The 429,954-nt window shown below is 41.3% G+C and carries 319 protein-coding genes, 1 other RNA gene and 6 pseudogenes (1 of these 326 running past the window's edge); 164 read left to right on the top strand and 162 right to left on the bottom strand.

From position 1 onward, the window contains the following. Positions 1 to 148 precede the first annotated feature (148 nt). From CDG76_RS03990 to CDG76_RS03975, 4 genes are all read left to right on the top strand, one after another. Positions 149 to 577 (top strand): YciI family protein, encoded by a 429-nt coding sequence (locus CDG76_RS03990; RefSeq protein WP_223265125.1) that lies wholly within the window; start codon positions 149 to 151, stop codon positions 575 to 577. Between the two features lie 35 nt (positions 578 to 612). Continuing rightward, positions 613 to 1,056 carry a YybH family protein gene (locus CDG76_RS03985; RefSeq protein ID WP_094347737.1) on the top strand — a complete coding sequence of 148 codons (444 nt, stop codon included), beginning with the start codon at positions 613 to 615 and terminating at the stop codon, positions 1,054 to 1,056. 22 nt (positions 1,057 to 1,078) lie between these two features. Then, positions 1,079 to 1,489 carry a VOC family protein gene (locus CDG76_RS03980; RefSeq protein WP_094347736.1) on the top strand — a complete coding sequence of 137 codons (411 nt, stop codon included), beginning with the start codon at positions 1,079 to 1,081 and terminating at the stop codon, positions 1,487 to 1,489. A gap of 96 nt (positions 1,490 to 1,585) precedes the next feature. Beyond that, entirely contained in the window at positions 1,586 to 1,993 is a 408-nt protein-coding gene (locus CDG76_RS03975; protein WP_094347735.1) for a VOC family protein, read from the top strand. Positions 1,994 to 2,396: 403 nt separating this feature from the next. Here the strand turns inward: CDG76_RS03975 and CDG76_RS03970 are convergent, their stop codons facing one another. The 8 genes from CDG76_RS03970 to CDG76_RS03935 all read right to left on the bottom strand — a co-directional run bounded on the left by CDG76_RS03970 (position 2,397) and on the right by CDG76_RS03935 (position 13,976). Next, on the bottom strand, positions 2,397 to 2,837 hold the full coding sequence (locus CDG76_RS03970; RefSeq protein ID WP_094347734.1) for a hypothetical protein: 441 nt from the start codon (positions 2,835 to 2,837) through the stop codon (positions 2,397 to 2,399). Positions 2,838 to 2,920: 83 nt separating this feature from the next. Continuing rightward, positions 2,921 to 3,775, bottom strand: coding sequence for a DUF72 domain-containing protein (locus CDG76_RS03965; RefSeq protein ID WP_094347733.1), 855 nt, complete (start codon positions 3,773 to 3,775; stop codon positions 2,921 to 2,923). Positions 3,776 to 3,976: 201 nt separating this feature from the next. After that, a complete protein-coding gene (locus CDG76_RS03960; protein WP_094347732.1) occupies positions 3,977 to 4,624 on the bottom strand; it encodes a pentapeptide repeat-containing protein in 648 nt (215 codons plus the stop codon). Positions 4,625 to 4,786: 162 nt separating this feature from the next. Beyond that, positions 4,787 to 5,281, bottom strand: a complete 495-nt coding sequence (locus CDG76_RS03955; protein ID WP_094347731.1) for a hypothetical protein — start codon at positions 5,279 to 5,281, stop codon at positions 4,787 to 4,789. A 259-nt stretch (positions 5,282 to 5,540) separates the two neighbouring features. Further along, entirely contained in the window at positions 5,541 to 7,238 is a 1,698-nt protein-coding gene (gene ltrA / locus CDG76_RS03950; protein ID WP_094347948.1) for a group II intron reverse transcriptase/maturase, read from the bottom strand. Positions 7,239 to 7,917: 679 nt separating this feature from the next. Beyond that, on the bottom strand, positions 7,918 to 9,504 hold the full coding sequence (gene ltrA / locus CDG76_RS03945; protein ID WP_094347949.1) for a group II intron reverse transcriptase/maturase: 1,587 nt from the start codon (positions 9,502 to 9,504) through the stop codon (positions 7,918 to 7,920). An 817-nt stretch (positions 9,505 to 10,321) separates the two neighbouring features. Next, the gene (gene ltrA, locus CDG76_RS03940) at positions 10,322 to 12,019 is read right to left on the bottom strand and encodes a group II intron reverse transcriptase/maturase (protein ID WP_094347948.1); all 1,698 of its coding nucleotides are present in this window, start codon (positions 12,017 to 12,019) and stop codon (positions 10,322 to 10,324) included. A gap of 730 nt (positions 12,020 to 12,749) precedes the next feature. Next, positions 12,750 to 13,976 (bottom strand): RNA-guided endonuclease InsQ/TnpB family protein, encoded by a 1,227-nt coding sequence (locus CDG76_RS03935; protein WP_094347730.1) that lies wholly within the window; start codon positions 13,974 to 13,976, stop codon positions 12,750 to 12,752. Between the two features lie 736 nt (positions 13,977 to 14,712). Between CDG76_RS03935 and aroF the strand changes: the two genes are divergently transcribed. Next, entirely contained in the window at positions 14,713 to 15,582 is an 870-nt protein-coding gene (gene aroF, locus CDG76_RS03930) for a 3-deoxy-7-phosphoheptulonate synthase (RefSeq protein WP_094347729.1), read from the top strand. 312 nt (positions 15,583 to 15,894) lie between these two features. Further along, positions 15,895 to 16,251, top strand: coding sequence for a hypothetical protein (locus CDG76_RS03925; RefSeq protein WP_223265124.1), 357 nt, complete (start codon positions 15,895 to 15,897; stop codon positions 16,249 to 16,251). Between the two features lie 86 nt (positions 16,252 to 16,337). Here the strand turns inward: CDG76_RS03925 and CDG76_RS03920 are convergent, their stop codons facing one another. The 3 genes from CDG76_RS03920 to CDG76_RS03910 all read right to left on the bottom strand — a co-directional run bounded on the left by CDG76_RS03920 (position 16,338) and on the right by CDG76_RS03910 (position 20,245). Next, positions 16,338 to 17,096, bottom strand: coding sequence for a sterol desaturase family protein (locus CDG76_RS03920; RefSeq protein WP_094347728.1), 759 nt, complete (start codon positions 17,094 to 17,096; stop codon positions 16,338 to 16,340). 436 nt (positions 17,097 to 17,532) lie between these two features. Next, positions 17,533 to 17,919 (bottom strand): response regulator, encoded by a 387-nt coding sequence (locus CDG76_RS03915; RefSeq protein ID WP_094347727.1) that lies wholly within the window; start codon positions 17,917 to 17,919, stop codon positions 17,533 to 17,535. Then, on the bottom strand, positions 17,891 to 20,245 hold the full coding sequence (locus tag CDG76_RS03910; RefSeq protein WP_094347726.1) for a response regulator: 2,355 nt from the start codon (positions 20,243 to 20,245) through the stop codon (positions 17,891 to 17,893). Before CDG76_RS03910 ends, CDG76_RS03915 begins: the two co-directional genes overlap by 29 nt. 584 nt (positions 20,246 to 20,829) lie before the next feature. On the opposite strand from CDG76_RS03910, the gene CDG76_RS03900 reads away from it, so the two are divergent. Next, a complete protein-coding gene (locus CDG76_RS03900; RefSeq protein ID WP_094347724.1) occupies positions 20,830 to 21,234 on the top strand; it encodes an NIL domain-containing protein in 405 nt (134 codons plus the stop codon). Positions 21,235 to 21,264: 30 nt separating this feature from the next. Here CDG76_RS03900 and CDG76_RS03895 read toward each other — a convergent pair whose 3' ends face one another. Beyond that, positions 21,265 to 22,332, bottom strand: a complete 1,068-nt coding sequence (locus CDG76_RS03895) for a DUF3616 domain-containing protein (RefSeq protein ID WP_094347723.1) — start codon at positions 22,330 to 22,332, stop codon at positions 21,265 to 21,267. Between the two features lie 273 nt (positions 22,333 to 22,605). On the opposite strand from CDG76_RS03895, the gene CDG76_RS03890 reads away from it, so the two are divergent. Continuing rightward, the gene (locus CDG76_RS03890; RefSeq protein WP_094347722.1) at positions 22,606 to 23,589 is read left to right on the top strand and encodes a CHAD domain-containing protein; all 984 of its coding nucleotides are present in this window, start codon (positions 22,606 to 22,608) and stop codon (positions 23,587 to 23,589) included. 29 nt (positions 23,590 to 23,618) lie between these two features. Here the strand turns inward: CDG76_RS03890 and CDG76_RS03885 are convergent, their stop codons facing one another. Continuing rightward, positions 23,619 to 23,945, bottom strand: a complete 327-nt coding sequence (locus CDG76_RS03885; protein WP_094347721.1) for a hypothetical protein — start codon at positions 23,943 to 23,945, stop codon at positions 23,619 to 23,621. Positions 23,946 to 23,949: 4 nt separating this feature from the next. Then, a pseudogene (locus tag CDG76_RS38120) lies at positions 23,950 to 24,063 on the bottom strand (AI-2E family transporter); the annotation flags it as partial. On the opposite strand from CDG76_RS38120, the gene CDG76_RS03880 reads away from it, so the two are divergent. Continuing rightward, the gene (locus CDG76_RS03880; RefSeq protein ID WP_094347720.1) at positions 24,062 to 25,078 is read left to right on the top strand and encodes a FecCD family ABC transporter permease; all 1,017 of its coding nucleotides are present in this window, start codon (positions 24,062 to 24,064) and stop codon (positions 25,076 to 25,078) included. The pseudogene CDG76_RS38120 and the gene CDG76_RS03880 overlap by 2 nt on opposite strands. 188 nt (positions 25,079 to 25,266) lie before the next feature. Beyond that, on the top strand, positions 25,267 to 26,664 hold the full coding sequence (locus CDG76_RS03875; protein ID WP_094347719.1) for an ATP-binding protein: 1,398 nt from the start codon (positions 25,267 to 25,269) through the stop codon (positions 26,662 to 26,664). 128 nt (positions 26,665 to 26,792) lie between these two features. Here the strand turns inward: CDG76_RS03875 and CDG76_RS03870 are convergent, their stop codons facing one another. The 3 genes from CDG76_RS03870 to CDG76_RS03860 form a co-directional block, all read right to left on the bottom strand. Beyond that, the gene (locus CDG76_RS03870; protein WP_143854018.1) at positions 26,793 to 27,008 is read right to left on the bottom strand and encodes a hypothetical protein; all 216 of its coding nucleotides are present in this window, start codon (positions 27,006 to 27,008) and stop codon (positions 26,793 to 26,795) included. A gap of 672 nt (positions 27,009 to 27,680) precedes the next feature. Continuing rightward, positions 27,681 to 29,138 (bottom strand): alpha-amylase, encoded by a 1,458-nt coding sequence (locus tag CDG76_RS03865; protein WP_094347717.1) that lies wholly within the window; start codon positions 29,136 to 29,138, stop codon positions 27,681 to 27,683. A gap of 136 nt (positions 29,139 to 29,274) precedes the next feature. Beyond that, positions 29,275 to 30,123: an alpha/beta hydrolase gene (locus CDG76_RS03860; protein WP_094347716.1), complete on the bottom strand. Its 849-nt coding sequence runs from the start codon at positions 30,121 to 30,123 to the stop codon at positions 29,275 to 29,277. 585 nt (positions 30,124 to 30,708) lie between these two features. Between CDG76_RS03860 and CDG76_RS03855 the strand changes: the two genes are divergently transcribed. Then, positions 30,709 to 32,775: a vWA domain-containing protein gene (locus tag CDG76_RS03855; RefSeq protein WP_094347715.1), complete on the top strand. Its 2,067-nt coding sequence runs from the start codon at positions 30,709 to 30,711 to the stop codon at positions 32,773 to 32,775. Positions 32,776 to 32,943: 168 nt separating this feature from the next. On the opposite strand, the gene CDG76_RS03850 is transcribed toward CDG76_RS03855, so the two are convergent. The 9 genes from CDG76_RS03850 to CDG76_RS03810 all read right to left on the bottom strand — a co-directional run bounded on the left by CDG76_RS03850 (position 32,944) and on the right by CDG76_RS03810 (position 45,464). Then, entirely contained in the window at positions 32,944 to 33,765 is an 822-nt protein-coding gene (locus tag CDG76_RS03850; protein WP_317616111.1) for an ABC transporter ATP-binding protein, read from the bottom strand. 299 nt (positions 33,766 to 34,064) lie between these two features. Then, a complete protein-coding gene (locus tag CDG76_RS03845) occupies positions 34,065 to 35,117 on the bottom strand; it encodes a FecCD family ABC transporter permease (RefSeq protein ID WP_094347713.1) in 1,053 nt (350 codons plus the stop codon). Then, positions 35,114 to 36,145 carry a FecCD family ABC transporter permease gene (locus CDG76_RS03840; protein WP_094347712.1) on the bottom strand — a complete coding sequence of 344 codons (1,032 nt, stop codon included), beginning with the start codon at positions 36,143 to 36,145 and terminating at the stop codon, positions 35,114 to 35,116. The genes CDG76_RS03845 and CDG76_RS03840 overlap by 4 nt, the downstream gene beginning before the upstream one ends. After that, complete coding sequence (locus CDG76_RS03835; RefSeq protein WP_094347711.1) at positions 36,138 to 36,875, bottom strand: hypothetical protein; 738 nt, start codon at positions 36,873 to 36,875, stop codon at positions 36,138 to 36,140. The genes CDG76_RS03840 and CDG76_RS03835 overlap by 8 nt, the downstream gene beginning before the upstream one ends. 5 nt (positions 36,876 to 36,880) lie before the next feature. Beyond that, entirely contained in the window at positions 36,881 to 39,007 is a 2,127-nt protein-coding gene (locus CDG76_RS03830) for an acylase (RefSeq protein WP_094347710.1), read from the bottom strand. A gap of 34 nt (positions 39,008 to 39,041) precedes the next feature. Continuing rightward, positions 39,042 to 40,343: an MFS transporter gene (locus CDG76_RS03825; protein WP_094347709.1), complete on the bottom strand. Its 1,302-nt coding sequence runs from the start codon at positions 40,341 to 40,343 to the stop codon at positions 39,042 to 39,044. A 37-nt stretch (positions 40,344 to 40,380) separates the two neighbouring features. Then, positions 40,381 to 41,364 (bottom strand): iron-siderophore ABC transporter substrate-binding protein, encoded by a 984-nt coding sequence (locus CDG76_RS03820; RefSeq protein ID WP_094347708.1) that lies wholly within the window; start codon positions 41,362 to 41,364, stop codon positions 40,381 to 40,383. 12 nt (positions 41,365 to 41,376) lie between these two features. Then, the gene (locus tag CDG76_RS03815; RefSeq protein ID WP_094347707.1) at positions 41,377 to 42,333 is read right to left on the bottom strand and encodes a sucrase ferredoxin; all 957 of its coding nucleotides are present in this window, start codon (positions 42,331 to 42,333) and stop codon (positions 41,377 to 41,379) included. A gap of 221 nt (positions 42,334 to 42,554) precedes the next feature. After that, positions 42,555 to 45,464, bottom strand: a complete 2,910-nt coding sequence (locus CDG76_RS03810) for a TonB-dependent siderophore receptor (protein WP_223265123.1) — start codon at positions 45,462 to 45,464, stop codon at positions 42,555 to 42,557. 730 nt (positions 45,465 to 46,194) lie between these two features. Between CDG76_RS03810 and CDG76_RS03805 the strand changes: the two genes are divergently transcribed. The 15 genes from CDG76_RS03805 (at position 46,195) to CDG76_RS03735 (ending at position 87,531) form a co-directional block, all read left to right on the top strand. Continuing rightward, positions 46,195 to 49,653: a condensation domain-containing protein gene (locus CDG76_RS03805; RefSeq protein WP_094347946.1), complete on the top strand. Its 3,459-nt coding sequence runs from the start codon at positions 46,195 to 46,197 to the stop codon at positions 49,651 to 49,653. Positions 49,654 to 49,783: 130 nt separating this feature from the next. After that, on the top strand, positions 49,784 to 50,698 hold the full coding sequence (locus CDG76_RS03800) for a hypothetical protein (protein WP_094347705.1): 915 nt from the start codon (positions 49,784 to 49,786) through the stop codon (positions 50,696 to 50,698). Between the two features lie 9 nt (positions 50,699 to 50,707). Continuing rightward, positions 50,708 to 51,757 (top strand): TauD/TfdA family dioxygenase, encoded by a 1,050-nt coding sequence (locus tag CDG76_RS03795; protein WP_094347704.1) that lies wholly within the window; start codon positions 50,708 to 50,710, stop codon positions 51,755 to 51,757. A gap of 22 nt (positions 51,758 to 51,779) precedes the next feature. After that, positions 51,780 to 60,503, top strand: coding sequence for a non-ribosomal peptide synthetase (locus CDG76_RS03790; protein WP_094347703.1), 8,724 nt, complete (start codon positions 51,780 to 51,782; stop codon positions 60,501 to 60,503). 187 nt (positions 60,504 to 60,690) lie between these two features. Beyond that, positions 60,691 to 61,464: a class I SAM-dependent DNA methyltransferase gene (locus CDG76_RS03785; RefSeq protein WP_190240748.1), complete on the top strand. Its 774-nt coding sequence runs from the start codon at positions 60,691 to 60,693 to the stop codon at positions 61,462 to 61,464. 113 nt (positions 61,465 to 61,577) lie between these two features. Continuing rightward, on the top strand, positions 61,578 to 64,781 hold the full coding sequence (locus CDG76_RS03780; RefSeq protein WP_094347701.1) for a non-ribosomal peptide synthetase: 3,204 nt from the start codon (positions 61,578 to 61,580) through the stop codon (positions 64,779 to 64,781). Between the two features lie 47 nt (positions 64,782 to 64,828). Continuing rightward, entirely contained in the window at positions 64,829 to 67,759 is a 2,931-nt protein-coding gene (locus CDG76_RS03775) for a type I polyketide synthase (protein ID WP_094347700.1), read from the top strand. A gap of 60 nt (positions 67,760 to 67,819) precedes the next feature. Beyond that, on the top strand, positions 67,820 to 73,102 hold the full coding sequence (locus tag CDG76_RS03770) for a non-ribosomal peptide synthetase (RefSeq protein ID WP_094347699.1): 5,283 nt from the start codon (positions 67,820 to 67,822) through the stop codon (positions 73,100 to 73,102). Next, entirely contained in the window at positions 73,099 to 77,859 is a 4,761-nt protein-coding gene (locus CDG76_RS03765; protein ID WP_094347698.1) for a type I polyketide synthase, read from the top strand. Before CDG76_RS03770 ends, CDG76_RS03765 begins: the two co-directional genes overlap by 4 nt. An 86-nt stretch (positions 77,860 to 77,945) precedes the next feature. Next, positions 77,946 to 79,523, top strand: a complete 1,578-nt coding sequence (locus CDG76_RS03760) for a condensation domain-containing protein (RefSeq protein WP_094347697.1) — start codon at positions 77,946 to 77,948, stop codon at positions 79,521 to 79,523. 22 nt (positions 79,524 to 79,545) lie between these two features. Then, complete coding sequence (locus tag CDG76_RS03755) at positions 79,546 to 80,574, top strand: TauD/TfdA family dioxygenase (RefSeq protein ID WP_094347696.1); 1,029 nt, start codon at positions 79,546 to 79,548, stop codon at positions 80,572 to 80,574. A 19-nt stretch (positions 80,575 to 80,593) separates the two neighbouring features. Further along, the gene (locus tag CDG76_RS03750; protein WP_094347695.1) at positions 80,594 to 84,949 is read left to right on the top strand and encodes a non-ribosomal peptide synthetase; all 4,356 of its coding nucleotides are present in this window, start codon (positions 80,594 to 80,596) and stop codon (positions 84,947 to 84,949) included. 43 nt (positions 84,950 to 84,992) lie between these two features. Beyond that, entirely contained in the window at positions 84,993 to 85,751 is a 759-nt protein-coding gene (locus CDG76_RS03745) for a class I SAM-dependent DNA methyltransferase (RefSeq protein WP_094347694.1), read from the top strand. A 59-nt stretch (positions 85,752 to 85,810) separates the two neighbouring features. Further along, complete coding sequence (locus tag CDG76_RS03740; RefSeq protein WP_094347693.1) at positions 85,811 to 87,265, top strand: aspartate aminotransferase family protein; 1,455 nt, start codon at positions 85,811 to 85,813, stop codon at positions 87,263 to 87,265. 38 nt (positions 87,266 to 87,303) lie between these two features. Beyond that, on the top strand, positions 87,304 to 87,531 hold the full coding sequence (locus CDG76_RS03735; RefSeq protein ID WP_094347692.1) for an MbtH family protein: 228 nt from the start codon (positions 87,304 to 87,306) through the stop codon (positions 87,529 to 87,531). A gap of 162 nt (positions 87,532 to 87,693) precedes the next feature. Here the strand turns inward: CDG76_RS03735 and CDG76_RS03730 are convergent, their stop codons facing one another. The 3 genes from CDG76_RS03730 to modA (CDG76_RS03720) form a co-directional block, all read right to left on the bottom strand. After that, a complete protein-coding gene (locus CDG76_RS03730) occupies positions 87,694 to 88,356 on the bottom strand; it encodes a DUF642 domain-containing protein (protein ID WP_094347691.1) in 663 nt (220 codons plus the stop codon). 282 nt (positions 88,357 to 88,638) lie between these two features. Further along, a complete protein-coding gene (locus CDG76_RS03725; RefSeq protein ID WP_190240747.1) occupies positions 88,639 to 89,220 on the bottom strand; it encodes a DUF642 domain-containing protein in 582 nt (193 codons plus the stop codon). 66 nt (positions 89,221 to 89,286) lie between these two features. Then, positions 89,287 to 90,141 (bottom strand): molybdate ABC transporter substrate-binding protein, encoded by an 855-nt coding sequence (modA, locus tag CDG76_RS03720; RefSeq protein ID WP_094347689.1) that lies wholly within the window; start codon positions 90,139 to 90,141, stop codon positions 89,287 to 89,289. Between the two features lie 735 nt (positions 90,142 to 90,876). On the opposite strand from modA (CDG76_RS03720), the gene CDG76_RS03715 reads away from it, so the two are divergent. Further along, positions 90,877 to 91,278: a fasciclin domain-containing protein gene (locus tag CDG76_RS03715; RefSeq protein WP_094347688.1), complete on the top strand. Its 402-nt coding sequence runs from the start codon at positions 90,877 to 90,879 to the stop codon at positions 91,276 to 91,278. 185 nt (positions 91,279 to 91,463) lie between these two features. Here CDG76_RS03715 and sfsA read toward each other — a convergent pair whose 3' ends face one another. Further along, positions 91,464 to 92,189, bottom strand: coding sequence for a DNA/RNA nuclease SfsA (sfsA, locus tag CDG76_RS03710; RefSeq protein ID WP_094347945.1), 726 nt, complete (start codon positions 92,187 to 92,189; stop codon positions 91,464 to 91,466). 239 nt (positions 92,190 to 92,428) lie between these two features. Between sfsA and CDG76_RS03705 the strand changes: the two genes are divergently transcribed. Next, on the top strand, positions 92,429 to 93,097 hold the full coding sequence (locus CDG76_RS03705) for a 2OG-Fe dioxygenase family protein (protein ID WP_094347687.1): 669 nt from the start codon (positions 92,429 to 92,431) through the stop codon (positions 93,095 to 93,097). Positions 93,098 to 93,416: 319 nt separating this feature from the next. Further along, positions 93,417 to 94,685, top strand: coding sequence for a tetratricopeptide repeat protein (locus tag CDG76_RS03700; protein WP_094347686.1), 1,269 nt, complete (start codon positions 93,417 to 93,419; stop codon positions 94,683 to 94,685). Positions 94,686 to 94,809: 124 nt separating this feature from the next. Here CDG76_RS03700 and CDG76_RS03695 read toward each other — a convergent pair whose 3' ends face one another. Beyond that, positions 94,810 to 95,643, bottom strand: a complete 834-nt coding sequence (locus CDG76_RS03695) for a DUF4114 domain-containing protein (protein WP_094347944.1) — start codon at positions 95,641 to 95,643, stop codon at positions 94,810 to 94,812. Between the two features lie 728 nt (positions 95,644 to 96,371). Between CDG76_RS03695 and argS the strand changes: the two genes are divergently transcribed. From argS to CDG76_RS03680, 3 genes are all read left to right on the top strand, one after another. Next, on the top strand, positions 96,372 to 98,126 hold the full coding sequence (gene argS / locus CDG76_RS03690; protein ID WP_094347685.1) for an arginine--tRNA ligase: 1,755 nt from the start codon (positions 96,372 to 96,374) through the stop codon (positions 98,124 to 98,126). 126 nt (positions 98,127 to 98,252) lie between these two features. Beyond that, positions 98,253 to 98,816: a Uma2 family endonuclease gene (locus CDG76_RS03685; RefSeq protein ID WP_094347684.1), complete on the top strand. Its 564-nt coding sequence runs from the start codon at positions 98,253 to 98,255 to the stop codon at positions 98,814 to 98,816. A 37-nt stretch (positions 98,817 to 98,853) separates the two neighbouring features. Then, positions 98,854 to 99,324 (top strand): cobalamin biosynthesis protein, encoded by a 471-nt coding sequence (locus tag CDG76_RS03680; protein ID WP_094347943.1) that lies wholly within the window; start codon positions 98,854 to 98,856, stop codon positions 99,322 to 99,324. Between the two features lie 4 nt (positions 99,325 to 99,328). Here CDG76_RS03680 and CDG76_RS03675 read toward each other — a convergent pair whose 3' ends face one another. The 11 genes from CDG76_RS03675 to CDG76_RS37005 all read right to left on the bottom strand — a co-directional run bounded on the left by CDG76_RS03675 (position 99,329) and on the right by CDG76_RS37005 (position 112,877). After that, positions 99,329 to 99,682, bottom strand: coding sequence for a phage holin family protein (locus tag CDG76_RS03675; RefSeq protein ID WP_094347683.1), 354 nt, complete (start codon positions 99,680 to 99,682; stop codon positions 99,329 to 99,331). A 423-nt stretch (positions 99,683 to 100,105) separates the two neighbouring features. Next, positions 100,106 to 101,101 (bottom strand): peptidoglycan-binding domain-containing protein, encoded by a 996-nt coding sequence (locus CDG76_RS03670; RefSeq protein ID WP_223265122.1) that lies wholly within the window; start codon positions 101,099 to 101,101, stop codon positions 100,106 to 100,108. Between the two features lie 99 nt (positions 101,102 to 101,200). Then, the gene (locus CDG76_RS03665; protein WP_223265121.1) at positions 101,201 to 101,560 is read right to left on the bottom strand and encodes a zinc ribbon domain-containing protein; all 360 of its coding nucleotides are present in this window, start codon (positions 101,558 to 101,560) and stop codon (positions 101,201 to 101,203) included. Positions 101,561 to 101,594: 34 nt separating this feature from the next. Next, positions 101,595 to 101,768: a hypothetical protein gene (locus CDG76_RS37010; RefSeq protein ID WP_190240764.1), complete on the bottom strand. Its 174-nt coding sequence runs from the start codon at positions 101,766 to 101,768 to the stop codon at positions 101,595 to 101,597. A gap of 54 nt (positions 101,769 to 101,822) precedes the next feature. After that, the gene (locus CDG76_RS03660) at positions 101,823 to 103,094 is read right to left on the bottom strand and encodes a M16 family metallopeptidase (protein WP_094347682.1); all 1,272 of its coding nucleotides are present in this window, start codon (positions 103,092 to 103,094) and stop codon (positions 101,823 to 101,825) included. 94 nt (positions 103,095 to 103,188) lie between these two features. Beyond that, entirely contained in the window at positions 103,189 to 104,454 is a 1,266-nt protein-coding gene (locus tag CDG76_RS03655) for a M16 family metallopeptidase (RefSeq protein ID WP_094347681.1), read from the bottom strand. A gap of 166 nt (positions 104,455 to 104,620) precedes the next feature. After that, positions 104,621 to 110,497 carry an ATP-binding sensor histidine kinase gene (locus CDG76_RS03650; protein ID WP_094347680.1) on the bottom strand — a complete coding sequence of 1,959 codons (5,877 nt, stop codon included), beginning with the start codon at positions 110,495 to 110,497 and terminating at the stop codon, positions 104,621 to 104,623. 136 nt (positions 110,498 to 110,633) lie between these two features. Then, positions 110,634 to 110,817: non-coding RNA, 6S RNA (ssrS, locus tag CDG76_RS03645), on the bottom strand. 60 nt (positions 110,818 to 110,877) lie between these two features. Beyond that, complete coding sequence (locus CDG76_RS03640; protein WP_094347679.1) at positions 110,878 to 112,044, bottom strand: 5-(carboxyamino)imidazole ribonucleotide synthase; 1,167 nt, start codon at positions 112,042 to 112,044, stop codon at positions 110,878 to 110,880. Further along, complete coding sequence (locus CDG76_RS03635; RefSeq protein ID WP_223265120.1) at positions 112,041 to 112,565, bottom strand: pentapeptide repeat-containing protein; 525 nt, start codon at positions 112,563 to 112,565, stop codon at positions 112,041 to 112,043. Before CDG76_RS03635 ends, CDG76_RS03640 begins: the two co-directional genes overlap by 4 nt. Before the next feature lie 153 nt (positions 112,566 to 112,718). Continuing rightward, on the bottom strand, positions 112,719 to 112,877 hold the full coding sequence (locus tag CDG76_RS37005; RefSeq protein ID WP_190240746.1) for a hypothetical protein: 159 nt from the start codon (positions 112,875 to 112,877) through the stop codon (positions 112,719 to 112,721). 469 nt (positions 112,878 to 113,346) lie between these two features. Here CDG76_RS37005 and CDG76_RS03630 point away from each other — a divergent pair, with 469 nt between their 5' ends. Then, positions 113,347 to 113,670 carry a hypothetical protein gene (locus CDG76_RS03630; protein WP_190240745.1) on the top strand — a complete coding sequence of 108 codons (324 nt, stop codon included), beginning with the start codon at positions 113,347 to 113,349 and terminating at the stop codon, positions 113,668 to 113,670. Between the two features lie 400 nt (positions 113,671 to 114,070). Here the strand turns inward: CDG76_RS03630 and CDG76_RS03625 are convergent, their stop codons facing one another. Next, entirely contained in the window at positions 114,071 to 114,556 is a 486-nt protein-coding gene (locus tag CDG76_RS03625) for a beta-lactamase hydrolase domain-containing protein (RefSeq protein ID WP_094347940.1), read from the bottom strand. A gap of 596 nt (positions 114,557 to 115,152) precedes the next feature. Here CDG76_RS03625 and CDG76_RS03620 point away from each other — a divergent pair. The 3 genes from CDG76_RS03620 (at position 115,153) to CDG76_RS03610 (ending at position 116,888) form a co-directional block, all read left to right on the top strand. Next, the gene (locus CDG76_RS03620; protein ID WP_094347677.1) at positions 115,153 to 115,650 is read left to right on the top strand and encodes a GNAT family N-acetyltransferase; all 498 of its coding nucleotides are present in this window, start codon (positions 115,153 to 115,155) and stop codon (positions 115,648 to 115,650) included. Positions 115,651 to 115,769: 119 nt separating this feature from the next. Beyond that, the gene (locus tag CDG76_RS03615; RefSeq protein WP_094347676.1) at positions 115,770 to 116,378 is read left to right on the top strand and encodes a TetR/AcrR family transcriptional regulator; all 609 of its coding nucleotides are present in this window, start codon (positions 115,770 to 115,772) and stop codon (positions 116,376 to 116,378) included. A gap of 135 nt (positions 116,379 to 116,513) precedes the next feature. Continuing rightward, positions 116,514 to 116,888: a DUF120 domain-containing protein gene (locus tag CDG76_RS03610; protein ID WP_094347675.1), complete on the top strand. Its 375-nt coding sequence runs from the start codon at positions 116,514 to 116,516 to the stop codon at positions 116,886 to 116,888. On the opposite strand, the gene CDG76_RS03605 is transcribed toward CDG76_RS03610, so the two are convergent. From CDG76_RS03605 to CDG76_RS37000, 3 genes are all read right to left on the bottom strand, one after another. Further along, positions 116,866 to 117,588, bottom strand: coding sequence for a gamma-glutamylcyclotransferase (locus CDG76_RS03605; RefSeq protein ID WP_094347674.1), 723 nt, complete (start codon positions 117,586 to 117,588; stop codon positions 116,866 to 116,868). The genes CDG76_RS03610 and CDG76_RS03605 overlap by 23 nt on opposite strands. 64 nt (positions 117,589 to 117,652) lie before the next feature. Further along, a complete protein-coding gene (gene xylB, locus CDG76_RS03600; protein WP_094347673.1) occupies positions 117,653 to 119,146 on the bottom strand; it encodes a xylulokinase in 1,494 nt (497 codons plus the stop codon). 194 nt (positions 119,147 to 119,340) lie between these two features. Continuing rightward, entirely contained in the window at positions 119,341 to 119,496 is a 156-nt protein-coding gene (locus CDG76_RS37000) for a hypothetical protein (protein WP_190240744.1), read from the bottom strand. Positions 119,497 to 119,900: 404 nt separating this feature from the next. Here CDG76_RS37000 and CDG76_RS03595 point away from each other — a divergent pair, with 404 nt between their 5' ends. The 3 genes from CDG76_RS03595 (at position 119,901) to CDG76_RS35795 (ending at position 124,972) form a co-directional block, all read left to right on the top strand. Further along, positions 119,901 to 120,161, top strand: coding sequence for a hypothetical protein (locus CDG76_RS03595; protein WP_094347672.1), 261 nt, complete (start codon positions 119,901 to 119,903; stop codon positions 120,159 to 120,161). A 738-nt stretch (positions 120,162 to 120,899) separates the two neighbouring features. Next, positions 120,900 to 124,763 (top strand): beta strand repeat-containing protein, encoded by a 3,864-nt coding sequence (locus CDG76_RS03590; protein WP_143854017.1) that lies wholly within the window; start codon positions 120,900 to 120,902, stop codon positions 124,761 to 124,763. 50 nt (positions 124,764 to 124,813) lie between these two features. After that, a complete protein-coding gene (locus CDG76_RS35795; protein WP_143854016.1) occupies positions 124,814 to 124,972 on the top strand; it encodes an MFS transporter in 159 nt (52 codons plus the stop codon). Positions 124,973 to 125,168: 196 nt separating this feature from the next. Here the strand turns inward: CDG76_RS35795 and CDG76_RS03585 are convergent, their stop codons facing one another. The 4 genes from CDG76_RS03585 to CDG76_RS03570 all read right to left on the bottom strand — a co-directional run bounded on the left by CDG76_RS03585 (position 125,169) and on the right by CDG76_RS03570 (position 130,153). After that, complete coding sequence (locus CDG76_RS03585; RefSeq protein ID WP_223265119.1) at positions 125,169 to 126,665, bottom strand: mannitol dehydrogenase family protein; 1,497 nt, start codon at positions 126,663 to 126,665, stop codon at positions 125,169 to 125,171. Then, a complete protein-coding gene (locus tag CDG76_RS03580) occupies positions 126,613 to 127,770 on the bottom strand; it encodes an ABC transporter ATP-binding protein (RefSeq protein WP_094347669.1) in 1,158 nt (385 codons plus the stop codon). Before CDG76_RS03580 ends, CDG76_RS03585 begins: the two co-directional genes overlap by 53 nt. A gap of 179 nt (positions 127,771 to 127,949) precedes the next feature. Then, the gene (locus CDG76_RS03575; protein ID WP_223265118.1) at positions 127,950 to 128,666 is read right to left on the bottom strand and encodes a carbohydrate ABC transporter permease; all 717 of its coding nucleotides are present in this window, start codon (positions 128,664 to 128,666) and stop codon (positions 127,950 to 127,952) included. A gap of 140 nt (positions 128,667 to 128,806) precedes the next feature. Next, positions 128,807 to 130,153, bottom strand: a complete 1,347-nt coding sequence (locus tag CDG76_RS03570) for an ABC transporter substrate-binding protein (protein WP_190240743.1) — start codon at positions 130,151 to 130,153, stop codon at positions 128,807 to 128,809. 148 nt (positions 130,154 to 130,301) lie between these two features. Between CDG76_RS03570 and CDG76_RS03565 the strand changes: the two genes are divergently transcribed. Then, positions 130,302 to 131,102 (top strand): SDR family NAD(P)-dependent oxidoreductase, encoded by an 801-nt coding sequence (locus CDG76_RS03565; protein ID WP_094347668.1) that lies wholly within the window; start codon positions 130,302 to 130,304, stop codon positions 131,100 to 131,102. Positions 131,103 to 131,204: 102 nt separating this feature from the next. Then, the gene (locus CDG76_RS03560; RefSeq protein WP_094347667.1) at positions 131,205 to 132,197 is read left to right on the top strand and encodes a sugar-binding transcriptional regulator; all 993 of its coding nucleotides are present in this window, start codon (positions 131,205 to 131,207) and stop codon (positions 132,195 to 132,197) included. 268 nt (positions 132,198 to 132,465) lie between these two features. On the opposite strand, the gene CDG76_RS03555 is transcribed toward CDG76_RS03560, so the two are convergent. Beyond that, entirely contained in the window at positions 132,466 to 133,215 is a 750-nt protein-coding gene (locus tag CDG76_RS03555) for an SDR family NAD(P)-dependent oxidoreductase (RefSeq protein ID WP_094347666.1), read from the bottom strand. A gap of 37 nt (positions 133,216 to 133,252) precedes the next feature. Then, positions 133,253 to 134,758, bottom strand: a complete 1,506-nt coding sequence (locus tag CDG76_RS03550) for a DHA2 family efflux MFS transporter permease subunit (RefSeq protein ID WP_143854015.1) — start codon at positions 134,756 to 134,758, stop codon at positions 133,253 to 133,255. 504 nt (positions 134,759 to 135,262) lie between these two features. On the opposite strand from CDG76_RS03550, the gene CDG76_RS03545 reads away from it, so the two are divergent. The 3 genes from CDG76_RS03545 (at position 135,263) to CDG76_RS03535 (ending at position 138,045) form a co-directional block, all read left to right on the top strand. Beyond that, positions 135,263 to 135,712 carry a hypothetical protein gene (locus CDG76_RS03545; RefSeq protein ID WP_094347665.1) on the top strand — a complete coding sequence of 150 codons (450 nt, stop codon included), beginning with the start codon at positions 135,263 to 135,265 and terminating at the stop codon, positions 135,710 to 135,712. Positions 135,713 to 136,003: 291 nt separating this feature from the next. Beyond that, on the top strand, positions 136,004 to 137,032 hold the full coding sequence (locus CDG76_RS03540) for an Npun_R2821/Npun_R2822 family protein (protein ID WP_094347938.1): 1,029 nt from the start codon (positions 136,004 to 136,006) through the stop codon (positions 137,030 to 137,032). Between the two features lie 65 nt (positions 137,033 to 137,097). Then, positions 137,098 to 138,045, top strand: coding sequence for a glycosyltransferase family 2 protein (locus CDG76_RS03535; RefSeq protein WP_094347664.1), 948 nt, complete (start codon positions 137,098 to 137,100; stop codon positions 138,043 to 138,045). A 211-nt stretch (positions 138,046 to 138,256) separates the two neighbouring features. Here CDG76_RS03535 and CDG76_RS03530 read toward each other — a convergent pair whose 3' ends face one another. Further along, positions 138,257 to 138,973, bottom strand: coding sequence for a ParB N-terminal domain-containing protein (locus CDG76_RS03530; protein ID WP_094347663.1), 717 nt, complete (start codon positions 138,971 to 138,973; stop codon positions 138,257 to 138,259). Beyond that, entirely contained in the window at positions 138,973 to 140,352 is a 1,380-nt protein-coding gene (locus CDG76_RS03525; RefSeq protein ID WP_094347662.1) for an AAA family ATPase, read from the bottom strand. The genes CDG76_RS03530 and CDG76_RS03525 overlap by 1 nt, the downstream gene beginning before the upstream one ends. Before the next feature lie 259 nt (positions 140,353 to 140,611). Here CDG76_RS03525 and CDG76_RS03520 point away from each other — a divergent pair, with 259 nt between their 5' ends. Next, positions 140,612 to 140,983, top strand: coding sequence for a zinc ribbon domain-containing protein (locus tag CDG76_RS03520; RefSeq protein ID WP_094347937.1), 372 nt, complete (start codon positions 140,612 to 140,614; stop codon positions 140,981 to 140,983). A 113-nt stretch (positions 140,984 to 141,096) separates the two neighbouring features. Here CDG76_RS03520 and nblS read toward each other — a convergent pair whose 3' ends face one another. From nblS to purD, 4 genes and pseudogenes are all read right to left on the bottom strand, one after another. Further along, positions 141,097 to 143,043 (bottom strand): two-component system sensor histidine kinase NblS, encoded by a 1,947-nt coding sequence (gene nblS / locus CDG76_RS03515; protein WP_094347661.1) that lies wholly within the window; start codon positions 143,041 to 143,043, stop codon positions 141,097 to 141,099. A gap of 190 nt (positions 143,044 to 143,233) precedes the next feature. Next, complete coding sequence (locus CDG76_RS03510) at positions 143,234 to 143,578, bottom strand: XisI protein (RefSeq protein ID WP_094347660.1); 345 nt, start codon at positions 143,576 to 143,578, stop codon at positions 143,234 to 143,236. Then, positions 143,566 to 144,001, bottom strand: a pseudogene (locus tag CDG76_RS03505) (XisH family protein). The gene CDG76_RS03510 and the pseudogene CDG76_RS03505 overlap by 13 nt, the downstream one beginning before the upstream one ends. A gap of 32 nt (positions 144,002 to 144,033) precedes the next feature. Further along, entirely contained in the window at positions 144,034 to 145,335 is a 1,302-nt protein-coding gene (gene purD / locus CDG76_RS03500; protein ID WP_094347659.1) for a phosphoribosylamine--glycine ligase, read from the bottom strand. 474 nt (positions 145,336 to 145,809) lie between these two features. On the opposite strand from purD, the gene CDG76_RS03495 reads away from it, so the two are divergent. Beyond that, on the top strand, positions 145,810 to 146,769 hold the full coding sequence (locus CDG76_RS03495) for an NAD-dependent epimerase/dehydratase family protein (RefSeq protein WP_094347658.1): 960 nt from the start codon (positions 145,810 to 145,812) through the stop codon (positions 146,767 to 146,769). Between the two features lie 38 nt (positions 146,770 to 146,807). On the opposite strand, the gene CDG76_RS03490 is transcribed toward CDG76_RS03495, so the two are convergent. Continuing rightward, positions 146,808 to 147,170 carry a hypothetical protein gene (locus tag CDG76_RS03490; RefSeq protein WP_094347657.1) on the bottom strand — a complete coding sequence of 121 codons (363 nt, stop codon included), beginning with the start codon at positions 147,168 to 147,170 and terminating at the stop codon, positions 146,808 to 146,810. Positions 147,171 to 147,205: 35 nt separating this feature from the next. Then, positions 147,206 to 147,352 (bottom strand): hypothetical protein, encoded by a 147-nt coding sequence (locus tag CDG76_RS36995; RefSeq protein WP_190240742.1) that lies wholly within the window; start codon positions 147,350 to 147,352, stop codon positions 147,206 to 147,208. 113 nt (positions 147,353 to 147,465) lie between these two features. On the opposite strand from CDG76_RS36995, the gene CDG76_RS03485 reads away from it, so the two are divergent. From CDG76_RS03485 to CDG76_RS38950, 4 genes are all read left to right on the top strand, one after another. Beyond that, positions 147,466 to 147,744, top strand: a complete 279-nt coding sequence (locus tag CDG76_RS03485; protein ID WP_223265116.1) for a transposase — start codon at positions 147,466 to 147,468, stop codon at positions 147,742 to 147,744. A gap of 177 nt (positions 147,745 to 147,921) precedes the next feature. Then, a complete protein-coding gene (locus tag CDG76_RS03480; RefSeq protein WP_094347656.1) occupies positions 147,922 to 148,266 on the top strand; it encodes a hypothetical protein in 345 nt (114 codons plus the stop codon). A gap of 555 nt (positions 148,267 to 148,821) precedes the next feature. Beyond that, entirely contained in the window at positions 148,822 to 149,058 is a 237-nt protein-coding gene (locus CDG76_RS03470; protein WP_094347655.1) for a hypothetical protein, read from the top strand. Positions 149,059 to 149,085: 27 nt separating this feature from the next. After that, a complete protein-coding gene (locus CDG76_RS38950) occupies positions 149,086 to 149,214 on the top strand; it encodes a hypothetical protein (protein WP_262984298.1) in 129 nt (42 codons plus the stop codon). Positions 149,215 to 149,230: 16 nt separating this feature from the next. Here CDG76_RS38950 and CDG76_RS39325 read toward each other — a convergent pair whose 3' ends face one another. From CDG76_RS39325 to CDG76_RS03450, 5 genes are all read right to left on the bottom strand, one after another. Continuing rightward, positions 149,231 to 149,416: a type II toxin-antitoxin system VapC family toxin gene (locus tag CDG76_RS39325; RefSeq protein WP_317616114.1), complete on the bottom strand. Its 186-nt coding sequence runs from the start codon at positions 149,414 to 149,416 to the stop codon at positions 149,231 to 149,233. After that, positions 149,417 to 149,617: a type II toxin-antitoxin system VapC family toxin gene (locus CDG76_RS38115; protein WP_223265115.1), complete on the bottom strand. Its 201-nt coding sequence runs from the start codon at positions 149,615 to 149,617 to the stop codon at positions 149,417 to 149,419. 114 nt (positions 149,618 to 149,731) lie between these two features. Beyond that, positions 149,732 to 149,968 (bottom strand): type II toxin-antitoxin system Phd/YefM family antitoxin, encoded by a 237-nt coding sequence (locus CDG76_RS03460; protein WP_094347654.1) that lies wholly within the window; start codon positions 149,966 to 149,968, stop codon positions 149,732 to 149,734. A gap of 118 nt (positions 149,969 to 150,086) precedes the next feature. Beyond that, positions 150,087 to 154,010, bottom strand: coding sequence for a DUF2157 domain-containing protein (locus tag CDG76_RS03455; RefSeq protein WP_094347653.1), 3,924 nt, complete (start codon positions 154,008 to 154,010; stop codon positions 150,087 to 150,089). 194 nt (positions 154,011 to 154,204) lie between these two features. After that, the gene (locus CDG76_RS03450; protein WP_094347652.1) at positions 154,205 to 155,797 is read right to left on the bottom strand and encodes a glycosyltransferase family 39 protein; all 1,593 of its coding nucleotides are present in this window, start codon (positions 155,795 to 155,797) and stop codon (positions 154,205 to 154,207) included. 754 nt (positions 155,798 to 156,551) lie between these two features. Here CDG76_RS03450 and CDG76_RS03445 point away from each other — a divergent pair. Then, positions 156,552 to 157,520, top strand: coding sequence for a TauD/TfdA dioxygenase family protein (locus CDG76_RS03445; RefSeq protein ID WP_094347651.1), 969 nt, complete (start codon positions 156,552 to 156,554; stop codon positions 157,518 to 157,520). Between the two features lie 188 nt (positions 157,521 to 157,708). On the opposite strand, the gene CDG76_RS03440 is transcribed toward CDG76_RS03445, so the two are convergent. Beyond that, positions 157,709 to 158,152 carry a TOBE domain-containing protein gene (locus CDG76_RS03440; RefSeq protein WP_094347650.1) on the bottom strand — a complete coding sequence of 148 codons (444 nt, stop codon included), beginning with the start codon at positions 158,150 to 158,152 and terminating at the stop codon, positions 157,709 to 157,711. A 95-nt stretch (positions 158,153 to 158,247) separates the two neighbouring features. Here CDG76_RS03440 and modA (CDG76_RS03435) point away from each other — a divergent pair, with 95 nt between their 5' ends. Next, the gene (modA, locus tag CDG76_RS03435) at positions 158,248 to 159,042 is read left to right on the top strand and encodes a molybdate ABC transporter substrate-binding protein (protein WP_094347649.1); all 795 of its coding nucleotides are present in this window, start codon (positions 158,248 to 158,250) and stop codon (positions 159,040 to 159,042) included. Between the two features lie 38 nt (positions 159,043 to 159,080). Here modA (CDG76_RS03435) and CDG76_RS03430 read toward each other — a convergent pair whose 3' ends face one another. The 3 genes from CDG76_RS03430 to CDG76_RS03415 form a co-directional block, all read right to left on the bottom strand. Next, on the bottom strand, positions 159,081 to 159,638 hold the full coding sequence (locus CDG76_RS03430; RefSeq protein ID WP_094347648.1) for a peroxiredoxin: 558 nt from the start codon (positions 159,636 to 159,638) through the stop codon (positions 159,081 to 159,083). A 57-nt stretch (positions 159,639 to 159,695) separates the two neighbouring features. Beyond that, positions 159,696 to 159,938 carry a regulatory protein SipA gene (gene sipA, locus CDG76_RS03425; RefSeq protein ID WP_094347647.1) on the bottom strand — a complete coding sequence of 81 codons (243 nt, stop codon included), beginning with the start codon at positions 159,936 to 159,938 and terminating at the stop codon, positions 159,696 to 159,698. Positions 159,939 to 160,579: 641 nt separating this feature from the next. Continuing rightward, positions 160,580 to 161,098: a Spy/CpxP family protein refolding chaperone gene (locus tag CDG76_RS03415; protein ID WP_094347936.1), complete on the bottom strand. Its 519-nt coding sequence runs from the start codon at positions 161,096 to 161,098 to the stop codon at positions 160,580 to 160,582. Between the two features lie 353 nt (positions 161,099 to 161,451). On the opposite strand from CDG76_RS03415, the gene CDG76_RS03410 reads away from it, so the two are divergent. Together CDG76_RS03410 and CDG76_RS03405 are read left to right on the top strand one after the other, a co-directional pair. After that, on the top strand, positions 161,452 to 162,717 hold the full coding sequence (locus CDG76_RS03410; RefSeq protein WP_094347646.1) for a sensor histidine kinase: 1,266 nt from the start codon (positions 161,452 to 161,454) through the stop codon (positions 162,715 to 162,717). Next, positions 162,717 to 163,379 carry a response regulator gene (locus CDG76_RS03405; protein ID WP_094347645.1) on the top strand — a complete coding sequence of 221 codons (663 nt, stop codon included), beginning with the start codon at positions 162,717 to 162,719 and terminating at the stop codon, positions 163,377 to 163,379. Before CDG76_RS03410 ends, CDG76_RS03405 begins: the two co-directional genes overlap by 1 nt. Positions 163,380 to 163,479: 100 nt before the next feature. Here CDG76_RS03405 and CDG76_RS03400 read toward each other — a convergent pair whose 3' ends face one another. Next, entirely contained in the window at positions 163,480 to 163,905 is a 426-nt protein-coding gene (locus CDG76_RS03400; protein WP_094347935.1) for a nucleoside deaminase, read from the bottom strand. 88 nt (positions 163,906 to 163,993) lie between these two features. Here CDG76_RS03400 and CDG76_RS03395 point away from each other — a divergent pair, with 88 nt between their 5' ends. After that, positions 163,994 to 164,785 carry an ion transporter gene (locus CDG76_RS03395; protein WP_094347644.1) on the top strand — a complete coding sequence of 264 codons (792 nt, stop codon included), beginning with the start codon at positions 163,994 to 163,996 and terminating at the stop codon, positions 164,783 to 164,785. A 414-nt stretch (positions 164,786 to 165,199) separates the two neighbouring features. Here the strand turns inward: CDG76_RS03395 and CDG76_RS03390 are convergent, their stop codons facing one another. After that, the gene (locus CDG76_RS03390; RefSeq protein ID WP_094347643.1) at positions 165,200 to 167,329 is read right to left on the bottom strand and encodes a serine/threonine-protein kinase; all 2,130 of its coding nucleotides are present in this window, start codon (positions 167,327 to 167,329) and stop codon (positions 165,200 to 165,202) included. Between the two features lie 212 nt (positions 167,330 to 167,541). Here CDG76_RS03390 and CDG76_RS03385 point away from each other — a divergent pair, with 212 nt between their 5' ends. The 7 genes from CDG76_RS03385 to CDG76_RS03360 all read left to right on the top strand — a co-directional run bounded on the left by CDG76_RS03385 (position 167,542) and on the right by CDG76_RS03360 (position 173,909). After that, entirely contained in the window at positions 167,542 to 168,240 is a 699-nt protein-coding gene (locus CDG76_RS03385; RefSeq protein WP_094347642.1) for a rhomboid family intramembrane serine protease, read from the top strand. A 319-nt stretch (positions 168,241 to 168,559) separates the two neighbouring features. Further along, positions 168,560 to 171,187 (top strand): PAS domain-containing hybrid sensor histidine kinase/response regulator, encoded by a 2,628-nt coding sequence (locus tag CDG76_RS03380; RefSeq protein WP_094347641.1) that lies wholly within the window; start codon positions 168,560 to 168,562, stop codon positions 171,185 to 171,187. Between the two features lie 98 nt (positions 171,188 to 171,285). Further along, on the top strand, positions 171,286 to 171,513 hold the full coding sequence (locus tag CDG76_RS03375; protein ID WP_094347640.1) for an addiction module protein: 228 nt from the start codon (positions 171,286 to 171,288) through the stop codon (positions 171,511 to 171,513). Beyond that, positions 171,513 to 171,821 carry a hypothetical protein gene (locus tag CDG76_RS38110; RefSeq protein WP_223265114.1) on the top strand — a complete coding sequence of 103 codons (309 nt, stop codon included), beginning with the start codon at positions 171,513 to 171,515 and terminating at the stop codon, positions 171,819 to 171,821. Before CDG76_RS03375 ends, CDG76_RS38110 begins: the two co-directional genes overlap by 1 nt. Continuing rightward, on the top strand, positions 171,790 to 171,975 hold the full coding sequence (locus CDG76_RS03365) for a type II toxin-antitoxin system RelE/ParE family toxin (RefSeq protein ID WP_143854013.1): 186 nt from the start codon (positions 171,790 to 171,792) through the stop codon (positions 171,973 to 171,975). The genes CDG76_RS38110 and CDG76_RS03365 overlap by 32 nt, the downstream gene beginning before the upstream one ends. A 127-nt stretch (positions 171,976 to 172,102) precedes the next feature. Then, positions 172,103 to 172,246 carry a hypothetical protein gene (locus CDG76_RS36990; RefSeq protein ID WP_190240741.1) on the top strand — a complete coding sequence of 48 codons (144 nt, stop codon included), beginning with the start codon at positions 172,103 to 172,105 and terminating at the stop codon, positions 172,244 to 172,246. 328 nt (positions 172,247 to 172,574) lie between these two features. Then, positions 172,575 to 173,909 (top strand): GTPase family protein, encoded by a 1,335-nt coding sequence (locus CDG76_RS03360; protein ID WP_094347934.1) that lies wholly within the window; start codon positions 172,575 to 172,577, stop codon positions 173,907 to 173,909. On the opposite strand, the gene CDG76_RS38105 is transcribed toward CDG76_RS03360, so the two are convergent. Together CDG76_RS38105 and CDG76_RS03350 are read right to left on the bottom strand one after the other, a co-directional pair. After that, complete coding sequence (locus CDG76_RS38105) at positions 173,899 to 174,087, bottom strand: hypothetical protein (RefSeq protein ID WP_223265113.1); 189 nt, start codon at positions 174,085 to 174,087, stop codon at positions 173,899 to 173,901. The two genes, CDG76_RS03360 and CDG76_RS38105, sit on opposite strands and share 11 nt — an antisense overlap. Beyond that, the gene (locus tag CDG76_RS03350; RefSeq protein ID WP_094347639.1) at positions 174,059 to 175,288 is read right to left on the bottom strand and encodes a DUF4336 domain-containing protein; all 1,230 of its coding nucleotides are present in this window, start codon (positions 175,286 to 175,288) and stop codon (positions 174,059 to 174,061) included. Before CDG76_RS03350 ends, CDG76_RS38105 begins: the two co-directional genes overlap by 29 nt. A gap of 307 nt (positions 175,289 to 175,595) precedes the next feature. Here CDG76_RS03350 and CDG76_RS03345 point away from each other — a divergent pair, with 307 nt between their 5' ends. Then, positions 175,596 to 175,985 (top strand): hypothetical protein, encoded by a 390-nt coding sequence (locus CDG76_RS03345; RefSeq protein ID WP_094347638.1) that lies wholly within the window; start codon positions 175,596 to 175,598, stop codon positions 175,983 to 175,985. A gap of 475 nt (positions 175,986 to 176,460) precedes the next feature. Here the strand turns inward: CDG76_RS03345 and CDG76_RS03340 are convergent, their stop codons facing one another. From CDG76_RS03340 to CDG76_RS03315, 6 genes are all read right to left on the bottom strand, one after another. Further along, on the bottom strand, positions 176,461 to 177,042 hold the full coding sequence (locus CDG76_RS03340) for a hypothetical protein (RefSeq protein ID WP_094347637.1): 582 nt from the start codon (positions 177,040 to 177,042) through the stop codon (positions 176,461 to 176,463). A gap of 620 nt (positions 177,043 to 177,662) precedes the next feature. Further along, positions 177,663 to 178,211 carry a DUF3421 domain-containing protein gene (locus tag CDG76_RS03335; protein ID WP_094347636.1) on the bottom strand — a complete coding sequence of 183 codons (549 nt, stop codon included), beginning with the start codon at positions 178,209 to 178,211 and terminating at the stop codon, positions 177,663 to 177,665. 454 nt (positions 178,212 to 178,665) lie between these two features. Continuing rightward, positions 178,666 to 181,182 (bottom strand): phosphoenolpyruvate--protein phosphotransferase, encoded by a 2,517-nt coding sequence (gene ptsP / locus CDG76_RS03330; protein ID WP_094347635.1) that lies wholly within the window; start codon positions 181,180 to 181,182, stop codon positions 178,666 to 178,668. Between the two features lie 61 nt (positions 181,183 to 181,243). Further along, on the bottom strand, positions 181,244 to 182,440 hold the full coding sequence (locus CDG76_RS03325; protein WP_094347634.1) for a hypothetical protein: 1,197 nt from the start codon (positions 182,438 to 182,440) through the stop codon (positions 181,244 to 181,246). A 414-nt stretch (positions 182,441 to 182,854) separates the two neighbouring features. After that, positions 182,855 to 186,961 (bottom strand): beta strand repeat-containing protein, encoded by a 4,107-nt coding sequence (locus CDG76_RS03320; protein WP_094347633.1) that lies wholly within the window; start codon positions 186,959 to 186,961, stop codon positions 182,855 to 182,857. A gap of 753 nt (positions 186,962 to 187,714) precedes the next feature. Further along, positions 187,715 to 187,927: a hypothetical protein gene (locus CDG76_RS03315; protein WP_094347632.1), complete on the bottom strand. Its 213-nt coding sequence runs from the start codon at positions 187,925 to 187,927 to the stop codon at positions 187,715 to 187,717. Here CDG76_RS03315 and CDG76_RS03310 point away from each other — a divergent pair. The 3 genes from CDG76_RS03310 (at position 187,926) to CDG76_RS03300 (ending at position 191,270) form a co-directional block, all read left to right on the top strand. Next, entirely contained in the window at positions 187,926 to 188,384 is a 459-nt protein-coding gene (locus CDG76_RS03310; RefSeq protein WP_094347631.1) for a Mov34/MPN/PAD-1 family protein, read from the top strand. The genes CDG76_RS03315 and CDG76_RS03310 overlap by 2 nt on opposite strands. Before the next feature lie 143 nt (positions 188,385 to 188,527). Beyond that, positions 188,528 to 189,700: a molybdopterin-synthase adenylyltransferase MoeB gene (gene moeB / locus CDG76_RS03305; RefSeq protein ID WP_094347630.1), complete on the top strand. Its 1,173-nt coding sequence runs from the start codon at positions 188,528 to 188,530 to the stop codon at positions 189,698 to 189,700. Between the two features lie 349 nt (positions 189,701 to 190,049). Next, positions 190,050 to 191,270, top strand: a complete 1,221-nt coding sequence (locus CDG76_RS03300; protein WP_094347629.1) for an MFS transporter — start codon at positions 190,050 to 190,052, stop codon at positions 191,268 to 191,270. Between the two features lie 95 nt (positions 191,271 to 191,365). Here the strand turns inward: CDG76_RS03300 and ftsH4 are convergent, their stop codons facing one another. From ftsH4 to CDG76_RS36985, 3 genes are all read right to left on the bottom strand, one after another. Then, the gene (gene ftsH4, locus CDG76_RS03295; protein ID WP_094347628.1) at positions 191,366 to 193,234 is read right to left on the bottom strand and encodes an ATP-dependent zinc metalloprotease FtsH; all 1,869 of its coding nucleotides are present in this window, start codon (positions 193,232 to 193,234) and stop codon (positions 191,366 to 191,368) included. Positions 193,235 to 193,797: 563 nt separating this feature from the next. Then, positions 193,798 to 194,880: a peptidoglycan-binding domain-containing protein gene (locus CDG76_RS03290; protein ID WP_094347627.1), complete on the bottom strand. Its 1,083-nt coding sequence runs from the start codon at positions 194,878 to 194,880 to the stop codon at positions 193,798 to 193,800. 349 nt (positions 194,881 to 195,229) lie between these two features. Beyond that, positions 195,230 to 195,619, bottom strand: coding sequence for a hypothetical protein (locus CDG76_RS36985; protein WP_223265112.1), 390 nt, complete (start codon positions 195,617 to 195,619; stop codon positions 195,230 to 195,232). Positions 195,620 to 195,695: 76 nt separating this feature from the next. Between CDG76_RS36985 and CDG76_RS03280 the strand changes: the two genes are divergently transcribed. After that, positions 195,696 to 196,373, top strand: a complete 678-nt coding sequence (locus tag CDG76_RS03280) for a class I SAM-dependent methyltransferase (RefSeq protein WP_094347625.1) — start codon at positions 195,696 to 195,698, stop codon at positions 196,371 to 196,373. A 183-nt stretch (positions 196,374 to 196,556) separates the two neighbouring features. On the opposite strand, the gene CDG76_RS03275 is transcribed toward CDG76_RS03280, so the two are convergent. Then, the gene (locus tag CDG76_RS03275; protein ID WP_094347624.1) at positions 196,557 to 197,513 is read right to left on the bottom strand and encodes an aldo/keto reductase; all 957 of its coding nucleotides are present in this window, start codon (positions 197,511 to 197,513) and stop codon (positions 196,557 to 196,559) included. A 204-nt stretch (positions 197,514 to 197,717) separates the two neighbouring features. Between CDG76_RS03275 and CDG76_RS03270 the strand changes: the two genes are divergently transcribed. Next, entirely contained in the window at positions 197,718 to 198,458 is a 741-nt protein-coding gene (locus CDG76_RS03270) for an SDR family oxidoreductase (RefSeq protein ID WP_094347623.1), read from the top strand. A 93-nt stretch (positions 198,459 to 198,551) separates the two neighbouring features. Here the strand turns inward: CDG76_RS03270 and CDG76_RS03265 are convergent, their stop codons facing one another. Further along, on the bottom strand, positions 198,552 to 200,303 hold the full coding sequence (locus tag CDG76_RS03265; protein WP_094347622.1) for a serine/threonine-protein kinase: 1,752 nt from the start codon (positions 200,301 to 200,303) through the stop codon (positions 198,552 to 198,554). 277 nt (positions 200,304 to 200,580) lie between these two features. Between CDG76_RS03265 and CDG76_RS03260 the strand changes: the two genes are divergently transcribed. Next, a complete protein-coding gene (locus tag CDG76_RS03260; RefSeq protein ID WP_094347621.1) occupies positions 200,581 to 201,579 on the top strand; it encodes a DUF2806 domain-containing protein in 999 nt (332 codons plus the stop codon). 312 nt (positions 201,580 to 201,891) lie between these two features. Then, positions 201,892 to 202,128, top strand: coding sequence for a type II toxin-antitoxin system ParD family antitoxin (locus CDG76_RS03255; RefSeq protein WP_094347620.1), 237 nt, complete (start codon positions 201,892 to 201,894; stop codon positions 202,126 to 202,128). Between the two features lie 113 nt (positions 202,129 to 202,241). Here the strand turns inward: CDG76_RS03255 and CDG76_RS03250 are convergent, their stop codons facing one another. Beyond that, a complete protein-coding gene (locus CDG76_RS03250; protein WP_094347619.1) occupies positions 202,242 to 203,795 on the bottom strand; it encodes a YcjF family protein in 1,554 nt (517 codons plus the stop codon). A 256-nt stretch (positions 203,796 to 204,051) separates the two neighbouring features. Between CDG76_RS03250 and CDG76_RS03245 the strand changes: the two genes are divergently transcribed. The 4 genes from CDG76_RS03245 to CDG76_RS03230 all read left to right on the top strand — a co-directional run bounded on the left by CDG76_RS03245 (position 204,052) and on the right by CDG76_RS03230 (position 210,418). Next, entirely contained in the window at positions 204,052 to 205,488 is a 1,437-nt protein-coding gene (locus CDG76_RS03245) for a carotenoid oxygenase family protein (RefSeq protein WP_094347618.1), read from the top strand. A gap of 547 nt (positions 205,489 to 206,035) precedes the next feature. Next, on the top strand, positions 206,036 to 208,573 hold the full coding sequence (locus CDG76_RS03240) for a calcium-binding protein (protein ID WP_094347617.1): 2,538 nt from the start codon (positions 206,036 to 206,038) through the stop codon (positions 208,571 to 208,573). A gap of 235 nt (positions 208,574 to 208,808) precedes the next feature. After that, positions 208,809 to 209,291 carry a hypothetical protein gene (locus CDG76_RS03235; protein ID WP_190240739.1) on the top strand — a complete coding sequence of 161 codons (483 nt, stop codon included), beginning with the start codon at positions 208,809 to 208,811 and terminating at the stop codon, positions 209,289 to 209,291. A 269-nt stretch (positions 209,292 to 209,560) separates the two neighbouring features. Then, positions 209,561 to 210,418 carry a lysophospholipid acyltransferase family protein gene (locus tag CDG76_RS03230; RefSeq protein WP_094347616.1) on the top strand — a complete coding sequence of 286 codons (858 nt, stop codon included), beginning with the start codon at positions 209,561 to 209,563 and terminating at the stop codon, positions 210,416 to 210,418. Between the two features lie 68 nt (positions 210,419 to 210,486). Here the strand turns inward: CDG76_RS03230 and CDG76_RS03225 are convergent, their stop codons facing one another. The 5 genes from CDG76_RS03225 to CDG76_RS03210 form a co-directional block, all read right to left on the bottom strand. Beyond that, positions 210,487 to 210,747: a MoaD/ThiS family protein gene (locus CDG76_RS03225; protein ID WP_094347615.1), complete on the bottom strand. Its 261-nt coding sequence runs from the start codon at positions 210,745 to 210,747 to the stop codon at positions 210,487 to 210,489. A 352-nt stretch (positions 210,748 to 211,099) separates the two neighbouring features. Continuing rightward, positions 211,100 to 211,390, bottom strand: coding sequence for an Asp-tRNA(Asn)/Glu-tRNA(Gln) amidotransferase subunit GatC (gene gatC / locus CDG76_RS03220; RefSeq protein WP_094347614.1), 291 nt, complete (start codon positions 211,388 to 211,390; stop codon positions 211,100 to 211,102). Positions 211,391 to 211,565: 175 nt separating this feature from the next. Beyond that, the gene (locus tag CDG76_RS03215) at positions 211,566 to 212,087 is read right to left on the bottom strand and encodes a photosystem I assembly protein Ycf3 (RefSeq protein WP_094347613.1); all 522 of its coding nucleotides are present in this window, start codon (positions 212,085 to 212,087) and stop codon (positions 211,566 to 211,568) included. Further along, positions 212,036 to 212,242, bottom strand: coding sequence for a hypothetical protein (locus CDG76_RS36980; protein ID WP_190240738.1), 207 nt, complete (start codon positions 212,240 to 212,242; stop codon positions 212,036 to 212,038). Before CDG76_RS36980 ends, CDG76_RS03215 begins: the two co-directional genes overlap by 52 nt. 3 nt (positions 212,243 to 212,245) lie before the next feature. Beyond that, entirely contained in the window at positions 212,246 to 212,953 is a 708-nt protein-coding gene (locus CDG76_RS03210; protein ID WP_094347612.1) for an SOS response-associated peptidase, read from the bottom strand. Positions 212,954 to 213,165: 212 nt separating this feature from the next. Between CDG76_RS03210 and CDG76_RS03205 the strand changes: the two genes are divergently transcribed. Continuing rightward, on the top strand, positions 213,166 to 213,777 hold the full coding sequence (locus CDG76_RS03205) for a glutathione S-transferase family protein (protein WP_094347611.1): 612 nt from the start codon (positions 213,166 to 213,168) through the stop codon (positions 213,775 to 213,777). 305 nt (positions 213,778 to 214,082) lie between these two features. On the opposite strand, the gene CDG76_RS03200 is transcribed toward CDG76_RS03205, so the two are convergent. The 3 genes from CDG76_RS03200 to CDG76_RS03190 all read right to left on the bottom strand — a co-directional run bounded on the left by CDG76_RS03200 (position 214,083) and on the right by CDG76_RS03190 (position 215,954). Next, on the bottom strand, positions 214,083 to 214,310 hold the full coding sequence (locus CDG76_RS03200) for a DUF167 domain-containing protein (RefSeq protein ID WP_094347610.1): 228 nt from the start codon (positions 214,308 to 214,310) through the stop codon (positions 214,083 to 214,085). Further along, complete coding sequence (locus tag CDG76_RS03195; RefSeq protein WP_094347609.1) at positions 214,288 to 214,644, bottom strand: ribosomal maturation YjgA family protein; 357 nt, start codon at positions 214,642 to 214,644, stop codon at positions 214,288 to 214,290. Before CDG76_RS03195 ends, CDG76_RS03200 begins: the two co-directional genes overlap by 23 nt. A 62-nt stretch (positions 214,645 to 214,706) precedes the next feature. After that, positions 214,707 to 215,954, bottom strand: a complete 1,248-nt coding sequence (locus CDG76_RS03190; RefSeq protein ID WP_442946355.1) for an ISL3 family transposase — start codon at positions 215,952 to 215,954, stop codon at positions 214,707 to 214,709. Between the two features lie 735 nt (positions 215,955 to 216,689). On the opposite strand from CDG76_RS03190, the gene CDG76_RS03185 reads away from it, so the two are divergent. From CDG76_RS03185 to CDG76_RS03155, 7 genes are all read left to right on the top strand, one after another. Then, the gene (locus CDG76_RS03185; RefSeq protein ID WP_094347608.1) at positions 216,690 to 218,480 is read left to right on the top strand and encodes a calcium-binding protein; all 1,791 of its coding nucleotides are present in this window, start codon (positions 216,690 to 216,692) and stop codon (positions 218,478 to 218,480) included. A gap of 267 nt (positions 218,481 to 218,747) precedes the next feature. Further along, a complete protein-coding gene (locus CDG76_RS03180; RefSeq protein ID WP_223265111.1) occupies positions 218,748 to 223,946 on the top strand; it encodes an eCIS core domain-containing protein in 5,199 nt (1,732 codons plus the stop codon). A 44-nt stretch (positions 223,947 to 223,990) separates the two neighbouring features. Next, positions 223,991 to 224,455 (top strand): SUKH-3 domain-containing protein, encoded by a 465-nt coding sequence (locus CDG76_RS03175; RefSeq protein ID WP_094347607.1) that lies wholly within the window; start codon positions 223,991 to 223,993, stop codon positions 224,453 to 224,455. Positions 224,456 to 224,598: 143 nt separating this feature from the next. Further along, positions 224,599 to 224,865 (top strand): hypothetical protein, encoded by a 267-nt coding sequence (locus tag CDG76_RS03170; RefSeq protein WP_094347606.1) that lies wholly within the window; start codon positions 224,599 to 224,601, stop codon positions 224,863 to 224,865. Between the two features lie 118 nt (positions 224,866 to 224,983). Continuing rightward, the gene (locus CDG76_RS03165) at positions 224,984 to 225,208 is read left to right on the top strand and encodes a hypothetical protein (protein ID WP_094347605.1); all 225 of its coding nucleotides are present in this window, start codon (positions 224,984 to 224,986) and stop codon (positions 225,206 to 225,208) included. Between the two features lie 6 nt (positions 225,209 to 225,214). Further along, a complete protein-coding gene (locus CDG76_RS03160; protein WP_094347604.1) occupies positions 225,215 to 225,640 on the top strand; it encodes a PIN domain-containing protein in 426 nt (141 codons plus the stop codon). A gap of 108 nt (positions 225,641 to 225,748) precedes the next feature. Beyond that, positions 225,749 to 226,882 (top strand): YbjN domain-containing protein, encoded by a 1,134-nt coding sequence (locus CDG76_RS03155; RefSeq protein ID WP_094347603.1) that lies wholly within the window; start codon positions 225,749 to 225,751, stop codon positions 226,880 to 226,882. A 312-nt stretch (positions 226,883 to 227,194) separates the two neighbouring features. Here CDG76_RS03155 and ilvN read toward each other — a convergent pair whose 3' ends face one another. After that, positions 227,195 to 227,713 (bottom strand): acetolactate synthase small subunit, encoded by a 519-nt coding sequence (gene ilvN / locus CDG76_RS03145; RefSeq protein WP_094347601.1) that lies wholly within the window; start codon positions 227,711 to 227,713, stop codon positions 227,195 to 227,197. A gap of 269 nt (positions 227,714 to 227,982) precedes the next feature. On the opposite strand from ilvN, the gene CDG76_RS03140 reads away from it, so the two are divergent. Beyond that, positions 227,983 to 228,348 carry a phospholipid-binding protein gene (locus CDG76_RS03140; RefSeq protein WP_094347600.1) on the top strand — a complete coding sequence of 122 codons (366 nt, stop codon included), beginning with the start codon at positions 227,983 to 227,985 and terminating at the stop codon, positions 228,346 to 228,348. A gap of 79 nt (positions 228,349 to 228,427) precedes the next feature. On the opposite strand, the gene CDG76_RS03135 is transcribed toward CDG76_RS03140, so the two are convergent. Both CDG76_RS03135 and bioU read right to left on the bottom strand, forming a co-directional pair. Beyond that, complete coding sequence (locus CDG76_RS03135) at positions 228,428 to 229,360, bottom strand: alpha/beta fold hydrolase (RefSeq protein WP_094347599.1); 933 nt, start codon at positions 229,358 to 229,360, stop codon at positions 228,428 to 228,430. Positions 229,361 to 229,512: 152 nt separating this feature from the next. Next, the gene (gene bioU, locus CDG76_RS03130) at positions 229,513 to 230,532 is read right to left on the bottom strand and encodes a (S)-8-amino-7-oxononanoate synthase BioU (protein ID WP_094347598.1); all 1,020 of its coding nucleotides are present in this window, start codon (positions 230,530 to 230,532) and stop codon (positions 229,513 to 229,515) included. Positions 230,533 to 230,725: 193 nt separating this feature from the next. Between bioU and CDG76_RS38100 the strand changes: the two are divergent. Next, positions 230,726 to 230,815: pseudogene (locus CDG76_RS38100) on the top strand (toxin-antitoxin system HicB family antitoxin); the annotation flags it as partial. A gap of 76 nt (positions 230,816 to 230,891) precedes the next feature. After that, a complete protein-coding gene (locus CDG76_RS03125; protein ID WP_094347597.1) occupies positions 230,892 to 231,389 on the top strand; it encodes a hypothetical protein in 498 nt (165 codons plus the stop codon). A gap of 106 nt (positions 231,390 to 231,495) precedes the next feature. On the opposite strand, the gene gloA2 is transcribed toward CDG76_RS03125, so the two are convergent. The 3 genes from gloA2 to CDG76_RS03110 all read right to left on the bottom strand — a co-directional run bounded on the left by gloA2 (position 231,496) and on the right by CDG76_RS03110 (position 235,613). After that, the gene (gene gloA2 / locus CDG76_RS03120) at positions 231,496 to 231,882 is read right to left on the bottom strand and encodes an SMU1112c/YaeR family gloxylase I-like metalloprotein (RefSeq protein WP_094347596.1); all 387 of its coding nucleotides are present in this window, start codon (positions 231,880 to 231,882) and stop codon (positions 231,496 to 231,498) included. Positions 231,883 to 231,967: 85 nt separating this feature from the next. Further along, on the bottom strand, positions 231,968 to 232,495 hold the full coding sequence (locus tag CDG76_RS03115; RefSeq protein WP_094347595.1) for a PEP-CTERM sorting domain-containing protein: 528 nt from the start codon (positions 232,493 to 232,495) through the stop codon (positions 231,968 to 231,970). Positions 232,496 to 232,589: 94 nt separating this feature from the next. After that, positions 232,590 to 235,613, bottom strand: a complete 3,024-nt coding sequence (locus CDG76_RS03110) for a beta-propeller fold lactonase family protein (RefSeq protein WP_094347594.1) — start codon at positions 235,611 to 235,613, stop codon at positions 232,590 to 232,592. A 770-nt stretch (positions 235,614 to 236,383) separates the two neighbouring features. Between CDG76_RS03110 and CDG76_RS03105 the strand changes: the two genes are divergently transcribed. Continuing rightward, complete coding sequence (locus tag CDG76_RS03105) at positions 236,384 to 237,709, top strand: esterase-like activity of phytase family protein (RefSeq protein WP_223265110.1); 1,326 nt, start codon at positions 236,384 to 236,386, stop codon at positions 237,707 to 237,709. 319 nt (positions 237,710 to 238,028) lie between these two features. On the opposite strand, the gene CDG76_RS03100 is transcribed toward CDG76_RS03105, so the two are convergent. Then, complete coding sequence (locus CDG76_RS03100; RefSeq protein WP_094347592.1) at positions 238,029 to 239,747, bottom strand: hybrid sensor histidine kinase/response regulator; 1,719 nt, start codon at positions 239,745 to 239,747, stop codon at positions 238,029 to 238,031. 411 nt (positions 239,748 to 240,158) lie between these two features. On the opposite strand from CDG76_RS03100, the gene CDG76_RS03095 reads away from it, so the two are divergent. Continuing rightward, complete coding sequence (locus tag CDG76_RS03095; protein ID WP_094347591.1) at positions 240,159 to 241,220, top strand: pentapeptide repeat-containing protein; 1,062 nt, start codon at positions 240,159 to 240,161, stop codon at positions 241,218 to 241,220. Positions 241,221 to 241,269: 49 nt separating this feature from the next. On the opposite strand, the gene CDG76_RS03090 is transcribed toward CDG76_RS03095, so the two are convergent. The 3 genes from CDG76_RS03090 to CDG76_RS03080 all read right to left on the bottom strand — a co-directional run bounded on the left by CDG76_RS03090 (position 241,270) and on the right by CDG76_RS03080 (position 244,148). After that, positions 241,270 to 241,470 (bottom strand): hypothetical protein, encoded by a 201-nt coding sequence (locus CDG76_RS03090; protein WP_094347590.1) that lies wholly within the window; start codon positions 241,468 to 241,470, stop codon positions 241,270 to 241,272. Between the two features lie 144 nt (positions 241,471 to 241,614). Further along, positions 241,615 to 242,895 (bottom strand): vWA domain-containing protein, encoded by a 1,281-nt coding sequence (locus tag CDG76_RS03085; protein WP_094347589.1) that lies wholly within the window; start codon positions 242,893 to 242,895, stop codon positions 241,615 to 241,617. After that, positions 242,892 to 244,148 (bottom strand): vWA domain-containing protein, encoded by a 1,257-nt coding sequence (locus tag CDG76_RS03080; RefSeq protein ID WP_094347588.1) that lies wholly within the window; start codon positions 244,146 to 244,148, stop codon positions 242,892 to 242,894. The genes CDG76_RS03085 and CDG76_RS03080 overlap by 4 nt, the downstream gene beginning before the upstream one ends. A 238-nt stretch (positions 244,149 to 244,386) precedes the next feature. Between CDG76_RS03080 and CDG76_RS03075 the strand changes: the two genes are divergently transcribed. The 3 genes from CDG76_RS03075 (at position 244,387) to CDG76_RS03065 (ending at position 246,616) form a co-directional block, all read left to right on the top strand. Then, the gene (locus CDG76_RS03075; RefSeq protein WP_094347587.1) at positions 244,387 to 245,049 is read left to right on the top strand and encodes an ATP-dependent Clp protease proteolytic subunit; all 663 of its coding nucleotides are present in this window, start codon (positions 244,387 to 244,389) and stop codon (positions 245,047 to 245,049) included. A 107-nt stretch (positions 245,050 to 245,156) separates the two neighbouring features. After that, positions 245,157 to 245,768 carry an ATP-dependent Clp protease proteolytic subunit gene (locus CDG76_RS03070; RefSeq protein WP_094347586.1) on the top strand — a complete coding sequence of 204 codons (612 nt, stop codon included), beginning with the start codon at positions 245,157 to 245,159 and terminating at the stop codon, positions 245,766 to 245,768. Positions 245,769 to 245,992: 224 nt separating this feature from the next. Beyond that, positions 245,993 to 246,616 carry a J domain-containing protein gene (locus CDG76_RS03065; RefSeq protein ID WP_094347585.1) on the top strand — a complete coding sequence of 208 codons (624 nt, stop codon included), beginning with the start codon at positions 245,993 to 245,995 and terminating at the stop codon, positions 246,614 to 246,616. A gap of 328 nt (positions 246,617 to 246,944) precedes the next feature. Here the strand turns inward: CDG76_RS03065 and CDG76_RS03060 are convergent, their stop codons facing one another. Then, entirely contained in the window at positions 246,945 to 248,192 is a 1,248-nt protein-coding gene (locus tag CDG76_RS03060; RefSeq protein ID WP_442946355.1) for an ISL3 family transposase, read from the bottom strand. Between the two features lie 233 nt (positions 248,193 to 248,425). Here CDG76_RS03060 and CDG76_RS35770 point away from each other — a divergent pair, with 233 nt between their 5' ends. After that, positions 248,426 to 248,881 (top strand): hypothetical protein, encoded by a 456-nt coding sequence (locus tag CDG76_RS35770; protein ID WP_143854012.1) that lies wholly within the window; start codon positions 248,426 to 248,428, stop codon positions 248,879 to 248,881. 125 nt (positions 248,882 to 249,006) lie between these two features. Here CDG76_RS35770 and CDG76_RS03055 read toward each other — a convergent pair whose 3' ends face one another. Continuing rightward, complete coding sequence (locus CDG76_RS03055) at positions 249,007 to 250,209, bottom strand: aminotransferase-like domain-containing protein (protein WP_094347584.1); 1,203 nt, start codon at positions 250,207 to 250,209, stop codon at positions 249,007 to 249,009. Between the two features lie 131 nt (positions 250,210 to 250,340). Here CDG76_RS03055 and CDG76_RS03050 point away from each other — a divergent pair, with 131 nt between their 5' ends. Beyond that, complete coding sequence (locus CDG76_RS03050) at positions 250,341 to 251,156, top strand: basic amino acid ABC transporter substrate-binding protein (RefSeq protein WP_223265109.1); 816 nt, start codon at positions 250,341 to 250,343, stop codon at positions 251,154 to 251,156. Between the two features lie 130 nt (positions 251,157 to 251,286). On the opposite strand, the gene CDG76_RS36975 is transcribed toward CDG76_RS03050, so the two are convergent. After that, a complete protein-coding gene (locus CDG76_RS36975) occupies positions 251,287 to 251,460 on the bottom strand; it encodes a hypothetical protein (RefSeq protein ID WP_190240737.1) in 174 nt (57 codons plus the stop codon). 104 nt (positions 251,461 to 251,564) lie between these two features. Between CDG76_RS36975 and CDG76_RS03045 the strand changes: the two genes are divergently transcribed. Together CDG76_RS03045 and CDG76_RS03040 are read left to right on the top strand one after the other, a co-directional pair. After that, complete coding sequence (locus CDG76_RS03045) at positions 251,565 to 253,550, top strand: serine/threonine phosphatase (protein ID WP_094347583.1); 1,986 nt, start codon at positions 251,565 to 251,567, stop codon at positions 253,548 to 253,550. 125 nt (positions 253,551 to 253,675) lie between these two features. After that, entirely contained in the window at positions 253,676 to 254,956 is a 1,281-nt protein-coding gene (locus CDG76_RS03040; protein WP_094347582.1) for a protein kinase domain-containing protein, read from the top strand. Between the two features lie 76 nt (positions 254,957 to 255,032). On the opposite strand, the gene CDG76_RS03035 is transcribed toward CDG76_RS03040, so the two are convergent. Continuing rightward, positions 255,033 to 255,251: a DUF4327 family protein gene (locus CDG76_RS03035; RefSeq protein ID WP_094347581.1), complete on the bottom strand. Its 219-nt coding sequence runs from the start codon at positions 255,249 to 255,251 to the stop codon at positions 255,033 to 255,035. A 911-nt stretch (positions 255,252 to 256,162) separates the two neighbouring features. On the opposite strand from CDG76_RS03035, the gene CDG76_RS03030 reads away from it, so the two are divergent. The 11 genes from CDG76_RS03030 (at position 256,163) to CDG76_RS02980 (ending at position 271,802) form a co-directional block, all read left to right on the top strand. Next, a complete protein-coding gene (locus tag CDG76_RS03030) occupies positions 256,163 to 256,588 on the top strand; it encodes a tetratricopeptide repeat protein (protein ID WP_094347580.1) in 426 nt (141 codons plus the stop codon). Positions 256,589 to 256,646: 58 nt separating this feature from the next. Beyond that, entirely contained in the window at positions 256,647 to 257,636 is a 990-nt protein-coding gene (gene pseB / locus CDG76_RS03025; protein ID WP_094347579.1) for a UDP-N-acetylglucosamine 4,6-dehydratase (inverting), read from the top strand. After that, positions 257,594 to 258,817: a UDP-4-amino-4,6-dideoxy-N-acetyl-beta-L-altrosamine transaminase gene (gene pseC, locus CDG76_RS03020; protein WP_223265108.1), complete on the top strand. Its 1,224-nt coding sequence runs from the start codon at positions 257,594 to 257,596 to the stop codon at positions 258,815 to 258,817. Before pseB ends, pseC begins: the two co-directional genes overlap by 43 nt. Continuing rightward, positions 258,814 to 259,695: an aldo/keto reductase gene (locus CDG76_RS03015; protein ID WP_094347577.1), complete on the top strand. Its 882-nt coding sequence runs from the start codon at positions 258,814 to 258,816 to the stop codon at positions 259,693 to 259,695. The genes pseC and CDG76_RS03015 overlap by 4 nt, the downstream gene beginning before the upstream one ends. 1 nt (position 259,696) lies before the next feature. Beyond that, entirely contained in the window at positions 259,697 to 260,371 is a 675-nt protein-coding gene (locus CDG76_RS03010) for a class I SAM-dependent methyltransferase (RefSeq protein WP_094347576.1), read from the top strand. Beyond that, positions 260,368 to 261,144 (top strand): cytidylyltransferase domain-containing protein, encoded by a 777-nt coding sequence (locus CDG76_RS03005; RefSeq protein WP_094347575.1) that lies wholly within the window; start codon positions 260,368 to 260,370, stop codon positions 261,142 to 261,144. The genes CDG76_RS03010 and CDG76_RS03005 overlap by 4 nt, the downstream gene beginning before the upstream one ends. Before the next feature lie 2 nt (positions 261,145 to 261,146). Beyond that, a complete protein-coding gene (locus CDG76_RS03000; protein ID WP_094347574.1) occupies positions 261,147 to 262,436 on the top strand; it encodes an aminotransferase class III-fold pyridoxal phosphate-dependent enzyme in 1,290 nt (429 codons plus the stop codon). Then, a complete protein-coding gene (gene pseG / locus CDG76_RS02995) occupies positions 262,433 to 263,476 on the top strand; it encodes a UDP-2,4-diacetamido-2,4,6-trideoxy-beta-L-altropyranose hydrolase (protein ID WP_094347573.1) in 1,044 nt (347 codons plus the stop codon). Before CDG76_RS03000 ends, pseG begins: the two co-directional genes overlap by 4 nt. Then, positions 263,473 to 264,051 carry a formyltransferase family protein gene (locus CDG76_RS02990; RefSeq protein ID WP_094347572.1) on the top strand — a complete coding sequence of 193 codons (579 nt, stop codon included), beginning with the start codon at positions 263,473 to 263,475 and terminating at the stop codon, positions 264,049 to 264,051. The genes pseG and CDG76_RS02990 overlap by 4 nt, the downstream gene beginning before the upstream one ends. A gap of 4 nt (positions 264,052 to 264,055) precedes the next feature. Beyond that, entirely contained in the window at positions 264,056 to 265,117 is a 1,062-nt protein-coding gene (gene pseI, locus CDG76_RS02985) for a pseudaminic acid synthase (RefSeq protein WP_094347571.1), read from the top strand. A gap of 133 nt (positions 265,118 to 265,250) precedes the next feature. Further along, a complete protein-coding gene (locus CDG76_RS02980) occupies positions 265,251 to 271,802 on the top strand; it encodes a glycosyltransferase (RefSeq protein WP_094347570.1) in 6,552 nt (2,183 codons plus the stop codon). Here the strand turns inward: CDG76_RS02980 and CDG76_RS02975 are convergent. From CDG76_RS02975 to CDG76_RS02955, 5 genes and pseudogenes are all read right to left on the bottom strand, one after another. Beyond that, the gene (locus CDG76_RS02975; protein ID WP_094347569.1) at positions 271,799 to 272,134 is read right to left on the bottom strand and encodes a XisI protein; all 336 of its coding nucleotides are present in this window, start codon (positions 272,132 to 272,134) and stop codon (positions 271,799 to 271,801) included. The genes CDG76_RS02980 and CDG76_RS02975 overlap by 4 nt on opposite strands. Next, positions 272,122 to 272,541, bottom strand: a complete 420-nt coding sequence (locus CDG76_RS02970) for a XisH family protein (protein WP_094347568.1) — start codon at positions 272,539 to 272,541, stop codon at positions 272,122 to 272,124. The genes CDG76_RS02975 and CDG76_RS02970 overlap by 13 nt, the downstream gene beginning before the upstream one ends. Positions 272,542 to 272,835: 294 nt before the next feature. Then, positions 272,836 to 275,055 carry an O-linked N-acetylglucosamine transferase, SPINDLY family protein gene (locus tag CDG76_RS02965; RefSeq protein WP_094347567.1) on the bottom strand — a complete coding sequence of 740 codons (2,220 nt, stop codon included), beginning with the start codon at positions 275,053 to 275,055 and terminating at the stop codon, positions 272,836 to 272,838. A gap of 183 nt (positions 275,056 to 275,238) precedes the next feature. After that, complete coding sequence (locus tag CDG76_RS02960; protein WP_094347566.1) at positions 275,239 to 275,790, bottom strand: type IV pilin-like G/H family protein; 552 nt, start codon at positions 275,788 to 275,790, stop codon at positions 275,239 to 275,241. Between the two features lie 101 nt (positions 275,791 to 275,891). Next, positions 275,892 to 276,014, bottom strand: a pseudogene (locus CDG76_RS02955) (Uma2 family endonuclease); the annotation flags it as partial. Between the two features lie 111 nt (positions 276,015 to 276,125). Between CDG76_RS02955 and trxB the strand changes: the two are divergent. Next, the gene (trxB, locus tag CDG76_RS02950) at positions 276,126 to 277,496 is read left to right on the top strand and encodes a thioredoxin-disulfide reductase (RefSeq protein WP_094347565.1); all 1,371 of its coding nucleotides are present in this window, start codon (positions 276,126 to 276,128) and stop codon (positions 277,494 to 277,496) included. A 100-nt stretch (positions 277,497 to 277,596) separates the two neighbouring features. Here the strand turns inward: trxB and CDG76_RS02945 are convergent, their stop codons facing one another. Further along, on the bottom strand, positions 277,597 to 278,001 hold the full coding sequence (locus CDG76_RS02945; RefSeq protein ID WP_094347564.1) for a four helix bundle protein: 405 nt from the start codon (positions 277,999 to 278,001) through the stop codon (positions 277,597 to 277,599). 130 nt (positions 278,002 to 278,131) lie between these two features. Between CDG76_RS02945 and CDG76_RS02940 the strand changes: the two genes are divergently transcribed. From CDG76_RS02940 to CDG76_RS02925, 4 genes are all read left to right on the top strand, one after another. Then, positions 278,132 to 279,028, top strand: coding sequence for an ABC transporter permease (locus tag CDG76_RS02940; protein ID WP_094347929.1), 897 nt, complete (start codon positions 278,132 to 278,134; stop codon positions 279,026 to 279,028). 176 nt (positions 279,029 to 279,204) lie between these two features. Beyond that, positions 279,205 to 279,414, top strand: coding sequence for a hypothetical protein (locus tag CDG76_RS02935; RefSeq protein WP_094347563.1), 210 nt, complete (start codon positions 279,205 to 279,207; stop codon positions 279,412 to 279,414). 159 nt (positions 279,415 to 279,573) lie between these two features. Beyond that, positions 279,574 to 280,470, top strand: coding sequence for an ROK family protein (locus CDG76_RS02930; protein ID WP_094347928.1), 897 nt, complete (start codon positions 279,574 to 279,576; stop codon positions 280,468 to 280,470). Positions 280,471 to 280,731: 261 nt separating this feature from the next. Next, the gene (locus tag CDG76_RS02925) at positions 280,732 to 282,198 is read left to right on the top strand and encodes an ABC transporter substrate-binding protein (RefSeq protein WP_094347927.1); all 1,467 of its coding nucleotides are present in this window, start codon (positions 280,732 to 280,734) and stop codon (positions 282,196 to 282,198) included. A gap of 194 nt (positions 282,199 to 282,392) precedes the next feature. Here the strand turns inward: CDG76_RS02925 and CDG76_RS02920 are convergent, their stop codons facing one another. Next, on the bottom strand, positions 282,393 to 282,815 hold the full coding sequence (locus tag CDG76_RS02920; protein ID WP_094347562.1) for a hypothetical protein: 423 nt from the start codon (positions 282,813 to 282,815) through the stop codon (positions 282,393 to 282,395). Positions 282,816 to 283,014: 199 nt separating this feature from the next. After that, a complete protein-coding gene (locus CDG76_RS02915) occupies positions 283,015 to 284,652 on the bottom strand; it encodes a CTP synthase (protein WP_094347561.1) in 1,638 nt (545 codons plus the stop codon). A gap of 84 nt (positions 284,653 to 284,736) precedes the next feature. On the opposite strand from CDG76_RS02915, the gene CDG76_RS02910 reads away from it, so the two are divergent. After that, on the top strand, positions 284,737 to 286,491 hold the full coding sequence (locus tag CDG76_RS02910; RefSeq protein WP_094347560.1) for an N-acetylmuramoyl-L-alanine amidase: 1,755 nt from the start codon (positions 284,737 to 284,739) through the stop codon (positions 286,489 to 286,491). A gap of 64 nt (positions 286,492 to 286,555) precedes the next feature. On the opposite strand, the gene CDG76_RS02905 is transcribed toward CDG76_RS02910, so the two are convergent. From CDG76_RS02905 to CDG76_RS02890, 4 genes are all read right to left on the bottom strand, one after another. Next, a complete protein-coding gene (locus CDG76_RS02905; protein WP_094347559.1) occupies positions 286,556 to 289,144 on the bottom strand; it encodes a DEAD/DEAH box helicase in 2,589 nt (862 codons plus the stop codon). Positions 289,145 to 289,680: 536 nt separating this feature from the next. Further along, complete coding sequence (locus CDG76_RS02900; RefSeq protein ID WP_094347558.1) at positions 289,681 to 289,878, bottom strand: type II toxin-antitoxin system HicA family toxin; 198 nt, start codon at positions 289,876 to 289,878, stop codon at positions 289,681 to 289,683. Then, positions 289,878 to 290,120, bottom strand: a complete 243-nt coding sequence (locus tag CDG76_RS02895) for a DUF1902 domain-containing protein (RefSeq protein ID WP_094347557.1) — start codon at positions 290,118 to 290,120, stop codon at positions 289,878 to 289,880. The genes CDG76_RS02900 and CDG76_RS02895 overlap by 1 nt, the downstream gene beginning before the upstream one ends. Positions 290,121 to 290,445: 325 nt before the next feature. Next, positions 290,446 to 291,246 (bottom strand): Uma2 family endonuclease, encoded by an 801-nt coding sequence (locus CDG76_RS02890; RefSeq protein WP_094347556.1) that lies wholly within the window; start codon positions 291,244 to 291,246, stop codon positions 290,446 to 290,448. Positions 291,247 to 291,410: 164 nt separating this feature from the next. On the opposite strand from CDG76_RS02890, the gene CDG76_RS02885 reads away from it, so the two are divergent. After that, positions 291,411 to 291,788 carry a hypothetical protein gene (locus CDG76_RS02885; RefSeq protein WP_094347555.1) on the top strand — a complete coding sequence of 126 codons (378 nt, stop codon included), beginning with the start codon at positions 291,411 to 291,413 and terminating at the stop codon, positions 291,786 to 291,788. A gap of 64 nt (positions 291,789 to 291,852) precedes the next feature. Here CDG76_RS02885 and CDG76_RS02880 read toward each other — a convergent pair whose 3' ends face one another. After that, complete coding sequence (locus tag CDG76_RS02880; RefSeq protein ID WP_442946366.1) at positions 291,853 to 292,449, bottom strand: pentapeptide repeat-containing protein; 597 nt, start codon at positions 292,447 to 292,449, stop codon at positions 291,853 to 291,855. Between the two features lie 24 nt (positions 292,450 to 292,473). Between CDG76_RS02880 and CDG76_RS02875 the strand changes: the two genes are divergently transcribed. Next, on the top strand, positions 292,474 to 292,971 hold the full coding sequence (locus CDG76_RS02875; protein WP_094347554.1) for a YraN family protein: 498 nt from the start codon (positions 292,474 to 292,476) through the stop codon (positions 292,969 to 292,971). Positions 292,972 to 293,042: 71 nt separating this feature from the next. On the opposite strand, the gene CDG76_RS02870 is transcribed toward CDG76_RS02875, so the two are convergent. Further along, a complete protein-coding gene (locus CDG76_RS02870) occupies positions 293,043 to 293,432 on the bottom strand; it encodes a hypothetical protein (protein WP_012412259.1) in 390 nt (129 codons plus the stop codon). Between the two features lie 272 nt (positions 293,433 to 293,704). Here CDG76_RS02870 and queA point away from each other — a divergent pair, with 272 nt between their 5' ends. Further along, entirely contained in the window at positions 293,705 to 294,922 is a 1,218-nt protein-coding gene (gene queA, locus CDG76_RS02865) for a tRNA preQ1(34) S-adenosylmethionine ribosyltransferase-isomerase QueA (RefSeq protein ID WP_442946352.1), read from the top strand. A 110-nt stretch (positions 294,923 to 295,032) separates the two neighbouring features. Then, positions 295,033 to 296,133: a tetratricopeptide repeat protein gene (locus tag CDG76_RS02860; protein ID WP_094347552.1), complete on the top strand. Its 1,101-nt coding sequence runs from the start codon at positions 295,033 to 295,035 to the stop codon at positions 296,131 to 296,133. Positions 296,134 to 296,334: 201 nt separating this feature from the next. On the opposite strand, the gene CDG76_RS02855 is transcribed toward CDG76_RS02860, so the two are convergent. Further along, a complete protein-coding gene (locus CDG76_RS02855) occupies positions 296,335 to 297,030 on the bottom strand; it encodes a potassium channel family protein (protein ID WP_094347551.1) in 696 nt (231 codons plus the stop codon). 151 nt (positions 297,031 to 297,181) lie between these two features. Beyond that, the gene (locus tag CDG76_RS02850) at positions 297,182 to 298,516 is read right to left on the bottom strand and encodes a TrkH family potassium uptake protein (protein ID WP_094347550.1); all 1,335 of its coding nucleotides are present in this window, start codon (positions 298,514 to 298,516) and stop codon (positions 297,182 to 297,184) included. Between the two features lie 257 nt (positions 298,517 to 298,773). Here CDG76_RS02850 and CDG76_RS02845 point away from each other — a divergent pair, with 257 nt between their 5' ends. After that, positions 298,774 to 299,616, top strand: a complete 843-nt coding sequence (locus tag CDG76_RS02845) for a methyltransferase domain-containing protein (protein ID WP_094347549.1) — start codon at positions 298,774 to 298,776, stop codon at positions 299,614 to 299,616. Positions 299,617 to 299,919: 303 nt separating this feature from the next. On the opposite strand, the gene CDG76_RS35760 is transcribed toward CDG76_RS02845, so the two are convergent. Both CDG76_RS35760 and CDG76_RS02840 read right to left on the bottom strand, forming a co-directional pair. Further along, entirely contained in the window at positions 299,920 to 300,102 is a 183-nt protein-coding gene (locus CDG76_RS35760; protein ID WP_143854010.1) for a hypothetical protein, read from the bottom strand. A gap of 169 nt (positions 300,103 to 300,271) precedes the next feature. Next, positions 300,272 to 301,018, bottom strand: coding sequence for a response regulator transcription factor (locus CDG76_RS02840; protein ID WP_094347548.1), 747 nt, complete (start codon positions 301,016 to 301,018; stop codon positions 300,272 to 300,274). Positions 301,019 to 301,175: 157 nt separating this feature from the next. On the opposite strand from CDG76_RS02840, the gene CDG76_RS02835 reads away from it, so the two are divergent. Continuing rightward, on the top strand, positions 301,176 to 302,240 hold the full coding sequence (locus tag CDG76_RS02835) for a YheT family hydrolase (protein WP_094347547.1): 1,065 nt from the start codon (positions 301,176 to 301,178) through the stop codon (positions 302,238 to 302,240). A 190-nt stretch (positions 302,241 to 302,430) separates the two neighbouring features. Here CDG76_RS02835 and CDG76_RS36970 read toward each other — a convergent pair whose 3' ends face one another. Both CDG76_RS36970 and CDG76_RS36965 read right to left on the bottom strand, forming a co-directional pair. Continuing rightward, positions 302,431 to 302,598: a hypothetical protein gene (locus CDG76_RS36970; protein WP_180277755.1), complete on the bottom strand. Its 168-nt coding sequence runs from the start codon at positions 302,596 to 302,598 to the stop codon at positions 302,431 to 302,433. Positions 302,599 to 302,641: 43 nt separating this feature from the next. Then, on the bottom strand, positions 302,642 to 302,791 hold the full coding sequence (locus tag CDG76_RS36965; protein ID WP_190240736.1) for a hypothetical protein: 150 nt from the start codon (positions 302,789 to 302,791) through the stop codon (positions 302,642 to 302,644). A gap of 301 nt (positions 302,792 to 303,092) precedes the next feature. On the opposite strand from CDG76_RS36965, the gene hetI reads away from it, so the two are divergent. Beyond that, a complete protein-coding gene (hetI, locus tag CDG76_RS02830; RefSeq protein ID WP_094347546.1) occupies positions 303,093 to 303,812 on the top strand; it encodes a 4'-phosphopantetheinyl transferase HetI in 720 nt (239 codons plus the stop codon). Between the two features lie 69 nt (positions 303,813 to 303,881). Here hetI and CDG76_RS02825 read toward each other — a convergent pair whose 3' ends face one another. From CDG76_RS02825 to CDG76_RS38095, 7 genes and pseudogenes are all read right to left on the bottom strand, one after another. Next, a complete protein-coding gene (locus CDG76_RS02825) occupies positions 303,882 to 304,685 on the bottom strand; it encodes an SDR family NAD(P)-dependent oxidoreductase (RefSeq protein ID WP_094347545.1) in 804 nt (267 codons plus the stop codon). 549 nt (positions 304,686 to 305,234) lie between these two features. Next, positions 305,235 to 306,749, bottom strand: a complete 1,515-nt coding sequence (locus tag CDG76_RS02820) for a thioester reductase domain-containing protein (protein WP_094347544.1) — start codon at positions 306,747 to 306,749, stop codon at positions 305,235 to 305,237. Between the two features lie 2 nt (positions 306,750 to 306,751). Beyond that, positions 306,752 to 308,428, bottom strand: coding sequence for a PfaD family polyunsaturated fatty acid/polyketide biosynthesis protein (locus CDG76_RS02815; protein ID WP_094347543.1), 1,677 nt, complete (start codon positions 308,426 to 308,428; stop codon positions 306,752 to 306,754). Positions 308,429 to 308,619: 191 nt separating this feature from the next. Continuing rightward, on the bottom strand, positions 308,620 to 313,371 hold the full coding sequence (locus tag CDG76_RS02810) for a PfaB family protein (RefSeq protein ID WP_094347542.1): 4,752 nt from the start codon (positions 313,369 to 313,371) through the stop codon (positions 308,620 to 308,622). A gap of 228 nt (positions 313,372 to 313,599) precedes the next feature. Further along, positions 313,600 to 315,327, bottom strand: coding sequence for an SDR family NAD(P)-dependent oxidoreductase (locus CDG76_RS02805; protein WP_094347541.1), 1,728 nt, complete (start codon positions 315,325 to 315,327; stop codon positions 313,600 to 313,602). 207 nt (positions 315,328 to 315,534) lie between these two features. After that, positions 315,535 to 320,958 (bottom strand): type I polyketide synthase, encoded by a 5,424-nt coding sequence (locus CDG76_RS02800; RefSeq protein WP_094347540.1) that lies wholly within the window; start codon positions 320,956 to 320,958, stop codon positions 315,535 to 315,537. A 227-nt stretch (positions 320,959 to 321,185) separates the two neighbouring features. Then, positions 321,186 to 321,463, bottom strand: a pseudogene (locus CDG76_RS38095) (hypothetical protein). A gap of 1,551 nt (positions 321,464 to 323,014) precedes the next feature. Between CDG76_RS38095 and CDG76_RS02790 the strand changes: the two are divergent. The 7 genes from CDG76_RS02790 (at position 323,015) to CDG76_RS02755 (ending at position 331,971) form a co-directional block, all read left to right on the top strand. Continuing rightward, complete coding sequence (locus CDG76_RS02790; RefSeq protein ID WP_094347539.1) at positions 323,015 to 324,223, top strand: ABC exporter membrane fusion protein; 1,209 nt, start codon at positions 323,015 to 323,017, stop codon at positions 324,221 to 324,223. A 119-nt stretch (positions 324,224 to 324,342) separates the two neighbouring features. Continuing rightward, entirely contained in the window at positions 324,343 to 325,521 is a 1,179-nt protein-coding gene (gene devC, locus CDG76_RS02785) for an ABC transporter permease DevC (RefSeq protein ID WP_094347538.1), read from the top strand. Positions 325,522 to 325,678: 157 nt separating this feature from the next. Next, on the top strand, positions 325,679 to 326,683 hold the full coding sequence (locus tag CDG76_RS02780) for an NAD-dependent epimerase/dehydratase family protein (RefSeq protein ID WP_094347537.1): 1,005 nt from the start codon (positions 325,679 to 325,681) through the stop codon (positions 326,681 to 326,683). A gap of 245 nt (positions 326,684 to 326,928) precedes the next feature. Continuing rightward, positions 326,929 to 327,936, top strand: a complete 1,008-nt coding sequence (locus CDG76_RS02775) for a glycosyltransferase family 2 protein (RefSeq protein WP_094347536.1) — start codon at positions 326,929 to 326,931, stop codon at positions 327,934 to 327,936. Between the two features lie 10 nt (positions 327,937 to 327,946). Continuing rightward, positions 327,947 to 328,414, top strand: coding sequence for a DUF2141 domain-containing protein (locus CDG76_RS02770; protein WP_094347535.1), 468 nt, complete (start codon positions 327,947 to 327,949; stop codon positions 328,412 to 328,414). Positions 328,415 to 328,621: 207 nt separating this feature from the next. Next, on the top strand, positions 328,622 to 329,881 hold the full coding sequence (locus tag CDG76_RS02760; RefSeq protein WP_094347925.1) for a glycosyltransferase: 1,260 nt from the start codon (positions 328,622 to 328,624) through the stop codon (positions 329,879 to 329,881). A gap of 812 nt (positions 329,882 to 330,693) precedes the next feature. Then, positions 330,694 to 331,971 (top strand): glycosyltransferase, encoded by a 1,278-nt coding sequence (locus CDG76_RS02755; protein ID WP_094347533.1) that lies wholly within the window; start codon positions 330,694 to 330,696, stop codon positions 331,969 to 331,971. Positions 331,972 to 332,173: 202 nt separating this feature from the next. Here CDG76_RS02755 and CDG76_RS02750 read toward each other — a convergent pair whose 3' ends face one another. The 5 genes from CDG76_RS02750 to CDG76_RS02730 all read right to left on the bottom strand — a co-directional run bounded on the left by CDG76_RS02750 (position 332,174) and on the right by CDG76_RS02730 (position 338,163). Further along, positions 332,174 to 332,818, bottom strand: a complete 645-nt coding sequence (locus tag CDG76_RS02750; RefSeq protein WP_094347532.1) for a Uma2 family endonuclease — start codon at positions 332,816 to 332,818, stop codon at positions 332,174 to 332,176. An 88-nt stretch (positions 332,819 to 332,906) separates the two neighbouring features. After that, positions 332,907 to 333,428, bottom strand: coding sequence for a DUF2085 domain-containing protein (locus CDG76_RS02745; protein WP_094347531.1), 522 nt, complete (start codon positions 333,426 to 333,428; stop codon positions 332,907 to 332,909). Positions 333,429 to 333,496: 68 nt separating this feature from the next. Continuing rightward, entirely contained in the window at positions 333,497 to 335,608 is a 2,112-nt protein-coding gene (argZ, locus tag CDG76_RS02740) for a bifunctional arginine dihydrolase/ornithine cyclodeaminase (RefSeq protein ID WP_094347530.1), read from the bottom strand. 563 nt (positions 335,609 to 336,171) lie between these two features. Continuing rightward, complete coding sequence (locus CDG76_RS02735) at positions 336,172 to 337,803, bottom strand: DUF1565 domain-containing protein (protein WP_094347529.1); 1,632 nt, start codon at positions 337,801 to 337,803, stop codon at positions 336,172 to 336,174. Positions 337,804 to 337,965: 162 nt separating this feature from the next. Then, positions 337,966 to 338,163 (bottom strand): hypothetical protein, encoded by a 198-nt coding sequence (locus CDG76_RS02730; protein WP_094347528.1) that lies wholly within the window; start codon positions 338,161 to 338,163, stop codon positions 337,966 to 337,968. Between the two features lie 251 nt (positions 338,164 to 338,414). On the opposite strand from CDG76_RS02730, the gene CDG76_RS39495 reads away from it, so the two are divergent. From CDG76_RS39495 to CDG76_RS36960, 3 genes are read left to right on the top strand one after another with little or no spacing between them, the layout of a single operon-like run. Continuing rightward, complete coding sequence (locus tag CDG76_RS39495; RefSeq protein ID WP_333783362.1) at positions 338,415 to 338,510, top strand: VOC family protein; 96 nt, start codon at positions 338,415 to 338,417, stop codon at positions 338,508 to 338,510. Positions 338,511 to 338,536: 26 nt separating this feature from the next. Continuing rightward, positions 338,537 to 339,073 carry a GNAT family N-acetyltransferase gene (locus tag CDG76_RS02720; protein WP_094347527.1) on the top strand — a complete coding sequence of 179 codons (537 nt, stop codon included), beginning with the start codon at positions 338,537 to 338,539 and terminating at the stop codon, positions 339,071 to 339,073. After that, a complete protein-coding gene (locus CDG76_RS36960; RefSeq protein WP_190240735.1) occupies positions 339,051 to 339,206 on the top strand; it encodes a hypothetical protein in 156 nt (51 codons plus the stop codon). Before CDG76_RS02720 ends, CDG76_RS36960 begins: the two co-directional genes overlap by 23 nt. Before the next feature lie 196 nt (positions 339,207 to 339,402). Here the strand turns inward: CDG76_RS36960 and CDG76_RS02715 are convergent, their stop codons facing one another. The 4 genes from CDG76_RS02715 to CDG76_RS02700 all read right to left on the bottom strand — a co-directional run bounded on the left by CDG76_RS02715 (position 339,403) and on the right by CDG76_RS02700 (position 344,674). Beyond that, a complete protein-coding gene (locus tag CDG76_RS02715; RefSeq protein WP_094347526.1) occupies positions 339,403 to 341,784 on the bottom strand; it encodes a phosphoketolase family protein in 2,382 nt (793 codons plus the stop codon). A gap of 405 nt (positions 341,785 to 342,189) precedes the next feature. Next, on the bottom strand, positions 342,190 to 342,351 hold the full coding sequence (locus CDG76_RS38090; protein WP_223265106.1) for a hypothetical protein: 162 nt from the start codon (positions 342,349 to 342,351) through the stop codon (positions 342,190 to 342,192). A 211-nt stretch (positions 342,352 to 342,562) separates the two neighbouring features. Then, a complete protein-coding gene (gene rimM / locus CDG76_RS02705; protein WP_094347924.1) occupies positions 342,563 to 343,270 on the bottom strand; it encodes a ribosome maturation factor RimM in 708 nt (235 codons plus the stop codon). 120 nt (positions 343,271 to 343,390) lie between these two features. Then, positions 343,391 to 344,674: a valine--pyruvate transaminase gene (locus CDG76_RS02700; protein ID WP_094347525.1), complete on the bottom strand. Its 1,284-nt coding sequence runs from the start codon at positions 344,672 to 344,674 to the stop codon at positions 343,391 to 343,393. A 357-nt stretch (positions 344,675 to 345,031) separates the two neighbouring features. Here CDG76_RS02700 and CDG76_RS02690 point away from each other — a divergent pair, with 357 nt between their 5' ends. Further along, positions 345,032 to 346,141: an S-(hydroxymethyl)glutathione dehydrogenase/class III alcohol dehydrogenase gene (locus tag CDG76_RS02690; protein WP_094347523.1), complete on the top strand. Its 1,110-nt coding sequence runs from the start codon at positions 345,032 to 345,034 to the stop codon at positions 346,139 to 346,141. Positions 346,142 to 346,292: 151 nt separating this feature from the next. Next, a pseudogene (locus CDG76_RS02685) lies at positions 346,293 to 346,807 on the top strand (DUF29 domain-containing protein). A 33-nt stretch (positions 346,808 to 346,840) separates the two neighbouring features. Here CDG76_RS02685 and CDG76_RS02680 read toward each other — a convergent pair. Next, positions 346,841 to 348,520 (bottom strand): hybrid sensor histidine kinase/response regulator, encoded by a 1,680-nt coding sequence (locus CDG76_RS02680; RefSeq protein ID WP_094347522.1) that lies wholly within the window; start codon positions 348,518 to 348,520, stop codon positions 346,841 to 346,843. Positions 348,521 to 348,766: 246 nt separating this feature from the next. Further along, the gene (locus CDG76_RS02675; protein WP_094347521.1) at positions 348,767 to 350,677 is read right to left on the bottom strand and encodes a GTPase family protein; all 1,911 of its coding nucleotides are present in this window, start codon (positions 350,675 to 350,677) and stop codon (positions 348,767 to 348,769) included. A 226-nt stretch (positions 350,678 to 350,903) separates the two neighbouring features. Here CDG76_RS02675 and CDG76_RS02670 point away from each other — a divergent pair, with 226 nt between their 5' ends. The 3 genes from CDG76_RS02670 (at position 350,904) to CDG76_RS02660 (ending at position 352,817) form a co-directional block, all read left to right on the top strand. Then, on the top strand, positions 350,904 to 351,221 hold the full coding sequence (locus CDG76_RS02670; protein WP_317616110.1) for a DUF433 domain-containing protein: 318 nt from the start codon (positions 350,904 to 350,906) through the stop codon (positions 351,219 to 351,221). A gap of 15 nt (positions 351,222 to 351,236) precedes the next feature. Continuing rightward, positions 351,237 to 351,593, top strand: coding sequence for a DUF5615 family PIN-like protein (locus tag CDG76_RS02665; RefSeq protein WP_094347520.1), 357 nt, complete (start codon positions 351,237 to 351,239; stop codon positions 351,591 to 351,593). Positions 351,594 to 351,842: 249 nt separating this feature from the next. Beyond that, the gene (locus CDG76_RS02660) at positions 351,843 to 352,817 is read left to right on the top strand and encodes an AbiJ-NTD4 domain-containing protein (protein ID WP_094347519.1); all 975 of its coding nucleotides are present in this window, start codon (positions 351,843 to 351,845) and stop codon (positions 352,815 to 352,817) included. 183 nt (positions 352,818 to 353,000) lie between these two features. Here CDG76_RS02660 and CDG76_RS02655 read toward each other — a convergent pair whose 3' ends face one another. The 4 genes from CDG76_RS02655 to CDG76_RS02640 form a co-directional block, all read right to left on the bottom strand. Continuing rightward, positions 353,001 to 353,702: a serine/threonine protein kinase gene (locus CDG76_RS02655; protein ID WP_094347518.1), complete on the bottom strand. Its 702-nt coding sequence runs from the start codon at positions 353,700 to 353,702 to the stop codon at positions 353,001 to 353,003. 118 nt (positions 353,703 to 353,820) lie between these two features. Beyond that, on the bottom strand, positions 353,821 to 354,921 hold the full coding sequence (locus tag CDG76_RS02650) for an AI-2E family transporter (protein WP_094347517.1): 1,101 nt from the start codon (positions 354,919 to 354,921) through the stop codon (positions 353,821 to 353,823). A gap of 158 nt (positions 354,922 to 355,079) precedes the next feature. Further along, on the bottom strand, positions 355,080 to 356,513 hold the full coding sequence (locus tag CDG76_RS02645) for a bifunctional orotidine-5'-phosphate decarboxylase/orotate phosphoribosyltransferase (protein ID WP_094347516.1): 1,434 nt from the start codon (positions 356,511 to 356,513) through the stop codon (positions 355,080 to 355,082). A 244-nt stretch (positions 356,514 to 356,757) separates the two neighbouring features. Continuing rightward, positions 356,758 to 357,354: a cytochrome b/b6 domain-containing protein gene (locus tag CDG76_RS02640; protein ID WP_094347515.1), complete on the bottom strand. Its 597-nt coding sequence runs from the start codon at positions 357,352 to 357,354 to the stop codon at positions 356,758 to 356,760. Between the two features lie 600 nt (positions 357,355 to 357,954). Here CDG76_RS02640 and CDG76_RS02635 point away from each other — a divergent pair. Continuing rightward, positions 357,955 to 359,418 carry an SIMPL domain-containing protein gene (locus tag CDG76_RS02635; RefSeq protein ID WP_094347514.1) on the top strand — a complete coding sequence of 488 codons (1,464 nt, stop codon included), beginning with the start codon at positions 357,955 to 357,957 and terminating at the stop codon, positions 359,416 to 359,418. A 60-nt stretch (positions 359,419 to 359,478) separates the two neighbouring features. On the opposite strand, the gene CDG76_RS38085 is transcribed toward CDG76_RS02635, so the two are convergent. Further along, positions 359,479 to 359,673 carry a hypothetical protein gene (locus CDG76_RS38085; protein WP_143854008.1) on the bottom strand — a complete coding sequence of 65 codons (195 nt, stop codon included), beginning with the start codon at positions 359,671 to 359,673 and terminating at the stop codon, positions 359,479 to 359,481. 292 nt (positions 359,674 to 359,965) lie between these two features. Next, the gene (locus CDG76_RS02630) at positions 359,966 to 361,516 is read right to left on the bottom strand and encodes a PAS domain-containing protein (RefSeq protein WP_094347513.1); all 1,551 of its coding nucleotides are present in this window, start codon (positions 361,514 to 361,516) and stop codon (positions 359,966 to 359,968) included. A gap of 488 nt (positions 361,517 to 362,004) precedes the next feature. Here CDG76_RS02630 and CDG76_RS02625 point away from each other — a divergent pair, with 488 nt between their 5' ends. Continuing rightward, a complete protein-coding gene (locus CDG76_RS02625; RefSeq protein ID WP_094347512.1) occupies positions 362,005 to 364,002 on the top strand; it encodes an AAA-like domain-containing protein in 1,998 nt (665 codons plus the stop codon). A gap of 54 nt (positions 364,003 to 364,056) precedes the next feature. Here CDG76_RS02625 and CDG76_RS36955 read toward each other — a convergent pair whose 3' ends face one another. Beyond that, complete coding sequence (locus tag CDG76_RS36955; protein ID WP_190240734.1) at positions 364,057 to 364,197, bottom strand: hypothetical protein; 141 nt, start codon at positions 364,195 to 364,197, stop codon at positions 364,057 to 364,059. A gap of 75 nt (positions 364,198 to 364,272) precedes the next feature. Between CDG76_RS36955 and CDG76_RS02620 the strand changes: the two genes are divergently transcribed. Beyond that, a complete protein-coding gene (locus CDG76_RS02620; RefSeq protein WP_094347511.1) occupies positions 364,273 to 365,076 on the top strand; it encodes a PEP-CTERM sorting domain-containing protein in 804 nt (267 codons plus the stop codon). 167 nt (positions 365,077 to 365,243) lie between these two features. On the opposite strand, the gene ebsA is transcribed toward CDG76_RS02620, so the two are convergent. After that, entirely contained in the window at positions 365,244 to 365,618 is a 375-nt protein-coding gene (gene ebsA / locus CDG76_RS02615) for a type IV pilus biogenesis protein EbsA (protein WP_094347510.1), read from the bottom strand. 288 nt (positions 365,619 to 365,906) lie between these two features. Between ebsA and CDG76_RS35750 the strand changes: the two genes are divergently transcribed. Both CDG76_RS35750 and CDG76_RS02610 read left to right on the top strand, forming a co-directional pair. Further along, the gene (locus CDG76_RS35750) at positions 365,907 to 366,089 is read left to right on the top strand and encodes a hypothetical protein (protein WP_143854007.1); all 183 of its coding nucleotides are present in this window, start codon (positions 365,907 to 365,909) and stop codon (positions 366,087 to 366,089) included. Between the two features lie 184 nt (positions 366,090 to 366,273). After that, positions 366,274 to 367,680 (top strand): glycosyltransferase, encoded by a 1,407-nt coding sequence (locus tag CDG76_RS02610; RefSeq protein WP_094347509.1) that lies wholly within the window; start codon positions 366,274 to 366,276, stop codon positions 367,678 to 367,680. 111 nt (positions 367,681 to 367,791) lie between these two features. On the opposite strand, the gene CDG76_RS36950 is transcribed toward CDG76_RS02610, so the two are convergent. Then, positions 367,792 to 367,935, bottom strand: coding sequence for a hypothetical protein (locus CDG76_RS36950; RefSeq protein ID WP_190240733.1), 144 nt, complete (start codon positions 367,933 to 367,935; stop codon positions 367,792 to 367,794). Between the two features lie 166 nt (positions 367,936 to 368,101). Between CDG76_RS36950 and CDG76_RS02605 the strand changes: the two genes are divergently transcribed. The 3 genes from CDG76_RS02605 to CDG76_RS02590 all read left to right on the top strand — a co-directional run bounded on the left by CDG76_RS02605 (position 368,102) and on the right by CDG76_RS02590 (position 377,535). After that, positions 368,102 to 372,316, top strand: coding sequence for a non-ribosomal peptide synthetase (locus CDG76_RS02605; RefSeq protein ID WP_094347508.1), 4,215 nt, complete (start codon positions 368,102 to 368,104; stop codon positions 372,314 to 372,316). A gap of 123 nt (positions 372,317 to 372,439) precedes the next feature. Next, positions 372,440 to 375,712: a non-ribosomal peptide synthetase gene (locus CDG76_RS02600; protein WP_094347507.1), complete on the top strand. Its 3,273-nt coding sequence runs from the start codon at positions 372,440 to 372,442 to the stop codon at positions 375,710 to 375,712. Positions 375,713 to 376,002: 290 nt separating this feature from the next. Continuing rightward, positions 376,003 to 377,535, top strand: a complete 1,533-nt coding sequence (locus tag CDG76_RS02590) for a glycosyltransferase (protein ID WP_094347505.1) — start codon at positions 376,003 to 376,005, stop codon at positions 377,533 to 377,535. A gap of 505 nt (positions 377,536 to 378,040) precedes the next feature. Here the strand turns inward: CDG76_RS02590 and CDG76_RS35745 are convergent. Then, entirely contained in the window at positions 378,041 to 378,193 is a 153-nt protein-coding gene (locus CDG76_RS35745) for an alpha/beta fold hydrolase (protein WP_223265105.1), read from the bottom strand. 267 nt (positions 378,194 to 378,460) lie between these two features. Between CDG76_RS35745 and CDG76_RS02585 the strand changes: the two genes are divergently transcribed. From CDG76_RS02585 to CDG76_RS02570, 3 genes are all read left to right on the top strand, one after another. Beyond that, the gene (locus tag CDG76_RS02585) at positions 378,461 to 383,191 is read left to right on the top strand and encodes a non-ribosomal peptide synthetase (protein WP_094347922.1); all 4,731 of its coding nucleotides are present in this window, start codon (positions 378,461 to 378,463) and stop codon (positions 383,189 to 383,191) included. Positions 383,192 to 384,059: 868 nt separating this feature from the next. Then, positions 384,060 to 386,321 carry an aminodeoxychorismate synthase component I gene (gene pabB / locus CDG76_RS02575; RefSeq protein ID WP_094347504.1) on the top strand — a complete coding sequence of 754 codons (2,262 nt, stop codon included), beginning with the start codon at positions 384,060 to 384,062 and terminating at the stop codon, positions 386,319 to 386,321. Positions 386,322 to 386,931: 610 nt separating this feature from the next. Beyond that, positions 386,932 to 388,686, top strand: a complete 1,755-nt coding sequence (locus tag CDG76_RS02570) for an iron uptake porin (RefSeq protein WP_094347503.1) — start codon at positions 386,932 to 386,934, stop codon at positions 388,684 to 388,686. Positions 388,687 to 389,102: 416 nt separating this feature from the next. Here CDG76_RS02570 and CDG76_RS02565 read toward each other — a convergent pair whose 3' ends face one another. Further along, positions 389,103 to 392,003, bottom strand: coding sequence for a CHAT domain-containing protein (locus CDG76_RS02565; RefSeq protein ID WP_094347502.1), 2,901 nt, complete (start codon positions 392,001 to 392,003; stop codon positions 389,103 to 389,105). A 437-nt stretch (positions 392,004 to 392,440) separates the two neighbouring features. Between CDG76_RS02565 and CDG76_RS02560 the strand changes: the two genes are divergently transcribed. The 3 genes from CDG76_RS02560 to CDG76_RS02550 all read left to right on the top strand — a co-directional run bounded on the left by CDG76_RS02560 (position 392,441) and on the right by CDG76_RS02550 (position 400,697). Further along, positions 392,441 to 397,795, top strand: a complete 5,355-nt coding sequence (locus CDG76_RS02560; RefSeq protein WP_094347501.1) for a two-partner secretion domain-containing protein — start codon at positions 392,441 to 392,443, stop codon at positions 397,793 to 397,795. Positions 397,796 to 398,041: 246 nt separating this feature from the next. Further along, a complete protein-coding gene (locus CDG76_RS02555; protein WP_094347921.1) occupies positions 398,042 to 398,614 on the top strand; it encodes a hypothetical protein in 573 nt (190 codons plus the stop codon). Positions 398,615 to 398,969: 355 nt separating this feature from the next. Continuing rightward, the gene (locus CDG76_RS02550; protein ID WP_094347500.1) at positions 398,970 to 400,697 is read left to right on the top strand and encodes a ShlB/FhaC/HecB family hemolysin secretion/activation protein; all 1,728 of its coding nucleotides are present in this window, start codon (positions 398,970 to 398,972) and stop codon (positions 400,695 to 400,697) included. A gap of 49 nt (positions 400,698 to 400,746) precedes the next feature. Here CDG76_RS02550 and CDG76_RS02545 read toward each other — a convergent pair whose 3' ends face one another. Then, a complete protein-coding gene (locus tag CDG76_RS02545) occupies positions 400,747 to 401,724 on the bottom strand; it encodes a 2-hydroxyacid dehydrogenase (RefSeq protein WP_094347499.1) in 978 nt (325 codons plus the stop codon). A 318-nt stretch (positions 401,725 to 402,042) separates the two neighbouring features. Here CDG76_RS02545 and CDG76_RS02540 point away from each other — a divergent pair, with 318 nt between their 5' ends. The 10 genes from CDG76_RS02540 to CDG76_RS02495 all read left to right on the top strand — a co-directional run bounded on the left by CDG76_RS02540 (position 402,043) and on the right by CDG76_RS02495 (position 416,263). Beyond that, a complete protein-coding gene (locus CDG76_RS02540) occupies positions 402,043 to 404,217 on the top strand; it encodes a GNAT family N-acetyltransferase (protein ID WP_223265104.1) in 2,175 nt (724 codons plus the stop codon). 22 nt (positions 404,218 to 404,239) lie between these two features. Beyond that, on the top strand, positions 404,240 to 404,713 hold the full coding sequence (locus CDG76_RS02535) for a hypothetical protein (protein WP_094347498.1): 474 nt from the start codon (positions 404,240 to 404,242) through the stop codon (positions 404,711 to 404,713). Positions 404,714 to 404,764: 51 nt separating this feature from the next. Continuing rightward, positions 404,765 to 406,396: an McrB family protein gene (locus CDG76_RS02530; protein ID WP_094347497.1), complete on the top strand. Its 1,632-nt coding sequence runs from the start codon at positions 404,765 to 404,767 to the stop codon at positions 406,394 to 406,396. Next, positions 406,393 to 407,607 (top strand): McrC family protein, encoded by a 1,215-nt coding sequence (locus tag CDG76_RS02525; protein WP_094347496.1) that lies wholly within the window; start codon positions 406,393 to 406,395, stop codon positions 407,605 to 407,607. The genes CDG76_RS02530 and CDG76_RS02525 overlap by 4 nt, the downstream gene beginning before the upstream one ends. 161 nt (positions 407,608 to 407,768) lie before the next feature. After that, a complete protein-coding gene (locus CDG76_RS02520) occupies positions 407,769 to 408,824 on the top strand; it encodes a glutathione S-transferase family protein (RefSeq protein ID WP_223265103.1) in 1,056 nt (351 codons plus the stop codon). Continuing rightward, positions 408,821 to 409,705 carry an aspartoacylase gene (locus CDG76_RS02515; RefSeq protein WP_094347495.1) on the top strand — a complete coding sequence of 295 codons (885 nt, stop codon included), beginning with the start codon at positions 408,821 to 408,823 and terminating at the stop codon, positions 409,703 to 409,705. Before CDG76_RS02520 ends, CDG76_RS02515 begins: the two co-directional genes overlap by 4 nt. A gap of 736 nt (positions 409,706 to 410,441) precedes the next feature. After that, positions 410,442 to 411,425, top strand: a complete 984-nt coding sequence (locus CDG76_RS02510; RefSeq protein ID WP_094347494.1) for a polysaccharide deacetylase family protein — start codon at positions 410,442 to 410,444, stop codon at positions 411,423 to 411,425. 385 nt (positions 411,426 to 411,810) lie between these two features. Further along, the gene (locus tag CDG76_RS02505; protein WP_094347493.1) at positions 411,811 to 414,252 is read left to right on the top strand and encodes a dynamin-like GTPase family protein; all 2,442 of its coding nucleotides are present in this window, start codon (positions 411,811 to 411,813) and stop codon (positions 414,250 to 414,252) included. A gap of 108 nt (positions 414,253 to 414,360) precedes the next feature. Beyond that, on the top strand, positions 414,361 to 414,741 hold the full coding sequence (locus CDG76_RS02500) for a KGK domain-containing protein (protein WP_094347492.1): 381 nt from the start codon (positions 414,361 to 414,363) through the stop codon (positions 414,739 to 414,741). Positions 414,742 to 415,237: 496 nt separating this feature from the next. Then, complete coding sequence (locus tag CDG76_RS02495) at positions 415,238 to 416,263, top strand: S66 peptidase family protein (RefSeq protein ID WP_094347918.1); 1,026 nt, start codon at positions 415,238 to 415,240, stop codon at positions 416,261 to 416,263. Between the two features lie 193 nt (positions 416,264 to 416,456). Here CDG76_RS02495 and CDG76_RS02490 read toward each other — a convergent pair whose 3' ends face one another. The 3 genes from CDG76_RS02490 to CDG76_RS02480 form a co-directional block, all read right to left on the bottom strand. Continuing rightward, positions 416,457 to 416,978: a hypothetical protein gene (locus CDG76_RS02490; RefSeq protein WP_094347491.1), complete on the bottom strand. Its 522-nt coding sequence runs from the start codon at positions 416,976 to 416,978 to the stop codon at positions 416,457 to 416,459. Positions 416,979 to 417,046: 68 nt separating this feature from the next. Continuing rightward, positions 417,047 to 417,484: a hypothetical protein gene (locus CDG76_RS02485; protein ID WP_094347917.1), complete on the bottom strand. Its 438-nt coding sequence runs from the start codon at positions 417,482 to 417,484 to the stop codon at positions 417,047 to 417,049. A 127-nt stretch (positions 417,485 to 417,611) separates the two neighbouring features. Then, on the bottom strand, positions 417,612 to 418,475 hold the full coding sequence (locus CDG76_RS02480) for a DUF2382 domain-containing protein (RefSeq protein ID WP_094347490.1): 864 nt from the start codon (positions 418,473 to 418,475) through the stop codon (positions 417,612 to 417,614). Positions 418,476 to 419,093: 618 nt separating this feature from the next. On the opposite strand from CDG76_RS02480, the gene CDG76_RS02475 reads away from it, so the two are divergent. The 6 genes from CDG76_RS02475 (at position 419,094) to CDG76_RS02450 (ending at position 426,910) form a co-directional block, all read left to right on the top strand. Further along, positions 419,094 to 419,549, top strand: a complete 456-nt coding sequence (locus CDG76_RS02475; RefSeq protein ID WP_094347489.1) for a CAAD domain-containing protein — start codon at positions 419,094 to 419,096, stop codon at positions 419,547 to 419,549. A gap of 233 nt (positions 419,550 to 419,782) precedes the next feature. After that, positions 419,783 to 420,265 (top strand): hypothetical protein, encoded by a 483-nt coding sequence (locus CDG76_RS02470; protein WP_094347488.1) that lies wholly within the window; start codon positions 419,783 to 419,785, stop codon positions 420,263 to 420,265. A gap of 756 nt (positions 420,266 to 421,021) precedes the next feature. Beyond that, complete coding sequence (locus CDG76_RS02465) at positions 421,022 to 421,666, top strand: hypothetical protein (RefSeq protein ID WP_094347487.1); 645 nt, start codon at positions 421,022 to 421,024, stop codon at positions 421,664 to 421,666. Between the two features lie 275 nt (positions 421,667 to 421,941). Further along, positions 421,942 to 423,423 carry a helix-turn-helix domain-containing protein gene (locus CDG76_RS02460; RefSeq protein ID WP_190240732.1) on the top strand — a complete coding sequence of 494 codons (1,482 nt, stop codon included), beginning with the start codon at positions 421,942 to 421,944 and terminating at the stop codon, positions 423,421 to 423,423. Between the two features lie 212 nt (positions 423,424 to 423,635). Then, the gene (locus tag CDG76_RS02455) at positions 423,636 to 425,249 is read left to right on the top strand and encodes an NAD(P)/FAD-dependent oxidoreductase (RefSeq protein WP_094347486.1); all 1,614 of its coding nucleotides are present in this window, start codon (positions 423,636 to 423,638) and stop codon (positions 425,247 to 425,249) included. A gap of 317 nt (positions 425,250 to 425,566) precedes the next feature. Further along, entirely contained in the window at positions 425,567 to 426,910 is a 1,344-nt protein-coding gene (locus CDG76_RS02450; RefSeq protein ID WP_094347485.1) for a TMEM143 family protein, read from the top strand. A 228-nt stretch (positions 426,911 to 427,138) separates the two neighbouring features. Here the strand turns inward: CDG76_RS02450 and CDG76_RS02445 are convergent, their stop codons facing one another. Both CDG76_RS02445 and CDG76_RS02440 read right to left on the bottom strand, forming a co-directional pair. Continuing rightward, the gene (locus CDG76_RS02445; protein ID WP_094347484.1) at positions 427,139 to 427,405 is read right to left on the bottom strand and encodes a hypothetical protein; all 267 of its coding nucleotides are present in this window, start codon (positions 427,403 to 427,405) and stop codon (positions 427,139 to 427,141) included. Positions 427,406 to 427,598: 193 nt separating this feature from the next. After that, on the bottom strand, positions 427,599 to 428,723 hold the full coding sequence (locus CDG76_RS02440) for a THUMP domain-containing class I SAM-dependent RNA methyltransferase (RefSeq protein WP_094347483.1): 1,125 nt from the start codon (positions 428,721 to 428,723) through the stop codon (positions 427,599 to 427,601). 275 nt (positions 428,724 to 428,998) lie between these two features. Here CDG76_RS02440 and CDG76_RS02435 point away from each other — a divergent pair, with 275 nt between their 5' ends. Next, positions 428,999 to 429,954, top strand: partial view of a hypothetical protein gene (locus tag CDG76_RS02435; RefSeq protein ID WP_094347482.1) — the 5' portion only. It continues 442 nt past the right edge of the window; the window shows 956 of its 1,398 coding nt (coding positions 1–956); the start codon lies at positions 428,999 to 429,001; the stop codon falls past the right edge of the window.

Here is a 429,954-nt window from a genome sequence, read left to right as displayed (position 1 = left end):
GCGCAGGGGGCAGAAGGCAGGAGGCAGTTTTTCTCTTTTCCTCGATAAAAATTTTTGGCGAGGTGTCGATTTGAGTTAGCACCGTTCGACTTACTCACAAAGGGAAACAAGGGAGGTATACCTCGATCGTACTAAACGATCAAAATTTTTGGCGGAGTGTCGATTTGAGGCAGCACCGTTCGACTTACTCACAAAGGGAAATAAAGGAGGCAACCCCATGAAATATTTGCTGCTGATTTACCTGGAGGAAAATGCCCTGAGCCAAACCGAACGGGAACATTGTTATGTAGAATCTGCGCAACTGGCACAACAACTCAACTCGAAGGGGCAGTATCTCGCAACTGCCCCACTCCACCCTGTCGCAACTGCAACCAGTGTTCGGGTGCGCGACGGCAAATCGCTAGTAACTGACGGGCCGTTTGCAGAAACCCGCGAACAATTGGGCGGTTTTTTTCTGATTAATGCTCAGGATCTCGACGAAGCAATCGCGATCGCCGCGCGGATTCCAGGCGCGCACGTCGGCACCGTTGAAATTCGACCTGTGATTGAAGTTGCAGGTTTACCAGAGAATTCGTAACTGCACTCAACCTGAACCCAAAAGGAGAGATGACAATGACAACCAAAAGCACGATCGCAACTAACGAAGTTCAGATTCGCCAACTAATTGCCGAGCAACAACGTGCTATCTGCGCCAAGGATGTTGAGCAAATCATGTCCCACTATGCCACCGAGGTCATCATCTTCGATGTTAAACCTCCTTTCCAAACCCAAGGAAAAGATGCTTGGGGTCAAGTGTGGAAAGAATGTTTGCCTTACTTCCCCGACACCTTTGAGATTGAAACACGAGACCTCAAGATTACCATCAGTGAAAAGTTAGCGGTTGCACATTGGCTATTTCGCTTCACAGGAACCCAAGACCATCCGGCAATGCAGACGTGGATGCGCATCACCGCTGTCTGCCAGAAAAATCAAGGCGAATGGCAGATATTACACGAACATCTCTCGGTTCCATTCGATCCAGAGACCTCTCAAGCTGTATTCACGCTCAACCCATAGCCCAATCTACTGAGCCAACGCCATGAAACTCAATCCTTATCTCATGTTCAACGGCAACTGTGAGGCAGCGTTCAAGTTCTATGAACACTGTCTTGGCGGCAAAATTGTCATGATGCTCACGCACGGAGATGCGCCCTCAGCCGAGCATATACCTGCCGAATGGCATGACAAAATCATGCACGTCTGCCTCGATCTAGGCGATCGCCTCTTGATGGGGTCTGACAGTCCACCTGGATATTTTGAAACACCCCAAGGCTTTTCCGTGCAAATCAGCGTTGACGAGCCAGCGGAGGCAGAACGCATCTTTCATACCCTAGCAGAAAACGGAAAAGTGAAAATGCCGATCGATCAAACCTTTTGGTCTGTCCGCTTTGGTATGTTGGTCGATCAATTCGGCATTCCGTGGATGGTCAATTGCCAGAAAACTCCTTGACTTGTGGGGAAGGCGCTTATGGGCGTCTCCCTAGAGTAAAAACCTCTGCACTTTTTCGCCGATCCTTTACTGTGCAATAATTCAAAAGAAGAATCCATGAGTACTCAAATTTTCGTTAATCTGCCAGTTAAAAACCTCAATCAATCGATCGAGTTCTTTACTCAACTAGGCTTTGAGTTTAATCCTCAATTCACTGACGAAACTGCCACCTGCATGATTGTGTCCGAAAACATTTTCGTCATGCTCTTGACCTATGAAAAGTTTAAGACGTTTACTCCCAAAGAAATTTGTGATGCCACAAAAAGCACAGAAGTGCTTGTGTGTTTATCTTCTGATAGCCGAGAACAAGTTGATGAAATAGTTCGCAAGGCTGTCGCCGCTGGTGGAACAACCTACAATGAACCGCAAGATCACGGTTTTATGTATGGACATGGATTTGCTGACTTAGATGGCCACATTTGGGAAATTATCTACATGGAGCCAAGCGCAATAAATCAAAGTTGATTGCAGACATTTAAATAATGCTGCAAAGCAAAATTCCAAATTATATCATGTCCGCTTGGTTACTTATTAAACCTCAAGAACCCCACCCCGCCAAAGCTACCCTTTGTCTCCCCTCCCCGCAGGCGGGGAGGGGCTGGGGGTGGGGTGCAATGATTGTGGAAATCATAGCTAATTACCCGGACATGATATTACAGCTATTTACTTGTAAATAGCTGTAATACACAAATGCAAATACTCCTACCCTGGATTTCTCACAAGCGAGAAATTGAGGGGTGTGGGGAGTGTGGGGGGTGTGGGGAGAATGAGGAGGAATTGAGAATGGGCGCTTCATATCGAGCGCTTTGTGCTTCCCACACCTCCCACACCTCCCCACCCTATTAGTGAGAAATTCGGGCTACCTGCTTCAAATCACTCTTTGCCGCACATATCGCCCATCAAATCCTTGCTTAATCCAACTCAGACATTCATATTCAGATTTGAATAACTTTGGAGCTGCAATATTATTCAATAACTCTGGTGGATAATGGTCATAAAAATATTTGTCTCCTTCTTGGAAGATGATAATCAAATTGTTCCGATAAACATAGCGAGACTTAAAACTATCCCCCCGATGAACAAACTCGGAATTTTGATCGATATGCTCTTTAGCAGTATCAATAATCTTACTAACGTCACTTCCATAGATTTCTGCTGGATTTTCTGCTTTATTAAATTTGCTTCTGTGCCCAATTTCAGATAGCATTTTATACGAATAAATTTCGTAATTATCCGCCTTGCCAAAAACAAATGGAATTATGAGATATCCTTTATATGAGACTGAATTTTCATAAAGAAGACGACTCATCTCAACCTCCTTTGATGGAACTACTCTGAAAAATTTTTCTTTAACGGAAAAGTATTACAACCCCAATTATCTACTAAATACGATCACCATAAACTGAGTTGATTGGGGGGATGCTCAAGGTTATTCCAAGGTAAGGGTGGAACTGGTGTACCACTCTGTTCTAATATCTGTTGGAAGTGACGGGCTGTATTGGGCGATCGCGCTTCTATTGGACAATGGACAAAGAAATAAATTCGCACTCCCATCTGTAACCATTGCTGAATCTGCCTTACCCACTCTTCCATAAATGGCTGATTCACTGATAAATTCGGATGAGAAATAAACCGAATCAGAGTAAAAGGTGCTGTCACACTCAATTGCAACGGTAATTTCGGTTTGCGTCGTTCCGATTGCAACTGGGGGTCATCATCTCCAGCGTAAATGGGGCGCGAGTCTAACAGTACCCGTCCCACACCTAACTTTTCTAAAAGTGCCGTCAAATTACTAGCATGGGGTTCCTTGAACCAGTCGGGATGGCGAACTTCCACTGCTAGGGGTGCTTCTGTACGCGGCCAAGCTTCTAGAAAGTTGGTCAAATCGTCAAGTAATGCAGGTGCATAGCTGGGTGGTAACTGGGCAAAAATTGGGCCAAGATGCTTACCTAAAGGACGCATCCCCTCCAGAAAATTTAAAGCAGCTGGAATATAAGGTTTTAGCAACCCTTGATGGGTAATATCTCGTGGTAATTTTAGACAAAATTCAAAACCTGCTGGTGTTTCGGCAGCCCAACGGGTTACAGTTTCTTGGTTAGGCACGGCATAAAAGGTAGTGTTACCTTCTACAGTGGTGAAGCGACGACTGTAGAGATTCAGAAAATCGGCAGTGCGAGTACCTTGGGGATAGAGTTCGCCTACCCAACCTTTATATGCCCAAACAGCACAACCGATAAAAAAGTTCACAATGCCTAAAAGCCTTGATGTATATATTCAATTTTACACGTAGGTTGTAGGGATGGATAAAGCTAGGTCAGATTCCCGACTTGTAGTTATTTATGCACCAATACGTTTCAGTTAAGAGTTATTGGTGTGGATAATTTGTCTTTTAAGACGCGATAAATCGCGTCTCTACATGAGGGTTTTGGTGTTATGGCGCAACCTAACTTATTGATAAATTGAACCATCAGGCATAATTGCCCCTGCTAAGTTAGTACCAACTAATTTAACCAGAAGCCGCTCACCAGAGCGAATCCGCGCTCCTGTCAGGTCGGCTCCTCGCAAGTCGGCTCCACTGAGATCCGCTCCAATCAAATTAGCAGCGCGTAAATTCGCTTCCCTGAGATCGGCTAAAAGTAGATTTGCCCGAAATAAATTTGCTTCAGATAAATTTGCACCTCTAAGGTTGACTTTGTGCATAAAAGTATCGCTGAGATTAGCACCGCTCAAATTGGCATAACTTAGATTTCTGCCAGATAAGTCTTTGTTGCTCAAATTTGCCCGACTGTAGTCTTTGCCACTCAAGTCTGAGTTTTGCTTTGGTGGTTTCTGGATTGTTTGAGATGGTTTTTCCTGTTGAGGTGGCGGTGAGTGATGTGTGGTTTGATGTTTGGTTTTTAAAGAGCGCAACTTTTCACGAGCTTCATTTATAGCTTTCAGCTTGTCTTGCGCTTTCTGCTGTAAACGGAGATTGTCTTTGGGAATGCGATCGGGATGCCAAACAAAGACTAAATCTTTGTAAGCCTGGTTCACTTCTTCAAGTGTAGCCCCAGGCTCTAATTCTAAAACTCTATAGTACCGCTCCAGATCGCTCATACGATATTTTGGTGGACAATCAACTTAATTATGAGTGATGGAGTCATTTATCCGCTGCATCATTTGTTATGGATTATGGGGCTTTGGGAAAGAGGAGGCAGGAGGCAGGGGGCAGGGAGCAGAAGTTTTTTAATTTTTAATTTTTAATTTTTAATTGATTTCTCATCTCCCCATTTCTCCATTTCTCCATCGAGCGATCGCTCTAAAATATGCTGCAACTGGAATCTGATAGACTTCAATATAAATCCAAACAATAATTGATAAATGTGATAAGAAGGTTAATATCGTCCAAATATATGGCATCCAGGTAATGGGTTCCTTCAGATTAGCAGGAAAGTAGTAAGCTACTATGCCAATTAGAGTGGTGGGAAGAATTATAAAAACTGCTGCTGCTAATCCATAACCCCAACCTAATTCCACACCTTCCAACTGGCCTTCTGTCCAACTAAACCCATTCCAACGCCAAGTTAAAGGTGGTTGCCTAGAAGGCATCTTGATTTGCTGTTGCTCTAAGTTGACTGTAAAAATCTCTTGACAAAAGTCACAAGCCATAGCTTCCATCAATGGCATGTGAGAAATCTTACCTATTCGACAGACTGGGCAGGGGTAAGCTCCATAATAGTCGAAAGATTGGGTTAAGATTTTGGAACTGGGCATAATGAGACAGATGATCCTAAAAAATTGATCTGGTCAATGAGAACTTGGGTAATAATGTATGGCAGTTGTCAATTCCTTGCAATAAGCTTTCGTAAGATGAAGTCAGGAGAATTATATATTTTAACTTCTCAATCCTGACTTTTTCTTCTGAGGTTATTTGACACTAGTAAACTCAACGAGGTTGTCACCAACCCCGTTGGTCTTCAAAACCGGACGTGAGACTTTCACCTCATCCGGCTCCTCAATGAATCGGCGCTTATCATGCGTACTTCACAACTGAACCATCCTCAGTTGTCTTTTCATCGTGGCAGTGTCTGTGTAATATCTGGAGATTTTTATAATCGTCTTTGCCTCCCAAACTTTTGGGGGTTTTATGGTCAATCTCCAGTACATCCTCCTCTCGAAAGTACATTCCGCAGTGGGTACACTTCCCTTGTTGTGACTTTAAGAGTGTTGCCACTCTCGTAGTCGTTTCGGGATGTTTTCCCATTCTTGAACTCCAGTAAATTAGGTTGCCATCGTAGGGACTGGCATCGCCTTTGACTTTCACATGACGGATAATCTTTGTTTCCGTGTGTGAACGTAACCTCAACGGGTTTTTACCCTCATGTCTGGTTGCGAATACCCAATTATCACCGCCAATGGTTTGCCAATATTTCTTTGACACCCATCCCCCAGATTTCTTGGGGTGGCGGTGTTGCGCCCAGGCTTTTAGCTTTGGATACATGAGATTATCTAAATCAGAGAAGATAACCTTACTTACTGATGTTGAATAGTAGTTAGACCATCCTGTTATTAGCGGATTTAGTCGGCTAATTAACGCCATTTGTGGCGCTGCTTTATGGTCATCAATGATACTTGCTATTCGGTCGTAATGTATCTTTTGCTTTTCCTTGCTTGGGGTGATGATTGTCTTGAATCCTTGTTTTGAGTGGTATTTACCCACTTTCCACTGTCTTATGTTAAAACCAAGGAAGTTAAAACCTGGTTTTTCTGACCCATACTCATTTAGAGTGTGGGTTAGACGTGTTTTAGAAGGCTTCAATTCCAGACCCATGTCTATTAACCATTCAGAGATTATCTCCCTGCATCTTTGGACAACGGTTATGTCTTTGTGAAGAATCACAAAGTCATCGGCATATCGGATAACTTGAGGGCTTCTGAACTTTGTACCTTTTTTGTGATACCAAGTTTCCCTCATGGTTTGAGACATTTCTGGGAATGCCTTATTTATCCGTTCTTCCATCCCGTGAAGGGCGATGTTAGCTAGTAGCGGAGAGATTACCCCACCCTGTGGCGTACCCTCAGATATCGGAAACAACTGCTTACCATCCATTACCCCCGCTTTTAACCATGCTCGAATTTGTCGGCGTATGGTAGGGGATGTATTTAATTTTCTTAGCAGTGCTTCATGGTCGATGCGGTCGAAGCATTTTGCAATGTCGGCATCAAGCACAAATTTACTTTTCTGCACAATTGCTTGGAATATTGCCTCTCTTGCATCATGACATGAGCGCCCAGGTCTGAACCCGTATGAATTAGGCTCAAATCGTGCTTCCCATTCCGGCTCTAATGCCAGTTTGAACAGCGCTTGCAAGGCTCGGTCGTTCATTACGGGAATACCCAAAGGTCTTTTCTCTTCCGTTCCTGGTTTGGGAATCCAAACCCGTCGTGTCGGTTTCACCTTTGAGTTAGGTTTTAATTTGGCAACCAGTTCTAAACGTGCTTCTGGGGATAGTGATTTGATACCATCCACTCCTGCTGTCTTTTTACCCTGGTTGTCTTGTGTGACCCGTCGAACCGATAGACACTTTGCTGACCAGGAATTCATCAGCGTCTTTTGGAGTCTGCGAAATGCTTTGATATCACCACGACGAGATGCTTTGTAAATTCGTTTTTGCAACTTAAAAACACGTCTTTCCAGCTTACGCCAGTTGATGTGTTTCCATTCCACCATCGAGTCATTACTCAAGACCATCTTAATTCGGTTAGTCTTTAGAGGAAGAAAACCGTTTTTTGTTGGTTTGGGAGCAATTTTTTCGTGTATTAGACTTTTGCATTGCTACTCATAACTTTACACTCCAAATCACCGTAAGTCCGTCAGCATATCCCTGTCATTACAACAGAGCGTTCGCTTCTGACTTAATCTTTCCTCTCGTTGCATACGGTTAGCACCTACTCGGTTATCGACCTTCCTGAGAGCAAACGAAAGGTTACTTCGTTCCGAATAACCATTGTTAGAACCTTTAGAATGATGCTATCCACCGGGTTTATTAGGAGTGCAACTGGTCAGGCGAGGAACTGCCAGCCCTTTATCCCTTACCTTTTGGCTCCAACGCATTAAGCCTTATTTCGCTGGTTCTTCATAACGATGGTTCGGCGCATCTTTGCTTTCGCTATTCATAGGTTCATGCTCGAAGGGAACCAGCTTAGGCTGCCAGTTTTACCTTCTTTTCATCCCGCATTACGGATTGATGGCTAGTCGCTACCGTAGGGATGATGCTGTTACCGTTGCACCTACGGAGAGGGACTTTTCCTTAGTTTCCTTTGGAGTCACCCTCATGGTTATTCAGTTATCATCTGAGAGAGATTAAAGTGCGAACTCCACCCATTAAGGGTTATCTCTCAAATGTCACTCATCCCTGAATATTTCTATTCATTTCGAGTGAACGAATCGCACCGCAGTGGGTACACTTCCCTTGTTGTGACTTTAAGAGTGTTGCCACTCTCGTAGTCGTTTCGGGATGTTTTCCCATTCTTGAACTCCAGTAAATTAGGTTGCCATCGTAGGGACTGGCATCGCCTTTGACTTTCACATGACGGATAATCTTTGTTTCCGTGTGTGAACGTAACCTCAACGGGTTTTTACCCTCATGTCTGGTTGCGAATACCCAATTATCACCGCCAATGGTTTGCCAATATTTCTTTGACACCCATCCCCCAGATTTCTTGGGGTGGCGGTGTTGCGCCCAGGCTTTTAGCTTTGGATACATGAGATTATCTAAATCAGAGAAGATAACCTTACTTACTGATGTTGAATAGTAGTTAGACCATCCTGTTATTAGCGGATTTAGTCGGCTAATTAACGCCATTTGTGGCGCTGCTTTATGGTCATCAATGATACTTGCTATTCGGTCGTAATGTATCTTTTGCTTTTCCTTGCTTGGGGTGATGATTGTCTTGAATCCTTGTTTTGAGTGGTATTTACCCACTTTCCACTGTCTTATGTTAAAACCAAGGAAGTTAAAACCTGGTTTTTCTGACCCATACTCATTTAGAGTGTGGGTTAGACGTGTTTTAGAAGGCTTCAATTCCAGACCCATGTCTATTAACCATTCAGAGATTATCTCCCTGCATCTTTGGACAACGGTTATGTCTTTGTGAAGAATCACAAAGTCATCGGCATATCGGATAACTTGAGGGCTTCTGAACTTTGTACCTTTTTTGTGATACCAAGTTTCCCTCATGGTTTGAGACATTTCTGGGAATGCCTTATTTATCCGTTCTTCCATCCCGTGAAGGGCGATGTTAGCTAGTAGCGGAGAGATTACCCCACCCTGTGGCGTACCCTCAGATATCGGAAACAACTGCTTACCATCCATTACCCCCGCTTTTAACCATGCTCGAATTTGTCGGCGTATGGTAGGGGATGTATTTAATTTTCTTAGCAGTGCTTCATGGTCGATGCGGTCGAAGCATTTTGCAATGTCGGCATCAAGCACAAATTTACTTTTCTGCACAATTGCTTGGAATATTGCCTCTCTTGCATCATGACATGAGCGCCCAGGTCTGAACCCGTATGAATTAGGCTCAAATCGTGCTTCCCATTCCGGCTCTAATGCCAGTTTGAACAGCGCTTGCAAGGCTCGGTCGTTCATTACGGGAATACCCAAAGGTCTTTTCTCTTCCGTTCCTGGTTTGGGAATCCAAACCCGTCGTGTCGGTTTCACCTTTGAGTTAGGTTTTAATTTGGCAACCAGTTCTAAACGTGCTTCTGGGGATAGTGATTTGATACCATCCACTCCTGCTGTCTTTTTACCCTGGTTGTCTTGTGTGACCCGTCGAACCGATAGACACTTTGCTGACCAGGAATTCATCAGCGTCTTTTGGAGTCTGCGAAATGCTTTGATATCACCACGACGAGATGCTTTGTAAATTCGTTTTTGCAACTTAAAAACACGTCTTTCCAGCTTACGCCAGTTGATGTGTTTCCATTCCACCATCGAGTCATTACTCAAGACCATCTTAATTCGGTTAGTCTTTAGAGGAAGAAAACCGTTTTTTGTTGGTTTGGGAGCAATTTTTTCGTGTATTAGACTTTTGCATTGCTACTCATAACTTTACACTCCAAATCACCGTAAGTCCGTCAGCATATCCCTGTCATTACAACAGAGCGTTCGCTTCTGACTTAATCTTTCCTCTCGTTGCATACGGTTAGCACCTACTCGGTTATCGACCTTCCTGAGAGCAAACGAAAGGTTACTTCGTTCCGAATAACCATTGTTAGAACCTTTAGAATGATGCTATCCACCGGGTTTATTAGGAGTGCAACTGGTCAGGCGAGGAACTGCCAGCCCTTTATCCCTTACCTTTTGGCTCCAACGCATTAAGCCTTATTTCGCTGGTTCTTCATAACGATGGTTCGGCGCATCTTTGCTTTCGCTATTCATAGGTTCATGCTCGAAGGGAACCAGCTTAGGCTGCCAGTTTTACCTTCTTTTCATCCCGCATTACGGATTGATGGCTAGTCGCTACCGTAGGGATGATGCTGTTACCGTTGCACCTACGGAGAGGGACTTTTCCTTAGTTTCCTTTGGAGTCACCCTCATGGTTATTCAGTTATCATCTGAGAGAGATTAAAGTGCGAACTCCACCCATTAAGGGTTATCTCTCAAATGTCACTCATCCCTGAATATTTCTATTCATTTCGAGTGAACGAATCGCACAGTAAACTCAACGAGGTTGTCACCAACCCCGTTGGTCTTCAAAACCGGGCGTGAGACTTTCACCTCATCCGGCTCCTCAATGAATCGGCGCTTATCATGCGTACTTCACAACTGAACCATCCTCAGTTGTCTTTTCATCGTGGCAGTGTCTGTGTAATATCTGGAGATTTTTATAATCGTCTTTGCCTCCCAAACTTTTGGGGGTTTTATGGTCAATCTCCAGTACATCCTCCTCTCGAAAGTACATTCCGCAGTGGGTACACTTCCCTTGTTGTGACTTTAAGAGTGTTGCCACTCTCGTAGTCGTTTCGGGATGTTTTCCCATTCTTGAACTCCAGTAAATTAGGTTGCCATCGTAGGGACTGGCATCGCCTTTGACTTTCACATGACGGATAATCTTTGTTTCCGTGTGTGAACGTAACCTCAACGGGTTTTTACCCTCATGTCTGGTTGCGAATACCCAATTATCACCGCCAATGGTTTGCCAATATTTCTTTGACACCCATCCCCCAGATTTCTTGGGGTGGCGGTGTTGCGCCCAGGCTTTTAGCTTTGGATACATGAGATTATCTAAATCAGAGAAGATAACCTTACTTACTGATGTTGAATAGTAGTTAGACCATCCTGTTATTAGCGGATTTAGTCGGCTAATTAACGCCATTTGTGGCGCTGCTTTATGGTCATCAATGATACTTGCTATTCGGTCGTAATGTATCTTTTGCTTTTCCTTGCTTGGGGTGATGATTGTCTTGAATCCTTGTTTTGAGTGGTATTTACCCACTTTCCACTGTCTTATGTTAAAACCAAGGAAGTTAAAACCTGGTTTTTCTGACCCATACTCATTTAGAGTGTGGGTTAGACGTGTTTTAGAAGGCTTCAATTCCAGACCCATGTCTATTAACCATTCAGAGATTATCTCCCTGCATCTTTGGACAACGGTTATGTCTTTGTGAAGAATCACAAAGTCATCGGCATATCGGATAACTTGAGGGCTTCTGAACTTTGTACCTTTTTTGTGATACCAAGTTTCCCTCATGGTTTGAGACATTTCTGGGAATGCCTTATTTATCCGTTCTTCCATCCCGTGAAGGGCGATGTTAGCTAGTAGCGGAGAGATTACCCCACCCTGTGGCGTACCCTCAGATATCGGAAACAACTGCTTACCATCCATTACCCCCGCTTTTAACCATGCTCGAATTTGTCGGCGTATGGTAGGGGATGTATTTAATTTTCTTAGCAGTGCTTCATGGTCGATGCGGTCGAAGCATTTTGCAATGTCGGCATCAAGCACAAATTTACTTTTCTGCACAATTGCTTGGAATATTGCCTCTCTTGCATCATGACATGAGCGCCCAGGTCTGAACCCGTATGAATTAGGCTCAAATCGTGCTTCCCATTCCGGCTCTAATGCCAGTTTGAACAGCGCTTGCAAGGCTCGGTCGTTCATTACGGGAATACCCAAAGGTCTTTTCTCTTCCGTTCCTGGTTTGGGAATCCAAACCCGTCGTGTCGGTTTCACCTTTGAGTTAGGTTTTAATTTGGCAACCAGTTCTAAACGTGCTTCTGGGGATAGTGATTTGATACCATCCACTCCTGCTGTCTTTTTACCCTGGTTGTCTTGTGTGACCCGTCGAACCGATAGACACTTTGCTGACCAGGAATTCATCAGCGTCTTTTGGAGTCTGCGAAATGCTTTGATATCACCACGACGAGATGCTTTGTAAATTCGTTTTTGCAACTTAAAAACACGTCTTTCCAGCTTACGCCAGTTGATGTGTTTCCATTCCACCATCGAGTCATTACTCAAGACCATCTTAATTCGGTTAGTCTTTAGAGGAAGAAAACCGTTTTTTGTTGGTTTGGGAGCAATTTTTTCGTGTATTAGACTTTTGCATTGCTACTCATAACTTTACACTCCAAATCACCGTAAGTCCGTCAGCATATCCCTGTCATTACAACAGAGCGTTCGCTTCTGACTTAATCTTTCCTCTCGTTGCATACGGTTAGCACCTACTCGGTTATCGACCTTCCTGAGAGCAAACGAAAGGTTACTTCGTTCCGAATAACCATTGTTAGAACCTTTAGAATGATGCTATCCACCGGGTTTATTAGGAGTGCAACTGGTCAGGCGAGGAACTGCCAGCCCTTTATCCCTTACCTTTTGGCTCCAACGCATTAAGCCTTATTTCGCTGGTTCTTCATAACGATGGTTCGGCGCATCTTTGCTTTCGCTATTCATAGGTTCATGCTCGAAGGGAACCAGCTTAGGCTGCCAGTTTTACCTTCTTTTCATCCCGCATTACGGATTGATGGCTAGTCGCTACCGTAGGGATGATGCTGTTACCGTTGCACCTACGGAGAGGGACTTTTCCTTAGTTTCCTTTGGAGTCACCCTCATGGTTATTCAGTTATCATCTGAGAGAGATTAAAGTGCGAACTCCACCCATTAAGGGTTATCTCTCAAATGTCACTCATCCCTGAATATTTCTATTCATTTCGAGTGAACGAATCGCACCCCCGCTCTAAAGAGACGGGGATTCTTGGTTCCCTGACTCGCCGTAAGAGGGCAGGCTTGCGCCAACCGCCCAAGAGGGCAAATCTCCCCAAGCGTATCTTCCGGTGTGCCCCACCGTAGTTAATCCACGTTTTAGAATATTGATACTGGCATTCACGTCCCTATCTTCTACATAGTAGCAATGAGGACAAACATGAGTCCTTGTGGATAGAGACTTCTTCACCTTTTGACCACAATTAGAACAGTTTTGGCTCGTATTGTGGGGAGGCACAGCAACCGTTACCTTTCCATACTTAAACCCAAAATATTCTAACCATTGACAGAAAGTTGACCAACCAGCGTCAGATATTGATTTAGCTAGATGTCGGTTCTTGACCATGCCCTTCACATTCAAGTCTTCATAGGCTACCAAATCGTTAGATTGGATGACGGAGTACGCTAATCTCAAGCAATACTCTTTTCGCTGCCTACTTACTCTTAAATGCTTACGCGCATACCTTATTCTTGCTTTGTGGTAGTTGGCTGATTGTGGCTTTTTGGCTTTCTTCAATGACTTGTCGTACTTCTTAGACTTCTTACGGTTAGCACGGTTTAACTGTTTTTCGGACTGACGATAAAACTGGGGTGATGGTTCTACATTGCCTTTGTTATCAGCAATGAAATATTTCAGTCCCAAGTCAATGCCTACCACTTGACCAGTGGGTTGAGTTTCAATTTTTTGGTCAACACTTATCGCAAATTGAGCGTAATACCCATCAGCACGACGCACTAAACGGACACGCTTAATCTGCTTGATATCGTAGTAATTAAGATCGTAGGTTCCCTTTAGCTTCAAAGTTCCAATGCCTTTCTTGTCAGAGAAAGTAATCGCTTTGCGATTAGTGGAAAGTTTGTAGCCAGTAGTCTTATATTCAACTGAGCGACAATGTTTTTTAAACTTAGGGAACCCCTTTTTACCTTTGACTTTCTTCTTGCAGTTATCGTAAAACCGCGCTATTGCTGACCACGCACGTTCAGCAGCAGACTGTCTAGCCATTGAATTAAGTTCATCAGCAAAAGGAAATTCCGCAGCCAGTACAGCGCAATATTTATTCAAGTCGTACTTACTTAAACCTTGAAAATCCATCCACTGCCTTAAGCACTTATTTTGAATGAATTGAGATGTACGAATAGCGTCATCTATCGCCTGATACTGTTTGTCTTTTCCCTTAACTTTAAACTCGTAAATTATCATCGGCTCGACCAACCAACTACATTCTTATACTACTATGATTAGCATAATAATGCTGAATTTATTCAGCAATTCGCTTATATCCCCCGAATAGAATTCGAGGGTTTTATGCATCACGCCTCATAATCAGAACAGGGCGTGATTTTGAATTGTGCAAAGCGTTATTAGTCTTAATCCCCAGAGTTGTACTGAGTCTATCGCTTTTTTATAGTTTGTGCAGGTCTTGACAACGCCTACTTTTCCTGCTAATTTTACTTTACATAGGTATATTTCTTAAGTTTTTCAGCAAAAAGTCCGCAAATGCTTAACACAAATTCCTACTTTTATTTTTGGTTTAGGGTGGTTCACCGGGGGTGAATTAAGTTTCCTAATGGAAACCGCCCGGTGAACCGCAGAGCAAACTCTGCGGTTTTTGTTTTTTTAAGGAGAATTTCATTGTCATGACTTATTTCATTAGCTGGTTTTATGGCTTTTACTTTTGGCCCAGAATAAATTCCGGGTAAATAGCGTCATGCCAATGAATCAGAACGCGCCCGGAACTTTTAAAGGTTTCGGGCTTTTTTGTTGTTATCGGGGATGGGGACTGGGGACTGGGGACTGGGGACTGGGGACTGGAAAACAACTCTTATCCTAATACCTAATCCCTAATACCCAATCCCCATTACCCCTTATCCCTAGAGGGGACCCACCTTCCCCAATCCCCAATCCCCAATACTTAATTTTTCAGGAGAATATAACCATGATTAATGCCAAACTTGCTGCACAATCCCATCTAAACCATCAGACAATCGTTAAAATCTCGAAAGAAGTCGCTTTCGGCGGTAAAGAACTGGTAATTATCGGCGGGCCCTGCACTGTTGAAAGCTTAGAACAAATGGAGATAGTTGCCCAAAAGCTATCTACTGCATCAGTACATGGGTTGCGTGGCGGTGTCTACAAACCCCGCACATCTCCCTACGCTTTTCAAGGTATGGGAGAGTCAGGATTAGAGATTTTAGCTAGGGTGCGATCGCATTACAATATGCCAGTTGTCACGGAGGTGATGTCAATTTCTCAAATTGAAGTAGTCGCTGCCCACGCTGATATGCTGCAAGTTGGTAGCCGCAATATGCAAAACTTTGATTTGCTCAAAGCTTTGGGACAAGCTGGTAAACCAATACTGCTCAAACGTGGTTTAGCAGCAACTATTGAAGAATTTGTTATGGCTGCTGAATATATCCTTAGCCACGGAAATCCTGATGTGGTGTTGTGCGAAAGAGGTATTCGCAGTTTCGACGATTACACCCGTAACGTTCTAGATTTAGGGGCAGTGGCAGCACTCAAGCAAATAACTCACTTGCCTGTAATTGTAGATCCTTCTCATGCCGTCGGCAAACGGGAGTTGGTCGCACCTGTGGCTAGGGCTGCGATCGCTTGCGGTGCAGATGGATTAATTATTGAATGTCACCCAGAACCAGAAAAATCTGTTTCTGATGCCCGTCAAGCACTTTCTTTAGAAGATATGGTGCATTTAGTTGCTAGTTTAAAGCCTGTAGCAACAGCCGTTGGGCGCAGTATATCAGATGTTGGGGCGGGTTTGGAACCTGCCCCGATTTTTTGTGCGGCTTAAATTTCATCAAAGGGCGATCGCTTCAATGTCTCAACCAAAAGATTTATTTTGGGTTGATGGCAAACAGCGATCGCTTTCGTAAAATAAACTTGTTACTTCAGCTATTCCATTTGTTCTCAAACGTATTTTGGCAACACAATCTTCTATATATAAATCTAAATTATCGTTTTAACAAACAAGACTATTTGATTTTATTCTATAAGTCGTTTTATCCTGAAATCAGTAGATATTTTAAATTTTCCTAAATAGCCTGAAGAAGTTTTAGTATACCGATCTTTCAACTTTCAAAACCCAAAGAAGGACAATAACTAAATGCTAGATCAGCAGATTGATTGCCCCATGAAACCTAAGACAAGTGCGATGATTATGAAACTTTTTCAAATCACTCTAGTGGTCTTAGTACTTTTGATCAACTTAGCAGTTGCTTTCCCCTCTTGGGCAGAAAGTACACTTTCTTTAACTAGCAATCTTAACAACTTTCAAGTTGGGCAAAAAGTCATTTGGCTTTACAAGCCCCGCACTGATTCTAGCGATGTCCAAAGAATTCCCGCCGAAATAGTCAAGTTAAGTTCCAAGCAAGTGCAAATCAAGGTTTACAAACATAACAACGAATTTGTCAATCGTTGGGTGAATCCAAACAAGCTTGAAAATTCGACAAAAATTAAATAGTCAGTAGTCATTTGTGATTACAAAGGACAAATGACTAATGACAGCCAACAAAAAAATATTTCACAAATTATTTAGGACTGCTATAGTTAAAACTCTCTTGTGTGGGTTTCGTTTTCATAATTAGGATCTTCAGTCCCAAGCAGTTTGTCCCAGAACGTAAAATACAAACCGTAGTGTACTTTATACTTGCGATGATGTATGGAATGATGCATAGAACCAATAAGCCACTTTCCAATCCAGTAACTTTTAGATGAGGAGGGAAATAGCTCAAATCCGAGATGGGTAAACACTGCCCATACTGTCATAGTTATAAGTGCGGCAACTAAGGTGACGAAATGCAGCGGAACTATGAAGCTTACACCTACAAAAAAAAGTGCTTGTACGATCGCTTCTGGTAAGTCGAAGGCAGAGGAACTCCAGGGCGTTGGATCTCCTGAACGATGGTGTCCATAATGCATCCATCTAAAAATTCGAGGGTGGTGAAAGATCCGATGGATAAAATAAAAGTAAGTATCCTGAAGAATTAGCACTGCCATAAAGCTAACTATTAAATACCACAGTCCGTATTTCCAGATGTCAGCGTATAACAGTGTTGCTCCCAAATTATACTCTGAGATCATAAAAGCTCCAGAAATAGCAAAAACTACTGTGGAGATTACTGATAATTCAATATCCTTTTTAATGGAACAACTCATCAACGGTTTCAAACGCAAACTCTTGTTGGCAAGAGACTTCCCTAGAACTAAATAAAACAGCAAGTATGCTCCCCCAGCAATCAGAAAGTATCGGGCAAGAGTGATACCGAAGAAGAAAAAGCAATAATACCAAAATGAGTGGTTCGTCAATTAGACCCATCCGTAATATTAATTTGGTGAAATGAAAATGCTGATTATGTCCAATTTTTTTGGTCTTAATTACCAAAAATAACCAAATTAAGATTTAATTTGTTAATCGACAAAATCCACTGCTTATTTTACAACATCAAGTAGTTCAGCAAATATATATTAAATTTTGTTAATAAAATTTAAACTAATTTTATTGCGTATATATAAATATAAATTATTACTATTTATAAAAAAACGTTATTGGTAAACTTAAATTCTAGTAAATAGCTAATTTTGCAACCAAGTTACAATTTATTTAAGTCGTTCGTTTATATTATGTATTTCAACAACAATTGAATTGATTTTAACCCATTGTGTTCTTTAATACCTAAAAAACCCTTTAAATCATTTTTCTCTACCTCTACTTTTTATAAATTAATTTGCTATAGATTTTGTTCTACTTTTCTAAACTCCAGCCCAATGCTACGGCTACTTCAGCAGCTAATGCTAGAGGATTGAATGGTTTAGCGATCGCACTAATCATTCCCATCTGATTATAGCGACGGCGATCGGAAGCCTGGATTTTGGCAGTTAATAAAATTACTGGAATCGCTTTGGTTAATGGATTGGCTTGTAACTTTTCAAATGTAGTGATACCATCCATCTCTGGCATCATCACATCTAGTAAAATTGCATCTGGTTGGTAAGTCTCAGCTTTAATTATGCCTTCTTGACCAGAACTCGCAGTCACTACTTTCCAGCCTGCGACTGTTTCCAAGCAAATCTTGGCAACTTCTTGAATATATTGCTCGTTATCAACCACTAGAATTTGCTTTGTTGTCATCACTGCTATCCTCTTGTTGGTTCAGGGAAATTCCCTGAAGTAACTTCATCAGCCGTTGTTCAAATTCCTTGGTAGTCACACGCCCGTTGCTCAAAAATTCTGTATCTGGACTTAGTTGGCTATTTGTAGTTGGTTCGTAACTACTATGAATTACAGGAATGTTGGAAGAGTCATCTAAATCAGTATTTTGGAAAGTCCTAAATAAAGGCAGAGTGACGTAAAAAGTCCTACCTTCACCCAATACACTTTCAGCCCAGATGCGTCCGCCGTGTTGTTGCATAATGCTCTTGCAAATTGCCAAACTTAAACCAGTCCCGTCATGGTTGCGTGAATCTGAAGAGTCAACTTGTTGAAAGCACTCAAAGATACCCTCAAGTTTGTCTGTTGGGATACCGCGTCCGGTATCTTTGACTGCCAACAAAACCTCATTCCCTTGTTGTTGTGCCCCCAAGCAAATCGTAGATCCAGCAGACGAGAATTTAATGGCGTTACTCAATAGATCAGCAATATCTAAAATTCGTGCAAATCGGGCTTGAGAGAACCGTAATTCTCCCTGTGTCCGTTGACGTTCATCAAGTTGTGACTGCAACTGTTGATTCACCCGAATTAACTCAGCAGTATGCTCTGCTACTCGCAATTCCAGTTCGTTGATGGCTTGTAAATTGAGAGATGAGTGAGGTAAAGAAGAATTTACTTCTCCTGCTCCCCCTGCTCCCCNCCCTACCCCTCTACCTCCCTGCACGACGCGCTGCCGCAATTTCATCCGTTCTAAGCGATTGACGATCCGGGTTACTAGTTCTGGCCCAACAATGGGCTTACTTACAAAGTCATCAGCACCAACACTAAACACTTGATTTACCATCTCGGCATCGCTATGCACAGTGAGGAATAGAATGGGTAACTCACACCAGCGCGAATCGTTGCGTACTAATTGGCAAAGTTCTATACCATTTGTATAAGGTAATTCCACATCCAGAATCAGCATATCTGGCGTAACTATTTCCAAGATTTCCCAGAAATGACGCGGATCTTCAAGAGCGATCGCTTTTAGTCCCCAAGGACTAAGTAAGGTTTGTAAAAATGCCTGAATTTGCGGATCGTCATCCACAACCAATATTTTAGTTTCTGCATGGAAGTCATTTTGCAGTGGTTGTATGACTGTTTCTAAAACCTGTGGGGTTGGTGATGAAGAGATTGCCACTGCGTCGTTTCCGTCAATTTCCCGACGCAATAACTTTACCCAACTTTCGAGGTTGGTAATTTCAGATTGACTCAGGATTTGACCAGAACTCAGTAACAATTCGATATTGCGTGCCAATTTTGAGCCAATAGGCAAACCAAAAGTACTTAAAGATCCCGCCAAGGTATGCGCCTCTTTGGCTGCAAGCGATCGCAAATCGAGATTTAAACTATTGTGATTTAAAGTTGCGATCGCTTCCTCAAGTACCCTCACCTGCTCATCTACCCGCCCTTGAAATCGTTGCCAAATTTCCGCAACTGCGATTAATGTTTGCTGCTGTGATTTAAGATTGGGAACCAAAGATTTTTCACGCTCTAATTCCCCCCTGCCCCCCTGCTCCTCGGTAACAGAGCGTAGCCGTTCGCGCAGCGTCTCGTAGAGAAGTGCTGCCCCCCTGCCCTCCTGCTCCTCTGCCAGTGGTTTCAGCCGATAGCCAATACCGTAAACTGTTTCAACCAAATCACTAGGCGCTCCTACAGCTTTGAGCTTGTGTCGTAACCCTTTGATATGGGTACGAACAGCTTCTTCTTGTGGAGTGTCTTGATAACACCAAAGATGTTCTAAAATCATGCCGCAGCTAAACACTCGGCTAATATTTCGCAAGAATAGTTCTAACAGAGCATACTCTTTGGGAGTAAGTGGCAGCAAATTTCCAGCATACATCGCTTCACAGCTACTAGGGTCTAGCCGCAACCCACCATACTCCAGCACAGGTTGCGAGGTTACGCCTTTACGACGCAACAGTGCCCGAACACGAGCAATTAACTCTTCTGGATCAAAGGGTTTAACTACGTAGTCATCTGCGCCTGCATCTAATCCGATCGCTTTCTCATGACTACTATCGCACCCTGTCAATAACAATATTGGCATTTGCAAACCACTAGACCGGATTTGACGACAAAGACTAATGCCATCCAGTTTGGGCAATACCACATCTAGGAGGATTAAATCATAATCGTAAGTTTGAATAAAATTCCAAGCAGTATCACCATCAGTGGCAACTTCAACCGCATAGTTTTGGTTAGTTAAAATGGTGGTGAGTGAGTATGCATTTAACTCGTCATCTTCGACTACTAAAATTTTCATGTTAAAAGCTTTCCAAGTTAAAATGGATATAACATATAACAAGTAATTAACTTAAATGGCAAGTTTAATATAATATCAATACTTGTTTTTAAAGTATCTTCCAAAAGGTTTATATTTGCGATTTAAAATTATTAATAAATATCAATATTGATTAATTTTAATTGGATTTTCTAGCTACCTGCCCAGGAGCAGATGGTATGGAGAAAAAAACATTTTTCAGACACTAGCTTTATACTACCTTACTTACAAGTTTTTCTAGTACAGAGAGGCTCAGATGCCGAGCTTTTTCAAGAAGTCGCTCCAGTTCCCCTTTTCCCATGTTGGGAGAAGGGGTTAGGGGATGAGGGAAAGTCTAGAACGCTTTCTCTTACCTAACTTTTACCTTAAGTTGACACCAATGACACAACTAGCTGTACGTCCCTACAGCCGATTTATGTGTTGTAAAGATTTTTAGAAATGATGCTATGTATGTTGTGGTAAGAGCAGTGTCCTTCTCTTACCTTGCTCGTTCGTGCAACTTCCCGTAAAAAAGGACTGATAAAACTCTCAATACGTTACAACAGAAAAAACCCTCTGCTAAATCTGTGAAAAAACGAGTAACACTCACCTTCCCGAAACGCGCCGTGCAAATGCCAGTGACTTACGTACTGGCTAAAGAGTTCAACGTCGCCGCCAATATTATCCGCGCCCAAGTTGCGCCAAATCAAATTGGCAAACTGGTAGTGGAATTATCGGGAGACATCGATCAATTAGATGCGGCGATTGAGTGGATGCGATCGCGTAATGTTAATGTTTCTTCGACATTAGGCGAAATTGCGATCGACGAGGATGTATGTGTCCACTGTGGCTTGTGTACTGGGGTTTGTCCTACCGAAGCCCTCACCCTCCAGCCAGAGACGTACAAGTTGACATTCACGCGATCGCGCTGTATCGTCTGCGAACAGTGTATTCCCACCTGTCCCGTACAAGCAATCTCTACTAACATTTAACAATCTAAAATCCCAAATCCAAAATTGAAGTTAGCCCAACTTAAACACATCCGCAAGTACACCACCATCACCCACCAGCCTACTTTTTGCTGGAGAGTCATAAACTACCAATAGCGAAGGTATGCCAGCTACATCCTGAAACAGCGTCATTCCCTCAGCATGATCTTCGCGATTTCCATAGGGAATATCTTGGACAAAATCGGGATTGCTGAAGACATTTTCTCGCAAATTTATACCATTTACCCAGCGATAAACTTGCACGGGGCCATCTAAATCCATCGTTGGCCCGGCTAAAATCAACAAATCTTTATCATCTACATACAAATCCCGAATTCCCAAACCATTCAACCAGATAAAATGCTTTTTATATAACTCCTGCAATTCTCCAATTTGCTTTAGTTTCATCAGTCCAGGGGTAGAATCTTCTAACTCTATTTCCAGCACCATAGCCCAACCCCGCAATACAGGCCCGCGCAAACCTAGAAAGACGCGGTTTTGATAAATGCCTATTCCTTCAATATCAAAGCCATTATCCTTTCCGGGAATTGCTGCTTGAATAAATAAGCCTAAATGGTTGTCATTGGCCAAAGCTGTCATCAGCAAATTCCCCTGGTTAGTCACCTCTAATTTAGCGGCATTCAATTGCACATCTGGCTTTTGGGGGTGTGGACAAGACGAGAACAGCTTCCCGTCTATTAGAGGAATCCGTCCTAAGACGTAACGGTTAGGTTCTGATTCAATTTTTCCGAGCCTTTTAAAGTTTATGGCATCTGTATTTTCAGGTTTAAATTTTTTGCGTTTGTAGCTGTGAGAACCAACAAACCATAAGTAATGTTCACTATAAGCCAGTCCCTCTATATCGATTTCTTTGTCTTCTGGTGCAGGTAAATCGATAAATTCTGCTACTCGAAATTGTTGATGCTCTGTAAATTTATCAGGATCAACGAAAGATAGACGCTCAATAGTAGAGGTTTCATCTGACCCTAACCATAAATACTTCTGATGTGTTAGCAGCACTGCTGATAAGTCTTCTCTATGTTCCTTAAAAAAATCTATAAAAGTCAATAAAACTTGATTTAGTAAATGTAACTTTGGCATTTTAAATTATATTGAGAATTGCAAAAATGTTAGCCATGCTATTATACTATGTGGTTTCATGGCATAAATATAGCTGATATCAAATTGACGGGGTGAACTGTGATTTCAACCTTTGTATAGATATTGGATATTTATAGAAGAGTATGCAACTATCAATAGTCATAAGCATATCTGCTAATCTTAATTGCATAAAAAATACCAAAAGTAGATGTAAATTTTTAAATAATATTGTTATTATGCAATAACCTCATGAGGTAATCATTCAGACCAATTATGAAATTAGCCACACAACCCACAGTAAAAACTCTCGGTGACTACGCCTACCAAGCGATTGAAAAACACTTTAAGAAAACCTTTAAGTGGGAAAAATCAGTGAAAAAAGATGAAGATCCAGAAGCGCTGCACCAAATGCGAGTGGGAATGCGCCGCTTACGGACAGCGGTAACTCGGTTTGGGATAGCGGTGGATGTATCGAAACCAATCAGCGATAAAAATATTGGTAAAATAGCCCGTCGTCTTGGTAATCTGCGAGATTTAGACGTACTCAAAGAAAGTTTGGAAAACAATTATAAACCAAACTTACCCCGCAAAGAGCAAGAATCTCTGCAAACAGCTTTTACAGCTTTGGCGAAACAACGTGAAGATGTAGAATCGAGTGTGCAGAAAACATTAAATGATGAATCTTACAAGTCTCTTAAAGATGCTTTAGAGAAGTGGTTAGAGAAACCCAGTTATCAACCTTTGGCATCTATCGCCATTCAGCAAGTGCTACCAGACTTACTGTTACCAGAAGTGAGTAACTTCTTTCTGCATCCGGGTTGGCTAATTGGGACTGAAGTTGTAGAATCAGAAGTGAAAATCCAGAAAAACTGGAAAGCAAAAAAGATCGAAAAGCAATTGACAACAGAAGGTGAAAATCTTCATAGTTTGCGAAAAGAAGCTAAACGTATACGCTACCTGATGGAGTTATTTACTGACTTATATGGCGAGTCTTACGCAGCTTATATTACAGAAGTGAAAAATGTCCAAGAAATTTTGGGTATGATGCAAGATAGCGCCATTTTAACTGACTGGCTTACAGATATTTACAAGTCAGAAATTCAGACTGAGTTGCCCACCTTTGCTAATTTGTTAACTGAAAATCGTTACCAGTCGTGGCAGCAATGGCAACCTTTGCAAGAACGGTATCTGAAAACTGAAACTAGACATAGTTTGCATTTAACAATACTGCACCCGCTTTCAGGAGTAATCAGTTAAAAGTTACTCTTGATTGAGAAAGGATTGCACTAACGAACAGATAATTGAATAGAAGCTTCTAGAGATAAAAAATAAATATTGCTCTGGGGAATTTGTACAATACGGGTCTTTTCGGTGGAACCCAAACCGCAAATTAGTCTAATAGTGCTTTCTAGTATTGCTCCCCGCTCAATTTGTCCGGGGAGCATCTTGGCTGAAAAAGACCCAGGTGCTTCTAACAATCCTACTCTAACAGAGCCATTCTCGATGGCTCTGTTACTAGTTCGTATATGGTTAATAGTACTGCCGAGAATCGTTTTACTCGATGCTTTAACCGATTCAAAATGTAATGTAAAGTGTTGTATGCTCTTTTGCATTCCTCCACAAGAAGGTAGGGATAAGGGGTGATGTTATACAGGTAGATAAAATTAACTGAGTGACGAAGAAATTTTGGAAGCTCAGGCGGACTGTTTTGGAGAAAGGATCGCGAAATTTGACTAGACCATTTCAGACAATTTTTACTGAACACCGCGTATTTTGGGCTGTTTTACTGTTTGGTACAGCACTGGTGGTAACGCTAGCACTGTCGCTTTCTCAAGGAGCAGTACCTTTAAATATGTCGGAATTTTGGCAAGCCATACTCCACAAAGGCGATCCGGTTAAACAGACAATTCTCTGGGATTTACGTCTCCCACGCATTACAGCTGCGATCGTTGTCGGCGCAGCTTTGGGAATGTCAGGGGCGTTGCTGCAAGGAATGTTACGTAATAGTCTTGCCGATCCATTTATTTTGGGCATTTCAGCGGGTGCGGGACTACTGGTAATTCTGATGATTGTGTGCCACATATTCCCGATCGCAATTCCTTTAGCAGCATGGATAGGAGCAATTTTAACTGCCGCGATCGTTATTTTACTCGGTCGTTCGGGGTCAGGAATTTCTGTTGAACGGTTGATTTTAGGCGGAGTAGCGGTGAGTTCTTTATTTGGTGCTGTACAAAGTACATTGCTGCTTTTAGCTGAAGATGGGCAAATTCAAATTGCGCTCAGTTTTCTGGTTGGTAGCCTCAATGGACGGGGTTGGCAAGAAATTGCTACCACTGGGCCTTATATCATCGTTGCATTGATCGGGGGATGCTTGCTAGCGCGATCGCTAAACATACTGGCTTTGGGAGATGATTTAGCTGTGAGTTTAGGACTTTCGTTGACGCGATCGCGCCTATTAATTGGTGGTGTCGCCACTCTATTAGCCGCAGGTGCAGTCAGCATCAGTGGCTTGGTTGGATTTGTCGGTCTTGTTGTCCCCCACGGTGTCCGCCTGATTGTTGGTACAGATCATCGCTTTGTTTTACCACTTTCCGCCCTTGCAGGTGCATGGTTACTCACTTTTGCAGATTTACTCTCTAGATTAGGAGCAGTAGAACTACCAGTAGGTTCCGTCACAGCCTTGCTGGGTTCACCCCTGTTTATCTGGTTACTTTATCGTCGTTCTGCTGGGTTTAATAAATTTTGAGCGATCAGACCGCCATCCATCCCCACCGTCTAGACAGATCGGGTTTTTTGCGCATTCTGATAAACTGAGACTAAAGCCTTCTTCAACTATTTAAGCCAAAATTCTCCATAGAGAAACACAGCTCTATAAACACCCTACTTTCTTATCCCTCCTGCCCCCTGCCCCCTGCCCCTCAAGGAGGTTAACTGATGTTATGTGTTGAGGAATTAATCAACTTAGACCCATTTCAACAACTTCCCAAAGAGCGATTGCAGTGGGTTTGCGATCGCGCTCAAACAGTTGAACTTTCTGCCGGAGAAGTGTTGTCCCATGAGGGAGACCCTGTATGTCGCTTATTTATCTTAGTCAAAGGTAAAATCAACATCACCCGCCGCAGTGAAGGAGTGGAAATTCCCATCGGGCAACACGAAGCCCCATCCTTTTTTGGGGAAATTCCAGTACTCACAGATGAACCTGCACCTGTGACAATGCGGGCATTCACGAATTGCCACATCTATGAAATGAAAGGAGAAGACTTCCGCAAACTGCTGCATGAATGTCGTGATTTTGAGCGGATGGTCTTCCGAATTATGCAACGTCGTGTCCGGGGGCTAGAGTCTTTCATTCGTGGGCGGGAAAAGATGGCAGCTTTAGGGACACTTGCCGCCGGTCTAGCTCATGAACTCAACAACCCAGCCGCAGCTCTGGTTCGGACTTTAAAAGAAATGCCAGCCGCCATCCTAGAGTTACAACGGATGAACTTAGTTTATGGGCAACGCAATGTTGACGAAGCTCATACTCAACACTGGTTGAGAGTACGCGATCTAGGCCATGAAGCGATTTTGAATAATCGCCTAGATCCGGTGACACTAAGCGATCGCGAAGACATATTGCTGGAATGGTTAGAAGACTATGGTGTAAACCAAGCATGGAAATTGGCAGAACCTTTAGCGGAAGGTGGTGTTGAGGTTGAAACCCTAAAGCAACTCATGGAACGTTGGCGCAACGACGACACAGAATTGCGAGAAATGGGATTGCACTGGCTAGCGCTTTCCTTTGAAGTCATGTCGATGATTAAACATGGTTTGCGAGGATCTGAGAGGATTTCCGAACTTGTGCAAGCGATGAAATCTTATTCTTACCTCGATCAAGGCACTCAGCAAGAAGTAGATATACATCAAGGCTTGGAAGATACCTTGCGATTGTTTGTTCATAAACTCAAGTGCGGTGTCCAAGTGCAGCGCAATTACGATCGAAGTCTTCCAAAAATCCTTGCCTATGGCAGTGAACTAAATCAAGTGTGGACGAACTTAATTGACAACGCCATTGATGCAATGGATGGTAAAGGACTGCTAGAAATTACAACACATCATTGCGATCGCTATGCCCATATTGACATCATCGATTCTGGTAGTGGAATTCCACCTGAAATTAAAACCCGCATTTTTGAACCTTTCTTCACCACCAAATCAGTAGGGCATGGTTCAGGACTCGGTTTAGAAACCGTTCGCCGGATTGTAGAAAATCGCCATCACGGTACGCTTTCATTTGAATCGCAGTCAGGTAGAACTTGTTTCACTATTTGCCTACCTTTATCAAATAAATGAATCAATAAGCGATGGGATTAGAGATGAAAAAAATGGGAACCAATGGTTCCCAAAATCTAGCAGCAAATGAATATTTTCATCAGACTTCTAGTTTCTTATTGGCTCCTACACTAGAATTCGTTTTGTAGTTATAAATAAAATGTTGGGGTAGAAGAGGTTTTTGGAGGTAAGGGTTGGGGATTAAGTGCTACCCAGTCAAAAGAAAATAACAAAAATCTACTACTAGGTGGTGGCAGTGGTAAAGTTGGTGAACCACCATTAATAGATAAAGCTTCAGCGTCCGTCAGTTCGATCTCTTGAAGATAGATATCTTCAATGACTATTTTTGTTGAGGTTTGCATCATAAGTTTAAGCTAAAATTTATATTCAGCTACCAAATAATGTGAGAAAAGTTGCGTTGAGTTATTTCATGACAACCTCTTAATTGCCTTCGCAGAAATTTCTACATGGATTAATTAGGGATTACTGCTGGTCAATTAATATCTGATAAGTCTGATCTTGTGGGCTGTTGTTCGGAGTTAATAAACTCAGTCTTAGGTGGTTTTCCTATTGTATTAGGAGGTTGTTTTTTTGTTTTGGGTTGTGGGTTATTATTCTCGCTCATCTTAATTTATCTCCTTAATAGCTTTAATTATTTGGCTGTTTTAAGATTTATTGCTTGGAGTTAGTCGAGCAAAAAAATCAGCGAACGCAGTCAGTTTGTGTTTTGATGATTATGACTTCAAGCGATGTCATCTCAATTCCGTAATCCTGTTGAAAATTTTGCTCACTTCTACGTTGAATACTATTGTCAAATAGGTAGATAGGGGAAAAACTCCTTACCCGGATTTCTCACGGATAGTGTAGGCAGAGGGGGANAAGGAGTGTGGGGAGTGTGGGGAGTGTGGGGAGTGTGGGGGGTAAGACTTCTTCCCCATCCTCCCACACCTCCCACACCTCCCACACCCCTTGGATTTCTCACTTGTGAGAAATCCAGGCTTACTATCTACCTCTTTAACCTTAGTTTTCTACTCAAACTATTTTTGCAGCCAGACCGATATTGAACCACCTGGACATGGGAAATTTCCCCATCCGTCGTTATTGGTGTGAATGATATCGTTTATATGTCCCGTGGCATCGTAAAATTCCTGATTGGGTCGGAACACGTTCATCCACTTGTTCCCTGGTGCGCTATTGGTCAGCACCACAGCCATTGCACCTGGATGATTACTATTACCCAAGCGCGTCCAACCGATAGTATTGGGATGGTCAAAGTAATCATGCTGGTCGCCAAAACCGTATTCTCTACGCGCCTTCAAGAACTTGTCAATCAAGAAACGGTGAGAGTAAAGGGTATTATCACGTCCTTTATCTTGATATTGTGCCCCGTAATAATCTGCATAGAAAACGCAAGGATAGCCTTCTCGGCGCAGTAAGATTAGTGCATAGGCTAAGGGCTTAAACCAAGGTTCAACAGGTGACTCTAGAGATTGACAAGGTTGGGTATCATGGTTTTCGACAAAGGTAACAGCTAGGGCAGGTTGTTCTTTAACTAGGGTTCTATCAAAAATCGATCGCAGATCGAAACTACTACCCTGGCGACTAGCTTGGTGAAATTTGAAATGTAGAGGCACATCAAATAACGACAAACGCCCATCACTAGAGGCAATATAACCGTGTAAGGCATCGATATCTTGAGACCAGTACTCCCCAACGCTAAACAGTTCCCGCCCACCAAAATGAACTCGCAGGTGATTTAACCAATCACGGAAAAAAGTAGAGCGGATATGTTTAACAGCATCAATGCGAAAGCCATTTACACCTGTGGTATCAACAAACCAACGCCCCCAATACATCAACTCACCGCGCACGAGGTCATTACCTGTATCCAGGTCATTCGCCATTAAATAATCGTAGTTGCCGTGTTCGTAGCTAACTTCCGTCTCAAAATGTTTATCTTTAAGGCGGTAGAGCTTGTCTGCCCTTTTGGTATCTGCGTTATATGATAATGAATCAAAGCACCACCAATACCATTTCATGCTGGAGTATTTATCTCCACGACCAGAAAAATTGAACTTTGTATAAGCTGCAATTTCGTACCAATCGCTGACTGGACGGTTGCGGTCATTCCAATCCATTTCTTGGGCAAAGATGCGTTCTATTTCATCCCCACCATCTTTGTGGTTGAAAACCACATCGGCATAGATTTGAATACCTGCATCCTGTGCCGTTTTAATAGCCTTTAAGTATTGCTCGCGTGTTCCATATTTTGTCCGAACAGTATTTTTTTGATCGAACTCACCCAGATCAAACAAATCGTAGACTGCGTATCCAACATCCCATGTTCCACCACTGCCCTTATAAGCTGGCGGCAGCCATAAGGCAGTGAAGCCTGCATCAGCTAGCTCATTGGCTGTTTTATCCAGCTTGTCCCATAATGTACCATCATTGGAAATGTACCAATGGTAATACTGCATTATTACACCGTTGTTCATGCGATCGCCTTTGTAGAATCTTTGATTTTACAGATTTCTGTCAGAAATCTCTGATGCTAGGATATGTTACTTTTGTCACACATCATAACTTCATCCGAATTTATTTAGGTTTCAATGACGACTTCACAAAGAGCAATTACGAATTACTAAGACGGGATAATTGCTGATTTGCCTTGACAAGGTTAGTAAAATCCTGCAAAGTTTGACGATACTTTTCTTCAGCTATTGAGAATAAATCGTTATGGTTTGCCTCTTCAACCCACAAAGAAAGTTTTGGGGATTTTGCAGCATTAAACAATTTTTCTCCATGAGTAAAAGGAATTATGTTATCTGCTTTTCCATGAATCACCAATATCGGACATTTGACTTTTTTGATATTCTTCAGATTAGGAAATTTATCAAAAGGTAAAATCCGAAAAGGTACTATTACTTGAAAAGCCGAAATAAACGAACTTTCAATAATTAAACCAGCCACTGGTTTATGCATTGCTAAATTTACGGCAGAACCACCGCCAACCGAACGCCCTAAAACTATAATTCTTTCAGGTGGAATTTTTAAATTTTGGGTCAAATAATTGTAAGCGCTATTGATATCTTCGTATGCATGACTTTCTGTCGGCTTTCCTTGACTCGTACCATAACCGCGATAATCAAAAGCAAAGACACTAAAACCCCATGCGTGTAATTTTTCTAAAATCTGTTTAATATCTCCTAAATCTTCAGAATTACCATGAGAATAAAGAATAGTATATTTAGCTTGAGTGTTCAATAAGTATGTAGCTGAGATATTAGTATCTTTCCCACTTCTTAACTTCAGAATTGTTGGATCATCCTGATAGCTAGAAGGTTGAGACAGAAAAATCATGCTATCTGCCCGAAAATATACAAATGCGGCAAAAAATAGATAGATAAAGATTAAAGATTTAACCAGCCGTTGCCAAGTCAAATCACCAATTAGCAGTTTTATAACTTGCTGTTTATCCATTAGCTTTTATTTATCGGGTAAAACTTTATTTCCAGGTTTCCCGATTTTTGATGTTTCCTAACTCTAATACAACTTCACCAAACTTCACGCCGGGAGCATCCACTTTTGGAAGAAACACCGGGCGATTGGAAATCGCGGCTATACAGACTAAACCCGCACTTTCTCTACGAGACGCTGCGCGAACGACTAGGCTCAGTGACCACCTGCGCGGGTTTTATAGAGTCCGCGCAGGCGGACTTCTCTGCGAGACGCACTCGCGTTCGTTTGTATAGCCCCAGACTTCACTTCTCTTCGCGTAGCGTGTGCCTTGGCGCAGGGTGATCTGCCAAAACGGGATGCTCCCCTTCACGCCAACTTTGTCACAAATGAGTATCTGGAGTTAAGCGACTGAGTAATTTACTTAACCCAGATTTTGAGATGATACCAACAAACACTGTGATATTCCCTAATGCTAGATGGGAATGGTTAGTGTTGTATAAATTACAGTTACCAAAACTGAAACGGTTATCAAATCCCAAGCTGCTCAGGACTATTCTAGGTAAATAGTCAAATGTGACAGAAAAAATTTAGTGTGAGGATTTAGCCATGTCTTACCCGATTCCGTCCAAAATGTGGCAGCGAGTCAGTATTGTAATATTGTTTTTATTGATACCGTCAGTAGGAATTGCGATTTTACGCCAGTCTGCTACGGTTGCAGTTCCAGCCAATCAGACTCCTGCCAGTTCTACCCCAAAAACTTCCATTCTACCCAATCACCCTGACTACCAGGCACTCCAGGCATTGGTAAAACAGTATAGTTGTGTCGTTCCCGTGCAAAATTTTGGCACTCTTCCTGTAACCCGGACTGAGTTTGCTACAGTCTTGAATGCCTGTGTGAATCGCAGCAATGAGTTAATAGCGACTGATGCCAAGATAGTTACCCCAGCAGATATGAAAATTCTGCAACGCTTGCAGTCAGAATTTGCACCGGAGTTAGCAACCCTAAAAAGTCCGATAGAGGAATTGGAAGCTCGTAGTCCCATCACTCCGAATCAGCCTACCAGAGAACGTATTCAAACTGAGTCTACTCGAAAGACTCAAGCCGTACCCACAGCTCCACTCCTTAGTATTCCGTCTGGCTCATCTGTGCAGGATCAAGTTGCTAACCGTGCGAATATGCCTAAACTCCAAAGTGGCAGTATTGGAAGGGTTGCCCCGGAACCTCAAACAGATAGCAGATTCAATACAGAAAACTACAACCGGATTGAAGATAATCCCTTTCATCGCGTCGGTAACGATCCCCTTTCTACCTTTTCCATTGATGTAGATACAGCATCTTACAGCAACGTGCGACGGTTTATTACTCAAGGAGAATTACCACCCAAGGATGCAGTGCGAATTGAGGAATTAATCAATTATTTTACCTACAATTATCCCCAACCAAAAGGCGAACGTCCTTTTTCCGTCACCACTGAAGTTGCTGCTGCTCCCTGGAATCCTCAACACAAGTTGGTACAGGTGGGTTTGCAAGGTAAACGCCTAGAGAGCAAAACCTTACCACCCAGCAACTTAGTATTTCTAATTGATGTCTCCGGTTCTATGGATGACCCAAACAAATTACCTTTGGTGCAACAGTCGCTCAAATTGTTGGTGAATCAACTGCGTCCTGAAGACCGGGTAAGTTTGGTAGTTTATGCGGGGAATGCTGGATTGGTTTTACCAGCTACTCCTGGTAGTCAAAAATCAACAATTCTGGCGGCGATTGACCGCTTAAAGGCTGGAGGCTCGACTGCTGGCGGCCAGGGCATAGAACTAGCTTACAAAATAGCCAAAGAAAGCTTCCTCAAGTCTGGTACTAACAGAGTAATTTTAGCTACTGATGGAGATTTTAACGTCGGGGTTTCCAGTGATGGCGACCTGACGCGATTAATTGAACAGAAGCGAGAGCAGGGAATTTTTCTAACGGTGTTGGGATTTGGCACCGGCAATTATAAGGATGGAAAAATGGAGCAACTGGCTGATAAGGGTAACGGCAACTACGCTTACATTGATACCTTATTGGAAGCCAAAAAGGTTTTAGTTAACGATCTCAGGGGAACTCTGTTTACCATTGCCAAGGATGTGAAAATTCAGGTGGAATTTAATCCGGCGAAAGTTCAGGCATATCGATTGATTGGTTACGAAAACCGCTTGCTGCAAAACCAGGATTTCAATGACGACAAGAAAGATGCAGGGGATATTGGGGCTGGTCATTCTGTGACAGCGCTTTATGAAATAATTCCCACTGGCACAAAAAGCGATGTGAAACTCCCAGAGATAGACCCTTTGCGGTATCAGCATTCTGGTGAAACTGCCTCGGATGCTGCTGGTAATGAGTTGATGCAGGTGAAACTGCGCTATAAGTCGCCCCAAGACAGTACCAGTCAACTAATTACCCAAGCCATCCAAGATGATGATTTGAGAACCGACCAGATACCCTCCACAAACCTGAGATTTGCTGCTGCGGTAGCGACCTTTGGGATGGTGTTGCGTGACTCTGAGTATAAGGGAGATGCTAGTTATGATTTGGTGATGAAATTGGCAACTCAAGGGAAGGGGGAAGACCAGGAGGGCTATCGAGGTGAGTTTATTCGCCTAGTGGAGCAATCTAGAGGGTTGATTACAAGAAAATGATTTTAGACCACAACTGAGACGGGGAGTAGGGAGTGGTGTAGTTCAATTACTTGAAAACCGCTGTAATCTCTTGGAGATATTCACAATCTACACCAAAAGAGCGATCGCTCTCCCCTGTATTAGATATCTGCATTACTGTATTCTGCTGTGTAAGGTTTTGATTTGCTTCTATTTTCTCCCCTTTCTTCCCACTGGTATACACATTGGTGTCCCTGAAACCGGGTCTGGGATAATCCGACATTCTAACCCAAACACCTCCCTTACCATCTTTTCAGTGATCACCAAATCAGGTTCGCCAACTGCAAAAATTTCACCTTCTTTCACCGCTACCAAATAATCAGCATAACGACAGGCATGATTCAAATCATGTAACACCATGACAATCGTTCGTTGCTGGTTTTGGTTCAAATCATACAATAAATCTAAAACTTCTATTTGGTGCGCTAAATCTAAAAAAGTAGTCGGTTCATCTAACAATAAAATATCCGTATCTTGAGCTAATGCCATTGCAATCCAAGCACGTTGTCGCTGTCCACCAGAAAGAGTATCTAACTCGCGTTCTGCCAAATATTTAATTCCAGTAATTTCTAACGCTAGTTCTACCAATCTTTCATCTTCTTTTGTCCACTGTTGCAACCAGTTTTGATAAGGAAACCTTCCACAAGCTACCAAATCTCGAACGGTTAATCCTTCTGGTGCAACGGGACCTTGGGTAAGAATTCCTAATTTTTTAGCAACATCTTTTGTTGATAGCTTAAATACATCTGTTGTATCTAAATAAATTGTGCCAATACGAGGTTTTAATAATCTGGCTAAACCCCGTAATAAAGTGGATTTTCCAGAGCCATTCGCACCAACTAAAGCAGTTATTTTTCCTGGTGGTATATCTAAATCTAAATGCTTAATAATATTTATATTATCATAACCCAAAGTCAAATTATTTGCTGACATTTGGTAATGTGGATTATCGCTCAATAATGACATTGACATAATGAAAATTAAGATAATCTTTGATAGTTTTGTAAGTATGTAATATCATATCCGCTTGATTACTTAATTAAACCCAAAGAACCCCACCACGCTAAATCAGCACTTTGTTTCCCCTCCGCGCAGGTAGATAGGAGATTAAGGGGAGCCAGCGCGGTCATAGAATGACCAACTGGCGCATAGGGTGCAAGTACTATGAGAATCATAACTAATTACCTGGACATGACATATCACACTATTCGCTTTTATTAATGCTACACCTAAAAAAGAATTTTTCTCTACTTAGCACTAAATATACTGAATTATGTCTTACTTTTTCGATTGTTAATCAATAAATAAATAAAATACGGGGCACCAATCACAGCAGTAACAATTCCACAAGGAATTTCGATAGGAGCAAAAATAATTCTGCCGATAAAATCAGATAAAACCACAATCATTGCTCCTGTCATTCCCGCTACTGGAATCAAACCTTGATGATTTCCACCTACTAATTGACGGGCTATATGGGGAGCAATTAATCCCACAAATCCAATTGTTCCCGCAGTTGCTATTGCTGCACCAGAAAGTGCTGCACTAATTAATAATAATAAACTGCGCTGCCATTCAACTTTATTACCTAGACCTTTAGCAATATCATCTCCTAAATTTAAAGCATTTAATTCTGGTGCTTTGATTAAAGCCAAAGGCACAAATATAACTATCCAAGGTAAAAAAGCAAAAACCTGTTCCCAAGTTCTACCGTAAACGCTACCAGCTAACCAAATTAAAGCCTGACTTACATCGGAAATTTGACCAAATGTCACGATTAAACTAGTAAAAGCACTAGCTACAGCCGAAATTCCCACACCAATTAAAATTAAGCGAACGGGATGAAGTCCCCGATCCCATGCTAAAAAATAAATTAATAAAGATGCAACTAACGCACCCACAAAAGCTGATAAAGGTAAAATTCCTGCTGGAAAATTTGGTAATAATACAATTACACTTACAGATGCAAGGCTTGCACCTGAATTAATGCCAATAATTCCGGGGTCAGCTAAAGAATTTCGAGTTAAACTTTGCATGATTGTGCCAGAAATTGCTAAAGCCATCCCGACTAAACAAGCGGTTAAGATTCTGGGCAAACGTAGAGTATTAATTACAAAAGCATAATCGTGATTTCCTGTATCTATTCCCAGTATAGTTTGAATTACAGCTAGCGGCGGTGTTGGGTATTCTCCCAGAGAAGTGTTAATTACCATTGCTGCTAATGTGATAATTATCAAGATAAATAAAATCTTGGGAACTTGGTTTTGAATCCGAAAGGAAAATCCTAGTTTTGTAGAACGAAAAATCAGTGAGTTTTTCTTCATTTTTTTACTTGATATTTGGCTAAGTAAACGAAGAATGGCGCACCAACTAAAGCTGTCATAATTCCCACAGGTATTTCTTGTGGTCGAATTAATAATCGCGCCAATATATCTGAAACTAACAGCAAGATTCCGCCAAAAATTGCACTATAAGGTAATATCCAACGGTAATCTACCCCAACTACAAACCTAACGATATGGGGTATAACTAATCCAATAAATCCAATTGAACCCGCAGCAGCAACGGAACTACCTTCTAAAAGTAAAACACTGACCGCAACGGCAATTTTTATCCATAAAGTTTGTTGACCCAAACCTTTAGCAATATCTTCTCCAAGGCTTAAAATTGTGATTTGTCTTGCTAAACAAAATGCCAAGATCGTGCCAAAACAAATGTAAGGCAAGACTTGAAAAATAATACCTTCATCCATACCTGCCAAGGAACCAGCCAACCAAAAGCGAATTTCTTCCAAAGTTCGCTGACTGACTATTAAAATTCCCGTTGTTAGTGAAGAGAGTAAGCTACTAATAGCGGCACCCGCAATTGTTAGATTTAAGGGAGTTATACCGTTACGTCCCAGAGAAGCAAAAATATAGACACTGACAACCGCGACACCTGCACCAATAAACGCACACCAAATATAAACACTTGGTGCAGATGTCCCAAATAGAAAAATACTAATGACTACAGCAAAAGCTGCACCTGCATTCACCCCCAAAATACCAGGATCGGCTAATGGGTTACGAGTCACACCCTGCATAATTGCACCAGCAGTAGCCATTGCTGCACCCACCAATATTGCTAAAAGCGATCGCGGTAAGCGAACAGTTTGAATAATTAAATGTTCTCTGGAACCGTCAAACTGAATAAAGGCAGTGAGTACCTGATGCAGAGGAATATCTGCTGCGCCAAATGAAACACTGAAAATTAGACAAACCAGCAGAATTAGCAATCCCACAATTAAACCCGCAACGGGAAATGTTAGGGATGATAAAAATCCTCTGGATAATGAAGGAATCGATCTACTCATTGTTCAAATTACTGGCTTCAAGCAGTGTAATTGTTGCTTGTGAAGATAAGCCAACACAAGCTGCTAGTTCTTCTAATGCCAAGCGGTCGCGTGCGTTTGTATTTAGCATTTCCGTTGCAGCTGCAACATAGTCAGGATTCGCCATTTGACTAACTCGATCGGGTAAAGTTACTTGGGAATTCATGCTAGCAATCCGCTCAGTTTTTGCTCCCACAAGGGCAAGCTGTTGCATTCGATAAGCAGCTATTTTCGTCGCTTGACGGGCTTTTAAGTAAGCAAGGTAGTACTGTACTACTGCTACCCGTTTTTGCTGTTTAACTTCATGCCAGCGAGCTTCTCTTATGGGTAATTGCTGTATGATGCTCAAAACTTTAATTGGGTCAATTGTCATGGCGATCGCAAAACTGCGCTCACTTTCAGATACTAGATCGGGTAAGTTGTAATCGATCGTGCTTTGAGATGGTGAAAACTCAACACTCAAAACATCGGTGAAAGCACCCCATCCCATTGCAGCTTTTGCCTCCTGTACTTGTGAAGACTGACGTTGGGCGATCGCAACTAACTGCTCAATAATTTTCAGATCGCGATCGCTAATCTCTGTCTGAAGAATTTGTGGTTGATAATTATTCAGCTGTTTGTTTTCTGACAACGCTGGTAAAGGTAGACTAATAAGTGCGATCGTCAGAATAATTTTCCAACTGTACAGACAGGCAATTGATTCATAACTCATAGCTGTCAAAAGGTTTTGCGTTCCTCCAAGTTTGCTAATACTTCTGTACGAGTTCGCCAAACAGGACGCAATTGCTTGCGAGTAAACAGTGGTAGTTGGTCGGTAATGTGGGGCGAACCGGGTTGAGTCGCGTTACCGTAGCTGATGAGAGCCATTGCTTTTACTGGTTGCGAAAACTCAACGGCTGCAACATAACTATCACCCAATACGGCTTGAAAGCGTTCATCCTTAGCTGGAGCAAAATGGAGGACGCGGAATATTCCTAGATCCCCAGGGCCACCATTAGCAGGTAAATCCAAGTTTCCACTACGCACTCGGAAGACTTCACCCCAAGCAACATCTAGCTTTCCATAAGCTTTTTCGACTTTTGTTGCTGCTATTTGTAGCGCTTTCGCCGCACTTTCTGGGTCTTTTAAACCATCGGGTGTGGTGCGCGGCGAGTTCTCGCTCCAAGGAATACTGAAGATTTGCTTTTCATCCATTTCTTCCCACCAAAAAGAAAACAACACCGCGCCTCGACTATCAGCATCAGCATTCCGATCCCAAGCAGCCAAAATATCAGCAGCACGACGGGCTGATTCATCGCCATATTTTTGAGCCGCAGGAATTAGGTCATCGAGGATGCGTTCTGCAAGTTCCATTTTGGTGGAATGTTTGTACTCAATCATTTTCTCAAAAGAGATTTTTGGATCTTCAGCCAGCATTTTGGCAGAACTTTGGGCCCGGAAAGACATCTCTCCTCGTGGAGCCATATAAGCAGGGTAATCATCTGCTTTGATCGCAGGTGGGAAAGTAGTTGTCCAAGGTGCATCATTGGCATTTTGCAACCAACCGCTAGGCGGGTCAATTACACGCGGTAAATCTTTGTATGGGTGCATTTTTGTCCATAAAGTTTTAGATGTGTCGCCAGGAATTAAACCTTCCCAGTATTGAAAGTCTCCTTGTTGACGAATCGGCACCAGACCGTTGAATAGGTGCATGATGTGCCCTTCTCGGTCTGCATACATGACGGTAAACATCGGTAGTTGCAAGCGTTTCAATACCTTTTGAAATTGGGTTAAGTTTTGGGAACGTGCCATATCCCACCACTGCTCCAACACACCCGGACGGTCTGCACCGACAACCCGCAGCGCCACAGCAAACCCATCTTTTTCTTGAACGACTGCACCGTGGACGGAACTTTTGACTAATAATGGTTGTTCGACTAACGAGTCATTTTTTTGCTTCACCTTTAACAAAAACTTTGATGTTGTAAAAGGACGGACTTTGCTATCAAAAAGATAACCATCATCAGCCAATTTCAACTTGTATACATCCCAACCATCATGAGTATTGACGGTATGAGTCCAACCCAAATGATCGTTAAAGGCGATCGCTAAAACCGGAATTCCCACCAGCGCTGCTCCCGAAGCATTCATCCCTGGAGCAGTAATTTGGGCTTCGTACCAAACAAATAAATCCGACCATAACGTGTGGGGGTTTGCCAACAACATCGCCTTGCCACTGGCAGAATGTTTAGGTGCGATCGCCCAACCATTAGAACCAGCTTCCGATGGAGTATGAGTAATATCTGCTACTTGTCCTTGATTAACGACAAAAGTAAAATACAGTACTCTTTGCAAATGCGCCAACACATCCTCTGGCTTCACAGGTAAGACTATTTTTACTTGCTCATCAATTAAATCAGGATGGGCTTTGGCATAAGTATTTATCCCAGCAACAAAGGCATTTATATAACTACGAAAAGCTGGACTTTGTGCCTGATACCAAGAACTAGCACGATTGGGCACTCCCATCGTCAGTACCCATTTATCAGATTCTACATACTCTTCTCCCCAGTATTCGGCTGCTTTTCCCCTAGCTTGACCGTAGAGGCGCAACAGCAAGTTAGCGTGACTTTGCATCTGTGCCCAACCAAATGCCTGGAAAGCGCTTGGAGCATCTTTACCATATATATGTGGTATGCCGTAAGTATCCCATAATATCTCTGTAGTTTTGGGTGCAGTCGCAAAACTGTTATTTGCCAAAACGACAACTAAAATGGCACTGAGGATAAAAGCTAAAAATCGAGATAATTTTCTTTTCAGTATTGGCTGGTCAAATAGCCACAAATACACCCTAATATTCAACATGATGGTTTGATTAAATTAATTTGACTGGAAAAATTTAGTGCCTTTCGTCTATATTCCGTAGCAAACGAACATTAAATCCAAATACACCCACCAGCAACATACATAAAGAACATAGAACGTATAAAAGTGCCATCCCAGCGCCTTTGTTGATGCCAAATATATTGCCAAAAAGCCATGCTAGCTGACCATTTGGTTTCATTGCTGGTTCAAAAACTCGATCGGCCAGAGGCCCGGCAATTAAATAGGCTATAGCTGAGAATATCTGGAAAAGTAGCGATCGCACGGCAAAAACTCGACCTTGTACTTCAGGAGTAACCTTTGCTAGCCAAATGGCATTTTCTGAACTTCCATTTAAGGGGAAATTAACCGAAGAACAAAATTGAGCGCCAATCCAGACAAAGGCTGTATTTCCCAACCCAAAAATGGTTTTGCTCAACCCAGCACCGACCATTCCCCATAAAACGCACTTAATTCGATGCTTTGATCCACCCCAAGCGCTCATGATTAATGCTCCCATCACACCACCTATACCTGCTGCTGAGGCTAAACTACCCAACAAAAGAGTGTTATTGCCCGAACGTGCCAGAATCATCGGTGTGTAAACAGCATCACCAACATCGTGAAAAAACCAAAACAGCATTCCCGTCATCAACAAAGCTAGTAGGCTCTTGTGCGCTTTAATATAGCGCCAACCAAATCCCAACTCATGCCAAATATTTTCTGGATATTGACTGTGAACTTCTCTAGATGGTGGTTGTGGGATGTGTATTAAAAGCACACTAATAATTGCAAAAGTAAAAGTTAAGATATCAATCAACGAAATTCCCACCAAGCCGATTACATGGTATAAATAGCCAGCAAAAGCTGGTGCCATAATTTTTGCACCATAATCTGATAAAAACTCCATACTACTAGCGCGGGAATAATGCTTTGGAGGTATCATTAATCCTACAGATGCAGAATAGGCTAGAGACTGTAATTGATTAAAAACTCCTGCGATCGCTCCTGTGATGTATAAATGCCAAACTTGCAAATGATTGGTCAGATATAGGAGTGCGATCGCTATTGTTACTCCTACAGCTACGCTATCTCCTACAACCATCAGTAACTTCCGATTCCACCGATCTACAATCACTCCACTAATTGGAGTAATCACAATACTGGGAAGTAACGTATAGAAACCTACAAGCGTTAATGTTGTTACCTGATCTGTAAATTCCCAGACCCAAATACTCAGGGCAAAGTTGGTCATACTAGTGCCCATAGCCGAAACAAACTGACCAATCCAGACAATAATAAAATTACGAAAACTACTAAATTTCATTTCTGTTTTCATGAGCAGCGTTCCTTATGATTTACTAATTAATTCACTGTCACGCTGCCTTGAGCAAATACTTAAATAAATCATCAAGTATTGCATTTGCTGATAAAATACTTCCAAAAATCCAGTAACTAGAATCAACACTATAAACTCGTTGATTTTTAACTACATTAAGGGTTTGCCAAAGACGAGTTTTTTGGTATTTTTGGAATAATTCTCTAGCCCCAGGATCTACCGCTACAAATAAAACATCAGCATCAAGTAAGTCTATACGTTCTAAGTTCAGTATTACCAAATTCTCGTCAGGATTTTTAACTAACTGACGTTGAGCATCTGGCATAGCAATTCCGGCTTCTTGCAAAATACTGACAGGAAATGAAAATTGAGAACGAAACTCAGGTAGTTGTACTCCTCCATGAAACCGGCCGACAGAAACTTCTAGTTTATTTAGGTGATTATTTAAAGCATCTCGCAATTTTGTTAATCGCTGTTCGTATTGATTGAGTAATTTTTCAGCTTGTTCAGCCTTGTTTAATACTTCAGCAATACGCCGAAAAGATTCTTGCCATTGAGCATGGACGTATTTAAATTTAACTGTAGGAGCTATTTGTGAAAACAATCGATAGGTTTCTAAGTCAATATTATATAAGCTAATAATTAAATCTGGATGTAATTTCAATATTTTTTCTAAATTCAACTGCCCCTCTTTGCCTATATAAGTTATACCAGCCATTTGGCTCTTGAGAAAATTAGCTTTGCTACCTACAAAAGCATTATCAGGTACACCTATTGGTTTCAAACCTAATGCTATCAAAGGTTCTAATGTGATTTGCTCTGCAACAACAATACGCTGCGGGTTTAGAGGCACACAACTTTCACCTAATTCATGCTTAACTAAGCGACATTCTGGTATTGATAACTGTGATTTATATTCACCTATATTTTGCCCAAAACCACTGTGGCAAGCGGCAAACAAGAAGAATGAGATAGCTATCAAAATACATAAGTTGCAATAATATACGTATCTTTTTTTCATATCGTATAGGTTTTATTCTTGCATATCTGCCAACAAATTTTCTACGTAAAACTGGGGAATTGTTTCGACAATTTCACCCTGACAATCGCTTAGATATAGAGTCTTAGCTTTATCAACTAACACATCAGCTTTTACACTACCCAAGCTCCCATCTGGCTTAAGAAAATTTAGTTTTATACGATTAAATTCCCCATTCTCAGTTTGTTGGATAATCTGATAATCAACTTTATAACTTAACCATTGCCAACCATATATAAGAATCATTTCTCTTTCTAAAACCTGTGCAGCTTCTGGTAATATTGCCCACCCACGATAAATATGCTTAATAAATTCCAGATTTCCAGTGCGGGTCAAAATGGAAGAGAATGATTCAGAATCTAACCTAGCATAGTATCTAGCCTCTGGAAAATCGATAGCAGTAGCTGCAAAACGATGACCACCAAAGTGACTAGATTGCCAAATTCTGACATTATTCATCCCTAAATCTTTAACAATATTTTTTGCCTGACGATAAAAAGGATTACCAAATTTAGCACAGCATTTATCACGACTACCATGAGTACATATAAAAATATCTCTTGTATTAGATTCGTCAATACAAGTATCTAAATTTTTGTCGAATAAGCATTTTTTAATAATACTTGCCGCCTCACTAATATCAGACAATAAAAATTCAGATTTGCTATATCCTTGAGCCAAACCAGTAGGTCTATGAAATATCAAAACTCTTGTTGTGTCTGGCTGCTTAAATTCTTTGTTATAAATTAATAAAAACTCTACAGCTATCTCATAATCTGCAAATTCTTTGACTAGATTTCGCAGATTATCGGGAACTGATTTAGAATTAAAAGTCTCATCTATCCAAGGAGTTGGACATTCAATCATCACAAAAAAATCAAAATTGTAAGCATTGGCAATTGGATCTTCACCAACATCACGAGACTCTAAGGCACAAAAGGAATTATCCATAATGAAATAATTGGGTAATCTAGTATTAAAATTTCCACTGCGACTCTAAAAGGTTAGGGTAAATATATCCGATCCTCAACCATATTATTTGTGTAATCAAGACAATTCAGTTGTTGATGAAACAATTATGAATAATAAAGCAAAATTAGGGCAGGGAAACCCCACCCATTCGGTGAATTTTTCAGTAAATTAAGGTATCACATTTTACAATTACTCCCAAATTAAAACTCGAAAGAAACAGTTCCCAGAACAGTGAATGGTGCAGCCGGAACAATGTAAAACCCTTGAGACTCGTAATATTTAGTATCAAATAGGTTTTTAATGTTGACACCAACTCGCCAATTATCCCGTTTATAGAAAACACTAGCATCTGTTCTTAAATAAGAAGGAATTTTGACATTATTGGGTATGCCAGATTCTCGTTGGCCTACATAAACTAGACCAAATCCTAGTCCTAAACCTTGTAAATTACCTTTTTGTAATTGATATGTAGTCCACAAACTAGCACTGTTGTAGGGTACGCCAGCTAATCTATTATTAACTAATGTTGGATCATTATCTTCGCTGACAAAGGCATTTGTATAAGTATATGTGCCAATTATTTTCCAGCCAGGAAGAATTTCTCCAACTACATCGAGTTCAACACCGCTACTTTTTTGTTCACCTGTTTGGATTTGGAAGTCAGAATCGGTAGGATCTGTAGTCAAAACGTTATTCTTTGTGATATCGAAATAAGCTAAAGTTGCCGAGAGACGTTTGTCAATAAACTCCTGCTTAATGCCTACTTCAAATTGTTCTGCTGTTTCTGGTTTAAATGCTTCTTCATTAATACTTCTCCCAAATATTTGCGGATTGAAAGAATTTGTCCAACTTCCATACATTGAAGTGGAATCAGTAGGTTGATAAACTATCCCAACTCGTGGCGAAAATTTAGAATCAGAAGTCTCGTTTGTAGTTGTGCGCGTTTGCAAGTCTCTATAAAAGGAATCATTCCAGTCAAAACGTCCACCAGCTAGCAATTTAAGATTTGGTGTTATTTCAACTAAATTTTGGAAATACAGGGCAATATTATTTCCACCATACTCCTCAAAAAATGCCCGTTCCACGGATTCTGCCTGTGCGCCATAAACAGGATTAAAAATATCTAAATCTGCAATATTTCCTTGATAATAGTCGTACTGGAAACTGTAATTGGATAACTCTAGTCCTACAAGAATATTATGACGAATTGAGCCAGTATTAAATTTACCACTTATTTCATTTTGAAATGAAATGTTGTTTGATTCATCATTACTAACTCGATATTCTCGTGATGCAGTTAGACCATCTTCGTTTATAGAATTAGCTTGAACGCCTCCTGCACTACCGCTAACGTTCAGGACATTGAAACCTTGCCGGAATTTCCAGTTATTGTTGTAGCCAAATTTGCTTTCTAGAAGATAAGTGAAATTATTAGATGTAAATTCACCTCTATTGAGATTGGGTTCACCTAAAAATCGGCTGATGGGGAGGTCAAAAACCACCCTGCTGTTATTCGGAAAACCCCGGTCAAAAGTGTAGTCATACTTTTGGTATTCATAACCAAAAGTAATATCTGTATTTTCTCCCGCTTTCACGGTAATTATTGGCCCAACATAAGTACTTTCATTATTCACAAAGTCACGGAAACTATCAGCGTTTTCGTAAGCTAAATTCAGGCGGTAGAGAGCAGAACGATTTTCTAGAAGTGGCCCGGTTAAATCAATTGATGTGCGGTAAAAGTCGTCGCTGCCAATAGTGCCATTGATTTGATAGAACGGGTCTAATAGCGGCTGTTTAGTAATTGTATTGACGACACCACCAGGACTGCTGATGCTACCATACAAAATTGATGCTGGCCCTTTGAGGAATTCTACACGTTCAATACTAGAAACATCACGCGGACTAATAAACCCAAAATCTTTGAAGCCATTACGCAGAGTCTCAAATCCTGTCTCAAAACCACGAATAAAGTAGCCTTGAGATGAAAGTCCACCATAAGTCTCTTGACGACGTACACCACTAACGTTGTCTGCTAGCTCGTTGAGTTTGACTACTTGTCGGTCTTGAATTATTTCTTTAGGTATTACCTGTACAGATGCAGGTATGTCACGTAGTGGAACATCTATTTTTGTTGCAGTTGATGAATCTTGTACGCGATACTCATCTTTCTCACCTGTGACTGTTAATTCAATTGGTTCGTCTGAGGCCGATGGCTGGGTTGGTTCTGTTGGTGTTTGGGGTTGCGTCTGTGCTTGGGTAGAGGATGCAGCTGAGGCGACACCAAAAATCAAACCTTGGTCACTATCAAATAACTCTACTTTCGGAATACTATCTACTCCAATTACAGCCATTCTGATAGTGTTGGCATCAGAATTAGTCACGGTGATTTCACTAACTCCGGCAATGGGTTTTTCTTGGCGGAATGTGCCACCACTAGGTAAGCGCAGTTGAGCCGAGTTAATTTCGATAATATATGTGTTGCCTTCAGTCTTAGGCAATACTGGTAATTTTTCACCATCTGGAGTTGTCAAGATGATTTCCAAACCGTTATTGGTGGGATTAAGCTTGACTCCAGTGACTTGTGCCACGGCTTGTGTTGGCTGCTGTGGTTTAGTAGCTGATCCAATTGGTGTAACTGCAAATATCAAACCTTGGTCACTATCAAATAATTCTGTATTAGGTAAACTTCCTTCACCGATTACCGTTACTCTCAAACTATTAGAGTTAGCTTGAGTGACGCTGATAGATACAATGCCTGGTGCAGGATTATTTTGGGTAAAGTTTCCACCTTCGGGCAGTGCTAGTACTGCATTGGGTATATCTGCTATGTAACTGTTTCCTTGATTGTTATTGACTGGTTTGAGTGCTTCGGCGTTGGCACTTTCTAAAATAATTTCAATGCCTTTATCAGTAAAATTTATTTTAACGCCTGTAACTTTATTAACGTTATCGCTGCTTTGCACAAGCAATTGTGCCGCTCTGGTAGAGTGAGATTTCTGACTAGATAGTTCGGCTGTCTGTGTTCCTGCATGGGCTGGTTGTACTAAGCTGCTAATTACCGCTAATGCTAATGCCACCGAACGTATCTCACTCATTAACCCACCCTTCATTCTTGTTTCTCCTTGAACTGAACCTGTAATTAACAGGCTTTTAAGTAAAGCTCTAGTTGCATATTGATACTCATTCTCACAGCCCACGAAAAATTTCACGTCTGATATTAATGACGCAATATATTATCAATAATGCTTGACAGTAGCCCTAGAAATCCTCAAAAGCTATCTGCGACTAATTTGCAGCTAACTCTAGTGCTATTAGGAGACATTATCATAAAGGTTACGCCTGAGCAAGCATTTATCAAAACTTCTGAATTTTCTAAATCTCACTAGCGTTGTGCGAAAAATCCTTATAAATAAGTCTTCTCAAGGTATTGTTGTAGCAGCAGTCAAGTTACAATTACCTGACTTAAGCTTTGTCACCTATCTTAAGACAGATTTTTGATAAATTATTTTTGAGTAAAAGATAATAATAGTTTTTAATTAAAATTTGCTTGCTATCTTAGCTAAGTTGCTTTAAAGTCTTAAGAGTAATTGCAAATTAGTAGCAATAATATTGCTGAATTAGAAAATGGCGTTGCTGATTGCGGTACGAAAAATAATTTTGCGTAATTTCAAAATCCTTGTAGAGACACGTCTCTACATCCAGATTCATACCTCGATTCAGCAACACCGGAAAATAAGCTGTACGCAAATAGAACGCGGTTAAAATTTGTCATTCTTTTGGCAAAGGCTGCAACGGCTTGATATCCCAGAATTCTTTGTGCATCAGGATTTTGAAAGTGCAATGACTGAATGTGTCAACGATTTAGAAGAAATGGTCTGTAAGTTTTCTACAATTGTGGAGCTACTGCGTTACAGGTCGGTAGAGCAAGGAAACACTGAGGCTTTTACCTTTCTGCACGATGGAGAAGCACAAGGAGCGACTCTAACTTATGGAGAGTTAGATCAATATAGTAGAGCGATCGCATCTCAACTTCAAATTTTAGAATTAGCTGGAGAGCGGGCGTTACTACTTTACCCACCTGGCATAGATTACTTACCGGCCTTCTTTGGGTGTCTATATGCCGGTGTGGTAGCAGTCCCAGCTTATCCACCACGCAATCAGCGCAACACCCCCAGAATCTTGGCGATTTTAAAAGATGCACAAACGGCGGTAATTCTGACAACAACGGCCATCTTGTCTCAATTGAAGTCTTTACTTGCCGATAAATTTGATCTAGATAGTATTCGCTGGCTGACTACCGATAACCTCGCACCTGATATAGAAGAGGCTTGGCAAGAGCCTTTGATTGATAGAGAAACTCTGGCCTTTTTGCAATACACTTCCGGTTCTACTGGTACACCCAAAGGTGTGATGCTCAATCATGGCAACCTACTACACAATGCTGTGGTGACGCGCCAGTATATGGAGCATTCTGCCAGTAGTAAGTTTGTCACTTGGCTGCCTGTTTATCATGATATGGGACTGATTGGCGGCGTACTACAACCTTTATATGCAGGTTTTCCTTGTATCATGATGCCGCCAGCAGCTTTTCTCCAGCGTCCCTACCGTTGGTTACAAGCAATTTCCCGTTACAAAGGAACCACCAGTGGCGCTCCCAACTTTGCCTATGAACTTTGTATTGAAAAAATTACTCCTGAACAACGCTCAACCCTAGATTTAAGCAGTTGGAGTGTAGCTTTTAACGGCGCGGAACCAATTCGCCAGGAAACTTTAGAGCGTTTTGCAGCTACCTTTGCTGAGTGCGGTTTTCGTCCAGAAGCTTTTTATCCTTGTTACGGCATGGCAGAGGCCACTTTGATGGTATCTGGTAGCGTCAAGTCTGCGTTAGTTAGATGCAAAAGCGTAAATAAGAGCGCTTTAGAACGCAACGATGTAATTGATGCGATTGCTGAGGACGATAATTCAATAGCATTAGTCAGTTGTGGTCGTAGTGTGCCACAACAACAGATTGTAATTGCCAATCTAGAAACTTTAACTCGCTGTCAAGATGGAGAAGTAGGAGAAATCTGGGTATCTGGCCCCAGTGTTGGGAAGGGCTATTGGAATCGTCAAACAGAGACAGAACAGACTTTTCATGCCTTTTTGCAAGATACAGGAGTTAGCGAAGCATCAGGGCCTTTTCTCCGCACCGGTGACTTAGGCTTTTTGGATAGTGGAGAAGTCTTTATTACGGGTAGAGCCAAGGATTTAATTATTATTCGCGGCCGCAACCTTTACCCACAAGATATCGAACTCACCATAGAACGCTCTCACCCAGCTTTACGTTTGGGTAGTAGTGCTGCATTTGCAGTTGAGGTAGAGAACGAAGAGAAGTTGGTAGTGGTGCAGGAGTTAGAATTCCGCGCTAAACCGAATCTAGAAGAAGTGACTGCTGCTATTCGTCAGGCGGTTTCTCAAGAATTTGAGATGCAAGTTTATGCAGTGGTGTTAATTAAACCTGGTAGTATTCCTAAAACTTCTAGTGGGAAAATCCAACGTCGGGCTACCAAAACGGAGTTTTTAGCAGGGACTCTCAATGTTGTCCAAAGTAGTATTCTGGATAGTTCTGATGTGAGTTTGCCGAAAAAGCAACCGACAAATCTAGAAACTTACTTACAACAGTTGGTAGCTCAAGTCTTATCAGTACCGTTAGAGCAGGTAAATATTCAACAACCCTTGAGCAATTTGGGTATAGATTCCTTACAGGCATTTGATTTGAAAAATCGGATTCAGCAAGACGTAGGGGTATCTATTTCGGCTATAGATTTGTTTGAAGCGAGTATTGCTCAGGTAATTAAACTGGTATTGGCTACAGAGACAACTACCATGAATCATAAACTCCAACCTGTTCCCCGCGATGGTGAATTACCTCTGTGTTTAGCACAAGAGCGTTTATGGTTTCTTGACCAGTTAGAGCCGGGAAATCCTTTTTATAATGTTGCGATCGCTATTCGATTAACTGGTAAACTCAATCCAGCGATCCTCGAACAAAGTCTGAATGAAATCATCAAGCGTCACGAAAGCTTACGGACAACCTTTACTCCTATAGACGGAAGACCTATTCAGGTTATTCATGAGAATCTAGAACTCAAATTATCAATTCTGCAAAATTTCGACTCTGATATTCAAAGTTTAATTTTGCAAGAAAGCCAAAAACCATTTAACCTTTCCCAACTACCGCTATTAAGAGCAACACTTCTACATCTCAAAGAAGATGAGCATCTGTTGTTAATTAGCACCCATCACATTATCTCTGATGGTTGGTCAATTGGTGTGCTTATTCAAGAAGTAGCAACAATTTATGCTGCGTTCTCTCTTGGTAAACCTTCACCTTTACCTGAACTGAGCATCCAATATGCAGATTATGCTTATTGGCAAAGACAATGGTTACAAACAGATGTTCTCCAACCTCAATTAGATTATTGGAAACAGCAGCTAAATGGTAGCGCACCTTTACTTCAACTTCCCACCGATAGACCTAGACCAGGAATTCAAACATTCAAAGGTAAAAAAGAATTTTTCACGATTACAGGAGAAATAAAGGAAGCAGTAAAAAACTTAAATAAACAAGAAGGTGTAACTTTATTTATGACACTTTTAGCAGTGTTTAAAACATTGCTTTACTGTTATAATAAACAAGAAAATATTTTAGTTGGTTCACCCGTATTAGGCCGGAACTGGCGAGAAACGGAAAACTTAATTGGCTTCTTTATCAATACCTTAGTTTTTCGCACGGATTTTAGTGGAAATCCCAGTTTTCGAGAAGTTCTACAACGTTTACGTGCTTGTGCATTAGATGCTTACGCCCATCAAGACTTACCTTTTGAGAAACTGGTAGAGGAGTTACAACCAGAACGTAACCTGAGTTATAACCCTTTGTTTCAGGTAATGTTTATTTTGCAAAATGCACCGATACCAGCTATCGAAATTAACGATTTGAATATGCATCCTCAAGAAGTAGATGTTGGTACTTCTAAATTTGATTTGAAATTTAGTATTTGGGAAAGTTCGGAAGGTTTTCAAGGTTCAATTGAGTATAAAATAGATTTGTTTAATGCTGTGACGATTGCTAGCATGAACAAACATTTTGAAATCCTTCTTAAGCTTGTTGTTGATAACCCTAACATACAAGTCAGCGAGTTAGGTAAGATACTTAATACAAATGCTAGAAAACAACAGTTAATCCAAGCTAAACAACTAGAATCTACTTCTCTACAAAAGTTAAAGCTAACCAAGCGTAAGTCTATCCATAATCATTAGACCTCTGGCTTAAACTGCTATAGTGCTTTTCATTTAAATAAAATAGGCATTTACATTCATCTGTAGTTCCTTATTTATTTTGCACCTCTGCGTGAGTCTTAAAAATATTATTTTCATAGGAGACACGGCAATGGTTTTGTTAAATGAAGTCTGGCAAAATTTACAGAAACAATTAATGGTGTTTCTAAATCCTAATGATTTAACAAAAGTCTCAACTCTTTATGCCCATGATAGATGGCCTAAACTGCGGTTTGCTCATCGTTATCAAAGCCATTTTGCGCCATTAAAGAATAAAAAAATTAAGATTTTAGCGATTGGTATCGGCGGTTATGAAGACCACACCTTTGGTGGAGAAGCTTTAAAAACTTGGAAAAAGTATTTTCCTAATAGTACGGTTTATGGTCTTGATATTGTAGATAAGAAATATTTAGAAGAAGACAGAATTAAAATATTTCATGGGGATCAAAACGACGAAGCTTTCATTAAGACTGTTTTAGATGAAATTGGTGAATTAGATATCGTTATTGAAGATGGTAGTGCTGCCAATGAACACCATATAAAAGCCTTTCATACTTTCTTTCCGGCACTAAAAGATGGTGGTATTTATGCAGCAGAAAATATTCACCACTCTTATTGGCCTAGCCTGACTGGTGAAAGATGGAAAGAGTTTGCTCAAGATAGTGTTTTTTTGCAAAACTGTATTAATGTTGGGGGTAGCCTAGACTTAAACGATCCAAAAACTGTAATGAATATGTTTAAAAAAATGGTGGATGGACTCAACCATGAAGAATTTTTACATCCAGGTTATACTCCTAGCTACCTTGATAAGAATATCGTCTCTATGCATTTTTACCATAATCTAGTGATTGTGTATAAAGGGCAAAATAATGAAGGTAGCAATTTCATTGACAACAATACTTTATCTCCAGAAATTCTAGAATTATTCGGTGTTACAACCTTGGATGAGCTAGGGCTAGAATTTCCTAAAAACAATATTGTCAAGCCTGAATATCAGGCACTTGAATTTTTGCAAAAATCCAATTAATTTTCATATATGGCAGTTCCCCAGTCACCAAAACTCACCCTCAACCAGTTACAGTCTGTTAAACGAAAAGCTGTCAATCTTTCTCAAGCAGAATTAATTAAAGCAACAGCTTTAGTATCAGACAGTTTTTTACCTCTACTGATTCAACCTGCCGGAGAGGGGATAAATTTAATCTCTTGGACAGCAAGTAATCGAGAGTTGATAGAAAGTTATTTGCTCAAACATGGAGGTATCCTATTCCGCAACTTTCATTTTTTAGACTTGGTTGAGTTTGAGAAATTTATTCAGACAGTTTCTGGGGAACTGTTGGAATATGTTGATCGTTCTTCACCTCGTAGTGCAATTCAAGGTAAAATCTACACATCTACTGACTATCCTGCTGACCAAAGTATCTTTCTCCATAGCGAGAATTCCTACGCCGCTAGCTGGCCTTTAAAAATTTTCTTTCACTGCGTCACACCAGCACAGCAAGGCGGGGAAACTCCTATCGCTGATACGCGGAGATTATTACAACAGATTAACCCAAAAATTCGCGATCGCTTCATCGAAAGAGGCGTGATGTACGTGCGTAACTTCGGTGATGGTTTTGGCTTACCTTGGCAAACAGTATTTCAAACCACAAGCCCAGGCGAAGTAGAAGAATTTTGCCGTAGTAATCATATTGAATTCGAGTGGAAGCCAGGAAATCGCTTACGAACCCGTACTCATAGACAAGCGATCGCTACACATCCTAAAACGGGTGAAACTGTTTGGTTTAATCATGCCGCTTTCTTTCATGTCACAACTTTAGAAGCAAAGATTCGCACTGCATTGTTAGCAGAATTCTCAGAAGAAGATTTGCCACATAATACCTATTACGGTAATGGTTCACCAATTGAACCTGAAGTTTTAGATGCAATTCGTACCATCTATCAACAAGAAACTGTGCTTTTTCCCTGGCAGGCTGGAGATATTTTAATGCTGGACAATATGCTGACAGCACACGGAAGACAGCCATTTATAGGGGAAAGAAAAGTGGTAGTTGGGATGTCAGAAGTATTCAGCAGTCAAGAGATTTAGTGCCAAGTACGGAGAATTACTAATGTTAGAAGAAATGCAAGGTTTTCGCCTCTCACCTCAGCAAAGACATTTGTGGCAATTGCAAGAAACTAATAGTCTTCCCTATCATTCTCAATGTGCTGTTTTAATTGAAGGCGTTATAGATATCAACATCTTGAAGCAAGCCTTAGAACAGGTTGTCAATCGTCATGAAATACTTCGGACTAACTTTCATTGTTTGCCAGGGATGTCTATCCCATTGCAAGTAATTACAAATAAAAATATTACTTGGGGTGAAAACTACGACTTCAGTAGTTGCAGCCATCAACAACAAGAAGAATTATTATCAAGCTTATTTGAGCAATTTAACCAAGAAGTATTTGATCTACAATATGGTTCTCTGTTGCGCTTATCTTTAGTTACTTTATCTTCAGAAAAGTATATTCTAATGATCTGCTTACCTGCCCTTTGTGCAGACGCAACATCACTAAATATTTTGGTGCGAGAAATCAGCCAATCTTATGCAGCTTGTTTTCAGGGAAAAGAGTTAGATAATGAACCGCTACAATATGCAGATTTAGCTGAATGGCAAAATGAATTGTTGGAGGGAGAAGATACAGAAGCGGGGAGAGATTATTGGCGTAAACAAAATATTGCTGCGTTGACAACCTTAAAGTTACCTTGGGAACAACAAACTACTTTAAAATCAACATTTCAGCCGCAAATACAATCTATCACTATTACTCCTGAATTGGTGGCACAGTTAGAAATACTAGTTCAGCAATATAATACTTCTATCTATAACGTTTTATTAACTTGTTGGCAGATTTTAATCTGGCGGATTACCCAGCAATCAAATGTCATTATTGGAATTGGTTGTGATGGACGGAACTACCAAGAATTGGAAGATGCTATAGGTTTATTTGCTAAATATTTACCTATTAATATCGAGCTAGACAAAGAAAGTACATTTATCGAAATTTTATCTAAAAATAATCTGGCTGATAGCTTCAAATATCATCCTTATTTTACCTGGAAGAATATAGCAGATTTAGCGCCAAATAATTCACATTTTTCACCTTTATGCTTTGAGTTTTTAGAACAATCAGCTAAGTATGTAAATGCTAATACTGTCTTTTCGATTTATCAGCAATACTCTTGTGTTGAACAATTTAATATTAAATTGAGATGTATTCGTAAAAACAACAAATTAATCACAGACTTTCACTATGATTCAAACTTATTTAATTCAGACTATATTGAAATTTTAACTAGACAATTTAACAATATATTAGCTAGTGCGATCGCTCGCCCAGAAAAACAAATTTACCAATTAGAAATCCTCGGCGATCCTGAAAGAACACAGCTACTCTACAACAATATCCAAAAGAAATATCCCAAAAATCTGTTAATTAACCAAATATTTGAAGCACAAGTACAAAAAACTCCTAATCAGATTGCTGTAGTTTTTGAAGATGAAAAACTCACATATCAACAACTCAATCAAAAGGGCAATCAATTAGCTCACTACTTGCAAAAACAAGGAGTAGGAGCAGAGATATTAGTGGGAATTTGCCTAGAACGTTCTACTGATATGATTGTAAGTATTTTAGGCATTCTCAAGGCTGGTGGAGCATACATACCCTTAGATCCAGGGATTCCACCCAAGAGTTTAGCATCACGTTTAAAAGATATCCAAGCCTCCTTTTTGATTACTAATACTTGCGTAGCAAATAGATTATCAGAAGTAGCTAATACAGAACAGATGCAAGTCATTAATTTGGATGCACAATGGCGAACGATTTCTAATGAAACTGATATTAATCCTAACTGCCAGGTAAACAATAATCATCTAGCTTATATATTATTTACCTCTGGTTCCACAGGTAAACCCAAAGGAGTTGCCATTGAACATCAGCAAATTCTTAATTATGTCTATGCCATCATTGATAGTTTAAAACTACCTACCAATTCCACCTGCAACTTTGCATTAGTTTCCACTCTAGCCGCAGACTTAGGTAACACTGTTCTCTTCCCTGCACTTTGCACAGGAGGATGTCTACATATCATCTCCTATGATCGTGCTACCGATCCAGTTGCCTTAACAGAATATTGCCACAAACACCCTATAGATTGCCTCAAAATTGTTCCTTCTCACCTTAGTTCCCTTCTGTTATCTCCTACACCCCAATCTATCCTGCCTCGTCAACGACTAATTTTAGGTGGTGAAGCTGCTAACTGGCAGTTAATTGAGCAAGTTCGCCAGTTAGTACCCGATTGCCAGATATTTAACCATTATGGCCCCACAGAAAGCACTGTTGGTGTACTCACTCATTTAATTACAGAGGTAAATTTAACAACTAAAACAGTTCCTCTTGGGAAATCAATTGCTAATACACAAGTTTATATTCTGGACAATAACTTACAGTTGACTCCTATTGGAATCAAAGGTGAAATATATATTGGTGGTGCAGGTTTAGCTAGATGCTATATGCAGCATCCTGAACTAACTGCCGAGAGATTCATTCCTAATTATTTTAGCCATCAATCAGGAGCAAGACTTTATAAAACAGGGGATTTAGGACGTTACTTACCAGATGGCACAATCGAATTTATTGGACGTAGTGATTATCAAGTTAAAATTCGTGGTTTTAGGATTGAATTAGCAGAAATAGACGCAATATTAACTGAATATCCCCAAGTGCGGGAAGCTGTGGTAGTGACGCGGGAAAGTGAAACTGGGGATAAGCGATTAATAGCTTATTTAGTTCCTGCTAACTCAGAAGCTATAGATTTGAATGCGCTTAATAAGTTTTTACAGGATAACTTGCCTAATTATATGTTGCCCTCTAACTTTGCCATTTTAGAGGCTTTACCTCTGACTCCTAATGGTAAGGTGAATCGCCAAGCATTACCTGCACCAGAAGAATTATCACAACAAATAAAAAGTGCTATTACCGCACCACGTACCCCTGTAGAAGAAGTCTTAGCGGGGATATGGGCAAAAATTCTCAATGTTAAACAAGTAGGAATTGAAGAAAACTTTTTTGAATTAGGTGGACATTCCCTGTTAGCGACACAAGTTATGTCCCAGATACGAGAAGCTTTTCAGGTTGAATTACCCTTACGCAGTTTGTTTGAGTCGCCAACAGTAACTGAACTGGCGCAATGTGTTGAAGCCGCACTGAGAGAGGGACAACAACTAGCTGTTTTACCTATAGAGAAAGTCACACGAGAAGATAATTTACCATTATCCTTTGCTCAACAAAGACTGTGGTTTTTAGACCAATTACAACCCGGAAGTTCTGCTTACAATCTATCGAGGGCAGTACAACTAAAAGGACAACTTAACATTACAGGATTAGAACAAAGTTTCAACGAAATTATCCGTCGCCATGAAGCTTTACGTACTACTTTTGTAAGTGAAAATGGAGAACCACGGCAGATAATTAACTCGGAAGTTAGTATTACATTACCTGTAGTAAATTTACAGAATTTAACACCAGAACACCGGGAAATAGAAACCAAACGCAGGGCTATAATTCAAGCGCAACGTTCTTTTAATTTAACTAGCGCACCATTATTAAATGTTGTCCTATTGCAGTTAGCCGAACAGGAATATATTTTACTGTTCACAATACACCACATAGTTGCTGATGGTTGGTCAGCAGGAATAATTATTAAAGAATTAGCTACCTTTTATGAGTCTTTCTGCACAGGTAAATCTTGTGAATTAGCCAGTTTACCTATTCAATATGTAGATTTTGCCGTTTGGCAAAGAACATGGTTACAGAAAGAAGTTTTGGCATCTCAGATGGAATATTGGAAACAACAATTAAGTGGTGATTTACCAGTATTAGAACTTCTTATTGCTAAACCGCGCCCCAAGCAGCAAACCTTTGCTGGTAAAAAGCAGACATTTGTGCTGTCTCCAGCTTTGACAAATGAGCTAAAAGCTTTGAGTCAAAAGCAAGGTATAACGTTATTTATGACTTTATTAGCAGCGTTTAAAACTCTGCTTTATCGTTACTCTGGACAGGCAGATATTTTAGTCGGTTCGCCTATTGCTAACCGTAATCGTAGCGAAATTGAAGGGTTAATTGGCTTCTTTGTAAATACTGTAGTCTTGCGAACTAAACTAGAGGAAAATTCTAGTTTCATCAACTTGCTTAAACAAGTAAGAGAAATCACTCTAGGAGCATACACTCATCAAGATTTGCCATTTGAATTATTAGTAGAAGAATTACAACTCCAGCGTAGTCTCAGTCATACACCAGTATTTCAGGTAATGTTCGCGCTGCAAAATATGCCTGGAGATGGGTTGAAGCTATCAGGTTTGAATTTGGAATATTTGCCGATAGAAAATGATACGGCTAGGTTTGATTTGAGTTTGTCTTTTACTGATAATGTTGAGGGTTTAGTTGGAGAATTAGAGTATAACAGTGATTTATTTGATGCCGATAACATTAAATCTATGCTGAGGCATTTAACAACTTTGTTAACAGATATCGTTAAGCATCCAGATAAGTCTATATCAGAGTTGTCTATACTTACGCCAGCAGAACAGCAGCAAATTTTAAGGGAATGGAATTATACAGAAGCTGATTATCCTCATGTCTGCGTGCATGAGTTGTTTAGCGCCCAGGTAGCTAAGACACCAGATGCGATCGCTGTGATAGCTGGCTCACAGCAGTTAACTTACAAAGAACTAGACGAAAAAGCAAATCAGCTAGCACACTATTTAAGCAGCTTAGGTGTAGGTAGAGAAGTATTAGTGGGGATTTGTTGCGATCGCTCTTTACCCATGATCGTCGCCCTCCTCGCCATTCTCAAAGCAGGTGGTGCATACATACCTCTAGATCCAACATTTCCTCAAGAGCGTTTGGCGTATATGCTCCAAGACTCCCAAACCTCAGTCTTATTAACCCAGCAACATTTATTACCAAATCTTCCACCCCATCACGCCCAAGTTATCTGTTTAGATAGCAACTGGGAAAGCATTGCTATCCAAGAAATAATCACTTCTAACAGCAATATCGAGCCGGATAATTTGATGTATACAATCTATACCTCCGGCTCCACTGGCAAACCCAAAGGTGTACAAATTACTCATGAAAATGTAGTAAATTTCCTTACTGCTATGCAGCAGGAATTACACTTAAGCCATCAAGATAGTTTGCTTTCAGTCACTACCCTATCTTTTGATATTGCAGTTTTAGAAATCTTCCTTCCCCTAACAGTGGGAGCCAAAGTAATTCTTGCTAGTCGAGAAATTGCAACCGACGGCGCACAGTTATTACAACAACTGAATAATTCTGCTGCAACTGTTATGCAAGCTACCCCTGCAACTTGGCGAATGTTATTAGATGCAGGCTGGGAAGGAAATTCTCAACTCAAAATTCTCTGTGGTGGCGAAGCCTTACCCCAAAGTTTAGCTCGCCAATTATGCCAAAGATGTTCTCAGATTTGGAATTTATACGGGCCCACAGAAACAACTATTTGGTCTACAATTTATCAAATAAGTGATAGTGAAAAACCAATTTCTATTGGTCATCCTCTAGCTAATACCCAAATATATATTTTAGACAAATATTTGCAACCTCTACCCGTTGGAATTTCGGGAGAAATATATATTGGTGGTGTAGGATTAGCACGGGGTTACTTTAATCAGCCAGAATTAACTAAAGAAAAGTTTATTACTAATCGATTTAATTCCAAAACATTACTCTACAAAACTGGTGATTTAGCCCGTTATCTACCCAATGGAGAAATTGAATACTTAGGACGTATTGATTCTCAAGTAAAACTCCGAGGTTTCCGCATTGAGTTAGGGGAAATTGAAGCGGTGTTAGAACAACACCCCGCAGTACATCAATGTGTAGTCATGGTTCGAGAAGATGGATCGGGAAACCAGCGTTTAGTTGCTTATTTAGTTGCTGAAAACGCTGATACTGATGAACTACGGCAGTATTTACGGCAAAAACTGCCTGAGTACATGATACCGAATGCTTTTATGTTCTTGGCAGAAATACCATTAACACCCAATGGAAAAGTTAACTGTCGTGCTTTACCTACGCCAGAAAATACTCATTTAGAGACAAGTAATTTTGTTGCTACCCGTCATCCAGTAGAAGAAGTATTAGCCGGAATTTGGACTCAAGTTTTGGGTGTGAATCAAGTAGGAATTCACGAGAATTTCTTTGAACTAGGCGGACATTCTTTATTAGCAACTCAAATTATTTCTCGCATTGCTAAAACTCTGGGAGTGAATATACTGCTTCAGTCTTTATTTGAATTTCCTACCATTGCAGAACTAGCTAAAAATATTCAAGAAGCTAGTCATCAGGGTGTTTCTGCTATTACACCTGTTCCTCGCAATCGCAATTTACCTCTATCCTTTGCCCAAGCTAGATTATGGTTATTAGAACAAATTAACCCTGATAGCGGTATTTACAATATGCCCGCAGCAGTTCATCTCGTCGGTGAGTTGAATGTAGAGGCGTTAGAGGAAAGCATTAACGAAATTATCTGTCGCCACGAAATTTTACGCACTACCTTTACTTTGGTAGATGGGGAACCATTACAGGTAATTGTCCCCAATGTGCAGCTAAAAATACCTGTGGTAAACTTACAGGAATTGTCGGACGCTGAACGAGAAGTGGAAATTCAGCGTTTGAGTGTTGAGGAATTTCAATGTCCCTTTGATTTTACTCAAGCACCGTTGCTCAGATGCACACTTTTACAACTAGACGAACAAGAACACATTTTACTGTTCACTATCCACCATATCGTTTTTGATGGCTGGTCAACGGGTTTATTAATTCGGGAGTTAGCAGCACTTTATACCGCTTTTTCTGCGGGAGAAGCCTCTCCTTTAGCAAAATTACCCGTCCAGTATGCAGACTTTGCAGTTTGGCAACGTCAACATTTGCAAGGTGAAAAACGAGAAGCTTTACTCACCTACTGGAAGCAGCAATTAGCAAACCTACCTATATTGCAACTACCCACAACCCGTCCTCGTGCAGAAGTGAAGACTAACCGGGGTGCTAGTCATAGTTTTGTGATACCTGCGTCAGTCGTGCAAGAAGTGCGACAGCTTGCCCAGCAAGAAGGTGTAACCTTATTTATGACACTGCTGGCGAGTTTTAAAATCTTACTGCAACGCTACACTAAGCAAGATGATATTGTTGTTGGCACTGATGTTGCCAACCGCAACCAAGCAGAAATTGAACCATTAATAGGCTTTTTCATTAACTTATTAATCCTACGCACTGATTTAAGTGCTAATCCCACTTTCTTAGAGTTGTTGCAACGTGTTCGCACTCAGACACTATCAGCTTATGCTCATCAAGATTTACCCTTTGACGAATTAGTTAGAGAATTACAACCTGAGCGCCATTTAAGCAATACAGTTCCATTATTTCAGGTATTGTTTGTCCTGCAAAATACACCGACATCAGCCTTAGAATTACCAGGACTAAACTTAAAATTACTAGAATTAGAAACCAAGAATTCTAGATTCGATTTAGCCTTATTTCTCACAGAAACCGAACAAGGTATAGAAGGTAAATGGCAATATAACGCTGATCTATTTGCCGCAGATACTATCACAATATTTACAAAATATTGGAAAACATTAATCAATAGTATTATCAGCCAACCTGAAAGCTACATCAATACATTAGAAATGCTTACAGAAGCAGAGAAGGCACAACAAACTATGCAACAACAGGAGCGTAAAGCTGCTAAAAGACAAAAATTTATGAGCATTGCTCCGAAAGCTGTTAGTCTCATAGCAGAGCAATTAATTAAAACAGACTATCTACAAGCAGGACAAAATTTTCCTCTTGTAATTCAACCAAATACTACAGAAGTTGACTTACTATCTTGGGTAGAGAATAATCGAGAATATCTAGAGACAGAATTATTAAAACATGGAGCGATTTTATTTAGAGGTTTTAATATAAAATCAGTTTCAGAGTTTGAAAACTTCGCTCAAACAATTTGTCCCAATTTATTTGCTGAGTATGGCGACTTACCCCGCACTGGTGAAGGTGGTAAAGTTTATGGCTCTACTCCTTATCCACCTGACAAAGCAATCCTTTTTCATAATGAAAGTTCTCATTTACATCAGTGGCCTCTGAAGATTTGGTTTTTCTGCGTGCAACCAGCACGACAAGGTGGAGAAACGCCGATTATAGACTGTCGCAAAGCTTACAGACTAATCAATCCCAAACTCCGAGAAAGATTAGAACAAAAACAATTAATGTATGTCCGTCACTATACCAATAGTCTGGATGTTAGCTGGCAAAATTTCTTTCGTACCAATAATAAATTGGTTGTAGAAAATTATTGCCGTCAAGCCAAAATTGATGTTGAATGGTATGATAATAACAGTTTAATTACTCGCCAAGTTCGTCCAGCTTTGGCGGTACATCCAAAAACAAGTGAACCTGTATTTTTCAATCAAATTCAGTTACACCATATAGCCTATTTGGATGCAGAAGTTCGAGAATCTCTATTATCTACATTTGGAGAGCAACAGCTACCGCGTAATGTCTATTACGGGGATGGTACTTCTATAGAAGACTCAGTTATTGCTGAAATAAATGAAGTTTATCAGCAGTGTCAAACTAGTTTTTCTTGGGAACGAGGTGATATTTTAATGCTAGATAATATGCTGACTGCCCACGGGCGAAATCCTTATGTAGGTTCTCGTAAAATTGTGGTGGCAATGGGAGAAATGATTAAGGAAACGCTGAGTTGATGAATAGGGTAAACCTGAAATTTTTAACACAGAGACGTAGCGACAAATTGGAGTTTTGGCACTCTTTTAGCAAAGCGGGATCGTCATTTTTAATGATAGAGCCTCGAAATTAAAAATTTAATTTTTGAATTCAAGAATATAATTTAGCAATGTCTTAAGTTCAACTATGCAACAGGAGGATAAACAGTTGATCTCTTCAAAACAACGCAATAATAATCATGATGCGATCGCTTCTATTTATGACTTGAAAAGTCAACTAGAACGGCACGATATTGTGTTGGAGTTTATAGACAAGTTAATCCTCCAAAATATTCCCGAAGGAGCGCAGATTTTTGATCTTGGTTGCGGCACAGGACAAGTTGCCCAACGGCTTCTAAAAAGAGGTTATCAAGTAACTGGACTTGATAGTTCTGAAAGAATGCTGAATGTTGCTCGTGAAAATGCACCAGATGCTAAATTTATTCTAGATGATGCCCGCTTTTTTAAATTAACACCAACTTTTCACGCAGCTATTTCAACAGATGTTGTTCTCAACTATATCCTCAGCATTGATGAACTAAAAAATGCATTACAAAATGTGTATAATGCCTTATTAGAAAACGGGATTTTTGCCTTTGAATTATATATTGAAGAATTATGTGAGTTAGAGTGGCAAAATAATGAGTCGGGTGGCGGTGTTAAAGATGATAATGTCTGGGTAGATATTTGGAGTTATGACACAGAAAATAAAATTGGTCGAAAGGAAACTACCATATTTGAATTAGTAAATGGGCTATGGCAACGTTCAGACAGGAGTTTTTTCTTAAAACCTTATTCAGTACCAGATGTTAAATCGGTATTAGAACAAGTAGGATTTACAGAAATTAGTATGTTTGAATTAAAACAGGATTTGGGAGTAGATAAAGGGTTTGAAAGTGCCTGTTTCATTTGCCGAAAAGCACTAAATTGTACTAGTTCGTAATTCGTAATTAAGAGATTCAGATTTAATCGATATTTTTGTATTTTAGAGAATTGGCATTAATCAGCGTGGGTTAGTGAAATTGTGTGTTCTTGCTCAAGAGTAATAAGAAATGTATGTCAAATCAAATAACTCAGGGGTTTCAGCTTTCCACTCAACAAAAGCGTCTTTGGTTATTACAGCAGTCTAGTTCAGCTTATTTAGCTCAATGTGCTTTTCTTCTAGAAGGCAATCTTAAACCAGAGATATTAAAAACTGCTTTAGAACAAGTTGCTATTCGACACGGAATTTTGGGTACAACTTTTCATTGCTTACCTGGAATGAAAATTCCTATAATGGTTTTAGGAAATAGCAGTATTTTGTCGTGGCGTGAGATTGATTTAACTCACTGGGAACCGAAAGAACTTTCAAGCAAAATTGCATATTTTTGTCAGGAAGGACGTAGTTTTAGGTTCGAGTTTGAGCAAGGGCCACTTTTACATATATCTCTACTGAAACTTGATGTGCATAAGTACAGTTTAATCATCAGTTTACCTTCAGTTTGTGCCGATACCCGGACACTCAAAAATCTGGCAACTGAAATCAGCAATTCATATTCTGCTTGCTTACAAGGTGAGAGACTATCAGAAGAAGTTGTCCAATATCTGCAATTCTCAGAATGGCAGAATCAATTACTCACAGATGAAGATGCAGAAACAGCTAAAAAATACTGGCATGAGCAAAAGCTTTCTACACTCGCTTCGTTGAAGTTACCTTTTGAGAAGCAGCCATTACAGCCATCAAAATTTGAGATAAACTGCTGTCGATTAGATATTACTTTTGATGTGACAGCTAAGATTGCCAACTTAGCTCAAAAGTATAATACTTCCACAGATGTTGTCTTACTAGCTTGCTGGCAAACGCTGATTTGGCGACTTACAAGACAGCCAGATATCGTTATTGGTATGGCTAGCGATCGCAGAGACTATGAAGAACTATATAATTTATTAGGACTTGTTGCTACTTGGTTGCCAATTCACAGCCATTTGACACCAGATTTACGCTTTAGAGAAGTTTTAGAACTAGCTAATCAAACTATAGAAGCGGGTGCAGAATGGCAAGATTATTTTGTGCCAGAACCCATAGAAAATCATGAACACCTAGCTTTTCCCATCGGTTTCGAGTTTGAGCAACTACCAGAAAAACTCGTTGCTGGCGACGTATCATTTTCTCTTGAGCAATATTACAGTTGTATTGAACAATTTAAAATAAAACTTACTTGTACTCAAAGCGAGCATTCTTTAACGACAGAATTCTACTACGATATCAATTATTTTTCAGCCGATACTATTGAACGTCTAGCCAAAGAATTTCAAACTTTATTAACAAGTGTAGCTGCTAATCCTGAAGAGAAAATCAGCCAATTAGAAATTCTCAGCTTTAGCGATCGCCAACAATTACTAGTAGAATTTAATCAAACACATCTTGACAATCTCCAAGATAAGTGTATTCACCAATTATTTGAAGCACAAGTACAAAAAACACCTGATAAAATTGCCATTGTCTTTGAAGATCAACAACTAACTTATGCACAGTTGAACCGCAAAGCCAATCAACTTGCTAACTATTTGCAGCAGCGAGGAGTCAAGCCGGAAGTTTTAGTAGGACTTTGCACAGAGCGATCGCTCTTGATGATTATTGGACTTTTGGGCATTCTGAAAGCTGGTGGAGCTTATCTACCACTAGATCCAACCTTACCCAAGGAAGGTTTTGCTAGCCGATTGCAGGATATCGAAATACCAGTGATATTGACACAACAACGATTAGTCGATAGCCTGCCAACAGATGTAGCTGAGATAGTTTGCTTAGATACAGATTGGGATATCATTGCCGATCGCAAAGATGATAATCCCGCCAGTGAAGTAACAGCCCAGAATTTAGTTTATGTCTTGTTCACCTCTGGCTCTACTGGTAAACCGAAGGGAGTTGCGATCGAACACCGACAACTACTGAATTACCTCCACGGAATTACACAGAGGTTAGACTTATCAACCACAACTAACTTCGCCACAGTTTCCACCTTAGCTGCCGACTTAGGTAACACTGGAATCTTTGCTGCTCTTTGCACTGGCGGATGTCTGCATATATTATCCATCGAGTGTGCTACAGACTCAGCAGCCTTGGCAAAATACTGCCGCACCCATCCGATCGACTGTCTCAAAATTGTTCCCTCCCACCTTGCGACCCTTCTCGCCTCTGCACCATCCGATTCCATCTTGCCGCGCCAGCAGCTAATTCTGGGTGGCGAGGCTGCAAGCTGGCAACTTATTGAACAGATTCGGCAGCAAGCACCATCCAGCTTAATCTTCAATCACTACGGCCCTACAGAAGCCACCGTGGGGGTTACTACCTTTGCAGTTGAAAATCAGCAAATTAGTACGCAGACAGTACCCCTTGGTCGTCCACTTGCCAATACGCAGATTTATTTACTGGATGAGCTGCTGCAACCAGTACCCATTGGTGTAGCAGGTGAACTGTACATTGGTGGTGCGGGTTTAGCCAGAGGTTATCTCAATCAGTCTGATATAACGGCAGAAAAGTTTATTCCTAATCCTTTTGCAACGGGTTCGCGTTTATACAAAAGTGGTGATATGGCTCGTTACTTACCTGACGGTAATATTGAATTCATTGGGCGAGTCGATCGCCAGGTAAAAATTAGGGGCTTCCGCATTGAACTTGGAGAAATTGAAACCATACTGTGTCAACATCTGCAAGTGCAACAGGCTGTAGTTTCTGTTCGGGAAGATAATGGCAACAAATCTTTAGTAGCTTACATTGTTTCTAAGCAACAACAAATACTTAATGTTAGCGAACTACAAAGATTCTTGAGACAGCAACTACCGGAATACATGATGCCCTCAACTTTCATCATGTTAAAGGCTCTGCCACTAACACCCAATGGTAAAGTTAACCATAGTGCGCTCTCAGAATCAAATGGCGATCGCCTAGAATTGGCAGCAACTTATGAGCCACCACAAAATGAGGTAGAGCAAGCGATCGCTAATATCTGGCAACAGATGCTTCATGTTGAGAAAGTAGGCATTCATGATAATTTCTTTGATATTGGTGGTCATTCATTACTGCTTGTTCAAATTCACGCCAAACTACGAGAAATTTTCCCTACTAATATATCTGTAATTAATTTATTTGAACATCCAACCATCAATTCTTTAGCTAAATATTTAACGCAAAAGCAGACCGAAATACCTTCGTTTGAGGAAAGCACTCAACGTGCCCAGAGTCGTGCCGCTTCCAGGCAATCTAGAGCGCACTCCAGGTAACATTGACTAAATTAGGATTGCTAAAACCTACTAACAACAATTTACACATGGCATATAATAATGAATTCAAAGAAAATCAAATAAGTGATTTAGACATAGCTATTGTCGGTATGTCTGGACGGTTTCCTAAAGCCAGTAATTTGGATAAATTTTGGCAAAATTTAAAAAATGGTTTGGAGGCAATTTCATTTTTTTCAGACCAAGAGCTAGAATCAATTGGGGTAGAGAAAACTACAATAAATGATCCAAATTATGTCAAAGCAAAAGCTATATTGGAAGATATAGAATTATTTGATGCTGGATTCTTTGATTACTCTCCCAAAACAGCAGAAATAATAGATCCACAGCACCGCCTCTTTTTGGAAACAGCTTGGGAAGCTTTGGAAAGTGCTGGCTATGATTCTAAAACTTATCAAGGTCGAATTGGTGTCTACGGTAGTGCCAGTATTAGTAGTTACTTTTTATTCAATCTTTTTTCCAATCCTGAATTAATAAAATTAGTTGGTTTTGACCAAATTAGACATAATAATCGTACAGATAATTTGACTACACGAGTTGCTTATAAATTAGATTTAAAGGGTTCAGCTATCACTATCCAAACTGGATGTTCTAGTTCATTAGTTGCTGTTCATTTAGCCTGCCAAAGCTTAATAGATCGTGAATCCGATCTGGTCTTAGCAGGTGGAGTTTCGATAACTAACTTAAAAAAGACTGGCTATGCTTATCAAGAGGGGGGGATTTTGTCTCCCGATGGACACTGCCGCGCCTTTGATGCCAAGGCCCAAGGAACAGTTGGTGGTGATGGTGTAGGTATAGTCATTTTAAAACGATTAGCAGATGCGATCGCCGATCGAGATTATATTCATGCTGTGATTAAAGGTTCAGCTATTAATAATGATGGTGCTGCCAAAGTTGGCTATACAGCTCCCAGTATCGATGGTCAAGCCAAGGTGATTGCAGAGGCTCTTGCCATCAGCAGAATTGAACCCGATATGGTCAGTTATGTAGAGGCTCATGGCACCGGCACAGTTTTAGGAGATCCGATTGAAATTGCCGCGTTAACTAAATCTTTTGGCGCTAAAACTCAGAAAAAGAATTTCTGCGCCATCGGTTCGGTAAAAACGAATATCGGGCATCTAGATACTGCATCTGGTGTTGCAGGTTTAATCAAAACTGTCCTCGCGCTCAAACACAAGCAAATACCACCCACCTTGCACTTTGAGCAGCCTAATCCTCAGATTGATTTTGCTAACAGCCCTTTTTATGTTAATAATCAGCTCTCAGAATGGAAGTCAAACGGACACCCTAGACGTGCAGGAGTCAGTTCCTTTGGCATTGGCGGCACTAATGCTCATGTGATTCTAGAAGAAGCCCCTTTGCAAGTTAAAAGTCAAAAGTCAAAAGTCAAAAGTGAATACTTTCTGTTGTGTTTGTCAGCCAAAACGGAATCAGCACTCGAAACTGCTACAACCAATATTGTGAGACATCTCCAGCAACATCCTAATTTGAATTTAGCTGATGTTGCTTACACTCTGGGGGTAGGTCGTCGAGCTTTTGACTATCGTCGGATGGTAGTTTGTCAAGACCTTGATGATGCAATCAAAGTTTTAGAGGCAAAAGATACGCAACGAGTTTTCACGCACTATCAAGAACCAGGTGATTCAGAAGTTGTGTTTATGTTTCCCGGTCAGGGATCTCAGTATATAGACATGGGTAGAGAGTTATACCAAACTGAGCCAATTTTCCGGGAACAGGTTGATTATTGTTGTGAACAACTTAAACCTATTTTAGGGTTAGACTTACGCACTATTCTCTATCCCAGCCAAGAACAGACCCAATGGGCGACACAGCAGTTAACGCAAACTCATGTTACTCAGTCGGCGTTGTTCGCGATTGAATATGCTCTAGCACAATTGTGGTTATCTAGGGGAGTATGCCCTAGTGCAATGATTGGTCACAGTATAGGAGAATATGTTGCTGCTTGTTTAGCTGGAGTATTTTCTTTAGCAGATGCATTGATGCTAGTTGCTACTCGTGGACAACTGATGCAGCAACTACCTTCAGGAGCAATGCTGGCTGTAGCGCTACCTGAGAAAAAAGTTACGCAGATGCTAGGTGATAAACTTTCCTTAGCAGCCATCAACGCACCAGAGCGCTGTGTAGTTTCTGGCCCAACCGCAGAGATTGAATATTTACAAAACCGCTTAACCGAGCAAGGGATTGACTCTCGTTTTCTGCATACTTCCCATGCCTTTCATTCTCAAATGATGGACTCTATTATTGAGCCATTTACCAAGTTATTCACAAAAATCAATCTTAATCACCCAAAAATTCCTTTTTTATCTAACGTAACTGGCACTTGGATTACTCCAGAGGAAGCAACAGATAACAATTATTGGGCTAAACATTTGCGGTCATCAGTGCGTTTTGCCGATGGCATTACTGAATTGTGTAAACAGCCAAATCGGATTTTTTTAGAAGTTGGATCTGGTCGCACTTTAAGTACTTTAACTAAACAACAAGCTCAAGGACATTTGGCACTTTGCTCCATACGTCATCCTCATGACCAACAATCTGATGTTGCATTCTTACTAAATACTCTGGGACATTTGTGGCTGTGCGGAATACTAGTGGATTGGTCAGGATTTTATGCCAATCAAAAATGTCATCGACTTCCTTTAGCGACTTACCCTTTTGAACGACAAAAATACTGGGTTGAGTCTTCTATAGGTAATGAGTTAAATCAATTGAATGAAAAAAACACTCATAATAATCAAAAGTTGGAGAATGAAAAAGTTAGTAGTCAGCAAAATCATTTAGGAGATAAATCACAACATTTACTTATTGAATCTCAGCAAAACAATATTCTCCATTTGAGTAACAAAAATGAAAAACGCGATAATCCTGCCAAAAAAATAATAACTCGTCAAATTTCTATTATGTTTCAGCAGTTAGAACTATTAGAAAAAGATATGTAGTTTCATACAAGAGTAACTTAACTTTTTAGTTAGTAGTAATGTCAGACAATGTAAAATATTATGAATGAAGATTCTCAATATAAAAAAATAATATCGACACTCAAACACATTGTTAGTGAGTCATTAGGAGTGAAATCATCTGGAATAGATATTCATACTCCTTTTCTGGCGATGGGTGTTGACTCTCTAATTTTGTTGCAAATTAACCGTGCTATTCAACAAGAGTTAGGTATTTATATTCCTTTTCGCTTATTGCTTGAAGATTTATCAACAATTCATGCATTAGGAACTTATATAGCTCAAGAGCTACCTCTACAAAATCTGATTGTAGAGCCTTCTTTTCAGGAATCTACATTTAGCCCAATACTACAAACACATACTGAAAAGACTTCTGATACCCAAAACTTGGAACAAGAAGATGAAAAATCTGTAACAGGTACAGTACTAGAACAAGTAATAGAACAGCAGCTTGAGTTGATGTCCAAACAGCTAGACATTTTACAAAAAGCAGGTTCATCGAAGAAGATATTACCTGTACAAAAAGCAATCTCATCGGTAGGACAAGTTGCTCAATCTTTAATTAATAACTCTGATTTTTCAGAAAGTTCATCATCGATTCAAACTGAGTCTAATCAACAACTCATCACCCAAACAATTGAGCCTCTTCAGTTAGAATCAAAGACTCTGTTAACTCCCCGTCAACAAAAACATTTAGATGCTTTAATTACACGTTTTGTCAAACTTACTCCCGAATCTAAACGACTTACTCAAGCTTATCGTTCCTACCATGCCAATAGCAGGGCGATAACAGGCTTCCTGCCCTCCATTAAAGAGATGTTATATCCCATTCATGGACAGCGTGGAGACGGAGCCAGACTTTGGGATGTTGATGGACAAGAGTATGTAGACATTTCTATGGGGTTTGGTGCGCTTTTATTTGGTCATTCACCATCTTTTGTCATCGAAGCTATTCAAGAACAAATAAAGCAAGGTATATTGCACGGCCCACAATCGCGTCTTGCCGGTCAGGTTGCAGAGTTAATTTGTGAGTTGACAGGCGCAGAACGGGCAGCTTTTTGTAACGATGGCACAGAAGCGGTGATGGCAGCAATCCGCCTAGCACGGGCTACTACAAAACGCTCTAAGATTGCTTTATTTGCTGGTTCTTATCACGGTACTTATGATGGGGTTTTGGTAAGAGGAGTAACAACCAGCGAAAGAACGCGGCGTTCTATCCCCAAAGCTATAGGTATTCCATCATACATTGCTGATGATGTCATCGTACTTGACTATGGGCAACCTGAATCCTTAGAGATTCTGAAAACTCATGCTTACGAACTGGCGGCAGTTCTGGTGGAACCCATACAAAGCAGTCGCCCAGATTTGCAACCAAAAGAGTTTCTGCTGCAACTCAGACAATTAACTCAAGCAACAGGAACCGTATTAATTTTCGACGAAGTGATTACCGGTTTTCGGATGCATCCAGGTGGGATTCAGGGCTTGTGGAATATTCAAGCAGATTTGACTACATACGGTAAAGCCGTTGCTGCTGGGATGCCAATTGGAGTTATAGCTGGCAAGGCAGCTTTAATGGATACCCTCGACGGTGGGATGTGGAACTATGGAGATGGCTCTTATCCTCAAGCGGAAACCACAGTATTTGCTGGTACTTTCTTCAAACATCCTTTAGTAATGGCGGCGGCTTGGGCTGCACTCAACCATATTAAAAATAGTGGACCGAAATTACAGCAGGAGTTATCTGAAAAAACAACGAAATTAGCCCAAACTCTTAATAGTTACTTTGAACAAAGACAAGTTCCAATTCAAGTAGTCCATTTTGGTTCGCTGTTTCGTTTCATAGCCTCATTTCCCCTCAAGTTTGGTCAGTTGTTTTTCTACCATCTCTTAGAAAAAGGCGTTTATGTCTGGGAAGGACGAACATTTTATCTGTCTACGGCGCATACCGATGCAGATATTGAACACGTAATTAAGGCAGTCAAGGAAAGCGTATTAGAAATGCAACAAGGGGAATTCTTACCACCTGCTGCGATTTCAAAAACGCTCAAAATTCCCCTAACGGCAGCACAAAAAGAACTGTGGTTTTTGGCACAGATGGGAGATGAAGTTTCCCGCGCTTACAACGAATCTAGAACTATCCATCTGCGAGGGACTGGCAATTTATTGGCAGTACGTAAGGCTGTTCAGGAAATTATCAATCGTCACGAAGCGTTGCGAACTACTTTTAGCCCAGAGGGTGATAATCAACTGATTCATCCCACTTTGACTATAGACATTCCTGTGAGCGACTTTTCAACTTTAGAAAAAAGTCAACGAGAAACACAGTTATCAGAATTATTAGCACGAGAAGCTCAACAAATTTTTCATTTAGAAAAAGGGCCATTGCTGAACTGTCGCATAGTCAAGTTGCAGGAAGATCATCATCTTGTGATTCTGACAAATCATCATATTGTTGCTGATGGCTGGTCAATTAGTATTTTGTTGCGAGAACTAGCAGCAATTTATTCAGCAGAATGCCAAGGTATTGCTAGCCAACTTCCCCAACCCATGAAATGGAGTGAGTATGCTCTGTGGCAAGTACAAATGCAACAGAGTCCAGAAATGGCAAAAGCTGAAGCTTATTGGCTGAGTCAATTTGCCAGTTCAGTGCCTGTTTTGGAATTACCAACTGACCGGACTCGACCACCGATATTTTCGTACACTGGCGCGCGAGAAAATCTCATCCTCGATTCCACTTTGTATAATTCGTTGAAAAGCTTAAGTGTACAACGTGGTTATACTTTATTTACGATTCTTTTAACAGCATTTATCACCTTGTTGCAACGATTGACGAATCAACAAGATATCGTTGTTGGTATTGCTTCGGCTGGACAATCTGCGATCGCAGGTGAATATCTTGTTGGCCACTGTGTTAATCTATTGCCCATACGCAGCCAAGTTGTTGGCAACCCAAGATTCACAGAGTATTTGAGTTCAATCCAGCAGGTATTGTTAGATGCTTACGAGTATCAAATTTATCCTTTTATTAAACTAATTGAAAATTTAAAGTTACCACGAGACCCTAGCCGCACCCCTCTTTTTACCACAGGGTTTAATCTGGACAAAGCTCCATTGGTGTCCAAGTCTTTAAAACAAGAGTTTGAGATAGCTAAAAATGCTACCAGCGCTACTAAGCTGGATATTAATTTAAATATTCTTCAGACAGACAGTGAACTAGTAATAGAACTGGAATATAATACAGATTTATTTGATACCCAAACAATTCAGCGTTGGCTCGGACATTACGTAACCTTGCTAGAAGGTGTTGTCGCCAACCCAGAGCAACCCCTTGCAGAATTGCCTATATTGACACAAACTCAACAGCATCAGTTGTTGGTGGAATGGAACAATACTCAAACTGACTATCCTGGAGAGTATTGTATCCATGAGTTATTTGAGGCTCAAGTAGAGCGATGTCTGACGACAAGCCACTGCGTGTCTACGCCTGATGCAATTGCTGTAACCTTTGAAGACCAACACCTCAGCTATCGAGAGCTAAATAACCGTGCAAATCAATTGGCGCATTATTTGCGATCGCTTGGGGTGAAACCAGAGGTATTGGTAGGGATTTGTGTGGAGCGATCGCTTGAAATGGTGGTTGGACTATTAGCCATTCTTAAAGCAGGTGGAGCCTACTTACCATTAGATCCTGGATATCCTCAAGAACGTTTAGCTTTTATGTTGGCAGATGCTCAAGTATTAGTACTGCTAACACAGCAAAGACTAGTCAAGGATCTGCCACAAAACCAAGCTCAAGTTATATGTTTAGACTATGACACTCAAGCTCAGATGCTTGAGCAAAACCAAGAAAATCTTGTTAGTGGAGTTCAACCATCAAACCTCGCTTACGTCATTTATACCTCTGGTTCCACAGGAAAACCCAAGGGAGTAATGAACTCTCACCAAGCCTTAAGCAATCGCTTGCTTTGGATGCAAGATGCTTATGAATTAACAGCAAACGACCGAGTTTTGCAAAAAACTCCTTTCAGTTTTGATGTCTCAGTTTGGGAATTTTTCTGGCCTTTGTTTACGGGCGCACGGTTAGTTTTAGCCAAACCAGGAGGTCATCAAGATAGCACCTATCTTATTGAACTAATTACCTTTGAGAAAATTACTACACTGCACTTTGTCCCCTCAATGCTGCAAGTATTTCTAGAAGAGCCAAGGCTGCCAAAGTGCAGTAGTATCAAACGAGTTATTTGTAGTGGTGAAGCGCTTTCTTTTGAGCTTCAAGAAAAATTCTTTACTCGTCTAGATGCACAACTATATAATCTTTATGGACCAACAGAAGCAGCTATTGATGTTACCTTCTGGAACTGTCAGCGCGATAGCAAGATGCCGATTGTTCCTATTGGTCGCCCGATCGCCAATACCCGTATATATATACTAGATAAGTATCTGCACCCTGTTCCTATTGGAGTTCCAGGTGAATTGCATATTGGTGGTGTAGGGTTGGCGCGAGGTTATTTGCATCGTCCGGATCTTAGCAACGAAAAGTTTATTCCGAGTCCTTTTGCACCTGGAGAACGGCTTTACAAAACAGGGGATTTAGCACGTTATCGTGGCGATGGAAACATCGAATTTTTAGGAAGAATTGACTATCAAGTTAAAATTCGGGGCTTCCGAATCGAACTTGGAGAAATTGAGGCGAGATTGAACCAACACCCTAAAGTACGCGAAGGTGTGGTGGTAACTTGGGATGACGATCTGACTGATAAGCGCCTAATAGCTTATGTAATTCCTCAATCCGATCAAGAACTTACAGTTATTGAACTGCGTAGCTTTTTGAAAGATAAGTTACCAGAATACATGATACCTTCTGCTTTTGTACTACTCGAAACTCTGCCGCTAACACCCAACGGCAAGTTGGATAGGCGATCGCTACCAGCACCAGAAACTCTCCGCCCAGAGCTAGAAGCTGTTTATGTGATGCCACAAACTGAGATAGAACAAACTATCGCTACGATTTGGCAAAAATTTATCAATATCGAGAAAATAGGTATTCACGACAACTTTTTTGAACTCGGTGGTCATTCATTACTTCTGGTTAAAGTTAATAACCAATTACGCGAAATATTCAAAATCGATTTATCAATGCTCGATATGTTCAGATATCCCACTATTAGCTCTCTTGCAGAGTTCTTTAGTGCAACTAAAAATCAAACATCATCTTTAAGTGAAATTAATATTTCAATAGAAAAAATTGCAAGTGGTAAATCTCAACAAAGAAAACGGTTGCAAAAAATGAAGTCGGTAATGAATAACCAAGGAGTTAAGGAAGAATGAATATCCCCATAGCATCTGTTGAGCATAATGGTTCAGAAATAGCAATTATTGGCATGGCAGGGCAGTTTCCTGGAGCCAAAAATGTTGATGAGTTTTGGCAAAATCTCCAAAATGGTGTAGAGTCAATTTCATTTTTCACTGATGAAGAACTGTTAGCTTATGGGCTAGATGCAGCTACACTGAATAATCCGAAGTTTGTCAAATCACGAGCTGTATTAGAAGATGTAGAACTTTTTGATGCTGCATTTTTTGGTTTTAATCCCAGAGAAGCTGAAATTACTGATCCACAACATCGTCTATTTTTAGAATGTGCATATATTGCCCTTGAAGATGCTGGCTATGACTCAGAAAATTATCAAGGTTCTATTGGAGTTTACGCGGGGGCTAGCTTAAGTAGGTACTTACTGAATATTTATTTAAACGAAGATATTATTGGATCTATAGATAATCACCAGTTGGCGATCGCAAATGACAAAGATTACTTAACTACTCGCGTTTCTTACAAGCTGAATCTACAGGGGCCGAGTTTCACTGTTCAAACCGCCTGCTCTACTTCATTAGTCGCTGTGCATTTAGCCACTCAAAGCTTACTAAATGGGGAATGCGATCTGGCTTTGGCTGGTGGGGTTTCTATAAGTTCTTCCAGAAAAACTGGCTATCTTTATAAAGAAGGGGGAATTGGTTCGCCTGACGGACACTGCCGCACTTTTGATGCTCAAGCACAGGGAACTGTTGGTGGCGAAGGTGCAGGTATCGTAGTTTTGAAGAGATTAGAGGATGCTCTAGCAGATGGAGATACCATCCATGCTGTCATTAAAGGTTCTGCAATCAATAACGATGGATCTTTCAAAGTTAGCTACACAGCACCACGAATAGACGGTCAAGCCAAAGTTATTAGAACCGCTCAAGTTGTTGCCGACGTTGAACCTGAAACCATTACCTATATTGAAGCTCATGGGACAGGAACAACACTAGGAGATCCCATTGAAATTGCGGCGTTAACACAAGCTTTTCGAGCCAGTACTGAGAAAAAAGGCTTCTGCGCCATTGGCTCAGTGAAAACTAACATTGGACATTTAGACGCTGCTGCTGGGGTAACAGGTTTAATTAAAACCGTCCTAGCCCTGAAGAATCAACAAATACCGCCTAGTTTGCACTTTCAAGAACCTAATCCGCAAATTGATTTTGCCAATAGTCCTTTTTATGTCAACACCAAACTTACCCAATGGAAAACAAACGGCATTCCTCGCCGTGCCGGAGTCAGTTCTTTTGGGATTGGCGGGACTAATGCCCATGTAATTTTGGAAGAAGCCCCAGTGGAGGAGCAAGGGAGGCAGGGGGAGTCGGGGAGGAAATATCATCTGTTGGTTCTTTCTGCCAAAACGGAATCGGCATTAGAAACAGCTATGGCGAATCTGGCTAATCACCTCAAACAACATCCCAATCTCAACTTCGCTGATGTGGCTCATACCCTTAGTGTCGGTCGTCGAGCTTTTGACCATCGCCGGATGGTGGTATGTCAAGACATGAATGATGCGTTGAAGGTGCTTTCCCCTTTAGATTCACAACGAGTTTTCACCCAATACCAGCAGCCTGTTAATCGTCCTGTGGTATTTATGTTTTCCGGGCAAGGAACACAGTACGTAAATATGGGTAGAGAACTCTACGAGAGTGAGCCAATCTTTACACTTGCTGTTGATCGTTGTTGTGAACTACTGAAACCGCATCTAGGTTTTGACCTACGTCATGTATTGTATCCAGATGAGGCACAGACAGCCAAGGCGACAGAACAGCTTAAACAGACAATTGTTGCCCAGCCAGCATTATTTGCGATCGAGTATGCCCTAGCTCAATTGTGGATGAGATGGGGTGTACACCCAGAGGCGATGATTGGTCATAGTATCGGAGAGTATGTTGCTGCTACTTTAGCTGGAGTTTTTTCGCTGGAAGACGCTTTAGCGCTAGTGGCAATCCGAGGACGACTAATGCAGCAACTTCCCAGTGGGGAAATGCTCTCTGTGCAACTTCCCGAATCAGAAATACAACCATTACTAAATAGGGAACTCTCTTTAGCTGCAAGCAATGGTCCTTCTTACTGCGTGGTTTCTGGTACAACTGAAGCGATCGCACAATTACAACAACAGCTAGAAGCCAAAGGTGTCGGCTGTCGTAGGCTGCATACTTCTCATGCCTTTCATTCTCAGATGATGGAGCCAATTCTCCAGCCATTTACAGAACAGTTACAAAAACTCCAACTTCATCCGGCGACAATTCCGTTTGTGTCTAACGTTAGTGGTACTTGGATTACTGTAGCCGAAGCAACAGACCCAAAATATTGGGTAAAGCATCTACGGCAGACAGTGCGCTTTAGCGAAGGGATAACTGAGTTACTCAAAACACAGGAGCGCATCTTTTTAGAGGTCGGGCCGGGAAGAACTTTAAGTACCTTTACCAAGCAACATCACAAAGATCAACAGGTCATACTAACCTCAATCCGCCATCCACAAGAACAACAGTCGGATGTAGCATTTTTACTCAACTCTTTGGGGCGGCTCTGGCTTTTTGGTGTCAAAGTAGACTGGTCTGGTTTTTATGCTAACGAACAACGCCATCACATTCCCTTACCAACCTATCCATTTGAGCGCCAACGTTACTGGATTGAAGCACAAAAACAGGCTCTACACTCTCAAGGGTTTGTTGAGGTAGCAGCTGTCTCGGAAACTAAAGCTTTCGGTGAACAGATTTTTGTGGCTCAACCTGCTGCATCATCGGTAACTGACTCAGCACCTACAGCATTTACCAACCAAGACTTGTTGGCGAAAAAGTCAGATATTGCTGACTGGTTTTACATCCCTTCTTGGAAACGTACCATGCCACCGCAACCTCAACCTGGACTCGGAGAAAAATCAGGATGTTGGTTAGTGTTTGTGGATGAGTGCGGCTTGGGCGAAAAGCTGGTAAAACAGCTATTACTTGAGAAGCAGGATGTTATTAGCGTTAGAGTTGGAGAGCAATTTCAGCAAATTAGCGAATATTCTAAGCTCACATATACAATTAACCCTCAAAAAGAGGATGAATACAACACCCTACTCAAAGAACTTCGGAACTTGGGTAAGATTCCAAAAAGGATTGTTCATCTGTGGAGTGTGACACCAAACATTTACACCAACTCAGCAATTGAAGCTTTAGGCTGGTCGAGTTTATTGTTTTTGGCGCAGGCCATTACAGAAAATAACCAAACAGATGCTCTAGAAATTAGCATTGTCTCCAACAATTTGCAGGAAGTAACAGGTTCAGAAATATTATGTCCAGAAAAGGCACTGGTTCTCGGAGCTTGCAAAGTTATGCCGCTAGAGTATCCAAATATAACCTGTCGCAGTATTGATGTTGTAGTTCCTGTAGAAAGCAATCGAGAGGAACAACTCATCACAACCCTGATAGGGGAACTCACGACTTATACATCTGACCAAATTATTGCTTACCGTGGGCGGAATCGCTGGGTGCAAGATTTTGAACCTGTGCAACTACATGAAACCGTTACCGAAAATCTCCGCCTCAGAAAACAGGGAGTATATCTCATCACTGGTGGATTAGGAGGTGTTGGTCTGGAGTTGGCAGAATATTTAGCACAGACTGTGCAAGCAAAACTAATATTACTGGGGCGTTCAGCTTTCCTCGATCAAGACAAGTGGTCTGAATGGTTATCGACTCACGATCAGCAAAATCGTATCAGCCAGAAGATCCAAAAATTGCAGGCGATGAAGGCGTTAGGTGCAGAGGTAATGATAGTTAGTGCCGATGTTACCAATCTTGACCAGATGTCAGTGGTGCTTAACAAAAGTAATCAGCGATTTGGTGAGATTCATGGAGTAATTCATGCAGCCGCAGTTTACGGCGGAGGGATGATGCAACTCACAACAAAAGAAACTGTAGCAAGTGCTTTAGCACCGAAAGTACAAGGAACACGAGTACTTGAAACTTTATTCCAAGAAAGCCAACTGGATTTCTTTGTACTTTGTTCATCACTCAATTCGTTTGTTGGCGAATCTGGAATGGCAGATTATACAGCTGGAAATGCTTTTATTGACTCCTTCGCTCACTACAGTACCTCCAAATATGGGACATGGAAATTCGTTAAGTCTATTAACTGGGATAGATGGAACAGTGTAGGAATGGCAATTGCTATTGAAACAAGGCATCAAGAAATCACAGGAGAAGAATTGGCAGCAGGAATGGTTTCTTTTGAAGGCATAGAGGCGTTTAGACGTATTCTGTGTAGTAGCACAGTTTCTCAAGTAATTGTATCAACACAAGATTTTTCTAGCCGGATTAAGGCAAAGGAATCTCCTAAATCCTTCGAGGAAAAACTAGCTCAACTAAGTCAATCCAAACCAACCCACCCGCGCCCTAATTTAACAAATGTTTATGTTGCTCCTAGTAATGAAATTGAGCGAACCCTTGCTGATGTTTGGCAACAACTTTTAGGTATTGAGAAAGTAGGAACTCACGATAATTTTTTTGAGCTAGGAGGAGACTCTTTATTTGTCACTCAATTAGTTTCTCAAATGTGCAAAGTTTTCCAAATAGAACTCTCTTATAAAGGCTTCTTTAACGGGCCAACTATAGCTGAATTAGCTGAAGTTATTGTCCAAAAACTGTCTGAACAGACAAATTTAGAAGAGTTGGCTCAAGCCTTAGCAGATATTGAACAGCTATCAGAACATGAGATGCAGACCTTAATTGCTTCGCAAAACTAAGTAAGTAATTAAATTGATTAAATCTGGTCATCAATCATTTAGTTGTTTAAAAATTATACCAACAAAGGTAAAAGCAGGGAATTAAAATGAGTGACCTTTCGCAACGGATTGCTGGTCTTTCCCCAGAGAAACTTCAGCTTCTTGCACAACGTCTTCACAATAAAAAACAGAACGTCTTTTCACAATCGCAAATAGTTCGTCAAAGTCGAGAATCTAACTTATTTCCTCTATCTTTTGCCCAGCAAAGGTTGTGGTTTATCGACCAGTTACAGCCTGGGAACAGTGCTTACAACATCTCTCAATCCATGCGTCTTGTGGGATGGTTAAATGTAGCGGCGCTGGAGCAAAGCTTTAACGAAGTTGTGAGACGGCACGAAGTTTTAAGAACTACATTCACAGTAGTTGATGGGCAACCTTTGCAAGTTATTGCTCCGAGTTTGAGCTTCAAACTAGTAGTGATAGATTTACAAGAGCTTTTTCAAGAGCAAAGAGAAACTGATGTTTTACGGTTGGCGAGTGAAGAAGCACAACAGCCTTTCGACCTAACCAAAGGGCCTTTGTTGCGAGTTACTATACTGCAACTTGCGGCAGCAGAATATGCATTATTGTTAACCATGCATCATATTGTTGCTGATGGCTGGGCTATAGGTGTGCTGATTCACGAAATCGCAACTTTGTACCAAGCTTTCTCTCATGGCAAAGACTCGCCCCTTTCAGAAGTATCCATCCAATATGCAGACTTTGCTGTTTGGCAACGACAGTTTTTACAGGGAGAGCGATTAGAAACTCAACTTGCTTACTGGCAAAGGCAATTAGGCGGTAAACTTCCTGTTCTGGAACTCTCTAGCGATCGCCCGCGATGCTTACGGCGAGCTTCTCTACGAGACGCTCCGCGAACGCTAACGCCTTTCTCAGGAGCTAGGGAAGCTCTGGTTCTACCCAAAACCTTATCTGAGAAGCTAAAGGCTCTGAATCAGCGCCAAGGTATCACACTGTTTATGATTCTGCTAGCGGCTTTTCAGACTTTGCTGTGCTGGTACACCGATCAAGAAGATATCGTTGTGGGTACTGATATTGCCAACCGCAATCAAGCCGAGACTAAAGAATTGATCGGGTTTTTTGTTAACCAGTTAGTGTTGCGTACAGATTTATCAGGAAATCCTACTTTTGTAGAGTTGTTAGAACGAGTCCGCGAAATGACTTTAGAAGCTTATGCTCACCAGGATTTACCCTTCGACAAACTGGTTGATGTTCTGAATCCAAAACGGGAGTTGAACCGCACACCGCTATTTCAAGCCAAAATTGTTTTGGAAAATACTCAAACTCCTTCTTTACAACTTCCAGGCTTAAGTATCACATCTTTGAAGGTCGAAAACAAAACAGTGCAGTTTGACTTGTTGTTGGAGTTAAACGAAACGGAGCAGGGACTATTTGGTGTGTGGGAATATAATACTGATCTATTTGATCGGGGCAGCATTGTTAGATTATCAAATAATTTTGCAACACTTCTAAATAAGATTGCGACACACCCAGAAACGAAATTAAGTGAATTAAAGATAATTCTCAGTGAACTAGATAAAAAACATAATTTTGCTAGAGAAGAAGCTTATGAAAATACTATCCAACAAAAGTTAACCAACGTTAAACGTAGAACGAGTAGATAATCAGCAAAAGATAATAAAAATCATGACAAAAATTGAATCTATAGGTTTTGTGAGACGGAAAGCTGTTAATATATCCACAGAAGAGTTAATTAAAACTGAATTTCTGAAGTCAGATACTAACTTCCCCTTGGTGATTAAGCCTAGTGTGAAGGGAGTTAATCTACAAGATTGGGCTAAGAATAATCGTGAATATTTGAAAAGTGAATTATTAAAATATGCAGCGATTCTTTTTCGTGATTTCAAAGTTAATTCAATAGAAGAATTTGAGCAAATTATCGCAGCGATTTGTGGAGAAGCATTAGAATATCGCTATCGGGCATCTCCACGAACTCAAGTGGGTGGGAGAATTTATACTTCAACTGACTACCCTGCTGACCAAAGTATTTTTCCTCACAATGAACATGCTTACTCGCCTACCTTTCCGTTGAAAATATTCTTTTTTTGTGTGAGTCCAGCGGCGGAGGGAGGAGAAACTCCAATTGGTAGTTGTCGAAAAGTTTTTGAGCGCATTGATCCCAAGATACGCGATCGCTTCATTGAAAAGCAAGTTATGTATATGCGTAACTTTGGCGATGGATTTGGTCTTCCTTGGCAAACTGTATTTCAAACTACAGATAAAACTAAGGTAGAAGAGTATTGCCAAAGCAATAGAATTGAGGTTGAATGGAAAGCAAATAATCGCTTAAGAACTAGACAAGTTGGACCAGCTGTTCTCAAACATCCTCAAACAGGTGAAATGGTCTGGTTTAATCACGCAACTTTTTTTCACGTTTCTACATTGGAACCAACAATACGCGAATCGTTATTGAAAAGTTTGCCAGAAGAAGATTTACCAACTAACACATATTACGGTGATGGTTCTGCAATTGAGCCATCAGTCTTAGCTGAACTGCGAGCTGCTTATCAAGAAGAAATGGTGACTTTTTCTTGGCAAAAAGGAGATGTATTGATGTTGGATAATATGTTATCAATACATGCTCGTCAGCCATTTGTTCCTCCCAGAAAAATTTTAGTCGGAATGGCTGAACCTTATACACCACAAAGTATTTAACTAACACTGAGGTATAAATATGCAAGTAGAAAGTATCGAGGGGTTTAGACTTTCACCTCAGCAAGAGCATTTATGGTTGCTACAACAAATCGATCAAAGTTTGGCTTATCGTAGCGATTGTGCAATTTTGATTGAAGGAAATATTGATGTCAATAATTTAGAATTGGCTTTGCAAAATGTCGTCAATCGCTATGAAATTCTCCGCACCAGTTTTGTTTGTCTACCTGGAATGACTATTCCAGTACAGGTAATTACAGATAGGAAGGTCATTTTAGAAAAGAAATCCGATATTAGTAATTTGAAACCTCAAGAACTAGAGGCGCAGATTGAGTTAATTTTTCAGAAAATTAAACAACAAAATTTTGAGATTGAAAAAGGTTCAATTGTCAATACATATTTAGTAGCTATTTCGCCAGATAGGTATATATTATTTATCAGTTTGCCTGCTCTCTGTGCAGATAGTGTAACCTTTAATTGTTTAGTACAGGAACTGGCTCTTTCTTACTTAGGAAAGTTGGATAAAGAATTATCTGAAGAACCACTCCAGTATGCAGACTTTTCAGAATGGCAAAATCAAATACTAGAAGCAGAAGAAACGAAAATAGGCAGAGAATATTGGCAACAGCAAGACTTCTCTACTATTGACAGTTTTCAGCTTCCTTATGAAAATCATCTCTCGAACCAACAAAAATTTCAACCAAAATTAGTAGATTCAGTTATTACTCCAGAACTGGTAGCTAATATTGAAAGATTGGCTCATAAGTATAATACTTCTGCGTCTAACTTTTATCTAACTTGTTGGCTGGTTTTGCTTTGGCGATTGAGTGGACAATCTGAGATAATCATCGCCAAGGAATTCAATGGCAGAAAATATGAGGAACTTAAAGGAACATTGGGACTATTTGCTAAATATTTACCACTTCATTGTAATTTAGAAGATAATTTTAAATTTAGTCAAATTTTACAGCAAGTGCATGAGTCTGTAGAATCTATCGACAAATGGCAAGAGTGTTTTACTTGGGAACAAATATCAGAAGGAGATAATAAATCAGATATTCTGCCTTTTTTGGCTGTGGGTTTTGATTTTACAGAAGAAGATACAAAGCATTGTGCAGGTAATATCTCATTTTCCATTTTCAAGCTTGATACCTGTACTGAGCGTTTCAAAATTAAACTCTCTTGTAGACGCCAGAAGGATTTTTTGAATGCAGAATTTCATTATGACTCTAAGCTCTTTTCCGAACAGAATATTGCAGGTTTAGTAGAGCAATTTAACAAGTTATTAGAAAGCGCCACGTATGATCCAGAAGGTTCAATCAGTGAATTAGAAATTTTAAGCGATCGCACCCTACATCAGCTTCTATTTGAGTTCAATCAAACTCAAGCAGACTATCCACAAAATAAATGTATTCATCAGCTATTTACAGAGCAAGTAGAACGTACACCAGATAATATTGCTGTTGTATTTAACAACCAACAATTCACTTATGCTGAACTGAATACACGTGCAAATCAACTAGCTCATTCCTTGCAAAAGTTGGGGGTAGGTGCAGAAGTATTAGTGGGAATTTGTGTGGAACGTTCCTTAGAAATGCTCGTAGGTATCTTGGGTATTCTCAAAGCTGGTGGTGCTTATGTTCCTCTCGATCCGCACTATCCCCAAGAGCGTTTAGCTTTCATGCTAGAGGATACTCAAGTATCCATATTATTGACTCAGCAGCATCTCCTGGAAGGCTTACCCAACCACGATGCACAGACAATTTGCTTAGATACAGATTGGGAAGCTATTGCAGAGGAGAGTCAGGAAGCACCCGTTCCAACAGCAACTCCCGAAAACTTAGCTTATGTAATCTACACTTCTGGTTCTACAGGTAAGCCTAAAGGAGTTGCGATCGCACATCGTAACCTAGTTCACTCCACAACTGCACGCATTACCTATTATCAGCAACCTGTCAGCAGCTTCTTATTACTTTCATCCTTTGCTTTTGATAGTTCTATTGCGGGTATTTTCTGGACACTTTGTTGTGGCGGAACTCTACATTTACCAGAAGAAGGTGTACAACGAGAAGTCACTAAACTCGTAGAGTTAATTTCTCAAAATAGAGTTTCCCATTTATTAAGTCTTCCTTCTCTATATGCTCTCATATTGCAACAAGCAAAACCAGAACAGTTAAATTCCCTGCGTGCTGTCATAGTTGCAGGTGAATTTTGTCCGCCAGAATTGGTAGAACATCACTCTCAATTACAGTCAAAAACATCTCTATTTAACGAGTACGGGCCGACAGAAGCAACTGTTTGGAGTAGTGTATACCATTGTCATTCTCTAGAAACTGGAACGCAAATATCCATTGGTCATCCCATAGCCAATACAAAAATATATATACTAGACTCTCATTTACATCCAGTTCCTATTGGTGTTTCTGGCGAAATTTATATTAGTGGTGAAGGTTTAGCAAGAGGTTATTTAAATCAGCCTGAAATTACATCTGAGAAATTCATTCCCCATCCCTTCAGCCAACAACCAGGAATGCGTCTGTATAAAACTGGTGATTTAGCACGATATCTTAGTAATGGTAATATTGAGTTTTTAGGGCGCATTGATAATCAAGTAAAGATTCGCGGCTTCCGTATAGAGTTAGGCGAGATTGAAGCATTACTAAATCAACATCTTCACGTGCAAGAAACAGTAGTTATTGCACGTGAAGATGTACCAGGAAACAAACGCTTAGTTGCTTATGTAGTTCCCCAGTCAAAATCAGCCACTACAGTTAATGAACTCCGCAACTTTGCGAAAGATAAACTACCAGAATTCATGCTTCCATCATCTGTCGTACTACTAAAAGAATTACCTCGAAGCCCCAATGGTAAAGTCGATAGAAAAGTCCTACCTGCACCAGAGCAAGTCAGGTCAGATTTAATAGGAGAATTTGTTCCTCCTCGCACTCCTGTAGAAGAAACGCTGACTCAAATCTGGGCTGAGGTTTTAAAAGTTGAGAAAGTTGGGATTTACGACAACTTCTTTGAATTGGGTGGGCATTCTTTATTAACTACTCAATTACTTGCCAAAGTTAAAGAAACTTTTAACTTAGATATATCTTTACGCAGTTTGTTAGAGAAACCTACAGTAGAAGGTTTAGCGGAAAATATTGATCGAGTTTGTCAAACAGAAGTTAATTACCCAACATTGGATATCAAAACTGAAACTGTTTTAGATCCGACAATTTATCCTCAAAGTGTTGGTAAGTTTATCTCTGAACCAAACGCTATTTTACTGACTGGAGCCACAGGCTTTTTAGGATTATTTTTACTGGCTGAACTTCTGCAACAAACCAAAGCAGATATTTATTGCTTAGTACGAAATTCAACTTTTGAGGATAGCAATATTAAGCTGCAAACCGCTCTAGAATCTTATGGAATTTGGAACGAAATTTGGAATTCTAGAATTATTCCCATTGTGGGCGATTTATCAAAGCCACTTTTGGGTTTAGAAACTGAAAAATTTCAACAGTTAGCATCTATAATTGATGTCATCTACCATAATGGTGCTTGGGTACATCATATTTATCCCTACTCTATTCTGAAACCTGCAAACGTACTTGGTACACAAGAAATCCTCAGATTAGCTAGTGAAGCTAAAACCAAAACAGTACATTTTATTTCTAGTTCTGGTGTTGTTTCCTCACAAGTTGAATCGGGAGTGAAAATAGTACGAGAACAGGATAGATTTGATGAGAATGAATTTCCCAGCAATGGATATTGTCAAAGTAAATGGATAGCTGAAAAGTTAGTACAAACTGCGGCTGAAAGAGGAATTCCTATCTCTATTTATAGACCATCACGTATATCTGGACATAGTAAAACAGGTGTTTTTAATAGTAATGACTTCTTGTACAAACTGATAATAGGTTGTGTCCAATTGGGGAGTGTGCCAGATATAGACATTAGAGAGAATATAGTTCCTGTGGATTATGTCAGCAAAGCAATAGTTCATTTATCGAAACAGGAAGAATCTCTCGGTAAAACCTTCCACTTAGTTCATCCCCAAACTCTCCACTCAAATACACTTATAGACCATATTCGCTCATGGGGTTATTTAATTGAGCAAAATTCTTATGACCAGTGGCGAGAGAAATTGCTCAATGTTACTCAAGATTCATTAGACCATCCTTTATATTCATTAGTGCCATTTTTTCCCGCAAGACAAGCTCACGAAGAAAGTTACAACTCAGGATTTTTACAGCTTGATAACCAAAACGTTATCAATGGATTAGTCGATACTTCCATTACTTGTCCTTCCCTAGACAATAAATTACTCGGCGTTTATTTTTCTTATTTGATTAAGCAGAGTTATTTAGATCGTCAAGTTTTAAGCTAAAGACTAATTAAACTTTTTCCAATATTTTCAGGAGTAATATTTCATGAACTCGACAATTCGTTACGATGATTATGATGTTTTAGCTCGTATATACAACGAAGATTGGGTATTAGGACTTTTTGAGGAAACAATACCAGTTTTAGAAAAATTGTTACTCCCCCATTTAACTCAGGGAGCGCATATTCTTGACCTTTGTTGTGGTACTGGACATTTAGCACAGCAATTACTCAAACAGGATTATAAAATCACAGGGATTGATGGCTCTGAGCAAATGTTGCTTTATGCTCGTGAGAATGCGCCAGAAGCAAAACTCATCCTTGGCGATGCTCGATTTTTCGATTTAGCAGCTAAGTTTGATGCAGTGGTTTCAACTACTGGTTCTCTAAACTATGTTATGAAAGTTGAAGAATTAGAGTGCGTATTTAACAATGTTTATAATGCACTAAATGAAAATGGAATATTCTTGTGTCACTTCTTCACAGAAGAAGAATTCCAATCAAATTGGAGCGGTAAAATTTCTGGTAATATCAAAGATGATTACGCTTGGTCTACAAAAAATATCTATAATCCCGAAAATAAAATAGGTCAAATTTATTTAACTGTATTTACATTATTAGAAAAAAGTTGGCAACGTTTGGATAAAGTGATTTCTGAAAAATGTTATGCCAAAGAAGAGATTCTTTCTGCTCTAGAAACTGCTGGATTTAGCGAAATTAGCAGTTACGATGCACATCACGATTTAGGAATATCTCAAACACTTGGTAGTAATTATTTTATTTGCTACAAGCGTGTGCCTATTTAAGAAATGTAAAATTGCAGCCAAATAATACATTGCGATTATAAATCAAAAGAAGAAACTTTATGAATGCACAACCAGTTACATTAGCTCAAAATTCAGACAATCTAACTAAGCTGCTAGCTAAAGCAGGGCTTACTAATCAGCAATTAGAGTACTTACAATATTTTATCAATAGCTACAGCGATCGCACAAAAACATCAAAGCAAATTTCTCAAAATTCTCGCCTATTTTTATCTGATGATAAAAATTTAGGAGAGTTTAATCTACTCTTTAAAGAAATGTATTATCCCATTGTTGCTAATCGCTCTTTGGGTTCCAAAATATGGGATGTAGATGGTAATGAATATGTAGATGTAATGATGGGATTGGGAATTAATCTTTTTGGTCATAATCCATCTTTTATTAAAGAGGCTTTAATTACCCAAATGGATAAAGGAATTCAAATTGGCCCCCAATCAGAACTTGTTAGTGAAGTGGCTGAGTTAATTTCTCAACTTACTGGGATGGAACGGGTTTGTTTTAGCAATACAGGTACAGAAGCCGTAATGACTGCTATCCGCATTGCTAGAGCCGTTACAGGACGTAATAAAATCGTTATATTTTCTGGTTCTTATCATGGTCATTTTGATGGTACGTTAGTTAAAGGTAATAATGCAGAAAATAATCAATCTGCAATTCCATTATCACCAGGAGTATTACGAAATTTTGTTAATGATGTTTTGGTGTTAGATTATGCTAACCCGGAATCATTAGAAATTATCACAACTCATCAACAAGAATTAGCAGCAGTTTTGGTAGTTCCTGTACAAACTAGTAGACCAGCTTTACAGCCAAAGGAATTTCTGCACCAGTTACGGGAATTAACACAAGCAACTGAAATTGCTTTAATTTTTGATGAAATGGTTACAGGTTTTCGCATTCATCCTGGTGGCGCACAAGCATATTTTGGCGTACAAGCAGACATTGCTACCTACGGAAAAATTGTTGGTGGAGGAATACCGATTGGGATAATTGCCGGAAAAAGTAAATATATGGATGCAATTGATGGTGGTGTATGGAACTATGGCGATGATTCCTACCCTCAAACCAAAAAAACATTTTTTGCAGGTACTTTTTGTAAACATCCATTAGCAATGGCTGCTGCAAAAGCAGTACTCAAATATCTGCAAAGTGAAGGTTTATCATTGCATCATAAATTGAATGAACGTACAACACAATTCGTTACTGATTTGAATAATTATTTTACATCTGAAAGACTACCACTAAAAATGGCTAACTTTGGTTCACTATTTGGTTCTGCATCTGTAGAACTTTCAGAAAATAATTCTACTGCTTCAGCTGCTATGAGCTTATTAAAATATCATCTGCTTTATAAAGGAGTTCACCTTTTAGGTATTAACGGTTACTTATCCACAGCACATACAGATGAAGATATTAGCTACATTATCCAAGCTGTTAAAGATAGCGTAGAACAACTGAGGTCTGGAGGTTTTTTACCTCCCCGTCCTTCTCTTTAAAATTTTAGTTGAGTCATAAAAATTGATTGGAGGTAAAAATGAGTCAAATGACTTCAGAAGATACAACAATTTATAAAGTTGTAGTCAATCATGAGGAACAATATTCTATTTGGCCTGCTGAACGAGAAAATGCTCTTGGTTGGACAGATGCAGGTAAAAGTGGACTCAAATCAGAGTGTCTGGAATACATTAAAGAAGTATGGACTGATATGAGACCTTTAAGTTTGAGAAAACAAATGGAAGAGGCTGCTAATAAAAATCGTTAGTTGAAGCATTTTTGACTAATTGACTTGAGGTAAGACAAAAATGAATAGTTGCTGGAATTCAGTAAATAACTTTTAGTAGAAGATGACCAAATCCCTCAGAACTACCGCACAGTAGTTTGAGGGATTTACGATCTGTTCTTTTCCAAAAGGTAAAAAAAAAGGCTATTCTTTCTCGCTAATTGCTTTCTTTTTCTTCAGCCATATTCCCAACAATCCAGCCGTAACTGCTATTCCTCCAATAGTTGATGGCTCAGGCACAGGTTTTACACTCACATTATCCAAGTATAAGAATCCATATTTATCCCAATCCCCAAACTTTAACTCTGTGGATGATGCATCTGCCGTAAAATTGAACTTATATTGCGTGTATGGTTGAAAAGAAATGTCTTTTTGATCAAAAAGCTTATTTCCACCTACAAATGTCTGAAATTGATTATCAAGGTCAGGGGCTTCATCTATAGATGCTAAATAGTAACTAAGTTCGTATTGCTGACCAGGTTGTGTAGAAAGTGTCTGTGATATGTAGCTGAGGTCTATAAATCCACTAAGTGATAAGCCCTGATTACCACTATTATGCTGAGGAAAATTGCTTATTCTTATCCCTGATATATCCATCGGATCGCCAGACTTAATCCAGTCTGTAATATTCGTATTCGTAGCGTTGGGATTGTTAAGACCTACGAGGGGATCGAGTTCAAAGCTTCCGTTTTTAACAAGTTCTGCCGCTTGTGCTGCTGCATTATAAATATTAGTAATCACAGCAGTGCTAATTAAGGTAGTAGTAAAACTACAAACAATAATTGAGAGTTTTTTAGTTAAATTCATGAAGCTTGACTCCAAATAATTCTAAATTTCGACAATGAAAACAAGTTGATAGTTACATCCATGCTGGCTTTCAGTAGTGTCAATAAAAATGAACACTTTCTTCTGGTTTATAAGAGTTAGCTATAGATGTGGATAATGATTCATACACCCAAGGCAAATTTTCTCAATAAACGCATTATTAAGTTTTTAAATCAGATGAATTTTAGTGGCATTCTTGACACTATTGAGCCAGACATTGCTTAGGCTTCTACCTGTGGTTTATTCATCCCTATAGTTTTTTACTTAATTTTCAGGTGTAGCTTTGACACTCACATCATCCAAATATAAAAACGCATACTTGGCTTGGTAGCCAAACTTTATTTCGGTGGATCTTCCTTTTGCTCTAAAATTTAACGTGTATTGTGTGTAGGATTGGTAAGGAGTATCTTTTTGAAGATAAACTTTTTTACCACCTACAAAAACCTTAAATTTGTTGTTCAGATCGGGTGCTTCTTCTGTCGATGCAAGATAGTAAGTAAGTTTATAGCGTTGACCAGGAAATGTAGGGATAGTTTGCGATATGTAGCTAATGGCTGAAAATCCACCAAGCGATAATCCCTGCTTACCAGTATTAGGAAAATTGTCAATTTTAGTACCTGATATATCTATTGGATTACCAGATTTAACCCATCCTGTAACATTAGGATTTGTAGTTTCGGGATTAGTTGGATCTATAAGAGAGTCGTATTCAAATCCCCCGTTGATAATCAGTTCTTGTCTTTCAGCTTGTGCTGCTGACTTATAAGTATTAGTAATCACAGCAGTATGAAGGAAGGCAGTAGTCAAACTACAAACAATAATTGAGAGTTTTTTAGTGAACTTCACAAGACATAACTCCAAATAGTTCAAAATTCACGACAACGAGTACTTGATTGATTTACTTTCTGGTGACTAAGGCAGGATAAACCCGTAAGTATTTTTGAAGATATTCTGAGCAGTACTACCACTTAAGTAGTTAGAAAAACTCTGTGCCGTCGTTAAAACTTTAGTTCTGGTGAGTATACCCAGTGGATAAACAATCGAATCGCTCTCTGTTGTGAGGGCAGTTTGTACGACTCTTACCTTGTTAGAAATGGCCGCGTCAGTTTTGTAAACAGCACCTGCACTGATAGTTTTAGTTATACCTCCAACTACAAGAGTTTTATTTTCAACAGCAGTTAAGACGGCACGCACATTGGCAGCACGGTATAATTTAGGACTAAGAGTATTAAAAATACCTCGGCTAGTGAGAACTTGTTTGGCATAATTTCCTGCTGGCACAACTGGAGGAGTACCTGTGTAGTCACCTATAGCAATACCAGTAATATTGGCATTGCTTAAACCATTGAAGCTAGTGAGGGCAGCACTACCAGCACTAACGGGAGATGTCGTAGGCGCAATCAAAACTAAACGGTTTTTGACAACGTTTTTGCGGCTACCTGCAACCAATTTACTTGGGGCTGAATTCTGCAATACATCTATTTGGTTGGTAGCAGCAGAAATGAAAATATCTGCTGGTGCTCCTGCTTGTATTTGACTAAGTAAAGTACCAGAAGCACCAAACGTATAAACAACGTTGACGCCTGGGTTAGCATTTTGGTACTGAGTCTTAATGGCATTCAGCGCGTTTGTTAAGCTGACAGCCGCATACACGTTAAGTGTGGTTACAGAGCTTGCTGGTGATAAATTAACGAACTGCAAGCCTATTACCAGCATCATGCTGCTAACTGCTGTAGCAATCCAAGCAATAAGTCTTCTTCTGTTCATGAAAGTTATAGTTTGGGGAAAATATTACCTAAAAGTCTCATTGCTGACATACCTGACTTACGTACAGTCAACAGAAATACCAACCACACAGGAGGTAGAGGATATAGATAAATGGGAGTTATAGGAGGTTTTGGCGTAAACCTTACGCATCAGAAATTTTGGAAATAAACGGCTAATCACAATTGCTAAAAGCATTGGTGTGATGGGCCGTTTTTTATTTCCAAGTGGAATTACACAAACAGTAAGTGAAATGTATTTAGTGATGAAATAATATCAGTTAAATAGGATTATTACCAACTTTTTTGGTCAATAAATCATGACAAAAAGTTAATGTAAGTATATTTAAATTCTCTAAATAGCGCTTTTTTGTATACAAAGTAAGGATTACACTATAAAATTTTCATATCGATCCTAAATATCTAAAGCTTGATTTATACCAACTAAATATTTTAATCATCTATATAACTAACTTTATTGGTATGTGAGCGCTGCTCTGACAATCTTTGGATGCGATCGCCCCATAGCCCCTACACTGTGTAAAAAAAAAGACTAGGCGCATCCAATAGTCTTATCCACTTAGATAATGTACATATAATTCTTTATTTGTATAAAAATATATATAAACTCTTATCATATCAATAACAAAAACTATTTGGTATACGCCTAATGATAGATAGATTTTATTGGATAAATAGTTTAGATTTGTAACAAGTTACACAGAACTAGGTAAAACACATGGCCAACATAATTGACACTGCTACCAACAATGGTTCTTTCAAGACACTAGTTGCAGCAATCGAAGCGGCTGGTCTGGTAGATACACTTAAAGGCGCAGGCCCATTCACCGTCTTCGCACCCACTGACGAAGCATTTAACAAGCTTCCAGCAGGTACTGTAGACGCATTACTGAAAGATCCTGCAAAGCTCAAGAAAATCTTGACCTATCATGTTGTATCAGGCAAAGTACTGGCTGCTGATGTAGTTAAGCTGAAGACAGCTAAAACAGTTGAAGGTTCAGATGTAAAAATTGACGCTTCTAATGGCGTTAAGATCAATGATGCAACTGTTGCAACAGCAGATGTTGCTGCTGATAACGGTGTCATCCACGTCATTGACACAGTTTTGATTCCTGCATAACCAAACGTCAGAATAGCAAATGCTATTTATGACGTGACGACTACCTATAGTCGTTTCTTCATTACAGTCTGGTTGAATGTTTTTTAGTAAACATCAACTACCAATAAATCCATCTAGACACGATCTAGATGGATTTATTGTTTTATGCGTGTAGAAACGTTGCAATTGCTAGTTTCTCTTAATAATCAAATTTTTAGTTTTGCCAAACCTAAATAACGGATACCTTCGGGGGAAATGTCAAAACGGCAAGGTAAGACTTCTAAACCGAGAGCGATCGCATCCCGCAATAATTTACCATATATAGGATCTGTGCGATCGCCAGGGGAAAACTCGATACAATCACCGCGATTGATAAAGTAAAGCATCACTGCACGAGTCAAAGGTAACAACGCCATCAGTTCTCGCAAGTGCTTTTGCCCTCTTGTAGTCTCCGTGTCAGGAAATAGGGCTAATCTCCCTTCTGACAAAGTTGTATTTTTCACTTCTAAATAAATCGGGCGTTCCTCATCACTCCCCGTCAAGAAAAAATCCACTCGACTTTTTTTATCTAGCCCATAAACTACCTCACCCTTGATTTGGCTATAGTCGCCCAATTCTGGAAAAAGATGTTTCGCCAAAGCTAGCTTTACCACCCGATTGGGCAAAAAAGTATTTATGCCTACCCAAGTCGGCTCATTGTCATGTACCTGAATTAGTTCTAAAGTGTAAGCCAATTTGCGGTTAAGATTATCGCTTTTGGAAAGCTGTACTGCACTTAGAGGTGTCGATACTCCAGTCATTGGCCCTGTATTGGGACAGTGCGCTGTCACTATTTCACCAGAAATCAGTTGAACGTCAGCAAAAAATCGCTTGTAACGCTTGAGTAAAATACCGGAATACAAAGGTGGGTAACGGTAAAGCCAATCTATCATTATGGAACCTTGTCGCTGTTTGTAAATATACGTCGATTTTTTGCCCACCGAACCCATATCTGCAAATCTTTTCAACAGCTACTCTGCCCTCTGACAGAATTCGACCAACTTTACATATCATGGATTGTCAAATTTTGTAGTTAAATTGACAACATAGTAATAAAAAGTAGCATATACTAAGTATTATAAGCCTCCCATAAAAATCTGGGAAAATTTCAATGTGCAAGGAGGTAAATCCTATGCAAAAAGTGTGGACAGCAACGGAATTAGAATATGCTTTTCTATTTACTCTTAGAAAGGTAAATTCCATCAGTCTAGAAGGTTTTAAGGCATTTTTTAATAATATGCCTCTTGATCCTTATATCAAAAACAATTATCGTTCTAGAAGATTATCTCGGTTCACAGTCTCTGGAAATCAGTTAATCAAATTACCTCATGGCGTCTTCTTTCAAAGTAAAGAGTATAATCGATTAGCGGGTGACATCAAAAGAGAGTTTGCAGAATTAGATGATGCACTCATAGAACTTGATATTTTCAAAAATCTTGTTTTGGCATTTAGTGATTCTTGTAAACTTCATCCTGAAGCTGAAATCGGAGTTCATCAAATTAGAATTAGTTGTTCTCCAGAGAATTTTGGTAATCCAGCACCTGAAGGTATCCATCAAGATGGCACTGATTTTATTGGCATATTCTCAGTAGATAGAGAGAATATTCAGGGTGGAGAAACACATCTGTATACTGCCAAAAAAGAAAAGCCTGTATTTAGCAAAATTCTAAATCCGGGAGAACTCCTATTGGTTAATGACCATGAGTTTTTTCACTACGCTAATCCTATAAAACCACAAACTGAGGCTCAAGGAAATTGGGATATTTTTGTTCTGACTTCTCCCAGCTTGCTTTCAGAATAATTTTAGTGAAAAAAATCAGCACCCAGAAAGCATAAGAAATTCAGTATTATTAGTATATTGATTCCACAAATTTTCTGCTGATTCTTAACTTATTCTGACTCCTAATTTGTGGATTTTAGTCAACTGTAAATATTTTACAATCTACAAGATATGGGGAATTGAATCTAGTCATTTCCCCAATTTTTTATTGGGAAGTAGTATGTTAGTTTTATTTCACACAAAGGATGAAATATACTTAAAATATGAAGATGAGTGCATAGGTTAGGCTACGAAAGAAGTCTGCTGGAATTCAATTAACTGAATCAACCAAACAAATGCCATGAATGACGAATTCTACAATAGAGGATTGGAAAAGGCTAGGCGAAAAGACTACGCGGGAGCAATTGAGGAATTTAACCATACTTTACAACTGACACCTTACTTTAGCGAAGCTTATTTGCAACGGGGTTTAGCACATTATGACTCAGGCGCAATTCTGAAAGCTGTTTCAGATTATACTGAAGCCCTGAAGCTGAATCCTGACAGTGTAGAGGCATATTATTGTCGCGGATTAGCTAGGGTAGCGCTGAAAAACTTATCGGGAGCGCTAGACGATGTTGAACGTGCGATTCGTCTCAATCTCAATTATGCTGCTGCTTATAATCTGCGGGGAATGGTGCGGCGCAAACAGGGTTATATTCAAGATGCGATCGCTAACTTTAAAAAGGCTGCACAATTATATCTAGAGCAACAGGACAAAGAAAATTGTCGTTTGTCTTTGGAACGAATGAAACAGCTACAACCTAAAGAATTACCTGCCGTTCAGGAATCGCGTTCTAGCAATGCGCCAATTTTATCTACCAATGATTATTTTACGCAATTATTAGAAAAGGCTGAAAAGGGAGATACTCAAGAAGCACTCGCCGATTTAAACTGGGTGTTAAAAGCCGATCCGCAAGATGCCCAAGCTTACTGCTGTCGTGGGGTTGTGTGTTGTAAAATGGGGAATTATCGAGAAGCGATCGCAGATTTTAATCAAGCATTACGACTAAATTTTCAAGATGCCATTGTCTATCGCAACCGAGGTAAAGCACGTTCTGTCTTGGGAGATCATCAAGGTGCGATCGCGGATCTTAACCAAGCAGTCCAGATGCAACCCGAAGATGTCTTAGTTTATATTGCCAGAGGTAATGTCTATCGGGCAATGGGCAATTATCTCGGTGCAATTCAAGATTACACGCAAGCGTTGCAAATCAATTCTGATGAGGCTCAAGCTTACTACAATCGCGGCATTGCCTATACTTGTTTAGAAGAAATACAAAACGCCGTCGAAGATTATCAACGGGCGGGGAGTATCTTTTGCGAACAAGAAGACTGGGAAAATTATCAACAAGTCTTAAGTAGCTTAGAAAAAATCCAGAAATTTAGTCCAGAGTCAAAAAAGCAAAAATATCACCTGCTACGTCAGCGACTTTTACGAATGGTTGGAGGATATTGGGAAATTGCCGAACGATTGATTCAGCAAAACAAAGATTATCATCCTGGGATGTCAGACGAGTGGTATTTGCAAAAAGTCATTGATGATTTAGAACGCGATCGCAATAGATAAAATATAAATGCCACTACAAACGTAAAATCACCCGTACATTATCTATACGGGTGAAAATGCGATCGATCGCCTGTTATTTTCCAATGGAACTAAATGCACCTTATATTAAGCACCGTCTCAAAGTTTAGTTAGAAGTGCGACTTTGACGGCGGCGGCGCAATCCAAACATACCAACTGCTCCCACCGCAAACATTGATAGAGTAACAGATGGTTCAGGAACGGTAGCGCCAATTAACGCTCTAACATTTGCCTCACCGATATCAAGAACGACGACAACATCATTAAAGTCGCGATCGGAACCTTCGTTCCACTTACCAGTTGCAGAATCTACCCCTGAAGCGTGTAAACCTCCGTATAAATCCTCGAATGCCAGGAGGATGTAGTTGTTGTAAGCATAAGCAACTGCGTGCTGTAGTCCGTCAGCGTTAGAGGCAGTGTCAGTACCAAAGATATTGGCAGAGTTGCCACGGTTCAAACCATCAGCTCTCAACCATAAATCTAGTTGAGTACCTGCGGTAACATTGCCAACTTTGACGCCATCACCTAGTTTTAGTGCGTTACCGCCCCAGCCGCCAACACATCCAGTCCCTTCACAAGAAATATCATTAAAAAGCAGCCCAGACTTGTTAGTAGTTCCTGTAGCTTCAAAGGCTAACTGATTTCTATAACCTGCGCCCTCATTAATAAAGTAAGCAGAAACATCGTGGTCGTATTTGAGGTTTAATTTACTGGCGTCTAATTTAAGTTGTCCGCTGTTTGGAAGGGCAGCACTTTCTGCTTGGACAAATTGTTGAAAAGGAGCGTCGTTAAAACCAGTTTGAGACTTATTATATACAGTTGGTTGAGTCCATGAATTATTCCAATTAAAATCAGCGGCAGATGCAGTTTCTACTTTAGAAACTAATCCGGTTAATGTAGCTGTAGCGGCAATCAAGGCAGTGAATAAATTAGGTTTCATATTATGAGCCATTAAGTAGGAAAGACAATTTAGATAATGCTTTTTGAGCAGCTATCTCTCTTCAGTTGTCTCTTACTTCTAACAGCTAGAGTTCTGCAACGTCAATCTGTCTATTTACTTTTGCTAGTATATTTAAATAGCGCTTTATCTGAAGTATTTTTACTGAAAAAACAGATTTTTATCTAGTATGATCGTGTTATCAATACTTAGTAGATAAACTGATGCATGATTAAAACTTCATAAATAATATATACTTTTTATGAAAATCAGATATGTAATTTCTATAGTGAAAAGCTAAAAGCTTAATCTATAGGAGTTTTCATTTAAATGAGGTAGATAAGTAATGGTGCGCCGTCATCCGTATCAACGAAGCCTTGACTCAGTTAATACGCTGCTATACAAATAGAGATGATCTCCGTACTTACGTTGGGAAACGTAGTAATCTATCAAATCAATGAAACCTGGGTAAATAAGTTTAGTCTTTGTTTTAAGAACTCAAATGCTTACTACGTACTATGCTTTCGTTGGCTTGATTAACTAGTAGTAGTCTGTCAAAATCGACTTCGGTATCGTCAGAATCTAGAAGTTATGCCGAGGATGGGAGACGATTTAAGGGGGTTGTGCCTTAAAATGACAGTCTTTGCTTAGACTTGATGAATATCTTTTAAGGTTAAAATAATCAAGCTTTTCCAGAGCTACATTCCCCCTTTCACAGATAAAATCTATATATGAACGCTACACAAGAAAAACTAAAAGCTCAGGTAGAGCAGGCTTTAATCGCGGCTTTTGGTGCTGACTTCGCTGGAGTAGATCCAATTTTGGTTCCTGCTAGCAATCCTAAATTTGGCGATTATCAGGCGAATGTGGCTTTATCCCTGAGTAAAAAGTTAGGAAAGCAACCAAGAGCGATCGCAGGTGCGATCGTTGAGAAACTAGATGTATCCGAAATCTGTGAACCGCCGGAAATCGCTGGGCCAGGATTTATCAATCTGAAACTGAAAACAGCATACTTAGAAGCACAACTAAACGCGATTCAAGCCGATCCCAGACTGGGAGTTCCAGCCGCAAAAACCCCAAAGCGGGAAATTGTTGATTTTTCTAGTCCCAATATTGCTAAAGAAATGCACGTCGGACATTTGCGTTCGACGATTATTGGTGATTCCATCGCCCGGATTTTAGAATTTCAAGGACATGATGTACTGCGGTTAAATCATGTAGGTGATTGGGGTACGCAGTTTGGAATGTTAATCGCCTATCTGCGGGAAGTTTACCCAGACGCGCTTACTACCGCTAATGCTTTAGATATTGGTGATTTAGTCTCTTTTTATCGTAAAGCCAAATTGCGCTTTGATGCCGATGAAGCTTTTCAAGAAACAGCACGCCAAGAAGTCGTCAGATTACAAGCAGGTGCAGAAGATACACTCCATGCTTGGAAACTGTTGTGCGAACAGTCGCGGCGGGAGTTTCAAATAATTTATGAGTTGCTTGATATCAAATTAATTGAACGCGGAGAATCTTTCTATAACCCTTTACTATCTGGGGTTGTAGAAGATTTAGAAAAATCTGGATTACTGGTAGAAAATCAAGGGGCAAAATGCGTTTTTCTGGAAGGGTTTACAAATAGAGAAGGTGAACCTTTACCCTTAATTGTGCAGAAATCAGATGGCGGCTATAACTACGCCACAACAGATTTAGCATCTCTCCGCTACCGGATTCAGCAGGATGAAGCAAAGCGGATAATTTATGTAACAGATGCTGGACAAGGAAACCACTTTGCCCAATTTTTTCAGGTAGCACGCAAAGCCGGATGGATTCCTGACGATGTGGAATTAGTCCATGTTCCCTTTGGGCTGGTGTTAGGAGAAGATGGTAAGAAATTTAAAACTCGTTCTGGTGATACTGTGCGGTTGCGGGATTTATTGGATGAAGCTGTTTCTCGTGCCCATACTGACCTAAAAACTAGATTACAAAAAGAAGAACGTCAAGAAACTGAAGAATTTATTAATGAAGTTGCTAGGGTAGTTGGAATCAGCGCAGTTAAGTATGCAGACTTAAGCCAAAATCGCACCAGTAACTACATCTTCAGCTACGACAAAATGCTGGATCTCAAAGGTAATACTGCGCCCTATATGCTATATGTTTATGCACGGATTCATGGGATTAGCCGCAAGGGTGATATTAACTTTAAAGAGTTGGGAAATAATGCCGTTTTGTTGCAGCATGAAACAGAATTAGCGCTGGCAAAATATTTACTTCAACTGGATGAAGTTATTAGTAGTGTAGAGCAAGACTTGCTTCCCAATCGTTTATGTGAGTATTTGTTTGAACTGAGTCAGAAGTTTAACCAATTTTACGATCGCTGTCCCATACTACAAGCGGAGGAACCGCAACGAACATCTCGTTTAGTTTTATGTGATTTGACTGCTAGAACTCTGAAGCTGGGATTATCTTTGTTGGGAATTCAGATATTGGAGAGGATGTAATATTTTTTTTAACGCAAAGGTACGCTGAGGTAGCGCAAAGGTACGCAGAGTAAGAGTTAAGCTGATTTTTTCTTTGTGTACTTTGCGGTTTTTTAATTAAAATTGCTGGACTGGAGGCGATCGCAAATGGTACAGACACCATCAAAAAGCATAACTTTGGCAGAGTTTCTGAAGCTACCAGAAACGAAACCCGCTAGTGAATACATCAATGGTCAAATTATTCAAAAACCTATGCCACAGGGAAAGCACAGTATAATTCAAGGTGAAATGGTCAGCACTGTCAACTTAACGTTCAAGCCGAAGCGAATTGCTCGTGCTTTTCCAGAATTGCGGTGTACTTTTGGTGGAAGGTCAATAGTGCCAGATGTTTCTGTGTTTACTTGGCAAAGAATTCTTCGTGATCAAAATGGTGAAGTTGCCAACGTATTCCAAGCTACTCCCGATTGGACTATCGAGATTCTATCGCCTGATCAAAGGCAAACAAAAGTTACAAAAAATATTTTACATTGCCTGAATTATGAAACACAAATGGGTTGGTTGATCGATCCAGAAGAACAAACAATATTTGTGTACATCCGAAATCAACAGCCAGTCATGTTGGATGAACTAGATGCTTTAATTCCTGTACCAGATTTTGCAAGTGAGTTGAGGCTGACGGTGGGAGATTTATTTGGTTGGCTGTTGGAGTAGACCAAATTCTGACGAATTGAATAAGGAAATAGACCAAGTGCAACAGGTTTTATGGGTAGGAATCGGTTGTAAACGGGGAACATCATCGGAGTTGATCGATCTGGCAATTGAGCAAGTATTTCGAGAAAATCAACTTTTTCCAAGTGCGATCGCAGGTATTGCTAGCATTGACACTAAAGCCTCGGAAGTCGGCTTAGTCAAACTTTGTCGTCTCCGCAATTTGCCCCTAAAAACCTTTTCTGCGGAAATTCTTCGCTCTGTCTGTGTCCCCAACCCCGCCACACTTACCAACGATAAAGTAGGTACGCCTAGCGTAGCAGAGGCAGCTGCTATTCTTGCAGCCTCTCAACTCACATCTTTGACTGTTTTCCCCTTTACAAACATAGAGGAATTGCCAGTAAAGTTTTTAGTTCCTAAACAAATTTTCGAGATACAAGGGCAACCAGGAGCGGTAACTCTTGCTGTTGCCCAAGCTCTAAATATTATTAGTATTACAAAATTTCCCTAATTTTCTAGTCAACAACTCTCAAAAAATAGTTAATGATGCTAGAAACAATTGCTAGTACAATTGAACCTAACAAAGCAGGTAAAAAGCCCTGAATCTCAAAACCAGAACCAGGAGTTAGGACACTTGCCAGCCAAAGGGCTAAGGCGTTAATCACCAATGTAAATAAACCAAAGGTGAGCAAGGTAATTGGAAATGTCAAAATCTGTAAAATTGGTCTAATAAATGCATTAACTAGACCAATTACAAAGGCAGCAATTAAGGCAGTCACAAAATTCTTGATAAAGAATCCCGGAACGATATTAGCTGTAATGAATAACGCCACCGCAGTACCGAGCCAAGTTAATAAAAAGTGTTGCATAAGTTTTTTTAGAGGAATTAGCAGTAAGTTTAATTAATTTCACTATTGCCAGTTGTGATTTGTAACACGATCGAGTGTTGTGCTTGACTCCTAAAGTTGCCATCATCTTTTATCAGCCTAAAATCAATGTAATTTTTCAGTGCTGGCAAGAGAGATACTTCTAATCGGTATATCTTTATCGTATTGCAGGATGTACCGCAGTGAACTACCCACACCGACCTGAGTACAGTTTAAGTGGGTAACTTACGGTGATTTAGTTAAATTAATCAAAAATGCTGTGAAGCGCAAAACCCCAACAGAGGTTTATTGAAGTTGAAAAACCTCTGTAACTTGGGGATTTCCAAAAAAGAAATAAGTTATCGAGCATTTTGTCAGCGTTTTTGCTTACACCCAAAGGAGACGCTGGCTATGCTCATACTATGCCTAACGCCGCAAAAGAACCTCCCAGGTAGAGCCACCAACTACGCCGTCAGGTTCTAAACCATAGCGCTTTTGTGCAGCTTTCACTGCTGTTTCGGTTGTCTCCCCAAAGTCTCCATCGGCATCACCTTTCAAGAAACCAAGCTTTTTCAGTTGTTGTTGCAACTTAACAACTTCAGAACCACGTAATCCTATACGCAAAATTGGCAATCCTTCTGAGGTGTATTGAATACCAGGAGTTCGTTTTGTAGTTGTGTTTGACTGAGTTCTAGTAGTTGATGTAGTACGCTTAGGTGGTTTCTTTGTGCTAGAAGTTGTAGTTTTTCTGGGAGTAGCAGGTCTTGGCTCAGGGTTGTTCGTAACCTGGGTTACAGCTTTTTTTGGGGTAGTAGGTTTTGGTTTTGGTCTAGTCGGAACTTGTGTTACAGCTTGTCTCGGAGGATTGGGGTTGGGATTTACAACGTTGGTGAGATTACTAGCCTGAGTTGGAACAGGAAAATTTGTCGCTGAGTTAAATCTTGGCTGAGATGAAGGGACGGTTGATGCTGCTACTGGTTGATTAGGAAAAAGTCGTTGCCAAGTGCTGGCATCAACAACGCCATCTGGATTCAAGCCAGCTGCTTGTTTAAACCGGGAAACAGCACTGGCTGTATTCTCACTATATGTACCATCTACAGCACCAGAGTAAAAACCCAAAAGTTTCAGAGCTGCTTGAAGTTCAGACACACGTTCGCCTTGGCTACCAACTTTGAGGATAGGGCGGTTGATGCTATTTCCAGGATTTACTTGGGCAATTTTTTGTGGTGCTGCTATTGATACTACAGATGTTGAAGCAATAAGCAGAGGCGTAGCGGAAAACAAGAGTATTTCAATGGCTGATAAAGATTTAGACCTCTTTGGCCGCCAACCCTTTTGCCGTTTTTCCATTTTACAGCGATTTACAGTTGGATATAGTAATTTTAAGTAACTCAAAATACTTGCTGTCAGGCTGCGTTGCATGGAATTTACTCCCAGAATATTCTCATGCTAATGGTACAGCCGCTTGGTCTAAAAAACAGCTGCTGTATTTTACAATATTTCTGGTGACAACTCTCACCGCTAATTGCAAGCAATGTAGCGGGAGCATCTCAAATTCACAAATGAGATTTTCTGCTTCACAGACTGACTACTGTCTAAGCCTCCGCAGACAGGAATCGGTAGTCCAACCGATCCACGCTTTAACAAATTCAATGCACTGTTCCAGTCGCGGTCAATGACCAATCCACAAGAACAACTATGTTCGCGTTTGGCAAGAGTTTTTTCGACCCTTTCACCACAACTCGAACAATTAATACTCGTGCCTCTAGGGTCAACTCCAAGTGTCAGCTTGCCGCGTTTTACCGCTACTGCTTGCATAATTTGAAGGAATGCACCCCACGCCACATCTAGTATCGACTTGGCCAGCCGTGTTCTAGCCAAGCCTCTAATGTTCAAGTTTTCAAAAACAATTAAGTCAATCCGTGAATTTATCCGTAGTCTTAGAAAGAAAATCAAAAGCCAATGAATTAGCAATTATCGGGGTATCGAAAGCGTTGCGGTAGCGTTCGCGCAGCGTCTCGTAGAAAGGAACGAGCGTCACCCCAATAATTGCCCTCCTATCCCCCATCACCGCCAATTGGAGTACCAATGTGGCGGGAGTACCCCGGAGGTTTAGATGGGCGTAGCTGCGGCATATTCTCAGTTACCCGATCGCTCGATTAATTGCTTCTTCTTGACCAACTAAAGACAAGTAAGGCTCTTTTAAATACTTACAAGCTGCGGCGATCGCATCCTTGGCAGTCACCGCCGCAATCAATTCTTGGAACCTGGTGTCAAAATCAATTCCTAAGCCCAAAATTTCATACCAACCGTATATCTGAGCAATTTGCCCGTTGGTTTGTTTACCCAAGGCGTACTGCCCCAGAATTTTATTCTTCGCAGCTTGGAGTGCGCTTTCGGATACTTCGGTGGTACACAACAAATCTACTTCTGTACGCAATCCTTCTAGGGCAATGCTGGTATTTTCTGGTGCCGTACCCATGTAAACGACAAATGAGGCTGGAAATAGCCTTGTAGAGTAAAAGGCGGAGACTTCGTAAGCTAAACCGCGTTTTTCTCGCAATTCCACAAACAAGCGGCTAGAAAGCCCATTTCCCAAGTAGGTACACAGCAATTTCAGTGGGGCGTAGTCAACAGAACTCACCGCTGTTCCTAAATAACCGAGCATCACGATTGATTGTTGTGTCTGTATTGGCTTTAGTCTTACCTGCGGTTCCACCTTAATTTCAGGTAAATTTAGTATTGGCAGTGCTTGAGTTGTAGCTTGCCAATCAGCAAAAACTTCTTCCACCAATGCCACTGCATTTGTGGGTGTGACTCTACCAGCAATACTAATTACTATATTATCTGGGCGGAAATAAGTTTGGTGATACTCCACTAAATCCGCACGAGTTAAGCGGCTCATGGTGGATTCATCTCCCAGCACTGACATCGAGTATGGATGATTTTGGTACATTACCTGCCGCATTTGTTCAAAGGCGACATTGAACGGTTGCTCTTTTTGGGAACGAATATCTTGGAGTGCTAAACGCCGTTCTAGTTCCACTTGAGTTTCGGGAAAAGTCGGCGATCGCAAAATCCGCCCTGCCAATGTTAAAATTTCCGCAAAATCGGATGTTACCGTCTTGAAAGATAGCAAAAAATAATCAGTGCCAGCATCGGCACTCAAACTCGCCCCTACAGACTCGACTTTTTCTGCAATTTCCAAGCTAGAAAGTCCATCGCATCCCTTTGTCATCACTGCTGAGAGCAAATGTGCCAACCCTGCTTGCTCCCGGTTTTCGTTACAACTACCAGCACGCACAAAGATTCGCGCTGCAATAATGTCCGCAGCCGGATTTTCTGCCACCAGCACGACAATCCCATTGTTCAATACGGTGCGATGGATGGGCGATTTTTGCAGCAAGGTTGTCATTTGTCCTTTGTCCTTTGTCCTTTGTCATTTGTCATTTGTCATTTGTCATTTGTCATTCGTCTTTTGCTAATGACTAATGACTAATAACTAATGACTAACACGGTTTAAGTACAGTAACCGCGTAATTCTCCAGCGAAAGATACTGTTTAGCTAATTTTTGCAGTTCTTGGGCATCAAAAGACTGAATTTGCTGGGGATATGTCACAGCTAATTCAGCTTGAGCAATGGTATTGTAATATCCATAAAGCCCTGTCAGTTGATTTGGTGTTTCGGTGGAAAACGCATACTCATTACATAGCAACCTGCGTGTACGAGCAAGTTCTTGTTCGCTAATTCCTTTAGTCTGCAAATCATCCAAATGAGCGCAAATTAAGGACTCAACTTCCTCTATATTTTCTGTTTCCAACCAGGCAGTAATTGTAAATAAACTCGATTCCCGTTGTAGAGAAAAACTACTGCAAATTCCCTGTACTAATTGCAAATCTTCGCGCAAATCACGCACTAAACGCGAAGTCCGCCCTTCTGCCAATAACACTGACAAAAAATCTAAACCATAGCCAGTACGTATATCTTCTACTCCGGGTACCAGCCACGCCATAAACAATCGCGCTTGCTCTATGCGTGGTAAACACAGTTCTTGACGGTGAATACCTGCTATGACTGGCTTTGTCACTTTCTCAAACTGCGGACAATTAGAGCGTTCGGCAAAATCAGCAAATGAATGATTTACCATTTCCCAAGCTGGTTGCTGGGCTATACCTCCAGCAATTACCACCGTCATATTTTCCGGCTGATAGTGGGCGTGATGAAAACAGCGCATTGCTTCTGGTGACTGCTGCATCAGTTCTTGCTCAGTACCCAGCACCGAACGTCCGTAAGGGTGATGCGGATAGATGCTTTGAATTAGAGCTTGAAATCCTATCCAGTCGGAATCGTCCTGACAAGAGCGAATTTCCTCTAGCACTACATCCCGTTCCCGGCTAAATTCATCTTCTGGAATTGCCGCATTGAGTAGTAGTTCTCCCAAGTAGGGCAGAGTATCTTTTAAATAAGGGGCAGCTGTGGTGAGTGAATAATGAGCATAATCATAGCTTGTTGCTGCATTACTCACGCCACCCCGGTTTTCCACTTTGGAATCGAACATTCCAGGGGGTAGCGTCGCCGTACCTTTAAAAATCATGTGTTCTAAAAAGTGCGCCATGCCAAACCACGGTTTTGGCTCTAAGCTGGCTCCAGCACGCACCCAAACATCCGCCACAACTACGGGAGTGGTGGGAATTTCTTGATGAATAAAAGTTAAACCACTCTCTAGTCGGAAGACTGAGGCTGGAAATACGGTATTAGTTAGTTGTTTTAACAATTTTTTGTAGTTTTAACCACAATTTGAGGCAATTGTGTCATCTTAACTCTGAACGATACCTAATTTAGAATCAAATTATACAGATTTGAAGAATTATGCGATCGCTGTTCTCTGCACTACCGAAAAATTAGACGCGTTATGCGTTAAGAGGAAAATCACAAATTAGTTAAAATACTGGAATCTCAATGACAAATTCTGTTCCTTCGCCAAGCACAGAATTGCAACTCAACCGCCCATTATGGGTTTCTTCGACAATTTGACGAGCGATCGCTAATCCTAATCCTGTTCCTTTCCCAACCTCTTTAGTTGTAAATAGGTGGTCAAAGATCCTTGCTCTAACCTCCTCTGGTATTCCCTGACCGTTATCTTTGATGCTAATTGCTACCATGTTTTGCTCACTGGATACTTCGGTGTGAATCAGTATTTGCTGATGAGTGGCTTGGGCTTGGGCAAAAGAAAGCCCCTCGCAGGAAGTATCTAAGGCATCAATTGCGTTAGCGAGGATGTTCATAAATACTTGATTTAGCTGTCCTAAAAAGCACTTAACTGGTGGCAATTTACCGTACTCAGTGATGACTTCAATTGCTGGACGTTTTTCGTTAGCTTTGAGGCGATACTTCAAAATCAACAGGGTACTCTCAATCCCTTCATGGAGGTTACAAGCAACTTTTTCGGTTGTATCGGCTCTGGAGAAGGTGCGGAGACTGATACTAATATCTTTGATCCTTTCTGAAGCCACCTTCATCGAGCCTACTAGCTTTGGTAAGTCTTCAGTCAGGAATTCTAGGTCAATTTCTTCGCCATGCTCAATAACTGCGATCGCAGGAGTGGGATGATGTTGTTGGTAGGATTGGATATGAGCGAGTAAGTCTTGAATATACTCTTCGGCATTGTTAAGGCTGCCTTTGAGAAATCCAATCGGATTATTAATTTCATGTGCCACTCCAGCAACCAAATTACCCAAGGTTGCCATTTTTTCATTTTGCACCATTTGTAATTGGGCTTGTTGGAAATTTTGCAGCGCTTCTTCTAAATCCTGAGATTTGTGCCGTAAATCAGCTTCAGACTCTTGTAGTGCGGCTTCAGCAAGCTTGCGTTCGCTAATATCTATGATTACGCCATCCCATATAATCGAGCCATCAGCTTGTCGCTCTGGTTGGGATGCACCTTGAAGCCATTTTACGGTTCCTGAAGATGTGATAATTCGCCATTCGTGTCGAAATGGTGTGATGTTTTCAGCAGAGTAGATCATCGCCTGCTGAATGCTGGCAAAATCATTTGGATGTTCCATAGAACGAAGACTCTGCGTTCCTGTCATTATTTCCTCTGCTGTCACCTCATAAAGGTTGTAGCAGCCAGAACTGACGTAGGGCATTGAAGCTGAACCGTCAGCATTTAAACGTAGTTGGTAAATTGCCCCAGGAATATTATCAGCGAGTTTCTGGAAGCGGGCTTCGCTAGCACGGAGTTGAGCAAGCGATCGCTCTAATTGATGGGCATAATTTTGAGATTCTTGATAAAGACGGGCATTTTCTAGAGAGATGGCGGCTTGAGCGCATAGTAGTTGGATAATTTCGGTGCGATCGCTTGTGAATGCACCAATTGTCAACGGATTTTCTAAATATAGCAGCCCGATGAGTTTACCTTGATTTAACATCGGCGTACACAACACACTCTTAGGTTGTTGCTGCATGAAATATGAGTCGGCGATAAAATCAGTTTGTGCTGCCGCATCATCCAGCACAACAGTTTTTAAGCTGCGTTTGACATAGTTCACCAGTGTAATGGGAATGCCTTCGCTGGTTGACAATGGTACAGATACCAGAGTGACTCCTTCATTGATGGTAGCTACAGCTTCAACCACTAAGTCGCCCTGTTGGAGTACAAGTAGAGCAGCTTTTTGTGCCCCAGCATTTTCCATTACCACTTGCAAAAGGGTAGTGAGTAATTGCTCTAATTGAATTTCACTAGAGAGAACTTGTGCGGCTTTAAAGATGGTGGCAAAATCGAGGGCTTCCGAAATACTGCTGCTAGAAAGGTTTGTGTGGATGGTTTGATGTGGAAATGATGATGCTTCGACAGTTGAATTCAGTTGAAAGCGATGATGCTGCCCTTGTAAGATGGGAGCCAGGAGTTGAGGATAACGTTTTTCTAAATCCTCAGTTTTGGCTTTAGCGCCCCAGCGAGCATAGCAGTAATAAGCTTCTTGCATATAAACTTGGGCGATTTTTTGTTTGCCCCAGTCGAGGTAGAACTTGGCAGCTAGTTCATTACTTAGGGCTTCTTCTTGGATATATTGGTTTTCTTTAGCTAGAGTTATGGCGCGATCGTACAATTCTATTGCTGCTATTTTTTCGCCCAGAACCCGATGCCGTTCTGCTTCCACCAAATCAAATTTGTGCTGGAAATTCATTGGTGCAGATTTGGCTCGAAACTGCAATTTTTCCTGGTTTTCGCCAACCTTTAAAAGTAATTGTTCTTGTTGAGATGGTTCAGCCGTTGGATAGACAGCCAGACGAGACAGAGAATCGTAATAGTAGAAAACAGGCACAGATAGCATTCCTGCGCCACCGTTGAGGTATTGCTCTCCCTGATTTCCATTCTCAACTGCCACCGGAAAATTCTCAAACAGATAACTGAGTGTTAGCTTACTTAAGAAAAATATATGGAGTGTTAATTCGTCCTTTTCTTGGAGGAGCGCAGATAAGAGTTCTTCTTCTTGACAATCTTCACCAATCAGGGAGTCTGGATAGTCGCTATATTCGGTGAGATTTTTAATGGTTTGAGAGACGATATTAGACCAATTTAATAAGCGTTGATTTTTGGCAAAATTAGACTCGTAGGCTTTGATATCTGCTAGCAAGATTTCCAAAACTTCTGTGCCACTTAAATAGACATAGAATAACTTAAAAATCATCGATGCCAGTACATGAAAAAAATCGCCTGTCTCTAATCCAAAAGTATGGGATTCCTGTAATAAACTAATTGAGGTACGAACATGTTGTTTATTACATTGATTCAATGCACCCACCTTAAATATAGTCATGCTTTGAACAGATTTTGCTTTAAATCTATCCACAAGCATTAAAGCTAGCTGGCCAAATTCGTAGCCTGACTCGATTTGGTTACAAATATTAAGTACAATTCCAAAATCTGCATATCCTGGTGCAGAAAGTGGTGCATTGCCATATTTAAGAGATAAATTCACCTCTTCACAGGCAATAATTGGGAACAGATAAGGGGCAGTTTGGTGGATGGCGGGAGCAATGCTAGCCATAATCCGCAAAGCAACCAAAGCTTTGGTATCATCCATTAATGGCAAGTCAACTAAGCCCTCAATACTTCTGGCTGCCAAGGTGGAGAGCGTGTTGACTACATATTGCTGAATGTCTGGAGGTGTTACTGATTCAGGTAATGTTACTCCAAGTTGAGCCAGAAGTTCACGTCCAGTTGCGAGCGCTTTGAATGATTGATTCCGCACCTGATAAGCTTGGAGTTGAACTTCATAAACTTTCACTCTATCTAGTAAGGTGGTTGTTTGTTCGATGACAACCTGAATAAGAGATTCCATTTGCTCAAATTCATTATTGAGAAAAGCAGCTTCGGCAGCTTCTTCGTATAAACTTCTAGTCAATTCATAGGCGATTTCCCAACTATTAATTGTCAACAACTGCATTCCAGAATAGAAGTAATGAATTGCTGCACTATAAGCAGTAGCTTCTTTCGCTTTTCGACCAGCATTTAGATTTAACTGAGCTAATTGTTGGCGTTCAGCGGGTTGAATAATTAGTAATATTCCTCGATTTAACTGACTGACAATCTCAAAAATTCGCTCCTCTTGCTGTAACTCAGAGGTATTTTGCAAGAGTAATTGACCAATTTTAAGATGGGTAAATTGTTTCTCTTCATCTGGGATTAGAGAGTAGGCAGCTTGCTGCACACGGTCGTGTAAAAATTTGTAGATGGGGACTTGGAAATCACAATTTAATGGATTTGAGTCAGAATCATCCCCACTATATTGAAAGAATTTATAAACTTCAGTAGTAGGTAAAACTAACCCTTCTTGCAAAGCTTTCCATAAATATGCTGCCGTTTCGGTTTCCGATTGTTCAGAAACAATTGCTAAAGTTCGCAAATCAAACTGGTTGCCAATACACGCAGCTAATTTCAACACATTTTGCGTTGCTGCTGGCAACTTTTGCAACTGTAGCGCTACGAATTCTACAACATCATCTGTAAGGGCAAGTGCTTTCACAGCAGCAATATCACATTGCCAGTAACCTTGAGCAAAATTAAAAGTAATCAGCCCATCTTCATATAATACTTTGAGAAAGTGCGTTGCAAAAAATGGATTTCCTTGAGTTTTCTGATAGACTAGTTCCGTTAGAGCTTGGGCAGTTTTATCTGAACAACTCAAAGTATCAACCACCAATTTATTTAAACTAGCTTTACTTAACGGAGCTAAAGTAATGCTGTGAATTGTGGCATTGGCTTTGCGAATCTCCGCTAAAGTCAACATCAACTGATGTGTGGTAGATACTTCATTATCTCGATAAGCGCCAATTAAAAGTAAAGAGCCATTTCCTGACTCGCTCATCAACAACTGCATCAATTTGAGTGATGCAAAATCAGCCCACTGCAAATCATCGAGGAAAATTACTAATGGATGTTCTTTTGTGGTGAATACCTGAATGAACTTTTGAAAGAGTAAATTGAAGCGATTCTGGGCTGCACTCTGTGAAAGTTCCGTTGCAGGTGGTTGTTGACCAATAATTTGTTCTAGTTCGGGAATTACCTCAAGAATGACTTGCCCCTCATCTCCCAGCACTTGTAAAATTTTATTTTTCCAAGTTGACAATTGGACATCACTTTCACTCAGTAATTGTCCCATTAAGTCTCGAAACGCCTGCACAAAAGCGGAGAAGGGAATATTCCGATTAAATTGGTCAAATTTGCCTTTAATGAAGTAGCCCCGTTGCCGGACAATAGGTTTGTGAACCTCGTTGACTAAAGCAGTTTTACCAATACCAGAAAAACCAGCCACCAGCATTAATTCTGTCTGATTGTTGGTAACGCGGTCAAAGGCTTTGAGCAGAGTTTCAACTTCATGCTCGCGACCATAGAGTTTTTCTGGGATAATAAAGCGATCGCACACATCCCGTTGAGCAATTGGGAAACTTACAATTTTCCCCGTCTCCTTGAGTTGAGCCAAACAATTTTCTAAATCATATTTCAGCCCAAATGCACTCTGATAGCGGTCTTCGGCATTTTTTGCCATCAATTTGCTAACAATAGATGAGAGTACAGGCGCAATTTGTGGATTAATCTCATGTACTAAAGGCGGAAGTTTGGCAATATGACAATGCAACAATTCCATCGGTTCGTGCGATTGAAATGGTAATTGCCCTGTTAGTAATTCATAAAAAGTTACACCCAGAGAATAAAAATCAGTCCGGTAATCAATCCCCCGATTCATCCGTCCAGTTTGCTCTGGAGACAAATAGCCAAGTGTCCCTTCTAATACACTAGGACTCATGAGGCTTTGAGTTTCTCGTGGCAACAGAGATGCAATACTAAAGTCAATTAACTTAACTTCTTTAGTTTCTGGATTAATTAAAATATTGGCGGGTTTAATATCTTTGTGAATGACCCGATGATGAATTAGAATATCTAATGTATTGCACAGTGCGATCGCTACTTGTAAAAACTCAATGAGAGCTTGTGGTGTTTCCCCTATTCTCCTATTCTCTCCTCTGTCTTGCCACTGCTTTAGAGAAATTCCCCCAAAGTCTTCCATCACTAACACATAGCCATTCTGATAGGTTTCTAGACTATAGGTTTGGATGATTCCAGGTAGATTCAAATTTTTGGCAATGGTGAACTGGTTGCGAAACTGAACCAATTCGCTGAAGCTGGGATAAGCAGTTTTCATCAGCTTAATCACCACAGATTTTTGGTCAGTTTCTCGATTAGCGCGATAAACCAAGGTTCGAGAACCGTTGTAGAGTTCTTTGCTAACGTGATATCCGGGAATGCTGACCATAGGGCTTAATTCTTGAGACCTCAGTATCTAGGTTTCCCAAAAACATGGCAATCTTTACTGTCAGTTCGCTTATTTTAAACTAAATTAAATAATTAAAGCTCCCAAATTCTAACTGAATTTGGGAGCTAATAATTTTAAGTTCACCGCGACGCCGTTTTACCTAAGTTTATGACCTGGGTTTATCCAGGTGGGAACCTAAATTCCTCGTTTAAAGTTTCCGGGTACATGCCCGGTATACTGCCACGAGAACAGTTGACTCCCTTGTCATTAAAGGCATAGATCAAAAAACTTGATGGCAGTCACCAACGTCGTAGTGCAACTCACTCATTATAGCTTTTCAAAAGATGTTGTGTGTTCAATATCGAAAGTTTCCGATCTATTTACCTGGGATACCAGATAGATTCTATGTTGTGGGCGATGTCGTTGGCGTATGCACCTGCCGACTCTTGGTTCTGATTATCCAGCAAAACGGTGACATGCCCTAACTTCCGCCCAGGACGTGATTCTGTCTTCCCATACCAGTGAACATACGCTTGGGGAATTTCTGCTATTTGTTGACGCTGGCTTTGGTAGTCGCTGTGAGAATTTTCATACCCCAGTAGGTTGACCATTACAGCACCAGCACACTGCAAAGCCGGATTTCCCAAAGGTAAACCACAAACGGCTCTCAGGTGTTGCTCAAACTGAGAAGTTTCGCAAGCGTCAAGAGAAAAATGCCCAGAATTGTGGGTACGAGGGGCAATTTCATTTACCAGGATTTTGCCATCAGCACTGAGAAATAGCTCAATTCCAAAAATTCCTACTACTTCTAGGCTATTTAATAGAGTATGTGCGATCGCTTCAATTTCTGCTACTTGATTGGGTGTAATTTCGGCTGGCGCAATCACCCGCCGACACACTTGTTGTTCTTGTTGAGTTTCCACTACTGGATAAGTGACAATTTCTCCCTCCACAGAACGAGCTGCAATTATTGCTAGTTCTCTTTCAAAAGGGACAAATTCTTCTAACAAGAAAAGCGATTTATTTAAAGTCTGTGTTGTGCTTTCATCACTTAACTTTTGTTCTAAAGTAGTAAAATCCTGAATTATGAAAGTCCCTTGACCATCATAACCATGACGGCGGGATTTCAAAACTACTGGAAAACCTAGATATTCTATTTTTGGTTTGAGATTTTCCACCTCGTCAAGGGCGAAAAATTTAGGAACTGGTAAACCCAAGTCGCGTAAATAGCAACGCTGATGATATTTATCTAAAAGAGGAGCTAAAGCTTCTAATTTGGGACGGAAACAAACGCCTTGCTGTGCTAAACCAGATAAAGCATTCAGGTTAACAAATTCGTTTTCAAAGGTGATAACATCGCATTTTTGAGCTAATATTTCCGTAGCACTTGCATCATCAACTGGCGCGAAAATAGTTTCCTGAGCAATTGACACGGCCGGGTCGTGAACGCTTGGAGTTTGTACTATTAATTCTACTCCTAGCCTCTGTGCTGCATCCGCCATCATCCAGGCTAGTTGTCCGCCACCAATTACACCAACACGCTTCATTGACATCCTAAAGAATCACGAGTTTGCACACCTGTTTTGGAATTCACACCACTGGCTTTACCGCACAGTTCTTTGATTTGCGCTCTATCCAAAATTGCATCTGTAAAATCTGCACCGTCTATATTTACATCATTAAATATGGCGCGGAGCAAAAGAGCTTCTTTGAAAACTGCATCGCTCAAATCTGCCTTAGTCAAGTTTACCTGATCGACCATTGCATTCGTTAAATCCGCTCCGTGGAGATTTGCTTTTGTCATCACCGAAGCGCTCATGACTGCTCCCCGTAAGTCAGCGTTTGAAAAGTTAGCCAGTTCCATATTGGCGTTAGAAAACTCCGCAGCTTGCAAGCTTTCACCAGAAAAATCGCGTCTTGACAACTCTGCATTGCTAAATGACAGTGGATGAGTCCAGTCTACTGCCACTGCTGGATCGGCCACACACCAGATAATAATTCCGAGAAGGAATGCTAGTGTTTGCCGCCAAAATATATTGAGAGCCAATTTGGTGTATAATCGCCGCATTTAATTACCGCATTTGAATATTAGCAAGACTGCATCGTACTAAATTAAGACTCGCAGCTTTGCTACTGGACTTGGAAAACGTGTATTTCCGTTGCTTAATATTTTGTAACCCAAAAAGAGCATAAGCTTCTTACTTTAGCAAAATTATCCCTGCTACTTGAGGTAGAGAGTGGCAATCGGCGATGGGCGTTCGCGGAGCGTCTCCGACAGGAGAAGCCCCGCCGTAGGCGATCGCACTAAAATTAGATATTCAGAACAATATTTCTTAAATACAATAGCGATCGCAATGACTGAGTATAAATTATTTCTCACATCAAGCAAGCTTTAGCAAAACAGAGACGGGGAATATAATCTATCGCTCTTGATGAAGATAAAACTTGAAATTCCTAACTCTAAAGGAATAATTTAGCTGAATAAAGCAATGTTTCCTATGTCCTATGTTTGTTGACTTATTTACAATTCTTCATTCGTAGATTTAAATTTTCAAGATACAAAAAGCTTTTTTGAGCAGTAATACTCATGGAGTTATTTACAATTCTTGACTTGCCATTTTTCAAGTAAAGTTTGTTGTCTTTTAAATTCAACAGCCCCCATGAACTGTTAGTCTTTTAATTAATGAAAGCAAGGTTTGAGTTGTAATTATATGCGTCTCAATTGCTTAACAAAGCTTAAAGATCGATAATTAGCGTTAACTTTATAGCGATTAGTTAGTTCTTCAGGAATCTCCAAGAGTTTACATTCACCAAGCACAAAACTTCTACAAACCGAACTCTGAAACCCGATGATGAATCATTACTCACTTCAATGGATTGAGGCATGGTGCCAAGAAAATGGCTGGACAGATTTATTTGTTGAGCGACGTAACAACTTCTGGGCTTTCCCTCCGGGTGGGGTAATGCCGGAGCCAATTCCAGTTCATGTTCTCAGAGTGATTAAAGCCGAAAAAGGACTGACTTTTGAAGAACGATTGTGGTCAATGTCCGCAGTAACAGGCACAATCCTAGCTGTTCTTTTTACCTTTTGGTTTCAGTCGCCGATGCCATTAGTTTTAGCTTTCGCTTTGAACGCCGTTACGGTGGCTCAATTTGAACTTGAAGATGCCTAAATTTTTATGTTGGGCTTTGCTACTAAAAACTGCTCTTGTCTACTTTCAGCAAGAGCAGTTTTTAATTTTTAAGAAGAAAGAATTCAGGAGTCAGAATGGGCTAAACCTTATAGCGGTTCTCAGTTGAGTGAGGTACAAGAACCCCACCCCCAACCCCCTCCCCGCAAGCGAGGAGGGGACTATGATGTACCTTGTATGATTAGTAAGCGCTATAGCTATCCGCTAACAGAATTGAATTCTGTGGCACTCGCTGCCGCAGCGCGAACGTAGAGAGCATCTTAATTCTGAATCCTAACTTCTGAATTCTGGATTCTGAATTCTGAATTCTGAATTCTTCTTCAATGATTTGTATAGCAGCCTTCTAGTCTATTAGGACATAACAATTAGAAATAACTAGTATCTAAGAGCAGCTAGCAGGTAAAGCTACCTTCGCGTGTTTGTTAACGTAGTCCACAAATAATTGCTTCAATCGGGGACTAACGCCAGCGTGTTCAAAGAATCCAAAGCCGAGATTTTTTGCTTTTGCTAAGGTTTCCTCTGGCGTTAATCCTTCCTGGATAGCGATACTCAACAGCGCAATTCCAGTCGATCGCATCCCGGCGGCACAATGCACAACTGCTGGTTTCGGGATTTGTTCGAGTGTCGTGAGGATTTTGGTAATCACCTCTTCATTCAAATTTTTGAGATCCACCTTGAGTGGAACATTTTGATAATACAGCCCCAATGCTTCTGCTATTTTTTGCTCATCCTTAGAAAATCCTAGTTCATCAGGCGATCGCAGATTGAGAACGGACTTAAAACCTTCTTGAATAGCTTGCTCAAGCTGTTTCGGTATGACTTGTCCTGTTGTTGTCAAGTTTTCGTTAATTTGTATGGCGTTGATCACATTCACTCCTTCTAACTTTCTAGATGTCTTCCAGCTTGCTAAATACTCTAAGGGAACAAGCTTTGAGAAGATATTCAAAATAAACACAACAAAATTAGCCAAATATCACAAGATATTGCTTGATTACTTCAAAATTTGTCTTTTGAAGTTGGTTATTTTATTGCTTTATCCATAATATACGGTTTATCGATAGTATTAGTGGTGATTAGAGCTTGTTATACTTTTCATCGATAAAATTACCGTAGATTATATTTCAGGAGTTATACTATTGGGCAAGCTGGGAGAGCAATTGGATCGAGATTTTCGTGAACAAGGGTATAAGGGACTTCCAAGAAATAAATTACCCAAATGAAACGAACCACAGAGACACAGAGAACACAGAGGAATGAGGAGGAGAGAGTTTGTTGGGTATTTTTTTATTTGGAAGTCCCTAAATAGAACAATTTTTCTTTTTAAACTGGGTAGATGACCACAATCTTTCTTCAAAAGTCAGTCCTTTTTCGGCTTTAATCACTCTGCGAACATGAACTGGAATTGGCTCCGGCATTACCCCACCCGGAGGGAANCCCCTGCCCCCTGCCCCCTGCCCTGAACCTATGAGCGCTAACGAAATATCTCTTCGACCTGCCCAAGAAACAGATGCGTGGGTACTGAGTGCAATTCATATTGCTGCTATCAAAGCTCTACCTGCAACTTTCTACACCCAAAAAGAACTTTTAGCTTGGCGCAATTACCGCGATAAACCTGATGGTTCAAATATCTTGAAGAGTATGAAAGCAGAATCTTTCTGGGTTGCGATGGAGGGAGATGTTGTTATAGGTTTTGCTAGTTTCATTGTTGATGAACTCATCGGGTTGTATGTCCATCCTAAATATCAAGGAAAAGGGATTGGCCGTGCTTTAGTTCAACATTTTTGTGACGAAGCAACTGAGCAAGGCATAGATAAGGTAATTACAACTGCTAGCCTTTATGCTGAAGGGTTTTATTTACGACTAGGATTTACTGCCATCCAAAAAGCACCTCATTATTTAAGAAGTGGGATATTTGTTCCAGTTACTAAAATGAGTAAAACATTAGCTACCACACCAAAATAAATTTGAGAAGGTAAATATTTTCAATAACTTTAAAAATGTTGGCATAAACACTATTTTCCCCAAATTACGACCACTTTTTCTACATAATCTATGATGAAAGTAAGTACTTGCCAGCATAAATGCATAAAACTATCCGTTCATCAACTCTCACCCGTACACGTTTGATAGAAGCCGCCTTGCAGGTATTTGCCAGTTTAGGTGTTCAAGGAGCAACTACCCGTGAAATAGCTCGTGTTGCTGGTGTGAATGAGGTGACTTTATTTCGCCACTTTGCCAGCAAAGAACAACTTCTGGGAGCAGTAATGAAAAATGCCTTAGCACTCCAGACAGAAGCCCTTGCACACTCCGAAGCGTGGACACAGGATCTCAAAATTGATTTAAAACAGTATGCCCATCTTTACAATACTATGCTAGAGACACAGGAGGACTTAATTCGTACCTTCATTGGAGAAGCCAAACGTCATCCAGAGGCAGCTAAACAAGTTATTCAAGAAGCTGCCAAGCCCTTAGCGGAAAAACTGGTAGCTTACTTGCAATCGAGTCAGAAACGAGGCACTGTCAGAGCAGACCTCGATCCATTTCCGGCTGTCGATATGTTTACAGGAATGCTGTTAGCTGGAATGCTATGCCGCAGTGCAAAATTCAATTCTAGCAACTATAGCTGTGACGACTATATCGAAACTTGTGTAGATATTTTTGTGCGCGGTATCAGTACAACTCCGCTTTAAGGTTGAAATAGGCAGCAGGGGAGCAGGGAGCAGGGAGAAAGGGGAAATTAGAGACAAATTATTGTTTCTGAATTTTGAATTATTCTTTAAGTTCAACCGATATAAATACCAGCTTATTTATATACATAAAGATATATGAAAATCTTAAAAGGTAAGGTTGTCAGTGGTTTAGGAAACTTTTCTTATTGGATTGAGAAACTCCAAGAATATTACTTGAGAAAAACCGGAATGAAATTCTTTCCTAGAACTTTAAATATTCAGTTAGATCAACCTTACCATCTCCCAAAAAATGTTATACGTCTGGAAAAGGAAGAATATGGAGGGACTGTTTCTGTGAGCATTGTTCCTTGTCAGATATTTGGCAGAGATGCTTTTATCTTAAGAACGGACAAAAATAATACTGAAAGTGGAGATCATCCAAAAACAATTTTAGAAGCAATTCGTTGGTTAGAAACCGAACCCTCTATATTGGGGATGAGCGCTCACATCATGGCTGTTGCCCGGAAATAGGCGGTATAGAGCGATCGCCACTAACTAAAAGCGCTTGTTGTTTTGCCAACACTTGTTTGTGTAACCAGAGTAATTGTCTATCTTTAATGCCTTCTGCCATCAATCCCTCAACTGTTTTCATCAGATAATCAGCGCAGTCACCCAATTTTCCCGATGCGGTGGCAATGCTATTAACAGTAGTTGTTAATGGTATCTGATGAGCGTATCTGGGATGTTGGCGATTAGCAACAAAAGCGATCGCTGGGAATTCCTGCGTACCGTCAAAAACCTTCACCCAACGAGCAACGTAGACACCAGCTAACATCTCTCGTCGCCAAATCAGCGGTAATTCGGATGGGACATCAGCAGCGGCAATGCGATAAATAACGCCACGACAGCTACCACCCCGATCGAGTCCTAAGAGTAATCCGGGATTATCTGGAGTACCGCGACCGAGGATCATCCATGTGCAGAAGCGCCGATGCCAACCATAAATGATCCCAGCACGACGCTCGACGTATGTGATTAGGGGATTCCAAATTAGCGAACCGTAGGCAAATATCCAGATATCAGAATTTGGTGGCTGCTGTTGTAGTATTTTATCAAGCGATCGCTGTAACTCATCTTCGCTCAGGGTAGTTAGCTTGATTCCAGAGTGTGATGCTTCTAATAGTCTTGTCTGTATGTTTCCGGCTTCGAGGTCGCTACGATTGAGTGACATAATGTAGATTATTCTTTTCTGTAAATCTTCAGTAATTCACTCTAACTTTAAGATAGTTTAATTATCAACGAACAGCTTTCAAGGTATCGTAAAGTAGTTTGTAACGGTTAAACCCTGCTTCATACAAAGGATTTGGCTGCGGTTGTACTACATTAGTATCCTGCGATAAAATCTTATGTGCAGCTTCTAAATTGGGATAAACACCAATCCCCACCATTGCCAAAATAGCAGCTCCGTAAGCAGCTCCTTCTTCAGCTTTGGGAGCAATGAGTTTGGTTTGCAAAACATCTGCCAAAATTTGTAACCAGATGTGAGAACGTGCGCCTCCACCCGTTGCTAAGAGTTGATCGAGGGGAGCGATCGCACTAATTACCTCCAATGCTTCTCGCAAGCTAAATGCAACCCCTTCCAGCACAGCACGAGTGATATCTGCCTGGGTATGAGCTAATGACAGATTCACGAAAGCACCACGAGTATCTGGATCGAGGTGAGGACTGCGTTCTCCGGCGAGGTGGGGTAGAAATAGAACCCCACGCGCCCCAGGCTGCGATCGCTCTGCCATATCCATCAAATCGGTGTAGGATATATGCGGTGCAAATGTATCTCGATACCAACGCAGAGAACCACCTGCTGCTAGCGTCACTCCCAGCAGATGATAGCCACCATCCACATGACAGAACAAATGTACCCGACCTTCGCGATCGGGAATTGGGCGATCGCACGGCGCAAAGATAACTCCCGATGTGCCAATACTCAAACTACCTCGCTTTAGGTTGCTTGATGAGATGCCTAAACCGATGGCGGCGGCGGCATTATCACCTCCACCTGCGATTACAGGTAATCCCACAGGTAATCCCACGCGGGCGGCTATTTCTGATTTTAGCCGTCCAGCGATCGCGGTAGATTCGATTACCGGAGGGAACAACGCTGGATTGATATCAAGAGTATGGAGAATATCTGTATCCCATTGCCGATTCGCCAGATTCAGACAGCCAATACCAGAGGCATCGGATGGTTCTGTTACTGCTTCGCCCGTTAGCACATATCCCAGATAATCTTTGGGCAAAAGAATCTGCCACAGCCGAGCATAAGCTTGTGGTTCTTCAGTCCGCAACCATAGAAGCTTCGGCAGTTGAAACCCTGTAATTGCTGGATTTCCAGTCCGCTGAATCAACTCATGGCGGGGAATAGCAGCTTCAATCTCAGCAACAGCTTTACCTGTGCGCTGGTCATTCCACAAAATTGCTGGTCTAATCGCTTTGCCTTCTGCGTCGAGAGGAACCATACCATGCATTTGTCCAGATAAACCGAGGGCGTAGACGCGCAGCGGCTTGTCGCCAGACATCGCACGATGTCCGTTTAGCTGTTGAGTAACATCGAAGAGAGCATCCAAACTGGCTTCAACCCAATCTGATGAGTTCTGTTCCGTCCAACCGGGTTGTGGAGTTAATAGAGGATAGCTTCTGGTTGACTGAGCGATAATTTGCCCTTGCAGATTAACTGCGATCGCTCGTATTCCTCCTGTACCCAAATCTAAGCCAATTACAACATCAGTCAATTTTCTCTCCTATTTTATTTTTTCTTAGATATTTTTAGTCTCGGCGTTTTTTTGTGACTTTTTTCCCCATTCTCAATCAATCTTAGCGTAGGTGTAGCCCGCCGCAGGCATCGCCTTATGACCTTCCCAGTTGAGCAAATTCATATCTAGCAACCTTTTTGGGCTTTTCTATCCATCGAACTCACGTTAACTGTTTAGTTGGACTGTTGAACCTGTTGCTCGTCTTGGTGGCTACCTCGAACATCGAAGCAAAACACCCATTGGTATCCAGGTACTGTGGCGAGGCTGGTTAAAATTACACGACCTCTGTGTTCGCGTAGCGTCTCGTAGAGAGGGCTGGCAGCTTGCATAAGAGACTTAACGGGAAAAGTCAGATATTAAATCAGTTATTGATGACTTACTTTTTCTTTAGTTAGGACTTAATTTTTAAATTGAATGTCTTAACTGTCCACTATATTTTTTTAATTAATTGCTTAACTGTCTTAACTGTCTTAACTGTCCTTGACAGCTATGTTCACAAATGAGAATATTAGTATGCAATTAATGGGACTTAAACAAAAAGTAGCCATAAAAAAACTCAAATCTATATACAGAGATCCTTGGACATGGTTAAGCCTAGTTTCTTAATATATCTAGGTTTCAAGCATTTTTGAGTCTTTGATGTATTTTATTTAATCTGTATGGGTTTGAGGCTTATTTCTGCTCAAAAATATCTAAGTCCCGTTAACAAACATTAGCCTGAAGGTAACAAATTATGAATTATGAAATCGTGAATTTAGGTGTGATAATTGAACTTACTGAAGAAGAACTCAAAATTTGTAATGGTGGTACCGGTCTTAGTGGTACTGTCGATGGGTTGAATGGTACTCTTACACAGACTGGGAGTGACCTTAACGATATAACTACTGATGCTGGACAAGCCGGGAATAAGGTTGTTAATAATACAGTTTTCAACAGTACAACTGGGACTTTACTAGTTGGTTATAATTTCCTAAAAGCATTATCTGGTGGCTAAATAAAATTGTTCTAATTTATAGCAATTTTGTATGAAGAAGCATAGAAAGAACCCTACCGCCTGCGGCCTCTCCCCGAACTTGCGGGGAGGCTGGGAGGGAGCAAAATAATATGCAGCTTCACAGAGAATTGGTATTAGTCCAAGATAATATGTATGATTCAAAGTAACTAAATTGTTGCTTTGAACTTAACAGAGTGTAAAATTATTACTGCTACCTGTATAGAGATTTAGTGAAAGTAAAAGCTGTTAAAGTTTGAAGATTTTATCTGAGGGAATTTAGCAGTACATACTACCTTTCACTCTCTTCAGGTAGCGGTGAAAAAGTTTCTCAATCACCAAAACGCTATTAACTTTAAGAAATTATATAGTCTGAAAAAAACTTCAAAATCGGTTATTTTATAAAGCATTTTCTAGTAGTTCGCGATTAATTTTAACTAAAATAGAGAGTATTAAAAGAAACTTCTAAGGTAAGGACTATTAAGATTTATCTTAAACAAAGACTTGGCTGGAGTATCTTTTAAAATTTAAATATATTTATTTTATTATTTATAGTGTAGAAATATTTTCAGTAATATAATATATATTTACTTTAAAAATTAGTGAGATTTAATATTTATCCATATTGATAACATTTCTAAAAATAACAGTACAGAGATGAGAATGAGAAATTATTTTATAAATATTTTGTTTTAGCCTGATTACACTTTCAATTCTAATATTGGCATAAAAATACTGAGAATGATGTTATCTAAAGCTGCAATTACCTCTTTAGGCTCTACTATTACAGAAGGTGGCACTCGCGGGACTTACCGTATTAGTCGCGATCGCACTATTGGCGATTTAACCGTCAAACTTACCATTGATGGTAGTGCTGCGATCGATGACTACAATCTCAGCGCCAACAACGTAACACTTTCTGGAAATAACATCACAGTAGTTATTCCCGATGGACAAAGTTTTGTCGATATAAACCTAACTGCCATTGATGACATTCAAGCCGAAGCTGATGAAACAGTTAAACTCACTTTGACTGCTGATGCACCTTACGACATCGATACCACGCAAAATGCAGCTACCGTTACGATTAACCATAACGATACAGTAGTAATTAACGCCAATGACAGAGGTGAAGGGTCACTCAGGCAAGCGATTGAAAATGCTAATACTTTTGCTGGGGCTGACACAATCAGCTTTGCTGGGGCTGTGTTTACTGATGACTTGCCCGATCGAATTATCTTGACATCAGATCAACTGGCAATTACTGATAATGTCACTATTCAAGGCACTAGTGCAGATAAGCTTAATGTTAGCGGAAGTAATGCTTTTCGTGTCTTCAACATCTCTGAAACCGGAACAGATGTCACCATTGATGCTATTACTGTTAGCAATGGGAATGCCGGTTTTGATACTGGAGGTGGTATTCGAGTTAATAATGGTAGCACTCTTAATCTAAGTAACAGCATACTCTTTAACAACACAGCTACTCGTGGCGGGGGCATCTTCAACTTCGGTACAACTACCATAACCAGCAGCACAATATCTGAAAACTCGGCAAACTTAGATGCAGGTATTGACAATAGAGGTACAGTCACACTTGTTAATAGTACGGTATCTGGCAACCAAGCTGGTCTGTCTGGCGGCGGTGTCGGCAATTTCAATGGCACATTTACAGCCATCAATAGTACTGTTTCTGGTAATAAGGCTAACTTAGACGGTGGCGGGATTTTTCAAAGTGGCGGAACATTGACTTCCATTAACAGCACCGTGGCTAATAATACAGCAGATGCAGACAATGATGGTAATGGTGAAGGTGGAGGAATTTTTAACTTTGATGTTGTCTTTGATAGCGATATTATCTTGAAAAACAGCATCATAGCTGCGAATTTTGATAAAGGTAATGAAGCTCCTGATATATTTGGCAATGTTACTGGCAATGCCAATAATCTTGTAGGTAGTACTGCCGGAACAATTGGAACTATTGGTACTGGCAACGATATTGTAAATCCCAATCCGGGGTTAGGTTCTTTAGCCAATAACGGCGGTTTTACCCAAACCCAAGCCTTACTGGCCGACTCAGTTGCCATTAACGCTGGTAATAATATTTTTATCCTTCCTGGCGTAACTAATGACCAACGCGGTACAGGATTTGACCGCATCAAATTTGGCAGTGTTGATATTGGTGCTTTTGAAGTTCAAAAATCTTATGTTAGTCTGAGTGCGATCGCATCCACAGCCACAGAAAACGGCACAATAGGCACTTATCGCCTCAACCGCACTGATACGAATGGCAATTTAACAGTTTTCCTGACTCTTAATAACATCAGTAGCGCTTCTGTTCAAGATTACACTTTGAATGGTGGTAATGTATCGGTTTCCGGTAATAACCTCACAGTTATAATCCCAGATGGGCAAAGCTTGATTGATATTAACCTTGCTGGCATTAACGATATTGCAGCAGAAGGAAATGAAACCTTAAAACTGAATTTAGTTGCCAATGCAGCTTACGATATTGATACAGCAAACGCAACAGCTAGTGTGACTATTGCTGCTAACGATACAGTAGTCACTAACATCAATGACAGTGGAGAAGGGTCGCTGCGACAAGCGATAGAAAACGCTAATAATTTTGCAGGCGCTGATACAGTCAGCTTTGATACTTCTGGAGTGTTTGCTACTCCCCAAAGTATTACCTTGACCTCTGGGCAATTGAACATTACAGACGATGTGATTATCTCTGGAACAGGGGCAAACAATTTAACAATCAGTGGCAACAATTCTTCTCGCGTTTTCCAAATATCAAAGAATGGGACAGATGTCACAATTGATAATTTGAAAATTGCTCAAGGTAATGTAGGATTTGCCTTTGGTGGCGGGATTCAAGTTAATCGCGGTACGACTCTAACTTTGACAGATACTACTGTAACTAACAACCAAGCAAACTTGGGTAGTGGCATCGCTAACTTTGGTAGTACGACTGTCATTAACAGTACTTTTGCAGATAATCAAGCTTTTTTAGGCGGCGGTATCTATAACCAAGGAACAGCTTATATAATCAACAGTACCTTTGCCAATAACCAAGTGCTAGGTGGTGGTGGTGGTATCTATAACGTTAATACAATTAATGTTGTCAATAGTACAATCTCTGGCAATCAAAGCACTGGCGATGGTGGTGGACTATATAACAATGCCCTAACTACCTTCACTAACGTTACTGTTACCAATAACAAAGCTGATGCCGACAATGATGGAGTTGGCAACGGTGGAGGAATCTTTGCTTCGGTTGAAGGTGTCACCCTCAAAAACACTATTGTTGCTGGTAATATTGATGTTGGTGGTGAAGCACCTGATTTGTTTAGTGATAGGGACACCAGTCAGATCGCAGGCAATGCAAATAACTTAATTGCTACTACTGCTGGGGCAGTTGGTACAGTTGGTACTGGTAGTGATATTACTTTTGCCCAAGCGGGCATTACAAACATCAATCAGGTTCTCAACCCGATTTTGCAGAATAATGAGAAAGCTACAGCGACTCATGCTTTAATTCCGACTAGTATTGCTGTTAATGCTGGCAATAATGCCAATATTCCAACAGACACAACTGATTTAGATAAAAACGGTAATACCACAGAAGCTATCCCCTTCGACCAAGGTGGCATTGGTTTTAATCGTGTGAAGTTCGCCACTGTGGATATTGGTGCTGATGAATCAGATACAGTTTCCGGTACTGGCGGTAAAAAACAGTTTGTTATATCTCATGGCGAGGGAAGCCATACAATTGTTAATTTTACAGGTGTCGGTAGAGGTAATAGTCTTTCTTCAGCAGCGATCGCCGAAGTCGATACTATGAAATTCCAGCGAACTGGCTTAACAGCGCAAAATTTACTTCTAACTCAAATCGGCAGCAATGTAGAGATTACATTTGAAGGAATTGCTGACAGCGATACTAAAGTTACCTTAGAAAACTTAGCTCTGGAAAATCTAGATAATCTTTCCATATCAATTGGCAATTTTTTATTCGATGGAGAAAATAAACCCAGCGACAGCTTTGATGTAATTAATGCTGATTCCACTCAAACTAGTATCTTTCAAGGCAACACAGTCACATTTATTAATGACCTCGACAACAACATCAAAGGTCTTGATAAATCAAATGATGTCATCAATGGTCAAGGCGGTAATGACACTATTGATGGAGGCAGTGGTGATGATTTTTTACGTGGAAGTGTAGGTAATGATATTCTGTTTGGTGGTGGAGGCAACGACCAACTTGTGGGTGGAGATGGCAATGATATCCTCATGGGAGGAACTGGTTTTGACCAATTTATTTATCAAGCCTTCAGCGATCGCACTGGCGCTGACACCATCACTGATTTTAATACCAAACAAGACAAACTAGTTTTGACAAACTTGTTAGCAAGTCTCGGTTACAGCAGTAGTAATCCAATTACTGATGGCTACTTAAGGTTTACTTCTAGTGGTGTCAATACCCAAATTAAAATCGATGCAGATGGATTTAGACCCACGCAAGAATTCAGCTTATTAGTCACCTTAAATAACGTCTCTGCTGAGTCGCTCATTATTGATAATAACGTATTGATCTAAAACTTTCCATCGGATTGCAACTCACAAAATAAATAAATTAAGGAAATTTTATGCACAATAGCAAAGCTAAGTTGATATTATTTTTAAACGTATTCATTGACTTAGTAGGGTTTGGAATTATCCTGCCATTACTTCCTTTGTACGCTCAACATTATGGTGCAAAACCTCACGAAGCCACACTACTTTTCGCAGCATATTCGTTGATGTAATTCTTTTTACACCCTTCTGGGGAAGCATTAGCGATCGCTATGGTCGTCGTCCAGTTTTACTATTAACTTTATTCGGTTTTTAGTTCTGTCGAACTCACGTTAAATTAAACCGCAGAGGCACAGAGAACACAGAGTTAAGAGATTAAAAAGGAATTTTTTGGCAGGTTGCGGTTTTTACTTCTGGTTAAGTTCTCTGTCAGAATCGGGCTAATGTTTCTTTAGCTCCAAACTCATATAACCTGCGTAAATGGTTCGTAACTGCATCAACAAAAAGCGGTGATTGGGACAAATCGCCAAAAATCTCAGTTAAATTGAGCAATGGTTTGGCATCAGAGCCACTTGAATGAGCTAGTTGAGTCAAAGTACCTGCTATTGGGTCATCAATGGGAATGGTGTTACCTTGATCATCTTGTCCGTTGAGGTAACGGAACCAAGCAGCAACCGTTAGGCTCATGTAGTCAATCGCTCCTCCTTGATGCAGCGCGTCACGGACTGAGCCAAGAACAAATTTTGGCATTTTAGCGGAGCTATTCAGGCAAAGACGCGGGAGTTGATCGCGAATCTTGGGATTGGCAAAGCGTTCAATTAAGGTCTTTTTGTAATTATCTAAATCAATCCCCGGTACAGGTTGCAGTGTCGGTGTAACTTCTGCCATCAAACGATCGATAGCTTGCCGAATCAATGGATCTGCCATGACCTCATGGACGTATGTGTAACCTGCCAAAGAACCGAGATAGCCAATCAACAAGTGACTGGCGTTGAGCAACCGGATTTTCATCATCTCGTAGGGATGAACATCGCTAGTCATTTGAACCCCAACTGATTCCCAATCAGGTCTACCTGCGCTGAAATTGTCTTCAACTACCCACTGAAGAAACGGTTCGGCAACAACTGGAAAGGCATCATCGATGTTAAACTGTTCCGCCACCATTTTGATATCTGCTGGAGTTGTGGCGGGGGTAATGCGATCGACCATGCAGTTAGGAAAAGCTACCTGTTCGGCAACCCAATGCCCCAATTTCGGGTTCTGCATTTGGGCAAATGCGGTTAACATTTTGCGGGCAATGTTGCCGTTACCTTGGAGATTGTCGCAGGACAACACGGTAAATGGTGCTATTCCTTGTTGACGACGGCGATCGAGGGCTGCTGTCAAAAAGCCATATACTCCAATTGGCTCGTCAGGATGCTGCAAATCGTACTGGATTGTTGGGTGATTGGTATCGAATTCACCACTACCTTCAATATAGTAGTAGCCTCCTTCGGTAATGGTGAGGGTGACGATGCGGCATTTAGGATCTGCTAAGGTGTCAATCACAGCTTGGCGGTTATCTGGGGCAAACAGATATTCTGTAATTGCTCCAATCACACGAGCGCGATCGCCTTCTGGGGATCTCTCAACTAAGGTATACAAACAATCTTGTGATTTAAGTGCATCCCGCATTCGTTTATCGAATTCTAGTAGCCCAACCCCGCAGATTCCCCATTCACTACCGGGATTTTGATGAAAGTAATTATCCAGGTATAAAGCCTGATGTGCGCGATGGAACCCACCCACACCGATATGGACAATACCGTTAGTGATTTGATGGCGATCGTAATTGGGTACGCGAATATTATTGCCTAAATGAGACAGAGATGCCTCATTCAGCTTGATTGCTGAGTCTGTGCTGATATTGCTGTTCATGGGATTCATTCTGGGTTAGGTGGTGACGATGAACTTTGGGGATGGCTTCACCGTCGCGATCGAACAGATGGCAAAGCTCACCGTTAATGCAAATAGGAACGTAATCGTGCATTTTGGCTGGATTATCTCCGTCTGTTTGCACAACTATGGTTTCGCCACCTGCAATCTTGATGTAGAGATAGGTTTCTCCGCCCAATCGTTCTACGACTAATACTTCGCCATTCACGCTTGGGTTATTTTGATCCAGCCGCAGATGTTCGGGACGAATCCCTAATGTTGCTCTATCCCCAACTGAGAGGGTTTTGGGTTTCACCGGAATCATTACGGTTGCGTCACCAGGGAGTCTGACTGTTGTACCAGAGTCATTGACGGCTGACACCGTAACCGAGATAAAGTTCATTTTTGGCGAACCAATAAATCCGGCAACGAATAGATTGCGGGGATGATGGTAAAGTTCCAGGGGAGAACCCATTTGTTCGATGATGCCGCCCTGCAACACCACAATCTTGTCGGCAAGGGTCATTGCCTCAACTTGATCGTGGGTAACATAAATCATCGTGGCTTGCAGACTGTCGTGTAAACTGGCAAGCTCAATCCGCATCTGCACCCGCAATGAAGCATCTAGGTTAGACAGTGGCTCATCAAACAAAAATACTTTGGGATTACGCACCAAAGCACGACCGATCGCCACCCGTTGCCGTTGTCCTCCTGATAGTTCTTTGGGCTTCCGGTTTAAGAGTGGCTCTAGTTGCAGGATGCGAGCGACTTCACGCGCCCTTTCATAACGCTGGGCTTTCTGCATACCCGCAAGCCGGAGGCTAAAGGCCATATTTTCTGCCACTGTCATGTGGGGATACAGGGCATAAGTTTGAAACACCATTGCTAAACCACGTTTATCGGGTGGTACATCATTGACTTTTTGTCCATCAATGAGTAAATCGCCGGAGGAAATTTCTTCTAGTCCAGCAATCATGCGGAGTAAGGTTGATTTTCCACAGCCGGAGGGGCCGACGAAAACAACAAATTCGCGATCGCCCACGTCGAGATCGATGCCTTTAATGATCTCTGTGTCGGCGTAGGTTTTATGGATATTTCTTAAAGCAACTGTTGACATAAAATGTTTCCATTAATGGGTTTAAGTTTTTTGTCACACAGAGAAGAGTGCAACATTTAATTAATTCGTAGCAAATTCTCTGCGTACCTTTGCGCTTACCTCTGCGTCCCTTTGCGTTTAAATCTCAACCCTCAATTTGCCAGGATTTTACGCAAAGCTGTAAGAGTGTCTGCCTTCACTCATTTCACCGCACCAAAAGTCAGACCCCGGACTAATTGCCGTTGACTCAGCCAGCCGAAGATGAGGATGGGTGCGATCGCATTTGCGCCATCCATCCGGGCAGCTTCTAACTGATCGCGATCGAGTGACTGAATTGCAGTCAACAAAATCAGCAAAGCAAAGGGCAGCCATTCCCACGAAACAATAATAATGATGGCAAGTAATGGAACACTGGCAAACCAATCGATCGCCCCCAAACCCAAACCTCTAGTAATTTGAGCAAACAGCCCATTCACTGGATGCATCAGCATATTTTTCCAGATCAGGGCGCTAACTGTGGGCATAACGAAAAATGGGGAAATTGCCAGCACCCGCGCCACTCCACGACCATAAAAGTCTTGGTCAAAGAGAATTGCTAGGAGTGTGCCCAAACCAATTGTGATTGCTAAAACGGAAACAACCAAAACTATTGTGATGGCGATCGATGTCCATAAAGCTGAGTCACTGAGGATGAAAGTGAAATTTTCAATCCCGATGAATTTGCGTGCATCTGGATTCAGCAAGTTATAACGCTGAAAGGAAAACCATACAGTCATCACCAGAGGTACAATCATCCACAGCAGTAGGAGAACGACCGAAGGCGCAACCAGAGGTAAGGTTGACACTTGCCGCGTAGTCCGTTGCTTGGTGGGAGGTGGCGTTTCGGATTGAGGTTTTACCGCTAATGAAGAAGACATAAGCAATTCGTAATTCGTAATACTTCTCTACGAGAGGCTGCGCCAACGGCTACGCTCAGTACAAGTTCGTAATTCGTAATTAAGAAAATCAGATTAAATCTGGGTTTCTGGGTTTGGTATCGCTGTGGAACATCTGAGAATTATTCGATATAACCTGTGTGTTTCATGAAACGTTCAGTTGATTTCTGCGATCGCTGCAACGCTTGATCTACCGAAGTTCGATTGGTCAATGCCGCCGCTAAAGTTTGCCCGACTGAAGAACCAATCGCCTGAAATTCTGGAATATCAACGTATTGAACTCCCTTATAAGGAGTTGGTTGTGCAGATGGACGGGTAACATCAGCAGATTGAATCGCTGCCAGCACGATTTCTGCAAAGGGTGCAGCTTTCCGATAGTTGGGATTCTCATAAGTGGAAGTCCGAGTTCCTGGTGGTACAGCAACCCAGCCATTTTCCTTGGCAACCAGTTGAATGTATTCTTTAGAGGTTGCCCAAGCAACGAATTTTTGCGCGGCTTCTGGTGATTTTGAGGTTTTTGGAACCGCTAACGCCCAAGCCCAAAGCCAATTTGAGCCATTGGGATATTTTTCAATTGGCGCACGAGCGAAGCCAACTTTGTTATAAACTTGGGATTCTTTGGGATTGGATAACAACCCTGCGGCAACAGTTGCATCTACCCACATACCGCATTTACCTGTTGAGAATAATGCCAGATTCTCGTTAAATCCATTGGAACTGGCTCCTGGCGGCCCATATTTGTTGAGCAGATCGACATAAAAAGCGATCGCCTCTTTCCAAGCTGGAGTATTGATCGTTGGTTGCCACTTCATATCAAACCACTGTCCACCATAGGTATTAACCAATGTGGAAACAAATGCCATGTTTTCACCCCAACCAGGTTTCCCACGCAGGCAAACCCCATAAACCCCATGCGCTGGGTCGTGGATTTTGCTTGCCCATTCTCTCATTTGGGGATAAGTTGGCTGTTGAGGAACCGCAATCCCGGCTTTTTCAAACAAGTCTTTGCGGTAGTACAGCATGGAACTTTCCCCATAGAATGGCACGGCATAGAGTTTCCCGTTATTGGAAAGCCCTTCTCGTATAGGTTTGAGTAGGTCATTTACGTCATAGTTTGCGCCTAAATCCAAGGGTCTTAACCAATCCCGTCTAGCCCAGATTGGTGTTTCATAGGAACCGATGGTCATCACATCAAATTGCCCACCTTGGCTTGCAACATCTGTAGTTGTGCGTTGGCGTAACACATTTTCTTCCAGCACAACCCACCGGAGTTGAATATCAGGATTAGCTTGCTCAAATTTGCGAGAAAGCCCTTGCATCACCACCATGTCGCCATTATTAACGGTGGCGATCGTTAGTCTAGTTTTCTCTGCGGCTTGAGAACGTGGTGAACAAGCATATAGCAGATGCACCAGCATTACTCCAGTGAGAAATGCAGCTAGCACTTTAGCGAAGCGGCGGATACGCATCGCATAACTCCTTTAAAGTAAAAAACCGAACGAAATAAATTTTTGATTTTATGCTCTAACTTTGGGCAAAAGCTCAATAATAGAAATCATACCAATCTGATTTCCATCACGGTCATTTGCAACAATTCTTCAATAAGAGGTTGAATCTATGACGGCTAAAGCAACTTATCAGTTTGCAGGTAAGACGATCTTAATTACTGGCGGTGCAGGAGATATTGGCAAGGCAACTGCACACCGTTTTGCTGCTAATGGCGCAGGAATAGCCCTGCTAGATTTGAATGAACCGAAGATGGCAGATGTGGCTGAGGAACTAAAAGAGTACAACGTTCCAGTTGGTACGTTTCGCTGTGATGTTACATCTAGTGATGATGTTGCCAAAGCCTTTACTGGCGCTGTAAAGCAGTTTGGGCGCATAGATTATGTATTTAATAATGCGGGTTATCAAGGAGTGTTTGCCAAGACTGACGAATATCCTGAAGACGACTTTCAAAAGGTGATCAACGTTAATGTTGTCGGTGTTTTCCACATTCTCAAGGCGGCTGCACAGCAACTACGCGATGCCGGTGGAGGTGCGATCGTTAATATGGGGAGTTATGCGGGGGTGGTTGGGCCGCCAAATATGTTGGCTTACGCCGCTTCTAAGTTTGCTGTCATTGGAATTACTCAAACGGCAGCGAAAGACTTGGCTCCTTATGGCATTCGGGTAAATGCACTCTCCCCTGCGCTTATCGGCCCTGGTTTTATGTGGACGCGGCAAACCGAATTACAAGCAGCAGTAGGTTCCCAGTACTTTGATGCCGATCCCAAGGTAGTTGAGCAACAAATGATCAATTCAGTGCCAATGCGACGTTTAGGAAGTTTAGAAGAGGTGGCGAATGGGGTTGCATTTTTGATGAGCGAAGAGGCAAGCTACATTACTGGGTTTAACTTGGAGGTTACTGGGGGATAATAGAAATTTAAAAATACATTGAGCAAAGATTATATCTTTGGGCATATAGTCTAAATAATGCAATCATACTTTTGACAGATACATAGCTTTTGCAGGTAGTATATGGGACAACCTTTTTTGGAGCGGCGCGATGCCAGCAAGGCTGGCTTGCCCCTTAGGGCGCGCAAATTAGACCTGGCTGCTCATGCTGCTTGGCTCTATTACATCGCCGGCAATACGCAAGAAGAAATTGCTGTCAAGCTCAATGTGTCCCGGCAAGCTGCACAACGTTTAGTGGCACTGGCGGTCAGTGAAAAACTGATTAAATTTCGACTCGATCATCCCTTGAGTGAATGCATTGCTCTAGCTGAGTCATTACGCGATCGCTTTGCTCTGTCACTTTGTGAAGTAGTACCAACTGACGCAGGTAGTGGTGATACATTATACGGAATTGGTGTATGTGCTGCCACCCACCTAGAGGCTTACCTGATGGCTAAAACCCCGACCATACTAGCTTTGTCATCAGGTCAGACATTGCGAACAATGGTAGAGCAGATTCCCTCAATGAACCAACCCCAGCATAAAATTGTGTCAATTATTGGCAATATGTCCCACTCTGGGCGTGCAGGTCGTCACGAAGTGGTTATGCATTTATCCGATCGCGTCGGTTCCCAAGCTTACCCAGTGCCGACTCCGGTTGTTGCGACTAGCATTGAAGAACGAGAACTTTTGCAGACTCAGCGATCGTTTATCGCTGTGAAAACTCTTGCAGAGCAAGCCAAAGTAACCTTTGTTGGAATTAGTCACATTGCCTGGAATGCTCCGTTACATCAAGATGGCTTTATCAATGACGATGAGGTGGCTGAATTGATTGAACTGGGAGCAGTCGGAGAAATTGCAGGTTGGGCTTATAGCGATCGCGGAGTATTGCTGCTAAAAGGGACAAACAGTCGGGTTGCCAGTGTAGCTCTCGAACAACCGGCTCATCGACTAATTATTGGTGTGGCGGGTGGTGTGAGAAAGGCTGAGGCGATTTTGGCTGCTCTGCATGGCAAGTTAATTACAGGACTGATTACCGATGAAGCTGCTGCCCAAATGATTCTTTCTAAAATTTAGTAACTACTAAGTGAGATAATTTATGCTCAGTGTTGAGTTCCTAATTCGTAATTCGTAATTTTTGGGTTTAATTCCTCTTCTCCCAAAGAGAGAAGCTAAATCCGTCTATACGTGGCGTTTTCTTTCAGTAGTTCCCTGCGAGACGCTATGGGTAGCTTTCTTCCTCGTATAGGTAAGACAGACCCAAGAAACATCTGGTTCTAAATCCCCTTACGTAACAGTCTTTAATTACGAATTACGAATTACGAATTACGAATTACGAATTATTTTAATGTTCTTGTCCCGTTGGTCGGATGAGGATTTCGTTGACATTAACGCGTGGTGGTTGCGTAAGAGCGTAAACGATCGCAGCTGCAACGTCTTCGCTTTGCAGAGGTTCTATTGACTTGCGTCGTTCTTGAATCCGTTGTTTGGCAACGGGATCGGTAATTTGGTTGTCAATTTCCGTATCCACCAAACCAGGTTCAATAATGGTGACACGGATGTTGTCCTTGTGGACTTCTTGACGCAATGCTTCCGAAAGGGCATTAACACCCCATTTGGTAGCATTATAAACACCAAGGCCCGCCCGCGCTGTTCGACCAGCCACTGAGGAGATATTGACTATATGCCCCGATTTTTGCGCCTTCAACAGAGGCAAAACAGCATGAGTCGCATATAGCAGTCCTAATACGTTGAGGTCAAACGATCGCCGCCAGTCTGAGCTATTTCCAGCTTCAATAGTTCCGAGTAAGGCAATCCCGGCATTGTTGACGAGGATATCAACCCTTCCCAATTCTGCATTTGCCTTTGCCACCAAGTTATTTACCTGGGTTTCATCAGTTACATCAGTGACAATAGGCAATGCCTTGCCACCACTAGCCTCGATGCGTTCTGCTAATGCCTGAATGCGATCGCCACGCCTAGCAGCAAGTACTACTGTTGCTCCAACTGAAGCCAAGGCGATCGCAGTTGCTTCTCCAATTCCCGCTGAAGCCCCAGTGATAATTGCCACTTTTCCTTCTAATTTACCTGTCATTTATCTAACTCCTTAGTAATTGATTATTGAGCATTAATTATTCCTCCCCTGCTCCCCGGTCACTGAGCGACTTGCCTTGAGCGAAGTCGAAAGGAGCCGAAGTGCTGCTCCCCTCCCCTCCTTGCCTCTTACCAATCCTCAAAACAGATGCAACAGCCGCCCCACACAGTATTAGAGCTGCAAAGCGAAAAGTTCCTTGGAACCCTGCAACGATCGCATCAGGAGGGGCAACAGAGACATCTGCACCCGCAGACATACTAGCGATTAAGGCTCCAAATACTGCCCCGATTACAGAAACTCCTACGGTGTTACCTGATGTACGTGACAAAGACAAAAGCCCAGAAGCAATCCCTAGCCGCTCTCTCGGTACCGATCCCATAACAGTGCTGTTGTTGGGCGATTGGAATAAACCTAGACCAATGCCGTAAATAAAATAGCGCGATACATAGCCTAGCTCTGTAATTTGAGCATCAAAGGTACTAATCCCCAGACAGCCGCCAATCATCAACCCCAGCCCAATTGAACTGATTAGTCGAGCGCCAAAGCGGTCTGAAAGTATTCCAGCTAGGGGGGCAATTAACCCACTCAGTACAGGCGATACGGCTAGTAACAGCCCTACTTTTACCGTCGGATATTGCTTGACCCTCTCTAGAAAGAAAGGGACGATGAGTAGCGAACCGCCAATAACAATGAATGCTAGCCAGCCACTTAGCAAACCCATACTCAACTGAAGATTGCGAAACAGCTTTAGCTCTAGTAGTGGCTGCTTTAGAATCGCTTCAACTACCAAAAAAGTAGTGAAACTTACGGCAGCGATCGCTAATAATACCAATGCATTAGTACTGCCAAAGCCCTGGCTCTGCCCTAGCGTCATACCTAAACCAAAACTACCCAGAGTCAATAAAGCCAATATGGCTCCCAAAAAGTCAAATTTCTGTTTGCCCTCAATGGGTGCAGAAGGTGGTACTACACGAGCTATTAAGAAACTAGCAATAATCCCCAAGGGTACATTGATGAAGAATATACTATGCCAGCCTGACCAGCTTAAAAGCAATCCGCCAGCAGAGGGGCCAAAAGCAATTCCCAGTGACACTACACTACCGATGACGCCAACAGCCCGACCTCGTTCGGAAGAGGGAAAAACTTCTGTGATGATTGCCAAACCAAGCCCAGAAATGAAGACAGCACCTAGTCCTTGAAGTGCCCGAAAGCCGATCAACCACTCGATACTAGGTGCAAAACCACACAATAGCGAACTGAAAGTGAACAGAACAAGTCCCCCCTGGTATAAGGACTTCTTACCCCACATATCCCCCAAGCGGGTTGCTCCCAAAACTAAACCAGAACTGACCAACTGGTAACTCAATACAGCCCATTGGGTGGTAGGAAAACTAGTGCCAAAGGCTTGCACCAATGTGGGCAAAGCAACATTAATGATGCCCACATCCAGGGTAGACATGAATACCCCAAGTCCGACACCGAGTAAGACCCAATTTTTTTGAGAGCCTGATAAAGCCAGAGGTTCTGCTTGGAATTGTGCCAACGTTTAGCCTCCACCTTTGACTTTACGGTTGTAAATAGTTTGCATACGTATATTCATTGTAGGGTGCTATTCTCGCTACTAAGTTCGGGAAACGAAGTTTACTGCTTCTATTTCTAAGTTGGCAATTTTTTTGAGTGCGATGCCTGCGGCGGGCGTAGCCATCGCAGCAGGCGCTTGGTCGAGCGGAAATGCTCTGGATGGTTTGAAAAATTCAGGTTTATGTCAGGTATCTACTTCCCAATCGGCAAGATTGGCTTTTCCACTTGTCATATATTTGGTAAAGTACTTAAGTACTCTTAACTCTGCACTCCTTCGGCTATATCAACAATAAAAATCAACAAAGTACGGTAATTTGATAGAGTTACTGTAATTGAGACTAGTTAGCAAACTATCATAGACAACTCTCAGAAGCAAGCTCTAAATAAAATGGAGAATAGGGAATGGGAAATGTCAATTATTAAAGTCACATCTGCAACTGCAAATAAGTACCTTTTTGTATAAGCAATGACTCAAAAAGCTGCCTTATCTCGATTTGCTTTCGGATTTATTGCAGGCTTTGTGTCTGTTTTGCTATTTCATCAAGGTGTATTGGCTCTGCTACATGCAGTAAATTTTACACCTCGCGCCCCTTATTCAACTGCACCAACACCACCATTAGGAATTCCACAAATTTGGTCAAATGCTTTCTGGGGAGGCATTTGGGGACTAATTTTGGTAGGAATTGCACCTCGTTTTCGACATGATAAAAACTATTGGTTAGGAGCTTTAGTCTTTGGTGCAATTGCTCCGACGCTAGTGGCTTGGTTTGTGGTTGCACCGCTCAAGGGTCAACCCATCGCTGGCGGCTGGAAACTTGTGGGAATAGTGACAGGTTTATTGGTTAATGGCGCTTGGGGTGTGGGAACCGCCGGGTTGCTGAGATTATTCTCTAGGAGGCAATTGTTTAACAGCTAGCTAGGTTTTAGGCACTTCTAAGTAGGTGGTTAATGTTTAATATCATCCAAACTAACCAAAATAGCTTCCTGCTTATTTCAGCATAAAGTTGAAAATGTGTATATTATTATTTGAGAATAATCGGTCAAAAAATAGCGATCGTATTATTCGCGTTAGACCAATTCTGTATAAAGATGTGTAGAAATAACCCCACTACCTAGTTCGGTAAGGTTGGGAGGGGTCTAAATGATGTTCAGCTTCACAGAGAATTGGCATTACTCAGTAAATCAAAGATCACAAGAATTTATTACAATGGATAATTTTGGAATTTACACACTTGCTAATGACGTGGTATTTGACCAACTAGTAGCTTTGCTAAATAGCATTGAGGTGAATGTTAGTCCAGATATTCCGATTTGTATTATTCCCTATGATGACCGCTTAAAACGAGTTAAGCAGGAGATACGTTCTCGACCGAATGTCACCCTGTTTGACGATAAAAGCTCGATTAAAAAATGGGAGGATTTTGCCGTTCAAGTTTGGAACGCTTATCCAAGAAATAGCCGAAAAAATAAACCTTCTATCGAATGGAATAAAAAAAATAATTTAATCCGAAAAATGTGTGCTTTTGATGGTGAGTTTGAAAGATTTGTATTTTATGATGCTGATAGTTTGGCAATGAATAAGCTGGACAAGGTTTTAGAAAAACTAGACCAATACGACTTTGTGTTTGATGACTGGGAACACACCAAACAAACTTCAGTTGCAGCTTTCGACTTGCCGAAGTTAGAACAAAAAATGTCTTTGCCTGAATCTGAAATCAGACGAGAAATTCACTGTTCTAGTTTTTTTGGTTCAAAAAAGGGTATTTTAGGCGTTGAAGAATTAAAAATACTCAAAAAGCGATTGATAGAAGATAAAGAAGTCGAATTGATTAACGAAATCGCTTGGTGGTGTGACGCAGATTTATTTAGTTACATGACTTTTAGAATTGCTCGACCACTATTTAACTTTACACTCAGTCCCAATGGTGAAGATAGAACTGGCAACTGTGCTAATGCAAATCCATTTGTGAACATTGATAATGTTCTTTACAACCAACAGGGATTAAAACCAATTCATCGCCTTCACTATATGGGCTATTCTGCTATTGGATTTACCCGCTTGTGTAAAGGTGAAGATGTTGATATCCGTTACAAAAATGAATTTTTGCACTATCGCTTTCTGAAGCAACCAGAGCAAAAACCGAAGCGATTAAAGCCACCTACCATAGCGGCTAGAAGCAATCGATTTATCAAAAAACTTTTGAATAAAATTAATCAAACTATCTCTTACACTTAGCTTTTGCCCAGCCTTGCTCATTAAGCGTTTAGTTAGTGAGCAATGTCCACTCTCATCTTGCAAAAATGCCTAAAGTTAGTGTTTCCATTCCCACATTTAATCGAGTTAATTTACTGCCTTTGGCAATTGACAGTGTACTCAACCAGTCTGAGCAAGACTTTGAGCTAATTATCTGTGATGACGGTTCTCGCGATCGCACACCCGAATTGATGTCACAATATACAGACAATCGGATTAAATATATCCGTCATCAGCAAAATATTGGTAAAAGTAATAATATGCGCTCTGGCTTTGATGCTGCCACTGGTGAATATTTTATCAAATTTGATGATGATGACCGACTAACACCCGATTTTCTCGCAAGTACAGCAGCTATTCTTGCTGAAGACTCTAGCATTGATTTTGTTGGTACAGACCATTGGATAATTGATATTAACAATGTCCGGGATGAGGCAAAAACTCAAGAAAATTCTCATCGCTGGGGTAGGAAGAATTTACCAGCAGGTGTTGTAAATAATTTGCTGGAAGTCGTATTTATTCAGCAAAGTTTTCAAGTTGGGGCGACATTATTTCGCCGTAAAACCTTGCAAGAATTAGGATATATGCAGCCAAATCTGCAAAATTGTGAGGATAATGATTTATTTGTGCGTCTAGCTTTGGCTGGAAAAAAGGGCTATTACTTACCAGAATTATTGATGGAATATCGCTACCATGCAGAGCAGCAAGGTATTAATCGAGCCATTCCTTATTTATTTGATAAAATTCAGTATTTAGAAAATTATAAGTTTGAGTCTGAGAAATTAGAGAAAGTCAGAAAAAATCGTTTAACTGAAACACAATTATTATTAGGTTTGCGTTTAATTGAAAAGGGTGAAACGCAAAAAGGCAGAGAGCTAGTTTTGGCGGGACAGTCTTTTTCGACTGTTAAAGCTTGGACTGGTTTAGGTTTATCGTTGTTACCAGTTGGGTTGCGAGGTAAGGCGTTTAATGCACTGCGACAGATGCAGGGTTAGAGATTAACATATTGTGCAACTTACTTTTGACGTTATTTGGAAAAGCTGTGTAGGTTGGGTTGAGGAACGAAACCCAACATTAGGCGTTAATTGTTGGGTTTCACTCCGTTCAACCCAACCTACGATTTTTTTGGTGTCTCATGGCTCACACAAAAACGCAGAGAAGAGCTATGCAAGCTTTTACATCGCGAATAACTTATTTAAATAACTACTAACTTCTTGACCACTCATCAATAATAGTCAAAATTGTTTTATCACCCAAGTTTTTAACAGACTTTACTACATCGCGGTAATCTTCAAACTTTTGCTTCGGTTTCTTAGTTCGAGCATCAAATATACCCTTTGCAAGTTTTTCAGCCCCAGGAATCCTAGAGCGTTGTAACTTTATAGATAACTCGTCTTTATCCAAAGAGTTCAATAAACTAAGTGGATTACTCTGTTCGCTCTTTTGAGGAATAAGGTTTTCAAGCTGCTTGAACTGACTATCTATTCTCTGTCTTTCTTGTATAAATTCTGACTTAAACTCATTAAATTGTTTCTCAAGACGTAATTCTAAATTTGCCAGACGTGGTTCTAATTTTGTTGTTTCAGGCTGTGGTGTTACTGGTTTGGTAGAAGAATCAATGCCTTTGAGAGATGCAACTTGTTTTACTACTAAATCCTCTAATTTAGGAGCAATGACAAAAGCATTAACCATCTCACCTTGTCGAGGATTTTTTTCTCTTGCTCTGACAGCAGCATAATATTCAAAATGTCCATCAACTACTGTATAGCTCTCCACTCCTGTCACTTTCACAACTAATGGTCTGATAATTCCTCCAGTTTCTATAATTATATCTGCAAGGTTTTCTAAATCAGCTTCTGCAAAATTTGAACGAGGTTCATTAGAAGCAATACTTTTGACATCCACTAAAGAAAAATTAATCATTAATAAACTCCCATTTTTTTGATAACTTCATCTGCTAATACATTAAATTCTTCAGCAGAAATTTGAGCAGAAGTTTTTAACTCGGCAAATTTTATAATAGATTTAGGGTCAGGATATTCTAAATCTCCAACTGGGATAGTCTGATTCATACATTCTGATAACGCTGTTCTGTCATAAATTACAGCTTCCATCAGTGGCAGTTGATAACGCTCTGAAATTACTTCTCTCTGTTTAGGGAAATTGTATTGTAAAAATTTAGCATTTGTTGAGATTTTAGAAGCAAGGACGCCCATTATACTAATAGGCGGTTTACCCATCATTTCTCTAGATTCATTAATTTGATTAACAAAATTTTTGACCGTTGGTAAACCTTGGTTAGCAAATGGTTTCAAGTCGGATGGAATTATCAGGTAATCACTAGCAATCAGTGCAACTTCAGCATACAAATCTCTAGAGGGGGGAGTATCAATAATTACAATATCATAATTATTTTCTACCCTTTTTAGTTTTGTTACTAGCCTGCTCCTACTAGCTAATATTTTATTTAGTTTATCCTGATATTCAATTAATGTAATATGTGAAGGAATAACATCAATTTCTGGATTGTTGAAATAATCCGATGTACGCACTACTTCTGGAATAAAGTTAAAATCTCCTGATTCTAATAAATGATATACGTTTAACTCTCTTAAATTATCATCTTCTTCAAATTGAAATTTTATTAATCCTGTAGCAAAAGTAGTATTTGCCTGGGAATCTATATCAACTAAAAGTACATTTTTACCTTTTTTACGTAATGCTGCTGCAAGATTGACTGCAACAGTAGTCTTTCCAACGCCGCCTTTATTGTGGTAGATTGCAATCGTTTTCATTAAATGTTGCCTCTTTATTTCAAAATTTAAATTATTTCCAGGTATTTGAACTTCTGACTTATCTACTAGCTGTCCTTCTTTAAGGCTCTCTCTACCAATTAAAGTTTTAATTTCATCTAACTTTATCTCAACTTCCTTCCCAGAACATTGAAATACTAATTGAATATCGTATTGAAATTTTTGATAAATTCTGATTTCTTTGCCATTAGTCAGCAATCCATACCTGACATTCAAGCTGGTTAAATAATGCCTGAGTCGAGGGACATGATGATTTAAGTTTTGTTTGGGATGCTTTGCCTCCATGACAACACTTAGCGGTGAGTTGGCATCTAAGACAAAGGGAATTACTTGGGCAGCAAATGCCAAAAAATCTAAGCGGATGCTACCAATGGCAACCTCTTGATGCCAGGTGTCAGGAGTATAACCTAGCTGTGGTAGCAAATATTGCACTATGAGTTTGCTTTCAACTTCGCTTTCGTTACGGCACATCTCAGGATTAAAAGGCAATATTTTTCTACCTCTAAATAATTATTGGACTTGGGACAAAACCTGATATTTGCTAGATTATGGCATAGCTTTAATTAGGTTGAGTGATATAAATCACTTAAAAAAGCTAAAAAATTATCATAAAGTTAGTACTTTTGCTGATAAAGTAACCAATTTTGAGAGCTAGCCATATTCAAAATTAACAGGCTACGTATGTATTTCCCCATTATCCCTGTAAATGGCTAGAATCAATAGTGTTTACCTATTTGCGCTAAAGGTTTTGGCTACTGTATCTTGTCCCCACTGCCATCAACTTGTTGATAGTCAAGCTATTAGTTGTCCCTATTGTCGGACTACACTCAAAGCTTACGGTCATCCCGGTATTCCATTGCACCGCGCCGCTGGGGATGGGTATCTGTGCGACACCTGCACCTATCACGCTGATGATACTTGCAATTTTCCTAAACGTCCCTACGCCAAAGACTGCACCCTTTACCAAAATATTGAAGAGACAAAGGTAGAGTTGAAACAGCAGCATTACACTAACAGTTTTGCAGTAACTGTGAAAAGTTGGGTAAAACGCAATCAGGCTTTGCTGTTACTTTTGGGTTTATTATTGGTCTGTTTGTTGTTCGTGATATTAAGGTCTTGATTTGGGTTTAGTGGGGAGCAAGGGAGGCAGAGGAGCAGGGGAGAGTTGCAGTAAGTTTTCCCTCTGCCCCTCTGCACCTCTGCCTCTTGTACCCAATCCCCATTCCCTAACTTTCAAGCTGTGGTGATTTTGGATGCTTCTGCAATAGGTTCAACTTGTATCAGTGGCGCTTTTTCCTCAAAAGCGGCTAAGTCGAACCAAAAAGTGGTACCAATGCCGACTTCACTCACTAGATGGACTTTACTACGATGTCTGTCGATGATATTTCTAACAATCGATAAACCTAAACCCGTGCCTTCTAGCGTGTGAACTCGGTTTTCTACGCGAAAGAAACGTTCAAAAATTGAGTGTTGATCTTCTGTGGCGATGCCAATTCCAGTATCGGAAATTTCAATCCGCACTGGAGCAGATTCGGTGTGACTGGGTTTGAAATCTAGTTGGTAGGCGCGGATTGCTACTTTACCACCGGCTTTGGTGAATTTAAGCGCATTACCAATTAGGTTGCCAAACACTTGTACTAACAGATCGTAATTACCTAATACTAGCGGCAAATTAGGGGCAACTTCCTGAACAAGTTCAACACCTTTATCTTTTGCATTGAGTTGGTAAGTACGCAGGGTTTGCTCGATCGCTTGGGCTAAATCTACCCCATCAAAGCTGTAGTTGCGACCAGATTCGAGTTTTGACAAATCCAAAACATCGTTAACTAGGCGGGTTAGGCGATCGGTTTCATTGTTGACTGTTTGCAGAAACTCTTGCCGTTCTTGTAAAGCTAAATCTTCGCCGTAGTCGTGCAGGGTTTCAATATAGGTTTTAATGTTGAATAGAGGCGTTCGCAGTTCGTGAGAAACGTTGCTGATAAATTGACTTTTTGCATCGTTTAGTTCGACCTCACGGGTTATATCTTGAATAGTAATCGCAATACCTTTGATGCTTTCTCTTTGCAGGTTAAGTACTGTAGTCAAGAGAATGCGGATCGTCCGTGGGATGGGTTGGTTAATAAAAATTCGGAATTCGGCGCTTTCGCATTCCCCTGCTGCCATTTCGTACAAGGGACGGGTAATTTCGGTTTGTACCGCTGGGGGTAAGTGATGTAAGACATTGCAACCTACTACATTAGCGGCTTCCCAGCCAAAAATTCGCTTTGCTGTGGGGTTGACTAAAATCACCTGCATGTTGTTATCAATCAATACAGCCCCATCTGCGATCGTGGAAACTAGGGTTTCTAGTTTGGCTTTTTCTGCGGTCAGTTCCTCAATATTCTGTTCTTCATAGCGCTCTAATCGCTCTGCCATTTCATTAAAACTTAAAATTAATTCCCCTAGTTCGCCCCCTAAAGGTAAATTAATGCGCTGCTTAAAATTCCCGGTAGCAATTTGCTTTACCCCCACTAGCAGTTCTTTAATGGGCTTGGTGATGGTCAAGGCGTTAATCACTCCTGCCAAAATCACCATTACCCAAATTGTGATAAAAACGGCAATGGTGACATCGCGGGTAAAATTGGTGGAGATAATAGCGGTTTGATTGGGGTTGATCCCGATCGCTAATACACCTAAGTATTTTTTATTGACAATCAGGGGAATAAATACATCGGTAACTATCCCATCTGGGGTCGTGTGTTGCCGCACCATCGGCTTTTCGCCATCGCCAGGGTAATCTTCTGGCAGTTGTATCCGCCGTTTAATGGTAAGGGAGTTTTCTACCTCAGCTTCCCAAAAAGGAATGCCAAAAAAGATTTCTCCGTTTTCATCGGCGTAGAGCATATAACGCACGCTAGAGGTGCTGCTATAAAAGCGTTGGGAAAATTGGGCAACCTCTGTGAGATTATTGTCCGCGATTAAGGGGGCAACGTTGGCAGCAAGCAGCAGCCCCAAATCACGACCAAAGCGGGTGTCATTCATCCGCGCATCCTGCTGAATTGTATTCACAGCCCAGAATGTCAGACCACTCATCACCAACGAAACTACCATTGTGGCCACAGCTAGCAGTTTAGTCTGGAGTGTGAACTCCGACCACCAACTTGCGATCGCATCTCGAATTGTTTTTAACAGACTTAGCATCTTAAATAAAGTTGTTAGTAGTCTTTGTTATAAAGCTCAACAACTTAAAAATTAACAGTTAATTTGACAAATATGTTAGGAATTGGGGATTGGGCATCCCTTCGACTTCGCTCAGGGCAAGTGGGGATTGGGCATCAGTAGCAAAATATTTCTATTGTCCCAAATACCCCATTGTAAGAGGGCGCGATCGCTAGGATGCTACTGCAAAATCTGTGTACTGCCTCATCTTAGGCTCATGGAATGCCAAAATTATATCTTCCTTGGCAACACCTGCACTAACTAAGTCAGTTGCGATCCCATTTTCAGTCCAATCTTCCTCAATCCAAAATTTGCAATCTCGAATCCGAATGTAGACAGTCATACCAGTAATGCGTTCGCCATTTTGCCAACCAAGGTTCATCCAAATATAGTGGCCCTTTGGCTCATCCATAATCAAAAATGTTTCGATGTCTTTGTTAGGACGACGGTTACATAGTTCAACATACTCTGTCAGGATACGTTTGATTATTTTGGGATACTCCGTTAATTTATCCATTGTGTGATTTCCTCTATTTCTGTATCGACAACAATGAGTGGAAGTTGATGTTTGTGGAGGATGAGTTGAATCACATCCTGGTTGAAAAAGCAATTATTAAGCGATGCCTACGGCGGCAAGCTACGCACCAACAGCAAGGTAAAGTTTACGCTCTGGTGCTGTTTCCTCTAAAAGATAACGGTAGATGTCATACTGACCGAGAGCTTCTTTCAAATCTTGTATCTTTGATGCACCAACAAAGCTTTTCACCTCAACAACAAGTTTCTGCCCATCTCGTTCAGCCCCAATTGGGCGTTCAGCACCGAGATCAGCGTATAAGGTTGTTCTTCGATACTGAATTACGTAGGGGTCGTCTGTAATCGCCCAGCCGTCCTTGATAAGTGCGTTTTTTACCGCATTATGGATAATGTCTAATTTGGGCATAGCTTAAGTATAAGTCGGACTTGCTGTCTGGCTTATGGGGTTTGCTTCTCTTGTTTCCCACTCGCTACTCTATGACCAATATCTCTCCGGTAATATATTCCCTGAAACTGAATATGTTTGATACCTGCGTAGGCTTGAGCGATCGCTTGCTCAAAATTTTCTCCAATTCCTGTCACATTTAATACTCGACCCCCATCTGTGGCTATTTCTTGTTGCTGGTTCAACTTTGTACCTGCATGAAATACAGTTGCTCCTGTTGCCTCTGCTTCTTCAATGCCAGTAATCACCTGGCCCTTCTCATATTCTCCTGGATAACCACCGGAAGCCGCAACCACAGTGGCAGATGCTCCCCCTTTCCAAGCAATGGGCGGCAATTCACTTAAGCGCTGCTGTACACAGGCTAGAATCAACTCTTCTAGGGGTGTTTCTAACAGTGGCAAAATCACCTGGGTTTCGGGATCGCCAAAGCGACAGTTAAATTCCAAAACCTTCAAGTCGCCATTGGGTGCAATCATTAACCCAGCATACAGCACGCCTCGGTAATCAATGCCTTTAGCTCTTAAGGTGGCGATCGCTCTTTCTAATACTTCTGTTTGAATGCGTGCCATCAACTCTGGTGTAGCGATGGGTGCGGGGCTGTATGCTCCCATCCCGCCAGTATTTTCGCCTGTATCGCCCTCACCAATTCGCTTATGATCTTGGGCTGGCAACAAGGGTCTAATTGTTAACCCATCAGTCAACGCTAAAACTGACACCTCTTGCCCAATCAAACATTCTTCAATGACGACAAATTCCCCAGCACTGCCAAATTGTCCTTGAAAAATCGCATCAATGGCACTTTCTGCCTGTGTAAGTGTTTCAGCTACCGTTACACCCTTACCAGCCGCCAAGCCATCAGCTTTAACAACAATTGGCGCTCCCTGAGATTTGACGTAAGATTTTGCTGCCGCAGCTTCCGTAAATACCGCAGCCCGTGCCGTCGGAATCCCTGCTTCTTGCATCAAGGCTTTTGCCCAAGCTTTACTCGCCTCAATTTGCGCTCCGGCTCTGACTGGGCCAAATACCATCAATCCTTTATCTTGGAGGTAATCTGTGATTCCCTTAGATAGGGGGACTTCTGGCCCAACTATCACCAGAGTTATGTCATGTTCTAGAGCATATCGGCTCATCCCCTCAAAATCGTCTACTGCTAAGGGCAAGTTTTGGCAACGTTCCATACTTGCCGTGCCCCCATTCCCTGGTACACAGACAACTTGCTCAATTTGCTTAGATTGCAACAGTTTCCATGCCAGAGCGTGTTCGCGCCCCCCATTACCGACAACTAAAACTTTCACTGATTTCCTCGTGCGTCCCTTGCAAAATGAGAATACCTTAACTGCTCTCGCGGATCAATTTTTTCATCAATTCTCACACTTATGCAAGTTTCTTCTGGTTTACAAAAGAATTCAGGAGTCAGGATTCAGGAGTCAGAATAGGCTTATGGTGTCGATTTAAGGTCAAATGCTTGTCCCACATACATTTGAGACGCGATAAATCGCCGTCTCTACAAGTATTTTGGGCTTATTTGAATTGTAAGTTTTGTCTTAAAAATTAAATTTAACTAATTAGTAAAATTTTAATTTTTATTGTCAACAATTACTAAATAAAGTTAGTAACATCTTTTCAGCACAACTGTATTAGTTGAATTATTTTTTCTGTTGATCCAAATCAAATTATCTATGAAATAATCATCAATCAATAACCAATTTTTGATTATAATTATTAACTTGTGAATATCGCGGTTAATCAGGATATAAAAAATCGGCAAAATGGCTAAAACTATCGTTACTGGAGTCGCAGGCTTTATTGGTTCTCATCTTGCAGAAAGATTGTTGCAACAAGGAAATGAAGTGATCGGGATTGATGAATTTAATGATTATTACGATCCGATGTTAAAGCGAAACAATGTTGCACACTTGTATCGTTTACCTGGTTTTGCATTAGTTGAAGGAGATATGCAGTTTTTAGATTGGCAGAAACTCCTAAAAGATGTTGATGTAGTTTACCATCAAGCGGCACAAGCAGGGGTGAGAGCAAGTTGGGGTAAAGCTTTTCGAGGCTATACAGAACGAAATGTTAACGCTACACAAGTTTTGCTGGAAGCTGCTAAAGATGCTAAAGACCTCAAAAGATTAGTGTTTGCCTCTTCATCTAGTGTATATGGTGATGCAGAAACATTACCTACCCACGAGAGGATTTGTCCTCAACCGGTTTCTCCTTACGGCATTACAAAGCTAGCAGCAGAGTTTTTGTGTGAACTGTATTACAAGAACTTTGGTGTGCCCTGTGTGACATTGCGCTATTTCACAGTTTATGGCCCCAAACAGCGCCCAGATATGGCATTTAATAAGTTTTTTCAATCCATTTTGCACGATGAGGCGATTCCTATTTACGGCGATGGCCAGCAAACGCGGGAGTTTACGTTTGTTAGTGATATTGTCGCCGCTAATTTAGCCGCCGCCACCGCACCCCAAGCAGTGGGAGAAATCTTTAATATCGGTGGTGGTAGTAGGGTAGTTTTAGCAGAAGTTTTAGATACGATTGAAGAAATTGTTGGGAAGTCAATCAAAAGAAACTACATAGAAAAAGCGATGGGAGACGCGCGCCACACGGCTGCTGATGTATCTAAAGCGCAGAAAATTCTTGGATATCAGCCGCAAATCTCTTTAAAAGAGGGTTTGACGCAGGAATGGGAGTGGGTGAAATCTTTGTATTCCCTATCTTCCTAATTTTCCTCATTCTGTTTATCTGTTTAACCGTCTTGCCCTTAGCTGGTAGTCAAAACAACACCTTGGCGCACAGCACGCTTGCGATTGCTTTTACGAGTACCCCCAGCCATCTGATATTGATGGCTATTTTTACCAAACTTATGAGCAACGCCAAGTAAAATTTTTTCAGAATAATCTGCCAAAGCCCGTTCATTTTCGGTGATTTGGGTTAGTAAAACATCAATAGTAGAGAGGGTAGTATTGTAAGCTTCCAGTGATTGACGAAGACCTTCAATTTTATCAGTATAATCTTTAACTGTTAAGCTATCTCCTACATCTAGAGTAGGACTGATAGATTTAATACTTGCCAAGCGCATCTCAGCTTTGCTAAGAATACGTGAATCGCGTTTTGGCCTTGCCATTAATACTCCTTCACCTGAAAAGATAACCTAAACTTTTAGTCATTCCATAGTGGACTATTTTTTAAAAGATTGTCCTGAGTAAAATTATTTATTTTTTTAAAGCCTAAAATTTGAGTAATTTCACCAATTTTTATCTCCCTTGCTGCTTCTCTCAATTTTGGGAGAAGAGGAGCCAATTTCAAAGTCCCTCTCCCAATTTTGAGCTACGGTGTATACACAAGTCGAATTACCCCCCTTAATCCCCCCTTATAGAACCCATTTGGGATCTTGGAAGAACGGGTAAAATGAGAAATAAATGCCGTACTCCAGCAGCTTAACCGACAAAGAGTGGGCAATCATTGAACCACTATTGCCGCAGAAAAAGCAAACCAGACCACCAAAGTGGACAAAGCGACAAATCTTAGATGGTATCTTCTATCAACTCAAGAATGGGTGTAACTGGTGTGATTTACCCTGCATATTTACCGCCCTACTCAACGGTGTTTTGGCATCTCCTTGCAGTGGCGAAACTTCTCAACGTCTCCCCTCTATCAGGTTTCTGCGATGCGATCTGCTTTGCAGCAACGCTTCGTGATCGCTTTGGGCCCCTACTCATCCCTACTCAATCTTCCAATTAGGCGTATAACCAGAAGTAACTTGGCTATACATTTGCAAGACCGATGCAGAAATACGTCCTGAGAGTTTTGCGATCGCCCATAGCGCTCTTGTAAAATCATTTTCAATTGTTGAGAATTCGCCCAGGAAAAAGTTTATGGCAAATATGTCCGGTCAAGACCCCTCGGAAATCACAATGGCAACGGTTGATGAAGAACGAAAAGGCGCAACTTTCAGCGGTACGGTCATCCTTGGTATAGATCCTGAGGGTGGGGAAGTCGTTTTCTTTAAAGACTTTTTAATTGAAGATTATAAAGGCGAACTTACCGCTTATCTGGCAACAGATGGCAATATAACGAAAAGCATTGATTTAGGCGAACTCGATCATAAAAGCCCCAGTTTTAGGCTGCCAATTCCGCTGGGAACGGATACATTACCCTACAATACAGTCGTGTTGAGCGACAAAAAAAGCAAGAAAAAAATCCTGACGATCAATCTATAAAATTTGTAACTTAGCTTGTAGTTCAGCCAAATTCGATTGCCCTCCTGTATAGATCTCAAATGGGTTCTATAAAGGGGGGAAATCGGAAATCTAGTTCTCTCCCCAATACATACGGGAAGGGTTCGGGAGGGGTAATTCAATGACTGGTAGTGATGTGTGTACACCATAGCCCAATTTTGGGAGAGGGATTTAGGGTGAGGGTTTTTGATTCATGCAAGAAGTCTAGTAAACCCGCTCTTACTTTTTTCTCACTCAAGACTCAGTAAAGTTAAAGCAGAAGTTGCTACAGCAAAAGCAGAAGTTCTTACAGGGAAGACGGAAGTTTCTACAGGCTGCGCAAAATACCGAAACGTCAAGGCGGAAGTTGCTACAGAGTGCGCAAAACACCGAAATGTCAAACCGGAAGTTCTTACAGGGAAGACGGAAGCTACTACAGACTGCGCGAAACACCGAAATGTCAAGCCGGAAGTTCTTACAGGGAAGACGGAAGCTGCTACAGACTGCGCGAAACACCGAAACGTCAACCCTGGAGCAATATTTTTTGATGGATACTAAATGTGGGATTCTGTTGGAGACTTGAAACCCAACAAAGTTCTAAAAATGTTGGGTTTCGTTCCTCAACCCAACTTACACTCTACAAAAATTCAAGAAACCCAGAATTTTATTGATATTTTAAGTGGCTTAATCAGATTAGGAGAAGTTATTTCAAACGCGATTATAAACGTCGGTATAGCTACAATCGGGACTCTAGTTAGGGAACTTAGAGATATTGGCGATCGGCTTAATACCTAGCTCTATTGCCATGATTAAAATTCATCTATGGCGCTACAAATTAATGTACAGAAAGTACACTACCACACAAGCGATCGCACTTTATTTGAGCTAATGAATGTTGGGTTTACTTACGTCAACTCAACTTACGGTGATGAGCGATTGCACTGCGGTTGACGGCAGGTTATCGTACTTACCAATCACGAGTAATTGCATAATTGTCTAATACTCTATCTACACTAACGATCGGGATCTTTTCTGTGAGTGCTTGAGCAAGCAAAAGCCGATCAAAGGGATCTTTATGATGGAATGGCAGAGTCACGATTGCGGCTGCATGAGCAACTTTAATTGGTAATATTTCAAATTCGTTAACTTGGATTTAATGCTCCATCCATGTTTCAAAATTTTCAGGAATTTGATACTTACCAATACTAACTTTGATGGCAATTTCCCAATAGGAAGCAGGACTGAGCAAGATGTCATTGAGGGGATCGACAATCAAATCACAGGCAACTTGACTAAGGGCGCGATCGTTGAGTACAAACCAGAGAAATGCTTGAGTATCGAGCAGAAATTTCATGGTATGTAGGGACTTCCAAGAAATAAATTACCCAAATAAACGAACCACAGAGACACAGAGAACACAGAGAAATGAGGAGGAGAGAGTTTTTTCGTCAGTTTTTTGAGTATTTTTTTATTTGGAAGTCCCGTAGTCGTTAAAGTCTTCCAAGTGGGTTTCATCTTCGGACACAATGGTTAGGGTTCCAATTGCAGTACCGGGCTGGCGAGGCTTCCGGGGTGGTTGGAATTCGCCAATCAATCTGGCAACGGTGCGATTGCCGGAAAAAATCTGCACTTCTTCACCGGGTTGGAGATTTGCAATCAGTTCGGGTAAACGAAGTTGAGCTTCTGTTAATGGAATCCGTGTCATTATTTTGTACTTCTATGCGTTAGCTTAAAGCTTTGGCAAAGCCATCGCTCTTGCTTAATTTTACAAGTATCTTGAATTTAGGCGATCGCCTGTTTAATTAGTTTAATCCTTAGCTTACCTATTCCCATGATTGAAATTCATCAATGGCGCTACGAATTAAGGAAGTTATTTGAGCGCGACGGGTTTCAAAGTTGGCGGCGATGTAAATCAGTAAAATGCCAACTAGCAAGCCAATAATCCATTTTAAAAAGGAGTACTGTAAGCTGAAAATTACTGATTGATAGATTGTCGTAATTAAAAAAGTGGCTGTACCAATGTAGAGAAAAGCGCGCACTCGTAAAGCTAATCCGGCAAAAATGGCGATGAGACTAAAAATTCCCGGTATCCAAGCTGCGTTTTGATGAAATAAAATTGCCCATCCACAAATTAAACCACTACCTACCACTCTCAGAAAATGACGAGATATTTTGTACTCTGGTAACTTCAGTTGGGTATCGACTTGAGCAATATAAAGCAGTGAGAACCCAATTGGTGTTACATACCACAAAGTATCAGTAAGACGTAAAGAATCAAACCAACGGTAAAGTGCCCAATCAATCAACGCCGCACTAATATAGGTGAAACGGATGTTTTCACCGACTTTTGCTAAAAAGATGTAAAATCCAGCTGCGAGTACTAAGGTAATCGGGTAAGTTTGCAGTCTGGTTTCCCATAAAATTATCAGAGGTATGATGTATGCAGCTTGTTGCCAAGGTCTTTTAGACCAACCCCAATTTTCCCAAGGTAGAATGTACAAAAAGTAGGCTACCACACAAGCGATCGCACCATTCCAAGGAACTAATGGCCCAGCCCAAAATCGCCCTACTGCTGTCTCTCGCCAATAAATCCTCATGCCGGCTACCTCTAATAACCCAAGGTAAACCCACATTTCGGCGATTGTAATTCTTCCCAAAATACTGGGGGAAGTGCGGAAATTTCGTCCCTGAAAGATGGCATAGCGAATCAAAAATACTCCAGTTCCCAATCCCACCAAACGGTTAACTGCAATGGGTGTAATAATAGCAGCCATTAATAAACAGCTACTCCAAACCCAGTGAATATGGGCAATTCTTTTTAATTCTTGAGGAGTTAGGTGTAAGTAGCTGACTAGCCTTGGCGACAGAATGCGGTAAGCATACATGATACTCGCGCCAAGGGTAGACATGGCAATTAATCCATCACCTAATGCTCCTCCTGAAGCTTGTAACATTTGATAGAACAAAAGTTCATAAGCAGAAATTGATACGCCAATAATTCCTAAATACAGCAAGGGTTTGAAGCTCTCGTGCCGTCGCCCTACGCCAATAATAATTAAAGCTACACCCAAGGAATACAAACCTGTCCACTCGGTGAAGGTATTCAAACGCAGCAACACACTAAATGCACCATAAATTAATGGCAAAATGTGCAAGCTGCTAGGAAACCTTTCTAATTGATGTCGTCGCCGCCACCACTCGCCGACAAGTTGAGTAATTAAACCCAAGGCGATGTTTGCGAAGCCAATTCTCACAATTGAATGTTCCCCCAACCCTAGCACCTGAGCAATCAACAATTCCAAACACCAACCAATGCCATAAAATGCCCAATTTGTCGGTTCGCGCCAACTCCGATAAACAATGGCTGCCAGGGTTATTGCAGTGGCAATTAAGAACAAAAATCCTGAAGTCGTAAACCCTTGGTAAATCAGCACTGAATGCAGTGTCAAACTTAATAATTCAACACTACACAAAGCGATCGCCCATTTATCGCTAGCGGCTGCATAGATAACTGCTAATTCGTTACCGCGTCGGCTTAAAACAGTCCGCGCTAACCATAGACTTAGAGTTGCGATCGCTCCTACAACAAACCAACCTGCTACCGCTAGGCGAGGCAAACCAGGCACACCTGTCCACAGCAACGCCCCAATAAAACTTAAAACAAATCCTTCTGTAATTACCGCAGATACTTGGTTTCGCAAATAGCGCGTATTTGCAAACATCAATCCAGCACCTATAGCCAAACCGATTAATCTGATTCCTGGTAGTTGTAAAGTTAGTAGCTGGGCAATTATCACAGCCAAGACACTCAAGTAACGGCTAGTAATCCGTCGCTCTATAATTGCGGCATTGGCAACACCTGTGAGAGCTAAAGGCGTAACTAGCCATAAAACTCCCCAATCAGATCGGTTATCAGTGATGGCATACCAAGATGATTCTGAATTTATCCACAAGAGGAAAAAACTCGCTGCGGCTAATCCTAAACCGATATCCCATGCACTACGTTGCCATAGTCCTTCCTGCAAGCTAAATCGCCATTCTGCAACCATGAGAGCCAATAAAATACTTGCCCAGCATTGTTGAGTCAGGCTTGGGAATAGCCAATTAATGGTAAAGCAAAACGTCAGTATCCCCATAATGTGAGTTAGGTATACCAGGGGAAGAGATGAGGGGGAGCGGCGTTGAGTAACGAATGCGAGAGTGGCGGTAGAAAATAGCAGATTTAGCGATCGCAATGGGGGATTTACGAGAGCGATCGTTGTTAAAAAAGCTCCAAATAACAGAGCAAGCAGTTCGCCAAATTTAGCTAATTCTCGCTTTTGGCTGCGATACAAATTATCTGTAAGCGCCACCATCAAAATTACGTAGGGAAATAAAGCGATACCCAGTAATGCCCAAGGTTCATTTTGAGAATTGGTGAGTTGGGTACTAGTTGCGATCGCTAATTTCTGTAAGTTATTAGGTACTAATCGCCAACCTAGCAAAATCGTCTCTAAGCCGATGACGAAAACCCCTGCAAAGTCTCGCTTTAAACTGTACCGCCGCAAACGACTCCCCACAAACCACAAACCCAAACCACTGACAGCTATTGCTTGCCAAGGATAATTTACTACCGATACCACCCAACCCAGGAAGAGTAAAATTGCGCCGAGTCTTTCCCAGAGTAAGAGGGATGAGGGAGATGAGGGGAATATTAATGTTACCTCCTCTGCCCCCCTGCCCCCCTGCCCCTCTGCCCTCCTCTGCTGCGCTAACCAAGTCATCAACCAGCCGCAAATGCCAATAGCTAACCCCAACAGTGTGATATCTACCTTGGTAACAAAAATTGCCCGCACCAACAATACTATTAAAGAATAAATAATTACAGCAGCAGGTAAACTAATACTTACCTTCTGGCGATCGTCGCTGACAGTACGAGGCTGTTGGAAAAGATTGTGATAAACGGTAATGATAGTTGTAGCGATCGTTGCCAGATAAACAGCAATTAAAGGAAATCCTGGGAACTGCCAACCCCAATGCAGATAACTCAGCCCTAGAATATTTATCAGAGGTAATTTGCCAGGATGTAAATTGGTAAAAATAGTCCGATTTTTGGAGAGTAAAACAGTTATAGCAGTCAGGGTAGGACAGGCGATCGCAACTACAATCCAATCCACAGGATTTTGCCACAATTTAAAGCTATCCATTGCCCAAAAATTTACAGGCACCAACAAAAGAGTGGCAATCAACAATGTCTGAGCCGTCAATCTGAGGTTATTTTGCCTAGTCGCCCAAAAGCTTAATCCCCAAAAACTCAAAGTATAAGCAAATAAAACCCCGTACTGTCCAGAAGCGGGAAACCTCGCCCATTGACTAGCAGCCAGTACCCCAGAAGATACGACTACCAGGAAAACCCCTAGAAAAAGTAGCCAACGGACACTCAGTTCTGCTCCCAAGGACTGCAACATTGTGCCGATGAAGTTGGGTTTAGCTGGTTTTTGTTGTGGTTGTTTACCGCTACTAGATTGTAAAGCTGCTATGGGCAACTGCTGCATGGGGTCGGAAGTTGCAAATACTACCTTTGTTTGAGCTTCAGCTTGAGGTTGCAACACCACCGCACATACCAGAAACTCTCGACATAACTGCCTGACTTGGGCATCAGATATTAGACCTAAACGCAGCCATATATCCAGTCCTTCTAATAACTGAGGATGGGAAGATGGTAGTCTGATTTCAATTTTTAGCGGGCGCTCAAGGGGCGATGACATAAGCGGCAGCAGTACAAGTATATACTTAAATTATTTGTTTAATTAAAGTATATTTTTGCTCTAACTGTGCCACTTATCAGGCTAATTGATATTAATTTTTAACCCAATACAGTTTAGATAAACCCAAAACCCTGATGTAGAGACGTGATTTATCGCGTCTTTGCGATACCCCTGGATATGCTCGTGTACTTAGTTTAATTAGGTTTTGTTATTTTCCAGAGATATTGGTTTACCTGCTGTAACTTTGAGTTATAAACTTTTTCAATTCCAGCTTTTAAAAAGTCAGACGGCTCGAACAAGAACAAAAATATGTCACTAAAGCCATTAGTAATCTCTGGTAACTGATTTTTTCCGACAATTTGAAATTGCACTTTTGGATCGATTAATTCACTAAGTACTTGTAGTGGCGGAATAATATTATCCTCATCACTAATTAAAAGCGGTTTCTTTCCTTGATTAATAATATTAGCAATTTGAGGATATTCTTGGTATTTATCAGGCACTTGGTTCCACCAAATCTGTGCTTGAGAGTGAACCACACAAGATACAACTTCGCCCATAATTACCATAAATGCTACAAGCGACCAAAACTTTTTTTGCCAAGCTTTAGTAGAAATAGACGCAATCTTAGTGGTAAATAGGTAAGCCACAGCTAACTGTATACCTAAAACTGAAGGAAGTGTATATCGACTAGTCGCGAATCGCTTTTGAAATACGAAATCTGTTATCAGTAAAGGAAGCCCTAAAGATCCAATCAAGGTTAAGACAAATAACCAAACTTCTTTAGAGGTTTTTCGATACACAACATAAATTGAGTAGCTGATTAAAGCTAAAATAATTAAAATAAAAGGAATTAAGACAAACTTCAGTTTTCCAGGTTCATTAGGACTAATACCTAAATCAAGAAAAGCGCGACTAAAGATACCAGCCCACCTTGCAACTGACATAAACAATGTTTGTTTAGTATTCGCCCAAGTAACTGCTTCTGGCTGAGGATTGGTAATAATAATCCAAATCCAAGGTACAAAACTTATAAACCCCGCAAGCAATGATAGCACGTAGTAAATCGATGTTTTACTCAATCGAAAGCGTTCGATTATAACTACATAAATTCCCTGTGCAAAAGCAACCAAGGTAAAAAATAGATGAGTATAAAACCCTATTGATAATGTTGCTACATAAATGCACCAACTAACTTTTGTTTGAAGGCGCATGGCTCGCAGCAGTGCTACGCTCGACATTAAGATGGCTACTATCCCTAAACTGTACGCTCGCGCTTCTTGTGCATACACGATATGAATAGGTGAAATGGCTACTAACCCGATGGCTATCCACCCGACTAGTGAAGACTCAAATAATTCTTGACATAGCCAATAAAGACAAGGAAAGGTAAGCAGACTAATAAATGCCGAAAAACTTCTGATCGCTGCTATAGAATTGCCAAAGCACTCTACCCAAAACCGGGTCATCAAGATATATAGTGGCAATATCTGCGAGTCTTCTAAAATAAGCCCTTTAATTGTATCAATTACATTTTTTTCAGGATTAGTATGCTGGTATTTATGTAAATCTTCTATGCCAATCAAACGACCATTACTTAATTGCGTTTTCATTTCCGACAGCTGATAGCCAGATATGCGTAATGATGACAAAACTTCATCACCCCAATAAATTTTTTTGTCAATATTGACGAAACGAAAAAATACACCTATTACTAATAGGATGATGATTAAAAAACGTAACCAATATTTAGAAATAGCCCATTTCTGTGATAATCGCTTTTTCATGTAGTTTTCAATCTCCTCAAAGCCTTAATTAACCTTGGTAAAAAGGCTACTCACAATTTATTATTAGCAACAGGCTAATAATAAAATCAAATTAGTATTTTGGAATAGGAAAGTGGACTAAAATTAGGATTTATTTGTATAATTTACAAATTAAAAAATAAATACAAGATATTATTTTATTTTTAACAAGTATTAATTGATTTTGCAGCTTTGGGCAAAATTATACTTATAGTTATAGTAAATATAATTGTTTCTTTGTCATCCTACAGTATAAATTAATCAATCAATAAAATACTGGAGTTACAAATAAAAAGATTTTATAAAGTTTAGATGAAAATATTATTATAAATACGTCTGTGAGTAGCAAAGAATACAGAGACGCCATTGTGGAATCGTTGTAAGTTCCAAAAAGACTCCTTCTTGACAGAAGCGTAAGAGTTGTACCACCTACTCTCACCTACGAATATGGTTGCCCGACAGTATCCGGTATCCGTAGCTTGCTTGTCGCCTCCGTTAAGAAGCTTTTTAATCTGTGTTGCGAATTTTAACTTGCCCCTGCCTGGACTAAATCGACCGTTGTTCCAGCAGTCTAAAATATGGTGAGCGTATACTACGGTAAATTTATCGGGTTATAGTATGATAGTTAAATTGCGATCGCTTCCTTTGCTATGTAGCCATTAAGCGCAAGCAACATATCTAAAGTAAACGGACGAGTGCGAACACCGCCCAATCAATCAAACTATGGAGAATTGACATGAGCAACAAACACATTGAGGTCAAACAAGTAGCAGGTTTCATCGGTGCCGAAATCAGCGGCGTAGATTTGTCGCGTCCTTTGCACGATGATGCGGTCAAAGAAATTCGTCAAGCGCTATTGAAGTGGAAAGTCGTGTTCTTTCGCGGTCAAAACATCGATCATGCGGCACAGATTGCATTCACGGCTCGTTTCGGCGAAGTTACCTACGCACATCCCCACGAAGATGAGCCGATTGAAGGCTTTTCAGAAATCCTGCCCATTGACCGCAGCCGATACGAGCGGCGCAATGGTCTACGCCGTTCCAGCTACGAAAGTCGCTGGCACACCGATGTCACAGCAGTTGTCAACCCACCTGCGGCGTCAATTTTGCGTGCAGTTAATGTCCCTAGCTTCGGTGGTGACACACAATGGACAAATCTAGTCGCAGCTTATGAGGGTCTATCAGCACCCCTACGGGCGTTGGCAGACACATTAAAAGCCGAACATCGTTTCAATGCGCGTTTGAATTTCCCCAGCAACAGCAAGATTGCCCAGCGCATCGCAGCCAATCCCCTGGTTTCAATCCACCCAGTAGTAAGGGTTCATCCTGAGACTGGTGAACGCGCCTTATATGTAAACCCTGGCTTCACCTCGCACATTCTTGACGTATCACGACAAGAGAGCGATCTTCTGCTTGAGTTATTCTTCAACCAGATCACCAAGCCCGCCTACACCACCCGCTTCCGCTGGAATAACGGTGACATTGCATTCTGGGACAACCGCGCCACCTCCCATTTGGCCCCTCAAGACTTGGATCATCTGGAAGTCGAGCGCGTCCTCTATCGCACCACCATTACGGGCGATGTTCCAGTTGGGCCCGATGGTTTCCGATCGCAAGTGGTTGAAGGTGAGGCGTTCAATAGCGAACTACCAACCGTATTGAAGAACAAAACTGAGAAGCAAGAAGCAGTAGCAGCGCTTTCATAAGCTACAGAGTGGTAAACAAAGGCTGCGCTGTTCGTAGCCCAGTTTACCTACTGAAGTATTTCGCGAAATATAAATTTATTTGTGTAGCATTAAGTAATTTTTACAGCAACTCCGAATGATTCATGAGAACATTTCGATCGTTTCTTTTGAGTGAATCCCAAGCAATGGTTCAGAGACATCACCACAGCCTATTCTCTGGCAATAACTATATCGTTGGACTTAATAACAGCATAAGCTTCTTTCCCTTCAGACAAATCCAACTCTTCTACCGATACTCTGGTGATAATTGAAGTTAACTCAACTTTGTGAACAATCTCCAGCGTTACTTCACTATTAACGGCTCCAGTAACAACTCGCTTAACAACACCCTTGAGAATATTGCGAGAGCTAACTTTGAGTGGTTTCTTTTGAAGACTAATTTCTATCTCAGGCATTTGAGTGTATATATCTTCCTCTTCTGTGTTTATGGATGGTAGCAAGTTTGATGGTGAAGAGTGTTGATTAAGACCACGTACCAGTTCCCGGAGAATCTCGGTCTTAGTTCGCTGAGACTGGCCACAAAACTCTTCCAAAATCTTTCGCTCCTCTTCTGAGGTTTGGAATGTGACCCACCCTTGTTCTTTTCTAGGCATATTTTTTACCGCTTTAGTTGGTTAAATGTTGGTATTTTTGGTACTATTTTACCTAGCATCAATTTTATGGAAGAAACCTTTCAAACGCCTTTTATATGAAAAGAAGACAAATTTTTGGCTTCCTGGGTATAGCGATCGCTGGCTTGCTCCTAGCAATTGGTTTACCGTTGTTTACTCCTTCTCCTGTAATAGCACAGTCGAACACCAGCATACTCGTGTCCGCAGCCGCCAGCTTAAAAGAGGCACTGGAAGAAATTAAGCCTTTATACCAACAAAGTAAATCAAATATCAATATTAGTTATAATTTTGGGGCCTCTGGTGCTTTGCAGCAACAGATTGAGCAAGGTGCGCCAGCGGATATCTTTATTTCTGCTGGCAAAAAGCAAGTGGATGCCTTGGAACAAAAAGGACTATTGCTACCGGGTAGCCGTACTAACCTGGCAAATAACCGTCTAGTCTTGATTGTGGCTCAGGATGTTGTTGGCATCAATAGCTTCTACAATTTAACAGATAGTAAGATTAAAAAAATTGCGATCGGTGAACCCAGAAGCGTACCCGCTGGTCAATATGGCGAGCAAGTCTTGAAGAAATTGAAACTTTACGATCGCCTCAAGTCAAAATTTGTCTTTGCTAACAATGTGCGTCAAGTTTTAGCAGCAGTAGAAAGTGGTAACGCCGAAGCGGGTTTAGTTTATGCCACTGATGCCAAAATTTCCAATAAGGTAAAAGTCGTAGTTGCTGCTGATGATAAATTTCACTCACCGATTGTCTATCCGGTAGCAATAATTAAAAGCAGTAAAAATCCTTCTGCTGCCAAAGAATTTGTCCAGTTTCTATCTGGCAGTGAAGTCAAAACTGTACTCAGAAAATATGGGTTTATTGTGAGTTAAAATAAGGGGCTTAAGCCCCTTGTCTTGTTAATTGAGATTTAAGAAGCTGTGGACTGTAATTTTTCTAGTCGTGCCAGCACTTCTGAACTGTGAATAGTTGGGTTAACTTTGACAAAAGTCTCGCGCAAGACGCCTTGAGGATCGATGATGAAACTGTGGCGCATAGATAAAAAGCCGAGCCACGAACCGTAAGCTTTGCTCACTGAACCATCAGTGTCAGCCAACAGGGGGAATTTTAGTCCCTCTGAATCGCAAAATTTGGCGTGAGAATCAATATCATCGGCACTAACACCAATAATTTGGGTATTTTTTTCAAGGTATTGGGGTAAGTCTTGCTGAAAACGACGAGCCTCTATAGTACAACCAGACGTGAAGTCTTTAGGATAAAAGTACAGGACTAGCCATTTACCGCGCAAGTCAGAGAGGGAAATTTTGCCATCACCTGTGTTGGTTGGCAAAGTAAACTCTGGTGCGGGTTGATTAATTGCCGGAAGTTTACCACCCATAGCATCAGCAGCAGGGGTAAAATTCAGCCAGCTGATGACAGAAATACAGCTGGCAAATAATATGCTTAAAAAAGTGCGGCGGGAAATCATGGTGTAAACCAGAATCACAACTTTACACAAGTTTACAATTCTTGGTTACGAGAAATCTTATTCTAAGTGAGATTCGGCAGGGGTATCTGTGCTTTCGATGTATTGACTATCTAGGAGAAAAGCCCCCCTAGCAAAGCGAATACCCCAATATCCACCGGGTCTACGGTCAATGACTATACCTTCTTCACCAATGTGAATGACATTGGGAGGGCGCAACATGGGCATAGGTTCAGCAGTTTTGACGTAGGCTGGTAGCGCCAGAACACGGACTTTACTACCAATTGCGAATTCTTTGGACATCTTAATCAAGCTAGGAGTTTTGATTAACTCATAACTCAAAACGATCTTGAAAGTCTACTAAATTGTACTCAGAACTCAGAACTAACTCAGAAGTCAGCACTCATAAGGGGCAGGGGATTGAAGGAGGCAGAAGGCAGAAGGCAGAAGGCTTTTATGTTTTACCTCAGTTGGGGATTCAAACCCCTCCTGAAAAAGAGCCACCAAATTGAAAATTTGGAGTTCTTGTCTTAAACCCAAGACCGTAGCGATCGCGGCAGTTCAAGAGTGAGGGCAGTTTTCCTCCTGCCTCCTGCCTTCTGCCTTCTGCCTCCTGCCTTCCTTGATAAATAGGGAAAGGGAAAGGGGATAAAGTTTTTCCCCTTTCCGCATCTTCTGCAAGAAGTCTGTTAATTTTTAACTATAGAAAACAATGCCTGGACATCAGTCAAGGGTAAGTGCCAAAGTAACTCTGGTTGCCAAGTATCTGGGTCAAAGTGAGAGTGACAACCGCGTTGGTATGCTTGCCAAAGTCTGTCCCAGGTGAATTGTTGTCAAGAATTTAAGTTTTTATGGATGACTCGCAACAGTCCCAGTCCCAGCATCTTTGGGATTGAGATGGGCGAGTATTGCCCACCCCAGAATTATTATTTTTTGAAAGATGATTATTGAGGATTGCCTTGTTGACGGCGTGATGGAGCATTTTGACGAAATTGCTCCATTTTTTGACGCTGTTCCGGGGTTAAGACTGCTTGAATCTGTTGTTTTTCAGACTCGCGGATTTGTCGCATTTGGGTTTTTTGTGCTTCAGTTAGATTTAAATCACCAAAACCACCCTTTCCTCGACGTTGGCCGGGTTGGCCTTGACCTTGACCTGTTTGCCCTTGAGCCTTACGCGCTTGCCACTCAGCCCGACGTGCTTGTTTCGCTGCCTCTAATTTTGCTTTTTGTTCTGGGGTCAAAACTGCTTCAAATTTGGCGCGGCTATCGCGGCGAATCGTCTGAATTTGGGCTTTTTGGGCATCTGTTAGACCCAACTCTTTCCAAGGGCCTCTTTCTTTTTGTGGAGTTTGTGCAAGTAACAGAGGTGAAGGAGAGGCTGTTTGAGCGTGAACAGCAAAGGAGGTTGCAGTTAAAGTTAAGGCGATGGCGGAAGCAACTAGCGATAATGCTTTGAGTTTCATTACTTGTTTGGTGGGTTTTTCCTGGTTGGATGCCACCATCATAAGAACTTATCTTCAGCAGTTACATGAGGAGAAAGTCATGGTTATACCCATGACTTTAGTCATGATTGACAATAGATAGTTAAGAGTTAGAAGTTAGAAGTTAGAAGTTAGAAGTTATAAATTATGAAAATTTTGATTATGATGATTTCATAAGTCATTAGTTAGCTGATTAACTAACTGTTTTGTTCTTTGAATTTACTTTTGCTTTTTTACTCAGTGAAAATTGTAAGCGGTGAAATATCTGCTCGATTTTTCGTAATTCTTAACTTCTAATTCAAAACTTATAACTTATAACTGGAGCAATGCGACTCATGAGTCGTCCAATTGAAATTAAGAAACATCCTTTTCCGTCTCTGCTTTATCTGGAGTGGACATTACTGGCGATCACCGCATTGACAGCTGTTATACCACCTCCGTTACGGCGTTTTCGTCTCAAGCCTCCAGAACTATCAATTTGTGGTGCATTTCCAGACTTGTCAGTTTGTAGTATATTGCCAGAGCTATCAATTTATAGTCTGATTATTTTTGCGTTAATGGGCTTAAAATTACCCAGAAAAAATCAGACAACTAAGATAATCTATACAGCTATGGAAATTTTATTAATTTTAATAGTTGGACTTTTTGGAGAAAGATTTGCTCGGCTTTTCCCTTTTCTATATATAATTTTAGTTACTCGTAGTTGTCTGATTTTTCAGTTGAATGGGCGCTTATTCGTTACAGCTTTGTCATTTGCCTTATTTTTAGTTACTACACAACTAAAATATCAGTTATTCAATTTTCAAGCATCGCCGCAGGCACAAGAGCGATATCGATTTTTGATTTTGAATTCGTCGCTAGTATTTGGCTTAAGTTTGGTTTTTGTGTTGTTGATGATGAATGCAGTTTTGTCTGAACGGCAAAGTCGAGAAAAGCTAGCTCTTGCTAACGACAAACTCCGTCAATATGCCATGCAAATTGAAAATCAAGCTACCTTAGAAGAACGTAACCGCATTGCTCGTGAAATTCATGATTCATTAGGACACTCTTTGACTGCTTTAAATCTGCAATTAGAAACTGCTTTAAAACTATGGCAATCTAACCCAGGTAAGGCTGAAACATTTCTCGCAACTGCAAAGGAATTGGGTTCAAAAGCGCTAAAAGATGTTCGTCAATCTGTTTCTACTATGCGTTCTAATCCCTTACAAGAACAATCTTTAGAAGATGCGATCGCTAGTCTTTCAGAAAATTTTCATCGCTTTAATGGGATATTACCAATATATCAAATCAACCTGGAATATTCTCTACCACCTGAAATAAATACTGCTATTTACCGGATTACTCAAGAATCTTTAACTAATATATCTAAATATGCCTATGCCACAGAGGTTAAATTGGAACTCACTACGACTAAAGGCAATTTGCGATTGATAATTCAGGATAATGGTAAAGGTTTTGATGTAGGGCAAAATACTACTGGTTTTGGACTTCATAGTATGCGCGATCGCACTTTAGCACTTGGGGGTAACTTTAATATTAATAGCGCTCTTGGTTCTGGTTGCAAAATTACAGTTAATATTCCCTTAACATGGTTAACATAATGATTAAAGTCTTGCTGGTAGATGACCAAAGTTTAATTCGTCAAGGATTAAGAGCGTTATTGGAACTAGAACCAGATTTAGAAATAGTTGGAGAAGCAGAAAATGGCGAGCAAGCGATTAATTTTGTTGCAGAATTTCAGCCAGATGTAATATTGCTAGATATCAGAATGCCGATTATGGATGGAGTTGCAGCCACAAAGGAGATTCAAAAACGTTTTGCCAAAACTAAGATTTTAGTATTAACGACTTTTGATGATGATGAATATGTGTCAGCAGCTTTAAAGAATGGGGCAATGGGTTATTTATTGAAAGATACGCCATCAGAAGAATTAGCTGTTGCTATTCGTGCCGTTCATAAAGGATATACGCAATTAGGCCCAGGTATAGTTAAAAAGCTGTTGACTCAATTTTCTCATGTTGCACCAACTCATTCACTGCCTTTACCATCTAGTTTAGCTGAACTTACTCCTAGAGAAAAAGAGGTTTTGCGATTAATTGCTACAGGCGCTAGTAACCGAGAAATTGCTCACGGACTCTACATTTCTGAGGGGACAGTAAAAAATCATGTTACGAATATTTTAAACAGGTTGAATTTGCGCGATCGCACTCAAGCTGCGATTTGGGCAAATACATATTTATCCTATTTGAATGAGCCAAGTTAAATAATTCGTAATTTTAAGCTCTATAGCAGTTCTATTTTAGTGTTGAGAATTGCAACCCATAGATTCCCGACTTTAAATAAGTCAGGAATCTAAATTCAGATTATTTAAATAGATCCAAGCATTCATTTTTTAAAACGTATTTTGTGACTTTTATTTTCCTAAATGACTTAGCGATTACCTCTTCGCAAGATATATTAATTTGTGATTGATTGACTGAAATTAAATCTTGAATTGAAGCACCATATACAATCTCTGATAAACCACTCCAAACACAAGCACTTGCACACATCGGACAAGGTTCGCCAGTTGTATATATGCTATAACCTTCTAAAGAGGGGTTTTTCAGTTTAGCTGTTAAACTACGAATAACATTGATTTCTGCATGGGCTGATGGATCGTTGTCTCTCCTCACAGTATTATGAGCTACGGCAACGACTTCGTTATCTTTAACAATCACTGCACCGTAGGGTGCATCACCTTCTTTTGCTTCTGCCAATGCTAAACGCATAAAAGATTCTGGGTTCATATAAGCTGAGGTTAACATAACGATAATGGTTAATAATATCGTATTTCTAATGTTATAACTGGGAATTAAGATGTATTAATGGTCGAATATGTTACTGAGCAGACAAGAAACAGAGTTTTACTTAGAAGACCTAGAAACACCAATAGGTAAAGCGATTAATTTAACCCTTGCCTCTTTGGTGCTAATATCATCAGGAATTTTTGTGGCAGAAACATATAATATTCCTGATTATATGCGGTTTCAGTTAAATGTAGCTGATACTGCGATCGTCATCATCTTCGCTGTGGAATATTTACTCCGCCTGTGGAGTGCGGAAAACAAAATTAAGTATATTTTTAGCTTTTATTCGATTATTGACTTAATGGCGATTCTGCCATTTTTTCTAGGTATGGTGGATATTAGCTTTATCCGCCTATTACGATGGTTTCGGATTTTACGATTAATTAGATTTATAGATAGAAAGTTTTTATTCGCTAGTATCAGCAGTGAAGATGGGATGATTTTTGCGCGAATATTATTTACATTATTTGCAATTGTTTTTATTTATTCTGGCTTAATTTATCAAGTCGAGCATCCGGTTAATCCTGAAAATTACGGTACATTTTTGGATGCATTCTACTTCTCTGTTGTCACAATGACAACTGTAGGATTTGGTGATGTTATTCCAATTTCGGAATTAGGACGCTTGCTAACAGTATTGATGATTTTTACAGGAATCGCACTGATTCCTTGGCAAGTAGGGGATTTAATTAAGCGAGTGGTGAAAACTGCTAATCAGGTAGAAATAGTTTGTTCAGGTTGTGGTTTAGCTTTCCATGATGTAAATGCTGGGTTTTGTCAGAGGTGCGGGACTAAGTTACCTAGTCGTAGGATTGATTAGACATTTGTTGAAATTAAATAGGGAGGATCTCATACCAATTCAATTAATGATTGCAACACATCCTTGGGTAAAGACGCGATGAATCGCGTCTCTACAAATGGTCTATTTGTCGCATTCTTTTTTCCAATTGGTATCACCTTTGCAAATATACCAAGCGATTAGAAATCGCCGCTACGCGAACGTTTGTGTAGCGTCTCGCAGAGAAGTCCGCCTACGCGGACTCAAAGAATTTGAAACCCACGGAGGTGGGTTTTGTTTGTATAGCCGCAAATTCCATTCGCCAGGACAGGCGTGTTTTTACAAAAGTGAGATGCTCCCAATTAAATATGCGTTATCCACAATCCTTAGAGAGATGTAGCACTGGCAATTCAATAAACATGATATTAATCCTAACCCGTCAATTTGATAGGTTGCTTAGGGTGTCGTCTGCGGTGGATTGGTGGAATTAGGAAATGGAAGAGTTGGTACGATTACAGGCTTTGCTTTTTCGCCTTGCAGTTGAATTTGGGCTTGATTGCGGCCGTCTATTGCTTGTTGGTAATTAGGCTTGTATTTTATTGCTCGATCGTAAGAAGCGATCGCATCCTGATACCGTTTCAAATTTAATAGAGCATTGCCTCTACTAAACCAGCTTTCGGAATGGTCTACTTTATAACGAACTGCCTTATTATAAGACGCGATCGCATCTTCGTATTTCTGTAATATGTATTGTGAATTCCCTAAATTATACCAGAGTTGATAGTTATTTTGCTTAAGCGTTGCCGCTTTATTATAAGCTTTTATTGCTTCTTCATAGCGTTGATTTTGATGCAGCGACCATCCCAAATTATACCATGCTTGATAGTTTCTGGGACTGTATTTAATTACTTGATTAAAAGATTCAATTGCTTCTGGATAACGTTGTAAATTCAGTAATATATTACCTCTAGACAACCAAGCTTGGTAATAATTTGGCTGATATTGCACCGATTTATCATAAGCTGTAAATGCATCTTGATAGCGTTTTAAATTTACTAGCGCATTCCCTAAATTATACCAGGCTTGCTCGTAGTCTGGTTTTAAATCAACGACTTTTTGATAAGCTGCGATCGCTTCTTCATATTGCCTAGAATTCTGTAAAGCTAATCCTTTTTTATACCAAGCTTCGTAATTATCTGGTTTGAGTTCAATTGCCTTTTCATAAGATTTAATTGCCTGGTCATATTGGTTTAAATTACTGAAAGCTTCACCTTTAGCATTCCAGACTTCTGAGTTGTCATTCTTTAATTCTAAGGCTTTATCAAAAGAGGCGATCGCTTCTTGATATCGCTGTAAATTTCCCAATACAGTACCACGCCCAATCCAAGCATCTAAATAATCTGGCTGAATTTGAATTGCTTTATCATACGCCACTAATGCGTCTTTGTATTTTCGTAATTTATTTAGCGTTTTACCTTGACCATTCCAGCCTTTAGCATAATCTGGTCTAAGATTAACGGCTTTTTCATATACTTCTAGCGCGTCTTGATAGCGTTGTAAATCAAAAAATGTATTTCCTTGTTTAGATAATTCTATGGCATTATTTGAATTAATGTAATTCCAAATAAATATTGATGCTACTCCGCCAACAGCAATAAAAAATATTGTTAGTAAAATTTTACCTAAAATACCTTTTTTTGGTTCAGGTTTGTTGATATTTTTTGGTGGAGAAGGAGGAGTTAACGCTATTGTCTGAACAGGTGGTTGTCTTAACTCTTTCAGCGCTTGTAATGCCACTGTTGCCGAAGGATAGCGTTGCCGAAAGTCGTAGCACACCATTTTATCTAAGAATTGAGCAAATTCTGGTGTTACTGTAGCTTTATCGTGCCAGATAATTTCATTAGTATCAGCATCTTTTACTATTTCCTCTGGTGATAATCCAGTGAGAGCTTGAATAGCAATTATTCCCGCAGCATAGATATCACTGCTTAATTTTGGCGTACCATGAGCTTGTTCGCCAGGAATATATCCAGGCGTACCGATAGCTACTGTTGCTAAAGTTTGACCTTGGGGAGTAATAACTTGAGTTGCAATTTGTTTAACTGCACCAAAATCAATTAAAATTAATTTGCCATCTGGTTGGCGTCTGAGGATATTGTGGGGATTGACATCACGATGAATTACATTCTGTTGATGGACAAATTCTAAGATTGCCAAAAGCTCTTGTAAAAGTGAAATGACTTCTTCTTGACTGAGGACTTTACCTGATGTTAATTCTTGACTCAGGTTATGACCTTCGATCAATTCCTGTACAAGATAGAATTCGGCATTTTCTTCAAAGTAAGCTAAAAGTTGGGGAATGCGATCGTGAGTTCCTAATTTATACAGAACTTGTGCTTCCGTATCAAATAAACGTCTAGCTGTTTCCAAAGTTACCGGATCGCTTGCCTGGGGTTTGAGTTTCTTAACAACACATAGAGGTGAACCAGGTAATTGGGTATCACAAGCCACAAAAGTTTCACCAAAACCCCCACCTCCCAAGTTACTAATAATTTGGTATCTTCCTACAAGTGTGTTTCCTAGCATCTTGTTTGCCTAGTTAAGTGCGATGCGATCTGATTTCAATCTTGCCACAGGTTAAGGAGGACTGACGGAGTGGGGGAGTGTGGGAGTGAGGGAGGCAGGGGAGGCAGGGGAGGCAGGGGGAGAATAACTAATGACTAATGCCAATTACAAATGACTAATGACTAATGACTAATGACAAATGACCAATGACCAATGACTAATGACCAATTTATATGATTCCTATTAGTGATAATATTCTTTGTCGAAGTAAACCAATTATTAATTACTGGTTGATTGCCATTAACCTGGCTGTATTTTTATGGGAACTTCAACTAGAGTTTATCGGTCAATTAGGTTATTTTGTGAATACTTGGGGTATGATTCCAGCGCAGATTAGTGGAGCAGTTACCAATGCTCTCTTTTTCAACTCTGCTGCTTGGATAGTTGTCATTTGGCGGGTATTTACCCTATTTTTTGGCATATTTCTGCACGGCAGTTTTAGTCAAATATTAGGAAATTTACTATTTTTGTGGGTTTTTGGGAAAACTGTAGAAAATCTTCTAGGACATAGACGCTATTTAGGGTTTTATCTGGCTGCTGGTGTAATGACAGGGGTAATACAAATTCTGGCTGAACCGAGTTTGACAGTCCCATTGATTGGAGGCAACGGTGCGATCGCAGCTATTTTAGGAGCATACGTTATGAAGTTTCCTAAAGCTAAAATTGATACTGTTTTGCCGCTAATAATCTTGTATATTCCTATCCAAATACCAGCCTTTTTCTATATATTTTGGTGGTTTGTGCAACAATTATTTTATGGTATCGGCAGTTTAAATATTCCTCCTGTTGGCGTAAATCAATCGGGTGTTGTTTTCTTAGGGCAGGTTGTGGGATTATTAATTGGTGCAGCTTTCATTCGATTGAAGAGATAACCTTTTTTATTTAACTATCTAGCTATTTTTTAGGGTGGGCAATATTAACTAACTGATGTTAAAAAGCTCAATTTTGATGTTGTTGGCAGTGCTTACCCTAAATTTATCGAAACTCATATATACCTTTTGGCTGAAATTACTCAACTGTTTTTGCTTAAAAATAAAGTATATATTAAAAAAATAAAATAATTAGTGTTATTATTTTTTGATTTTTATGTAACCTTTGATAGATTACATTTGGTAGTTGAAAAAATCATAGATCAAACTAGGGGATACCTACTCTTCAAGTCGATATTGTTAAATATTAGCGGTGTACAATATGCAAAAGCAAAATGTTAATAAAATTAACTTTCAACTCACTGATGAATTAGCAGTTTTGCAGCAGCGAGTAGCTGAGTTAGAGCAATCAGAGAGATTTTATCAACAAAGGCAAGCAGCACTTGAGGAACAATTAACAGAACTAAAAAGAAAGCTGCCATTAGAAGCAGAAAATTCTCATATTAAAGTTAAGGAAACATCTGTACATCTCATGCCAACAGAGGTAGCAGTAATTTTAGAGCAACTCCAACAAGAAACTGCGGCGCGTCAGCAGCTAGAAGTACTTCTCAGGGAGAGTCAAGAACGGCTGAGGCTAACTCTAGATGTATCTCAAATGGGTTTATGGGACTGGAATATTGTTACCAATCAAGTCATCTGGTCGGAAAATTATGGACTGCTTTTTGGTCTACTTCCAAGTAGTTCTGATAGTCCTTATGAGACGTTTCAAAAGTGCGTTCATCCTGAAGATAGCCAATCTGTAATGCAAGCGATCGCTCAGGCTTTGGCACAAAAGACTGACTACAATGATGAATTTCGTATAGTTCGCTCAGACCAAAGTACACATTGGATTTCTGCCAACGGAAAATTTATCTATAACCCTCAAGGGCAAGCGGTGCGAATGATCGGCGTTTGTATGGAAACTACTGTGTGTAAGCAAGCAGTAGAAAGTACTCGCGAACTCACGACACAAGTCCAAGAACAGGCAAATATTTTAAATGCCATCCTTACCGCTTCAGTCGATCATATTTATATTTTTAATCGCCAAGGTTGTTATCAGTATGTCAGCCGTGATGGAGCAAGTATACTAGGTTTAAATACCCAAGATATTATTGGCAAAACGTTGTCAGAAATGGATTTACCCGCAGACCTAATCACGCAGGTAGATAATCAACGACAAGCTGTGATGAACACTGGACAGCCGCTCAAAGATGAGTGTAGATATGTTACTCGTGATGGCGTACATTATTATGAATATATTCTCACACCATTACGGAATGTTGACCAAACTATTGAAGGCGTAATTACTGTTTCTCGCGATATTACCGAACACAAACGGGCAGAAAAAGTTTTACGTGAAAGTGAAGCACGATTTCGGCGTTTGTTTGAATCTAACTTGATTGGGGTCGCTTTTTGGAATGTGCATGGCTTTGTGATTGATGCCAATGATGCCTTTCTTGAATTAGCTGGTTACACTCGTGATGAGTTTGCTACTTTAGGCAGAATTAATTGGAAAGAACTTACTCCTGTTAAGTATCAGGATTTAGACGATCGCGCCATTTTGGAGGTGCAAACCACTGGAGTTTCCAAAATTTATGAGAAAGAATATATCCACCGCAACGGCAAGCGAGTACCGATTGTTTTAGGGATAGCTTTGCTGAATGATTCTCAAGAACATGGTGTTGCTTTTGTACTGGATATTACCGAGCGCAAATTGGCTGAAAAAGAATGCGATCGCCTACTCGACTGCGAAAAGGCAGCACGGCAACAAGCAGAAATCGCCAACAAAATTAAAGATGAATTTCTGGCGGTTCTCTCCCATGAACTGCGAACCCCACTCAACTCCATTCTGGGATGGTCGAAAATGCTGCGGACTCGCAAGTTTGATGAAAAAACTACTCATCACGCCTTAGAAACCATTGAACGCAATGCGAAGTTACAAACCCAGCTAATTGAAGATTTGTTGGATGTGTCGCGCATCCTCCAAGGAAAATTAAACTTGAATATCTGTCCCGTCAGCTTGGTAATGGTAGTTGAAGCAGCACTAGAAACGGTAAAACTAGCAGCACAAGCCAAGTCAATTCAAATTCAGACGGTATTTGATGCCAATTTGGGACAAGTGATGGGCGACCCAAATCGGCTGCAACAAGTTGTGTGGAACTTGCTTTCTAATGCGGTAAAATTTACACCAACAGGCGGACGGGTAGAAATTCGACTCATGGAAGTTGGTAATCAGGCTCAAATTCAGGTCAGCGATACAGGTAAGGGAATTAGCCTAGACTTTTTGCCTTATGTGTTCGATTACTTTCGCCAAGCTGATGGCACAACTACACGGACATTTGGTGGACTAGGTTTAGGACTTGCGATCGTGCGTAAGGTTGTAGAAATGCATGGGGGAAATGTTCAAGCCGAAAGTCTTGGAGAAGGACTGGGTGCAACCTTCAGTGTCGAGTTACCGCTTTTGGTTAGAAGCGAACAGGTTCGGGGTGAAGAGAATCAATCTTCATATTCTGAGCCGGAATCCTCGCTGCTTGCAGACACTCAAGTTTTGGTAGTGGACGATGAACCAGATATCCGCGATTTAATTACCTTTATTTTGCAAGACTACGGCGTGCAAGTAACCGCCGTGTCATCAGCACAAGAAGCATTACAAGCACTATCTGAGTCGATACCAGATGTTTTAATTAGCGATATTGGAATGCCAAAAACTGACGGTTATATGCTGATGCGTGAAGTGCGATCGCGATCGCCCCAACAGGGAGGAAACATACCAGCGATCGCTCTGACGGCTTATGCAGGGGAAATGAATCAGCAGCAAGCATTAGCCGCAGGATTTCAAATGCATATTTCCAAACCAGTAGATCCAGATGTATTGGTAAAAGCGATCGCTGATTTGATTGAGCCAGGCTGATACAAGTAAGCGTCCGTCGGCTGTCCATCACTTTAGTGTTGTGCGATGTCTACTGCTTTCCTGCTAGACTCTGAATAGTCCTTATGCTTTCAGGAATTATGGCATCTGTTGAGCAGATCATGAAAGAAGCCTTAACTTTGCCCAGTGCAGCGAGAGCATTGTTGGCAGAAAAACTGGTTGAAAGTCTTGAATTTGATGTAGACGAAACACTCCAAACACTGTGGACAGATGAAGCCAAGAAGCGTAGAGATGAAGTTCGTAGCGGTGCGGTTTCACCCATTCCTGGAGAGGAAGCCTTAGCTAGAGTAAGACAACTTTTGGAGTAATGAAATACGTCTTTCATCCAGCAGCATTGAGTGAATACGGTGAAGCAGTCAAGTTTTACGCAGAGCGCCGGGTTGAATTAGCACAAGCATTGATTAATGCGGTTGAGGATGCAATTTTCCGAATTATCCAGTCATATCATGTCCGCATAATTAGTTATGCTAACCACAGTCATTGCACCCCACCCCTTAATCCCCTCCCCGCTTGCGGGGAGGGGAGACAAAGCGTAGCTTTGGCGGGGGTGGGGTTCTTCAGGTTTAATAAGCAATTAAGCGGACATGATATCACCGACTCGTTGGGCTGTTGTTGACGAAGACATTCGTCGATGTCTAACGCGCAAATTTCCCTATGGAATTTTATACACTATTGAGGAAGATCGCGTTTTAATTTTGGCGGTAATGCACTGTAGCCGTGAACCGGGATACTGGAAAGAGCGCCTCACAGAGAAACCATCAGATGGATAAAATAAACTCGAAATAAATAAATTTCTAAAAATGAATCAGCAGCAAGATTTCAAATGTATATTTCCAGTAGAGCCAGCCCGGATTTCTCACACATAGTGTAGGCTTCAGGGGAAGAGGAGTGTGGGGAGTGTGGGGAGTGTGGGGGGTAAGACTTCTTCCTCATCCTCCCACACTTCCCACACCTCCCACACCCCTTGGATTTCTCACAAGTGAGAAATCCAGGCCAGATGTATTGGTGAAAGCGATCGCTGATTTGATTGAACCAAGTTGATACTAAATCCTGAATCAAAAGCCCTCACCCTAAATCCCTCTCCCAAGCTTGGCAGAGGGACTTTGAAATTCGCTCCCCCAATATTGGGAGAAGGGGTTGGGGGATGTAGCAAGATCCCGCAGGGTGGACAAATTTTGCGACAAAACCCAGATTGTAGAGACGCGATTTATCGCGTCTTGAAAGACCAATCGCATTGTTAGCCGAAACAATCGCATTGTCAGCCCCTAAAAAGCGATCACTCATGCTCAGGAACACTACTAAAGGTACTAGTTATCCCTTTAAAAATCGCTATAAGATGACAAAAAGGGTCTTCTATGTTTGGATGAAAATGACTGAGCAACGTGATGCCGACTTACCGTCAACTGATTCTCAGCAATTGAGTGAACCGAGCGACAAAAAGATTACCAAGTCGGTTGATAATTCCTGGACAAATCAGATTGGTGGTGTCTGGAACAAAGCAACAACACGTCTAACCCAACTCCTACCCGTAGAACAAGTGGCACAGACAGTTGTGGAATGGTTTAGTGTGAGCGATACTCAGGTTGCAGAGATTTTAGAGAAAATCCGAGCCGAACTGCCAACCACAGAAGCCCTCTTAATTGGTAAACCTCAAGCCGGAAAAAGTTCTATTGTCAGGGGATTGACGGGAGTTGCTGCTGAAATTGTCGGTCAAGGATTTCGCCCACACACACAACACACCCAGCGCTATGCCTATCCTTCCAATGACCTGCCATTACTGATTTTTACGGATACGGTGGGGCTGGGTGATGTCAAACAAGATACTCAAACAATTATTCAAGAGTTAGTTGGCGATCTACAACAGGAAACTCGTTCCGCCAGAATCCTGCTTTTGACTGTCAAAATTAATGATTTTGCAACTGACACCCTACGACAAATTGCTCAACAACTGCGCCAAAAGTATCCAGACATTCCCTGTCTGCTGGTAGTTACCTGCTTGCACGAAGTTTATCCTGGCGATATCGTCGATCATCCCACCTATCCGCCAGATTATCAGGAAGTCAACCGCGCATTTGCGGCAATGCAACAAGCCTTCGCAGGAATAAGCGATCGCTCTGTACTCATTGACTTTACCTTAGAAGAAGATGGCTATACTCCGGTATTTTATGGCTTAGAAGCACTGCGAGATTCCTTAGCAGAACTACTCCCACAAGCAGAAGCCCAGGCGATTTATCAGCTATTAGATCGAGAAGAAGTTGGGAAGCAAATTGGCAACCTTTACCGAGATGCTGCACGCCGTTATATTTTGCCATTTGCGATTATGTCTGCAACTCTTGCTGCTGTACCTTTGCCATTTACGACAATGCCCGTACTCACTGCCTTGCAAGTATCAATGGTGGGTCTGTTGGGTAAATTATATGGGCAGACACTTACCCCATCTCAAGCAGGAGGCGTTGTGAGTGCGATCGCAGGTGGTTTTTTAGCACAAGCAATTGCCCGTGAGTTAATTAAATTTATACCAGGTATTGGGAGTGCGATCGCCGCTTCTTGGGCAGCTGCCTATACCTGGGCACTAGGGGAAGCAGCCTGTGTTTACTTTGGCGATCTAATGGGAGGGAAGAAACCCGATCGAGAGAAAATTCAGTTGGTGATGCAAGAAGCATTTAAGGCAGCGCAAGAACGGTTTAAGGGAATCAAACATTAGGGGTAGTTGTTGCTGCGATCGCATCAGTAGCAATGATACTTCCACCACGCGATCGCCGTGTAATGGCACCGACAATTTCAACACTAGTAATAGCAGCAATCAGGACATCATTTTTTAGTCGCGGGTCAAATAAACTACATACCGCTCTGTTATACCTTTTCCTTTGCTGCTGGCACAATGCCAAACTTATTTAAACCTGCGTCGATTTCCCTAAGTGTTTTAAAATCCTCCTCTGGTAAAGGATAGCTGCTACTGCTGAACAAACTCCCACTAATAGCAGGCTGCTTTTCCAAAAAAGAGAAAGCTTGGCGAAACTGATGCGGTTTAGCTTTAATCGGTGAATCAAAGTGGCAAGAAATAATCCACTCAAAGTCCCAACTTGCAACTTTATCAGCCCAGTCAATGGTTTCCTTCGGTGCGCGGTTGAGAATCAACGTTTGTAAAATTGGTGCGACAAACAAACGCCCATCACCTCGCAGGGCATCAAACGATCGCTGCCAATCTGACTGCCATTTAAAGGGATATAATCCAAAATAAGCTTTCCTTGAGCGTTCTGGGGCTTTCAAGGCATCTTGCAATACCTGACTCCATTGGCGTATATCTAATGCCCTTGGTTGAAAGTACAAAGCAAACAGGCAGATGCGCTGCCAACCCTTACGGCGATTTACCTGACTATCTGCAACAATATCAAAAGCATAATCCTTGGCATGGAATAGTAAAGGATATGGATCTAAGAGAACGATCGCAGGTGGATCTTCTGGGATCGAAAGCACAGAATCTGTGACTAAAAGAGTATGCGATCGCTTGTGGAAAAAAGCAACTTCCGCAAACCTACCAGGCCCAAGCCCGATGGGCCCCAGCATTGCATAATCAAACTCGTCAGCAAAGGGTGTTTTGCTACTATCTTCTGGAAGTACTTGAGTTCGTTTTGGGGGTAAGCCAAGCCAGCTAAGGGGGAGATTTAGCGGGAAACTCCACTGATGGGGAGCCACAAACACCTGTGCAGTCGAAAAGTATCTGGCGAAGGGACCAACGAAAACTTTGTGTTCTATACCAGAGATAGTTGGCAAAATGATGTACTTAATGCTTCCATATTTCGCCACCAACTCATTCACAAGTCTGATGCACTCTGGGGTTGGTGCAACAGGCGCATAGACGAGCAGACCCCCGGTTTCCAACTTGACAACTGTCATGCGAATCGGGACAACAACGTAGAAAATGCCTTGAATCTGGTCAAAATTCCAGATTGTGTCCTTAAGCACTTCTTGACGAATTGTTTGCCGCCTACCGTAGGGGTAGAGTGGCACAACAGGCCATAATCTCCAGGAAAAATCCTTTGGATAAATCTGTTGTGTATTGACTATGCGTTCATCAGCCACTCTGCAACCCCCTCCAAATTCCCAATACTCAAATTGTTTTTATTTGCTCCCCACGAAGGAGAGCAAATTGTTGAGATAATAATACCAATTTGTAATTCGCAATACTTGCCAAAGGTAAGAAGTAAGCTACGTAATTAGTAATTCGTAATTAAGAGGGGTTAGATTTCATCTGGATTTCCAGCTTTGCATCTGTAGATTTTTTTGCAAATGGTATTACCAAAAGGAGATGTTACGGCACTGGGGTTCTTTTTATGCGTCTTCATAAAGAATTGGTATAAGTCGTAAAAACAATTAATCGGAGAACAACGTGAAAACAGCGATTATTGCTAAAACATTAATTACATCTATAGGTTTGTTAACTTTGTTTGCCCCAAGTCAAGCATCGGCTCAACTGATACCGCAACCTTGGGTTTCAGTCGGTGGAAAAGATGGTGATGTAACTTATGCTGTCGGAGCTAGGGCTTTGAATTTCGGGGTTGAAGTGGGAACTGGCGCTGATGGTGCTACGGGAGTAGATGTTTTAAAATTTATCAATTTGCCTGTAATTTCACCTTATGTAGGAATTGGACTTTATTCAGAGGATAAAGGTGTTGCAGTTTCAGGTGGCGTTCAGGTAGGTGCTACTAATAACGTTTTTGTTGGTGCTGGTTACAATTCTATTCGTGGCTTTAACGGGCAATTGGGAATCAGATTTTAACTAATTTGTAATTCGTAATTCGTAATGACGCTCTCTACGAGACGCTACGCAGGAGTACGCGCACTACCACTACGCTAACGTCATTATTAGTAAACCACTCGCATGTAAGGGACTTCCAAAGAATAAATTATTCCAAGAAAAACAAGAGACAGGATTTTTAAAGAATAATTATCATTATTATTAAGGGAATAGTTTATTTTCTGGGAGTCCCTTAGTGGTTTAAAAAGAAGTTATAAACAAGTTTTTTCTCATCTATTTACCCTCAAACAAAAGAAGAGAGTTTTTACGTCAAACAGTAGACCGCAACTATGGGGTGTTTATTTACCATCTGGCTGATTCCGGTTGATTTTCAGGGCTTATTAATAAGCTGGTCTTATGATTCATCCAAGGCAATCAGCTGTACATTTCAAAAAAAACGGTATTATACACTACTATTTTTTCCGGCTTTGTGAAAAATCCGGGAAATACCTGCTTTTCAACTATCGCCAAAACCTGCGAGTTTTTTAATCTCTTTGATTTCATTGGCTACTGTATTACTTATAAAGTCATCTGAATAGCTACAGTGTACTACAGCAGTTCCCTCATTTCTTCCTTTTCCTGATTTGCTAACTTGCCACGATATCTCTGTATTAGATCTACTAAGCTCCGCGGCACCACCTCCCGTTATGAAACTTTCTTCTGATACCAATTTAAAATCGCTAGGACAAGTTATTGTTGGCGCAGGACATACTTTTGTTTTACCAGATACGCCATTAGTACAACTTTGTTGTAATGTTGTTACTTTGCGAAAGCTCTCGTAATCTTCACGACGCTCTTGGCTGAATTCATTTTCAAGTTGGCTTACATCATTGCTAAATTGTATGAGAACACCTGGTGTGATAGGTACATTTGTGTATTTTGTTGTCAGAGCTTCAAATTTTGGTTTATATTTTGCAACATAATAATCAGTAAAAGATTCAAGCGGATTGATATCTTGAAAGGAAATATCTTGAGCAAATGTTACTACGGGAGAAGTAAGTACTATTAATATTCCAATTATTGTGTAAGAAAGCCTCATTGAATTCCTACCCCTTCTGAATGGTTAACACTTTCTATAGGACTCAGATTTGAGTCTTGAAAAAATACTGAGACTGAAAAGCCTAAAGTCTGTTTTATCAGGGTTTTATCTGAAATGTTGTTCAAAAATCAGATATGATATCATGTCCGCATAATTAGTTATGCTAACCACAGTCATTACACCCCACCCCCAACCCCCTCCCCGCCTGCGGGGAGGGGAGACAAAGCGTAGCTTTGGCGGGGTGGGGTTCTTCGGGTTTAATAAGCAATCAAGCGGACATGATATGAGTCCTATATTATGTTAATTATAGATATTATGTAAGTCTTACAAAGGCTTGAAACATATTTTTATATTTAATAAAATGTCATGTTGTAATCTCTTTTATAATAGGCTGTTTGTAACCGATTATGAAGTAGTAAAAAAAGATTTTGCAAGACGTTTCAACATCAAACCAATAGACTTGTCCGAAATATTAACTTAGGAGAATAAAAATGGTAAAATGTTTAAGTGAGTGCCATTTTTTAGTGATGCCTACGCCTGCCGTTGGCGTTCGCGTTAGCGTCTCTGAAAGAGAAGCCTCTCGCAGAGAAGGCATCGCAGAAGTTTTTGGTCTATTGAGTTTAGTTTGCAATCAAAAACTCGAAATTTTTTTTCGTAAATCGGTATTCTAATCCTCCGAATGAAACGTAGCAGGTTTTAGTCGGGTGATAGTATTTTCCAGGTATATACTCGCCCTTGTACTTGGCTCTGCAAACATATAATGTGTTTCCACCATTATCTTCATTGCCTCCCCAAACTCTATCTCCAGAAGAAGGCAATTCCCCCCCAGTGTTTCTCCAGCGCCAGTTGTTTCCCGTTAGTACACGATATTTTGTGTAGCGATGTTCTTTATTTCCCCACGGAATGAAGCAATTATGAGCCTCAGTTAACTTTCCAGGTGTATACTCTTTATCATGTATCGCTTGGCAAACATACAGTTTCTTTCCATTCTGACTGCCACCTAGAACAGCGTTAGTAGGGATATAATTATTGGTTTTTTTCTTTTCGTAATTTACCCATAAAACACCCGCCAATGCAGGTACTCCTATAGAAACTGCTATTCCAACTGCTAGGAGTGTAGCGATACGACTGAATTTCAGCGAACTTACTTTTGTAAAGTTGGTGTTCATCCTTTTATCCTTACTGAGCTATTCATGACTGGTGTAATTTTTCTTTATTCCTAGATGTTTTAATGAAAAACGTTTAAGCAAAGTTAAAACACTAATAAACACAAAAATCAAGGTTAGAGCCAGCCCAAATGTATCTAAATTAACCAGAAAATATAAATAGTATTTTCGACTTCACGCTATACTATATATCGATATCTGAATTCTCAATAAAGGTCAGCTATTGATAAATTTATTGCTAATATAATTAATGCAATGACCTTTATTGAGAAGATACGTTCGCTCTAGTGCTGTAGCTCGCTTATAAGACGATAACTCACTTTTGTTTTAGAAAAGATTGGGCTTAGTGTGGTTTTCTCTTCCATTGTTACTTATGGACAAACATGATATTAAGCATGTTATAGACACTTTTACAATAATAAAAATATTTTTGTTCGTCAAATTGGTTTAATATCTCTTAACTAGGGGGAGTAACTAAAGTTGAAATTAGTTCTCTAACATACTCTGCCGAATCTTGTTGCAATGCTGATGCCGCGATCGCTTCACTTTCAACTATACAAAACCTAGCGATCGCCTGTTTCACTCCAGGTATACTTTGAGGATTCACGCTCAACTCATCCAGCCCTAAACCTAATAAAATTGGTGTTGCTAAAGTATCTGCTGCCAATTCTCCACATAATCCTACCGAAATCCCCGCTGTATGGGCAGCTTGGACAGTTTGCTGCACCATTCGTAACACGGCTGGATGTAGTGCATCAACCAAATTTGCCACGCGGGGATTAGTGCGATCGCTAGCCATGACATACTGACTCAGATCGTTAGTCCCTATACTAAAGAAGTCTACTTCAGCAGCTAACTGATCGGCGATCGCTACTGCTGACGGAACCTCCACCATAATTCCTACTTTCATCGCTGCATCAAATGCGATACCAGCTTGATTTAGTTCAGCTTGCACTTCACCCAAAATTACCTTAGCTGCACGTACTTCAGTTACAGTAGCAATCATCGGCAACATGATCTTAATTTGGTGTCCCACACTAGCCCTCAAAATTGCCCGTAACTGAGTTTTGAAGAGTTCTGGATGATCTAAACAGAAACGAATTCCCCGCCAACCTAAGAAAGGGTTAGCTTCTGGGAACCCTACTCTGATATAGGGAAGCGGCTTATCACCACCGACATCTAAGGTACGAATAATTAGCGGACGATTATCTAAAACTTGGGCGATCGCCTGATAGACTAATAATTGCTCTTCTTCAGTCGGGGCGCTTGTTCGGTCTAAATACAGAAACTCAGTGCGGAGTAGTCCCACACCTTCTGCACCGCTAGCCACAGCAACTTGCACATCATTTATACTACCAATATTGGCGAAGACGCTAACTCGCCGACCATCACGAGTAATCGCTGGCTGATGTGCCGTAGCTCGTGCTTCCTGTTGGGCAATTTGCCAAGCTTCTCGCTTTGCTGCCAGTAAATCCAAGATGTCTGATTCTGGTTCTACCCAAGCTCTACCACTTTCACCATCAAGTGCCATCATTGTACCATCAGCCAAGTGCAACACCTGGGCATCCACTCCCAAAACTGCGGGAATACCCAACGTTCGGGCGATAATTGCACTATGGGAGGTGGCGCTACCAGAAGTAGTACAGATTCCCAACACCTTTGTCGGATCTAGTCCAGCCGTATCTGAGGGAGTTAAATCAGTCGCCACTAAAATCGCCGGTGATTCAAGATGCAGGTTAGCCGCAGCATTCCCAGCTAGTAATCGCAGCACTCTTTGCCCAACATCTACAACATCGTCAACTCGCTCTTGCAGATAAGAATCCTCAAGTGCGCGGTAGGAAGTCGCTACTTCATCGACTACAGCTTGCCAAGCTGCTTCAGCATTGATATGGTTATCTAAAATGCGCTGATGAGCCGCTGACAACATTACTGGATCTTCTAAAAATAGTAATTGGGCATCAAAGATGGCGGCTTCAGCATCACCAATTTGCAGAGATGCTTGTGAGAAAACTGCTTGAATTTCTTGTCGGGCAGTGTTAATTGCTGCCTGTAACCTTTGCCACTCTACATCAGGATCGTCTACGTGATATTCCGTAATCGCAATGTGAGTGGGTTGATAATGAACAACAGGTGCGATCGCTACTCCTGGAGAAGCTGCAATCCCCGAAAGTTCGCCGTAAGTTGTTGGTGTAACTTCATGGTGAAATGCTGGTGGAAAATGCAAGGCAACATTATCTTCACCAAAGTTATTTGTGAATAATCCCTGTAATGCTGCCAGCGCCTCATCTGCATCAGAACCAGTGGCAGTAATCAGCAGTTCGTGTCCTTGACGCACCCCTAAAGTTGTGACTTGGTTAATACTGTCACCCCTGACTAGCTCAGTATTTCTCGTTAAATTCCGTACTAGAATTTGGGATTGAAATCGGGCTGCCGTTGCCACAAACTGGGCTGCGGGGCGGGCGTGTAATCCTAAGCGATTGCTCACAATCAGCCGGATTTCTCGCGTTGGCGATTCTATATTGGTTGTTATTGGGCTGACAACAGACAATGGCCTACTAACTACACCCAATTGAGTTGCTTTTGCTAAGAGTGCGCCGCGTGCTTCCGCCATAACTTGGTGAATATCTCTACCAGCCGCCGCCGCCACGACAGCAGCGATCGCGCCTTCTACTAGAGGTGCTTCACACAAATACACTTTCTCCTGCTGTGCTTCTGGCAGAAACTCGATTGCCATTTCCGCACTCAGCAAAGCACTACCCAAATCCATCAACACCAAGACACCATCATCAGAAAAAACAGAAGCGATCGCCTCATAAACCTGAATCGGATCTGTACCCAATGGATTTTCCGGATCTTCAATACCTGCTGCAACAGCAATGGGAACTTGGCCTTGAACCATCTGCGCGGCGAGTTCCCGCACACCCAAAGCTAGTTGTTTACTGTGAGAAACTATAACAATTGCGATCGCGGCCACACCGTCAACCTTGTTGAGAGGTTTGCGTTTAGCTAGTTATCCATTTCATTTTCCCATTCTGCTACAATTGCAACTGCCCGAAAATATTCCGGTCTTTCCGGCTAGAAATACGAATAAAATAGCCTTCTGTTACGGAAATACGTGGTGTCCACTCATAAACTCCATCGCTAGCAGTACGGGAAGAAATGTTTTGGATAAGTTTGTTCCCATCGTACAACTTAATCGAGACATCGCCATCAAAATTATCCCGCCACAATATTAAATAAGGCTGATCCTTCTTTGGAAGTACCTTACCAATTGGTTGAGCGATCGAGATTTTTGGCGCAACCTGATTTTTGCTTTTCTTACGGAATCCCAGATAATGAGGTAAATGTCGGAAAGTAGGATTTTCTTGCAGATTAGACAGTTGGGGAACAATAATGTTTCCCTTCTGGAAATTGAACAAAAAAGTTGATCTGCCGCCGTCAACGGTAATAATATCGCCTTTGACTCCTAATTTACGTAATAAATCGGCTGCCTCATCCAGAGTTGCTTGGTTCACCGTCATAATCAACAATAACTCGTCACCTTTAACACCATCTTTGTTCAGAGTACCGATGACTTGATACTTATTCGCTTGGTTTTGGGCTAATACTTTCGCCGGATGATCGCTATATCGGTAAGTGACAATCGCATTCTTCACTGCTTTTTGGTTAAGAGGCGCACCGCTAGCTTGGTTGTAATCGGTAATATATGCCTGCTTATCATCCCAGACTAAAGTCTTGAGGCGAATATTATTATAATATTTATCTTTTGGTTTCTTGATTGGCCCATAAGGGCTAGTGCCACCAGTGATGACTACACCATTAAGTTTAATCGGAAACGATAATTGAGTACTAGATTGATATTGTTCAAAAAAAGAACAATTAATCATCGAAAAAACGTTGTTTGCATAAAGTTTTTGATATTCGTCTGTAACTTCAGAAAACAACTTGTTTTGGAAAAAAGGGCTGTAATATTGACCTTCTCCTTGATAATATTTACCTTCTTTTAGACCCATATTATCTACCTCTCCGGTAATTTGGTCTATGTGCATTTTGCCCAGATTAATAACTTGTAAATAGGCTTCGTTACCATTCGTTAATTGTTTTTTATATAAAGCTGCACCGTCTACAGCTTGGAGAGGCTGATAAGAAGATAGAGGGTTGAAAGTTTGGGCAATCCAAAAGCTACTCAGAATCGGCAGCAAAAAAAGCAGTAAATTGATTAGAGCATTCATCGTCTCGCGATCGCAATTCCACAAAAAGTTGTTGTTACTACTTTAAGGCTAATGAGTTACGATGTCTGCGGTTTTTGCTAGCCTACCCATGACGGTATTCACTATAGGCTATTAAAATTAAAAACGCANGATATAATTAAATTTAGCCAATATAGCGTTTCCTAATCACATGAGGTACATCTTAGCCCCCTCTCGAAGAGCGGGGAGGGGGTTGGGGGTGGGGTTCTTGTACCTCACTTAAGCGAGAACCGCTATAACACCTGCAAACCATCCAGACTCATATCGAAAGTTGAGAAACAAAATCCAACATCTACTCTATCTAGAAGTAATTGCATTGAGCACTATCGTTTGCAAGGTGCTTTTGTAAGCACCTCGCAGCCCGTGTCGTTTAACGATTAGAGAATCTAATTACGATTAAACAAGCACAAAATTCTTTTCAGTTAGTGACAGTCCAGCAGATAGTTGTGCAAATTTTACCTGAGTAAACGCAGATGAACTGCCGTCCTGGTCAAAAGACAATGCACCTGTATCAAAATCGTAGATAAATCGTTGATTGCTTGTTGTTGCAGATGTTCCAATGGTAAACTGACTTGTCTGAAGTGAACCTTGTGATAACCCGCCACCAAAACCAGTAGCATATACCTGAATTAATTCATTAGTGGCGTTGAAGTCATAAATAGTGTCAACACCCCCATTGTAATTATAGAAACCAAAGGTATCAGTCCCATCCCCTCCAATTAGGCTGTCATTACCCTCTATACCAAAAAGGATATCATTGCCATTGCTGCCAACAATATTGTCATCATAGCTCGTACCTGAGATATTTAATTGTTCGATATTGTTGTAGTTAACTCGATACAAGCCCACCGTAATTGAGCCAGTATTAGTAGTAGCATTGAATGTCGAAGTAATTCCCCCAGCAGCATAGTTGTAAATGGTGAACAACGAATCGTCACCATTACCCCCATCTAACGTTTGAGTCACTAAATCAGACAGGTCAGTATCTATGGAATTAATGATTAGATTAAAGGAATCATTGCCATCGCCCCCAGACAGAAGGTTATCGCCTTTTGAATTGCTAAAGCTCAAGCGATCGTCACCAGCGCCTCCTTCTAGAGTATTATTACCAGATGATCGAGAGTCGGAGTAGTCGTTAGAGTTGGAGCTGTAGTAGTCACCAGAGATATCAAGCTCATCATTGCCATCGCCTCCAGAGAGCAGGTTATCACCTGTTAAACCAGCACCTCTCAAGCGATCGTCACCCCCACCTCCGTCTAGGGTGTTATTGCCCTCCGATCGTGAGTCCTTGGATTCGGCGTAGTAGTAGCTGTAAGAGCCAAAGATATCAAGAGAATCATTACCATCGCCCCCAAAAAGCAGGTTATCGCCTTTTGAACCACCGGCACTCAAGCGATCGTCACCCGTACCTCCTTCTAGGGTGTTATTCCCCAAGGAGCGAGAGTCGTAGGAGTAGCCAGGGAAGGAGAAACTGTAGCTGCCAGAAATATCAAGGGAATCATTACCATCGCCCCCAGAGAGTAGGTTATCACCTTTTGAACCGCTAGCATTCAAGGTATCGTTACCTACACCTCCATTGAGAGTATTATTGCCTAATGAGCGAGAGTCAAAATTGCCGAATCTGTTAGATTGGTCGCTGAATATCCTGCCAGAGATATCAAGAGAATCATTCCCATCGCCCCCAGACAGAAGGTTATCGCCTGTTGAACTGATAGCACTCAAGGTATCGTCACCAATACCTCCTTCTAAGGTGTTATTTCCCGCACCACCTCTGAGCAGGTCATTACCATTCAAGCCGTCGATGATGTCGTCACCCCCCTGACCATTGATGACATCATTAGAGTTGTCAAAACCTGTAATGTTGTTATCCAGGTCATTCAGGAAAGTAACAGTGTTTCTGTTGAACACAGTAGTTTGAGTGGAATCAGCATCAAACACATCAAAACTATCGCTGATACTGGTTTGTCCATTTAACAGGATATTGCCAATAGCTGGTCGTGAAGAAGTTGCTGGCAGATTATCCAGGTTTTCTAACTTGAAGTTTTGCAGAATAACTTTGCTGTCATGAACGAAACCTTCAAAGGTAATTTCTAAGTTGTTACCATTTTGAGTTAATTGCAGATTTTGAGCAGTGAAACCTATAAATTGCAAAGTATCTAAGGAGTCAATCACGGTTGCTGAGGGATTTGAACCTTTACCTATGCCACCGAAATCGGTGATAATATCAGTGTTAGCGCCGTCATAGTAGCTGTCGCTCAAGCTATAAACAAATTTATCATTGCCCGCGCCACCAGTTAGGGTGTCCTCCCCACTCCCACCTGCCAAGATATCATTACCTGCACCGCCAATAATCGTATCTTTGCCATTGCTCCCGGAGAGCGTATCGTTCCCACTGTTTCCCAGAATGTTGTCGTCGTAACCTGTGCCTGAGATATTTAATCGTTCGATATTCTTGTAGTTAACCTGATTTGTGCCCGCCGTAATTAATCCAATGTTAGTAGTGGCATTGAATGTCGTTGCGATACCCTTTGTAATATTGACATTGGAGATGTAATCAACGGACAATACATCGTCACCCTCACCCCCATCTATCGTATCTTTGCCACTATTGCCTGTTGAGAGTGTATCGTTTCCATTATTGCCAACAATATTGTCGTCGTAAGCTGTACCTGAGATATTTAATCGTTCGATATTCTTGTAGTTAACCTGATTTGTGCCCGCCGTAATTAATCCAATGTTAGTAGTGGCATTGAATGTTGTTGCGATCCCCCCTGTAGGATTGCTGTAGATGTAATCAACGGACAACAGATCGTCACCTGCTCCCCCATCGATTGTATCTTTGCCACTATACCCCCCAGAGAGCGTATCGTTCGCACTGCTTCCCACAATATTGTCATCATAGGCTGTACCTAAGATATTCAATCGTTCGATATTCTTGTAACTAACCCCATATGTGCCCGCCGTAATTTCTACCTTGTTTGTAGTGGCATTGAATGTCGTTGAAATACCCGCTGTACCGAAACTGTAATCAACGGATAACAAATCGTCACCTGCTCCCCCATCTATCGTTTGAATTGCTAAATCAGAGAGGGGAGTATCTGAGGATGTGGTACTTAAATAGAAGAAATCATTGCCATCACCGCCAGAGAAGAAGTTATTGCCTGTTGAATAATCAGCAGTCAATGTATCGTCACCCGCGCCACCGTTGAGGATGTTATTGCCTGAAGAAAGGTAATAAAACTCTCGACCGCTATAGTTAACACTATCGCCAGATATGGAGAGAGAATCATTACCATCACCCCCAGAGAGTAAGTTATTGCCTGTTGAAATGCCAGCATTCAAGGTATCGTTACCAGCACCACCGTTGAGGGTGTTATTGCCTGATGCCTTAAAATTAGGGTCTCCTCTATAAGTTGTAATTCCAGAGGTGGAGAGATAATCATTGCCATCGCCTCCAAAGAGTAAGTTATTCCCTGATGGAGACTGAGCATTCAAGGTATCATCACCAGCGCCACCATTGAGGGTGTTATTACCTGAGGAGGGGTAATAGATGTTAGGGTTGAAGCTGCTATAAGCGTTAGAAGTAGAGAGAGAATCATTGCCATCGCCCCCAGAAAGTAAGTTATTCCCGGATGTTGCCCCAGCATCCAAGGTATCATCACCAATGCCACCGTTGAGGGTATTATCGCCTGTTGAAAATTCAACATTTAAGTAATCGTTACCAGTACCACCAATGAGGGAGTCATTGCCTGCACCACCCACGAGGGAGTGATTACCTGTGGAAGAGTCATTACCCGTACCGCCAACGAGAATATCATTCCCCACACCACCAATGAGGGAGTCATTGCCCGCACCACCTCTGAGTATGTCGTTGCCACTTAAGCCGTCAATGAGGTCATTCCCGCCCTGACCATTGATGACATCATTTGAGTTGTCAAAGCCGCTAACATTATTGTTGAGGTCGTTAAGAAAAGTGACTGTATTCAAGTGGAAGATAGTGCTTTGAGTGGAGTTAGCATTGAAGACATCAAAGCTATCTATAGTGTTAGTTTGTCCAGAAAACAGGATATTGCCCAAGTCTACAGTGGCCCCTGTAGATTTGCTGAGGTTATCCAGGTTTTCCAGAGCAAAGTTTTGCAGGATGACTGGGGCATCAAAAAACCTCGTTATATAAGCATCCCCTGCAAAGCTGATTTCCAGATTGTTGCCTTTTTGGGTCAACAACAGATTTTGGGCACTGGAGCCATCGCCCTGGAATTCTAGGGTGTCCACTTCGGCTATGACTGCTGCTGTCGGGTTTGTCCCTTTACCTACACCACCAAAATCGATGATGATAGCAGTGCCGCTGGAAACAAATTTATCATTGCCGCCTCCACCACTTAAGGTGTCTTTGTCACCGTTAGGATATATGGTATCGTTGCCTGTAAGACCCTTAATCGTATCCGCTTCATTATAAGTACCCTGTAGGGTATCATCACCGTTAGTTCCAATGATATCTGCCATAACTTTTACCTACCTTTCTAAATCATTTTTTTCAGTAAGGGATCTGCGGGTTAATAGTGTCCCAACCAGGCGGGTTTCGACTGCGCTCAACCCTCAGATGTCGAGAGTTGAGCGCAGTCGAAACTCGGTTTATTGGTACTTTATTTTCACGCAAGTCCCTAACTTCAGTTGTCAATTTGCAGATTGTGCTGTTTAAGAGCGCAAAAATTCACCAAAATCTACATACTTTATACGTCACCCTTGAGGAACAGTAAATTTCTCGAATATTCACCTGATTCCAAGGTTTTTACGTATACTTTTTTAAGAGTCTCAAACTATCTAAGTCTTAAGCAACTGTACAAATTAATTAGCGTGGGAATTTTCGATAACTGGTGATTTCAGGCTTTTTGTATCATTCTTTTTGAGTAAAAATCACTCTTCTAAGTATCGAAAAGTTCAGCTTCAATAAAATTCATCCTTTTTGTTTTTTTGCTAGTGCCTAAGTCCTTCTAGAAGAGAAAATAATAAACAGTTGACTCTTAATCGGGAAAAAGATTTTCATGCCCTCCTTGTGGGCTGTTATCCGTGGGTGTCTAACTTGAAAATAGAGAATATTTCAAGAGCCTCAAAATAACTACATAGTCAATATCATACTTAGATGTCTATACTTAAATACTCATCTTTGCATACTCTTCACATTACTGGCTGAAAAATGTATACACAAGTACTGAGCTTTGTATATTCTTCATATTCTTCTAATCTCTAAGGCATAACTCAGTAGGTAAAACTTTTGATGAGTGATACAAAATACATATATTTTCTTTTTTGTGCTGCGATACCTTCTCTGCGTTCGCGCAGCGTGTCGTAGATAGACGCTACGCGTAGCTTGCTTCCACAGAGTGGTACGCTAACGCCTACGGTTTTTGCTAGCATACGCCGCATTAAGCAAGAATCGTTAGAAGTTGCTAAAATTACAAACGCAGACATGATTGAACTTAGCCAAGAACACTTGCAAACCATCCGCACCCATGCCGAAAGCACCTATCCAGATGAGTGCTGTGGTATAATTATGGGCTATCTGGCTAATGAGGGCAAAACTGTGGTAGAAGTCATGCCAACAGAAAATGCTTGGAATACAGAAGCGGCTGCTGAGTTTCCAGGAGGACGCACAACAGAAAGTAAAAGACGGCAATATACGATCGCACCCGAAGTTATGCTAAAAACACAAAGGGAAGCCCGCAACAGATCACTCAACATTATCGGCATTTTTCACTCCCACCCAGATCATCCTGCTATACCCTCAGAATGCGATCGCCTATACGCTTGGCAGGGATACTCGTATATAATAGTTTCCGTCCAAAACGGCAAAGCTGGAGAACTCAAAAGTTGGAGCCTTGATGATACTCATCAGTTTCAAGCAGAGGAAATTGAAAATATAAAATAACTGACTTAGTTTAAAGATAGTCACTCATCGCGGTTTTCGCCGCTATCACAGATGAAAATTCGTCTTTCCCACTCCTATCTATATATAAGAAGATCCAGTTTTTCGATAGGATTAATATTCCGCTTTCCCACATCATAACTGCTATGCTCAATCCCAATCTGGACGAAATCCAGTTGACCAAAGACGATTACGAACGCTACTCCCGACACCTGATTTTACCGGAAGTAGGTCTAGAAGGACAGAAGCGCCTGAAAGCCGCTAGTGTAATGTGTATCGGTACAGGTGGACTCGGTTCACCACTACTTTTATATTTGGCGGCGGCGGGTGTTGGACGCATCGGGATTGTCGATTTTGATGTTGTCGATACTTCTAATCTGCAACGCCAAGTAATTCACGGGACATCCTGGGTGGGTAAACCCAAGATTGAATCGGCAAAAAACCGCATTCACGAGATTAACCCCTATTGTCAGGTTGATTTATACGAAACTCGTCTAACTTCCGAAAACGCCCTGGAGCTGATTCAACCTTACGATATCGTAGTGGATGGTACTGATAACTTCCCCACCAGATATCTAGTTAACGACGCCTGCGTATTGCTGAATAAGCCTAACGTCTACGGTTCAATTTTACGCTTTGAAGGGCAAGCTAGTGTATTTAATTACGAAGGTGGCCCGAATTATCGTGACCTTTTTCCAGAACCACCACCACCAGGGATGGTTCCTTCTTGTGCAGAAGGTGGCGTATTGGGAATTTTGCCAGGAATTATTGGTTTAATCCAAGCAACCGAAACTGTTAAAATCATTCTGGGACAAGGCAACACTCTCAGCGGGCGATTGCTGCTATACAACGCCTTGGATATGAAATTTCGGGAATTGAAACTGCGTCCGAACCCGATTCGCCCAGTGATTGAAAAGCTGATAGATTACGAAGAATTCTGCGGGATTCCACAAGCTAAGGCAGAGGAGGCAAAACAGCAGTTGGAAAGTCTAGAAATGACCGTCAAGGATTTGAAAGAGTTGTTGGATAGCGGTGCAAAGGATTTTGTACTGCTGGATGTCCGCAACCCCCATGAGTACGACATTGCCAAGATTCCGGGTTCAGTGTTGGTGCCCTTACCAGACATTGAAAATGGGAATGGCGTTGCTAAGGTGAAGGAAATATTGAACGGCCACCGCTTAATTGCTCATTGTAAGATGGGCGGGCGATCGGCAAAAGCCCTAGCTATTCTCAAGGAAGCCGGAATTGTGGGGACGAATGTTAAAGGCGGAATTACCGCTTGGAGTCGAGAAATCGATCCTTCAGTTCCAGAGTATTAACAAGAGAGGCAGGAGGCAGAAGGCAGGAGGCAGGAGGCAGGAGGAATACTAGCCTCTGTTTTCTGCCTTCAGCAGAGCAAGTTTGCAGTTTAAATCCCCACTTCCCATCTCCTGATGACCTTTTTGGAATTAAAAGTTAAAAGTTAAAAATTAAAAATTATTCTATTTTTAATTAATTAATTTTGGTACATAGCTAACAATGATAGATAGCGTAGTGTTAGCGAGGCCACGTACTCCTGCAAAGAAGCAAGCTAGGCGCAGCGTCTCGTAGAGAGCGTCTTGAAATTTTTAATTAATAATTTTTAATTTTTAATTGGAGCGTTCGCGTAGCGTCTCGTAGAGAAGCGACTTGACTACCTCGAAATCTCATCTGAATATTTTATGGGTGCAAGTTTGGGTGTTGGCAGCTGTGCAGGGAGCAATTACCCTCTCATGGTTAATTTATAATATCTATTTACCGCAACTTTTGACTCAGTTTGGTTTTCCTGCTTCACTGGCAGTTGGCTTGGTGTTAGTTGAAAATACTTTGGGTGCGGTGCTGGAACCATTGATGGGCGGACTTTCAGACCAAGCTAGGCGCTGGGTAGGAAGTCGGTTTCCCTTCATCTCAGTAGGTATGATTCTCGCATCGGCTTTGTTCATTGCGATACCATGCGTTGTAAGTTTGATCCCGCCTACTACCGTGATGCGTAGGCATAGCCCGCCGCAGGCATCGCTCTTACCTATAGTATTGGTAGCTTGGGCATTGGCAATGACAATATTTCGCTCTCCAGTTATGTGCCTATTGGGGATGTATTCAAAACCAGCCCAGTTACCTTTAACAGCAAGTTTTGTCACTTTAACAGGCGGTGTGATTGGAGCTTTTAAACCAATAAGCTACAAGTTTATTCTGAGTTTAGGCCCAGTTTATACCTTTGCAATTGGTTCTTTTGTGATGCTGGGGGCGGCAGCCGTGTTTCGCTTAGTCAATCCCCCAGAAGTACCAGTGGATAGACACCAAGCAGAAACAGTAAAGTTGCCCTTAGAGAAATTGGGTTTGATTTTAGTAACTGGTTTTGGTGTAGCGTGGGGTATCCGTTTTCTCATGGATGTCTTGGGTAAAGTACTCAAGACCCAACTGAATACTGATAATATTGATATGCAACTGGTGTGGATTGGAATAGCGATCGCAATTGCCAGCATACCAGCAGGAATCTTCGCCGTTAAAATTGGTAATAGTCAAGCAATGCTTTGTGGGATCTGTGCAATCATTCCCTCGTTATTGATAATGATATCTCTGGGCGCACAAATTCCGATAATTGTGGTAATCGTTGCGAGCTTTAGTTTAATTGTCAACGGGGCAATTCCTTTTGCTTTGGGACTAGTACCCCAGCGGTGGGCGGGATTAGGAATTGGGATGTATTTTGGTGGGTTTGCTTTAGCGATGAGTTTGTTTGGCGTTATATTTCCCCAGCCGCAACAGATAACACCTTTTGTTGGTGCTATTGGGGGTGGATTGGCATTTTTCCTAGCTGGTGTTTGCATTGCGGTGAGTGGCATTTCTGAAACGCAGAGGAACGCAGAGGTTTAACGCAGAGGGACGGAAAGTTATCTTCTGCGTCCCTCTATGTACGAATTACGAATTACGTTAGCGCAGCGTTAGCGACGCAGGAGCGTCATTACGAATTACGAATTAGCTACGGGTTTAACTTGACTCAACAAATCGTGCAGTTTTTCGCCTTCAATGACCTCTGTTTCTAAGAGTTGAGTCGCTATCGCTTCTAGCAAGTCTCGATTCTGTCTGAGAATCTCTAGGGCTTGTTCGTGGGCTGTTTCCACGATTTCCTTGACTTCGCTATCAATGGCTTTGGATGTGTCTTCACTTACCGCCCGTCGAGGATTAGCCCCACCATTACCCAGGAATGCTGCTTGTTGTCCTTGTTGATAAGCTAATGGCCCTAAAACTTTACTCATACCATAAGCTGTTACCATCCGTTCTGCCAAGTCAGTTGCTCGTTGCAAATCGTTGGAAGCACCTGTGGTAATACTGTTAAACACAACTTCTTCGGCGGAACGTCCACCTAACAGAGTTGCAATTTGACCCCGCAGTTCTGTTTCATTCATCAAAAAGCGGTCTTCAGTTGGTAATTGCAGAGTGTAGCCCAAAGCTGCCATCCCACGAGGAATAATCGAAATCTTTTCTACACGACCGTTTCCTGTTGTGAGCGCCCCGACCATTGCGTGACCAACTTCATGGTATGCAACAATCTTTTTCTCAGTCTCGTTCATCACGCGACTCTTCTTCTCTAAACCGGCGACTACACGCTCAATGGCTTCGGCAAAGTCTTCTTGAGCAACCTTTTCACGCAGATTGCGCGCAGCCAATAATGCGGCTTCGTTCACCAAATTTGCCAAATCTGCGCCAGCAAAACCGGGGGTACGAGTAGCGATCGCTTTTAAATTTACATCATCTCCTAATTTTACCTTTTGAGCGTGAATCTTGAGAATTGCTTCACGATCAGATAAATCGGGACGGTCTACCAACACTTGGCGGTCAAAGCGTCCTGGACGCAGCAATGCAGGGTCTAGTACTTCGGGGCGGTTAGTAGCAGCTAGCACAATTACCGTTGCATCCCCAGCCGCAAACCCATCCATCTCAGTTAGTAATTGATTGAGGGTTTGTTCTCGCTCATCGTTACCACCGTAGAAGCCGTTACTACTACGAGACTTACCGATCGCATCCAATTCATCAATGAATATAATACAAGGAGCTTGTTTTTTGGCCTGTTCAAACAAATCCCGAACTCTGGAAGAACCCACACCGACAAACAATTCGACAAACTCAGAACCAGAGATGCTGAAAAATGGAACTCCTGCTTCTCCTGCTACGGCTTTCGCTAAAAGTGTCTTACCAGTACCTGGAGGGCCAACTAACAGCACACCTTTGGGAATCCTAGCGCCAATTTGCGTAAACCGTGCCGGAGTCTTGAGGAAATCGACAATTTCCACTAACTCAGTTTTTGCTTCTTCTACCCCAGCCACATCTGCAAAAGTGATTTTAGCAGATTCGCCTTCAACGTAAACCTTAGCTTTGCTCTTACCAATGGAAAGCGCACCTTGCGGGCCACCGCCACCACCACCACGAGCAATAAAGAACTGCCAAATACCAATAAAAATCAGTGGTGGAATCACCCAACTCAAGAGGGTTGTAAACCAAGTATTTTTGGGTGGCGGTGTAGCAGCAAACTCAACTCCCTTTTCTTCTAGAAGTTTGGGTAACTCTAAATCAAAGATTGGTGTCGTTGCAAACACTTGAGCCGGCTCGGCATTTTCTGCTTTTAATTGGTAAATAATCTGGTTTTGACCAACAGAAACACGGCTGACTTCCCCTTCCTGTACTTGATGGATAAATAGGCTATAAGGAACACCAGTAGGGCCAGAAGCAAATAAACCAGGCAAAAATAAATTTAAGAGCAGGAATAGCCCTGATACTGCCAGTAATATATTAGCAACGATCCGAAACTGAGGTAACTTAGGCTGTTCTTTAATTCCCATAGATTTTACCAATCCTTAAATAATGAAAACTAACTTGAAAATTGGGCATAGGGTACGGGCATGGGGCATTGCTTTTCCCCTGCTTCCCCTGTCCCTTATTTCCCTTAACGCTTTGAGAAACTTGATTAAAGACTAGTCAAAAATGCTGGTATATTCGCATCTGAGCAATGTCTACGACGGGCTGTAAGGCTCATGATGCTCATTAGCCATCTCTCTTTGGGAGAAGACTCGCTAACGGTAAGGCAAAGTTGTTCAGCTTGTCTCGATCTTCAAGTATACTACCGTTTCTCATAATTTCTCCCATTTAGCAATGTTTGCAGCTTTTTTTTACTTATTTATGTAACTAAACTTAACAATTTAATTAATCTTTGTGAACTAACGAGCAAATACGGTTTACCGTACTAAAAGAATATGCAGAGATTGGGAGACGCAAATAGAAATCCCCCACGAAGAGTTATTTTGGAGCCTTGGCGGAGCTTTCCTCGCTCCACTCCTGAATTCTTCAATAATTTCACTTTGAACTTTGGAACTGCGTTCTCCATATATGCGGTTCCTCCTAGCCATTAATGTCCATCATTTGACCAGTGGGGGCGATCGCTAGATAATTTAATCACACCGTAAGAACGTCCAACCTGCCATAAAGTAGAATTTTCATAACTCGTTCGTGGCTGATTAATACTAACTGTCGTTCCGTTAGCGTTTTTGATATTTAAGGTTCCTAACCAAGTAATTTCCCAATCAATTGCTAATCTTTGGGTATGACGAGAGGTAAGAACAGGTCGAAAAGCAATATTATAAGCAGACACCATTTCTTTAGCAGCTTGGACAGAACCAGCATTGGTGTAATGTAGCCAATTAATATCTACATTAGGCATAGGTGGAACATCTTTGGCAGCAATTTCATTATTACTAATACGGAAAGCATAGTGCATTAAATAAGCTCGTTCTGAAGGGCGGAATACTGAAGATATACTAATATTAGCTCCGGCATTTTTTAAAGCTTGCTCAAAAGCTTGTACTTTTTGACGGAAGGGAGAAGCTAAATCATCAATTAAGTCGCTGTCGGGGAAAACATTAACCCAGGCTTTTCCACTCAGTCGTTGTCTTAATTTTTTGGCGTATTCAGTTATGTTGTCTAAAGCCAACTCTAAATCAATGCCAAGCTTGGTTTTTGTTGTATTAGAAAGCTGTTGAGCTAATTCGGCTCGAAAATTGATGTCTCTGATTTTATAAGTTTCGGCTAGTCCTTTTGTACTGTTAGAACCAAAGTCCCCATCAGCTACTAACGGTGGATTCAAACGACCGATCGCTGTTAAACTTTTTTGTAAATCTTTGATCTCATTCTCTCCAAAGTTGAGATAGGTTAATAATTTTTCCCCAGCATTGGTATAGATAGCGAAATAAATTGCAAAACCTTGCTCTAGCGCTTTTTTATAAGTAGCAGTATCGACAATTCCCGTTACTGTTAAAGCATTACTAGTCTGATAATCACGAGTTGCTTGAGTTGTAATATTCCCAAAATCCCCATCAACGGCAGCAATAGGGAAGTCGTAATCTAAAAGAAATTTCTGCCAAGCAGTTACAATTAGCCCTTCAGATTTTTTCTGGAGAGTCGGAAGTTGCAAAGCTTGAAGTTTAAAGCTCATAGTTTTTATTGAATGAAACAATTGTGTTCAGTTAATTTTTATGTCACTATTCGTCGTATAATTTAAGTTACTACCGCTGCCAATTTGGTATCTCGTACTTCATTAGAGCGATTGGAGTTCAATAAAGGCTGTTTTGCAACCACTTTGGATTATAACATCCGCAGTTATATTAACTTTTCTCACGAATACTTAAAATAGAAAGTAGCTATAGCAGTCCTAAATCATTCGTGAAAATTATATCTCTCTTTCTTCTTTCTTCCCTTTGCGTCCAACTCTTACGAGACGCTGCGCGTTCACGCAGTGTCTCGCAGAGAAGGCGGTTCGTTTTGTAATCTATATTTTTCACAACTCAAATAGGATTGCTATATCTCTTTAACTTGTTGGCAAATGTGGTCAGAAACTTTCTGGAAGTCAGCCACAGCAAATTGCGTAGGCTAGCAAGAACCGCAGGCATCGCCCATACTGTTGTCAAAGATCCGCCACTTCTGATTTGGGATGAGGATACTTTGCGGTAGGTAATGAAACCAAAGCGGCTATTCAAAAATCTCTGGCTATAATTACCCAAAATTGTATAACCATAGCGTAGGCAAAGCCCGCCGTAGGCATCGCTCATCACCCTATATGTAGCGCATCTACCGTTTTGGTCTTTCTGTGATATCTTACGGTCAGTCGCTATGAGTAATACGTTAATTAAATTCATCCTATCAGGTGAGTCTAATGGGTGAGGTACAACAAACACGAAATATTGTACCTTGAGGCTATCAAATGGTTATTTAGCACCCCAATTTCTCGGCTCAAAAATTAGGAAGTAGATAATGACTGTAAACCAAATTATTGGAGATTCAAAAAATAATATTTTTGCAAACCTTGGTAAACATTTTTTTGCATGGCTGATGACTTCAAGTAGTAGTAAATATGATAAAATTGTCAGCAATGTCTACGACGGGCTACGCCTACGCAAACGTTCTCTTTTTGCTAATCTCCAAGGTAAAGTGTTAGAAATTGGCCCCAGAGCAGGCGCTAACTTACCCTACTATCCTAAAGATGTACATTGGATAGGAATCGAGCCAAATTCACAGACGCATTCCTCTCTTCAAAAACAAGCAGAAAAACTGGGTTTAAATATCGACCTCCGCATTGGTAATGCTGAATGGTTAGATGCCGAAGATAACAGCATCGATACTGTTGTTAGTACATTAGTTTTATGCTCTGTGCCGAACATAGATTATACATTACAGGCAATTTTAAGAGTACTTAAACCAGGCGGACGCTTCTTATTTATTGAACATGTTGCCGCACCTCAAGGAAGTTTATTGCGACAAATACAAAACACAGTTAGTCCAATTTGGAAAGTGATAGGTGATGGTTGTCATCCAGATAGAGAAACTTGGATAGCATTAGGAAATGCTGGTTTTAGTAGCATCCATTATGAGCGATTTGATGCACAATTACCAATTGTTAGTCCTCATATTATCGGCGTAGCGACAAAATAAAAGTATGAATAAACCCCACGGCTTTAGTCGGGGGTTTATCCCGGATTTCTCACACATAGTGTAGGCAGAGGAGTGTGGGGAGTGTGGGGGGTAAGACTTCTTCCCCATCCTCCCACACCTCCCACACCCCTTGGATTTCTCACTTGTGAGAAATCCAGTTTATGAGGTTTTCCACCAGAGATTTTATGGATTCTCGCGCAGGAAAGTATCAATATCATTTAGTTCTTGCTGATTGAGGCGAAAATCTCCAGCACCAATGATTCCTTCCACCTGCTTAGAATTGCGTCCGCCAACGATCGCCGCAGTCACCGCCGGATTATTTAAAGTCCAAGCGATCGCAACTTCACCTGGTGAGCGAGCGTGTTGTTGACCAATGTGTTGCAACACCTCAACTAGCTTCAGGTTACGAGATAGACGTGGCTCCTGAAATTCACTACTGTTTTTGCGCCAATCATCATCTGGGAAATTAGCAACCCGCTCAGGTGTAATCGCCCCTGTGAGCAAGCCAGATTGCATCGGTGAATATACAATCACACCTATATTATTTTCCAAAGCAAAAGGCAGAATTTCCTTTTCGACATCACGCTTCACCAGTGAATAAGGCGGTTGCAATGACGTAACTGGTGCAATCTCTTGGATACGTTTCAACTGTTCGACATTGAAATTGGAAACTCCAATATAGCGAACCTTACCCTCATCCTTGAGCTTGGCCAAAGTTGTCCAGCCTTCTTCGATATCTGAGTCAGGGTTAGGCCAGTGGATTTGGTAGAGGTCGATGGTTTCAACGTCTAGTCGGCGCAGACTGGCTTCAACCTCCCGCCGCACAGAATCCGCTTTCAGACTGCGACCAATTTCGCCCTTTTCATCCCAGATCATTGAGCATTTCGTAAAAATGTAGGGGCGACTAGATCGACCTTTGAGCGCTTTAGCAACAACCTCTTCAGAATGCCCTAGACCATAAATAGCTGCGGTGTCAATCCAATTAACGCCGAGATCAAGAGCGCGATTGATCGCTGCGATCGATTCTTGATCATCTTGCTCTCCCCAACCAAAAGCCCATCCACCTCCACCAATCGCCCAAGCACCAAAGCCGATTGGGGTAATGTTAAGCTCCGAATTGCCAAGCTGTTTGGTTTGCATATCTACCTTCTTCAATAATTTTTGAGTCAATTGTTACTTTACGCTGCAAAAATTCTCTCAACAGCTATCTGAGGTGTGAATTACTACTGGTGCAAACACGACAGCCAACCACTCTTAAATGTTGTATTGATACACACTACTTATATACTAAACTTGCTCAAACATAGTAACATTTGTCAGTGTCGCTCAAAATAGAGAAGCAATATGTCAGAAGATTTAAAAGGCAAAGTTGCGCTGATCACAGGCGCAAACAAAGGTATTGGGTATGAAATTGCCCGCCAATTAGGTTCTAGAGGTGCTACTGTTTTTGTTGGTTCAAGAGATATAGGACGTGGTGAAGAAGCGGCGAATAAACTTCGTTTCAGCGAGATCGATGCCCGAACAATTCAACTTGATGTGAGCGACCAAAAAACAATCGACTTTGCGGCTAAACAAATCGAGAGCGAATTCGGAAAACTTGATATTCTTGTGAACAATGCTGGAATAATAAGTGATAGCGATAGCCTTCCACCTAGTCAAGTTGATATTGAAACACTACGACATACTTATGAAACGAATGTATTTGGAGTGTTTGCAGTTACAAAAGCGTTGTTGCCACTTCTAAAGAAATCAAAAGCAGGGCGAATAGTCAATTTATCAAGTGGTTTAGGTTCTCTGACTCAGAACTCCGATCCAAATTATGAATTCGCTGATTTTAAGCTTCTTGCTTATAACTCATCAAAGACAGCAGTGAATGCAATCACAGTTTTATTGGCTGCCGAACTTAAAGATACCCCAATTAAAATCAATGCTGCCGATCCTGGTTTTACAGCAACTGACATTAATCAATACCAAGGGTATCGCACTGTTGAGCAGGGTGCGATCGCAGCAGTGAGACTCGCTACTCTACCTAATGATGGTTCTAGCGGAGGATTTTTTGATGAAAATGGTGTGGTTCCTTGGTAAAAAGTAGAAGGCATTGGGCACGGATTATTTCCCTTGTCCCATTGCAAGCTACGTGCCGCATCTCCTAGAGAGCGTCATCACGAATTACTAAATTTACCGAATATTAACTTCTTGCAGGTAATTTACTCCTTGAAGATATTCAACCTTAGTAACTGAGTTTTTCGGGGCGAATAAATTTGTTCTTTTTGCAGAAGCTATCTTTTGATTATCAGCTAGCACCCGTTGTTTTTGAGTATACTCATTCAATTTGACTTGAGCTTGAGCATAAACTAAAGTATCTTGGGGAATATTTCTAAGAAATTTGACGGCACGATCGAAATCACCAATAGATGCTTTTTTATAAGCTTTCTGTAAAAAGTAGGCTGCTCTGATTTGCCGCTTTCGATTGTACTCAGCTAACTTGTCTTGAACTAAAGCACCTGCATGACTTTCTTGAGGAATTTGACGCAGATATTGTAAGGCGGCAGAAAAATCTTTTTCAGCGGCTCTTTCGTAAGCTTTTGTTAATAAATCTTGCGTCTGTATTTCAATGTTTACAGATGCTTTCTGAACTATTTTATCTGTTTTAGATTGCCAATATAAAATCTTGGGAACTTTCGCAGCAGCATGAAGGACATCTGACCATCTGCTCTCCTGAAAAGCTAGTTGTGCTATTTCGTATTGCTGTGCAGCTACTTGCCATTGCTCTTGCCATTCTTCGATTGTAGCTTGCGCTTCTGGATAAACATTGCTGTGGGAGGGAATTGATTTAGCAAGTGCGATCGCTTCTTCTAAATCCCCTGCTTGATATTCTTTTGTTGCTTTATATAATGTATCTGTTTCTGAGTATGCAGGTGCAGTATTAACTAAAGAATATACACCAAATCCCATCAATAAAGAATTAGCTGCCAATCCTACTTTCATTCCCGTTAATAATGGGGATGATTTTCCAGACACAGGATTTTTTGCTACTTCTAGAGAAAATTGAGAATCTTCCTCTAATGTTTCTGATGGCTGAGGTTCCCAGATTATTTGTTTGAGTACCCGCAGTACTTCACCCGCAGACTGAAAGCGGTCTTGGTGATTATAACGGATCATTTGGCTGAGAACAGCAGCTAGATAATCGTTAACTGGCGTGGTTTGAGAACGCCAAAAAATTTCATTAGTAGAAGGATCGGTTTTTAATTGTAGTGGTTCTAGCCCTGTTAAAGCCTGGATAGCAATCATACCCAAAGCATAAATATCACTGTTGGGCTGTGTTTGACCAATAAATTGTTCTGGTGGTATGTATCCCAATGAAGTGACGGGAATTCTATAAATGGGCAATTCTGCACCTATGCCAAAATCGATCGACTGGATTGAGCCAAAGTCAATCATAACTAACTTGTTATCAACAGTACGTCTAATCAAGTTTTCCGGTTTGATATCGCAATGGATCACGCCTTGAGAGTGGACAAATTCTAGAATACTTAAGACATCTATCAAAAATTCTACAACTTCGCTTTCACTCCACAGACACCCGAAATGTTGATCGATGGGCAATTCCGCAGTCAGCGCATGTCCTTCAATACACTCTTGCACTATATAAAATCGCTCATTTTCTTCAAAACAGGCGATAAATTCAGGAATTTGGTCATGGCTTCCTAGAAGCTTGAGGGTTTGGGTTTCAGTCAGAAACAGTAACCTCAACATATCCAAGTAGCCGGATTCGGAACTGCTAACTTTAATCTGCTTAATAACGCATTTGGGATTCTCTGGATAATCTACGTCTACAGCAATGTATGTTTGTCCAAACACCCCTGCACCGAGGCTTTGGACAACTTGGTAACGCCCTTGTAGTAATTTACCGATTATGTGGTGGGTCATGACCTGGTTACTCAGTAAGTCCTTTTATCTAGTTTTTCTGACATTCCCTCCTATTTCCGGAATGCTTTAGAAATATATATCTTGAACTTTTGTTACTAAAATCCAAAATGGAATTATTTAAGTAAAAATACTTAAATACTTGATAGGAGTACAGAATATTTTGGCCAAGTCCGGCACAAAAAAATTAATTTTACGTGTTTTTACGGTTAAATTCTTTTTAGTACATGTATACCATTGTAAACACCGATTTTTAGCAAATAAAAATACGTAGCTGTAAATGGAAATCAAAGATTTAGCTGGCATTAGTGAACCACTGAAGAGACTTATTGAAGTAATGGCTGAAGGGTTTGGTGCAGTTTCACGCCCATACCTTATCAAGAAAAATGCTGAGGCTAAAGCTTACGAAATACGAGTTATTTCTGAAGCTATGGCTGAAAGCCGTAAGTTGCTTGGTGGTGCAGATTATGAAGACGGTAAAGTTAAGATGATGGGATCTTCTGAGACACCTAGCCCGATCCTCTCACTTCCTGAGCGTGCGGCAAACCGTAGTGAATACCAGGAGTTACGAAAGCAACAGAATATAGAATCCGTATGTGCAAACGCTGCTGAGGAACTAGCAAATAAAAGTGAGATCCCAGAACAGAAGCCAGAACCAGAATGGATTAATCATTTCTTTGATATAGCAGAGAAAATTTCAACAGAAGATCTCCAATACTGGTGGGGGAAAATCCTGGCTGGGGAGATTACAAAACCTGGTTCTTTCTCGCTACGTACTCTTGAGATATTGAAAAATCTTTCACGACAAGAAGCAGAAAACTTTGTTGAGTTAGGGAAATATGTTCTAAGTAATAAGAACATAGCTTTTTACCTTGACCCAAAAGAATATATTTTTAAGAAAGATAATACTATTGGCTTTTCTGAAATTCTTGATCTAAAAGACGCGGGTCTTATAAATGATAGTGATTCTCTAGGTTTTTTCTTTGAAGCTAAGACCTCCGGCAGTACCTCTAATTTACTTTACTCCTCTTTAATTCTCTTCTTTGAAAGAGAGAAAGATACGCCTGAAATCGAAAATCAAGTTGGAGTGTTAACAAAAGCAGGTACAGAACTATTGAAACTTATATCAGTTCAGCCTGATATGGAATATATAGAATTTGTTGCTCAAAAATTTAAGCGAGAAGGTATGAAAATTGCTTGGGCACCTTTTATTAGAGAGGATGGTGAAAACCTATCGATAGGAGACAAAACATATATCGTTACTGAGGAACCAGCTTAGTTATATTAAAACGATTATGCACACAGTATAACAATCTTGGTGTAGCGCAGATTGCTGTCTATCAAAGTAAGGAATCAGCCCCGACCGGGTAATAAAGCTATGCCGTACTACCTCTTAAATACCCTTGATATATGAGGCTTTAACCATCCTTGGTAAGAAATTAATTACTAGAATTTCTTAGTTTGCGCTTTTGAGTGGCCAGAGGTGAACAATGGTTTAAAAATTAGATTAGGACAATAATCCGCAACTGAGTTTTACAGGCTACAGAAAATGTGGCTAGGTAACGCTCTTAATTGACTAGAGGTAAAAACTATGAACATCCAACTTCAAGCGGAATACGAGCAATTTATACAAACCCGAATTGCTACAGGTAGATATGAAAATGCTGAAGATGTCATTGTGAAAGCATTGAAACTGCTGGAAGAATGGGAAAAGGGTTATCAGGAATGGGAAGAAGAAACTAAGAAAAAACTAGCGGATGGGCTGGCTTCTATCAAACGTGGAGACGTAGTAGGTGGTGAAGTGGTGATGGCACGACTGGAGGATTAATTACGCAAGTGCCATTGGCCTGTAACCCTTATTCACTCGTTAACCCTGTGAACGGTTACAAATCAACTGTAATTTACCAAAAATAAATATTGCCCTCCTCTTCTCAGAATCTCCTAACCCTTAGCTTCCGTATCTTCCTCAACCGCCTCAGATTTATCTTGTAATGGCTTCACTACCCGTGCGATCGCTTCCTGAATAAAAGCTTTAATAAATTCATCTCTGCGATTTATTTGAAACTGTCGCTGTACAACTTCCGTCATTCCCCCATCACCCCAATCTTGGTCATGGCGAAAATATTCAATAAAACTTTTACCAGCAATTCGCGTTAAATAAGCTGCTGTCACGCCTTGAATTGCTCTACCAATAATAAAGGTGGCAACATTAAGTTGCAACGCTGTAGATAATAATTGAATTGCTCCTTTGACAATGCCTAAACTAGCGATGGTTTTCGCTAAAGAAAGAGCTAATTCTCGTCCTCGTTCCATATTCAATTCACAGCCATACACTCTACCAATTTCCACAACCATTTGAGCGTTGACTGCGGCTGTCGCCAATAAATCTACAACTGGTATCGGCGTAACTGATACCACACCAGCACCAATCCATTGAAACCGTTCTACTATTTTGTCAGCTTGACGGCGACGCTGGCCATCGATGAGTTTTCGCGCTTCGTCTCCCAATCGCAGAGATTGCAAAAGAATATTATCCGCCACCAAATCTTCACCTTCGGCGCGTAAAACAGCAGCCGTGCGCCGCAGCAAAGGGACAATATCCGGTTCCGGCTGGAAGGTTTCGCCAGTTTCTAGTTGTGCAGGTTGCGGATTAGCAGCGATCGCTACCACGTCATTAGTAGCAATAAATCCCCGTACCCGTTGGCGCAATCTCGCGAGGATGGATTCTTTATCTTCATCTGTATATAAATCAGTTTTGTTGAGAACTAGGAGCGATCGCTTCCCAATTTCTGCCAACCCTCGCAACGGCTCATATTCTGAGCGTCGTAAGTCATTATCTACCACAAACAACAGTAAATCTGCTTCTGTCGCCAGTTCTCGCGCCATCTGTTCCCGTTCCGTTCCTGCCACCCCTGCTTCTAAAATCCCCGGCGTATCCGTAATTAAAATCTTGCGTTCTAATCCCTTCAACCGCAGACAATAGGTTTCTCCAACCTGAGTTGTACCCATCGGTGCATCTACTTGACCGACCATGCGTCCCATAATCGCATTAACTAGAGAAGTTTTGCCTGCGCTCCCCGTACCAAATACCACTACTTGAATTTCACCCCGTGCGAGGTTGGCTTCAATCTCTCGCGAGCGACTTAATAAAGCTTGGCGTGTGACTTCATCTTGAATTTGCGCTACCTGTTGCCGCACAGCCTGGAGAGTTGTAGAAGCTGCATCAGATTTAGCAGCCGGAATTTGTGCCGCAGTCGCTCGCTTCGGATTGCGACGCGATCGCTTTTCCCCGGATCTAATCACCAATACATAATAAACAAAAGCTGCAACCAAGGCTCCAATCAGGATAATCAGCAGCAACAGCAGTAAATTGCCTAGCAACGGCGAATAGGATAATTGCCAATAGAGGCGTGACAGGGAATCAATTAGCCATAGGGCTAGCCCCAAAATGACGATCAGACCGACAATCAGCGTTACTATGCGTGACAGAGGCATGGCTGGGAAAGTTTAGTGAGTATTCAGTAGGCAGATGCTTCTAATATTAATAGTTTCGGTATTTTTTACCAGAGTAGAAAGAAAGAGGCGGGGGGCAGGCTTGCCGTGAGCGTAGTCAAACGGGAGCAGAGGGGCAGGAGAAAACAGGCTTTTTTGATAAACCAACAACGCTTACTCCATTTTTTGCATCTTTAAAAAATTGCAACAATGTAAAAATGCAATTGTCTACATTATCAATATTTCCAGAATTTTTAGTATGCAGACTATCACTAAAAAGTCAATAAATAATTCCTGGGCTGGTGCGATCGCAGAACCGGCAAAAGAATTTCCCCTTACTCAACTGTCAATTATTTCTGGCAAAATTCCAGATGGCTTGCGTGGCACTCTTTACCGCAATGGCCCCGCACGGCTAGAACGCGGTGGCGCTCGTGTGGGACACTGGTTTGATGGAGACGGGGCAATTCTCGGCGTTCATTTCACAGATGCAGGAGCTACCGGAGTCTATCGCTATGTGCAAACAGCAGAATATCTAGCTGAAACTCAAGCAGATAGGTTTCTTTATGGTGTCTATGGGATGCATCCGCCAGGCCCCATCTGGAAGCGCTGGGGCCAACAGATGAAGAATGCAGCGAATACCTCAGTGTTGGCACTACCTGATAAATTATTGGCTCTATGGGAAGCAACAAATCCCTACGCCCTTGATTTGCAAACTTTAGAAACGAAGGGATTGGATGATTTAGGTGCTTTGGATAACGGATTACCTTATTCTGCCCATTACAAGCGTGATTCAGAAACAGGCGAGATTTTTAACTTTGGAATCAGTATCGGAAGTTCTGTACAACTGAATCTCTACAAAAGCGATTCTACTGGCAAAATTATCCAAAAAACTGCTTTTAAGTTAGATCGCTACTCGATAATGCATGATTTTGTTTTAACTCAAAGGTATCTGGTGTTTTTCATGCCACCGCTGCGGATGAAAATGCTGTCAGTTATTCTTGGTGTGACTACCTTTAGTGAATCTCTGTTGTGGGAACCTCAATTAGGAACCCAGGTGTTAATCTTCGATCGCGAAAACTTATCCTTAGTAAGTCGTGGTGAAACCGATGCCTGGTTTAATTGGCATTTTGGTAATGGCTATGAAGATGAAGACGGTTCCGTGGTGTTGGACATGGTGCGATATGCAGATTTTCACCAAACTAATGAGTATCTCAGAGAATTCGCAAGTGGTGAGACGCACACAGTAACTCAAGGAACATTGTGGCAAGTCCGCCTCAATCCTCAAACTGCTAAAGTGTCAGCAATGCAGCAAGTTGTCAATCGCAAGTGTGAATTTCCCGTAGTGCAGCGAGCGCAAGTTGGGCAACCTTGGCGCTATACTTATGTATCATTAATGCCCCAAAGAGGGGATATAGACAAAGAATGGTTCGGTGCGATCGCTCGCTTCGACTACAAAACCGAAACCCTCACCGAAGCAGACTTAGGAGAAAACCGCTATCCTTCAGAACCCATCCACGCCCAAGATGCCCAAAACCCTGAGCAAGCCTGGGTGCTAACTGTTGTATACGATGGTAATTCTCATAGTAGTGAAGTTTGGGTATTTGATAGCGATCGCCTGGATGCAGAACCCGTTTGCAAACTAGGATTACCTAGCGTTATTCCCCACAGTTTCCACGGCACTTGGAACCCAGCTTAACAATTTGGGGAAGAAGCAGGGGAGTAGGGGAGACAAGGGGACAAGGTGACAAGAGGTAAGAACTTGCAACAAGTCTTTGCCCTTGTCCCGAATGGCACTAAGAAAAGCGAAAAAGCTGATCAATTAAGCAGTTTGTAATTGTTTACGTAATTCATGCCGGCGTTTTGTCATTAAGGGGTACAATTTTGAGGCGACGTTTACGAACTTGTGGTTGACTTCGACCTGGGCGGTCGGGAACAGCCTTGTGAGCAATAACTTTTAGCAAAGTGCGATGAATTCGGAGGCGTTTTTGAAAAGAGGATGTTTGAAAAGTATCCGCTCAATAAATTGGGGCAACCTACCAGTTCAGAAAGATTTTACGCCATTTGAGCCTTGTCACTGAGCGATTTACCCCGAATTATTGAGCGGTTACGAAACCAGTCTAAGTAAATGCTGCATTTCATTTGAACTACCTATCTAGGGTTTCTCTCCGCTGGCAGGGCTACTCATAGATGACATCTTTGCCAGCGAATATCTCTGAATCAAACTTATAACCGAGGGGATTGATATGGCAGACATTATTGGAGACAACCAGAATAACACTCTAATTGGCACGTTTGAGAATGACGCTATCCTTGGTCAGGGCGGTGATGATAACCTCTTTGGTCGGGGCGGCAATGATGACCTCTTGGGTGGGGCTGGCAATGACTCGCTTAATGGCGAGGACGGCAATGACCTTCTCAATGGTGAGGACGGCGAGAACACCCTACTTGGTGGGTTCGGCGATGATGTCCTCCTTGGTGGATCTGGCAATGACCTTCTCGATGGCGAGGAGGAGGACGATCAACTCCTTGGCAAAGGCGGTGACGACACCCTGCTTGGTGGGTTCGGTAATGATGCTTTCCTTGCTGGATCTGGCAATGACCTTCTCGAAGGCGGGGACGGAAATGACCGACTCGCTGGAGAAGACGATGACGACCAACTCTTTGGCGGGGAAGGGTTTGACACCCTCCTTGGCGGGGCTGGCGATGACCAGATTGATGGTGAGGATGGCAATGACAACTTGACTGGTCAGGCTGGCGATGACACCATCCTTGGCGGGGCTGGCCATGACCGACTAGAAGGAGGGGACGGGGATGACAAAATCTTTGGTGGGACTGGCAATGATACTGCTGACTATTCAAATAGCACTGCCGGTGTCACCGTCAACCTGGCGACTGGAACTGCCAGTGGTGGGGCAGGGAATGATGTCCTGTTTAATATCGAACAAGTCTTTGGTTCTGGTTTCAACGATTCCCTAACTGGCGGGCGCGGTAATGACAACCTCTTTGGTAGAGGTGGCAATGACCTGCTTGATGGTGGAGTTGGCAATGACCTGCTGGATGGCGAGGATGGCAACGATATTGTCCGTGGTGGGGCTGGCGATGACACCTTGCGTAGTGGGACTGGCAATAACCAACTCTTGGGTGGAGTTGGTGTTGATACTGCTGATTATTTCAGTGCCACTGCCGGAGTCACGATTAACCTTGCCACTGGAACCGCTACAGGGCAGGGCAGGAATGATGTCCTGTTGGAGATTGAAAGAATCGTTGGTTCTAGGTTCAATGACACCATCCTTGGCGGAGCTGGCAATGACTTCTTCATCAGTGCTGGGGACGGGAATGACTTTGTTAATGGTGAGGCTGGTAATGACCGCCTCTTTGGCGATAACGGCAATGACACCCTCCTTGGCGGGGCTAACGACGACTTTATCAATGGCGGGTACGGCAATGACTCCCTGCTTGGCGGTAGCGGCATTGACATCCTGCTTGGTGGGGCTGGCAATGACCAACTCTTTGGTGAGGACGGGAGTGACACTCTCATTAGTAGAGAAGGCAATGATACCCTGCTAGGCGGCAGCGGCAATGACATTCTGCTTGGTGGGGACGGCGACGATCAACTCCAAGGTGGAGGCGGGGATGACCAACTCTTTGGTGGGACTGGCATTGATACTGCTGATTATTTAAATGCCACTGCCGGAGTCACCGTTGACCTTAGCACTGGAACTGCCAGTGGGGGAGATGGGAATGATGTCCTGTTCAATATCGAGCAAGTCTTTGGTTCTAGTTTTAACGACTCCCTGATTGGAGGAGGCAGCAGTGATACCCTCTTTGGCAGAGGCGGCAATGACACCTTGCTTGGTGGGGATAGTGATGACTTTCTTGATGGTCAGGAAGGTAATGACCTCGTATTGGGCGAGGATGGGAATGATAGCCTGTTTGGCGGGGCTGGCAATGACCAAATCGAAGGAGGAGAAGGCGATGACACCCTCGGTGGCGGGGTCGGTAATGACACTCTCCTTGGAGGGCCTGGAAATGATGTCCTCATAGGCGTTGATACTAACGGTTCTGATTCTCCTGGATTAGGGGAGATTGATACCCTAACTGGAGGGCCTGGGGAAGATCAGTTCTTACTTGGAGATGCTACTAATGTCTTTTATGACGATAACAACAGTGGAAATAGTGGTTTGGCAGACTACGCTACCATTAGTGGCTTCAACTCCAACGAAGATACAATCCAGCTCAAAGGAACACTGGCAGACTATCGCTTGCAGACTGTGGGAGCCGATACAAGGGTATTCCTGGACAACTCAGGAGAGCTAGATGAACTCATTGGTGTTGTGCAAACATCGCCTCTGAAGCTTGATAGTGACGACTTCCTGTTCTACGAGAAAGAAAATGCTGCACAAGGGACAAACAATACACTAGCCACTGCTGAGAAGCTAGGTACTTTAACATCAGGTTCAGAAGTTAATACCTCTGCTCAACTGGCAAGACTTCCAGGGAACAATCCTGATTTCGACTTTTTCACATTTTCTTTAGCTAACCCAGGAACTGTGACTATTAACACGCCGAATTATAGCGGTATCTATCCAGTTCTCGGCCTATTTAATAGTGCCGGGAGCTTACAGAGTTCCAGTACTTCTCAATCAATCACCGCTTCACTAGGGGCAGGTACTTACTCCATTTCAGTAAGTGATTATGATTACTTCCCTCAAAATGGCGGAATTTTCAGTTCTGGCTCTTTTGATCCTGGTTCTTATACGCTAGGAATCACTGTAGCCTAAAGACAAATGGTACTAAGAAAAGCCGAAACAGTCGCCTACGCAGCCAAGCGTCCACTGCTATTAACGAATCGATACTTGTAATGCTTATACAGCATAGTTTACAGCTTTTCTTAGTGCCATTTGCCCTTGTCCCCAAGTCCTCTTTCCCATGTCCAATTCACTCTAATCTTTGATAATTGCTAAGTGTAAAAACGTAGTATCCTACATATTGGTATCTAAAAATAAGTCCAAAATCATGAGGAGAAACCCGATAGCATTACTACTTAGCGGAGTGATTGTCAGCTTTGGACTATCATCATTGTTAGCTCAAGCACAACAACAGGTTTCTAATGCCCAAGTCGCGGCAATGGTAGAAGCGTTGCGACTAGCTGCACCGCAGACCGGCACCGCAAATGATGGACTTTACAATGAATGGCAAGTTAAACCAGAAACCTTAAAAGGCTGGTCAAAATATTGTCTTAAACAAGAACTAACACCAACGCAGTTTGAAAATAGCCCCGCGAAGGCACGTCAAGTTGTTTCTTGCATCACGCGCCGTGAGTTTAACAAGCAATTTCTCGCCACCAATAATAATGAAATTGCTGCTGTGCGTGGCGTCGGTTGCTGGTGGATGACTGGCAGCTATACAGGCTGCAACAGCGGATTTACTGCTACATATCTTCAAAAAGTTGTGGGTTTTTACCAACAGCAGCGTTCAAAACCAGCAACTACTCGATAGACATCACCAAATTAATCGCCGCGATGTGGCAAAAATATGAGTGGAAAGTAATTTAGAGGCGTAGTAATGCTATGTCTCTACAAGGGTTATGGATAACGCATATTTAATTTCACCAAATATCTAATGATTAAGCGATCGCAATTAAATAAAATCAACTGCTACGCGTCTATATTGACTTTAATACAGAGTTTTAGCTTTAACCCAACCGTATTGAGTTATATCTAAACAAGGGATTGTTTGAACTTTGCCAATGCTGTTAGAATGCCTTGATGTTAAAAAAGCAACATTTATTAAACAAAAAACTCGGTTGGTCTTTGGATGAGCGAGATCCAAAGTTCATAGAATCTCTGATGCCCCTATTTGGGTTTTTGTATCACTACTATTTCCGAGTTCAAACTAGTGGCTGGGATAATATTCCACCCCAGCAAAAAGTCTTATTAGTTGGTTCGCACAATGGGGGACTCGCAGCCCCAGATATGTCAATGATGATGTACGACTGGTTCCAAAGATTTGGTGTAGAGAAACCCATTTATGGTTTGATGCATCCCAAGGCTTGGCAGGTTAGCCCGCCACTAGCCCAGATGGCCGCCAAGGCTGGAGCAATCATTGCCCATCCAAAAATGGCTTATACTGCCTTGCGCTCTGGAGCGAGTGTGCTAGTTTATCCCGGTGGAGCCGAAGATGTCTTCCGGCCGCATTATTTACGTAACAAAATCTACCTTGCGGGGCGACAAGGATTTATCAAGTTAGCGTTACGGGAAAATGTGCCGATTGTGCCTATGATTTCATGGGGCGCTCACGATACACTCATTGTTATCGCTGACTGCTACAAAGTTGTGCAGCAACTCCACGAATGGGGGATGCCTTGGCTATTAGGTATCGATCCAGAAGTTTTTCCAATCTATCTCGGACTACCTTGGGGATTAGCAATTGGCCCATTACCCAATATTCCATTGCCAGTGCCCATCTACACGCGGGTTTGTCCGCCAATTGTATTTGAACGCTACGGCCGTGAAGCCGCTAGCGATCGCTACTATGTCAATGAATGTTATGAATTAGTTGTTAGTCAGATGCAGCAAGAGTTAGATAACTTAATAAAGCTAACTGCTCAGACCAATTCTCTTTAAATAGTTATGAGTTAGAAGTTTTGAATCTTTAATTTATCACTCCTAACTCCTAACTCCTAACTCTTTTCCTAGCCGCCACTGACTGGTGGAATCAACACAACCTCATCCCCATCTTGTAGTAGGGTATCTGGTTCGACAAATATCAAATTAATCCCAAAACGGGTTATATCGCGCCACTGTGAGAGTTCAGGGTGTTCAGCTATGAGGCGATCGCATACTGCTTTGACTGGGATACTATTAGGAAATTCCAGCACTAGTTCCGAAACCCTAAAGGCTTCTTGATAAGCAGCGAACAATTTGACAGTAACAGTAATTACAGATTTAGACATAGAACATACTTTGGCAGTACGGACAAGTGTTTTAATAGTTGCCAAGAATGTAAACAAATGTTCAACATAACTTATGTATGTTTTGCTTCCCCGCCCCTTGTGCGGGAAACAAATTTAAGTATACGTTGTTAGGACTTGCTCTAAGCGTACTCCTACGGAGAAACAAGCTACGCGGTAGCATCTCTAAGAGTTGCTAGGCCGTTGGCTTACTCCTGCAAGTGTCGCAGACAAGCCTCTCGTACCACTTTGTGGAAGCAAGTTACGCATAGCGTCTCCCTTTGTGAGAAGAGAAGACTTTACGCTGCGCTATCGTCAATCTAAAATTGCAAATCTAAAATCCCAAATTGTTTGACTATTCAGCATTGAGGATTTTTGGTACTTTGAAAAATTCGCCTTCCTGTTCAGGCGCACTGTTGAGAATACTTTCTCGGTCAGGATAGGGTTGTAATTCATCCTCTCGTGTGATATTGCTGACATCAATTGCACGTGTTGTTGGCAGCACATCACTGACATCAAGTTCATTCAATTGTTCGATATAGTCCAGAATACTTCCCAACTGGGTAGTGAATTGTTTCTCTTCTTCTGGAGTCAATTCTAAACGAGCAAGATTGGCTACTTTGTGAACTTGTTCTTGGTCAATCATAAATTGTCATTTGTCACTTGTACTGAGCTTGTCCTGAGTTTCGACTGCGCTCAACTACCGCGTAGTCGTTGGCGCAGCCTCTCGTAGAGAAGTATTGGTCATTGGTCATTGGTCATTGGTCATTTATCATTGGTCATTAGTCCTTAGCAAATGACAAAGAACTAATGACTAATGACTAAAAGAATACGTCAATTTGCGATCGCCCAGTGGTTTTCAGCCAGTTTTGAGCTTCGACATAGTTATTGGGGGCCATGCGAATAGCTCGAATCCAATAGTCTGCTGCTTGGTCAAAAAGTGCTTCGCCAGCCTCGTTATCTCCAGATTCTTTTTCTTTTTCGCCTTGATGGTGGTAAATCACAGCGATGTTGTTCAAGGCTTGGGGCATCCGTGGGTTTAACTCAATTGCCTGGTGATACAGTTCTAAAGCCTTGTTATGGTCGCCATTGCTGGCATAAATTAGCCCCATATTGTAGAAAATATAGCCGCGATCGTTGGTATCTTCCTCTAGTGTTAGAGCTTCTTCATAGTATTCCAATGCCTCAGCATATTCCCCTTCCGCTTGGGCCGACATACCATCTCGATAATAAACAAACGCTTCTTTAGCTTTTTTGTTGGTTGGCAGAATCTTCAGAATGATATCCGCCATCACAGTAAAGGATTTGTCAATAAAATTATCGTTCTTTTGTGTTCTTGGCATATTTCTCTCTGGGTATTGGGGACTGGGTATTGGGGACTGGGGACTGGGTATTGGGGACTGGGGACTGGGTATTGAGCAATAATCAATAGTTTTTCTTCCCCTGCTTCCCCTGCTTCCCCTGCTCCCTCATCTTCACCATTCCATAGTTCACTCAATAGTTAATTTAACTGATTTGCGGGGGCATTCTTCTCGCTGAGGGGTACGATACATTCTGAACTATTATGTCGAGAGTTGTTTACCAAGGTGCTAACTGGATATGCAGTCATTGCTGGCGCTGGATAGGGACGCAATAGCTGCTGTAGGGTTTGGGCTGTTTGCACTTGGGAATCTAGCCATAAATCGTAATCTTGTGGTTCCAGAATCACTGGCATCCGCTCGTGGATGGGTTGGAGTAATTCGTTAGCTGCCGTTGTCAAAATTGTACAAGAGATTATTTCTTCGTTAACAGGCGATCGCCATCTCTCCCACAAACCTGCAAAACCGAAGGGTTGCCCATCTTGAAGACGAAAATAAAATGGCTGCTTCTTACCTTTACCTTGTTGGCGTTGCCACTCATAAAAGCCATCAGCTAACACTAAACAGCGTCTGTGCTTAAAAGCCGAACGAAAAGCGGGTTTTTCGGCAACAGTTTCTGCCCTAGCATTAATCAGCTTTGCCCCCATTCCTGCATCTTTCGCCCATGACGGAATTAATCCCCAATGCAACTGCTTAAATTCCCGCTTTTCGCTTTCGGGATTTTGCAACACTGTCGCCACCATTTGCGTAGGCGCAATGTTATATTCGGCTGCCAAATCGGGAACAGACTCGACATGGAAAACTTCAGACAATCCTGCTGCCGACTGATTTAGAGTAAATCTTCCACACATAGTTTTATTTTCGACCACTAACTACATTAAATGTCTCAATCTAGAATCTCAATCTAGAAATAAATAATGCTTTTTTTTATTTTCTCGAATAATTTACTGTAGTACGTTCAGATACTAAATACAAAAAAAATATCCGGTTTTGGGAAAATCTTTTGGTAAAATATTGTATTTTGAACCTTCACTTCTCAACATATTCCTAACTGTATTTTAACATGGAACTACTGCATCTGTACGATTTTTTACCTTCTGGACATGGTTATAAGATACGTCTTTTATTGACACAACTAGGTATGCCTTTTGAGAGGATAGAGCTTAACATCTTGAAAGGCGAGACTCGAACACCAGAATTTTTAAGTAAAAATCCTAACGGTAAGATACCTGTTCTGGAAATCGAGCCAGGGAAATATTTGGCAGAATCAAATGCCATATTGGTTTATCTGAGTGAAGGTACAGAGTTTTTACCTTATGACCGCTTTTTACGAGCGCAGGTGCTGCAATGGTTATGTTTTGAACAATATAGTCATGAGCCTTTTATAGCTACATCAAGATTTTGGATTTCTATTTTAGGTAAAACTGAAGAATATAGTGAAGCTATCAAACAAAAACGCGAACCAGGTTATGCAGCACTTAGCTTGATGGATAAACATTTAACTTCTCAAGATTTTTTTGTGGGAGAACGTTACACGATTGCTGATATCGCTTTGTTCGCTTACACTCATGTAGCTAATGAAGGTGGGTTTGATTTAACACAATATCCTGCTATCCAAGCTTGGATAGAAAGAGTCAAAACTCAACCAAGGTATATCAGTATTACACAGGCATGAATCAATTCAAAATTCAAAATGACGCTCTCTACGAGACGCTAAAAGCGAACGCGGACTCGCTAACGCTGCGCTAACAAAATTCAATTCAGCCACCCACAAGGGGTGGGGTTTTTACCTAACTTGGGAAACAAGGATTCTTTCGCCCACAAGGGGTGAGGTTTTAAACCTTCACTTTTTTCATAAAAATTAGATTTTGCAAGTTTCTATCTCTCGTTTCTTGTCTCTAGTAGAAAATGTACTGGGTGGAATGTAGCTCATATTCAGAAGGCAGCAAAGTCTTCACAAAAGATATTATTAAGCAGCAGTTAGGTATTCGTATCAATTTCCATCAGCTTTTGCCGAGAGGAGAAACCTGACTTAATTCTGATATAAGACTTGGGTACATCAAATTTATCTGCTAGTAGTTTAATTAACTCTTCATTAGCCTTACCATCAACTGGAGGCGATTTTAAATAAACAGTCAGACTGCCATCAGGTTGTTCTTCAATTTTTTGCTGTTTTGAATTAGGTTTAACCTTGACTTTTTTTTGCATAACCTATTCCGTGTAATTGTCGCAGCCACAACCAGCCTAAAACAGAACCCAATACATAATGAGGAAAATCCCACCAAACAAAGGTGGTACCAAGTAACAATTTACCTATCAAGGTGGCACGAATTTGCTCTAATAGTGGCGGATGCCAAAGTTGCAAGAATTCTAGTATACAGGTGATGACAAAAACCCATATAGGAATTTGGATTACTGCTGCACGACTTCTGAAAAAGCAAAATGCGAACAGACACCAAAATATTTCGTAAAATACAGCTGCTCCGTAGTCATTAAACCAGTGATGGGCAGGCCCATTATAATACTTAAGCAAAAATCCCATCGGTACAACGATGAGTACAGAAATAAGAATAAATATGGTTCTTCAGTACATAGTATGCTTAACTAATAGTTAAAATGCCAATTCAATAAGCATCTAACTCGGAAATTGTCAAAGTTTCTAAATCCATAACCGGAACGTTTAATCAACTTGATCTTGTTATTAATACCTTCCACAGCACCACTACTTGTCCCATTATCAAAGTAAGCAATTATCTCATCAAACCAACGGATAATAGTATTGTTACTCTTGGGAAAATATTTTTTAGCTTTCGATAACCACATACCGAGTTTAAAAACTCCCGGATACCAATTATCTGTCTTATTAAAAATCTTTCTAAATTTTTCTTTTAATTCATGCATTTCTTTTAAGACAGGAGATACATTCTTGACTTCAGAAAGTTTATTTATTTGCTCTTCATTTAAGTCTGACTCATTTTTAAGTAAAACGTACTTACTATTTTTTAATCCCGATAAAAGTTTTTCATATTCAGCTTTTTGTGCTGATAATTGCGCTTTTTTAATTAATTCTTCTAGACTCCGTTTCTCTCGTTTTCTCTGTGTATCTAATTCTTTATTAATCTGTGTCATTACATGAAATCTATCTGCTACTACTTGAGCATTGGGCATTAATTCTGTGACAACGTTTTTATAACCAACCCACAAATCTATACTCACTTCCTCAATTTGTTCTAAGACCTCATATCCCCATTCTAAAAGGGTTTCCTTCACTACTTCTTGCGTGCGCCCATTTAAAATAGTTACTAGCTTAGATGTATCTAAATCTATTAGTACGGCGCAGTAATTACCCTTGCCCTTAACCAGAGCTATCTCATCGATTCCAAGTCTTTTTATCAGAGAAGGTTTGTCATCAGATAATTCAAGCGAAGCGTCTTTTAACATTCTTTCTATTTCTTCTGTTGTCACTATCCCTTGATCAGCTACACTGTGGATATCGTTTTCTACTACCTCTTGTATTATCTTGTGTGCCAGCCGTTTTGTATAAGTTCTTTTCTGGCTCACGAAATCTAAATTCTCACTAAAGGGTTTTTTACATTCTTCGCATTTGAATTGTCTTCTATTTATTTCTAAAAATACTGGTTTCTCACCGAAAGGTAAATCTTTAACAATGTATCGATGATTTTGATGTAATCTATGGCTTTTTGTACCACAGCGAGGACAAGTACTGTATGATTTTATTGATTCTATTTGTAAAATCATTCCTATCCCGACATGAAGGCGATGTGATATAACTTTCACATCTTTTAAATCTAGAAGCTCTGTTAGTATTTTAATATTTTGTTTCCTGTTCATAACTGTAAATAGACAAAAAATACTTTTCTAGTACTTACAGTTAATAATGAATCTGCGTCCTAAGTCAATTATGTCAAAAGTTTTACTAAATATTTTATGCAATTCTTTATACTTTTTAACCTTCGCAGCTAATAATTTAGCATAGTAAGTACTGAAGAACCATATTATTTTGTAATTAAACATAATAGTTCTTTAACAAAAAAAGATATTTAAACCTAACTTCATGACAAACATCATTAAGCTAAAAAGCTGGCAACATCAACATTAATCAAACAAATCAGTAGATTTTAAAAAATATTTAATTTCAGGTTTACAAACATATATCAATTTATTATAAATCGGATTTATTAAGGATTTTTAAGATTTGATAAAAAAGTTCGTGTAACCTTATACTTCATGGTAATTAAATAATTACAGCATGGGTTCAAAAAATTGGGGAAAAACCAAAATATTTTACCTAATTACTTAATAATTTGCGTAATCAATTAATGGGTTTTCAAAAAATAAATTATCTGATTTTGTAGAGTAAGCGTTTCGCTTGCAACAAAGGGCTGGCTTTTCGGGTCAGCCCACAGTAAGTAGTTGGATATTTTTTCTTGAGAAGTTCCTAACTAAATAGTTAATGTTTTTTAACATGAGATTATGCAAATTACAAGTATTCTACATTGAACTGATAAATAGTTCTTTGATTGATGCTGAACTTACATATTTAGTGAAAAATTTAGGAGAGATAATATGGTTTTCGGTACTACAAATCCTGACACGATAAATGGGAGTTTGGGAAATGACACCATAGTTGGTTGGGCTAGTGGTGGTAACGCCAATAGTACCTCCGGTAACGATATCTTGAATGGTTTGGCTGGTAACGATTCCCTCGCAGGTGGGACTGCAAACGACAGTCTAAGCGGTGGAGATGGCAATGATACACTTGATGGGGGCACAGGAAACGACACTTTAAAAGGTGGTGCAGGCAGTGACATTTTCAAAGGCAGTCAGGGTAACGACAACATTGATGGTGGAGATGGCATTGATACCGCAGATTACACTCAACTAGGTCAAACCATTACCTTGTCAGGTGTTGGAACTATTCAAAAAGCTGGGGGATTGGGAAAAGACCTACTCTTTAAAGTAGAAAAGGTTATTGCTAATGCTAAGGTTGCTAACAACACCATCGATGCATCCCAATCTTTGCCTGGGGTATTTATCACCGCTAACCTACAAACCCAAAGTTTGGCTGCCAATAAGGTTCCTGGTTTGGGAACATTGTCATTTACCGCAGTCAACTTTGATAATGTCATCGGCACAAATGGAAATGACAGCATTGCTGGCGACAACCAAAATAACCGATTATCCGGTAATAATGGCAATGACACACTTGATGGTGGTGTAGGTATTGACACTTTGAATGGGGGAGCAGGTGACGATACTTACATTGTTAACACTACTCTTGATACCATTACAGAGGCTGCGAATTCAGGTCTAGATACTGTCCGGTCTTCTGTCAACTACACGCTGGGAGCCAATCTGGAGAACCTGAGGCTGAGGGAAGGTGGCAACATTACCGGGACAGGTAACAGTTTTAACAACTTTATTTTTGGTAATACTTCTAATAACACTCTAAATGGAAGAGTAGGCGATGATACGCTAGACGGTAATAATGGCGATGATATCCTCAACGGTGAGGACGGCAATGATAGCCTACAAGGCGGACCCGGCAATGAAATACTCAATGGGGGATCTGGAAACGATATCCTCATCGGTACTTTTCCTGGTAGTCCGCTTCCACCTGGATTAGGGGAAACTGATACCTTAACTGGCGGGACTGGGGCAGATAGATTTATTCTGGGGGACGCTGTAAATATTTTCTACGACGATAACAACAGCGCAAATCCTGGTTTTGGAGACTACGCTACTATTACTGACTTCGACTCTAGCCAAGATCGAATTGAACTCAAAGGATCTTTACAAGACTACCGCCTGCAAGTTGTTGGCAGCAACACACGAATCTTCTCAAACAAACCGGGAGCAGAACCAGATGAGATCGTAGGTATTGCACTAGGGAAAAACAATCTCAAACTTGATAGTGATGACTTCCTTTTCTTTGAGGGGGAAAATACTGGAGAAGGTACAAACAACACACTGACCACTGCTGAAGGATTAGGTTCCTTATCATCAGGCTCAAACATTAATCTTTCAGCCCAGATTGCCACAGTTCAACTGGGAGACGATCGCGATTTCGACTTTTTTAAATTTTCTTTAGCAAATCCAGGAACTGTGACTATTAAGACAGTGACATCGGGAGATACAGTTCTCGGACTGTTTGACGATACTGGGATTGGGACTTTACTGGAAACAAACGACGACAGTGGCGGTAGCAATTCGTCATTAATTACCCGTTCCCTGAGTGCAGGTACGTACTACATTTCAGTGAGTAAATATGCTTTCTTGCCTGAAGATGGCGGAACTTTCTCTGGTAGCAGTTCTAATCCTGATTTTTCTTATACACTAGGAGTCAGTTTTGCATAAAAACTTTGCCAACTTAAGAAAGTACTAATATCAGAAGACAGATTCGAGGATACTTTTCCTCGTGGCTAGGGGAACACGGCTGCGTGTTCCCCTTTATCCGACATGAGACTATTTACAAGCCAGTACTTATCTCCAGGAGCAACACATCTTAATTATTTCTAATTGATTAGCGTTCTAAAATTATCTTGATAATTTCAATTTTGGGTAAATGATAGTCAAAACTAATCACCTAGACAAATTGAATCGTCAATAGTTGCAATAAAACCGATGAAATCCCTTAAAAGTCCTTCATCCAGCTTTTCTAATTTTCAAGCACCAGAACAAACTCCTCAATTGGCCTATAGACCGTTTGGTGGCCAAACTCAAAAAGCATCTTTTACGCCCGTGACACAAACGGACGTAGAGAATGAAGCTTTTGCAGAAGAAAAGATGGAAGTAACTGAATTGGAATTACAAGCCAAGCATCGGACGATTACGCCAGAGGGACAAGAACGGCTGACTGTATTGCAAGCCAAGATGGATCTATCTTTGAATTCTCGACTGGAAAAAGCAACTCGATTTGGTCATAACTTTGCCAATATTCCAGTCAGAAGACCAGATACACCAACACCAATTCAAGCAAAACTGACGATTGGGGAGCCTGGAGATAAGTACGAGCAAGAAGCCGACCAAATGGCGCGTCAGGTGATGCAAAGAATTCATCAGCCACAGAGTGGGAAACTTCAGCGAGAAGAATTACCTGATGAAGAAGAATTGCAAATGAAACCAGAGGGCAGTATTCAGCGCGAGGAACTGCTAGAAGAAGAGGAAGAAGTACAAATGAAATCTTTGGGAGAAACTCCCTCGCTGCAACGGGAGGAACTACCAGAGGAAGAAGAATTGCAAATGAAGCCGCTTAGTACTTCATCCCAGAGAGTAAATGAGGTAAAATTCGCCAGCAAACCGCTTGGACATGACATTAGTCGAATATCACTGCGGCGTCCACAAACAAAACTGACAGTTAACCAGCCTGGAGACATTTATGAGCAGGAGGCTGATAGCGTCGCTCAGTTGGTGATGCAGAGGATGAGCGAACCTGTGCAGTCTATCCAACGGGAGGCATTACCAGAGGAAGAAGACCAATTACAAATGAAATCCCTGGCGGATTCAATTACTCCTTTGGTGCAGCGTCAGGGTGGAGGAAGAACAGCTGCAACATCTGAGCTAGAAACTTCAATCCAACAAGCACGTGGAAATGGGCAGCCGCTTGCAGATGATATCAAGCAACCAATGGAGCAAGGATTTGGGGCTGATTTCGGTAGTGTCCGGGTTCATACCGATGCTCAATCTAATCGCCTAAATGAATCTATACAAGCTCGTGCTTTTACCACAGGGCAAGATGTGTTTTTCCGTCAGGGCGAATACTCTCCTGGAAGTGATGCAGGCAAAGAATTACTGGCCCATGAGTTGACGCACGTTGTCCAGCAGAATGGTAGTGCAGTACAGCCTAAATCTCTTCATATAGCACCAAAAGAAAACAAACTCCAGACAAAAGTGCCGACAACCTCTGTGGGGCATGGGCTAGCTATCCAACTGCGGGAGAATTTCCAAAAACCAACTGACGAAAATAACCAAAAAAATTTAGAAGCTGTAGAATCCAAAACTGATACAGAAAACGGCGAACAACAAAATCAGGCTAAGACAGAAAAACATCAAGCCACTCCGACACCACCAGATGATGGTGGGAATGGGGCAACAGATCCACCTCCGACAAAAAAGGTTGGTGCAGCAGTAACTCAGAAACAGGTTGAGGCTGGGGGAAATCAAGCAAAAGAGCCTGATCCGAAAGATAGCAAAGTTAGTACAGAAAAGGTCGATTCTCAACAGCAAGCTCAAAGCAAAGGAGCAGATGTAGCTAAGGGAGCCGCAGATTTACCTGGAGGAAACGCAGGGAAAGCGATCGCCCCATTACCAGGAACAAATGTAGCCATTACAGCAGATGATGGTAAAAAGGCTCCCACTTCTCCTGAAGATGACCCAGCATTTCAAGCGGTAGTCGGCACAACAAAACAGGTTGCAGGACTTGAGAAAAAACACCCACCTGCTAATAGCAAAGCCCAAGAAGCCCAAGCGGCAGCCCAACCCCCAGGTAATGAAGTAGACAGCAAAGCGCAAGCCAATCAAGTTGGGGAGATGCAACAAGCCCCAACACCAGGATTTGACGCTGCCGCCTTCAAAGCCAAATTGATGCAGCGCATTGCTGATATGGCTCCCAAGAACTTGGAAGAGGCGGACAACTTTAAAAATAACAACAAACTTGACTCTGTAAAAGGCGATTTGAGTGGCCAGGTTAAAGAAGAACAGAAAAGCTCTCAGGGTCAGCTAGAAGAGAAAACCAAAGAAAAACCTGATGCTAGTGGGATTGAGGCTAAACAAGTAACACCACTGCCCAAGAATGAGCCAGGGACAGCGCCAACAGGCGTTGATGCAGATAAAGCTGCACCCAAATCTAAAGGACAAGCTGAAGTCGAGGCACCACTGCAAGATGACAGTAAAAAACTTGACCAGCAGATGAAAGAGGCGGATATTACCGAGAAGCAATTGGCCAACTCCAATGAACCGGAGTTTCAAGGGGCACTCGCAGCCAAGAAAGATGCTCAAACTAATGCACAAGAGGCGCCGCCACAATATCGCCAGCAAGAGCAAGGCATACTCGCAACCGCTCAAGCTACGGCAGAAGCTACAGCCCAGCAGCATTTGCAAGCAATGCACGGTACCCGTACTCAAAACCTGGGTCAGGTAGGGGAGCAACAGATTGGAGCCAAGAGCAAGGATGAGCAAGCACGGGCAAAAGTTGCTGGTGATATTAATAAGATTTATGACAAGACCAAAGGCAAAGTTGAGAAAACCCTTGGTGAACTAGACGGGCAAGTTATACAAGCCTTTGATGCTGGTGCTGCTGATGCCAAAAAAGCCTTCGAGGATTACGTTGGCAAGCGGATGGACGATTATAAGAGCGATCGCTACAGTGGCTTTTGGGGGCCAGGAAAATGGTTGATAGACAAATTGTTCGGTATGCCCTCAGAGGTGAACGCTTTCTATCAAGAGGGACGGCAGCTTTACATTAATCAGATGGATGGTGTAATTAACAATGTCGTCGCCATTATTAGTAAAGGACTGACCCAAGCCAAAGCAGAAATAGCCAATGGTAAGCAGGAGATTCAGAATTATATTAGCCAACTACCGCAAGACTTAAAAGGAGTCGGTCAACAAGCAGCCGCAGACATTGACAGCAAATTTGAAGAATTGCAACAAAGTGTTGACGATAAGCAAGATGAGCTAATTGACACCCTAGCGCAGAAATATCAGGAGAACTTGGAAGCTGTTGATGCCCGCATTGAAGAGATGAAGGCAGCAAATAAAGGTTTTATTCAAAAAGCTTTCGACTTCATCGTGGGAGTGATCAAGACGATCATTGAACTGACCAAAATGCTTTTGCAAGTGCTAGCGCGAGTTGCTGGCGTAGTTGGGCAAATCCTCAAAGACCCGATTGGTTTCTTGACTAATTTGATCCAGGCACTGAAGCAAGGTTTCCTCAACTTCATGAATAATATCGGGAAGCACCTCCAGCAAGGATTAATTGGCTGGCTGACAGGCACAATGGCAGAAACTGGTATTCAAATGCCAGAAAACTTCGACCTCAAAGGGATCTTTAGCCTAGCAATGCAGCTTTTAGGCTTCACTTATGAAGCAATTCGTGGTCAAGCTGTGAAACGATTAGGTGAAGAAAAGGTCAGTCGATTGGAACAAACTGTTGATGTATTTCAAGTCTTAGCCAGTGAAGGAGTGGCTGGGATTTGGCAGTTTGTCCAAGAGAAGATGGGCGATCTCAATGCCTTGGTGATCGAACCCATCAAGAACTTTATCATTGAAAAAGTGATTACAGCCGGGATTGAGTGGATTCTCAGCCTGTTGACCCCAGCTTCAGCATTCATCAAAGCTGCTAAGGCGATTTATGAGATTGTCAAATTCTTTATTGAACGCGCCCAGCAGATTGCCGATTTAATTAATGCTATTTTAGACGCGATTGGTGCGATCGCTAGTGGTGCGATCGATCAAGCAATCAAAGGCGTTGAAAATGCCTTAGCGAAATCTTTACCTGTAGTTATCAGTTTCCTAGCAAGTCTTTTGGGCTTAGATGGAATTGCCGGCAAGGTTCAAGGAATATTCAAGAAGCTGCGGAAACCGATGGAAAAAGCAGTTGATTGGGTAATTGATAAAGGTGCAAAGGCGTTTAAGAAAGTTGGTAACAAAGTTAAGAATAGCAAGTTTGGTAAGAAGGCTGGAGAACTGAAAGATTCAGCGAAGGAGAAATATAAAGCCGGTAAGCAGTGGGTTGAGGATAAGAAGGAAGCTGGTAAGCAGTGGGTTGAGGATAAGAAAGCAGCCGCTCAGAATTGGGTTGAAGAGAAGAAGGGGGCGGTGAAGGAGAAGTTTGACAAGTTTGGCAATAAAGTCAAAGATGAGTTTGGATTTGATAAGGACAAGAAGAGCGAAGTTAAAAATAAAGAAAAAGAAAAAGATAAGATAACGATTCCAGATGGGCCTGTCGGTAAGCCAGTTAAATTCAACGCACACGACGAAGGACACCGCCTATGGATTGAACTCAAAAGTGGCAAGCCAGTCGTGATGGTTGCAAGTACACCAGAACAGGCAGAAACGAAGTTAGATAACATTGTTGGAAAAATTAAAGGAATCCCAAATTTACCGCCAGATTTGCTTGCTAAAGCGGGTGAATTGTTACGAAGAGGATATGGTCTGCTAAATGTAACCGAGGAGCAGATCGATCAAAAGCTGGACAAGCTAAAAACTAATAACAACAGTAATATAGTCAGCATTAGGGAAGAGATCGATCAGCGTGCTAACTCAGTACCACAAAGAAACGAACTGGCACACGTTTTCCAAGAACTTTTTGAAATTTTGTACAATGCTATTCATTTGCCAGAGCAGCGGAGTGCTGAAGATGCAGTAGCCTGGTATCACGGTCAAATTAGGGAAGCGATGGGCAGCGTAGATGAAGCCGGTCAAGATACTTCAGGCTTTAAAACAGGGGAAGGAAAAAATCAGCGCGCTCATAAAATTCCAAACATGTTAGTAGGAGTCGTAGATCAAGAAAACAATAATCAAGCTTACTTCGGTATGAGTGCGGGTGGCAAAAAAGAACCTAATCAGAAGCGTTTAGATAACGCTTACCCACAGTTTCAAGACAAACTTAACGAACTGTCCGATAACCGACCACTAAAAAATAGGGATCTCACAAATTGTGCTGAATGTGAAGCCTACGATAAAGCTATTTCTATCAGGGGAAGAGATAATGCGAATTTTAGCGGACTAAAGGATTCTGCTGCATGGGGTCCCAAAGAAGCGCTTAAACCCGAACCTCGTTGCGATAACTGTGAATACGTGTATGAAGAGCATAAGCATTAAAATTGCTTATAGATAGCAATAGCAGCTAAACATTGGAGAAAAATATGGACTTTAACTCTCAGGAGACAAAAATATTGCTTGAAAAAGCGGGCTGGAGCAAAAATCACTTAGTAGATACTAGTGAATATGAACATCATCTTAAAAAAATAGGATACTCAGTATTTCCGTCCGTGACCCATTTCCTTCGTCAATTTGGCGGTCTTCAGATTTCACAAAATGCTAGTGATGCAGCCACAGAACGCTACCGTTTGAAGGTAGATCCCATAGAGCTGACTCAATATCACTCACGCCAAATGATTACAGAGTTTGAAGAGGCTCTTGGTCGTTCTCTTTGCCCAGTAGCACTAGCTCTAAATGGAAGTGCGGCAATTGTTATGGATGAAGAAGGACGAATTTATTGTATCGATGAGTTAGTTCTCTTTCATGTTGCAGATACCGTTCCTAATGCTATCAGAATTATTAGTAGTACTGATTTAAGTGAGTTCAATAAAATTTTGGAACTTGATTAAGTTATGTAGCACTTGTAAATTTATAAAATGGTTTAAATTTCATCCATTAGAAAGCGCAGTAATCTAACAGAAGAGCAAGCCACCACCGTAGCTGATGAAATAGACTGCAATGTGTGGTTAAATCAAGCATAAATTTGTAGGACATGGTATCACCAACTGAAAATCATCAAATAAAGACCAATTTAATCCTACACGACTCCTCCCAACCTCCCCTAACCGTTCACGCGATCGCCCTTTCCCTCACCAAACAAAACAACGAACTCATCGAGTCTCGCCTCACCTTCCAAGTCAACCCACAATTCTACCAACGCATCGACACAGCAGCCTTATTCAATCTCAAACCAGATGCGCGTAACCCCCTATTGGCAAATTCCTCTCAGAACCAGACATTACAATCGAAACCAGCCTGAAACCCGATTTATTAGCGAAACACATTCCACTAACTCAAGTTAACAATACTTACCAACTAAGTCTGCCATAATAATTCCAGTACTTCTCAAAAGTGTGATCGCTAGCTAGGAGAATATCATGCCGGAAAACTCATCGTATAATATTACACTTGATAACCAAGACATTATCATCAAATTCAATAGAAATATTCTTGATCTTGAAAGCTTGACTAAATTTTTAGAATATCTGGAGTTAGAGACAATTAGAAAACGTAGTAATCTAACTCAAGAGCAAGCCACCACCTTAGCTGATGAAATAGACAGCGATGTGTGGTTAGAAATCAAGCATAAATTTGTAGGATAGTCGGTAGTGTCTAGACAGCATCTGATTATTGTTGATACCAATATATTGTTCTCAGCGTTGCTAAAGAGTCAATCTAGTTTTACCGAGATACTCATAGGCTCAGATTGCCGTTTTTTCGTCTGCGAGCAAGTTGTGGTCGAACTATTTAAACGCAAAGAGAAGTTAGTTAAAGTTAGCCAACTATCAGAAGATGAAATAGCGCGAATTTACCAAATCTTGCTGAAACGAATTACTTTTTATAAAGAAGATTTAATCTCCCCTGAAAATCGAGCAACAGCCTACGCTTTATGTCAAGATATTGACGAAAGCGATACCCCCCACGTAGCACTAACATTGGAATTAGAGGGCTTATTGTGGACAGGGGATAAAAAACTCAAAGAGGGATTGAAACGAAAAAACTTTAACCAGTTCTTTGAAAACAGCAGCTTGTAGGAAATGCCCAAAAACTTAAGAATCCCTTGAATTACCTCTGGAATTCACTGCCAGCATATCCTAAAGATATTTGATAAAGATATTTTGCAACTTTAATCACATCTTTGTATGGCAGATCACACTGAAACTCATCAGCTTAACACCGAACTAACCCTACACGACTCCTCGCAATCTCCCTTAACCGTTCGCGCGATCGCACTATCCCTCACCAAACAAAACAACGAACTCATCGCGTGTCGTCTCACCTTCCAAGTCAACCCACAACTCTACCAACGCATCGATACCGCCGCTTTATTCAATCTCAAACCAGATGCGCGTAACCCCCTATCATCTGGTAAATTCCTCAGCGAACCAGACATTACAATCGAAGTCAGCCTGAAACCCGATTTATTACCACTTCTGGCAGAACATACCATCAAAATTGATGAAACTGCAAAATATATCCTGAATTTAAGCCAAGAACAACCCGATAATCAAATCCTCTTCACAGAAAGTTGGTTGGGTTTATCTGTTAAACAGCAACAAGAATCAGGCGAAATCGGCTATCGTACTCTTTGGTCTTATATTAGTCCAGAAAATCTAGTTCAAATAAGCACGAACGGTGAAGGAATTGCTGAAGGCATTGTCAACTTTTTTAAAGATTGGACTGAGGCGAATTTATCTGTAAAAACTCAGAAAGCATCTGCCAAAATGCTGCAAGGAATCGAGAAATTTTTGACAGAATTAGCTGATATTAACCCAGATGATATTACACAAAAAATAGAGGCAAATTTTGTACCATCTCCTACAAATGGTAATATTTTTGAAGCAATAATCAATTTCTTCCAAGCTGATAATTGGCCCTTTGTACAACTTCCAGGACAGCCAGCTTTACAAATACCGTTCCAAGGCGAGAATGGCAAATGGAGTTGTTACGCTAGAACCAGAAGTGAACAAAATCAATTCGTTTTTTATTCAATTTGTCCAGTCAACGTACCAGAAAACAAGCGGCTGGCAGTAGCAGAGTTTATAACTAGAGCTAATTCTGGTATGATTATCGGCAACTTTGAGCTAGATTTTACTGACGGCGAGATTAGTTATAAAACCAGCATTGATGTCGAAGGTGACAGACTCAGTTTTGCACTTATTCAACGGGTGGTTTACGCCAATGTCACGATGATGGATGAATACCTGCCAGGGATTATGTCTGTGATTTATGGTAATGTCTCACCAGAAGAAGCGATCGCTAAAATTGAAGGGTAAGTTGGGAGCAACGCGAAAAAGTGAGATCCTCGTGAAAAGAGCTTTCTTAGGCAGGGGGAGCAGGGGGAGCAGGGGGAGTGAAGAGAAAACTTTAGTATTTTTTATGACCGTTATAGCTCTAAATACACTTATTTCTTTCTCTTCCCCTGCCTCCCCTGCATCCCCTGCTCCCCCTGCTCACAAAATCGCATTGCTCCCGGGTAAGTTGGATATTGGTTTTTTTGCTAGTCCCTAAGCAGAAGTCATAGTAACAATTGCCACTATGACTTCTGCTGCGGTTGAGTATTTCTGAGTCTTGATTTAAATTCCCAACTAAACCTTTGCTTCCAAAGATTTGAGTAACTCGGTATTCACGCCTGATTCACGAGTCAGGGCAATTTTGCCAGTGCGGGCGATTTCTTTCAAACCAAATTTTTGTAATACTTGCACGATCGCTACCATTTTACCTGGATCTCCCACAACTTCTAAGGTGAGAGAATCTTCCGCCACATCCACGACTCGCGCCCGGAAAATCTGAGACAGTTCGATTACTTCTGAGCGATTGCTGCTACTAGCATTCACCTTCAAAAGCATCAATTCCCTCTCGACACAAGGGGTTTCGGTAATATCCTGGACTTTTAGGACATTGACTAACTTGTACAGTTGCTTGGTGAGTTGCTCGATAATGCGATCGTCACCAGGGACAACCATTGTAATTCGGGAGACTCCTCCTTGTTCAGCAGGGCCAACAGCAAGGCTTTCAATATTGAAGCCGCGACGCGCAAATAAACCAGATATGCGGGAAAGAACACCCGCCTCATCTTCTACGAGAACTGAAAGGGTATGTTTCATCTTCGCCAACAGAGGCTAGAGCAGGAATTGAGTAATGCAGACACTAGCAAAAGGCAACGCTAGACCTACTACCGCACTAAATTTTCAGTGCGACCTCCTATTGTAAACTTAAGAGCTGCACTCGTTGCATTCTCAATCGAGAAATTGTCTATAAATCATACTGCAAGCAAAAATTTCATTGAATGTATATCTTTTCATTGGCAGATGCAGCACTTGTTGCAAACCTTTTATACTCAGATTTGATAAGCCTTTAATAGGAGAAAAGTTTTATGGGTTGGTTAAAAAGATTGTTTGGAATGGAAAAACCTCAAAATGCCGAAGTAAATCCGGCTCCACAGGCTATACAGCAAGCTCCTAGTAGTGATGTCGCTACGGCTACGCAATCAATACCCCCAGAACGTCTGGGTTTAAGCGGAGAATATGACCAAAGTGGTTTAGCCAAGCGGGTAGCGTTGGCATTTGATGAAGACCCCCAACTCGACGATGTTGATACTCTTTGGGTGGCTCAGACGGGTAGCACTGTAGTGTTGAAAGGAAAAGTTCCAAGTCAGGAAATTCTCAATAAGATGAATTCTGTGGCGCGTTCAGTGAATGGTGCTACAGATGTTGATACTAGCCAAGCGACGATTGGCTAGGTACTGCTGATGCGATCGCACCCCATTGCATAATATTTAGGGAACAACAAATGGTTGGCGATGCCTGCGGCGGGCTTCTCTACGAGACGCCTACGCGAACGCCTACGCCAATCCATCTCTCAATCCAATCTAAAATCGCTTGGTTAACTTGTTCTGGACATTCATCATGGGGACAATGCCCTACATCCTCCAGATTCAGCAGTTCCAACTTCTCGTTATATTGGGCAAATTGGCTAGCTAGTGCTGGCGGCACAAATCGGTCTTTTTGTCCCCAAATTAAAAGCATCGGAATTGTTAAGGTTGGTAATACTGTCTTGACACTAGGACTAAAATTAATTCCGATCGCAGCTTTGAACAAAGCACTAAACGCCCTCGCAGAACCCCGGTCTTGGGGAGGCCCTGCTAAAATTTCGATAAGTTCATCGGTAATCGCCTCTGGGTTAGCATAGGCGAGACTAGCCCAGCGACGCAGCACTCCAGGACGGCGCACGAAGTTAAATACAGGTTTAAGTATCAACGGCGAAGCGACAACATTTTTGATTGCTGTGACGAGTGGGCGTAGCAGAGGAGGAATTGCTTCTTGTTCTAATGACGGGTCTGGTAAACTCATCATCACCATACCCAGCACCATATCGGGGTGAGTGGCGGCGGCGGCCATAGATATCAGTGAACCGTTGGAATTACCTATTAATATCGCTGGTTGACGGATAAATGTTTTCCAGAAATCGTAAACTTGTTCAACCCAGAGTTCGATGCTGTAATTAGCGGCGGCTTTTTCAGAAGCGCCAAAACCCAACATATCTATAGCGTAAACTGTGTGATGCTCACTCAACACCTCTAAATTATGTCGCCAATGACCAATGGAAGCGCCAAAGCCATGTAACAGAATTAGCGGTGTTGTATTGGGGTGACTTTGGCTAGGGCGAATGTAAGTGTAGCGAGTTTGCCAGCCACGCCAAATCCAATCTCTTTGATTACCAACTCGTTCTTGCCAGTGTACCGTAGTGGTCACACTTACCTCCGATTTATCAGCGTTGAAATACCATTATAAGAATTGGGGATTGGGGATTGGGGATTGGTTATTCCCAGTCCCTACCTAGTCCCCAGTCCCTACCTAGTCCCTAGTCCCTACCTAGTCCCTAGTCCCTAGTCCCCAGTCCCTATTTACCTAACAAATTGGGGCATAATTTCGGCAGCAGTGAATATTCCATAAATGCCGCGTTGGTGTAATTGTCTACCAGCTTTGAGATAGCCGAAAGCAGGGCCACAGACATTGGCTGCCATGCTGGTTTCATCTCCCAGAGTAAAGGTATGGGTGGAAATCTTCCCTTCAAAGGTACGTCCTGTTACCTTAACATTGGTGCTGAGAGGCTTTTTGGAATTGCGGGTATCGACTACACCACCAACTGTAACGCGATCGCGCCCTACTATCCCGGCTACTTCTAACATCACATCATCAGCGTGTTCCATATTTTTCAAGGTCAGCACACCATTAGTTTTATCTAGTAGTGCTTCTACTTCCGCGTCAGTCATCGCTCTAGCAGCTTCTACTGTGTAACCAGGCATGTGGCCAATGTCTTCCCGAACAGTAGCACGGTAAGCTTCCCAGTTAGCAATTCCCACCCCAAAGGTAATTTCAACTTGATGAATTTCGGCGTAACTTTGGGCGGCTAAAGCTGCTGCTGCTGTCAATAGTCCAGGGGTAGCACCACATCCTGTCATGTAGGTAATCCCGGCGGCTTGCAGTTCATCTTTCATCGCTAGGAGTTGTTCTACAGCAGTCGTGCGTTTAATTGCATCTACTAGTACCCCACGCCAACCAGATTTGATAAATTCCTTGGCGACATTGGGAATAAAGTCATTAGGTAAGTTGGGTAAAGCCAGAAAATACCCATCTACTTCCGCTATTTCGATTAAATCCTGAATACTTTGATTTGTTAATGTACCAATTGGCTCTAAATAACCTACCGAACCTTGGGCTTGATAGGCTGCAACGGATGCTTCAGTATTTAAACCTTCAGCAGCGTAAGCGTAGCCTTTTTGATCTGCTGCTGCGACTAAAATCATTTCTTGTTTGCCAGCAACTACCTTGGCGGCTGCTTGTCCGAGTCCGCCGAAACCCAGTACTCCCACACGTATCGCTGGCGAAATATTTAGAGAATTTTTGATTTGTTCAGAATTCATAGTCAATTCGTTAAGTTGAATCAAAAGCCTTGATTATTCGGCATCTCAGCTTCCGGCTGGTAACTGGTGGCTGATGGCTGATAACTCAAAGCTATAGAGATTAATTATGATTCATTATCCTGGGTTCTTTGGCTGGATATTGCAGATATTTATCTACTAGCGATCGCTTTTGAGTTTTTTGTTTGACTGGGAATATACCAGATTTAAACCAATGGCCGCAACTGGCAACCGAGAAGAAGGTTTAAGAATACTGGCTAAACTTGATGTTCTGACCAGAATATAGTTTCTGGCACGATGATGCAAACACTCATGGAAGCGATCGCTTAAAGTGGTATGAACTTGTTAACATTCTGAGCATTATGAAACGCATTTGCACTACAGTTAATATTTTTACAATAACTTCATTATCTGCTTTTATATTTGCTAGCACCAGTACTTTATTGCTAGTGCAGACAGTCACAGCTAAACCAGTACAGACAAAAAAGCCAGTCAATCAACCAATACCATTCAACTCAAGAGTACGAATATATCCTGCAAATAATAGCTTACCAGCAAGCCGCTTGATTACGATTGAAAATGTTATCAACAAGTCTAGTAAGATGCAAATCACAGAAGCAAAACTTACAAGATATGAGGAATTTGCAGCCAAAATAGGAGAGTACAAATCATCGATTTCTAACAACCGAATGGTGTGGATAGTGACTGGTTTTGTCCAAGGTGAGTTGAGAATGTCTAGAGGTAAAAGCATCTGTACTGATAACGCTAAACTTGTGGAATTAACGGATGCAGAAACTGGCGATTCTTTTGGTAGAAGTATTTACTGTCCCCCAAAGAACGAGATAAATTTTATGCCGTAAAGTTGACTTAGAATCAAAACAACTTTATTTCAGTAAATTGACAATTACAGTGGTGCAATTGCTTCATTATCTCTAGTGATAACAAGTTCACCTGTCAGCAGTAATTTTAACGCTCATAAATTTCTAATGGTAAATTATCTGGGTCTTTAAAGAAAGTATATTTCTTGCCTGTAATTTCATCAACTCTGATATCTTCTACCTCTAACCCTTTTGATTTTAAATAAAAAACAGTTTCCTCTACATCATCAACTTGAAAAGCAAGATGTCTTAAACCACAAGACTCTGGTTTACTAGGTCGTTCTAGAGGATTTGGGAAAGAGAATAGTTCGATTTGAGTATTTTCTGCAACTTTTAAATCTAATTTATAAGAATTTCTGGCGGCGCGAAAAGTCTCTTGAATAATCGGAAAGCCTAAAGTTTCGACATAAAATTTTTTGGAGCGCTCGTAGTCAGAACAAATAATCGCTACATGATGAATACCAGTGGTTTTCATTGGAGTTTTGCTTTTTTTTAATACAATTCTTAAGAGAGTGTACGCACGTGGGAACCCAACCACATTACACCCTCTTAAGTCGAGGTTAAGCTTTAATGTTTTTGATTGATCTTACCTTTCTTTTCATGAACAAGCCAATAGTGCCAAGAAGAAGTGTGCTACCTAAAGTACTAGGTTCAGGTACTTGTCGATAAGAAACTATACCGGAATCGGAAGTTTCGGCGGAAACAGAAAATAATGTTCCAGCAATGTCGTAACTTTTATCAGGATTAGCTTTGTCAAGGAAGCTGTACAGCAATCCAATAGGTGCGTTATCTGCTAAGGATACAGTTGGAAATGCAACGGGATAATCTGGATATTCAACATCATCCTTTGCGGTGTAAATATTAGGGTCATTATCGAATTGAAAACTTAGCGATTGAACTGGCGCTACTGGAATATTATCATTACTGAAAGTTGCGTCATCAAAGCTAAATAGACCGTTACCTTTAGCTGTAGAACTATCAACATTGAACGCATAATTAATAATTGCAGCCGATGCAGATTTAGGGCTTAAGTTAGCTAAACCCAAAACAAGACTAGTAGCGATCGCTAATTTTTGAAACAATTTCATCTCAATTTTCCTGTTGCATTAGATAAATAAACTATTTAAACCCTGTAGAGACGTAGCAGTGCTAAGTCTCTACGTTTTACTAGACGTTTAAGACTTACTTCTTAGCGCCAGTAGAGTTATTCGTTTGACTCAATTGCCAATTCTTTAGAAGTTGATCGCGGTTTTGCCGTAAGTTTTTACCGTTACGTTCTTTAGGATAAGGAATATTATCGCCCTTTATTCCTTCCCAAAGAATTTCGTTGAATTCTTCTGCATCGAGGTTATCTTCACCGATAAAATTGAAACCCTTGGTTATAGCAGCCCACCATTTTGCATCATTTAGAATGGGCACAGCTGCTGTATTTTCAACATTGGGGTCTTGGCAAGCTGGTACTAGTTTCGGATCTACAGGTTTAGCACACAAGTTACCTGGCACAATAGCTGTGTAAGGCTCAAAGTTTGGTTGTCTTGTGAAGGCATCTGACATTGGTTGAGCATTGGCATCAGTAATTCCCAAATAGCCAATATTTAATAAATCCTCCATCGTCCGCAATACACTAATGGTGTTGTAATTAGTGCCGACGAGTACACCCCGTTTTGTATAGGGCGAAATAACGTAAGCTAACGAACGGTGCGAATCAACGTGATCTGGCCCATTTTGGGAGTCATCTTCAATGATGAAAATCGCTGTTTCTTTCCACTCTGGCATCCGGGAAATTTTCTCTACCAGCTTGCCAATAGCATAGTCATTATCTGCCATTTGCAGTTCAGGAGTGTTTAGCCCGGCCAAAGCAGTACCAAAGGAACCAAAATGATCGTGAGCCAAACGCACAAGCATTAAGTTAGGCAGTCCATTCTGATTAATATCCCTTTCCCATTCGTTATACAGATAAATATCTGGATTATTCATGTCGAATGAGCGAAAGTAAGGGTCGGTTTTATCCAACAATACAGATTTAGTAACGGGAGCTTGGGGAATCTTGTCTGCGTAAGGAGTTGGGGAGATAGGAATATAAGCCGGGTTTTGAGGATCGCGTTTAGTGGGATCAGTTTGACTAGTAATATAGGGAGCGCCATTGTCAACGAAGAAGCCGTAATTGCGTACAGTCTTGCCAGCACGTAGCGCTGAATCCCAAAGATAGCCACCAATGACATTAACTCCTAAGTCCCCATCTCCTTCGGGGGCATTAACATCTCTGTCTCCAGGCAATATTGAAGACCCACCAGAAGGATCTAAAACTCCTGTTATACGGGTATTGGTTGGCGAATTATTCGAGGAAGTTTGCGGTAGTCCAAGACTGATATTCCGATTTGTACCTTCGTAATCGTAGGTTAAGCCGTTAAAGCCAGCGTTTCCGTAAAGAACTGATTGAGTTTTTTCGGTGTAATCTGTCGTTCGTCCAAAAGTAGACCAACTCCAACCAACTCCACTGGATTCACCACTGTCGTAGAAGTTATCAAAAGTTGCAAAACCAAGGGATAGCTTGTGATGGTTGGGTGAAATTTTGTAGGGAAACAAGGTCAGTTCTGGGTCGCCATTACCGATAGGTAAGTCACCGAGTACTTGGTCGTAGGTACGGTTTTCTTTAACTATGTAGATAACGTGCTTAATTTTGCCTTGTAAATACCTCATTGTTCGGTCAGGACGACGATTGTAAAAACCGTTGTTTTTGTCTACTTGCGCCGAAAGTGTAGCTAGAGTACTGCTACTTGGCACTGGAATAATTGAGATCCCAGCTTTTTCTAAAGCCCAGGTGTAATCATTTTTAAAATTAGTGTTACGTGCAAGTCCTGCTGGTGTCGTCCGACTGTTTGACGGGTTGGGGCCGGAATTACTTTTAGCATTGACAACGTAAAGTCTTTGACCATCAAGGCTGACACTTACAGAATTAGGATACCAGCCAGTGGGGATGCGTCCATTCACCTGACCAGCTTGCAAGTCTACAACAGCGATCGCATTCTCGCCGCCTAGAGTAACATAAAGTGTTCGTCCATCTGGACTGAGAGTTAAAGAGTTGGGATTAGCACCTTTATATTTCTCACCAGGGCGAGACAGAGAGATGGTTTGAACAACCCTATTGCTATTTGTATCAATGACTGAAATCGAGTCATCATTACCATTAGCTACATATAGTCGATTTTGATCTGCCGAAAGCAGTACTTTGTTTGGCTGGCTACCTATTGGTATACGGGTGATTTTTCCAGAAGTAATTTCAACAGCAACTACTTCGTTATCGCGCTGGCTACTAATAAAAACTTTAGCTGCTTGACCTTTTTCTGTACTTTTGATCGCGACATCAAAAGGAAATTCACCAGTTGCTATTTTATCGCCTGCCCTAAAGAACTTAATTTCTTTAGTTACCTTACGGGTAGGAGTGTTAACGATTGATATAGAGTCATTCTCAAAGTTTGCAGCCACTAAGGTCTTGCCATCTTTGCTAACTGCAATACCTGCTACAACTGCTCCTGTACTCACAGCCTTAGCTGGTGTATCCTTCAACAAACCACCATCGTATTTAGGGAAGGGTGCAGTTTGGTTAGAATTGTGACCTAGTAAAATAAAGGGAGCATCTGGTACGTACTGACTACCATTAGATGCATAAACATACACGCGATCGTCAATCCCGCCTGATACAAAGAAGCGCGAGCCATCTTTAGCCCAAGCCAAACCATTATAGGTATTGGGAATGTTAATCTGTTGTCTTTTAACTAACTTACCGCTACTGACATCATAGACAAAAACCCATTCTGCTTTTGGGGTTGTTGTACCACTTGGCTTGCCAGTTAACGGGTCTAATACAGGATAAGTGAAAGTACTACCTGTATTTTCATCCTTGAAGTTTTGGTTATAGCCACTAGTAAGCACCAGTAAAGTTTTTCCATCAGGGCTAAGGGCTGTGCTTACGGCTTCAGCAGCATCAGCACTATCATCTGTACGCAAACCAGTTCCTAAAGGTGCAAACGTCGAGCCTGGTGCTGCTGCGGGTGTGATGATTTGACCTGTAGGTAGCAAAGCTGCTCCACTCTCTGAGTTACCAACCGGTCTGGTAGTTCCAGCACTAGCTGATTGGATACTTGCACTCAAGCTACTTACCAGCAAAAGACTTAATAGATACCCTTGGTTTCTACTAGTTTTCATGCGATTTTTCTATAGGATAACCATAACCATTCAAGTACAGATATTTATGGTTAATGGTTAAGCCATCAGTAATTTTTGGTTATATTTTGGTAGTGGCGGATTTTATCTAGTTAAGTTTTTTTTAACACCTTATTCCTTTTTGATGTTGTTGAGTGGAAATATAGTAATCAGGTTTTAGTTATTAAATTACTTGCAATTTTTTTAATTTAGAACTTACGCCTTGACAAAAACAGCCAACTGTAAATTAACTCTCGTTACAAGGCTCTACCTTGTAATGCTCTTATGGGAGGCTCTGCCTCCCGTCAAACAAGTAGGCTCTGCCTACTTGATCGCATTCCCAGGCACAGCCTGGGAACGAGGCAGGGTAAGACTTTTAGTTTAACAAGCTGACTTTTCACATAATGGTCAATGTGTAAAGTACGTAAGTCCTATAATTTTTAACTTGGCTGATGAATTCCGACTATTTAATTTTTACGTTTTAGGCTTGATCTTTATCCAACTTTTATATAAAGTGGTTTTTCTTTGTGTTTCGCTAACAAATTGGGAATGCTACTATTTGTAGTTTTTAAATAAAGTTTGATAATTTTTGATTAATCTGAGCTTAATTTTTACTTAACCATTAATCAGAGATACTAATAAAGTAAAAAACTGACAATATTCTTCAATCAATACTGTCTTTTAGCAATAGAACTGATATGCTCAATAAAAGTCTTATTTTGTCCTTGTTGATGTTATTTGCAATGGCTCCTGCCGCCAATGCAGAGGTTAAATTGATTGCAATTGGGAGCCTAGATGGTAAGATAGGCGATCGCTCCACCGAAACATCTGCTCCCCTAGAAAACGGCGTTGCAGGAAATCTCTTGGGTGGTCTAGGGTCGGGACTAGCCTACGCTGGCAATAATACCTTTATCGCTATCCCAGACAGAGGCCCAAATGCGGTATCATACAACAGCGCTGTGAGTGATACCGCATCCTATATCAACCGCTTGCAAACTATCAAACTGAAACTTGTACCAAGCGAACTTGGTTCAGCGTTGCCTTTCACCCTTACCCCTTCTTTAATTGACACAACTCTGCTGTTCAGCAAAGACCCTCTTTACTACGGAAATGGTGCGGGACTGGGTGTACCTAGCGGTGTCCCAGCCTTGAATACCAAGAATAAAAACTATTTCACTGGACGTTCAGACAACTTCGACCCCACCCAAATCTCAACATATCCCAACAATGCGCGTTTCGATCCTGAAGGGGTGCGTGTATCCAATAGTGGAGAGCAGATATTTATCTCGGATGAATATGGCCCATATATATATGAATTTAACCGCAATACAGGTAAGCGGATGAGGGTCTTTAACCTACCTAACAAGTTTGCAATCAGCAACTTGAGTCCCGTTAGTGATACAGAAATCAATGGCAACACCTCCGGTCGGGTTGCGAACAAGGGTATGGAAGGACTTGCAATTACTCCTAACGGTAAAACCCTAGTTGGCATTTTGCAGAGTCCGCTGCTTCAGGACGGTGGTACTAATGGGGCTTATACCAGAATCGTCAAGATTGACATCGCCACAGGTGCTACCCAGGAATACGCCTATCAGCTAGATAATATTGGTACGGCGGCTAAACCAAAATATCCCACAGTTAGCGAGATTTTGGCCATTAGCGATCGCGAATTCTTAGTAGATGAACGCGATGGCAAGGGTTTGGGCGACGGCTCCAAGGCTGCCTTTAAGAAGATTTACCATATCGATCTGACAAATGCTCAAGAAGTAAGCAATATAACCGGGGAAAGCAACCTTGTTGGCAAGGCAGTTAGTAAAACCCTGTTTCTCGACGTGGTGCTTGCACTAACTCAAAACGGCATCAAAGTAGAGGATATTCCTGCCAAGCTTGAAGGTTTAGCCTTTGGAGAAGATGTGACGATCAACGGAATCGAAAAGCATACATTATTCATCGCCAATGACAACGATTTTCTTGGTACTTTAGCGCCGGATAGCAACCATTCGACAAGTGTTGACAACCCAAACAAGTTTTTCGCTTTTGCGGTTGACAGTACTGACTTGCCGAGTTTCGTACCGCAGAAGATCAAAGGAAAAGATTGATATTGAGTTCGGTTGAATACTCATCTTTATGAGTTGCTAGAGTAGGGAAAACACCTACTCTACAAACTTTTGAACCGGAATAATTTAAATCCTAGTTTTTTCTAAGTCCCTTCCATTGGGGTTAAAGGTTGTGCTTGCAGCATCAGCATTATTATCTGTACGCAAACCAGCCGCTAGGGAGTGTTAATTAATAAAATATTGCTTTCTTAAAATGTTTGATTGTTTACTCAAAATAACATTTGAATTACTCATTTTGGTATTTTTCGCAAGCAATTGACTGAGAGCTTTCTCAAGGCTAAAGGGTATTATCCCTAGAACATTAAAACCTTCCCGTTCGTCCTGTCAGACTGGCAATCACCGTCGCTAACTCGGCTGCTTCTACGGGTTTGGGAAGATGCATCTGAAAGCCTGCTAATAGAGCCTGTTTGCGATCGTCGCTTCTTGCATACGCCGTTAGTGCAACGGCTGGCATCCGACCACCACGCTGTGCTTCAAGTTGCCGTAGTTTCCGAATTAGTGAGTAGCCATCCTCATTCGGCATCCCAATATCGCTCACTAAAACATCTAAGCTCTGACTTGTGGCGTTTTCGATGATTTCCAATGCTTCACTGACAGAGGTAACGGAAATGACTTGGGCGCCATACTCTTGCAAAATTGTACTTAGCAATTCTAGCGAATCTGCCTCGTCCTCCACAACCAATATCTGTAAGCCTGACAACGTAAGCGGAGCATCAATCGTCCCATCAGCTTGAGTAATCAAGTCTAATGCCTCTGGCTCACTCGATGATTTGTAGATGATCGCAACGGGCAGCTTGACAATAAAGGTTGTCCCCTGTCCGATTCCTGGACTTGCTACGGTTATTGTCCCGCCATGTAATTCAATTAGCTGACGAGCTATTGCTAACCCTAAACCTAGTCCACCATAACTTCGGGTGGTGGTACTATCGTGTTGGCGGAAGCGATCGAAGACATAGGGGAGAAAATCCGGGCTGATGCCAACTCCTGTATCGCTAACGGTAATTTCAACATGGGAATTGATTCGTTCCAAGCGGATCTGTAATTTCCCTCCTTTGGGTGTGAATTTGATGGCGTTTGAAAGCAGGTTCCAAACGACTTGCTGTAAACGGTCGGCATCACCCGATATGGGATTTTTTGAACCATCCAAGACGCTTTGAATGCGAATTGACTTTGCCTCAGCCGCCAGCCGCACAGACTCGATGGCTGCCTCAATTACTTGAACTAGGTTGACTGGACGGACTTGCAGACGTAGTTTGCCTGTGATCATGCCAGAGATATCAAGGATATCTTCAACGATCTTTGTTTGAGACCTGGCGTTCCGCTCGATTGTCTCCAAGGCACGCATGATTCTATCCTGACTCAGATGTTGTTTGCGTAACATCTGCGACCACCCCAAAATGGCATTGAGCGGTGTTCTCAATTCATGAGAGAGAACAGAGAGAAACTCGTCTTTAGCGCGATTAGCTGCCTCAGCCTCAGCTCGGATGACTTGTTCGCGGATTAACAATTCATCTTTGGCGCGATTGGACGCTTCCAGTTCTGCTGTGCGTTCCTGCACCCGTTGCTCTAGCTCCACATTGATCGATTGGATGCGGCTTCGGCTATCTAACAGTTCCTGGTTCGTGATGGCTAGCTGGGCTGGACTTGGTGCATCTAGAGCAATTGGAATTAACGGAATCAATAAAAAGGTGAACGCATAGGATGACCATATAGCATTAAAGGCTTTCAGCAGCCCTGTAAACCAATAAATGGGATACCAGAGCGTAACTACTCCCATTAGATGGGTAGTGCCACACAGGGCAAAGACAAAAAAGTACCCAGTAAGAAGCGTTACAGTGTTGGCTGGCAAATCTTTGCGCTGATTTGTAAAGTAAACAATTGCTATGGCGACTGAGTAATAAGCGATCGCAGTCAATGCATCTGAAGTTAAATGTAGCCAGACTAAACCCGGCTTCCAGAGGTAACAATGCCCGTGGGGAATGAAGGAAGTTGAAAGGAAGTTGCTGAGGAAGTCAGGCATATTGGTTCTTATTTTCGGCTCTTGGGTGTTGCTTGCACTTCTGTTCTAACTGTTAGAGCTGCATCAATTCTTATTGTGCCGCTTCAACGAACAATGATGCGCCATAGCCATTGAGAACAATTCGGGAGCAAGCATACAATTGTATCTAAGTCTCTGAACAAAAATACGCTAAGATACTTACCCTGAAAAAATATCACCCCGAAGACCCAAATCCAAGACACATAAAGAATAATTTTAAAACACGGTTGATATGTTTTTTTGCAGTCTCCCCTAACAGGTTTGCTAGCCAGAGCATTGAATTTGGGTTTGAATCGGGTGAGATAATCCACTTTGACTGATGTCTAACCATTTCTCTACGCAAAAAAACAAGGCAATAATAGATTTGATTGGTTTTCAACTAAATTAAGCAGTATGGCTGGTAAAAAACATAAGCGCCAAACTCTGAGTTCCCTAATCTGTGAAACCATACGTGAGGAATGGGGTATTTGGTTAGTAATAGCCATTCTTTTATTAGTCACGTTTATGTTTTCTGATCAACTTGCTGCTTGCCTTGAAAAATCAGCATTTATCAAAGTTCTTGATTCTCTTAGTAAACTTGGTTTACTGCTTGCTGCTATTGCCTTCCTGAGGGAAATTCCCAAATGGGAACAGAGAGCAGAAGAAGAGGCAAGAAGAAGACAGCTTGAGTATTGGAGATCAATTGATGCAGCGAGAACCACGCAAAGAGTAAAGAGCGGTATGCTATACAGCACTTCGTTGAAGATTGCTTTAGAGGGTTTAGCAGCAGAAAAGGATACTGATGGAAAACCAATTAAGCTCACCAATATTGCGGCTGACGGGGCACAGCTTGAGAAGCTTAATTTAGAAGACTCTTACCTCTATGTTTGCGGTTTTCAGAAGGCTGATTTAAGTGAAGCTAACTTCTGTAACGCCACATTCAATGTTGTTTATTTTACTAGGGCACGGCTCTTTGGTGCTGATTTTAGTAATGCTGTGTTCATAGACGTTGGGTTCACACACGCTTTGTACGATCAAGAAACTAAATTTCCAGATGGCTTTGATCCTCAAAAAGCAGAAGTTTACCTGATAGCTCCAGGTGTTGATCTTAAAGACGCAAAACTGGCAAATGCCTTGTTATGGAATGCAAATCTTGAAGGAGCTAATCTCCAAGGTGCAGATCTACGAGGTGCAATTATGGGTGGATTGAAAAATAATTGGCAGGGTACAAACCTTCAGAATGCGAATCTTGAGGGAGCTAGCGCAGCACGTGTTGATCTGCGGTTCGCTGATCTGAGAAACGCTAATCTACAAAGTGCTAATCTTGATAATGCAAACCTTGATGGTACTAACCTTAAGGACGCTGACTTACGTGGAGCAAGATTCATTACTGTAGATCAGATCAGAACTGCTACATTTTGGCATGAAGGAATATACGACGATGATTTTCGCAAGGAGCTAGGGTTACTTCCATGAAATTAGATCGCATCACCCGTAATCCCAATAGCATGAATGGACAGGTAGCTCATTCCCATTGCTGGAGTTCCTCTTCTGGCAGTGGTTCAAAGAAAGCATCGCCGAGTTTTCCTTTCAATAAACCAAGGGTGCGGGGTTGTGTACGTTCTTGACTTAAACCTAGCCGAAAGTAGTGAATTAGGTCATAAAGTTCTGCTAGTTTGTCTTCAGGGATGTCTTGCAATTCTTGGACAATCTTCTGGATCAGCATAAGTCAAACTCTTCGGTGGTTGTTAATCAATAACTTAGGAATATGCGACTACTTTGTTGCTCAATTGAGGAATAAAATATTTTTTCTCGCTTTGCGCCTTGGCGCGAAACTTTTATACCGTTAATCAGCAACACTGGATTTTTACTATTCCTGTAAAACGGTTTTTGATGCAATTCTAGTCTTCTTCAAGTCTGCTTCGGAAAGTTCTTCCCCAGCTTGCAGGCGAGTGGCGGAAGTTTGCAAGACTGTCGCCGCCCCTTTATCTCCGATTTGTAAAGCAGTTTTAGCAGCTGTTTGCAGCATCGTGGCTGCACCAGTGCGATCGCCTTGTTGCAATTTCGCCTCGGCTAACTGGGTTTGGCGATACTTCGCTAATGCTAAAATAGACTGTTGTACCTGGGGATTGGAATCTGGCTGATACGCCCGCACCACATCTGCATACACTGGCACGAGGGGCGAAAGTAAACCTTCTTCGTTAACTAACGGATCATCATAACGGATTTGCAGATGAGCGATCGCTTGTTTCCCTTCTGGCAATTGTCCCAGATAAATGTTCGCCAAAACTACCCGTTCTACATCCTGCATCAAATCTCCCAAACGCACAGCAAAGCTACCATCAGCTTCGGGTTCCAATGGTAACTCGATTGTATCTGGGGCAACTTGGGCAATGGGTTTTAATTCTGCTAGTCGGACATTGGGCACTAAAGATAACAGCAAGTAGGCATTAGTTAGCCCAATCGATTGAATCCGTCCAAACAGTCGGCTAAATTGCTCCACAGCTTGTTCAGGGCGTTCAATATGGGCTAAAGTCCCACCACCGACATCGGCAATTTTTTCTAGTAAATCTTGATTCCAGCTATTGCCAAATCCAAAAGTGTTGATCGTTAGGTTCAGCTTGGCAGCCTTTTGTGCCAGTTTCAGACAGCGCTTATTGTCATCTCGCCCGATATCCCATTTCCAAATCCGCAAACCGGTTTCACCATGCCCATCCGTCAGCAGAAACGCCTGGGAAACAGCGCCTCTTGTACCCTTCATCAATTCTGTAATTCCCAGTTCCAAACCATCAGCGATCGCAGTGCCGCCGCTAGCAGTCAGTTTGCTTTTAATTTGAGATTTGATGCTTTCGGGGTCTTTGATCGCTTGGTTAGGGATAATGACTTCCGCAGAACCGGAAAAAGCCACAACTGAGATGCGATCGCCAACTTTCAACCGATCGATTAATCCTTCTACCGCCTGGATCACCGTTTTAATTGGTTGTCCATGCATGGAACCACTTTTATCCAAAATCAAGCAGAGATTAAGGGGGAGATTTTGATCGGACTCACCAGCGATCGCAAAAATCGTCATTGCTAGTTGACGTTGGCTACTTGTTTGAGCCACATCAACATTATTGTCATTTAACGCCGAGAGCAATTTAACTTTCATTGAGGAGGGGTATCTTGCAAAACTGTTTTGGAGACAATTCTGGTTTTCTTGCGATCGCTTTCAGATAAATCTCCACCAGATTGTAGCTGGGTGGCAGAAGTTTGCAACACCGTCGCCGCCCCAGTATCTCCCATTTGCAGTGCAGTTTTAGCAGCCGTTTGTAACATTGTCGCCGCACCAGAGCGATCGCCCTGTTGCAATTTCGTTTCCGCTAGCTGGGTTTGGCGATACTTAGCTAATGCTAAAATAGAATGCTGTACCTGGGGATTCGGGTCTGCTTGGTAATTTTTCACTACATGGGCATAAACTGGGATATTTGGTGTAACTAAACCTACTTTATTGGCGGCTGGGTCATCGTAGCGGACTTGCACATTAGCGATCGCTTGTTCACCTGTTGGCAATTGTCCCAAATAAATATTAGCTAAGATTACCCGTTCTGCATCTTTCATTAAATCTCCCAGCCGCACAGCGAAACGTCCATCAGCTTCTTGTTGCAGTGGTAACTCGATTGTGTCTGGGGAAACTTGGGCGATAGGTTTGAGTTCTGCTAGCCGGACATAGGGCATCAGGGAGAATAACAGATAAGCATTAGTCAATCCCACAGTTTGAATACGGCTGAACAGGCGATTAAACTCTTCCTCTGCCTGTTCGGGTTTTTGAATATAAGATAAAGTACCTAAGCCAGCATCGGCGATTTTTTCTAAAACATCTTGGTTCCAGTTGTCACCAAATCCCAAAGTATTCAAAGTCAAATTATAGCTAGCAGCCAATTGGGCGAATTTCAAACAGCGATTGTTATCACCGTGTTCATTTTCCCCGTCGGTTAACAAAAAGGCTTGGGAAACAGTATCTTTTTTGCCCTTCGCCAACTCTTCAATCCCCAAGCGCAGTCCTTCATCAATCGCAGTTCCCCCATCGGCGGCTAGGCGATTAATTTGCTGCTTGATTTTCTCTGGATTTTCGACACTTTGACTAGGTACTAAGACTTTGGCACGGTGATCGAAAACTACCACACTGAGGCGATCGCCGGGATTAAGTCTATCTACTAGACGATTCGCTGCTTTTTTCACCGTTTCTAGTGATCGCCCGTTCATTGAACCACTATGATCGAGAATTAAGCATAAATTCAGGGGTACATGGCGGTCTTGAGTCTCTGCGATCGCTGAAATCGAAATTCCCAACTGACGTTGACTGTTCAGTTGATTTGCGTCCAAATTACCATCATTCAAGGCAGGCTGCAAATTAACCTTCATAACTCAGAGTCCCTATTCAGGATATACATATTAAAAAATAACTTCAAAGCACTACTTTAGCTCTACGGAAAACCTATCCAACACAAATACACTAATATAATCAGAATATCTTAGAAGCCAAGCATTGGCAGATGCGAAGCCACCTTCAGCATTAGGGAGAAATCCGCACCTTGAGGAAGACTGGCATCGCGCTAGGATGTATTACAGTTAACGGCATAGTTTCAGGCGATCAGTTGCTATGGACATTTCCCCAATTAAGGCTGTTCAAGCCCCATATTACGGCGATAACTTTTACCGGACACCACCGCCAGATTTACCTTCCCTTTTATTGAAGGAGCGAATCGTCTATATTGGGATGCCACTGGTGCCTGCTGTTACGGAATTAATCGTAGCCGAATTGCTGTTTTTGCAATCCGACGACCCCGACAAACCGATTAAAATCTATATCAACTCCACCGGCACTTCCGGTTACAGTGGCGAACCCATTGGCTTTGAAACCGAAGCCTTCGCTATCTTTGACACCATGAAATATATCAAACCTCCTATCCACACCATCTGCGTCGGTTCCGCGATGGGAATGGCGGCGATGCTTCTCAGTGCTGGTACAAAAGGTTGCCGCGCTAGTTTGCCTCACTCCTCGATTATCCTGCATCAGCCCAAGAGCTACGCCCAAGGTCAAGCAACGGATATTCAAATTCGCGCCAGGGAAGTTTTGGTAAATAAAGGGGCGTTAGTTGATATCTTACATCGCACCACTGGACAGGCCCCAGAAAAAATTACTAAAGACATGGATAGGTTGTTGTATCTGACACCTTATGAAGCGAAGGAATATGGACTGATTGACCGAGTTTTTGAGAAAGAAGAACTCGCAAATCCCCCACTCCCTGCCAGTGTCCTTTAGTGAGTGCTGAGTGCTGAGTAGAGACGCGATTAATCGCGTTTGTGCAGGAGTTATGAGTTATTCCTAACTCTCCCACCGCCCCCAAATTATTAAAAACGGAGTAAATTATGCCTATAGGCGTTCCTAAAGTTCCTTACCGGATGCCCGGTGGACAATATACAGATTGGATTAGCATCTACGATCGCCTTTACCGGGAAAGGATTATATTCTTGGGGCGAGATATTGATGATGAAATTGCCAATCAAATTATTGCTGTAATGCTGTATCTGGATTCAGATGATCCAGGTAAAGATATTTATTTATACATCAATTCCCCCGGCGGAATGGTTACATCTGGCATGGCGATTTTTGACACCATGCAACATATCAAATCAGATGTAGTGACTATTTGCGTGGGATTAGCTGCTTCAATGGGGTCTTTCCTGCTAGCAGCTGGCACCAAAGGCAAACGGTTAGCATTGCCTCACTCACGGATTATGATTCACCAGCCTTCAGGTGGCACCCGTGGACAAGCAACCGATATCGAAATTGAAGCTAGAGAGATTCTGCGAATTCGTCACCAACTTAATGGTATTTATGCCGATAAAACCGGTCAGACGATACAAAAGATCGAAAAAGATATGGATCGTGACTTTTTCATGTCTGCCGAAGAAGCCAAAGAATACGGTTTAATTGACCGTGTGATTGAAGAACGAACCTCGGTAATAACAGGGGAGTAGGAAGGCAGGGGGGCAGGGGGGCAGAGGGACAGGGGAAGAATTCTAACTTCTAACTTCTAACTCCTAGCTCGCTAATCCCCACTCCCCACTCCCCTTCTTTAAACAAACTGTCAACATTGAACTTTAAAATAGAAAATTAGCCCTTATTATTAATAGTCCGGGCTTGAAGCTGAAACTGACAGATAATAGCCGATAGCTAAATATTCGATAGCTGATAGCTCAAGATGGATCTTGGAGATTGCTACCGTTTGCTAGGTTTAAGATCGGGAGCTTCTTTTGCTGACATCAAAGCGTCTTACCGACGACTGGCGCAGCAATATCATCCCGATATCAACCCAGATGACAACAAAGCCAAAGATAAGTTTATTGCCTTGACAGAGGCTTACAAACTCCTGCTGACGGTAGTACTACCAGAGGAAATTGGCGTACATTCAAGTCAGGTGTCAACGTCTGGAGGTGACGACGCCAAGGCAACGCAGCGGCAGAAAACACCAGTAACGACGGTGACAAGCCAACAATCAGGGAAACCAAAGCCGCCGAATCTGTTGGAAATAGAAGAACGGCTGAAGTGGAAGACTTATGAGCAATTGCAGCGATTTTTGCAAGAAAGACGATTTCCGCAAGCGATCGCCCTGGCGGAAGCTTTAGCAGATCGGTTGTCAACAGATGCAGAAGTTCGCCAATGGCTAGCGATCGCTTATCAAATTTGGGGACGCGCGCTAATTTCGGAAAAACAACTACTCAAAGCCAGAATTTATCTCAAAAAAGCTTTGAAAACAGATCCTCATAATAAAAGTCTCTGGTATGAAGTCCAGCGCGATTTCCAGCGCTTGGAGCAAATTTTTTAAAGATTCAAAATTAGCCCTTTCAAGACTGATAAAATTTTTGGACAAGAATTATTCTTATTTTTGTGTTATCTGCGACTAATGCAGTTAAATAAATTCCCCAAAAAATGCTGATTCAACTTGAAAGGGCTGGTTCTGAGTATAAAACTTTTACCAAAAATCTTGATTTTAGGATTCTGTTAGAAAATAAACGCTTCAATTATCGCTTTATTTACAGTTGAAAAATAAGCTCTTATTTTTCTTTTTTCAGAGTGATTAACGAGGGTTAATTACTTTAGATTTTTGTTACATACTTAGAAATTTTTGGTTCTTCAGTACATAGTATGCTTAACTAATAGTTAAAATGCCAATTCAATAAGCATCTAACTCGGAAATTGTCAAAGTTTCTAAATCCATAACCGGAACGTTTAATCAACTTGATCTTGTTATTAATACCTTCCACAGCACCACTACTTGTCCCATTATCAAAGTAAGCAATTATCTCATCAAACCAACGGATAATAGTATTGTTACTCTTGGGAAAATATTTTTTAGCTTTCGATAACCACATACCGAGTTTAAAAACTCCCGGATACCAATTATCTGTCTTATTAAAAATCTTTCTAAATTTTTCTTTTAATTCATGCATTTCTTTTAAGACAGGAGATACATTCTTGACTTCAGAAAGTTTATTTATTTGCTCTTCATTTAAGTCTGACTCATTTTTAAGTAAAACGTACTTACTATTTTTTAATCCCGATAAAAGTTTTTCATATTCAGCTTTTTGTGCTGATAATTGCGCTTTTTTAATTAATTCTTCTAGACTCCGTTTCTCTCGTTTTCTCTGTGTATCTAATTCTTTATTAATCTGTGTCATTACATGAAATCTATCTGCTACTACTTGAGCATTGGGCATTAATTCTGTGACAACGTTTTTATAACCAACCCACAAATCTATACTCACTTCCTCAATTTGTTCTAAGACCTCATATCCCCATTCTAAAAGGGTTTCCTTCACTACTTCTTGCGTGCGCCCATTTAAAATAGTTACTAGCTTAGATGTATCTAAATCTATTAGTACGGCGCAGTAATTACCCTTGCCCTTAACCAGAGCTATCTCATCGATTCCAAGTCTTTTTATCAGAGAAGGTTTGTCATCAGATAATTCAAGCGAAGCGTCTTTTAACATTCTTTCTATTTCTTCTGTTGTCACTATCCCTTGATCAGCTACACTGTGGATATCGTTTTCTACTACCTCTTGTATTATCTTGTGTGCCAGCCGTTTTGTATAAGTTCTTTTCTGGCTCACGAAATCTAAATTCTCACTAAAGGGTTTTTTACATTCTTCGCATTTGAATTGTCTTCTATTTATTTCTAAAAATACTGGTTTCTCACCGAAAGGTAAATCTTTAACAATGTATCGATGATTTTGATGTAATCTATGGCTTTTTGTACCACAGCGAGGACAAGTACTGTATGATTTTATTGATTCTATTTGTAAAATCATTCCTATCCCGACATGAAGGCGATGTGATATAACTTTCACATCTTTTAAATCTAGAAGCTCTGTTAGTATTTTAATATTTTGTTTCCTGTTCATAACTGTAAATAGACAAAAAATACTTTTCTAGTACTTACAGTTAATAATGAATCTGCGTCCTAAGTCAATTATGTCAAAAGTTTTACTAAATATTTTATGCAATTCTTTATACTTTTTAACCTTCGCAGCTAATAATTTAGCATAGTAAGTACTGAAGAACCAAATTTTTTTGCCTACTTACTATAAATAGTTAATCTAGTAAATAAATATAAAATTGAATTTGGAAACCACTTATGGGGATCAGAACAATCACCAGGGTTTTCGGCCTATTTATCTCCGCGTCGCTGACGTTTGCAACCACCGCTCAGGCTGCGCCGTTCAACAGTCCGGGCTATCCAAACTACCCTTATGAAGGTCGCTACCCGGAGTCCACACCCTGCCGTTACAGCCTCCAACAGAGTAAGAAGGCAACCTGGGCTGGAAGCAACATAACCCTGAAGTACTTCTACAGCGGCCAATGCGGTTCATTTGCGCGAATCGAGAACGCGCCGCCTTACTGCAAGGTCTACCTCGATCGCACCCGGAGCAGTAACCCCAACCCCAGCCGCTGGGATTATGTTGGCGAGACCGTCGATCCGGGCATTAATTTTGCCTACACGAAGGTGGGCAATAACCTCAGTGGTCGCCTCTCCCGCGCGGCGCTAGTCTGCGGCACCGGAACCGTCGTAACCCGCACTAACTGGTACTAAGCGTGACTTTTTGCGGGATGTGGAAAAGGAAGAGCGGTTCGCTAATTGCTACGGCTCGTAAGTTGGAAAGTCTGACCAGAGATTTCCTTAGATCGGACTTTCCACTAAATCGAGAATTGGTACGATCATCGCTGCCATCCCCTCAGCACTGCTCCCAAGGTAGCGATTCCCTCGACAATCTTTTTAGTTGTTTGAAAGCTAAAAGCTAACCTAATGGCATCATCTCCCTGTCCATTGGCGTAGCAGCGAGTTCCTGGCAGAAAGCTGATGCCGTGTTCACTAGCAGCAGTTAGGAGTGCTTCGGCGCTGATGTCTGGCGGCAATTTACACCACACAAAAAAGCCACCACCTGGTCGCAAAGCAACTACATCACTGGGAAACTCTTGAGCGATCGCTTCTAACAACAAATTACACTTATGCTTATAGCAGGCGATTAGCTCCTGAATGTGATAATCTAGTTTGCCTGTAGCACAGTAGCGACCAACCACATGGCTGACAAACGGCCCCACAGGCCCTTCACTTTTGAACATTGCCAACCGCTCAATAATTGCTGGATCGCCACAAGCCCAGCCTAATCGGATACCAGGCGCAATGATTTTCGAGAAGGTATTCACGTATAACACCCACCCCTCCTTGTCAAGGCTTGCCAAGGATGGCACAACTTCACCTTGGAAGCGCAAATCGCTGTAGGCATCGTCTTCTACCACCAACACGCCATACTCAGCCGCTAACGCTACTAGTTTTTGGCGGCGAGATAATGACATAGTAGTGCCTGTGGGATTATGAAAAGTAGGGATAGTGTAAATAAACCTGGGTCGAATCCCCCGTTTTTTCAAGTCGCTTAAAGTTTCTTCTAACGCATCTACATCCATTCCCATCTCATCAACAGGAATAGTAATCAGGCGTGCGCCAGCCTGGACAAATCTACTAACTACTCCCAAGAAGGTTGGCCCTTCCACAATTACTACATCACCAGGTTCGAGAAATACATCTGGCAGCAAGCCCAAAATCTGACCGGAACCGTAGCCAATAATCACGCGATCGCGATCGGCGGGTATTCCTTGAGCTTGCAAGCGGAGAATAATTTGTTCATAAAGTTGGGCTGAAGGTGGCCCGTAATTGAGAGCGATCGGAGCTTCTTCTGCCAGTACAGCAGCACTTGCAGCAGACAAGTCAGCATGGGGAAAGAGAATTGGGTCAGCAAGACCATAGGCAAAGCTGACGGTGATGATTTTGGTTAACTCAGTGCCGTAAGTTGGGGGTGTCAGATTTCTAGCTCGTTCGGCAAACAAATCAGTAATTTGGTAAGCAGAAGTGGTAGGAGCCATAAGTAATCCAAAATTGGGAGTCAGAATATAGAACGCACACAAAGGCAATTGGCGAAAACTTATACATATGTATTCTTTCTTATAACATCATGACAAGTATCGTAAATATTGATTACTAGAACAAAATTACTATGGTGAAATTAATTAACTTCAAGTGGCAGCAGCTAATTCTCAGCTTAGGCTGCCTACTACTGATTATTGGCTGTCAGAGTTTATATCCCACTACTAATCCAGACGCTAAACCTCTCAAGGTGGCCACAGACCCCACCTTTGTCCCTTTTGAATTCCAAACAGCTGACGGTAAGTTAGAAGGTTTTGATATTGATTTAATGAATGCGATTGCTAAAGTAGCAGGTTTTGCAATCCAGTTTGAAAGTCTGCCCTTTGATGGCATGATCTCGACTTTGCAAGCTAAAAGAGTTGATGGAGCAATTAGTGGAATCACAATTACCGCCGAACGCCTGAAAACAATTGCTTTTTCACGACCTTATTTTAAAGCCGGACTTGCGATGTCTACGACGGGCTACGCCTACGCTGTCCGCGAAGACAATCAAAATATTAAAGACTTCAATAGTCTCAAAGGCAAAAAAATTGCTGTCCAAATTGGTTCCACTGGGGCAGATTTTGCCAAAACCATCTCCAACGCCAAAATTAGTACTTTTAATTCTGGGCCAGAATTTTTCCAAGACTTACTCAATGGCAACGTTGATGCTGTGGTTAGCGATGCTTTCGCTACTTTGTATGCGATTAAAAATGGCAAACTCAAAGGCATCAGAGTTGTTGCGGATTTGCTTACTCAAGAATACTACGGGATTGCTATGCCCAAGGATTCACCTCATTTGGATGCAATTAACAAAGGTATAGCGACTTTGTTATCCAATGGCACTTACAAGCAAATTTATCAAAAATGGTTTGATGCTGAACCTCCACAATTGCCAGACTCTTGACAATTGGGGATTGGGGATTGGGCATTGGGGATTGGGCATTGAGAAGAGACAAAGTAGACAAGGAAGAGGGGGGAGATAAGGGAGAGACTTGTTCAATAATTACCCCTTGTCCTCATTATCCCCCTTGTCCTCATTGTCCCCCTTGTCTCCTCATCTCCCCTGCTTCTTCCTCATCCCCGTCATCTTCTCCATTCCCTATGCCCCATGCCCCATTCCCCATTCCCCATTTATAAGGAATTAGCTGCCAATATATGAAATATTTATCTAAATATGCGTCACAATTAATACTGCCACCAAAATTCATTGAGAAACTACAATTTACTGTAGTCAGGGACAGCCAATTTTGGCACCTTGGATTTTAGTAGCTAGAAGCACCTTGGAACGAATGGGAATAAAGGAACTTCCACTATGCTGATTTGCCCTCAGTGTAAATTTGAAAACCCCAATAGTAATAAATTCTGTCAAAACTGTGGCACGTCCCTGACTCACAAGGTCTGTCCTGAATGCAGTACCGATGATGTACCTGTGAATGCACTACGTTGTTATAACTGTGACACAGAATGTGGAACAGTGTTTTGGGCAATTATTGCTAAAGAAACGACTGGGGAAGCTTTGAGAGTAGAAGGGGATGTAGGAGATGTGGGAGGTGAGGGAGATGAGCAAGCAATACCCTCCTCATCTCCTATTTCTCAAATTACATTAGGCTCCTATTTAGACTCCCAAGAGCGCTATCAATTGTTAGATACGCCACTTGCCCAGACGGAAACTGCCATTATTACTGATGTGGGTGTGAGAGTTCTAGACTGCCAGCCGTATCAAATATCACCGATTGAGGCAATCCTAGAAAGTCAGGAATCAGATTTGCTAACACCAGCAGTGGAAGCGAATGAGATTCCTCGCCTTGCTAAACTTTATATTGCTTTACAATCGCAAGGTGAGCGGGGGATACCGTCGATTCACGACGCATGGCAGCAAGGAGATATACAGGTATTAATAATCGAAAACCGCTCGGATTGGCAGTATTTACTCGACCTCTGGCAAGAAGAAACAACCAGTTCGTTAAAAATTCTACACTGGTGTTATGAAATGACCCGGCTTTGGGCAGTATTGGAACCAGTAAATTGTCGTCAAAGCCTTTTAGATTTGTCGAATTTGCGATTGGATGAAGACCAAACGTTGGCACTACAAAGGTTGTATGTGGAATTATCGAATTCTCAGCCCGCCACGGAGTCGCCAGAAGATGCCCCTCGCCAAACATCTACTATTCCAGAGGAGCCGTTAACTATCCAAACTTTGGGAAGAGTTTGGCAAGCACTATTTAGACAGTCGCAACGGACTCAATTTGGCTCTGTAGTCCAGATGTTGGGGGATTTAGAGGTAGGTAAGATTCAGACGATCGCCCAATTGCGATCGCGTTTGGAGGAAATTTCTATTGAACTGGAAGCACTAGGAACCGCAACTTTGCCGCCAATAGAGGAGAAAAATACTGCTGTGTCCACTATCCCGCAATCAGATGAGTTAGAAGATATCATTAGTAAAACTGATGATATGCCAACTGTTGTGCTGGCGATGCAGTTAAGCAGCTTAGAAGATGCAGGACGCACAGATGTGGGGCGTCAACGTCATCATAACGAGGACTGCTTTGGCATTGAAACCAAAATTCAGAAACTGGAGTTCCCTAAAAGTCGAGTCTTAGAAGGGCATGGTTTGTATATTCTTTGTGATGGTATGGGTGGACACGCTGGCGGCGAGATAGCCAGCGAGTTAGCAGTCAACACCCTACGGCAATACTTTCAAGAACACTGGATTGCCAACCAGCTGCCAACAGAAGATAGCATTCGTGAGGCAGTGTATTTAGCTAATGAGGCGATTTACAAGCTCAATCAACAAGATGCCCGTTCTGGAGTTGGGCGTATGGGTACAACTTTGGTAATGCTTTTAATTCAAGATACTCAAGCAGCAGTTGCTCATGTAGGAGATAGCCGTCTCTATCGCCTGACGCGCAAACAGGGACTAGAACAAGTCACAGTAGATCACGAAGTTGGGCAACGGGAAATTAACCGAGGAGTGGAAGCAAGCATAGCTTACGCCCGCCCAGATGCCTACCAACTTACCCAAGCCTTGGGGCCTCGTGATGAAAACTCGATTAATCCCGACGTAGGCTTTTTCGACATCAACGAAGATACTCTTCTGCTGTTGGCATCGGACGGTCTATCAGATAATGATTTACTAGAAACCCATTGGCAGACCCACTTACAACCCTTACTTAGTTCTGGTGCTAACTTAGAACGGGGTGTTACAGATTTAATTGATTTGGCAAATCAATACAACGGTCACGACAATATTACTGGTATACTTATTCGGGCAAAAGTACGTCCAAATCTAGAAAGTTGAAAATTAAGGGACTGGGGACTGGGGACTGGGAACTGGGAACTGGGAAATAATTTTTCTACTCTCCAATCCCTAATCCCTAATCCCCAATCCCCAATCCCTAATCCATTTACCTTATAGGTTGTATTGTGGTTAGTCTGACCCTGTTAGAACCGCAACAGAAAACGCCCCTCCAGCAGTGGAGCTTTGAGAACTCCTCCATAATTCGGATTGGTCGAGCGGCAGATAATCACGTTGTTTTAAATGATAGTTTAGTTTCGCGGCATCATCTAGAACTGAGAAAAGTCGGTGACGCTAGCAATGGCGATGCTTGGCAGCTGATTAGTCAAGGTACAAATGGGACTTTTCTCAACGGTATCCTTGTACTTCAGAGTCCGTTACCAGATAATTCCCTTTTGCAATTGGCACAGGGAGGCCCAATACTGCAATTCCAAATTCAGGAGGTAACAGTACTAGAAACTGGTTTGCGATCGCAACAACAAGGGACAGAAGAAAACGCCGCTGAGACACTTTACTCAGCAAGAAATCTGGCAAATTCATCCTCCACTTGCACGCACGAAGGCAACTCTCCAAACAATCTGTTTTGCATCCACTGCGGTCAACCTCTCTCAGTCCAACAGAGAATTCGCCATTATCAGGTGTTGCGAATTCTCGGACAAGGAGGTATGGGTACTACCTATCTGGCTTGGGATGAGGCTGGTGTGATTGCGGGTATGCCACAACTGCTGGTGTTGAAGCAAATGAATGCTGATATGCTGAAAATTGTCAAAGCTCAAGAGTTATTTGAGCGAGAGGCGCACACTCTCAAATCCCTTAACCATCCAGGAGTTCCCAAGTATTATGACTTCTTTGTAGAAGGCGGAAAAAAATACTTGGCAATGGAACTAATTCACGGACAAGATTTGGATAAACGCGTCTATACCACCGGCCCAGTGACACCAAACCAAGCGATCGCTTGGATGATCCAAACCTGCGATATTTTAGACTATCTTCATAGCCAAGAGCCTCCACTGATTCACCGCGATATCAAACCTGCCAATTTAATGGTGCGAAGTTCAGAAAATCGTATCGTGGTGCTAGATTTTGGCGCAGTTAAGGAAATTGGCACAGCGCCTGGTACTCGAATTGGTGCAGAAGGTTACTGCGCCCCTGAACAAGAACGAGGACAACCTTTGACTCAATCTGATTTGTATGCAATTGGGCCAACGCTGATTTTTTTGCTCACAGGCGAAAACCCGTTCAAGTATTACCGCCAACGAGGGCGAAACTTCAGGTTTGATGTGGCAAAAGTTCCCACCATTAGTTCCCAATTAAGAGATGTTATCGATCGCGTTACAGAACCATTGCCACGCGATCGCTATCAAAATGCAAAGGAATTGGCTGCGGCTTTAGCTGCTTGCAAAGTTTAGAGAGTCGGGAGTGTGTAGAGACGTGATTAATCGCGTCTAGGAAGTGGTGAATATTAAAAATTCCCATCCCTATTCCCTACTCCTCATCCCAAGTTTCTACAGCTAGCAATTCACTAACTGGGTCTTGCATACTAAAGCCAAAGTCTTGCAGTTCCTGTTTCCAGTGCTGCCATTCATTACCATAGAGCAGAGCGATTTTCCAGATGCTATCGCTTGGCTTGATAATATTCGATTCTATGAGTGATTGCACGTTGCGCTGCAATTTCACCATTGGGTGAATCACTTGCTGAGTCATAACCTCGATTGAATTCTGATTTTGTGGGTAAATGCTTAATTAAAACTGCTTTCCATTCTGCAATTGTTGCCGGCCCGTAGAGTGGTGTAATTTGGTAAAGCTAGTCTTAACTTTCTAACTATACCATAACAAACTCTACTAAGTTACTGGTAAATTCGGTTTTGTACGGTAATTACCACCAGAAAATCCCAATTTTACCAAGTAGTCCTTAAACTTTTTGCAGAAGCCAGACAAAAGTTTTGAGAGAAGGAGTAAGGGATGTTTATCTTTCCCCTTTTTTCTTTAACCTTTGCTCCTTTTGCTTTTCCTCTTTACCTGTACCTTTTTTCCGCAACAGTGCAACACTACCTTTCGTAAGATATCTATTGTGGAGGCCGAGCAGAATAATTAGTCCTCAGGGAAGTTCCACTAAGTAGCGTGACTGAGGACTACTGGGAAAATTCTGTTTGTTTAAATTAGGAAAAATATGCTTGCTTGTTGCAGTAGCTATAGGATACGAGCTAGTTTGAAAGTTTTTGACTGACAGGGAAATTTGCAATTGAGTAGAGATATCTAGTCTTTACTGTTGATTTAAATGTTATTTACATTATCGCAAACATCTGGCTTTAGGTAAAATAATTGCAAATCTTTATATAATTTTAATATTTTGCTCAGAGAATAAGACTTGTTAGGGCACAGGGTAGGGTTTTGCTTTGAGGTATAGGAGCGATGCCTACGGCGGTAAACTACGCATGGCAAAATTGGCAGTACAGCATAGGCTTACCATAAGGTTCTCTCGTCTTCAGAGTCAGCATTTGAAGTTTGTGTAAAAAATTTTTTGCGAGGATGTTAGTTTCTGTTGAGCAGATGGGTATCCTCAGAACGGGAGGCTTGCTGATACCTAAGTATTTACCACAGCAAGTATGTGAGGCATGGCTAGTTCAGACGAAGAATACCTAATTACCCGCAAAAAGCAGATTCAGCGGCGACAAAAGATCGTCACGATAGTGTCGATGTTCTCGTTTTTTGGTTCTACGGTATTTGCAGTTATTCCGGTAATCCAACAGGCTACTCAACCAAAGCCAGCAACTGCGTCTGCTTCTCCTGAGTCAGGATTAGAGCAACAGGTGCGCGGCTACGAGTTGGTTTTACAACGGGAACCAGAAAACCAACTTGCTTTAGAGAAACTGTCTGTGCTGCGGTTGCAATTGAAAGATACGAAAGGTGCGATGGAACCTTTGGAGAAGTTGGTGAAGTTGCACCCTGAGCGGCAAGATTACAAAGTTGTATTAGAGAAGATTAAGAAGCAAGAGGGAAATAGCGATCGCAGTACAAACAAGCCGCCAAAATCTAAGTAGCAATTTCACCTAAATATTGTTGGAAAATAATAATTTTGAGATTTCAAATAAATACAAGATGTTTAATGGCAAATCGATTTTAATCACTGGTGGTACAGGCTCCTTCGGCAAACAATTTGTGAAAACGATTCTCAGCCGATATCAGCCTCAGAAAGTCATAGTTTATTCACGGGATGAACTAAAGCAGTATGAGATGGCGCAGGAGTTTAATGCACCTGTGATGCGCTATTTCATTGGAGATGTGCGCGATCGCGATCGTTTGCATATGGCAATGCGGGGTGTAGATTATGTTATTCATGCTGCGGCACTCAAGCATATTCCTGCTGCTGAATATAACCCAATGGAATGTATTAAAACTAATATTTATGGGGCAAATAATGTCATTGATGTCGCTATTGAACAACAAGTAGAAAAGGTAATTGCCCTTTCAACAGATAAGGCAGTTAATCCAATTAATCTTTACGGTGCAACCAAACTAGCTGCGGATAAACTATTTGTGGCAGCTAATAATATTGTTGGGACAATGAAAACCCGCTTTGCTGTCGTTCGCTACGGTAATGTTGTCGGTTCAAGAGGCTCAGTTGTACCATTTTTTCAAAAACTGATTCGAGAAAAAGCCACAGAGATTCCGATTACAGATCCACGCATGACCCGCTTTTGGATTACCCTACAACAAGCTGTGGATTTAGTTTTCAATAGCTTTCAAAGAATGCACGGAGGAGAAATATTTGTCCCTAAAATTCCCTCAATGAAAATTACCGATTTGGCTGAAACACTCGCACCGGGAGTCCCAATTAAAATTGTTGGTATTAGACCAGGGGAAAAACTACATGAAGCCATGTTTCCTTCTGAAGCTTCACATTTAGCATTGGAGTTTCCTGACCATTATGTAATTAGACCAACTATTGAATATACCTATTCTGTTGATTACGCCTGTAACGCTTTGGGTGAAAAAGGAGTCCCCGTTCCTGAAGGGTTTGAGTATAGCTCAGAGATAAATACAGAATGGCTAAAAGGTTTCCAACTACTCGATATGCTGAAGCAATGAGTGACTACATTCCTTATGGAAGACAAGATATCAGTCAACAAGATATTGATGCCGTAATTGAAGTTTTGCGCTCAGACTGGATTACTCAAGGCCCAGCTATAGAGAGATTTGAGCAAGCTGTTGCCAACTACTGTGGAGCGAAATATGCTGTAGCGGTTTCTAGTGCGACAGCTGCATTACATATTGCTTGTCTTGCTGCTGGTTTGGGGCAAGGAGATATTCTCTGGACATCACCAAATACCTTTGTTGCCTCAGCTAATTGTGGACTTTACTGTGGTGCAAAGGTTGACTTTGTTGATATTGACCCAAATACCTACAATTTGAGCGTAGATGAATTAGAACGTAAGCTGACTGGGGCAGAAAAGCAAGGTTGTTTACCTAAAGTATTAATACCCGTACATTTTGCAGGGCAATCTTGTGAGATAGAACAAATTGCTGCTTTATCACAGCGTTATGGTTTCAAAATTATCGAAGATGCTTCTCATGCGATTGGCGGAAGCTATCAGCGACAACCTATTGGTTCCTGCCAATTTTCCGATATGGCGGCTTTTAGCTTTCATCCGGTAAAAATTATTACAACTGGTGAAGGCGGTATGGTGCTAACAAATCATCAGGAATTGTATCAGAGATTGATTAGATTGCGATCGCATGGCATAACTCGCAATCCAGATTTAATGCAAGGAGAATCTCACGGTTCTTGGTATTATCAGCAACTAGAATTAGGCTTCAACTATCGGATGACAGATATCCAAGCAGGTTTGGGTACTAGCCAAATGCAAAGGTTAAATGAGTTTGTGGAACGCCGTCGCTTTTTAGCTGAACGCTACAATCAGATGCTGCAAGATTTACCACTAGTCTTACCTTGGCAACATCCAGATACAATGTCTAGCTGGCATTTGTATGTGATGCTTTTGCAATTAAACAAAATTAGTAAAACTCACCGACAGGTGTTTGAAGAAATGCGTCGAGATGGAATTGGTGTTAATTTGCACTATATTCCGATTCATACTCAGCCATATTATCAAAAACTGGGTTTTAAGTTAGGAGATTTTCCAAATGCTGAGAGATATTACCAGGAAGCTATAAGTATTCCTATTTATTACGCATTAACTCAGAATGAGCAAGATAAAGTAGTAATGTCTATCAAAAAAACTTTACTATCAGAGAAGATTATGTCATGAAATTAGGTATTGGTACTGCACAATTTGGTTTAGATTATGGAATATCTAATAAAGAAGGAAAAACACCAACAGGGGAAGTAGCAAAAATATTAGCTCTAGCAGAAAAAAATGTAATTCAGGTTTTAGATACAGCCCCTGCTTATGGAACTAGTGAAGAGGTTTTGGGAAAGTTAATTCCTGATAATCACAACTTCAAAATTGTGACAAAGACTCCTAAATTTTCCCCAAATTGTATTACATATGATGATATTCAAATTTTAGAGAATACTTTCTATCAGTCTTTATCTACATTAAATCAACCCTCTGTTTATGGTTTATTGATACATCAAGCCAAAGATTTACTAGGAGATAATGGACCATATCTGATGGAGAAAATGCTCCATCTTAAAGACAAGAAATTTATCAATAAAATAGGAGTGTCTGTTTATTCTCAAGAAGAAATTGAAAGTGTTTTAGAAAAGTATGCAATAGATTTAATTCAGTTGCCTATTAACGTATTGGATCAAAGGCTATTACTAAATGGAAATTTAAGCTACCTTAAAAAAAATGGTATAGAAATTCATGCGCGTTCAATATTTTTTCAAGGTTTATTATTAATGGAGCCAGAATCTCTACCATCTTATTTTGATTCCATTAAAAATCATTTAAAAAAATATCATGAAATACTATTGCAGAATAATATCTCACCATTACAAGCATCTATAAGTTTCATTAAAAATATTAAAGAAATTGAATGTATGGTTATAGGTGTTAATAATTTACAACATTTGTCAGACATTTTATTAGCATTTGAAAATAATTTTTTTTTAAATGATGTATTCTTACAATTTGCTTTAACAAATAATTCTATCTTGAACCCTACGAATTGGAAATTTTAATATGAGCCAAGATCAGATTTTTTTAGAAGGTGAAGGCAATCAGTGGTTTAAACGCAATAAGGCTGTATTAATTGATTCTATTGAGATTGATTGGGCTTTGCATCTTATCGATTTATTAAAGCCAAAAAAAGAAATTAAAAATATTATTGATTTGGGTTGCGCTAATGGTTGGCGTCTTAATCAGCTAAGTGAAAAATTTGGAGATATAAATTTAGTTGGTATTGATGCAAGTTTGGAAGCAATCCAAGATGGTAAACAGCGTTATCCATATTTAAATTTATATCAAGGATTACTAACAAACATCCCTATTAACTATCAGTTTGATTTGGTAATAGTTGGTGCTGTAATGCACTGGATAGACCGTGAAAAGCTAGCTAAAACTATAGCTGAAATAGATAGATTGACCGCAGATGGTGGTATTTTACTTTTAGGCGATTTTTTACCAGATTGCCCTCAACGTCGCCACTATCACCACTTACCAAACGAACAAATTTATACTTATAAACAAGACTACGCCAAAATATTTGAGGCATTAGTAACTTATAAAGAAATTGCTAAAATCACATCCAATCACGATCAGCCAGAGTTGGCTATACAAGTTTGTGATTCCTCCTCAAGATGGGTTTGTACCCTTCTGCAAAAGTCTTTACAAGGTTTTTATCAGGAGGTCACATGATTTTAGCAATTCTGCAAGCACGGTTTTCTTCATCCCGCTTTAGGGGAAAGGTACTCAAGCCTATTCTTGGGGTACCGATGTTAGCACTACAAATTGAACGAATAAAGCGTGCAAAGCTGATTGATTATCTTCTAGTTGCCACAAGCAAGGATGTTACAGACGATGCTATTGAAAATTTGTGTATAAACATTAATGTAGGATGTTATCGCGGAAATTTAGAGGATGTCCTAGATCGCTTTTACCAAGCAGCTAAATTGAATTCTCCAGAGCATATAGTTAGGTTAACAGGTGATTGCCCACTAGCTGATCCAGAATTAATTGATGAAGTTATTAAGTTTTATTTAACTGGAGATTTTGATTATGCTAGTAATGCTCTTGAACCCACCTATCCAGATGGACTGGATGTAGAAATATGCCGTTTCAAATGCTTAGAGCAAGCTTGGAAAGAAGCCAAGCTGCCTTCACAAAGAGAGCATGTAACTCCTTTTATTAATCAACAGCCGCACCTTTTTCATATAGGAGTTTACAAAAATAATAGTAATTTGTCCCATTTACGCTGGACTGTTGATGAACAATTAGACTTTGATTTAATTGCAAATATTTACGAAGCTTTATATCCAAATAACCCTAAGTTTGCGACTCAAGATATTTTGGATTTTTTAGAAGTAAATTCCTATTTAAAAAATTTCAATACTTGCTATCAGCGTAACGAAGGTTGGCAAAAATCATTACTGGTTGATGAATTGTTTCTAAACAAGATTGGGGAAGATTAACTGTGTCAGAACGTTATTATAATTCTGAAATATTTTTGGCAAGAGCACTTCAAACTATACCATTGGGAACGCAAACCTTTAGTAAGAGTAGAACTCAATATCCCTTTGGTGTTTCTCCTTATTTTATACATAAAGGCTTTGGTAGCCATGTTTGGGATGTTGATGGGAATGAGTATATTGACTTCATCAATGGTTTAGCAGCCATAACACTTGGGTACAGTGACCCAGATGTAAATGCGGCGGTGCTTCAACAAATAGAAGAAGGAGTGCTTTTTTCCTTACCTCACCCCATTGAGATGCAGGTAGCTGAAAAACTGGTTGAGATAGTGCCTTGTGCTGAAATGGTACGCTTTGGCAAGAATGGTTCAGATGCAACATCAGGAGCAATTCGCTTAGCTAGGGCTTACACAGGACGAGATCATGTTGCTGTCTGTGGCTATCATGGTTGGCACGATTGGTATATTTCCTCTACTACGCGCAATCGAGGAGTACCAAAGTGTGTTCAAGCTTTGACTCACTCTTTTAATTACAATGACTTAGATTCATTGCATCAGATATTTACCCAGTACCCCAATGAAGTTGCTGCGGTAATAATGGAGCCGATGAATGTAGTTGAACCTAAAGAAGGCTTTTTAGAAGGCGTCAAACAGTTAGCTCATCAAAATGGCGCACTGCTAATTTTTGATGAAACGATTACAGGATTTCGTTTTGCAAATGGGGGCGCACAAGAATATTTCGGTGTCATCCCAGACCTAGCAACTTTTGGTAAAGGATTAGCCAATGGTTATCCTTTATCTGCTGTAACAGGTAAAGCGGAGATTATGCAGTTAATGGAGGAAGTCTTTTTCTCTTTTACATTTGGAGGTGAAACACTTTCTTTAGCAGCAGCTAAAGCAACAATGAATAAGTTGCAGCAGCTACCAGTTATTGAAACACTGAAAAAGCAGGGACAAAAAATAATATCAGGTGTGCAGCAGCTTCTTGAGCATTATCAAATCTCTCATATGTTATCTATATCTGGTCACTCTAGCTGGTCATTTTTACTTTTTAAAGAAGTAAATTTATATAGCCAATTGCAGATTAAAACCCTTTTTCTCCAAGAAATGTTTGCTAGAGGAATTTTGACCCTTGGAACTCACAATATGAGTTATTCTCATAATGATTCTGATGTAGAAACTCTACTAACAGCTTACACTCAAGTTTTTCAAATTTTAAAAGAGGTAGTTGACAATCAATCCTTAGAGAAATATCTCAAGTGCCAACCATTAGAACCGTTATTTAAAATCAGATGAATTTAGTTTTTCGTGTAGATGCATCTACCCAAATTGGTACTGGTCACTTAATGCGTTGTTTGGCATTAGCTCAAGCTTGGCAGAACACTGAAAAACAGGCAATTTTTTTAATGTCTAACTCAGTTCCTACGTTAGAACAGAGGCTGTTATCAGAGGGAATAAAAGTAGTTCACCTGTCAGTTGCTTGGGGAAGTATTGAGGATGCAAGGGAAACTGCTAGTTTTGCACGCCAGCTAGATGCAAATTGGTTAGTAGCAGATGGATACCACTTTGGTGCTGAGTATCAACGAGTAATCAAAGATGCTGGTCTAAGTCTGCTATGTATTGATGATTATGCACATGCAGACCACTACTATGCAGATCTGGTCTTAAATCAGAATATTTATGCTCATGAGGGGCTATACGCGAACCGAGAACCATATACTCAGCTTCTGCTAGGTCTGAAATACGCCCTATTACGCCGGGAGTTTTGGCAGTGGCGTGGGTGGGAAAGAGAGACCCCGACGATCGCTCGTAAGGTTTTGGTAACATTGGGCGGTAGCGATCCAGATAATGTAACTCTTAAAGTTATAAAAGCCCTGCAATTAGTAAAATTAGATGCCTTGGAAACTGTTGTAGTAGTGGGGGGAAGTAATCCTCATTATGAACAATTGCAATCAGCTTCCTTAGATTCAAGGTTTCCCATCCACTTGAAGAGGAATGTAACTAATATGCCCGAACTAATGGCTTGGGCTGATGTGGCGATCGCATCTGGTGGCTCTACTAGCTGGGAATTGGCTTTTATGGGTTTACCAAGTATTGTGTTAGTTTTGGCTGACAATCAACAAGCGATCGCACAAACACTTAATGATATGAGACTATGCTTTAATCTAGGAGAGTTTGAGGATATTTCAATAAGTGAAATATCAGAAGTAGTTTCACAATTATTGCTATCACCCCAGACTCGCTCAGACATTAGCAGATATGGTCAATTGTTAGTAGATGGTAAAGGAAGTATTCAAATAGTAACAAAATTAGTCAGTAAAATTTGCAATTTATGACAATACTATTATTAGGTTCTTATCGCCCAGAATTGATAGAAATTATTGCTTCTTTTGGCGATCAAGTTATCAATATTGAAAACAACATTAAATATAATTACAATACTTTAGAAAATATTGAGTTTATTGTTAGCTACGGATATAGATATATCTTAAACCAAGATGTTTTAGATAAGTTTCCTAATAAAGCTATTAATATTCACATATCGCTATTACCCTGGAACAGAGGTGCAGATCCGAATCTGTGGAGTTTTCTAGAGAATACTCCTAAAGGTGTGACTATTCACCATATGGATTGTGGAGTTGATACTGGTGAAATTCTGGTTCAAGAAAAAGTGAATTTTTCCACTGATGAGACATTAAGAACAAGCTATGAGAAATTGTCCATAGTCGCACAGGAGCTTTTTAGAAGATATTGGCTAGATATCCGAGAGGGAAGAATCAAATCACATCCTCAACCAAACTGGGGTTCATATCATCTTTTACGAGATCGTGTTCAGTATGAATATCTACTGACTAAAGGTTGGGATACACCTGTTTGTGAACTGATAGGTAAAGCTTTAAAAAGGTCGTGAGAATATGTTGCAGCGAAAGATCCAAATTGCTAATCATCGAATTAGCTTTGATCAGCCTCCGTTTATCGTGGCGGAATTATCAGGCAATCACAACCAATCATTAGAAGTGGCTCTAGAAATAGTTGATGCAGCAGCCAAGGCTGGGGTACACGCTCTCAAACTCCAGACCTATACAGCAGATAGTATGACCTTGGATATCCATGAGGGTGATTTTTATATTGATACGCCCAATAGTCTTTGGCATGGTAAATCGTTGTATCAGCTTTACCAACAGGCTTATACTCCTTGGGAATGGCATAAACCGATTTTTGACCGTTGCAAGGAACGAGGAATCATCTGCTTTAGTACTCCTTTTGATGCTACTGCTGTAGATTTTCTGGAATCCTTAGAGGTACCTTGCTATAAAATTGCCTCTTTTGAAAATACTGATTTACCTCTAATCCGTAAAGTTGCTACCACTGGTAAACCGATGATTATCTCTACTGGTATGGCGACAGTTTCGGAGTTAGACGAAACAGTGCGGACGGCGCGCGAATCGGGTTGTCAGGATTTAATACTACTCAAATGCACAAGTACTTATCCAGCAACACCAAAGGATAGTAACTTGTTGACTATTCCTCATCTGCGTGATTTGTTCAATGTACAGGTGGGTTTATCAGATCACTCGATGGGGATTGGTGTTGCTGTTGCGAGTGTTGCTTTAGGGGCGACATTTATTGAAAAGCACTTTACCCTCCGTCGGGCTGATCGTGGTGTTGATTCCGCTTTTTCAATGGAACCAGAAGAAATGCAGCAACTGGTTGTGGAAACTGAAAGAGCTTGGCAAGCATTGGGTAATATAAATTACGGCCCGACAGAAGCTGAGAAAGCATCATTAAACTTTAGGCGATCGCTCTACATTTCACAAGATATAAAAGCCGGAGATGTGTTAACACCGGAAAATTTGAGAGCGATACGTCCAGGATTTGGCTTACCACCTAAATATTATGAAGTTTTATTAGGCAAAAAAGTTACCAAAAACTTGAAAAGAGGCACTCCTTTAGAGTGGGAAATTCTCCTAGAGTAATTGCAAAAAAATTCCTTTTAGTTCTCAAAACAAGGAATAAGCTATTTACTAAGTAGAATTCCTTTACTTAGCTAGCCAACAGAGCTAATATTTATTGTCCGTTATTGAAAATTGTAAACAAAGGATTAGAGTAATGACTGAACTCAAAAAAATCATGTTTTTCACCCCCTATGCATGGTGGTCAGTTCATAGTCAAGTCGATGCAGTGGTTGCTTCAGCATTAAGGTTGCGGAATTGTGAGATTTTTGTAGTTGGTTGTGATGGAGTGTATAAAAATTGCAATCTTGCACATCTTGCAACTCAGACTGGTTACGAATATGCTGATGCTTGTCAAGCTTGTTCACAAAGTAGTAAACAGCTTTTGGCCTCATCTTTTAATTTACCTTATCTACAGTTGCGTGATTGGATTAGTGACAAGGACTACAACATTGCTAATCAATGGGTAGAAAATCTTGGAGAACAAGATTATAAAAATGCTGTCTATTTTGACTTACCAATTGGTAAATGGGTGACCTCATCTATTTGTACATATTTCAGAATATCTTCTGATATAGAACTGTCGAGACTAGAGGTGAGAAAAGTCCACAAACAATATTTAATTGATGGCTTCATAACTTATAAGGCTATTTCCAGATTATTAGATACTTACAATCCAACAAATTTATTTTTATTCAATGCTCGCTTTGCACCTTATAGAGTAGCATTTGAAGTGGCAAGGCAGCGCCAAATTGATGTGATCACCCATGAAAGAGGATATATCGGTGATAGCTTTTGTTTCTTTGATAATTCTAATTGTTTAAGCCCTAAGACCCCTCTTGATTGTGTAAGAAGCTGGAAAGATATTACCCTAAATCAGGAAGAAATTTTACAAGTTAAAAATTATTTTATCGAACGGGCAAATGGTCAGAATCTTAGTTGGCCATCTTTTTATGATTTCAATTCAAATCATACGAATATTCGTCAGCAATTAAGAATCCCCTTAGACGCAAAAATCATTACTGTTTTCACATCAAGCGAAGACGAACATGCAATGTCTGAAGATTATACCTTCATGGCAAGGCAACTAGATATGATTGAAAGCTTGATGGAAGTATTTAGGGATAGAGATGAATATTTAGTAATTCGTCATCATCCCTTTATCGCAGGTGCAGGAAGTAAAACATTCAAACATTCCACAGCATATGAATTTTTGTCAAGAGCTTATCAGCAAGTACTTTCTGCTCCTAAAAATGTGCGGATTATCATGCCATCTGAGCAGTTAACTTCATATGCTCTTTTATGGCATTCTGATGCAGCGATCGCTTTCTTTAGCACTGTAGCGCTTGAGGCAGCAGCTAGAGGTGTACCAACAGCAACATTTGAACAATCTCCATATCGGGGAGCAGTACAAAATTCTTTTCAAGAAATCAGTAAAGAATCTTTGGGAGAATTAGTCAATAAGCTACTTTCTGCATCTTCTCAAGCAACTGTCGAGGACTTGATCAAGTTGTATCGCTTCACTGATGCTTATTTCTTTAAGTTTTCTACTAAGTTTCGCTCAATTGGCATTAAAGACTATTATCTTCCAGATTTCAAGATTAAATCTTTAGATGATTTGAAGCCTGGTATTGATCCAGCTTTAGATAGAATTTGCAACAGAATTATACATAACACTTCTATCTACGATGTCCCAACCTATGAGCGTAAAAATAACCCAAATTTTGAGGAGTTGAATTTCTTTAGCAACGAGTTGCAAGAGATAGAAGAGTATCGTCAAAAAATTAAGTCTCAAGCTTTAGAAAGTAACGTTCTCTCTGCCAAACCCTCAGTAGCTATCATTCGTCTAAATTATACAAACGTTCCACAGACTGATAACCAGCTTTTACCAGCATGGAAGAATCAATCCCGGCATCAAAATCTGATTGTTTATGATTGTAATAATTTAGACTGGTATAACTACCAAGGCATCATAGATTCAATTATTAATTGTATTTCCCTGATTGAAGAAGAATATATTCTGATTACGAATGATTATATTCAGTATGACGAATCTTTCATTTCATCGGCTTTAGATATACTTTTGGCAGAAGAGCACAAAGAAACTGCCGGAGTTATATTTGGAGCTTGGATTGCATGTTCTAGTAGAATTAATCAAGAAATTTTTACAGAACGTGTACCAGCAAAAACCTATATAGAAGCTACAGAAATATTACCCTTACTAAAATTTCCCCAAAATTTGCTTTCTTTTGGACTAATACATAAAGATTTTTTGTTAAGGTTATTAACATCTGTTAAGTCAGCATCTAATCCCAGTCAATCTGGTGTAACTATCTTTAATATTCTCCAACAGCCAGAGATACAAAGAGTAGAGCTACCAATGTTAATTATTGAGGAATTAGATACTCATTTACATCAAGATATTTGGCAACAAGAAAATCAAATTCCTAAATTAAATACTTTGGCATCAGCACAATCAGATACTTATCCTTCAAAGAATCTAAATCAACATATCCTACTATACACAGACGATTTTAGTATTTATGGCGTTGGTCAATACAACCACTCTATTATTTGTGAATTAGCAAAATTAGGTTATCAAGTAACTTGTGTACAGACCCACACATCTAATCATCTCATTCAAGAACAACAAAAGTTAGGTATTCAGCATATATGGCTAAATTATAATAGCATTAACGAGTTTTCAAGAGCACTGTTGGATATATCAGATGCTCAAGAAATATTTCCTAAAATTAAACCTGACCTGATCATTTTTAGTGATTGCTGTCCCTTATCCAATTTAGCTGCTAAAAAAGTGGCTAAACAGATGGGGATACCATATATTATTGTCGATGGATGTGCTGTCCCCTATTTAGCAGAGCGATTTGCCTCATACTTGGAAGAATTAGAGCAAATTCATACTCAAGCGGGAGCATTCATTACTGTCTCAAATGAAAATTTGAATTTGTTACACCAGCTATTTAGACTTCCAAAAGACAAAGGACAAGTAATTTATAGCGGACGACCAGAACACTATTTTGCCCCTCCTAAACCATCTATTCGCGATCGCCTACGTCAAGAATATGGTATTCCTGCAAATGCAGTAATTTGTTTTACAGCGGCTCGCTTGGACGCAGGAAAAGGTTATCAGTACCAGCTAGAAGCAATTAAGCAGCTTATGCAAAGTGAATCGTGGCATAAGCTATATTTTGTATGGGCTGGTGATGGTGCCTTAGAAGCACAACTCAAGCAAGCAATCGAGCAATTAAGGATTAGCAATCATGTCAAACTTTTGGGTAACTGCACAAATATTGTAGAGTGGCTGGATACATCTGATATTTTTATTTTGCCTTCAGAATTTGAATCATTTGGATTAGCAATTGTAGAGGCAATGGCAAAAGGATTACCAGTTATCGCTTCGGCTGTAGGCGGTATTCCAGAAGTGCTTGGGGATGTGGGGAAACTTGTCTCTGACCCAAAAGTTGATCCCCAAGCTACGATTAAGGAAATGGCAAGAATAATTGAAGCTTGGTCTGTAAATCCAGAATTGCGTCGCTCAATTGGCCTGGCTGGTAAAAAGCGTGCAGAAGAAATGTTTAAGGAAGAACGGATGATCAAACAAACTGTGGAAGTAGTGGAACGCACACTATTGCCACTAAGAAATCAAGTTTCATCTTCTTTCGCAAATATTCCTCTTGTCTCTGTCATTATTTCCTGTTACAACCTAGCTGAGTTTTTACCCGAAACAGTGGCCAGTGTCATTGCTCAGACATACGAGAACTGGGAAATCATTATTGTTAATGATGGGAGTAAAGATAATACTAGTGAAGTCGCGCAACAGTTGATATCAACCTATTTTAATAAAAAGATACGACTTGTTGAGAAAGCAAACGGTGGGCCTGCTAGTGCTAGAAATACAGGTATCAAAGTATCTAATGGTGAATATATACTTCCATTAGATGCTGATGACAAGTTAAGCTCAACAGGTATTGAGAATCTGTTAAGTGTGGCATTAGATCAAGATTCCCCTTGTGTGGCATTTGGTTCCTATCAAATGTTTGGAATCGAAAATAAACTCATTGTCAGCACCGGCTTGTTTTCTAAAGAAAACATGAAGCGATTTGATATGATTCACAATTCTTCACTCTATTCAAAAAAAGTGTGGGATTTGGTTAACGGTTACAAAGAAGATGTTGCTTTAATTGGTTATGAAGATTGGGAATTTTGGCTGAATTGCTTAAAACATAAAATCAACTTCTATGGTACAAAAGAAATAGTAATATATTACCGCAGAAGTATTGATTCGACGGGAAATCGAGCTTTTACCCAACATCATAATAAGTTTGCCTTAATTGTTGCCTACAATTCTGAAATTTTCAACCCAACAATAATTAAAGAATCAGAAAATCTGTTGCTTTCATTTGGGTTGATTAAAAAGTCAAATAAACTTAGCAATGAATTAGGAGAGCTATTATTTCAAATAAATAGCTGCGTTAATCAGTATCAGCAACAACCAAGCAGCAACTCAGCAATAGCTAACCTCTGCCAAGCTCGCCAGAGATTTGCAGAAAAATTGCTCACTATACCAGCAGAAAAATTGATTGTTGATTACTCTGAATATATAAGTAATACACATCAAAAATTGCTAAATAGCGGTATTCAACATGAGTTGCTGACAGAGAAAGAGCAGAATTTTGTTAATACCCTATCAGATAATATTTCTAAAGATTTTGGCGAACCACAAGCTATCCAATACCTGTTAGCAGCAATGCTGTACCGTCGTGCTGACCAGCTACCACTACAACATGACTTAACTCATATTCCTCAATGGTTGCTAGCTGATTATCTGAAATTTATATTTGAATTTCCGCGCCTATTTCAAGAAAAGGGAGAGGCAGATAATTACTATCACTATTTACAACAATGGCTAGATTACTTAGAAGAAAACATATCCAGTAATCAAGAATCAGCATTATGGCAGTACATCGCCCAATTTTTCCTTCAAACTGCCAATTTCATCCCTCTATATTTCACTACAGAAAACTTAAAAGGGATTTATAGCAAACGCGCTGATATCATGGAATATACCTTGAAAACTCAAGGCAACGAAATCGACTACGACTTTTCAGAGCGATCGCCAGAACGCAAAAAAATTCGTCTAGGAGTTCTTGCTGGTCATTTTCAAGCAAGTACAGAAACCTTCCATACACTGCCAGCATACAAACATTTAGATTGGAATAATTTTGAAATTATTCTCTATACCCTAACTGCAAATAATAGTCGTTTAGAGCGTTATTGTACAGGTCATGTAGATGCTTTAGTTACTCTACCTCCAGACCTACAAGGTCAGGTACAAACGATTCGTGATGGAGATATTGATCTTCTCTTAATTGCGACGAACGTTACAGCAGTCACAAATCAGATTACATTACTTGCCTTGCATCGACTGGCAAGGGTACAGTTGACCTTTGGCTCTTGCCCTGCCACAACAGGCATACGAAACATTGACTATTTTATTTCTGGCAGTTTATCAGAACCTGTATCGGGCGGACAAGAACATTATAGGGAAAAGTTAGTAACTCTTGATGGAGTAGGTTACTGTTTTGATTACCCTTGTGAACTAGAGATCCTTAAAATTAAACCCAATCGAGAAAGCTGGGGTGCGACTGAAAAAACTGTTGTATTTACTTCGGGTGCTAATTGCTACAAGATCATTCCAGAACTGAGAGAAACTTGGGCAAAAATTCTTGCTGCTGTACCTGATTCAATTCTCGTTTTGTATCCATTTGCTCCTAGCTGGAGCGATTCTTATCCGGCTAATTCTTTCCTTAACCAAATGTATGCAGTTTTAGCTAGGTACAATGTTGAGAAAAGCCGTCTCATTGTTCTTGATGCGCTACCTAGTCGTGCCGATGTTAGAGAAGTTTTAAAGCTAGCTGATATATATTTAGATTCCTACCGACATTCAGGCGGTCATTCCCTTGTAGATGCTTTAGAGGTAGGATTAACAACTGTAGTTTTGGAAGGTGATGCTCTCAGGTCGAGACATGCAGCTGCCTACTTACGAGAAATCCAAATACCTGACTTAATAACAAACAACGAGATGGATTATATTAAGTTAGCGATCGCACTTGGCAATAACCCTAAATTACGCCAACAAAAGAGTGCCCAAATCAAGGAAAAAATGCAAGCTAATCCTAGTTTTCTAGATAGTCGCTCTTACTCAGCTAAAATAGGCAGCCTCTTCCAAGAACTATTTAGTAAATATCTTGCTGATACCCTGAGTCAAAATTTCCGCTTAGGAGATATTAACCTAATTATTTTCCCAGACTGGTCACAGCCAGAAGACTTACTATATCAAGATTTAGCAAGTGTCATTTCTACTCTTACTACTCACCCAGATAAAAGTAACATAACTCTCGTGATTGATACTCAAAATATTCCTGAGGAGGAAGCCGATATGCTTTTATCATCTTTGACTATGAATTTACTCATGGAAGATGATGTAGATATAACTGAGGGACCAGAAATTTCTTTGCTAGGTAAGTTAAGTGATGCACAATGGAAAACTCTTTTGCCTAGAATTCATACTCGAATTGCTTTAGCAACAGATAATCAACAGGCGATCGCACAAGCGAAAGCAGAAAATCTCCCATTCTGTGATGTAGATAGCTTGAGCGCATCTAAATTAGAGATGACACTTCTTTAACCCACTGCATATTCTGTAAACTTCCTCATGAAAGGAGACTGAAACCCTAACACAATGTCCTCTTTAGGAACTCCTATAGTAACTAAATTTGCTGCAATATCATCTTCTGTACCATTCCATTGAAGCCAAATTTTTTCACCCTTAATATCAATATGGATGATGCAGCTATGTACCCAATCTTGACCTTCCCAGCCTACATGGACTACCTGGTAATGGTCACGTTCTATATCAAAAATATTCTCAACTTCTATATTACTATCAGAGGGTTTTTGCTCACTATACTCCTGTAATATCTGCTGTACAATCTGGCGATAGTGGGCTAGTTTATCCATTTAAAAATAACCTCTTGCTCTACATCATAAATAATCATTTTGACTTGATTTTCTTCAATCATGGCTTGGGGAAAATCAAGTTTAAAAAATGTTTTATAAGTTGTCAAAGGTACTGCTAAATACAAAACACGCTCTGGCTGTCGTCGCCTTAATGCGCCTCTATAGTTGATAAACTGTCCCAATGCTGTATGAAATTCTGAGATTGCAGATGATTTCTCCAAAAAACTTTTAACTTCAACAGCAATTTTTTCTCCTTCCCGTTCTGCCGCAATGAGTTTTTCAGCAGCTAAATCAATAGAGACATTCACACCACCCACGCTAATTGAGAGCGGGTCATGAGTAATCTGCCAACCATCCTTCTGCAAAGCTTTTTTGACAACTTCATGAAAGACATCTTTAGCAGACATAAATATCTACAATAGTATTTCTTGTTTTTATATTACCTCTTACAGCAATTTTCAGGTAAATAGACCACGCGGTAGGGGCACAGCATTGCTCATACGTGTCAACATAGTAGCCAGGGCGAATAGAATTCGCGGCTACACAAACAAAGTCCACCTCCGTGGACTAATACAAAATCAAGGATTCTTAACCCACGGAGGCGGTCACTGAGCTTGTCGTTCGCGCAGCGTCTCGTAGAGAAGTGTGGGTTTTGCCTGTGTAGACGCGCTTTCTAACCGCCGATTTAATGTTAAGTTGACTTATTTGCCCTCAATATACCTTTGCCACATCTGCTCGTAAGCCTTTTCCATCTCACGGGTAAACTGTTTGCCATTCCACAACGGGGCTGTTTGCCGCGATGCTTTCAGCTTCAGAGTGACTTGCTGACGTAAAGCCTCATCTTTCCCCAAGCGCACACCCCATTCTATATACTCTTCATCAGTCCAGGCAATACCTTCTGTAATACCCGCATTCATCATCATGGTGTAGCTGTTACGCGCTGCAAATTGTTCGCCAACTCTTGTCACTAAAGGGATACCCATCCACAATGTTTCTAAGGTTGTTGTTGCTCCGTTGTAGGGAAATGTATCTAATACAATATCAGCAATGCCTAAATTAGCACGATGAACTGACTCTAAATGAACTTGTGGTAAAAATCGTAACCGAGAACAATCTACACCTTCTTCTTCGGCAATTTGATAAAAGAAGCGTTTAATTGTTTCCTCCTCAGAAAGCCCCTTGATCAAAAAGTAGCTGTTAGGTACTTGTTTGATAATTTGCATTTGCCACTTTGTCGTTTCTGGATGGCGCTTATATCCTCTTTGGGCGCTGAGATAGACAACGGCATCCATAGGAATATCCAAGTCATCGCGGCGGAGAGTTGGTACACCAACTTCAAAACCATCTACTGCTATATAAGTTTGGGGTAATCGCCATATTTTTTCTGTATAGTAATCTTGTGCATCATTTGGTAGTACATAAGGATCTGCGATAAAGTAATCAATTGCAGGTATACCTGATGCATCCCACCCCAGCCAAGTAACTTGAATTGGGGCTGGCTTGAGTGCCATTACTTCACTAGTGATATCTAGAGTGATGCTATCAAGGTCAATTAAAATATCAATTTCATCTTGATATATCTGGTCAGCAATTTCTAGACCATTCATACCTAATTGACGAGCTTTTCCTGCCTGACTTAAATACCATTCTTGGATATAGTCATTGACTAATGTGTAGTTAACAAAATAAGTATGAATATCAAATTTATCTCGATTATGATGTTGAAATAACCAGCGAGCTAGCCAACCAACAGAATGATTCCTTAAAGCGTAAGATACATAACCAATTTTTAATTTTTTCGGATGAGTTTTTAAAGATTGATGATTAATAATTTGACGAGCATAGTTTTTTCCTTCTGATTGGGCAAGAGCTTGAATATCATTATTAAAAATCTCAGCTACCTTGTTATGAATAGCTCGAAATTCAGCAGGAGCATCTTTAATGTGAGGTATCGCAAAAGATGGTGTAAGTAACCGTAATATTCTTCCCTCTTCTAAAAGAATTGGTTGAGCTTCAATAAACTGTTTAAATACAGTTTTCAATTCTTCACAAGTTGTACATATCTCTTGCCAATATCCCCCTGCTGACATTAGACCCCTTAACAGCAAGTGTAGGGCAAAAATTTTATCAGCCAAGCCTTCTGATAGTGAATAACATAACCTAGCTGTCTCTATTCCTTGAGAATAATTACGAGCATCTTGATAAAAGATCGCTAAATGCCGCAAAACTTCTACATTATCTGGCTCCAATCGTAAATGCAATTCTAGCAGACATGCTGCTAGTAAAGGTTGCCGCAAAGTATGACCAATTTTAAGAGCAGCAGGAAGCAGTATAGAGAAGCATTGATGAGGATTAGAGAAATAGGAAAGACTAGCTTCTATTAAATTTAGATTAATTGGATGTAAGGGAACAGTATTTAAAAGTTCTTTTAAAACTTGGATTAGTAATTCGGTATTTATTTCTATATCTTCTTTTGCCTTTAAGCTTTCAATTAATCCCCACTCATTCACATCATCAATTTCTTCAAACTTTTGCAATTTGATAGAAAGTATAAGAATTTGAAGCAAATTATTTATATAACTAGGATTAATTTCCCGAATATGCTGACGAATTAACCAAGCTAGAGAATATTCCCCCAGTGTTTCACGCCTTTCAGCTTCTATTCGCAAAAATTTAACTAGTTCATTTATCCAAATTGGTAACTGTTCTTCATCTGCCTCTGTCATTGGCAGCATCCAAGTCATTTGAGCTTCTGCTTCTTGCCCTTGTAATAGCATTAATAATCCTAAATGCCAATAATAGGAGATAGTATTTGATTCTATCGCTATTGCTTGCTCGTATAACTGTGCTGCTTGCAAATAGTTCTCTTCAATGAAGTATTGTTCAGCCTGATTTTGCCAATTATATATATCAGTAATCATTGTGATTCTCATAGAAAAAGGTATAGGCAATCTAATTGTGAATAAATCACAAAACTGAAATAAAGTGGATAGAAGAATCTACCCACTTGGGAAAATACGTAATTTAGCTTAATAAAAGCTTTAGTGACAAGTTAACTTTTATCTCAAGTGGTGTAGATGAGCAATATTTGGTCTATTACTTCTCTACTTAGATAAGCTAACGTAGTTAGCGGGGCAAGTGGGTGATCCTGCGGTGGTAAAATCGGAGGTAGTTACAACTGGAGCACCGCCAACTCTAGTTAGTGAAGATTCACATAAAAGAGCTATGGTGGTAGCTTCACTGGTAGCAGCTTGTGTTGTTACACCCACACCACCAAGATAATTTTTCAGAGGTGCAGACGCAAGTATTACTCCTCCTTGGTTGGTTACTGCACTAGCACTACCAGCAATTGTATAGGAGTAATTTGATGTTTGTGTTGCAATACCAAGACCTAATTTACCAATTTCACCGGAAAGTGCAAATGTGTTCTGTTCTAAGTAATAAGCTTGCTGCGCGCGGTTCATCGAACCCACGTAGGTTTTAGCTTCTGACTGCTTGGCTTTGTTAGCTTGGTTCAAGAAAGAAGGTAGAGCGATCGCAGACAAAATACCGATAATGATAATTACTACTAGTAATTCAATAAGTGTAAAACCCTCATCTCCCTTCTTTTTGGCGAGGATGTGTTGGATAAATTTGGCTTTTAGTTCGGTTTTCATAAGTGTTTTCCTGGGGGTAGGAAGTGCTTGGGTGTTCTAGATGTAACTTACCCAACTGCGATCGCTTTCCTATCACCTTCAGAAAAAAAGTTTGGGGAGATGTTGCTTTTAGATTTAATCTCAACCATTAAGTCTGGAACCAACTCTATGAAGTCGCGCTTGGTTTTCTTCAATCGGCCAGCCCGAACAAAAGACACGTCAGGCGATCGCAGGTTTCTTTTTTCGAGTTGTCCTCTTTATATATTCATTCGTTTGCGATCGCTTACCACCTGACGTAGCCAATCATAATTTGTTGTGCTATATTAAGCGTAGTCGTTATGAGTTCATATATTTTCATGACTAACCCAACTGTAGAAAACTTGGTAATTATCGGTTCTGGGCCAGCAGGCTACACAGCCGCCATCTATGCTGGACGTGCTAACCTTAAACCCGTTGTATTTGAAGGTTTCCAAGCCGGGGGTTTACCTGGTGGGCAATTAATGACAACGACGGAAGTTGAGAATTTTCCGGGATTTCCTAAAGGAATTACCGGGCCGGAACTGATGGATCAGATGAAGGCGCAGGCGGAGCGCTGGGGAGCTGAACTATATACTGAAGATGTTATCTCAGTTGACTTGAGTCAGCGTCCCTTTACAGTGCGATCGCAAGAAAGGGAAATTAAAACCAACAGCATCGTTATTGCTACGGGTGCAACAGCAAAGCGTTTGGGTTTACCCAACGAACATGAATTCTGGAGTCGGGGTATTTCCGCTTGTGCAATTTGCGATGGTGCAACACCAATTTTTCACGGCGCAGAATTGGCTGTAATTGGTGCTGGCGACTCGGCGGCGGAAGAGTCAATTTACCTCACCAAATACGGTTCTAAGGTAAATATGTTGGTACGCACGGATAAAATGCGGGCTTCTAAAGCCATGCAAGACAGGGTTTTGAGCAACCCAAAAATCCAGGTGCATTGGAACACAGAAGCCGTGGATATCTTCGGCAATGGTCACATGGAAGGTGTGAAAGTCCGCAATACTAAAACTGGTGAAGAGAGCCAACTGCACGCTAAGGGTTTATTCTACGCCGTTGGTCATAGTCCCAATACCTCTTTATTTAAAGGGCAACTAGAACTGGATGAGATAGGTTACGTTGTCACCAAGCACGGTACTGTAGAAACCAGTGTAGAAGGCGTTTTTGCTGCTGGCGACGTACAAGATCATGAGTTTCGGCAAGCAATTACGGCTGCGGGTACTGGTTGTATGGCGGCGATGTTAGCAGAACGCTGGTTATCATCCAGTGGCTTGATTCAAGAATTCCATCAACAGCCTGAAACAAAAGATAATGAATTAGAACATCAGCCAACCAAAAAGACTGAAGCTGAGGAAGAAGCTGGATTTAACTTAGATGGGACGCGCCATGAGGGAGGTTATGCCTTACGGAAATTGTTCCATGAAAGCGATCGCTTACTCCTTGTTAAATATGTCTCCCCTGGTTGTGGCCCTTGTCATACCCTGAAGCCAATTTTAAATAAAGTGGTGGATGAATTTGACAGCAAAATTCACTTTGTGGAAATTGACATCGACAAAGACCGAGATATTGCTGAAAATGCTGGTGTGACAGGAACACCAACGGTTCAATTGTTCAAAAATAAGGAACTAGTGAAAGAAGTCAAAGGTGTGAAGCAAAAGAGCGAATACCGCCAGTTGATTGAAAGTAATCTTTAGGGACTGGGGATTGGGGACTGGGGACTAGGGACTAGGGATTGGGGACTAGGAAATAATTCTTTTAATTGCTAATACCCAATACCCAATACCCAATACCCAATCACCAGTCACCCAGTCGAGTACCGTACTCTTCTTTACCCTGCTGTTGGGAACGAATAAAACGACAGTAACCGTTAAGACCTTTTTCAATCCGGTCTTTAAGCTGACTGACCCAGTTTAATTGTTCTGTGTTGCAGTAGCCCAAGCTCTCAGCAATAATGAAAGCGCTTTTGGTTTCAGTCAATGAGCCGCGAGCAATGTACATAAAACGCAATCTGTCTAAATAGTGATAGCGTCCATAGCCCTCAGCTATGTTCAGTAAAACGCTGCAAGCTGCTCTTCGTAATTGATCGCTCAAATTGTAACGCTCACAACCCGGCAAAGTATTTGCTAATCGATAAGCCGCTTTTAGCAGCTTGAGGCTATCTTGGTAGAAGTCTAAAGACTCAAAGCCTCTATCTTGCATATCATCCCAATCTAAAGTCCCTCAATTTTATGGGACATTTTTACCAAATACCCAGTCCCCAGTCCCCAATACCCAGTCCCCAATATGTAAAATGGTCAGCGTATCAAGCTTTGATCCAGGCGATCGCTTTATGGCCATTACAAAACGGCGGCTACCGACATTTTTACAGTTTGGCAAAAGTCTCAATCTTTCCCAAAAACTCATGCTCATCGGGTTAGCCATTACCCTATTTTTCATCTTTCTGGCGTTCTTTGCTCCCGTATTGCAGGCTTGGGGATGGCTGCAAAACCCGAAAGATTTTCTCTCTAATCCAATTCACGAGCCACCCTCAGCTAAACATTGGTTTGGTACTAGTCGCCTGGGTTATGATGTGTTTTCCCGGACATTGTTCGGCGCTCAAGCTGCTTTGCAGGTGGTAATTTTGGCAACGGCGCTGAGTATGATTATCGGTGTGCCTTTGGGGATGCTGAGTGGGTATCTCGGCGGGAAATTGGATAAAATGTTGCTGTTTATTATGGATAGCATCTACACTCTACCAGGGCTACTGTTGTCTGTGACGCTGGCATTTGTGGTGGGGCGTGGGATATTAAATGCAGCGATCGCTATTAGCATTGCCTACATCCCCCAATATTACCGCGTTGTTCGCAACCACACCGTGAGCGTGAAAACTGAAGTGTTTATCGAAGCTGCTCAAGCAATGGGTGCTTCCACTTGGGTTGTGCTTTCCCGTTATCTGTTTTTCAACGTCATTCAAAGCGTACCCGTACTATTTACACTCAACGCCGCTGATGCGATTTTGGTGTTGGGCGGTTTGGGCTTTTTGGGGCTAGGACTTCCCGAAGAAGTGGCAGAATGGGGACATGATTTAAAACAAGCCCTAGAAGCTCTACCTACTGGTATTTGGTGGACTACCCTGTTCCCTGGTTTAACGATGACATTTATGGTGGTAGGGTTATCACTACTTGGTGAAGGGTTAAATGAATTTGTCAATCCCCGATTACGGAGAGAAAATAGAATCCGACAGTAATCATTGGTCATTAGTCATTAATTTTAGACAAATGACATAGACGCGCTAGCGGTGAAGCAGCGCGGTCTTGGGGGTTTCCCCCATGAGCGACTGCTGAACCCGTTGGCGCAGCCTCTCGTAGAGAAGGGCTTCCCGCAGGGTAGGACAAATGACAAATAAACAATACAGAGATTTGTATGAAAGATAATCTAACGTTAATTGCTGCCGCTACTGGCGGGTTTATCCTTTCCGTTGCTCTTGCTGGTATCTTAAGAGGTGCGCCAATTACGGCTTGGCAGGAACAATCGAGTTTTCGTACCACAACTGTTGCTAATTTACAGAGAGCGGAGTTGAAAGCCGCGCATCTTAAAATCGGTGATGAAAACAACTTGCACTCAATAGAATAAAAATTTGAGTATTTTTTCGCGCCAAGATGTTAAGTATAGATTTACAGAAAATAATGGCGAATTGAGGGGTGAAATTGAAACGCAGAGGAGCGCAGAGGTAAGCGCAAAGGGTACGCAAAGGTTTGCTAGGTGGCTACGGTTTGGTCTGAGGATTTTAAAGTGGTAAGTTCTCAAGTAATTGGCATTGATGTCGGGGGAACAGCAATTAAGCTGGGGCGTTTTGCAGATGATGGTACTTGTCTGCAATCTTTGACTGTGGTATCTCCTCAACCAACAACGCCAGAAGCTGTGTTAGCAGTCCTGGTAGATGCGATCGCACAAATTGATCCAGATAATCAAGCTGTGGCGATTGGTGTTGGTACTCCTGGCCCATCCGATGCCGCAGGACGCATTGCCAAAATCGCCATTAACTTGCCTGGATGGATCGATGTGCCTTTAGCAGACTGGTTAGAAGCTAAAACTGGCAAACCAACTGCGATCGCTAACGATGCTAATTGCGCTCTTTTGGGAGAAGCTTGGCTGGGAGCCGGTCGCCACTTTCAAAATCTGATTCTGCTAACTTTAGGCACTGGGGTTGGTGGTGCAATTATCCTTGATGGCAAACTATTTATTGGACATCAAGGAGCCGCCGGGGAATTGGGTTTAATTTCATTAAATCCTGATGGCCCAATTTGTAATAGTGGCAATCGAGGCTCTTTGGAACAATATGCCTGTGCTACTGCAATTCGCCGCCGCACTCTTAAGGAACCCATCGAATTGGGTTTTCTTGCCCAACAAGGAGATGCCGCAGCATTGACTTTTTGGCAAGAATATGGTGTTAATTTGGGAATTGGTTTGACGAGTTTGATTTATGTACTCACACCACAAGCGATCGTGATTGGTGGCGGTATCAGTGGCAGCTTTGAGTTTTTCTTACCAGGTGTGAAGGCAGAAATTGAGAAGCGAGTGCAGCCTTTATCACGAGCGGGTTTACAAATATTGCCAGCGGAGTTAGGCAATTTTGCTGGGATAGTAGGTGCAGCAAAGTTGGCATGGCAAAATTATTCAGCTTTTTGATTATGGTTAAACTTGGAACCCTTTTCCAAACCTCTTCCCGAAAGGGAAAGAGGCTTAGATTATTGCTGAAGCTCTTACTACGAGATAATTTAATTAACTTTACATTACGTAATATAGTTTAATTTATTCTTGTCCACTTACTTAGCAATTCTGACTGATGGTGAAAAGCGAGCAAAAAGCAACTATTTAAACTTGAATAAGCGCTATGTAATGTCAGAAGATGCAGTAAAGATATTTTCTGGCAAAAATCATAAAATGAGCATGTTATTCAGAACCAAAGCCAGTCTAATGACTAAAGGCTTGAAGAATCAGCAAAGAGTCAAGCAAACTTTTACCGTAATGCTAATAAGAGCTAGCCATCGCTACGTACTCGTGGCATTAATACTCAGCTTGATAATTCTTGCCTGCATTAACATCTTAAAATCTAGCCAATCTTCAGTAACCGAGTCTCCTATTAACAGTAAAGTCCTGAAGATTTGGTCAGATAAAGGTTATACTTTGGAAGAGGATGAAGCGCTCCAGAAGATCATTAGTAACTGGGAACAACAAAGCGGCAACAAAATTAAACTTACTTTCTATACTAATGATGAGTTGCCACAAAAGACTCAAAGGGCACTTCAGGCAGGTAATTCGCCCGATCTCGTCATAAATAGCAGTGCTGAGAGGGAACTGTATCCACGTCTTGCCTGGGAAGGTAAACTGGCAGATGTCTCTGATGTAATTGAGCCAGTCAAAAGTATTTATTCTGAAGGTGTGTTGGAAGCAGTTCGTTTATATAACAACGTTGATAAGAAGCCGAGTTACTATGCAGTTCCAATTAATCAATTAACAATTCACATTTTTTACTGGCGAGACTTACTAGAGAAAGTAGGTCGAACTCAAAGCGATATCCCTAAAGATTGGGATGCTTTCTGGGAGTTTTGGAAACAAGTGCAGGATGATTTGCGCGCACAGCAAAAACAGAATATTTATGGGTTAGGCTTTCCTTTATCCACTGGATCTACAGATACCTACTACTTGTTTGAGCAGATTTTAGAAGCATACAATGTCCAAATTTTAGACTCCAAGGGTCAACTTCTCCTCAACGATCCCAAGGTGCATCAAGGTATTGTTGAAAGCTTAGAGTGGTATGCGAAATTTTTCCAGCAGGGTTACGTACCACCAGACGCAGTAAACTGGTTAAATCCAGACAATAATCGCAGCTTGCTCAATCGTGGCGTGGTTATGACTCCTAACAGCTCGCTTTCGATTCCTGCTGCTGTCCGCCAAGATTCTGACACCTATCGTTACAAGCTTGGTATCCTCGAATTTCCGAACAAACCTAATGGTAAACCGATGCGCTTCTTAGTCTCGATTAATGAAATAGTTTTGTTTGCCGAGTCTAAAAACCAGAAGGTAGCTAAAGACTTTCTTGCGTATTTAATTAAACCTGAGATAATAGGAAACTATCTCAAAGCTACTGGAGGTCGGTATCTACCAGTAATGAAGCCTGTTTGGAAAGACTCCTTTTGGACAAATCCAGCAGATCCTCATCTTTCCACTGCAACTCAAACACTAACTAAAGATACTCGCCCATTTTATATTGTTCAAAACCCTGCTTACAGCCTAGTTTTAGAAGAGAATGTTTGGGGTAAGGCTCTTAATGGAATAGTTGTCAATAGCATATCTCCAGAAGAAGCAGCAGACACGGCAATTGAGCGGATAAAACAAATTTTTGATGAATGGTAGTGAGCTATATGCAATTTTAGAATTAGCACCTTAGCACTAAATTTACAATTTTATTCTTAGATAACTCTACAAAAAAGATGATTTAATAGCTAGGCTAATTGAGCAGAAATTCTTACAAAGCATTTTTTAAAATTAGGAAGGTAGTAAATCTGTTTTTTAACTTTCTTGTTACCTTGTTCTGCTACACAGGGATTTCAAGACAAAGAATATCCTGTTGCTTTCTTAACGTATTTCACAACTTTTTCATAAGATTCAGGATTACTCACAGGGTTGATGATGATGGGAATAGTGCCATCTGGCAACCAAAAAGTTATCCTACCGTTCGGTTCATGACAAAAGGAACTGATACAGTTGAGATTAATTACATATTCATTTTTTTCGTAATTTATTCTTACCCAGTGGGCGTGATCTAATTCTAATCCTGTCACACATTCTAAATAATCAAAAATCTTTTGATAATCTTCCAAATTACTTTGCGGGTTAATCACTATGGGAATGGCACTATCGGGTAGCCAAAAAGTCACCCTGCCATTGAGTTCATAACAAAAAGCATGGACACGCTCAAAATTCACCACATATTCTTTCCTCTCGTAAAGGATTTTCACCCAGTACGCCACAACATCTCCTCAAGTCCGAAATTTACGAATGATGCACCCTGGATGTCCAAATCGACTAAAGCCCTAAGTTAATGTTGTTATGCACTAATTCAAAATCTAAAAAATTAATTTTGAATTACGAATTACCTTAGCGTAGCGGTAGCGAGTCCGCGTTCGCTTTTAGCGTCTCGTAGAGAGCGTCATTACGAATTATGAATTTTTATGACACCTCCAATGGTGTTGGTGTGCTAGATGTCGAAAGAGAAAGAGCGATCGCTGTTTGAATAAACCCTTTAAATAAGGGATGAGGTGTACTGGGGCGTGATTGAAATTCTGGATGAAATTGACAAGCAAGAAAGAATGGGTGCTTGGGTAATTCCACAATTTCAACTAAACGCCCATCGGGAGAAGTACCACTAATCACATAGCCAGACTTTAACAACAAATCGCGGTAATCATTGTTAAACTCATATCGATGTCGATGTCGTTCATAAATCACATCTTCTTGATAAAGCTTAAAAGCTAAAGTATCAGGGAGAACACGACAAGGATATAGTCCTAAGCGCATTGTACCCCCTAAATCCACTACTTCCTGCTGTCCTGGCAATAAATTAATTACTGGATCAGTTGTATAGGGGTCAAATTCAGCACTATTGGCACCTGTTAATCCCCCTACGTGCCTAGCCCATTCAATCACGGAACATTGCATACCCAGGCATAATCCCAAAAAGGGAATTTGGCGATCGCGCGCGTATTTAATGGCGGCAATTTTGCCATCGACTCCCCGAACCCCGAAACCTCCTGGTACAACTATGCCATCGACACCCTCAAGAGAATTTTCGGCTGCTTCAGTTTCCAAATCTTCTGAATTTATCCAACGCAGGCGCAGTTTCCCATAGGTGGAGATTGCAGCATGATTTAGTGCTTCCACTACAGATAAATAGGCATCACTTAACTGCACATATTTACCAACGATCGCAATTTCTACCTCGTGCTTGGGACTATGTAAACGTTGTACCAGGGTTTGCCACTGCGTCAAATCTGGTTTACGTTGTTCCATTTGCAGCAAGTTCAGCACTTGTTCTGCCATTCCTTCGCGTTCTAGATTTAGCGGTACTTCATAGATACTTTTGGCATCTTGGGAAGTAATGACGCATTCTTCCGGCACATCGCAAGATCCCGACAATTTCTGCTTTAATCCTTTGGGTAAGGGGCGATCGCTCCGACAAACTAAAATATCTGGTTGAATACCAATGGATCTCAGTTCTTTAACTGAATGCTGTGTCGGCTTAGTTTTCATCTCACCCGCTGAGGCAATCCACGGTACCAGCGTGACGTGCATATACAGCACATTTTGCCGTCCCACCTCTTTACGAAACTGGCGAATTGCTTCCAAAAACGGCAGTGATTCAATATCTCCCACCGTCCCGCCGATTTCTGTAATTACTACAGAGGGGTTTGTGCTTTTAGCAACTCGCAAAATCCGATCTTTAATTTCATTGGTAATATGAGGAATTACCTGGACAGTACCGCCATTGTAGTCTCCGCGTCGCTCTTTATTGATGACTGCTTGGTAAATTGAGCCAGTAGTCACACAATTTAAGCGCGACATTGAGGTATCGGTAAAACGTTCGTAATGCCCCAAGTCTAAATCTGTCTCCGCCCCATCCTGGGTAACGAATACTTCCCCATGCTGAAAGGGACTCATCGTACCAGGATCGATATTGATATAAGGGTCGAGTTTGAGAATCGACACCGAATATTCGCGCGACTTGAGCAAACGCCCTAGACTTGCTGCTACAATGCCCTTACCAATACTGGAAACTACGCCTCCAGTAACAAAGATAAACTTAGTCATAGTATTTTGAATTTCTAACAACTTCTAAAAATACATCCCGTCATTGTGCCACAGTTGTTGTGGTGTCATCTTCTGTGATTTGCTGTGAAAAACCTCTTAGGATTAGTAATATTAGGCTGTATTCTCACCTCCTCAGTAACATTGGCAGAGCCATCTCTTATAGTCGTTTTTCCCCAGACAAACTACCAGACAAGTGCCCAAAAAATCTTCTTTCTGGGCACTGCACCACCAGATGGTCAGGTTTTGATCAATAGTAAGCCAATTACCCGCAGCAAAGCTGGTCATTTTTCCCCTAGTTTCCCCTTGCAGTTGGGGGAGAATCTTTTTACTGTGCGTCGCCAGAATCAAGAACTTAAGATTAAGGTGATCAGGCTTAACGCTAGCCCTGAACTACCACAGGGGGTAGCCTTTGCGAAAGATTCCCTGACTCCCGCAGTTGACATTGCCAGATTACCAGGAGAAGTAATTTGTTTTGGCGCGATCGCACCCCCTAACGCTAATGTCTCTGTAACCCTGGCTAATCAAACTATTGCCCTTTTACCGCAACCTCAACAGGCACAACTACCAAGTAATTTGGCAGCTTTGACAGGGCAAAATCAGCCTCATGCCCAGTCTAGCGTAGGCAACTATCAAGGTTGCACCACAATGACAACAGCCGCCGATCTGGGAAAACCTCAATTTCAACTGATCCTTGATGGCAAGACAATAACTCAACCAGGATCTGGTAAGATTGAAATCCTCTCAAGAGCGCAGTTGCCAGTTTCTGAGGTTACAGTAGAGTCAGGCGTGGCTCGTACTGGTCCTAGCACCGATCATTCTCGACTTACACCACTGCCCAAAGGCACACGCGCAACGGTTACAGGTAGGGAAGGTGAATGGTTGCGCCTAGATTATGGCGCTTGGATTAATAGTAAAGAAACCCGCATTTTACCTGGTGCAGTTCCGCCACAAACAATAATTCGCAGTGTCGGATACCGTCAACTCCCTAATGCGACAGAGATAGTTTTCCCTTTGCAAGTTCCCGTACCCGTGAGCGTACAACAAAGTGAGCAAACTCTCGCTCTCACTCTCTACAATACCACTGCCCAAACAGACATAATTCGCCTGGATGATAACCCCCTAATTAATCGCCTAGACTGGCAACAGGAAGCTCCAGGACAAGTAAAATACACCTTTAACCTCAAAAAAGCTCAACAGTGGGGATATAAGCTGAGATACGACGGTACAACCCTGGTTTTGGCTTTGCGTCATCCGCCTAAAATCGGGAACACAAGACGCAAGCTTTTAGCTAATTTCAAGATTGTACTAGATCCAGGGCATGGCGGTAAAGAATCTGGTGCCAGTGGCCCAACTGGATATTTAGAAAAAGATGTGAATTTGGTGGTATCTAAGTTGCTACGGGACGAGTTGGTGAAGCGAGGAGCAACGGTGGTGATGACGCGGGAGGACGACAAGGAAGTTTCGCTGGTAGAACGTCAGGCAATTATCAGTCAAGAAGAACCTGCGATCGCTATTTCCATACATCACAACTCTCTACCCGATGATGGCGATGCCGAAAAAATTAAGGGATTCGGCGCATTTTGGTATCAACCCCAAGCCCATAACCTCGCCATATTTTTACAGAACTATGTAGTCAAAAAACTCGGCAAACCTTCTTATGGTGTGTATTGGGATAACTTGGCGCTGACACGTCCGACAGCTGCGCCATCGGTGTTGTTGGAATTGGGTTTTATGAGCAATCCCGATGAATTTGAGCAGGTGGTGAACCCAGAGGAACAGAAGAAAATGGCAAAAGCGATCGCTCAGGGGATTACGGAGTGGTTTCGGAGTGTGCAGTAAATTTGGGGTACAACACTAGTTACTCATTGTATTTGGTGGAGTGCGATCGCTCCTTTTGCTACATTTATTTCTTTGTAGTAACTTCAATTTTGTAAGCCTGACGACCAAGCTTCTCTTGAACAAACTTAAGAAGTTCCGCTTTATGTTTAAGCAACCATTCAGGCTTATTATTAGGATACAAATATATATTGTAAGTGTAAGTGTAGACTTCCCAATCAACCTTGTAAACTGCTTTGCAATGGTAAAATAAATTAACTATTCTTGTTAGAGTCCTTGTCGCCTTTTCACTTTCTAATGTAAATGATAAATCCAGATTTTTGGGAATACCCAAATCTGTTTTGGGTCTACTCAATTTTGTTTTGTTCTGCCGAAAATCAATTTCATTCCTGCCTTTACGTCTATTGCAAATAACACACAGAGTTTGTAAGTTTTCTACAAATGTTTTTCCACCCATAGAAAACGGTTTAATATGGTCAATTTGTAATTTACCTTCTGCCTTAACACCACAACATAGGCAAGCATAACCGTCTCGATTTTTTACTTGTTCTCTTTCTTCTTCCGTAGGGTACCGATCATCCTCCGGTGGTGTAGACGTAGACGTAGATTTATTATGTTTAGGTATTTCATTGCCATCCCCATCTCCATCAGTCATTATTTTATTGATAACCAACTGAAGGGCTGTTAGAAGACGATTTGGTGTTTTATAGAAAGTTTCCCACAACATTCCAGCTTTTGAAAACTCTTGCTTGACATAGTTGTTTAGTTCTGGATTTGAAAAATTAATTAGCTCATGAGCAATTTTATCTAAGTCATAGATTTCTCTTTCTTCAAAGGAATGATACGGGGGTTTAGAATGTAGATCATCTTGAGCGATGTGACGAACGATCTTAATTAAATCTGAATTAAGTCTTCTGCCAATGTCATCAGTTTCATCGTTAAAATAGTTATCTATCCATTCTTCAACTTGAGGCTGCATCCATTTATCATCAAGATACTCTTTAGACCATTCATCTAGTAGCTTTGGGTCAGTAATAGAGCTAATAAAAGCCTCAAACCTTGATTGCGTATGTTCATAGACCATGACAAATTCAGTAAATGCTTCCATTGAGTCGTTGTTATTATCAGAGTCAGCATATACAATTACAGTTTTATACCATCCAATAGGAAATATTTTCTTGTATTCTATTGGATGAACTTCATTATTCTCAATTGACTTCGATAATTCTTCGATTAGACGAATTGATATATATTCGAGTGGATAGTTTTCTCCTTTATCAGGCTTTACAGGATCAGGTTCAGGATCACCATCTACTGGGTTAACCCAATCAATTAAACGTTTCCAGTCATCGAAGAATAAAATAACATTTGCCTCATCACTGCTCCCTCCTGCTTTTTTCCCACGTAAAGCTCTACCAATCATTTGAGTCATTAGAATTGAGCTTGTTGTTTGGCGAGTAATAAATACAGTTTGAACATTGGGAACATCAACCCCTTCTGTTAACATTCGTACATTGATTAAAACATCAAGCTTATTACTCTTAAAATCATCTAAAATTCTTTTATTGTCATCTGATTTACGTTTATTTCTTGCATCTGCCGAACCTGGATCAGCATCTATACGCGAATAGATTGCATCTGCTTTAATGCCCTTTTCAACAAGTTTATTCTTTATGTGTTCACATTGAAACCAACGGTCAGCAAAGATAATAGTTTTACCATAAGTATCTTTTTTAGATACATAACTGTTTACGATAAAGTTGTTTCTATGTTTATCTTTTGCAAGAATTTCGATAATTGATTCGGGAAGGTCTTTATGTTGCTTAACTAATCGGTCGTATAATTTATCATCAACTTCCATCTCTGTGCCAGTTGAGACTTCAATGTAATTAGGTCTAGCTAAAATATCTTGTGTTATTAAAGTTTCTTTATCAGCTTGATAAATAACTCCATTATCTCCATCTTCAAATATTTTCCGTAGCCAACCTCTTCTAGCCTTATCTGTATAAGTTGGTGTAGCTGTTAAACCAAGTATATTGGAATTGGGTACTAGCTCTCGAAGTCCTTTTTCACCAATCAATAAATTTCTGCAACCATAAGCCGGTGAATGGTGAGCTTCATCAACTATTACAAAAAGTCCTGTTTCTTTAGAATCCTCAATAAATTTTCTAAAAGCTGTCTCAACCTTATTACCCGAACCGTCCTGATTATTAGGGTGTAAATTACTGATAGCTGTTTGTATTGTCATAATGACAATATCATCGGTTATTTTGATAGATGATGCGTTGGCATGAGAAGGATTGCTGGAAACGCGCCTAAGATTCAATGTTTTTTTAGAATGTGAAATATCTCTGGCATTTTCACAAAAAGTAGAGAATGCTTGATCCAGTAGATAAAACGAAGGAGCTAACCAAAGTATTTTAATATTTTTAGGGATTACATGATCACACGACCACTTAACAGCTGTAAATGTTTTGCCTGCACCTGTTGGAAGTACTAATAGTCCACTCCTCGGTTCTTTACTGTCAACCTTAAATGTACTACTGAGTTTTTTAAACGCCTCGACTTGATGCTGAAAGGGAGGCTTCGGGGAAAAGTGAGTATCTTTTTTTCTCAGTTGCTCAAGATTGAACGATTCATACTCTTTATACTCCATAAATATTCTCTTTTTTTGGAATGCAAGTTTTTGTGGATGAATACAATTTGTATTTCAAACTTATAATTCCCACAATTTTGTGTAAGGTACCATTGTGCCGAATCGGGAAAATTGTACATTAATAAATTTAATAAACCTCGACCGCGCAAGAATGGTGCTGTGCTAGGGAATGGCGCTCAAAACCATTGAGATAGCTTGCCTATGCTAAATAAAGTAATAAATTTTGTGTTGTAGTTTCTTACTTTAGAGTTTTTCAAAGCATTTTTCTCCTCTGCTGCTTTGAGGCGATCGCTCTCCCAATTCCTACAGAATCAAGCATTACTCTCTAACCTCTGTAGCTTCTGCTCTCCAATGAAGTGAAGAATCTAGCAGCTTAAATAGGGGATTTATTTATGTCCCACCCTACGCTCAGTAGCCAAGAAGTTGCCCGACGTGGAAAGGAGCTCTATTAAAGAAGTATCCGTGCCAAAGTTGAAACACAAGAGAACATTGTTTGGGTGGGAGCAGCAATATTTGCGATCGCTCTCCTAATAAACTCAAAAATGCTTATCTAAACCAGCTTGTTTCAATACTCCATTTGCAGTATGACGTGATTTTATTTTACTATCAACTACAAAGTTATTATCTGTAATTGGGCTATACCAAATTTCATGATCTCCTTTCCCTGGCCTTTTAAAATAACATCCGGCTTCTGTTAAAAGCTTTTTAACTTCAGGAGTAAAGGAAACACTCATTAGCCAGCCACTTTGATTGATTCATGACGATGGGTTGTTAAGTATAAATCAATGTAATCTTTGTTGCCAGATTCAACTCTATTTAATTCAATAAGTTCTGGAATCATAGCTTTGAGTTTTGCTGTTAACAACTCAATAGTAGAAGCTTCTGTAACCAACCCAGGTAGATTATCACTGCTAGCTACCCAAACATCAACCTCAGCATCCCAAAAAGCGCTTACTTTGACAATAAAAGTATTCATAGTTCGCTTTTTTAGCTATCGCACGTATGTCAACAATTTTAGTTCAGAACTTTGAAAATTTTGCAAGTAACTTACAAAATCAGATACAATCTTGACTTGTTATCAGATGCGTAGGCGTAGCCCGTCGTAGACATCGCCCCACTGCCAAACCCAAAAGATCGAGCCATGCAGAAGATAGCAAAAACAGCCCTCAAGTTCTTGAAAGGTGCGTTGGCGTAGCCCGTGGTAGACATCGCTGATTTGCCTACTAATGAAAAGCTAGTTGAAGTCTGTGGTAAGCTTTTGCCCGTGATTACTAAGTTTTTCGGCTTACCATAGCTAAAAATTACTCTACTTCTGGATCGATACCCATTGCCCTGAGCCGTTCTGCTAATTGTGCAGCTTTTCGTTCTGCTTGCTCGGCTCTTTGCTTTTGCAACTCAGCTTCTTCCTGACCAATCAGTAACAGATTTCCCTCTAAATCCCACCAGCGCAACCACAATTGTTCAGGGTTATTCAAGTAGCTTCCCTGCCATAACCCTAGTTTTACTCCTAAAGGAGGAATTGAGTAGTGACCTCGTTTATTAGGTTCCATCTTGTGGTATGAAAAATCTACCAGGTGATAAACTTCCAGTTTGCCATTACTAATTTCATAAATGGCATAGTAGGGAATTCGGATTATTCGCTCATATACCCAGAATTTACCTACTTTTGCGCCTTCCCGACTACCAGCTAGAGGTAAAGGAGTGACATCTCGTTCTTCATCCCCATTACCACTAGCTAGTTCTATGGCAATCAATGGCGGTATGTATTCCCGCCATAAAACATAAGAGCGGCGGTTTTTGCCATCTAGCCTTGGTGGTACACCAGGGACATAAAACCAATCCGGTGCTGCTGCTCCTTTTTCTGGTGGTTCAGTCTCTCGCCAATAAATACCACAATCTTGACCAATGCAATACTGTCCATCTGGATGTAGGCGTTGCAAAACTTGAGCAATTGAGTCTGTCAAAATGACGGTTTGGGGATGCTCTTGAAAATTATTGCCTTCGGCACGCTCCGCGAACACAAACGTACCATCAGACTCTGGTAGTTGAGTGTGATCGGGAAACTGAGGCGGTATGCCAATATCGGCAAGTCTTTCACTCATACTTTGAAAAGTATTGCAGCTATTTGTTTTAGTGCTTGACGTTTCCCAGAAGGTGTTACTAGCTAGTATAACACCTTGCTATATTTGGATTTCAGTGCTTTTACCCTGCCAGAACCCCTTTGATTGCGGATAGAAATATATGAAATCTTATATTTTGAAACTGTATGTATTCTAAGATAGGCGGTATGGTGGGAGCGATCGCTATTTTATTAAGTAATGGTAGTGCCATCGCTGAAGATACACAAAGATATATCACTGTAGGGCATGATAAATTAGGAAACAGTGTAGCTCTGGATACGGAAACTATAAAAGGCACTACATACAAGCTTTACGGAATGTATGGTGATGGCATCTTTGAGACTACATTCGATGCTTCGTGCAAAGAATCGCGGCTTTTTCGGAATCGCATTGCCATTTATGGGTCAGAGGGACAGCTACTTCAAGAGGATCGAGAAAAAGGAGAAATACCTTTTGTAGCTAATTCTTCACCAGGCAAAGGAATGCAAATTGTTTGTCAAAAAATTGGTGCAGATGGTTGGTAGGTTAAGTAGGGAGTGGGAAGTGGGGAATGCCCCATGCCCAATCCCAGTGCCCAGGTAGAAAATACTAAGGACAAAACAACGTGTCACGCGTATCTCGTCCTGTAATCGGATTAGTCCCTTTGGCAAGTTTGCACAATTTTTTTTGCTCATCGGGACGTAGCAGCGTATCGGTAAAATCTGCTCCGTCAATGATTGCACCATCAAATCTGGCGTTAGCAGCAAAAGCACCTTCCAACAGTGCATTTGTCAAATTTGCTCTGACTAAACGAGCCGAGTCTAAAGTGGCATTTCTCAAATCAGAACCTTCCAAATTCGCAGACTCTAAATTTGCTGCAAAGAAACTGACACCGTTCAAATTAGCTCGGCTGAAGTTGCTCTGGCGAAGATTTGCTTTAGTAAAGCTAGAGTCTGTTAAATCACGTCCTGAAAAATCGGCCTCAACCAAAATTTCCTTATTATATTCGAGTGCCAGAGCGGTTGGAGCAAAACCGACCGTTGCGGTGATGCTAACTATTCCCCAAATGAATAAGCTAAGTATACTTACCCAAATGTGATGGTTTTTTTTACGCTTAAACCCCAACTCAGTGCTGGATGAGTCGAGTATAGAACCCGCTGTGCGTAGGCGTAGCCCGTCGCAGGCATCGCTTAACCTAGAATTCACAGAATTCATGATATTTTATAGTCAATGGCTAACCTTCCTCCATCTCATTATCCAGATATTGGTCATCTAGGAGAAGACCTAGTAGCCCAATGGTTGCAATCTACAGGTTGGGTAATTCTCCATCGTTGCTTTTCTAGCCGCTGGGGAGAAATCGATATTATTGCTGAATATGATGGACAAACTGGGGAAAAACTCCTTACTCAGCACTCATTATTGGCATTTGTTGAAGTCAAAACCCGCAGTTCAGGTAGTTGGGATGCCGGGGGAAGAAGCGCAATCACCCCACAAAAGCAAGCAAAAATTTGGCGTACAGCTGGAATATTTTTAGCCCAGTACCCTGAGAAGGCAGATTATTCTTGTAGGTTTGATGTTGCTATTGTCTACTGCCAAAAAATATCAAAAAATCTGACTGGGGTTACAGGAAATCAGGAAGCTCTAGCTACTTCATCAGTAGACGGATATAAGCTTAAGCTGCAAGAATACATTCCAGCAGCTTTCGACTCTTTAATTGATAATGGTTAATCGGTAATCGATAAAATATCTTAATTACCAATGACCAATAATTTTGTAGTGGCGTTACAACCAAATAGTCATCACGCCAAAGTTTCTGGACAGTAACCTAAGCCCCGGACAAACTGCTGCCGGAACGCTTCAATTTCGTCTCTTTCTGGGCTACCATGAGAAACGATCGCTACTTGATAGCGACGCATCACATCCACAGGGCACTGTCCGGCTTCCAAACTCCAAAGTGCCATTTGCACCCTCATTGGCGGTTCGTAGCTAATTCCTAATTCATTTAGAAAAGCCCGAAAGTCGCCATCTTCTTGGGGCGAGACTTGACCTTTGAGTTTGATCCTAACCACCCAGCCATCAATTTGATGAATTACGGTGACGAACGAAACTGGTGTCTGGGGTCTAGCGTGGAGGTGTTGAACGACCCTCAGGGTTAGACTGGCATTTGCCAGATAGTACAAGTATTCCATGTTTGTTGGTGCTTGGGATCAAAGCCAATCCTACATATCTATATTCGTCAATAAGTGCCTGTTCCCGGTAGGGTAAAAGCCCCCGTTTTTAGATGGGGAGGTTTACCCAATTTTTATGTTAATTTTTCCGTGTTACTTAATAGTAACAATCTTATAGCCTAGCGGCAAAACTGAGCGAAAATGCCTTAAAGTTCCTTTAGAAGGTAAAACTTAACTCAACCTTTTTAAGAGAGTATAAATACTAAATAAACCAAAAACTAGTACAAGTCAATTTGAAAGATACATCTCGTCCACAAGCAAAAGATTTTGAATTAGATTGCTCGGTAGCTGGCTATGACTACGAACTACCTCCAGTACTCATTGCCCAAAACCCAGCAGTTCCTAGAGATAGCTCACGGTTACTGGTGATTAATTCTCCGACTACAGGCATCGAAGCAGCACCTCTACACCATATTTTCCATGATTTACCTGCACTGCTGCGCTCTGGTGATTTGTTGGTTATGAACAATACAAGAGTCATTCCAGCGCGGCTTTATGGTCATAAATCCACTGGTGCGAAAATCCAGGTGTTGCTATTGGAAGAACGGCAGCATAACTGTTGGCTAGCTTTAGTTAAGCCAGGAAAAAGCTTCAAACTGGGAGCGAAGATTATTTTTGAACCAAGGCAATTAGGGATTCGGGATTATAAAGATTCTTCGCCAATCCCCAGCGATGCACTGAGCCTGTCGTTCGCGGAGCGTCTCGTAGAGAAGTGTCCCCAACTCACCGCTACAGTTCTAGAAACAGACGCAGCAACGGGGGGGCGTTTATTGCAATTTGATGTGCCAGAGGGCAAGACTTTGGTGCAGCTGTTAGAGGTTTTTGGTGAAGTACCGTTACCACCGTACATCACTGCCTCAGAAGCTGCTGATGAGCAGTATCAGACAGTTTATGCTAAACAGCCAGGAGCGATCGCAGCTCCGACGGCAGGATTACACTTTACCCCAGAATTATTACAAAAGTTGCGCGATCGCCAAATCAATCAAGCTTTTGTGACGCTGCACGTTGGTGTCGGCACATTTCGCCCTGTGGAAGTGGAGGATGTAACTACCCATCAGATGCATGAAGAATGGATTGAAGTTCCTGCCGCTACAGTAGAGCAAATCCGCGCCACGAAAGCTGCTGGCGGTCGAATTATTGCTGTGGGAACAACGGCAGTACGGGCTTTAGAAGGGGCGGCTCAATCGGGTAATTTACAACCATTTTGCGGAAAAACAGACTTGTTTATTTATCCCGGCTACCAATGGCGGGTGGTAGATGGTTTGATTACTAATTTTCACTTACCGCGTTCTAGTTTGTTGATGTTGGTAAGTGCCCTAATTGGCAGACAACGATTATTGAATATATACAACGAAGCGATCGCTTTTGGATATCGCTTTTATTCATTCGGTGATGCCATGCTAATTTTGCCGTCAGCTGTGGGAGTGGGGAGTGGGGAGAGACGCGATTAATCGCGTCTGTACAAGAGTTAGGAGTTAAAAGTTGGAAATTGGGAATTTTTTCTTTCGTGGTGGGTACTCTGACTTATAAGAGGTTAAAAATAAGTACAGGTCTGCTATTAATGTCTGAAAAATACCTATTTTCTCATTGGTTAAATTTATTTTGTCAGGTAACACTCGGTGGCTGTTCTGCATTTTTGCTCTTGGCTGCACCGACAATTACTAATTTCCCAGTTAGCAAGCTGCTGGCAGAAACTGCAATTTCTCAGGATCTCGAAGCAGCTAGCTTTTTCCAGCAGGGAGTTACGCGCTATAACCGCCAAGACTTACAAGGTGCAGAATATGGCTTTCGCCAAGCGTTGCAGCGAGATCCTAACCTTGGGGCGGCACGAAATTATCTGGGTAATATATTTATGGAGCAAAATCGCCTGGATGTAGCTTTGCAAGAATTTACAGAGGCGATAAAAGTTAATCCCAATTCTAGCGAAGCTTATTACAACTTAGGGTTAGTCTTGCACCGACAAGGAGAAAAAGATGCAGCAATTACCGCTTATCGCCAGAGCTTGGTGATAGATTCCACAAGGGTGGCAGCGCTGTATAATCTGGGTTTGTTGCTATATGAACAAGGAAAGTTAGAGGAAGCGATCGCTGCATACCAGCAAGCAATTAATCTAGATAGCAGTAATGCCAATGCTTATCTTAACTTAGCGATCGCCTTGCAACAACAAGGTCAAATCGAGCCTGCGATCGCCAATTATCGCCAAGCTTTGAAGCTAGATCCTAAAAATGCCACAGCCTACAGCAATATGGCAAATTTGCTAGCAATGCATGGTCAAGCTCCTGAGGCTATTTCTGTTTATCGGCAAGCTATTCGCCTAAATCCTAAAAGCGCCTCAGCTTACTATAACTTGGGAGTAACTTTATATAATCAAGGCGAGTTCAAAAAAGCCAGTGGAGTCTTGCAACGCGCTCATAATGAATATCGCGAGCAAGGTAACATTGAACAAGCCCAGAAAATTGAGCAGTTAATGCAGCAAATTGCTCAGAAAACTGGGCAACAGCAACCTCAAGCTAGTCAAACAGCTACTCCTTCTCAGAGTTCAGATTCTACAGTACAAACACCTGAGCCACAGACGGCAAATCAACCAGAAACGCCCGCGAACCCTGGCGATGTACCTGTCTCAGTTGAACCACAATCCACTTCAACAAGTCCCGGACAATAAAAAACTCAGAGTTAAGGCGATTTGCCCTCATCCCTCAACCTCTTCTCCCAAAATTGGGAGAAGAGGAGCGAATTTCAAAGTCCCTCTCCCAAGCTTGGGAGAGGGATTTAGGGTGAGGGCTTTTGATTCATGCAATAAGTCTATTCTCTACTGGAGGTTAGTTTTGAGTAAAAGTTGCACACGGCATAACTCCTAACTTTTTTAAATCGGCAAACGATTAATATCTTTATTGCAACCAATAACAACCATTGCTGAACCACGCTCTAAACGCTTGCTAGCGTCAGGATTAATTTGAAATTTTCCATCCTGGCTTACTGCTAGCAAATTTAAACCGTAGCGGTTACGAAGTTGCAGTTCAGTGATGGTTTTGCCGTGAAATTCATCAGGCACAATCAACTCTACAATACTATTATCTGGGTCGAGGTCAAACCGATCTAGAATTGCTGGTTTCGTAAGAGTACGCGCTAGGGCACAACCCGCTTCATACTCAGGAAAAACAACATGATCTGCTCCTACTCGCCGCAACAGTTTACGGTGAACTTCACTAGAAGCTTTAGCAACTACGTGAGGTACACCAGCCTCTTTCACATTTAGGGTGGTTATGATACTTTCTTGAACGTAGTTGCCAATCGCTACAATTACAGTATCAAATTCAAAAATTCCAGCTTCTTTGAGTGCAGCTGGTTCTGTAGAGTCTAGTTGCAAAGCATGACCAACTATTCCCTCAGTTAATGCTTCTGAAACTCGTTTTTCATCAATATCTGTTGCCAGCACTTGATAACCAAAATTGTGCAGTGTGTAACAGACAGACCTTCCAAAACGACCTAACCCAATTACAGCAAATTGTTGGTTATCTTTACGTAAACTGCGAAAAAAACTTAATGATGACAGATTCACGCTTTTTATCCTTATAATGGCTCCCTGTATTTAGGGCAAAAAACGGTTATACCGCTTGAATTAAAATTTTTATTTTTGCCTTCCAATGTATATTTTATCAGTTTGGGCATTGGTTATTCTTTCTCACCCATTCCCTATTCTGTCTCCCTAACTATCCCACGAGTAAATTTTCTTCAGGATAGTGAATTCTAGTAGGACGCGGATCTCCTAGTACGGCAGACATTAGTAGCAAAACACCTACTCTGCCAACATACATCGTGACAATTAAGATCAGCTTTGCCGCTGTAGAGATAGTTCCTGTAATGCCTGTAGAAAGCCCCACCGTGGCGAAGGCTGATACCACTTCAAACAAAATTTGAATAAAATCTAATGTTGGATCTGTGAGGCTAATTAAAATGGTGGCGAAAATCACGGTCGCTACCGAGCCTACTAACACACCTACAGCTTTCAAAATTAAAGTTATTGCTATCTTGCGATCGTACAACAAAACTTCTTCTTTGCCCCGAAGAATCGTTTTTGTACAACTGGTTAGAACTCTCAAAGTTGTTGTTTTCATCCCTCCTCCTGTCCCACCTGGACTTGCACCAATAAACATTAGTGCAATCGTAATAAATAGACCAGCCGTAGTCATTTTGCTAATATCGATGGTGTTAAAACCAGCAGTTCTAGGAGTAACTGATTGAAACCAAGCTACTAATATCTGGTCGCGTAAATTTAGAGAGCCAAATGTTTCAGGGTTTCTGATTTCTATACAGAAAAAGGCTATTATTCCGATGAGTAATAATATAATGGTTGTACTGGTTGCAACTTTGAAATCCAGAGTAAATACTTGGGTTTGAATTTTTTTGAGGATGCGATCGCGCAACCAAAGATACATTTCCAAAATTACCTGATAGCCAATTCCTCCAAAGATAATCAACATAGAGATGGTAAAGACTACTAAAAAGGATGATTGATAGCCAATTAAGTTATCTTTAAATAAACTAAACCCAGCATTGTTCCAAGCATTGATGCTATGAAAAATCGCCAGCCAAAGTCCTTGACTCCACCCATACTCTGGAACAAAAGCTGGTAGAAGTAAGAAAACTCCGGTAAGTTCAAAAATTAAAGTTGTGGCAATAATTGAACGGATAACTTGGGAGCTACCACTCATCCCTGGACGGTCTAAAGCTTGTTGAATGGCGATTTTTTGCCGCATATCAAACTTACGACCAATGAGCAAAATTAGAAATGTGGTGGTTGTCATGTAGCCCAATCCGCCAATCTGAGCTAATAGGGCAATAAATAACTGGCCCCAAAAGGAAAAATAAGTACCAGGATCGACTACTGATAAACCTGTGACACAAACTGCGGATGTGGAGGTAAATAGTGCCACAATCAGGTTATTCCATGTACCATCGCTAGTTGAAAAAGGCATCATCAATAGGATAGTACCAACAGCAATGACAGCCAGAAACCCCAAACAAATTGTGCGAGCGACAGTCATAATTAATTCAAAATTCAAAAAGTCAGATTTAAAATGGCTTGCCAGATGCTTTAAGCTGTAGCCCAATTTGGGAGAATTGACATAAATTCGACTCAGTAAAGTTTATTAAGGTAAAACTGAGAAATTTTTCCCAGGAGGATAAATCTTGGTTAACCTTCCCTGGAAGTAAAAATACCCTTATTTAATTAAAAACATACATGGTAGCCTACCTGTATGTTTTTTTTTGAATTCTACTTCGTCTCAATACTACTTTTTTCATGAGTGCAACACTTTACCAGCAAATTCAGCAGTTCTACGATGCTTCCTCTGGTCTGTGGGAACAGATTTGGGGCGAACATATGCACCACGGCTACTACGGTGTCGATGGCAGCCAGAAAAAAGACCGTCGTCAAGCTCAAATTGATTTAATCGAGGAACTGCTCAATTGGGCGGGGGTACAAGCAGCAGAAAATATCCTCGATGTCGGTTGTGGCATTGGCGGCAGTTCTTTATACCTAGCTGAAAAGTTTAATGCTAAGGCTACAGGGATTACTTTGAGTCCTGTGCAAGCTGCCAGAGCAACGGAACGCGCAATGGAAGCAAATTTGAGTCTGAAAACTCAGTTTCAGGTCACTAATGCTCAAGCAATGCCCTTTGCTGATAATTCTTTTGACTTGGTTTGGTCGCTAGAAAGCGGCGAACATATGCCAGATAAAACTAAGTTTCTCCAAGAGTGTTATCGGGTGTTGAAACCTGGTGGCAAGTTAATTATGGTGACTTGGTGTCATCGACCGACCGATAAGTTACCACTGACGCCGGATGAAGAAAAGCATTTGCAGGATATTTATCGGGTGTATTGTTTGCCTTATGTGATTTCTTTACCAGAATATGAAGCGATCGCACGTCAACTTCCATTAAACAATATTCGCACCGCCGATTGGTCAACCGCCGTCGCCCCCTTTTGGAATGTAGTCATTGATTCGGCGTTTACTCCCCAAGCACTTTGGGGCTTACTCAATGCCGGTTGGACTACCATTCAAGGGGCGTTATCACTGGGGTTGATGCGTCGCGGTTATGAGCGTGGGTTAGTTCGGTTTGGTTTATTGTGCGGTAATAAGTAGAAAAGTTATTTGGGAGAAAACCGCGCTGTTTCACCACAGCGCGATCGCACTACAATTTAAAAAATTCAATGACGGCTAATATCTACCTTCAGAAACCTTACTTTGCTGTGAAATTGCCTATAATGCCACCAGCTTCGAGTTTCTCTCGATCACACGATTATCATTTTCACTCAAATTAATTTGAGTATCTTAACTCATTGACAAAAGACGCTTTTTATCGAACATAATTCAGAAGTCAGAATTCAGTTGGGTATTCTGTATGACTGGCGGATAGCGACGCGGAAAGCGAGTCTTCGTTCGCTTTTAGCGTCTCGTCGAGAGCGTCTGAATAACCGGAGTTTTTGCACCCCCACCATATCGTATATTTGGTGGTGCAACAATTAAGTGGCGGGTCTGAATCCCCGACTGATAGCGTAGCGGTAGCGTTCGCGCAGCGTCTCGTAGAGAGGAACGAGCGTCAAGATTGCTGAATTCTGCATTCTGCATTCTTCTTCAATAAAGAATCACGGATGCACTTGTAGATAGAGACGTTGTATTGCAACATCTCTACATACTACTGAATCCCACTAATAACCTTAACTAAGAGGAAAGGAATAAGAGTTACAGAGAGTTCTTGCCTAAGTGATAGCTTAGATAAGGGAATTTAGCGTGAATTTCATTCAACGACTGTTACCGAAGCCCCTTCATTAGAAGATGGAGGTATACCGGGTAATTCAAGACAGTATCCAGCACCATACACTGTCTTGATATAGCGGGGATGGCGAGGATCTGGTTCTAGCTTAGTTCTCAAGTGGCGAATATGCACTCGAATCGTTTCTATGTCATCATCAGGATCGTAGCCCCAAACTTCTCTGAGGATTTCGCTGGGAGAAACTGTTTGACCGTGGCGTTGCAGCAAGCAGTGAAGTAACTCAAATTCCAAGTGAGTCAATTTCACCGTCTCATTGAACCATATTGCCTCAAATCTTTCGGGAACGAGGGTTAATGAGCCATAGTTGAGAATCTCACTATGCTTTGCTGCTTGGGGAATCCGGTCAGTCCGCCGCAAAAGTGCCCGCACCCGCGCCAGCAGTTCTTCAACTTCAAAAGGTTTGGTGAGGTAGTCATCTGCGCCAGCATTAAAGCCTTCCACCTTATCCTGAGTTTGGCTCAAAGCCGTCAACATTAACACGGGAATCTCAGAGGTGCGATCGTCTCGGCGCAGGCGTTGGCAAACGGTGAACCCATCTACTCTGGGCAACATTAAATCGAGCATGATCAAGTCTGGTTGTAGCTGGAGAGCCAGCGCTTGACCTTTGATGCCATCTTCAGCTTGACTAACATCGTAGCCAGCCATTTCCAAGTTGACGGCAACTAGTTCTGAAATCGCTGGGTCATCGTCTATGACAAGAATCCTCGGCATTCTTAAAAAATTATTACTACTTATTAAGGATAATTAACAACCTTTGATAGATACAAAGATTTTTGAATCAATGATGAAAAAGTTTTTAAATCTTACATAAATATTAAGATTAAATGACTGTGAAATCAAGACTCAATTACACGAAATCTTATAGTCTATGATGTGTTATACTCCCCCCTACAATCCGTCTTGGTTTTTACAAAACGGTGTGATGATGACTGTATACACCGCTTTGTGGGGAAAACGTAACTGGCAAAGTACTACTAAAGACCCAGAACCGTCTTATCACGAGAAAATCTTCATTGGTGGTCAAGGTGTGCCAATTTTTGGCTTGGTTGCCATCCCGGAAAATGCTCACAGCACGATTATCGGTACTTATGGCATTACCGGAGAATTAAAAACAGAATGGTTTTTGAGAGTGCTAGGACGTAAAGCCTATGCTCAAGGGTATGCTGTGGTGTTATTTGATTGGCGTGCCCACGGGAAAACTGCCGAATTATCCCCGACTCTAACCTCTGATGGTTTGTATGAGGGGGAAGATTTTGTTCGCATTGCCGCCGCTGCGAAGGCAATGGGATGTCCGGGGAAATTTTGGTTTACAGGGTTTTCTTTAGGGGGGCAATTGGCGCTATGGGCGCTGAAGGTGGCTGGTGAGGTGATTAGGGACTATGGAGATTTAGGGCTAGAAGATAGCGATATTGGCGGTGGTATGGTGATTTGTCCAAGTTTGGATTCACAGCGATCGCTATCTTATCTGGTTACAAAGCCCTTTGGCAGATATTTGGAAGCAGGGATTGCCCAAAATTTAAAAAAACTGGCATGGCGGATTCATGATGCTCATCCTGGAAGCCTTGACCCAGAAGCGATTGAACGGGCGAACAGCATTTGGGGTTTTGACAATGAATTGGTAATTAAGCGACTTGGTTTTTCTTCTGTGGAAGCATATTACCAAGCTAGTAGTGCTTTACAAATATTGCCGCAAATCTCAAAACCGACTTTGATTTTATATGCTGCCGATGACCCACTTTTTGACCCAAGTATCATACCGGAATTAGAAGAAGCGTGCGATCGCAATTCCGCAATAGATTTGTTACTCACTCAATACGGCGGTCATGTTGGCTATTTGAGTAGCAAAGAGTGCCAACATCAACTAAAGGATTATGATCCTTGGTGGGCATGGAATCGGGTTTTAGAATGGTTGGAGCAAAACCGAACAGAGTAGTAGTCTGTCAAGAACTAATTGACGGATAAATTCCTTGTAGAGACGGCGATTTATCGCGTCTCTCTAACCGTCAAAATGAATTTGACAAACTAGTAATAGGCGAGGCGATATTCTAGTTGCTAGGATACTCGATGGATGGAGTCGTATTGCTTGGAAGTCCAAAATAGAGAGGATGGCATTGACCCAGAAGCTACCACAATATCATTGGTAAACCAGCAAGAACAGAAGCAATACCTGTCCAGAGAGTAAAACGCGCAATATCTAACTCATCCAAAGCAACGCTCATTTGCCTAATTGCTAATAGCAGCGCTGCTAGTAGCAGTATAAAGAAGGCAAAGTACTCCAAATTTATAATCATTCATCCTCACTATGTTCTAAAAAAAAGTAGTTGTAATAGGTTTTTAACAAGCTTTGGCAAGGGTTTTTTGTTCCAGATTTAACACTTTCTGAGAAAAACTATTTACTACTGAATAGATATCTACTTCAGAACACTTGCAGACATTGGTCGTAGTTCCTTTGAGTAATGCTGTAATAGCTAATGTTGTAGCCAAAATAAAATTTGCGATTCTCTGTCAAGAATTTTAAAGTATGCTCTCTCAGGGGATTTAACGTGGAGTTGAGGAGCGTACATCTAGAGTAATAAATTATAATATTTAGCTGGCAAAAGCAATAGAAGCTACCTGTATTTATGTTTACAGCTAGAGTTAATATCTAACAATACCTATAGCAAATTCTAGGAAAAACACGCGCAGTTGTATATAGTAATGCTAAAGCGTCAAACCAGATCCACCCATAATAATCGTCGTAATTAAACAAACTATTAAATTACAACTCCCTTGACTTTTTAACTCAATGACCGCTTCTAATGATATTTGGCTACCTGCACCCACGGATTTAACTTTGCTACCGGATGAGATTCATGTCTGGCGCATAGACCTTGACCAACCAGAAACAAAACTGCAAAGTTTAGCAGCAACTCTTTCCAGTGACGAAACGGCTCGTGCTGAACGGTTCTATTTTCAGGAACATCGACAGCGTTTCACCGCTGGTCGTGGTAGTCTGCGAACTATATTAGGTAGCTATTTGGGTATCCAGCCTTTACAAGTGCAGTTTAATTATCAGCAGCGTGGCAAACCAGTATTAGCAGATACATTTGCCGATAGTGGACTGGCGTTTAACTTGTCTCACTCCCAAGGTTTGGGTTTGTGTGCGGTGAATTGTACTCGCCCAATTGGTGTAGACCTAGAATATATTCGCCCGATGTCTGATATTGAAGCTCTTGCCAAACGGTTCTTTTTACCGAGAGAATATGAGATGTTGCGATCGCTATCTCCCAACCAACAGCAAGAAGTATTTTTCCGTTACTGGACTTGTAAGGAAGCTTATTTAAAAGCAACTGGAGACGGACTATCCCAGTTAGAGCAAATTGAAGTGTCGCTAACTCCCACAGAACCAGCTAAGTTAGAGATATCTGAAGACTGGAGTCTTTTTGAACTAGTACCTGCTACCAATTATGTTGCTGCTGTTGCTGTAGAGAATTTTGGCTGGAATTTGAAGTGTTGGCAATACTGATTTTGACTAAGCTCATCTCCTGGATGAAACAAGAGAGATATTGTGGACAAATGACTAATGACAAGCAGCTTACTTATCTTCCTGCATATTTCGCACAATTTTTGTCACCAAGTTTCTAGGTACAAATCTGACGCTTTTTGCAAGTATTGCATTGAGTAAACCAGGAATGACAATGGTTTGACCCTTCATTAAGGCACGAAAACCAACTTCAGCTACTGTTCGTGCATCCATCATCCTCTTACCCTTGAGCAACTTAGAGTCAGCCATTCCGGTTCTTTCATGAAAAGCGGATGCGGTTGAGCCTGGGCAAAGAACTGTCACAGTGACACCTGTACCTTCTAATTCATTAGCGATCGCTTCCGAAAAAGATAAGATATAAGCTTTAGTAGCAAAATAAACCGCCATCAAAGGCCCTGGTTGAAAAGCAGCAGCGGAGGCAACGTTTAAAATTTTACCTTCACCTTGCTTGACCATGTGTTTCAGGAATAGCTTAGTTAAATGGGTGAGGCACACCAAGTTTACCTGTAGCATTTCCAGTTCAGTAGCTAGGTCTGTTTCATGAAATAATCCATAGATACCAAATCCGGCATTATTTACCAGCACATCAACATTAATATCGGCTTTTTGCAACTCCGTGAAAATTTCTTCAGGAGCCGTTGATATAGATAAATCCTTAACAATAGCCTTGACAAAAATTCCAAATTTTTTTTGGAATTGAACTGCAATTTCTACAAGCTTTGGCCCGTTTCTGTCTACTAATACCAAATTGTAATCATGAGCAGCAAAAATACATGCTAATTCGTAGCCAATTCCACCGGCTGCCCCAGTAATAAGAGCAGTTTGTTTGCTCTGTCTTTGATGTGTTGTGTTCATGTAAGAATGTTGGTGAATTCAACTTGATGAAGCTGCGTTGCATTTACAGTGATTCTCGCTCTACAATTAAGTACGCGTAATATCTCAACCTACAAGAAATATCTTGAGTTATTACCCTTTCAAATGCTTATGTGATGCATTGGATACATGTAGCAGTCCAAACGCAAATTTAGGACTTATGCATCGAAGAAGTTAGGGCTTAAAGGAGTTCGGTTATTTCAGACTGCTAGCATTTGGCTTTTGATCGCTCACAAAAGCCAGCGCGTAAAATCAAACTTTTATGCCCGACATTAACCATTCTATCCTCAATTGCTTCTGTCAAGGGGTGAATACTAAAAATTTACATGATTGAGCATAAAAAAACAGGGCAATATAATTGCCGCTGTTAGTGTATGAGTTGTTGCTGGCATCTGAAATATTGGCTATTTAGTAGTACTGAGTTTTAAAAAGCTTGGACTAAATAAACTTATTTTTTAGGTTCGTAACGCACCGAAAGTATCCAGGATGGTGCGTTACGTTCCTAACATATCCTACGTAAGTTGTGAATTACTAAGCGAGATTCAAGAAGCCGCTTTGAATCAAGTAGGCGGTATAAGTCATAAACAATTGAGAGTCAATGGGAGGACAAGCAATAGAACTACCTGCTAGTGCATGAAGAGTGTCTTGGCAGCTAATATGAGGTCTTCTAGCTTGCAAGTACAAATCAGGAATAGTCAGTTGTTCATCAGACCAACGTTCCAGCAAAAATGGTCGCAGAGTATATAAAGGATTGTCAGCAGAAGTCACATTATTGATTAACTCTGATTGCCATTTTTCGTAAGGAATCATCTCAACTGAATAACCAAAAGAGCGTATCCACTCAACTAGCATTTTCAAAGCAGCGGGTTGGGGATGTTGTAAATTGAAAGCTTTACCTATAGATTCTTTCTGCCGTGATAGATAAACGATCGCTTTACTTACATAATCCACAGGTGACATATCCAACATATAATCTACATCAGGGAAATATCCCATTTGTAGACAGCCTTTAGTCATCAAATTGATAAAATCATGTGTGTTACAAATGCCTGTTTTGCTATCACCGGAAATCAGTGGTGGTCTGTGGATAGTTACAGGAAGTCCACGGTCACGAGCAATTTTGACTAACTTTTCAGCTACCCATTTAGTTTGTGAGTAACCAAGATAAATACCTTCCCAATGATTGAATTCATCCTGCTCTTTGACAACCTTACCAGCATAAGCAGTGGACTCAAAAACAGCAACACTAGAAACGTAATGTACAGGCTTGACTTTAATTTGACAAGCCAATCTCAAAACTTCTTGAGTGCCTAAAACATTGGCTGCTTTCAGTGCTGAGTATGGAAAAACATAATTCAATAAAGCAGCACTATGATAAATAGTATCAATATTGGCAGCTAAAATTTGAAACTGTTCCGAACCAATCCCTAACAATGGCTGAGATAAATCGCCGACAATCGGAATAATTCTGGAGTTAAATTCTTCCTGCCAAATTGCATACTGTTCCAGATTTTTTTGGAGTTTGCTTTTGCCTTCTTCGGCATTAGCAGCACGCACTAAGCAATAGATATCCGCATTGGTTTCTTGTAGCAATTCCCGGATGATAAAGGCTCCTAAAAAGCCTGTTCCTCCAGTTAAAAAGATGTTCTTGGGTTCACCCACAAGCACATTAGATGCAGCACCAGGATGGATGGTGGGGTCAAGAACAGCCTCAGCACCTAAATCTAGAACAGAGGGTGCAGTGTTGGCATTAGAGGCTACTACCTTTGTATCTTGAACTGGTGAACCTTCTTGCACTTCTTCAGCTAAACGCTGTGAAAGAGCTTCAATATTTGGGTAATGCCACAGAAGCAATGGAGATGGTTGAAATCCGAGCAACTTTTCTAAGTTACTGACTAGAATCATTGCTTGGGCTGAATCCAACCCATAGTTTTCTAAATGTTCTTTGACATCTATTTCATCAGTTGCTACGTCTAGCAACTTAGCTAAGTTAGATACCAAAAATACTTGAATATCGTCTGCTGTGAAAGACTGTTTTATAGTCATTTTTAAATCTCCAACAATGATGTAGAACGAACAGGGTGATACTGACTGTAATAATCGGAAGCTTGCAGTCCTTGAATTTTCAAATTTTGGACACGATACAAAAAGGCTGCACCAGTCATAATTTGATTAGCAACATCAACTACACCACGATTATTTGGTTCAGACAGGTAAGAACCGCGTACCCAGTCATTGAAACCGCCCATTGCCGGGCCACACCAAATTTGATAATCGACTTCTCTACCTTTTTCACCAGAACTAGACCAACGAGAAGATAATCCTAGATACCAGCGGAAAATCAACGCCATTTTCAGTTTAGGATTATTGACTGCTTTCCCAAGTTTCTCAGGATTCTTTTGGGACAAATAAGCCGCAGTTCCTTCCCATACTTCAGCAATAGTTTTGCGAAAAACTTGTTTTTCTAATTTCTCTCTTTCTGCAAGGGGGATGCTTTCAATGGAATCATAAGCGCGATAGAGTTCAAATAATTTCTGCGCTCGCATGGGGAACATTGTACCCCGTTTGAGAACTTGCAATTTGACTCCCATTTCAAACATATCTGCTGCTGGAGCCATTATCATATCAGCCATTTCTGCTTGGGCTAATAACTTTTTGGTATGTTCACAAGCCCCAGATTCAACACATGATTGATTGATTGAGCCAGTCATTATATAAGCAGCACCCATCATAAAGGCTGCTAATGCTGATTGTGGTGTGCCAATTCCCCCAGCTACACCGATTCTAATCGGTGTTTGGTAATGATATTGGGCTTGAATTTCATCTCGCAAGGCAATAATAGAAGGTAACACACAAACCAGGGGACGGTTATCTGTATGACCTCCAGAATCAGCCTCGACGGTAATATCATCAGCCATTGGAACTTTGGCTGCAAGAGTTGCTTGTAACTCAGTAATTAACCCTTGTTCAAGAAGTTCTTTGATTATTCTGGCTGGTGCTGGTTGCAGAAACTTAGTCGCAACTTCTCGGCGAGAAATTTTGGCAATGATTTTATTTTTGATTTCAATTTGATTGGCGCTATTCAATCCCAATCCCGCAATACGGTAATAAACAATGTTGGGGGTCAAGTCGAGAAATGCAGATGCTTCTACTGTTCTCACTTGATATTTGAGGTATAAATCTACAGCGCGGCGTTCAATCGCAGGTTCGTTGGGGCTGTGGATTAGATTAAATGCGTAGGGCCCTTGAGGTAAAGCTTGTTGAATGCGATTGATGGCTGCTTCCAAACGTTCTGGAGTTAAACCACCTGCACCAAAGGAACTCAAAATTTGCTCTTTTCCGAGTGCAATGACCATTTCTTCGGAGGCAATTCCGCCAGCCATTGCGCCGGTAACATAAGCATATTTCACTCCATGAGAGGAGAGAAAATTCGGATCTCCAAATTGTTGAATGCGGATTGGTGCTGCAAATGTTAGCAGTTCTACTTGTGCTGTTGTGCCATTATCACCAGGGGATAAATAACCCTCATTAGTGACACCGATTTTTCCGGCAACTTTCACGATGTAGCAGGGTTTATTTAACACCATCAATTTATCTTTGATGGTTTGTTTCTCAAAAGATACAGTTTCTAAAGAACCTTTCCAAACTTGGTTTTTGTTATGCGACCAAGCGGAGAAGTTAAGACCATTATCGTGTTTACTTAGTACCGTATCTACGGTTGTCACGGTAGTTATCCCTCGGGTTACAAACAATGGATGATATGAAGGGTGTAGACTCTGTTAACGAACCGCAGAGGCGCAGAGGGCACAGAGTAAGAGAGTAATACCAATTCTCTAGGAGATGCACGTAATAATTTTTAAACGAACCGCAAAGGGCGCTAAGGAAGAGAAAGTTGAGAGAGAATTGGTATGAGATATTAAGATTCTTCGTTAAGCAAGTTTTGGGCGCAAGCTAGTTGCAATTGAATTATTTCGCTCATTTGCTGACTGTAATCTTGTCTAGCTTGTAAGAAAGCAGTGTGTGCTTTAGTTATCTTTGAATTATTAGCATTGAGCTTTTGATACTGGGTCTTATTTAAATCGAACATGCTGATGATGCTACTAATTTTTTTAGTGATGACAGGTGGTGAATGAAGAAGCTTTTCCTGCCCAATTGCGCTTGACTCAGAAGATTGTAATTGTTCTCTCGGTTCAAAAACGTTATCAATGATATTTTTCGGTTTTACTTCTTCTGGCTGAGGCAAGATGTTAGGGGAGTAATTTTCTTCTTGGGTTATTTGGTTGGAAGTGTTAAGAGAATCTGTGATTTCAGACTGTTGGAGATTAGGTATGTTTGGATACTGTTTTTTGAAGCGATCGCTCCTAAGATCCCCAGCGAAATCTTCAACAAGTTTACGATTTTCTTCGCTCAAAATTGTAGCTGCGATCGCTTTCCCACCCAAGGTAACTGTTCTCAATGTTGCTTTATTTGAATTAGCGGTTTCTTGGGCTTTGCTATACAGTGGTGATAAATCCACGTTCACCTGATGACTGAGTAGTTTTGCTAATGCTTTCACCATTGAAGCATGGTCATCCATCCCTCTACGATTTAGAGAAACTGTAATGTGTTCTTTGTTGCCAAGAATTTTATCAATCCATCGTGAACAAACACTACCCGCACCCGCTTCTAAAAATATTTTGACCCCATCGCCGTAGACACGATTAACTAATTGCGGAAAATCAAGTTCTTGGCACAATCCTTTGGCGATGTTGTGGGCAATGGTATCGCTATTAAGTGCAACTGGTTGATAATCGGCGGCAGAATAAAACACAATACCAGGGAGATTTTGCGATGGTAAGGTGTTTACCTTCTTGATTTCCTCGAACTGCGATCGCATCGCTTCACAATGTATCACATGGTCGAAGGGAGCGGGGAAAGAATTGCAACCTAAAGTTGTAATCATTCGCTTACAGGCTGCATCTTCACCAGCAATTAATACTTCTTCTGGTGTGTTGATTTGAGTTAAGTAGACACGATTCTCATGTTTCAGGCATTCTCTCACTTGAGATGGAGTAGCCATGAGAACATAGGTATTCCAAAAATTGTTGTTTGGTGAATCGGTTAATCCCCAATATTCACGCACAGCATTTTTCGGCCCAGATAACTTATCGCCAAATAAAGGTGATGAGTTTAAGGTGTTACTTCCGCCCTCAAAATCACTCCAAACCCCTTGGGCAACCATCATACTAGTTTCACCCAAGCTATACCCAAATACAGATTGCGGCTTGACTTTAAAATCATCTCGGAAAATTGCCGTCATGTATCTAGCAAAGGCGATTTCACTTTCAAACATTGCTAGGGAATCATCTAACAATTGCTTTTCGAGAGTTTCTAGTTGCCTGGTTGTCAATTTAGGTAAACTTCTGGGATAAACTAGCTTTTCAACATCGGCAGCCCGGTTGTAGAGATTATTACTTTTTAAATCCTCGAAGACTTTCGGAAATAACCGGAAGACGGTGCGACCAATCCCTATATAAGAATTGACTGCTGCGGGGTAAACGTAAGCAACTGCTCCAGTTTTACCCAATGGTTTCGCTGTGAAATAACTTCCTAGTGGTGTTTGCCAATCTGTGCCGTTTTCAAAGGCATTATTTATACCTTTGCGGGCAGATTCAATTTCTTTGAGTAAATCTTTTGTGTTACGTCCTGTGATTGATAAGACGTATTTTGGATTAGAATGCTGTTGAAAAGTAGCGAATGTTTGGCTGGCGGTAGCAGATAAAGAAGAACTCGCTTCTATGGTATGTTGAAGATTGTTGAGAAGATCGGGGATGGTGGTGCGATCGCTAACTGCGATAGGAAACAGATGAAAAGGCATTTGTTGCAAATATCTGTTGTCGCGCTCCTCTTGGCTGGGTTCTTCCGATAAGATTAAATGGGCGTAACTGCCATCTATACCCATGCTATTAATTGCTGCTATTCTGCGTGTACCGCCTTTATCGACAAACCAAGGTCTTGATTCCATTGCCACATAGAAAGGACTACCTTCCCATACTTGCGGTGTTTTGACACCAGACCATTTGGGGGTGGCGGGAATATACCTGTAATAAAGACAGAGAGCGGTTTTGATTAAGCTAGCAATTCCCGATGCTGTATACGTGTGGCCGATATTGGATTTAACGCTACCTAACGCACAATGCAAACCATTGCCCACTTTCGGATAAGCTTGGAGTAAACCTGTGATTTCCGCTTCATCCTCCTGGGGAACGCCGCTACCGAAGACTTCCACATAGTTAACCTCTGTGGGTTGAATCTCCGCCATCTGGAAGGCTTGTTTGCAGACATTACTGATAGCTGAAGCATCAGGTTTTACCAAAGCGTCACTCAAAGTAGAATTACCTTGTGCAAAACTCATGGCATCAATTACTGCATAGATGCGTTCATTATCTTCCTTAGCAGCTTCGTAGCGCTTGAGGACGACAGCACCCGCACCTTCACCAACCGTCCAGCCATTAGCTTGTTGGTCATAACCCAACGTATTCACACCTGTATTAATTGGGGCAAATTGGCTGCGGAATAAGACATTTTCTACACCACCGGCTAAATCTACCGCACCGACAACCACTGCATCAACTTCTCCCGTAGCGAGTAGCATTTGGGCAACTTCCAACGCCTTGAGGGCAGAATTTTCGCCAGCGCTGATGGTGAATGCAGGGCCAGTGAAATTCCACAAAGCAGAAATCCGGCTTGCCATGATGTTAGCGATGTGACTCACATATTCGCCGATTTCTACAGGTTGGTGAATGCTATCTTTGACAATGGTTTCCAGTTGGGAAAGCTGTTGGGCAGGTAGAGAAATTCCTTGGTTGAGTAAGCCGTCTTTAACTTGCCAAGATAAATTCCATCTTTGCTGTAACTGATGCACAGAGAATTCTGTCTCGGCGGCGATAATCACAGCCACATTGCTGCCCTCCTGTAGTTTCGCATCTTTTACGGCGCGATCGCTAACTTTCAGAAGCAACAATTGTTGTGGATTTAATTTCTCTATCTCATTGGGTGGGATTTTGCACGATAAAGTATCGATTTCAAAATCCTTGATATATGCTCCTAGTGGTGCTTTCACGTCTGTTAAACCGTACTCTTTCAAGATATTTTCTTGATTTTCTATCCCGTGCCATCTTTGAGGCGGTAAGGAAGTAAAATGCTGTGTTCCATCATAAATGCTGCGTTCAAAAGCATCCAAACCATTGCAGTTACCAAAAAAGGCATCCATGCCAACAATGGCGACTTTGGTAGGTGGAACAGGTGGAGTTGGTTCAACAGATTGTGTTGTATTTCCTTGTTCTAAAATCAGATGAGAATTAGTGCCACCAAATCCAAAAGCGCTAATAGCTGCCCGTTTTATTGATGCGTTATTATTCGGCCATGCTGTAGCTGTTCTAACAATTTTGTCGGCAGAAATTGTACCTTTTTCTGATGTTAAAGGTTCCAAAACATTCATGGTTGCTGGAATTACACCATGAGACATACTCAAAATCACTTTAGTCAAGCCAACCATGCCAGCAGCAGTTAACAAGTGACCAGTATTTGCCTTAGCAGAACCCACCAGAGGCGCAGCTTGATGTTGACCAAAAAATGTTTCTATGGAGTTGAATTCGGTTGTATCTCCTAGCAATGTGCCAGTGGCGTGACACTCTAGATAATCGATGCTTTTTGGACTAAAATTTGCTTCCTTGTAGGCTCGTTCAAAAGCTAAGGTTTGTCCTTTAGGATTAGGGCTGAGTAAGTGCTTACCTTTACCATCATTCGATAGTCCATTACCGCAGATAGTGGCGAGAATATTATCACCATCTCTAACGGCATCAGAATATCTCTTTAGCATCACCATCCCAACACCATCGGCGGGAATTAGCCCTCTAGAGGACTTATCTAAGGGGCGGCTAATGCCGTTTTCTGCATACCCTTGAACACCGGAAAATAACATCCGCACGAATAAGGAATCTGCACAACTTATGGCTCCAGCTAACATGACATCAGCTTTATGTGACCATAAGTAATGAGATGCTAGTTTAATCGCATAAAATGATGAAGAACAAGCAGCATCCAGACATAAATTAATCTGAGATAGAGATAGTGCTTGAGCAACGATAGATGCTGGTAAACCAGATATCATCGCATTGTATAAAGACGCTTTAGTTTCACTTGGTAAAGCAGCTAAATCAAATTCTTCATCCTGCAAAAGTTCTCTGACGGCAGGAGTAATAGCTTGCTGGTAAATTGGAGAGAATAATTGATTAGATAGTTTTGTCGGGAATGACAAATTACCTAAAATTACGCCACATTTTGCCAGAACAGTTTGATTACCCCAATAACCACTTTGTTCAATTGCTTGTTTAGCCGCATACAATGACCATTTGAAGGTGTTATCTAAACCAGCAACAAATTCTGATGGTAGATTGTATTCAGATGGATTAAACTCGAAGTTGCGGATGTAACCGCCTTTGAGGGAATAGGTTTTGTCTGGTGTACCTTTGACTGGATTATGAAAGATTGTCGGATCTACTCCGATTTCTTCGACGGTTGCAGAGGATGTCGAATCTTTTTGATTAACGATGTTTTGCCAGTATTCTTCAGGATTTTTAGCATCGGGGAATAGGCATGATAATGCGATGATGGCTATTTTTTCCACGATTTATATGCTCCGAGTTTGGGTATTTAGCAAGAGATGATTAAAAGGCAGGATTTACGCTGTTCCCCAAACTTTGAAGTGGCAAGTTATAGCAATCCTATTTGAGTTGTGAAATTTGCTGTTTTTAATCGAACCACAGAGGCGCAGAGAGCGCAGAGAGAAGAATCAAGAGAGATTTTTACAACTGATTTAGGACTGCTATAGGTGTTGAGTGGTAAAGGAGGATTATTAGCTTCTGAGCATTTTCATTGACCAAATAATGGCATGAGCGCCGAGCATTCGTGAATAGATTTTTCCTTGGCGGTCGTGTATGATAAAGTTTGCGATCGCACTACTTGGTGTCTTAGATTTTACTTCACAAGAAACGTAAAATGTTTCGTTATGTGGTATCATCGCAAACTGTTCAAATTTTTCTACTTTTCCAGGTAAACAACCTTCTTCATGAAAGTGTTGTGTCCAAACCCATAAGGCGTGCATACTCAAGTCAGTTGTGTAAGGATTTACCCATTGCACGGGAAATTGTCCTTGTTGCTGGGGGCTAAGTTCTGGCCAAAGACATTCTGTAGTAATTTTTTCAGGACTGATGTTTAAAACTCTTTTGATTTCTTGAAAACCGGGGCCGTGGAATAATGTAGCCCCACCATTTTGGTAAAAATCTTTTCCTGTAGCGGTGATGATATTATCTTCTTCGAGATTGAGAGATTCATAAGTGGGTACATCTGGGATTTCTAGCTGGAGATTAAGTTGAGCGCTAAAATGAAAATGGATTCTCCCTTCAGGGTTTTTACTCGAAATTTTGGCTTTAAGTTCGATTCTTTCAAGATTAACTTTAGAAATTTCTTCTATTTCTAAAATATGTTCCTTCGCTAATGTCTCATTGAAAGTAATCCCCTTCAAAACTTTAAAATCTTGGTAATTGAACAACCGATAACCAGGATATAATTGTTCAGAAGCATTGATAATCCAGGTCATTGCACAAGTTGCGGGTAAAACTGGAGAACCAGCAATCGTATGATCGTGTAAAAATGGATTAGCCTCCAATGTCATTTGGCGACGAATACGATAGGTTCGTAGTTCTGAATCTAACTCCGCCGCAAGTGGAACTAATGGGCTACCAATAACAACTTGTGCAGTTGCATGATTGGTATTATCTATTTCTCTAACGAGCATTTGCGCCCCGACTGCAATGGGAATTATTTCAATTTTTCGCTCTTGAAAAATCTTCTTTAATTCTGCTGTCACCATCCCACTATCCCAAGCGCCCCAGTTGATAGCGACTACATGACACGAGGGATAACTTTGCTTAAATATATGGGCTGATTTGTTCAGAATTTCATTTGCGATCGCATAATCAGATTGTCCAGGATTTCCGTAAAAGCCTGTTACTGAAGAAAACAAAACTAAATGCTGAAGTTGATTAGGATTGACGCAAGTAAGCAGGTTTTCTAAACCTTGAACTTTGGCGGTGTAAACTTTTTCAAAATCCTCTTCTGTTTTCTTTTCAATTAACTTATCAGCTAAGTTTCCAGCGCCGTGGATGATTCCGGTAATTGGGCCGAGATGTTGCACAGCAGTGGCAAGTTTTTCTTGTAAAGCTTGCGTATCCGTGACATCGACGCTGATATATTCTGCTTTAGCTCCAGTTTTTTCAATTGCTGCAAGAGTCTTTTTAATTTCGCGGCTGGAGGTAATTTTGTTATATATTTTTTGCACATTCATGGGTGTGGGCTTCTCTCCTTGAGAAAGAAGGTTTTCCATGATGCATTTTTTCAATGCGGAGTCATCAGAATTTTGAGCATAATCTGGCTCGGTTTCTAATAGTTCGGAGCGACCGAGGAGGATGAATTTGCAGGGTTGCTGTTGGGCTAATCTGATAGTACACTCAGCCGTAATCCCTTTTGCACCGCCGCTCACGACAAAGACAGATGATGGACTAAGCTGGGCTGTTTGTGTCATAAATCCTCTGGGATTAATTCGTAATTCGTAATGACGCTCGATGACTCGCTAACGCTTCGCTAACGTAATTCGTAATTAAAAGATGCTCTAGAAAGCTGGTTACAAGTTGTTTCCTATCTCTTTCTCGGTGTCCTCTGCGCCTCTGCGGTTTTTTTTAAACGAACCACAGAGACGCAGAGAGCGCAGAGAGAAGAGATGAAGGGATTTTTAATCGGCGATGAGGGTGACTCGTCCTTGTGAGCCGTAGCCAACTTCACTTATATAAAGGTTGGGATCGTGAAGTTCGGCGATAATGTTTTGTACTGACTGTTTGGCATCAAGTCTGGGGCTTAGGTCGATCGCACGAGTAAATACCTTTGGCCATTCCCATCTGAGAGTTTTGGTTAATCCAAATAAACCAGCGCCGATCGCACCGAAGTTGACTTTGTACTCTAACCCAAAGGCTCCATCAAGGTGAGCAACTGTGCAGAAACAACTACGTCCATGTTTTGCAGCTTCGTTTAGAGAGGGCTTGAGGTGTTTCGCCATCAAAAATACGTGCTTGACGATCGCCTTTTCTGATTCGTTATAAGAAATACTCCCGGTGTGATTTCCTACAAACATCGGATGTAAGTGGATGAAGGCCCCAATCGTTCCACAGTGAGATGCGATCGCTTGCAATTGTTGTTGAAGATGTTCTTCACTCAAGTTTGCTAAGGTGACGCGGGTTACTCCTGTGGGTAAGGGCGCTTGTTGAGCGATCAGCGATTGGGGGAAGCTGATAACTACTACTTTCCAGCCTTTCTCGATTAGGGATTCAGCTAATTTGTAAGTGGTGAGGGAACCATCATCGGTGATTAAACCGATGTGTCCCTCTGGTAATGTGAAATCCAAGTAATCGGGCTGTGGTAGACTTCTGAGTTTGACGAGATGGCGCTGGATATTATGCTCTAATTCCGGTGGCTGCTGTTGGACAAACTCAGGTTCAGACTTTTTTTTTTCACCTCCAGCCAACTGCTGTAGGTAATCAACTATTTGACCGATGGTGCGGAGATCGCCGAGTTCTTCAATATTTGGTTTGGGTAAGTTGGGGTACGTTTCTTGCATCGCCCCTAAGATTTCTACCCGTTTAATCGAATCAATCCCTAAGTCGGCTTCCATGTCCATGTCCAGTTCCAGCATCTCGACTGGATAACCAGTTTTATCGCTGGTGATGGCTAACAGGGTTTCACCTAAGTTTGCAAATTCATCACTTGTAGCGGGTTCTGGTTCTGGGGTGAATGCGACAACTACGCTTACTTCCGGTGTAGTAACTACCTCAACGACTGGTGCAGTCTCTACTGGAATCTCGGTTGCTGGTTGCACTTCGTGAACTGCAATTTCTACCAAAACACTTTGGGAAGCGTGGGATTGCAGATACTCTACAACTTGGCCGATGGTGCGTTTTTCTGACAGTTCTTCTAAATTGGGTTTGGGTAGGCTGGGGTACATTTCTTGTAGCGCCCCTAAGATTTCTACCCGTTTAATCGAGTCAATTCCTAAATCAGCCTCCATGTCCATGTCCATTTCCAGCATCTCGACTGGGTAGCCAGTCTTATCGCTGGTGATGGCTAAGAGATTTTTATCCAAGTCAACAATATCGATGGTTGCGCCAGATACAGGTGCAGCAGTTGTGGGTGCTGGTTCTGGGGTGAATGCAACAACGTCGTTGACTGGAGGTGAGCTAATTTTGACTACAACCTCGGCTTGGGGTTCTACTACTGGGACAGGTGGCGCAACTACAGGCTCTACTGTCTCGACAGTGGCGAAGTGCGGTGTGGGCAGTAGAGACGCGATTGATCGCGTCTGTTCCGGGGATACAGGAGTTTCAACTACAGCCTCTACAGCAGCCGACAGAGGTGCTTGGGTAACATTTAAGCCATTTTTAGCTACAGGCTCAGTTACAGGCAAAGGCTGGCTTTCTACTATCTTGGTAGTAGCGGGTACTGGTGCTTCTGTGGTGAACGGAGTGAAATGGCTGAGTTTCTCTGTAAGTTGAGTTGCTCCGTCACCAGAGATGATTTGAGAATATTCTTGCTGTATGAGTTGGAAAAAGCTCTTAGTATATTCCAGTTGCTCTTGAAGATATTGCTCATGGATGCGTAGAGTTTCACCTTGTTGGGAGTGAAACTGCATCATGCTGCGCTCTAAGCTTTCCATGACAACTAGCTTCATTTTGGCAGTTTCGGCTGTTGATTTACTTTCGCTCAACAAAGAATTCTGCTGCTGCATCAGTTGGAAAAACGCTTTAGCGTATTCCATCTGATGGTTGAGATAAGTACCGTGAACTTGTAAATTCTCGGCTTGATTTTCCTGGAACTGTGTCAGGAGGTATTCTAAACTTGCTAAAAGTTGTTCGTAATTTGTAAGTTTTTCTGGCGTTGGTTGCATCTTAGATTCCTGGACTGGTTGTGACAGGGTAACAGGATTCATCTGTTGCTCTGGCTGGGTGATGATATTAGCAGTCACACCGTTCATTTCTGGGCTGGTTTTTTTATGTCCGTTAGTCTCTATCACTGCTACAGGTGGAGTCACACCTGGGCTGCTAAATAAAGGAGCCGCTTCAGAATATTCGGGGGCGGGTAATGTGACTTTATGCCCATCCTGCAAAGCAAGAGCGAAGGCATTTTTCGTTTTTTCGGATCTGTAGTTGATGCCGTTTAAACGGACATTTAATGTCTTCTTCGTCTCAATTGGGGGGATAGTTTGGGGAAGTTGGTAAGGATCGAGGTTATTCAAAGCCAAACCAATTACTCGCAACTGCACAACTGCTTCTCGCAAAGAGCGATCGCTATTCTTTTGAGCGCTAGGGTTCAAAGATACGGTGATGTGTGGGCGATCGCCAAGAATCTCTTTCACCAAGTTGCTAAGAATTCTCCTCGGACCAAATTCCACAAAGCAAGTACCACCCGCCGCATAGATATTTTCAATTTCCTGCTTAAACAGCACTGAATTAGAAAGGTGCGTTTCCAGGATTTTTTGAATATTTTGGGCTTCCTTGGGATACTGCTTACTGGTAACGTTGCTGTAAACAGGGATTTTGGGACTTTGGAACTTGACAGACTTAGTAGCGATCGCAAAGGATTTCTGAGCAAAGGCGATTAGCGGTGTATGGAACGCTGCGGAAACAGGTAACAGTACAGCCGTATATCCTTTCTCGTGTAAAGCCTCTCTGATTCTCGCTATTTCTGCGGTGGGGCCAGCCAAAACAAATTGAGTCGGAGAATTTTGATTAGCGATCGCAACTTGCGGAAAATGTCTCAGCACTGCTTCCACTTTGCTGATATCTTCTTTGACAGCCAGCATACTACCCGCATCATGATCTGGATCTTCGGGTGCAGCCATTGCTTGACCCCTAGCTTTCACTAAGAACAAGTAATCTTCTGTACTCAAAACCCCCGCAGCCCATAGCGCTGTTAGTTCACCAAAGCTATGACCGGCAACAAAATCTGACTTGAACCCAGCTTGTTGCAGGATGCTGTACATCCCTGCACTCAACACCCCGATGGCTGGTTGAGCGTATTCTGTGCGTTGTAAGGCAGCAATTTGGACATTTTTTTCTGCCTCTCCAAACACAGGATGAGGGAAAACGATTTCTGAAAGCGGCTGCAAATTATCTTTGAGCAACAGGCTATCCATATAGCCATGAAGACGGCGCATCAAAGGAAAATTCATCACCAGTTCGCGTCCCATCTCCAAGTATTGCGAACCTTGCCCAGAAAATAGAGAGACAACTTTTCCGCCCAACTCCATACCAGAGGAACGGTAATAAATCCCTTGGGGATGCTCCCAAGATGCTGCTGATCCTTTGAGTTTCAGCCAGTCAATGCTAGTTTGCAGCAACTTGCAAGCTTCTTCGAGATTTTCAGCGACAAATCCAAATCTGGGAGCAGAAAGGGGAATTTGTTGTGATTTGCACTCATTGACTAATTGTGCATAATGTGTACGTGCATCTGGCGATCGCAACTTACCTAAAATGTCTTCAGATTTGCTCAACAATTGGTCTACTGTAGGAGCAAACAACAGCACTTCACTAGCACCACTGTGTAAGCGGTAAGCGGCGTTTTGGTCGGCTTCATATTCTTCCAAAACAACGTGATAGTTAGTACCACCAAATCCAAAGGAACTTACACCTGCGCGTCTTGGTGCTTCCCCTTCTGGACGAATCCAAGGTCTAGTTTCGGTATTCAAATAAAAGGATGAATTTTTAATGTTGAGTTTGGGATTTGGCTCAGTGATGTTAATTGTGGGCGGTAATACTTTGTGATGTAAAGCCAAAGCAGTTTTAATCAAACTCGCCGCACCCGCAGCCGCTTTTGTGTGTCCGATTTGTGATTTTACACTACCCAAAGCGATGTGCTGTTTTTTGTCATCATGTACATCAAAAAAGTCTTTTAAAGAACCGAATTCTGTCGGATCTCCAGCCATTGTGCCGGTGCCATGTGCTTCCATCAAACCAACAGTAGCGGGAGAGAAGCCGGCATCTTCATAAGCACGTTCCAAGGCTTTAACTTGACCTTCTTTGCGGGGAGCATAAATGCTCTTATAACGCCCATCGCTGGAAGTACCAATACCTTTAATTACGGCATATATTTTATCGTTGTCCCGTTCAGCATCTTCCAGACGTTTGAGGACAATCATCCCAATACCTTCACCCAGCATCATCCCATCAGATTTAGCATCGAAAGGTTTGACATTTTCACTGGGAGTAACAGCCGGTGTTTTGCTGAATGAGATGTAAGCCATGATGGTGTTATCGGTATCAACACCACCAGTCAGCATCATGTCAGAACGATGCTCAACTAGTTCGCTGATTGCCATTTTTAAAGCACCAAAGGAACTAGCACAAGCCGCGTCAACTACACAATTCATCCCACCAAAATTTAGGCGATTGGCAATTCTACCCGCGACTACGTTAGCTAACATTCCAGGGAAAGCGTTCTCATCCCATTTCACATAAGCGCTTTTGATTTTATCAACGATTTTTTGGGTATCTTCATCGGATAAACCACTGCTTTTGAGTGCTTTTTCCCAAATTGGATATTCCAATCTCGCCGAAAGTGGCATTCCTAACTGCTTGGCCATCGCCACGCCTAAGATTACCCCAACCATTTCGCGGTTAAACTCACGTTTTTCGCCATAACCAGCATCTTCCATCGCCTCTTTCGCAACCACTAAACTTAATAGTTGCGATACATCTGTAACTTCCAAAATGCTGGGCGGAATACCGAATTCCATCGGGTTGAAATCTACCTCTGGAATAAACCCACCTCTTTTACAGTAGGTTTTGTCTTCAGTAGTTCTGGGATTCGGATCGTAATAATCTTCAACACTCCAGTGGGTAGAAGGAACATCAGTAATACAGTCAATTTTGCTTACAATATTTTGCCAGTATTCACGTAAATTTCTGGCTTTAGGCAATAGAGAAGCCATTCCAACAATGGCGATAGGATTGTGTTGTAATTGTCTGTTAATTCTGTTAATTGACACTGATTTATCTGATTTATCTGACTTCATGTTTTTTTCCTCTATAGACCTCATCACAGCCTTTTCACAATTATTGATAAGGCTCTCTAACTCCGCTAAGGCAGTATCAATTGAATAAGCAGACATAGGGCATAGTTAGTACTGTGGATTGTGTAGCTACAGTAATTCTGTTGCCTACTAATTAATGAAAAACTCTCGTTTTGTAAGCAATTAGCTATCTTATCTTTGCTAAATGCTTGTCTTGAAATCAACACCACACAATAAATACATACTGCCGGGGTAAAGCCTTATGTTTCCAGGCGGCTTTGGCACACTGCGTAGGCGTAGCCCGTCGTAGACATCGCACAAAAATGTTATCCAACGCTAGACTCTTTAAATTGTCGCAATAGGTCAAAGACGTTGTTAAAACTGGTAAAATAGTTTTGGAGTGTAATAGCTGCTTGACCAGTCAATTTAATCCATTTGTAATGGTAAAGATTTTGAGTAATGGTATCCTACTGGAGTGATGGGAACTGAGGAGTAGCTAAGAGAACAGAAACGTTTTTTCACCCAAAAGCATTTGATTATCTAGGCTAACCACAGCAACATAGCTGTTGTTAATTACAACGTTCTGTATCTTGTTCAATGTCATAGCCAGTTTCAACGTCCGGGATAATATATTTTATGCTATTTGAACCAGGAAAGTTGACAAGCTTGTTACACAAAAGACACCACCTTTAATCCGAATTTATGTAACTTGAACAAGTAATTAAACGGTTACAAGGTAATGACAAAGCAGTTATCTTTAGTTATTTTTAATTTAAAAATTTCAATTGAATAACTAGTTTGTCTAACCACTTTAAAGCATTGAATTAATAAAAACACTAGCATACTTTACAGAAACTAAATCATTTCTTTAAAGTTATTTTATAAATAAACATCCACCATTACTGATGTTGATTTGAATAAAATTAAGCAGAAAAGTATAATTTATAACTCTATAAATTTGTGAAAGATTTTGTTGTCTACGAGTTAGCCATAAGTTTGTCCTGAATTAAGTTAACAATGCAAATCTGTTGTCTAATAAGTCACAATTCAATGAATACATAGATAAATTGAATAGCCATAAGTATGTTTTCTCAGAGAAACATCATAATTTAATTAAAGCTTTTGGTTATTTTTCAATATAAGTCAAGTTAAAAAGCAAAGCGGTTATTTATAAAGCAAATATTAATTTTTAGTATGTTACTTAATAAACATAATCATGATTACATGATTTAAAATAGTGCTTAGAAAGCGAATGGAATTGCCTGCGCCACACTTCGTGTAGCTTGCTTCTCCGTAGGAGTACGCGGCTACACAAACATAGACGCTTTGCGGCTTCCCGCAGGGTAGTCCGCCTCTGCGGATTAAGAAAAATTGGGTGTTTTAAACCCACGGAGGCGGTCACTGAGCTTGTCGTACCCCTCCGGGGAAGCAAGCTACGCGCAGCGTCTGTCTACGACACGCTCCGCGAACGTAGAGAAGTGTGGGTAAAGTCTCATGTAGATGCGGTTTCTAACCGCCCTTGTAACGTCCGTTAACTCACCAACTGTATCACTTCATGCATTGAATTAGTAGAATCAAAAGCAATAATAATGTCTTATAGTACACAACCTTGCTAATCATAATCTGTTAGTAATATCAAATCTGCTTAATAACTAACTATCTGTTGGTATTCAATTGCTAGACAAGGGATTAGTGACAAGTAACTTTTTCAGCATCTAATCTTACTGTGGTGAAATAATTTAGTGAGAGAATCAGGATTTATGCAAAGTTATTTGGTTGACAAAATGCAATTTTTACGTCATACTTAATGACAAGTTTATCCCAATTTTAAGTTCATTTTTATTAGCGCTTCGTTGTTCTTGAAAGTTAATTTTTCTGACTAGCGCTATTGTATTTTACGCTACGGGATTAGATGACAAAATAGGATATAACTTAGGAAGCTTTGAAGTAAAACGCCATTAATTTTCACGCCACAATACTAAGTTTGGGCGGTAAAAGCGTACAACAATTCATATAAAACCAATTTAGATCCATCCACTTGATTAAGGTAGAAACCCTAGAGGAAAAGCCCTCTTGGTAATTTGCGGATGAGTCTATTCTAATCGACTAAATATAACCAGGATATTCTCTAAAAAAGCAGAATTGGAATGAAAATATGGCAGTAAATAAAGAAAGTCGATTATTCACAAAACCCGTAGGCCGATCGCAAGTAATTTTAGCAGCTTCTCTCACTTTAGCGGCTGGATTAATCGCTTTCTATAGTTTGACACCCTATTGGTCTAAACCGAAAGTTGTGACAGCGCCAGCCAACCCTCCAAAAGCTGCCACGCCTGCAAAAGTTGCTGTGACAGCTTTGGGACGTTTAGAGCCAGAAGGTGAAGTTACTACTTTGACTGCTCCTACTTCTAATAATGGGGTACGAGTAGACAGACTGTTGGTAAAAGAAGGAGATACGGTTAAAGCAGGGCAATTATTAGCCTATCTCGAAAATTATGGTCGTTCTAGAACCGCATTACAACAGGCTTTAGACCAACTGCAAGTTGCCAAAGCCAAATTAGCGCAGGTGAAATCTGGAGGTAAAACCGGAGATGTTGATGCTCAAAAGGCTGTAATTGCCCGGTTAGAGCCACAATATAAAGGGGATGTTGCGACACAAGAGGCGACAATTGCCCGTATCCAGGCAGAAGTAGACAATGCTCAAGCCGAAAATAATCGCTATCAGCAATTATATAAACAAGGTGCGATCGCGGCTTCTGTAGCAGATACCAAAGCTTTGCAACTAAAGACTACACAACAGCAGCTAACAGAAGCTCAAGCCACTCTCAAGCGCACTCAAGACACATTCCAAGCACAACGCAAGCAAGCAGAAGCGCAACTCACCAGTATTAGTGAAGTGCGTGGTGTAGATGTTCAAGTCGCACAAACCGAAGTCAATAGTGCAACAACTTCTGTTCAACAAGCAAAAGCCGACTTGGATTTAAGCTACATAAAATCTCCCATAAATGGCAAAATTTTGAAAATTCACGCCAAAACCGGAGAAGTTATCAGCACCAGCAGAGGATTTGCTGAGATAGGTAAAACATCTCAAATGTATGTGATTGCAGAGGTGTATCAAACCGATGTTCAAAAAGTGCGTGTAAGACAAAAAGCCACCATTACCAGCACTGCATTTACTGGAACAATAAAAGGAACTGTGAAAGAGATTGGTTGGCAAGTTGACAAGCAAAACATCTTTAGCCTAAACCCTGGTTCAGATACAGACCGCAGAATAGTGGAAGTGAAAATCTCCATCGATAATCCCGCAGATAGTGATAAGGTCGCTCGTTTAACTAATTTACAAGTGGATGTCGCCATTCAGATTTAGTCATAGGGCATAGGTCATTAACAAATGACCAATGACAAATGACATAGGCGCTTCTCTACGAGACGCTACGCGAACGCCTTCCCGCAAGGTATGACAAATGACAATTGATAAATAAATCCATGATTTTGAAAATTCCTTTAGCATGGCTACAGCTAGCCCAGCAAAAAGTTCGTTTATTAGTAGCTGTAGCCGGGATTGGTTTTATTGTGCTGCTAATGTTTGTGCAACTTGGTTTTCAAGATGCCCTCTATTCCAGTGCAACCGCAGTCCATCAGAATCTCAAAGGAGATTTATTTTTAGTTAGTTCGCAATATAAATCTTTGACCTCAAATCAAAGTTTTTCGCGGACTCGTTTATATCAATCTTTGGGGTTTGATGGCGTAGAGTCAGTTAGCCCCATGTATTTGCAATTTGCCAAACTGAAAAATCCGGCAACTGGTGAGAAATATTCAATATATGTTATTGGTTTCGATCCGGGTAGACCTGTGATAAATCTCCCGGAAGTTGAGAGAAATTTAGATAAACTCAAAACTCCTGATGTCATGCTTTTTGATCGGGGTTCTCGCCCAGAGTTTGGCCCAATAGCTGAAAAATTTAATGCGGGAGAGACTGCACAAACAATTGAAATATTTCCCTTCAATTCATTAATTGGTTATAGAGTCAGAATTGGTGGCTTATTCACATTAGGGCCTTCCTTTGGTGTAGACGGAAATTTACTTGTTAGTGACTCCACTTTCTTGAGGATAAATCCCAATACTCGTCCGGCAGATATGATCGATATTGGTTTGATTTCCCTCAAACCTGGTACTAATGCAGAAACAGTACTGAAAAATTTACAAGCAAGTTTGCCTAATGATGTCCAAGTTTTTACCCGCCAAGGCTTCATTGATTTTGAAAAAAAATATTGGGCTGTCAGAACACCCATTGGTTTTATTCTTAACTTGATGTTGACAATGGCTGCGGTCGTTGGTGTGGTTATTGTTTATCAAATTCTTTACAGCAATATTGCTACCCAGTTCGTTGCTTATGCCACTTTAAAAGCCATAGGTTATGCCAATAGCTATTTATTAAATGTGGTATTTCAGCAAGCTTTGATTTTGGCAATCTTAGGTTATATCCCAGGATTTATTACTTCTGTCTTGTTATATAGTTTTGCAGCAGAAGCAACTAAACTACCAATAATGATGACCACTAATAATGCAGTTATTGTCTTAACTTCAACAGTCTTAATGTGTATAACATCAGGAGCGCTTGCTATCAATAAACTCCGCTCCGCAGATCCGGGAGATATTTTCTAACCAAAATAACTTGCTCGGAGTAACTTGTTAAAGACAAGCAAGTTCGTAGTAAGGACTTTAGTCCTTGTTTTCTAAGCACTTTAATGCTTACTACAAACCATCAAAACTAGCACTTTTCTTTTAATCAAAAATCCAAAATTGGTATAACCCTTACTATATGAACCTCAAAGACAAAACTCTCCTAATTACCGGGATTAATGAATTTGTCGGTTTGCGTACAGCCGAGTTAGCAATAGCACAAGGAATGAAGGTTCGTGGACTGCAAAGTTCTACAGAACAAAACAAACAATTACAGAATTTAGGTGTAGAGGTAATTATTGGTAGCATCACCGATTCTGCGATTGCTCAAAAGGCTTGTCAGGGAGTAGATATCGTTTTACATACAGAGCAAATTGCCGAAGAAGCTGGTGCAATTAAGCATTTTCGTGATGTGAATGTTGGCGGTACTGTCAACATAGCTAAAGCCGCTAAACAAGCTGGTGTTAAAACATTTGTGCATCTATCTAGTGTGATGGTTTACGGTTTTAACTATCCTGATGGTGTTACAGAATCCGGGCCACTTTCTGGCGACAATAATCCCTACTGTCAAACGAAAATAGAAGCCGAAACAGCACTTTTAGAACTTAATAATCCCTCAGATTTTGGGATCATCATTATTCGAGCCGGAGATGTTTACGGCCCAGGAAGTATTCCCTGGATAGTCAGACCAATTCTGATGATGCGTCAAAAATTATTTGCTTGCGCCAACGATGCTAAAGGAGTAATCAATCATGTATATATAGATAACCTGATTGATGGCATCTTTCTCGCGATAGAAAAAGAAATCTACGGTGAAATATTTAATATCACCGATGGACAAGAAACTTCGTGGAAAGAGTATTTTATGCGTTTAGCAGCAATGGAAGATTTGCAAGCACCCCTTTCATTATCGAAAGATGAAATCAAGTTGTTTCTAAAGCTACGCGTTCAAGGACAAAAACTTTTTCGGAAAAAAGTTGATATCTTACCAGAGTCCATAGATTTTATGACTCGTCCTTATGCTTGTTCCATTGCCAAAGCCCAAAATCTGTTAAATTACAAACCAGTAGTTGACCTTGAATTAGGAATGCAGCAAACACATGAATGGCTGCGAAAAACAGATATTCAAAGCTTGATGAAATAGTTCACAGATTTTTAGTAATTCAGGAGTCAGGAGTCAGAATGGGCTAAACCTTAGCTATCCGCTAACAGAATGATTGGAAAATGAAAAATCTAGGAGACTCTTGATTTACTTGAAATGATTCAGTTTGGTATCAAAGTATCCTTAATCTTGACTCCTGGATTCTGACTTCTGAATTCTTACATTGCATTTACCTTACTACGATTAACCATACAATAATCCACAGATTTTCCGAATACTTGTTTTCTATGAGTAGCAATCAGCCACGATTGAGCATCGGATTACCTGTATACAATGGTGAAAAATTTATCAAAGAAGCCATAGATTCACTCTTGGCTCAGACCTTTGAAGATTTTGAACTTATTATTTCAGATAACGCATCGACAGATAAAACTGAGGAAATTTGTAGAGCTTATGCCGAGCAAGACCAACGTATTTGTTACTACCGCAATGACACGAATATCGGTTGTGCTGGTAACTTTAATCGCGTCTTGCAACTGTCTTCGGGTGAGTATTTTAAATGGGCAGCCCATGACGATCTACATTCTCCAGATTTTATCAAGAAGTGTGTCGAGGTGCTTGACCAAGATCCTACTATAATCTTGTGTCATTCCCAGGCATATTTCATTGATGAACAGGGGAATTTTATCCAAAATTACGATATCAAAGTCAAGGCCGATGCACTAAAGCCACAGGAGCGTTTTCACGAATTGCTAACCAAGCATTTATGTTATCAATGTTACGGGGTAATTCGCGCTAGTGTTTTGAAAAAGATACCACCTATGGGTGGTTATGGTAATGCAGATGGAATTCTCTTGTTAAGACTTGGTATTCTCGGTAGGTTTTATGAAATTCCTGAATCCCTGTTTTTCATCAGAAGTCATCCGCAACAATCAATGAGTATGTTCTTTCCAAATTACTTGCTGTTTGCTGACAAAAGCAAAAAACCATTATTGAGTATGCTCCCCGATTTTTATGGGTATACAGTATGGTTTGATTCAGCAAAGAAAGGACGAATTTTATTGCCCCATTGGAGAATAACCTGGGAGTATGTACTCTCTATATGGCGTAGTCCCTTGAGTTTGAATGAGCGGCTATGTTGTCATATAAGTCTACACCAGCAGTTAAAAGGGACAGAATATCTTTTGCTGAAAGATTTGCTAATAGTGCTGCCCAGAGTTTGGAAAAGTTGTCGAAAAGCATCAATAAAAAAACAACAAGCCACACTTTTAACGAATCAAAATCACCTATTCTGACTACAAAACTATGCTGAAACTATCTCAACTATCTCATGTTTTGCTTGCTACTTTAGTGAGCATCAGCTTTGCTAAAACAGTGAACGCAGAGCCAACTGCAACACTTAATGTTGTAGTAAATGGAATAGATCACCAAAAAGGTGAGATTTGCTTCCGAGTTTATGCAAACGAAAAAGGATTTCCAATGAGTAGTACTAGTGAAGCTCAAAGTGGCTGCGCTAAGATTACTGGCACTTCTGTAAAAAAAGAATTCTCCGGTTTGAAACCTGGAACTTATGCTGTCGCTGTGGTTGACGATCAAAATGGCGATCGCAAACTCAATAAAGACTTTTTCGGTATTCCCAAAGAAGGTTTTGGGATTTCCAAAAATCCAACTGTGTCCATACAAACAGGTACACCAAAGTTTCGTGATGCCAGTTTTGTTGTAAACAAAAATACAACAGTCAACATCATCATGAAATATTCGCTGGATTCCTAAAGGGAATGGGGAGTGGGGAAGAAGCAGGGGAGCAGGGGGCAGGGAGCAGAGGGGGAAGAGGAGTGTGGGGAGTGTGGGGGGGTAAGACTTCTTCCCCATCCTCCCACACCCCCCACACCTCCCACACCCCCCACACCTCCCACACCCCCTGTCCTCTTTCCAATGCCCAATGCCCAATCCATTATTCTGTCGGAGACTAAAAATTTAATGGAAGATTTGGCAATATTTCTGTCTAAGTCTTTGACGGGTTGGCTGGTTATTCAGGTGTGTTTTACGCTTGTCTTTATATGGTATCTGCGCTCGTCTAAAAAAAACTTATTACCAGACGATCAGTTACCCAAAACCGCAGTAATTCTTTGCTTACGCGGAGCCGATCCGTTTTTGCCTAGATGTTTGCGATCGCTCCTAAATCAAAACTATCCACAGTATGATTTAAAGTTGATCGTTGATAGTCACGAAGATCCTGCTTGGAAAATTGCTAGTGAAACCATCACAGAGCAAGAAGCAACCAACGTTCAAATCAGCCCTTTGAGAATAGTACGCAACAATTGTAGTCTCAAATGCAGTTCTTTAATCCAAGCTATCCGTGAGTTGGACGACTCCTACAAGGTGGTTGCTTTAGTCGATGCTGATACTATAGTTCATCTGAATTGGCTCAGAGAATTAGTCAGTCCTCTAGGCGATGCCAAAGTGGGAGCAACAACCGGCAATCGGTGGTACGTACCAACAGGTAGGTATTGGGGTTCTTTAGTACGGTACGTCGGCAATGTATCCACAGTAGTGCAAATGTTTATCTTCCAGATTCCTTGGGGTGGAACTTTGGCTGTGAAAACAGAAGTGCTTCGCCAAACAGAACTGCTAGATAAGTGGGGACAAGCTTTAGGCGAAGATTTTATGATGCACGACATCCTGAAAAAACATGGTTTTCAGGTAAAGTTTGTGCCTTCGCTGCTAATAGTTAATCGTGAAGAGACTGATTTATTCAACTTAATAGACTATCTCAAGCGGCTTATCCTTTTTTCTCGACTGTATCACCCACGTTGGTTAGCTCTTGTTAGTGAAGCTGTTTCTAGCATTTTGTTTCCGACTCTACTGAGCGTATTAGTTCTAGAGTCGTTGTTAGAGGCAAAATGGGAAGCTGCGGCTCTGTTGTTAGTCTGCTATGGAGTTTACACTGTCGGATTACTTTTGATAATGCTGGTGTTGGAATTAGAGATACAGCGAGTGGTTCGCTCTAATGACCAGGCGATCGCCAAATTATCAGCTGCTACAATCATTAAAATGTTGATTGGGATTCCGTTGACACAGTGGGTTTATGGGTTAGCGATGCTATCATCCCTGTGGACATCAACAGTTACCTGGCGCGGTGTCAGCTATCGCGTTAAAGGGCCTTGGAATATCCGCTTAGTGGAATATCGCCCTTATCAATGGTTGGATCAGCCTATTAATAGCAAGGTTTCTCTTTGAATTAAATTGCTAAATATCAACTAGGGCATGAAAGTTATTACACTAAACATTCCCTAGTCTTCAAATTATATTATCTTATATTTAGTAGAACTATATTAGCTATAACCCTTGTAAAAATATACGTTTTTACTTGTTGATTATCAAAACGTATTTACATTTTTACCAAGGGTTTAGACAAATATATTAAGGGGAATTTTGACTTAGCATTTTGGATGTTTTGTTAGTTTCTAACCCAGGTTTATATACGTGTTTGCAATTGAGTCTACTTAATCTCCAACCTTTTCCATACCTCTCTCTAACTCTCTCTTAAGAAGCTACGGTATACACACATCTTGGTAATGAAGCCCAAACCCTGAACTTACCCCCCTCCCAAGGCATCGCTACGGTGTCGAATTACCCCCCTTAATCCCCCCGATATATTGGGGGGAGACCGGAAAATCTAGTTCCCTCCCCAATATATTGGGGAGGGTTAGGGTGGGGTAAAACGCTGGTTAATCAGCTATTTCAGACTTGTGTGTATACCGTAGCCTAAGAGGAGAGAAAAGTGGAAAAACTTTTGTTACTGTCAGGGGACTAAGCCTCAAAGCATCTCTTCTAGAAAGAGAGAGATCAGACTCTATTGCACACAAACTAGAAGCACTATAAACATCCACTTCAAAATCGAAAATTTCAGCTATTTGACAATGCGTAAATCCTTAGTCTAACTGTATTACTGGGAATTTGTGAGCCAAATAATCAGGATGTTCATCAAACATTTGCTGCGTAAATCCTAAGTTAAAAACCAGCAATTTTGTGAAATATTCCCCTTTATTATGACTAAGCAAAAACTTCGCATTGCACTGTTTACAGGGTTGTATGCTCCTTTCTTAACTGGTGTTTCCGTCGCAGTTCACCAACGAGTTCGTTGGTTGCTAGAGCAGGGACATGAGGTTTTTCTAGTCCATCCGCAAATTAACGATCGCTACCCCAAAAATGTCGGCGATCGCCCCATGCCAGGTTTGGAGGAAATTCAATCTTTCCCCAACTTCTCTGCTTACGCATTCCCCACAGAACCGCTGCTATTCTATAAGTCTCTTCCTCAACCGTTGAACTATCGTCATTGGAGCGATACCAAGTTGCTGGAGAAATTCAAACCCGATATTATCGTGGTTGAAGAAGCAGCCCAAATGAGAGGTTTATACTCATTTTTCTTGCAAGGTTATGGTCGCCCTATTGGCACTCAATACGCAAAACGAACAGGCACGCCAATAATATCACTCTTCCATACAGATATCGTTGCCTATATCAAATATTACTTTGGAGACAGATTCTTCAATTTGGTTCGTCCCATTGTTCCCGTTTTAGTTAAGCAATTTAGTGAGTCTTATGACTTCAATTACTTCTCTTCTAAAGAGCAACTGACTAAATACGAAGAACTGAAATGCCAACGCGCTGAATACGTCGCTTATCAAGGTATCGATTGCGAAAAATTTCATCCGCGAAACATTTGTTACGACCCAATTCCCAACGATAACCGACCAACTCTGTTGTTTGTCGGACGCATCACACCCGAAAAGAATGTCAACCAATTGCTTGATATCTTTCCAGTCATAGCTGCCAAAATTCCTGATGTTCATCTGGTAATTGTTGGTAGTGGCCCGCTAGATGAAGAGATCCGCGAGCGTGCTAAAAAGTTTGGAGCGGGTATTACTGTATGGGGTGAGTCTCATGGTACAGAACTTCTAGGTTGGTTTGCCAGAGCGGATGTTTTTATCAACCCCTCCGTCACCGAGAACTTCTGCACGACAAATAACGAAGCATTAGCGTCTGGAACTCCTCTGGTTGCTGTTGTTGCACCGTCAACCTCAGAACAGGTATTTCCTGGTCGTAACGGCTTCCTTGCCCAACCTAACAACCCTACAGACTTCGCCCAAAAGGTAATTGCGATTCTGGAAAATCCCGATTTGAAAGCAGATATGACTAGACACGCTCGCCCCTCTATACTCGAATTTGATTGGTCGGCATGTATGCAGAAATTTGAACACAAACTTTACCAAATCATTGAAGGAGCGCAGAAGGTGGAGGTAGGTACAGGCAGTATAAGACGATAACGATAACAAACAGATCGCTAGTATTTACAGTACTAGCGATCGCTAACACTGCAACTTTTTGCACCAACGAGTTTTAGGATTATTAAAAAAGAATTCAGAATTCAGAATTCTGAATCAATGCAGAAGTTGTGAGTTAATGATTTATCGATGTCTTTATCATTAAATGCGATCGCCTTTCAAAATCAGTCAAGTGGGGTTGTAGCTATGTTGTTAGACCTCCAGCTTGAAAAATCTGTTCGACGGTTAAATTCAATTCGGGAAAAGTAGGTGAGATAATGCTTACTTTACCGTTACAGGCATCGCTACCTCGAAACTGTCTGACTTGGTATTCTCCTTCAACTAACGAGTAAATCCAGATAGTTGGTTGTTTAGGATTGCCTATAAACCGCTTACCACCTAAAGCTGCATAATCTATAATCCAGTATTCAGGAATGCCTACTGCCTCATAGTCTGCCACTTTTTTTAAATAATCATCTCTCCAGTTGGTACTAACTACCTCAACTACTAAAGGAATTGATGCTGCTTGGCTAATAGTTGATTCTTTTTTCCACAGAGGCTCATTTACTAAATTAGTCCGATTTAATATCAGCACATCTGGAGAATAAGCTGATTGACCTTCCAATGGTTTAATAAACGCTGTTTTAGGAATGAAGTAGGGAAGTTTTAGCCTCTTAATTTCGGCAGATATTTCTAGTGCCAAAAATCCAATGACCTCTTCATGGTCGCCTGTTGGTGGTGCCATCTCAACAATTACTCCATCATGCAGTTCATAACGTTGTTGCGAATTTTCTGGATACCAAGCGATGAATTCATCGAATGTTACTAGTTTACGTAAGGCTTGAATCATAATTTATCGCCCTCAGCACTTGGTTTCGGTCATGCCGCATCCTTGCCTCTATCAGTTGGGAGAGGCTACTAACGTGCGGTTTCTAATTCTACAATTCATGCAAGCTGATTTTACCAACCCGCCACCCATGTAAGATCGGCATAGTAAACAATCCCCACGCCAAACCTGTAATTAACCCAAAAGGCGTAACCAGATAATTATTAAAACTCCATAAGCCGAATATCTGTGCTGCTAATTCCAAAGGATAAGCCATCATCAGCACACTAGCTAAAGCAACACCACTCCAGCCATACTGACTTAACCAGTAAAATCCTTTACCACCAGTTATCCCATACAGCAAACGAGTAATTAGCAAACCCGTTACAGTGCCGTAGCAGCGCATACACACAGCCATCATAAACGGTGGTGCTAAATCTAACCCCATAGCTGGTTGCGGACACACATGATTACCCATGAAATAAATGATGTCCGCAATCCCAGGAAGCAAAGACACTCCAGACGCAGCCAAAAAGGGAGCGATAGGCGGGCCAAAAACCATCCCTACCAACAAGAAATCAGCGATAAAACTGACCCAATTAACCTGCAATTCACTAAAAGCTACTCTTGTCATCTTCCTTTCTTCGCGCCCTTTGCGTCTTCGCGGTACCCTGCGGGAAGCCGTTTCACGTCTACGTTTTCCTAACCTACCTTATTCACATAAGGACTTGTCAACTTATCCAACTGCTGAATCAACAGACTGAGGAATAATCCCACATCTGTCACCACACCCACTGATTCTACAGAACCGCGATCGCTTAACTTAGTCACCACAGCTGGATTAATATCGACACATACCATTTTCACCCCTGCCGGAGTCATATTCCCCACCCCAATCGAGTGCAGCATCGATGACAGCATTAAAATCATCTCTGCACCTTCTAGGTGTTTGGCATATTCTTCCTGTGCTTGAATCAAATCCATTACGGTATCAGGCAAAGGCCCGTCATCCCGAATGGAACCCGCAAGCACAAAAGGTACATTATTGTGGACGCACTCATACATCACGCCACTTTTAATTGCTCCCGCCTCCACAGCTTTCGGAATGCTGCCATAACGGCGGATACTATTAATTACCTTGAGGTGATGGCGGTGTCCACCACGGACGGCGACACCCCGCTTCATGTCCACACCCAAGGAAGTGCCCATGATATTTTGCTCGATGTCGTGAACTGCGATCGCATTACCACCCAGCAACGCCTGTACATATCCTTCCCGAACCAGTTGCGCCAAGTGTTCGCCGCCACCAGTGTGAATCACTACTGGGCCAGCCGTGACAACTACTTTACCACCAGCATCGCGGATTTTACGTAATTCCCAAGCCACTTGCTCAACGACTAATTCCACGCGCCGTTCGCTGGAAACTCCCGCCGACATAAAGCTAAATTCTTGGGTGCTGCGGACTTCGCGCGATTCCGTTTTGCGGATGGTGCGGATACCTAAAACGTCTACAATTACCTGTTCGCCAACTTTTAAATCGCGGAGTATTTTACACCGAGCGACGAAGCCATTGGCAGTTTGGGTAATTGCGATCGCGCCATCCATCCGCTGATTTTCTACCTTCACCCACTGACCACTAATGCGTACTTCCGTGGGATAAATTGTACTGACGTAGAAATCATCAGGCGCAACACCATCTTGGATTACCGGCTCCAAGATAGCATCTCGCTCATCATGGGGTAAATTTACTGCACCCAAATCAATCAACATTGAGATGATTTCTTCCATCACCTCATGAGATGGTGCTGATACCTTCACCTCTGCGGCTGAGGTACTTTGGCGTTGTTCTCCCAAGTTGAAATTTAAGACTTGGAAACTTCCCCCGGCATCTATAATCAAATCCAAAGCGCGGTTGATTAAGCCAGCATCTAGCAAATGTCCTTCCATGCGAATGACGCGGCTTTCTACCGAGACATTGGCATGAATTTCATCTCTAACTGGTTCTGTAACCCGCAGAGTTAAGCATTTAGCCGCGCCACCAGCTTTGAGAAATTCTGTCAGCGGTGTTTCCAGCACTTGGAAACCCACATCTGCAAGGCGGGTTTTCAAAGCATCACTCGCCTTGTTCATGATGACGATGCTATCAACATTCACCGTATTACAAGCGAAGTTGACTGCATCGGCTTCTTCAATTGCGATTAGCTTTTCTGGTGCGACTCGCATTTCAATTAAGCGGTTGGAGTAAGAATCAAAAGCACCGGGATAGTAAAGCAAATAGCCATTTGTTAAAGGACAAAAGCAAGTATCCAGGTGATAGAAACGTTCGTCTATTAATCGCAGGGATAGCACCTCAATATCCAGCCATTTAGCTAGATAAGGGTGAGAATCTAATTCCGAGCGGAAACCGTATCCCGCCCATAACCAGCGTCCTTCCCGATCTAGTAGTGCGTCTCCTGCTCCCTCAAAGGGCAAATCTTTAGGAAGTTCATTGACTGTATAACCATTTGCCTCAAACCATTGCTTGAAGAAAGGCTCCTCTCCCTGACGTTCTTTGTGCAAAAAGCGACTGAGGACGACATTATCGCCCAGAACTAAGCCAGCATTGGCGGTAAAAACCAAATCAGGCCAGCCTTTTTCAGGTGGTACTAAATCTACAATTGCGTGTTGTTTGAGGATTTGATGTAGTCCCTGCCACTGTTCCACGGCGCGATCGCGCGATGACTTGTGAATATTCCCTTCCATCCAAGGATTAATCACATAGTCCACGTCATAGTGGTCAGGAGGGCACATTAAAAAGCGAATCCGGGAAGTCATAAAAATCTTACAAGCGTTTTATATGCTACAAGCTTACTTTGAATACAGATTTTTGTTTTTCTACAGGTAAAATCTGCTACTAAAGCTTCTATCTTTTGAGAGTTGAAGACTTTACCAAGCCTTCGTTATCAATTCTATTACTGGAACATGGTAATAATACCAATTCAAAGTTCCAAATTAAGAAAGCCTGATTTAATTTGGGTTTCCAGGAAAGTGGGGCAGGTGAAGACACCGTTAAAAGCAGTCAATAGTAAATATTGGTGGCGATCGCTAAATACACTTGGATTAAAGCTTAACTTTTTATCAAAGTCAATTTTTTTAATGTAGACGCAAAACTCCCGTAGGCTAACGCAAAGAATGCATAACCCGCTTGACGACAACGTTTTGCCCTCACCCCCAGCCCCTCTCCCCAAGAGAGAGGGGAGCTAGACATTCAATTCCCCTTCTCCTTTGGGAGAAGGGGTTAGGGGATGAGGGCGTGAGGGATTTGCAAAACGCCTGTCCGATATAGTTTTCCGCTTAAGTTTACACCAATGCCCCCTGCCCCCTGCCCCCTGCCTCCCTCAAGCAGTCACTATATAAGACGAATTGATCGCTGCTACACGCCCAGCATCTACCAAAGCTTGATACACGATCGCCGCTACCTCACCGCGTGTAGCATCGCGGGTAGGATTGAGTTGTTTCAGGTTTGGGTAATTGACGATAATTTCCTTGTCTATAGCTTTTGTTACCTCATCCTTGGCATATTCAGGAATCTTGGCTTGGTCATCAAAAACTTTGATAGTTGCCGTACCATCACTAGATAACCCCAGTCCATTCACCAGAGAGACAATCACTTGCACACGCTGGATATTTTTGTTGGGACTAAAGGTATTGTCGGGAAAACCAGAGAGAAATGAACCTTGATATGCCTGCTGAATTACCTTGGATGCCCAGAAGTCTGTTGGTACATCTTTGAATTTGATCGCTGCACGGTTTGGTTGTGGGTTGAAAGCTTTTACCAATATTGCCGCGAATTGTGCCCGTGTCATCGTCGTATCGGGTTTAAATGTGCGATCGGGAAAACCATTAACTATCCCTAATTTGACTAATTCCCGAATAAACCCACCTGCCCAATGATTTGCAATATCGGTTAATTCAATAGTTGGAGTTGGCGTTGGCGTTGGCGTTGGTGTTGGCGTTGGTGTTGGCGTTGGCGTTGGCGTTGGTGTTGGAGTTGGAGTTGGAGTTGGAATTGGCGTTGGCGTTGGAGTTGGAGTTGGCGTTGGCGTTGGAGTTGGCGTTGGAGTTGGAGTTGGCGTTGGAGTTGGCGTGGGTGTTGGAACCGAACTATCTGCAAACTCTATGTTTCCGGCGACTTTAGACGCATCTATTTTATTTCCTAGAGAAATCAGCTTATTGGAACTGACATTTTGCAAATCAAATTTACCGTTATTGCGTAGAGTATTGCCCCCTGGACTATTGATACTGCCGATATCCGGTAGAGCAGTTCCAATTACTGTGATCCCATCATCAGTATTATTTTCACTGACATTATTACGTAATACGGGACGGGCACTACCAGAGATGACAATCCCAGAACGGTTTTCATAGATTCTGTTATCTCGAAGGATGGGTGATGCAGTATCACTAATGGCAATGCCAAAACCTGTTTTAAAGTAGGTATTATTTTCAATTTGACCTTTAGAATTTTTAGCGATCGCAATTCCATTAGCTGCATTCTCACTGAACACATTACCTAGAATCACTGGGTTAGCATCGCCTGTAGCAAATACTCCCTCCCGCTTATTATTGATGAAGGTGCTATTAGCAACAGTAGGGGTAGTTGATTCGATCCAGACACCACTACCACGACTAGCTAAATTTGTTACAGTCACTCCTCGGAGTTCAGCTTTATCCAGCAGCACAAAAGTGACATTCTGACCAGCAAAAGTACGGCTCAGGTAACTACCACTTCCTTCAATTAAAATACCATTGCCTTTATTGGCTTCATTACCCACCACTGTTACGCCAGATGAAATCGTTAACGGAAAGACTTCACCGCTAGCAGCATTGTAATTACCATCTGCTAGTTGAATCTTGGTATCAAGAGTCGCTACCTTGAGGGCTTGCGTAATAGTTTTGAAGGGGGCTTGTTGAGTACCTGGGTTGGTATTGCTGCCTGATACTGGATTTACGTAAAAACTTTGAGCCATATTTATACTTTCATAAAATACATAGCTATCCTAGCGCTAACCATGAAGGTGGGTAGCAGTTGATGCATTAAGTAACTTTAAGTACTTCTCACTACAAAGTTAAAAAATTAAATTATGTAAATGCTTTTGGGTTTCACTAGTACTCGACTAAATGAACTATCTCTAGTTGGCTTTGCCTAAACTAGAGGTTTCTACATCCTCTAGAACAATATAAGCAAAGTTACTTTGAGATTGTGGTGGATGATATTGATCGGGAATATGCGCGAATTCAATCAGTAAGGGAACTCCAAGAAATAAATTATCCAATATTGTGGGGTGGGCATCTCCGCCCAGTCCATAATATGGCGGGCGAGACGCCATAGGTGTCAACTTAACGCTAAACCCGCTTGGTGACAACGTTTTGCCCTCACCCCCAGCCCCTCTCCCAAGAGAGAGGGGAGCTAGACATTCAATTCCCCTTCTCCCAAGGGAGAAGGGGTTAGGGGATGAGGGCGTGAGGGATTTGCAAAACGCCTGTCCGATATAGTTTTCGGCTTAAGTTGACACCAATGGCGAGACGCCCACCCCACAAGAGTTAATTGGATATTTTTTTATTTGGAAGTCCCTAAGGTATGAAAATTACAACGGAGATCGAGACTGAACCTTGGGGTGAAAGGTTCTTTCAAGTCACAGACCCCAACGGTGTCGTGATTCAACTCGTCGAGTGAATCGCCGAAAACATAGGAGAAACAGTATGAACTATGCCCCGCCACCTGCGATAAGGATAAACCTCCGCTCTGCTAGCTTTGCTGATTTGGATTTATTGCACCACTGGGATGAGCAACCTCATGTGGTTGAGTCCGATCCTAACGATGACTGGGGCTGGGAAGTAGAACTTAACCGCGCTCCCGAATGGAGAGAGCAATTGATTGCTGAAATTGATGGTCGTCCCATCAGATTTATTCAGATTATCGATCCAGCACATGAGGATAGCCATTACTGGGGTGATGTTACGGCGAATCTTCGTGCCATTGATATCTGGATTGGGGAAGAAACTGATTTGGGTAAAGGCTATGGAACACAAATGATGCGGCTTGCACTTGCTCGATGTTTTGCTGATCCGCAAGTGACGGCTATACTTGTTGATCCGCTAGCCAGTAATACCCGCGTTCACCGCTTCTATGAACGCTTTGGCTTCAAATTTATCGAGTATCGACGGTTTGGTGACGATGAGTGCTTTGTTTATTGCCTAAGCCGAGCAGATTGGCATGGTGAAAGTGAAATTAGCTGAATCACCAGATGAGGAACAATTCAATCAACGACTGCCCGAATTTAATCAACGACTGCCCGAATTTAATCAACGACTGCCCGAATTCAATCAACGACTACCCGAATTTAATCAACGACTGCCCGAATTCAATTAACGACTGCCCGAATTTAATATTTGGTAGTCCCGTAAGTCCTAAAAAATGAAAAAGTAGGCAGAAGAGTTTCTTCTCTGCCTCTTTTCACTTATTTCCTATTTAGGACTTACGCAAAACTACACATTGTAGGGGCAATTTATGAATTGCCCCTACCTGAAAATAAGGGTTTCGGTTATTGTTTGCGTAAGTCTTCCGATTAATAGGGCCACTTCCAATCGCGAATTTCCGGCACATCATCGCCGTACTTATCAATGTAATGCTTGTGTTCAATCAGCTTATCTTGCATGTGCTGTTTGACATAAGCTGCCTTAGATCCTAGTTTAGGCACGCGATCGATTACATCAATTACCAAATGGAAGCGATCTAAATCGTTGAGAACAACCATGTCAAAGGGGGTGGTGGTAGTTCCCTCTTCCTTGTAGCCACGCACATGGATGTTTTTATGATTAGTGTGGCGGTAGGTTAGGCGATGAATTAGCCAGGGATAGCCATGAAAGGCAAAGATAACGGGTTTGTCGGTGGTGAAAATTGTGTCAAAATCTTTTTCACTCAAACCGTGGGGATGTTCGGTTTTTGGCTGGAGTGTCATCAAATCGACTACGTTCACTACCCGCACTTTTAAATCCGAGAAGTGCTGACGCAAGATGTCTACAGCCGCCAAGGTTTCTAAGGTGGGAACATCCCCAGCACAAGCCATCACTACATCTGGTTCGCCGCCTTGGTCGCTGCTTGCCCATTCCCAAATGCCGATGCCTTTGGTGCAATGCTTGATAGCAGCATCTATGTTGAGATATTGCAATGCTGGCTGTTTACCAGCAATGATGACGTTGACATAGTTGCGGCTTTTTAGACAATGGTCAGTTACCGACAGCAGAGTGTTGGCATCGGGGGGTAAATAGACGCGAACAATCTCAGCTTTTTTGTTAAGTACATGGTCGATAAAACCAGGGTCTTGGTGAGAGAAACCGTTATGGTCTTGTCGCCAAACGTGAGAGGTGAGTAGGTAATTGAGGGAAGCGATCGGTCTACGCCAGGGAATATGTCTGGTGGTTTTCAACCATTTGGCGTGTTGGTTGAACATGGAATCAATGATATGGATGAATGCCTCGTAGCAAGTGAAGAACCCATGACGCCCGGTGAGGAGGTAGCCTTCTAACCATCCTTGGCAAGAGGTTTCGCTGAGAACTTCCATTACCCGACCGTCGGGGGAAAGGTGGTCATCTTCGGGGTAAATCTCGCCTTCCCAAACCCGGTCTGTAACTTCTAACACAGGGTCTAAACGATTCGATGCTAATTCGTCGGGGGCGAAGATACGGAAATTGCGACTTTCTTGGTTAAGTCGCATGATATCCCGCAGGAATTTGCCGGTCACTTTGGTAGCTTCTGCGATCGCTTTCCCTGGTTCAGAAACATCTACAGCATAGTCTTGAAAATCGGGCATCTTCAGGTCATGCAGCAAAATACCGCCGTTAGCGTGGGGATTGTCACCCATGCGTCGATGCTTTTTGGGGGCGAGTTCTGCTAGTTCGGGAATCAGTTTACCGTTAGCGTCGAAGAGTTCTTCTGGTTTGTAACTCTTCATCCAATCTTCTAGAAGTCTCAGGTGGTCTGGCTGTTTGGCTATATTGCCAAAAGGAACTTGGTGCGATCGCCAAGAACCTTCGGTTTTTTTACCATCTACTTCCTTGGGCCCTGTCCAACCCTTGGGGGTTCGCATCACAATCATCGGCCACTGGGGACGTTCAGTGAAACCATGTACGCGGGCTTCCCTTTGGATACTTTGAATTTCTGCGATCGCTGTTTCTAGAGTCGCCGCCATCTGCTGATGGACATCTGCGGGATCGTCACCTTCAACAAAGTATGGTTTGTAGCCGTAGCCTATAAATAAACTCTCCAACTCATCATGGCTAATCCGTGCCAGCATCGTTGGGTTAGCAATTTTATACCCATTCAGGTGCAAAATGGGAAGCACAGCGCCATCACGTACAGGATTAAGAAACTTGTTGGAATGCCAGCTAGTCGCTAAAGCACCTGTTTCGGCTTCGCCGTCACCGACAACAGCAGCAACAATTAAGTCAGGGTTATCAAAGGCAGCACCATAAGCATGGACGAGGGCATAACCTAATTCCCCGCCTTCGTGGATCGAACCAGGGGTTTCCGGTGCTACGTGACTGGGAATACCACCAGGGAAAGAAAACTGTTTGAAGAGTTTCTGAATTCCTTCAGTATCTTGGGAGATGTTGTGATAATACTCAGTGTAAGTGCCTTCTAAGTAAGTGTTGGCTACTAGTCCAGGGCCTCCATGACCGGGGCCAGCAATGTAGATTGTGTTGAGGTCATATTTTTTGATGACCCGATTCAGGTGAACATAGATTAAGTTCAGCCCTGGCGTAGTTCCCCAGTGCCCCAATAGTCTGGGTTTGACGTGTTCCAGCTTTAGGGGTTCTCTTAGTAGCGGATTGTCGAGTAGATATATTTGCCCAACGGAAAGATAGTTAGCTGCACGCCAGTAGGCGTTTATCTTTTGTAATTCTTCATCAGTTAAAGGCTTTGTTTGTGGAGTCGTTGCTAATGTCATTATCGACACTCCATTCCAAAAGGTTTTTGATGGGTTCATCCGTAAGTGATTGTACTTGTTTTCCAGATGATGGCCATCTACCCATGATGAATTTTTTCAGCCTTCGTGACTAAATTCCTTGCTTCTACACACAGGATGGAAAGTGATGTCTACGATGGGCTACATCTAAAACTATTAATTAATGCCATCAATCTGCATTTTCTTCATTATAATTATCTAGCCTGTCCTGGCGAATGGAATTCGCGGCTATACAAACAAAACCCACCTCCGTGGGTTTCAAATTCTTTGAGTCCGCGTAGGCGGACTTCTCTGCGAGACGCACTCGCGTTCGTTTGTGTAGCCGCGATTTCTAATCGCCTGGTATATTTGCAAAGGTGAGATACTCCCAATAAACATCTCCTCGCATCAAACTGCATCCTCTTGTTGAAGTTGGGGGAGATAATCAATTAAAACGGACTCTGCAAAAGCTAAATCTTCATTAGCAAACTCAATTTTCAATGCAGCAGTCTCAACATCAGAAATAGCATCCCAATGCTGAGTTAGTTTTTTTTTGGAGAGAGATAGCAAAATCTAATACTTATTCTTGACTAGACTTGGGTAATTGGGACAATATTTCCAGTAGTTGCCTGTGAATAGTTGCTGTTGGTTTTTCTGTCATTGCCACATTTCCTAGATTAATAAATAGAGTATGTACTTTAATTTTCTCATGCTTCAAGTTTTGTTTTCTCTTGAAGTATCTAATACAGCAAAAATAGCTAGAGGCAGATCAATTAACGAGCTAATTATTAATTTCCAATAATCCAGGCGGTGGCGTGATTTCAATGCGATTAGATTTCAAGTCTACTACTGGTGCGATCGCTTCCACAAATGGAATCAAAACAGTCTTTTGCTTTTTCTCAGTAGCAAATGATTCATGCAACTTTACTTCTAACAAATCATTGCCAGCAGGGATAATGTCTACTACTGTACCCACGAGTTCGCCAGATGCTTGCATGAAGACTTCCAAGCCAATCAAATCGAGGACATGATATTCATCTTCGCTTAATTGGGGGCGATCGCTAGCTGGCACCATTAACTTACAACCGCGCAACGCATCCGCCTGATCGCAATTTTCCACGCCAGCTAATTTGATGACATACAAGTTTTTGTTACTGATATAACGTCCTGTCAATAATTCGATTGGTTGCGGTTCTGTGTCACCTGAACACAATAACCAACGTTTTCCTGGCACCTCAAATCTTTCGGGAAAGTCTGATACAGGATAAACCCGTAATTCTCCAGACAATCCTTGAGGGGAAACAATCTTACCAATTTCTAGCCAATCATCAAGATTAGGGGCTGGGGATTGGGGACTGGCAACTACGGGCTGGGGATTGGGGACTGGAGATTGGACATTTTTAATTTTTGAATTTCCTCCTACTCTCTTGCCCCTCTGCTTCTCTGCCCCTCTGCCTCCAATCTCTTTATTAGCTTCTTCGTGTTTCATTTCCATTTTTCCTACTAGTACAACACGGCGGAAATAAACCACCATTCCAAATCAATGAAACGCTTACGCTGCGTTCATTTTTAATTTTTAATTTTTAATTTTTAATTCCGCCTTGCGGTATTAGGCAGTCACAGCCGCACGCTGATAAGTTTCTTCAGCCACTTTTGCTAAACGTTGCATAGCAGTGACAATCTCCTCATCGCTGCCGGTGAGACTGATGCGGAAACATTGGTGCTTGTGCGCCCACTCTTCCTCTAAACCGGGGAAGAAGCTATTTCCTGGGACAATAATCACACCTACTTGCTTAACTAGCTGGTAAAATTCCCAGTCACTCATGGGTAAATCCTTTAACCACAACCAAGCAAAAATTGCTCCTTCACCGCGATGGAGGAACCAAGGTAAATCCTTGGGCATCGCTTGTTCTAGGCTGGTTTCTAAAACGGTAAATTTATTTTGGTAAAAGGGACGGATGACAGTGTGAGAAATTTCTACTAAAGCGCCAGAATTAATTGCAAGAGCTGCGATCGCTTGGCCGTAACGTGAAGAATGGAGGCCAATATTTGCTTGGAAACACTCCAACACTTCAATCCACTTTTCATCCCCAATGGCAATACCAACCCTTTCTCCTGGTAATCCCGCTTTTGATAAACTCATGCAGTGTAAGATATTATCGCCAAACACTGGTGTCATTTCGGTAAAGTTCAATGCTGGGAAGGGAGGCGCATAAGCCGAGTCAATTAACACCGGGAGATTGTAAGGCGCAGCTAAAGCAGCAATCTTTTTCACTTCATCCTCAGTGAGGACATTACCAGTGGGATTACAAGGGCGAGAGAAGAGGATACAACCGGTATTTTCTGTAATCGACAGTTGGCTGAAGTCGGGGCGATATTTAAATCGGTGGGCGGCTTCATCAATATCGAGAGTCGGTTTATAAGCAGTTAAGGCTTTTGGAACTAAGGAGAGGCCGCCGTAACCTGTGTAGTCAGGGCTGAGGGGCAAAACGATTTGTTTTAACTCGCCGCTAGGGGTATAGCCACCGTAGCTATTCACAGCGTAGAAGTAGAGGGTTTGACTACCGGGGGTGATGAGGATATTGCGATCGCTTAAGTTTAACCCGTAGCGTTTGTTAAAATCGTTAGCGATCGCTTCAACTAATGGTGCATAGCCTTGACTTGAACCGTAGCGGCAAACTACCTCACCATATTCTGGACTAGCCAAAAGCTGTGCAGTACAATCCCGCCATAATTGTTCTACCTCTGGCAAAATCAACGGATTACCAGCACTCAAATTAATAAACTGCTGCCCTGCACCCGCTCGTAATGTTTCGATAATATCCTTCATGATTGCTCTGACGCCAGTCAGGTTGGACATTTGAGCGCCAATTTGAGTTAGGGCAGGGTTCATAAGCTGTGACAAAATATATTAATTTAGGGGTGGACAAATTATTTGGGGTTGCTGCTGACATCCAGTTTACATCGTTGCCAAAACAGCTGTTGCCGCCTTTAACCAATCTAGCTAGAGAATGACATTTTAACAAAGGTGATAATATTTATCGTTATAGCCGCGATCGTGCTGAGTAAATACGATGAAGTAATACAAAAGTTTATCATACGTTCAATGCCTATGAGGGGAGTGGGGACTGGGGACTGGGGACTGGGAGACAAGAAGAATAACCCATACCCAATGCCCCATATCCTTAAAAGCACTCTCCGATATAAACTCAAATAAGCCCATTGACAAAACTCTACAGGAGCGCTGACATTGCAAGTTAAAGCAGCAGTAGCTTACAGCGCAGGTAAGCCGTTGACGATTGAAACCGTTCAACTATCGGGGCCAAAAGCTGGCGAAGTGTTAGTTGAAGTCAAAGCAAGCGGGGTTTGTCATACCGACGCCTTTACTCTATCTGGTGACGATCCCGAAGGTTTGTTTCCAGCGATTTTGGGACATGAAGGTGCTGGCGTGGTAGTGGAAGTAGGCGCTGGTGTCACCAGTCTCAAACCAGGGGATCGTGTGATTCCCCTTTACACTCCCGAATGTCGTCAGTGCGAATATTGTCTAAGTTTCAAAACTAATCTCTGCCAAGCCATTCGCCTAACTCAAGGACGCGGTGTGATGCCCGATGGCACTAGTCGCTTTAGTCTCGATGGGCAAATGATTCATCATTATATGGGTACATCCACCTTTGCTAACTATACGGTGCTGCCAGAAATCGCCTTAGCAAAAATTCGAGAAGATGCCCCATTTGATAAGGTTTGTTACATTGGCTGCGGTGTTACTACTGGTATTGGTGCAGTTATCAATACTGCCAAGGTGGAACCTGGGGCAAATGTTGTGGTTTTCGGTTTGGGTGGTATTGGCTTAAATGTTATCCAAGCGGCGCGGATGGTAGGGGCAAATATGATTGTCGGGGTGGATATTAATCCCAGCAAACGCGCTTTGGCGGAAAAGTTTGGCATGACGCATTTTGTTAATCCCCAGGAAGTAGAGGGTGATTTAGTCCCCTATCTGGTTGATTTAACAAAAGGCGGTGCAGATTACAGCTTTGAATGTATCGGTAATGTTAAATTGATGCGTCAAGCATTAGAATGCTGCCACAAAGGTTGGGGTGTGAGCGTGATTATTGGTGTTGCTGGTGCTGGACAGGAAATCAGTACTCGTCCTTTTCAATTAGTAACTGGGCGCGTTTGGAAAGGTTCAGCATTCGGTGGTGCTAGAGGACGTACAGATGTGCCAAAAATCGTTGATTGGTATATGGAAGGTAAGATAAATATTGATGATTTGATTACCCACGTAATGCCCATTGAGCAAATTAATGATGCTTTTGAATTAATGCACAAAGGTGAATCAATTCGCAGTGTGGTGACTTTCTAATTCGTAATTCGTAATTCGTAATTTGTACCTGATGCTTACGCAGAGAGTCCTGTTTGAGATAAGGTTCAAATCTCTATCTGAAACATAATTATGAATTATGCATTTTAAAATTATGTAGACCCTACAAAGCTGAAAAACAACAAAAAAGCTGATGCCAAACTTCTATGAAGCAGACTTCTATAGTTGGACTCAACAACAGGCTAACCTTTTGCGTCATCATCAATGGAACCAGCTTGACCTACCCAATTTAATTGAGGAAATTGAATCTTTGGGAAGAAAGGAACGCCAAGAATTGAGAAATCGTTTTAGTGTGTTAATTGGACATTTACTCAAATGGGAATATCAACCAAAGCAACGCAGCCGTAGTTGGTGAGCCAGCGCGTTGCGGGGGTTCCCCCCGTTGTAGCGACTGGCGAACCCGAAGGGTTAGCAACAATTAGAGTACAACGACGGGAAATTCTCAAGTTGCTGAACGAAAATCCTAGTCTGAAACCTTACATTGAAGAAGCACTCCAGGAATCTTATGAAAATGCTAGGGATTTAGCATCAGGAGAAACCAATCTACCACTTTCAACTTTTCCCAACCAATGTTTATATCTTTTTGAGGAAATTCTGAGCGATCGCTTTTATCCCGGTCAGTCTACCACAGATAATTTAATGGATTGACACTCCTCAGTCAAAATTCACAAGTAGCAAATGTCAACTTGATAATACTTCATCAAAGTATCGATCGATTTCTGCTATCAGTATTTCAAAGTCTACAGGCTTGGTCAAGTGGCATTTGAAACCAGACTTCAGCGCAAGTTGCCGATCCTCTTGGCTACCGTAGCCGGTAAGTGCAATCAGAATTGAGCGAGTAAACTTGGAATCTTTACTTAGTTCCTGTGCAACGGCGAATCCATCCATTTCAGGAAGTCCGATGTCACAAATAATTACATGAGGCTCAAGCTTCTTTGCAGTTTCTACCCCTAAAATTCCATTCTCGGCAATGAAAACTTCATGCCCAAAATGCTCAAGTACTGCTTGTAATGATACGGCTGAATCCTCGTTATCTTCGATGACTAAAATCTTCAACGATTTTTTCGCCGCCTCTGTAATCTCTAGGTCTTTGTCCAAGGTTGTAATCTCTTCGCATACAGGGAGAGTGACTTTGAATTCTGCTCCCAAATTTATCCCTCTACTTGAGGCTTCAACATTACCACCATGAAGTTCTACAAGACTTTTGACTACCGAAAGTCCCAAACCTAGCCCGCCCCGCGAACGGTCTAAACTGCGATCGGCCTGGGTAAACGGCTCGAAAAGTTCTGGTAATATTGTCGGGTCTATCCCTATACCTGTATCTCTTACAGATAAGGCCGCCACACTACCTGAGCCATTCTCACCTGGAATAACTGAGAAATCTACCCAAATCGTCCCATCTGGTTGGGAAAACTTTAAGGCGTTATCAAGAAGGTTCCCAAAGATTTGGAAGAAGCGAGTGGAATCAACATAAGCCCACACGGGTATGTTTGGCAAGTCTTGTACTACGTTAAGATTCCATCTTTTTATTGCTTGTGCGTGGTCATTGAGACTTTGGCGAACCAATTCCACCAGATTAACCTTCTCAAGATTTAATGAAATCTTCCCATAAGTGATGGACGATACGTCAAGTAACTCATCGATCAATTTCGAGAGGTGCTTAATCTGGTGTTGCATCATTAAAACTGTTTCCCCAACTGCGCCAGTCTGTCCTAGCTTCAACTTCAGTAGTTGAACGCCGTTGGAGATGGGGGCAACGGGATTCCTCAACTCGTGAGCCAGCATCGCAATAAATTTGTCTTTTAGGGCATTTTGGTTCGTCAATTTCTGGAAAAGTTGCACGTTTGCGATCGCAACTGCTGTAGTATCTGTCAAAATCTCAAGTAGTCCGATCTCTTGGGGCGTGGCTAGGTGGCGTGTACTCCAGTAAGCTCCAATCGCACCCAGTGGATCGGAAACCCGAATCGGAACCATCACTAAACTTTTGACAAAAGTTACTTTGTACGCCTCAATCGGAATTCGTGCATCCTGGTAAATATCCTCAATTACGGCTGCTTGTTTATTGAGCATCGCCCAACCGGAGATGCAAGACTTGAGCGGAAAACGCATACCTTTCCAAAGTGGGCCAATGGCGTTTTCATCGACATAGTGGCAACATTCACCATCCCGCAATACAAAAGTTACTCCATCAGCATTTGTGAGATCGCGAGCAGCTAAACGCACAATCTCAATAATTTCCTCAATAGTCCGCACACAAGCCAAATCCTTCACGACCGAAAGCAGCCTGTTGTAAGACGAAATACTATAGCTTTGATCTGAATTCTGTGCTTGAGAGATGGAGGTTTGTAATATATTTTTCATAAAGAACTCCGAACAAAAGGGATGTCTGTATAAAAACTCAGGTAAAGCGGGTAGGTTTCAGCAGACACCTACTCTTAATCGTAATCTTAACTTTAGATATTGAAAGGGCAATCTGTTAACGCATTTTTTCTTCACTCGTGGTATAAGCACCTTGAAGTTTTGCAAGTGAATATTCGTAAGTTGCTTATGTCTTCTAATACAACTTATGATGTTTAATCTACTGCGGTTACGTAGTTAGTAAACTCGTTATTTAGCGATCGCCAAATAATACTCAAATCGCTCTCGGAGTTGTTCAATTGTTAGATTTTGAGTCCAGTACTCCACTAGGGCATGACCAAATGCCCAGGCGTTGCGATCGGGTGCAGCGGTGTTTTGCAGCAGTAGCGGCCAAAGGGATAGCAATTCAAAGTTGAGCGCGTTGGGGTTCAAGAGTGAGAAAAGTTCATATCCCATTTGTAGTTTACCAATGACAATTGGCAACTGTTCCACAGGAATTTGCTCCGCCAGCATATATGCTAAAGCCGGAGATCCGGTTGAGAGCGTAGAAACAAACTGAAGGACGGGACTTTTGAGCAATGCCGTTAATCCTTGTGTTGTCGTCATTTGGAAGGTGTAGTGGTCGATGATTTTGGCGGCGGCGACAATGCGGACTTCTAGATTACGCAAAAAGCGGGCGAGACGGAGTTGCTTGGTTGGTGCGATCGCATCCACTAATCCCAACGATAGCGCCTCTACTCCCCAGGCAACTCTATTTGTTTTGCTGTCACCTGTAACCACTGGTAAAACTAGATTACAGAAGTTTCCTAGCAGTTTAGCGCGATATTCAGTGGCTTCGCGAATGGCAATTTCTTTGGGGCGATCGCCCCATTCCCAATCATAAGGCGGTTGCCATTCGCGGATGGGACGCAGCCGATCTACTTGAGTGACAATAGCGATCGCAGGTAAATCTGCAACTTCTGCTCTTATATCTTGCAAAAAGTCCACATCCATTTGCAGGGCAGGATCGAGGGCAGGAGTAGCTAACAGCAGCAAATCTGAATTGATGGCATAATCAAGCACCAAATTTCGGAGTTCGGCACGGTTGACTTGTTCATAACCAGGTGTGTCCAAAAGCGTCAGGGTTTCCCCACTTTCAGTCTGCCATTGATAATTCTGAATGCGATCGGTACTGGGTAAAACATCGACGGCTGCGAGATCCGCCTGAAATAGCGTGTTAATCAGGCTACTTTTTCCTGAACCCGTGCGCCCTACCAGCAGAATATTCACGGGTTTTTGCTCAACCGCCTTAGCTGGTTGAACTTGAGTCAAGATTTCTCGGAGTGTTTGGGTTTTTGCCTTGGGTAAAGTTGGTGGGGAAGCTACGGTTGCTGGAACTGGTAATGTGCTACCTCCGTAAAGTGCGATCGCTTGTCGGCATAAGTTTCTCAGGGCAGCTTCCCGAAATAACTGGCTCAAATTCCCCAATAATTGCTGAGTTGCTTGGTTACTAGAACCCTGACTGGCTTGTTTTGCCACCGCCGCCACCGGATTTAAGATCCATTGTGCCCAGTTCCAAACTTTCCAGAATTTCCGAGCCGATGGTTCCAACTTCCGGTAGACTTCATATCCTTGGTATGCTTGTCCAACCGTTACCTGATTGAGGATTGGGGATAACTTTTGCATCCACTGATCCATATCATCTACCGTTCCCCTAATCAGCCCATAAGCTTGGGGGACGTAAATGTTCAGCAGGGGATATTGAATCTGAGGATTATAGATATGAGCGATCGCCACAACTAAATCCTGACATCGCGTCCAAAAACTTTGCCAGTCTTCCCAAATCGGGCGATCGCTTTGTGCTGCTTGGAGAATCTCTTGAAGGGCGGTTTCTGCAAGTTTTGTGGTGTCACTTCCCACAGGTAGCCTTACTCTATCCTCTGCTGTCGATTCCAGTTCTTCACGGACTTGAGTTAATACAGCTTCCACCTCGTTAACAGCTGGTTGAGTCCATTTGACTAGCAGCCAACGCCAACCAACAAATAAAACGGTGAATACACCCCAAATCCAATTAATGCCCCACGCATGAATTTGTGAACCGGCAGACACCAGTAAAAAAATGATGATAAACGCGATCGGGATTGCTAAGACTACCCACTGCCACAGTTTTAATCGCACCATTGCCCCATACCTGCTTTGAAATGTTAGAAAATTCGAGTTTTTGTAAAAGTTACTCTTATATAAAAGTCTATCGTCTCCAATGCAAGCAGGATGTTTGGTATTCTGGGATTAATGGTAGACTCCTAATTATTAGGGATAAATGTTTTATTTTGCTGTAGGTAGCTAAATAAACAACTGGATATTTATATTTCTAGATTAGAAGAAGTTTAAAATTGCTCAGTTGTCTATGAGAGCAAAATTTAGTAAACAAGCTATGCAAACAATTACCGACATTGGCACGCTGATTGTCAGCACACCCGGAACCTGTGGTGGTCGTCCTCGGATTGCGGGACACCGGATTACGGTACATAATATTGCGATCGATTTCAACGCAGGCATGAAACCGGAAGAGATAGTTGTCCAAAGACCACAGCTAATGTTGGCACAAGTTTATGCAGCGCTAGCTTACTACTATGCTAACCAGGAAGTAATTGACACGGAGATTGCCGCAGAAATTGAAGAATACGACCGTTTGGAAGCTGAGTACACGGCGAAGAGACAGTGAGCCAAATTCGTTTGTATGTTAGATGAGGACAGTGTTGAGAAGTCCCTAATCAAAGCTTTCTGTAATGCAAACTTGGATGTTGTGACAGTGGCCGATGTGAGCAGGCAGAGCTATTCTGATGATGAGCAGCTAATTTGGGCAACAGAGCAAGGGCGTGTTATCTATAGCTACAACCGAAGAGACTTTTGCTGCTTACATAACGAGTTTTTAGCCACAGAAAGAAATCATGCTGGCATTATATTGTTGCAGCAACAACGCTATTCCGTAGGGCAACAGTTACAAGGGTTGCTCAAGTTGGTTGCTACTCGTTCGGCTGAGGAGATGGTAAACCAACTGGTGTTTTTGAGTGCTTATATTGATAAAAGCTATTAGAGGTTGTTTGAAAAGTATTATTGCTAACATCTAAGCCTCCCAAACCTAACCCCCCTAGCCCCCCTTCCCTACAAGGGAATGGGGGTTTCAAAGCCTCTCTCCGTTTCGGGGAGAGGTTTGGAGAGGGGTTTCTAGTATACTTTGCGGCTTTTCAAACATCCTCTTAGACCACTGTCGGCGTTTTAATTAATACTAAGCTTCATTGATAAGACTGCTATCTTAATAAAGATATCCTCGAAGTGATTTCGTATGTCAGCAGCTAATTGCAAAGCCATAACTAAATCTGGAGAAAAATGTAAGCTCAAAGCTAATTCTTCTGGATACTGTCATATACATGATCCTGAAAAAATTGCTGAATACGAGGCGAAACAACATTTACCTGAAATTTTCGCAGTTGAGGTTTCAGCCAAGACCTTTAGCCAACGACGAGGCTTGAAGCCAATATCTGAGATTATCCAAATCGATAGTATGAATCATGCTCTACGTAATTCTCTTTGGAATGTATTAAGTGCAAATTTCTTTTTAAAATACTCAAAAACCATATCTAACTATATGTATTCGGACAGATATGTAGATGACTTTATTGTATATGTTTGGGAAAAATATTTTAAGTATATTTTGGATGACTTCTCGGCAACACCAAGAGAATCTGTAACCTGGTTATTAGAATATTTTGAAAAGTGCCAATGGTATGAAGTTTACGACTTTCTTGAGATCACTATAAACTATTTCAAATCTCCGAAACTTGTAGAAGATATAAACTCTGTATTAGAAAGAGAACTGGCAGGTTATAGATTTGTCGGAGGTGTATTCACAGATATCACCAATGAGCAAGAAATTGAAATGCTTGAGCAAGCAGTAGATGATAAAAATTTTCCTGCTGTGTCCAGCCATTTGAAGGGCTCCCTTGCTTTAATGACTAACAGAGAAAATCCTGACTACAGAAACTCTATCAAAGAATCTATTTCTGCTGTTGAAAGTGTAGCAAAAGCTATTACTGGAAAACCAAAGGGAACTTTAGCAGATGCTCTGAAGGTTCTGGAAGTTTCTCACAATTTACATCCCGCTTTAAAAAATTCATTCTTAATTCTGTATGGATATACAAGTGATGAGGGAGGTATCAGACATGCTATGTTGACTGAGCCTGATCTAACTATTGCTGATGCAAAGTTCTTTTTACTTTCATGTACGTCTTTCATAAATTACCTAAAATCGAAGATTTAGAGCGCGATCGCTTTTTAATTAGATTTGGGAGATAAGGAGCGATCGCCTCTGGTAGTCTACGCGATCGCCTTCGATACATTCAGCGATCGCAAGCAACAATAAAATTTATCAACGAAGTGTTGATGACGAAAGTGCCAAAATGGGCAAGAATTGGACAGCACAAAAGTTGTCTGGCGATCGCTCTTAACGTTTTAAATACTTAATATTAGTTAATCTTAGGGGTAGTTGGCAACAAAAAGTTTTAACAGAAGTTCCCAAGCGATAACATTTGCGGACGATATCTAAGGCAAAGTATGGTACGCGCAGTCCAAGTGGGTAAAACACGGGCAGATATAACCAGTAGTAAGCCTTTTTGAGGTTATTCCACTTTGAGCAAGCTTCTTGATGCAGGAAATCTGATATATCTACAACTAATCCTCTGCCTTGGTACATCATGACATTACGCCCGTGGACATCATGAGGGTGGAGTCCACGACTTCGTGCATAGTCAAGAGCTTCATCAATGTCCTTTATTACCTGCTTGGGAATTGGTAAACCAAAGTGCATACAATCGTAGAGGGTTGTTCCATAAAGCCGTTTCAAGACTAAAAATCCATCCTTGGCGTACAAAGACTCAGAAAAGGCTGGATGATAACCTAGACGACGGTAAACTTCTACTTCCTCTTCAAAACCTGTCCGTCCTGGGGCATAAATCTTAACTACACAGTCAAGGTAATCGGGGTGATAAACTACTACGGCGTAATTTCCTCTGCCAAGCAGCTGCCAAGGTTGTGGAAGATAGCTTACCTTAATTGGATCGCAGGGATTGATACTTTCAATCTGTAATCTAGGCAGTAGTTCCTGATAAATGTTTTTGACTAACTGTTTTGGGGGCAATTTGTCCATATCAATTCCTTAGCCAATTTACGAGGTTTGGGAATAAGGTTGACTTGAGTGAATACGACCTAAATGACACCGTTGCTACTTACTTTTAACCCTAGAGATGACAATTTTTATCCAAAACTTATTGCGATATTGATTCTTCTACCAACAATTCCGATCCTGCTTCACCCTCACCCAGGTTATCAGAATTAACAGATTTAGAAAAACCATCTGCTACATCTTTGATAAAACCAGCTACAGGTACCGCAACTAGTAAACCCAAGACTCCGCCAATATTGGTTCCTACAAGCAGAGCAATTAATATCCATATTGGTCTAATGCCAGTAAATTTACCTAAAAGACGTGGTGCGATCGCCTGATCGATTAACTGATCGATAACAACAGCTACTGCAAACACCTTAGCTGCTAGCCAAAAGTCATGTGACGCTATGATTAAAGTTATTAAAACCAGACTGACGACATCACCAAAGGGAATTAAGCTCAAAAGTCCAACTCCCAAACCAAAGAGCAAAGCAAACTGGACTTGAAAAGCTAAAAACAATAATGTTATTGAAACACCCATCAGCAAAGCCAAAGTTCCCTGACCAATTAAGTAATTTTGGAAGTTTTGCTGAATAGACTGGCTTATTTGTTGGGCAATATTTCCAGGTAACTTCTTAAATATCGCCTCCCAAATTCTTGGGCCATCTAACAACAAGTAAAAAGTTAGCACTACTGTGATTAACGCCTCAGAAATACTATCAATTGTATCTATAATAATACTTAAAAGCTTATCGGAAACAAACTCTAATTCATTAGGTAATTGGTCAGTAACTTGTGCTAATAGCTGACTTAGATTCACATTTATTTTATGTTTAAACAACCAATTATTGACAATCTGAAGTTTTTCTTCGCTAGAATCAATCCATTGAGGAAAGACTTTAACCATTTCATTAAATTGCTCTAAAACAATGGGTACTAAAGTGATACCCAGAGCCACAACAATTACCAATGCTAATATAAAAACTAATGCTACTGCATAGCTACGTTTAACTCTCCGCTGTTGGAGAATCGAAACAGGATAGTTTAAAACGAATGCAAGCAAAGTAGCCAAAACAAGAATTGTGACGACAGGTTGGAAGTTTTTAACCAGCAAAAATGCTAGCCAACCATTGAGAAATACTAGAGGAAATAACAACGTAAAAATTAACCATCTAAGTAGTTGATTCAGTGAAAAATTCATAATTAATTTCAAAGCGAAAATTATTCTAGTTACTAGATTGAACCGAGTAATTAAATCTGCTCAACAAGAAGTAGACAATAAAAATCTTCCTCCATTGCAGACGCGATTAATCGTGTCTCTCCCAATTCCCCATTCCCTACTCTCCATTATTCCAATTACTAAATTTCAGCAAACGCTGAAAATTGTTCTTCATTTATTCGCCCTGCTTGATAGAGAGTATTAGTAATTTCCGAAATAGTTAAAACCGCATGACTGCAATAACCATTTTGCTGTAACCTATCTTTCACCCCCTGTTCATGGTCGATAAATACCACAATATCATTAACCTTTAATCCAGCTGATTCTAACTTTCCTGCCCCTTCCATAACACTTTTACCACTAATGAGAATATCATCAACCACTACAACTGTTTCACCAGTATGAAAGTTACCCTCAATTACTCTCCGAGTTCCGTGTGCTTTCACCTCTTTACGCGGGAAAATCATCGGACAGTGAAGGCGCAAAGCTAAACCAGTCGCAGTTGGTAATGAACCATAGGGAATACCTGCTAATCTATCAAAATTGAGGTTCTTCAAAATATCCTCATAAGCTGTGAGAACTTGATTAAAAACTTGGGGATTGGAAATAATTTTGCGTAAGTCGATGTAATAAGGAAATATCGCTCCTGATGCTTGGACAAAACTGCCAAACATAATGCAGTCAAGATCGTAAAGTTGTAAAATCAAATCTTGGTGGGGGTGCTGATTTAGAAAACAAACATCAGGAAACCACACAGAACAAGTAGAATTTTCGTGAATAATTTCAGTTTTGATTTGATTAATTTCTGCACGTAGAGACTGGACTTCTTCTGATAATTGTGTGTTTCCCAACATATCTTGAGGAACAGGAATCAGTAAACCATCACCATTACTATTCAAGCCAGCTTCTAAAATTTGTTTCAGGTTTTGACCCTCCGCCCAGATGCTACGCGCCATAATAATTCGTTCAGGTGCAACTGCTCGAATAAGTGCTAAAACTTCAGGATTTGTAGTTCCCACTTCCAAACCCAATTGTTCTGGAGTTCCCCAGGTTTTTGATTCTTTTACTACCTGTAAATAAAGGGGTGATTCCTTTGTAGGATATTGCTGTAGAGCTTCTGCACCTGGATTAGAAGTACAGCATAAAATAAACACCGCTTTATCAGGATAGACTAAAAAAGGTGCTACGTGATCTTGTCCTGTATAGGGACTGAGAGTGATTGCGTCCACCTGCCATTGTGTAAACACAGTCTGGGCAAAGATGGTACTAGTATTTAAGTCACTGTGTTTGGCATCTAAAATCACTGGGATGTGGGCTGGAACAGCTGCTAAAGTTTTGTACAGCAGTTCTAAACCAGGAATACCTAACGCTTCATAAAAGCCAAGTGTCGGTTTATAAGCACAAACGTAATCAGAAGTTTCCGCAATAATGAATTGTAACCACTTCTCCAAACCAGCGATGAGTTCTTCCGATTCATAACGCCCAGGCATCATCTCTGGATTTGGATCGAGTCCTACAAATAGTAAGCTTTGATTTTGTAAGATATTTCTATTCAATTTATCAAAAAAGTTCATTTTTTTTGTTTAAAAAAGAGTTATTAGTCATTAGACCTCTTGCAAAAGTCCCTAACACCCCACCCCCAACCCCTCCCCGCTTGCGGGGAGGGGAGACAAAGCGTAGCTTGGGGTGGGGTTCTTTCTTATTTTTGATTTATGCAAGAGGTCTATTAGTCATTAGTCATTAGTCATTAGTCATTAGTCATTGGTCATTGGTCACTATTCCCTGCGTCTGCTTATCTCCATGACCATAGTTTGTTTACTAAAACATTGATTCTGTTAGTTGAGTACCTCCAGCTTTTTTCCCTAATTGATAGTGAATTACTACAAATAAGATCACCATCGGCACTGAGGCAAAGTGAACAATTCGCAATGCTTGCCAATCGCCAAAGCAATCCACAATCCAGGGAAATTGAGCAGGTTTATACATTCCTATCCCTGTAAATAATGCCAGCAGCAAAATAGGAATAATTGCTGTATAAGCAATCCGATGCCAAGCATAAATTCGACGTTGGTAATTTTGAGTTTTTTGTAATGCTTTCAAGTCATTAGCTCCGACAAAGCGATGTCGCCAGCGTCGGGTAATTAAAATGTAAATTCCATACCACAACAGATTCAGTGAGAATAGCCACATTGCTGCAAAATGCCAGTGTCTGCCTCCTGCCAGCCAACCTCCTAAAGTAAATATCGGAGGAATGTGCAAACCTGCACGTCCACCAAAAACAGGGTTGGCGTTGTAAATTTGTAGTCCACTGGTGAGCATGATAAATAGACTAATGATGTTACACCAGTGAAAAATTTTGGCTCCTATTGCTTGAGTGGGTCGCTTTCGAGTTGGAGAGGAAACGTTGGAAGTCATAAATTTTGACTGATAAAATTTGCTGTTTATCTGTCTTGGGTAAATAGCCCAGCAAGTTTGGGTGGGTATTACTCACTAGACCTCTTGCATAAGTCGAATCGACCCCCCTTAATCCCCCCGATATATTGGGGGGAAACTTGAAATCTTGCTCCCCCCCCTTCACAAGGGGAGGGTTGGGGAGGGGTGATTCAACGATTTTTGCAAGAGGTAGAGGTCTACTTTTATTTTCCCATCATTTAGATTCAGTATTTTGACATTGATGGTCTACCATCTACTGTTTTAGCTGTCAGTTTAGGTATGGCTAGGGTTGTTCTAAACTAAATTACGCCTAATGTGAATTAAAGTCCAGATACGATTACCAGTAGACCAGTGTCAATCCAATACCTAAATCAGCAGCGCAGCAGTAGAGGATTGCTCTTTCTTGATGGAATGGGGTTTTCTGACGACCCTAGAGTTGTCAAATTATCAGATTTTGGCTGGCGAATGCGAGAGCGTTTTTTATCCAGTATGTATTGGTGATAAACGCGGTTTACTTTTTAGACATCCTTTAAGATTAAAACATCAACAGGTATCAAACATCATTTAAGCAAGGAGAATAAGATGGCTAACACAGATAATCTCACAGGTGTGAGAAATTCTGGTCTTGCGATCGCCGATCCCCTCATTGGTAGCACTACTCAGATATTGGAAGTTACTGGTCAAGGAGAAATCAGTGTTGCCACTACTTTAACTGATGTAGAATTGGGGATTAAAGTACAGGGAAAAACTGCAACCGAAGTTCAAGAACAAGTTGCTCAACGTTCAACTGCGGTAGTTGATGTACTGCAAAAGCTTGGGGCGCAAGAACTTCAAACTACATCTATTCAACTAAATCCTGTCTATAGCTTTGAAAATGGTACTCAAACTCTAACCGGCTTTGAAGGCCTCAACACACTTCAGTTTGAGTTACCAACAAATCAATCTGGGGCAGCAATTGACAAAGCTATTCAAGCAGGTGCAAATGTCATACAGAATATTAGCTTCACTGCCTCAGACGAAGTATTGCAGCAGGCACGCCTGCAAGTTTTGAGCGAAGCTGTTAAAGATGCCAAAGCTCAGGCTCAGGCTGTTTTTAGTACCTTGCAGTTAACCCCCGGACAGATTATTGACATTGATATTAACTCAGATGATAATCCTAGACCATCTCCCTTGGTGTCTAATCTAACAGCAGATAGGGTTTCGGCAACAGCTAGTACAACTACTATAATTGGTAGTCCTCAGACGATAGAAGCTAGTGTTTCTTTAGATATCGGTTATTCTCCAAATTCAGCAGGGACTCTTGCTTCGGCTACTGATAATCTTATCGGTGTGAGAAATCCGGGTATTGCGATCGCCGATCCCCTCATTGGTAGCACTGCTCAGATATTGGAAGTTACTGGTAAAGGAGAGGTCAGTGTTGCCACTACTTTAACTGATGTAGAATTGGGGATTAAAGTACAGGGAAAAACTGCAACCGAAGTTCAAGAACAAGTTGCTCAACGTTCAACAGCGGTAGTTGATGTACTGCAAAAGCTTGGGGCGAAAGAACTTCAAACTATATCTATTCAACTAAATCCTGTCTATAGCTTTGAAAATGGGACTCAAACCCTCACCGGCTTTGAAGGCCTCAACACACTTCAGTTTGAATTACCAACAAATCAATCTGGGGCAGCAATTGACAAAGCTATCCAAGCAGGTGCAAATGTCATACAGAATATTAGCTTCACTGCCTCAGACGAAGTATTGCAACAGGCACGCCTGCAAGTTCTGAGCGAAGCTGTTAAAGATGCCAAAGCTCAGGCTCAGGCTGTTTTTAGTACCTTGCAGTTAACCCCTGGACAGATTATTGACATTGATATTAACTCAAATGATAATCCTAGTCCATCTCCCTTGGTGTCTAATCTAATAACAGATAGGGTTTCTACAACTCCTATAATTGGTGGTTCTCAGACGATAAAAGCTAGTGTTTCTCTAGATATCGGTTATTCTCCAATTTCAGCAGTGATTCTCGATTTACCTCTTAATGGATTGCAGCAATTTGCTTAATCAGGACTTATGCAAGTTTCACAAGCACGTGGCGCGGTGTAGTCGCGCCACGTGCTATTCTCATCGGTGGTGTAAGTGTTGATTTTTTCCTTTTGGATTCCTTGGAACAACACCAAATAAAATGTGAGCCAATACGGTTCGGTTAAGGTTTTTTGATGAAAATTCTAGATCGCAAAGATGCGATAAATCATCACAAAGACGCGATAAATCGCCGTCTCTACAATAATCAGTCGTTTTGTCTTGACGGCGATTCATCGTGTCTCTTGCCTTAACCTGTGCTGTAATTTAGGTGTTCAGAAGAAAATACCAAATGTATCAAACTCAGATATTATCAATGCATCGACTTGCATTGCGAATGCGGCGATCGCCTTGTGAATGCATCGACTTGCAATAAATTAATAGCTCCTCCCCAAAGTTGATTAGACTTCTTGCATAAATCAAAAAAAGAACCCCACCCCGCCTTTGACTTACGTCAAATTCTCCCCTCCCCGCCTGCGGGGAGGGGCCGGGGGTGGGGTGTTAGGGACTTTTGGAAGAGGTCTATTATCTAAAAGCTGGCGTGTTTTCTAATCGCGGCATAGTGTCTTGCTGTCGTATTCATCTCAATCACCAACTCTGTCCCTTGACCTAATTGAGAATTACACTTAAGTTTCCCTTGATGTTTTTCAACTATAATTTGCCGACTAATTGATAGTCCTAGTCCTTGACTTTTGCCTATTGGTTTGGTTGTAAAAAACGGTTCAAATATATGTCTTTGGATATGGGGAAGTATACCTTTACCATTGTCAAAAATGCGAATGATAACTTTGTGTTTTTTTCCTAGTAGTTTGTCATTTACCCAAGGTTCATTATTATTGACCAATGATAAATGACTGCTAACAACTTCTGTATGAATCAAAATTTTGGGAGTAAAAGAATAATCATGCTTCATCCTATCCTCTAAAGCATCAATGGCATTAGTTAAAATGTTCATGAATACCTGATTTAGTTCACCAGGGTAACACTCGATTAAGGGTAATTCACCAAAGGTTTTAATTACTTTAATCTCTGCTCTATCAGGTTTTTCTTTGAGACGATGCTGCAAAATCCTGAGAACACTATCAAATCCTTCATGTATATCAACCTTTTTCATTTGACTTTCGTCAGAAGTAGAAAAATTCCGCAAAGCGAAAACAATATCTTTGACGCGTTCAGAACCGGCTCGCATTGACCACAGTAATTTTAAAAATTCTGTCTTCACGAAACCAAGGTCGAGGCGTTGCAGTTGTAAGGCTATGACTGGTGTTGGTGTGGGATAGTGATGTTGGTAAAGTTCAATGATTCTGATTAAATCTTCAGCGTATTTACTAGCAGGATGGAGATTGCCGCAGATAAAGCTAACGGGGTTGTTAATTTCGTTAGCCATATCCGCCACCAGTTGACCTAGATTAGCCATTTTCTGGTTCTGCAATAACTGCTTTTGGGTATATTTGAGTTCTTCGAGGGTAGTTTCTAGCTGTTGTGATTTTTCCCTAACTTGGTCTTCGGTAGACTGGCGTTGAGCAATTTCAGTTTGGAGTTGTTCAAATAGTTGGTATTGTTGGGTAGCGTAGGCGCAGCCCGTCGTAGACATCGCCTTATCCTGATTAATATCCTTGTGCGTTCCCACCATCCGCACTGGTTTACCGAATTTATCCCGTTGAAATACTTTGCCACAAGTCAAAATCCACTTCCACTCCCCGGATTTAGTCAACATTCGCAATTCGACTTCAAACACAGGTATGCATCCTTGGAGATAATCGTGCAATACCTGACGAATTCTCGGTAAATCCTGTGGATGTACAAGTTGTTCAAAAGATTTGTAATCGTTGTCGATTTCGTCTACTTTATATCCCAGGATGCTTTTCCACTGGGGATCGTAATAGGTTTTGTCAGTTACCAGATTCCAATCCCACAACCCCAAGCCACTAGCAATTAATGCCATTTGCAAGGCGGCTTGTGAGCTTTGGCAAGGATCTAAATTTTCTAGAGATAAGTCTTTGGCTTCTGGGAAACTTTGAGAATCTTGTACTGAAAGTGGAGCTTCCGATTCATGGGTAGCGGGTTTTTGGATATGCATAGCTGCTGGTACGATGAGGAAGATATTCTGTAGCTTTCTCTCTACGCTGTTTTAGCACCCTAAAGATTCAGTTATGGGCAAATCGCCTAGTTGGTTTATTAGGCTGTAACTTAAGTCAGGTATATATCAGCCCATATCATAAACTGGGATGGAATTTAGAAAAAAGTAAACGAACGAGTATAACCTCTGTTGCGATCGCAATAGCAATCTTTTAGAAAACAATCGCTACATTGTGTGCATCTACATTCTAAGATATGTCTAAAAAAAGTAGTTCAAGTCACATATAATTACCTAAAAACCCCGAAAAATTTGTAAAAAAAATTCTATGATTAAATCACGCCAAATAATTTAAGGATGCAAAAAATTGTTAAGGCTTTTTTGTAGCTTTTTTAGTCAGGGCTGGCTGCTATGCATAGAAGGCAGCCAACACTGACTTCCAAAGCTGAATGGTGTGAGAAAATATCATACTGAATTAGAGTCAATGAGTAATGACAATAGATGAATTAGTATTGCTACTAAAAGCCAGTCAAGCAACTGGTTTAACGACGCTCCAAGAATTAATATTGCGTTCTTCGTGGCAAGGAAAAACCTACACCAATATAGCTAGTGAAGCGCACTACGGCGAGGAACGTGTCAAGAAAATCGCTGCTCATTTATGGCAAGTACTGAGTAATTTTTGCAAAGAACCAATACATAAATCCAACTTTCGCCAGACTCTAGAAAATCACCCTTTTAGCGAAGCACATCAGCAGTTAATTAAGGAATTCAACCGAGCCGCCACAGCGATATCCTTAGAATTCCCTACTGGCCCAGTATCTCTTAATTCCAGATTTTACATTCCTCGCCCGCCAATTGAAGAACTCGCTTACGCAGAAATGGCTGAACCTGGGAGTGTAATTTGCATCAAAGCACCCAAAAAGATGGGGAAAAGCTCTTTGATTCTCCGGTTGCTTGCACACGCTAACAAGCAAGGCTTTCGCACCGTAACTTTGGACTTTCAGCAAGCAGACAAAGCAGTATTTGCCAGTTTGGATAAATTTTTGCGCTGGTTCTGTGCCAATGTTAGTCGGGAGTTACAGCTAGAACCAAAACTCAATGATTATTGGGATGAAGATATGGGTAGCAAAGTCAGCTGCTCTATCTATTTCCAAAAATATTTACTGTCTGCGCTCTCAAGTCCCCTAGTTTTAGTATTAAATGAGGTGGATTGGGTATTTGAGTATCAGGAAATTACTGGAGAATTGCTACCATTAGTGCGATCGTGGCATGAACAAGCCAAAAGGGTAGAAATTTGGCAAAAACTGCGTCTGGTTCTGGTTTATTCAACAGAAATTCTTGTTCCCATAAAACTGACTCAATCGCCATTTAATATTGGTTTGACAATTAATTTACCCCTCTTTACAAAAGAGCAGGTGCAGGATTTAGCACAACGTCACGGCTTGGATTGGACAGATGGTAAAGATGCCGATAGTTTGATGGCAATGGTGGGAGGAAATCCTTATTTGGTGCGATTGGCATTGTATCACCTTGTGGGTAAAGGCGGATTAAAAGGGGATTTAGGGCAATTATTGCAACAAGCACCCACAGAAGCCGGAATCTATAACCAGTGTCTAAGGCAGTATGTACTAGCACTTCGAGATGAGCCAGAATTGGGAGATGCTTTTTATGAAGTGATTAATACTACAAATTATGTAAAATTAGAGCCAAGATTGGCATATAAATTACAAAGTATAGGGCTAATTAATTTAGAAGGCGATCGCAGTACTCCTGCGTGTGAATTATATCGGTTATATTTCCGACAATATCTCACAAAAAGTGAGCATTTCAACAATATTCATGTTGAACGGTTGAGGCAAGAAAATCAACAGTTTCTCTTCCTCTCTAGTTTAGATGAACTAACTCAATTAGTAAATCGCCGCTACTTTGAAACCTACCTACAAATTGAGTGGCAAAATTCCGCTATTCAAAACACTCCAATGTCAATGATTTTGTGCGATATCGACTATTTTAAAATTTATAATAAAACTTATGGTAGAGCGGCGGGAGATGAGTGTTTACGACAAATCGCTAATACTATCTGTAACTGTGTCAAGCACTCACTAAGTAATAGCAGCTTCTCATCCAGTAAGAATATAAATCATTCAACTGGTAGTGCTTTTGTGAGTTCCCAAAGAGGATATTTTCAAGACGAAAGCAGTAGAGTCTTAGTGGCTCGTTATGGTGGTGAAGAATTTGCCATTCTTGCTCAAATAGATGTTACTGCTGCAATGGATATTGCCGAACATATTCGAGAGCAAGTAAAAGTTTTAGAGATTAAATGTGAGTATCCTAGCATTGGTGGTTTACCTGCTGCTGTTTTAACTGTGAGTTTAGGGGTGGCTAGCGTGATTCCGGCAATAGAAACTGAACCTGCTACTTTAGTTAATGCTGCTGAAGAAGCACTCTATCAAGCCAAAAGAAAAGGACGCGATCGCGTTGTAGTTTAATCTAAAAATTAGAATCAAATAAAGAACAATTTAGTGAAGGTGCAAAAACGCCGATTATTCAGACGCTTTTTCGGTCAGAATACCCAACTGAATTTTGACTCCTGACTCCTGAATTCTGTTCGATAAAAATAGCGATTGACAAGACTTTTTGTTGCCGATGAAACTTCCATCACCAGCTTGGGAATAATAAATCATGCTTGAGAAATATTTGTAATAAATCTCAGCAGATTAAGTGTGTTTACTATCGGCAATTAAAGGAACAATTTGTTAATGAAAGTCAGTTCATCAGGGATTAAGCTAGGTTTTGCAGCTCTTAGCAGCAGTTGTCTCGCAGCAGTAGCGATCGCTATCAGTGGAGCAAGTGCAATTGCTGCTCAATTCATCACAATTGAAAGCACTGGCACATTATCAGGAACTATCGAACTTCCCAGAAATAATCCCAATTTCAATAATAGTACTACTCGTATTGATACGGATGAAACTGGAACTTATTACCGGAACTTAGGTACTAATAATAATCCCAATTATGTTCCTGTATACCAGTCAGACTATTTAAAGGTAGAAACACGCTCTGATGGAAGTCTGCATTACTTTGTTGACTTTAAAGGTATTCCAATTGTCTCGTTTGATGGTGTTCTGACATCGCCGGTGCTTTCTGGTGGTCAGTTGACTGCCTTCCTCTACCAGGGACAATTGCCAGGAACCACATTTCAAGGAGTAGTTCAAGATGAATTTAATCTCACAAAAGCTTTCTACACTGGTACTGTCACCGACCCAGGCACCGGAAAGAAGTATCAAGGTACTTTTGAAGTGAGTGGATATGGGGAGCGATATAGTAATCCCAATGGGAATTTAACTCCCACAGTCTTTGATTTCCAGTCCGATATCCCAGGTTTCCCAGGCGTAACGTCCTTGACCATAACTAACGCTAGCTTGGCAAATTTAAGAATCATAGTACCTATAAATGAAACTTCTATTCCAGAACCCGCTAGCCTTCTCGGAACTCTGATGGTAGCGAGTTTTGGTATCGTTCTGAAAAGAAGAAAAGACAGCGGACTTAGGAAGACGTTTTAAAACTGAAAGCCTGTTGTAAAAAAGCTCACAAGGCTGAAGCTGAATTGTAAACATCAACGCCTTGTGAGCAAATAATCTTAGACAATAAGGACTAAAGTCCTTACTACGAACTTATTTATCTATCAATTTAAAATAAGCCGGACTTTTGCAAATCCGGCTGAGTTTAATCAATCATCTATACGCAGTAGCTTGCGGTAAAACTGTTGTGAAAAATCGGTTATACGATAACGTTTATAGTTGTCCATCAGTTCAATTAAAAAATTAATAAACTCGAAACTAGCCATCATCAGTTCATAACTCAGGTCAGCATTGCCATCAAACTGAATTCGGCAACGGGTTAAGTCTGAGGGTAAAGTAGCAACATTCCAGGAGGCGACAAAGGGAACATGTTCGCTGGCTTCAATCTTCCGATGTCCTTCCAAGACGCCTTTTTGATAAAGACTGATGGCATAGGGTAAGAAATTGCGCCTAGCGCCCTGAACATAAGGTAAGTAAACACTGGCTTGTTGTTGAGTTGCAGGCTGGAGTTGCTCAATAGACATAGTTAAATATTCCTCAAGTTAGTTAGCAACTGGGTGGGGATATTAGTGGATGTTAGTAGTATTCCCCAAAGATGTGTCTAAAGCACATAGTGGTCAGTGAAGAAGGGAATAGGGAATAGGGTACAGGTTACAGGGTACAGATTATTCCCTATCACTTGTCACCTCTCCCTAATGCCAATACCAATGCCCCATGCCCAATAAATGAAGTTACTACTAAGAAATATTAAAATTTCGGTTACAATGATGCTGCATTAACTGTTATCGAATCTGGGAACGATAACACTAAAAATGTCTACTGTAAAGTGGTGGATGCCGTTATTGCAGTTTTTCCCAACAAAAAGCTGCTGCTACCTTGCTATTACTTTACTCAAACCGGAGTTCTCGTTAGAGAAAGTCCGACTCTACAAGCTTCCTGCCGAAGTGGCTATCAAAGGAATCAAGCTTCTGTCTAAGAGTAGTAAACGCGGTTAATATGAGGTAATTACGCACAGTGGCGGTGACAACAAAGGTAGTCCCAGCGGCTTTTGGCTTAGGGATAGCGGGTATTGCAGTTTGCCCATTCCGATTAATATCGGGAAAAGTAGCTTAGGGATATTTGTCCGTAAAATTACTAACTGTAGACAAATAGTGGTTTTTGAATCAAGCAACCTAACCTATGCCAGCGAATTCCTGGCCCGAAGAAGATTCTTATCAAGAGCTTGATCCGCTCAACTCCTTGTTGTCTGACCTATCAGTAGATGAGGAGTCAGTGTTAGAGACAGATTCTATGTCTCTACCATCCCGGTTTCAAGGTCGTAGAGGCAAAGCAGCTCTAGTCTTGACTATCGTCTGGAGTGGCACGATCGCTCTACATTTAGTTTCTTGGGCTTCCATTTTTATTCTAGGACTAACCACCATTCTAGGATTTCATGCTTTGGTGGTGGTGTTTACTAAATCCCGTCGCTATCCAAAAGAAATACAGGGAGATTTACCTTCTGTTTCTGTGCTAGTGGCTGCGAAAAATGAGGAAGCGGTAATTGCTAAATTAGTCAAAAATCTTTGTAATCTGGAATATCCAGGTGGGCAGTACGAAATTTGGATAATTGACGATCACAGCAGTGATAGCACGCCACATTTATTAGCAGAACTCGAACAGAAACACGACCGACTGAAAGTACTAAGGCGTTCAGCAGAAGCTACTGGTGGCAAATCAGGGGCGTTGAATCAGGTGTTGCCGCTGACAAAAGGCGATATTATAGCAGTATTTGATGCTGATGCCCAAGTCACACCAGACTTGCTGCAACAGGTAATACCTTTATTTCAAAGAGAAAACGTGGGGGCGGTGCAGGTGCGAAAAGCGATCGCCAACGCTAAAGACAACTTTTGGACTAAGGGTCAAATGGCCGAAATGGCACTTGATACCTGGTTTCAGCAACAGCGGACTGCCCTTGGTGGCATTGGCGAACTGCGGGGCAATGGTCAATTTGTCCGGCGTTCCGCCTTGGAAAGCTGCGGTGGCTGGAATGAAGAAACCATTACCGATGATTTGGATTTGACAATCCGTTTACATTTGGATAAATGGGATATTGAGTGTGTTTTCCATCCAGCGGTGCAAGAAGAAGGAGTGACAAGTGCAGTTTCACTCTGGCATCAGCGCAACCGTTGGGCAGAAGGCGGTTATCAGCGCTATTTGGATTATTGGGATTTAATTCTCAAAAACCGCATGGGAACGCGTAAAAGCTGGGATTTGCTGATTTTTATGCTGATTATGTATATCTTACCTACAGCAGCAGTCCCAGATTTATTAATGGCGATCGCTCGTCATCGTCCACCCATGTTAAGTCCCATCACAGGCTTGTCTATTTCTATGTCGATGGTAGGGATGTTTACAGGTCTGAAGCGGGTACGTCAAGATCAAAAATTCCCACTTTCTACATATTTTATAATGCTGGTGCAAACCCTGCGCGGCAGTTTATATATGTTGCACTGGTTAGTCGTCATGAGCAGTACTACTGCTCGAATGTCGGTAAGACCAAAGCGCCTGAAATGGGTGAAAACTTTGCATACTGGGCATGGGGAATAGCCCCTTTGGGAAATTAAAAATTAAAAATTAAAAATGCAAAATTACCAAAAATAATTTTGCATTTTTTTTAGGGACTGACAAAAAATAAATTATCCAAAATTATTTTTATGTTCATAGGGGCGCAAGACCTTGCCCCGGATTTCTCACGCATAGTGTAGGCAGAGGGGGAAAAGGAGTGTGGGGAGTGTGGGGAGTGTGGGGGGTAAGACTTCTTCCCCATCCTCCCACACCTCCCACACCTCCCAAACCTCCCACACCCCTGCACCCTTGCTGCCTCCACCCAACAATTTTGGGTTGGCAGACTACTTGTGTCAGCGGAAGCTATATCTACCCCTATTTCTGGTATCCCATTTGATCTTGAGGACTGTTTTCACGTTTTTTAGCAAGTGCAACAAGAGTCAAAACTGTTTGCCATTCACTTATGAGCCAGTATATTTCCAGTAGTCTCACAGATGATGAAGAACTTAATTTTTCTGAGGAAGCAGAGGTTTTCGTTTTTCCCACTTCTTTCGCCCAGCAGCGATTGTGGTTTCTCGACCAGTTAGCACCGGGGATTCCATTTTACAACGTGTCAACAGCACTTCACCTGACAGGTTCCCTCAACTTCAGCGCCTTAAAGCAGACATTCAACGAAATTGTACGTCGCCACGAAACGTTACGTACTAGATTTGTTATGGTAGAGCAGCAACTAGTACAGGCGATTCCTGCGGAGAGCTGCGCTAACGCACCTAGCTTAACCATACCTCTTCCCTTAATAGACCTACGCAATTTCGACAGCCCAGAACGCGACACACGAGTGCAGCAAATCGTAACCCAAGAGGCTCAACATCCTTTCAATCTCACCACTGGCCCATTACTGCGAGTAAAGCTGCTGCAACTGGATGAAGCAGAATATCTGCTGCTGCTAAATCTACATCACATAGTTGCCGATGGCTGGTCAATTGGAGTGCTAATTAAAGAATTGGGGGTATTATACAAAGCCTTAGCAGGGGATAAGCGATGTCTGACGACTAGTTATTCCGTATCTACGCTTCTACCAGAACTACCCATTCAATATGCAGATTTCGCTCAATGGCAACGGGAGTGGCTACAAGGAGTGGCAGCAAACGGCACCTCGCCCCTACAAAGCCAGTTAGTTTATTGGCAAAAGCAATTAAACGGGATTTCGGTATTGAATCTCCCCACCGACCGACTAAGACCAGCAGTTCCTAGCTACCGGGGTGCAAAACAATTTTTAGAGCTACCACACACCTTAACTCAAGCGCTAGAGGCACTGAGTTCCCAAGAAGGCGTTACCTTGTTCATGACAATGCTGGCAGCGTTTCAGACTTTGCTCTATCGCTACACGCAGCAAGAGGATATTGCAGTTGGTTCACCTATTGCTAATCGCAATCGTAGCGAACTAGAAGGATTAATTGGTTTTTTTGTCAATAGCTTGGTGTTACGTACAGATTTCTCAGGGAACCTGACGTTTCGAGAATTATTAAATCGAGTCCGAGAGGTAACTTTAGGAGCATACAGCCATCAAGACTTGCCTTTTGAAAAATTGGTGGAGGAACTTCACCCAGAGCGAGATTTGAGCTATCATCCTTTTTTTCAGGTTGTATTTAGCCTACAAAACACTCCTATCGAAACTCTAGAATTACCTGGGTTAACGCTTTCGCTATTTGAATTCGATAGCAAAACTGCAAAACTTGATTTAGAATTCCATTTGTGGCAAGACTTGGAAAGTTTGAAAGGACAAATGGTTTATAGCACCGATTTATTTGATGACAAAACCATTACGCGAATGCTGGGACATTTCCAAACGCTGCTAGAAAGCATTGTTGCCAATCCAGAACAGCGGATTTCAGATTTGTCTTTGCTTACTGTGCAAGAACGACAAGAGTTATTAATTGATTGGAATGACACTAAACGAGACTATCCAGAGAACAAGTGTTTTCATCAGTTATTTGAAGCGCAGGTGCAGGAAACTCCCGATGCGATTGCGTTAAACGCACGCTCCGCGAACGCACTAGTCTTTGACGATGAACAACTCAGCTACAAAGAGTTAAATATACGCAGCAACCAACTTGCACATTATCTGAAAAAATTGGGGGTAGTCCCTGACGTTTTAGTAGCTATTTGCGTAGAGCGTTCCCCAGAAGCGATCGTCGCACTATTAGGCATCCTCAAAGCTGGAGGGGCATACCTTCCTTTAGATCCGAGCCTACCTCCAGAGCGTCTTGACTTCATGCTAGAAGATGCACAAGTTTCAGTATTGCTGACACAAGAAAAGTTGCTCAAGCATTTTGAAGACTTCTCGAATCAAATTATTTGCATAGATAAAGATTGGGCAACTATTACACAATACAGCAAAGAAAACCCAACCAGTTGTGTAAAATCTGATAACCTAGCTTATGTTATCTACACCTCTGGCTCAACAGGAAAACCTAAAGGTGTTTTACTCCAACATCAAGGATTGTCAAACTTAGCAAAAGCTCAGATTGAAATTTTCAACTTACAACCGAGTAACCGAATTCTGCAATTCGCATCATTAAGTTTCGATGCCTCAATTTTTGAGATTGTCATGGCACTACAAACAGGAGCAACTCTTTATTTAGCAAACAAAGAATCCCTTTTACCCGGACAAACTTTGCTCAAATTATTGCGCGAAAAAGCTATTACTCACGTCACCCTTCCGCCAGCAGTGTTAGCAGTCTTACCTATAGAATCACTTCCGGCATTGCAAACTATTATTTGTGCAGGCGAATCCTGTACCGATGATATTGTAAAACGTTGGTGGAACTCTCAGCGTCGGTTTTTTAATGCTTACGGACCTACTGAAGCAACAGTTTGGTCAACCGTTGCCGAGATTAGTACTATGAGTGAAAAACCGCCCATTGGTCGCCCTATTGCTAATACTAAAATTTATATATTAGATAAACATTTACAACCTTTACCAATTGGAATTATTGGCGAATTATACATAAGTGGTAAGGGATTGGCACAAGGCTATCTTAATCGCCCCGAATTAACTATTGAAAACTTTATTCCTAATACTTTTATTGATAAAAAGGGAGCGCGACTTTACAAGACGGGTGATTTAGCTCGGTATCGTCCCGACGGTAATATTGAATTTTTAGGACGCATCGATAATCAAGTAAAAATTCGTGGATTCCGCATTGAGTTGTCAGAAATCGAAACAGTCCTGAGTCAGCATCAGAGTGTGCAAAAAGCAGTAGTAATTGTTAAAGAAAACGTATCTGGTGATAAGTACTTGGTGGCCTATATTGTTCCCAATATAGAGACGCAAAATTTCTCATCACTACTACGTAAATTCTTAAAAGAAAAATTACCAGAATACACGATCCCAAAAGCCTTTGTAATGCTAGATTCTCTGCCGTTAACAGCTAGTGGTAAAGTGGATCGTTTGGCGCTAACTGAACTCGACAGTGCGGCTAGCGGCTTAATAGATAAAGCATTTATCGCCCCTCGGACTCCAACCGAGTCAACCTTAGCAAAAATTTGGGCTGAAGTGCTTAATATAGAGCGTGTGGGTATTTACGATAACTTTTTCGACTTGGGAGGAGATTCGCTGTTAACTGTACGCCTCCTGAAGCAAATACACAAGCAGTTTGAGAACGAATTACCGTTATCTACCTTATTTTTAAATCCGACAATTGAAAGTTTAGCAACTGCTCTATCCTCAAAAGCAGATTCTCTCCCGTGGTCTCCCTTAGTTCCGATTCAACCTGCTGGTTCAAATCCAGCTTTCTTCTGCGTCCATCCAATTTTTGGTGTTGTTTTCCCTTATTACGAATTAGCTCAGAATTTGGGAAAACATCAACCATTTTATGGGCTACAACCCATTGGACTTGACGGAAAAAGTTCTCCATTAACTCGCATTGAAGATATGGCTACCCACTACATTGAAGCATTGCGTAGAGTGCAGCCTAAAGGCCCTTATTTTTTAGGAGGTTGGTCTTTTGGAGGTTGGGTTGCTTTTGAAATGGCTCAACAACTCCAAAAGTCTGGGGAAGAAGTGGCTTTACTTGCTGTGCTTGACACTTTAGCACCAATTCCAGGTAATATACCTTCTTTGGGTAGTGGTTTCAAGTTTATGCTGACGACAGTGGCGCGATATATATGGCCCTTTTTCCTCGATTATTTTTATCTAATTATTGCGATCGCTAAGAATCGAATTAACAGTTTAACTTCTGGGTTGACTAATTTTAATAAAATTGTGCAAAATTCTGTTTGGGAGTCGCTAACGCGATCGCTCCAAACAAATCTCTTCTCTCACTTCATCCGTAAAGAGGATGCCACGGTTAACGTTATACCTGAAGAATCCAAGTTAAGACTTTTAAGCGAGTTAGCAATTCGTCCAATGCTTCGTGTTTTTTATGCCAATAGCCAAGCAGTTCTCAACTACGTTCCGCAAGCCTACCCTAAACGAATTAATCTTTTCAGAACAAAGGTTCAATCAAGCATTGTCAAGGAAGATCCGAGTATGGGTTGGGATCAAATAATTGTGGGAGGAACGGAAATTCATCATATTCCTGGTAATCACTTAACTATGCTGAGAAAACCCCATATCCAAGTTCTCGCTGCACAGCTAAGAGCCTGTATTGAGAAAGCGCAAACTTTAAAATAAGGATGGATCAATATAGCAATCCTATCTGATTTGGGAAAAATAATTTTTTATAACGAACCGCAGAGGCGCAGAGAACGCAGAGAGAATAAAGAGAGATTTTCACGAATGATTTAGGGTTACTATATGTCTTCTGAAGAGGTCTTCGTCTTTCCAGCATCTTTTGCTCAACAGCGATTATGGTTTCTCGACCAGTTGATCCCCGACAATGGTATCTACAATGTGCCGACAGTAATTCGTTTGACCGGTTCGCTGAAATTAGCCGCACTAGAACAGACTTTTAACGAAATTGTACTTCGCCACGAAACCTTACGCACAACATTTATTGTGTCGGATGGGCAACCCCTACAGGCGATCGCACCCAGCTTAACAATACCTCTTTCTGTATTAGACCTCCAGCAATTGCCAGATGATGAACAAGAGGTTAAAGCAAAGTCCATTATTACCGCAGAGATAGAACGTCCTTTTGATTTATCCTCCGGGCCATTGCTGCGAGTAACACTCCTCGTCCTTTCCAAGACAGAACATATTCTATTACTGAATATGCACCACATTATCTGCGACGATTGGTCTATGGGGGTACTGATTCGGGAACTGGGAACGCTGTACGCAGCTTTTGCACAAAACCAGCCTTCTCCTCTATTAGAACTGCCTCTTCAATATGCCGATTTTGCTCATTGGCAGCGCGAGTGGCTGCAAGGAGAAGTACTCCAAACCCAGTTAGCTTACTGGCGGGAGCAATTAAACGATATTTCCATACTGCATCTGCCTACTGACAAACCAAGGCCAGCTATACAAAGCTATCAAGGATCAACACAATTTCTAGAATTACCCCTCAAGCTAATTGATGCACTAGAAAAGCTGTCACAGCAAGAAGGTGTGACCTTATTTATGACATTGCTGGCGGCATTTCAAACATTACTTTATCGCTATACACACCAAGAAGATATCGCGGTAGGTTCGCCAATTGCTAACCGTAACCACAGCGAAATTGAAGGCATAATTGGTTTTTTTGTCAATAGTTTAGTGCTACGTAGCAACTTATCTGGAAACCCTACTTTTCGAGAACTACTAGGCAGAGTACGGGAAGTAACGTTAGGAGCATACAGCCACCAAGATTTGCCGTTTGAAAAGTTAGTTGAAGAACTACATCCAGAGCGTAACTTGAGCCATCATCCACTATTTCAAGTAGTGTTTGGTTTTCAGAATGCGCCAATGTCAGCGCTAGAACTACCTGGATTAGTACCTAGCTTTATGAATATTGACATCAAAAAAACGCGTTTTGATTTGGAACTGCATCTGTGGAAGTGTTCTGAGGATTTTAGGAGCTTATGGGGCGGAAACTGGGAGTATTCTGAAGGTCTGCGAGGCGTAATGGTTTACAACACAGATTTATTTGATAAAGCTACTATTAGCCGGATGGTGGAACATTTTAAAACTTTGTTGTCAGCTATTGTTGCAAATCCAGAAGAACGAATTGCAAATTTACCGTTATTAAGTGAAGTGGAGCTACATCAGGTATTGGTAGAATGGAATAACACCCAAGCAGATTATCCTCAAGATAAGTGTATCCATCAATTGTTTGAAGAAAAGGTACAGCAGTATCCTGATTCTATAGCAGTAAACTTTGCTAACGAGCAACTGACTTATCAAGAGTTGAATACTCGCAGCAATAAACTAGCACACCACTTACAAAAAAGCGGAGTATGTTCAGAAGTTTTAGTCGGTATTTGTATCTCACAGTCTATAGAAATGATCGTTGGTTTGTTGGGTATTCTTAAAGCAGGGGGAACGTATGTTCCATTAGACCCAAGTTATCCTCAAGAGCGTCTAAATTTTATGCTTGAAGATGCACAAGTTTCAGTGTTGCTGACACAAGAAAACTTGCTCAAGCATTTTGAAGGTTTCTCAAAGCCAATTATTTCTATAGATAAAGACTGGGAAATTATTACCCAAGAAAAGCAAGACAATCCCGAAAGCGATTTAAATAGTGATAATTTAGCTTATGTTATTTACACCTCTGGTTCTACAGGAAAACCCAAGGGAGTTGCTGTACCTCACAAAGCTGTAAATCGGTTAGTGTGCAATGCGAACTATATAAATTTATTACCATCTGATAAAGTCGCCCAAGCCTCAAACGCTTCTTTTGATGCAGCTACATTCGAGATATGGGGAGCGCTGCTTAACGGCGCTCAACTTGTGGGAATTACTAAAGATGTAACCCTCTCGCCTCCCGAATTTGCATTACAACTACGAGAAAAAGGTATCAATATTCTGTTTTTGACTACGGCATTATTTCAACAGATTGCCAGAGATGTTCCACAAGCTTTTACTTCATTGCGATATTTACTGTTTGGTGGCGAGACTGTTGATAAAAGATGGGTTAAAAAGATTATTAAATATGGTGTGCCAAAGCATTTAATTCATGTTTATGGGCCTACAGAGAATACAACATTTTCTTCTTATTATTACGTACAAGATTTACCATTAGCCACATCTTTTCCTATTGGTCGTCCCATTACAAACACACAAACTTATATATTAGATGCCCATTTACAACCTGTACCTATTGGCGTTACTGGCGAATTATATATGGGTGGGGAGGGGTTGGCGCGAGAATATCTCAATCGAACTGAATTAACTGCTGAACACTTTAGTACTCATACTTTTAGTAATAAATTAAAAACACGCCTTTATAAAACGGGTGATTTAGCCCGCTATTTACCAGATGGAAATATTGAATTTTTAGGTCGCATTGACAATCAAGTAAAGATTCGTGGCTTCCGCATTGAGTTGTCAGAGATTGAAGCGGTGTTGAATCAACATCCAGCAGTGAGAGAAACTGTTGTCATTGTTGGTGAGGATGTACCTGATGATAAGTACTTGGTAGCTTATGTTGTTCTCAACCAGGAACAGATAGCGATGCAAGAGGTGCAAGGCTTTGCATCCTTACTTCGTCAATTCCTCAAAGAAAAGTTACCAGAATACATGGTGCCAAGTGCGTACGTGATACTGGAATCTCTACCTCTAACACATAATGGCAAAGTGGATCGGCGTGCTTTACCCATGCCTGATACAATTTCTTTCAATAATCAAGATTATGTGGCACCGCGATCGCAAGTTGAAAAGTTACTTGCCCAAATTTGGGCTAAAGTCTTGGGGAAAGAGCAAGTAGGCATCCATGACAATTTCTTTGAATTGGGCGGTCATTCTCTCCTCGCGACTCAGCTAACTTCCCGTATCCGCGACACCTTCCAAATAGATTTGCCTGTACGCAACTTATTTGAAGCACCGACTGTAGAACAACTATCTAGATATGTTGACACAATCTATTGGACAGCAAAAGGTATAGATAAGACTGAAACTACGGAAATTCAACGAGAAGAGGTGGAATTTTGAGAAACCCCTAAGTTAGCGATCGCTATACCATTTATGCCATCCGATATATGTGCACGAGCCGCAGTAGCGATTAACTTAAGCATTAGGAAAATGCGCGAATTGGCTGGGTTTAATCTAAACTGACTTTTCCCGTCATGTGGAAAAGCTTGCTTTTTGATGGCGTTTATGTACAGCCTCAGTGCCTTGTGTTTTTCAGTCTTGGGAGTTTTTAACAAGCTCGCTAAGGTGTTCTGCTGCCGTCTTCAGGCAAAAACCTCTAGTAGAAATCAACCTGTATTAGGAAGTGGGCTATGCATATTGGATTTCTCAACCCTCAAGGCAATTTTGATTCAGGCAATAGCCACATCACAAAACACCCAGATTTTGGGGGTCAGCTGGTCTACGTTAAGCAAGTCGCCATAGCCATAGCTCAAATGGGTCATAAAGTTGATATTCTCACCCGTCAAATTATTGACCCGGAGTGGCCAGAGTTTGCCGAAGCGATTGACACTTATCCAGGGATCGATAATGTCCGCATTATCCGCTTACCAGCTGGGCCAAAAGAATTTCTCTCTAAAGAGTTGCTATGGCCTCATCTGGTTAGTGATTGGATACCCAACATATTGAAATTTTATCAACAAGAGGGTGGCTTACCCGATGCTATGACTGCTCACTACGCTGATGGAGGACTGTGTGGCGTTCTAATTGAAGAGGAGACAGGTATACCTTTTACCTTTACTGCTCATTCTCTCGGCGCTCAAAAGATAGACAAATTGGAAGCCACCCCAGAAAATCTCACAGGAATAGACGAGCAATTTAATTTCAGATATCGCATTTTAGCCGAACGCCTGAGCATGAATCGCTCGGCTATTAATATCACCAGTACGCGACAAGAACGTTTTGAACAGTATTCTCATCGAGTCTACAGTGGCGCAGTGGATGTAAACAACGACAACCGCTTTGCAGTGATTCCACCGGGAGCAGATTTCTCGATTTTCGGTGCAAAAGCGCGTTACGAAAACGAGGAGGCTACTTACCAGTTCATTCAGGAGCGATTGGCACGGGATATTGCAGAACCACGTCGAGATTTGCCCGTTATCCTAGCATCCAGTCGATTAGAACTTAAAAAAAATATATTAGGGCTAGTGCAAGCCTTCGCAATCAGTCCAACACTTCAGGAACGAGCTAACTTGGTCGTACTTACAGGAGGGCTGGACGATCCTTTACGAGAGGAAACTAGTGATGGCATAGCTGAAGAGGTATTAGCTCCCATTCGGGAAGTTATCAAAGAAAATGACTTGTGGGGCAAGGTGAGTGCCTTTGGCTTGTCAGATCAGTCTCAAGAGTCACTGGCAGCAGCCTATCGGTTTATGGTTAAACGCCGCTCGGTGTTCGCACTGACCGCACTCTACGAACCTTTTGGGCTTGCTCCCTTAGAAGCAGCAGTTGCAGGTTTACCAGTGGTAGCAACCAAGAACGGTGGCCCCAGCGAGAGCTTCCGACAGGGAAATAAGGAATATGGCGTACTTGTTGACCCAGAAGATTCTGCTGATATTGCACGGGGCTTGGAGCGGTTGCTATGTGATGCTAAGGAGTGGGAGTCTTTTGCCCAGGCTGGTCAACAACGAGTACTGAAGAAGTACACTTGGGAATCTACTGCTGAAAACTACCTGACTTTGCTTGAGCAGATTGTGTCTTCATCAGAAACCCGCCCTCGCGCTGAACTCCTTCCCATCCATCCCTACTTCCTTAATCCAGAATCGCAGACCGATGTTTTTTTGGAAGAATTGGGCGAACTTTACTTTGGAACTAATCAAAAGGTGCTAAGTACAGCACTTCCTTAAGGGACTTCCAAATAAAAAAATATTCAACTATTGATTGTTGGGTGGGCATCTTGCCCGCCATATAAACTGGGCGGGCAAGATGCCATTGGTGTAAACTTAAGCCGAAAACTATGTCGGACAGGCGTTTTGCAAATCCCTCACGCCCTCATCCCCTAACCCCTTCTCCCAAGGGAGAAGGGGAATTGAATGTCTAGCTCCCCTCTCACGGATGGGAGAGGGGCTGGGGGTGAGGGCAAAACGTTGTCACCAAGCGGGTTTCACATTAAGTTTACACCAATGGCAAGATGCCCACCCCACAAGATTGGATAATTTATTTCTTGGAGTTCCCTAATTCGTAGCGAATTAAATTTGGCAATACCCTGCAATGGCAATTAATGCGTCGGTCGCATTGTTAATGCATCGGCTTGTATTGTTAATGTGTTCCCCTGCCTTGAAAACGCTACGCTTTTACGCAAAACTGTACTAAGTACATCTGCCTTTAAATAAGCTTCAGTAGCGATCCCAGCTATAAGCAGTCAGCACTTTTTGTGCTGACTGCTTCAGCAAACTGTTGGTTTTGTTCCATCAATGCCATGTGTCCACCTGGTTTTAGGGTGACTCTTTCAGAGTAAGGCAATTCTGCTTTCATGCGATCGCTCGCCACAGGCATGAATATCATGAGCCTAAACCTTGCGATACCTTGTTCGCTGCGCTGTCTTTTAGCTTCATACCATAGTTATAATCATCCAAGTTTCATTCCCAGGAATGATTTATACAGTCTTAGAAGTGTGATAAAAATGCTGGGTTAGGTAATAAGCAGTGCAGCTTGGCAAAAAGAACTATCCAGTTAAAAAATGTTAAAAACCTTATGGCACAAGCAATATTTCTACAGCATAGCTGCCTCCTAACTTCTAATAAATAACAATACTTGCGAAGGGGTTTAATTTTGAATACGGTTGAGTTTTTAACTTATCTTCGCAGCTTAGATATTCAAGTTTTTATTGATGGTGAAAAGTTTCGCTGCAACGCCCCTGAAGGAATTATTACCCCAGAACTGCGTGCAGAAATTCAAGAGCGTAAAGCAGAAATTATTGAATTTTTAGAAGCATCTAATCGTACTAATAACCACAGTTTTAAACCTCTCGCACCTATTTCGCGGTCAGGAAATCTGCCCCTCTCCTTTGCTCAACAACGGCTGTGGTTTCTTGACCAATTAATCCCTAATAATCCTTTCTATAACATTCCACTAGCACTACATTTAACAGGTTCGCTCAAATTAGCCGCGCTAGAGCAAACTTTTAACGAAATCGTGCAACGACATGAAGCTTTACGCACCACTATTGTCGTACAAAAAGGGCAACCAGTTCAGGTAATTAATCCTACCCTAACAATACCTTTACCAATAATAGATTTACGGCAACTGCCACAAGCCGAACGAGAAATACAAGCACGACGACTCACTACACAAGAAGCTCAACGTCCTTTCAATTTATCAACTGATTCGTTGCTGCAAGTAAAACTGCTGTGGTTAGATGAGACACAATACATCCTGCTGCTGACTATGCACCACATTGTCTCCGATGGTTGGTCTATTGGGGTGCTGATTCAAGAGATAGCAGCACTCTACACAGCCTTTGCCAGCAATCAGCCTTCTCCTCTACCGAAACTTAGAATCCAATATGCAGACTTTGCATACTGGCAACGCCAATGGTTGCAAGGGGAAGTATTAAAAAAGCAACTGAGTTACTGGCAGAAGCAATTAGACGGCATTTCTATGCTAAATCTGCCAACCGACAGACCAAGATTAGCTGTTCAAACTTATCAGGGTGCAAGGCAACCTCTGCAATTATCAAAAAGTTTGAGCAAAGCACTTTTAGCTCTCGGACAACAAGAAGGGGTAACTTTATTCATAACCCTCCTAGCAGCATTCCAAGTTTTACTTTACCGCTACACACAACAAGAAGATATTGCTATTGGTTCACCTATTGCCAATCGCAACCGTAGTGAAATTGAGGGATTAATTGGTTTTTTTGTCAATAGCTTAGTACTGCGTACCGATCTATCAGGAAACCCAACTTTTCAGGAACTATTGAGTCGAGTTAAAGAGGTAGCTTTAGGAGCATACAGCCATCAAGATTTACCTTTTGAAAAACTTGTAGAAGAACTGCATCCAGAGCGTAATTTGAATCAAAATCCGCTATTCCAAGTTGTTTTTGCGCTCCAAAATGCGCCGATGACAGCCTTAGATTTACCTAATTTAACTTTAAGTCCGCTACCATTTGAAACGGAAACAACGCGCTTTGATTTGGAGTTCCACTTGTGGGAGCCAAATACTCAAAATGGGTTATGGGCAGATAGCTCAGAAGGAATTAGTGGTTTTGTAATTTATAGCACTGATTTATTTGATGACGTTACTATCACGAGGATGCTAGGACACTTCCAAATATTACTGGAGGGTATAGTTGCAAATCCAGAAGACCGAATTGGACAATTACCATTTTTAAGCGAATCTGAGCTATATGATTTATTAGTTAAATGGAATAATACTGAGTTAGATTATCCTCAATATAAATGTATACATCAGTTATTTGAGAGCGTTGCAGAACAGAATTCTGATGCAACTGCACTAGTATTTGACGATGATAAACTCAGTTACAAAGAGTTAAATATACGCAGTAATCAACTTGCACATTATCTAAAAAAGTTAGGAGTTAAAACCGAAGTTTTAGTAGGACTTTTTGTAGAACGCTCTTTTAATATGATAATCGGGATGTTGGGCATACTGAAAGCAGGTGGAGCTTATGTACCTTTAGATCCAAGCTATCCATCTGAACGTTTAAACTTTATGTTTGAAGATGCTCAAGTCTCAATTTTATTAACTCATGAGCGATGGCTTGAACGCCTGAAAAACTATAGTTCACAAATAATCTGTTTAGATAAAGATTGGGAGATTATTTCTCAAGAGATTGAAGATAATCTTACTAGTAAAGTTACAGTAGATAACCTCGCTTATGTCATTTATACCTCTGGCTCAACTGGAAAACCTAAAGGGGTTAAAATTGAACATAGAGGATTGTTAAATTTAGTATTTTGGCATCAAAAAGCGTTTGCAGTTTCACCCCTTGATCGAGCAACGCAGATTTCTGGAGTTGCCTTTGACGCTTGCGGTTGGGAAATTTGGCCTTATCTTAGTATTGGGGCAAGCATTTATTTTGTAGATGATGAAACCAGGCGATCGCCTGACTATCTCCGAGATTGGCTAGTATCAAAAGCGATAACAATTTGTTTTATACCAACACCTTTAGCAGAGAAAGTTCTATTATTAGATTTTCCTCAGAACGCAGCTTTACGAATATTGCTCACAGGTGGAGACAAACTAAATCAATATCCTTTAGCTGACTATTCTTTTCAAGTATTTAATAATTATGGACCAACTGAGAACACAGTTGTTACAACTTCGGGATATGTTTCTGTTAAGAATAAAGGTAATTTAGCACCTGTAATTGGTTGTGCGATGCCTGCGGCGGGCGTAGCCATCGCCAATACAAAACTTTATATATTAGATAAACATTTACAACCAGTACCTATTGGCGTTCCGGGAGAGTTATACATAAGCGGTGATGGGTTAGCACGAGGTTATTTAAACCATCCTGACTTAACTGCTGAATCTTTCATTTATCATTCTTTTACTAATAATTTAAAAGCGCGACTTTATAAAACAGGTGATTTAGTTCGCTATCGAGTAGATGGCAACATTGAATTTTTAGGTCGCCTCGACGATCAGGTAAAAATTCGTGGCTATCGTATTGAGTTGGGAGAAATTGAAGCGGTACTGAGTCAGCATCCAGCAGTGCAGCAAACTGTAGTAATAACTCGTGAGGATGAACAGGAAAAGCGTCTAGTAGCTTATATAGTACCAAAAACTGAATACAGTAACGAACAGGAGAATTTGCAATTAATGCAATTGCAGAATGAGCAGGTTTTGCAATGGCAGATGCTGTATAACGAAACTTATAATCAATCTACTGATTCAGATGCTACATTCAATTTTGTCGGCTGGAATAGTAGTTACACAAATCAGCCTATTCCAGCAGAGCAGATGCGTGAGTGGGTGGATAACCAAGCCGAGCAGATTTTGGCTTTGCAACCCAAACGAGTGTTAGAAATTGGTTGTGGAACAGGCTTGATTCTATTTAGAATTGCACCTTACTGCACTAAATATTGGGGAACAGACTTTTCCTCAGTTTCACTTAACTGCATTCAGCAACAGCTACAAAAACAAGAAATGCCGCAGGTAACACTGTATCAGCAAATGGCTACTGACTTCGAGAAAGTAGAAACAGCAGCTTTTGATGCAGTAATTCTGAACTCGGTTGTACAATATTTTCCTACTATTGATTATCTGATTAGTGTATTAGAAGGTGCTGTGCAGGCAACTGCTCCAGGTGGCTTTATCTTCATAGGGGATGTACGTAGTTTGCCACTCTTGCAAGCTTTCCATGCTTCAGTCCAACTGTATCAAGCTGAACCTTCCCTTACCTGCTTCGAGTTGCAACAACGGATACAAAGGCAAATATTTCAAGAAACAGAGTTAGTTATTGATCCAGCTTTTTTTACTGCAATCAAGCAACGCTTTCCGCAAATCAATCATGTCCAAATTCAACTGATGCGGGGTAAACATCACAATGAATTAACTGAGTTTCGTTACAATGTGATTCTTCATATTAGTGCCGAAATTGTTAGTAATACTGGAAATTATTCACTGCTGAACTGGTCTGAAAATAATCTAACAGTCTCAGCAGTGCGCCAGTTATTAATTGAGAATAAGCCAGAAATATTAAGCATTATCAATGTACCTAATGCGCGGCTGATGTCAGCAATTAAAACAGCAGAATGGCTATCAGACGTAAAAGGTTTTAAAACTGTAGGTCAAATACGTAAAGCTTTGCAAGAACTAGAAAATTTCGGAGTAGATCCAGAAGATTTCTATGCGCTGAACGTACCTTATAGCGTTAATATTACCTGGTCACATTCAAGTACTGAAGGACATTATGATGTAGTTTTTGTACGACAAGACGAAGTAGGTAAAAGAACTATTTTTCCCTATAGCACGGCTCTTTCTCGTCCCTGGCAATCTTACGCCAATAATCCCCTACAAACCAAAGCAGCGCATAAGTTAGTGCCGCAGTTGCAGACTTACATAGCACAAAAACTGCCTGAATATATGATGCCATCAGGTTTTGTAGTATTGGAGTCTTTACCTCTAACAGCTAATGGTAAAGTCAATCGCCGCGCCTTAAGAGCATTCCATAATGGAATCAAGCCCCAATTGCCTGAAAATTACATCGCACCTCGAACTCCTGTTGAACAAGTGCTGGTGAAAATTTTTGTTGAAGTTTTGGGACTTAAGAGCGTAGGAATTTATGATAATTTCTTTAAATTAGGGGGTCATTCATTACTGGCAACTCAGCTTGTCTCTAGAGTGCGCGACGCCTTACACATAGAGTTGCCTTTGCGTAGCGTATTTGAAGCTTCGACAATTGCAGAATTATCTAAGGTGGTGGAAAGCTTTAAAGAAAGCAATGCTCAAAGTCAAGCCCCAGTTTTAGTACCACTATCGCGTGAAAGTCGGCGGATTAAGTTATCTTCCTTAAACGAAGAGAGCGTAAAACTTTAAAAAAAGATCAGGCACTAGATTGAATTGTTACATTAAGAATCAATTTTACTTTGGCTGTCTCCACGCAAGGTTGTACTCTCTCTCAACAGCGGCCAGCAGCTTTGCCTGCAAGGATGACTTAAAAGTAGTGTTTATCATCTTGATGATTTGGGAATCAAATTTGATTACTCTGGCGAAGTCACTTTACAAGATTCTGAGGAAATCCTGGAAAAATCGCTGCTATCTACAGACAGGTAATCAAAGCCTCAATATCTGCCCAGAATGAAGAACGTAAACTGTCTCTTCAATTATTTGCTGAGAATTTATCGAGAGTATTTTATGGATTTGAACCAGACTTTTTTAAGCAAAACGTTTCCAGAATTATCGATGATGTCATTAGCCAATTTCACGGTTCTCTAGAAATATGGCCAACTCTAGTGGAAATCTGTTACTTTTACAAAGACAAAAAAGACGTACCACAAATCAGGGTTAAAAACAAGAAGGTAAAGTCTAGAAATGGCACAAAATCGAGCGAAATTCTCGTATAAATGCGACCTTTAGCAAACAAGCTATCATTCATCCGGGAAAATGTTCTGAAACCCTTTCTTTTTGAAGACGCGCCTATAGCAAACCAAATTACAACATCTAGGGGCAATTCATGAATTGCCTCTAGATGAATAAAGCACAGCCTCACATAGAATTGTTATGATCTAGGTGCTATTCTAGATGCAAAAACCTTCTATAGGACTCATATTTGATTTTTGAACAAAACTCAGTACACCTTTATTCCTTCTTCCCAGTCCCCAGTCCCCAGTACCCAGTCCCTTACCTCTACGAGTGATTCAGAAATCAAATCGGATTGCTATATGTGCTAGCTAATTGACTATGTATGCAAACGCTAATTATTGATAACTATGACTCATATACATTTAATCTTTACCAGATGATTGCCGAGGTAAATGGGGAACTACCTCTAGTAATTTATAACGATCAGCTTAATTGGGATGAATTGAAAGAAATTGCATTTGACAACATTGTGATTTCACCTGGTCCCGGTCGTCCAGAAAGGTCAGAAGATTTTGGAGTCTGTCGGCAAATAATTGAGAATGTGGATGTACCCTTGTTGGGAGTTTGTCTGGGGCATCAAGGACTTGGCTACCTACATGGTGCAAGAGTGATTCACGCACCGGAAGTTCGACACGGCAGACTCAGTAAAATTGATCATAATAATTCAGAATTATTTCAAGGTATTCCTAATCAGTTTTCTGTGGTGCGTTATCACTCATTATTAGTTGCTGATGAACTACCTGAGTGTCTAGAAAAAATTGCTTGGACTGAAGAAGGATTGGTGATGGGATTGCGTCATCGCTATCTACCTTTTTGGGGTGTGCAGTTTCACCCAGAGTCTATTTGTACAGAATATGGGCAAAAATTACTAGAAAACTTTCGAGATATTACGCTGCAATTTACAGAGAAATCGTTAAGGAGGCAGGAGGCAGGAGGCAGGAGGCAGGAGGGGGAGGCAGGAGGGGCGGGGTCTGAAAGCCTTTTGGCAGAGTCAAGAAGTCCAGAAAAACAGTATTGGATGGGATATGAATCTGTTACTCCTGTTATGGATAAGCCATGTCAAAAACAGGAAGAAAAATTTGAATTGTATACGCGCAAGTTAGATATCTGCCCAAATACAGAACAAATATTTGTACAGCTGTTTGGGGATGCAGCAAACGCTTTTTGGCTAGATAGCAGCCGTGTAGAACTTGGTCTATCTCGCTTCTCGTTTATGGGTGATGGCAGCGGAGCAAACAGTTTATTGGTGCGATATCATACCCAAACGCAAGAAATCATCATTACACAATCAGATACAGTGACTCGTCGCACCGAAAGTATTTTTGAGTATTTGAAGCGAGAAATAGACTGCCGATTTTGTCAATCTGATGAGTTACCTTTTGATTTTAACTGTGGATTTGTTGGCTATTTTGGCTATGAACTCAAGGCGGAGTGTGGCTCGTCATTGGTGCATTCTTCACCATTACCTGATGCAATTTTCTTACTTTGCGATCGCATGATTGCGATCGATCATCAAGAACAGTGTCTTTATTTGTTGCAATTAATTAAAAAAGGACAAACAGAACAGCTAGAAACTTGGTTTGATACTATCCAACAACAACTCGAAACTCTAGATCCTCTTTTTTCTGTTGTACCCCAAGAAAATTGTCAGCCTGTTAAGTTCCGTTTGAGTCGCACTTACCAAAATTACATTCAAGATATTCAGCAATGCTTAGACGAAATTCACGAAGGAGAAACTTATCAAGTTTGCCTGACAAATCAGCTTTACACTGATGCAACCCCTGACCCATTGACGTTCTATCGCACATTACGTAAAATCAATCCGGCTCCTTATTCTGCATTTTTACGCTTTGGTGAAATTGCGATGCCTGCGGCGAGCGTAGCGATCGCCTGCTCATCTCCAGAAAGGTTTCTACGGATCGATCGCCAAGGTTGGGTAGAAACTAAGCCTATTAAGGGAACGCTACCACGAGGAGAAACCCCCGAAGCCGATTTCGTTCTCCGTGAGAAGCTACGCAACAGCGAAAAAGACCGGGCTGAAAATCTGATGATTGTCGATCTGTTACGCAATGATTTGGGACGAGTTTGTGAAATTGGTAGCATCCACGTACCAAAATTAATGGATGTGGAAACATACCCAACAGTACATCAGTTGGTGACAACAGTACGCGGGCGGTTACGTTCGGATTTACAAGCGGTGGATTGCGTGCGAACTGCATTTCCTGGAGGATCGATGACTGGTGCGCCGAAAATCCGCACCATGCAAATTATCGATCGCTTAGAACAAGAGGCGCGGGGAGTGTATTCAGGTGCGATCGGTTTTTTGGGGTTGAATGGTTCAGCCGATTTGAATATTGTGATTCGGACTGCTGTTTTGACTCCCAATCAAACCTCCATTGGTATCGGTGGCGGAATTATAGCCCTTTCTGAGCCGGAGATGGAGTTTCAAGAAACCCTGCTTAAAGCCAAAGCCTTAATCGACGCTCTACTTCTGACGATACATGGAACATCTGAACCAGATGTGTATCCCATTCTGGGATTAGAAGCAACAACTGCTGATAGTTATGAAAAACTATCTGCCTGAATCAAAGACTTAAATAAGGATGGAGATGTGTTTGAGGATAGCCTATCCCGACACAAAACTGGCTACTATTAAAGATTATTTACACTAAGCATTTATATCCAAATCCCCTTGGATAAAGATTTTGGGTACTGATTTTCAACCTGTAGAGACGCGTTAGTGCAGCGGTAAGAAGTAAAATTTTGTGTCTTTACTAAGGATTTTGGGCTTAACTGAACAGTATTGATTTATCCGACATTCGGCAGGGTGGAGGTTCAAAATAATTAATAATCAATAATTACTAATTTATCAGCAAAACCCCATATAGAAATACACTTTCTTGATTCAGGAATAAATTTAAAGATAAAAAGCAACTACCGCAAATCAGGGTTAAAAACAAGAAGCTAAAGTCCATAAATAGCACAAAAACGACCAAAATTCCCTTATTATAAACTCAACCTTTGGCAAATAAGATATCTGCAAAACTTGACAATTCCCGATCTGGAAAAATTTTTTTAGATATATAGCTTAGGTAACAGCAATCTGATAAGATTCCCAACAAGTAGAATAATCACTTGTTCTCTTTTTCTTGAACCAACTGATTTTGGTTATTTTTTGGAAAAGGAAAATAAAAATGTCTCATCTATTGTGGAAAACTCTGGTACTAAGTCCAGTAGTTTTGGGAGTGACGGTGTTGGTTTCCGCTAAGGCTATGGCTGCTGCTGAAGTAGCAAGCTCTTCTGAAGATACAAAGCCAATAGCTGCTAATGCTTCAATATTCATTCAAACAGAGCAACCAAAAGTTAATCAGCAATTGGTTGCTCAAAAGACTGATGAAAATAAGGTTTTAGAAGAGGTTAATCGCTACAGCAACGAAGGCAAGAACCAGAATTCACTGTCTCAAGTCACATCAGTTTCTCAATTTTCTGATGTACAGCCCACTGATTGGGCATTCCAAGCTTTGCAATCCCTGGTTGAGCGCTACGGTTGTATTGCAGGATACCCAAATTCTACTTACCGTGGCAATCGGGCACTGACTCGTTATGAGTTTGCCGCAGGTTTGAATGCTTGTTTAGATCGAGTTAATGAACTGATTGCGACAGCAACTGCTGACTTGGTAACAAAACAGGATTTGGCGACTCTCCAGCGTTTGCAAGAGGAATTCTCGGCAGAACTGGCAACTCTGCGTGGTCGAGTAGATTCTGTAGAAGCACGGACTGCTGAACTAGAAGCCAATCAGTTTTCCACTACCACAAAATTGGTGGGTGAAGCTATTTTTGCCGTTACTGATATTTTTGGCAATAATACTGGCGATGCGAATAATACTGTCTTCCAAGATAGGGTACGTTTAGACTTGCAAACCAGCTTTACGGGTAAAGACGTTTTACACACCCGTCTTGCAGCCGGTAATGCACTAGCCTTTAATCAGGTGGATAATGCTGGTCTTCCTATTAATACTGTTGAAGGTACACAAACTTTTCAAATCGGTAGTACTGGTAACAACGGTGTAATTATAGACTGGCTAGCCTATTACGTACCCATCGGGCCAGCCCAAGTTTACTTTGCGGGCACCGGAGGTATTCATAGCGATTATGTGCCCACTAACAACCCTTACTTTGAGGATTTTGATGGTGGTAATGGTGCCTTGTCTACCTTTGCTTCTGAAAGTCCGATTTATCGCATTGGTGGTGGTGCAGGTGCAGCACTGACTTTACCCTTTGGTAGTAGTGGCAGTTTTTTCAAACCTTCATTGACTATAGGCTACTTGGCGTCAAATGCTAATGATCCTGGGGCAAATCAAGGTTTGTTAGAGGGTAACTATGCAGCTCTTGGACAGTTGAACTTTAGTGTTGGCGATCGCTTATCTATAGGTGCTACCTACGTTCACGGTTATAATGGTGCTGGAAGTATCGGTTTATTTGATGGAGGTAGTGGTTTGCCTGGCACTATCCGCGTCGTAGGTACTAATCAAGCTAACACCCTCCTAAACGCATCTTCCAGTAATTCCTATGGTGTGTCCGCAGCTTTCAAACCCAGTGACAAACTGTCAATTAGTGGCTTCATTTCTTACCACGATGTCACAGGCGTTGGTGCTGATGATGATTATGAAGCTTGGAGCTACGGTCTTGGGGTAGCCTTACCTGACCTTGGTAAAAAGGGTAACGTTTTAGGTATTTTTGCTGGTGCAGAACCTTATGCCCGTAACCGAGGAGGAGTTTTTGCTGGTACTGGTAATGATATACCTTATCACTTTGAAGGCTTTTACAAATATCGCGTGTCAGATAACATCTCAATTACCCCTGGTGTAATCTGGTTGACCTCTCCTGGTCAAAACAGCAATAACGATGATGCAATTATCGGTACGCTGAGAACAACTTTCACTTTCTAAAGGTTTACAGCAATTTGCTTTAGGGACGCATAACTATGCGTCCCTTTTGACTTCCGCCTTGCGGTACTGGGGATCTTTGGCGTTGCATATTTGCGGGATGATTTTGCTAGTTTTGTGGGATGGGCATCTTGCCATTGGTGTCAAGTTAAGCCGAAAACTATATCAGACAGGCGTTTTGCAAATTCCTCACGCCCTCATCCCCTAACCCCTTCTCCCAAGGGAGAAGGGGAATTGAGTGTCTAGCTCCCCTCTCACGGATGGGAGAGGGGCTGGGGGTGAGGGCAAAACGTTGTCACCAAGCGGGTTTAGCCTTAAGTTGACACCAATGGCATCTTGCCCGTCCCTTGTATTTCAGCGCTCTCGTGTCGCCCACCCTACAAGAATCATCCCTTGATTCAGCAACGCCGGGATCTTTTTCAAAGCCAATTACCGATCGCAACCATTGGTGCCCAATATGCAGGATGATCGTACATGGTATTGACACCTTCAGATGGGGGTAATTTCTTAGCATGAATCATTCTGATTTGAGCCGTTTGCAAAGCCTCTGCAATACTCATGCCAGTGTTGCGATAGTTGGTGTAAAATGTTTTCACTAGTTCGGATGTCGATTGATCGGTAACACTCCACAAAGATGCGATCGCAGTTTTAACCCCAACTTGCAATGCAACTCCAGCTAATCCTAGTGTGGCACGGTCATCGCCAACTGCGGTTTCACAGGCAGTTAGTGTGAGTAATTCGACGCTATCTGATTTGCTGTTGAGGTTTCGCAGTGAGTTTTCTAATTGGCTAATGGTAAGCTTTTGGTTTTTGCCGGTGACAATGAAGGTGTCTTCAGGAATAATCCCAAATTGAGCGTGACTAGCAATGTGAACAATGGGATATGTGGTTTTGTCAAGTGTTTGTTGAAAACTTTCGGCGAGAAAATTATCGTCAATCAGAGGGGTATGATTGGGGAATATACTTTGAACTGCATTGACTTCATCGGGAACCGCAAAAAGCTGTTCAAAAGTCTTGCCGTCGATGGTGGCTTCTTTTGTCAAACCCAAAATTAACGCTTTTTGCGTACTGCGATCGCGTAGTTTAGGTGTGGTAAGTCGTAAACTGGGAGTTGTGGCAACCGCGTAGGTTTCAACTAAATATTTATTGAGTTTGCTGTCATAAAGTGCCGCCATTGGAACGCTACGCAAAAACCCATCCTGAATAAATACCAGAGTTTTGACTTTCTCCGGTTTGATATCCTCTGCAAAGGGGCGAATTATCCAATCATAAAGCTGCGATGCAATTGTAGTATCGTAGTTAATTTCTTCTCTTTTAACTAGTCCGGTGCGAAACTCGGCAATTTTTTTCTGTAAAGTATCGCTGCTAACTACTTTGTCACCTTGTTGATTGGGGTCTTCAATCCACTTAAATTTAGTTGCTTGATTGGGTAACTGCAATAATATCCCGGTTTTGCCATCTAAAATTATTGAACTCAAAAAGCCAGTATTCTTAAACGCTACACTATTATCTTCGAGAAGTTCGCCCACCTGTTTGGGATTCAACCCACTCAAAATGCAATCATTGCCAAAATAATTCTGTAATTCTGCAAGTTTCAACGCATCGATGGTGTTAACTACTTTTGATAGTTCCTTCGCACGTCCTTCGTCTGCAATTGCCCCAACTCCTAGCAAATTGAGGCGCGACTGTGCCAATGTCCGGTATAGTGGGCGAACAACATCGCGGAAGTCAAATTGTACATCTCGTTCGGCAGTCAAAATATCCTGGCGGATATCTTCTAAGGTATCAAATGCTCGTTGATAAGATGCGATCGCTTCTTCATTTCGCTTCTGTTCATCTAAAATCCGTCCGGCTTGCCACTCCCACAAATACAAGCTATCTTTTGCACTCAACTTGCTGTCTGCTGCGATGAGAGCAGCTTGCGTATATTTTAATGCCTTTTCATTACTTAATGTTTTTTGATTATTTAATGCTTTGTCGTTATCTGAACTACATTCCCAGAAATGGCCTAAAGCACCATTAGCATAAGAAATTAGGCGATTATCTTGTAAATTTTTACTTGTTAATACTGAGTTTTCAAGCAAATTTAATGCTTCGTTGTCACCAGATAAAACCAGCCCAGTTGGACAGTAGGTAAAGGGTGAAGTTCCTTTAGCATTGCGCTGCAAGTATGCTAAATCAATTGCCCCATAGACTTTTGTGGCAGAATCGGGCAAAGCTTCGAGAACTATTAAAGCATCCTTCAGGGCTTTGTTAAACTTCTCATCATTAATAAATTTGCTCTTATTTGTCTGGGAAACCAACTGAATGAAATTTAATAATCCCCGCATCTCTGCTAAAGGTTGTTTTTCGTTACGGGCGAATTTTATACTATCTTGAAAATATTGATAAGCTCTGTCGTAGTCTTCTTGTGACTTTTGAGTAAATTCTTGTTCTTTACTAAAAATACCAGCTTTATTTGCCGAATCGGCTTGTAACTCTCGCAATTGACCGCGACTTTTGTAAGCATTACCCAAACTATTAAATACCAAAAATTTAGATTCTGGACTAACTTGTTGGGCTGTGTCTAAATACTTAATTGCTTGGTCGTAACTTCCGATTAAACGATATGCTTCACCGAGAATACCCAAAGCCGCAACCTGACCGCGTTTGTCGTTGTATTTGGTGGCGATTTGTTCGGCACTTTCTGGAGTGCATTTTATTTCCTGACTTGGTTGATTTTCGGAGTTTTTCGACTTATCTACTAGTTTGCCACACAAAAGTGCGATCGCTTTGCGAGGTTGTCCCAAATTGCTGTAAACTTGGGCAAGTTCTGACTGCATTCGTCCGACTTGCTGGATATTATTCACCGTATTATAGTCATTAATTGCTGCCGATAACGATGCGATCGCTGCTTTATTTTCTCCTATTCTTTGGTAAGCGCGCGCCAAATTTTCATTCACAACTGCTGTAACTGACGGATTATTTTTATCCTGATTTAATGCCTCTTGCCATTTTTTTATCGCATTAACAAAATTTCCGGTATTATAGTCTTTGATTCCTTGTTCAACTAGTGCAGTGACATTTGGAGTTTGTGCAGATACAACTTGTCCAAACAATAAACAAATTATGAGACTTGCCAAAAATAATACTTTTATCAATCGATGGCGATTTAGTTTTTGGTATTGCTCGGTGAAGAGACGAATTCGCCTTGCAGATAAAAAAAATCGAGTGGCGGAATCTGCTGCTCGAAACTTCTTTGCTTGGGAGAAGCGAAAGGCAAATGGTGGTCGTAAAGGTTTAGAGAGTAAGAGTTTAAGATATTTTTTTGGGGATTTCATATTTTAATTCAGCAATGTCTGCATCTGGTATTTGGTTTAAGCAAGTTATCTTTTATACAGCCCTTTTGTCACAATCAATTGATAGAGGAAATACTTGTATGAATTTTATTTTTAAATTACCAGAAATAGGAATCGAAAACTGAGTTTTGGGAAAGTGTGCAGTTTTATGCAATTTTCCTTGCATTTGGTGACTGGAAGTGCAAGCTAAATAGACAAAACTTAAAATACTTGATTTTGGGTTAGGCTTAGTTGTCTTAGCCTCAGACTAACGGTATATACAGGCATTTAGCGCATTTTAAATGCATTATATGCAAGCATAAATTGTGCGATCGCACCATACAGAATCATGCAACTATATTTGCATGAAAGGTGAATGCATTACCTAGTTGTTTACCGGATCGTGGATTTTATTCTAATTTATCCAAGGTAAATTATTTATGAATCAACCATATCATCCTCAAAAAGCCAGTATTAAAAGCATTCTTTCTTTATGCCTAATATCCACTGCATTCAGCCAAGCTTTGCCAGCCCATTCACAAATCACACCCGATAATACTCTGGGTGCAGAAGCTTCTCAACTCAAGCAAAATCTGATAATTAATGGCACACTAGGCGACAAAATTGAGGGTGGTGCAACACGCGGCAGCAATCTTTTTCATAGTTTCAGCGAGTTTAATATCGAAAATGGGCAACGAGTGTATTTTGCTAACCCCACTGGAATAGAAAATATATTGACGCGGGTAACAGGTGGGAATGCATCGAATATTTTCGGGACATTGGGAGTTGATGGTGCAGCAAATTTGTTTTTGATTAATCCCAATGGAATTTTATTTGGGCAGAATGCGCGGTTAGATGTGCAGGGGAGTTTTGTCGGGACAACAGCCAATGGAGTACAGTTTGGCAATCAGGGTATTTTCAGCGCCACCAATCCCCAAGCACCACCATTGTTGACGGTAAATCCTTCGGCGTTGTGGTTTAATCAGCTTAATCAAGGTGCAGCGATTCAAAATAACTCAATTGCACGAGCCGGAACAGACCCAGCTGGGTTTAATGTATATGGTTTGCGAGTAGCTGATGGGAAAAGTTTGCTGCTAGTGGGCGGTAATGTCAGCATGGATGGCGGCGAGTTAAATGCTTATGGCGGGAGAGTTGAATTAGGGGGGTTAGCAGCACCTGGAAATGTCAATCTTCTTTTTAATGGCGATAATCTCAGCTTGAAATTTCCTGAGAATGTGACTCGTGCAGATGTATCACTTACCAATGAAGCGTTTGTGTATGTAGAAGCTGCTGGTGGCGGTGATATTGCGATTAATGCCCGGAACATAGATATTTTGAGAGGGAGTCAGCTTTCTGCTGGTATCGCTGAAGGTTTGGGGAAACCAGAGGCGACTGCGGGGGATATTACGCTTAATGCTACGGGGGACATCAAAGTTGCTGACTCCGGGAGTAGGATTCGCAATCTTGTGAGTGAGAATTCAAAAGGCAATGGAGGTAATATTACCATCGATTCTGGTGACTTCTCTCTAAGTGATGACGCTCGACTTTCTGCCTCAACTTATGGACAGGGGAATGCAGGGAATGTGACAGTGGATGCAAAAAATGCTGTTGACCTTGCAGGTAACGCTTACATTTTAAGCACCGTAGAAGCAGGAGGCGTAGGTAAAGGAGGCAATATCGACATCAATGCAACAACACTGTCACTCACTGATGGCGCTCAACTGCTAACTATTACTCGTGGTGCATCTGCTATCCAACCAGCAGGACAGGGGGATGCAGGCAATGTCAATGTTTTGGTAACAGGTGCTGTTGATATTGCTGGGGAGAAAAACGGTTTTCCCAGTGGTATTCGCAGCAATGTGGAAACGGGGACTGTTGGGAATGGGGGTAACATTACCATCGATTCTGGCTCGTTCTCATTACGAGATGGCGCTAAACTTACTGCTTCAACTTCAGGAGTGGGGAATGCGGGGAATGTGGCGGTGGGTGCAAAAGATGCTATTTCCCTTGCAAATGCTGACATTTTAAGCACCGTAGAAGCAGGAGGCGTGGGTAAAGGAGGCAATATCAACATCAATGCTACAGCACTGTCACTCACTGATAGCGCTCAACTGTTAACTGCTACTGGTGCTGCATCTGCTATCCAACCAGCAGGAAGAGGAGATGCGGGGAATGTCAATCTTTTGGTAACAGGTGCTGTTGATATTACTGGGGAGAAAAACGGTTTTCCCAGTGGGATTTTCAGCAATGTGGGAACGGGGACTGTTGGGAATGGCGGTAACATTACCATTGATTCTGGTTCATTCTCATTACGAGATAGCGCTAAACTTGAAGCCTCAACTTATGGGCAGGGAAATGCAGGGAATGTGACAGTCGGTGCAAAAGATGCTGTTTACCTTGCAGGTAACGCTTACATTTTTAGCACCGTGGAAGCAGGAGGTGTAGGTAAAGGTGGCAATATCGACATCAATGCTGCAACCCTATCACTCACTGATGGCGCTGTACTGCTAACTATTACTCGTGCTGCATCTGCTACCCAGCCAGCAGGAAGAGGGGATGCGGGAAATGTCAATGTGAAAGTCACAGGTGCTGTTGATATTGCTGGGGAGAAAAACGGTTTTCCCAGTGGGATTCGCAGCTTGGTGGACACGGGAACAGTTGGGAATGGGGGTAACATTTTTATCGATTCTGGTAACTTCTCATTACGAGATGGCGCTAAACTTACTGCCTCAACTTATGGAGTGGGAAATGCAGGGAATGTGACGGTGGGTGCAAAAGATGCTGTTTCCCTTGCAAACGGTGACATTTTAAGCACGGTAGGAGCAGGAGGCGTAGGTAAAGGTGGCAATATCGACATCAATGCTGCAACCCTATCACTCACTGATGGCGCTCAACTACTAACTGCTACTCGTGGAGCATCTGCTAGTCAACTAGCAGGAAGAGGGGATGCGGGGAATGTCAATGTGAAAGTCACAGGTGTTGTTGACATTGCTGGGGAGAAAAACGGTTTTCTCAGTGGGATTCGCAGCAATGTGGAAACGGGGGCTGTTGGCAATGGGGGTAACATTTTTATTGATTCTGGTGACTTCTCTCTAAGTAATGGCGCTCAACTTGAAGCCTCAACTTATGGAGTGGGAAATGCAGGGAATGTCAATGTTTTGGTAACAGGTGCTGTTGATATTGCTGGGGAGAAAAACGGTTTTCCCAGTGGGATTCGCAGCAATGTGGAAACGGGGACTGTTGGCAATGGGGGTAATATTTTTATCGATTCTGGTGATTTCTCTCTAAGTGATGGCGCTCAACTTTCTGCCTCAACTTATGGAGTGGGAAATGCAGGGAATGTGACGGTGGGTGCAAAAGATGCTGTTTCCCTTGCAAATAGTGACATCCTCAGCACCGTGGAAGCAGGAGGTATAGGTAAGGGTGGCAATATCGATATCAATGCAGCCACTCTGTCACTCACTGATGGCGCTCAACTACTAACTGCTACTCGTGGTGCATCTCCTACCCAGCCAGCAGGACAGGGGAATGCGGGGAATGTCAATGTTTTGGTAACAGGTGCTGTTGATATTGCTGGGGAGAAAAACGATTTTCCCAGTGCAATTTTCACCAATGTGGGAACCGGAGCAAGAGGTAATGGGGGAAATGTCAACATTTCCAGTGGCTCGTTCTTCCTAACTGATGGCGCTCAACTTTCTGCCTCAACTTATGGACAGGGAAATGCAGGGAATGTGACAGTGGGTGCAAAAGATGCTGTTTCCCTTGCAAATGGTGACATTTTCAGTAATGTGGAAACGGGAGGTGTAGGCAACAGTGGAGGTATCAATATCAGAGGTAGTTCCCTCTCCCTCACTGATGACGCTAAACTTTCTGCCTCAACTTTGGGACAGGGAAATGCAGGGAATATCATTATCTTGGCAAAAGACAAAGTTTCATTTTCAGGAACTGACAGTGGAGTACTTAGTGCTGTTGGACTTTTAGGTATAGGAAATGGGGCTAATATCAATATTACAGCGCGATCACTTTCCCTTGCTAATGACGCTCTAATAGCTACAAGCACTCTTGGAAAAGGTAACGCCGGAAATATTCAAATTAATGCTGATGACTCTGTTTTTGTCAGCAATGGTTCTGTAATACAGGCTGTAACCTTTGGACAAGGTAATTCAGGAAGTATAACCATTGAAGCCGGAAATACAATTTCCTTCGATGGAGTAGGAAGTAATAATTTTACTGGAGCATATAGCGCTGTTGGGCCCTTTGCAATACCTTCACCGGAATTTACAGGGAAACGCTCTGGAGGAGATATTACGATCGCAGCTGAGAGAGTTTCTCTGACCAATAGCGTTCAACTTCTTGCCTCAACTTCTGGACAGGGGAATGGAGGTAACATTTTCATCGATTCTGGTGACTTCTCTCTAAGTGATGGCGCTAAACTTTCTGCCTCAACTTCTGGAGAGGGAAATGCAGGGAATGTGACAGTGGGTGCAAAAAATGCTGTTTCCCTTGCAAGTAACGCTTACATTTTCAGCACGGTAGAAGCAGGAGGCGTAGGTAAAGGAGGCAATATCGACATCAATGCTACTTCACTCTCACTCAGTGATGGCGCTCAACTACTAACTGCTACTCGTGGTGCATCTGCTACCCAGCCAGCAGGACAGGGGAATGCAGGGAATGTGACGGTGCGTGCAAAAGATGCGATAACTGTTTCTGGAACTAATCAAGAGACAGGATTTTCTAGTGCTTTATTCACATCTACTGATTTTAATTCTCAAGGCAAAGGTGGCGATATTACCGTAAACACCAATATCTTTCGCGTATCTGACGGCGCTTTAATGGATGCAGGCACTAGAAATAATCAAAAGGGTGGCGATATTACGGTAAATGCAAATATTTTTGACGCCTTCAATGGTGGACAACTCACCACCACTACCTCAAGCAATGGACATGCAGGTAAAATAACTGTCAACGCTACTGATAAAGTAATTATTAGCGGTAGCGACCCTAATTTTAGCGATCGCATTACTAACTTTCCTGAGAGAGTCGGAAATATCGGTGCTAACAGTGGCTTATTTGTCAGTTCCACAGGTTCAGGAATCACAGGCGATATCGAAATCAACTCACCCAAAATTACCTTAGACAATCAAGGTAAACTCAACGCTGAATCTGCATCCGGTAACGGTGGTAATATCAACGTCAACAGCAATTTACTCTTACTCCGTCATGGCGCTCAAATCTCTACCAACGCAGGCACAGAAGAATTAGGTGGGGATGGCGGTGACATCAATATCAACTCCAAATTTATCATTGCTGTTCCCGAAGAAAACAGCGATATCAGTGCTAACGCCTTTACCGGAAGTGGTGGCAACATCCAAATCAACTCGCAAGGTATCTTCGGTATCGAGTCACGTCCAAAACTAACTGAGAGAAGTGATATTACTGCCAGTTCGGAATTAGGCGTTTCCGGTGTAACAAATATTAATACACCCGATAACAGTTCGATTCAAAACAGCTTCACCGGATTATCACCAAACGTCATCGATACCAACGCACTCATTGCCAATAGCTGCATTTCACGCGGCACCAAGCGGCAAGAAAACTCTTTTACCATTACAGGTTCTGGTGCTTTACGCTATACTCCGGGAAATGTGTTAACTTCAGCCTACACAACTGGTGATGTGCGTAGTGTGGAACCAACACCACGTCCCTGGAAAAAAGGCGACCCAATAATTGAACCACAAGGATTGTATCGATTACCAAATGGGCAATTAATCTTGAGTAGAAGTTGTTCAAAATAAATATTGCACATATTGGGAAAATTCTATGTGCAGTTTTCTGCAAAATGGGACGCACAATCATGCGATCGCACCATCCAAATCATGCAACTATATATGCATAAATGGTGAATGAATTACCTAGTCATATCCCTTAATCTGAGTATTAAAGAAACGGTTAATGAATCGAAAAAGACAAAAATCATCAATATATCAACCGTTGCTGATGAAATTATCGTTATTTTTTTAACTCAGATTGAGAGGTTGATTATGTTTTCTAAACTATTCTGTAACACAGTTTTAGCATCATCTTTGGCATTACCGAATTTAAAACAAACTACTTCCATTGCAATTTTAGTAGCTGGAATTGGATTGTTTGGTATTAAGTCAGTAGATGCGAGAAATGCCTTAGTACAAACACCGGATGTTTCTCAATCTTCATCTTATGCGATCAGCTTTGCTGCGCCGAAGGTCATCGCGCAACTGGTAGATGCAAATTCTCCGATTTACGGAAGCTGGCAGCTAAAATATAGCGTTGATGGAGTTGTCTATACAAGCGTGCTGGTGATGAACGGATATTCTGGAGTGATGAGGACTAGATATTTTAGCTCTAATAAAAAGCAGGTTGTAGACCAAAAAATTAGACTTAAGTCTTCTCCTCGCGGATTAGTTTTTTTGGGATATAACCCTGTCTATGCTGGAACTTCCACAAGACACCCTACTTATGCTGCTGATAATTTTTTGTTTGCTATTGAGGATGATGGTTCATTTACGGCTTTTACTTGCGATGATCGGCGACAATGCTCGCCTGTAGATGTGGAAGAGATGATATCTCAATCCTAAATAAAGATGGCGCAAATTATTTGTCTTTCAAGTTCCCTAGTGATTAGTGAACTGACAAATAGGCGCTTGCGCCATCACATATTTTTTTCTTAATGCATTTATTGTCTTATTTATCAATACATAAGTGCTAAATATTAGAATGACCAAATTGGATCTTGATAATTGCATAAAGGTGCAATCATCAAGCAACCCATCATGGTATTTTAATTAAGTAATAATACTTGATAAATATCTAATTAGTAATGCGATCGCTAAGTCAGATTTTGGGAATAAATAGACGTGTGTTACACAGCATAAATATATCTAAAAACCTTACCAATAACAAACGATCACCCTTTCAAATCATAAATAAACAATGGGTTCCTACCTTCGGTTTCAAAAGCTTTTTTTCATATTACTTACCTGCATCAACATCACTCCAATTGCAGTATTTGCACAATCGACACCCCCGCCAGGAGTCACAATTCCCCCCGATACACCGGGAAAAGTCGAAGAAACTCTACCCCAACCATCACCAACACCAACACTTGTGCCTACACCAGCGACACCAACTGTTCCCATACTCCCATCACCCCCACAGGAAAATCTACCTGATAACATCTTTCCTAGCGGTGAAAGTTTTTTTGTCAAAGAAATTCAAGTCACAGGCTATTCTGTTTTAAAAGATGAAATCATTAAATTAAAACAGCCTTTAGAAAATAAAAACATCACATTTGAGCAGTTATTGCAACTGCGATCGCAAATCACTAAACTCTATGTTGATAATGGCTATATCACCAGTGGTGCATTTATTTCCAACAATCAAAATGTCGCTAGCGGTGTCGTGCAAATCCAAGTTGTCGAAGGCGAACTCGAAGGAATTTCCATTTTAGGGTTACAAAGATTGCAGCCTGGGTATGTGCGTTCCCGGATTAAACGCCTTGCAGGTAAGCCTTTAAATCAAAAAAGTATCGAACAAGCGCTACAATTATTACAACTTGACCCGGTAATTCAACGAGTTAATGCTGAGTTAACCGCAGGTAGTACTCCCGGAAATAATATCTTACAGGTGACAATTACCGAATCGCCACCATTCCACCTTGGCGTTACCTTTGCAAATAACCAATCAACTAGCGTCGGCTCAGAACAAGGGAGTGTTTTTCTTGCTCACGATAATTTATTAGGATTTGGGGATAAATTTAGTGCTGAATATGCTGGTAGCGAAGGTTTAGACATTTACAATATTAATTATTCTATTCCCTTTAACGCCTTAGATGGAACCATTGGTGTCCGCTACAGCAACAGCGCTAGCCGCATTATTGAAAGCGAATTTCGTGACTTAAATATCCGCAGCGAAGCCGAAACCGTTTCTTTTAACCTCCGTCAACCGCTAATCCACACGCCAAACAGAGAATTTGCTTTGGGTTTAGCATTCGATTTACGGCGCAGTCAAACCTACATCTTGAATGATATCCCCTTCTCCTTTACCGAAGGGCCAGAAGATGGGGAATCAAGAGTTACGGTAATCCGTTTTTCTCAAGATTGGTTACAACGTAATGCTAACAGTGTTCTAGCGGCGCGATCGCAATTTAGTTTTGGGATTGATGCAATTGACGCAACCGTTAACGATAGTGGTACTGATGGGCGCTTTTTCTCTTGGGTGGGACAATTTCAATGGGTACAACGACTATCTCCCCGCATCTTGATGCTAGCCAAAGTTAACACTCAACTTACTCCTGATTCCTTACTTTCCTTGGAAAAAATTAGCATTGGAGGAGTTGATACAGTACGCAGTTACGATCAAAATCAAATTGTGGCTGACAATGGGGTAGTTGGAGGTGTGGAAGTTCGGATTCCCCTGGCTTCAAATGTAGAAACATTACAGCTAATTCCATTTTTTGACATCGGTACAGCTTGGAATAATCGCGGTATTAATGCCGACCCGCAAACTATTGCTAGCTTGGGGTTGGGCTTGAACTGGCAACCTTTTAACGGTTTGGTATTGCGTGCAGACTATGGTATACCATTAATGGGCACAAGCGATCGCGGTAGTTCGCTGCAAGATAACGGCTTTAATTTTTCAGTGCGATATCAGCCCTTTTAAAAGCGAGATTTCTAGATTGAGGGCGTTTATAATTCACATCAGGCGTGAATTATGAATTATAAATTTCAGGGTTGACACAATTAGCCAAGCGATCGCCCTTCAATCCCGCGATTAAATTAGCGATCGCCATTGTTGCCATTTTTGAGCGCGTTTGACGGCTGGCACTGCCAATATGCGGTGCAATAATTAGATTTTCTAAGGTTAACAACAGGCTATCGCTGGGAATCGGTTCTGGTTCGGTGACATCGATAGCCGCAGCAGCAATTTGACCACTTGCAAGGGCGCGATACAGAGAATCTGGATCTACAATAGTTCCTCGTGCGGTGTTAATCAAAATAGCCGATCGCCTCATCAATTCAAATTGGCGATCGCTAATTAAATGATAAGTATCATCAGCCGATGGTGTGTGCAGTGTCACAAAATCTGACTCTTGCAGTAAGTGTTCTAACGTAGCAAACTCCACACCTAAAGATTGTTCTAATTCCAAGCTGCATCGTTGCCTACTCGTATACAAAATCTGCATTTCAAACCCTTTGGCACGACGAGCGATCGCTTGACCAATCCGCCCAAAACCAACAATCCCCAAGGTAGCACCTGTAACATTTGGCCCCAATAACAAATCTGGTTCCCAAGTCTGCCATAAACCTGCACGAGTAAATCGATCTGCCTCCACTACGCGCCGTGCAGCTGCCATTAGTAATGCCCAGGCAAAATCTGCGGTAGCATCGGTTAACACCCCAGGAGTATTACCGACGGGAATTTGTCGTGCCGTAGCGGCGGCAATATCAATGTTATCGTAACCCACCGCCATTTGACTGATGACTTTGAGTTTCCCAGACTCGATGAGTTGCCGATCGATTTGGTCAGTCAGCAGACATAGCAATCCATCTATTTCCTTGACTTTTTCTAGTAAAATTTCGTAGGGAGGGGGTTGGCGTTCTGGCCAAACTTCGACAATGGCAAGCGATCGCAGTTGCTCTAATTCGATGGGTAGGCGACGAGTGACGAAGACTTTAGCCTGAAGCATAGTTTTAAAATAATTTTTGGATAAAGGGATGCTTCTTGCATCAGTTTCTCCTTAAAATATCATGGCGTAAATTCAAAACCTGATAAAGTTGGTTTTTGTTCTGTGAAAATGAGCCGTGATGTTCCAATCAAGCAGTAGAGAGTCTACAGACAATCATCACAAGCCGTTGGAATTCAAAAGCTTGTCGAAATATTCTTTTTGCTAACCTTTGGGCAATTACTTCAGTCTTTTGCTATAACAGTCAAAGTATCTATTTTGAGCTATTTTCTATATCTTAATACAGACAGTTTACCGCATTGACAAGGTGATAAATTTACTATGAAAGAAAAAACCCGCTATGAAGATGGAAAAGATAAGCAAAAAGTGAAAACTGACGCACAGTTCAAAATTGAATCGATAGATAATCATTCCCCATATCTAGAAACAGTCAGAAAACTGTGGCGAGCTAACTCAAAAACACTTGGTAACTTGCCCAAAGGAGCATTTGAGGAACGAGCAGCCCATCGTCAAATCCTTGTAGCGCTTGATTCTGAAGGTGGCTGTGTTGCTTATCTCTTATATCGACGTTCACGAGACTGGTTCGCTATCACTCATCTGTGTATTGATCCTTCATGCCGGGGTAAGGGAGTAGCCAAACAACTTGTCGATCACCTCAAACAAATAACAACATCTTCTCGAGGAATTAAGTTAAAGTGCCGCCGCGATTATGATCTACAAGGCATGTGGTCGAGCTTTGGCTTTATTCCAACCTTGGATGTAGAAGCCAAGGCTAAAAATAAGAAACTTACTATTTGGGTGTTAGAACACAATCCTCTTCCTCTATTTTCTACGATGATTCAGCAGCAACTTGAGTCTAAGTTGTGTGCAATGATTGCTCCTGATATTTTCTTGGACTTATATGGTGAGGATAATCATGAGAATATTGATAGTCAAGACGAAAATATATTACTAGCTGACTGGGTGCAAACTGAATTAAATTTGTGCATTAATGATGAAGTTTTTAATCAAATTAATCGAATTGATAACAATCAAGAGAGGGATAGTCAGCATTATTTTGCACAATGTTTTACTTGCTTACCTTGCGACAATAAGATATTAGAGGAAAATTTAAATCTTCTACAACAAATAATTATTAAACATAATTTTGTACTTGATGAATATAACTTACGTTATCTGGCTAGGAGTATAACATCCGAATCTCATGTATTTTTAAGTAGAGATCAGCAATTGTTAGATTTAGCAGATATAATCTATGAAAACTTTAGGTTGTCTGTTATTCACCCTGAAGAACTTATAAATCAGCTAGATGAACTTCGGGATAAACCTGACTACCAACCTGTACGGATTTCTGGTACAACCTTAGAACAAATACAGGTAAAAACTGGACAAGAAGACTTGTTAGTTAATTATTTTTATAACTCTCAATTAGGAGAAAATAAAACAGGCTTTCAGCAAAAACTACGACATTATTTGGCTGAACATGAGAAATTTGAATGCATTGTTGTGAGAGAGTCAGATAATAATCCGCTTGCTTTAATTGTGTATGGAAAGCAAAAAAAACATGAACTAGAAATTCCGATACTTCGAGTTGGAAATCATAATCTTTCGTCTACCCTGGCACGTCATATAATTTTTAAATCTATATTAAAATCCGCTCGTGAACAGCGAAATTTTACAAGAATAACTGACCCATATTTAGAGAGTACTATTACTGAAGCTATTCAAGAAGATGCTTTTGTCAAAGTTTCAAATGGATGGATGAAAGCAAACTTATCAGTTGTAAAAACTTCTTCAGGATTATCAGAATATCTCATTATTTTAGCCTTTAGTTTTGGAGATGAATATAATTTTATTAGGGAACTTTCTAATAATATTAATAACGAAAATACAGTTATAGATGCTCAATCGTCAATAGATATTGAACGATTTCTTTTTCCTGCAAAAATTACTGATTCTGAAATTGCTACCTTTATTATCCCTATTCAACCTAGATGGGCTTCATATTTATTTGATGAGCATTTAGCGAATCAAATGCTTGCTTTGCCTGGATTTGGATCGAAACCAGAATTAGCATTTAATCGTGAAGCAGTTTACTATCGAGCCATACAAAACTCTAGAGGGTTAAATGCCCCTTGTCGACTTCTTTGGTATGTGAGCGAAACTCAAGGTGAAGGGAGAGGCAAAGGTTTTCAGGATGTCGGTTATATTGGTGCTTGTTCTTATGTAGATGAGGTAATTATAGGTAAATCTAAAGAACTTTACCGACGTTTTCAAAGATTAGGAGTTTACAATGAAAGGGATATTGAGAAGATACAGACAGATAAAAATGGTAATATTATGGCAATTCGATTTAGTGATACAGAATTATTTAATAATCGTATATCTTTTGAAGAATTACAGGAAATTTTGGATAAAGATAATTTGTTACTTGTCTCCCCCAATAAAATTAATAATGAGTCATTTATAAAGTTGTATAATTTAGGAAATAGATAATATTTGTATGTAAGAATTTATCATGCCATGTCAGATACTATTAATCTCAGTTAAACCTGAGTATGCCAATAAAATTTTTGAAGAACGAACAAAAAAAGTAGAATTACGTAGAGTAAGAACTCGTGTAAAAACAGGAGATATTGTTTTTGTGTATGTATCATCTCCTAAAAAGACGTTTTTAGGCTTTTTTGAGGTAGATTTTGTTATTGAAAAATTAGCCTCAAAAAATGAGTTAAAAGAATTATGGAAACAAGTTAAAGACCATGCTGGTATCAAACGTCAAGATTTCTATGAATATTATAAAGGTGCATCACTTGCCGTAGGAATTTATTTTATAAATGCAAAAAAATTTGAAAATCCTATTGAACTACATCGGTTAAAAGATAAAATATCTTACTTGCGTCCGCCTCAAAGCTATCGTTATCTTAATGAGAAAGAATATGAAACTATTATGCTTTTAGGTGGGGAAAATCTATCAACGCTCACAAATAATTAATGTTAAGTCTTTAAATGCATTCTCCTGCGCTATTGTATAATTCATAACTAAATGACTACAAAAAAACTACATAGTGACCGACAGGTTTTGATTTTAGAGAAGAATAGCGAATTTATCAAGTTATTTAAAGAATTTATCAGGTCTTATCCTTACACCCAGGCTGGATTGCGTCATCAGAAAGTCTACCACGAGCAGCGTCAGAAAGGTAAAGAGGATTTTCAAGCGATCGCTTCGGACTATGAGTCTGGAGAAGATATAACCGAGGTAGTACTGCTACAGCTTCTCCCCTACGCGCTAACGGCTAACAACAGTCAAAGAAACGTCTGGATACATTATGCCCCAGCGATCGATAAAGACATTAAAAAATGGTTTGAAGGCGCTCTTTGGGCAAAATCAGAAGACTGGCCGAATATAGCTCAAGCCATTTTTAATTTCATTCGTCACTGTAATCAAAACCCTACTTTGTTGGGAGAAGCTTGTAAGGAATTTTCAGAATTACCTTATACCCAAGGCTTTCAAACAGAAATGCTTACACTTATCCTGAATGCACTCCGACCAGATGACTTTTTACTACTTAATAATAAATCACGACAGGTTATCAATTACTTTACAGATAAATCTTATAGTCAGAAGCTAACAGAATATGCAGCAGTTAATACAACAGGACAAAAATTAATTCAAGAATTAGCTACTGATATGCGTCAGACTGGTGCGCCATCAATGCGAGACGATGACTTATTCGATATGTTTTGTCATTGGCTAATTGCTGTTAGAAAGTATGATTTTCCAGGTAATAAACCCTCACCAATGGATAAAGTTAGCGAATTATCTTTTCAGCTTGAAGCAATAGAAACTCAACCAGAATACTCCCTCAATCAATGTGCATTGGATACTGGGATTGAAGAGGAGACGCTTTTAAATTGGTTAAAGGCAATAGAGCGTAAAAAGCAGGCAATATTTTACGGATCTCCAGGCACAGGTAAAACATATATTGCCAAAAAACTGGCTAAATATCTGACTAGTGGCAGTGATGGTTTTGTAGATATTGTCCAGTTCCACCCCGCTTATACTTATGAGGACTTTGTACAAGGCATTCGCCCACAACGAATAGATGGAGAACTTGATTATCCACTGGTTAATGGACGGTTTCTCGATTTCTGTTACAAAGCATGTTGTTGCCAGGATATTTGCGTACTGATTATAGATGAAATCAACCGTGCCAATGTTGCCCGTGTCTTTGGTGAGTTGATGTATCTGTTGGAATATCGTGACGAAAAAATGCCTTTGGCAGCAGGTGAAGTATTCAGCATTCCTGCCAATGTACGAATTATCGGCACGATGAACACAGCAGATCGCTCAATTGCACTAGTAGATCATGCCATCCGCCGCCGCTTTGCTTTTATTCCTCTCTACCCAAACTATGAGATTCTCCGCGACCATCACTTAGATACTGGTTTTCCAGTGGAAAAGTTGATTCAAACGTTGATGAAGTTGAACCAGGCAATTGGTAATCCTCACAACGAAGTGGGTATTAGCTTCTTTCTCCTAGACGACTTAGCTGACCAGATTGGCAGTGTTTGGCAACTGGAGATTGAGCCGTATTTGGAAGAATATTTTTTTGACCAACCCAGTAAAGTAGATCAGTTTCGTTGGAACGAAGTCAAGAAGCAAATTTACCCATGAGTGTAACATCGCCGCAGATAATAGAGTTAACTGAATACGTTTCCAAGTTGTTGCCGCGATCGCTACTTCCCTACGCAATTGGAGAAATGTTGTGGCGTGACTACAATACTCAAGTGAGTGTGGACTTCCCTTCTCCAAAAACAGGCGATCGCTGGCGACTAACTGCCCAAGGATGGGTTGGTTACATTCCTTTAACGAGCGATTTTCACATTGCCCTACACCCCAAAGTCAAGCTAGGTAATCTTCTGGGAATGCTGGAGTATGCCTATGACCTCAAAAGTTTTCGCTTTTTATCAGGACTGGTTGATTGTCAAACGCTCTTAGAATTTTATGAACGGCTGGCTGATATTTTAGCCCGTCGCATTCTTAACCGAGGCTGTCAGGGTTTCTACTGCGCCTACATCCCCAAGACAGAACATTTGCCTTATGTTCGGGGACGTATTGATGTACGGCTCCTTGTCACTCGACCGTGGGACACTAAAATCCAGTGCCATTATGAAGAACATACCGCAGACGTTGAAGAGAATCAAATTCTTGCTTGGACACTCTGGTGTATTGCCCGTAGCGGTTTATGTACGGAACGGGTAATGCCAACGGTGCGCCGTGCGTATCATCTACTACAGGGATTGGTGACATTGCAACCATTCAATCCCAGAGCTTGTATAGGACGACAGTACAACCATCTCAATGAAGACTATCGCCCCCTACACGCACTTTGCCGCTTCTTTTTGGAACAGATTGCACCTAGTCATGAAACAGGTGCAAACGCGACGTTACCCTTTTTGGTTAATATGTCGCAACTCTACGAACGCTTTGTGGCAGAGTGGTTGAAAGCGCATCAAAAAACGGGACTGCTAACTCTTGCATTAGATATCCAGTCCCAAGAAAGAATCTATTTAGGTCAGGGTAAAGCATTATACTTTGACATTGACTTGGTACTCTATGATATGACAACGGGGATAGCCAGATATGTGTTAGATACCAAGTACAAAGCTGCTTCTAAGCCAGCGACTGCTGATATTAATCAAATGGTCGCCTATGCGGAGGCAAAAGGTTGTCAGGAGGCAATTCTAATTTATCCAGCGCCCTTGGCAGAACCATTGAACATCAAAGTTGGTAGCATCCGAATTCGCAGTTTGACTTTTTCTCTTGCTCTTGATTTGGAACAGGCAGGTTATCGTTTTTTACAGGATTTACTGGGAACTGATTAATAAATATTTAAGGCGATATCAGTATCCATATAGATCCAATAGTTCGGGCAAAGCGTAGTAGAGTTAAAGTAAGGTGCATGTAGGTATGAGAACCTACCGACTATAAATTTAACAGCATATACAGCAGTAACGTCGATCGCTCCCAAAGCAAAATTGTCGCCATGACTAACTCAACTCCAATGGATGACGAGAAAAAGCTCCCCAAGAAGAAAGGTAAGTCGCTTCCTCCCAAGCTGATTATCTGGGTAGGAAAGTTTGTCTGGACGACTATGTGGCAGATAATGATGTCAAACCTTGCTCCTCGCAATCAGTCGGGAGCATATATTCGTCCTAATAGTCAGTTTCGCAAGTTCATCGGTACAGAGTCAGGAAATCCCCACCCACCAGCAACGGGGCGCTACAAACTCTATGTTGGATTGGGTTGTCCTTGGGCACATCGAACTTTGGTTGTGCGATCGCTTAAAAAACTCGAAGCGGTAATATCAGTTTGTATAGTATCTCCTTCTCCCATTGAAGGCGGTTGGATATTTAACCAAGAAGAAGAAGGTTGTCGCACACTGGCTGAATTTTATCAAAAGGCAGAACCCGGCTACAGTGGACGCTCTACAGTACCAGTACTATGGGATAACGAAACAAAAGCGATCGTCAATAATGAGAGTTCAGAGATTATCGTCATGCTGAACTCTGAGTTTAACGAGTTCGCCAACAATCCGACGCTAAATCTCTACCCAGAAGAACTTAAAGAGAAAATTGACTGGTGGAATGAAAAGATTTATCACGCAGTAAATAACGGTGTGTATCGCTGTGGCTTTGCCCAGACTCAAGAAGCATACAATCAAGCCTGTAATGAACTGTTCGCAACTCTTGATGAGATTGAACTTGCATTGCAGACTAATCGCTATCTCTGCGGTGAACATCTGACACTTGCAGATGTGCGGTTATTTACGACATTATTTCGGTTTGATAGTGCCTACTATGGGCTGTTTAAATGCAATAAGCAGCGAATTCGAGACTATCAGAATCTCGGAGCTTATCTACGTGACTTGTATCAGCTTCCAGGTGTGGCTGACACTTGCGACGTAGAAAGCGTGAAGCGGGACTACTACGGGAACCTATTCCCACTCAATCCCGGCGGAATTATTCCCAATGGCCCTGATATGTCTTATCTTAATCAACCACACGATCGCGATCGCATTGGCAAGGTGAATGCTTCATGAATCAGATTAATCGGGTTGCAATTGTCGGTGGAACTCATGGCAATGAGTTTACAGGAGCCTACTTAATCCAGAAATTTGCCCAATTTCCCAATATAATTACTAGATCGAGTTTTGAGACAGTCACTCTGTTGGCAAATCCTCATGCTTTTGCCGCCGGGAGACGATATGTAGAGAAAGATTTAAATCGCTGTTTTCTCAAGCAAGATTTACAAGATCCGACTCTGGAAAGTTACGAGGAATTGCAAGCTAAATTAATCCACAATACCCTAGCATCAAACGGGGATAAACAAACAGATTTCATTTTAGACTTACACAGCAGTACAGCTAATATGGGTCTGACAATTATTCTTGATAACAGTCATCCCTTCAACTTGAAATTGGCTGCTTATCTGAGCCAGCTTAATCCTTTGGTTAGGGTTTATCGCTGCTCTTTTAAATCAATTGCAGAAAACCCATTTGTAAATTCTCTGTGCGAATTAGGCTTTGCGTTCGAGGTTGGCCCAATTGCCCAAGGACTTTTAAAAGCAACGCTGTTCCAACAAACCGAGGAACTTGTTCGCGCCCTTCTGGACTACCTAGAACAGTTTAACCAGGGTAAAATTCCATCAAATAACGAAACCTTGATTCTCTATGACCACTTATCAGTTGTAGACTACCCAAAAAAATCTGATGGTACAATCTTTGGGATGATTCATCCAGAGCTTCAGGATAAGGATTATCAAGCTTTGAACCCAGGAGATCCAATCTTTATAACTTTTGACGATAAAACAATTGTTTATGAAGGTGCATCTACTGTTTGGCCCATTTTTATTAATGAGGCAGCTTACTACGAAAAGGGAATTGCCATGTGTTTAACCCAGAGGCAGCAAATCAACATCTAGGATGTGGATCGCAAAGTACACACAAGTCTTTTAGAGTGGCTCCACAGACTTTTAATCCCCCCAACCCCTCTCGAAGAAACAAAGCTGTTTTTTATTCCCTCATATCATGTCCGCATAATTAGTTATGATTCCCACAGTCATTGCACCCCACCCCCAACCCCTCCCCGCAAGCGGGGAGGGGAGACAAAGCGCAGCTTTGGCGGGGTGGGGTTCTTCGGGTTTAATAAGTAATCAAGCAGACATGATATGACGGGCGATGCCTACGAAATGCTGCTCTTAAAGTAACTCTTTATTTTGAAAATTATGAGCCGCAAACATTCTAGCTTGAGGTTTCCCTTAAACTCATACCAATTTGAAAAATGATTGCGATAGATGAAGCATAGGTATCAACTTAACGCTAAACCCGCTTGGTGACAACGTTTTGCCCTCACCCCCAGCCCCTCTCCCATCCGTGAGAGGGGAGCTAGACATTCAATTCCCCTTCTCCCAAGGGAGAAGGGGTTAGGGGATGAGGGCGTGAGGGATTTGCAAAACGCCTGTCCGATATAGTTTTCGGCTGAAGTTTACACCAATGCAGATGGATTCACAGCAAGCCAGATGCACCAAGGCAATTCCCAATCCAAAATCTAAAATCTAAAATGGTATCAGCCCCCATCGAACTATGGAACTTGACCAATAAAGTCCAAACCTTAAACTATACTTGACGCTTAAAATTGTCCAAATAATTTAACTCATAATGAAAACAAAGCAAAAAAGAAATAAACCAATAGCCAGTCTTTCTTTAGATTTAGATAATATTTGGTCTTATTTAAAAAATCAGGGCGCTCCGGGTTGGGAGACTTATCCTTCTTACCTGGATATCGCAGTACCTCGTTTCTTAGATATTCTCAAGCAATGGGATTTGACAATCACAGTATTCATTGTCGGTCAGGATGCAGCGCTAGAAAAGAATACTAAGGCTATACAAGCGATCGCTAGCGCTGGTCACGAAATTGGCAACCATTCATTCTATCACGATCCTTGGCTACATCTGTATTCAGAGAATGAAATTGAAGAAGAGGTGGCACTGGCGGAAAAACATATCAAGCGCGTCACTCATCAACATCCTATCGGCTTTCGGGGGCCAGGATACAGTTTTTCTCCAGCAGTATTAAAAGTCTTAGCACGACGGGGATACGAATATGATGCTTCGACTTTCCCCACATTTTTGGGGCCCATAGCACGAGCATATTATTTAATAACTTGTAAATTGAGCAAGGAAGAACGTAAAAAACGGGAAGCGCTGTTTGGCGGTTTTAAAGAGGGTTTGCAGCCTCTAAAACCTTACCAGTGGCAACTAGATAAGGATAAGCTGACTGAAATTCCCGTTACCACTATGCCAATTTTCAAAGTACCAATTCACTTCAGTTACATAATGTTTCTGAGTACATTTTCTTCGGAAGTGGCGTTACTGTACCTGCGAATTGCCCTGTGGCTGTGTAAAGTTACACGCGTCCAGCCTTCTTTGCTACTCCATCCTACAGACTTTGTAAGTCAAGAAGATGTGCCAGAACTCTCATTCTTTCCTGGTATGAGTATTCCCACCTACAAAAAGCTGGCAATAGTGAACAAAAGTTTAGAAATAATATCTAGTCAGTTTAATGTTTTGACTGTTGGACAACACGCTAAATTTGCAGCCGATGGACGTAAACTGCCTGTATTAGTGCCTCAAAAGAGATAAAAATGCGATTTATTACCAATTACGAGCAGCCAACAAATTAGCGACAATCTCAACTAGTTGTCCTAGAGAGACTGGTTTCGATAAATGAGTTTGAAACCCGCTTCCAAAACGCGAATACGATTCTAGTTATCGCCATAAGCAGTTACGGTAATAGCTAGAACTTGTCTATCCATATTTGGTATGAGGGACTTCCAGTTAAAAAATATTCCATAGTAGGGGCGCAAGGCCTTGCACCCCTACAAATATACAAATAATTTGGGATAATTAGTCATTAATTAGTAGTAATTTCTAGCAAGAAACCACATATAATTCTCAGGAAATTTACTGAACCATCAAGACAATAAATATTACTAATATATAGAGAAATATTGTCAGGATGCTGAATATGTCAGATTTACCGCTTCAGTGCCAAAATTTGAAAGATCGGGTTGAATCTATATTACAACTTTTACAACAAGAACCAACACTACGTTCCCAAGATATTACACATATACGAACTTCTTTAAGTAAGGCGATTTCTCCCAAGTTTGAAATTGTATTTGCAGGTGCTTTTAGTGCTGGGAAATCAATGCTAATCAATGCACTATTAGAAAGAGAATTACTCTACAGTGCAGAGGGACACGCTACAGGTACAGAATGCAAAATCGAGTATGCAGAAGTAGATAAAGAACGTGTTGTTTTGACGTTTTTAAGTGAAGCAGAAATTCGGGAACAAGCAGTTTATTTGTGTCAGCAACTAGGATTTCAGACAGTCACTAATATTAACCAAGCTGAGGTAATTAACCTGCTACGTCAAGGTTCTGAAGCGATTATTCAACAGGAGGGTGGTGAGAGTAAATCAGAACGTGCAAAACAGGCGAAGGCGTTAATGTTGTTGCTAGAGGGATATATGGCAAACCGCGATCGCATCTACACGGTTAATAATGCTACATATTCAATGGAGCAATTTAACTTTTCTAACCTCAAGGAAGCGGCTGGATATGCCCGTCGTGGTAGTAATAGTGCCGTGTTGAAGCGAATAGAATATTACTGCAATCATCCTTTGCTACAAGATGGAAATGTAATTATTGACACACCTGGTATAGATGCGCCAGTAGAGAAAGATGCCCAACTAACTTATGCCAAAATTCAACATCCTGATACTTCGGCGGTGGTGTGTGTGCTAAAACCTGCTTCGGCGGGTGACATGACAAAAGAAGAAACCGAACTTTTAGAATTAATGCGGGAGAATGGGGGAGTACGCGATCGCGTTTTTTATGTCTTCAATCGCATCGATGAAACTTGGTACAATACCCAACTACGGCAACGATTAGACGATTTAATTAGTGGACAATTTGGGAATTCAAACAAGGTTTATAAAACCAGTGGATTATTAGGATTTTACGGCAGTCAAATTAAACAGACAAGTCAACAAGATAGATTTGGTTTAGATTCTGTTTTTGCAGAAAGTATAAAAGGTTTAGATGGTAAAGAAGAAACACCACAATTTGTCTATGCGTTTAACAACTACTGCGTAAATTCAGGAAAGTTATCTACCACTAAATTTCGTGTCTCTGTTAACGGCTATGAAACCCCAAATCAAAATTATGTGCGGGTTTTAGGAGATTGGGGAAATGAACTAATAGAAAAATTAATTAAAGATAGCGGTACTGATGAATTTCGCACGGCTATTACTCGCTATCTTACAGAAGAAAAGCGTCCCCAATTATTTAAAAATCTTGCTGATGACTTGGAAGATGTTTGTATTAAACTGAAAAAACATTATCAGAATGTACAACGTAATTTAGATAGTCAGCCTCAAGAAATTGAGAGTATGAAATCGCAAGAGTTGCAACGTCTAAATCACCAACTCCAGCAAATTGGTAGAGAATTTAGTGAGCATATTACAGAAGAAGTTAACCAAATAATTAATAATTCTTGTGATGCTTTTGAAACAGATTTTAAGCAATTGCAATCACGAATGATTCGCCGTTTAGATGAATTGCTAGATACTTTTTCTGTAGCTTATGCTTATCGACGTGCAACCATCAGCCATCCTCGCAATGCTACTGCACCTTTAATTGCTATTTTAGTAGAGGCATTTTATTACTTAGCAAATCAACTGGAAGATATTTTGATTGAATCTTCTCAGCAAGTAGTAGCGAATTATTTCCAACGATTGATTGACAAGATTCGCAACTCAGAATATTATCGCCAGTTGTATCGTTTATTAGACAATGATGGTGGAATTGAACAAGAGATTAGAAATTTAGAAAAAAGCGTTACTCAAGCATTAGTAAGTGCAGCTAGTGTAGAGTGCGATCGCTTCGTGCGAGAAAGCCCCAGATTTTACGATGAAGGCACTTTTTCTATATATCAATTTCGCCAAACTTTATCGCAAACTTCTCAAGGTTACGACGCTGAAAGTATCGTGGAAGCAGAACCAGCGATTAGGCAGTTATTGAAGTTAGATTTTGAACCAAAAGTTTCTTATACTATTCGTACATCTTTCCGTCAAACCATTAATCAAACACTGAAAACTCAATTGATACCAATGGCAAATCAGCAAGCAGATGAAATTTTGCAGCAATACCCACAGGCGCGTGCTTATTTAGAGAAAATACTGCAACAAGAAGCTGAAGAAAAAATTGCGAATAATCGCCGATTGTTGAATGTTGTTGAAGAAAATATTGCAGCATATAATTCAGCAGCTTCTAGTATTAATACTTGTTTACAGGTGATGCAATTATACGATCATCTTTTGCCTGTCATTGGTGATTCGTTTGATACTGTTGGTAAGTTCAGTAATAATGGATTTGTGATTTCTGATGTGATACAAGAGGTTTAATTTTAATCTCAAAGATGATTTGAGATAATTGTAGCTTTTAGTGAGTGCTAAAACACTCACTAAGTATAGTTTTGTGTAAATTAGAAAAATTTCAAAAATCAAGTTTATATGGAAGATAGATTCAAGCCAATAGAGTGTAACGATGGTGATGTTTTGGACTTTGGAGGCAACACATATAAAATTGCTAAATTTAAACAAGCAATGGATACCTCATTTAACCCCACGTTAGAATCTATATTGAATCAAGAATTAAGTAGGCAAGGAATAAATAGAAAACAGTCTCTGAATGGGAATTGGTTTCAGAAAGGCACAGATTGCGAAATTTTAACACTAGGTTCTCCAAGCTGGAAAAAGGGGAAAGTGAAAATTAAAATAAGCGTTGAATTTTATGTTGAAGAGGAAGATTTACAAATAACTAACAGCAACAATTCAGAAATCACCGAACCAGAGTCGCCTCTTGATGATCTTCGCCGCATGATTAATGAGTAAAATTAGTCAATCCAAATTTACATATAGCAATCCTATTTGATTTGTAAAAATTCGCGGTGTCCAGATCCCCGACTTCTTTTAGAAGTCGAGGATCTAACTTTTTATGAATGATTTAGGCGTTGCTATAACCTATTAAAATTCGTCATACCATTTCACTTTAATAATGATACAAATACGCTGCTGTTTGGGCATGGCAATGCCCATTGGTGTCAATTTAAGGTGAAAGCCTTGTCAAGACGTGATATTCAGTTCTCTGCCTTCCTATCACGATCCGCATCACCCCACCCTAACCCTCCCCGTATGTATTGGGGAGGGAACTAAATTTCTTGTTTCCCCCCTTAACAAGGGGGGATTAAGGGGGGTAAAACGCCTGTGGGATAAGCGTTTAAGCTTAAGTTGACACTTATGGGCATTGCGCCTTGCCCCTACGATAAATCTATATGTATCAGCATTTTTGTGAATTGGTATCACTATCCCAGTCCCCAACTCAATGGTTATGAATATCAAACGTCGGGAATTTATCACAACTTGTGGACTTGCTACCTTAGCCACCCAGATACCATCATTTACCGCCCAAGGAAAGCCATCTCTAAACACCATCCGCAAGCCGCCCCGCCTGCAAGCTGGCGATACCGTAGGGTTAATCGCCCCTGCGGGTATTGTTGACGCTAAAGACATCGAAGCAGCGCGGAAATCAATATCACAGTTAGGGTTAAAAGTCAAGCTGGGGAAGCATATTTTAGATCGTTATGGCTATTTAGCAGGAAAAGACGGCGATCGCGCCCAGGATGTAAACTTGATGTTTAGCGATCGCACCATCAAAGCAATTATTCCTATGCGTGGTGGTTGGGGCTGCAATCGCATTTTACCCTTACTCAACTATTCGCTAATCCGTTCCCATCCAAAAATTATCATCGGGTACAGCGATATTACTACCCTGTTGTTGGCAATTAATGCCCGTAGTCAAATGATTACTTTTCATGGGCCAGTTGCCACGTCTACCTGGAATCAATTTACAGTCGATTACTTCAAGCGCATCCTATTTAATAGTGAAGCTGTGACTATGCAAAATCTCAACCCTAGCGAAGTGTGGATGGAGACAATAGCACCGGGAAAGGCGAGAGGTAAACTTGTGGGTGGAAACTTATCAGTGCTATCAGCAATGGTAGGTTCACCTTACCTACCTTCTTGGAACAAAAGCATTTTGTTTGTGGAAGAAGTTGGCGAGGATGTTTATCGTATAGATAGGATGCTGACGCAGTTAAAAACTGCTGGGATACTTAATCAAATTGCTGGTTTTATCTTTGGGCAATGCACTAAATGTAGTCTTGGAGATGAACCGTCATTCACATTAATGCAAGTATTGCAACAACACATACTTCCTTTAGGTATTCCTGCTTGGTATGGTTCAATGATTGGTCATATTAAGGATAAATTTACTTTGCCAATCGGTGTAGAAGTGGAAATAAATGCTGAACTTGGGACAATACGAATGTTAGAGGCAGCTGTTAGCCTTGTGTGAATGAGACAGGAGGTTGGAATAAAAAATAGTGGCTCATATTTTATCTAAATTGCAAGCCACTAAATTGGAGATTTTGGTGTTCTTGACTTTGACCCTTGCTCGTGTCTGACTTTTCACTGTAGCTGCGCCTTGAATCCCCCACTATATTTGCAGCATTCAGACAAAGGATTATGTGTACCAAATTTGGAAATGCTTACTTATGATGACCAAACCATTTAGAGGCGATCGCTCCTAAAGCTGCACCTACCATTGGATTACTGAGAAACTTCAGAATCGCTGGTTGTTCAGCCATCACTTCGTGGAAGATGTCAGGATGGCTATGATATGTGAAAGATGCCACCTTGCTGAGGTCATCTGCACTTATGTGGTTAGGGTTGTGGGTAGAAAGTCCCAAATCTCGCTCCAGATGGCGCTCGTCTAGACCTCTTTGCTTTAAGTGCTTGAAAAATGCCCGTGCAACATCATCCCGTTCGTTAGGCTTAATCTGAGCGATCGCTTTTTGGAGTTCTGGCTCCAGCTGGCTTGGTGGAATGCTGTTATGGTTGAAATATTTACTAAACAATTGCCGACGTTGATCGTGAGATGAACGCTGGGCAAAATCGTCAAAATTTTGGTATTCCTGAGTTTGGTCAGATGAAACATCATCTAAAGACTCTGTATTACCGTGAGCCAACTCGTTGAGAATTTCGCGTTTATACTTGTCACTGCTGCTCATTTTAAATGTCTCCTTTTTATACTTGCAATCAACTGAATTAACTCAGGTTTTCTCCAAAAAACGAGTCCCTATTTATACTCAACTTGCTGAGATTGCACATCATACTGAGCCGTCAAAATCAGTTTTTTGTCTGGTGCATACATCAAAACTTTTAAGTCTTGATTGGGGAAATTTTTGTGAAAACCTTGAAGTAAGGATTTTGCTAATGGTCGCACTTCGGTCGGACGAACTTTAGGCGTAATCACGACACCTAACTTATTGTTGTCACGTACATAAGCATCTTGGACAATTCCTTTGGCTGTGCTGACAACCCAGTTCCCAAAATCTTGACCCTGTACACTGTTACCGCGTGACAACAAGGCATAGTCGGCACTATGACTGATTTCAGACGGTAATTGAGTTGGTTGTTTAGCTTGAACAGTACCACTACAGGCGGCAGTCGTTGTTAGTACTAATACCAAGACTAAAGCTGTTAAAACCCGACGAAACTGTTGAATTATTTTCAATTTAACCACCTCATCTAAACTAATGACTATTCTGCAATATCGATCTACTAAGAGTATTTTTAGTAGAAGTAGGTAGAAAACCCACTCCTACTAACTCAAATGCAATCACCTTTGTAGTTTAAGTAGGTTAACCCCGGTCAGTTTTATTCTCTATTCGAGTTCCATCAGTATCAACATCTAATTCTTCGCGTCGAATGGTTTCTTGAACTTCAACGGTTTCTTTGTCTACAACTTTCTGCACTTTGACTTCTTCGCGCAAAAAAGCTTCCTTTCGGATATCTGGAACTTCTTCATAGAGGTCTATATGCGCTACCTCGCCCTCGGAAAAGTCCGTCGCTTCAGCAGACACAACTTTGCCTGTGTCTTGAGAAGTCACTCGCTCAATCACGACTCGCTCTTTTTCCACCGGAACAGCAACTCTTGCAGTTTCGGTTTCAACATGCTTACTAATCGATACTTCTCCGCTTTTTCGGCGCTGTTTATTAGCAACTAGCCTTTCTTGGTAGAGTTTGAAGGTTTGGTCTTCGTGAGCGCTGACATCATACAGATCCGCATCATCTGCGTAGGTGTAGCTGTCAGGACTAGGAGTAGTGCCGCCAGCTGTCGATCCTAACGTACCTGAACTTTCTACAGATGGTGTGCGATATCCTCCACGCACCTGTTCTTCATAGTCGTAGTCAAGCGTTGTATGCTCTTGATATTCAGGTAAATTTTCCGCTTGCTCTCTTGTTATACCAACGACATATACACGGTTAGCTGTAGAGTCAATACGCGATTTACCAACTGGTAGTAAGATTTTCTTGCCAAAAACCCAAAAGCCTATGTCAACAATTAAATAGCGGAATGCTCCTTGGCCATCTACTACAGCATCATTTACTGTGCCAATCTTCTCATCAGTTCCTTGAACATACACACCCATTCCTTTGATGTCGTTACCTTCAAGAGTATTACGATAGTCTTGATCAAATTCACTTATTTTTTGAAGTGGCATTATTTTATTCCTTAAAATCTCCCTGTGTCTTTTTATAAATTACACAATTTAGTTTATATACATCTTCTCTCCGAGGATTGACTTAAATTATCTTGATATTTAATCAATCGAAGTAATTAAATATATTTTAATAACCCACAAGTATGATATCAAACAGCCTTTTAGTATTAATGTATTACTATTTATAAAATTTATTTAAACTAGTTTTTGTAAATAGTGTGACTAGTTTCTAGCATCTATGTGACTAGTTTCTAGCAGTAAATCTCAAAACTAAATTTAGCTAAATCAATACACGCTATCAAATCTAGCTACTTTGATATATTTATTCACACCTTACACTTAAATAAAATATCCTCACATTATTAAAGATTTATTTGCTTAAGTTGTAATACTTGCTCTATCACTCTTCTAGAAGACAAAATCTATGCCAAAAGATTGATGAGAAGGAAATTTAAAAATGCCTAAATATTATTAAAGTCCTAATAAATTTGCAAATAAATATTTAGCTGTGCTGCGAAGGAGTAAGAAATCTAGTTATAAAGCAACCGTTGCAAAAATTGATAATAACAAGGTGTAAACTTTAAAACTGCTCTCATTGCAGAAAATCAGGAGATACTTATGGATACGGAATTACAGCAAGATCAGTATATCGATACTGCCTCCCCAAACCAGATAGAAGCACTTAAAGGTTCAGAGTCTGGAAACCTGGCAATGTTGCCACCTGCCTCGGAAAATGAAGAACAATGGCAAAAAATTGGTAGACAGATTTCTATATTTTTGGCAAAAATACCTGAGTACATAGGTAGATTCTACCAAGAATACAAGTTGCTGATTATCAGCTTTGCGTTGCTTGTGATAACAGTTACGGCACTAAGGATTTTTCTCGCGGTACTCAACGCCATAAATGATATTCCCCTAGTTTCTCCATTTCTCCAATTAATTGGACTTGGTTACACAATTTGGTTTACTTCCCGCTATTTGCTCAAAGATTCGACTCGGCAAGAATTAGCAGGAGAAATTAGCTTGCTTAAAAAACAAACTCTAGGCAGAGAAGAATCACAGACTTTAAGCTAACTAAAGTATCGTGGCGGATACAGTGTATTTGAACTTTTGGTCAAGTAAAAAGCTGAGTTTTGCTTGACCATTCTATAAAACTGTAGATTCTTGGTGTTCTTCTCTAACGAGACGCTACGCGTTGGCGAAAGCCTCTCGTAGAGATGGCGGTTCGATAAATTAAGCTTTTTAGCACTTTTTGCGTAAGTCCTATCTTATACCACATCAGCTAAATTAGCCGGAAAAGAAAATGTATGATCAAGACAAATAGATTAGCTTCGCTGACAACAACAATATTTCTTTCAACATTACTAACAGTCCCTTTGCTTAATAGCTGCGGCGGAGGTTCCCAAAATGCTACGCAACCTCCAATTGACGATACTGTTGGGAGAAATTTAAATAATCGCGCCCCCGTAAATCAACCCCAAGCTAGGAGGGGATTAAGTACAGGGCAGAAAGTGGCAATCTTGGCAGGAGCTGCTGGACTTTTCTACCTCTACAATCAACGAAAGAATGCCCAAGGAGCAGGAGCGCAGGGGAAATACTACCTTTCTAAGAATGGGCGTGTTTACTATCGAGATGCTCAAAATCGCCCTGTCTGGGTAACACCGCCACAAGAGGGCATTCGTGTTCCAGAGGAGGAGGCACAACAATACCGGGACTTTCAAGGATATAACAACAGTCCCACAGGGCGAGACTTAAGGGGTTTGGGTGCAGGTACTGTTCCGACAAATTAATTTTTGTACAGATTATAAATAGATGGCGTTTAACCGTCATTCTATTTTCTAATATAGGAATCATATTTGATTTCTGAAAAAATCTCGGTAGTCTTGTAATGGACTGTCATGGCTAAAATGATTGCAAAAAAATTGTAGGTTGGGTGGAGCGGAGCGCAACCCAACATATATCAGGATGTTGGGTTACGCAAAGCCTCCACCCAACCTACTGGCGTGTCAAGGCTAAATTTGTGCATTAGCAAACTCTTGTGGGATGGGCTTCTAGCCCGTCCTAATTGGCGGGCAAGATGCCCGCCCCACAAGAAAATTTATTGCAACATTTTAGTCTTGTCACACCACTACGTCTACGTCTAATGCACTATTTTGCGTAGACAGTCCACTACGTGAATTTCAAAAATCAAATACTAGTCCTATAGAAACTTTTTGTGTATTTAAAGTTAATAATACTCAAAAGGATCATATCAAGCATTATTATAATTTCTCGGAGAAGTCTTTTTTAAAATTTTATACAAGTATATAGAAATCCTATTTAATTGTTGAAAATATTTTGACTTCTAATTATTTTTGTACAACAGCGTTTTGAGTCTCAGGAGGCTTTCAAAATTCAAACTGGAGTCTTAGATACTAATAGTTATACTTTTATCAAAGTAAGAGTAACCTTTGATAGATGATTTTGAAAAAGTATAACTATTAATATATTGAAAGTAATTACTTTACCGTTGATAGTTTAGTGAAATCACAGTTTAGGAGTCACAAATGAATCTATTAGAAAAAATCTTCGGTGGCGGTGAGGTTCCAGAAAATGACTACCGCAATTTTGTCAACCGCTACGAGCAAGGCTTACCTCATGAGGGATACTCAGATGAAGAAGTTTTAAACCGTTATCAGCAAGTATCTAGACAGTTACCTCCAGACCTTTATCAGGAATCTGCCCAAGAAGCTTTTAGTCGGATGTCACCACAAGAGCGGATGCAGTTTGGTCGCTCTCTTCAACAGCAAACGCGCTCTTCAAACTTGAATTTTCCCGATCTAAACCAAGATGGTATAGACGATCGCTTTCAAGACCCAAATTATCTTGCTCAAGCGACAGGCCGGGTTCACCAGCAACAACCAGATATACTCAGTCAAATTATGAGTGGTGCTGCTGGGAGCTTTATGGGTGGTCAAGGTGGTAACATTATGAGCAATCCATTAGCGAAGGGAGCGATGGCTGGTATCGCCGCCCTAGCTATGAAAAAGTTAATGCAAAGAGGCAACCAAGGAAATTCCGGGCAGTATGGTAACGCCCGCCCAGCTAGCGAAGACCCCTACGGCGATCCGGCGGATTACAGGCAGTATGGTAATGTCCGCCCAGCTAGCGAAGACCCCTACGGTGATCCGGCTGACCAACAGTACCGCTAGTAACCTCAAGCAGCAAAGCTGCAATTCGTAATTACAATCAGTGAAAGCTTGAACTCATCACTGATAATTATGGTCAAGTAAAAATCAATTTTTTTACTTGACCACTTTTTATTAGATTAGTATCACTTAGTAGAAAATATCTTGGATTATTGGTGGTGTTTAAAGCAACGAAAAGCGGCTGAGAGTTATATTCTAGCAAGGTCAATCTGAAGAAACTCAGTCTTTATTTCATCATTCTAAATTACATAAGTTAGCAGCAGATTGGTAGTAGGAAAATGAAAGAGTTAGCAAAAAAAATATATAGTAAGCTTTTGCATTTATTTCACCAACTCATGGGAATTACTATTTCCCGTAATCCAAATCCAAACGAAACTAATGCTGCTCTTGATGAAGAATCTCTGGAACACTTAAATACTCAATTAAAAAAACAAATTCATTTTCAAGACAGAGTTAATAAATCCGAGCAAAAGTTACAATTAAATTACCAGGATTCAGCAAAACGTCGGCAATTTAAAAAAGCTTCTTTATTTCCTGATAGTAAGACTAATGTTGCTGCATTGTCGCTAGTTTTGTCTGGAGTTGCTGAAGTCTTATCTCAAAAAATGAATCTGTCATGGAATCAAGTAAATAATACTTTTAGTTACGAAAAAGAAGCTGAAAAAGGAAAAATCTTTTACTATGTAACAGATAATCCCGAAACTCCACAACCAGAAACACTGGCAGAAGAGGCAGCTTTAGTTGTTATAGACGAATTTGATCCGAGGGCGTGTGCTATCCACCTGATTTACTGCGCCTTAGTAGCTAGCCTAGATAAACCTTGGTCAGGTAATTTTGTAATAGATGACAAGCAACTACTTGAATACACAGGGCTTGTGAAACGTAGGGACTTATGCAAGCATGAAAAATTGAGTATTTTGTACCAGTTGTTACGGCAACCTGCTCAAGTACTAGCTTGTATTGCATGGCCTAAACAGGAGAAAGCTGGAGCTTTTACTGTTGCTGATTTAAAGATTTGGGACATCAGCATAATACGAGATTTTGAAACAGATAAAGCTGGCAATAACAAGCTAGTGGGTTTAAAGGTGATAGGTCAAGCTGGAGTATGGACAAAATACTTCCTCAACAAATCTAAATACCATTACCAAACTGGAATTATTACCAAGAAAACCGTACAGAAACTATTTAGTATTGGTAAACAAAATGCTGGCGCGGCTAGAATGCTAGTTTGGCTAACCTTCCAAATCAAACCGGAATTTCAGGATTGTGTAATGGGCAAGACTCTGATGGAGATTGCTTACGGCAAAGACAAAGTGTCAACGGCAGAGCAAGACAGACAGCTTAGACGGCAAATAGCTGATGATTTGGAAACTGACTTGAAAGTTGTCAAAGAAGCTGGATGGCAAGCAGAACTGGAAACAGGCCCAGCTTGGTTAACAAGCAGCAAAACTGCTAAAAGACCTATAGGTTACTGGAATCAAATACTCAATTCTAGATGGCGTTTTCATTTACCAGCAGAAGTGCAGGAACGCTTGACCGTGGACTCGAATCAGCTAAGTGCAAACAATATCCAGCCTCTATCAGGTAATGTTATCAGAGAAGCGAGAAAAGCAAAAGGCTGGTCTAGAGCATTTTTCGCTACAACGATGGAGAAAAGCATTTCCTGGGTTGATGCAGTCGAGACGGGTACACGTCAGGTTTCTCAAAAGGACTTGCCCAAGTTGCTCAATACACTGGAATTACACGTTAACAGGTATTGATGTTTGCAAGCCGCATACTTGTGCTGAGGTAATTTTTGCTAGATATTATTACTCATTGCAACTGCGTCGGGAGGGGGGTTAGGTTTTTCGTAGGTTTTTCCATGACGTAGAAAAGTCATTGTTCATGTAAAGTTTCGGCAGAAGGCAGTATTCTCCCTGCCTCCTGCCCCTCTTGCTAATATTTTGATAGATAGTACGCATTTCTCCTCGCTATGTTACGCCTAACAGAAGTAAAGCTCCCGCTCGATCATCCTGAAGATGAGATCAAGACTGCCATCCTCAAAAAGCTGCAAATCACGGACGAAGATTTGATCAGCTATTCCATCTTCAAGCGTAGCTACGATGCCCGTAAGAAAGGAGAGATCGCCCTTGTTTATATTCTGGATGTAGAAACGACTCAGGAAACTTATCTACTTAAGCGCCTGAAAAAAGATCCTCATGTAATGGTCACTCCAGACATGAGTTATCGCCCAGTGGCACAAGCACCAACCAATTTGGCGATTCGGCCTATCGTCATTGGTACTGGGCCTTGTGGATTATTTGCGGGTTTGATGCTGGCGCAAATGGGCTTTTGTCCCATCATTTTAGAACGTGGCAAACAAGTTCGCGATCGCACCGTTGATACTTTTGGCTTTTGGAAGAAAAAATCAGATTTCAACCCCGAATCTAATGCCCAGTTTGGCGAAGGTGGGGCGGGTACATTCTCCGATGGCAAACTCTACAGTCAGGTTAAAGATACTCAGCATTATGGGCGCAAGGTACTAACCGAACTTGTGAATGCGGGAGCCTCACCGGAAATTCTCTATATCAATAAACCGCATATCGGCACCTTCAAACTGGTGGGAATCGTCCAAAGTATGCGTGCCAAAATCGAATCCCTCGGTGGCGAAATTCGCTTTGAAAGTCGGGTGGAAGATATCAACATCGAAAATGGACAGGTGCGGGGAGTTACCCTCGCCAGTGGGGAATATATCGCCAGCGATTATGTAGTTCTGGCAGTAGGGCACAGCGCCCGCGATACCTTCCAAATGCTATACGATCGTGGAGTTTACATAGAGCCTAAACCTTTTTCCATCGGCTTTCGGGTCGAACATCCCCAGTCTCTCATCGATCAATGTCGTTTCGGCGCTCAAGCTGGTCATAAGCTTTTAGGTGCTGCCGATTATAAACTGGTTCACCACTCTCAAAATGGTCGTTCTGTCTATAGTTTTTGTATGTGTCCGGGGGGCTTAGTGGTTGCAGCCGCATCAGAGCCGGGGCGACTTGTCACCAATGGGATGAGCCAATACTCTCGCAATGAGCGCAATGCCAACAGTGCGATCGTTGTGGGCATCACCCCAGAAGATTATCCAGGAAACGCCTTAGCGGGAATTGACTTCCAACGGCGCTTGGAAGAACGAGCTTTTGAATTAGGCGGTGGAACTTATGAAGCTCCAGGACAGTTGGTGGGAGACTTTCTTAACCATCGTCCCTCGACAGCATTGGGCACTGTTAAACCGTCTTATACACCTGGAGTACACTTGGGCGATTTGAGTCAGAGTTTACCAGATTATGCGATCGCTGCCATCCGCGAAGCCCTTCCCGCTTTTGACAAACAAATTAAAGGATTTGCGATGGATGATGCCGTGTTGACTGGAGTGGAAACCCGTACCTCATCACCGATTCGGATTAAACGCAAAGAGGATTATCAGAGTTTAAATACAGTCGGTCTTTATCCGGCTGGTGAAGGCGCAGGATACGCAGGGGGAATTCTCTCGGCGGGTATCGATGGTATCAAGGTAGCGGAGGCAATGGCTTTAAGTATTTTGAGGAATGTGAGTTTTTAGTAAGGGACTTCCAAATAAAAAAATACTCAACAAACTGGCAAAAAACTCTCTCCTCCTTATTCCTCTGTGTTCTCTGTGTCTCTGTGGTTCGTTTGATAATTTATTTCTTGGAAGTCCCTAAGCACAAAACGTGCTTAAAAATCCAGGACTAAAGTCCTTACTACGAACTTATTTCCCCCTCTCTGCTCAGGAAAAATTGTCAGACTTACCACGCAAGATACTAAAATTTAGTTATCAATAAAAACATAATGTCTGATACTCGCCATTTTCGTGGAGCTTGGCAAACCCATTAGTTAGATTCCGATTAATCTTTGAACATGGTTGTTGACAAAAATCGAGAAGCATTCATTCCTTATACTCGCAGCGATATTATCAAACTTTGCCTGCAAGACGGTCAGCTAAATTGGGATGATGCCAAGAAATTTCAAGATTTTTGCCAAATCCTTGCTGCCTACTATCACTTTCGCTTCCACCAAACCTTAGAAATTATCAAAGATAACTATGTACCCTTTAACCCTAATGAAGATGTTCAACCAATAACTCCACCAACATTCGAGCAATATGATGAAATGGAGCGCCAAGTAATTGATGCCTTTCAACATATTGTCGAAAGAGCAAATTATATTCTTTTGCCTGAATCGATTGTCAAACGATCAGTGACAACCCAATCTCTAATTGATTTGAAAACTCAAGTAGATTTTGAGGATTTTGACCGCTTTCTTTGTTACTACCGGGGTGATAGTTACAAAAAAATCTTAGTAAAAAAGTTCTTCTTTTGGCAAGAAGAAAATACTATTGATATCTTGGAACGAATTGTTTTATTAGTCAAGTTCAAAGAAGCAGCTTACTTTCGTGCAAAGAAGGTGAATATCCAAGATTTAAAATTCATTCCCGGTAAAATGTATGTTTACTGCTACAAAAATATTCCTAAACTAGATATTGACTTACTCTTTCCCAACGTGGAAACGAGTATGACCTGGAAAGATCGTTTACTATTTGGAATCCCTGCTATTGGAGCGGCAATTCCTTTGGTATTAAGGACTTTGCCGAATTTATTATTGCTGGTTGCTGCAATTATGTTAGTCCTAAATGTGTCATTTCTAATTGAATCATTAAATGTAGAGTTGTCTCAAGTTAGAAATTTTATGCCAGTTTTGGTGGCAACTTTATCATTAGCGCTCTCTTTGGGTGGATTTGCCTTTAAGCAATACACTAATTACAAAAATAAAAAAATTAAATTTCAAAAAAAAGTTACAGATACATTATTTTTCCAGAATTTAGCTAACAATACCAGTGTATTTCAAGTGTTTATTGAATTGGCAGAAGAAGAAGAATGTAAGGAAATTATTCTGGCATACTATCACTTACTTACCAGTCCTACACCCTTAAGCCCTGAACAATTAGATTCTCGCATTGAAACTTGGATGGAGAATAAACTAGGTACAAAGATTAACTTTGATATTCAAGGGCCTCTGAGCAATCTAGAAGCTATTCGTGGCCAAGTAATTCCAAATAGCGAAACAACAGACAATATATCAGAAATAGCTTTACTAACATATAATCACCAGGGAGCATGTCAAGTTCTCCCCTTGGATGATGCTAAAGCAGTGATTGATTATGTTTGGGATAATGCCTTTCAATATAACGGGATAATCTTGTAGGCAAACGTACTGATGACTCATACCAATTTTATGTGAGGCTGTGCTTTATATGTACTGAGTTTTATTCAAAAATCATTATCTGGTATTGCCAATATCAATTCTAATATCAAGCCCCACCTAGATGCTTTCGAGGCAGGGCTTTGGTTTTTATGGCTGAAATCGATATGCAATCATGCGTCAAGCGCGATGGCGTACACGCCCTTTCCGGTGGCGATCGCAGTGCAGAATTTATCCGATTGTTAAAGCTGGTTCTTTACAGAAGTTAAATAGGGCTGACTCAGTTTCTGATTCATCTTCAAATACAGCAGAGATGTACCATTCACAGGGCGAACCATTCGTATATTCAGCCCAAGCAATTGTTACTGTTTCACCCGATGGAATCCCTGAATCGCTCAAGGTAAATGAAGCCCACTCTTCATCATCGACAGATACCCACAACTCTGTAATTGCTTGTTCGGTATCATTGGTAACGGTAAACGTAAATTGATCTGACATAAATGGCCCCTTAGCTATAAATAAATTGCAGGTTGTCAGTCACGGATTATACTGCCACTTTTTTTTAACGTTGTCATCATAACTGCCGGAATACAGACTAAAACGTGGTTTCAAGCTTTTTGTGGCTAAATTTAAATTTGTTAAAGAGTATTAAAAATATCACAGGTAAGACGCGATTCATCGCGTCTTTGTCTTAATACAACTCATATTTCATTAACTGACAAGGCAGCGCTCCGTTATACACCGCAATCCGCCGGGATGATTTTAGTCCAATCGATTGAGACAGTTCCTTGTTGCCACTGAGTACAAACGCAGTCCAGCCTTTGAAGCGTTGTTTCAGCACATCGCCCAAAAGTTTATAGAACGCCCCTAGATCGCTATCTCGCCCCAGGCGTTCGCCATAGGGTGGATTGCAGAATAAAACCCCACTGTCTGCGGGGGCAACAACATCAGCAAGCTCCATTTGAGAAAACCATACATGATTATCAACGCCGCAGTTTTGAGCATTGTTAATCGCTTGCTCAATTATATTTTCATCGCGATCGCTTCCCCAAATAGGTGCAGTCAGGCTATCAAGTTGACTGTCCTTAGCTTCTTGGAGCAGTTTTTCTAAAAGGGGCAGATCAAAATCGAGCCAATTTTCAAATCCAAAGGATTCACGAAACAGCCCTGGTGCGATGTTCAGTGCCTTTAAGCTAGCTTCCAGAGGTAAAGTGCCAGATCCACACAGAGGATCGTAGAACATCTGGTTGGGTTGCCAACCCGAAAGTTGAATCAGGGCAGCAGCTAGAGATTCCTTGAGAGGGGCTACTCCAACCGCAGGGCGGTAGCCTCGGCGGTGCAGACTATTTCCAGAACTGTCGAGTTTAACGGTACAAAAGTCGCGTTCAATATGAACATTAACCCGCACATCTGGTTCATGAAGCTCTACATTTGAACGCTCGCCCAGATTTTCTTGCTGCTGATCGACGATCGCATTTTTGACCTGAAGAGATGTGAAGTGGCTGTGGTTGAGGTGCTGGTTTTTGCCCGTGACATTCACCGCCAGGGTCATGTCTGGCGTTAAATAGTTTACCCAATCGATAGTCTGGATACCGCGATAGAGATCCTTAGCATCAAGGCATGGAAACTCATTGATATTCACCAAGATTCGGAACGGCAGCCTAGCCCAGAGGTTGACGCGATAAAGTAAAGTGCGATCGCCCTCAAAGGCTACACCGCAAAAGCCCGGCTCTACGGAATGGGCACCCAGTTGCTCTAACTCCTGAGCCGCGAGGGTTTCTAATCCGCGAGCAACCGTTGCAAAATACTGATTCATCCTCTAATCCAAAGCATTATCTTCACTGCTCACCCATTGACGCACTTTAGCTTAACTTATATCTGGTGACATTCTCTCTCGTTAAGTCTGCAACTATAACCTTAATTAGGGTAGAGGCAGGAGTCAGGACACAGTAAATATTTTTTGAAAGAGATTATATTTTCTTCAGTTTAAGTACTATCTTAAATCAATTAACCTTGGTAATATCAAGCTGAAATAGCATTCAGCCACTTTCCAATACAACCCATTAATAAAAATAGTCAGAGAGAAAAACTATGACTTTAGTATCTGATCTTGTTCTGCTACAAGACTTAACATCGTCATCTGATGAGAATTTAATCCAGCTTAAAACCGTACTTCCTGCGACGGTAAATCGCTTAACCAACCCGAAGTTAGCAAAGATATTTGGTGATGACCTGAAATTTGGTATTGCCTCTTTCAAGGATAAGCCAATACTGCCTTTTGGGGGTTACGCTGACTATGTATATCAAGCAGAAGTCGCTTTGACAAATAATGTCACAACAGTTAAAGACAAAATCTTTGACTTTCAAGCTTTTGGTGGCAATGATGGGTCAGAATCACAATTAGATGCACTCTTGTTCGCAGCTTTAGATAGCGGTGGCAGTCTTGGTTACAGAGTAGGTTCATTTCGTGTTGTTATAGTAGCCACCGATAATATTTATCACGTTGCCGGCGATCGCGCAGCAGCTATTCCAAGTGATACTATTGCCAATAATGGAGATGGGATAGCTGATGCTTATGAAGATTATCCAGAGATCGGACAAGTAAAAACTGCGCTAGAAGCAAATAACATTATTCCAATTTTTCTAACTACGAGTAATGTTGCAACCGATTACGAGACACTAGTTACCCAGCTTGGTCGAGGTGGTGTACTGACTCTTGGTTCTAAAAGTGAGAATCTTGCTGATGTCATAAAAGAGGCAGTTGCTCAAACCAGAAATGTAATCAGTACTGATGTCGCTACAACCAAGGGAGACGATACCTTTAGTTGGGAGGATTTTTCGGCTGGCAATAAGGTTATTTTTGCTGGGGATGGTGATGACAGTATTTCGCTTTTTGGTGTTATTGGTAATCATTACATTGATGGAGGGGCAGGTTCTGACATCCTTGTTGGTGGAGCTGGTGCAGACAAAATAGATGGGGGTAGTGATGACGACAACCTTCTGGGGAACAACGGTAATGATATTCTTTTTGGCAGTAGTGGAAAAGA

Origin of the sequence: Nostoc sp. 'Peltigera membranacea cyanobiont' 210A (genome assembly GCF_002246015.1) — a bacterium.
Classification (GTDB): domain Bacteria; phylum Cyanobacteriota; class Cyanobacteriia; order Cyanobacteriales; family Nostocaceae; genus Nostoc.
The sequence above is the reverse complement of the archived record's forward strand: the minus strand, read 5'-3'. Positions and strand labels throughout refer to the sequence as shown.

Excerpts from the sequence above, each read along its gene's own strand:
- CDG76_RS03695 (WP_094347944.1), bottom strand. The coding sequence starts at position 95,643 with ATGAAACCTAATTTATTCACTGCCTTGATTGCCGCTACAGCTACATTA.
- CDG76_RS03580 (WP_094347669.1), bottom strand. The coding sequence starts at position 127,770 with ATGTCAACAGTTGCTTTAAGAAATATCCATAAAACCTACGCCGACACA.
- CDG76_RS02620 (WP_094347511.1), top strand. The coding sequence starts at position 364,273 with ATGAAAGTCAGTTCATCAGGGATTAAGCTAGGTTTTGCAGCTCTTAGC.
- CDG76_RS03935 (WP_094347730.1), bottom strand. The coding sequence starts at position 13,976 with ATGATAATTTACGAGTTTAAAGTTAAGGGAAAAGACAAACAGTATCAG.
- CDG76_RS03715 (WP_094347688.1), top strand. The coding sequence starts at position 90,877 with ATGGCCAACATAATTGACACTGCTACCAACAATGGTTCTTTCAAGACA.
- CDG76_RS03095 (WP_094347591.1), top strand. The coding sequence starts at position 240,159 with ATGGCTGGTAAAAAACATAAGCGCCAAACTCTGAGTTCCCTAATCTGT.
- CDG76_RS02980 (WP_094347570.1), top strand. The coding sequence starts at position 265,251 with ATGACTGAACTCAAAAAAATCATGTTTTTCACCCCCTATGCATGGTGG.
- CDG76_RS03830 (WP_094347710.1), bottom strand. The coding sequence starts at position 39,007 with ATGTTGAATATTAGGGTGTATTTGTGGCTATTTGACCAGCCAATACTG.
- CDG76_RS35770 (WP_143854012.1), top strand. The coding sequence starts at position 248,426 with ATGGGGATCAGAACAATCACCAGGGTTTTCGGCCTATTTATCTCCGCG.
- CDG76_RS03360 (WP_094347934.1), top strand. The coding sequence starts at position 172,575 with ATGACTGAGCAACGTGATGCCGACTTACCGTCAACTGATTCTCAGCAA.
- CDG76_RS02805 (WP_094347541.1), bottom strand. The coding sequence starts at position 315,327 with ATGACACAAACAGCCCAGCTTAGTCCATCATCTGTCTTTGTCGTGAGC.
- CDG76_RS02905 (WP_094347559.1), bottom strand. The coding sequence starts at position 289,144 with ATGGAGTATAAAGAGTATGAATCGTTCAATCTTGAGCAACTGAGAAAA.
- CDG76_RS03485 (WP_223265116.1), top strand. The coding sequence starts at position 147,466 with ATGCCGTACTCCAGCAGCTTAACCGACAAAGAGTGGGCAATCATTGAA.
- CDG76_RS02895 (WP_094347557.1), bottom strand. The coding sequence starts at position 290,120 with ATGAATACTTTTATTGTCAAAGTAAGCGCTTTTTGGGATGCTGAGGTT.
- CDG76_RS03165 (WP_094347605.1), top strand. The coding sequence starts at position 224,984 with ATGCCGGAAAACTCATCGTATAATATTACACTTGATAACCAAGACATT.
- CDG76_RS03195 (WP_094347609.1), bottom strand. The coding sequence starts at position 214,644 with ATGGGATTTTTGCTTAAGTATTATAATGGGCCTGCCCATCACTGGTTT.
- CDG76_RS03235 (WP_190240739.1), top strand. The coding sequence starts at position 208,809 with ATGAGGAGAAACCCGATAGCATTACTACTTAGCGGAGTGATTGTCAGC.
- CDG76_RS39495 (WP_333783362.1), top strand. The coding sequence starts at position 338,415 with ATGAAAATTACAACGGAGATCGAGACTGAACCTTGGGGTGAAAGGTTC.
- CDG76_RS03385 (WP_094347642.1), top strand. The coding sequence starts at position 167,542 with ATGATTCCTATTAGTGATAATATTCTTTGTCGAAGTAAACCAATTATT.
- CDG76_RS38115 (WP_223265115.1), bottom strand. The coding sequence starts at position 149,617 with ATGAAATTTCTGCTCGATACTCAAGCATTTCTCTGGTTTGTACTCAAC.
- CDG76_RS03170 (WP_094347606.1), top strand. The coding sequence starts at position 224,599 with ATGGTATCACCAACTGAAAATCATCAAATAAAGACCAATTTAATCCTA.
- CDG76_RS37000 (WP_190240744.1), bottom strand. The coding sequence starts at position 119,496 with ATGCAAGCTGCCAGCCCTCTCTACGAGACGCTACGCGAACACAGAGGT.
- CDG76_RS03185 (WP_094347608.1), top strand. The coding sequence starts at position 216,690 with ATGGTTTTCGGTACTACAAATCCTGACACGATAAATGGGAGTTTGGGA.
- CDG76_RS02635 (WP_094347514.1), top strand. The coding sequence starts at position 357,955 with ATGGCTAACACAGATAATCTCACAGGTGTGAGAAATTCTGGTCTTGCG.
- CDG76_RS03190 (WP_442946355.1), bottom strand. The coding sequence starts at position 215,954 with ATGAACAGGAAACAAAATATTAAAATACTAACAGAGCTTCTAGATTTA.
- CDG76_RS02755 (WP_094347533.1), top strand. The coding sequence starts at position 330,694 with ATGACTAAGCAAAAACTTCGCATTGCACTGTTTACAGGGTTGTATGCT.
- CDG76_RS03075 (WP_094347587.1), top strand. The coding sequence starts at position 244,387 with ATGGACATTTCCCCAATTAAGGCTGTTCAAGCCCCATATTACGGCGAT.
- CDG76_RS02650 (WP_094347517.1), bottom strand. The coding sequence starts at position 354,921 with ATGAATTTTTCACTGAATCAACTACTTAGATGGTTAATTTTTACGTTG.
- argZ (WP_094347530.1), bottom strand. The coding sequence starts at position 335,608 with ATGACTTCCCGGATTCGCTTTTTAATGTGCCCTCCTGACCACTATGAC.
- CDG76_RS03630 (WP_190240745.1), top strand. The coding sequence starts at position 113,347 with ATGATGAATCATTACTCACTTCAATGGATTGAGGCATGGTGCCAAGAA.
- CDG76_RS02915 (WP_094347561.1), bottom strand. The coding sequence starts at position 284,652 with ATGACTAAGTTTATCTTTGTTACTGGAGGCGTAGTTTCCAGTATTGGT.
- CDG76_RS02960 (WP_094347566.1), bottom strand. The coding sequence starts at position 275,790 with ATGAAAACCGAACTAAAAGCCAAATTTATCCAACACATCCTCGCCAAA.
- CDG76_RS02480 (WP_094347490.1), bottom strand. The coding sequence starts at position 418,475 with ATGCCACTTCAAAAAATAAGTGAATTTGATCAAGACTATCGTAATACT.
- CDG76_RS03140 (WP_094347600.1), top strand. The coding sequence starts at position 227,983 with ATGGGTTGGTTAAAAAGATTGTTTGGAATGGAAAAACCTCAAAATGCC.
- sipA (WP_094347647.1), bottom strand. The coding sequence starts at position 159,938 with ATGTCCAAAGAATTCGCAATTGGTAGTAAAGTCCGTGTTCTGGCGCTA.
- CDG76_RS02965 (WP_094347567.1), bottom strand. The coding sequence starts at position 275,055 with ATGATTACTGATATATATAATTGGCAAAATCAGGCTGAACAATACTTC.
- CDG76_RS02720 (WP_094347527.1), top strand. The coding sequence starts at position 338,537 with ATGAACTATGCCCCGCCACCTGCGATAAGGATAAACCTCCGCTCTGCT.
- CDG76_RS03290 (WP_094347627.1), bottom strand. The coding sequence starts at position 194,880 with ATGAGCTTTAAACTTCAAGCTTTGCAACTTCCGACTCTCCAGAAAAAA.
- CDG76_RS03110 (WP_094347594.1), bottom strand. The coding sequence starts at position 235,613 with ATGAAAACTAGTAGAAACCAAGGGTATCTATTAAGTCTTTTGCTGGTA.
- CDG76_RS02745 (WP_094347531.1), bottom strand. The coding sequence starts at position 333,428 with ATGACAAGAGTAGCTTTTAGTGAATTGCAGGTTAATTGGGTCAGTTTT.
- CDG76_RS03925 (WP_223265124.1), top strand. The coding sequence starts at position 15,895 with ATGCTAGATCAGCAGATTGATTGCCCCATGAAACCTAAGACAAGTGCG.
- CDG76_RS03890 (WP_094347722.1), top strand. The coding sequence starts at position 22,606 with ATGAAATTAGCCACACAACCCACAGTAAAAACTCTCGGTGACTACGCC.
- CDG76_RS03050 (WP_223265109.1), top strand. The coding sequence starts at position 250,341 with ATGGTGAAATTAATTAACTTCAAGTGGCAGCAGCTAATTCTCAGCTTA.
- CDG76_RS02610 (WP_094347509.1), top strand. The coding sequence starts at position 366,274 with ATGCCAGCGAATTCCTGGCCCGAAGAAGATTCTTATCAAGAGCTTGAT.
- CDG76_RS03200 (WP_094347610.1), bottom strand. The coding sequence starts at position 214,310 with ATGCAAAAAAAAGTCAAGGTTAAACCTAATTCAAAACAGCAAAAAATT.
- CDG76_RS03245 (WP_094347618.1), top strand. The coding sequence starts at position 204,052 with ATGCAGACTATCACTAAAAAGTCAATAAATAATTCCTGGGCTGGTGCG.
- ftsH4 (WP_094347628.1), bottom strand. The coding sequence starts at position 193,234 with ATGGGAATTAAAGAACAGCCTAAGTTACCTCAGTTTCGGATCGTTGCT.
- CDG76_RS02840 (WP_094347548.1), bottom strand. The coding sequence starts at position 301,018 with ATGCCGAGGATTCTTGTCATAGACGATGACCCAGCGATTTCAGAACTA.
- CDG76_RS03750 (WP_094347695.1), top strand. The coding sequence starts at position 80,594 with ATGCAAGTAGAAAGTATCGAGGGGTTTAGACTTTCACCTCAGCAAGAG.
- CDG76_RS03985 (WP_094347737.1), top strand. The coding sequence starts at position 613 with ATGACAACCAAAAGCACGATCGCAACTAACGAAGTTCAGATTCGCCAA.
- CDG76_RS02545 (WP_094347499.1), bottom strand. The coding sequence starts at position 401,724 with ATGCTTCAGGCTAAAGTCTTCGTCACTCGTCGCCTACCCATCGAATTA.
- CDG76_RS02835 (WP_094347547.1), top strand. The coding sequence starts at position 301,176 with ATGATGTGTTATACTCCCCCCTACAATCCGTCTTGGTTTTTACAAAAC.
- CDG76_RS03055 (WP_094347584.1), bottom strand. The coding sequence starts at position 250,209 with ATGGCTCCTACCACTTCTGCTTACCAAATTACTGATTTGTTTGCCGAA.
- CDG76_RS03875 (WP_094347719.1), top strand. The coding sequence starts at position 25,267 with ATGTTATGTGTTGAGGAATTAATCAACTTAGACCCATTTCAACAACTT.
- CDG76_RS03260 (WP_094347621.1), top strand. The coding sequence starts at position 200,581 with ATGGAAATCAAAGATTTAGCTGGCATTAGTGAACCACTGAAGAGACTT.
- CDG76_RS03865 (WP_094347717.1), bottom strand. The coding sequence starts at position 29,138 with ATGAACAACGGTGTAATAATGCAGTATTACCATTGGTACATTTCCAAT.
- nblS (WP_094347661.1), bottom strand. The coding sequence starts at position 143,043 with ATGCTAAGTCTGTTAAAAACAATTCGAGATGCGATCGCAAGTTGGTGG.
- pseB (WP_094347579.1), top strand. The coding sequence starts at position 256,647 with ATGTTTAATGGCAAATCGATTTTAATCACTGGTGGTACAGGCTCCTTC.
- CDG76_RS02450 (WP_094347485.1), top strand. The coding sequence starts at position 425,567 with ATGGTTGTTGACAAAAATCGAGAAGCATTCATTCCTTATACTCGCAGC.
- CDG76_RS03375 (WP_094347640.1), top strand. The coding sequence starts at position 171,286 with ATGGCATCTGTTGAGCAGATCATGAAAGAAGCCTTAACTTTGCCCAGT.
- CDG76_RS03460 (WP_094347654.1), bottom strand. The coding sequence starts at position 149,968 with ATGACACGGATTCCATTAACAGAAGCTCAACTTCGTTTACCCGAACTG.
- CDG76_RS02825 (WP_094347545.1), bottom strand. The coding sequence starts at position 304,685 with ATGAACACAACACATCAAAGACAGAGCAAACAAACTGCTCTTATTACT.
- CDG76_RS03795 (WP_094347704.1), top strand. The coding sequence starts at position 50,708 with ATGGCAGTTCCCCAGTCACCAAAACTCACCCTCAACCAGTTACAGTCT.
- CDG76_RS03100 (WP_094347592.1), bottom strand. The coding sequence starts at position 239,747 with ATGCCTGACTTCCTCAGCAACTTCCTTTCAACTTCCTTCATTCCCCAC.
- CDG76_RS03800 (WP_094347705.1), top strand. The coding sequence starts at position 49,784 with ATGGTTTTGTTAAATGAAGTCTGGCAAAATTTACAGAAACAATTAATG.
- CDG76_RS03410 (WP_094347646.1), top strand. The coding sequence starts at position 161,452 with ATGAGTCGTCCAATTGAAATTAAGAAACATCCTTTTCCGTCTCTGCTT.
- CDG76_RS03860 (WP_094347716.1), bottom strand. The coding sequence starts at position 30,123 with ATGGATAAACAGCAAGTTATAAAACTGCTAATTGGTGATTTGACTTGG.
- CDG76_RS03685 (WP_094347684.1), top strand. The coding sequence starts at position 98,253 with ATGGTACAGACACCATCAAAAAGCATAACTTTGGCAGAGTTTCTGAAG.
- CDG76_RS02440 (WP_094347483.1), bottom strand. The coding sequence starts at position 428,723 with ATGAATCAGTATTTTGCAACGGTTGCTCGCGGATTAGAAACCCTCGCG.
- CDG76_RS03810 (WP_223265123.1), bottom strand. The coding sequence starts at position 45,464 with ATGAAGGGTGGGTTAATGAGTGAGATACGTTCGGTGGCATTAGCATTA.
- CDG76_RS03885 (WP_094347721.1), bottom strand. The coding sequence starts at position 23,945 with ATGCAAAAGAGCATACAACACTTTACATTACATTTTGAATCGGTTAAA.
- CDG76_RS03470 (WP_094347655.1), top strand. The coding sequence starts at position 148,822 with ATGTGGGATTCTGTTGGAGACTTGAAACCCAACAAAGTTCTAAAAATG.
- ltrA (WP_094347949.1), bottom strand. The coding sequence starts at position 9,504 with ATGGTGGAATGGAAACACATCAACTGGCGTAAGCTGGAAAGACGTGTT.
- CDG76_RS03455 (WP_094347653.1), bottom strand. The coding sequence starts at position 154,010 with ATGTCATCGCCCCTTGAGCGCCCGCTAAAAATTGAAATCAGACTACCA.
- ltrA (WP_094347948.1), bottom strand. The coding sequence starts at position 12,019 with ATGGTGGAATGGAAACACATCAACTGGCGTAAGCTGGAAAGACGTGTT.
- CDG76_RS02850 (WP_094347550.1), bottom strand. The coding sequence starts at position 298,516 with ATGACTGTCGCTCGCACAATTTGTTTGGGGTTTCTGGCTGTCATTGCT.
- CDG76_RS02860 (WP_094347552.1), top strand. The coding sequence starts at position 295,033 with ATGTCTGAAAAATACCTATTTTCTCATTGGTTAAATTTATTTTGTCAG.
- CDG76_RS02780 (WP_094347537.1), top strand. The coding sequence starts at position 325,679 with ATGAACCTCAAAGACAAAACTCTCCTAATTACCGGGATTAATGAATTT.
- CDG76_RS03440 (WP_094347650.1), bottom strand. The coding sequence starts at position 158,152 with ATGCCTAGAAAAGAACAAGGGTGGGTCACATTCCAAACCTCAGAAGAG.
- CDG76_RS02535 (WP_094347498.1), top strand. The coding sequence starts at position 404,240 with ATGCCATGTCAGATACTATTAATCTCAGTTAAACCTGAGTATGCCAAT.
- CDG76_RS02870 (WP_012412259.1), bottom strand. The coding sequence starts at position 293,432 with ATGGAATACTTGTACTATCTGGCAAATGCCAGTCTAACCCTGAGGGTC.
- gloA2 (WP_094347596.1), bottom strand. The coding sequence starts at position 231,882 with ATGAAAACCACTGGTATTCATCATGTAGCGATTATTTGTTCTGACTAC.
- bioU (WP_094347598.1), bottom strand. The coding sequence starts at position 230,532 with ATGAATTCTGAACAAATCAAAAATTCTCTAAATATTTCGCCAGCGATA.
- CDG76_RS03615 (WP_094347676.1), top strand. The coding sequence starts at position 115,770 with ATGCATAAAACTATCCGTTCATCAACTCTCACCCGTACACGTTTGATA.
- CDG76_RS02670 (WP_317616110.1), top strand. The coding sequence starts at position 350,904 with ATGAGAGCAAAATTTAGTAAACAAGCTATGCAAACAATTACCGACATT.
- CDG76_RS02845 (WP_094347549.1), top strand. The coding sequence starts at position 298,774 with ATGAGTGCAACACTTTACCAGCAAATTCAGCAGTTCTACGATGCTTCC.
- CDG76_RS03390 (WP_094347643.1), bottom strand. The coding sequence starts at position 167,329 with ATGCTAGGAAACACACTTGTAGGAAGATACCAAATTATTAGTAACTTG.
- CDG76_RS03315 (WP_094347632.1), bottom strand. The coding sequence starts at position 187,927 with ATGTCTGCGTTTGTAATTTTAGCAACTTCTAACGATTCTTGCTTAATG.
- CDG76_RS02735 (WP_094347529.1), bottom strand. The coding sequence starts at position 337,803 with ATGGCTCAAAGTTTTTACGTAAATCCAGTATCAGGCAGCAATACCAAC.
- CDG76_RS02460 (WP_190240732.1), top strand. The coding sequence starts at position 421,942 with ATGAAAGAGTTAGCAAAAAAAATATATAGTAAGCTTTTGCATTTATTT.
- CDG76_RS02665 (WP_094347520.1), top strand. The coding sequence starts at position 351,237 with ATGTTAGATGAGGACAGTGTTGAGAAGTCCCTAATCAAAGCTTTCTGT.
- CDG76_RS03155 (WP_094347603.1), top strand. The coding sequence starts at position 225,749 with ATGGCAGATCACACTGAAACTCATCAGCTTAACACCGAACTAACCCTA.
- CDG76_RS02510 (WP_094347494.1), top strand. The coding sequence starts at position 410,442 with ATGAAAACAAAGCAAAAAAGAAATAAACCAATAGCCAGTCTTTCTTTA.
- CDG76_RS03820 (WP_094347708.1), bottom strand. The coding sequence starts at position 41,364 with ATGAAAAAAAGATACGTATATTATTGCAACTTATGTATTTTGATAGCT.
- CDG76_RS02775 (WP_094347536.1), top strand. The coding sequence starts at position 326,929 with ATGAGTAGCAATCAGCCACGATTGAGCATCGGATTACCTGTATACAAT.
- CDG76_RS03660 (WP_094347682.1), bottom strand. The coding sequence starts at position 103,094 with ATGACAACCTTGCTGCAAAAATCGCCCATCCATCGCACCGTATTGAAC.
- CDG76_RS02550 (WP_094347500.1), top strand. The coding sequence starts at position 398,970 with ATGGGTTCCTACCTTCGGTTTCAAAAGCTTTTTTTCATATTACTTACC.
- CDG76_RS02655 (WP_094347518.1), bottom strand. The coding sequence starts at position 353,702 with ATGGACAAATTGCCCCCAAAACAGTTAGTCAAAAACATTTATCAGGAA.
- argS (WP_094347685.1), top strand. The coding sequence starts at position 96,372 with ATGAACGCTACACAAGAAAAACTAAAAGCTCAGGTAGAGCAGGCTTTA.
- CDG76_RS02525 (WP_094347496.1), top strand. The coding sequence starts at position 406,393 with ATGAGTGTAACATCGCCGCAGATAATAGAGTTAACTGAATACGTTTCC.
- CDG76_RS02970 (WP_094347568.1), bottom strand. The coding sequence starts at position 272,541 with ATGTCTGCTAAAGATGTCTTTCATGAAGTTGTCAAAAAAGCTTTGCAG.
- CDG76_RS03960 (WP_094347732.1), bottom strand. The coding sequence starts at position 4,624 with ATGAGCGATCTGGAGCGGTACTATAGAGTTTTAGAATTAGAGCCTGGG.
- CDG76_RS03595 (WP_094347672.1), top strand. The coding sequence starts at position 119,901 with ATGAATTATGAAATCGTGAATTTAGGTGTGATAATTGAACTTACTGAA.
- CDG76_RS35760 (WP_143854010.1), bottom strand. The coding sequence starts at position 300,102 with ATGCAGAATGCAGAATTCAGCAATCTTGACGCTCGTTCCTCTCTACGA.
- CDG76_RS03205 (WP_094347611.1), top strand. The coding sequence starts at position 213,166 with ATGGAACTACTGCATCTGTACGATTTTTTACCTTCTGGACATGGTTAT.
- CDG76_RS03605 (WP_094347674.1), bottom strand. The coding sequence starts at position 117,588 with ATGTCACTCAATCGTAGCGACCTCGAAGCCGGAAACATACAGACAAGA.
- CDG76_RS03815 (WP_094347707.1), bottom strand. The coding sequence starts at position 42,333 with ATGGATAATTCCTTTTGTGCCTTAGAGTCTCGTGATGTTGGTGAAGAT.
- CDG76_RS03480 (WP_094347656.1), top strand. The coding sequence starts at position 147,922 with ATGGCAAATATGTCCGGTCAAGACCCCTCGGAAATCACAATGGCAACG.
- ebsA (WP_094347510.1), bottom strand. The coding sequence starts at position 365,618 with ATGTCTATTGAGCAACTCCAGCCTGCAACTCAACAACAAGCCAGTGTT.
- trxB (WP_094347565.1), top strand. The coding sequence starts at position 276,126 with ATGACTAACCCAACTGTAGAAAACTTGGTAATTATCGGTTCTGGGCCA.
- ilvN (WP_094347601.1), bottom strand. The coding sequence starts at position 227,713 with ATGAAACATACCCTTTCAGTTCTCGTAGAAGATGAGGCGGGTGTTCTT.
- CDG76_RS03115 (WP_094347595.1), bottom strand. The coding sequence starts at position 232,495 with ATGAAATTGTTTCAAAAATTAGCGATCGCTACTAGTCTTGTTTTGGGT.
- CDG76_RS03400 (WP_094347935.1), bottom strand. The coding sequence starts at position 163,905 with ATGAACCCAGAATCTTTTATGCGTTTAGCATTGGCAGAAGCAAAAGAA.
- CDG76_RS03835 (WP_094347711.1), bottom strand. The coding sequence starts at position 36,875 with ATGAGTTATGAATCAATTGCCTGTCTGTACAGTTGGAAAATTATTCTG.
- CDG76_RS03530 (WP_094347663.1), bottom strand. The coding sequence starts at position 138,973 with ATGATTAATTTTTCTTTAGTGGATGTCAAAAGTATTGCTTCTAATGAA.
- CDG76_RS03125 (WP_094347597.1), top strand. The coding sequence starts at position 230,892 with ATGAAACGCATTTGCACTACAGTTAATATTTTTACAATAACTTCATTA.
- CDG76_RS03585 (WP_223265119.1), bottom strand. The coding sequence starts at position 126,665 with ATGAATCCCATGAACAGCAATATCAGCACAGACTCAGCAATCAAGCTG.
- CDG76_RS03980 (WP_094347736.1), top strand. The coding sequence starts at position 1,079 with ATGAAACTCAATCCTTATCTCATGTTCAACGGCAACTGTGAGGCAGCG.
- CDG76_RS02760 (WP_094347925.1), top strand. The coding sequence starts at position 328,622 with ATGGAAGATTTGGCAATATTTCTGTCTAAGTCTTTGACGGGTTGGCTG.
- CDG76_RS03275 (WP_094347624.1), bottom strand. The coding sequence starts at position 197,513 with ATGCAAACCAAACAGCTTGGCAATTCGGAGCTTAACATTACCCCAATC.
- CDG76_RS03675 (WP_094347683.1), bottom strand. The coding sequence starts at position 99,682 with ATGCAACACTTTTTATTAACTTGGCTCGGTACTGCGGTGGCGTTATTC.
- CDG76_RS03060 (WP_442946355.1), bottom strand. The coding sequence starts at position 248,192 with ATGAACAGGAAACAAAATATTAAAATACTAACAGAGCTTCTAGATTTA.
- CDG76_RS02495 (WP_094347918.1), top strand. The coding sequence starts at position 415,238 with ATGAATATCAAACGTCGGGAATTTATCACAACTTGTGGACTTGCTACC.
- CDG76_RS03395 (WP_094347644.1), top strand. The coding sequence starts at position 163,994 with ATGTTACTGAGCAGACAAGAAACAGAGTTTTACTTAGAAGACCTAGAA.
- CDG76_RS03735 (WP_094347692.1), top strand. The coding sequence starts at position 87,304 with ATGAGTCAAATGACTTCAGAAGATACAACAATTTATAAAGTTGTAGTC.
- CDG76_RS02445 (WP_094347484.1), bottom strand. The coding sequence starts at position 427,405 with ATGTCAGATCAATTTACGTTTACCGTTACCAATGATACCGAACAAGCA.
- CDG76_RS38110 (WP_223265114.1), top strand. The coding sequence starts at position 171,513 with ATGAAATACGTCTTTCATCCAGCAGCATTGAGTGAATACGGTGAAGCA.
- CDG76_RS03575 (WP_223265118.1), bottom strand. The coding sequence starts at position 128,666 with ATGTCTTCTTCATTAGCGGTAAAACCTCAATCCGAAACGCCACCTCCC.
- CDG76_RS03545 (WP_094347665.1), top strand. The coding sequence starts at position 135,263 with ATGACTCAAAAAGCTGCCTTATCTCGATTTGCTTTCGGATTTATTGCA.
- CDG76_RS02555 (WP_094347921.1), top strand. The coding sequence starts at position 398,042 with ATGTTTTCTAAACTATTCTGTAACACAGTTTTAGCATCATCTTTGGCA.
- CDG76_RS03210 (WP_094347612.1), bottom strand. The coding sequence starts at position 212,953 with ATGTGTGGAAGATTTACTCTAAATCAGTCGGCAGCAGGATTGTCTGAA.
- CDG76_RS03015 (WP_094347577.1), top strand. The coding sequence starts at position 258,814 with ATGAAATTAGGTATTGGTACTGCACAATTTGGTTTAGATTATGGAATA.
- CDG76_RS03175 (WP_094347607.1), top strand. The coding sequence starts at position 223,991 with ATGGACTTTAACTCTCAGGAGACAAAAATATTGCTTGAAAAAGCGGGC.
- CDG76_RS35795 (WP_143854016.1), top strand. The coding sequence starts at position 124,814 with ATGCACAATAGCAAAGCTAAGTTGATATTATTTTTAAACGTATTCATT.
- gatC (WP_094347614.1), bottom strand. The coding sequence starts at position 211,390 with ATGATTGACCAAGAACAAGTTCACAAAGTAGCCAATCTTGCTCGTTTA.
- CDG76_RS03765 (WP_094347698.1), top strand. The coding sequence starts at position 73,099 with ATGAATATCCCCATAGCATCTGTTGAGCATAATGGTTCAGAAATAGCA.
- CDG76_RS02520 (WP_223265103.1), top strand. The coding sequence starts at position 407,769 with ATGACTAACTCAACTCCAATGGATGACGAGAAAAAGCTCCCCAAGAAG.
- CDG76_RS03915 (WP_094347727.1), bottom strand. The coding sequence starts at position 17,919 with ATGACAACAAAGCAAATTCTAGTGGTTGATAACGAGCAATATATTCAA.
- CDG76_RS02475 (WP_094347489.1), top strand. The coding sequence starts at position 419,094 with ATGGATACGGAATTACAGCAAGATCAGTATATCGATACTGCCTCCCCA.
- CDG76_RS03780 (WP_094347701.1), top strand. The coding sequence starts at position 61,578 with ATGTCAAATCAAATAACTCAGGGGTTTCAGCTTTCCACTCAACAAAAG.
- CDG76_RS36975 (WP_190240737.1), bottom strand. The coding sequence starts at position 251,460 with ATGAATTTTGGTGGCAGTATTAATTGTGACGCATATTTAGATAAATAT.
- CDG76_RS02605 (WP_094347508.1), top strand. The coding sequence starts at position 368,102 with ATGAGCCAGTATATTTCCAGTAGTCTCACAGATGATGAAGAACTTAAT.
- CDG76_RS02515 (WP_094347495.1), top strand. The coding sequence starts at position 408,821 with ATGAATCAGATTAATCGGGTTGCAATTGTCGGTGGAACTCATGGCAAT.
- CDG76_RS03825 (WP_094347709.1), bottom strand. The coding sequence starts at position 40,343 with ATGAAAACAGAAATGAAATTTAGTAGTTTTCGTAATTTTATTATTGTC.
- CDG76_RS03700 (WP_094347686.1), top strand. The coding sequence starts at position 93,417 with ATGAATGACGAATTCTACAATAGAGGATTGGAAAAGGCTAGGCGAAAA.
- CDG76_RS02730 (WP_094347528.1), bottom strand. The coding sequence starts at position 338,163 with ATGGCGTCTCGCCCGCCATATTATGGACTGGGCGGAGATGCCCACCCC.
- CDG76_RS02540 (WP_223265104.1), top strand. The coding sequence starts at position 402,043 with ATGAAAGAAAAAACCCGCTATGAAGATGGAAAAGATAAGCAAAAAGTG.
- rimM (WP_094347924.1), bottom strand. The coding sequence starts at position 343,270 with ATGAAACACGAAGAAGCTAATAAAGAGATTGGAGGCAGAGGGGCAGAG.
- CDG76_RS02505 (WP_094347493.1), top strand. The coding sequence starts at position 411,811 with ATGTCAGATTTACCGCTTCAGTGCCAAAATTTGAAAGATCGGGTTGAA.
- CDG76_RS03730 (WP_094347691.1), bottom strand. The coding sequence starts at position 88,356 with ATGAATTTAACTAAAAAACTCTCAATTATTGTTTGTAGTTTTACTACT.
- CDG76_RS02975 (WP_094347569.1), bottom strand. The coding sequence starts at position 272,134 with ATGGATAAACTAGCCCACTATCGCCAGATTGTACAGCAGATATTACAG.
- CDG76_RS38085 (WP_143854008.1), bottom strand. The coding sequence starts at position 359,673 with ATGAATCGCCGTCAAGACAAAACGACTGATTATTGTAGAGACGGCGAT.
- CDG76_RS03805 (WP_094347946.1), top strand. The coding sequence starts at position 46,195 with ATGACTGAATGTGTCAACGATTTAGAAGAAATGGTCTGTAAGTTTTCT.
- CDG76_RS02470 (WP_094347488.1), top strand. The coding sequence starts at position 419,783 with ATGATCAAGACAAATAGATTAGCTTCGCTGACAACAACAATATTTCTT.
- ltrA (WP_094347948.1), bottom strand. The coding sequence starts at position 7,238 with ATGGTGGAATGGAAACACATCAACTGGCGTAAGCTGGAAAGACGTGTT.
- sfsA (WP_094347945.1), bottom strand. The coding sequence starts at position 92,189 with ATGATAGATTGGCTTTACCGTTACCCACCTTTGTATTCCGGTATTTTA.
- CDG76_RS03590 (WP_143854017.1), top strand. The coding sequence starts at position 120,900 with ATGATGTTATCTAAAGCTGCAATTACCTCTTTAGGCTCTACTATTACA.
- CDG76_RS02940 (WP_094347929.1), top strand. The coding sequence starts at position 278,132 with ATGGCCATTACAAAACGGCGGCTACCGACATTTTTACAGTTTGGCAAA.
- CDG76_RS03445 (WP_094347651.1), top strand. The coding sequence starts at position 156,552 with ATGAGCAACAAACACATTGAGGTCAAACAAGTAGCAGGTTTCATCGGT.
- CDG76_RS02640 (WP_094347515.1), bottom strand. The coding sequence starts at position 357,354 with ATGACTTCCAACGTTTCCTCTCCAACTCGAAAGCGACCCACTCAAGCA.
- CDG76_RS36970 (WP_180277755.1), bottom strand. The coding sequence starts at position 302,598 with ATGATTATAAATTTGGAGTACTTTGCCTTCTTTATACTGCTACTAGCA.
- CDG76_RS03490 (WP_094347657.1), bottom strand. The coding sequence starts at position 147,170 with ATGGCAAGGCCAAAACGCGATTCACGTATTCTTAGCAAAGCTGAGATG.
- CDG76_RS03380 (WP_094347641.1), top strand. The coding sequence starts at position 168,560 with ATGCAAAAGCAAAATGTTAATAAAATTAACTTTCAACTCACTGATGAA.
- CDG76_RS02945 (WP_094347564.1), bottom strand. The coding sequence starts at position 278,001 with ATGCAAGATAGAGGCTTTGAGTCTTTAGACTTCTACCAAGATAGCCTC.
- CDG76_RS03340 (WP_094347637.1), bottom strand. The coding sequence starts at position 177,042 with ATGAGGCTTTCTTACACAATAATTGGAATATTAATAGTACTTACTTCT.
- CDG76_RS03570 (WP_190240743.1), bottom strand. The coding sequence starts at position 130,153 with ATGCGTATCCGCCGCTTCGCTAAAGTGCTAGCTGCATTTCTCACTGGA.
- CDG76_RS03005 (WP_094347575.1), top strand. The coding sequence starts at position 260,368 with ATGATTTTAGCAATTCTGCAAGCACGGTTTTCTTCATCCCGCTTTAGG.
- CDG76_RS03840 (WP_094347712.1), bottom strand. The coding sequence starts at position 36,145 with ATGAGTAGATCGATTCCTTCATTATCCAGAGGATTTTTATCATCCCTA.
- CDG76_RS03030 (WP_094347580.1), top strand. The coding sequence starts at position 256,163 with ATGGCTAGTTCAGACGAAGAATACCTAATTACCCGCAAAAAGCAGATT.
- CDG76_RS03310 (WP_094347631.1), top strand. The coding sequence starts at position 187,926 with ATGATTGAACTTAGCCAAGAACACTTGCAAACCATCCGCACCCATGCC.
- CDG76_RS02630 (WP_094347513.1), bottom strand. The coding sequence starts at position 361,516 with ATGCATATCCAAAAACCCGCTACCCATGAATCGGAAGCTCCACTTTCA.
- CDG76_RS02660 (WP_094347519.1), top strand. The coding sequence starts at position 351,843 with ATGTCAGCAGCTAATTGCAAAGCCATAACTAAATCTGGAGAAAAATGT.
- CDG76_RS03365 (WP_143854013.1), top strand. The coding sequence starts at position 171,790 with ATGATATCACCGACTCGTTGGGCTGTTGTTGACGAAGACATTCGTCGA.
- CDG76_RS03430 (WP_094347648.1), bottom strand. The coding sequence starts at position 159,638 with ATGATTTCCCGCCGCACTTTTTTAAGCATATTATTTGCCAGCTGTATT.
- CDG76_RS02565 (WP_094347502.1), bottom strand. The coding sequence starts at position 392,003 with ATGAAATCCCCAAAAAAATATCTTAAACTCTTACTCTCTAAACCTTTA.
- CDG76_RS02790 (WP_094347539.1), top strand. The coding sequence starts at position 323,015 with ATGGCAGTAAATAAAGAAAGTCGATTATTCACAAAACCCGTAGGCCGA.
- CDG76_RS38950 (WP_262984298.1), top strand. The coding sequence starts at position 149,086 with ATGGCGCTACAAATTAATGTACAGAAAGTACACTACCACACAAGCGAT.
- CDG76_RS03250 (WP_094347619.1), bottom strand. The coding sequence starts at position 203,795 with ATGCCTCTGTCACGCATAGTAACGCTGATTGTCGGTCTGATCGTCATT.
- CDG76_RS03650 (WP_094347680.1), bottom strand. The coding sequence starts at position 110,497 with ATGGTCAGCATTCCCGGATATCACGTTAGCAAAGAACTCTACAACGGT.
- CDG76_RS03255 (WP_094347620.1), top strand. The coding sequence starts at position 201,892 with ATGAACATCCAACTTCAAGCGGAATACGAGCAATTTATACAAACCCGA.
- CDG76_RS03320 (WP_094347633.1), bottom strand. The coding sequence starts at position 186,961 with ATGGCAGATATCATTGGAACTAACGGTGATGATACCCTACAGGGTACT.
- CDG76_RS02900 (WP_094347558.1), bottom strand. The coding sequence starts at position 289,878 with ATGAGTGTTTCCTTTACTCCTGAAGTTAAAAAGCTTTTAACAGAAGCC.
- CDG76_RS03845 (WP_094347713.1), bottom strand. The coding sequence starts at position 35,117 with ATGAAGAAAAACTCACTGATTTTTCGTTCTACAAAACTAGGATTTTCC.
- CDG76_RS02700 (WP_094347525.1), bottom strand. The coding sequence starts at position 344,674 with ATGAACCCTGCCCTAACTCAAATTGGCGCTCAAATGTCCAACCTGACT.
- CDG76_RS02570 (WP_094347503.1), top strand. The coding sequence starts at position 386,932 with ATGTCTCATCTATTGTGGAAAACTCTGGTACTAAGTCCAGTAGTTTTG.
- CDG76_RS03670 (WP_223265122.1), bottom strand. The coding sequence starts at position 101,101 with ATGCAACGCAGCCTGACAGCAAGTATTTTGAGTTACTTAAAATTACTA.
- CDG76_RS03090 (WP_094347590.1), bottom strand. The coding sequence starts at position 241,470 with ATGCTGATCCAGAAGATTGTCCAAGAATTGCAAGACATCCCTGAAGAC.
- CDG76_RS02465 (WP_094347487.1), top strand. The coding sequence starts at position 421,022 with ATGAATCTATTAGAAAAAATCTTCGGTGGCGGTGAGGTTCCAGAAAAT.
- CDG76_RS03405 (WP_094347645.1), top strand. The coding sequence starts at position 162,717 with ATGATTAAAGTCTTGCTGGTAGATGACCAAAGTTTAATTCGTCAAGGA.
- modA (WP_094347649.1), top strand. The coding sequence starts at position 158,248 with ATGAAAAGAAGACAAATTTTTGGCTTCCTGGGTATAGCGATCGCTGGC.
- CDG76_RS03230 (WP_094347616.1), top strand. The coding sequence starts at position 209,561 with ATGTTAAAAAAGCAACATTTATTAAACAAAAAACTCGGTTGGTCTTTG.
- CDG76_RS03280 (WP_094347625.1), top strand. The coding sequence starts at position 195,696 with ATGACTGTAAACCAAATTATTGGAGATTCAAAAAATAATATTTTTGCA.
- CDG76_RS03535 (WP_094347664.1), top strand. The coding sequence starts at position 137,098 with ATGCCTAAAGTTAGTGTTTCCATTCCCACATTTAATCGAGTTAATTTA.
- CDG76_RS02490 (WP_094347491.1), bottom strand. The coding sequence starts at position 416,978 with ATGAGCAGCAGTGACAAGTATAAACGCGAAATTCTCAACGAGTTGGCT.
- modA (WP_094347689.1), bottom strand. The coding sequence starts at position 90,141 with ATGAACAGAAGAAGACTTATTGCTTGGATTGCTACAGCAGTTAGCAGC.
- CDG76_RS02455 (WP_094347486.1), top strand. The coding sequence starts at position 423,636 with ATGTTACGCCTAACAGAAGTAAAGCTCCCGCTCGATCATCCTGAAGAT.
- CDG76_RS03620 (WP_094347677.1), top strand. The coding sequence starts at position 115,153 with ATGAGCGCTAACGAAATATCTCTTCGACCTGCCCAAGAAACAGATGCG.
- CDG76_RS36960 (WP_190240735.1), top strand. The coding sequence starts at position 339,051 with ATGGTGAAAGTGAAATTAGCTGAATCACCAGATGAGGAACAATTCAAT.
- CDG76_RS02600 (WP_094347507.1), top strand. The coding sequence starts at position 372,440 with ATGTCTTCTGAAGAGGTCTTCGTCTTTCCAGCATCTTTTGCTCAACAG.
- moeB (WP_094347630.1), top strand. The coding sequence starts at position 188,528 with ATGCTCAATCCCAATCTGGACGAAATCCAGTTGACCAAAGACGATTAC.
- pseC (WP_223265108.1), top strand. The coding sequence starts at position 257,594 with ATGGCTAAAAGGTTTCCAACTACTCGATATGCTGAAGCAATGAGTGAC.
- CDG76_RS03495 (WP_094347658.1), top strand. The coding sequence starts at position 145,810 with ATGGCTAAAACTATCGTTACTGGAGTCGCAGGCTTTATTGGTTCTCAT.
- CDG76_RS03610 (WP_094347675.1), top strand. The coding sequence starts at position 116,514 with ATGAAAATCTTAAAAGGTAAGGTTGTCAGTGGTTTAGGAAACTTTTCT.
- CDG76_RS02715 (WP_094347526.1), bottom strand. The coding sequence starts at position 341,784 with ATGACATTAGCAACGACTCCACAAACAAAGCCTTTAACTGATGAAGAA.
- CDG76_RS03855 (WP_094347715.1), top strand. The coding sequence starts at position 30,709 with ATGTCTTACCCGATTCCGTCCAAAATGTGGCAGCGAGTCAGTATTGTA.
- CDG76_RS02875 (WP_094347554.1), top strand. The coding sequence starts at position 292,474 with ATGGCTAACCTTCCTCCATCTCATTATCCAGATATTGGTCATCTAGGA.
- CDG76_RS03740 (WP_094347693.1), top strand. The coding sequence starts at position 85,811 with ATGAATGCACAACCAGTTACATTAGCTCAAAATTCAGACAATCTAACT.
- CDG76_RS03555 (WP_094347666.1), bottom strand. The coding sequence starts at position 133,215 with ATGACAGGTAAATTAGAAGGAAAAGTGGCAATTATCACTGGGGCTTCA.
- CDG76_RS03870 (WP_143854018.1), bottom strand. The coding sequence starts at position 27,008 with ATGATGCAAACCTCAACAAAAATAGTCATTGAAGATATCTATCTTCAA.
- CDG76_RS03850 (WP_317616111.1), bottom strand. The coding sequence starts at position 33,765 with ATGTCAATGTCATTATTGAGCGATAATCCACATTACCAAATGTCAGCA.
- CDG76_RS03640 (WP_094347679.1), bottom strand. The coding sequence starts at position 112,044 with ATGAAGCGTGTTGGTGTAATTGGTGGCGGACAACTAGCCTGGATGATG.
- CDG76_RS03770 (WP_094347699.1), top strand. The coding sequence starts at position 67,820 with ATGAATGAAGATTCTCAATATAAAAAAATAATATCGACACTCAAACAC.
- CDG76_RS03265 (WP_094347622.1), bottom strand. The coding sequence starts at position 200,303 with ATGACCCACCACATAATCGGTAAATTACTACAAGGGCGTTACCAAGTT.
- CDG76_RS03895 (WP_094347723.1), bottom strand. The coding sequence starts at position 22,332 with ATGCCAAAGTTACATTTACTAAATCAAGTTTTATTGACTTTTATAGAT.
- CDG76_RS02530 (WP_094347497.1), top strand. The coding sequence starts at position 404,765 with ATGACTACAAAAAAACTACATAGTGACCGACAGGTTTTGATTTTAGAG.
- CDG76_RS02990 (WP_094347572.1), top strand. The coding sequence starts at position 263,473 with ATGACAATACTATTATTAGGTTCTTATCGCCCAGAATTGATAGAAATT.
- hetI (WP_094347546.1), top strand. The coding sequence starts at position 303,093 with ATGACCGCTTCTAATGATATTTGGCTACCTGCACCCACGGATTTAACT.
- CDG76_RS02645 (WP_094347516.1), bottom strand. The coding sequence starts at position 356,513 with ATGAACTTTTTTGATAAATTGAATAGAAATATCTTACAAAATCAAAGC.
- CDG76_RS03790 (WP_094347703.1), top strand. The coding sequence starts at position 51,780 with ATGTTAGAAGAAATGCAAGGTTTTCGCCTCTCACCTCAGCAAAGACAT.
- CDG76_RS03270 (WP_094347623.1), top strand. The coding sequence starts at position 197,718 with ATGTCAGAAGATTTAAAAGGCAAAGTTGCGCTGATCACAGGCGCAAAC.
- CDG76_RS03240 (WP_094347617.1), top strand. The coding sequence starts at position 206,036 with ATGGCAGACATTATTGGAGACAACCAGAATAACACTCTAATTGGCACG.
- CDG76_RS03085 (WP_094347589.1), bottom strand. The coding sequence starts at position 242,895 with ATGAAAGTTAAATTGCTCTCGGCGTTAAATGACAATAATGTTGATGTG.
- CDG76_RS02750 (WP_094347532.1), bottom strand. The coding sequence starts at position 332,818 with ATGATTCAAGCCTTACGTAAACTAGTAACATTCGATGAATTCATCGCT.
- CDG76_RS02770 (WP_094347535.1), top strand. The coding sequence starts at position 327,947 with ATGCTGAAACTATCTCAACTATCTCATGTTTTGCTTGCTACTTTAGTG.
- CDG76_RS02820 (WP_094347544.1), bottom strand. The coding sequence starts at position 306,749 with ATGACTATAAAACAGTCTTTCACAGCAGACGATATTCAAGTATTTTTG.
- CDG76_RS03745 (WP_094347694.1), top strand. The coding sequence starts at position 84,993 with ATGAACTCGACAATTCGTTACGATGATTATGATGTTTTAGCTCGTATA.
- CDG76_RS03540 (WP_094347938.1), top strand. The coding sequence starts at position 136,004 with ATGGATAATTTTGGAATTTACACACTTGCTAATGACGTGGTATTTGAC.
- CDG76_RS03325 (WP_094347634.1), bottom strand. The coding sequence starts at position 182,440 with ATGAATGCTCTAATCAATTTACTGCTTTTTTTGCTGCCGATTCTGAGT.
- CDG76_RS02935 (WP_094347563.1), top strand. The coding sequence starts at position 279,205 with ATGAAAGATAATCTAACGTTAATTGCTGCCGCTACTGGCGGGTTTATC.
- CDG76_RS03635 (WP_223265120.1), bottom strand. The coding sequence starts at position 112,565 with ATGCGGCGATTATACACCAAATTGGCTCTCAATATATTTTGGCGGCAA.
- CDG76_RS03955 (WP_094347731.1), bottom strand. The coding sequence starts at position 5,281 with ATGCCCAGTTCCAAAATCTTAACCCAATCTTTCGACTATTATGGAGCT.
- pseI (WP_094347571.1), top strand. The coding sequence starts at position 264,056 with ATGTTGCAGCGAAAGATCCAAATTGCTAATCATCGAATTAGCTTTGAT.
- CDG76_RS03415 (WP_094347936.1), bottom strand. The coding sequence starts at position 161,098 with ATGAAACTCAAAGCATTATCGCTAGTTGCTTCCGCCATCGCCTTAACT.
- CDG76_RS03760 (WP_094347697.1), top strand. The coding sequence starts at position 77,946 with ATGAGTGACCTTTCGCAACGGATTGCTGGTCTTTCCCCAGAGAAACTT.
- CDG76_RS02590 (WP_094347505.1), top strand. The coding sequence starts at position 376,003 with ATGCATATTGGATTTCTCAACCCTCAAGGCAATTTTGATTCAGGCAAT.
- pseG (WP_094347573.1), top strand. The coding sequence starts at position 262,433 with ATGAATTTAGTTTTTCGTGTAGATGCATCTACCCAAATTGGTACTGGT.
- CDG76_RS02500 (WP_094347492.1), top strand. The coding sequence starts at position 414,361 with ATGGAAGATAGATTCAAGCCAATAGAGTGTAACGATGGTGATGTTTTG.
- CDG76_RS03510 (WP_094347660.1), bottom strand. The coding sequence starts at position 143,578 with ATGGATAAATTAACGGAGTATCCCAAAATAATCAAACGTATCCTGACA.
- CDG76_RS02890 (WP_094347556.1), bottom strand. The coding sequence starts at position 291,246 with ATGAGTGAAAGACTTGCCGATATTGGCATACCGCCTCAGTTTCCCGAT.
- CDG76_RS02675 (WP_094347521.1), bottom strand. The coding sequence starts at position 350,677 with ATGGTGCGATTAAAACTGTGGCAGTGGGTAGTCTTAGCAATCCCGATC.
- CDG76_RS35745 (WP_223265105.1), bottom strand. The coding sequence starts at position 378,193 with ATGATATTCATGCCTGTGGCGAGCGATCGCATGAAAGCAGAATTGCCT.
- pabB (WP_094347504.1), top strand. The coding sequence starts at position 384,060 with ATGCAAACGCTAATTATTGATAACTATGACTCATATACATTTAATCTT.
- CDG76_RS03450 (WP_094347652.1), bottom strand. The coding sequence starts at position 155,797 with ATGAAAAAGCGATTATCACAGAAATGGGCTATTTCTAAATATTGGTTA.
- CDG76_RS03070 (WP_094347586.1), top strand. The coding sequence starts at position 245,157 with ATGCCTATAGGCGTTCCTAAAGTTCCTTACCGGATGCCCGGTGGACAA.
- CDG76_RS03045 (WP_094347583.1), top strand. The coding sequence starts at position 251,565 with ATGCTGATTTGCCCTCAGTGTAAATTTGAAAACCCCAATAGTAATAAA.
- CDG76_RS02680 (WP_094347522.1), bottom strand. The coding sequence starts at position 348,520 with ATGAAAAATATATTACAAACCTCCATCTCTCAAGCACAGAATTCAGAT.
- CDG76_RS03335 (WP_094347636.1), bottom strand. The coding sequence starts at position 178,211 with ATGAACACCAACTTTACAAAAGTAAGTTCGCTGAAATTCAGTCGTATC.
- CDG76_RS03775 (WP_094347700.1), top strand. The coding sequence starts at position 64,829 with ATGGCATATAATAATGAATTCAAAGAAAATCAAATAAGTGATTTAGAC.
- CDG76_RS02800 (WP_094347540.1), bottom strand. The coding sequence starts at position 320,958 with ATGTCTGCTTATTCAATTGATACTGCCTTAGCGGAGTTAGAGAGCCTT.
- CDG76_RS03705 (WP_094347687.1), top strand. The coding sequence starts at position 92,429 with ATGCAAAAAGTGTGGACAGCAACGGAATTAGAATATGCTTTTCTATTT.
- CDG76_RS02925 (WP_094347927.1), top strand. The coding sequence starts at position 280,732 with ATGTTATTCAGAACCAAAGCCAGTCTAATGACTAAAGGCTTGAAGAAT.
- CDG76_RS02560 (WP_094347501.1), top strand. The coding sequence starts at position 392,441 with ATGAATCAACCATATCATCCTCAAAAAGCCAGTATTAAAAGCATTCTT.
- CDG76_RS03565 (WP_094347668.1), top strand. The coding sequence starts at position 130,302 with ATGACGGCTAAAGCAACTTATCAGTTTGCAGGTAAGACGATCTTAATT.
- CDG76_RS03970 (WP_094347734.1), bottom strand. The coding sequence starts at position 2,837 with ATGAGTCGTCTTCTTTATGAAAATTCAGTCTCATATAAAGGATATCTC.
- CDG76_RS02885 (WP_094347555.1), top strand. The coding sequence starts at position 291,411 with ATGTATTCTAAGATAGGCGGTATGGTGGGAGCGATCGCTATTTTATTA.
- CDG76_RS03180 (WP_223265111.1), top strand. The coding sequence starts at position 218,748 with ATGAAATCCCTTAAAAGTCCTTCATCCAGCTTTTCTAATTTTCAAGCA.
- CDG76_RS36955 (WP_190240734.1), bottom strand. The coding sequence starts at position 364,197 with ATGATTTATTATTCCCAAGCTGGTGATGGAAGTTTCATCGGCAACAAA.
- devC (WP_094347538.1), top strand. The coding sequence starts at position 324,343 with ATGATTTTGAAAATTCCTTTAGCATGGCTACAGCTAGCCCAGCAAAAA.
- CDG76_RS03065 (WP_094347585.1), top strand. The coding sequence starts at position 245,993 with ATGGATCTTGGAGATTGCTACCGTTTGCTAGGTTTAAGATCGGGAGCT.
- CDG76_RS35750 (WP_143854007.1), top strand. The coding sequence starts at position 365,907 with ATGTCTACTGTAAAGTGGTGGATGCCGTTATTGCAGTTTTTCCCAACA.
- CDG76_RS03080 (WP_094347588.1), bottom strand. The coding sequence starts at position 244,148 with ATGAAGGTTAATTTGCAGCCTGCCTTGAATGATGGTAATTTGGACGCA.
- aroF (WP_094347729.1), top strand. The coding sequence starts at position 14,713 with ATGATTAATGCCAAACTTGCTGCACAATCCCATCTAAACCATCAGACA.
- CDG76_RS03975 (WP_094347735.1), top strand. The coding sequence starts at position 1,586 with ATGAGTACTCAAATTTTCGTTAATCTGCCAGTTAAAAACCTCAATCAA.
- CDG76_RS02625 (WP_094347512.1), top strand. The coding sequence starts at position 362,005 with ATGACAATAGATGAATTAGTATTGCTACTAAAAGCCAGTCAAGCAACT.
- CDG76_RS03755 (WP_094347696.1), top strand. The coding sequence starts at position 79,546 with ATGACAAAAATTGAATCTATAGGTTTTGTGAGACGGAAAGCTGTTAAT.
- CDG76_RS03035 (WP_094347581.1), bottom strand. The coding sequence starts at position 255,251 with ATGACTCAGCAAGTGATTCACCCAATGGTGAAATTGCAGCGCAACGTG.
- CDG76_RS03010 (WP_094347576.1), top strand. The coding sequence starts at position 259,697 with ATGAGCCAAGATCAGATTTTTTTAGAAGGTGAAGGCAATCAGTGGTTT.
- CDG76_RS03225 (WP_094347615.1), bottom strand. The coding sequence starts at position 210,747 with ATGTCTAAATCTGTAATTACTGTTACTGTCAAATTGTTCGCTGCTTAT.
- CDG76_RS03560 (WP_094347667.1), top strand. The coding sequence starts at position 131,205 with ATGGGACAACCTTTTTTGGAGCGGCGCGATGCCAGCAAGGCTGGCTTG.
- CDG76_RS03215 (WP_094347613.1), bottom strand. The coding sequence starts at position 212,087 with ATGCCAAGAACACAAAAGAACGATAATTTTATTGACAAATCCTTTACT.